General features: G+C 33.0%; 407 protein-coding genes and 1 pseudogene (2 of these 408 cut by a window edge). 225 read left to right on the forward strand and 183 right to left on the reverse strand.

The genetic code is table 11. The features are described 5' to 3' along the window. Together ACNFIH_RS04560 and ACNFIH_RS04565 are read left to right on the forward strand one after the other, a co-directional pair. Window positions 1–110: the final stretch of a hypothetical protein gene (locus ACNFIH_RS04560; protein ID WP_035648399.1), read on the forward strand. The gene continues 283 nt to the left of window position 1, outside the view; 110 of the gene's 393 nt are visible here — the last part of the coding sequence; its start codon lies beyond the left edge, outside the window; the stop codon is at window positions 108–110. 220 nt (window positions 111–330) lie between these two features. Beyond that, entirely contained in the window at window positions 331–990 is a 660-nt protein-coding gene (locus ACNFIH_RS04565) for a hypothetical protein (RefSeq protein WP_426485681.1), read from the forward strand. A 54-nt stretch (window positions 991–1,044) separates the two neighbouring features. Here the strand turns inward: ACNFIH_RS04565 and ACNFIH_RS04570 are convergent, their stop codons facing one another. Then, complete coding sequence (locus ACNFIH_RS04570) at window positions 1,045–1,785, reverse strand: biotin--[acetyl-CoA-carboxylase] ligase (RefSeq protein WP_426485682.1); 741 nt, start codon at window positions 1,783–1,785, stop codon at window positions 1,045–1,047. A 93-nt stretch (window positions 1,786–1,878) separates the two neighbouring features. On the opposite strand from ACNFIH_RS04570, the gene rsfS reads away from it, so the two are divergent. The 8 genes from rsfS (at window position 1,879) to ACNFIH_RS04610 (ending at window position 8,629) form a co-directional block, all read left to right on the forward strand. Beyond that, the gene (gene rsfS / locus ACNFIH_RS04575; protein ID WP_007809313.1) at window positions 1,879–2,250 is read left to right on the forward strand and encodes a ribosome silencing factor; all 372 of its coding nucleotides are present in this window, start codon (window positions 1,879–1,881) and stop codon (window positions 2,248–2,250) included. A 15-nt stretch (window positions 2,251–2,265) separates the two neighbouring features. Continuing rightward, window positions 2,266–4,191 carry an ATP-dependent zinc metalloprotease FtsH gene (gene ftsH, locus ACNFIH_RS04580; protein ID WP_035648406.1) on the forward strand — a complete coding sequence of 642 codons (1,926 nt, stop codon included), beginning with the start codon at window positions 2,266–2,268 and terminating at the stop codon, window positions 4,189–4,191. Window positions 4,192–4,305: 114 nt separating this feature from the next. Continuing rightward, complete coding sequence (locus ACNFIH_RS04585; protein ID WP_035648408.1) at window positions 4,306–4,911, forward strand: lactate utilization protein B/C; 606 nt, start codon at window positions 4,306–4,308, stop codon at window positions 4,909–4,911. A gap of 1 nt (window position 4,912) precedes the next feature. Beyond that, complete coding sequence (locus ACNFIH_RS04590; RefSeq protein ID WP_426485683.1) at window positions 4,913–5,803, forward strand: phosphatidate cytidylyltransferase; 891 nt, start codon at window positions 4,913–4,915, stop codon at window positions 5,801–5,803. Beyond that, a complete protein-coding gene (locus ACNFIH_RS04595; RefSeq protein WP_142449413.1) occupies window positions 5,793–6,446 on the forward strand; it encodes a phosphatidylserine decarboxylase family protein in 654 nt (217 codons plus the stop codon). Before ACNFIH_RS04590 ends, ACNFIH_RS04595 begins: the two co-directional genes overlap by 11 nt. Further along, window positions 6,446–6,715, forward strand: a complete 270-nt coding sequence (locus ACNFIH_RS04600) for an acyl-CoA-binding protein (protein WP_035648415.1) — start codon at window positions 6,446–6,448, stop codon at window positions 6,713–6,715. The genes ACNFIH_RS04595 and ACNFIH_RS04600 overlap by 1 nt, the downstream gene beginning before the upstream one ends. Before the next feature lie 7 nt (window positions 6,716–6,722). After that, window positions 6,723–7,505: a superoxide dismutase gene (locus tag ACNFIH_RS04605; protein ID WP_035648416.1), complete on the forward strand. Its 783-nt coding sequence runs from the start codon at window positions 6,723–6,725 to the stop codon at window positions 7,503–7,505. A 65-nt stretch (window positions 7,506–7,570) separates the two neighbouring features. Beyond that, entirely contained in the window at window positions 7,571–8,629 is a 1,059-nt protein-coding gene (locus tag ACNFIH_RS04610; protein WP_426485684.1) for a glycoside hydrolase family 130 protein, read from the forward strand. Between the two features lie 56 nt (window positions 8,630–8,685). Here the strand turns inward: ACNFIH_RS04610 and ACNFIH_RS04615 are convergent, their stop codons facing one another. Continuing rightward, window positions 8,686–10,551 (reverse strand): alpha-amylase family glycosyl hydrolase, encoded by a 1,866-nt coding sequence (locus ACNFIH_RS04615; protein ID WP_426486711.1) that lies wholly within the window; start codon window positions 10,549–10,551, stop codon window positions 8,686–8,688. A 399-nt stretch (window positions 10,552–10,950) separates the two neighbouring features. Here ACNFIH_RS04615 and ACNFIH_RS04620 point away from each other — a divergent pair, with 399 nt between their 5' ends. The 7 genes from ACNFIH_RS04620 (at window position 10,951) to ACNFIH_RS04650 (ending at window position 19,991) form a co-directional block, all read left to right on the forward strand. Further along, complete coding sequence (locus ACNFIH_RS04620) at window positions 10,951–12,594, forward strand: OstA-like protein (RefSeq protein WP_426486712.1); 1,644 nt, start codon at window positions 10,951–10,953, stop codon at window positions 12,592–12,594. A 95-nt stretch (window positions 12,595–12,689) separates the two neighbouring features. Then, window positions 12,690–13,883: an aspartate aminotransferase family protein gene (locus tag ACNFIH_RS04625; protein WP_142449417.1), complete on the forward strand. Its 1,194-nt coding sequence runs from the start codon at window positions 12,690–12,692 to the stop codon at window positions 13,881–13,883. A gap of 260 nt (window positions 13,884–14,143) precedes the next feature. Further along, complete coding sequence (locus ACNFIH_RS04630) at window positions 14,144–15,538, forward strand: tetratricopeptide repeat protein (protein WP_426485685.1); 1,395 nt, start codon at window positions 14,144–14,146, stop codon at window positions 15,536–15,538. A 2-nt stretch (window positions 15,539–15,540) separates the two neighbouring features. Beyond that, window positions 15,541–16,290, forward strand: a complete 750-nt coding sequence (locus ACNFIH_RS04635) for a shikimate dehydrogenase family protein (RefSeq protein WP_426485686.1) — start codon at window positions 15,541–15,543, stop codon at window positions 16,288–16,290. A 66-nt stretch (window positions 16,291–16,356) separates the two neighbouring features. Then, a complete protein-coding gene (locus ACNFIH_RS04640) occupies window positions 16,357–17,106 on the forward strand; it encodes a lipid A phosphoethanolamine transferase (RefSeq protein ID WP_426485687.1) in 750 nt (249 codons plus the stop codon). 282 nt (window positions 17,107–17,388) lie between these two features. Next, the gene (locus ACNFIH_RS04645) at window positions 17,389–19,377 is read left to right on the forward strand and encodes a DUF349 domain-containing protein (RefSeq protein ID WP_426485688.1); all 1,989 of its coding nucleotides are present in this window, start codon (window positions 17,389–17,391) and stop codon (window positions 19,375–19,377) included. Between the two features lie 194 nt (window positions 19,378–19,571). Further along, a complete protein-coding gene (locus tag ACNFIH_RS04650; RefSeq protein ID WP_426485689.1) occupies window positions 19,572–19,991 on the forward strand; it encodes an OsmC family protein in 420 nt (139 codons plus the stop codon). A 73-nt stretch (window positions 19,992–20,064) separates the two neighbouring features. On the opposite strand, the gene ACNFIH_RS04655 is transcribed toward ACNFIH_RS04650, so the two are convergent. Next, window positions 20,065–21,333, reverse strand: a complete 1,269-nt coding sequence (locus ACNFIH_RS04655; RefSeq protein WP_426485690.1) for a tetratricopeptide repeat protein — start codon at window positions 21,331–21,333, stop codon at window positions 20,065–20,067. A 41-nt stretch (window positions 21,334–21,374) separates the two neighbouring features. Further along, window positions 21,375–24,017, reverse strand: a complete 2,643-nt coding sequence (gene gyrA / locus ACNFIH_RS04660) for a DNA gyrase subunit A (RefSeq protein ID WP_426485691.1) — start codon at window positions 24,015–24,017, stop codon at window positions 21,375–21,377. A 258-nt stretch (window positions 24,018–24,275) separates the two neighbouring features. On the opposite strand from gyrA, the gene ACNFIH_RS04665 reads away from it, so the two are divergent. From ACNFIH_RS04665 to ACNFIH_RS04675, 3 genes are all read left to right on the forward strand, one after another. Next, on the forward strand, window positions 24,276–26,822 hold the full coding sequence (locus ACNFIH_RS04665; protein WP_426485692.1) for an ATP-dependent Clp protease ATP-binding subunit: 2,547 nt from the start codon (window positions 24,276–24,278) through the stop codon (window positions 26,820–26,822). A 140-nt stretch (window positions 26,823–26,962) separates the two neighbouring features. Further along, window positions 26,963–28,330, forward strand: a complete 1,368-nt coding sequence (gene rimK / locus ACNFIH_RS04670; RefSeq protein WP_035648442.1) for a 30S ribosomal protein S6--L-glutamate ligase — start codon at window positions 26,963–26,965, stop codon at window positions 28,328–28,330. A gap of 99 nt (window positions 28,331–28,429) precedes the next feature. Beyond that, the gene (locus tag ACNFIH_RS04675) at window positions 28,430–28,948 is read left to right on the forward strand and encodes a DUF421 domain-containing protein (RefSeq protein WP_426485693.1); all 519 of its coding nucleotides are present in this window, start codon (window positions 28,430–28,432) and stop codon (window positions 28,946–28,948) included. 90 nt (window positions 28,949–29,038) lie between these two features. Here ACNFIH_RS04675 and ACNFIH_RS04680 read toward each other — a convergent pair whose 3' ends face one another. The 4 genes from ACNFIH_RS04680 to ACNFIH_RS04695 form a co-directional block, all read right to left on the reverse strand. After that, a complete protein-coding gene (locus ACNFIH_RS04680; protein WP_426485694.1) occupies window positions 29,039–30,385 on the reverse strand; it encodes an anion permease in 1,347 nt (448 codons plus the stop codon). A gap of 30 nt (window positions 30,386–30,415) precedes the next feature. Next, window positions 30,416–31,060 carry a DUF47 domain-containing protein gene (locus ACNFIH_RS04685; RefSeq protein ID WP_035648449.1) on the reverse strand — a complete coding sequence of 215 codons (645 nt, stop codon included), beginning with the start codon at window positions 31,058–31,060 and terminating at the stop codon, window positions 30,416–30,418. A gap of 48 nt (window positions 31,061–31,108) precedes the next feature. Beyond that, window positions 31,109–32,623 (reverse strand): histidine ammonia-lyase, encoded by a 1,515-nt coding sequence (gene hutH / locus ACNFIH_RS04690; RefSeq protein WP_426485695.1) that lies wholly within the window; start codon window positions 32,621–32,623, stop codon window positions 31,109–31,111. Between the two features lie 182 nt (window positions 32,624–32,805). Beyond that, the gene (locus tag ACNFIH_RS04695; RefSeq protein ID WP_426485696.1) at window positions 32,806–33,867 is read right to left on the reverse strand and encodes a hypothetical protein; all 1,062 of its coding nucleotides are present in this window, start codon (window positions 33,865–33,867) and stop codon (window positions 32,806–32,808) included. A gap of 654 nt (window positions 33,868–34,521) precedes the next feature. Between ACNFIH_RS04695 and thrA the strand changes: the two genes are divergently transcribed. From thrA to ACNFIH_RS04745, 10 genes are all read left to right on the forward strand, one after another. Then, a complete protein-coding gene (gene thrA, locus ACNFIH_RS04700; RefSeq protein ID WP_426485697.1) occupies window positions 34,522–36,969 on the forward strand; it encodes a bifunctional aspartate kinase/homoserine dehydrogenase I in 2,448 nt (815 codons plus the stop codon). A 149-nt stretch (window positions 36,970–37,118) separates the two neighbouring features. Beyond that, window positions 37,119–38,039 carry a homoserine kinase gene (locus ACNFIH_RS04705; RefSeq protein ID WP_426485698.1) on the forward strand — a complete coding sequence of 307 codons (921 nt, stop codon included), beginning with the start codon at window positions 37,119–37,121 and terminating at the stop codon, window positions 38,037–38,039. Window positions 38,040–38,331: 292 nt separating this feature from the next. Continuing rightward, the gene (gene thrC / locus ACNFIH_RS04710) at window positions 38,332–39,621 is read left to right on the forward strand and encodes a threonine synthase (RefSeq protein WP_426485699.1); all 1,290 of its coding nucleotides are present in this window, start codon (window positions 38,332–38,334) and stop codon (window positions 39,619–39,621) included. A gap of 112 nt (window positions 39,622–39,733) precedes the next feature. After that, a complete protein-coding gene (locus tag ACNFIH_RS04715) occupies window positions 39,734–40,699 on the forward strand; it encodes a hypothetical protein (RefSeq protein WP_426485700.1) in 966 nt (321 codons plus the stop codon). A gap of 76 nt (window positions 40,700–40,775) precedes the next feature. Next, on the forward strand, window positions 40,776–41,621 hold the full coding sequence (locus ACNFIH_RS04720; protein WP_426485701.1) for a hypothetical protein: 846 nt from the start codon (window positions 40,776–40,778) through the stop codon (window positions 41,619–41,621). Between the two features lie 116 nt (window positions 41,622–41,737). Next, window positions 41,738–42,310 carry a hypothetical protein gene (locus ACNFIH_RS04725; protein ID WP_426485702.1) on the forward strand — a complete coding sequence of 191 codons (573 nt, stop codon included), beginning with the start codon at window positions 41,738–41,740 and terminating at the stop codon, window positions 42,308–42,310. A 273-nt stretch (window positions 42,311–42,583) separates the two neighbouring features. Next, window positions 42,584–43,342 carry a hypothetical protein gene (locus tag ACNFIH_RS04730; protein WP_426485703.1) on the forward strand — a complete coding sequence of 253 codons (759 nt, stop codon included), beginning with the start codon at window positions 42,584–42,586 and terminating at the stop codon, window positions 43,340–43,342. Between the two features lie 267 nt (window positions 43,343–43,609). Then, a complete protein-coding gene (locus tag ACNFIH_RS04735; protein ID WP_426485704.1) occupies window positions 43,610–44,431 on the forward strand; it encodes a hypothetical protein in 822 nt (273 codons plus the stop codon). A gap of 256 nt (window positions 44,432–44,687) precedes the next feature. Next, window positions 44,688–45,629, forward strand: coding sequence for a class I SAM-dependent methyltransferase (locus ACNFIH_RS04740; RefSeq protein WP_426485705.1), 942 nt, complete (start codon window positions 44,688–44,690; stop codon window positions 45,627–45,629). A 17-nt stretch (window positions 45,630–45,646) separates the two neighbouring features. Beyond that, window positions 45,647–48,163, forward strand: coding sequence for an FAD-binding protein (locus ACNFIH_RS04745; protein ID WP_426485706.1), 2,517 nt, complete (start codon window positions 45,647–45,649; stop codon window positions 48,161–48,163). Window positions 48,164–48,333: 170 nt separating this feature from the next. On the opposite strand, the gene ACNFIH_RS04750 is transcribed toward ACNFIH_RS04745, so the two are convergent. Continuing rightward, window positions 48,334–49,104 carry a hypothetical protein gene (locus ACNFIH_RS04750; protein ID WP_426485707.1) on the reverse strand — a complete coding sequence of 257 codons (771 nt, stop codon included), beginning with the start codon at window positions 49,102–49,104 and terminating at the stop codon, window positions 48,334–48,336. A 164-nt stretch (window positions 49,105–49,268) separates the two neighbouring features. Here ACNFIH_RS04750 and ACNFIH_RS04755 point away from each other — a divergent pair, with 164 nt between their 5' ends. From ACNFIH_RS04755 to ACNFIH_RS04770, 4 genes are all read left to right on the forward strand, one after another. Beyond that, entirely contained in the window at window positions 49,269–50,798 is a 1,530-nt protein-coding gene (locus ACNFIH_RS04755; protein ID WP_426485708.1) for a S10 family peptidase, read from the forward strand. 194 nt (window positions 50,799–50,992) lie between these two features. Further along, window positions 50,993–51,502, forward strand: coding sequence for a GNAT family N-acetyltransferase (locus ACNFIH_RS04760; RefSeq protein WP_426485709.1), 510 nt, complete (start codon window positions 50,993–50,995; stop codon window positions 51,500–51,502). 15 nt (window positions 51,503–51,517) lie between these two features. Further along, window positions 51,518–52,066 carry a HutD family protein gene (locus ACNFIH_RS04765; RefSeq protein ID WP_426485710.1) on the forward strand — a complete coding sequence of 183 codons (549 nt, stop codon included), beginning with the start codon at window positions 51,518–51,520 and terminating at the stop codon, window positions 52,064–52,066. Between the two features lie 49 nt (window positions 52,067–52,115). Continuing rightward, window positions 52,116–52,826 (forward strand): hypothetical protein, encoded by a 711-nt coding sequence (locus ACNFIH_RS04770; RefSeq protein ID WP_426485711.1) that lies wholly within the window; start codon window positions 52,116–52,118, stop codon window positions 52,824–52,826. A gap of 110 nt (window positions 52,827–52,936) precedes the next feature. Here the strand turns inward: ACNFIH_RS04770 and ACNFIH_RS04775 are convergent, their stop codons facing one another. The 4 genes from ACNFIH_RS04775 to ACNFIH_RS04790 all read right to left on the reverse strand — a co-directional run bounded on the left by ACNFIH_RS04775 (window position 52,937) and on the right by ACNFIH_RS04790 (window position 56,181). After that, complete coding sequence (locus tag ACNFIH_RS04775; protein ID WP_426485712.1) at window positions 52,937–53,833, reverse strand: hypothetical protein; 897 nt, start codon at window positions 53,831–53,833, stop codon at window positions 52,937–52,939. Window positions 53,834–53,989: 156 nt separating this feature from the next. Continuing rightward, window positions 53,990–54,373: a DUF3037 domain-containing protein gene (locus ACNFIH_RS04780; RefSeq protein WP_426485713.1), complete on the reverse strand. Its 384-nt coding sequence runs from the start codon at window positions 54,371–54,373 to the stop codon at window positions 53,990–53,992. Continuing rightward, window positions 54,363–55,145, reverse strand: coding sequence for a HipA family kinase (locus ACNFIH_RS04785; RefSeq protein WP_426485714.1), 783 nt, complete (start codon window positions 55,143–55,145; stop codon window positions 54,363–54,365). The genes ACNFIH_RS04780 and ACNFIH_RS04785 overlap by 11 nt, the downstream gene beginning before the upstream one ends. A gap of 190 nt (window positions 55,146–55,335) precedes the next feature. Continuing rightward, on the reverse strand, window positions 55,336–56,181 hold the full coding sequence (locus ACNFIH_RS04790; RefSeq protein ID WP_426485715.1) for an NAD(P)H-hydrate dehydratase: 846 nt from the start codon (window positions 56,179–56,181) through the stop codon (window positions 55,336–55,338). Between the two features lie 236 nt (window positions 56,182–56,417). Between ACNFIH_RS04790 and gcvT the strand changes: the two genes are divergently transcribed. The 4 genes from gcvT to ACNFIH_RS04810 all read left to right on the forward strand — a co-directional run bounded on the left by gcvT (window position 56,418) and on the right by ACNFIH_RS04810 (window position 60,918). Further along, entirely contained in the window at window positions 56,418–57,500 is a 1,083-nt protein-coding gene (gene gcvT, locus ACNFIH_RS04795) for a glycine cleavage system aminomethyltransferase GcvT (RefSeq protein ID WP_142449445.1), read from the forward strand. Window positions 57,501–57,684: 184 nt separating this feature from the next. Next, window positions 57,685–59,715, forward strand: a complete 2,031-nt coding sequence (locus ACNFIH_RS04800; protein ID WP_426485716.1) for a carboxy terminal-processing peptidase — start codon at window positions 57,685–57,687, stop codon at window positions 59,713–59,715. Between the two features lie 141 nt (window positions 59,716–59,856). Then, a complete protein-coding gene (locus tag ACNFIH_RS04805) occupies window positions 59,857–60,570 on the forward strand; it encodes a YebC/PmpR family DNA-binding transcriptional regulator (RefSeq protein ID WP_026729302.1) in 714 nt (237 codons plus the stop codon). A 141-nt stretch (window positions 60,571–60,711) separates the two neighbouring features. Beyond that, on the forward strand, window positions 60,712–60,918 hold the full coding sequence (locus ACNFIH_RS04810; protein ID WP_426485717.1) for a hypothetical protein: 207 nt from the start codon (window positions 60,712–60,714) through the stop codon (window positions 60,916–60,918). Between the two features lie 65 nt (window positions 60,919–60,983). Here the strand turns inward: ACNFIH_RS04810 and ACNFIH_RS04815 are convergent, their stop codons facing one another. From ACNFIH_RS04815 to ACNFIH_RS04830, 4 genes are all read right to left on the reverse strand, one after another. Next, window positions 60,984–61,904, reverse strand: a complete 921-nt coding sequence (locus tag ACNFIH_RS04815) for a LamG domain-containing protein (RefSeq protein ID WP_426485718.1) — start codon at window positions 61,902–61,904, stop codon at window positions 60,984–60,986. Window positions 61,905–62,231: 327 nt separating this feature from the next. After that, window positions 62,232–63,152 carry a LamG domain-containing protein gene (locus ACNFIH_RS04820; RefSeq protein ID WP_426485719.1) on the reverse strand — a complete coding sequence of 307 codons (921 nt, stop codon included), beginning with the start codon at window positions 63,150–63,152 and terminating at the stop codon, window positions 62,232–62,234. A 391-nt stretch (window positions 63,153–63,543) separates the two neighbouring features. Continuing rightward, on the reverse strand, window positions 63,544–64,584 hold the full coding sequence (locus ACNFIH_RS04825) for a PLP-dependent cysteine synthase family protein (RefSeq protein WP_142449450.1): 1,041 nt from the start codon (window positions 64,582–64,584) through the stop codon (window positions 63,544–63,546). 69 nt (window positions 64,585–64,653) lie between these two features. Then, a complete protein-coding gene (locus ACNFIH_RS04830) occupies window positions 64,654–66,714 on the reverse strand; it encodes a S9 family peptidase (protein WP_426485720.1) in 2,061 nt (686 codons plus the stop codon). A gap of 144 nt (window positions 66,715–66,858) precedes the next feature. On the opposite strand from ACNFIH_RS04830, the gene ACNFIH_RS04835 reads away from it, so the two are divergent. Next, on the forward strand, window positions 66,859–67,179 hold the full coding sequence (locus ACNFIH_RS04835) for a YbaB/EbfC family nucleoid-associated protein (RefSeq protein WP_035648504.1): 321 nt from the start codon (window positions 66,859–66,861) through the stop codon (window positions 67,177–67,179). Between the two features lie 137 nt (window positions 67,180–67,316). Here ACNFIH_RS04835 and ACNFIH_RS04840 read toward each other — a convergent pair whose 3' ends face one another. Then, entirely contained in the window at window positions 67,317–68,336 is a 1,020-nt protein-coding gene (locus ACNFIH_RS04840; protein ID WP_426485721.1) for a threonine aldolase family protein, read from the reverse strand. A 376-nt stretch (window positions 68,337–68,712) separates the two neighbouring features. Here ACNFIH_RS04840 and prfB point away from each other — a divergent pair. The 3 genes from prfB (at window position 68,713) to lpxD (ending at window position 71,669) form a co-directional block, all read left to right on the forward strand. After that, window positions 68,713–69,811 (forward strand): peptide chain release factor 2 gene (gene prfB, locus ACNFIH_RS04845; protein WP_426485722.1). Its coding sequence is split into 2 segments (ribosomal slippage): window positions 68,713–68,775 and window positions 68,777–69,811, totalling 1,098 coding nucleotides; the frame shifts between segments, so codons are not numbered across the junction. Window positions 69,812–69,884: 73 nt separating this feature from the next. Then, window positions 69,885–70,328: a peptide-methionine (R)-S-oxide reductase MsrB gene (gene msrB, locus ACNFIH_RS04850; RefSeq protein ID WP_426485723.1), complete on the forward strand. Its 444-nt coding sequence runs from the start codon at window positions 69,885–69,887 to the stop codon at window positions 70,326–70,328. A 342-nt stretch (window positions 70,329–70,670) separates the two neighbouring features. Beyond that, the gene (lpxD, locus tag ACNFIH_RS04855; protein ID WP_426485724.1) at window positions 70,671–71,669 is read left to right on the forward strand and encodes a UDP-3-O-(3-hydroxymyristoyl)glucosamine N-acyltransferase; all 999 of its coding nucleotides are present in this window, start codon (window positions 70,671–70,673) and stop codon (window positions 71,667–71,669) included. Window positions 71,670–71,722: 53 nt separating this feature from the next. Here lpxD and ACNFIH_RS04860 read toward each other — a convergent pair whose 3' ends face one another. From ACNFIH_RS04860 to ACNFIH_RS04875, 4 genes are all read right to left on the reverse strand, one after another. Then, window positions 71,723–71,929: a hypothetical protein gene (locus tag ACNFIH_RS04860; RefSeq protein WP_426485725.1), complete on the reverse strand. Its 207-nt coding sequence runs from the start codon at window positions 71,927–71,929 to the stop codon at window positions 71,723–71,725. 5 nt (window positions 71,930–71,934) lie between these two features. After that, window positions 71,935–72,246 carry a DUF3817 domain-containing protein gene (locus ACNFIH_RS04865; RefSeq protein WP_426485726.1) on the reverse strand — a complete coding sequence of 104 codons (312 nt, stop codon included), beginning with the start codon at window positions 72,244–72,246 and terminating at the stop codon, window positions 71,935–71,937. Window positions 72,247–72,248: 2 nt separating this feature from the next. Continuing rightward, window positions 72,249–72,707, reverse strand: a complete 459-nt coding sequence (locus tag ACNFIH_RS04870; RefSeq protein WP_426485727.1) for a hypothetical protein — start codon at window positions 72,705–72,707, stop codon at window positions 72,249–72,251. Window positions 72,708–72,776: 69 nt separating this feature from the next. Next, entirely contained in the window at window positions 72,777–73,367 is a 591-nt protein-coding gene (locus tag ACNFIH_RS04875; RefSeq protein WP_426485728.1) for a TetR/AcrR family transcriptional regulator, read from the reverse strand. A gap of 184 nt (window positions 73,368–73,551) precedes the next feature. On the opposite strand from ACNFIH_RS04875, the gene ACNFIH_RS04880 reads away from it, so the two are divergent. The 5 genes from ACNFIH_RS04880 (at window position 73,552) to hemN (ending at window position 78,272) form a co-directional block, all read left to right on the forward strand. After that, window positions 73,552–75,180, forward strand: coding sequence for an acyl-CoA carboxylase subunit beta (locus ACNFIH_RS04880; RefSeq protein WP_426485729.1), 1,629 nt, complete (start codon window positions 73,552–73,554; stop codon window positions 75,178–75,180). A gap of 123 nt (window positions 75,181–75,303) precedes the next feature. Beyond that, window positions 75,304–75,726 (forward strand): DoxX family protein, encoded by a 423-nt coding sequence (locus ACNFIH_RS04885; protein ID WP_035648523.1) that lies wholly within the window; start codon window positions 75,304–75,306, stop codon window positions 75,724–75,726. 118 nt (window positions 75,727–75,844) lie between these two features. Continuing rightward, entirely contained in the window at window positions 75,845–76,192 is a 348-nt protein-coding gene (locus ACNFIH_RS04890) for a hypothetical protein (RefSeq protein ID WP_426485730.1), read from the forward strand. A gap of 116 nt (window positions 76,193–76,308) precedes the next feature. Then, the gene (locus ACNFIH_RS04895) at window positions 76,309–76,785 is read left to right on the forward strand and encodes a hypothetical protein (RefSeq protein WP_035648527.1); all 477 of its coding nucleotides are present in this window, start codon (window positions 76,309–76,311) and stop codon (window positions 76,783–76,785) included. A gap of 122 nt (window positions 76,786–76,907) precedes the next feature. Beyond that, a complete protein-coding gene (hemN, locus tag ACNFIH_RS04900) occupies window positions 76,908–78,272 on the forward strand; it encodes an oxygen-independent coproporphyrinogen III oxidase (RefSeq protein WP_426485731.1) in 1,365 nt (454 codons plus the stop codon). Between the two features lie 18 nt (window positions 78,273–78,290). On the opposite strand, the gene ACNFIH_RS04905 is transcribed toward hemN, so the two are convergent. From ACNFIH_RS04905 to ACNFIH_RS04940, 8 genes are all read right to left on the reverse strand, one after another. Continuing rightward, complete coding sequence (locus ACNFIH_RS04905; RefSeq protein ID WP_426485732.1) at window positions 78,291–78,992, reverse strand: sulfite exporter TauE/SafE family protein; 702 nt, start codon at window positions 78,990–78,992, stop codon at window positions 78,291–78,293. A gap of 5 nt (window positions 78,993–78,997) precedes the next feature. After that, on the reverse strand, window positions 78,998–79,447 hold the full coding sequence (locus ACNFIH_RS04910) for a FixH family protein (RefSeq protein ID WP_426485733.1): 450 nt from the start codon (window positions 79,445–79,447) through the stop codon (window positions 78,998–79,000). A 12-nt stretch (window positions 79,448–79,459) separates the two neighbouring features. Next, a complete protein-coding gene (ccoG, locus tag ACNFIH_RS04915) occupies window positions 79,460–80,878 on the reverse strand; it encodes a cytochrome c oxidase accessory protein CcoG (RefSeq protein ID WP_426485734.1) in 1,419 nt (472 codons plus the stop codon). A gap of 5 nt (window positions 80,879–80,883) precedes the next feature. Then, window positions 80,884–81,825: a cbb3-type cytochrome c oxidase N-terminal domain-containing protein gene (locus ACNFIH_RS04920; protein WP_426485735.1), complete on the reverse strand. Its 942-nt coding sequence runs from the start codon at window positions 81,823–81,825 to the stop codon at window positions 80,884–80,886. A gap of 18 nt (window positions 81,826–81,843) precedes the next feature. Next, window positions 81,844–82,020 (reverse strand): CcoQ/FixQ family Cbb3-type cytochrome c oxidase assembly chaperone, encoded by a 177-nt coding sequence (locus ACNFIH_RS04925; protein ID WP_035648546.1) that lies wholly within the window; start codon window positions 82,018–82,020, stop codon window positions 81,844–81,846. A gap of 4 nt (window positions 82,021–82,024) precedes the next feature. Then, window positions 82,025–84,214, reverse strand: coding sequence for a cytochrome-c oxidase, cbb3-type subunit I (ccoN, locus tag ACNFIH_RS04930; RefSeq protein ID WP_426485736.1), 2,190 nt, complete (start codon window positions 84,212–84,214; stop codon window positions 82,025–82,027). Window positions 84,215–84,216: 2 nt separating this feature from the next. Beyond that, complete coding sequence (gene ccoS / locus ACNFIH_RS04935) at window positions 84,217–84,408, reverse strand: cbb3-type cytochrome oxidase assembly protein CcoS (RefSeq protein ID WP_035648550.1); 192 nt, start codon at window positions 84,406–84,408, stop codon at window positions 84,217–84,219. A gap of 117 nt (window positions 84,409–84,525) precedes the next feature. Next, window positions 84,526–86,913: a heavy metal translocating P-type ATPase gene (locus ACNFIH_RS04940; protein WP_426485737.1), complete on the reverse strand. Its 2,388-nt coding sequence runs from the start codon at window positions 86,911–86,913 to the stop codon at window positions 84,526–84,528. Between the two features lie 205 nt (window positions 86,914–87,118). Here ACNFIH_RS04940 and ACNFIH_RS04945 point away from each other — a divergent pair, with 205 nt between their 5' ends. Next, window positions 87,119–87,799 carry a Crp/Fnr family transcriptional regulator gene (locus ACNFIH_RS04945; RefSeq protein ID WP_142449469.1) on the forward strand — a complete coding sequence of 227 codons (681 nt, stop codon included), beginning with the start codon at window positions 87,119–87,121 and terminating at the stop codon, window positions 87,797–87,799. On the opposite strand, the gene mazG is transcribed toward ACNFIH_RS04945, so the two are convergent. From mazG to def, 3 genes are all read right to left on the reverse strand, one after another. Then, the gene (mazG, locus tag ACNFIH_RS04950) at window positions 87,800–88,570 is read right to left on the reverse strand and encodes a nucleoside triphosphate pyrophosphohydrolase (protein WP_142449470.1); all 771 of its coding nucleotides are present in this window, start codon (window positions 88,568–88,570) and stop codon (window positions 87,800–87,802) included. Window positions 88,571–88,669: 99 nt separating this feature from the next. Beyond that, window positions 88,670–89,152, reverse strand: coding sequence for a DUF5606 domain-containing protein (locus ACNFIH_RS04955; RefSeq protein WP_426485738.1), 483 nt, complete (start codon window positions 89,150–89,152; stop codon window positions 88,670–88,672). Window positions 89,153–89,213: 61 nt separating this feature from the next. Then, the gene (gene def / locus ACNFIH_RS04960; RefSeq protein WP_035648563.1) at window positions 89,214–89,804 is read right to left on the reverse strand and encodes a peptide deformylase; all 591 of its coding nucleotides are present in this window, start codon (window positions 89,802–89,804) and stop codon (window positions 89,214–89,216) included. A 203-nt stretch (window positions 89,805–90,007) separates the two neighbouring features. Here def and ACNFIH_RS04965 point away from each other — a divergent pair, with 203 nt between their 5' ends. Beyond that, window positions 90,008–92,230, forward strand: coding sequence for an FUSC family membrane protein (locus tag ACNFIH_RS04965; protein ID WP_426485739.1), 2,223 nt, complete (start codon window positions 90,008–90,010; stop codon window positions 92,228–92,230). A gap of 39 nt (window positions 92,231–92,269) precedes the next feature. On the opposite strand, the gene ACNFIH_RS04970 is transcribed toward ACNFIH_RS04965, so the two are convergent. The 3 genes from ACNFIH_RS04970 to ACNFIH_RS04980 form a co-directional block, all read right to left on the reverse strand. Beyond that, complete coding sequence (locus tag ACNFIH_RS04970; protein ID WP_426485740.1) at window positions 92,270–93,766, reverse strand: malate:quinone oxidoreductase; 1,497 nt, start codon at window positions 93,764–93,766, stop codon at window positions 92,270–92,272. Window positions 93,767–93,892: 126 nt separating this feature from the next. Further along, the gene (gene ruvX, locus ACNFIH_RS04975) at window positions 93,893–94,309 is read right to left on the reverse strand and encodes a Holliday junction resolvase RuvX (protein ID WP_142449473.1); all 417 of its coding nucleotides are present in this window, start codon (window positions 94,307–94,309) and stop codon (window positions 93,893–93,895) included. A gap of 155 nt (window positions 94,310–94,464) precedes the next feature. Next, entirely contained in the window at window positions 94,465–95,097 is a 633-nt protein-coding gene (locus ACNFIH_RS04980) for a PAS domain-containing protein (protein ID WP_426485741.1), read from the reverse strand. Window positions 95,098–95,378: 281 nt separating this feature from the next. Here ACNFIH_RS04980 and ACNFIH_RS04985 point away from each other — a divergent pair, with 281 nt between their 5' ends. Next, window positions 95,379–96,194, forward strand: coding sequence for a 2,3,4,5-tetrahydropyridine-2,6-dicarboxylate N-succinyltransferase (locus ACNFIH_RS04985; RefSeq protein WP_035648576.1), 816 nt, complete (start codon window positions 95,379–95,381; stop codon window positions 96,192–96,194). Between the two features lie 55 nt (window positions 96,195–96,249). Here ACNFIH_RS04985 and ACNFIH_RS04990 read toward each other — a convergent pair whose 3' ends face one another. The 3 genes from ACNFIH_RS04990 to ACNFIH_RS05000 form a co-directional block, all read right to left on the reverse strand. Further along, window positions 96,250–96,999: a glycosyltransferase family 2 protein gene (locus tag ACNFIH_RS04990; protein WP_426485742.1), complete on the reverse strand. Its 750-nt coding sequence runs from the start codon at window positions 96,997–96,999 to the stop codon at window positions 96,250–96,252. A gap of 8 nt (window positions 97,000–97,007) precedes the next feature. Further along, window positions 97,008–97,721 carry a polysaccharide deacetylase family protein gene (locus ACNFIH_RS04995; protein WP_426485743.1) on the reverse strand — a complete coding sequence of 238 codons (714 nt, stop codon included), beginning with the start codon at window positions 97,719–97,721 and terminating at the stop codon, window positions 97,008–97,010. Window positions 97,722–98,015: 294 nt separating this feature from the next. Beyond that, on the reverse strand, window positions 98,016–98,765 hold the full coding sequence (locus tag ACNFIH_RS05000; RefSeq protein ID WP_426485744.1) for a glycosyltransferase family 2 protein: 750 nt from the start codon (window positions 98,763–98,765) through the stop codon (window positions 98,016–98,018). A 127-nt stretch (window positions 98,766–98,892) separates the two neighbouring features. Here ACNFIH_RS05000 and ACNFIH_RS05005 point away from each other — a divergent pair, with 127 nt between their 5' ends. Together ACNFIH_RS05005 and ACNFIH_RS05010 are read left to right on the forward strand one after the other, a co-directional pair. Next, window positions 98,893–99,957, forward strand: coding sequence for a glycosyltransferase family 9 protein (locus ACNFIH_RS05005; RefSeq protein ID WP_426485745.1), 1,065 nt, complete (start codon window positions 98,893–98,895; stop codon window positions 99,955–99,957). A gap of 11 nt (window positions 99,958–99,968) precedes the next feature. Further along, a complete protein-coding gene (locus ACNFIH_RS05010; protein WP_426485746.1) occupies window positions 99,969–100,736 on the forward strand; it encodes a glycosyltransferase family 2 protein in 768 nt (255 codons plus the stop codon). Here the strand turns inward: ACNFIH_RS05010 and ACNFIH_RS05015 are convergent. Both ACNFIH_RS05015 and ACNFIH_RS05020 read right to left on the reverse strand, forming a co-directional pair. Then, entirely contained in the window at window positions 100,717–101,484 is a 768-nt protein-coding gene (locus ACNFIH_RS05015; protein ID WP_426485747.1) for a Kdo domain containing protein, read from the reverse strand. The genes ACNFIH_RS05010 and ACNFIH_RS05015 overlap by 20 nt on opposite strands. Before the next feature lie 15 nt (window positions 101,485–101,499). Further along, a complete protein-coding gene (locus ACNFIH_RS05020; RefSeq protein WP_426485748.1) occupies window positions 101,500–102,273 on the reverse strand; it encodes a DUF5672 family protein in 774 nt (257 codons plus the stop codon). Window positions 102,274–102,462: 189 nt separating this feature from the next. On the opposite strand from ACNFIH_RS05020, the gene ACNFIH_RS05025 reads away from it, so the two are divergent. Next, complete coding sequence (locus ACNFIH_RS05025) at window positions 102,463–103,023, forward strand: L-threonylcarbamoyladenylate synthase (protein ID WP_426485749.1); 561 nt, start codon at window positions 102,463–102,465, stop codon at window positions 103,021–103,023. Between the two features lie 70 nt (window positions 103,024–103,093). Here the strand turns inward: ACNFIH_RS05025 and ACNFIH_RS05030 are convergent, their stop codons facing one another. Further along, window positions 103,094–104,218 (reverse strand): cysteine desulfurase family protein, encoded by a 1,125-nt coding sequence (locus ACNFIH_RS05030; protein ID WP_426485750.1) that lies wholly within the window; start codon window positions 104,216–104,218, stop codon window positions 103,094–103,096. An 86-nt stretch (window positions 104,219–104,304) separates the two neighbouring features. Between ACNFIH_RS05030 and ACNFIH_RS05035 the strand changes: the two genes are divergently transcribed. Next, window positions 104,305–105,300 carry a hypothetical protein gene (locus ACNFIH_RS05035; RefSeq protein WP_426485751.1) on the forward strand — a complete coding sequence of 332 codons (996 nt, stop codon included), beginning with the start codon at window positions 104,305–104,307 and terminating at the stop codon, window positions 105,298–105,300. Between the two features lie 150 nt (window positions 105,301–105,450). On the opposite strand, the gene ACNFIH_RS05040 is transcribed toward ACNFIH_RS05035, so the two are convergent. Both ACNFIH_RS05040 and ACNFIH_RS05045 read right to left on the reverse strand, forming a co-directional pair. Continuing rightward, a complete protein-coding gene (locus ACNFIH_RS05040; protein WP_035648597.1) occupies window positions 105,451–106,002 on the reverse strand; it encodes a Smr/MutS family protein in 552 nt (183 codons plus the stop codon). After that, the gene (locus ACNFIH_RS05045) at window positions 105,992–106,177 is read right to left on the reverse strand and encodes a hypothetical protein (protein WP_426485752.1); all 186 of its coding nucleotides are present in this window, start codon (window positions 106,175–106,177) and stop codon (window positions 105,992–105,994) included. Before ACNFIH_RS05045 ends, ACNFIH_RS05040 begins: the two co-directional genes overlap by 11 nt. Window positions 106,178–106,301: 124 nt before the next feature. Here ACNFIH_RS05045 and ACNFIH_RS05050 point away from each other — a divergent pair, with 124 nt between their 5' ends. Next, entirely contained in the window at window positions 106,302–106,568 is a 267-nt protein-coding gene (locus tag ACNFIH_RS05050; RefSeq protein WP_426486713.1) for a DUF2752 domain-containing protein, read from the forward strand. A 12-nt stretch (window positions 106,569–106,580) separates the two neighbouring features. On the opposite strand, the gene ACNFIH_RS05055 is transcribed toward ACNFIH_RS05050, so the two are convergent. Then, on the reverse strand, window positions 106,581–107,282 hold the full coding sequence (locus tag ACNFIH_RS05055; protein ID WP_426485753.1) for a DUF1003 domain-containing protein: 702 nt from the start codon (window positions 107,280–107,282) through the stop codon (window positions 106,581–106,583). A gap of 182 nt (window positions 107,283–107,464) precedes the next feature. Between ACNFIH_RS05055 and ACNFIH_RS05060 the strand changes: the two genes are divergently transcribed. The 4 genes from ACNFIH_RS05060 (at window position 107,465) to ACNFIH_RS05075 (ending at window position 110,807) form a co-directional block, all read left to right on the forward strand. Then, a complete protein-coding gene (locus ACNFIH_RS05060) occupies window positions 107,465–108,256 on the forward strand; it encodes a serine O-acetyltransferase (protein ID WP_426485754.1) in 792 nt (263 codons plus the stop codon). Between the two features lies 1 nt (window position 108,257). Then, window positions 108,258–109,145, forward strand: coding sequence for a cysteine synthase CysM (cysM, locus tag ACNFIH_RS05065; RefSeq protein ID WP_426485755.1), 888 nt, complete (start codon window positions 108,258–108,260; stop codon window positions 109,143–109,145). A 117-nt stretch (window positions 109,146–109,262) separates the two neighbouring features. Further along, a complete protein-coding gene (locus ACNFIH_RS05070; protein WP_426485756.1) occupies window positions 109,263–110,249 on the forward strand; it encodes an aldo/keto reductase in 987 nt (328 codons plus the stop codon). A 153-nt stretch (window positions 110,250–110,402) separates the two neighbouring features. Continuing rightward, entirely contained in the window at window positions 110,403–110,807 is a 405-nt protein-coding gene (locus tag ACNFIH_RS05075; RefSeq protein WP_426485757.1) for a hypothetical protein, read from the forward strand. 9 nt (window positions 110,808–110,816) lie between these two features. On the opposite strand, the gene ACNFIH_RS05080 is transcribed toward ACNFIH_RS05075, so the two are convergent. Then, the gene (locus tag ACNFIH_RS05080; protein ID WP_426485758.1) at window positions 110,817–111,692 is read right to left on the reverse strand and encodes a sensor histidine kinase; all 876 of its coding nucleotides are present in this window, start codon (window positions 111,690–111,692) and stop codon (window positions 110,817–110,819) included. Between the two features lie 334 nt (window positions 111,693–112,026). Between ACNFIH_RS05080 and rlmD the strand changes: the two genes are divergently transcribed. Genes rlmD through ACNFIH_RS05095 form a run of 3 tightly spaced genes read left to right on the forward strand, consistent with a single transcriptional unit; the run spans window position 112,027 to window position 114,794 of the window. Beyond that, window positions 112,027–113,439, forward strand: coding sequence for a 23S rRNA (uracil(1939)-C(5))-methyltransferase RlmD (rlmD, locus tag ACNFIH_RS05085; protein WP_035648611.1), 1,413 nt, complete (start codon window positions 112,027–112,029; stop codon window positions 113,437–113,439). Between the two features lie 10 nt (window positions 113,440–113,449). Then, complete coding sequence (locus tag ACNFIH_RS05090) at window positions 113,450–114,007, forward strand: DUF6452 family protein (RefSeq protein ID WP_426485759.1); 558 nt, start codon at window positions 113,450–113,452, stop codon at window positions 114,005–114,007. Beyond that, complete coding sequence (locus ACNFIH_RS05095; protein WP_426485760.1) at window positions 113,979–114,794, forward strand: DUF6048 family protein; 816 nt, start codon at window positions 113,979–113,981, stop codon at window positions 114,792–114,794. The genes ACNFIH_RS05090 and ACNFIH_RS05095 overlap by 29 nt, the downstream gene beginning before the upstream one ends. Before the next feature lie 72 nt (window positions 114,795–114,866). Here the strand turns inward: ACNFIH_RS05095 and ACNFIH_RS05100 are convergent, their stop codons facing one another. The 3 genes from ACNFIH_RS05100 to ACNFIH_RS05110 all read right to left on the reverse strand — a co-directional run bounded on the left by ACNFIH_RS05100 (window position 114,867) and on the right by ACNFIH_RS05110 (window position 117,111). After that, the gene (locus ACNFIH_RS05100; protein ID WP_426485761.1) at window positions 114,867–115,559 is read right to left on the reverse strand and encodes an aspartate/glutamate racemase family protein; all 693 of its coding nucleotides are present in this window, start codon (window positions 115,557–115,559) and stop codon (window positions 114,867–114,869) included. Between the two features lie 17 nt (window positions 115,560–115,576). Continuing rightward, window positions 115,577–115,813 carry a hypothetical protein gene (locus tag ACNFIH_RS05105; RefSeq protein WP_035648618.1) on the reverse strand — a complete coding sequence of 79 codons (237 nt, stop codon included), beginning with the start codon at window positions 115,811–115,813 and terminating at the stop codon, window positions 115,577–115,579. Between the two features lie 140 nt (window positions 115,814–115,953). Beyond that, on the reverse strand, window positions 115,954–117,111 hold the full coding sequence (locus ACNFIH_RS05110) for a THUMP domain-containing class I SAM-dependent RNA methyltransferase (protein ID WP_035648619.1): 1,158 nt from the start codon (window positions 117,109–117,111) through the stop codon (window positions 115,954–115,956). 135 nt (window positions 117,112–117,246) lie between these two features. On the opposite strand from ACNFIH_RS05110, the gene ACNFIH_RS05115 reads away from it, so the two are divergent. Together ACNFIH_RS05115 and ACNFIH_RS05120 are read left to right on the forward strand one after the other, a co-directional pair. After that, complete coding sequence (locus ACNFIH_RS05115; RefSeq protein ID WP_035648621.1) at window positions 117,247–118,011, forward strand: class I SAM-dependent methyltransferase; 765 nt, start codon at window positions 117,247–117,249, stop codon at window positions 118,009–118,011. 95 nt (window positions 118,012–118,106) lie between these two features. Beyond that, window positions 118,107–118,775 (forward strand): ZIP family metal transporter, encoded by a 669-nt coding sequence (locus ACNFIH_RS05120; RefSeq protein WP_426485762.1) that lies wholly within the window; start codon window positions 118,107–118,109, stop codon window positions 118,773–118,775. Between the two features lie 164 nt (window positions 118,776–118,939). Here ACNFIH_RS05120 and ACNFIH_RS05125 read toward each other — a convergent pair whose 3' ends face one another. From ACNFIH_RS05125 to ACNFIH_RS05135, 3 genes are all read right to left on the reverse strand, one after another. Then, entirely contained in the window at window positions 118,940–121,321 is a 2,382-nt protein-coding gene (locus ACNFIH_RS05125) for a TonB-dependent receptor domain-containing protein (RefSeq protein ID WP_426485763.1), read from the reverse strand. A gap of 154 nt (window positions 121,322–121,475) precedes the next feature. Further along, on the reverse strand, window positions 121,476–122,621 hold the full coding sequence (locus ACNFIH_RS05130) for a helix-turn-helix domain-containing protein (RefSeq protein ID WP_426485764.1): 1,146 nt from the start codon (window positions 122,619–122,621) through the stop codon (window positions 121,476–121,478). 59 nt (window positions 122,622–122,680) lie between these two features. Next, entirely contained in the window at window positions 122,681–123,823 is a 1,143-nt protein-coding gene (locus ACNFIH_RS05135; RefSeq protein WP_426485765.1) for a helix-turn-helix domain-containing protein, read from the reverse strand. 169 nt (window positions 123,824–123,992) lie between these two features. Between ACNFIH_RS05135 and murQ the strand changes: the two genes are divergently transcribed. The 7 genes from murQ to ACNFIH_RS05170 all read left to right on the forward strand — a co-directional run bounded on the left by murQ (window position 123,993) and on the right by ACNFIH_RS05170 (window position 129,647). Then, window positions 123,993–124,805 carry an N-acetylmuramic acid 6-phosphate etherase gene (gene murQ / locus ACNFIH_RS05140; RefSeq protein ID WP_426485766.1) on the forward strand — a complete coding sequence of 271 codons (813 nt, stop codon included), beginning with the start codon at window positions 123,993–123,995 and terminating at the stop codon, window positions 124,803–124,805. 58 nt (window positions 124,806–124,863) lie between these two features. Then, window positions 124,864–125,085: a DUF6095 family protein gene (locus tag ACNFIH_RS05145; protein WP_035648635.1), complete on the forward strand. Its 222-nt coding sequence runs from the start codon at window positions 124,864–124,866 to the stop codon at window positions 125,083–125,085. A 26-nt stretch (window positions 125,086–125,111) separates the two neighbouring features. Beyond that, entirely contained in the window at window positions 125,112–125,684 is a 573-nt protein-coding gene (locus ACNFIH_RS05150) for a pentapeptide repeat-containing protein (protein ID WP_035648638.1), read from the forward strand. A gap of 2 nt (window positions 125,685–125,686) precedes the next feature. Continuing rightward, entirely contained in the window at window positions 125,687–126,262 is a 576-nt protein-coding gene (locus tag ACNFIH_RS05155) for a DUF1572 family protein (RefSeq protein ID WP_426485767.1), read from the forward strand. A gap of 285 nt (window positions 126,263–126,547) precedes the next feature. Next, a complete protein-coding gene (locus ACNFIH_RS05160) occupies window positions 126,548–126,919 on the forward strand; it encodes a DNA topoisomerase IV (protein WP_426485768.1) in 372 nt (123 codons plus the stop codon). Window positions 126,920–127,095: 176 nt separating this feature from the next. Next, window positions 127,096–129,018, forward strand: a complete 1,923-nt coding sequence (locus tag ACNFIH_RS05165; protein WP_426485769.1) for a DUF294 nucleotidyltransferase-like domain-containing protein — start codon at window positions 127,096–127,098, stop codon at window positions 129,016–129,018. Between the two features lie 2 nt (window positions 129,019–129,020). Further along, a complete protein-coding gene (locus tag ACNFIH_RS05170; RefSeq protein ID WP_426485770.1) occupies window positions 129,021–129,647 on the forward strand; it encodes a 3'-5' exonuclease in 627 nt (208 codons plus the stop codon). A 36-nt stretch (window positions 129,648–129,683) separates the two neighbouring features. On the opposite strand, the gene ACNFIH_RS05175 is transcribed toward ACNFIH_RS05170, so the two are convergent. From ACNFIH_RS05175 to tssD (ACNFIH_RS05190), 4 genes are all read right to left on the reverse strand, one after another. Then, entirely contained in the window at window positions 129,684–131,522 is a 1,839-nt protein-coding gene (locus tag ACNFIH_RS05175) for a type VI secretion system baseplate subunit TssF (protein ID WP_426485771.1), read from the reverse strand. Between the two features lie 60 nt (window positions 131,523–131,582). After that, window positions 131,583–131,939, reverse strand: a complete 357-nt coding sequence (locus ACNFIH_RS05180) for a carboxypeptidase-like regulatory domain-containing protein (protein WP_426485772.1) — start codon at window positions 131,937–131,939, stop codon at window positions 131,583–131,585. Between the two features lie 579 nt (window positions 131,940–132,518). Continuing rightward, window positions 132,519–132,914 (reverse strand): type VI secretion system tube protein TssD, encoded by a 396-nt coding sequence (tssD, locus tag ACNFIH_RS05185; RefSeq protein ID WP_426485773.1) that lies wholly within the window; start codon window positions 132,912–132,914, stop codon window positions 132,519–132,521. 138 nt (window positions 132,915–133,052) lie between these two features. Further along, window positions 133,053–133,433 (reverse strand): type VI secretion system tube protein TssD, encoded by a 381-nt coding sequence (gene tssD / locus ACNFIH_RS05190; RefSeq protein ID WP_426485774.1) that lies wholly within the window; start codon window positions 133,431–133,433, stop codon window positions 133,053–133,055. On the opposite strand from tssD (ACNFIH_RS05190), the pseudogene ACNFIH_RS05195 reads away from it, so the two are divergent. Next, window positions 133,378–134,187 (forward strand): annotated as a pseudogene (locus tag ACNFIH_RS05195) (AAA family ATPase); the annotation flags it as partial. The gene tssD (ACNFIH_RS05190) and the pseudogene ACNFIH_RS05195 sit on opposite strands and share 56 nt — an antisense overlap. Window positions 134,188–134,243: 56 nt before the next feature. On the opposite strand, the gene ACNFIH_RS05200 reads toward ACNFIH_RS05195, so the two are convergent. The 10 genes from ACNFIH_RS05200 to ychF form a co-directional block, all read right to left on the reverse strand. Further along, window positions 134,244–136,967 carry a DNA gyrase/topoisomerase IV subunit A gene (locus tag ACNFIH_RS05200; protein WP_426485775.1) on the reverse strand — a complete coding sequence of 908 codons (2,724 nt, stop codon included), beginning with the start codon at window positions 136,965–136,967 and terminating at the stop codon, window positions 134,244–134,246. Between the two features lie 26 nt (window positions 136,968–136,993). After that, complete coding sequence (locus tag ACNFIH_RS05205; RefSeq protein ID WP_426485776.1) at window positions 136,994–137,611, reverse strand: hypothetical protein; 618 nt, start codon at window positions 137,609–137,611, stop codon at window positions 136,994–136,996. After that, window positions 137,592–139,460 carry a DNA topoisomerase IV subunit B gene (locus tag ACNFIH_RS05210; protein ID WP_426485777.1) on the reverse strand — a complete coding sequence of 623 codons (1,869 nt, stop codon included), beginning with the start codon at window positions 139,458–139,460 and terminating at the stop codon, window positions 137,592–137,594. Before ACNFIH_RS05210 ends, ACNFIH_RS05205 begins: the two co-directional genes overlap by 20 nt. Before the next feature lie 163 nt (window positions 139,461–139,623). Next, window positions 139,624–140,799 carry a nicotinate phosphoribosyltransferase gene (gene pncB, locus ACNFIH_RS05215; protein WP_426485778.1) on the reverse strand — a complete coding sequence of 392 codons (1,176 nt, stop codon included), beginning with the start codon at window positions 140,797–140,799 and terminating at the stop codon, window positions 139,624–139,626. Between the two features lie 68 nt (window positions 140,800–140,867). Then, the gene (locus ACNFIH_RS05220) at window positions 140,868–141,848 is read right to left on the reverse strand and encodes a transglutaminase domain-containing protein (protein WP_426485779.1); all 981 of its coding nucleotides are present in this window, start codon (window positions 141,846–141,848) and stop codon (window positions 140,868–140,870) included. Next, a complete protein-coding gene (locus ACNFIH_RS05225; RefSeq protein ID WP_426485780.1) occupies window positions 141,849–142,373 on the reverse strand; it encodes an NADPH-dependent FMN reductase in 525 nt (174 codons plus the stop codon). It abuts the gene before it with no gap. 89 nt (window positions 142,374–142,462) lie between these two features. Beyond that, window positions 142,463–143,380 carry a YihY/virulence factor BrkB family protein gene (locus tag ACNFIH_RS05230; protein ID WP_426485781.1) on the reverse strand — a complete coding sequence of 306 codons (918 nt, stop codon included), beginning with the start codon at window positions 143,378–143,380 and terminating at the stop codon, window positions 142,463–142,465. A 91-nt stretch (window positions 143,381–143,471) separates the two neighbouring features. Beyond that, complete coding sequence (locus ACNFIH_RS05235; protein ID WP_426485782.1) at window positions 143,472–144,152, reverse strand: hypothetical protein; 681 nt, start codon at window positions 144,150–144,152, stop codon at window positions 143,472–143,474. A gap of 8 nt (window positions 144,153–144,160) precedes the next feature. Then, a complete protein-coding gene (locus ACNFIH_RS05240) occupies window positions 144,161–144,838 on the reverse strand; it encodes a TIGR02117 family protein (protein ID WP_426485783.1) in 678 nt (225 codons plus the stop codon). A 242-nt stretch (window positions 144,839–145,080) separates the two neighbouring features. Beyond that, the gene (gene ychF, locus ACNFIH_RS05245; RefSeq protein WP_115886584.1) at window positions 145,081–146,175 is read right to left on the reverse strand and encodes a redox-regulated ATPase YchF; all 1,095 of its coding nucleotides are present in this window, start codon (window positions 146,173–146,175) and stop codon (window positions 145,081–145,083) included. A gap of 298 nt (window positions 146,176–146,473) precedes the next feature. Here ychF and ACNFIH_RS05250 point away from each other — a divergent pair, with 298 nt between their 5' ends. Beyond that, window positions 146,474–149,107: a TonB-dependent receptor gene (locus ACNFIH_RS05250; RefSeq protein ID WP_426486714.1), complete on the forward strand. Its 2,634-nt coding sequence runs from the start codon at window positions 146,474–146,476 to the stop codon at window positions 149,105–149,107. Window positions 149,108–149,211: 104 nt separating this feature from the next. Here ACNFIH_RS05250 and ACNFIH_RS05255 read toward each other — a convergent pair whose 3' ends face one another. Continuing rightward, window positions 149,212–150,375: a hypothetical protein gene (locus ACNFIH_RS05255; protein ID WP_426485784.1), complete on the reverse strand. Its 1,164-nt coding sequence runs from the start codon at window positions 150,373–150,375 to the stop codon at window positions 149,212–149,214. Window positions 150,376–150,535: 160 nt separating this feature from the next. Next, entirely contained in the window at window positions 150,536–150,886 is a 351-nt protein-coding gene (locus ACNFIH_RS05260; protein WP_035648673.1) for a 4Fe-4S dicluster domain-containing protein, read from the reverse strand. A 136-nt stretch (window positions 150,887–151,022) separates the two neighbouring features. On the opposite strand from ACNFIH_RS05260, the gene ACNFIH_RS05265 reads away from it, so the two are divergent. The 6 genes from ACNFIH_RS05265 (at window position 151,023) to ACNFIH_RS05290 (ending at window position 155,969) form a co-directional block, all read left to right on the forward strand. Beyond that, complete coding sequence (locus ACNFIH_RS05265; RefSeq protein ID WP_426485785.1) at window positions 151,023–152,096, forward strand: acyl-CoA reductase; 1,074 nt, start codon at window positions 151,023–151,025, stop codon at window positions 152,094–152,096. Window positions 152,097–152,189: 93 nt separating this feature from the next. Next, window positions 152,190–153,260: a 3-phosphoserine/phosphohydroxythreonine transaminase gene (gene serC / locus ACNFIH_RS05270; protein ID WP_035648680.1), complete on the forward strand. Its 1,071-nt coding sequence runs from the start codon at window positions 152,190–152,192 to the stop codon at window positions 153,258–153,260. Between the two features lie 139 nt (window positions 153,261–153,399). Then, the gene (locus tag ACNFIH_RS05275; RefSeq protein WP_035648683.1) at window positions 153,400–154,350 is read left to right on the forward strand and encodes a D-2-hydroxyacid dehydrogenase; all 951 of its coding nucleotides are present in this window, start codon (window positions 153,400–153,402) and stop codon (window positions 154,348–154,350) included. Window positions 154,351–154,453: 103 nt separating this feature from the next. Next, window positions 154,454–155,017: a DUF937 domain-containing protein gene (locus ACNFIH_RS05280; protein WP_035648686.1), complete on the forward strand. Its 564-nt coding sequence runs from the start codon at window positions 154,454–154,456 to the stop codon at window positions 155,015–155,017. 176 nt (window positions 155,018–155,193) lie between these two features. After that, complete coding sequence (locus ACNFIH_RS05285) at window positions 155,194–155,634, forward strand: DUF6146 family protein (protein WP_426485786.1); 441 nt, start codon at window positions 155,194–155,196, stop codon at window positions 155,632–155,634. A 32-nt stretch (window positions 155,635–155,666) separates the two neighbouring features. Next, window positions 155,667–155,969: a DUF6787 family protein gene (locus tag ACNFIH_RS05290; RefSeq protein WP_426485787.1), complete on the forward strand. Its 303-nt coding sequence runs from the start codon at window positions 155,667–155,669 to the stop codon at window positions 155,967–155,969. Here ACNFIH_RS05290 and ACNFIH_RS05295 read toward each other — a convergent pair. Beyond that, window positions 155,966–156,265, reverse strand: a complete 300-nt coding sequence (locus ACNFIH_RS05295) for a hypothetical protein (protein ID WP_426485788.1) — start codon at window positions 156,263–156,265, stop codon at window positions 155,966–155,968. The genes ACNFIH_RS05290 and ACNFIH_RS05295 overlap by 4 nt on opposite strands. Window positions 156,266–156,358: 93 nt before the next feature. Then, on the reverse strand, window positions 156,359–157,078 hold the full coding sequence (locus ACNFIH_RS05300; protein ID WP_426485789.1) for a phosphodiester glycosidase family protein: 720 nt from the start codon (window positions 157,076–157,078) through the stop codon (window positions 156,359–156,361). A gap of 112 nt (window positions 157,079–157,190) precedes the next feature. Here ACNFIH_RS05300 and ACNFIH_RS05305 point away from each other — a divergent pair, with 112 nt between their 5' ends. The 8 genes from ACNFIH_RS05305 to ACNFIH_RS05340 all read left to right on the forward strand — a co-directional run bounded on the left by ACNFIH_RS05305 (window position 157,191) and on the right by ACNFIH_RS05340 (window position 166,532). Further along, on the forward strand, window positions 157,191–157,877 hold the full coding sequence (locus ACNFIH_RS05305) for an ABC transporter ATP-binding protein (RefSeq protein ID WP_142449526.1): 687 nt from the start codon (window positions 157,191–157,193) through the stop codon (window positions 157,875–157,877). Next, window positions 157,870–158,634: a TIGR02757 family protein gene (locus ACNFIH_RS05310; protein WP_426485790.1), complete on the forward strand. Its 765-nt coding sequence runs from the start codon at window positions 157,870–157,872 to the stop codon at window positions 158,632–158,634. Before ACNFIH_RS05305 ends, ACNFIH_RS05310 begins: the two co-directional genes overlap by 8 nt. Window positions 158,635–158,706: 72 nt before the next feature. Beyond that, on the forward strand, window positions 158,707–159,768 hold the full coding sequence (locus tag ACNFIH_RS05315) for a HEAT repeat domain-containing protein (protein WP_426485791.1): 1,062 nt from the start codon (window positions 158,707–158,709) through the stop codon (window positions 159,766–159,768). After that, window positions 159,765–161,201 (forward strand): glycosyltransferase family 2 protein, encoded by a 1,437-nt coding sequence (locus ACNFIH_RS05320; RefSeq protein ID WP_426485792.1) that lies wholly within the window; start codon window positions 159,765–159,767, stop codon window positions 161,199–161,201. Before ACNFIH_RS05315 ends, ACNFIH_RS05320 begins: the two co-directional genes overlap by 4 nt. A 7-nt stretch (window positions 161,202–161,208) precedes the next feature. Then, the gene (locus ACNFIH_RS05325) at window positions 161,209–162,468 is read left to right on the forward strand and encodes a YaiO family outer membrane beta-barrel protein (RefSeq protein WP_426485793.1); all 1,260 of its coding nucleotides are present in this window, start codon (window positions 161,209–161,211) and stop codon (window positions 162,466–162,468) included. A gap of 5 nt (window positions 162,469–162,473) precedes the next feature. Then, a complete protein-coding gene (locus ACNFIH_RS05330; protein WP_426485794.1) occupies window positions 162,474–164,684 on the forward strand; it encodes a DUF4838 domain-containing protein in 2,211 nt (736 codons plus the stop codon). A 16-nt stretch (window positions 164,685–164,700) separates the two neighbouring features. After that, window positions 164,701–165,069: a response regulator transcription factor gene (locus ACNFIH_RS05335; RefSeq protein WP_426485795.1), complete on the forward strand. Its 369-nt coding sequence runs from the start codon at window positions 164,701–164,703 to the stop codon at window positions 165,067–165,069. A gap of 110 nt (window positions 165,070–165,179) precedes the next feature. After that, on the forward strand, window positions 165,180–166,532 hold the full coding sequence (locus tag ACNFIH_RS05340; RefSeq protein ID WP_426485796.1) for a DEAD/DEAH box helicase: 1,353 nt from the start codon (window positions 165,180–165,182) through the stop codon (window positions 166,530–166,532). Between the two features lie 129 nt (window positions 166,533–166,661). On the opposite strand, the gene ACNFIH_RS05345 is transcribed toward ACNFIH_RS05340, so the two are convergent. Further along, the gene (locus ACNFIH_RS05345) at window positions 166,662–167,774 is read right to left on the reverse strand and encodes a lactonase family protein (RefSeq protein ID WP_426485797.1); all 1,113 of its coding nucleotides are present in this window, start codon (window positions 167,772–167,774) and stop codon (window positions 166,662–166,664) included. Between the two features lie 260 nt (window positions 167,775–168,034). On the opposite strand from ACNFIH_RS05345, the gene ACNFIH_RS05350 reads away from it, so the two are divergent. From ACNFIH_RS05350 to ACNFIH_RS05380, 7 genes are all read left to right on the forward strand, one after another. Continuing rightward, window positions 168,035–169,963: a BatA domain-containing protein gene (locus ACNFIH_RS05350; protein ID WP_426485798.1), complete on the forward strand. Its 1,929-nt coding sequence runs from the start codon at window positions 168,035–168,037 to the stop codon at window positions 169,961–169,963. A 155-nt stretch (window positions 169,964–170,118) separates the two neighbouring features. Continuing rightward, entirely contained in the window at window positions 170,119–171,369 is a 1,251-nt protein-coding gene (locus ACNFIH_RS05355) for a dihydroorotase (RefSeq protein WP_426485799.1), read from the forward strand. A 4-nt stretch (window positions 171,370–171,373) separates the two neighbouring features. Further along, on the forward strand, window positions 171,374–171,700 hold the full coding sequence (locus ACNFIH_RS05360) for a membrane protein (RefSeq protein WP_026729205.1): 327 nt from the start codon (window positions 171,374–171,376) through the stop codon (window positions 171,698–171,700). A 93-nt stretch (window positions 171,701–171,793) separates the two neighbouring features. Then, complete coding sequence (locus tag ACNFIH_RS05365) at window positions 171,794–172,438, forward strand: alpha/beta hydrolase (protein ID WP_426485800.1); 645 nt, start codon at window positions 171,794–171,796, stop codon at window positions 172,436–172,438. 159 nt (window positions 172,439–172,597) lie between these two features. Next, window positions 172,598–172,936: a type II toxin-antitoxin system RelE/ParE family toxin gene (locus ACNFIH_RS05370; RefSeq protein ID WP_426485801.1), complete on the forward strand. Its 339-nt coding sequence runs from the start codon at window positions 172,598–172,600 to the stop codon at window positions 172,934–172,936. Between the two features lie 14 nt (window positions 172,937–172,950). Further along, on the forward strand, window positions 172,951–173,265 hold the full coding sequence (locus tag ACNFIH_RS05375) for a helix-turn-helix domain-containing protein (RefSeq protein ID WP_035648718.1): 315 nt from the start codon (window positions 172,951–172,953) through the stop codon (window positions 173,263–173,265). 55 nt (window positions 173,266–173,320) lie between these two features. Beyond that, window positions 173,321–173,890 (forward strand): cysteine hydrolase family protein, encoded by a 570-nt coding sequence (locus ACNFIH_RS05380; RefSeq protein ID WP_426485802.1) that lies wholly within the window; start codon window positions 173,321–173,323, stop codon window positions 173,888–173,890. A gap of 72 nt (window positions 173,891–173,962) precedes the next feature. On the opposite strand, the gene ACNFIH_RS05385 is transcribed toward ACNFIH_RS05380, so the two are convergent. Genes ACNFIH_RS05385 through ACNFIH_RS05395 form a run of 3 tightly spaced genes read right to left on the reverse strand, consistent with a single transcriptional unit; the run spans window position 173,963 to window position 175,725 of the window. Next, entirely contained in the window at window positions 173,963–174,397 is a 435-nt protein-coding gene (locus ACNFIH_RS05385) for a hypothetical protein (protein WP_426485803.1), read from the reverse strand. 47 nt (window positions 174,398–174,444) lie between these two features. Continuing rightward, the gene (locus ACNFIH_RS05390; RefSeq protein ID WP_035648726.1) at window positions 174,445–174,948 is read right to left on the reverse strand and encodes a hypothetical protein; all 504 of its coding nucleotides are present in this window, start codon (window positions 174,946–174,948) and stop codon (window positions 174,445–174,447) included. Between the two features lie 12 nt (window positions 174,949–174,960). Then, window positions 174,961–175,725 (reverse strand): MBL fold metallo-hydrolase, encoded by a 765-nt coding sequence (locus ACNFIH_RS05395; RefSeq protein ID WP_426485804.1) that lies wholly within the window; start codon window positions 175,723–175,725, stop codon window positions 174,961–174,963. 90 nt (window positions 175,726–175,815) lie between these two features. Between ACNFIH_RS05395 and ACNFIH_RS05400 the strand changes: the two genes are divergently transcribed. Further along, window positions 175,816–177,276 carry a TonB-dependent receptor gene (locus ACNFIH_RS05400; RefSeq protein ID WP_426485805.1) on the forward strand — a complete coding sequence of 487 codons (1,461 nt, stop codon included), beginning with the start codon at window positions 175,816–175,818 and terminating at the stop codon, window positions 177,274–177,276. A gap of 133 nt (window positions 177,277–177,409) precedes the next feature. Here ACNFIH_RS05400 and bcp read toward each other — a convergent pair whose 3' ends face one another. Then, complete coding sequence (bcp, locus tag ACNFIH_RS05405; protein WP_142449540.1) at window positions 177,410–177,862, reverse strand: thioredoxin-dependent thiol peroxidase; 453 nt, start codon at window positions 177,860–177,862, stop codon at window positions 177,410–177,412. 290 nt (window positions 177,863–178,152) lie between these two features. Between bcp and ACNFIH_RS05410 the strand changes: the two genes are divergently transcribed. After that, complete coding sequence (locus ACNFIH_RS05410; protein WP_426485806.1) at window positions 178,153–178,809, forward strand: endonuclease III domain-containing protein; 657 nt, start codon at window positions 178,153–178,155, stop codon at window positions 178,807–178,809. Between the two features lie 137 nt (window positions 178,810–178,946). On the opposite strand, the gene ACNFIH_RS05415 is transcribed toward ACNFIH_RS05410, so the two are convergent. The 9 genes from ACNFIH_RS05415 to ACNFIH_RS05455 form a co-directional block, all read right to left on the reverse strand. Continuing rightward, the gene (locus ACNFIH_RS05415) at window positions 178,947–180,008 is read right to left on the reverse strand and encodes a tetratricopeptide repeat protein (RefSeq protein ID WP_426485807.1); all 1,062 of its coding nucleotides are present in this window, start codon (window positions 180,006–180,008) and stop codon (window positions 178,947–178,949) included. A gap of 503 nt (window positions 180,009–180,511) precedes the next feature. After that, window positions 180,512–180,655 (reverse strand): hypothetical protein, encoded by a 144-nt coding sequence (locus ACNFIH_RS05420; RefSeq protein ID WP_167498050.1) that lies wholly within the window; start codon window positions 180,653–180,655, stop codon window positions 180,512–180,514. Between the two features lie 49 nt (window positions 180,656–180,704). Next, window positions 180,705–181,289, reverse strand: a complete 585-nt coding sequence (locus ACNFIH_RS05425) for an RNA polymerase sigma factor (RefSeq protein WP_035648741.1) — start codon at window positions 181,287–181,289, stop codon at window positions 180,705–180,707. Window positions 181,290–181,593: 304 nt separating this feature from the next. Further along, window positions 181,594–182,352, reverse strand: a complete 759-nt coding sequence (locus ACNFIH_RS05430) for a glycoside hydrolase family 16 protein (protein ID WP_426485808.1) — start codon at window positions 182,350–182,352, stop codon at window positions 181,594–181,596. 79 nt (window positions 182,353–182,431) lie between these two features. Continuing rightward, window positions 182,432–184,102, reverse strand: coding sequence for a glycoside hydrolase family 16 protein (locus ACNFIH_RS05435; protein ID WP_426485809.1), 1,671 nt, complete (start codon window positions 184,100–184,102; stop codon window positions 182,432–182,434). 11 nt (window positions 184,103–184,113) lie between these two features. After that, a complete protein-coding gene (locus ACNFIH_RS05440; RefSeq protein ID WP_426485810.1) occupies window positions 184,114–185,727 on the reverse strand; it encodes a PKD domain-containing protein in 1,614 nt (537 codons plus the stop codon). A gap of 12 nt (window positions 185,728–185,739) precedes the next feature. Beyond that, on the reverse strand, window positions 185,740–187,239 hold the full coding sequence (locus tag ACNFIH_RS05445) for a RagB/SusD family nutrient uptake outer membrane protein (RefSeq protein ID WP_426485811.1): 1,500 nt from the start codon (window positions 187,237–187,239) through the stop codon (window positions 185,740–185,742). A gap of 11 nt (window positions 187,240–187,250) precedes the next feature. Beyond that, window positions 187,251–190,316, reverse strand: a complete 3,066-nt coding sequence (locus ACNFIH_RS05450) for a SusC/RagA family TonB-linked outer membrane protein (protein WP_426485812.1) — start codon at window positions 190,314–190,316, stop codon at window positions 187,251–187,253. 241 nt (window positions 190,317–190,557) lie between these two features. Next, on the reverse strand, window positions 190,558–193,353 hold the full coding sequence (locus ACNFIH_RS05455) for a triple tyrosine motif-containing protein (protein ID WP_426485813.1): 2,796 nt from the start codon (window positions 193,351–193,353) through the stop codon (window positions 190,558–190,560). 195 nt (window positions 193,354–193,548) lie between these two features. Here ACNFIH_RS05455 and uvrA point away from each other — a divergent pair, with 195 nt between their 5' ends. Continuing rightward, a complete protein-coding gene (uvrA, locus tag ACNFIH_RS05460; protein ID WP_426485814.1) occupies window positions 193,549–196,344 on the forward strand; it encodes an excinuclease ABC subunit UvrA in 2,796 nt (931 codons plus the stop codon). 112 nt (window positions 196,345–196,456) lie between these two features. Here the strand turns inward: uvrA and ACNFIH_RS05465 are convergent, their stop codons facing one another. From ACNFIH_RS05465 to ACNFIH_RS05485, 5 genes are all read right to left on the reverse strand, one after another. Then, complete coding sequence (locus tag ACNFIH_RS05465) at window positions 196,457–196,756, reverse strand: hypothetical protein (RefSeq protein ID WP_026729185.1); 300 nt, start codon at window positions 196,754–196,756, stop codon at window positions 196,457–196,459. A gap of 378 nt (window positions 196,757–197,134) precedes the next feature. Continuing rightward, window positions 197,135–198,604: a polysaccharide biosynthesis C-terminal domain-containing protein gene (locus ACNFIH_RS05470; protein ID WP_426485815.1), complete on the reverse strand. Its 1,470-nt coding sequence runs from the start codon at window positions 198,602–198,604 to the stop codon at window positions 197,135–197,137. Window positions 198,605–198,634: 30 nt separating this feature from the next. Continuing rightward, window positions 198,635–199,921, reverse strand: a complete 1,287-nt coding sequence (locus ACNFIH_RS05475) for a glycosyltransferase family 4 protein (RefSeq protein ID WP_426485816.1) — start codon at window positions 199,919–199,921, stop codon at window positions 198,635–198,637. A 36-nt stretch (window positions 199,922–199,957) separates the two neighbouring features. Then, complete coding sequence (locus ACNFIH_RS05480; protein WP_426485817.1) at window positions 199,958–202,399, reverse strand: YfhO family protein; 2,442 nt, start codon at window positions 202,397–202,399, stop codon at window positions 199,958–199,960. Window positions 202,400–202,449: 50 nt separating this feature from the next. Then, window positions 202,450–202,737 carry a DUF4834 family protein gene (locus ACNFIH_RS05485; RefSeq protein ID WP_026729181.1) on the reverse strand — a complete coding sequence of 96 codons (288 nt, stop codon included), beginning with the start codon at window positions 202,735–202,737 and terminating at the stop codon, window positions 202,450–202,452. A gap of 124 nt (window positions 202,738–202,861) precedes the next feature. Between ACNFIH_RS05485 and ACNFIH_RS05490 the strand changes: the two genes are divergently transcribed. After that, window positions 202,862–203,830, forward strand: a complete 969-nt coding sequence (locus ACNFIH_RS05490) for a transporter (RefSeq protein WP_426485818.1) — start codon at window positions 202,862–202,864, stop codon at window positions 203,828–203,830. A 48-nt stretch (window positions 203,831–203,878) separates the two neighbouring features. Further along, window positions 203,879–204,997 carry a GTP cyclohydrolase gene (locus ACNFIH_RS05495; RefSeq protein WP_426485819.1) on the forward strand — a complete coding sequence of 373 codons (1,119 nt, stop codon included), beginning with the start codon at window positions 203,879–203,881 and terminating at the stop codon, window positions 204,995–204,997. A 92-nt stretch (window positions 204,998–205,089) separates the two neighbouring features. Here the strand turns inward: ACNFIH_RS05495 and ACNFIH_RS05500 are convergent, their stop codons facing one another. Further along, window positions 205,090–205,572: a hypothetical protein gene (locus ACNFIH_RS05500; RefSeq protein ID WP_035648772.1), complete on the reverse strand. Its 483-nt coding sequence runs from the start codon at window positions 205,570–205,572 to the stop codon at window positions 205,090–205,092. Between the two features lie 123 nt (window positions 205,573–205,695). After that, on the reverse strand, window positions 205,696–206,955 hold the full coding sequence (locus ACNFIH_RS05505) for an aminotransferase class I/II-fold pyridoxal phosphate-dependent enzyme (protein ID WP_035648775.1): 1,260 nt from the start codon (window positions 206,953–206,955) through the stop codon (window positions 205,696–205,698). A gap of 280 nt (window positions 206,956–207,235) precedes the next feature. Here ACNFIH_RS05505 and nirK point away from each other — a divergent pair, with 280 nt between their 5' ends. Genes nirK through ACNFIH_RS05520 form a run of 3 tightly spaced genes read left to right on the forward strand, consistent with a single transcriptional unit; the run spans window position 207,236 to window position 210,062 of the window. Next, window positions 207,236–208,657 (forward strand): copper-containing nitrite reductase, encoded by a 1,422-nt coding sequence (nirK, locus tag ACNFIH_RS05510; protein WP_426486715.1) that lies wholly within the window; start codon window positions 207,236–207,238, stop codon window positions 208,655–208,657. Between the two features lie 16 nt (window positions 208,658–208,673). Beyond that, window positions 208,674–209,450, forward strand: coding sequence for a formylglycine-generating enzyme family protein (locus tag ACNFIH_RS05515; protein WP_426485820.1), 777 nt, complete (start codon window positions 208,674–208,676; stop codon window positions 209,448–209,450). A 15-nt stretch (window positions 209,451–209,465) separates the two neighbouring features. After that, window positions 209,466–210,062: an SCO family protein gene (locus tag ACNFIH_RS05520; RefSeq protein WP_426485821.1), complete on the forward strand. Its 597-nt coding sequence runs from the start codon at window positions 209,466–209,468 to the stop codon at window positions 210,060–210,062. A gap of 41 nt (window positions 210,063–210,103) precedes the next feature. Here the strand turns inward: ACNFIH_RS05520 and ACNFIH_RS05525 are convergent, their stop codons facing one another. The 5 genes from ACNFIH_RS05525 to ACNFIH_RS05545 form a co-directional block, all read right to left on the reverse strand. After that, window positions 210,104–211,327 (reverse strand): hypothetical protein, encoded by a 1,224-nt coding sequence (locus tag ACNFIH_RS05525; protein WP_426485822.1) that lies wholly within the window; start codon window positions 211,325–211,327, stop codon window positions 210,104–210,106. Between the two features lie 118 nt (window positions 211,328–211,445). Next, window positions 211,446–212,177 (reverse strand): iron-sulfur cluster repair di-iron protein, encoded by a 732-nt coding sequence (ric, locus tag ACNFIH_RS05530; protein WP_426485823.1) that lies wholly within the window; start codon window positions 212,175–212,177, stop codon window positions 211,446–211,448. A gap of 23 nt (window positions 212,178–212,200) precedes the next feature. After that, window positions 212,201–214,435: a nitric-oxide reductase large subunit gene (locus tag ACNFIH_RS05535; protein ID WP_426485824.1), complete on the reverse strand. Its 2,235-nt coding sequence runs from the start codon at window positions 214,433–214,435 to the stop codon at window positions 212,201–212,203. A 90-nt stretch (window positions 214,436–214,525) separates the two neighbouring features. Continuing rightward, window positions 214,526–215,053, reverse strand: coding sequence for a plastocyanin/azurin family copper-binding protein (locus ACNFIH_RS05540; RefSeq protein ID WP_426485825.1), 528 nt, complete (start codon window positions 215,051–215,053; stop codon window positions 214,526–214,528). Window positions 215,054–215,098: 45 nt separating this feature from the next. Next, a complete protein-coding gene (locus ACNFIH_RS05545; protein ID WP_426485826.1) occupies window positions 215,099–215,545 on the reverse strand; it encodes an RrF2 family transcriptional regulator in 447 nt (148 codons plus the stop codon). Between the two features lie 200 nt (window positions 215,546–215,745). Between ACNFIH_RS05545 and ACNFIH_RS05550 the strand changes: the two genes are divergently transcribed. Together ACNFIH_RS05550 and ACNFIH_RS05555 are read left to right on the forward strand one after the other, a co-directional pair. Further along, the gene (locus ACNFIH_RS05550) at window positions 215,746–216,525 is read left to right on the forward strand and encodes an NYN domain-containing protein (protein ID WP_426485827.1); all 780 of its coding nucleotides are present in this window, start codon (window positions 215,746–215,748) and stop codon (window positions 216,523–216,525) included. 37 nt (window positions 216,526–216,562) lie between these two features. Beyond that, the gene (locus ACNFIH_RS05555; RefSeq protein WP_426485828.1) at window positions 216,563–218,077 is read left to right on the forward strand and encodes an FMN-binding glutamate synthase family protein; all 1,515 of its coding nucleotides are present in this window, start codon (window positions 216,563–216,565) and stop codon (window positions 218,075–218,077) included. 76 nt (window positions 218,078–218,153) lie between these two features. Here ACNFIH_RS05555 and ACNFIH_RS05560 read toward each other — a convergent pair whose 3' ends face one another. From ACNFIH_RS05560 to ACNFIH_RS05580, 5 genes are all read right to left on the reverse strand, one after another. Then, window positions 218,154–218,591 (reverse strand): hypothetical protein, encoded by a 438-nt coding sequence (locus tag ACNFIH_RS05560; protein ID WP_426485829.1) that lies wholly within the window; start codon window positions 218,589–218,591, stop codon window positions 218,154–218,156. Between the two features lie 210 nt (window positions 218,592–218,801). Then, on the reverse strand, window positions 218,802–219,206 hold the full coding sequence (locus ACNFIH_RS05565) for a hypothetical protein (RefSeq protein ID WP_426485830.1): 405 nt from the start codon (window positions 219,204–219,206) through the stop codon (window positions 218,802–218,804). Window positions 219,207–219,273: 67 nt separating this feature from the next. Continuing rightward, window positions 219,274–219,909 (reverse strand): hypothetical protein, encoded by a 636-nt coding sequence (locus ACNFIH_RS05570; RefSeq protein WP_426485831.1) that lies wholly within the window; start codon window positions 219,907–219,909, stop codon window positions 219,274–219,276. Between the two features lie 89 nt (window positions 219,910–219,998). Further along, a complete protein-coding gene (locus ACNFIH_RS05575) occupies window positions 219,999–220,778 on the reverse strand; it encodes a hypothetical protein (RefSeq protein ID WP_426485832.1) in 780 nt (259 codons plus the stop codon). A 134-nt stretch (window positions 220,779–220,912) separates the two neighbouring features. Beyond that, entirely contained in the window at window positions 220,913–222,091 is a 1,179-nt protein-coding gene (locus ACNFIH_RS05580) for a glycoside hydrolase family 88 protein (RefSeq protein WP_426485833.1), read from the reverse strand. Between the two features lie 123 nt (window positions 222,092–222,214). On the opposite strand from ACNFIH_RS05580, the gene ACNFIH_RS05585 reads away from it, so the two are divergent. The 9 genes from ACNFIH_RS05585 to ACNFIH_RS05625 all read left to right on the forward strand — a co-directional run bounded on the left by ACNFIH_RS05585 (window position 222,215) and on the right by ACNFIH_RS05625 (window position 229,505). Beyond that, window positions 222,215–222,613, forward strand: a complete 399-nt coding sequence (locus ACNFIH_RS05585) for a DUF2809 domain-containing protein (protein ID WP_426485834.1) — start codon at window positions 222,215–222,217, stop codon at window positions 222,611–222,613. Next, window positions 222,585–223,163: a non-canonical purine NTP diphosphatase gene (locus ACNFIH_RS05590; RefSeq protein ID WP_426485835.1), complete on the forward strand. Its 579-nt coding sequence runs from the start codon at window positions 222,585–222,587 to the stop codon at window positions 223,161–223,163. Before ACNFIH_RS05585 ends, ACNFIH_RS05590 begins: the two co-directional genes overlap by 29 nt. A 194-nt stretch (window positions 223,164–223,357) precedes the next feature. Further along, window positions 223,358–225,262: a DEAD/DEAH box helicase gene (locus tag ACNFIH_RS05595; protein WP_142449565.1), complete on the forward strand. Its 1,905-nt coding sequence runs from the start codon at window positions 223,358–223,360 to the stop codon at window positions 225,260–225,262. Between the two features lie 209 nt (window positions 225,263–225,471). Continuing rightward, complete coding sequence (locus tag ACNFIH_RS05600) at window positions 225,472–226,245, forward strand: carboxypeptidase-like regulatory domain-containing protein (RefSeq protein WP_035648807.1); 774 nt, start codon at window positions 225,472–225,474, stop codon at window positions 226,243–226,245. 312 nt (window positions 226,246–226,557) lie between these two features. After that, entirely contained in the window at window positions 226,558–227,046 is a 489-nt protein-coding gene (locus ACNFIH_RS05605) for a HEPN domain-containing protein (protein ID WP_426485836.1), read from the forward strand. A gap of 199 nt (window positions 227,047–227,245) precedes the next feature. Further along, window positions 227,246–227,947, forward strand: coding sequence for a hypothetical protein (locus ACNFIH_RS05610; protein WP_426485837.1), 702 nt, complete (start codon window positions 227,246–227,248; stop codon window positions 227,945–227,947). A 184-nt stretch (window positions 227,948–228,131) separates the two neighbouring features. Further along, window positions 228,132–228,491: a hypothetical protein gene (locus ACNFIH_RS05615; protein ID WP_035648816.1), complete on the forward strand. Its 360-nt coding sequence runs from the start codon at window positions 228,132–228,134 to the stop codon at window positions 228,489–228,491. Between the two features lie 66 nt (window positions 228,492–228,557). Continuing rightward, window positions 228,558–229,091 (forward strand): hypothetical protein, encoded by a 534-nt coding sequence (locus ACNFIH_RS05620; RefSeq protein WP_426485838.1) that lies wholly within the window; start codon window positions 228,558–228,560, stop codon window positions 229,089–229,091. Further along, on the forward strand, window positions 229,092–229,505 hold the full coding sequence (locus ACNFIH_RS05625; RefSeq protein WP_426485839.1) for a hypothetical protein: 414 nt from the start codon (window positions 229,092–229,094) through the stop codon (window positions 229,503–229,505). It abuts the gene before it with no gap. A gap of 99 nt (window positions 229,506–229,604) precedes the next feature. Here ACNFIH_RS05625 and ACNFIH_RS05630 read toward each other — a convergent pair whose 3' ends face one another. Beyond that, complete coding sequence (locus tag ACNFIH_RS05630) at window positions 229,605–230,498, reverse strand: winged helix-turn-helix domain-containing protein (protein ID WP_426485840.1); 894 nt, start codon at window positions 230,496–230,498, stop codon at window positions 229,605–229,607. A 136-nt stretch (window positions 230,499–230,634) separates the two neighbouring features. Here ACNFIH_RS05630 and ACNFIH_RS05635 point away from each other — a divergent pair, with 136 nt between their 5' ends. Further along, on the forward strand, window positions 230,635–231,201 hold the full coding sequence (locus tag ACNFIH_RS05635) for a hypothetical protein (RefSeq protein ID WP_426485841.1): 567 nt from the start codon (window positions 230,635–230,637) through the stop codon (window positions 231,199–231,201). A gap of 253 nt (window positions 231,202–231,454) precedes the next feature. Here the strand turns inward: ACNFIH_RS05635 and ACNFIH_RS05640 are convergent, their stop codons facing one another. Next, window positions 231,455–232,915, reverse strand: a complete 1,461-nt coding sequence (locus tag ACNFIH_RS05640; RefSeq protein ID WP_426485842.1) for an aminoacyl-histidine dipeptidase — start codon at window positions 232,913–232,915, stop codon at window positions 231,455–231,457. A 196-nt stretch (window positions 232,916–233,111) separates the two neighbouring features. Between ACNFIH_RS05640 and ACNFIH_RS05645 the strand changes: the two genes are divergently transcribed. The 3 genes from ACNFIH_RS05645 to ACNFIH_RS05655 are packed head-to-tail and all read left to right on the forward strand — an operon-like array spanning window position 233,112 to window position 235,351. Next, window positions 233,112–234,173: a DUF3810 domain-containing protein gene (locus tag ACNFIH_RS05645; RefSeq protein ID WP_426485843.1), complete on the forward strand. Its 1,062-nt coding sequence runs from the start codon at window positions 233,112–233,114 to the stop codon at window positions 234,171–234,173. 42 nt (window positions 234,174–234,215) lie between these two features. Further along, the gene (locus ACNFIH_RS05650) at window positions 234,216–234,710 is read left to right on the forward strand and encodes an RNA polymerase sigma factor (RefSeq protein WP_059118031.1); all 495 of its coding nucleotides are present in this window, start codon (window positions 234,216–234,218) and stop codon (window positions 234,708–234,710) included. 8 nt (window positions 234,711–234,718) lie between these two features. Next, window positions 234,719–235,351 carry a hypothetical protein gene (locus ACNFIH_RS05655; protein ID WP_142449575.1) on the forward strand — a complete coding sequence of 211 codons (633 nt, stop codon included), beginning with the start codon at window positions 234,719–234,721 and terminating at the stop codon, window positions 235,349–235,351. An 83-nt stretch (window positions 235,352–235,434) separates the two neighbouring features. Here the strand turns inward: ACNFIH_RS05655 and ACNFIH_RS05660 are convergent, their stop codons facing one another. Continuing rightward, entirely contained in the window at window positions 235,435–236,244 is an 810-nt protein-coding gene (locus tag ACNFIH_RS05660; RefSeq protein ID WP_426485844.1) for a lysophospholipid acyltransferase family protein, read from the reverse strand. 126 nt (window positions 236,245–236,370) lie between these two features. Next, complete coding sequence (locus tag ACNFIH_RS05665; protein WP_426485845.1) at window positions 236,371–237,021, reverse strand: NUDIX hydrolase; 651 nt, start codon at window positions 237,019–237,021, stop codon at window positions 236,371–236,373. A 91-nt stretch (window positions 237,022–237,112) separates the two neighbouring features. Between ACNFIH_RS05665 and ACNFIH_RS05670 the strand changes: the two genes are divergently transcribed. Beyond that, window positions 237,113–237,550 (forward strand): DUF4268 domain-containing protein, encoded by a 438-nt coding sequence (locus tag ACNFIH_RS05670; protein WP_426485846.1) that lies wholly within the window; start codon window positions 237,113–237,115, stop codon window positions 237,548–237,550. Window positions 237,551–237,711: 161 nt separating this feature from the next. Here the strand turns inward: ACNFIH_RS05670 and ACNFIH_RS05675 are convergent, their stop codons facing one another. The 4 genes from ACNFIH_RS05675 to mnmA are packed head-to-tail and all read right to left on the reverse strand — an operon-like array spanning window position 237,712 to window position 241,932. After that, complete coding sequence (locus ACNFIH_RS05675) at window positions 237,712–238,122, reverse strand: hypothetical protein (protein ID WP_035648834.1); 411 nt, start codon at window positions 238,120–238,122, stop codon at window positions 237,712–237,714. 20 nt (window positions 238,123–238,142) lie between these two features. Then, a complete protein-coding gene (locus ACNFIH_RS05680) occupies window positions 238,143–239,087 on the reverse strand; it encodes an NAD(P)H-dependent flavin oxidoreductase (protein WP_426485847.1) in 945 nt (314 codons plus the stop codon). Between the two features lie 11 nt (window positions 239,088–239,098). Next, entirely contained in the window at window positions 239,099–240,700 is a 1,602-nt protein-coding gene (locus ACNFIH_RS05685) for a S8 family serine peptidase (protein ID WP_426485848.1), read from the reverse strand. 44 nt (window positions 240,701–240,744) lie between these two features. Further along, on the reverse strand, window positions 240,745–241,932 hold the full coding sequence (gene mnmA, locus ACNFIH_RS05690; protein WP_426485849.1) for a tRNA 2-thiouridine(34) synthase MnmA: 1,188 nt from the start codon (window positions 241,930–241,932) through the stop codon (window positions 240,745–240,747). 144 nt (window positions 241,933–242,076) lie between these two features. Between mnmA and ACNFIH_RS05695 the strand changes: the two genes are divergently transcribed. After that, window positions 242,077–243,954: a PEP/pyruvate-binding domain-containing protein gene (locus tag ACNFIH_RS05695; RefSeq protein WP_426485850.1), complete on the forward strand. Its 1,878-nt coding sequence runs from the start codon at window positions 242,077–242,079 to the stop codon at window positions 243,952–243,954. Here ACNFIH_RS05695 and ACNFIH_RS05700 read toward each other — a convergent pair whose 3' ends face one another. Both ACNFIH_RS05700 and ACNFIH_RS05705 read right to left on the reverse strand, forming a co-directional pair. Continuing rightward, a complete protein-coding gene (locus tag ACNFIH_RS05700) occupies window positions 243,955–244,512 on the reverse strand; it encodes a DUF4956 domain-containing protein (RefSeq protein WP_426485851.1) in 558 nt (185 codons plus the stop codon). Window positions 244,513–244,632: 120 nt separating this feature from the next. Next, on the reverse strand, window positions 244,633–245,337 hold the full coding sequence (locus ACNFIH_RS05705) for a toxin-antitoxin system YwqK family antitoxin (protein WP_426485852.1): 705 nt from the start codon (window positions 245,335–245,337) through the stop codon (window positions 244,633–244,635). A gap of 307 nt (window positions 245,338–245,644) precedes the next feature. Here ACNFIH_RS05705 and ACNFIH_RS05710 point away from each other — a divergent pair, with 307 nt between their 5' ends. After that, on the forward strand, window positions 245,645–246,619 hold the full coding sequence (locus ACNFIH_RS05710) for a fasciclin domain-containing protein (protein ID WP_426485853.1): 975 nt from the start codon (window positions 245,645–245,647) through the stop codon (window positions 246,617–246,619). A gap of 58 nt (window positions 246,620–246,677) precedes the next feature. Here ACNFIH_RS05710 and yidC read toward each other — a convergent pair whose 3' ends face one another. The 7 genes from yidC to ACNFIH_RS05745 form a co-directional block, all read right to left on the reverse strand. Beyond that, entirely contained in the window at window positions 246,678–248,591 is a 1,914-nt protein-coding gene (yidC, locus tag ACNFIH_RS05715; RefSeq protein WP_426485854.1) for a membrane protein insertase YidC, read from the reverse strand. 79 nt (window positions 248,592–248,670) lie between these two features. Continuing rightward, a complete protein-coding gene (locus tag ACNFIH_RS05720) occupies window positions 248,671–250,284 on the reverse strand; it encodes a CTP synthase (protein ID WP_035648853.1) in 1,614 nt (537 codons plus the stop codon). Window positions 250,285–250,694: 410 nt separating this feature from the next. Further along, window positions 250,695–250,931, reverse strand: coding sequence for a DUF3820 family protein (locus ACNFIH_RS05725; RefSeq protein WP_426485855.1), 237 nt, complete (start codon window positions 250,929–250,931; stop codon window positions 250,695–250,697). Between the two features lie 224 nt (window positions 250,932–251,155). Beyond that, complete coding sequence (nagB, locus tag ACNFIH_RS05730; protein WP_035648869.1) at window positions 251,156–253,084, reverse strand: glucosamine-6-phosphate deaminase; 1,929 nt, start codon at window positions 253,082–253,084, stop codon at window positions 251,156–251,158. Window positions 253,085–253,116: 32 nt separating this feature from the next. Further along, window positions 253,117–254,490: a sugar MFS transporter gene (locus ACNFIH_RS05735; RefSeq protein WP_426485856.1), complete on the reverse strand. Its 1,374-nt coding sequence runs from the start codon at window positions 254,488–254,490 to the stop codon at window positions 253,117–253,119. Window positions 254,491–254,664: 174 nt separating this feature from the next. Further along, a complete protein-coding gene (locus tag ACNFIH_RS05740; RefSeq protein WP_426485857.1) occupies window positions 254,665–255,540 on the reverse strand; it encodes a sugar phosphate nucleotidyltransferase in 876 nt (291 codons plus the stop codon). 10 nt (window positions 255,541–255,550) lie between these two features. Beyond that, entirely contained in the window at window positions 255,551–256,642 is a 1,092-nt protein-coding gene (locus tag ACNFIH_RS05745) for a mevalonate kinase family protein (protein WP_426485858.1), read from the reverse strand. A gap of 232 nt (window positions 256,643–256,874) precedes the next feature. On the opposite strand from ACNFIH_RS05745, the gene ACNFIH_RS05750 reads away from it, so the two are divergent. After that, window positions 256,875–257,912 (forward strand): LacI family DNA-binding transcriptional regulator, encoded by a 1,038-nt coding sequence (locus tag ACNFIH_RS05750; protein WP_035648871.1) that lies wholly within the window; start codon window positions 256,875–256,877, stop codon window positions 257,910–257,912. A gap of 122 nt (window positions 257,913–258,034) precedes the next feature. Here the strand turns inward: ACNFIH_RS05750 and ACNFIH_RS05755 are convergent, their stop codons facing one another. Continuing rightward, on the reverse strand, window positions 258,035–258,673 hold the full coding sequence (locus ACNFIH_RS05755; protein ID WP_426485859.1) for a carbohydrate-binding family 9-like protein: 639 nt from the start codon (window positions 258,671–258,673) through the stop codon (window positions 258,035–258,037). 676 nt (window positions 258,674–259,349) lie between these two features. On the opposite strand from ACNFIH_RS05755, the gene ACNFIH_RS05760 reads away from it, so the two are divergent. The 10 genes from ACNFIH_RS05760 to ACNFIH_RS05805 all read left to right on the forward strand — a co-directional run bounded on the left by ACNFIH_RS05760 (window position 259,350) and on the right by ACNFIH_RS05805 (window position 279,794). Further along, complete coding sequence (locus tag ACNFIH_RS05760) at window positions 259,350–262,436, forward strand: SusC/RagA family TonB-linked outer membrane protein (protein WP_426485860.1); 3,087 nt, start codon at window positions 259,350–259,352, stop codon at window positions 262,434–262,436. Between the two features lie 38 nt (window positions 262,437–262,474). Continuing rightward, window positions 262,475–263,986: a RagB/SusD family nutrient uptake outer membrane protein gene (locus ACNFIH_RS05765; protein WP_426485861.1), complete on the forward strand. Its 1,512-nt coding sequence runs from the start codon at window positions 262,475–262,477 to the stop codon at window positions 263,984–263,986. A 101-nt stretch (window positions 263,987–264,087) separates the two neighbouring features. Continuing rightward, the gene (locus tag ACNFIH_RS05770; RefSeq protein ID WP_426485862.1) at window positions 264,088–265,500 is read left to right on the forward strand and encodes an aryl-sulfate sulfotransferase; all 1,413 of its coding nucleotides are present in this window, start codon (window positions 264,088–264,090) and stop codon (window positions 265,498–265,500) included. Window positions 265,501–265,512: 12 nt separating this feature from the next. Continuing rightward, window positions 265,513–266,514 (forward strand): c-type cytochrome, encoded by a 1,002-nt coding sequence (locus ACNFIH_RS05775; protein WP_426485863.1) that lies wholly within the window; start codon window positions 265,513–265,515, stop codon window positions 266,512–266,514. A gap of 44 nt (window positions 266,515–266,558) precedes the next feature. After that, window positions 266,559–269,558 carry a glycoside hydrolase domain-containing protein gene (locus tag ACNFIH_RS05780; RefSeq protein ID WP_426485864.1) on the forward strand — a complete coding sequence of 1,000 codons (3,000 nt, stop codon included), beginning with the start codon at window positions 266,559–266,561 and terminating at the stop codon, window positions 269,556–269,558. A 130-nt stretch (window positions 269,559–269,688) separates the two neighbouring features. Next, window positions 269,689–272,784, forward strand: a complete 3,096-nt coding sequence (locus tag ACNFIH_RS05785; RefSeq protein ID WP_426485865.1) for a DUF5107 domain-containing protein — start codon at window positions 269,689–269,691, stop codon at window positions 272,782–272,784. 71 nt (window positions 272,785–272,855) lie between these two features. Then, a complete protein-coding gene (locus tag ACNFIH_RS05790; protein ID WP_426485866.1) occupies window positions 272,856–275,039 on the forward strand; it encodes a M1 family aminopeptidase in 2,184 nt (727 codons plus the stop codon). Window positions 275,040–275,137: 98 nt separating this feature from the next. Further along, entirely contained in the window at window positions 275,138–276,427 is a 1,290-nt protein-coding gene (locus tag ACNFIH_RS05795) for a DUF3472 domain-containing protein (protein WP_426485867.1), read from the forward strand. Window positions 276,428–276,468: 41 nt separating this feature from the next. After that, window positions 276,469–277,845, forward strand: coding sequence for a Gfo/Idh/MocA family protein (locus tag ACNFIH_RS05800; RefSeq protein ID WP_426485868.1), 1,377 nt, complete (start codon window positions 276,469–276,471; stop codon window positions 277,843–277,845). Window positions 277,846–277,937: 92 nt separating this feature from the next. Further along, complete coding sequence (locus ACNFIH_RS05805) at window positions 277,938–279,794, forward strand: glycoside hydrolase family 35 protein (protein WP_426485869.1); 1,857 nt, start codon at window positions 277,938–277,940, stop codon at window positions 279,792–279,794. A gap of 53 nt (window positions 279,795–279,847) precedes the next feature. On the opposite strand, the gene ACNFIH_RS05810 is transcribed toward ACNFIH_RS05805, so the two are convergent. The 4 genes from ACNFIH_RS05810 to guaA form a co-directional block, all read right to left on the reverse strand. After that, window positions 279,848–280,249 (reverse strand): OsmC family protein, encoded by a 402-nt coding sequence (locus tag ACNFIH_RS05810; protein ID WP_008462463.1) that lies wholly within the window; start codon window positions 280,247–280,249, stop codon window positions 279,848–279,850. Next, entirely contained in the window at window positions 280,249–282,345 is a 2,097-nt protein-coding gene (locus ACNFIH_RS05815) for a LysM peptidoglycan-binding domain-containing protein (protein WP_426485870.1), read from the reverse strand. Before ACNFIH_RS05815 ends, ACNFIH_RS05810 begins: the two co-directional genes overlap by 1 nt. A gap of 95 nt (window positions 282,346–282,440) precedes the next feature. Further along, entirely contained in the window at window positions 282,441–284,357 is a 1,917-nt protein-coding gene (locus tag ACNFIH_RS05820; RefSeq protein ID WP_426485871.1) for a LysM peptidoglycan-binding domain-containing protein, read from the reverse strand. 61 nt (window positions 284,358–284,418) lie between these two features. Next, complete coding sequence (gene guaA / locus ACNFIH_RS05825) at window positions 284,419–285,948, reverse strand: glutamine-hydrolyzing GMP synthase (RefSeq protein ID WP_426485872.1); 1,530 nt, start codon at window positions 285,946–285,948, stop codon at window positions 284,419–284,421. Window positions 285,949–286,179: 231 nt separating this feature from the next. Between guaA and ACNFIH_RS05830 the strand changes: the two genes are divergently transcribed. Beyond that, a complete protein-coding gene (locus ACNFIH_RS05830) occupies window positions 286,180–286,707 on the forward strand; it encodes a hypothetical protein (protein WP_426485873.1) in 528 nt (175 codons plus the stop codon). 91 nt (window positions 286,708–286,798) lie between these two features. On the opposite strand, the gene ACNFIH_RS05835 is transcribed toward ACNFIH_RS05830, so the two are convergent. Then, the gene (locus ACNFIH_RS05835) at window positions 286,799–287,548 is read right to left on the reverse strand and encodes a hypothetical protein (protein ID WP_426485874.1); all 750 of its coding nucleotides are present in this window, start codon (window positions 287,546–287,548) and stop codon (window positions 286,799–286,801) included. A gap of 302 nt (window positions 287,549–287,850) precedes the next feature. Between ACNFIH_RS05835 and ACNFIH_RS05840 the strand changes: the two genes are divergently transcribed. The 15 genes from ACNFIH_RS05840 to ACNFIH_RS05910 all read left to right on the forward strand — a co-directional run bounded on the left by ACNFIH_RS05840 (window position 287,851) and on the right by ACNFIH_RS05910 (window position 301,063). Next, a complete protein-coding gene (locus ACNFIH_RS05840) occupies window positions 287,851–288,771 on the forward strand; it encodes a DnaJ C-terminal domain-containing protein (RefSeq protein ID WP_426485875.1) in 921 nt (306 codons plus the stop codon). Next, on the forward strand, window positions 288,761–289,069 hold the full coding sequence (locus ACNFIH_RS05845; protein WP_426485876.1) for a chaperone modulator CbpM: 309 nt from the start codon (window positions 288,761–288,763) through the stop codon (window positions 289,067–289,069). Before ACNFIH_RS05840 ends, ACNFIH_RS05845 begins: the two co-directional genes overlap by 11 nt. 160 nt (window positions 289,070–289,229) lie before the next feature. Next, window positions 289,230–289,613, forward strand: a complete 384-nt coding sequence (locus ACNFIH_RS05850) for a RidA family protein (RefSeq protein WP_035648901.1) — start codon at window positions 289,230–289,232, stop codon at window positions 289,611–289,613. Window positions 289,614–289,709: 96 nt separating this feature from the next. Then, on the forward strand, window positions 289,710–290,966 hold the full coding sequence (locus tag ACNFIH_RS05855) for a voltage-gated chloride channel family protein (RefSeq protein WP_426485877.1): 1,257 nt from the start codon (window positions 289,710–289,712) through the stop codon (window positions 290,964–290,966). Between the two features lie 116 nt (window positions 290,967–291,082). Further along, the gene (locus tag ACNFIH_RS05860; RefSeq protein WP_426485878.1) at window positions 291,083–292,087 is read left to right on the forward strand and encodes a DHH family phosphoesterase; all 1,005 of its coding nucleotides are present in this window, start codon (window positions 291,083–291,085) and stop codon (window positions 292,085–292,087) included. Between the two features lie 6 nt (window positions 292,088–292,093). After that, a complete protein-coding gene (gene gldI / locus ACNFIH_RS05865) occupies window positions 292,094–292,783 on the forward strand; it encodes a gliding motility-associated peptidyl-prolyl isomerase GldI (RefSeq protein WP_426485879.1) in 690 nt (229 codons plus the stop codon). Between the two features lie 17 nt (window positions 292,784–292,800). Then, entirely contained in the window at window positions 292,801–293,877 is a 1,077-nt protein-coding gene (locus ACNFIH_RS05870; protein ID WP_426485880.1) for a peptidylprolyl isomerase, read from the forward strand. Between the two features lie 33 nt (window positions 293,878–293,910). Then, complete coding sequence (locus ACNFIH_RS05875) at window positions 293,911–295,101, forward strand: peptidylprolyl isomerase (protein WP_426485881.1); 1,191 nt, start codon at window positions 293,911–293,913, stop codon at window positions 295,099–295,101. Window positions 295,102–295,318: 217 nt separating this feature from the next. Beyond that, window positions 295,319–296,215: an EamA family transporter gene (locus ACNFIH_RS05880; protein WP_426485882.1), complete on the forward strand. Its 897-nt coding sequence runs from the start codon at window positions 295,319–295,321 to the stop codon at window positions 296,213–296,215. An 87-nt stretch (window positions 296,216–296,302) separates the two neighbouring features. Beyond that, window positions 296,303–296,659 (forward strand): DoxX family protein, encoded by a 357-nt coding sequence (locus ACNFIH_RS05885; protein ID WP_426485883.1) that lies wholly within the window; start codon window positions 296,303–296,305, stop codon window positions 296,657–296,659. A gap of 34 nt (window positions 296,660–296,693) precedes the next feature. Further along, complete coding sequence (gene aqpZ, locus ACNFIH_RS05890; protein ID WP_426485884.1) at window positions 296,694–297,401, forward strand: aquaporin Z; 708 nt, start codon at window positions 296,694–296,696, stop codon at window positions 297,399–297,401. Window positions 297,402–297,444: 43 nt separating this feature from the next. Then, a complete protein-coding gene (locus ACNFIH_RS05895; RefSeq protein ID WP_142449613.1) occupies window positions 297,445–297,687 on the forward strand; it encodes a GlsB/YeaQ/YmgE family stress response membrane protein in 243 nt (80 codons plus the stop codon). A gap of 190 nt (window positions 297,688–297,877) precedes the next feature. Continuing rightward, window positions 297,878–298,705 (forward strand): sterol desaturase family protein, encoded by an 828-nt coding sequence (locus ACNFIH_RS05900; RefSeq protein WP_426485885.1) that lies wholly within the window; start codon window positions 297,878–297,880, stop codon window positions 298,703–298,705. 119 nt (window positions 298,706–298,824) lie between these two features. Continuing rightward, the gene (locus ACNFIH_RS05905; RefSeq protein ID WP_035648923.1) at window positions 298,825–299,103 is read left to right on the forward strand and encodes a DUF2805 domain-containing protein; all 279 of its coding nucleotides are present in this window, start codon (window positions 298,825–298,827) and stop codon (window positions 299,101–299,103) included. A gap of 100 nt (window positions 299,104–299,203) precedes the next feature. Next, window positions 299,204–301,063, forward strand: a complete 1,860-nt coding sequence (locus ACNFIH_RS05910) for a peptidase M61 (protein ID WP_426485886.1) — start codon at window positions 299,204–299,206, stop codon at window positions 301,061–301,063. 54 nt (window positions 301,064–301,117) lie between these two features. Here ACNFIH_RS05910 and ACNFIH_RS05915 read toward each other — a convergent pair whose 3' ends face one another. From ACNFIH_RS05915 to ACNFIH_RS05970, 12 genes are all read right to left on the reverse strand, one after another. Then, entirely contained in the window at window positions 301,118–301,561 is a 444-nt protein-coding gene (locus tag ACNFIH_RS05915; RefSeq protein WP_426485887.1) for a hypothetical protein, read from the reverse strand. Between the two features lie 103 nt (window positions 301,562–301,664). Continuing rightward, window positions 301,665–303,998: a GH92 family glycosyl hydrolase gene (locus ACNFIH_RS05920; RefSeq protein WP_426485888.1), complete on the reverse strand. Its 2,334-nt coding sequence runs from the start codon at window positions 303,996–303,998 to the stop codon at window positions 301,665–301,667. Window positions 303,999–304,259: 261 nt separating this feature from the next. After that, window positions 304,260–304,868 (reverse strand): GNAT family N-acetyltransferase, encoded by a 609-nt coding sequence (locus ACNFIH_RS05925; RefSeq protein ID WP_426485889.1) that lies wholly within the window; start codon window positions 304,866–304,868, stop codon window positions 304,260–304,262. Window positions 304,869–304,990: 122 nt separating this feature from the next. Beyond that, on the reverse strand, window positions 304,991–305,347 hold the full coding sequence (locus ACNFIH_RS05930; RefSeq protein ID WP_426485890.1) for a hypothetical protein: 357 nt from the start codon (window positions 305,345–305,347) through the stop codon (window positions 304,991–304,993). A gap of 88 nt (window positions 305,348–305,435) precedes the next feature. Continuing rightward, window positions 305,436–306,614, reverse strand: a complete 1,179-nt coding sequence (locus tag ACNFIH_RS05935) for an AIR synthase related protein (RefSeq protein ID WP_426485891.1) — start codon at window positions 306,612–306,614, stop codon at window positions 305,436–305,438. A 191-nt stretch (window positions 306,615–306,805) separates the two neighbouring features. Then, window positions 306,806–308,284: a carboxypeptidase regulatory-like domain-containing protein gene (locus tag ACNFIH_RS05940; RefSeq protein ID WP_426485892.1), complete on the reverse strand. Its 1,479-nt coding sequence runs from the start codon at window positions 308,282–308,284 to the stop codon at window positions 306,806–306,808. Window positions 308,285–308,358: 74 nt separating this feature from the next. Continuing rightward, window positions 308,359–309,735, reverse strand: coding sequence for a CsgG/HfaB family protein (locus ACNFIH_RS05945; protein ID WP_035648937.1), 1,377 nt, complete (start codon window positions 309,733–309,735; stop codon window positions 308,359–308,361). A gap of 56 nt (window positions 309,736–309,791) precedes the next feature. Further along, on the reverse strand, window positions 309,792–310,259 hold the full coding sequence (locus ACNFIH_RS05950) for a curli assembly protein CsgF (protein WP_035649412.1): 468 nt from the start codon (window positions 310,257–310,259) through the stop codon (window positions 309,792–309,794). Between the two features lie 68 nt (window positions 310,260–310,327). Then, window positions 310,328–311,065 (reverse strand): CsgE family curli-type amyloid fiber assembly protein, encoded by a 738-nt coding sequence (locus ACNFIH_RS05955; RefSeq protein ID WP_081909348.1) that lies wholly within the window; start codon window positions 311,063–311,065, stop codon window positions 310,328–310,330. A 4-nt stretch (window positions 311,066–311,069) separates the two neighbouring features. Then, on the reverse strand, window positions 311,070–311,558 hold the full coding sequence (locus tag ACNFIH_RS05960; RefSeq protein WP_426485893.1) for a hypothetical protein: 489 nt from the start codon (window positions 311,556–311,558) through the stop codon (window positions 311,070–311,072). A 64-nt stretch (window positions 311,559–311,622) separates the two neighbouring features. Next, window positions 311,623–312,240: a hypothetical protein gene (locus tag ACNFIH_RS05965; protein WP_051951513.1), complete on the reverse strand. Its 618-nt coding sequence runs from the start codon at window positions 312,238–312,240 to the stop codon at window positions 311,623–311,625. A gap of 393 nt (window positions 312,241–312,633) precedes the next feature. Beyond that, a complete protein-coding gene (locus tag ACNFIH_RS05970; protein WP_426485894.1) occupies window positions 312,634–314,823 on the reverse strand; it encodes a glutamine synthetase III in 2,190 nt (729 codons plus the stop codon). A gap of 426 nt (window positions 314,824–315,249) precedes the next feature. On the opposite strand from ACNFIH_RS05970, the gene ACNFIH_RS05975 reads away from it, so the two are divergent. Both ACNFIH_RS05975 and ACNFIH_RS05980 read left to right on the forward strand, forming a co-directional pair. Beyond that, entirely contained in the window at window positions 315,250–316,266 is a 1,017-nt protein-coding gene (locus ACNFIH_RS05975; protein ID WP_035648945.1) for a glutamine synthetase beta-grasp domain-containing protein, read from the forward strand. A 227-nt stretch (window positions 316,267–316,493) separates the two neighbouring features. Next, entirely contained in the window at window positions 316,494–317,468 is a 975-nt protein-coding gene (locus ACNFIH_RS05980; RefSeq protein WP_035648947.1) for a TerC family protein, read from the forward strand. Window positions 317,469–317,533: 65 nt separating this feature from the next. Here the strand turns inward: ACNFIH_RS05980 and ACNFIH_RS05985 are convergent, their stop codons facing one another. From ACNFIH_RS05985 to ACNFIH_RS05995, 3 genes are all read right to left on the reverse strand, one after another. Beyond that, complete coding sequence (locus ACNFIH_RS05985; protein ID WP_426485895.1) at window positions 317,534–318,043, reverse strand: hypothetical protein; 510 nt, start codon at window positions 318,041–318,043, stop codon at window positions 317,534–317,536. An 85-nt stretch (window positions 318,044–318,128) separates the two neighbouring features. Next, window positions 318,129–318,998, reverse strand: coding sequence for an alpha/beta hydrolase (locus tag ACNFIH_RS05990; protein ID WP_142449629.1), 870 nt, complete (start codon window positions 318,996–318,998; stop codon window positions 318,129–318,131). 184 nt (window positions 318,999–319,182) lie between these two features. Then, the gene (locus ACNFIH_RS05995; protein WP_142449630.1) at window positions 319,183–320,055 is read right to left on the reverse strand and encodes an AraC family transcriptional regulator; all 873 of its coding nucleotides are present in this window, start codon (window positions 320,053–320,055) and stop codon (window positions 319,183–319,185) included. A gap of 450 nt (window positions 320,056–320,505) precedes the next feature. On the opposite strand from ACNFIH_RS05995, the gene ACNFIH_RS06000 reads away from it, so the two are divergent. The 4 genes from ACNFIH_RS06000 (at window position 320,506) to ACNFIH_RS06015 (ending at window position 323,285) form a co-directional block, all read left to right on the forward strand. Continuing rightward, window positions 320,506–320,907 (forward strand): T9SS type A sorting domain-containing protein, encoded by a 402-nt coding sequence (locus tag ACNFIH_RS06000; RefSeq protein ID WP_426485896.1) that lies wholly within the window; start codon window positions 320,506–320,508, stop codon window positions 320,905–320,907. A gap of 442 nt (window positions 320,908–321,349) precedes the next feature. Continuing rightward, complete coding sequence (locus ACNFIH_RS06005; RefSeq protein ID WP_035648955.1) at window positions 321,350–321,751, forward strand: T9SS type A sorting domain-containing protein; 402 nt, start codon at window positions 321,350–321,352, stop codon at window positions 321,749–321,751. 366 nt (window positions 321,752–322,117) lie between these two features. Further along, the gene (locus ACNFIH_RS06010; RefSeq protein ID WP_426485897.1) at window positions 322,118–322,525 is read left to right on the forward strand and encodes a DUF3244 domain-containing protein; all 408 of its coding nucleotides are present in this window, start codon (window positions 322,118–322,120) and stop codon (window positions 322,523–322,525) included. 373 nt (window positions 322,526–322,898) lie between these two features. Then, window positions 322,899–323,285, forward strand: a complete 387-nt coding sequence (locus ACNFIH_RS06015) for a secretion protein (RefSeq protein ID WP_426485898.1) — start codon at window positions 322,899–322,901, stop codon at window positions 323,283–323,285. A 54-nt stretch (window positions 323,286–323,339) separates the two neighbouring features. On the opposite strand, the gene ACNFIH_RS06020 is transcribed toward ACNFIH_RS06015, so the two are convergent. Next, window positions 323,340–323,792, reverse strand: a complete 453-nt coding sequence (locus tag ACNFIH_RS06020) for a hypothetical protein (protein ID WP_426485899.1) — start codon at window positions 323,790–323,792, stop codon at window positions 323,340–323,342. Window positions 323,793–324,066: 274 nt separating this feature from the next. Here ACNFIH_RS06020 and ACNFIH_RS06025 point away from each other — a divergent pair, with 274 nt between their 5' ends. Continuing rightward, window positions 324,067–324,450, forward strand: coding sequence for a flagellar motor protein MotB (locus ACNFIH_RS06025; protein WP_426485900.1), 384 nt, complete (start codon window positions 324,067–324,069; stop codon window positions 324,448–324,450). A gap of 59 nt (window positions 324,451–324,509) precedes the next feature. Here ACNFIH_RS06025 and ACNFIH_RS06030 read toward each other — a convergent pair whose 3' ends face one another. Then, complete coding sequence (locus ACNFIH_RS06030) at window positions 324,510–325,712, reverse strand: hypothetical protein (protein ID WP_426485901.1); 1,203 nt, start codon at window positions 325,710–325,712, stop codon at window positions 324,510–324,512. 241 nt (window positions 325,713–325,953) lie between these two features. Between ACNFIH_RS06030 and ACNFIH_RS06035 the strand changes: the two genes are divergently transcribed. Together ACNFIH_RS06035 and ACNFIH_RS06040 are read left to right on the forward strand one after the other, a co-directional pair. Continuing rightward, window positions 325,954–326,736 carry a hypothetical protein gene (locus tag ACNFIH_RS06035; protein ID WP_426485902.1) on the forward strand — a complete coding sequence of 261 codons (783 nt, stop codon included), beginning with the start codon at window positions 325,954–325,956 and terminating at the stop codon, window positions 326,734–326,736. Further along, complete coding sequence (locus ACNFIH_RS06040) at window positions 326,736–329,903, forward strand: DEAD/DEAH box helicase (RefSeq protein ID WP_426485903.1); 3,168 nt, start codon at window positions 326,736–326,738, stop codon at window positions 329,901–329,903. The genes ACNFIH_RS06035 and ACNFIH_RS06040 overlap by 1 nt, the downstream gene beginning before the upstream one ends. 50 nt (window positions 329,904–329,953) lie before the next feature. Here ACNFIH_RS06040 and ACNFIH_RS06045 read toward each other — a convergent pair whose 3' ends face one another. After that, window positions 329,954–333,394 carry a methylmalonyl-CoA mutase family protein gene (locus tag ACNFIH_RS06045; protein ID WP_426485904.1) on the reverse strand — a complete coding sequence of 1,147 codons (3,441 nt, stop codon included), beginning with the start codon at window positions 333,392–333,394 and terminating at the stop codon, window positions 329,954–329,956. A 298-nt stretch (window positions 333,395–333,692) separates the two neighbouring features. Between ACNFIH_RS06045 and ACNFIH_RS06050 the strand changes: the two genes are divergently transcribed. The 5 genes from ACNFIH_RS06050 (at window position 333,693) to purU (ending at window position 338,153) form a co-directional block, all read left to right on the forward strand. Further along, window positions 333,693–335,246 (forward strand): L,D-transpeptidase family protein, encoded by a 1,554-nt coding sequence (locus tag ACNFIH_RS06050; protein ID WP_426485905.1) that lies wholly within the window; start codon window positions 333,693–333,695, stop codon window positions 335,244–335,246. Between the two features lie 140 nt (window positions 335,247–335,386). Then, window positions 335,387–335,815, forward strand: a complete 429-nt coding sequence (locus ACNFIH_RS06055; protein WP_426485906.1) for a cytochrome c oxidase assembly factor Coa1 family protein — start codon at window positions 335,387–335,389, stop codon at window positions 335,813–335,815. A gap of 5 nt (window positions 335,816–335,820) precedes the next feature. Further along, on the forward strand, window positions 335,821–336,249 hold the full coding sequence (locus ACNFIH_RS06060) for a hypothetical protein (protein WP_426485907.1): 429 nt from the start codon (window positions 335,821–335,823) through the stop codon (window positions 336,247–336,249). Window positions 336,250–336,477: 228 nt separating this feature from the next. Continuing rightward, complete coding sequence (locus ACNFIH_RS06065; RefSeq protein ID WP_426485908.1) at window positions 336,478–337,194, forward strand: DUF4197 domain-containing protein; 717 nt, start codon at window positions 336,478–336,480, stop codon at window positions 337,192–337,194. Window positions 337,195–337,298: 104 nt separating this feature from the next. Continuing rightward, window positions 337,299–338,153, forward strand: a complete 855-nt coding sequence (gene purU / locus ACNFIH_RS06070; protein ID WP_426485909.1) for a formyltetrahydrofolate deformylase — start codon at window positions 337,299–337,301, stop codon at window positions 338,151–338,153. Window positions 338,154–338,476: 323 nt separating this feature from the next. On the opposite strand, the gene katG is transcribed toward purU, so the two are convergent. The 3 genes from katG to pyrF all read right to left on the reverse strand — a co-directional run bounded on the left by katG (window position 338,477) and on the right by pyrF (window position 343,313). Further along, window positions 338,477–340,681: a catalase/peroxidase HPI gene (katG, locus tag ACNFIH_RS06075; protein WP_426485910.1), complete on the reverse strand. Its 2,205-nt coding sequence runs from the start codon at window positions 340,679–340,681 to the stop codon at window positions 338,477–338,479. Between the two features lie 818 nt (window positions 340,682–341,499). After that, a complete protein-coding gene (locus ACNFIH_RS06080) occupies window positions 341,500–342,300 on the reverse strand; it encodes an ABC transporter substrate-binding protein (RefSeq protein WP_426485911.1) in 801 nt (266 codons plus the stop codon). A 155-nt stretch (window positions 342,301–342,455) separates the two neighbouring features. Further along, the gene (gene pyrF / locus ACNFIH_RS06085) at window positions 342,456–343,313 is read right to left on the reverse strand and encodes an orotidine-5'-phosphate decarboxylase (protein WP_426485912.1); all 858 of its coding nucleotides are present in this window, start codon (window positions 343,311–343,313) and stop codon (window positions 342,456–342,458) included. A gap of 198 nt (window positions 343,314–343,511) precedes the next feature. Here pyrF and ACNFIH_RS06090 point away from each other — a divergent pair, with 198 nt between their 5' ends. From ACNFIH_RS06090 to ACNFIH_RS06140, 11 genes are all read left to right on the forward strand, one after another. Continuing rightward, entirely contained in the window at window positions 343,512–343,985 is a 474-nt protein-coding gene (locus ACNFIH_RS06090; RefSeq protein WP_426485913.1) for a Dps family protein, read from the forward strand. Window positions 343,986–344,092: 107 nt separating this feature from the next. Further along, entirely contained in the window at window positions 344,093–344,278 is a 186-nt protein-coding gene (locus ACNFIH_RS06095; protein ID WP_035648981.1) for a CsbD family protein, read from the forward strand. A gap of 155 nt (window positions 344,279–344,433) precedes the next feature. After that, window positions 344,434–344,985, forward strand: coding sequence for a helix-turn-helix domain-containing protein (locus ACNFIH_RS06100; RefSeq protein ID WP_035648983.1), 552 nt, complete (start codon window positions 344,434–344,436; stop codon window positions 344,983–344,985). Between the two features lie 21 nt (window positions 344,986–345,006). After that, complete coding sequence (locus ACNFIH_RS06105; protein ID WP_035648984.1) at window positions 345,007–345,456, forward strand: response regulator; 450 nt, start codon at window positions 345,007–345,009, stop codon at window positions 345,454–345,456. A gap of 14 nt (window positions 345,457–345,470) precedes the next feature. Then, a complete protein-coding gene (locus tag ACNFIH_RS06110) occupies window positions 345,471–347,255 on the forward strand; it encodes a sensor histidine kinase (protein ID WP_142449651.1) in 1,785 nt (594 codons plus the stop codon). Between the two features lie 200 nt (window positions 347,256–347,455). Then, entirely contained in the window at window positions 347,456–348,037 is a 582-nt protein-coding gene (locus ACNFIH_RS06115; RefSeq protein WP_035648986.1) for a DUF4142 domain-containing protein, read from the forward strand. Window positions 348,038–348,074: 37 nt separating this feature from the next. After that, window positions 348,075–348,719, forward strand: coding sequence for a porin family protein (locus ACNFIH_RS06120; RefSeq protein WP_035648988.1), 645 nt, complete (start codon window positions 348,075–348,077; stop codon window positions 348,717–348,719). 37 nt (window positions 348,720–348,756) lie between these two features. Beyond that, window positions 348,757–348,909: a lmo0937 family membrane protein gene (locus ACNFIH_RS06125; protein WP_109192514.1), complete on the forward strand. Its 153-nt coding sequence runs from the start codon at window positions 348,757–348,759 to the stop codon at window positions 348,907–348,909. Window positions 348,910–348,957: 48 nt separating this feature from the next. Then, window positions 348,958–349,242 (forward strand): YtxH domain-containing protein, encoded by a 285-nt coding sequence (locus tag ACNFIH_RS06130; RefSeq protein WP_426485914.1) that lies wholly within the window; start codon window positions 348,958–348,960, stop codon window positions 349,240–349,242. Window positions 349,243–349,289: 47 nt separating this feature from the next. Next, window positions 349,290–349,649, forward strand: coding sequence for a hypothetical protein (locus tag ACNFIH_RS06135; protein ID WP_035648991.1), 360 nt, complete (start codon window positions 349,290–349,292; stop codon window positions 349,647–349,649). Window positions 349,650–349,681: 32 nt separating this feature from the next. Beyond that, complete coding sequence (locus tag ACNFIH_RS06140; protein WP_426485915.1) at window positions 349,682–350,062, forward strand: hypothetical protein; 381 nt, start codon at window positions 349,682–349,684, stop codon at window positions 350,060–350,062. A gap of 379 nt (window positions 350,063–350,441) precedes the next feature. On the opposite strand, the gene ACNFIH_RS06145 is transcribed toward ACNFIH_RS06140, so the two are convergent. Further along, window positions 350,442–351,773 carry a DUF5723 family protein gene (locus tag ACNFIH_RS06145; RefSeq protein WP_426485916.1) on the reverse strand — a complete coding sequence of 444 codons (1,332 nt, stop codon included), beginning with the start codon at window positions 351,771–351,773 and terminating at the stop codon, window positions 350,442–350,444. A gap of 494 nt (window positions 351,774–352,267) precedes the next feature. Next, window positions 352,268–353,344: a peptide chain release factor 1 gene (gene prfA / locus ACNFIH_RS06150; RefSeq protein WP_426485917.1), complete on the reverse strand. Its 1,077-nt coding sequence runs from the start codon at window positions 353,342–353,344 to the stop codon at window positions 352,268–352,270. Between the two features lie 407 nt (window positions 353,345–353,751). Between prfA and ACNFIH_RS06155 the strand changes: the two genes are divergently transcribed. From ACNFIH_RS06155 to ACNFIH_RS06165, 3 genes are all read left to right on the forward strand, one after another. Then, a complete protein-coding gene (locus ACNFIH_RS06155; protein WP_426485918.1) occupies window positions 353,752–354,390 on the forward strand; it encodes a DUF5343 domain-containing protein in 639 nt (212 codons plus the stop codon). A gap of 2 nt (window positions 354,391–354,392) precedes the next feature. Next, complete coding sequence (locus ACNFIH_RS06160) at window positions 354,393–354,977, forward strand: Swt1 family HEPN domain-containing protein (RefSeq protein WP_426485919.1); 585 nt, start codon at window positions 354,393–354,395, stop codon at window positions 354,975–354,977. A gap of 916 nt (window positions 354,978–355,893) precedes the next feature. Beyond that, the gene (locus ACNFIH_RS06165; protein WP_426485920.1) at window positions 355,894–356,493 is read left to right on the forward strand and encodes an REP-associated tyrosine transposase; all 600 of its coding nucleotides are present in this window, start codon (window positions 355,894–355,896) and stop codon (window positions 356,491–356,493) included. A gap of 63 nt (window positions 356,494–356,556) precedes the next feature. On the opposite strand, the gene ACNFIH_RS06170 is transcribed toward ACNFIH_RS06165, so the two are convergent. Beyond that, entirely contained in the window at window positions 356,557–356,886 is a 330-nt protein-coding gene (locus ACNFIH_RS06170; RefSeq protein WP_426485921.1) for a hypothetical protein, read from the reverse strand. Window positions 356,887–357,116: 230 nt separating this feature from the next. Here ACNFIH_RS06170 and ACNFIH_RS06175 point away from each other — a divergent pair, with 230 nt between their 5' ends. The 8 genes from ACNFIH_RS06175 (at window position 357,117) to ACNFIH_RS06210 (ending at window position 362,463) form a co-directional block, all read left to right on the forward strand. Next, window positions 357,117–357,725 (forward strand): hypothetical protein, encoded by a 609-nt coding sequence (locus ACNFIH_RS06175; protein ID WP_426485922.1) that lies wholly within the window; start codon window positions 357,117–357,119, stop codon window positions 357,723–357,725. Between the two features lie 63 nt (window positions 357,726–357,788). Continuing rightward, complete coding sequence (locus ACNFIH_RS06180; RefSeq protein WP_426485923.1) at window positions 357,789–358,334, forward strand: hypothetical protein; 546 nt, start codon at window positions 357,789–357,791, stop codon at window positions 358,332–358,334. Between the two features lie 45 nt (window positions 358,335–358,379). After that, the gene (locus ACNFIH_RS06185) at window positions 358,380–359,063 is read left to right on the forward strand and encodes a hypothetical protein (RefSeq protein WP_426485924.1); all 684 of its coding nucleotides are present in this window, start codon (window positions 358,380–358,382) and stop codon (window positions 359,061–359,063) included. A 220-nt stretch (window positions 359,064–359,283) separates the two neighbouring features. Beyond that, on the forward strand, window positions 359,284–359,733 hold the full coding sequence (locus tag ACNFIH_RS06190; RefSeq protein WP_426485925.1) for a hypothetical protein: 450 nt from the start codon (window positions 359,284–359,286) through the stop codon (window positions 359,731–359,733). A 127-nt stretch (window positions 359,734–359,860) separates the two neighbouring features. Beyond that, window positions 359,861–360,676, forward strand: coding sequence for a DoxX family membrane protein (locus ACNFIH_RS06195; protein WP_426485926.1), 816 nt, complete (start codon window positions 359,861–359,863; stop codon window positions 360,674–360,676). A 235-nt stretch (window positions 360,677–360,911) separates the two neighbouring features. After that, window positions 360,912–361,409 carry a hypothetical protein gene (locus ACNFIH_RS06200; RefSeq protein WP_426485927.1) on the forward strand — a complete coding sequence of 166 codons (498 nt, stop codon included), beginning with the start codon at window positions 360,912–360,914 and terminating at the stop codon, window positions 361,407–361,409. Between the two features lie 140 nt (window positions 361,410–361,549). Further along, on the forward strand, window positions 361,550–361,750 hold the full coding sequence (locus tag ACNFIH_RS06205) for a YqaE/Pmp3 family membrane protein (protein ID WP_035649009.1): 201 nt from the start codon (window positions 361,550–361,552) through the stop codon (window positions 361,748–361,750). 56 nt (window positions 361,751–361,806) lie between these two features. Then, window positions 361,807–362,463: a hypothetical protein gene (locus tag ACNFIH_RS06210; protein WP_426485928.1), complete on the forward strand. Its 657-nt coding sequence runs from the start codon at window positions 361,807–361,809 to the stop codon at window positions 362,461–362,463. A 91-nt stretch (window positions 362,464–362,554) separates the two neighbouring features. On the opposite strand, the gene ACNFIH_RS06215 is transcribed toward ACNFIH_RS06210, so the two are convergent. Further along, window positions 362,555–363,613 carry a tetratricopeptide repeat protein gene (locus ACNFIH_RS06215; protein ID WP_426485929.1) on the reverse strand — a complete coding sequence of 353 codons (1,059 nt, stop codon included), beginning with the start codon at window positions 363,611–363,613 and terminating at the stop codon, window positions 362,555–362,557. A gap of 206 nt (window positions 363,614–363,819) precedes the next feature. Here ACNFIH_RS06215 and ACNFIH_RS06220 point away from each other — a divergent pair, with 206 nt between their 5' ends. The 3 genes from ACNFIH_RS06220 to ACNFIH_RS06230 all read left to right on the forward strand — a co-directional run bounded on the left by ACNFIH_RS06220 (window position 363,820) and on the right by ACNFIH_RS06230 (window position 366,237). Continuing rightward, a complete protein-coding gene (locus ACNFIH_RS06220; RefSeq protein WP_426485930.1) occupies window positions 363,820–364,176 on the forward strand; it encodes a lysozyme inhibitor LprI family protein in 357 nt (118 codons plus the stop codon). A gap of 68 nt (window positions 364,177–364,244) precedes the next feature. Continuing rightward, complete coding sequence (locus ACNFIH_RS06225) at window positions 364,245–365,714, forward strand: hypothetical protein (protein ID WP_426485931.1); 1,470 nt, start codon at window positions 364,245–364,247, stop codon at window positions 365,712–365,714. A 28-nt stretch (window positions 365,715–365,742) separates the two neighbouring features. Then, the gene (locus ACNFIH_RS06230; protein ID WP_426485932.1) at window positions 365,743–366,237 is read left to right on the forward strand and encodes an SRPBCC family protein; all 495 of its coding nucleotides are present in this window, start codon (window positions 365,743–365,745) and stop codon (window positions 366,235–366,237) included. Between the two features lie 64 nt (window positions 366,238–366,301). On the opposite strand, the gene ACNFIH_RS06235 is transcribed toward ACNFIH_RS06230, so the two are convergent. Further along, window positions 366,302–367,087: a DUF5995 family protein gene (locus ACNFIH_RS06235; protein ID WP_426485933.1), complete on the reverse strand. Its 786-nt coding sequence runs from the start codon at window positions 367,085–367,087 to the stop codon at window positions 366,302–366,304. A 176-nt stretch (window positions 367,088–367,263) separates the two neighbouring features. After that, on the reverse strand, window positions 367,264–367,635 hold the full coding sequence (locus tag ACNFIH_RS06240) for a GreA/GreB family elongation factor (RefSeq protein ID WP_426485934.1): 372 nt from the start codon (window positions 367,633–367,635) through the stop codon (window positions 367,264–367,266). 516 nt (window positions 367,636–368,151) lie between these two features. Here ACNFIH_RS06240 and ACNFIH_RS06245 point away from each other — a divergent pair. From ACNFIH_RS06245 to ACNFIH_RS06270, 6 genes are all read left to right on the forward strand, one after another. Beyond that, a complete protein-coding gene (locus ACNFIH_RS06245; RefSeq protein WP_426485935.1) occupies window positions 368,152–370,059 on the forward strand; it encodes a S9 family peptidase in 1,908 nt (635 codons plus the stop codon). A gap of 137 nt (window positions 370,060–370,196) precedes the next feature. After that, window positions 370,197–371,165: a toxin-antitoxin system YwqK family antitoxin gene (locus ACNFIH_RS06250; protein WP_426485936.1), complete on the forward strand. Its 969-nt coding sequence runs from the start codon at window positions 370,197–370,199 to the stop codon at window positions 371,163–371,165. Between the two features lie 148 nt (window positions 371,166–371,313). Further along, window positions 371,314–373,623 (forward strand): DNA topoisomerase 3, encoded by a 2,310-nt coding sequence (locus ACNFIH_RS06255; RefSeq protein WP_426485937.1) that lies wholly within the window; start codon window positions 371,314–371,316, stop codon window positions 373,621–373,623. A gap of 219 nt (window positions 373,624–373,842) precedes the next feature. Then, a complete protein-coding gene (locus tag ACNFIH_RS06260; RefSeq protein WP_426485938.1) occupies window positions 373,843–374,319 on the forward strand; it encodes a DUF6265 family protein in 477 nt (158 codons plus the stop codon). Between the two features lie 21 nt (window positions 374,320–374,340). After that, entirely contained in the window at window positions 374,341–375,411 is a 1,071-nt protein-coding gene (locus ACNFIH_RS06265) for a PQQ-binding-like beta-propeller repeat protein (RefSeq protein WP_426485939.1), read from the forward strand. A 521-nt stretch (window positions 375,412–375,932) separates the two neighbouring features. Beyond that, window positions 375,933–376,448, forward strand: a complete 516-nt coding sequence (locus ACNFIH_RS06270; protein ID WP_426485940.1) for a hypothetical protein — start codon at window positions 375,933–375,935, stop codon at window positions 376,446–376,448. Window positions 376,449–376,607: 159 nt separating this feature from the next. Here ACNFIH_RS06270 and ACNFIH_RS06275 read toward each other — a convergent pair whose 3' ends face one another. Further along, window positions 376,608–377,768: an MFS transporter gene (locus ACNFIH_RS06275; protein WP_426485941.1), complete on the reverse strand. Its 1,161-nt coding sequence runs from the start codon at window positions 377,766–377,768 to the stop codon at window positions 376,608–376,610. Between the two features lie 239 nt (window positions 377,769–378,007). On the opposite strand from ACNFIH_RS06275, the gene ACNFIH_RS06280 reads away from it, so the two are divergent. From ACNFIH_RS06280 to ACNFIH_RS06300, 5 genes are all read left to right on the forward strand, one after another. After that, window positions 378,008–380,332 (forward strand): TonB-dependent siderophore receptor, encoded by a 2,325-nt coding sequence (locus ACNFIH_RS06280; RefSeq protein WP_426485942.1) that lies wholly within the window; start codon window positions 378,008–378,010, stop codon window positions 380,330–380,332. A gap of 101 nt (window positions 380,333–380,433) precedes the next feature. Continuing rightward, the gene (locus ACNFIH_RS06285; RefSeq protein WP_426485943.1) at window positions 380,434–381,588 is read left to right on the forward strand and encodes a PepSY-associated TM helix domain-containing protein; all 1,155 of its coding nucleotides are present in this window, start codon (window positions 380,434–380,436) and stop codon (window positions 381,586–381,588) included. Between the two features lie 239 nt (window positions 381,589–381,827). Next, window positions 381,828–382,553: a DUF4198 domain-containing protein gene (locus tag ACNFIH_RS06290; RefSeq protein WP_426485944.1), complete on the forward strand. Its 726-nt coding sequence runs from the start codon at window positions 381,828–381,830 to the stop codon at window positions 382,551–382,553. Between the two features lie 255 nt (window positions 382,554–382,808). After that, window positions 382,809–385,088 carry a TonB-dependent siderophore receptor gene (locus ACNFIH_RS06295; protein WP_426485945.1) on the forward strand — a complete coding sequence of 760 codons (2,280 nt, stop codon included), beginning with the start codon at window positions 382,809–382,811 and terminating at the stop codon, window positions 385,086–385,088. Window positions 385,089–385,281: 193 nt separating this feature from the next. Further along, window positions 385,282–386,595, forward strand: coding sequence for an APC family permease (locus ACNFIH_RS06300; protein ID WP_426485946.1), 1,314 nt, complete (start codon window positions 385,282–385,284; stop codon window positions 386,593–386,595). Window positions 386,596–386,799: 204 nt separating this feature from the next. On the opposite strand, the gene ACNFIH_RS06305 is transcribed toward ACNFIH_RS06300, so the two are convergent. Continuing rightward, window positions 386,800–389,433, reverse strand: a complete 2,634-nt coding sequence (locus ACNFIH_RS06305) for a valine--tRNA ligase (RefSeq protein ID WP_426485947.1) — start codon at window positions 389,431–389,433, stop codon at window positions 386,800–386,802. 286 nt (window positions 389,434–389,719) lie between these two features. On the opposite strand from ACNFIH_RS06305, the gene ACNFIH_RS06310 reads away from it, so the two are divergent. Beyond that, window positions 389,720–390,100: a DUF1573 domain-containing protein gene (locus tag ACNFIH_RS06310; RefSeq protein WP_035649027.1), complete on the forward strand. Its 381-nt coding sequence runs from the start codon at window positions 389,720–389,722 to the stop codon at window positions 390,098–390,100. Between the two features lie 72 nt (window positions 390,101–390,172). Here the strand turns inward: ACNFIH_RS06310 and ACNFIH_RS06315 are convergent, their stop codons facing one another. The 5 genes from ACNFIH_RS06315 to ACNFIH_RS06335 form a co-directional block, all read right to left on the reverse strand. After that, on the reverse strand, window positions 390,173–390,649 hold the full coding sequence (locus ACNFIH_RS06315; protein WP_035649433.1) for a hypothetical protein: 477 nt from the start codon (window positions 390,647–390,649) through the stop codon (window positions 390,173–390,175). A gap of 158 nt (window positions 390,650–390,807) precedes the next feature. Next, a complete protein-coding gene (locus ACNFIH_RS06320; RefSeq protein WP_426485948.1) occupies window positions 390,808–392,940 on the reverse strand; it encodes an OmpA family protein in 2,133 nt (710 codons plus the stop codon). Between the two features lie 10 nt (window positions 392,941–392,950). After that, a complete protein-coding gene (locus ACNFIH_RS06325) occupies window positions 392,951–393,880 on the reverse strand; it encodes a PorP/SprF family type IX secretion system membrane protein (protein WP_426485949.1) in 930 nt (309 codons plus the stop codon). Between the two features lie 29 nt (window positions 393,881–393,909). Continuing rightward, entirely contained in the window at window positions 393,910–396,537 is a 2,628-nt protein-coding gene (locus tag ACNFIH_RS06330) for a gliding motility-associated C-terminal domain-containing protein (RefSeq protein WP_426485950.1), read from the reverse strand. A gap of 142 nt (window positions 396,538–396,679) precedes the next feature. Then, window positions 396,680–398,005 carry a PDZ domain-containing protein gene (locus ACNFIH_RS06335; protein ID WP_035649031.1) on the reverse strand — a complete coding sequence of 442 codons (1,326 nt, stop codon included), beginning with the start codon at window positions 398,003–398,005 and terminating at the stop codon, window positions 396,680–396,682. A 124-nt stretch (window positions 398,006–398,129) separates the two neighbouring features. Between ACNFIH_RS06335 and ACNFIH_RS06340 the strand changes: the two genes are divergently transcribed. The 6 genes from ACNFIH_RS06340 to lgt all read left to right on the forward strand — a co-directional run bounded on the left by ACNFIH_RS06340 (window position 398,130) and on the right by lgt (window position 403,844). Next, window positions 398,130–399,326: a pyridoxal phosphate-dependent aminotransferase gene (locus tag ACNFIH_RS06340; protein WP_035649032.1), complete on the forward strand. Its 1,197-nt coding sequence runs from the start codon at window positions 398,130–398,132 to the stop codon at window positions 399,324–399,326. 147 nt (window positions 399,327–399,473) lie between these two features. Continuing rightward, entirely contained in the window at window positions 399,474–400,202 is a 729-nt protein-coding gene (locus ACNFIH_RS06345; protein WP_426485951.1) for a hypothetical protein, read from the forward strand. 155 nt (window positions 400,203–400,357) lie between these two features. After that, window positions 400,358–401,029, forward strand: coding sequence for a GTP cyclohydrolase I FolE (gene folE, locus ACNFIH_RS06350; RefSeq protein ID WP_035649036.1), 672 nt, complete (start codon window positions 400,358–400,360; stop codon window positions 401,027–401,029). A 77-nt stretch (window positions 401,030–401,106) separates the two neighbouring features. Then, window positions 401,107–402,585, forward strand: a complete 1,479-nt coding sequence (cysS, locus tag ACNFIH_RS06355; protein WP_426485952.1) for a cysteine--tRNA ligase — start codon at window positions 401,107–401,109, stop codon at window positions 402,583–402,585. Between the two features lie 20 nt (window positions 402,586–402,605). Continuing rightward, window positions 402,606–402,845 (forward strand): membrane protein insertion efficiency factor YidD, encoded by a 240-nt coding sequence (gene yidD / locus ACNFIH_RS06360; RefSeq protein ID WP_426485953.1) that lies wholly within the window; start codon window positions 402,606–402,608, stop codon window positions 402,843–402,845. A gap of 66 nt (window positions 402,846–402,911) precedes the next feature. Beyond that, window positions 402,912–403,844: a prolipoprotein diacylglyceryl transferase gene (lgt, locus tag ACNFIH_RS06365; RefSeq protein ID WP_426485954.1), complete on the forward strand. Its 933-nt coding sequence runs from the start codon at window positions 402,912–402,914 to the stop codon at window positions 403,842–403,844. Window positions 403,845–404,310: 466 nt separating this feature from the next. Here lgt and secDF read toward each other — a convergent pair whose 3' ends face one another. The 10 genes from secDF to ACNFIH_RS06415 form a co-directional block, all read right to left on the reverse strand. Next, a complete protein-coding gene (gene secDF / locus ACNFIH_RS06370; protein ID WP_426485955.1) occupies window positions 404,311–407,283 on the reverse strand; it encodes a protein translocase subunit SecDF in 2,973 nt (990 codons plus the stop codon). A gap of 228 nt (window positions 407,284–407,511) precedes the next feature. After that, window positions 407,512–408,447, reverse strand: a complete 936-nt coding sequence (gene mdh, locus ACNFIH_RS06375) for a malate dehydrogenase (RefSeq protein WP_035649045.1) — start codon at window positions 408,445–408,447, stop codon at window positions 407,512–407,514. Between the two features lie 112 nt (window positions 408,448–408,559). Further along, window positions 408,560–410,500, reverse strand: a complete 1,941-nt coding sequence (gene gyrB / locus ACNFIH_RS06380) for a DNA topoisomerase (ATP-hydrolyzing) subunit B (protein ID WP_426485956.1) — start codon at window positions 410,498–410,500, stop codon at window positions 408,560–408,562. A 357-nt stretch (window positions 410,501–410,857) separates the two neighbouring features. Then, entirely contained in the window at window positions 410,858–413,602 is a 2,745-nt protein-coding gene (locus ACNFIH_RS06385; protein WP_426485957.1) for a M16 family metallopeptidase, read from the reverse strand. A gap of 209 nt (window positions 413,603–413,811) precedes the next feature. Continuing rightward, window positions 413,812–415,419, reverse strand: coding sequence for an asparagine synthase B (asnB, locus tag ACNFIH_RS06390; RefSeq protein WP_426485958.1), 1,608 nt, complete (start codon window positions 415,417–415,419; stop codon window positions 413,812–413,814). Window positions 415,420–415,735: 316 nt separating this feature from the next. Beyond that, entirely contained in the window at window positions 415,736–417,412 is a 1,677-nt protein-coding gene (gene asnB, locus ACNFIH_RS06395) for an asparagine synthase B (RefSeq protein WP_426485959.1), read from the reverse strand. 396 nt (window positions 417,413–417,808) lie between these two features. After that, complete coding sequence (locus tag ACNFIH_RS06400; RefSeq protein ID WP_426485960.1) at window positions 417,809–418,258, reverse strand: hypothetical protein; 450 nt, start codon at window positions 418,256–418,258, stop codon at window positions 417,809–417,811. A gap of 170 nt (window positions 418,259–418,428) precedes the next feature. Beyond that, on the reverse strand, window positions 418,429–420,180 hold the full coding sequence (locus ACNFIH_RS06405; RefSeq protein ID WP_426485961.1) for a TonB-dependent receptor: 1,752 nt from the start codon (window positions 420,178–420,180) through the stop codon (window positions 418,429–418,431). A 134-nt stretch (window positions 420,181–420,314) separates the two neighbouring features. Continuing rightward, a complete protein-coding gene (locus tag ACNFIH_RS06410; RefSeq protein WP_426485962.1) occupies window positions 420,315–421,178 on the reverse strand; it encodes a PhzF family phenazine biosynthesis protein in 864 nt (287 codons plus the stop codon). 105 nt (window positions 421,179–421,283) lie between these two features. Next, window positions 421,284–424,301, reverse strand: a complete 3,018-nt coding sequence (locus tag ACNFIH_RS06415; RefSeq protein WP_426485963.1) for a tetratricopeptide repeat protein — start codon at window positions 424,299–424,301, stop codon at window positions 421,284–421,286. A 308-nt stretch (window positions 424,302–424,609) separates the two neighbouring features. Here ACNFIH_RS06415 and ACNFIH_RS06420 point away from each other — a divergent pair, with 308 nt between their 5' ends. Then, window positions 424,610–425,293 carry a cell division ATP-binding protein FtsE gene (locus ACNFIH_RS06420; protein WP_035649442.1) on the forward strand — a complete coding sequence of 228 codons (684 nt, stop codon included), beginning with the start codon at window positions 424,610–424,612 and terminating at the stop codon, window positions 425,291–425,293. Further along, window positions 425,293–426,174 carry a glycosyltransferase family 2 protein gene (locus ACNFIH_RS06425; RefSeq protein WP_426485964.1) on the forward strand — a complete coding sequence of 294 codons (882 nt, stop codon included), beginning with the start codon at window positions 425,293–425,295 and terminating at the stop codon, window positions 426,172–426,174. The genes ACNFIH_RS06420 and ACNFIH_RS06425 overlap by 1 nt, the downstream gene beginning before the upstream one ends. 120 nt (window positions 426,175–426,294) lie before the next feature. Here the strand turns inward: ACNFIH_RS06425 and ACNFIH_RS06430 are convergent, their stop codons facing one another. Genes ACNFIH_RS06430 through ACNFIH_RS06440 form a run of 3 tightly spaced genes read right to left on the reverse strand, consistent with a single transcriptional unit; the run spans window position 426,295 to window position 428,883 of the window. Continuing rightward, window positions 426,295–427,380: a glycosyltransferase family 4 protein gene (locus ACNFIH_RS06430; RefSeq protein WP_426485965.1), complete on the reverse strand. Its 1,086-nt coding sequence runs from the start codon at window positions 427,378–427,380 to the stop codon at window positions 426,295–426,297. Then, window positions 427,377–427,781 (reverse strand): sugar 3,4-ketoisomerase, encoded by a 405-nt coding sequence (locus ACNFIH_RS06435; RefSeq protein ID WP_426485966.1) that lies wholly within the window; start codon window positions 427,779–427,781, stop codon window positions 427,377–427,379. The genes ACNFIH_RS06430 and ACNFIH_RS06435 overlap by 4 nt, the downstream gene beginning before the upstream one ends. Window positions 427,782–427,785: 4 nt before the next feature. Then, entirely contained in the window at window positions 427,786–428,883 is a 1,098-nt protein-coding gene (locus tag ACNFIH_RS06440; protein ID WP_426485967.1) for a glycosyltransferase, read from the reverse strand. Window positions 428,884–429,056: 173 nt separating this feature from the next. On the opposite strand from ACNFIH_RS06440, the gene ACNFIH_RS06445 reads away from it, so the two are divergent. Continuing rightward, window positions 429,057–429,965, forward strand: a complete 909-nt coding sequence (locus ACNFIH_RS06445) for a glycosyltransferase (protein WP_426485968.1) — start codon at window positions 429,057–429,059, stop codon at window positions 429,963–429,965. 129 nt (window positions 429,966–430,094) lie between these two features. Here ACNFIH_RS06445 and ACNFIH_RS06450 read toward each other — a convergent pair whose 3' ends face one another. From ACNFIH_RS06450 to ACNFIH_RS06480, 7 genes are all read right to left on the reverse strand, one after another. Then, window positions 430,095–430,841: an acyltransferase gene (locus tag ACNFIH_RS06450; protein WP_426485969.1), complete on the reverse strand. Its 747-nt coding sequence runs from the start codon at window positions 430,839–430,841 to the stop codon at window positions 430,095–430,097. Continuing rightward, window positions 430,834–432,327, reverse strand: a complete 1,494-nt coding sequence (locus ACNFIH_RS06455; RefSeq protein WP_426485970.1) for an oligosaccharide flippase family protein — start codon at window positions 432,325–432,327, stop codon at window positions 430,834–430,836. Before ACNFIH_RS06455 ends, ACNFIH_RS06450 begins: the two co-directional genes overlap by 8 nt. A 3-nt stretch (window positions 432,328–432,330) precedes the next feature. Continuing rightward, window positions 432,331–433,422 carry a DegT/DnrJ/EryC1/StrS family aminotransferase gene (locus ACNFIH_RS06460; RefSeq protein ID WP_426485971.1) on the reverse strand — a complete coding sequence of 364 codons (1,092 nt, stop codon included), beginning with the start codon at window positions 433,420–433,422 and terminating at the stop codon, window positions 432,331–432,333. Then, window positions 433,419–434,366: a FemAB family protein gene (locus tag ACNFIH_RS06465; RefSeq protein WP_426485972.1), complete on the reverse strand. Its 948-nt coding sequence runs from the start codon at window positions 434,364–434,366 to the stop codon at window positions 433,419–433,421. The genes ACNFIH_RS06460 and ACNFIH_RS06465 overlap by 4 nt, the downstream gene beginning before the upstream one ends. Window positions 434,367–434,373: 7 nt before the next feature. Continuing rightward, window positions 434,374–434,976 (reverse strand): trimeric intracellular cation channel family protein, encoded by a 603-nt coding sequence (locus ACNFIH_RS06470; RefSeq protein WP_426485973.1) that lies wholly within the window; start codon window positions 434,974–434,976, stop codon window positions 434,374–434,376. A gap of 78 nt (window positions 434,977–435,054) precedes the next feature. Beyond that, a complete protein-coding gene (locus tag ACNFIH_RS06475; protein WP_426485974.1) occupies window positions 435,055–435,906 on the reverse strand; it encodes a hypothetical protein in 852 nt (283 codons plus the stop codon). A 154-nt stretch (window positions 435,907–436,060) separates the two neighbouring features. Beyond that, window positions 436,061–436,810: an RDD family protein gene (locus tag ACNFIH_RS06480; protein WP_426485975.1), complete on the reverse strand. Its 750-nt coding sequence runs from the start codon at window positions 436,808–436,810 to the stop codon at window positions 436,061–436,063. Window positions 436,811–436,830: 20 nt separating this feature from the next. Here ACNFIH_RS06480 and ACNFIH_RS06485 point away from each other — a divergent pair, with 20 nt between their 5' ends. The 16 genes from ACNFIH_RS06485 (at window position 436,831) to ACNFIH_RS06560 (ending at window position 454,874) form a co-directional block, all read left to right on the forward strand. Further along, a complete protein-coding gene (locus tag ACNFIH_RS06485) occupies window positions 436,831–437,802 on the forward strand; it encodes a stage II sporulation protein M (protein WP_426485976.1) in 972 nt (323 codons plus the stop codon). Between the two features lie 22 nt (window positions 437,803–437,824). Beyond that, window positions 437,825–438,598: a DUF4129 domain-containing protein gene (locus ACNFIH_RS06490; RefSeq protein WP_426485977.1), complete on the forward strand. Its 774-nt coding sequence runs from the start codon at window positions 437,825–437,827 to the stop codon at window positions 438,596–438,598. Continuing rightward, entirely contained in the window at window positions 438,591–439,796 is a 1,206-nt protein-coding gene (locus tag ACNFIH_RS06495; protein ID WP_426485978.1) for a DUF4350 domain-containing protein, read from the forward strand. Before ACNFIH_RS06490 ends, ACNFIH_RS06495 begins: the two co-directional genes overlap by 8 nt. Before the next feature lie 41 nt (window positions 439,797–439,837). Beyond that, complete coding sequence (locus tag ACNFIH_RS06500; RefSeq protein WP_426485979.1) at window positions 439,838–440,851, forward strand: AAA family ATPase; 1,014 nt, start codon at window positions 439,838–439,840, stop codon at window positions 440,849–440,851. An 82-nt stretch (window positions 440,852–440,933) separates the two neighbouring features. Next, window positions 440,934–442,265: a DUF58 domain-containing protein gene (locus ACNFIH_RS06505; protein WP_035649088.1), complete on the forward strand. Its 1,332-nt coding sequence runs from the start codon at window positions 440,934–440,936 to the stop codon at window positions 442,263–442,265. A gap of 114 nt (window positions 442,266–442,379) precedes the next feature. Continuing rightward, complete coding sequence (locus tag ACNFIH_RS06510) at window positions 442,380–443,465, forward strand: phosphoglyceromutase (protein ID WP_426485980.1); 1,086 nt, start codon at window positions 442,380–442,382, stop codon at window positions 443,463–443,465. A gap of 187 nt (window positions 443,466–443,652) precedes the next feature. Beyond that, on the forward strand, window positions 443,653–444,444 hold the full coding sequence (locus ACNFIH_RS06515; RefSeq protein WP_426485981.1) for a TrmH family RNA methyltransferase: 792 nt from the start codon (window positions 443,653–443,655) through the stop codon (window positions 444,442–444,444). Between the two features lie 17 nt (window positions 444,445–444,461). Next, entirely contained in the window at window positions 444,462–446,000 is a 1,539-nt protein-coding gene (locus ACNFIH_RS06520) for a serine hydrolase (RefSeq protein ID WP_426485982.1), read from the forward strand. Window positions 446,001–446,169: 169 nt separating this feature from the next. Then, entirely contained in the window at window positions 446,170–448,389 is a 2,220-nt protein-coding gene (locus ACNFIH_RS06525; RefSeq protein WP_142449723.1) for a RelA/SpoT family protein, read from the forward strand. A 63-nt stretch (window positions 448,390–448,452) separates the two neighbouring features. Beyond that, on the forward strand, window positions 448,453–448,995 hold the full coding sequence (locus tag ACNFIH_RS06530; RefSeq protein ID WP_426485983.1) for a hypothetical protein: 543 nt from the start codon (window positions 448,453–448,455) through the stop codon (window positions 448,993–448,995). Window positions 448,996–449,179: 184 nt separating this feature from the next. Next, a complete protein-coding gene (locus ACNFIH_RS06535; RefSeq protein ID WP_026981862.1) occupies window positions 449,180–449,638 on the forward strand; it encodes a Fur family transcriptional regulator in 459 nt (152 codons plus the stop codon). 93 nt (window positions 449,639–449,731) lie between these two features. Beyond that, complete coding sequence (locus ACNFIH_RS06540; RefSeq protein ID WP_035649096.1) at window positions 449,732–451,003, forward strand: adenylosuccinate synthase; 1,272 nt, start codon at window positions 449,732–449,734, stop codon at window positions 451,001–451,003. Between the two features lie 56 nt (window positions 451,004–451,059). Next, window positions 451,060–451,641, forward strand: coding sequence for an NUDIX domain-containing protein (locus ACNFIH_RS06545; RefSeq protein ID WP_426485984.1), 582 nt, complete (start codon window positions 451,060–451,062; stop codon window positions 451,639–451,641). Window positions 451,642–451,804: 163 nt separating this feature from the next. After that, complete coding sequence (locus ACNFIH_RS06550) at window positions 451,805–452,692, forward strand: L,D-transpeptidase (protein WP_426485985.1); 888 nt, start codon at window positions 451,805–451,807, stop codon at window positions 452,690–452,692. Window positions 452,693–452,840: 148 nt separating this feature from the next. After that, window positions 452,841–453,983: an FAD-dependent oxidoreductase gene (locus ACNFIH_RS06555; protein WP_426485986.1), complete on the forward strand. Its 1,143-nt coding sequence runs from the start codon at window positions 452,841–452,843 to the stop codon at window positions 453,981–453,983. A gap of 60 nt (window positions 453,984–454,043) precedes the next feature. Continuing rightward, window positions 454,044–454,874: a hypothetical protein gene (locus ACNFIH_RS06560; RefSeq protein WP_035649107.1), complete on the forward strand. Its 831-nt coding sequence runs from the start codon at window positions 454,044–454,046 to the stop codon at window positions 454,872–454,874. Window positions 454,875–454,930: 56 nt separating this feature from the next. On the opposite strand, the gene guaB is transcribed toward ACNFIH_RS06560, so the two are convergent. The 4 genes from guaB to ACNFIH_RS06580 form a co-directional block, all read right to left on the reverse strand. Then, window positions 454,931–456,403, reverse strand: coding sequence for an IMP dehydrogenase (gene guaB / locus ACNFIH_RS06565; protein WP_035649109.1), 1,473 nt, complete (start codon window positions 456,401–456,403; stop codon window positions 454,931–454,933). A 184-nt stretch (window positions 456,404–456,587) separates the two neighbouring features. Continuing rightward, the gene (locus tag ACNFIH_RS06570) at window positions 456,588–457,988 is read right to left on the reverse strand and encodes a DUF5723 family protein (RefSeq protein ID WP_426485987.1); all 1,401 of its coding nucleotides are present in this window, start codon (window positions 457,986–457,988) and stop codon (window positions 456,588–456,590) included. Next, window positions 457,985–458,542: a hypothetical protein gene (locus ACNFIH_RS06575; RefSeq protein ID WP_426485988.1), complete on the reverse strand. Its 558-nt coding sequence runs from the start codon at window positions 458,540–458,542 to the stop codon at window positions 457,985–457,987. The genes ACNFIH_RS06570 and ACNFIH_RS06575 overlap by 4 nt, the downstream gene beginning before the upstream one ends. Before the next feature lie 79 nt (window positions 458,543–458,621). Next, entirely contained in the window at window positions 458,622–459,488 is an 867-nt protein-coding gene (locus ACNFIH_RS06580; protein WP_426485989.1) for a hydroxymethylglutaryl-CoA lyase, read from the reverse strand. 279 nt (window positions 459,489–459,767) lie between these two features. On the opposite strand from ACNFIH_RS06580, the gene ACNFIH_RS06585 reads away from it, so the two are divergent. Beyond that, entirely contained in the window at window positions 459,768–460,379 is a 612-nt protein-coding gene (locus tag ACNFIH_RS06585) for a hypothetical protein (RefSeq protein WP_426485990.1), read from the forward strand. Beyond that, entirely contained in the window at window positions 460,376–461,092 is a 717-nt protein-coding gene (locus ACNFIH_RS06590) for a DUF3307 domain-containing protein (protein ID WP_426485991.1), read from the forward strand. Before ACNFIH_RS06585 ends, ACNFIH_RS06590 begins: the two co-directional genes overlap by 4 nt. Here the strand turns inward: ACNFIH_RS06590 and ACNFIH_RS06595 are convergent. Further along, a protein-coding gene (locus ACNFIH_RS06595; protein WP_426485992.1) for a quinone-dependent dihydroorotate dehydrogenase crosses the window boundary here: on the reverse strand, window positions 461,078–461,373 show its 3' end. It continues 739 nt past the right edge of the window; 296 of the gene's 1,035 nt are visible here — the last part of the coding sequence; the start codon falls outside the window, past its right edge — the gene reads right to left on this strand; the stop codon is at window positions 461,078–461,080. The two genes, ACNFIH_RS06590 and ACNFIH_RS06595, sit on opposite strands and share 15 nt — an antisense overlap.

The following is a 461,373-nucleotide window of genomic DNA, read 5'->3' on the forward strand; positions in this document are numbered from 1 at the left end:
CTGTTCAGTTATTTTTTGAAGGTGAATTCAACGCTATGATGGCCATGATGATCAAAGGACCAATCAGCAAGTTTATCGAAACTCTTGCTAACAATATGAATAAACTTTAATAATTGTGAATTATTAATTGTGAATTATAAATTAGATGCCCGATTTTAGTCGGGCATTTTTTTTACACAAATTTTGCCAATCTACTCTAGTGCAAAAGAAAAAAACTTAGCATCTTAAAAAAAAACATTTCATCCGTAAAAAAGAACAGTTCAGAAACAAAAATTATTCTCCGTTGAAATATTGATCGAAGTTTGAATCATCAAACTAAAACATATCAAAATGGAACCAGCTATTAAGATTTTAATTTACATTCACGCTTTTTTTGGCGGACTTGGACTAATTACAGGAATTGGAAGTATCGTTGTTAAAAAAGGCGGAAAACTACATAAAAGAATGGGGAAATTATTTTCCATCGGAATGATTACAAGTTCTTTAATTTCACTGCCAATTTGCTGGATGCCAAAACATCAAAATATCTTTTTATTCCTTATCGGATTATTTACAATCTATTTAGTTATTTCAGGAAACAGAGCTTTGAGCTTTAAAACAAAGACGAAAGCTGATTTATTAGACAGAATAATCTCAGGAACTATGCTTTTCTTTTCTATAATAATGATTTCAATTGGTTTATACTGTCAGCTAAACAATATTTCAAACGGAATATTATTCACATTTTTCGGCGGATTTGGACTTTTTATGACCGTAAAGGATTTTATCTTTTTCAGAAACTTTTCAGAAACCAATAGAAATTGGCTTTCAAAACACATTGGAAAAATGGTTGGCGCATTAATCGCTTCAATTACAGCTTACATAGTTGCCGGATTAGGAATTGGCAGTTTAATTGCATGGATAATGCCATCCATTTTAGGCACATTCTACATCATTTACTGGAACAAAAAAATAGAGCCCAAAGCAAAAACAATAATAAACCCAAGCTAAACAGCTTCATTAAAAAAAACCTTTGAGCCTTTGTAACTCTGCCCCTTTGTACCTCTAATAAAGCATTTGAATCTCTTTAATCTCAAATTCTGAAACCGAATCATCTTCAAGCAAAACTTGCAATTTTCCTGTTGATGAAACACCTTGGATAATTCCCATGAAATTTTGTCCAAAATTATCAGGATTAAGATTTTTAAAAGGCATTGGAATACCTTTTCGGAATAATGTGTTATAGTATTCATTCCAAAAAACAGAGGCTGAGGTTTCCCAGGAATTGATTTTTTCTTTGATTTTTTCGATAATCAATTCAGGTAATATCATTTTATCAAAAGGTTTTCCTAAAATTACGGACAAAGAAGAGGCATTTGGTAGTTCATCAAAATTAGTCTGATTAACATTCAGTCCCAAGCCAACAACTGACACGATCCTGCCATCACTTTTGATGGTGTTTTCGATTAGTATGCCACCAATTTTTTTATTGTATGACATAATGTCGTTTGGCCATTTTATACTTAAATCAGGAATATTTAATGATTTTAGCACTTCAATGACACTTAATGAGACTATTAAACTTAAATTAAAAACCTGTTCGTTATCAAACACAAAATCCTTTACCAAGGCACTCATAATTAAGTTTTTACCTGATTCCGACTGCCACTTTGAGCCCATTTGCCCCTTGCCTTTTGTCTGATTTTCAGCCGTTACCACAGTAAAATTATCCAATTCATCCTTGCTTGATATTGCTTTTAGAAAGTCATTTGTAGAATCTATGGCATCGAGTTTGATTAGTTTCATTCAGGTAATTTAAATTAACTTAATTTAATATTTTGTTAAGGTTCAAAAATAATCACAAATTTTGGTAACTTTACAAATTCATAAAAATAATTCATGGCGAAAAAGACTATTAATAATGATGTTCTATTGGCGAACATAATCAAAGGGATTGAGGAAGTAAAAGGAAATGATATCGATATTCTTGACTTAAGAGAAATTGACACGGCTGTATGCGACTATTTTGTTATTTGCAACGGTAGCTCAAACACCCAAGTTAACGCCATTGTAAACTCAATTCAAAAAACAGTATCTAAAGACTTAAAAGATAAACCCTGGCACGTAGAAGGAACCGATAACGCGGAATGGGTTCTGATGGATTATGTGCATATCGTGGTACATGTTTTCCAAAAACACATTCGTGAATACTATAATATCGAAAGCCTTTGGGGTGACGCCAAAATAACTACAATCGAAAACAAATACTAAAGAAAAAATTTTCTAATGGCTAAAGATAATAATCCAAATCCGAATAAATTTAAAATAAGTCCTTGGTTAATATACACCGCAATACTTTTAGTTTTTTTATTTATAAGTTTTGCAACCGGAGGATCTAACTTAAGCGAACCTGCTCAATTGACTTCTTCTAAATTCAATACGCTTTTAGAAAAAGGACAAATTGAAAAAGTTATCGTTTATAATAAAGCTGAAGCTGAAGTATACCTTACTGCTGCTGCATTAAAAGACAAAGCAAACGAAAAGGTTTCAAAAGATATTTTTAAAAATCCTAACAAAGGACCACATTATACTTTAGAAATCGGTAACGATCAAATTTTCCAAACCAAACTTGAAAAAGCGGTTGGTGAAGGAAAACTGAAAGATTTTAATTTTCTTCAAAAAAACAATTGGAGCGATATTTTAATCAGCCTACTTCCTATCATCATCATTATTGGTGTATGGATTTTCATTATGCGTAAAATGTCTGGCGGAGGCGCTGGCGGAGGCGGACAGATTTTCAATATCGGAAAATCTAAAGCAAAGCTTTTTGATGAAAAAACAGATATCAAAACAACATTTAAAGATGTTGCAGGTTTAGAAGGTGCAAAAGAAGAAATTCAGGAAATCGTTGAATTCCTTAAAAACCCTGAAAAATATACAAATCTTGGGGGTAAAATTCCAAAAGGAGCTTTACTTGTAGGACCTCCGGGAACTGGTAAAACTTTGCTTGCAAAAGCAGTTGCAGGAGAAGCTCAAGTACCTTTCTTCTCTTTATCAGGTTCTGATTTCGTAGAAATGTTCGTAGGAGTTGGTGCATCTCGTGTACGTGACTTATTCAAACAAGCAAAAGAAAAATCTCCAGCAATCATTTTTATTGATGAAATTGATGCTGTAGGTAGAGCAAGAGGAAAAAGTAATATGTCTGGCGGAAACGACGAGAGAGAAAATACTTTGAACCAATTATTGACAGAAATGGATGGTTTTGGTACAAACTCAAACGTAATTGTTTTAGCTGCGACAAACAGAGCTGATGTTCTTGATAAAGCGTTAATGCGTGCTGGACGTTTTGACAGACAAATTTTTGTTGATTTACCAGACATCCGCGAAAGAGCTGAAATTTTCCAAGTTCACTTGAAACCAATCAAGAAAGTTGAAGGTTTAGATCTTGATTTCTTAGCAAAACAAACTCCAGGATTCTCTGGTGCTGATATCGCAAATGTATGTAACGAAGCTGCATTAATTGCTGCTCGTAACAATAAAGATGCTGTGGACAAACAAGATTTCCTTGATGCAGTTGATAGAATCATTGGTGGTCTTGAAAAGAAAAACAAAATCATTACTCCAGACGAAAAAAGAGCAATTGCGATTCACGAAGCAGGTCACGCAACTGTAAGCTGGATGTTAGAGCACGCTGCTCCACTTATTAAAGTAACAATTGTTCCTCGTGGACAAAGTTTAGGAGCTGCATGGTACCTTCCAGAAGAAAGACAAATCGTAAGAACAGATCAAATGTTAGACGAAATGTGTGCTACAATGGGCGGTAGAGCTGCTGAAAAAGTAACTTTTGACCGAATTTCAACTGGAGCATTAAGCGATTTGGAAAAAGTAACACGTCAGGCTCGTGCGATGGTAACGATTTATGGTTTGAATGATAAAATCGGAAATGTTACTTATTACGATTCAACTGGACAAAGTGAATACAATTTCTCAAAACCATATTCTGATGAAACTGCAAAAATTATTGATGCTGAAATCTCAGAATTAATTGAAGGCCAATATCAAAGAGCTATTCAAATTCTTGAGGAAAACAAAGACAAATTGAATCAGCTTGCTGATATCTTAATAGAAAAAGAAGTTATTTTTAAAGATGACTTAGAAACAATTTTCGGAAAACGCACTTTTGACAAAAATCTGGAAGAAGTGGTTTCGTAAATTATTCAGAAATATGTAATATTTTTTAAAATCTTAATTCAAAATAGCCTTTTGAATTAAGATTTTTTTATCTTTGAACGTTTTCAATTAACATGTAAAGTATTTCATATAAAAATGAATTTTTTCAAAAAAATATTTGGTTCAAGTGATGCCGCCTCGGATGAAGAAAATGAAAGCGAATATGGAGGGAATCCTATTCAGAATAGTCATTTATCTATAGACGAACAATTCATTTTTAATTTCAAGAAAAATGGCGGTAAATTTTTGTATTGCGAAAACACACAAGAAGTTGCTGAACAATTTGAAAATATTTTAGAAGAAAATGATTGGTTTGAAAATGAAGTTTTGTGTTATGAACCTGCCCTTTTTCATTTATTAGAAGAAAATAAATTACTTTATATTTCACCTAGAAACCCTAAATTTTTATTAGCTTCCTGCGAAAACTTAATTGCCGATGAAGGCTCTATTTTGTTTTCATCAAAACAAATTAGACAGGATAAACCTAACGAACTTCCTGCAAACATTGTAATAATTGCTACTACAAGCCAGATTCTGCCAATGAAAAGTGACGGATTAAGCGCAATTAAACGCAAATACGAAAGAGACTACCCAACCAACATTACCACTATAAAATATTTCGAAAAGGCAAAAGAGGAAGATTTTACTCAATACGGAAGTGTCGCAAAAAATCTTTATTTACTGCTTTTAGAAGATCTTTAAGATGAACGAAACATTGAAGAGAACCATTTCTGGTGCTGTTTATATCGCTTTACTGCTTACCTCTATTCTGTTTTCTACTGAAAGCTTTATTATTCTTTTTGGAATCTTCTTAATTATTACAATTTATGAATTTTGCAATCTTGTAAGTCTTAATAAAGTATTTTCAATTGTCTTTGGAATTCTGCTGTATTCAACAGTTTTATTAATTAGTCATTACAACAAAGAAACTACTTTATTTCTGAACAAAACCTTTAATTCAGATTTCGATTTAACTACCAATATTCAGCAGTTAGATTTAGTTTTACTTGCTGTAACAATTGTAGTTTCTATAAAATGTATTTTGTTTTTATTTTATGATTCGGTTCAAAAAATAAGTACTTCTTCAAAATATTTATATTTATTAGGATACGTTACGCTTCCATTTATTTTTATTGTTAAAATCTCATTTGGAACCAATGATTACAATCCAAAAATTATTCTTGGCCTATTTATCTTGATTTGGACAAATGATACGTTTGCTTATTTGGTTGGAAAATCAATGGGAAAACATAAATTGTTTGAAAGAGTTTCTCCTAAAAAAACGATCGAAGGATTTTTGGGCGGTGCTGTTTTTGCAGCTTTTGCTGGTTATTTAATATCAAAATTATACATTCAGCCTAATCCTGAATTTAGCAGCAGATCCATTTTAATCTGGACCATAATTGCTGTAATTGTGAGTATTTTTGGCACAATTGGCGATTTAATTGAATCCAAATTTAAAAGAATTGCTGGCGTAAAGGACAGTGGCTCAATAATGCCAGGACACGGAGGCATTCTAGATCGCTTAGATAGTGTTATATTTGTAGCACCAATTATATTTTTATTTTATCAAATTTTATATTATGTTTCATAAAGAAGGAGGACCATCCATTTTATTAGGTACCGTTTTTGCAGTAGCCTTGCTTTTAATAGCTGAAAAGTTCATTGATATTACATGGCTTAGAATGCTAGTTCAAATTTTTGGCGTAGTAGTTTTGATTATTATTTTACAATTCTTTAGAAACCCTAAAAGAATTGCAATTCGCAACAGCGACCATATTCTTGCTCCTGTTGACGGAAAAGTTGTGGTTATTGAAGAAGTTTACGAAGGTGAATTTTTCAAAGATAAACGTTTACAGGTTTCAATCTTTATGTCACCAATAAATGTACACGTTACGCGTTACGCAATGGACGGAATTATCAAATTCAGTAAATATCATCCTGGAAAATTTTTGGTTGCATGGCATCCAAAAGCAAGTGAAGAAAATGAAAGAACTACAGTTGTAATCGAAAATGACACTTTCGGAGCTGTTCTTTACAGACAAATCGCAGGAGCTTTGGCAAGAAGAATTGTAAATTACGCTAAAGAAGGAATGCAGGTTGTTCAGGGAACTGATGCAGGTTTCATTAAATTTGGTTCAAGAGTAGATTTATTTTTACCTTTAGGTACTCCAATTGATGTGGTTTTAGGCCAAAAAGCAATTGGTGGAAAAACAATCATAGCTACAAAAGCTTAATGACTGAAAAAGATTTAGATACACGTTTTTCTGAAGCTGTTGAAGCTGCAATGCATATGACTCAGGCATCATTGCCACAAGATGTGCAGTTAAGACTTTATGCGTATTATAAACAAGCTACTTTTGGAACAGCGGTTTATAATCAATCACAAAATTTTGATTTAAGAGATGCATTCAAAACAAATGCATGGATGCAAATAAGTCATATTTCAATTGATGAAGCAAAAGAAAATTATATCGAAATCATTAATTCATTAACATCAAAATAAATTAATTATGAAGACAAACATTACTCGTTTTGGCATTTTAGCTTCATTTTTTGTATTATTTTCTTGTAACGATAGCAATAAACTGACCGAAGTTGTTGAGGTTCCTTTGCCAACTAAAGAAGAAAAAATTACTATTGGATCTCCTGATGAAGTAACAGTAGCGCCTGGCTCGTTTGGGCTTACAAAACTGCCTTTTTCTTACGATGGATTAGCTCCCGATATTCGTTCTCTTACTTTAGAAACACATTATTCAAAACATTATGTTACCTATACGAATAATCTAAATAAAGAAATTCTTTCAACCGAGTATGAAAATATGCCGATTGAGGATATCTTAAAAAAGATGGACTTAAGTAATGCTAAACTTCGTCAAAATGCTGGTGGTTATTACAATCACACTATGTATTTTAACTTACTGACGCAAAAAGAACAAACTCCAAAAGATACACTCGCGGGATCTATAAATAAAGAATTTGGCTCTTTTAACAATTTAACAAATCAGTTTAAAGGACAGGCCGAAAAGCAATTTGGTTCTGGTTGGGTTTGGCTGGTAGTTGACCTATATGGAAAGCTACAAGTAACAACAACAGAAAACCAAGATAACCCTTTAATGAAAAATGCTGTAATTCGCGGAACTCCAATTTTGGGAATCGATTTATGGGAACATGCTTATTATCTTGATTACCAAAACAGAAAAGGAAGTTATATTGATGCTTTTTACAAACATATAAATTGGGAAAAAGCTAACGAAAACTACAAAGAAGCTTTAAAAAAAGTTAAAAAAGTATAATTAAAGAGCTGATACTAAAATAAGTATCAGCTTTTTTTATAACTTAATGTTCTGATTTAAAGAACATGAAAGATATCGCCAATCGATTTATCGAAAATCCGCTGCTGTCTCCTACAGATATTCCTCCAAGCAGAGAAGGATTAGAAATTACCTGCCTATTGAATCCTGGAGTATTTCAATTTCAAAATAAAATATGGCTGGCAGTAAGAGTTGCCGAAAGGCCAAAACAAATTGAAACCCTTATATCGTTTCCAATTTTAACTGAAACTGGTGCAATTCAAATTATAGAAATTTTAAAAGATCATCCTCAATTAATCGCTACAGATGCCCGCGTTATCAATTATGAAGGAATTGATTACCTGACAACATTGTCACATATTAGATTATTATGTAGTGATGACGGAAAACATTTCTATGAACCGGAAGATTATCCGCATTTAGTGGGAGAAGGAATTCTGGAAACTTTCGGAATTGAAGATTGCCGTGTTTCCTTAATAGAAGGAAAATATTATCTAACTTTTACCTCAGTGTCGGGAAACGGCGTTGGAGTTGGTTTAAGAACTACTACAGATTGGAAAGTTTTTCAAAAACATGGAATGATTTTGCCTCCCCATAATAAAGATTGCGCCATCTTTGAAGAAAAAATAAACGGATTATTTTATGCATTACATCGCCCAAGTAGTGTTGATATTGGCGGAAATTATATCTGGATTGCCTCCTCACCTGATGGCATTCATTGGGGAAATCATAAATGCATTATCAAGACAAGAAAAGAACTCTGGGACAGTAAACGTGTCGGTGCCGGCGCTGCACCTATAAAAACAGAAAAAGGCTGGCTGGAAATTTATCATGGAGCCAATGAACATCATCAATATTGTTTGGGTGCTTTTTTAATGGATCTTGAAAATCCCTCAAAAGTAATTTCAAGAACTGAAAGTCCCATTATGTATCCGAAAACAGATTATGAATTGAGTGGATTTTTTGGAAATGTCGTTTTTACAAATGGTCATATTATCGCACCAGACGGAGATATCCTAACAATTTATTATGGTGCTTCTGATGAATTTGTTTGTGGTGCTCTTTTTTCAATTAAAGAAATAGTATCACTTTTAGTAGATATATAAAAAAACTGGTTTAGAAATTAACTCATTCTAAACCAGCTTTTATTTAAATTTTCAAATTAATTTACTTCATAAATAAATGATTCCGAAGGCCCTATTTTTACTAGCGCTGTTCCTTCTCCGTTTTTTACGGTAAAATACGTTTTGCTTTTTGAATATAATTTATCTACAAGTACATAAGAACCGTCTTTCAATTTCCATTTTGAAATAACATCAGCTGGAACTTTTAACTCAAATTCACTTGTTTTTTCTGAAGAAAAATTAGTAATAATAATCAGTTTTTGTTTTTCAGACCAACGAACATACGAATAAATCAATTCGTCATAACTATTGTTTTGACGGTTTACAGATTGTATTTCCTGAAAACTTCCCATCAAAGCTGAACTCTTGATCGAAAAATTTAAAAGTCTTTTATAAAAATCGCGCAAGTTTTTCTCTGAATCAGATAATTTTCCTCCATCAAATTTTCCGTCATTCATCCATTTTTGATGATTTGGAACTCCGATATAATCAAAAATTGATGTTCTGGAACGCTTTCCAAAACCAGCATCCTCATTTCCGGCCTCTCCTACTTCTTGTCCAAAATAAATCATTGTTGGTGAAGTGCTAATTGTTGCCGAAACAACCATTAAAGGTTTTCCGCGTTCCGGAGTTCCTGCAAATTCAGAACTTGCTAAACGCTGTTCATCATGATTATCCAAAAAATGAAGCATATGATGTTCAATATCTGACATTCTATTCTGAATATCTGACAAACCATCTGGCGATGATTTTCCTCGAATCACATCTTTTAATTTATCATACGTTTCTACTTTATCATATAAATAATCCATTTTTCCTAAACGAATATAATTTCGATATTCATTCGGATTATAAACTTCAGCCAATAAAAAAGCATCTGGATTTTTCATTTTGATCGCAGAATTCATATAACTCCAAAATTCATACGGAACCATTTCGGCCATATCATAACGAAAACCATCTACACCTTTTGCTGTCCAATACAAAGCAATATCTTTAAATTTTTTCCATGAACTTGGAACATCTTTATCTTGCCAAAAAACAAAATGTTCTTTATATGATTTTTGATCATATCCTGCTGGAAGCTCAGGAAAATCTTTGGAACCGTCTGGGCGAACACCATAATTCACTTTTACTGTTTCATACCAGTCGTTTTGATCCGGTTTTGCTTTTCGGGAGCCGTTTCCTGTCCATTTTGCTGGATTTTCTGCAAATTTCCCATCAATAAGCGGATTTTTTTCTCCGTTTAAAGGAACATCGTTATCTGGAATTTCAAAAGGAGAATTTGGGATATAATAGAAGTTATTATCTCTTTTATATTCAACCGAAACATCATCATCTGCACCAAAATCACGCACGCCTTCCGGATTGTTTTTACCTTCATATTTTCTGGCAATATGATTTGGAACAATATCAATAATCAATTTTAAACCTGCTTTATGTGTGCGGGCAATTAATGCTTCAAATTCCTGCAATCTGTTAGCTGGATCTTCTGCCAAATCTGGATTTACATTATAATAATCTTTTACTGCATAAGGAGAACCGGCACGTCCTTTAACCACTTCGGGATCATCATTTGAAATTCCGAAAGCAGTATAATCACGAACCAAAGCATGGTGCGGAACGCCTGTGTACCAAATATAAGTTACTCCTAAATCCTTGATTTCATGAAGCGCTTTATCTGTAAAATCATTAAATTTTCCAAGGCCATTTTCTTCAATTGTTCCCCACGGTTTGTTTGTCGTATTTTTATTTCCAAACAAACGTGTAAAAACTTGATAAACTACAACTTTATTCGTTGAAGCATTTTCTTCTTTTGCCGTGCTCATTTTTAAATCTTTTGTTTTGCATGCCGAAAAAAGCACACTTGCTGCCATTCCTGCAACAAAAATTCGTTTATTCATCATATTCTTTATATAATCGGTCTTTTTTGAGATTTCAGAATAAATTTGGTTTCCAAAACCATTTACTAAATTTAATCTAATTTTTAAAACCGATATAAAACTGATTTCAAATTGTTTCAAAATCACAAAAAAACAGTGTACTACAACGTGAGAGTTAGATATTTTGTTGATAAAAAAAGATTCAGAGATAACAAAGTGATAAAGGCGTAAAAACTTTTAAATGTATTTAAAAATGTCAAAAAAATCAATTTTAAACTTTGCTCCTTTGCTCCTTTGAACCTTTGTATCTAAAAACTATAATTTAATCCTAATAACAATCTAAGGTTGTATCCTTTTTCATAAATTTGACAAAAATTTAATCAATTGAAGAAATCACTCTTTTTCATATCTTTTTGTCTGATGTTCTTAACTGCGCAATTTGGTTTTGCACAAGCATCAAAAAATAAGCCGGGAGCTAAAAAAATCATTATAGAGAATGCTGACTTTTCTGATGTCAACCAAGAAATAGCGCCAGATGCAGTTTTATTAACTGGAAACGTAAAAATAAATCATGACGGAGTAGTTTTAACTTGTAACAAGGCTTACTTTTTTCAGAAAGAAAATTATTTAAAAGCTTTTGGAAATGTGCAATTGGTGCAAGGTGACACTTTGTATTTAAACAGTAAATACGCTGAATACAACGGAAATTTTAAGAAAGCTTTTGCAACTGGAGACGCAGTAATGACTTCGCCAGATGCAACTTTACAAACGGATACGATTAATTTTGACCGAAATGTTCAGCAGGTTTTTTACAACACCAAAGGAACAATCGTTAATAAAGACAATACTTTAGTAAGTAAATCAGGGCGTTATTTTGTTGCAGAGAAAAAGTTTCAGTTTTTGACTGAGGTAACAATTACAAACCCAAAATATGTTATCAAATCCAATCATCTGGATTATTACAGCAACTCTGGACATACTTATTTACTTGGCCCTTCAACAATTACGAGCAAGGCCAATTATATTTATACTGAAAAAGGGTTTTATGATACCAAAAAGAACCTCGCTCACTTCCTCCGAAAATCATACATAAAATACGATGACCGTCGCATTGAAGGTGATAGTTTGTATTATAACCGAAATACGGAATTTGCATCCGCGACTCGAAATGTAAAAATAACCGATTCCATAAATCGCGGTATTGTAAAAGGTCATTATGCTGAAATTTTCAAATTGAAAGATTCAATGTTTGTGACCAAAAGAGCTGTAGCTGTCAATTTTGTTGAAAATGATTCAGTTTACATTCACGGGCAAAAGTTAATGGTGACCGGAAAAGAAGGCGAAAGAATTTTGAGAGCGTTCAAAAATGTTCGTTTTTATAAAACCGATATGAGCGGTAAATGCGATTCTATTCATTCAAACTCAAAAACGGCATTGACAAAATTGATTGGAAATCCGATATTATGGAGCGGAGAGAGCCAGATAACTGGCGATGTCATGCATTTAATTGGCGATAACAACACTAAAAAAATAGATTCTTTAAAAGTACTCAACAATACTTTCCTGATTTCTAAAGACACTTTGGGCACCGGATACAATCAAGTAAAAGGGCTTAATTTATTTGGAAAATTCAAAGACGGAAAGCTCCATGATGTCGATATTGTCAAAAATACCGAAGTTATTTATTACAGTCGAAATGAGCAAAATGAGCTTGTTGGAATTGATAAAAGTGTCAGCAGTAAAATCAATCTGATTTTAGAAGACAATCAAATTGAAACACTAACACTATTTAACAATGTTGACGGTGATTTATATCCTGAAGCAGACTTACCCGAAAATGCTCGTAAACTACGAGGAATGCGTTGGCGTGGTGATGAACGTATTAAATCTAAAGACGATATTTTTACCGCCGAAGATAATGAACTGAATGAAAAATTAATTCAGGAAGGAAAAGATCAGGAAGAGAAAGATAAAAATGTCCCGATGAAAGTGAGAAAAGAGACTTTGAATTATGACAAGAAAAAACCGACTGTGAAGACAGAGGCAAAACCTAAGAAAAAGTAGTTTTCAGTCGTAGTTTTCTATTTACAAAACTTAACCTAAGCCTAAAACTAAAACCTTAGAACCTTAGTACCTTTGCTACTTAGCACCTTAAAAAAATGAATCCAGATTTTATAAAATATCAGGCACAAACTTCCCCTTATCCTTTAGGAATGGAAGTTTCTCACGCCATTGGCTCTTATATTTACGACACAAACGATAAAAAATATTTAGATTTTGTTGCAGGCGTTTCTGCCTGTACGCTGGGGCATCAGCATCCGCGCGTAAATCAAGCGATAAAAGATCAGTTGGACAAATATTCGCACGTAATGGTTTATGGCGAATATTCGCAAAGCCCTGCTGTACAATATTGTAAATTAATGGCTTCGCTCCTTCCTGAATCGTTAAACAAAACATATTTGGTAAATTCAGGTACAGAAGCTATCGAAGGCGCCTTAAAATTAGCAAAAAGAACCACAGGGCGCAGTCAATTGATTTCTTGTCATAATGCTTACCACGGAAACACAATGGGCTCAATGAGCGTTATGGGATTTGAAGAACGCAAACAAGCCTTTAGACCTTTATTGCCAGATGTTGATTTTGTAACTTTCAACAATGAAGAAGATTTACAAAAAATAACCACCAGAACAGCAGCAATTCTTTTAGAAACCATTCAGGGAGGCGCTGGATTTATTCAGCCTCATGATAATTATCTGCAAAAAGTCCGCAAACGTTGTGATGAAGTTGGAGCGTTGATGATTGTTGATGAAATTCAACCCGGTTTTGGAAGAACAGGAAAACTTTTTGGTTTTCAAAACTATGATGTTGTTCCGGACATTGTCGTGATGGGAAAAGGAATGGGTGGCGGAATGCCAGTTGGTGCATTTACAGCATCAGCAGAAAAAATGGATCTTTTAACTGAAAATCCTAAACTCGGTCATATTACTACTTTTGGAGGTCATCCTGTCATTGCGTCAGCCTGTTTAGCCACTTTGCAGGAATTAACTGAAACAAATTTAATGGCAGAAACGCTGGAGAAGGAAAAACTGTTCAGATCACTTTTGGTACATCCTTTGATTACAGAAGTAAGAGGAAAAGGATTAATGTTGGCAGCTATGACGGAATCAGCTGAAATTACCAACGAAGTCATTTTAAATTGTCAGGACAAAGGACTGATTTTATTTTGGCTTTTATTCGAAGGATGTGCGATTAGAATTACACCTCCTTTAACTATTTCAGAAGATGAAATCAGAGAAGGCTGTTCAATAATACTGGCAGTTATGGACGAAATTTTAAAAAAGAATAACAAATAAAATTTATTCATTTTTTTGCTTTCGTTAATCGGCACAGAATATTAAACAACAGATTTACAATCTATTAAAATCCAGATTGCAATCTAAAAAATAATTAAAACGAAGCTAATCCCTTAAGAACAAAGGAGATTTCTTCCCAAAACAGAATAAAAAACACCATATTTTGTTAATTAAATTGTTCAAAACAATTAATTCCCTTTCCTTACAACAATTATATGGTTGCCTAAATTTATAACAGGCTAATTTCAAATAGAGAAAGTATGCAATTAAGCAACGAAGAAGAAGATTATAACCTATCCCTATCTAAATTTGAGTCGATGTTAAAAACTAACAAAGTACTCTTTTTTGATTCTGAAGAATTTGAAGAAATTATTCTTCATTATTTAGACATAGGTAAGGCTAATTTAGCAAAAAAGGCCTTAAAACTTGCATTAGATCAGCATCCAAAATCTACAGGCTTAAAATTAGTACAAGTAGAAATGCTGGTTTACGACGATAAACTCGACATCGCTGAAAAGCTTTTAAATGAGTTGTATGCAATTGAACCCAACAACGAGGAAATTTATATCCAGAAAGCTAATATTTGTTCCAAAAGAGATCAACACGAAAAAGCTGTAGAATTACTTAAAATTGCCCTGCAATATACAGATGACTACGCTGATGTGTACAACTTGATTGGAATGGAATATCTTTTTATGGATAATCTTGAGATGGCTAAAGACAGCTTCATCAAATGTCTTGAAGAAGACTTAGAAGATCAGTCGGCTTTATACAACGTAGTTTACTGTTTTGAATTTTTAGATCAAAATCAGGAAGCGATCGTTTATCTTAACGAATACATCAACAGAAATCCGTATAGCGAAATTGCCTGGCATCAGCTGGGACGCCTGCATTATGGTATAAAAGAATACGAAGCTGCTATTCGAGCTTTTGATTATGCCACACTGATTGATGACGAATTTTTGGGTGCGTTTATGGAAAAAGCAAAAGCTTACGAACGCCTAAAAAAATACAACGAAGCAATTGAAAGCTACAATCGTACAATCGAGTTGGATGACGCGACTTCATACGCATTATTGCGTATTGGTAAATGTTATGAAAAACTTGGAAATGCGATAAAAGCACTTCAATATTATAATCAGACCGTTCATGAAGATCCGCTTTTAGATAAAGGCTGGATTGCCATTACTGATTTTTATGTGCGTCAGAAAAACTTTCAAAAAGCTTTATTTTTTGTAAACAAAGCATTGGCAATCGACAATCAAAATCGTTTGTATTGGAAACGTTACGCAACGATTAACAAACAAATGAACTTTTTTGAAGAAGCTGAATTTGGATATAGAAAAGCCGTAGAATTTGGAGATTATGCTTTAGATACTTGGTTGTTTTGGGTTGATATTCTTCAGTTTTTAGGTGAATTTGAAAGCGCTATTCAGACCTTATTGCAGGCATGTGAATATTTTCCTGAAGAAAACGAAATCGAATATCGTTTGGCAGGATTGTATTTTATGATTCAGGACAATACAAAAGCAAAATTTCATTTAAGCAATGGTTTGCGATTAAACTTCGATAATTATATCTTGATTGAAGATTTGTTTCCGGTTGTATGGTCGAAAAAAATGGTTAAAAATTATATTGAAAAACATAAGAAATAAGAATGATTGATACTCTAAAAAGACGTTTCGGCTTATTAGGCCGCAATATTAGCTACTCTTTCTCAAAAGGATATTTTACAGAAAAATTTAATAATGAAGTTTTTGCCGGAAATACCTATGAAAATTTCGACATTTCTGAAATCAGCCATTTCAAAGGTTTACTTAAAAACAATCCTGATTTGAAAGGTTTAAATGTCACGATTCCGTACAAAGAGCAAGTTATTCCTTTTTTAGACAAACTTTCAACAAAAGCAAAACTGATTGGTGCAGTAAATACAATTAAATTCACCAAAAGCGGAAAATTAAAAGGCTACAATACCGATTATTATGGTTTTAAAAAATCATTAAAGCCTCTCTTAGAGCCTCATCATAAAAAAGCATTAATTCTTGGAACTGGAGGAGCTTCAAAAGGCGTAGCTTTTGCACTTGATGAGCTTGATATTCCGTACACTTTTGTTTCTCGCGAAGCCAAAGAAAACATTATCGATTATAATTTGATCAATGCTACTACATTTGACAATTTTCAAATCATAATCAATTGTACGCCAGTAGGAACAAGTCCAAACATTGAAGCTTGTCCTGATTTGCCTTACGAATTTTTTACTGACAAGCATATTGCTTATGATTTGATTTATAATCCAGCTGAAACTCAGTTTATGAAAAACGCTAAAGAAAAAGGCGCAATCATAAAAAATGGTTATGATATGTTAATTTTTCAAGCCGAAAAAGCCTGGAAAATTTGGAACAAATAAAAAAAACATTCAAAATTAAATATTAAAGTATTTTTCATAACTTAGACTACTCATTAATAGCTAGTTATGAAAAATATTCTACCACTTTTCTTATTAGGTTTTTTTGTAAATATCGGAGCATATGCTCAGGGAACAGAAGTTGAGGAAAAAATTCCATTTACTGAACCACGTTTTAGATACTATCTCCAAACACTGCTTTTTTATAATGAATACTTGGACACCGATAATGGTTCCTTTAATACCACCCAAGTCCGTGCCTTAGTACCTATTGGCAGTAAAGCATGGAATTTACGATTTGATCTTCCAGTTGTATCAGCAAATACAAACGAACAAAACAAAACAGGACTAGGTGATATTGGTGCAGGTATCAGTTACATACCTTATATGCAGAATCACCAAGGTATAGCAGTAAGAGCGAGAGTTTATTCCAATTCTGCCACAGATCCGGCCTTTGGATCTGGAAAATGGGTATTTATGCCTGCCTTTTTTTATGGTCGTTATTTTAATGACAAAAAATTTTTATGGATTTCATCTATTGAATACCAGCAGAGTTTTGCCGGATCAAGTGAACGAAAGGACGTCAGCACTGGTGTTCTTGAAAGTGTATTGTTTCATTTTTTTGGAAAAAACTGGGTGGCTGGTGATGTAGCATTAAGATATAATAGCACTATAAAAGGCTATCAAAATAATGCTTATGTAGAATATGGAAGAAAAATAACTCCAACCAATTTAGTGTACATTCATCCAAGTGTTGCATTTGGAGGTGATAAAACCTACAATTGGGGGCTCGAAGGCGGAGTTCTTATTTTATTTTAAACTGTTTTTATTTATAGCAAATACTAAAGTCTGATTCGATTTAAGATATAATCAATTCGGCATTTATTAAGCTTAATCTGTTTTTTAACTTAATTTATTCTTTATTTTAAATTTACATATATTTCAAGAAAAGGATAAAAAGACTGTCTCATTTATACAATGTAATTCTATAAATTAAGGATTTCATCGTAAAATAGGTTATAAACAAGTGATTTATTTTGTATTTAGAAACACCTTTACTATCTTTCGCACTGTTAAAAGTAAAAACCTTATACATTTAAAATGTTAGAAGAAAAGAATGATAACCTGCAGGAAGCAGACGGAAAATTAGTAATCGACACTACTGATTCTATTCAAGAGAACGCAATTGAAGAAACATTGGGTAAAGAAGAAACTACTGAAAATTCAGTTTCAGAAAAAGAAACTGCAACAGAAGAAATAACAACCGAAGATGATCATCAAGATGCGTTAGATGCGATAACAAATTCTAATGCCGAAGAAGGTGAAGATGAAACGCTAAAAGAGCGTCATGATATTCCTATGCAGGATTATGATACTTTTTCATTAGATGCACTTGTTGATGAGCTAAAAAAACTGATTCAGACAGATAAAGTAATGTCTGTTAAAGATCATATCGAAGAAATTAAAAAATCATTTTTACTACAATACAATCATTTAATTGAAGAGAAAAAAGAGGAATTCAATGCTTCAAAGCAAGATCCGAATGAAGAATTTGAATATCATTCTCCTTTGAAATCTAAATTTGATGAATATTATAATGTTTTTAGAGAAAAAAGGAATGTTCATTTTAAACATTTACAAACTAATTTAAAAACAAATTTAGAAAACAGACTTGCGATTGTTGAAGAACTGAAAGAACTTATAAATCCACAGGAAAACATCAAAGATACTCTTAAGCACTTTAATGAACTTAGAGAAAGATGGAAAAATGCCGGAGCAATTCCAAAAGATAAATACAATCATGTTTGGAATAATTACCATTTCCACGTAGAAAATTTCTATGATTATCTGCATTTAGACCGTGAAGCGAGAGATTTGGATTTCAAATACAATTTGGAACAAAAGCAAAAAATCATCACACGTGTTGAAGAATTAGCTAACGAAACTGATATCAGCAAAGCATTTCGCGAATTGCAGGATTTACACAGAATCTGGAAAGAAGATATCGGTCCTGTTTCAAAAGAACACCGTGATGTTATTTGGAACAAATTCAGTGAACTGACTAAAAAAATTCATGATAAGAGAGAAGTATTGTTTGAAAGCCAAAGAGCAAACGAACAACAAAATCTTGAAGTAAAGAAAGAAATAATAGGTAAAATTGAAGTTTTAGGAACTGAAAAAGTCAATTCTCATTCGCAATGGCTTGTACAGATTCAAAAAGTTGAAGCATTGAGAAATGAGTTTTTTGCAGCCGGAAAAGTGCCTTCGGATGTAAATGAAGAAACCTGGGCAGCATTTAAAACTGCTGTTAGAAATTTCAATGCATTTAAAAATTCATTTTACAAAGACATTAAAAAAGATCAAAACGATAATTTAAATAAAAAAATGGCTTTGGTTGCAAAAGCCAAAGAATTACAAGAAAGTACTGATTTTGGCAGCACTACTCCAATCATGAAGCAAATTCAGGAAGAGTGGAAACAAATTGGTCACGTTCCTAAAAAATATTCAGATAAAATCTGGAAAGAATTTAAAGATGCCTGCAACCATTATTTTGACAAATTAAAAGAACATAAGTCTGAAGAGAATCAAGATGAAGTTGCTGCTTTTGACAACAAAAAAGCTTATTTAGACATTTTAAAAGCATACCAACTTACTGGCGACCATAAAACAGATTTAGATGCCATTAAACAACATATTGAAATCTGGAAAGGTTACGGAAAAGTGCCTTTTTCAAGACGTCATATCGAAGGAAAATTCAACAAAATTCTTGATGCGCTTTTTGAAAAATTAAGCCTAAGCAAAAAAGAAAGCGAGATGATGCGTTTTTCTAATCGTATTGATTCTCTTTCTGACAGCAATGATACACGCAAATTAGATAATGAAAAAATCTTTATAATGCGTAAAATTGAAGAAGTTCAAAATGAAATTTTTCAATTAGAAAACAATATTCAGTTCTTTACGAATACTAAAAACGCTAAAAAAGAAAACTCAATTGTTCTTGAAGTGCGTAAAAACATTGCAATCCACAAAGAAAGCCTTGATGTATGGAAAGACAAATTAAAACAGCTTCGTAATTTAAATCAAGAATAAAACTCGATTTAAACAATTATAAAGATAAAGGGTGTAGTGAAAAATTCATTACACCTTTTTTTTGTAGTTGACTTTCTGATAACAAATTGATAAAACAACACTTCGAAATAATGCTTATATTTGATAGATTGATTATAACTGATAATTGATAATCAATACTTTAAATATTTTTTATTAATCAAAATACTCAAATAATGAAATTTACAAGAAAAGCACACGCCAACTGGCAGGGAACTGGCATGGAAGGAAAAGGAACAATAAGTACACAAAGCACAACTTTAGATAATGCACAATTATCATTTAAAACAAGATTTGCTGACGGTGTTGGAACAAACCCAGAAGAACTTGTTGCTGCTGCTCATTCGGGTTGTTTTACGATGCAATTAAGCTTTTTGCTGAATGAAGCAGGTTTTACCGCTGATGATTTAACCACAGAAGCGACAGTAACTTTTGAAGATGGAACTATAACACTAATCCACTTGGAATTAAAAGGAAAAGTTCCTTCGATTTCTGCTGAAGAATTTAACGCTACAGCAGCAAAAGCAAAGGAAATTTGTCCAATTTCAAAGCTTTTAAACACAACAATAACTTTGAATGCAACTTTAGAAAGTTAATCAAAATTAAAGCATAAAAAAACCATCCGCCTTAGCGGATGGTTTTTTTTATATTACTAATTGAGATGTTTTATTATCCTTTAGCTTTCAAAGCTTTCGCTTCAGCTGTCATTTCAAGCGCGCTGTAAACACCTAATAATGTTTTAGTAACATCTTCGTTTTTAGGATCTAACTCGTTTGCTTTTTTAAGATAAGGGATTACACTTTTGAATACACCTTCTCTTTGTGCTTTTAATACATCATAACGCTTCATATCTTTAGCTGAAGTACCTAATTTATTCATTTCGTCAATGATTGGTTTTTCAGCCTCTAATTTCAAAGCAGCAATATTAATATAAGCATTTACATAATCAGGTTTGATTTCAATTGCTTTAGCATAATATTTCTCAGCATCAGCTGTATTTTTAGCATTAGCACTGATTACTCCTAAATTGAAAATCAAATCAGCGTTGTTAGGATCTTTCTCTAAAGCTTCGCTAACTAATTTCTTGTATGTATCGAAATCTTTAGTTTCAAGATACAAGTTAGCTTCTGTAAGAATCAAAGAAGTATCTTCTGGATTTGTTTTTCTTGCATCAGCAATTGCTTTTTTAGCCTCTTCAATTTTTCCTTTTTGAACTAAAATTAAAGCTAAGTTTTTGTAGATTTCTCCTCTTTTAGAAGGAACTGCTTCCGTTTTAGGTTTTTCGTGAGTTCCTATTTTCACAGCTAAATCTCTATCTTTTGCATTAGCAAAACCATCTTCGCTTCCTGAAATCTTATTTACTGCAGTATAAAGAGTTCCTTTTCCTGAGTAATTTAGTTTTTTCAATTCTTCATACATTGGCAAAGCAGTATCATAATCCTGAGCATTTACAGCTGTAGAAGCTGCGTAGTACAAGTTAATTGTATCATTTTTATCTAATTGATAAGCATCATACAATTTAGCAGCGCTTTCTTTGTGCTTATTTGCTTGAGAATCAGCAATAGCTGAATTGATTAATTTTCCTTTAATCTCAGTAATTGAAGAAGCAGCCTGAGTTGAATACTTTTGTTTTCCAGAAGCTTTTTCAACATCAATCAATGTTTTGTAGCTTTCAGCAGCAGCAGATAAATTTTTACCTTCTTCTACTTTTTTATTCGCTAAATCCAAATAAGCATTCCCTTTAACAAAATAGTATTGAGCCTGCTCAACATCTTTAGCATTTGTTACTAAATTTTCAGCATCTTTTAATATTGCAATTGCTCCTTGAGCATCTCCGCTTTTTAAAGCTTTCTCAGCATTTTTGATTTGATCTTTCTGAGCAAAAGTTGCTGCTGAAATCAATAATGCTGAAGCAAGTAATAGATATTTACTTTTCATAATATTCAATTTGTATATTTAATTTTAATTTTTCTTTTTTATTATTCTTCAGATTCCTCCTCATCAGATTCTTCTTCTTCGTCCTCAACTACATCATCAGCGTCATCATCGTCATCTGCTGTTCCGTCATCCTCAAGAACTTCATCAAGATCTGGCTTAACTCTTTCTATTCCAGACTCAACAATATTTCCATCTTCGTCAACAACCTCCTCCTCAGCGTCATCTTTCATTACTTTTGTAACTGCTGCGATAGAATCTTTTCCTTTTAAATTGATCAATCTAACACCTTGAGTTGCACGTCCCATAACACGTAAATCCTCAATCGCCATTCTGATTGTCAATCCTGATTTATTGATAATCATTAAATCATCAGCATCTGTTACAGCACTAATAGAAATTAACTTACCTGTTTTTTCTGTAATATTAAGCGTTTTAACACCTTTACCACCACGGTTTGTAATTCTGTAAACATCTTCACCATCGTCGTCAACTAATTTTGTACGTTTTCCGTAGCCGTTTTCAGTTACAACTAAAATTTGTGATTCAGAAATATCATTTTTATCAACTGTAACCATTCCGATTACTTCATCCGTTTCATCTTTCAATGTAATTCCACGAACTCCAGAAGCTGTTCTTCCCATCGGACGTGTTTTAGTTTCTTCAAAACGAACTAATTTACCAGATTTAACAGCTAAGATAATTTGGCTTTCTCCGTTTGTTAACTGAGCACCAAGTAACTCATCGCCTTCTTTAATAGTAATAGCCGCCACACCATTCACACGAGGTTTAGAATATTTCTCTAAAGAAGTTTTCTTAACCTGACCTTGTTTTGTTACCATTACAAGGTTATGTGTATTGATATAATCTTTGTCTTTTAAATCTTGTGTACAAATGAAAGCTTTTACTTTATCATCGCTTTCAATGTTTACTAAATTCTGAATTGCTCTTCCTTTAGCTGTTTTACTTCCTTCCGGAATTTCGTAAACACGCATCCAGAAACATTTCCCTTTTTGCGTAAAGAACATCATATATTGGTGGTTGGTTGCAACGAACATATGCTCAAGGAAATCCTGATCTCTTGTTCCTGCACTTTTTTGCCCAACTCCTCCTCTATTTTGAGTTTTATATTCAGTAAGATTTGTACGTTTGATGTAACCTGCGTGAGAAATCGTAATTACCACATTTTCATCGGCAATTAAATCTTCGATACTTACATCTCCACCAGAATATTCAATCTGAGAACGACGAGCATCACCGTATTTATCACGAATTTCAATTAATTCTTCTTTGATTAAATCTGTTCTTAAATTAACGTCTGCTAATAAAGCTTTCAAATGCTCAATTAATTTCATTAATTCGTCAAACTCAGCTCTTAGTTTATCCTGCTCCAGTCCAGTTAACTGACGAAGACGCATTTCAACAATTGCACGAGCCTGAATATCAGACAACTTAAATCTTTCGATTAATTTCTCTCTTGCTTCATCTGTATTTTTAGACCCTCTGATTAACGCAATTACTTCATCAATATTATCAGAAGCAATAATTAATCCTTCTAAAATATGCGCTCTTTCCTCAGCTTTACGCAATTCAAACTGCGTTCTTCTCACAACTACCTCATGACGGTGCTCAATAAAATAGTGAATCATATCTTTTAGATTCAACAATTGAGGACGCCCTTTAACCAATGCAATGTTATTTACACTGAAAGAAGATTGTAATGAAGTATATTTATATAAGGTATTTAAAACTACGTTTGGCGTAGCATCACGTTTTAAGATATAAACGATACGCATACCATTTCTATCCGATTCATCTCGGATATTCGCAATACCTTCAATTTTTTTCTCGTTAACCAAATCAGCCGTACGTTTAATCATTTCGGCTTTGTTAACTTGATAAGGAATTTCAGTAACAATGATACATTCTCTTCCGTCAACTTCTTCAAAACCAACTTTAGCACGCATTACAATACGGCCTCTTCCTGTTTTGAAAGCCTCACGAACACCTTCGTATCCATAAATTACACCTCCTGTTGGAAAATCTGGAGCTTTAACGTGTGTAATTAACTCATCTATTTCAATATCATTATTATCAAGATAAGCTAATGTACCATTGATAACTTCTGTTAAATTGTGTGGAGGCATATTTGTTGCCATACCAACAGCAATACCAGTTGCTCCGTTCACTAATAAAGTAGGAACTCTTGTTGGCATTACTTTTGGCTCATATAAAGTATCGTCAAAGTTCAATTGAAAATCAACAGTTTCTTTTTCGATATCTGCCATAATATCCTCAGATATCTTACGCATTCTAGCCTCAGTATAACGCATTGCTGCCGGACTGTCACCATCAACAGACCCAAAGTTACCCTGACCATCAACTAATAAATAACGCATACTCCATTCCTGAGCCATACGAACCATCGCATCATAAACTGAAGTATCTCCGTGTGGGTGATACTTACCCAGAACCTCTCCTACGATTCTTGCAGATTTTTTGTGGGCAGATCTTGAAGTTACACCTAAATCATACATTCCGTAAAGAACTCTTCGGTGCACTGGTTTTAAGCCATCTCTAACATCCGGAAGTGCTCTCGATACAATTACTGACATCGAATAATCGATGTAAGCTGATTTCATTTCATCCTCAATGTTAATAGGAATTAACTTTTCTCCTTCAGACATAAGTTGTTATGTTTAAATAATTATATTAGTTTCAAAGCGTGCCAAGATACGTTTTTTTGAAATTTTTTCAGCTATTTCCTTACACTTATTTCAATGATTTATTAACAACTTTATTTTGCCTTTTAGTTAATAAATTAAGCGTTTTTTAACTCTTTTATTGTTATTTTTTTTGTCAATTAGCTGACAGCAGATCTCAATAGGTATGATTTTTGTTTTTCAACCAGTAAATAATTAAATTTACATATCGAATTATATATTATGGATGATAATTTTTCACCAAGAGTAAAAGATGTTATTACATACAGTAAGGAAGAAGCTCTACGTCTGGGGCACGACTTTATTGGTACTGAACATCTGATGCTAGGCATTTTAAGAGATGGTAACGGAAAAGCTATTCATATACTTAATAACCTAGCAGTTGATTTAGATCATTTACGCAGGAAAGTAGAAATACTGAGTCCAGCCAATCACAGCATTGAGATAAACACTGAAAAGAAAAACCTTCATCTTACACGCCAGGCTGAAAGAGCCCTTAAGACAACATTTCTTGAAGCAAAAGTATTTCAAAGCTCGTCGATTAGCACGGCACACCTGCTTCTATGCATCTTACGAAACGAAAACGATCCAACAACCAAGCTATTGAATAAACTAAAAATAGATTATGACATAGCTAAAGAACAATATCTAAACATGACGCCAAACGAAGAAGAATTTTTAGAAAACTTGCCACGAAACGAGTCATACAATGACGATTCAGGACAAGATGACAGTCTTAAAGAAAGCAGTTTTAATAATCCCGCCAATAAGTCAAACAAAAAATCTAAGACTCCGGTGTTAGATAATTTTGGGAGAGATTTAACAGAAATGGCCGAGGAAGGAAAACTGGATCCTGTCGTAGGACGCGAAAAAGAAATTGAACGTGTTTCTCAAATTTTAAGCAGAAGAAAAAAGAACAACCCGCTTCTTATTGGAGAACCTGGAGTTGGTAAGTCTGCTATTGCAGAAGGACTGGCTTTGCGTATTATCCAGAAGAAAGTTTCTCGTATTCTTTTCAACAAACGTGTTGTCACTCTTGATTTGGCCAGCTTAGTTGCCGGAACAAAATACAGAGGCCAATTTGAGGAAAGAATGAAAGCCGTAATGAACGAGCTTGAGAAAAATGATGACATTATTCTTTTCATTGACGAAATTCACACTATTGTGGGTGCTGGAGGAGCAACAGGTTCACTTGATGCTTCAAACATGTTCAAACCTGCTTTAGCAAGAGGCGAAATTCAATGTATTGGCGCTACTACTCTTGATGAGTACAGACAATATATCGAAAAAGACGGCGCCTTGGAAAGACGTTTTCAAAAAGTAATTGTGGAGCCAACTTCTGTTGAAGAAACAATCGCTATTTTGAACAATGTAAAAGACAAATACGAAGATCACCACAATGTAACATATACTCCAGAAGCTATTGAAGCTTGTGTTAAGCTAACAAACAGATATATGTCTGAGCGTTTCTTACCAGACAAAGCTATTGATGCAATGGATGAGGCTGGATCACGTGTTCACATCACTAATATTGATGTTCCAAAACAAATTTTGGATTTAGAACGTCAGTTAGAAGAAGTTCGCGAAATGAAGAACATGGTAGTTAAAAAACAAAAATATGAAGAAGCTGCCAAACTTCGTGATGACGAAAAACGCATTGAAAAAGATCTAGCTGTTGCTCAGGAACAATGGGAAGAAGATTCTAAAAACAACCGAATTGAAGTTACAGAAGATAATGTAGCTGATGTTGTTTCGATGATGACTGGAATTCCTGTTAACCGAATTGCACAAACAGAAAGCAACAAATTAGCCAAATTGCCTGAATTAATTCAGAATAAAGTAATTGGACAAAATGAAGCTGTTTTGAAAATTGCACGTTCTATTCAACGTAACAGAGCCGGACTTAAAGATCCTAACAAACCAATTGGTTCGTTTATTTTCTTAGGTCAAACTGGTGTTGGTAAAACACAATTGGCAAAAGTATTAGCAAAAGAATTATTTGACTCTGAAGATGCGTTAGTTCGTATCGACATGAGTGAATACATGGAGAAATTCGCGATTTCTCGTTTAGTTGGAGCGCCTCCAGGATACGTAGGTTATGAAGAAGGTGGTCAATTAACCGAAAAAGTTCGCAGAAAACCATATTGTGTTGTTCTTTTAGATGAGATCGAAAAAGCGCATCCAGATGTATTCAACATGATGCTTCAGGTTTTAGATGACGGATATTTGACAGATAGTTTAGGTCGCAAAATCGACTTTAAAAACACTATCATTATCATGACATCGAATGTTGGAGCGCGTCAATTGAAAGATTTCGGACAAGGTGTAGGATTCGGAACTGCGGCAAGAACAGCTCAGGCTGATGAAAACTCAAAAAGCATTATCGAAAATGCTCTAAAGAAAACTTTTGCTCCTGAATTCTTAAACAGAATTGATGACGTAATCGTATTTAATGCATTAGAAAAAGCTGACATTGATTTGATTATCGAAATCGAATTGAAAAAACTTTATTCTCGTATTGCTGAGTTAGGTTACAAATTAAGCTTAACAGACAAAGCAAAAGCATTTATTGCTGAAAAAGGTTTCGATAAGCAATTTGGAGCCAGACCATTGAAAAGAGCAATTCAGAAATACGTTGAAGATTTGTTAGCCGAAGAAATCATCACTTCAAAAATACATTCTGGTGATGAAATCATGATGGATTTAAAAGATGATTCACAAGAATTATCAGTAGAAATTCATAAAGCTGAAGAGCCAACAAATCAATAAATTAGTTAAAATTTATAACACAAATAACTTACCCGTTACGTTTTCATAACATAACGGGTATTTTTTTTTGCAAAAATCACTATCTTTAGTAAAAGCAAATAGCTACTTTTGAATTTAAATTCTATAATAAAAATTAACGTATGCTTCAACACAAAGTCATTTTAGGCAGCGAAGAATGGTGCTCATTTCCTGAACTTGGAATCCCAACGATTAAAGCTCGTGTCGATTCTGGTGCCAAAACTTCAGCAATGCACGCTATCAACATAGCTCCTTTTATAAAAAATGATGCCAATTGGGTAAAATTCGATATTAATCCAATTCAGAATAATATTAAAACTATCATTCATTGCGAAGCGCCGCTGGTGGATAAGAGAATTGTAAAAAGCTCAAGCGGTTTTAGAGAACATCGTTATGTAATTCAGACAAGCATTAAAATTGGCGATTCAAAATGGCCAATCGAAATGACTTTAACAAATCGAGATTCGATGGGTTTTCGCATGCTTTTGGGGCGTGAAGCCATGAGCGGACGCGTATTAGTAGATCCTGAAGAAAAATATCTACTGGGACAGCCTACACCAGAATCTCTTAAAGAATTATATCAAAACTCCGAAAAAGCCAGTTCTGGTTTACGAATTGGACTTTTAGCCAGCAATCCCGAATTGTACAGCAATAAAAGAATCATGGAAGCCGGTGAAATGCGCGGTCATGAAATGCATTTTTTAAACATCAAGGAATGTTACATGAAACTGGACGCCAAAACTCCGGAAATTCATTACAGAGGCGGAAAAATATTAAATCAGTTCGACGCAATCATTCCTAGAATAAGACCAAGCATCACTTTTTATGGCTGCGCATTAACACGCCAATTCGAAGCGTTGAAGGTATTTGTTTTAAATTCGGCTACAGCCATCACACAATCACGAGATAAATTATACTCATTACAATTACTTTTAAATAGCGGAATTGATATTCCAACAACTGGATTTGCTAATTCTCCGCTTGATACAGACAACTTAATCAAGATGGTTGGCGGTTCACCTTTAATTGTAAAACTATTAGAAGGAACACAAGGTAAAGGCGTTGTTTTGGCCGAAACCAAAAAAGCAGCAGAAAGTGTTATCAATGCTTTTAAAAGTTTAAATGCAAACATTCTGGTTCAGGAATTCATTAAAGAAGCCAATGGAAAAGATATTCGCTGTTTTGTAATTGACGGAAAAGTAGTTGCAGCGATTCAGCGTGAAGCCATGCCTGGCGAATTTAGAGCCAATATTCACTTGGGTGGAACGGCATCTGTTATAAAAGTAACCGCAGAGGAGAAAAAAATCGCGATTAAAGCAGCAAAAGCAATGGACTTAAAAGTAGCAGGAGTTGATATTATTCGTTCTTCTAAAGGGCCATTATTGCTTGAGGTAAATTCTTCTCCAGGTCTTGAAGGAATTGAAGGTGCCACAAACAAAGACGTTGCCGGAGAAATGATTAAAGCAATTGAAAAGAATTTTAAACTATAATTAAGTTCATTTAAACTTAATTCCGTATAAATAATTTAGCAGCTTTGTCGAAGTTTTAACTTTGGCAAAGCTTTTTTATTTAACTTTAAAATAAAAAATATGGCTTTTCCTTATTTAGATATTGTTTTACGTAGTATCGCCGTTTATTTTTTCATGACGATTGCTTTGCGGATATTCGGTAAAAAAGAACTTTCACAATTAAACACTGCCGATGTAATTCTGATTTTATTAATAAGCAACTCTGTTCAGAATGCCATGGTTGGCCCTGATACAAGTTTGACTGGCGGTTTAATTGCTGCATTAGTATTATTCATAATCAACTTCATCATCAAAAAACTGACTCACAAATACAAGTTTTTTGGAGATTTATTATTAGACAAACCTGAAATCTTAATTCACGACGGAAAATTAGATTTCAAAGCGCTTAGCAAACTAGATATTTCGCATGACGAATTAAAAGAAGCCATGAGAGAACACGGAATAGAATTCTTTAAAAATGTAAAGCTGGCAATGCTCGAAATTGACGGAACAATTAGTATAATTTCTGAAGATGAAAAAAATCTAAAGCAAACACATTTTAAACGAAAACATAATCGTAAAAACATACAGAACTTTTAATCTTAGAAACAAAAAAAAGCCGATTTCAGATTGAAATCGGCTTTTTTTTATATTTAAAAGAAATGAAATTTACATTTCACAATAATCATTTTACGAAATAAACACGCTCAGTACAAAATAAACCAAACCTGCCAGAATAGCTGAAATTGGAATAGTCAAAATCCAAGCCCAAACTAAACTTACGGTAACTCCCCAGCGAACTGCAGAAACACGTTTTGTTAATCCAACACCAATAATAGATCCTGTAATAGTATGCGTTGTACTTACCGGAATTTTTAAATGCTCTGTAAAATAAAGCGTCAATGCTCCAGCAGTTTCAGCAGCAACTCCTTCAAATGAACTTACTTTTGTGATTTTAGATCCCATTGTTTTTACAATTTTCCATCCACCACTTAAAGTTCCCGCTGCAATTGCAGAATAACAAGCTAACGGAATCCAACCAGGCATTACACCTTTAATTCCTAAATCATCATTTGGCAATACAACATCTAACCAAGAATCCATGTGAACTCCAGGATTTGTATTGATGTAAACCGCTACAGCAGCAGCGATAATACCCATTACTTTTTGAGAATCATTTCCTCCGTGACCTAAACTAAAAGCCGCAGAAGATAATAATTGCATTTTTTTCAAAGCAGCATCAGCCTGATGAAGATTCAAACTGCTAAATATCAAACAAAATGCACTTACAGTTAATATAATAAAGGCTACTAAAAACCATTTAATATTATGAGGATCAAAAGCTACGCTCCAAAAATGAGAATCAAATCTTCCTTTATGACCATCTTTTATAATTTCTTCATAAGGAACCATTTGTGCATATACAAACCAAACAGTTGCAATCATTAAAGCCACAGTAAATATTTTAGGCCAAATACTTTTACGAGAAGCATTCAACAACCAAATAGAAATTAAATACGATGCCAAAGCTCCTAAAAGCGGTGCTAAAACAATAAAAGCAATAATAATAAGAACTCCTGAAGGCATTCCACCATCTTTTCCAGCTTTGTACCAGCTTACAATTTGATACCAGTAATGAGTAGCTCCGTCTTCACCAACATATCCAGAAAAACCATGAACCGCAATAGCGTGCGCAACGGCTGCTCCGGCAAAACCTCCAATAAGTGTATGTGAAGAACTTGAAGGAATTCCAAGCCACCAAGTCAATAAATTCCAGCAGATTGCCGCAATAACTCCGGCAAGAATAACTACCAGGTTAATTTCCATTGTGTGCGCTGTTTTAGCAACAGTATCTGCAACACCAAATCCGAAAACCCAATAAGCTAAAAAGTTAAAAAATGCTGCCCAAAGAACCGCCTGAAAAGGCGTTAAAACCTTTGTTGCAACAACTGTCGCTATAGCATTTGCCGCATCATGAAAACCGTTGATGTAATCAAAAATTAAAGCTAATACTATAATTAATATAAGTAGCGTCATAAAATTATAACTTCAGAATGAAAAATTGAATTAAGAATGTTTTACAGAAATAGATTCTAGTATATTCGCAACACTCTTACATTTATCTGTTGCTGATTCTAAAACAGATAACACTTCTTTATATTTAATGATATTTTTAGCGTCTGTTTCGTTTTCAAAAATTTCAAAAACTGCTTTGTTATATACGTTATCAGATTTGTTTTCTAGCTTGTTAATTCTAGCACATGAATCTTTAATAACTTTCATGTTTTTCAAGTTGCTCAACTCTTTTACAGCACTATCAATATTTTGACAAGCTTCAAGGTTGATTTCTGTCATTTTTCTGATCGATTTAGTAATTTTGTCAACTTGATATAATCTCATACGGCTTGCAGCTCCGTGAAGGTAATCTGCAACGTTATCAATTGAAGTAATTAAGGTGTGAATATCTTCTCTATCAAATGGAGTAATAAAGTTTCTACTCAATTCCAAGTTAGTTTGACGTGTAATATCTTCTCCTTTTTGCTCTAATTCATCAATTTTCTGAAAAAGAACTTCTCTTTCTTTTAATGGTAAGTTTACAGCTTCGTGTAAGTTAGATGCTAATTCAATTAAATTGCTTGAAGCCTCTTCAAAAAGTGGAAAGAATTTCTTGTCTTTCGGCACTAAAAATTGGAAAATACTGTTTATTGACATTTTTATATTTTTGATAGTGCAAAATTACTTCAATAATATTCTATAATGTTAAGCCATTGTTAACAAATCGTTTTCAATTTGAAAACTGTCTAAGAATGAAATTGTATTCTCAATATCATAATGTAAGATTCTATCCTCTTTAACCAAAGGCACAACTTCACGATAACTACTTAAAAACATTTCGATAAAATCGCTCGATTTCAAAGGCTCTCTATAAGCAATTGCCTGCGAAGCATTCATTAATTCGATTGCCAAAATACGCTCTAAATTATCTAAAACACGTAACGCTTTTGTAGCTCCATTTGCTCCCATACTTACGTGATCTTCCTGACCATTGCTCGAAACAATACTATCAATACTTGACGGAGTTGCAAGTTGTTTATTCTGGCTCGCAATACTTGCCGCAGTATATTGCGGGATCATAAATCCTGAATTTAATCCTGGATTATCAACTAAAAATGCAGGAAGATTTCGCAATCCTGAAATTAACTGATAGGTTCTTCTTTCAGAAATACTTCCTAATTCCGCTAAAGCAATTGCCATAAAATCTAAAGCCAAAGCCAATGGCTGTCCGTGGAAATTTCCTCCTGAAATAATCTGATCTGCTTCAACAAATATATTTGGATTATCTGTAACCGAATTAATCTCGGTTTTGAATACTTTTCGAACATAATCAATCGCATCTTTTGAAGCGCCATGAACTTGTGGCATACAACGGAAAGAATAGGGATCCTGAACATGTTTCTTCTCTTGAGCAATAATTTCGCTTCCTTCTAAAAATTCAGCAATTCGCTGTGCCGTTACAATTTGCCCTTTATGCGGACGTATATAATGTATCAATTCATTAAAAGGTTCGATTCTTCCATCAAAACCTTCCAAAGAAATTGTTCCGATCAAATCCGCTAAATAAGATAACTTATAACCTTTGATTAAAATATGAGCTCCGTAAGCACTCATAAACTGCGTTCCGTTTAATAACGCCAAACCTTCTTTTGACTGCAAAACAATTGGTTCCCAGTTAAAATGTTTTAAAACTTCGGCAGAAGCCATTTTCTTTCCTTCAAAAAGCACTTCGCCTTCTCCTAATAAAGGCAACGACAAATGTGCCAAAGGTGCTAAATCTCCTGAAGCACCAAGCGAACCTTGTGTATAAATTATTGGAAGAATATCATTATTATAAAAATCAACTAAACGCTGCAATGTAATTAACTGTACTCCAGAATGACCATAACTTAAAGACTGAATCTTTAGCAAAAGCATCATCTTTACGATTTCTGCAGGAACTTCCTCTCCTGTTCCACAGGCATGCGATTTTACTAAGTTTTCCTGAAGTTTAGAAAGATTTTCATTTGAGATTTTTACACTATAAAGCGATCCAAAACCAGTATTGATACCATAAATAGGTGCAGAATGCGTCGACATTTTTTTGTCAAGATAATCACGGCATTTCTGAACATTAACTTTTGCTTCTTCAGATAATTCAAGCATTTTGTCATTAACTAAAATCTCTTGTAATGTTTCTAAAGTTATGGTTTCAGTACTTATATAATGAATCTCTCTCATGATTATTTTAAATTTAAGACGTCAAAATTCAACAAATCAATATTAAAAAGCAACATTTACTAAAGATTATTTAATTTTTTTAATCAAAAAAACGTTCAAAATACCAATTAAGTCGTTAAACAAAAAAAGCAACTCATTGAGCTGCTTTTGTTTTACTTTTATTATTTAAAAAACTACTTAAATTAATAATAAGTCACAACTGTTTTTTCTGTTTGCATTACCCCGTTTGGAGGCATTGTAACACTTTTCATTTTTGTCAAAACATAACCATTTTCATCATATGTACAATCAGTTTTAGATGATTCTGTACTATTGTTCCCTAGAGTTGAAGTTATAATAGTTGAAGAACTAATTGCATTATTTACAGTGTTAATTAAAAAACGATTAAACCCTAAAATATCTGCTAAAGGATCCTTCTTAGTATCATAAATGTAATTTGAAACGGCAAGAAATTCTTCTCCTGGAGTTGGAGTGGTAATACTATATTTTACTAAATTACCTTTATCAAATGTATAAATTCCCACTCCATAGTCTGGCAAATCATATTTCTCAGTTATTGTTCCGTCAACATTATAGGTATAAGTAACTTTATAGCTAATACTTCCGTCAGGATTTTTTCTTGTTCCACTTATAATTTTTTTCTGTTCATTATATGCATATTCCGTAGAACCTTTGAAAACATTATCATCACTATAATTCATAGATTTTGTAATTAAATCTCCAGAATATGTATATTTAGTAATTGTATTTAAAACAGTTGTAGTTTGAGTTTTTACATTCGTATTACTATATTTAACTATCACTGTTGCCAATTTGGTAATATTTGACGTATCATAAGTATAAGAGTATTCATATTTGACAATATTGTACTTATCACTTCTTTCTATATTTTGTGTTTTTGGAAGCTCCAGCATTATTTTTTCAGAAACTACAGATTTTGCACCTTCTAAACCGTTTAAACTAGCTGTAACTGTATATGTAAAAGCCCCAGTGGCTTTAAGAACATCGGTAAATTTTGCTTCCGTAAGCGGAACAGTATTAATCTTTACAGCACTGCCATTTTTATAAACATTGTATGTAATTCCTGTACCTTCAACTGGCGACCAAGTTAAATTAACAGTGTCTGCATTTAATACTGCATTAACGGCAGAAGGGGCTGATGGTGCTGTAGGACTGGTTTCATCGCTACTACAAGAAATAAGCGTAAATAAAGAAATAAATAAAAGGGCAATTTTAGTTTTCATTTTTTGTTTTGGTTTTTTGTTTTGGTTTTTTAAAATTTTGAGCGAAATATAATTAAAACAAAAATGATTGTACGAAATCTTCCCTGTTAAAATTTGATTTTTTTTTCAAATTCATTTTACATCTACAAATTTCATTGATTATAAACAACATAGAAGACTAACTGAATTTAACTTACTGAAAAAAAATCGCAGAAATAATCTTATTCAGCCAAATTATCAGTTATTAAACTCGATTTTGGTTCTAATTTATATTTAAAAATTAAACTTTCTTATAAGTAAAAGCAAATCTAAACTGCGTAAAATATGTTAAAACATCAACTTAACACATTTAATTTTAACAAATACTCAATATTGATTTTTTGAAATTTGAATTATTAAAATATTCGCAAAAAGCCTTTCAGAGTTTTTAATCCTACTTAAAAGCTGTACTTTTGAAAAATCAAAAATGAAAAGTAACAGCACAAAATATCAATCTACAATGACAGTTCAAACTAGAACTGCAATTGCTGCTACCATTATTTCTACTACAACTACTACTACCCCTTAGGGGTATACATTTTCACATATAATCCTAGGTTACCTATACTTTTTTCTTGAAAGAAGAGAGTTATTGGATACATAAAAATATTTGCATAAAAAGAAAAAAATATCAAAATGAAAGTATTAAAATTTGGCGGAACTTCGGTTGCCAATGCTCAAAATATAAAACTCGTTCTCGAAATTGTTAAACAAAAAGCTGAAAAAGATAAACTAGTTGTTGTAGTTTCTGCACTTAGTAAAGTAACGGATTTACTTCAATCAGCGGCAGCAAAAGCGGCGGCAAACGATGAAAATTTTAGAGAAGTTGTTGCCGAAATCGAGAAAAAACACCTTGACACATTAAAAGAATTGATTCCGGTAAGCGAACAAAGCAGTTTACTGAGCCACGTAAAAAGAATCATTAATCACTTAGAAACTTTGCTAGACGGCTGTTTCTTGCTTGGCGAATTATCTCCAAGAACTGCTGATACTATTTTAAGTTTTGGAGAATTATTATCGTCATTCATTATTGCTAAAGCCTACGAGCAAATTAACAATGACGCAGTTTACAAAGACAGCCGTGAGTTGATTAAAACAAATGCTGATTTTGGAAAAGCGGTTGTGAATTTCGAAATTTCAAACAAATTAATTCAGGAGTATTTTGCTTCGAATGAATCAAAAATCAATATTTTGCCTGGTTTTATTGCGCAAACTTTAGACGGAATCACTTCGACTTTAGGACGCGGCGGATCTGATTATACTGCAGCTATTATTGCCGGAGCAATCGATGCGGAACAATTGGAGATCTGGACTGACGTAAACGGAATGTTTACTGCAAACCCTAAAATTGTAAAACAAGCACAGCCAATTGCAAATATTTCGTATCAGGAAGCGATGGAATTATCGCATTTTGGTGCCAAAGTTTTGTATCCGCCAACAATTCAGCCGGTTTTAAGAAAAAACATTCCTATTCTGATCAAAAATACTTTTGAGCCTGAAGCAGTAGGAACTTTAATTTCTGATGTTGTTTTATCAAAAGATACAGTTGTAAAAGGAATTAGTCATATCGATAATATTTCGCTTTTAACTCTTGAAGGTCCAGGAATGATTGGAGTTGCGGGTTCTTCTAGACGTTTATTTGAAGTTTTGTCTCAGGAAAAAATCAACGTGATTTTTATTACTCAGGCTTCTTCTGAGCATTCAATTTGTATCGGAATTTTAAATTCGGATGCTGATAATGCCGAAGCTGCAATTAACAGAGCTTTTGAAATCGAAATTGCACAGAACAAAATCGATCCTTGTTATGTAGAAAAGGACCTTTGCATTATCGCTTTGGTTGGTGAAAACATGAAAAATCACCAAGGTTTAAGTGGAAGAATGTTCAGCACTTTAGGAAAAAACAACGTAAACATTCGTGCGATTGCGCAAGGTGCTTCTGAACGTAATATTTCGACTGTAATTAACGAAAGAGACGTTAAAAAAGCGTTGAATACTTTACACGAGAATTTCTTTGAAGAAAACACAAAACAGCTGAATTTATTCGTAATGGGAGTTGGAAATGTTGGAGAAAAATTCATCGAACAAATTCACAATCAAAGAAAATTTTTAAAAGATAATTTAAAGATTAATGTACGCGTGATTGCATTGTCAAACTCAAGAAAAATGCTTTTTGACGAAGACGGAATTTCTCTAAAAGACTGGCAGTCGACTTTAGAAAAAGGTGAAGAAGCAATTCCAACTGAATTCATCGCACGCGCCAAAGAACTGAATTTACGTAACAGTATTTTCGTAGATATTACAGCAAATGCAAGCGTTTCTGAAATGTATGAGAAGTTCTTAAAAGAAAGTATTGCCGTTGTAACTTGTAATAAAATTGCCTGTTCATCTGCTTATGACAATTATAAAAAATTAAAAAGTTTATCTCGCCAATACAACGCTCCGTTTTTATTTGAAACGAATGTTGGTGCAGGATTGCCAATTATTGATACGGTAAAAAATCTGATTGCATCTGGCGATAAAGTGCATAAAATTCAGGCGGTTTTATCGGGGAGTTTGAATTTCATTTTCAACAATTTCGATCAAAACAATTCTTTCCACGATGTGGTTAAAGAAGCCGGAGTTCAGGGATTCACAGAACCAGATCCGAAAATCGACTTAAGTGGTGTTGATGTTGCTCGTAAAATCCTGATTCTTATTCGCGAAAGCGGTTACGAAATGGATATTGATGCGATTGCAAACGAATCGTTTTTGCCAGCTGAATGTCTAGCAACAACAAACAACGAAGATTTCTTCGCATCGTTAATCAAACACGCTGCTCATTTTGAAGGCATTTACAACGAGGCTTTAGCGAAAGATTCAAGATTGAAATACGTTGCACAATTCGAAAACGGAAAAGCAAGCGTTGGTCTTCAATTCATCCCAAAAGATCATCCTTTCTATAATTTAGAAGGAAAAGACAATATCGTTTTGTTCTACACAGATCGTTACGTAGATCAACCTTTATTAATCAAAGGCGCCGGTGCCGGAGCAGCGGTAACTGCATCAGGAATTTTTGCGGATGTAATTCGAATAGGTAATATTTAAAGGTGCTAAGGTTCTAAGATGCTAAGGTTCTGAGTTTTTTTCAAAACTAATCTTAGCCTCTTAGAATCTCAAAACCTTAGAAACTAAAAAATAAAAAGCTGCAAAGAAACCTTAGAATCTTAGCATCTTAGAACCTCAGAACCTTAAAAATGGAAATTAAACTTTTTTGTCCCGCTACAATTGCAAACCTCTCGTGCGGATTTGACGTACTTGGACTTTGCTTAGACAATGCGGGCGATGAAATGATTGTTCGAAAAGTCGATCAAAAAGGAGTTCGAATCACTAAAATTGTGGGTGCCGATTTGCCTTTGGAAACCGAGAAAAACGTTTCTGGAGTTGCAGCTTTGGCAATGCTTGAAACTTTAGACGAATTGGATTTTGGCTTCGAAATTGAAATTTATAAAAATATCAAAGCCGGAAGCGGTATCGGAAGCAGTGCTGCAAGTTCTGCCGGAGCGGTTTTCGGAATTAATGAATTATTAGGAAGACCTTATTCTCGTAAAGATTTAGTTCAGTTTGCGATGCAGGGCGAGAAATTAGCCAGCGGAAACGCGCATGCCGACAACGTTGCTCCTGCCCTTTTAGGTGGATTTACTTTGATAAGAAGTTATGCGCCGCTTGATATTATCCGAATTGACAGCCCGGAAGAATTATTCGCAACGGTGGTTCATCCGCAAATTGAGTTGAAAACATCTGATGCACGTTCGGTTTTAAAACAAAACGTTTCCCTGAAAAGCGCCATTATGCAATGGGGAAATGTAGGCGGATTAATCGCCGGTTTATACACCAAAGATTATGAATTAATCGGGCGTTCGCTTCATGACGAAATCGTAGAACCTTTAAGAAGTGTTTTGATTCCGGGATTTGATCAAATCAAACAAACGGCTCTTGAAAACGGCGCTTTAGGTTCCGGAATTTCAGGTTCTGGTCCATCGATTTTCGCTTTAAGCAGAGGAAAAGAAACCGCTGAACAAATCGCCAAAGCCATGAGCGACGTTTACGAAAAAATGAATTTGCCATATGAAATTCACGTTTCGAAGATAAACCCTGACGGAGTAAGAATTATATAACACAAATTCCACGAATTTACACAAATTGATTTGTGTAATAATTTGAATATAAAGAAAATACATCGTTTGTCATTCCGAGGAACGAGGAATCTCCGCAAGTAACTCCGTAACGTGAGTCAAATCTTTGTCGAGCTACTCGCGGAGATTCCTCGTTCCTCGGAATGACAAAAAAACGAATAATTATTATTGAAATTTAAACACAATATTTAAATAACCATAAAGCTTTGCGTTCTCTGCGTTTTCAAAAGAAACCAATTCCTTGCGCTCTTTGCGGTTAAATAAAAAACAACCAATGAAATACTACAGTTTAAACCATAATGCCCCAAAGGTTTCTTTCAAAGAAGCCGTAATACAAGGATTAGCAACTGACAAAGGATTATATTTCCCAGAAAGCATAACACCGCTTGATCCGTCCTTTTTTGATAAAATCGAAAGTTTAAGCCACGAAGAAATTGCTTTTGAAGCAATCAAACAATTCGTTGGTGATGAAATACCAGCAGAAAAACTAAAAGAAATCATTGCCGAGACTTTAGTTTTTGATTTTCCTGTTGTAAAAGTCGAAGACGGAATCTATTCGTTAGAATTGTTTCACGGACCGACAATGGCTTTTAAAGACGTTGGAGCGCGTTTTATGTCGCGTTGCTTGGGTTATTTCAACAAAGACAAAAAAGATGCTAAAAATACCGTTTTAGTAGCCACTTCCGGAGATACGGGCGGAGCCGTTGCCAGCGGATTTTTAGGCGTTGACGGTGTTGATGTTGTCATTTTATATCCGTCAGGAAAAGTGAGCGATATTCAGGAAAAACAATTGACTACTTTAGGACAAAACATTAAAGCACTTGAAGTGGATGGTGTTTTTGATGATTGTCAGGACATGGTGAAAAAAGCGTTTTTAGATGAAACTTTAGCGCACAAAAACCTGACTTCGGCAAATTCTATAAATATTGCGCGCTGGTTACCGCAAATGTTTTATTTCTTCTTTGCTTACAAAGCGTTGAAAAGCCAAAACAAACCTTTAGTTTTCTCTTGCCCAAGTGGGAACTTCGGGAATATCTGCGCCGGAATTATGGCAAAGAAATTAGGTTTGCCAATTGAACATTTTGTAGCGTCTACCAACGTAAACGACACGGTGCCAAGATTCTTAGAAAACGGAAAATACGATCCAAAACCTTCTAAAGCAACAATTTCTAACGCTATGGATGTTGGAAACCCAAGCAACTTTATTAGAATTCAGGAATTGTACAATAACGACTTAAAAGCTTTCGAAAAAGACTTCTCTTCTTATAGTTATACTGATGAGGAAACACTAGTTGCTCTAAAGAAAATTTATAATACAGACGGTTATATCGCAGAACCACACGGTGCTGTTGGTTATTTAGGTTTGAAAAAAGAATTGGAAAAACACCCAAACGCAATTGGTATTTTCTTAGAAACGGCACATCCTATTAAGTTTTTGGATGTTGTTGAACCTGCTTTGGGAATTACACTTCCAATTCCTGCTCAAATTGAGAGTGTTATTAATGAGGAGAAAGTTAGTGTGAAGATTGGGACTTATGAGGAGTTAAAGAGTTTCTTGGGGTAAGTATTTATTTTATAAAAAATAAAACCACAAATTATACTGACTTTATATTAGTGTAATTTGTGGTTTTTTATTTGTAATTCGTATTAGCTTTTTATAAGGAAAATTATTATGTTTGAAAACACAAGAATTCAACAACCTAGCATCGCAAATGGAAAATAATAATTGGTGGGGAAATTCTTTCCTTGGAAAAGATTTTGAAAAAAAATTTGAGGAATACACAAAGAAAAAAGTTGAAAAACGAACAGAAGATGCTGATTTTTTTCTCGACATTCTCATCGAACAAGGAATAATTAAACTAAGCAAAGAAAAAGTAAAAGACTATTTTACAAAATGGTTTCTAGAAAACAAAGAGTTTGATTTACAGATTAAAGATGGAGATTTAGCAATTGAAGATGGAGACTTAAAATTTGTTCCAGATTTTAATAAAGATGACATAGTTGGGTTCATAAATTGGTTTGAAAATGAAAAAACTGAATTTATAGATTATTTAAAAACCAAAGGAGTAAAAATTGACAATGAAAAAGATTTGGAAATTAAAAACTCTGGGAATTTAATAATTAACAATAATAGCAATATTCATAATCAGTCAATTGCAAATCCTGATAAAAAGAAAAAATGGGAGAAAGGAACAATTATCAGTTTGATAGGTCTAGTTATTGCAATTACTGTTTTATTATTCGGCAACAATCTGGTATCGAGGTTTTCAGATGATTCCAAAAGCCAGAAACAACTTTCAAAAGAAAATAATAAAGATATTACTGTTAAAACTTTTAATTTACCATACTTAGAAAATTACCCAATACTAGACAAAGGTTTATTTGTAAAATATTATTTTAATTCTCTTATAGTTGGCGGAGCTAATATTGACGGAATTAAGATTAATACTCGCGGAAAAAATGGAAATAAACTAGAAATAAATAGAGAAACGTCAGATAACAATTATGCAATTGACATAAATGAAGAACCATATATTGAGATAGAATACAAGAAGAAATTCTACTCAATTGAAATTACAGGAAAACACTACTCTTTTCTTTGTAAAATAAATGAAATTAAGAATCCAACTCTGGATTTATAAAACATGTAAATGATATTTCAAATATATTTTTAGTTGGTGGTAATTATACTGAAATCAGAAATTAAACGAAAAAAAATTGATAAAAAAACTTTTAAATTACAAAGAATATCTCCCGATAATTGCCTTGATTATGTATGGTTTTGGTTATATATATCAAAAAATTTTCTATACTCACTTTGGAATTGAAATAGAATATTATACATCATTTAGTGATTTACTCTTTTTTACTGTAAATTTTATTGTTTTTATAGGATTTCTACTTTTCTTAACAGAAATCATTCTTATGATTTTAACTCATTATCCTTTATTATTCTTCTTTAATCATTTTTCTAAATCCAAAAGGAAAAAATATGATTCAAACGAAGAATTTTATAAGAAAGAAGTAGAAAAAAGAGCAGAAGATAATTATACTGGACTGTCATTGATAGTTCTAACTTTTATTTTTATTTGGTCGATATTATTTACAAAGGAATTTGTCTACCCATTTTCTATTTATTTTTGTCTTTTTATTATAAAGTTTCACAAATTAATAAAGAAATGGAATCCTGAAGATGATAAAATCGATATTGGAATTAGTTTGGCTCAAGTATCGACATCAATGTTTTTCTTTTTTTTTCTTATAATTCTTATCTTTTTTGCATTCAAAGATGCTAAAGATTTAAAAGAAACTGAAAGCAACAAAAAAGTAGAGTTTTGCGATAATGAAAAGCAATATTCAACATTATTACAAAGTAATTTAGTTTATCTCGGCGAGACAAGTAACTTTTTATTTCTTTATGACAGAAAATTAAAGACATCTTCTATTTTTAACAAAAATGATATTAAAAATTTTATAATAGTTGACCCTACGATTATTACAAACAAAGAAATGGAAGAAATAAAATCTACTAAAACCCTAATTAAAAATTTTATCAATCCATAATCGCTACTTCCATTTCTGAACACAAAGAAAATTCAAAAACCAATTAGAGCGGACTTGAATAAGGCGCTCGTGTTAGATAAGCAATTTCCTAATATGAAATAAATTTTTTATTTTTTATGATTAATCAACTAGAAACAATGACTCATTTTCCATTTGATGCTGAAATATGGGGAACAATATCAGATTGGATAATGATCTTTGTTACCGCTTTCACTGCACTATATCTTGTAAAAACTTTTAAACAACAAAATACTGCATTAAAAATGGAAAGATATAGGTTTTCAATGTCTATTCGCCCTTCATTTTCTGCAAAAATTAGCTTAATAGAGCCTTTTATTCAATTAGGTAAAGAAGATATGATTAAGGTGATTCTGGAAATTAAAGTTGAGAATCACAGAGCTTTAATGGAAAAAATTGAAGTTGAATTAAGTCATATTATAACTCCTGAGAATTTGCATCGACCATTCAGAGGTAATCGTTGGATGGAAGCAGGTGCTTTATGGAATGTACCTTTTACTTTTTTTGAACAAGAAAAAATAGAAGATGGATTTCTTCTGCCAGTATCTCCTTCAATTTATGTATATTTTCAAGATATCGAACACAGGAAATTTAAGCAATTAATTCATCTTAGAACAAAACCTAAGTTAGAATTATATGTTCATCCTCCAGAAGAACTAATAGAAAAATAATAGATAAGTTATCCCCCGCTCCAAAGTGTTCTTTCTCAGGAATCGTAGTCGCTGTGCGAAGTCTCCCGACTTCGTACCCACTCCAATGAGCAAACCAAACAGAATATAGCAACGGGTATGAAGTCAGGAGACTTCGCACAGCGGTAAAAATACATATATTTGAAAAGCAAGAAAACAAAACAGACCTTCGCTTATCTATCTGAATTTATTCGTACAAAGATTTGTTTTGCTTATAAAAAAAGGTTAGTAGTAGCAATATCTCACAAATAGGCAATGAACGACAGAATTCATAAAATTGAAAACGATGTCCAGGACAGAAACTCTGATGCTTGGAAAAAACTTTGCGAATATGTGGACAAAGTTGCCAATGAAAATAGAGAAGAATTTTCGCCATTAGATGAACTTGGACAGGAACTATTTTCTCAAATTCATACTTTACCAGAGAGTATATCAAAACTTAAAAGAGTAAAAAAAATGTGGCTTTATGGGAGCAAACTAAAACGAATTCCACCTGAAATTGGGCAAATGGAATCACTCGAATACTTTGACCCATATACTTCTTACAACTTACATTGGTTTCCTTATGAAATCAGTAACTGTAAAAAACTTAAAGACAGCCGAGTAAGTACCAGAATATTATTTGGAAACTATAAAAACCGAATGAGGTTTCCTTTACTTACACATAATCCTGTTAGATACTTTGGAGAAGCTTTAAAATGTAGTATTTGTAATAAAGAAATCACTTATCAGCAAACAAATCAACTTTGGATAACTCTTCGGATTGGGACAGACACTTTACCTTTACTTGCAAATTTATGCTCAAAAGAATGTGAAGGTAAACTTCCAAAACCTGAAATTGGTTATGTAGACTTTGCTCATAAAGGTGGAGCTGATTTAAAACAGCCAACAAATAAAGATTGGGATGAACTTATGCAACAAAAGTATGAGCAACAAAAACTAAAAATTCAAAATGAGAGTACACAAAAAGAAGAACCAAAGCTACTAAGACTAATAAGAAAAACATGGGAGTGACGAGAATGTTATCCCCCGCTACCGCAAGCGTCACGCTCGTAAAGACAAAGAAACTCAAAACCAATCGAAAACGTTCAAAAGAATGACGCTCGTGTTAGCAATTGAATAATATTTCATCCTTTTAAAATAGTTTTAAGCCACAAATAAAGAGATTTTTACGCTCTTTGTTTGTGGCTTTTTATTTTTAAACAGATTAGTTTTTTGTAAGTAAAATTGCTATGTTTGATACTACCAATAAACTAAAATTTAATAAATCCCTTTAAAGAGATGCAACAAAAATTACTCAAAAAAACCATTCTTAATTCCTTAATTATTATCTTTTTTATTTCTTTGGTTTCCTGCAGAAGAGATAACCCCAAAATCACAATTGTAGGGAATGGCAAATCGGACACGTTAATTTTTAATTCCGAAGACACTTTGATTACGCATGGCATTTTAGACACAATCAGGCTTTCTTCTTATAGTAATCACGAAGTTACAATCAACGGCTCAAAACCTTTAAAATTTAGAGTTTCTGATAAAGACGGAATTTTAAATACTTCTAAAAATGAATTCATCTTATTCAACGTGGAATTTCAATCGGATGGAACAGAAGCGAATCCTATGGAGGCACTGGAAATACATGCTGATTCCTATGTTAAAATTGATTCTTTCTTGATTTGCAAAAAAATATTTGAAAAGGAATTACAAGATACCAATAAACTGAATTTAGTTCTAGATTCTATCGCCGTGAGCAAAAACGGGAATTACAAAACGTCTTATCATGATCGCGACTATTCGTCTTATTATGATGAAGATTTAACGGCTTCTTTTTATGGATTCAAAAAAATTGGCGCAAGTAATATCTTTATTGAAAAGACCTGGGACTATGATCTTAATGAGGAAATACCTGAAGAAATTTTTGTGCAAACTAATAATAACAATTACAATCCCAAAAACTATATTCAAAAAACGGATAAAACAGCAATTGTAATGGCTAAAAGCTTTTTAAGATATGCTACAATAAATATTAGCGAATATGCTGTGATTAACATTAATGAGCAATTAAAAAAGAGAGCAAAAAAAAGTCCTCCGTTGGCTAAGCGATAGGACTAAATAACGCTTTCAGCAGTTCTCCTGCTAGCGCGAGCGTCCCGCTCGTCAACACATAGAAATTCAAAAGCAATTGAAACGTTCACGAGCGGGACGCTCGCGCTAGCAAACTAATATATTCTCAGCCACAAATCACTTAAGTTTTCACTAATTAATTTGTGAAAATTCGTGTAATTTGTGGCTTTTATTTTTTAAAAATCAAATTAGTTTCTTGTAAGTAAAATTACTATGTTTGAAATAACAAAACCAACTTATGAAGAGACGCAATTTTCTCAAAACCACACTGCTTTTTGTTGCCTCAGCGCAAATGTTTCCTAATACGGTATTGAATTTCGCGACAGAAGTTCGAAACAATTTCAAATACATTTATACCAATGCGAAGCTCAAAAATCAGTTCTTTTTGTTTTTAAAAAATGTTTTCAATTTATATCCTGAAAAGGAATTCCACGATTTAATTTACCAAAATACCATTTCGAAAAATACAGATAAAGAGATTTATTTGGCAACGCAATCCAAATTGGATGATATTACGCCAATGCTTTCCAGTTTTCGTTATCAGCTTCCGGCTTTGATGCATCAGAAAAATGAAATGTCGGAGGAGACGGTTTCTTTGCTTGGCGAAGACACTAAATATAACGGTTATTTAGAAATTGGTTCTTCGGGAAGGTATTTAGATTTTCTGGAGGAAAGTGTTTCCATCAAAGGAAAAAGATATTATGCTGATGGCCGAAAACCCAAATATTCTTTCTCGGAAATGGTCGATCGCGGTCAAATTGCCGTTGGTGCAGAATATATTCCGTTTACGAATTACAAAACCAAATTTGGAGATCACGTTCCGCACAACAGTGTTGATTTGGTGACGATTTATATTGGTTTTCATCATTGCCCTTTGGAGTTGCGAACGCAATATATTTCTTCGATTCGCGATACTTTGCGAGTTGGCGGAAAAATGATTTTAAGAGATCATAATTGCGATACCGAAGATCAAAAGGTATTGGTTGCTTTGGCGCACGACGTTTTTAATTTGGGCGTAAACGAAACCTGGGAATACAATGAAAAAGAGGTTCGAAACTTTTATTCTTTGGATTTTATTATTGCTTTTGTGGAAAATATCGGGTTTAAATTTCATAAAAAAACCTTGTATCAAAAAGGCGATCCTACCAAAAATGCCTTAATGCTTTTCACCAAAATCTAATCATTGTACTTTCTTCTATGAAAAAAATCTACCGTTTGGTTAAGCTTCTCTTCGCCTATTTTCTAAAAATCATAAAATTTATATACGCCGGAATCAAAAAGTCAATCCGATATATTAATAGCAAAAAACGCTTATTCATTCCGTTTTACAGTTTTATTGCTTTTGCGATTTATATCTTTTTATTGATTCAGTTTTCGGGAGATTCGGCATTTGATAGCACTTTAGAAAGCAAAACTCTAAACGATGTCACACAATTAAATCCGATTCAGGTTAATCAGATTATCAAACCCAAAACGGTAAACGAAATTGTTTCTGCCATAAAAAATACAACCGGACCAATTTCTATTGGAGGAGGAAAATACAGCATGGGCGGACAAACGGCTTTTGAAAACAGTTTGCATATCGATATGCGATCTTTCAATAAAATCATCAATATTGATAAAGAAAAAAAGCAAATTACAGTACGAGCCGGAATTCGTTGGAGAGATATTCAAAAGGTAATCGATCCTTTGAATTTGTCGATAAAAATCATGCAAACGTATTCTAATTTTACGGTTGGAGGTGCAATATCGGTAAATTGCCACGGAAGATATATTGGTCACGGCCCGATTATTTCATCGGTTTTAGAAGTCAAAATCATTACGGCAAATGGTGATATTGTTGTCGCGAACCGAGAAGTAAATCAGGATATTTTTAATGCTGTAATTGGCGGTTATGGCGGAATTGGCGTTATCGCCGAAGTTACTTTGCAATTGGTCGACAATGAAAAAGTAGAGCGTTTTCATGAGGTGATGCCAATAGAAGAGTACAAAGCGTATTTCGACAAAAACATTAGAAACAACAAAGACGTTGTTTTTCAGAATGGCAATTTGTATCCGCCTAAATATGACAAAATAATGAGCGTTTCGTGGCAAAAAACGACAAATCCATTAACGGATACCGATCGACTAATTCCTGAAGATGAGAATTATTGGGTCGAATCACATTTAACCGGAGTGGTTTCTTGGGGAAATTCAGGAAAATGGATTCGCGAATATGCTATTGATCCTTTGTATTTTATTCCGAAAACAGTGCGTTGGCGAAACAAAGAAGCGAGTTATGATGTAAAAGAATTAGAACCTTCGTCGCGCGAAAAAGATACTTATGTTTTGCAGGAATATTTTATTCCGGTGGAAAATATAAAATCTTTTATTCCGAAAATGACTGAAGTTTTTCAGAAGAATAAAGTAAATGTTATCAATGTTTCCTTGCGTCATGCGCTTCCAGATCATGAAAGTTATTTGTCGTGGGCAAGGAAAGAGGTTTTTGCTTTTGTGGTTTATTACAAACAAGGAACGAATCAGGATGCAAAAGATCAGGTAAAAAAATGGACGCTTGAAATGACCGATGCGATTTTGAGCGAAAACGGAACCTGGTATCTTCCATATCAGCCTCACGCAACGGTTGAACAGTTTAAAAAAGGATATCCGGACAACGATAAATATTTCGCATTAAAAAACAAATTAGATCCTGATCAGCGCTTTACAAACAAACTTTTAGACAAATACAATCCGTATGCGAAAAATAAAATTGCTGAGGAAAAGAAAAAGATAAAAGACTATTTCAGAGCCGAAGAACAAACCGTTTTGACAGTTCCGGAATGGTATTTAGTTTACAATCCGAAAGAATATGCGGATTATCTGGAAAGCGGTAAAAATCCGTCTGATTTTCCTTTTTATAAATCGATTGATGAATATTGGAAATTGTACGATCGTTCGATAAAACTGACTTCTAAAGCGTATCCTGAAAACGGCGAATACAAAACCATGTTGCAGGTTATTGGCGTAAGCATGACAATGGAATATGGTGCGAAAATTCTATACGAAAATACAATTGGGAGATTCTTCGCCTTATTTGCAGAAGAAAAAAACTCTGAAGCTGAAAAAACAATTATTGAAGCACAGCGCGGGTACAGTGATTTTATTTACCAAACGGCCTGGTATGAATTCAAATTCTTACCGTGGGTTAAAAAAGTCTGGACGGCTTCTGAAAATTCAGATCACAGCATTCTTCGTAAATGGGAACGAACTTTTATTTTTACTTTAGAATTTTCGTTTAAAGCTTTCTATTCGAAACTGATTGAGTGGGGCGCAAAATCAAGCTACGAAACACCTTCTAATTTGATTTATTTAATTGTTTCGAATGTTGATACCATTAAAGAAAATCCGAACTTAAAAATCATCCAAAGAGATCGTGACAAAATGATTATTGCCGTTACGCGCTGGGAAATTTTCACAAAAGAAATGATAAAACTTTCGAATCAGGATGTGAAAATCTATGAGATTTCAGGAAATGATGAAATTGCGGTTTCTACAATTGAGAATGCGGTTAATAAACCCAATTTAAAAGATGTGAAATTGTTGTATCAATCTGAAATTGTAACGGATAACAATTTGAAACGAAATGTTTATCTGTTATCAGTTGAAAAGTTGTTGCCTTTTATTAAAGATTCGAAAAAGAACAAAATTACAATTGAACATGTTTATGATTATTAAACTTTTTAATGACAATAACAATATCAATTTAAATACCGATTTCAATTACCTCCAGCTTTAGCTGGAGGTTTTGTTTTGCATAATAAAGGCTTTAGCCAAAATACACAAAAGATTAGGCTAAAGCCATTTTCTACTATGACTTTACTCCTACAGCTGAAGCTGTAGGCAATTCATTTTTTAGTTCCCAACAAATACAAAATCTTTGCCGGGCCAGATTTTACTTTTCCAACTTCCCAATTAAAACTGTCTTTATTTTCTAATTTAGAAATCAATTCATTCATTTCTTCAACAGAATATGTTCTTAAAGAAGAAACCACACCGTCCCATAAAACTAAAATAGGCACAATTGGAATTAAATAAGTAAAAATGATTCTGCCAATCTTAAATGGTCTGATAAAAGGCGTTGTTAGCAAAACACTAATCGGTGAAAAAATCATGGCAATAATACTTGGAACACTTCTCTCTTGCCCTTCAAAAATGGCAATTGAGCTATTGGTGTCGACTGCATTTTGCAAAATCTGCTGTGCATCTTTGGGTCTGAAATGATGGAGAGATAAAAATTGAGTTCGAAGCCCTTTTAAGTTTTCGGGAACATTTTTTGCATCAACAGACGTCTTTATAAATTCGAAATTACTGGCTTGTTTTTGAGTGTGTTCAAATGCAGGAATATTTGGAAAATAATCCGTCAATAGAATCTTCAGATCGGTGTTGGTTTTTCTTAATTCAGTGTTGAGCCAAATTAATCCGCCTCCTCCACCCGATGCTAAATCGATAATTTGATTGGTTTGACTTTCTTTTAAACCTTTTTCTATTATTGGTACAATTCCTTTATACATAGCAGTTTTATTCGAAAGAAACTGCAAAAAATCAGTCATATAATTTCTAATAAACTCTGGAAGCCATTGTTGATCTTCAAATTCAAATAAATGTATTCTGCTCATACTTTCCTGATTTTGCGTTCTATACAAATTTCAATAATTTTCTTTAGATATTTTCTTTTTCTCAGAAAAACAAACCTTTATTTTAATACATAATAAAAGTTCTAAAAATCATCACTTACTATTTTTTTATATCTTTAAAAACTCTAATAACACACCCAAATTCTATGAAAAAAATATTTACTTTATTCCTTTTAGCAGGATTTTTTACTTCATACGCCCAGGATTCAAAACCAAAAGCCGCTACACCTCCGGCTGCAAAAGAAGAAAATTCACCTGCTAACCTTACTTTCAATCCCGACTCTCAAGTTGTCACCAATCATACAACTACAATAAAAGGACAAAAAGTTTCTTATAAAGCAACAACCGGAACTATGCCTGTTTGGGACGAAGATGGCAAAGCAATTGCCGGATTATTTTATACGTATTATGAGCGTTCTGATGTTAAAGATAGAGATTCACGTCCTTTAGTTATTTCATTTAATGGCGGTCCTGGATCTGCTTCAGTTTGGATGCAGATTGCGTATACGGGGCCAAGTTTGTTAAATATTGATGATGAAGGATATCCTTTGCAGCCTTACGGAATAAAAGAAAACCCTTATTCTATTCTAGATGTCGCTGATATCGTTTTTGTAAACCCTGTTAATACAGCATATTCAAGACCTACAAGCAAAGAAATCCCTGCTGCAAAATTCTTCGGCACAAATGCCGATATCAAATACTTAGCCGATTGGATCAATGGTTTTGTAACCCGTACGAATCGTTGGGCTTCGCCTAAATATCTGATTGGTGAAAGTTATGGTACAACCCGTGTTTCAGGATTGGCACTTCAATTGCAAAACAATCAATGGATGTATCTTAACGGAGTAATTTTAGTGTCTCCAACTGACTTAGGAATAACACGTGGAGTTGTTTCTGATGCCGCTCTTAAATTACCTTATTTTGCTGCTACTGCATGGTATCACAAAAAGCTTAGCTCTGACCTTCAAAACAAAGATTTAACGGATATGTTACCCGAGGTTGAAGATTTTACCATAAACGAACTTCTTCCTGCACTGAGCAAAGGAGGATTTTTGGAAGAACAAAAAAGAAAAGAAATTGCCGCTAAAATGGCACGTTATTCTGGTATATCAGAACAAGTTATTCTCCAAAACAATTTAGACGTTCCTTATGATTATTTTTGGAAAGAACTTTTAAGAGATAAAGGCTACACAGTAGGAAGACTTGATTCAAGATACAAAGGAATTGACCGTAAAGACGCTGGAGAAAGCGTTGATTTTAATGCGGAACTTACATCTTGGCTACATTCGTTTACACCTGCTATCAATATGTATGTACGTAATAACCTTAACTACAAAACGGATTTTAAATATAATATGTTTGGTCCGGTGCATCCTTGGGACAGATCTAACGATAAAACAGGCGAAAACCTAAGACAAGCCATGGCGCAAAATCCATATTTGCATGTAATGGTTCAATCAGGATATTATGATGGTGCCTGTGATTACTTTAACGCTAAATACGATTTATGGCAAATGGATCCAAGTGGAAAACTAACGGATAGAATGTCATGGAAAGGCTACAGAAGCGGTCATATGATGTATTTGAGAAAAGCTGACTTAGAAACTGCAAATGAAGATATCAGAACATTCATAAAACAATCATTACCTAAAGCTAGCGAACCTGCAAAATATTAAATCTGATTTCTTTGTTATAACAAATACAAAATCAATTGCCTCCAGCTTTAGCTGGAGGTTTATTTTTAAAATTAAATTCGGCTTTAGCCAAAAAAAGTTAAAGATTAGGCTAAAGCCATTTTCTAATGTAATTTTGTTACTCCAGCTAAAGCTGGAGACAATTCATTTTTAAATTATACAATTACATCAGCATTATGATGATTACAAAATCAACATTACAAGACATTCCTGCATTAACAACCCTAATAAATTCAGCCTACAGAGGAGAAACTTCTAAAAAAGGGTGGACAACCGAAGCACATTTATTAGAAGGAAAAAGAACCGACGAACAGGAAATGACAGAAATTTTCCAGAATCCAAAAAATACAATTCTGAAATTCACTGAAAATGACAAGATTATTGGTTCGGTTTTATTAGTTGAGAAAGGACGTCAATTGTATTTAGGAATGCTAACCGTTTCACCAGAACTTCAAAATAGTGGTATCGGGAAAAAGCTTTTGGCTGAAGCCGAAAATCATGCTAAATCTTTAGGATTGTCGAGTATTATTATGACGGTTATTTCGGTTCGCGAAGAGCTTATTGCGTGGTACAAACGTCATGGTTATTTGGATACAGGAGAAAGAGAAGCTTTTCCTGAAAGCGGAATTCATGTTACAGTTTCTGAAGAACCTTTAGAGTTTATTTTCTTGGAGAAACAGCTTTGAGAATTTAGAAAACAAATGAACCTACACCATTTACCTAAAGAAAATTGTACAGCCTCTGTTTGGAGTGGCGGATTGACATATGAATATATGATATATCCGAAAACAGCAAGATATGCTGATAGAGATTTTGTATTCAGAATAAGCAGTGCTACAATAGAGGAAACACCTTCAGAGTTCACTAAATTTAAGGGCTATCAACGATATTTGGTTATGCTTGATAACAGCTTGCATATTGAAATAAACAAAGAAAAAAGAACGTATGAGAAATATGAAATCATGGAATTTAATTCAGATGATGACGTGACTTCTTATACAAAAGGGATTGATTTTAATTGTATGGTTTCTGAAAAAATCAGCCATCACAAATTGATAATAACTAAAAGTGAGCAGCATTTTAATGCTCAAATAATAATTCTATTTTCTTTAGATACGACAGTTATTAAAATTAATGAGAAGTCATACAATCTAAAACCTTATGATTTATTAGTTATTGAAAATCAGAAAAAGGAAAATGTAATGCTTCATTTTTCTAATGAATGCCTCTCTGGAATATTGGATTTTTAATCTTATTGTGATTGAAAAAATCAAAGGTTATTAAAAAACATACTGATACATGATAAAAAACACAATTTTAATGGTTTTCTTATTGCTTCTTTTTTCCTGTACAAATCAGAAAAAAGAAGTTAAAAATGTTGTGCCAACCGAAATTGCTAAAGCAAAACCAAATAATAATATTGAGCCTCAAAACAATATAAATTCAGTTAAAACTGAAATAGAACCTTATGATTTCGATACTATATTAAAAAATGGCTTTCATTTATCATATCGTGTTTACAAAGACACTACAGAAGGAGATTCATTGCAAAGTTTAACTTTAGTTAAAGGGAATCGAGATATAAAAATGCTTAGTGAAGTCAGTTATCCTATGCTTCATAAAAATCTTGGCTATATTGAAGCTGATTTTGGAGATACTTTTCTTTTTGTACAATCATATGGTTCTGGAAATCCTGATGAAATGCAATTAATTAAAAAAGAAAATGGTGAAGAATTAAAAGCAGGTGTCATTGTTGACGTAAACAAGGATCAAAACGTAGTGCTCTATATTGAAAACTTACATCAGGAAAATGAAAAATTAAAACTACTGGATTTAAAAAATAGTACTGAAAAACTTATTACTGATTTCGACAATTTGTCATGCACAAATGACGGAGGTTTAAGAAATTGTGTAATAATAGATACTGTAACATCAAAAGAAATTATTTTAAAAACAGATTCCGAAGAAGATAATTTTTCAAAAAGATACAGTCGAAAGTCCGTAAAATAAATTGCTTTAAGTTTTTTAAATCTCGCAAAGATGCGAAGTCGCAAAGTTTTATTTTTCTTTGCTACGCTGCGACTTTGCGAGATTATTTTTTAAAATTTACTTAAACCGATTTATTTGTATTCAAATAGTACCTTTTCATCTGTAAAATCTGTTGCTACGTTATCAGGGTTACTTGTAACGCAGCTGCCAGAAAGCAAAATTTCACTTATTCTTCCATATTTATCAAAATTTCTTTTGAAGCTAATTGTTTTATAAGATTTTTGAAATGGCGTTTTAGTAAAAACATTTTCAATTTTTATAATATTATTTGCACTACTTTTCCCTAATTTACTGTAAGCTAAAGGCTTGATCAATCCAATCTTATGCAATGGTGTTTCATAACCAAAATCACCCATTGGAATATAAGGTGAAGAATCATACGTATAATTAGTTACAACCACATCTCCATATTCAGTAGTTTTAGTCTGAGTAATATTTCCGTTAGTAATCGTAAAATCTATTTGCTTTTGTAAATAATATTTTCCAGTAGAGCCTGTCGTAATACTCTTAAAATAAGTTACTAATTTAAATAAATATCCATTTTCATAACTAATAACAGTTGAATCTCTATCGATACTTGTTATTTCTCCAGTAAGCTTTTTAAAAACTCGATTACCAATAATTGAAACAATGTTTTTGTCTTTCAATTTAATAGAAGTTTTTGCTTCTAAGTCGACATTTGACATATTATCTTCTAATAGATTTGTTTCAATCAGATCATCACTTACATACTTTATTTCTACTGCTCCATTTAATTTTATCCTACTTAAATCGTCGTATTGGTATTCTTGCTTGTCATTCATATAAGCTAAATTACTACTCGTAGGATAAGTAATTGAAACTAGTTTTTGATTTGCAGGATTAATTTCTTGTTCTTGCTCATCTTTAGGAGAATCTTCTGAAGAACAGGCCGTAGCTAACAAAATAATTAAAGCAAAAGGAAAAATAGTACTTTTTTGAAATTTCATTTTTGTAATAGTTTAAAAGTGTACAATAGATTATGGGGTTTTGTGACACAAACGTAAAAAAAATAAATAGCTTTAAAATACGGAAAGCCGTAAAGAGACAAACTTTACGGCTTTTTATTTTCAGAAAAACGATCTTTAACTATTAACTCAGAAAAACTAAAGTACCAACTCTTCAAACAAACGTTGAATCGTTTTCTCCAAATCCTGACACAAACCAGGATGAGGTCTAGATGTTTGTATAGCAGAACTTCTAATTGCCGTTAACCATCTAAAACGCTCCGGAATCTCAAATTCAGCAATTGGACCGCCATCTTTGGCTCCGTTTGCGATTTTTTCTAATGAAGTTAGATTGCACTCTAATTGTTCGATATCAAAATCGGCAGAAAGAGCTTGGATTCGCTCTTTATTTAAATGAAAAAGTACTTTTATAAACTTCGCTCTTTTGCAAAACAAAATGATTCCAATATTCAGGAATTCTTCGCGCTCTACCCTTGGCACAACACGAATCACAGCATATTCGTATAAGTGATTATCTTGCATTTTGAGCCTGATTTACAAATATTTCTGAATTCTCTAATCTTGTTTTTAAAAACTGCAAGTAAACGTTTCTCAATCCTTCCGGAGTTTCGTCTGCATCTTCCCATTGCAGCCAATCCAACGGAATCGTATTTACAATTTCTTCTAAAATTTCCGTCGTTAAAATCGCTTTAAATTCGGTATCAACTTCTTTTAAAAGTGAGGCCTGAGGCAATAAAACGTGATCTTTTATCAATGCAAAAGGACTTTTGGCATGTTGTTCCCAATTGTTCCAAGAATGATGAAAATACAAACATGCTCCATGATCAATCAGCCATAATTCTTTATGCCAGATCAACATATTGGTGTTTTTAAAAGTTCGGTCTACATTTGTGATATAAGCATCCAGCCAAACAATTTGCGAAGCTAATTTAGCATCAACAGTCGTTACAGCAGGATCGAAAGTTATTGCGCCAGATAAGAAATGAAGCGCCAGATTTAATCCCTGACTTCCTTGCAGTAAATCCTGAATTTCCTCGTCGGCTTCGGTTCTTCCGAAAGCTTCATCTAAGTTTGCGAATACTAATTCTGGTAATTGTAGTTTTAAAGCTTTTGCTATTTGTCCGCCAACTAATTCGGCTATAAGGGCTTTTACGCCGTGTCCGGCACCTCTAAATTTTAATACGTATTTAAAATCGTCATCGGCTTCTGCCAAAGCGGGTAAAGAACCACCTTCGCGCAGTGGCGTTATATATCGCATGACGTTTACCGTTCTGAGATCGAAGTTGTTTTTCATAGATACAAACTTAGTGATTTAACCGCAAAGAGCACAAAGGTTCACGCAAGGTTCGCAGAGTTTTTTAATCTCGCAAAGACGCAAAGTCGCAAAGTTTTTATATTCTTTGCGACTTTGCGTCTTTGCGAGCAATTCAGCAACATCATAAAAATCATAGCGTCCTTTGCGTGAACCTTTGCGCTCTTTGCGGTTAAGCTAAACTCAAAAAAGCTTTTCCTAAATATTTAATAATTGTTGAAGCTGTAAAAGATTCGTAACCTATTTTTGGTAAAGCTAAATCAGCCGTTAATCCATGAAGATAAACCCCTAATTTAGACGCATATTTAGGTTCGTAACCTTGTGCGAGCAAACTTGTCAGGATTCCAGTTAAAGTGTCGCCACTTCCCGCGGTTGCTAGCGCTGCGTTTCCGGTAGTATTTTCGTAAATTGAATTTCTGTTTATGATAAATGTCGGTGCACCTTTCATGACGACAATGACTTTGTATTTTTCTGAAAATGTTATTGTTTTCTGAAATTTCTCCGACTCCGAATTCCATTTACCAATTAAACGTTCTAATTCTTTAGGGTGAGGTGTCAGAATGGTGTCTTCGGGAACTAATTCTAACCAGGATAAATTTTCGGAAATAATGTTTAGCGCATCCGCATCTAAAACCAAAGGCATTTTATTAATTCTTAAAAATTCAAATAAGGCTTTTTGTGTTCCGAGCTCCTTTCCTATTCCGGGACCAATTCCGATGGCTTGCGGAATTAAAGGTAAATGAATATTGGTAATGAAATTTGTATTTTCATCCGTTACAGTCATCACTTCGGGAATTGAGATTTGAAGAATTTGATAACCGCATTTTGGGATAAAAGTCGTTACGAGTCCGCAACCCGATTTTAAACAGGATTTTGATGCTAAAACGGCTGCTCCCATTTTCCCATAACTTCCGGCAATAATCACGGCATGACCTTGTGTTCCTTTATGTGCTTTGGAATCTACAGGTTTGTATATTTTTAGAATTTCTTCTTTTGTGATTAAATACGGTGATTTCATCTGGCTTTATTTAATGAATTAAAGTTACGTAAAAAATCGAAATCACGAATTCTTCTTTTGAAACAGTCAGCCCTAGCCCTGATAGTAGCGACATCCTTTTTGTTTTTTCTTTAAAAACAAAAAGATATAGCGGATAGCAGGAAATAGCTCCTAATTATTGCGAAATTTATAATTTAAGACATTTAAATTCGATATTTTTTGAATAGATTTGCAAAACAATTTTATAAAACAACACAATGAAAAATACTGCGCTTACGCACATACATGAAGGTTTAGGAGCAAAAATGCTTCCTTTTGCTGGTTATAACATGCCTATTACTTATGAAGGAGTTAATGCTGAACATGAAACAGTTCGTAACGGTGTGGGCGTTTTTGACGTTTCGCATATGGGTGAATTTTTGTTAACAGGTCCAAATGCATTGGCTTTGATTCAGAAAGTAACTTCTAACGATGCATCAACTTTGACAATTGGAAGAGCACAATATTCTTGTCTTCCAAATAATGAAGGCGGAATTGTTGACGATTTGATTATTTATAAAATGAAAGAAGAAGAGTATTTACTTGTGGTAAATGCTTCGAACATTGATAAAGACTGGAACTGGATTTCTTCTCATAATGATTTAGGAGTTGACATGAAGAATCTTTCTGATGATTATTCTTTATTGGCGATTCAAGGACCAAAAGCGGTTGAAGCAATGCAATCATTAACTTCTGTTGATTTGTCTTCTATTGTTTATTATCATTTTGAAGTGGCTGATTTTGCAGGATTCAGCGATGTAATTATTTCTGCTACAGGATATACAGGTTCTGGAGGTTTTGAAATCTATTGCAAAAATGCAGATGCTGAAGCAATTTGGAACAAAGTTTTTGAAGCTGGAGCAGCTTTTGGAATTAAACCTATTGGTCTTGCTGCTCGTGATACTTTACGTCTGGAAATGGGATTCTGTCTTTACGGAAACGATATTAATGATACTACTTCTCCACTTGAAGCTGGTTTAGGATGGATTACGAAATTCACTAAAGATTTCACAAATTCTGAAGCGCTTAAAAAACAAAAAGAAGCTGGTGTTACAAGAAAACTAGTAGCTTTTGAAATGCAGGAACGCGCAGTGCCAAGACACGATTACGAAATTGTTGACGCTTCTGGCGAAGTTATTGGAATTGTAACTTCTGGAACTATGTCACCTTCTATGAATAAAGGAATTGGTTTAGGATATGTGACTGTTGCAAATAGTGCTATTGATAGCGATATTTTTATCAGAATCAGAAAAAATGATGTTGCCGCTAAAGTGGTAAAATTGCCTTTTTACAAAAAATAATTTTTGACTAAATAATACAGAAATGCATTGCGATATAAATTGCAATGCATTTTTTTTATGCCGAATTTTATTCATCAGATGTCATTCACAGATAAAATCTTTTAGTCATCGATATTCTTGAGAAATTACTGTCTTTTATCAAAAAATTACCGTAATTTTAATGTAACCGATGATTTACAGATTTATGAAAAGCCTATTATTAGTATTTCTGCTGACTTCAACTGTTCTATTTAGTCAAAATAGCACTCAGACATGCGAGATTTTAAATAAAATTAATGCGCTTGTCCAGAGTGAGCATATTCGCCCAAAACCTGTAAACGACAGCTTGTCGGTTTTTGTTTTTGATAACCTAATCAATGAATTAGATCCGTCACGAAACATCTTTTTTAAAACCGAATATGACGAAATGTCTAAAAAATATCGATTTAATTTAGACGATTTAATTCTGAACAACGACTGTAGTTTCTTAGACGATATTACTTCAAAATATAAAACCGGGCTTTTGAGAACGAAAGCGGTTTTAGAAAAAATTCAATCGGCCAATATTGATTATACCACAAAAGACACTATCCGATTTTACAAAAAAGCTTTTCCTTTTTATTTAAAAAAAGAAGATCTGGAAAAAGTATGGCTTAAAAAACTGCGTTATCAGATTTTGGATGAAATGGCCGAAAGCAGTGAAAATCTTGATTCTGTAAAAGCCAACTTCAAATCAATTGAAACGGCAACAAAACAGATGATTTTGTCGAATGAAATTTGCCGAATAAACACATTGTTAGAAAACAAAATCAAACAAGAAGAAAACCTTTATAATTATTTCTGCACTTATTTTGATCCGCATACGGCTTATTTCAGTGATGATTCAAAAACCAGTTTTGTGGCTTCATTGTCTAAAGAACATCTTTCATTGGGAATGAGCGTAAATCTGAATGAAAAAAATGAAATTATTATTGCAGAAATCGATCCAAACGGACCTGCATATCAAACGGGACTTATCAAAAAAGGCGATCAGATTATTTCTATATCGAACCAGAAAGAAACTTTAAAGGTTTCCTGTTCATCATTAGAATCGATTTCGACCATGATTTTATCAGAATCCAATAAAAGTATTACGCTTACGCTGAAACGAAACTCAGGAAAAAGCTTTGATGTTTATATTGAAAAACAAGTCATGAAAGATGAAGATAATTCGGTTTACAGTTTTATTATTGGCAAAGACAGTAAAATTGGCTACATCAAAATTCCTAGTTTTTATGCTGATTTAGACGAAAACAACCGAAAAGGCTGCGCTGATGATGTTGCCCGCGAGGTAATGAAACTTGAAAGAGACAATATACAAGGTCTAGTAATCGACTTGATTGACAACGGTGGCGGTTCGATGGAAGAAGCCATAAAATTAGCCGGAATGTTTATCGATTACGGTCCGATTTCAATTGTAATTGATAATAAAAAAGAGAAATCTGTAATAAACGATCCTTATAGAGGACTAATTTACAAAGGCCCAATCGTAATTCTTGTAAACAGCAATACGGCATCGGCAAGTGAATTTTTTGCTTCTATTCTGCAAGATTATAATCGCGCTCTTTTAATAGGAAGCACTACTCTTGGAAAAGCAACTATGCAGACTATTCTTTCTCTTGATGAGCAAAAAAATACAGACTTTTTAAAAATTACGATTAACAAATTTTATCGTGTTACAGGAAAAAGTCACCAATATGTTGGTGTAAAACCTGATGTGGTTCTTCCTGAATTTTATGAAGACGTTTATCAAAAAGAAAGTGATTTCCCAACCGCGATTAAAAACGACAGCATTGAACCTTTCTTAAAATACAAACCTTATGCAAAACGTCCGTTGATTGATAAATTAGCTAAAAATTCAGCGGCGCGACTGGCTGATAATTATTATTTTAACGACATCAAAAAAATAAACCAAAAAATTGATCAAATTGTAAATACGCCAAAAGCTGAACTTCCTATGACTTTAGATGCAGTTTTCAAGCAAAAAAAACTAGTCAATTCCCTTTGGAAAGAAATCAATACTTTCAATGACGAAAACAATCCGCTGGATGTTTACAATTCAACTGTAAATCAATTTTTGCTTGGGGTTTATCCTAACGACAAAACCGTAAATCAATATCAGATCGACAATTTAAAAACGAATCCGTATTTGAATGAAGCTGTAAATGTCATCAATGAATTTAATGCTTCGAAATAACTATTTTGTTTCAGGTTTCACGTTCTCATCTGAACTTGAAACCTGAAACGTGAAACTTAAAACATTAAAAAAAAGAATAGTATTGTTTTTGGAAAAATAAGGAATAACCGTATTTTTGCATCACAAAACTAATAATTAGAAATGGGAAGAGCGTTCGAATTTAGAAAAGGAAGAAAAATGAAACGTTGGTCAGCGATGGCCAAAACATTTACCAGAATTGGTAAAGATATCGTTATGGCTGTTAAAGAAGGCGGACCAAACCCAGATGCCAATTCTAGATTAAGAGCTGTAATACAAAACGCGAAAGCGGCTAACATGCCTAAGGACAATGTGGAGCGCGCGATTAAAAATGCAAGTAATAAAGATACTGCCAACTATAAAGAAATTCTTTTTGAAGGATATGCGCCTCACGGAATCGCAATCTTGATTGAAACAGCTTCTGACAATAATAATAGAACAGTAGCAAACATCCGTAGTTATTTCAACAAATGCAACGGAACAATGGGAACTCAGGGTTCAGTTGAATTTATGTTTGATCACACTTGCAATTTCAGAATTGCCAATAATGGTCTTGATGCTGAGGAATTAGAATTAGAATTAATTGATTTTGGTGCTGAAGAAGTTTTTGAAGACGAAGACGGAATCTTAATCTACGCTCCTTTTGGAAGTTTTGGTGCTTTACAAAAAGAATTAGAAAACAGAGGTTTAGAAATTTTATCTTCTGGTTTTGAGCGTATTCCTCAAATAACTAAAGAATTGACTGAAGCTCAAATCGCTGACGTTGAAAAACTAATCGAAAAAATCGAAGAAGATGATGACGTTATGAACGTTTATCATACAATGAAAGAAGAATAGTTTTTTACTCAAAAAAATATCAAAGCTCTGGATTTTTTCAGAGCTTTTTTGTTTGTAATGATTTTAAACTAGAACCAATATTTCCAAAAAACATTTTAACCATTATATTTGCAACACCTCAAACAAAAAAATAATATAAAAATGCAAACATCAAAATACACAAAAATAGCGGTAATTACACTTGTGCTTTTGTTTTTAGTTCTAAGCGTTATAAGCTGCAGTACTCATGTACATACAGGCCCGGGTCCGGCACCAACAGGTAAAAAAGTACCGCCAGGACAAGCAAAAAAAATGAATGGAGACAAAAGCGCAAAAGCTTATGCTCCAGGACAACAGAAAAAACACTAATAAAAAAAGCCTTCTGAAATTTCAGAAGGCTTTTTTTATTTGACTTTGCTATAAAGTGAAACGTATTATTTTTTATTTGTTATTTTCAATAAGTAGGTTCCTTCTGGTAAATCACCAATGTTAGAAGCATTACTTCCAGTTAATTTTCTTCCTTGAGAAAAAACCTCAACAGTTTTAGTTGTAGTTGTAGCGGTATTAGCATCTGTTGAAGTCGTTACTACAGGCGTTGTTGGTTTTGAAGGTGCAACAGTTTTTGCAGGTGGAGCAGCAACTGCAACTTTTTTCACTCCACTCGAAACCGGAGCAGTTTCAGCGACACGACCAGCGACTGGTTTTGAGCTATTATAAGATTCCAATACCTGCTCATCAGTCATGGCAACATTATATATTTTAAGATCGTCTATATCAGCGTTAATAGTAGTTGTTCCATTTATTTGGCCTAATCTAAGAATATAACCTTTCGTTGCTCGTGCAATTCCTGTTGCTGATTTTATCAATTCTCCGTTACGATATAATTTAGAATTATTACCATCATAGGTCATACTATATTGATACCAAACTTCTTTTTGAAGAGGCACAGAAACAATAACATTATTAGCATCACCCCACCCAACAAGGCTTACATCTGAATTTCCTGAAACTGCAGGTTGCTGCAATAATCCGAAAAATTGAGAATTTGTTGGAGTTCCGTACCCCAAGATATAATTTGCTGAAGCAACCGTATTAAATTTCACCCAGAAAGATATAGTTCTCGGCTTATTTTCCTGAGGAAGTTCCCCTACTACACCTTGCAAAAATTTATTAGTAAGTCGTTGAGCTGCTTTTGGAGTTCCTGCTCTATCGGCAACAAAATTTGGAGTACCTAATAATGAAATAGTATTGTCCGTACTATTTAAATTTCCATTAAATGTGAATTCCTGAACAGGATTTTGGGCATTAGTAGTCAAAAAAGTTACAAACATTAACGTAAGTAATAATCTTTTCATATTTAATATTTTAAGGGGGATTTAGGGTATCTCTTAACTATTTTAAAGTATTCTGTTATTTCAAAAATTTTGTTAAAAATATAATTTTAATTCAACGTTACCAAAAACATCGTGTGGAAAAATAAGATATTCTTATTAAAATTATAAACATAAAAATTAGCCAGCATTTCTTTTCAGAATTTGTAAAAACATTTTTACAAAACAACTTTAAAAAAAGCCCTCTGAGATACAGAAGGCTTTTTTCCACTATCCAAAATAAATTGCTCACTAAACAACATGATAAAAAAAACTAAAAACTAACTAACTATTTCTATTAACCAAATTTCTTTACTTTGATGTGATTTTTTTTGATGGTGCATTTGTAATTTTCAACAAATAAGTACCTTCTGGTAAATCACTAATACTCATGGAATTATTTCCAATGATTTTTTGTCCTTGTGAATAAACTTCAACATTTTTATCTCCATTTACATCACTATTTGCAATAATTGCATTTGACGGCGCCGCTTTAACAGCAACTTTAGTTTTTCCAGTAGCCGTTTTGGCTGGGACAACTTTGGGCGTTGCAGCTTCTGCAACAATAGCAACTATAGGTTTAGATTCATCATAAAGCGCAGCAACTTGTTCATCTGTCATTGCAACATTGTAGATTTTCAAATCATCTATATCAGCATTAATGCCTACGGTAGTATTTATTTCTCCAAGTCTAAAAATATTGCCTTTCGTAGAACGCTCAATTCCAGTTACGGATTTCAACATTACTCCGTCACGGTAGATTTTAGATATTTTTCCATCAAATGTAATGACATAATGGTACCAAGTCGCTTTTGCTAACGGAGTAGAAACAATTACATCATTGCTTGCTCCCCATCCTGCCATACTTAAATCCGAATTTGAAGAAGACGTACCTTGCTGCAATAATCCATAATATTGTGCATTATAAGCTGTACCATATCCCAAAATATAATTTGCTTTAGAGATGTCATTCAGTTTTACCCAAACGCTAATTGTTCTTGCTGAATTATTTTGAGGCAAATCATCAATAACAGCTTCCATAGCTTTGTTATTTAGTCGCTGAGCGCCATTAAGATTTCCCATACGATCAGAAACGAAATTATTCGCTCCCATGAAAGTAATTGTATTTTGAGTATTGTTTAAGGTTCCGTTGAAGTTAAACTCCTGAATAGGATTCTGCGCAGTAGCATTCAAATAACTTACAAACATTAAAGAGAGTAGTAATTTTTTCATAGCGATAGATTTAGGGTTATTAAAAAACATTGTGTCATTTTAACACTGCTAAACTATATTTTTATGTTTTTCAGCAGAAATTTTTTCGATAACTAACCTAAATAATCGTTTAAATAACAAAAATTGATGATTTTAAACGGTTAATTGTATTTATTTATACTCTTAACAATAATATTAATTTTTTAAATTTACTTCAATCAAACACAAAGTTTCTTACGTATAAATACGGTATTTACAATAATTAAGCAATTATAATCATTAGCCTCAAAAGACATAATTTGACTTATAAACTTATAATTTATGGTTTATGAAAATTATACACTTGAATTGCTCCCAAAAAAAAAGCTCCATCAATACGATGGAGCTTTATATTTAGAAAAGTATTCTTTAATTACTTTACAAATTCAATTTTTTGAACTTCTTCTTCATTGATACTATCAAAGAATCCTTGTTCGTTCATCCAGTCATCACTAAATACTTTACTCATGTAGCGAGAACCGTGATCTGGGAAAATAGCAATGATATTACTATCTTTAGTAAACTCACCTTCTTCAGCATATTGCTTAATCGCCTGCATTACTGCTCCAGAAGTATACCCAACAAACAATCCTTCTTTACGAGTGATCTCTCTTGCTGAATGCGCACTTTCTTCGTCAGTTACTTTCATGAATTTATCAATGATATCAAAATCTGTAGCTGATGGAATCAAGTTCTTACCTAAACCTTCTATACGATAAGGATAAATCTCTTTGTTGTCGAATTCTCTTGTTTCGTGGTATTTCTTTAATACCGAACCAAAAGCATCAACACCCAGAATTCTAATATTAGGATTTTGCTCTTTTAAGAATTTTGCAGTTCCAGAAATTGTTCCTCCTGTTCCGCTGCAAGCAATTAAGTGTGTGATTTTTCCTTTTGTCTGTTCCCAGATTTCAGGACCTGTAGTATTGTAGTGCGCATCAATATTCAGTTGATTGAAATATTGATTAATATAAACAGAACCTTTTGTTTCTTCGTGTAAGCGCTTGGCTACGTTGTAATAAGATCTTTCATCATCTGCTGAAACGTGCGCTGGGCAAACATAAACTTTTGCTCCAAGGCTTCTCAACATGTCAATCTTATCTTTAGATGATTTTGAACTTACTGCTAAAATACAGTTATATCCTTTAATAATGCTGACCATTGCTAAACTAAATCCTGTATTTCCTGACGTAGTTTCAATAATCGTATCACCTGGCGACAAAATTCCTTTTCTCTCAGCTTCTTCAATAATATATAACGCGATTCTATCTTTTGAGGAATGACCTGGATTAAAAGCTTCTACCTTTGCGTAGAAATTTCCTTCTAACTCTTCGGTGATTTTATTTAGCTTAATAAGTGGGGTGTTACCTATTAATTCTAAAACATTATTATAAGCATTTATTTCTTCTTTCATAAAAAAATAGTTAATCAAAGGTTTTTTTAAAACCCCTGATAGGTTGCAAATTTAACAAAATTTTTCTAATTAGCTTTTAATTTTCTCTAAATCTAATAAAAAACTAAATTCTTTTGCTAAGTCCTTCAAAGCCTCAAAACGTCCTGAAGCACCACCATGTCCGGCATCCATATTGGTGTCTAGAAACAAAAGGTTTTCGTTTGTTTTCATATTTCTCAATTTGGCTACCCATTTAGCAGGCTCCCAATATTGTACCTGCGAATCATGCAATCCTGTTGATACATACATATTTGGATAATTTTGCGCTTTTACATTATCATACGGTGAGTACGATAACATATAATCATAATACTTTTTATTGTTTGGGTTTCCCCATTCGTCGTATTCTCCTGTTGTTAACGGAATGGTATCATCTAACATTGTTGTTATGACATCTACAAAAGGAACCTGAGCAATTACTCCGTTGTATAATTCAGGAGCTTCATTTGTTATAACTCCCATTAAAAGCCCTCCTGCCGATCCGCCTTCTGCGTACAAATGTTTAGAAGATGTGTATTTCTCGTTTATTACAAATTTAGAGCAATCGATGAAATCTGTAAAGGTATTTTTCTTTTTTAACAGTTTTCCGTCTTCATACCATTGTCTTCCCAAGTCTTCTCCACCGCGTATATGAGCGATGGCATAAACAAATCCGCGGTCTAAGAGCGAAAGTCTTGTTGACGAGAAATAAGTATCCATCGTAATTCCGTAAGAGCCATATGCATACAATAAAAGCGGATTTTTGCCATTTTTCTCTAATCCTTTTCTATAAATCATCGAAATTGGCACTTTCACACCGTCTCTTGCAGTTGCCCAAACACGCTCTTCAATGTAATTTTCTTTATCAAATTTACCTCCTAAAACCTGTTGTTCTTTTAAGATCTCTTTAGTTTTAGTTTTCATATTAAAGTCAATTACAGACGATGGCGTTGCAAGTGACTGATAGCTGTAACGTAAAATATCGGTATCAAAATCAATATTTGTTGTCGTGTAAGCGTTGTAAGTTTCGCTTCCAAAAGGCAAATAATAATCTGGCTCGCCATTCCAAGGCATGATTCTAATATGATTTAAACCGTTTGAGCGTTCTTCAACAACTAAGTAGTTTTTAAAGATTTCGATATCTTCTAACAAAACATCTTCTCTGTGCGGAATAACATCTACCCAATTTCTCTTGCCTGTTTTATTTTCTGGCGTTTTCATCAGTTTAAAATTAGTCGCTTTGTCTTTATTGGTTAAAACATAAAACGAATCTTCAAAATGTGAAATACTATATTCTAATCCGCGAACTCGTGTCTGAAAGACTTCAAATTCTCCGTCAGGATTATCTGAATTCAAAATTCGGTATTCTGTCGTTAAAGTACTTCCCGAGCTGATTACAATGTATTTTTTAGACTTTTCTTTGTGTACAGAAACATTAAATGTATCATCTGTTTCATTATAAACTAAAACATCAGCTGCAGAATCTGTGTTTAATTTATGTCTGAAAATTTTATCTGCTCTTAAAGTAACTTCATCTTGTCTGGTATAAAACAATGTATTATTGTCGTTTGCCCAAACTGAACTTCCTGTGGCGTTTTCAATTTTGTCTGAAAGAATTTCTCCTGTTTCCAGATTCTTGACTTGAACTGTGTAAATTCTTCTTCCAACGATATCTACTCCAAAACTGGCAAACTTATTATCCGGACTAATGCTTAAGCCTCCTAATTTGAAATAAGCATGTCCTTTTGCCAATTCGTTGCAGTTGAACAAAATTTCTTCATCTGCCGAAAGGCTTGCTTTTTTTCTGGCAAAAATTGGATAATCCTGACCAGTTTCAAAACGTGTAATGTAGAAATAACCATTATAAAAATAAGGCACTGAAGAATCATCCTCCTTAATTCGGCTTTTCATTTCTTCATATAAAGATTCCTGCAAACCTTTAGTATGAGCGGTCATATTTTGATAGTAATCGTTTTCTTTATTCAGATAATCAATAACTTCTGGATTTTCACGGTCATTCAGCCAAAAATAATTATCAATTCTAGTCTCTTTATGTTTTTTAAGTTTCTTTGGAATTTCTGTGGCTTTTGGGGCCATTATATTGTTTTGCATTGATTGAGCATTTATTTTTAAATACGAAGTGGCAAAAGTACTACAATCAAAAGAGAACGAAAATTAATTTTTTCATAAAATATTCTATTGATTTACCATAGCAATATACTAATTTTGTCTGAAATAATTTAAAAAATCAAGAAAATGGATTTAATGGGAATGATGGGAAAACTTAAAGAAACCCAACAAAAAATTGAAGATACAAAAAAGCGCCTGGACACTGTTTTAATTGATGAACAAAGCGCTGACGGATTATTGAAAATTACAATTACAGCAAGCAGAAAAATAAAAACAATCTCTGTTGATGATTCGCTTTTAGAAGATAAAGAACAATTAGAAGATTATCTAATCGTAACATTAAACAAAGCAATTGAAAAAGCTACAAACATAAACGAAAGAGAACTTGACGCTGTAGCAAAAATGGATATGCCAATGATTCCTGGAATGGATAATCTTTTTAAATAAAGATTCTAAGATACTAAGGTTCTAAGTTGCTAAGTTTCATTACCAAATTAAAAAAAGACGCACAAATTGTGCGTCTTTTTTTTTAGCAATTCAAAAACCTTAGAATCTTAGTAACTTAGAACCTTAGTATCTTTTTTCTAAATTTTCGAGAAGATTTCCATTACATACGTATGCATCACTTCTTTATAATCTAAGTGCGTAACGATTCTTAATTTATTGTGACCTAACGAACTTATTAAAATATTTTTCTGTTTTAATTTTTCAATTAAAAGTGTATCGCTGTAACCTTCTGCCAATGAGAAAATAAGAATATTAGTTTCTACTGGTTCAACAGAAGCAATCCAGGATTTCGTGCTTAAAATTGCGCCGATTTCTTTCGCTCTTCTGTGATCTTCGGCTAATCTTTCGATATTGTTTGCCAAAGCATATAATCCGGCAGCAGCCAAATAACCAACTTGACGCATTCCGCCACCTAATATCTTTCTGATTCTTAATGCTCTATGAATATCAGCTTTACTTCCAAGAAGTACTGAACCAATTGGCGCACCTAATCCTTTTGACAAACACACCGAAATTGTATCGAAAATGGCTCCAAATTCCTTCGGATTCTGTCTTTTAGCAACTAATGCATTCCAAATTCTCGCTCCATCTAAATGGAATTTCAAATTATTAGCATCACATACTTTTTTGATTTCTCTTAAATCTTCCAGCTCATAACAAGCCCCGCCTCCTTTGTTTGTTGTATTTTCAACACAAACCAAGCTTGTTAACGGACTGTGATAAAATTCTGGGTCATTTATTGCTGCAGCGACTTGAGATGCATTGATCATTCCTCGATCACCATCTAACAAACAACATGAAACACCGCTGTTAAAAGAGACACCTCCTCCTTCATAATTGTAAACGTGTGCAAATTTATCGGCAATTAATTGTTCGCCAGGTTGCGTATGCAGTTTAATGGCGGTTTGGTTTGCCATAGTTCCAGACGGAAAAAAAAGTCCAGCTTCCATACCAAAAAATTCAGCTACTCTTGTTTCTAATTCGATAACCGTAGGATCCTGCTTGTATACATCGTCGCCAACTTGTGCGTTAAACATATATTGCAGCATTTCGTATGTAGGTTTAGTAATGGTATCGCTAACTAAATTTATTTCCATATAAAACTAATATCTTTTTTGGACAGCAAAATTACGTATTACTGTTTGTTATTAATCCCAAGTTTTAATAAATTTTAACTTGCTGATTACTTAGAACCAAATTAACGTAATATTTATAAAAAACATATAAAACTAGTATTAATAATTCAAAAATTGAATCCTAAGTTTAGAAACTATCTTATTTAACAAGAAATAGCATCTTTCAAAAAACAAAAAACAACGCGAAACAACTAAGCTTTAATCATTTACACACAAATGGTTGTATGTTAAATTTATTGCTGTATTCTAAAAACTAAATCTTATTTTTGTAAAACGAAATTACGCTAACAAATGAATGTAATTTCTGCAAAAAACAAATAAAACTACTTATTAATTTATGACAACAGCCGAACAAGTAAAAGGTATTGTGGAGCGCCTTGGTGCGTTGAGGAGGTATCTTTGACGTTGATGCCAAGCTAATCGAAATTGCAAACGAAGAAGAAAAGACTTTTGCGCCAGATTTTTGGAACAACCCGAAAGAAGCCGAAAACATCGTAAAAAATCTTCGAAACAAGAAAAAATGGATTGAAGATTATGATAAAGCCGTCGAACTTACAGATGAGCTTCAGCTTGCTTATGATTTTTATAAAGAAGGTGAACTTTCTGTAGAGGAATTAGACGAACAATACAGCGGTGCACAATCGCATATTGAAAACATCGAATTCAAAAACATGCTTTCTGACGAAGGTGATAGTTTGAGCGCAGTTGTTCAAATTACTGCCGGAGCCGGTGGAACGGAAAGTTGCGACTGGGCTGGAATGCTGATGCGTATGTACATGATGTGGGGCGAAAGCTATGGTTACAAAATCAAGGAACTTAACTGTCAGGAAGGCGACGTTGCCGGAATCAAAACCGTGACTTTAGAATTTGAAGGTGATTATTCTTTTGGTTATTTAAAAGGAGAAAATGGAGTTCATCGTTTGGTTCGAATTTCACCTTTTGATAGTAATGCCAAACGTCATACTTCATTCGTCTCAGTTTACGTTTATCCGCTTGTTGATGATAGTATTGAAATCGACATTAATCCTGCCGATATCGAAATTACGACTTCTCGTTCGAGTGGTGCCGGAGGTCAGAACGTAAATAAAGTTGAGACAAAAGTTCAGTTGGTTCATAAACCAACCGGAATTCAAATTCAGTGTTCTGAAACACGTTCGCAACAAGACAACAGACAGCGTGCCATGCAAATGCTTCGTTCTCAATTGTATGAAATTGAATTGAAAAAACAACAAGCACAGCGTGCCGATATTGAAGCCGGAAAAATGAAAATTGAATGGGGTTCGCAAATTCGTAACTACGTTATGCAACCTTATAAATTAGTAAAAGACGTTCGTACAGGCTACGAAACCAGCGATGTTGACGGTGTAATGAACGGAAATATAGACCCATTCCTTAAAGCATATTTAATGATGATGGGACAAAAGGAGGAAGAGTAAACAGTTACAGTTTTCAGTCACAGTAAAGTTGAAACCTGAAACTTGAAACAGCTTTAAACTAAAAAAACAAGTTATGATAAAATGGGCTGATGTAATTCATTTTACAAACAAAGGAAATCCTGCTCCAGATAAAAGAGTGGAAAAAACGGAAGAAGAATGGAAACAAATTCTGACGACAGAAGAATTTCAGGTTACTCGCTTAAAAGGAACCGAAAGATCTTTTAGTTCAGAATTATGCAGTTTATTTGATCCTGGAATATACGAATGTAAATGCTGCGGAACGGTTCTTTTTGATGCAAGCGAAAAATTTGAATCAGGAACGGGCTGGCCTTCTTTTACACAACCAATTAAAGAAAATTCAATTGGATATCATGCTGATAAATCATACGGGATGATTCGGGTTGAAGTTGTGTGCAATGTCTGTGATGCACATTTAGGGCATGTTTTCCCAGATGGACCGCCACCAAGCGGTTTGCGCTATTGCATAAATGCAGTTTCTCTTTCTAAAACTAAATAATAAAAACAGTAAGAAACGATTCCTTTTTAAAAGTGAATCGTTTTTTTTTGATATACGTGCCATTAACAAAAAAAATGTAAGTTAGTGCTTATCAATAAAAAATAACTTTTCTTATTCCTTCAAAAAAACTAACCACTTCGTTTTAAGCAATATAAACCAACATTTGTACTTGTCTTAAAATTAAAAAACCATCAAAATTTTAATATCTAAAGTGTTAATTTTGTAATATTTAAACTATTATTTTAAATATCTTTCAATAAACGCACTAATAATATTAGGTAATTAAAATGTAATTTATTTTATTTGGCAAAAATTAATCCCAAATACTATTAAATACATTAAATGAAATCCTATTCAATTCAAGAAATTAACGAAGTGATTAATGGCGTGATATACGGCTCAACTTCTCAAAGCATTAATGCAACCGAGCAACTGGAAAAGGCAACTACTTCGCAAATTTCATTTATTGGAAATAAAAAATATGAAAAACATTGGTCTGCATCAAATGCATCAATAGCAGTTGTAAATGAAGATATTTCGATCGAGCCTGGTGAAAATCGTGCTTTTATCAAAGTAAAAAATGCTGATTTGGCAATGTCTCAAATACTTGCCCTTTTTGCTCCTCCTGCACCAATATTTCGCAGCAATATTCACAAAACAGCCAACATCGATGAAACCGCAGTAATTGCTGAAGGCGCAAAAATTGGTGCTGGCTGTTATATTGGTCCAAAAGTAGAAATTGGCGCAAATGTTACTTTATATCCAAATGTTACGATTTTAGATGAATGCACTATTGGAAAAAATACCGTTATCTGGTCTGGAACAGTGGTTCGCGAGCGTTGTCATATTGGTAGTGACTGCATTATTCATCCAAATGCAACTATTGGTGCTGATGGTTTTGGATTTCGTCCCTGCAAAGAAAACGGGCTTGTAAAAATTCCACAAATTGGAAATGTTATTATTGGAAATGGTGTCGAAATTGGAGCAAATACCTGTGTTGACCGCGGAAAATTCAGTTCAACAGTTTTGGGAGACGGCTGTAAAATCGATAATTTAGTTCAAATTGGACATAATAGTAAATTAGGTAAATTCTGTATTATGGCTGGAAACAGTGGTTTGGCAGGTTCTGTAACTTTAGGAAACGGCGTTATCATTGGCGGAAGCGCATCAATAAAAGATCATACAAGTATTGGAGATGGTGCAGTAATTGGTGCCGGATCGGGTGTCACCGGAGACGTTCCTGCAGGAAAAACAATGTTGGGTTACCCTGCTGTTGAAGCCAGAGATGCTCTTAAACAATGGGCAATGCTAAAACGAATGGTTTGCGCTCCTAAAAAATAATTATACTTTGTTTTATATATAAAAACATCCGCTGCAACGGATGTTTTTTGTTTTTATAAAGCTTCACATTCAAAGCCAATCACTTTCATTAAAAAAATTACTTTTTCGATAATATCATCTTTACATTCAAATCTTAGAATATTATCGCAGTCTTCGAGATCAAAATTCCATTTAGAATTAGGAAATAATCTATTTAGTTTTGGTGTAACTTTCTTCACTTTCGAAATGCTGTCAACATTTGTCTTGAACACAAAAATCATAATTTTTACTGGTTTTGAATTTTACTTAAAATTTTAGAATCAATGTAAAAAGTACCAAACGGAATTATGCATGCCAAAAGTACTTTCCAGGTTGTCGTGGCAAATTTCCAGTTCTGCTCTACTCCAACACTCAATGTATTAAAAACAAAAAGTAAAAATAAAGCACCATGAATTGTTCCTACTGGCCGTGTTAAAAAAGGCATTTCAAAAATATATTTCATAGGCATTGCTATAAAAAGCAAAATCAGAAGTGAGGTTCCTTCAAGGAATCCAATAATTCGTAATCTTCCAGTATTTGTTTTCAGTAAATTTTTCATAATTATCTAAAATAAGGTCGGTTTGCAAGAGGAGAAAATGGCCACGGAATGGCAATAAAAATGATTAATAAGGCAAGAGAAAACCAAATAAGCATAGTTTTGAACTTTTGTTCATCAGAAAGTTTTCTTTTTGCCAGAGCCGAACCAATCGTTATCAAAACTATTGCAAGTAACATCAAAACAATATGAATGATTCCAAAAAATGAAGCATTTAAATTTTGAATCGCTTCATTAAAATTTTTCCAGAAATACTTCACAATCGGACTTTGCACATAAACCAAAATTCCAAAAATAAGCTGAATATGAGCAATTGTAGCCGTCCAGTGACGGATGAGGTTATCCTTTTTAGTAAAAGGAAGTTTTTGAGAATAACCTTTGTAAGCGATATAAATAGAATATAACAAGCTTACCAATACGAGCCATCTTATAAAAGAATGGCCTTCTAAAATAGTTTGATACATTGTTTTTTGATTAAGACAATGCAAATATATCCAAAAACATACTGATTAGTATGTTTTTGGAAAATAATTTTATTTCAAACCATTTAAATAACTTTTAAGTTCCTTTAAATAAACCAGATAAGAAGAATTATCGTTTTGAAGTTTTCCGAAATTTCGAATTCCCCAATAACCCGAAAGGATGAAAAAAGCAACTTGTTCACCCACAACATCTTTTCTAATCAAACCGGATTCTTTCCCTTTTTCAATTGAATTTATAATCGTTGCTTTCCATAAATCGACCAATTCTGCCAAAGCTTCACTAAACTTATTATTCCACGGCGTCATTTCCTGCGTAAGATTTCCAACTGGACACCCGTATTTTACTTGCAAAAAAGGATCTTCGAGCAATAAATATGAAATCATATTATAAAAATCTTCTGTAGGATTTTGAGAAGCTTCTGTAGGCTTTATAAAATGTTCCTGCATTGTAGGTTTTAGAATTTCTTCAATAATGGCAACTCCCATTTCATCTTTGGTTTTAAAATGGTAATAAAAAGCACCTTTTGTAACTTGAGTTGTCGCAATAATTTCATCTATACTTGTGGTTTGATAGCCTTTTGTATAGATCAATTCAAATGCTTTATGAAGAATGTTTAATCGGGTGTTTGCAGCTTTAGACATAAAAAATACTAATTAGTATGAAAAAACAAATTAAAGAAAAATAATCGGTTTATAATTCTTGAAGTCGTTTTGAAAAAATCTGAAAAAACATTTACAAACTTTTTCTTAATTCGTAAAGCAACTCATTTATTTCAATTGATTTTGTAAATTAGCCAACACTATTTTGTAAAATCAATATTATATCATGGATTTAAACTTCAATAAAAACGAAGATCACAATAAATTACTACTTTCAGAATTAAAACAAAAATTTGCCAAAGTAAAACTAGGCGGAGGCGAAAAACGAATTGCAAAACTTCATTCCGAAGGAAAAATGACAGCTCGTGAACGCATTGCTTATTTATTGGATGAAAATTCAGAAAATATTGAAATTGGAGGTTTCGCCGGCGAAGGAATGTACAAAGAACATGGCGGTTGTCCTTCTGGTGGCGTCGTGGTAAAAATTGGCTATATCAAAGGCAAACAATGCATTGTTGTTGCCAATGACGCTACTGTAAAAGCAGGTGCATGGTTTCCAATTACAGGAAAGAAAAACCTACGTGCGCAAGAAATCGCTATAGAAAACAGACTTCTAATAATTTATCTTGTTGACAGCGCAGGCGTTTATCTGCCAATGCAGGATGAGATTTTTCCAGATAAAGAGCATTTTGGACGCATCTTTAGAAATAATGCCCAAATGAGCAGTATGGGAATTACGCAAATCGCTGCCGTTATGGGAAGCTGTGTTGCCGGTGGCGCTTATTTGCCAATTATGAGTGATGAGGCCTTGATTGTAGACAAAACCGGAAGTATTTTTCTTGCCGGAAGTTATTTGGTAAAAGCCGCAATTGGTGAAACTATCGACAATGAAACTTTAGGAGGTGCAACAACACATTGTGAAATCTCTGGAGTTACTGATTATAAAGCTAAAGATGACAAGGATGCTTTAGACAAAATCAAAAATATTGTAGATAAAATTGGTGATTTTGATAAAGCTGGCTATAGCCGTATCAAAGCTGAAAAACCTGCTTTGGACCCAAAAGATATTTACGGAATTTTACCAAAAGCCCGTACAGAACAATATGATATGATGGAAATCATCAATCGTTTGGTTGATAACTCAGAATTTGAAGCTTATAAAGAAGGTTACGGACAATCTCTTATTACAGGTTATGCCAGAATTGACGGCTGGGCGGTTGGAATTATTGCGAATCAGCGAAAAGTGGTTAAAACTAAAAAAGGTGAAATGCAGTTTGGAGGCGTAATTTACTCTGATAGTGCTGACAAAGCAACTCGTTTTATCGCAAATTGCAATCAAAAGAAAATTCCGTTAGTTTTTTTACAGGACGTTACCGGTTTCATGGTTGGCTCAAAATCTGAACATGGAGGAATAATCAAAGACGGTGCAAAAATGGTAAACGCCGTGAGTAATTCCGTTGTACCAAAATTTACTGTAATTGTTGGAAATTCTTATGGTGCAGGAAATTACGCAATGTGTGGAAAAGCTTATGATCCTCGATTAATATTTGCTTGGCCAAGCGCGGAACTTGCCGTGATGGGTGGAACGCAAGCTGCTAAAGTTTTGGCACAAATTGAAGCTTCTTCGCTTAAAGCAAAAGGAGAAGTTGTAGATGAAGCCAAAGAAACAGAGCTCTTCAATAAAATAAAAGCACGATACGATGAACAAACTTCGCCTTATTATGCTGCTTCACGATTATGGACAGATGCGATCATTGATCCGCTTGATACACGCAAATGGATTTCGATGGGAATCGAGGCTGCAAACCACGCTCCTATTCAAAAACCATTCAATTTAGGCGTTATTCAGGTTTAAAGCATTCCGAAATTCTTAAAATTAAACGATTAAACCCCAAAAAACTCATTTTCAACGACTTATTATTATATATGTGATTAAAATTTTGTAATTTTAATAAACAATTTTTAATCACGCAATGTCATGGAAAATGTAAAAAGCTTGAATAAATGGGCAAATGCGCACACTTATTTACCAGTAGATTTAGTACGTATCGTATTGGGTGTTTTTTTATTTATGAAAGGAGTTTCATTTGTAACTAATGTTCAATATCTGCATGATTTAATTTCCCCAATCGACCAGTTTGGAGGCGGAATGTTTCTTCTGCATTATATTGCGCCCGCACATATGATTGGAGGAATAATGATCGTTTTCGGTCTGCTCACCCGTTGGGCTATTGCCGCACAGCTGCCAATCCTTTTTGGAGCAGTTTTAGTAAACTTCATGGGACGAATGCATTCTGAAAGTCTAATTCTTGCAATAGCAGTTTTGCTGCTTTGCATTTTCTTTTTATTTTATGGCGGGGGAAAGCATTCCGCCGATTATTATTTTAAAATGCAACAATAATATACTTTTATCCTCAACTTATCTATTTAGGTTGAGGATAAAACAAAAAAGCATTTTTAAGACTTAATTAGCACTTCAAAATTTTATTTATTGTGTTTTATGAACTAAATTCGCCACCATGAATTGGATTCGTAAGACCGTCTTGTTTATATCACTTTTGATTATAGCATTCTTTGCCACACAGGCAAGCGATGCTCCTATACAACAAATCGAAAGTCAAAAAACAGATACTAACTTCTCCAAAGAAACCCCTGATTCTTCTGCATTTATTCAGCCTCAAGCAAGTTACCAATTTGCTGCAAGCATTAAAACGGAGTACCCTGCGGTAGTAAAATGGTTTGATTCTTTACTATCAGTTGTTCCGCAACATAAAGCTGTTAAATCAGTATTTAATTTTACACGTCAATTTTCGACTCAGAGCAAAAAAATCTCTTTAATGCTCTACGCTTTCCATTTTTTCTGGTAAATAAATCCGTGAAATTTTTATTCGAAAGAAATCCTTTCTTTCACAAATTTTAAGACCGTTTTCTATCTGAAAACTGTTTATAATTTCATATTATTTATCAAATTAAAAAATCAAAAATGGAAACAAGTGTAACCATAATTGGTGCTGTGATTGCAATTATAGTCGCAATTCCAATCTATTTTTCAGCACGAACGAGCGCTGCAAACAAATCTAAAATCCTAAATATCAAAAAGAAATTCAACTCAACTCATCCTGAAGATTTTGATTTGACTGAATCTCAAAGCAATAAAACGCTAACTCTGGATCAGAAAAACAAAAGATTCATTTTAATGAATTTCAATCCAAATCAGCAAGAATCAACTTTTGTCGACTTAAAAAGTGTTTCTTCCTGCAAATTGGTTTTGACAACAGACGGAAATTCTGATACTATTCTAAAAATTGATTTTGAATTTCAACAAAACGAAACTTCTCAAAAAATCACCATACCATTCTATGATTTTGATGATGACCGCATCAAGCAAATTAGCGCTTATCAAGATCATGTTTTTGCAAAAAAATGGCTTAAAATCATCCAAGATTCTATTTCACGTTAGTTATTTAATTCAGTAAAGAGGCTCAAATTTTGAGTCTCTTTTTTTTGTCGGTAATATGATATTTATCATTTTAATTTTTTAAACAGTAAAGTAATTTTGATACCTCTCTAAATGTTTTATTTATGAAAATTTCACTGACTCAGAAATATAACGTCCCCGGTCCAAGATATACAAGTTATCCAACCGTTCCATACTGGAATGAAACCGATTTTACTTTAGAAAAATGGACAGCATCTTTTCAAAAATCATTTTTAGAAAGTAATACGCAAAACGGAATCAGTTTATATATCCATTTACCATTTTGCGAAAGCATGTGCACTTTTTGCGGATGCAACAAACGAATTACAAAAAATCATTCTGTTGAAGAAATTTATATTGACGCGGTTTTAAAAGAATGGAAACTGTATTGTGAATTTCTTCCTGAAAAACCACTTATAAAAGAAATACATTTAGGCGGAGGAACTCCAACTTTTTTTTCAATTTCAAATTTAGAGAATCTTATAAATAGTATTCTTAAACTAGCTTATAAAGCTGAAAACTATGAATTTAGTTTTGAAGGACATCCTAATAATACTACTTACGAACAACTTAAAAAATTATATGATTTAGGCTTTCGCCGAGTAAGTTTTGGCGTGCAGGATTATGCCGAAAAAGTTCAAAAAGCCATTCATCGTATTCAACCTTTCCACAATGTTGCCAAAGTTACTTTTTGGGCAAAAGAAATTGGTTATACATCAATTGGTCATGATATTATTTTCGGACTTCCGTTTCAAACTTTAGAAAATATTGTCGATACAATTGAAAAAACAAATTCACTAAAACCAGACCGATTAGCATTTTACAGTTACGCACACGTGCCCTGGATCAAAGGAAACGGACAACGCGGTTTTAATGAAGAAAACTTGCCAAAAGATGCCGAAAAAAGAATGCTTTATGAGATCGGAAAAACATTGCTTTCTGCAAATGGTTATCATGAAGTTGGAATGGATCATTTTGCATTGCCTTCAGATAGCTTGTTTCAATCTGCGCACAACAGAAAGATGCATCGAAATTTCATGGGGTACAGCGCTTCAAAAACACAACTTATGATTGGTTTAGGCGTTTCTTCAATAAGTGATAGCTGGTATAGTTTTGCCCAAAACACTAAAAACCTGGAAGAATATTATCAAATTTTAGAAAGTAATCAATTACCTGTTGTGAAAGGTCATATTTTAAATGATGAAGATCTGATTATTCGAAAACACATCTTAAATCTAACCTGCGAACTTGAAACTTCCTGGAGCAAAGATTCTTTATACTTCAAAGAATTACCAGAAGTGTTATTGGCTTTAAAAGAAATTGAAAATGATGGATTGATTATAATCGAAGAAAACAAAATTAAAATTACAGAAACCGGAAGACCTTTCGTCCGCAATATTTGTATGGCTTTTGATTTACATTTAAAAAGGAAATCACCTGAAACGAACTTGTTTTCGATGACAGTTTAATCATCATTTGATGAAAGTTTAATGACAATTTGGTGTCTGTTGAACAAACAAACTCATATTTGAAGGTGACAAATACGGAATTCCTAATCCCAAACCTCTCAAAATAAACAATACACCAATAAAAACGGCAACATAGGGAATTGCCTTCTGAATTTTATTTCGGAACGGTAATTTTAATAATGAATGAATATAGACCACAATGGTCATTAAAGGAATAGTCCCTAATCCGTAAAGCAACATGTAGAGAACGCCTAAACTGGCACTTTGCATCGCAATTGCACCAAATAAAGCGACATATACCATTCCGCAAGGAAGAAAACCATTTAACAAGCCAATTACAAAAAGTGATTTGTAGCTTTTCTTTTTAAATTGACTTCCTAAACTTGATTTAATTTTTGAGATTACTTTATAAACCGGTTTTGAGAAGTTGTATTTGGCAAATGTTTTTTCAGGAATCAAAACCACAGCGATCATTGCTAAACCAATGAAAATTGATATTTTCTGCTGAATTCCTGCCATAAAAAAGCCACGACCTAATAAACCAAAGATCAAACCTATTGAGGCATAAGCGGTCAAACGCCCTAAATGATAAGTGATAATTTGCGTTACTTTTTTTGCCTCATTCTGATGATCAACGGGAAGCATTACAGCAATGGGCCCACACATTCCAACACAATGCAGACTACTGATAAGACCTAATATGAATGCAGAATACAACATTTAAATTAATTTACGTAAATCACTTCTTTGGTCAAGTATTTTGTTCCATTATACTGCCATTCCATGTTAACATCCCAACGTCCTTTTATCAATTTATCTTTCGGAATAAATAAAGCTGAATTTGTTAAAGCAATTTTAGTATTAAAATCAAATTTCTTATTTGAAGGACGATATAATAAAACATTTCCCGTGATTTTATCGCTCTCAAAAGTTGCAGGGAACGCCACTTTTACACCAGCATCACCAAAAGTAATGGAAGGTTTTTGCTGTAAATCATGCGCGTTTTGAACACGAGCCATTTCTTCCTGAAAATGTGAATCGTGTTTATAATATTCCTCTACAACCAAATCATTGTCGTATTTAGCATTAGATTGCACTTCAAAAACGAAATACAATATAAAACTCATAAAAAGAGTAAAAGCTATAACAATTCCGGTTCCCCAATTTATTTTCATGATACTACTATTTTAATTAAAACTTCTAGGACCTAAAAAGTTTGTTTTTGTGGTTTCGAGCAATTCTCTTCCGTTGTAAACACCAATTTTCACTGTGGTTTTATCACTTTCCAAAATTGCCTCGTTGATTTCTATGAACAGAGTTCCCTGCGCAGTTTCTTCCCTTTTAATTTTGAAGTTTTTATTTCCCACATTTTTTATCTCACCTTTCTGGTCAATTAACTCAAAATGAATATCGTTGTAATCATTCATTGTTTTATTAACGATTTTATAAGTATAAACATTACTTATTTTGTCGCCTTTATGCTGAAATAATTGTCCTGGTAAACGCAAAATAATGGCTTCAACATTTGTTCTTAAAAACAGCATTCCAACAAAAACGCTCAATAAAATGAATAAAACAGCTGTATAGCCTTTCATTCTATTGGTGAATTTAAAAGGTTCTTTTTTAGCTATTTCATCTTCTGAAGCGTAACGAATAAGACCTTTTGGCAAACCTACGCTTTCCATTATATTATCACATTCGTCAATACAAGCCGTACAGTTTGTACATTCTAATTGTGTTCCGTTTCTGATATCAATTCCCATTGGACAAACGTGCACACATTGGAAACAATCAATACAATCTCCTTTTCCTGTTAATGCTCGATCTTCTTTTTTATTGAATTTTGCGCGTCCTTCTTCCTTTTCACCACGAACAAAATCGTAAGCAACATTTATAGATTTATTATCGAGAAGAACCCCTTGAAGTCGTCCGTACGGACAGGCAATTATACAAACCTGTTCGCGAAACCAGACAAAAACAAAGTAAAAAACACTTGTAAAAATCAGCAATGCTATAAAATTGCTTGCCTGCTTTAAAGGACCTTGCTCAATCATTAAAAACAATTGATCGCTGCCAACCAAATAGGCTAAAAATACATTTGCAATACCGAAAGAAATCAAAAAGAAAACAGTCCATTTTAAGAGCCTTTTTTTAATTTTTTCTGCATTCCATTCTTGTCGGGCTAAGCGTGATTGAGAACCTCGATCGCCATCAATCCAATATTCAATTCGGCGAAAAACCATTTCTAAAAAAATTGTCTGCGGACAAATCCATCCGCAAAAAATCCTTCCAAAAACGACTGTAAACAGAATTACGAAAACAACCCCAACAAGCATTGATATTACAAAAAGATAGAAATCCTGAGGCCAAAATGGGAAACCAAAAATATTAAAACGACGTTCAATAACATTGAACATCATAAATTGGTTACCGTTGATTTTTATAAATGGATTTGCAACTAAAATAGCCAATAAAACATAGCTGACAATCTTTCTATAATCATAGAATCTACCAGACGGTTTTTTAGGGAAAATAAATTTCCTATTACCACTGTCATCGATTGTTCCAATGGTGTCTCTAAAAGCTTCGTCTGGTAAATTTGACATGATTTTTATTTTTTAACTTCTGTACTATCTTTTGGGCTATTTGCCGCTGCGTCTTTTTTTGGAGCACTTTCATCTACCCAAATTTCGCCTTCGGCTTCTTTTGGCTCTTTAGGATTACTTCCTTGCAAAGACAAAATATAACTTGCTACTTTTTGAATATCTTTTGGTTTCATACCATTTGTTTTCCAAGAGACCATTCCTTTTCCGTCACGGCCACCATTTGTAATAGTATGGAAAACATTTTTAATACCACCACCTAAGATCCAGTGATCATCAGTCAAGTTTGGACCAATTTGTCCTCCTGCATCTGCTCTATGGCAAGCTGCGCAATTTGTCATAAAAATTTCTTTTCCAGCTGCTAAACTCGGTTCATCAGTAAGTAAAACAACTGTTTTTTCATCCATTAAATCTGGTGCAGTTTTTAGGTATTCATCTACATCAATTTTAGCCTGAGCCATTTCTTTCTTAAGCTCTGTTTCCTGATCATCTCCTCCTAAAATTTCATAGTGTACTAAATAAATAGCTCCAAAAATGATACAGATATAGAATAAATATACCCACCAAGGCGGTAAATTATTATCAAGCTCTTTGATTCCGTCATAATCATGATCCATTAACAAATCACCTTCTTTTTCCATAGGCGGTGTTTTTGTTAGTTTATGCATCAACTCTTTAAACCAAGTGCTCTCACTTAAACTTAGACTATTTTCATAATCTAATTTTGCTTTTTCTTCAGGCGACATCAAGTGGTACATCACTCGATTAACTGCACTTAATGTAATTTCAATCGCAACCAAGACAAATAGAAATACAATCAAAAAGACAGAAACCATTGGAAATTTTATAAAAGCTGGCTTATCACCTGAATCAATAAAATACTCCATCAAAGCAAAACCGATGAAGAAAATAAGTGGTACTCTTACATATACTGGGAAAAATTTTTTCATTTTATTTATCTTTAGAAATTATACCAAGTCCTCATTTAAAGGAATTTCACTCATTTCTTTAATCTTGTCTTTTTTATATGAAAACACCCAAAAGGCTAATCCAACAAAAAATAAAAAGAAGATCAAGAGAGAAAGAATCGGGTAAATTTCTATACCCGATATTGTCTCCATATTGTGTTTTATCTGTTCAAACATAGCCTTATTTTTTAGCAGTATCTTTTACTTTTATATCAGTACCAAGTCTTTGAATATAAGCAATCAAAGCAACAATTTCTCTTTCATTCATTGGAACAAATTGCTCACCTTTTGCAGCCGCTTTCTTTTTACTGTCCTCATAACTTTTTACGAAATCCGGATCGTTTTCTAAGCTCTTCTCAATCTTAACAGCTTGATCTCTCAATGTTTTCTGAGCGTTTGCAATTTCAGCTTCTGAATATGGAACACCAAGTGAAACCATTGCCTGCATTTTCTTTTGAGTCAATGAAATATCTAAAGCTTTATTATCAAACAACCATTTGTAACCTGGCATAATTGAACCGGCAGAAGTACTTTGCGGATTCCACATATGATTAAAATGCCAGTTGTCATTGTACTTGCCTCCTACTCTTAATAAATCCGGACCTGTACGTTTTGATCCCCAAAGAAATGGATGATCATATACAAATTCTCCTGCTTTTGACTGAGGCCCGTATCTTTCAACTTCACTTCTAAATGGTCGAACTGATTGTGAGTGACAACCTACACATCCTTCTCTAATATATAAATCACGACCTTCTAGTTCTAAAGGTGTATAAGGTTTTACACTGGAAATCGTTGGTATATTTGATTTAACCATAATCGTTGGTACAATTTGAATAATACCTCCAATCAAGATTGCAATCGTAGCCAATATGGTTAATTGAATAGGTTTTCTTTCTAACCAAGTATGAAATTTTTCTCCACTTAATCTGTTGCTACTGATTCTTTCTAATGCTGGAGCCTGTGCTAATTCATCTTCAATTGTATTTCCTGCTTTTACTGTCATTATGATATTATAAACCAAAGTCAGCATTCCAATTAAGTATAAACTTCCTCCAATTGCTCTCATCCAGTATAAAGGCATAATTGTAGTAACTGTTTCAAGGAAATTTCCGTAGGTTAAAGTTCCATCTGGATTAAATTGTTTCCACATAGAAGCTTGCTGAAATCCTGCCACATACATTGGCAATGCGTACAATATAATTCCTAAAGTTCCAATCCAGAAATGGAAATTAGCTAGTTTTTTAGAAAATAAAGTACTTTTTGTCATACGAGGTATCAGCCAATAGATAATACCAAATGACATAAATCCGTTCCATGCTAAAGCTCCAACGTGTACGTGTGCAATAATCCAGTCTGTATAGTGTGCAATAGCATTAACATTTTTGAAAGAAAGCATTGGGCCTTCAAAAGTTGCCATTCCGTATCCTGTAATGGCCACAACGAAGAATTTCAAAACTGGTTCTTCACGAACTTTATCCCACGCACCTCTTAAAGTTAAAAGTCCGTTGATCATACCTCCCCAAGATGGAGCGATAAGCATCACTGAAAATACTACACCTAAATTCTGAGCCCAGTTTGGCAAAGCAGAATATAATAAGTGGTGAGGCCCAGCCCAGATATAGATAAAGATTAATGACCAAAAGTGAATAATAGATAATCTATAAGAATAAATAGGACGATTTGCTACTTTAGGAATAAAATAATACATCAATCCTAAAAATGGAGTTGTCAAGAAAAATGCAACCGCATTATGCCCGTACCACCATTGCACCAGCGCATCCTGAACACCTGCGTAAACAGAATAACTTTTTAAGGCAGAAACTGGCAACTCAATATTATTAAAGATATGTAAAACAGCAACTGTTACGAAAGTGGCTAAATAAAACCAAATAGCAACATATAAATGCCTTTCTCTTCTGCGAAGCATTGTACCTATCATATTGATTCCCATCACTACCCAAATCAAGGCAATTGCGATATCAATAGGCCATTCTAACTCGGCATACTCTTTTGATGAGGTATAGCCTAATGGCAAGGTAATAGCCGCAGCAACAATAATTAACTGCCAACCCCAGAAATGCAGATTACTTAAAAAATCACTGAACATTCTGGCTTTCAGCAAACGCTGGAGCGAGTAATACAAACCCGCAAAAAAGGCATTTCCGACAAAGGCAAAAATAACTGCATTAGTATGCAAAGGTCTTAATCGGCCGTAGCTTAGCCACGAAATCCCATCTGTCATGTTGGGAAAAAGGTACATAACCGCTAAGGTCAGCCCTACTAACATACCTACTACTCCAAAAAGAATAGTGGCATAAATGAATTTTTTTACAATTTTGTTGTCGTAATAAAACTGTTCCATTTCCATAATTAAACTTGTTTTTCTTCGGTTGGTGGATTATTTTTCTGAGGGATGTTTTTTGTCTCGTCATCAAATAGCATTCGGACTGATGGCGTATAATCATCATCGTACTGTCCAGATTTGACAGCGATAATGAAAGCAATGAAGAAGCCTATTGCTACGCAAATACTAACCGAAATTAATAGATAAATTACACTCATACCTTTAAAATTATGTTAACAAAATTAACAGGTTACTATGGCATAAAATATGATAATTATCATAGTCAAAAGACTTAAGATAAATTTAGTAAAAAAATACTTCGGAATTATTTATAATCATTTTAAATTACTAGTACTGAAGTAGTTAGACATTAAAGTCACAAAACTTACGATAGTAATTGTGCTTAATGGCATAATAATGGCCGCGACTAATGGAAGTAGGTTTCCTGTTATTGCAAAAGCAAGTCCGACAACGTTATAAAGCAGGGATAAAACAAAACTCATTTTGATAATTAAAATCGATTTATGAGAAAGTTTTAAAAAGTAATTTAAACGTGAAAATTCATTTGCATCTAAAATCGCATCGCAGGCCGGTGAAAAGACATTTACATTCTCTGATATTGATACGCCAACATTACTTTGCGCCAATGCTCCGGCATCATTTAATCCATCACCAACCATCATTACATTCTGACCTTTATCTTGCAGATTTTTAATGAATTCTAGTTTTTGTTCCGGTTTTTGATTAAAGATAAGCTCTGTACCTTCTGGCAGAATTTTTTCGAGATTAGCTCTTTCTCCATCATTGTCTCCTGACAGAACTTTTAATTTATATTTTTTACTTAAAGTTAAAAATAACGTTGCAAGACCATCTCTATATTGGTTTTGGAAATTAAACCGACCATAATAATCATCTCCAATTCTAATATGCAGCGCCGTTTTTTCAATTTCAGAAGAATCCAAATCTGGACTTTCAACAAATGTAGCTGAACCGATTTTTATCGTTTTATTTTCTGTTTTAGCTAATAATCCCTTTCCCGTAATTTCCTCAAATTCATCAATTTTGATTCGTTTTGTTTCTGGCAGGAAATCATAAAGCATTCTGCTCAAAGGATGATTTGAAGCTCGCAAAACATTTTTCAACAAAATCATATTTTCATCAGAAATCGCCATTCCTTCGTAAACAATATTCGATTTTTTGTTTGTCGTAATTGTTCCCGTTTTATCAAAAACAATGGTATCAACTTTAGCCAATTGCTCAATTACCAAAGCATTTTTAAGATACATTTTTTGCTTGCCCATAATTCTTAGGATATTTCCAAAAGTAAATGGTGCAGTAAGTGCCAACGCGCATGGACAGGCGACAATTAAAACGGCTGTAAAAACATTAAAAGCAGTATTGGCATCAATAAATATCCAATAGCCAAATCCTGCAAAAGCAATTAATAATAGTATAGGAGTAAAATAACGGCTTATTTTATCGGTAATTGTTTTGTGTTTTTGATCTACTTTTTTCTGGAAAATTTCATTGCTCCACAGTTGGGTAAGATAACTTTGTGAAACCGAATGCAATACTTCCATTTCAATGACTTTTCCAATCTGTTTTCCGCCGGCAAATACTTTGTCTCCTGATTTTTTTGTAATCGGAACCGATTCACCAGTCACAAAACTGTAATCAATATCTGCTTTTTCACTGATTAAAATTCCATCAACCGGAATCAATTCCTGGTTTCTAATCAATAATCTGTTTCCTTTTAAAACATCATAAATTGGCACACTTTCTTCGGAAGTATCTGAATTAATTCTGGTAACTGCAATTGGGAAATACGATTTAAAATCTCTCTCAAAACTTAAAAAACTATAGGTTTTAGTCTGAAACATTTTTCCAAGAAGCATGAAGAAAACCAAACCTGTTAAGCTGTCAAAAAAACCTCCGCCATAATTCATTACAATATCAAAAGTGCTCCTGATAAACATAACAATAATTCCCAATGCGATTGGAATATCAATATTCAGCATTTTTGATTTGATGCTTTTATAAGCCGAAACATAATAACCGCTTGCTGAATACAAAAAACTCGGCAAAGCCAAAAGAAAAATCAAAATCCTGAAAAAAGGCTTGTAGTTATCCAACCAAAATTCTTTGATTTCAAAATATTCCGGAAATGAAAGCAACATGATATTTCCAAAGCAAAAGAAAGCTACACCAAGTTTATAAGTAAGACTTCGATCAACATTGTTTTTTCCGGTTTCATAGTTTTCAAGACTTATATAGGGTTCATAACCAATTGAACTCAATAAATAAGCAATTGATTTAAGAGATACAAGCTCAGAGTTAAAAGTAATGCGGACTCTTTTTTGTGGAAAATTAACTTGTGAAATTGAAATTCCCGGCTGAATTCTGTTTAAGTTTTCCAGAATCCAAATACAAGAACTGCAATGTATATGAGGAATATTTAAAGAAACAATAGAAATATTTCCTTCCTGAAAATCGATTATTTTTGACGAAATAGCTTCATTATCTAAGAAATCATATTTCCCCTGAATGTCCTGAGGTGTAGCGCCTGGCGACTTTTCGAAATCATAATAGCAGGTTAAATCATGCAGGCTAAAAATCTCGTAAACCGTTTTACAGCCGGCACAACAAAACTTTTTTTCATCAAAATTGATTTCTTCATTTTTAGGAATGTCAATCCCGCAATGAAAACAGCTCTGCTCAGTCATAATTTGTTTCTTTTTTAATGTAACAAATATTCCAAATAAGATTTAACTATAAATATGACATTTATCATATGAAAATGAAATCAAATTCTAATTTAATAAAATAAAATGGGCGAATTACATCCGTAAAATTTTTCTGCATATTTTAAGAAAAAACAATGCCTTTCAATACGAATATTGGTTAATTTTGCACCTAAATTATATTGCGATGAATAAATGTGATCAATGTATTGTACGCCAGTTGTCGTCTTTAAAAGCCCTTAATAAAGAAGAAGTTGTAAAGTTAGCCAATAGCAAAACGAGTTATTCAATTAAAAAAGGAGATGCTATTTTTGAAGAAGGAGAAGTTACTAATGGCGTATTTTGCATAAAAGATGGTGTTGGGAAATTATCAAAATTGAGTGCAAACGGGAAAGACCAAATTGTAAAGTTGGTAAAATCTGGTGAACTTTTAGGGCAGCGTTCTATGATCAGTAATGAACCTGCAAATTTATCTGCAAAAGCAATCGCTGATATGGAAGTTTGCTTTATTCCGAAATCAGAAATCATACATTTTTTTAATAACAACAATCAATTTTCATTGAATTTGATGCAATCAATTTGTGAAGATTTGAAAGAATCAGAAAACGATAAAATTGCTTTAGTTCAAAAAACAGTAAAACAGCGTTTGGCGGAGACTTTACTGCATTTGCATGATGAATTTGGCGAAAATGCCGACAAAACCCTTAAAGTTCAACTTACACGAGAAGAACTTGCAGGAATAATTGGAACTGCAACAGAAAGCTGTATTCGACTTTTATCTGATTTTAATAAATTGGAACTGATTGAACTTGTTGGAAAAAAAATTATGCTGAAAAACGTAAAAGCATTAAAAAAAATAGCAGAATAATTAAAGCTTTTTTGCTTCATTCCAAAAAACATCCATTTCTGCCAAAGTCATTTCTGATAAAGGTTTTCCTAATTCACCCGCTTTACTTTCTAAGTATTGAAAACGCTTAATGAATTTTTTATTCGTGCGTTCCAATGCATCTTCGGGATTTACATTTAAAAATCGGGCGTAATTGATCATCGAGAATAAAACATCTCCAAATTCGGCTTCAATTTTATCCTGATCTCCTGTTTTTACTTCAACTTGAAGTTCTTCCAGTTCTTCCTGCACTTTATCCCAAACCTGATGTGGTTCTTCCCAATCAAAACCAACGCCTTTTACTTTGTCCTGAATTCGGCTTGCTTTTACTAAAGCCGGCAAACTTCTTGGAACGCCTTCCAAAACTGATTTTTTACCTTCTTTAAGTTTAAGTTTTTCCCAGTTTTGCTTTACTTCCTCTTCATCTTTCACAACAGTATCACTATAAATATGAGGATGACGATGAATTAATTTGTCGCAGATTTCATTACAGACATCAGCTATGTCAAAATCATTGGTTTCTGAGCCAATTTTGGCATAAAAAACAATGTGAAGCAATAAATCTCCCAATTCTTTTTTAACTTCATTTAAATCATTATCCAAAATAGCATCTCCAAGCTCATACGTCTCTTCAATTGTCAAATGACGCAAAGTCTGCAAAGTCTGTTTTTTATCCCAAGGACATTGCTCACGAAGTTCATCCATAATTATTAATAATCTTTCGAAAGCTTTAAGCTGAAGTTCTTTGCTCATTTTGATTTTATTTTGAATTGTAACCGATATAGTGTAAAAGTAAAAAATCCTGTCAAGAAAACATCTCAACAGGATTAATATATTTGAAAGTACGAACTACTATTCTTCTTTTTTAGCTTTTGCTTTTTTAGCTGGCGCTTTCTTTGGTTTTTCTTCAGCTACTGGAGCTTCTTCAGATGCTTCTACTGCTGCAGGAGCTAAATCAGTCACTAATCCTTTTGCCTGAAGTGTGTTGTACCAGTTTAATACTTTTTTGATATCAGAAGGATAAACTCTTTCTTCATCATAATCAGGCAAAATTTCTTTAAAATAAGCTGATAAAGTTGCATTATCTTCTTTGTGTGAAATAGCTTGACCTTTATTTTCTTTAGTCGCAATTTTTTGCATTACTTCAGTTAATGGCTTTTCTCCTTCGTATGTATAAATTGAGATTTCCGACAATAAACTTACATTGCTTTTTAAGTTTACTGTAATTTTTTTTCCGTCTGTTAATGATTCTGCCACAAAACCTGTACGAGTTTGCACTTTTAGTACATATAAACCTGGTTTCCCTGAAATGGCTAAAATTTTGTCTAAATTCATGTTGTATTAATATTAGTATTAAGAATTTTTTATTGTCTTTTTTTGTTCTTTTTCTGAACAATTATCTCCCTTTTTTAGCGGCAGCAAATTTCATTCTGTATTCCTGAAAAGTTTTGCCTTCTGTAATATTTTTTAATTTCTTTTGAATCAAACGCTTTTTCAATGAAGATATTTTATCAGTAAACAAAACGCCTTCTATGTGATCATATTCATGTTGAATAACTCTTGCAATTAATCCGTCAAAAACTTCTGTTTTCATTACAAAATCTTCTTCGCAATATTCAATTGTAACCGTTGGTTTTCTGTAAACATCTTCACGAACATCAGGAATACTTAAACAACCTTCGTTAAAACTCCACTCTTCTCCTTCTTCCTTAACAATTTTAGCATTGATAAAAGTTTTTTTGAATCCTTTTAATTCTTTCGCCTCATCAGATTCTAAATCATCATCTTCACTAAAAGGAGTTGTATCAATAACAAACAAACGAATTGCTAAACCTACCTGTGGCGCAGCAAGCCCAACACCGTATGCATTATACATGGTTTCATACATGTTTGCTATTGTTTCTTTTAGGTTTGGATATTCTGGTGTAACATCCACTCCCACTTTTCTTAAAACAGGATCACCATATCCTACAATTGGTAAAATCATTTGTATTTTTTTATTGCATTATCTATTGTAAAAACTGAATTTTAGTTTCCTATAATTCAGCTGGCAAAAATAATAAAAAATAGTCTACGAATAATTCTAAACCGCATATTATATCTTATTTTTTGACAGTATGTTAAAATCTCATCTATAATTATGCCAAATTGATTCGTACAATTCTTACCTTTGTTAGTAAACCTCTATATATGTTTGACCGCATCACGAAATTCACGAACAGTACTTCTTTCTTAAACGCGTCTAAAGTAACTATTGCTTCTGTAGTTCCTGTGCTGATTTTAAACTTCTTAGGGCATTTTGAAATAGGGTTTACCATTGCGCTCGGGGCTTTTTATACCTATCCCAGCGATATTCCGAGTTCATTAAGTCATAAAATAAAAGGACTTGTTGTTGCATCGTTTATTGTTTCGGGAGTTAATTTGCTGGTAAACTTTACATATCCCTATCCGGTTTTGTTTTATCCTTTCTTAGGATTTTTATTGTTTTTATGCTCAATGATTTCGGTTTACGGACAGCGTGCAACATTAGTATCTTTTTCTGCTTTACTTTCGATTTCATTATCATTCGGGCATTTACATCAAGGTTTGGAAGCATTTGAATATGCTGGTTTTATATTCATTGGAGGAATTCTATACTTAATTGTATCGCTTGTTTTTCACTTTATACAACCTTATAAATATGTGGAACTGGAAATTGCCGAAGGAATAAAACTTACCGCTAAATACCTAAAATTGAGAGGTGACTTATGGAATCCGGAAGCCAATAGAGATGCCATTATAGAAAAACAATTGGCTGTTCAGGTTGAACTGAATTTGATTCACGAAGATTTGCGAAAAATGCTTATTGGCAATCAAAATACTTCTGCAGCAACGGCTCAAAACCGCAAAATGCTTTTGGTTTTTATCACTTTAGTCGAAATTCAGGAACTTGCTTTATACACTTCTTTTGACCACAGCAAACTTCATGAAAAATTTGCCAAACATCCAGAAGTACTCCGAACGTATCAAAATGTAGCTTACAAACTGGCCTCAACTCTGAAAAAGCTTTCTAAAAATGTACATCATATTGCAGTTTATGTCGATAAAAATGATTTGAAAAATGAATTAGACGCTCTCGAATTTGCCATATTTGATTATGAAAAAACTTTAGGGAAAGACGAAGCTTCGGAAGGCGTTTTGATGCTGACCAATATGCTGAATTACGCTAAAAATCAAGTTGGAAAAATCAAAATTATTCAGCGTGCCTTTTCATTAGCAATGCAGTCTTACAAACTGAAAGACAAGGACAAAGAACTTGAAAAATTCCTTACACCACAATATTATCCATTGCGAACTCTGACTGAAAATTTAACTTTTTCATCGTCAATTTTCAGGCATTCTATCAGATTAACAATTACCATTTTGATTGGTTTTCTGATCGGAAAAATTCTTCCGTTTCAAAATGTATATTGGATTTTATTGACGATTGTTGTGATTATGCGTCCTGGTTATGGCTTGACAAAAGAGCGTTCTTACAATAGAATTTTCGGAACCATTTTAGGAGGATTAATCGCTTTCGGAATTGTGTCTGTTGTTCAAAATCATGTTGCGCTGAGCATATTTTCAATTGTCTGTATGCTTTTGGGAATTTCGTTTACGCAAATTAATTACAAAATCAGTGCGACTTTTGTAACCATGTATGTCGTTTTTATTTATGGAATTTTGACGCCAGATGTTGTTGAAGTAATCCAATTCAGGATTCTCGATTCGCTGGCAGGTGCAATTTTGGCATTTTTAGCCAATCAATTTTTATGGCCGGCCTGGGAGTTTATTAATACGCCTATACATATTGAAAATTCCATTCGTGCTAATCGAAATTATTTGAGAGAAATTGCAGATTTTTATAATAAAAAAGGAGAAATACCAACCTCATACCGTTTAGCAAGAAAACATGCTTTTGTTGAAATTGGCAATATAATGACTTCTTTTCAGCGAATGATGCAGGAGCCAAAATCCAAGCAAAAAACATTGCCGTTAGTCAATAAATTAGTTGTGCTGAATCATTCGATTTTATCAGCTTTGGCTTCTTTATCAACATATATTCAGTCACATCAGACAACACGCGCTTCAGACTCTTTTAATTATATCATTAAAACAATCTTATCTAATTTAGATCAGTCGATTTCTATTCTGAAAAATGAAATAATTTTAAAAGATACTTTTTTCGATAAAGAAGATGTAACACTTCAATTTGAAGAGCTTAAACGTAAAAACTTTACTCGTCTAGCCGAAGATGACGAACTTGATAAAGAAACGCGTCAGGCGAAAATGCAAGAGGCTCAATTGGTTATTGAACAATTAATCTGGATGAGCAATCTGGCCGAGAAGATTTTGAAAATCACGAAAGAACTAAAAGCAGCAAATCCAGATTAATTCATCTGGATTTGTTGTTTTTTATATAAATCTTAAAGCTTAATTATTTAGTTTCAAAACTTCAGAAGTTTCTTTTCTAAGTTTAACCAAAAGCTCTGGTTTGTCATTTAATGTCTGACCATAAGAAGGAATCATTTTTTTCAGTTTCGCTTCCCATTCTGGTGTTTTAATTTGATTTGTAAAACATCTGCTTACTAAATCTACCATAATTGCCACAGCAGTTGATGCTCCTGGAGAAGCTCCTAATAAAACAGCAAGAGAGCCGTCATGCGTGTTGATTACTTCAGTTCCAAATTCTAAAACACCACCTTCTTTTTCATCTTTTTTGATCACCTGAACACGTTGACCCGCTTTCTCAAGTTTCCAATCTTTAGAACGTGCAGAAGGCAAATATTCGCGAAGTGCTTTCATTCTGTCTTTTGGCGACTGACGAACTTGCTCGATTAAGTATTTTGTCAACGGAATATTGTGATATCCGGCAGCAAGCATCGGAATTAAATTATTAGATTTTATCGATAATGGCAAATCCAAATAAGAACCATTTTTCAAGAAACGAGTTGAAAAACCTGCAAATGGTCCAAAAAGTAATGCTTTTTCGCCGTCAATTACACGAGTATCAATATGAGGAACAGACATTGGAGGAGCTCCAACGCTAGCTTTTCCGTAAACTTTTGCCTGATGTTTTGCAATAACTTCCGGATTTGTACATTTTAGCCATTGACCACTTACTGGGAATCCACCATAACCTTTTCCTTCAGGAACATTGGCTTTTTCCAATAATGGCAATGAACCACCACCAGCTCCAATAAATACAAAATTAGTATAGGCTTTTCGTTTTTGTCCTGTAGAAAGATCTGTGATTTTAATTCTCCATGATTTATCCTCACGTTGTTTTAATTTCTTAACCTCATGATTAAAATACAAACTTACACCATCAAGTTTCTCCAAATAATTAAACATACTTCTGGTTAAAGCTCCGAAATTAACATCGGTACCAATTTCCATATGAGTTGCAGCTAATGCTTCGTTATTTTCTCTGCCTTCCATCACTAATGGCATCCATTTTTTCAACTGCTCAAAATCAGTGCTGAATTCCATTTCAGAAAAAATTGGATTGCTTTGCAATGCCTCAAATCTTGTTTTTAGATATTCGACATTTTTATCACCCCATACAAAACTCATATGAGGAACACTTTTGATAAAATTTTCAGGAGATGGCACTTTCTTTTCTTGCACCAAATAAGACCAAAACTGGCGTGAAACTTCAAATGATTCTGCTATGCTGATTGCCTTTTTAGGATCGATACTTCCATCCGCCTTTTCTGGTGTATAGTTTAATTCACAAAAAGCCGAGTGTCCGGTTCCCGCATTGTTCCATGCATCAGAACTTTCTGCCGCAGCAACATCAAGTCTTTCGTAAATTTCAATTTTAATATCGGGTTGCAGCTCTTTCAAAATTAATCCAAGAGTTGCACTCATAATTCCAGCTCCAATAAGCACTACTTCACTATTAGAACGTATTGTATTGTCAGGCATAACAGTAATTGTTTTTAAAAATGCAAAGGTACTTTTTTCAATCGCAAAAAAAAACTAAATTTTGCATGATAAAAGTTAGGAAATCATATTTTTTTCTAAATAAAGTGAAATTTTTAAGCCCGAAACTTAAAAACGGTTAGAAGAAAGATAGTCTTGAAGCATAATCGTTGCAGAAATTTCATCGATCAGTCCTTTGTTCTGACGCTGTTTTTTGCTCAGTCCGCTGTCGATCATGGTTTGAAAAGCCATTTTTGAAGTAAAACGTTCATCGACACGAACCACTTTCATATCAGGAAAAATATTTGAAAAATGAGTTACAAAACCTTTTATTATGGAAGCACTTTCAGATGGCTGACCATTCATTTGTTTTGGCTCACCAATTAAGACGGCCTCAACTTTTTCTTTGGCAAAATAATCTTTTAAAAAATCAATTACGGTATTGGTCGGGATTGTGGTTAAGCCCGATGCAATAATCTGCATTTCATCAGTAACAGCAATTCCGGTACGCTTTTGTCCGTAATCTATAGAAAGGATTCTTGGCATTTTATATTTTTTTCAAAGGTAATCATTTTAGTATTTTCTTTTCAAGAATATCAAAAGCAAGCTTTCAATTTATTTCAAAAAGAAAATAAAAAAATCCGCTTTAAAAACTTCAAAGCGGATCTTTTCCAAAATATTCAAAACCCTAAAAAATTCAATTATCTATTAAATAGTCTTCTAAAAAAACCTCTTTCCTCCTCTTCTTCCTCTTCGGTTTGCTGTTCGTACTGTAAAAATTTAGATTGGGACTTTTCATGTTCAAGAATTAACTCCTTAATATATTCAACATATGTTCTTTTTTTCTCTTCCAGAAAACCTATTAAATACTTTTCACTAAATTCAACACCACTCGCTGCTTCAATCTGCAAAAGCTTTTTATATAAAGGCTCAATATGAAGTGAAACCACTTCGTGCGGAACAGATTGTCTTCTTCCAAAATAATTGACAATTACCCCATTTTCATCTTTTGCAATTTCAAAATCGGTGATCACCCAATAGTATCTGCCTGATTTTGCTAAGTTTTTCACGATTGCATGAAAATTTTTTCCTTGTTTAAGATTTTCCCAAAGCACCTTAAAAATGACCTTTGGCATATCAGGATGCCGAATAATATTATGTGGCTGCCCCATCAATTCATAATCTTCATAACCTGAAACATCAACAAATACTTCATTGGCATATTCAATAATACCAAAGGCATTTGTTTTACTCATTATAACTTGTGTTTTATCCCAAGTAACTTCTTTGTCAATTACTATAACTTTATTCTGGAGCTGATTTTCCTGATTCATGATCTACTGCTTATATAATTTGTTTTGGAATGGTTTTTATTAATTCTGTTTTTTCAGAATTAACGCCGCGAAAGTAGTCCGAAGAAAAAAGGTAAAATCTGATTTTTGTCATATTTTGATATAAAAAAAACTTTTAGTGGTTCATATAAAAACAAAAACACGAATCAAATTATTTAATTTATCAAATTAAAAACAAAATGTTACATATATAACATTTTCAAAAAGGTTTTACTTTTCCGCTTTTCTACAAATACGCTATCTTTGCCAAAAAATAAAACTATATGAATTCTTTACAGACTATAATTGAACAAGCTTGGGAAAACAGAGCTTTATTGCAAGAAACTGCTACAACTGATGCTATCAGAGAAGTTATCGAATTAGTAGATGCGGGAAAATTACGTGTTGCTGAACCAGTTGGTGACGGATGGCAGGTAAACGAATGGGTGAAGAAAGCTGTTGTAATGTATTTCCCAATTCAAAAAATGGAAACATGGGAATCTGGTATTTTTGAATACCATGACAAAATGTTACTAAAAAGAAATTATGCTGAAAAAGGAATTCGTGTAGTACCAAACGCAGTTGCACGTTACGGAGCTTATATTTCTAGCGGTGTTATTTTAATGCCAAGTTATGTAAATATTGGTGCTTATGTTGACGAAGGAACTATGGTTGACACTTGGGCAACTGTTGGAAGCTGTGCACAAATTGGTAAAAACGTTCACTTGAGTGGTGGTGTTGGAATTGGTGGTGTTTTAGAGCCATTACAAGCTGCTCCGGTAATTATTGAAGATGGTGCTTTTATTGGTTCACGTTGTATTGTTGTAGAAGGTGTTCACGTTGGAAAAGAAGCTGTTCTTGGCGCTAACGTTTGTTTGACTGCTTCAACAAAAATTATTGATGTTACTGGTGATGAGCCGGTTGAAATGAAAGGTTTTGTTCCTGCTCGTTCAGTTGTGATTCCGGGAAGTTATACTAAGAAATTTGCTGCTGGAGAATTCCAAGTTCCATGTGCATTGATTATTGGTACTCGTAAACCGTCTACAGATTTGAAAACTTCATTAAATAATGCACTTCGTGAATACGACGTTGCTGTTTAATTTACAATCTTAAATAAATAAAAAACGGAATGATTAATCATTCCGTTTTTTATTATCATTTATTTTTTCGCTGAAGTTTTAAAAGCTTAGCATATTTCATATAGGAGAAAAAAGCCTGAATCATTGAAAATGTTAGTCCATCTAATCCGTTTACAAAACCTTTTTTAAAGAAATAACATCTTACAAAAGCTACTGTTCCGTTTAATATCGGTTTAAAACTATTTATTCTTTTCCCTTGCTCGTAAAGCTGTTGTGCATGCCAGGTTGAATATAAATTTTTCTTATTTATAAATTGATCGAAACTTTCCCAAGCATAGTGATTGATATGCACTTTTAAATGCGCTTTATTGTTTCCTAAAACCTTTTGATGCACTCTGTCTTTTGACGGAGAAGCTGTTTTTTTATTAAAAAAACGTGCTGTTTTATCAGGATACCAACCTGCAAAGTCTATTTTCTTTCCTCCTAAATAATTATACAATCTAAAAGTAAAAACATCAAAACTTTGATTTTCATATTTTCGTGACATTATGAAGTTTTCGGCGTCTTGGGCCAAAATCTCATCAGCATCCAGATTTAAAATCCAGTCATTTTTACAATATTGAAGTCCATGAATTCTTTGCGGTCCATCTCCTAAAAACATTTGAGAGACAACTTTAGCTCCTTTTTCTTCTGCGATTTTTACTGTATTATCAGCACTTAATGAATCTATAACAATTACTTCGTCACAAATTCTAAACAGAGCGTCTATACATTTCCCAATATTTTTTTCCTCATTATAGGTTATTACCAATCCGCTGATTTCCATGCTTTTCTTTAAAATAATTTAAGTTTCCCAATCCTCAATTTTAACCTAAATCTAAACAAACTGTCTTCTCCTTTTATATCTATCCGTTTAACCAAATAATTATTTTTAAAAGGAAATTTATTTACTCTGTTTCCAATTCTTAAACCATATTTTATGCCATTTTCATGCATAATTTTTTCAAAAACAGCAAATTGAGCCTCTTTCTTAGCATAGTTACCAAATGGATATGCCAAAACAGATTTTATATCTAATTGATGTTCTTTAATAAAATTATTTGACTTTATAAAATCAGCTTCTAATTCCTCTTTTGATAATAAACTATATCTTTTATGCTCAAAAGAATGATATCCTAATTCGATTAAATTACCGTCCAAACCTTTCAACTGCTCAACACTCATTATTTTCTCTTTCCCTTCAATCCAGTAATCAAAATTTCCAACGAAAGAAAATGGTATAAAAAAAGAAGCTTTTATTTGATACTTTTCCAACAAAGGCACTGCATATAAAAGCTGACACTCTGTAACATCATCAAAAGTGATAATAATGCTTTTTGAAGGCAGTGTTTTTAAATTCTCTAAATCCTTAAAATGAAATGTTGTATAATTATTATCGCGAAGAAATTTTAATTGCGATTCTAACTTCGAGACAGAAATACTTAAGTTCAAAGATTTAGCTTCATCTTCAACTACGTTGTGGTACATTAAGATTGGTAACTTTGACATGTATTTTTTTTTGCAAATCTATATATTAATAGCATTATTTATAACAAAAATTAAAAAATTATGTTAAAAATAATATTGATGTAAAATACGCGTTTGTTCGCTCCTATCAATTTTACAAAAACACTAATAATCAGCAAATTAAAAAAATATATACTCAATAAAAAAACACCCAATTATAAAACTAAACAGCTTTATTTAGGAGAAATTAAATAATGTTTTAGATACACTTAAATTTTTTTTGCTTTAATAAAGAAACATTTTAAGCAAAAAATAAAATATTTGTTGTCTGTATTTTTATTTTAGCTTTTTTTGAAGTTTTAAAAGCTTAGCATATTTCATATAAGAAAAAAAACTCTGAATCATTGCGATGGATAACCCGTCAATACCATTAAAAATTCCTCTTTTAAAAAAATAGCATCGTATAAAAGATACTACTCCATTAATTATAGGTTTAAAAGCATTAATTCTTTTTCCCTGATCAAATAATTGCTGTGCGTGCCAGCCTGAATATTGATTTTTTTTAGCAATAATCTGATCGAAAGAATCCCAGCCATAATGCAAAATATGTACGGCTACTTTCTTTTCATTTTGAGTAATGATTTTCTGATGCACTTTAGATTCAGAAGGATGAGCAGTTTGCTTGTTGAAAAAACGAACTTTATGATCTGGATACCAACCCGAAAAATCAATTAATTTGTCTGCTAAAAAGTTTTTTACTCTAAAACTGAAAGCATCATAATTTCCTTCTAAATATTTTTCATTGAGAATAAATTCTTCGGCATCTTTATCCAGAAACTCATCGGCATCGAGATTTAAAACCCAGTCATTTTTGCAATAAGGCAAACCATGGGTACGCTGTGGTCCGTCGCCCAAAAAAGCCTGCTCAATTACTGTTGCGCCTTTTTCTTTGGCAATTTCAACGGTACGATCCTTACTGAAAGAATCTACAATAATAACTTCATCGCATACTTTAAACAAAGCATCAATACATTTTCCTATATTCTTTTCTTCATTAAATGTAATGACAAGGCCGCTAATTTTCATTCTAAATCTGATTTGGTGAAAGCAAAAATACGTCTTTTTTTAAACTTGTCTATCCTTATTCAGTATTCGATTTGTACACTTGATAAAATTGTTTGTACTTTAGCCTACAAATTGAACATAGAAATAAATGAGGATATTAGTTATTCAGCAGAAAAGAATTGGAGACGTATTAACAAGTACAATAATTTGTAACAACTTAAAAGCCAAGTTTCCAGAATCAAAGATCGACTATATGTGTTATCCAAATTCTGTGGATGTACTAAAGGAAAATCCGAATATTGATACCATTATTCCGTTGACAAATACGGTACGAAAATCAATTCCGTCTTTATTTAAATTTATTTTTCAAATTAGAAGAAAAAAATACGATGCCGTAATTGATGTGTACAGTAAATTAGAAACGAATTTGATTACCTTATTTTCTGGTGCGAAGTATAAAGTTTCGTATTCGAAATGGTATTCTAATGTGTTTTATAATTACAGCTATGAGCGATTAGATGCCGTAAAATCAGAATTTGGATTGGCAATTGAAAACAGATTAATGCTTCTAAAACCGTTCATTTCAGAAAAAATTACAGATGTAAAACCAAAAATATTTCTGAAAGAATCTGAAATTATTGAAGCTAAAAATCTACTAAAAAGCTATAATGTCGATACTGAAAAACCATTAATTATGTTTGGTATTTTAGGAAGCGAATTCTACAAAACCTATCCTTTAGACGGAATGGCTAAAATTATCGACTTTACTGTTGCTAAAACGAATGCGACGATTATTTTCAATTATATTCCGGATCAAAAAGAACAAGCTTTAGAAGTTTATAATTATTGTTCTGAAGAAACTAAAAAGCACATTATTTTTGATTTGTATTGCACTGAACTTCGTCCGTTTCTAGCGTTGCTTTCTCAATGTGAAATGTTAATAGGAAACGAAGGCGGAGCCGTAAATATGGCAAAAGCATTAGAAATCCCGACTTTCTCCATTTTTACACCATCGGTGCGAAAAGAAACCTGGCAAACATTTGAAAATGAAGCAAAAAATGTATCAATCCATTTAAAAGACTTAAAACCAGAAATCTACGCACAGCACACAGAAGAATACATTAAAGAGCATACTTTTGAATATTATGCAGAGTATCCTTTAGAACTTATGCTTAAAAAATTGGAAGCTTATTTTCAGGAATATAAAAATTGAAAAGCATTCAAATGAATGAAAAGCAAAAATTATCAGTTCTGATTATTACGCTAAATGAAGAACATCGTATAAAATCACTTTTAGAAGATATTGATTTTGCCGATGAAATAATTGTTGTAGATTCCTTCAGCACTGATCAAACTGTCGCTATTGTGGAATCTTTTTTAAATGTCAGACTAATTCAGAATCAATTTATCAACTATACTTCTCAGCGTAATTTTGCCTTAGATCAGGCAAAAAACGAATGGGTTTTATTTCTTGATGCAGATGAAAAACTCACATCTGAATTAAAATTGGAAATTCTTTCTACAATTAATAATCAAAATACTGCAAGTGCGTATTTGATTTACCGAACTTTTATGTTCAAGAATAGAAAACTGAATTTCAGCGGCTGGCAAACTGATAAAATTTTTAGGCTTTTCAATAAATCAAAGTGCAGATACAATGAAGAAAGAATGGTGCACGAAAAGCTTATTGTAAATGGTAAAATTGCTGTCTTAAAAAATAAAATTATTCATTTCTCCTATATTTCTTTTCAGGATTACAAAGAAAAAATGTATAAATATGGGGTTTTCAAGGCTAATGAAAAATTAAAAAAAGGACAGAAACCATCTCTTTTTTTAATGGTTTTCCATCCTATTTATACTTTTTTATATCAATATCTAATTCGGCTTGGCATTTTAGATGGCGCAAAAGGAATTACGATTTGTTACTTAAATGCTTATAGTATTTTTGTCCGTTATAAAGAACTTAAAAGAATTACTTTTTCCAGAATTTAAGTTTCTTTTTTAGACGTTTTTTTCTATAAAACTGTTCCTGAAAATCGGCTGTCATTTTCCATAAAGTATCAAAAATCTTTTGTTCAGATTCAGGATAATATTTGGCATATTCGTTACTCATTACAGCAACCATTTCTTTTAGAGGCGTTAAGCGGCAAAGGTTTTTCATGCGCATTTCAAAAGACATGGATTCATGAAAATTCATTCGGTTTAAATCAACTAAAAAGAAATCATATTTACCTTCATCTCTTTTTTTAATTAATGTATTTCCAGGTGAATGATCGAGAAATTCAATTCCCTTTTCATGCAAATCAAAACTAAATTTTGTAAACTGTCTTAAAATATTATCACGATCCGGATAATCAGGAATTTCGACCAATTCTCTATACGTTAATTCTGTAACCAAATGCTCGCTTACATAATAACTGTCTTTTAAACCAATAAAATTGAAGTTTTCAAGAAAAGCAATCGGCATAGGCGTGCCAATTCCTTTTTCCAGCAAAATTGTAGCGTATTCGAACGAACGTCTTGCTTTTGATTTTCGGAAATACTTGTAAGCAATTTTATTGATGATATTCGGAATTTTGAACGATTTGATATTAATTGTTTTCCCATTTACAGGAATCAATTTAATTTTATTTCGAACGCCATAGCCAAAAAGTTCACCCGCAGAATCAAAATTTTTGATAGCCGAAAGAACATCTTTTGAACTTACTATTGAATCAGAAAATTTAAATTTTGTAATCATACTTAATTAAAAAAATTAATATTGATTTAGTATTGGTTTCCAAAAATCAATCACTTTTGGCTTATTTATAGCATGACAACCAAACGGAAGTTCATTGTTTGTTAATTTCATTGCTAAATCAGGCTTTCTGTCTATTGCAAAATAAACGGCTTCTTTATAATCTGGAATTTTGAAATCAGAATCAAATTCTATTGCTTTCAAAGACCAAAAAACATCTTCGGTTGCATGTAATTTCTTCTCTTTTTCTGTTAAAAAATCAGAAATAAATTGTTCTTGTTCTTTTGCAATAGCAAAATGTGAAGCAACTTTACGTAAAGAAAGACCTCCATTACCAACTTTAAAGAAAATCTGCTGACGCTCTTTTTTCTTTTTTGACCAAAACAAACTTGCTATTTTATTTGATAAAGAATTTTTTGAAGTTGCAATCCAGGGCGCGCCAATATAATCATAACCTTTATTGCACCATTCCGCCAATTCATTTTTAAAAACAAAAGCATCCAGCTGATAAATCAAAATATATTCTGAATCCAAAAAGCTTTCATAAAATACTGGTCGTAATAATAATTCATTATAACCATCTATAGTCGCAAAATAATCTTTAGAAAAGCTTTTAAAAGTCAAATTTTGATGTTTCTCCGAAAGATAAGAATGATTTAATCCTTCAGGATGCACAATTACAATTTCATAATCTTTTAAGACTTTACAACATTGTAAAAATGATTTCTCTTCAAGTTCACCAAAATATTCCTTATACACAGGAATAACAACTTTTACTAGATTTTTAGACATATTTTGTTTAAAATTGATATTAAATTGAACCTCAAATGTCGCTTCATCAAGCGTCTTATTTGCGAATTCTAACTCGAGCAACAAAAATAACCTTATAAATTACAAAAACTTCATTATTCTGAATTAAATTTCAACTTTTTACCAACTAGAAAGATTATTTTTGCATTATAATAATACTCTTTTTTTACAATGAACGAAGAAATAATCAAAGCTTACGAAATTATCAAAGAAGGCGGTATCATTCTTTATCCGACTGATACAGTGTGGGGAATTGGATGTGACGCAACTAATGCTGAAGCTGTTGCAAAAATCTATAAATTAAAACAACGTGCCGAAACTCAAAGTATGATTGTTTTGATGAACGGAGAAAAAATGATATACAATGTTTTCAAAAATATTCCCGAAGTTGCTTGGCAGATCTGGGATTTATCTGAAAAACCAACCACTTTAATTCTTGACGATGCCAGAAATGTTGCTCCAAATATTATTGCTGCCGACAAATCTTTAGGAGTACGTTTGGTAAAAGAACCTTTCTGCTTCAAATTGATGGAAAGAATGAAAAAACCTTTAGTTTCAACTTCAGCAAATATTTCAGGACAACCAACACCTCTAAGCTTTAAAGATATTAGTCCCGAAATTATTAATGGTGTTGATTATGTTGTAAAACTGAATCAGGATAAAATCAACGGAAAATCTTCTACAATAATAAAATTGACAAACGATTCACAGGTTAAAGTGATTCGTAAATAATTTTTTGTTTCAAGTTTCAGGTTTCAGGTTTCAAGCTTTAAGTGAACGTGAAACTTGAAACCTGAAACTTTTAAACAGTTTTAAGACTCTCAATAAGCCAATCGATATCTTCTTTAGTGTTATAATGACTAAATGAAATTCGGAGATTTGGTAATTTTAAATCCGTCTCCGATAACATTTCTTTTAAAACATGCGATGGCTTGATACTTCCCGACTGGCAGGCACTTCCTCTTGAAACTGCAATTCCTTTCATATCGAGACTAAACAATAGCATTGAAGTTTTATCTGAAGAAAAAGGTAAAATAATATTGATGATATTGTAGAAATCTTCTTTTTTTCCATTAATTCTAAAACCTGGGAAATGAATTTCAAGCTGCTCGATCAGGTATGTTTTTAAATCTGAAATATAAGCTCTTTCCTGATCTAAATTTTCATAAGAAATAGCTAATGCTTTTGCCATTCCGGCAATTTGATGAACAGCTTCGGTTCCGGCACGAAGTCCTTTTTCCTGTTCCCCTCCAAAAATAAGAGGCTGCAAACCTGAATTTTTGCGAACAAAGGCAAATCCAATTCCTTTTGGGCCATGAAATTTATGCGCACTTGCCACTATAAAATCAACCGGTATTTTTTGAAGATCAATCTCCGTTTTTCCAACAGATTGTACCGTATCTGAATGAAATAACGCATTATATTGTTTGCAGATTACTCCAACTCTTTCCAAATCTAAAATTGTTCCGGTTTCATTATTAACATGCATCAAACTAACAATCGTCTTTTTATCTTCAGACAATAAATTAGACAAATGCGTCAAATCAATACTTCCATCCGGATTTACATTTACATAATCAACTTGAGTTCCGTAATCTGATTCCAGCGCTAAAACCGCATATAAAACAGCGTGATGTTCAATTTTTGAAGTAATAATTCGTTCCACTTTTAAATCTTCAACTGCTGAACGTAAAATCCAGTTATCAGCTTCTGTTCCGCCAGAAGTAAAAATAATTTCCTGAGCCGAACAATTTAAATGTTTTGCAATGCTTTTTCTGGAAAGTTCCAAAATGGTCTTTCCATTTCGCCCAAAACTATGTGTAGAAGATGGATTTCCAAAATCTTCCGTCATAACTTTTGTCATTTCCTGAATTACTTCAGGGCGTATAGCGCTTGTAGAGGCGTTGTCGAGATATACTTTTTTCATTACTGCAAAGTTATGAAATATCAATTGTCCAATCTTCAATATCATTTGCCAAAATTTTCACTATTTTTGACCCAAATAAAATTACGATGAAAAAATATGTAAGCCTTCTATTCTTTGCGTTTTTATTAAACGGTTGTGATGATGGTGATTTAACTGTAGAAACGATTGATTTTAAAGATGTGACCGCAACAAGTTGTGATCCTACAACCAATACTTTGATCTATAAACTTAAGCCTCAGGAAGCTATCATTTTGCAAATGCCAGCAGGTAAACTTGCAACGCAGCCTGATACCTTAACTTACACTCTTGACAATAGTAACTATCGCTTTTTTTATAGAACTTATGATGGCGTGATAACAAAATCAAATATTTGTGATGCAATACCACCAGCAACTCCAAATATTAATCAGGAATGGTACGCAATTGGCGGAGAAATGGAAATTATTACTTCACCAATTTACAAAACTCCCCCTCCTTCAGATGGACATACAGAAATTGAAGGCTATAATCATAATATTACTTTCAACGGAATTACCTTTTCTAAACCAGGACCAACTCAGGTTGAAGATAACTTTGTTTTTGGAGATTTTAAAACAACCGTTACTCCAGTTGTAGTTGCTTTTACAGATGAAGTAGCAAAGTATTGTGATGTTCAGAAAAAAGTTTACAATAACAATTTATCAAATTCATTAGTAATTGAAAATTTAGATAAAGACTTAATTAAAGATGAAGATACACCTATTGGACAACCAAGAAAAAGCTTGATCAATATTAGTAGTGGCAGCCCGGCAGTTATTTCAAATAATGTTTATTACAGAACATACAACAACAATTTACCTGAACCTGTAAGAGATTATTATTGTACCAATACTACGCCAACAAGCCCAACGGTAAAAGAAACTTGGATAGGTGTAACTGGTAAAGAAAATGTAAGTGGTATTATCGAAGTTACTACAACACATACGCTTCAAGTTTACAAGCATAAAATCATATTACGAAATGCAAGTATGAAACAAGGAAACAGTACTTTTAAACTGGCAACTGAATTTGTTCTAGGAACAGTGACAACCATTAAACCTTAAAAAGGAATTTAAAAAGAAGGATAAAAAATTACTTTTAAATTCCTACAAAAAAAATCCGTTTTTCAAGCTGATTTCGCTAATCGAACCAGAATGAAAAACGGATTTTTTTTATGCCTTAAAAACAACAATTTTTAAAGCATAAAAAATAAATTATTTATTGTTTTGTCTAAAATAAACTTCGGTTGCACCAAGTCCATATTTTTGATAATTGGCATCCTGAAAATCTATTCCGTCGTAACGGCCTAATAAAAAATCAAGTTCGGCTTTTAAAATTCCTTCGCCAACACCGTGAATAAAAACGATTTTTGGAATCCTGTTTTTTATTGCAAATTCTATATGCCTTCTTGCTGTTTCAGTTTGCAAAGTTAGAATATCATAATTTGACATTCCGCGTTTATTTGGAACCAATTTTTCGATGTGCAAATCAAATTCCGGAGCCGAAATTTCGCGTTTATCTTTCTTTTCTTTCACAAAACTTCTTGGTTTTGGCTCTGCTTTCTCTTTTGAAATCGAATCTAAATCAATTCTTTTAATAGAATTCATTAAATTACTGGAATCTTGTATTTTAAGCAATTCGTTGACAAAAAATGTCATCATAAAACCATCCTCAGTTTCAATCAAAACTTCCTTATTTTTCACAGAAACAACCGTTCCGTTTATAGCTTCGTCTAAAACCGAAACCTTATCTCCTTTACTCAACATCGTCTTCTTCTTTATCTTGATTTTTACTTGGTGTTTTCGCACTCAATTGCATCATTCCATACATGAAAACTACAATTGCAATAATCATGATATAGATATTTTTTTCTTCAGAAACTTGCTCATACAACGCTACTCCAATCGCAAGAATCATTATTAAAATTTTAAAAACTTTCATTTTTTTTAGTTTATAAGAATTCAAAAGTATAAAACTTTAAAATAGCAGTTTGGTTCTTCCAAAATGTTATCCAATATTTTTTTGTAAAATTGCAAAAAACATACTCTTGAATTTAGAAAATTACATGATCCCTTGCCTGTTCAAAACCTACTTCGGATTTGATTGTTTGGGCTGTGGTTTTCAACGTGCTTTATTCTTACTTTTTCAGGGTGAATTTTTAGCCGCTTTCAAAATGTATCCTGCGCTTTATTCTACTCTTTTATTTTTTGGTTTTGTAGTTTTTTATTTTTTCAACAAATCAAAAAAGAATAAAAAACTGGTTTGGAATTTCGCTTTGCTGAATCTTGTTTTTGCAATTGCTGGCTATTTCCTCAAACACTTTTATTTGTAATTTTTGTAAGAATCATTTTTTGATCTGACTTAAAATATCGTTCATCATTTCGATTTGCACTTTTTGAATTTCGATCAATTCCTGTTGTTGATGCATTATCAAATGATCGATTTTATCATGAATCATTCTGATCTCCAATTCTGATTTTAAGTTAATCATAAAATCTTTTTTTGCCCTGCTACGGTCTTTTTCTTCCTGACGATTTTGACTCATCATTATGACCGGCGCCTGCAATGCTGCAATACAGGATAAAATCAAATTCAGCAAAATAAATGGATACGGATCAAAACCTTTGTTCAATAGAACAAATACATTGGCGCCAATCCAGATTACGATAAAAACAACAAACGAAATAATAAAGGTCCAGCTTCCGCCAAAATCAGCCACTTGATCGGCAACTTTTTGTCCAAAATTTCGAGATTCGTCTTCATCTTCAACAATGCTCACAATCGATTTATCTTCTTTTAAAGAGGAAACAACGCTTTGTTCAAGATCCGAAAGCATTCCAATTTCTCTGGACAAATAGTTCGAAATATACATTTGGCGATATTCACTTAATTCCTGAACCGAAATACAATCATCATCACAAAAAGTGGGATGATCTTTTATAATTAGGCCTAAAATCGGATCATGAATTGATTTTCCGTAGATTTTCTCGTTTTCCGAAAATTCAATACCCGAAATAGCGCTTTTAAAACTTGAATTGTTTTTCATTTTTATAAATTTTACATGCTAATTTAAGCATTTAAGTTTTTAAGTTTTACAATAAATTATCTTTCGCTGATTTATCACAAATACGACAATCAATACAAAATTTCTTTAGTTAAAACCTGTCTGTATTTACAAAAAACGCCTTACTTTTAACGTTTCAAAATATCCAATCAATTTAATCAATTGTGACAAAAGACACTATCATACAAAATATCAAAGCTTTAAAAAGCCATTCAAACATAAATTACGGAATCAAAACTAAAACAGAAGACTTTACTGAGAAGCTTTTTTACACTCTTTTTGATTCGAATGCCGCTTTAGACGAAAGCATTAATGATCTTGAAATTCGCTTTAAAGAGATCGCAGTTTTGGCCTGTCAAAAACCTGAAAATTTATGCGAATCTATTTGGGACAAGTTTCTGGAAAAACTTCCTGCGGTTTTAGAAAAACTAAATCAGGATGCAGCCTATATTTTAGAAAATGACCCGGCATCAAACAGTATTGACGAAGTATATTTGGGTTATCCCGGCTTTTATGCCATTGCCATTTACAGATTAAGCCACGAATTATACTTGCTTGATTTGTTATTATTCTCCAGATTAATGAGCGAATACGCACACCGAATTACCGGAACTGACATTCATGCAGGAGCTCAAATTGCATCGCCATTTTTTATCGATCACGCTACGGGAATTGTTATTGGCGAGACAACTGTTATCGAAAAACATGTAAAAATATATCAAGGTGTAACTCTTGGTGCTTTGAGTGTTAGCAAAGACATGAAAAATGCAAAACGTCATCCAACTGTAGAAAAAAATGTTTGCATTTATGCCAATGCCACAATTTTAGGCGGAGAAACGATTATTGGAAAAAATAGTATTGTAGGCGGAAATGCCTGGATTACAAAATCAATTCCGGCAGATTCTATTGTTTTAAATACCACTACAACTGAAGTAAAAATAAAAGAAAAAAAATAAAATGAGTCCACAGAAATTGCTTAACCTAATTGGAAATACTCCATTGATGGAAACTGTCAATTTGGTTAAAAATAAAAACGTAAAGCTTTTGCTTAAACTCGAAGGAAACAATCCTGGCGGAAGTGTAAAAGACAGAGCTGCATACAATATGATTGCATCTGCCTTAGAAAGAGGCGAAATTAAAAAAGGCGATAAACTAATCGAAGCAACCAGCGGTAATACCGGAATCGCTTTAGCAATGATTGCACAATTATTTGGTATAGAAATCGAATTAGTCTTGCCTGAAGATTCTACAAAAGAAAGAACTCAAACCATGCGTGCTTATGGCGCTACAGTAATTTTAACACCTGCCGATGAAGGAATTATTGGATCAAGAGATTATGCCGACAAAAAAGTTGCCGAAGGCGGTTATTTGATGCTGAATCAGTTTGCAAATGATGACAACTGGAAAGCACATTACAAAACAACCGGACCTGAAATTTGGAATGATACTGACGGAACTGTAACGCATTTTGTTTCGGCAATGGGAACTACAGGAACGATTATTGGAACTTCGACTTATCTAAAAGAAAAAAATCCAGCAATTCAGATTATTGGTGCACAACCAAGCGATGGATCTCAAATTCCAGGAATCCGTAAATGGCCTCAGGAATATTTGCCGAAAATTTTTGACGCTTCAAAAGTAGACAGTGTTATAGATGTAAGCGAAGAAGAAGCCAGAATAATGACAAAAAGACTAGCACTTGAAGAAGGTGTTTTTGCCGGAATGAGCAGTGGTGGTTCTGTTGCTGTTGCCCTTAAACTCGCCGAACAATTAGAATCTGGTGTTGTGGTTGCCGTTATCTGTGATCGTGGTGACCGTTATTTATCTTCAGATTTATTTGATTAAAAAAAAAGATGCTAAGGTTCTAAGTTGCTAAGACTCTAAGGTTTCCACACTTTATCTACAATTTAAGCATCTCAGCAACTTAAAATAAAAACCTTAGCAACTTAGCACCTTAAAAAAATGAACTACAGAAAACTAGGAAAAACAAACTTTAATATCTCAGAAATCTCACTTGGAACCTGGCAAGTTGGTGGCAAATGGGGATCAGGATTTGATGATAAAACAGCCGATGCACTTATAAACACAGCAATTGATAATGGTGTCAATTTTATTGATACTGCCGATGTTTACGAAAATGGCCTAAGTGAAACTGCCGTTGGACGCGTTGTGCGTTCCCGATCTGAACGTATTTATGTGGCTACAAAATGCGGACGCCAAATTAATCCGCATGTAAACGACGGTTATCAGCCAAAAGTGCTTCAGAAATTTGTTGAAGACAGCTTGAAAAGAATGGGATTAGAAACTCTCGATTTGATTCAGTTGCACTGTCCTCCTACCGAAGTTTATTATCGTCCGGAAATTTTTGAAATTTTTGATCGATTAAAAGATCAGGGGAAAATTTTAAATCTTGGTGTAAGTGTTGAAAAAGTTGAGGAAGCTTTGAAAGCAATTGAATATTCAAATGTAACTACAGTTCAGATTATTTTTAATTTGTTCCGTCAGCGTCCATCTCAATTATTTTTCTCTGAAGCAAAGAAAAAAGATATCGGAATCATTGCACGTGTTCCATTAGCAAGCGGTCTATTAACGGGCAAATTTGACTCAAAAACTACTTTTGAACCTCAGGATCATCGCAATTTTAATCGTAACGGAGATGCTTTTGATAAAGGCGAAACATTTTCAGGAATTGATTATGAATTAGGATTGAAAGCCGTTGAAGAATTAAAAGCTTTATTTCCAGAAAATCAAAACCTTGCACCTATTGCATTGCAATGGATTTTGAATTTTGAAGAAATCAGCTGCATTATTCCTGGCGCTTCAAAAGCAGATCATGTATTATCGAATTTATCGGTTTATGACCTTCATAAAATAAGCCCTGAAAAAATCATCGCAATGAATGCGATTTATGAAAAATACATAAAGCCATCGGTTCATCATTTATGGTAGTTTTTTGAGATGCTAAGTTGTTAAGATTCTGAGATTCTAAGTTTTTTTAATCTTAGTGACTTAGAATCTTAGCAACTTAGCATCTTTCTTTCTCCACGCAACCTTTTTTGAATTCGCACATCTATGTATATAACTAACCTTCAATCACTAACCATGAAAAAATTAAGTTTTATACTAACTGCTCTTTGTGTGATTTTTATGTCTTGCAATAATGATGACAGTAATAATAAACAGGAAGAGGACATTCAAAAATTAGAAACAATGTATCAGGAAATTGTGACACTTTCTCAAGTGAATTCACAAACTTGCACAGATTCTAAAGATTGGGATTTTACTGCTATTGGCGCAAAAGCTTGTGGCGGACCTGAAAAATTCATTATTTATTCTAAAAAAATAAATACAGCCGAATTTCTGGCTAAAGTAAAAACCTATAGTGACGCAAAAGCAGGATTTAATGTAAAATGGAATATTTCTTCAACCTGTGATGTTCCCGTTCCACCAGATGGAATTGGTTGTGTTGATGGAAAACCAGTATTCTTAAGAAATACCGCTTTTTAAAACAAATAGCTAAAGCTCAAATTCAATTTTGAATTCAGCTCCTTTATTTTTTCCTTCGCTGGCAGCGTTCAATGTTCCTTTATGGCGTTCGATTATTTTTTTACATAAATAAAGACCAATTCCGGTTGACAATTCATTGGCAGTTCCTAATCGGCTCATTTTAGTGAATTTTTTGAATAATTCCTCAATTTGATGTTTATCGAAACCAATACCTTTATCTGCTACAACGATCGCTAATTTAGAATCATCTTTATAAATACGAACTTTAACCTCGCTGTCGAAATAAGAGAATTTTATTGCATTACTGATTAAATTCACCAAAACCTGAACCAGCAAACCTTCATCAATTCTAAGGTCGGCTTCAGAAATCTCCAAATTTAAATCTAATGTAATATTTTTATCCAACAAGCGCTGTTCAACCTGTTCATTGATAAACGGCACAATACTCGGGAAATTAATAGTTTTAGCTTCTGGATTTATTTTCACTACCTGATCTTGTTCCTTCAGAAGTTTTATAAAATTTTCAATATAGCGAAACTGCAAATTAGTCGATTCACAAATTAATTCCGCTAAATGTCTAACCGATTCTGATGGATTTTCGCTTAAAATCAATTTTGCTAATCCTTGTGGATTTCCGGCAAAATTTTTCAAATCATGCGAAAGCATATAAATCAAATCTTGTTTTTCGTTAATAAAACTCTCAGATTCATAAATTGATTCCTGAATGTTACACATCAACAAACCGGCTTCGTCAGTATATTCGGTAGGCAAAACAGAAAGTTTTCGATTATTTCTATAATCATCCAAAGATTTGGAAGCAAGAGAAATTGGTTTTATCAATTGTCTCAAAACCAATAACGTTACCAGAGTTGCCAGTAATGTCATTATTAAAGCGAAAATCAAAATAGAGACAGAAGAAATATCGTAAGATGAAAAGAGCACAAAAAACAAAATACCTATTAAAGGGATATGAATTCCAATAAACGCAACAAATAAAAATTTAAAAGAATAGCTTTTTTTAAGAAAGCTTATTTGTGACAGATTATGATATAACTTCATAAAAAAATAACAATGCTATAGGTTAAAAATCTGGTAACTGGGGTATTTACCAAAAAACAAAGGTAACTTTTAAACTTGATTTATGTGTTAAATTACACAATTTGATAAAATATTTTGAAAATTAAATTTATAAAAGTTTACAAACCCTTATTTTTGCGCTATGGGAAGAAAAAATACAGACAAAGTTGTCTTTCATCAAATTGAAGTTTTAGACGCAGGAGCAAAAGGTGTATCAGTAGCAAAAGCACCAGATGGAAAAGTAATCTTTATTCCAAATGTTGTGCCTGGAGATGTAGTGGATGTACAAACATTCAAAAAAAGAAAAGCATATTACGAAGGAAAAGCCGTAAAGTTTCATGAATTATCAAAACACCGTATCGAACCAATCTGTGATCATTTTGGCGTTTGCGGTGGATGTAAATGGCAAAATATGAAATACAGCCAACAGCTGTATTACAAACAAAATGAAGTAAAAAATCATTTGCAACGAATAGGAAAAGTTGAACTTCCTGAATTTGAAGATATTTTAGGTTCAGAAAAACAATTTTTCTATAGAAATAAAATGGAATTTTCGTTTTCAAACAGCCGTTGGTTAACTGAAAAAGAAATCGGAAGCACGGAAGACTTAGGAAATAGAAATGCTTTAGGATTCCATATTCCAAAAATGTGGGATAAAATTCTGGACATTCAAAAATGTCATTTACAAGAAGATCCTTCAAATGCCATCAGAAACGAAATTAGAGCTTTTGCCAATGAGCATAATCTGGCTTTCTTTAATCCAAGAGAACATTCTGGATTATTGAGAACTTTGATGATTCGTACTGCTTCAACAGGCGAAATCATGGTTTTGATTCAGTTTTTTGAAGATGACAAAGCAAATCGCGAGTTGGTTTTAGATAATTTATACGAGAAGTTTCCTCAAATTACTTCATTGCAGTATGTTGTTAATGCCAAGCAAAACGATACGATCTATGATCAGGATATTAAACTTTACAAAGGAAGAGATTATATCTTAGAAGAAATGGAAGGTTTGAAATTCAGCATTAATGCTAAATCATTTTACCAGACAAACTCAGATCAGGCCTACGAATTATACAAAATTACACGTGATTTTGCAGGATTAACCGGAAACGAAACCGTTTACGACTTATATACCGGAACGGGAACTATTGCTCAGTTTGTTTCTAAAAAAGCAAAAAAAGTAATTGGCGTAGAAAGTGTTCCTGAAGCTATTTTAGATGCTAAAGCAAATGCAGAACGCAATAATATTACGAATTGCGAGTTTTTTGTTGGAGACATGAAAGTGGTATTCAACGAAAGTTTTATTGCGCAACACGGAAAACCAGACGTTATTATTACAGATCCGCCAAGAGATGGAATGCATGCATTAGTAATTGATCAAATTCTGAAAATCGCTCCGAAAAAAGTAGTTTATGTAAGCTGTAATTCAGCGACACAAGCTCGTGATTTAGCTTTAATGGACGAAAAATACAAAGTTACCCGAGTACGTCCGGTCGATATGTTTCCGCAGACGCATCATGTTGAAAATGTTGTACTTTTAGAACTTCGATAATAAAATATAAATGAGAAAAATAATTTCAATTTTATTGCTTTTTACTTTTGGCTTATCAAGTTGTGAAAAAGATGACATTTGTGATCCAGCTACTCCAACAACACCTCGATTAGTCATTAAATTTTTTAATGCTGATAGTCCGTCAACACCTAAAAATGTTACTAATTTAAAAATAACCGGAAAGGATATGCCTGAAGCGATTATTTTTAATGAAACTGCAACTGGTGAAGCAAAATATCTGACAAATGGTAGCTCTGTTTCTATTCCATTAAGAACAAATGAAAATTTTTCGACATTTACTTTTACCTTAGATTCTGGTAATGAAAATGCGGCAGCTGTAAATTCAGATGAAGTAAGGTTCAACTATACGCATCAAGATCTTTATGTTTCAAGAGCGTGCGGTTTTAAAACTATTTTCGCACTTGATCCGCTTTCAGATGGACCTCCAGTTTCTTCACCATTTATTAAAGTGGACAGTGATTCTAAAGGCTTTTGGATGAAACAAATTTATGTAAATGAATATAACATTGAAACAGAAAATGAAACACACATTGAAGTATATTTCTAGTTTTTGCTTATTGTTTTCAATGTTCTTGGCGCAAGCTCAGGAAACACCAACAACTACAGTAACCAAAGAAATTGTTCCCGAAAAACCTAAAACAACTGTTGTAGCAAAACCAGCAATTCAGGAAGCAAAAGCAGATAGTATCAAAACTGATCGCTATGGACTTCGTGTTGGAGTTGATTTGTATAAATTGACTCGTGGTTTTTACGACAAGGATTACAAAGGAATTGAATTTGTTGCTGACTGGCGTTTAACAAAAAAATATTATCTAGCGGCAGAACTTGGTTTTGAAGACAAAACTACTGATGACGACCGACTAAATTCAACAGCAACCGGAACTTATATTAAAGGTGGTTTTGATTACAACTTGTATCAAAACTGGCTTGATATGGAAAACTTAATTACAATAGGTCTACGTGGAGGTTTTAGTACTTTTAGTCAGGAATTAAACAGTTATAAAATTTACAATCCGAATCCATATTGGGGTGAACAACCTGCAATTGTTGATCATCAAAAATACAACGGACTTACAGCTGGCTGGATTGAAGTTGCAACAGGTATAAAAGCAAAAGTATTCAATAATGTATTTGTAGGTTTTGGCGTTCAGCTGAAAATGTTGGTAGCCAATTCAAAACCTGCTGGTTTTGATAATCTATATATTCCTGGTTTTAACCGAACTTATGATGGTAGTTTCGGAATTGGTTTTAACTATACTGTTTCTTATTTCATACCAATTTACAAGAAAAAAACAGTAATTCCTGTACCTGCTAAAACGGCACCTAAAAAATAAAATCATTCATAAAAATAAAAAAGCGACGAATTCTCAATTTGAATTCGTCGCTTTTTTATTTTACTTTTAAAACTAGGAAAGCTGAAAATCGACAGCCGCTTTTGAATGAATTAGAGCAGTATCAAAAACCGGAACCGAAAGATCTTCAGGTTTTATCACTAATGGAATTTCGGTACAACCTAAAATGATTCCTTCAGCGCCTTTTTTTATTAATTCTTCTGCAATTTCTAAATAACGTTTTTTTGTTTCGGTAGTTACAAGTCCGCGGCCTAATTCTTCAAAAATAGTGTGGTGAATAAAATCTTTATCCTCTTGTTTTTCTGGAATTATAGCTTCTATTCCTTTTTGTGTCAATTTATCTTTAAAGAAATCCAATTCCATTGTAAACTTGGTTCCTAATAAGCCAACTTTCTTAATTTTTTGCTTTTGAATTTCAATTGCAGTTTCACTTGCAATATGAATAATTGGAAGATCAATTGCTTTCTCTAATCGGTCAGCAATAAAATGCATGGTGTTAGCACATAAAACAATCGCTTCTGCCCCACCCGATTTTAAGGATTCGCATCCTTTAAAGAGCATATTAAAAGTAGAATCCCAATCGTTGTTTTCGTTATTTTTTTTAATATCAGCATAATTGAATGAATAAATCAAGCATTCAGAGAAGTTCAATCCTCCCAATTTTTCATTTATTCCTTCATTAATAAGTTTATAATAATCTGCTGTTGAAACCCAACTGATTCCTCCAATAAGACCTATTTTCCTCATATTGCCAATTTAAAAATTTATCCGATTTCTCTAATTCCTTTTATAAAAATCCATTTCATAAAAAGCTTTTCTCCATCTTTTGTTTTTACAGCCTGAAATTTAGGTCCAATTAGCGTTGCAATAACAAACGAAGTCATTGGAATCCAAAATCCTGTTAAACCAGTATATTGCGCAATAATAAATCTCCCTGCAATAAACAGAATTGCAAATGTTCCTAATTGATATAAAAAAGCTCTTACTTGTAGTTTTGTCATTTTTTTTTAAGTTGCTGAGGTTCTGAGATGCTAAGATTCTAAGGTTTCTCTTCTTTGAACTTACTTTCTTAAAACCTGAATTATCATTTATACTTAAAACTAAATTTCTTAGTATCTTAGAAACTTAGTCCCTTAGAATCTTATTGCTGAAATTTCGTTCTCTTGCTTCCTTCATACATTTCGTATTTAACCAAACGTGCTTCTAAACTTCCGTTGAAAAGTTTGATTTTTCTTGAAGGTTTTAATCCTACGAACTTCAAAGCTTCAAGGTTTGCGGTTATAAACCACGCATTTGTTCCAGGATAATTTTTCTTTAAAGTGTCGCCAATATTAGCGTAAAATTTCTCCATATGAATATCTAAACGCTCATCATACGGCGGATTGAAAACAATATGAAGTTTTCCTTCTACTTCTTTTTCAGTATCAAAAAAGTTATCTTCAGAAACCGTTACATAATCTTCTAAATTGGCATTTCTGATATTATCTTTGGCTTTACTGACTGCACTTGGCGCCTTGTCAAAACCTTTGATGGTATAATGAAATTCTCTTGTTTTTTTCATTAAACTCTCGATAATAGTATCGAACAAATCATTGTCCCAATCTTTCCATTTCTCGAAAGCAAATTCTTTTCTGTTGATATTTGCCGGAATATTGCAGGCAATCATTGCTGCTTCGGCCAGGAAAGTTCCAGATCCACACATTGGGTCAAGAAAATGACTTTGTCCGTCCCAACCTGATAATAACAGAATTCCTGCCGCCAAAACCTCGTTTATAGGCGCGATATTCGTTGCCGTTCTGTATCCGCGTTGATGAAGTGAATTTCCAGAAGTATCTAAAGCAACTGAAACCTGATCTTTATCAATGTGAACATTGATTCTTAAATCTGGATATTGTTTATCGATGCTTGGACGTTGACCCGTTCTTTCTCTAAATTGGTCAACAATAGCATCTTTACATTTTTGAGAAACAAACTCAGAATGATTAAAATATGTCGAATGCACAGTTGCATCAATCACGAAAGTTTGATTCGCATTTAGCAATTTAGACCAGTTTACACCCGAAATTCCTTTATATAATGCCTGCTCATTATTGGCTCTGAACGAATAAATAGGTTTTAAAACTTTAAGCGCCGTTCTAAGCGATAAATTGGCTTTATACATAAAACCTTTATCGCCTTTAAAGCTTACCATTCTTACTCCCTTTTCAACATCCTGAGCACCTAGAGCACGCAATTCCTTCTCCAATATTTCTTCGAAGCCAAAAAAACATTTGGCTATCATTCTAAAATTTTCTTCCATCTTTATTTTTGTATTAAAAAACAACCCCAATCACAGCTGTATCCAAACGTTTATTTAGGTATCATCGCGAAATAGTTATTTTTCGGCAAAAATACACTAAATTTGCGGTACTTTGAATTAATTGAAATAGAATAAATGTCTGAAGCACCAAACTCATCAACACCAAATCAGGAGCGTAACACCGAAAACTGGTTCTCTTCATGGTTTGACACTCCGTATTATCACATTCTTTATAAAGACAGAAATTACAGAGAAGCTCAGATTTTTATGGATAATCTTACTCATTATCTAAATCTTCCTGAAAAAGCAAAAGTATTAGATTTAGCTTGCGGAAAAGGACGTCATTCGATTTATCTAAACCAACTTGGTTTTGATGTTTTAGGCGCTGATTTATCTGAAAACAGCATTGCCGAAGCCAGTAAAAACAGCAACGAAACCCTACATTTTAAAGTACACGACATGCGCGAACCTTTTGAAGAAAAGTTCGATGCGATCTTTAATTTGTTTACCAGTTTTGGTTATTTTGAAAGCGATGACGACAATTTAACGACTTTAAAAGCAATAAAAGAAAGTTTATCTGAATACGGTTTTGCCGTAATTGATTTTATGAACGTGGCTCAGGTTATTGAAACTTTGGTTCCGCAAGAAGTAAAAACAGTTGAAGGAATCGATTTTCACATCAAAAGATATGTAGAAGATGGGCATATTTTTAAGGAAATTGATTTTGAAGATCAAGGCAGAAAATTTCATTTTACCGAAAAAGTTAAAGCCTTAACTTTAAAAGATTTTCAGGATTTAATGGATGAAGCAGGAATTTATCTTTTAGATATTTTTGGTGATTACAAACTCAAAAAATTCCATAAAACCGAAAGCGAACGATTAATCATGATTTTTAAATAGCATTTAATCGTTTAACCGTTAATTTGTTTAATCGCTTAAGCAAATTGACAAAAGACCGATTAAACAAATAAACAAATTAACGATTAAACAAAAAAATGAACTATTTACTACCCTTATTTTCTGTACTTTTAGGATATAGTGTGGCTTTGTTTTTAAAACCAAACAACAAAACCAATTTAAAGTTATTGCTTGCTTTTAGCGGTTCATTTTTACTATCGTTAACCGTAATGCATTTGCTTCCTGAAGTTTACGAATCACACAATCACAATATTGGAATTTTCATAATGATCGGGATTTTATTCCAAATTGTATTGGAATTTTTCTCAAAAGGTGCCGAACATGGCCACGTACACGGCCACGCAAAAATGTCACAAATTCCATGGTTATTATTTATTAGTTTGTGCATTCATGCCTTTTTAGAAGGTTTCCCAGTTAGTCATCATCATGGTTTAGCAATCGGAATTGCGATTCATCATTTGCCAATTGCAGTGATTCTAACCACCTTTTTCATCAATGCTGATTTGAACAAAAAAGCCATTTTTGCCTTCATGTTGACTTTCGCAATCATGACACCACTTGGAACAATCGCATCAGAATATTTAGCCGTATTAAATAATTATTACACCGAAATAACAGCAATAGTAATTGGGATTTTATTCCATATTTCATCCACAATTATTTTTGAAAGCAGTGAAGGACATAAATTCAATGTTGCCAAAGTTTCAATGATCGTTCTAGGAATTTTATTGGCATTCTTTTTATAATCTGGGCGTGCCACCATTTAAGAAAAGGCCCAATAAACTTTGCGTTCATTGGGCCTTTTCTTAAATGCTGTCGGGCTATCCGCTCCGCTGCGGCGGATTGCTCCTATCCCTCACGCAAAAAAACGTTTCAGGTTTCAAGTTTTGCGTTTCGGATAGAAAATTATCTAGTTCGCTCTCTTTTTCTCCTCCTGATTTCCGAAAGCGCGTTCCTTCACATTAATTTTTTTATTTCCGAAATTATAAACAACTGTTAAACGAGCAAATCTGTTGCTTTCGTTTTGACTATAGACTTGTTTTACGCCATTTACAACCGAAACATCATTTTTTAAATAAGATGTATTGAAAATGTCATTTATTAAAAAGGAAACCTGCATTGCTTTGTTTAACAAATCTTGCTTAAAACCGATATTCAAACTAGACGTATAACCCGTTTCATACAAACCGCTTTTATAAGGTGCCGTGTAATTAAAATCAACTTGTAATTTACTTGATTTACCCAATGAAAATGTATTGTTTGTCGAAAAATCAAATTGAAGACCATTTACTGGTGTCGCATTTATATCTTTTATGAATTTTATATCAGAACTTGAAAAATACAATGAATTTTCACTCTCCCACCAATCTGCAAAAGTCGCAGAATACGTTTCTCCAATTCCATAATTAAGACCTTTAAAATAATTTTCTCTCGTTACAATTTGCGTCAATGTTTCTGGATTTGAAGTAAATATTACGCCATAACCATCTGTAATATAATTTGCAAAAACACTGGTTCTTAATATCTTTTTATACGAATATGCAAATTCAAAATTGTCACTAAAAGAAGGTTTCAAAAACGGATTTCCTTCTGAATAACTATTACTGCTGATGTAAACTCGAAATGGATTTAACAATGAAAAACTAGGTCTGCGAATTCTCTTTCCGTAATTTAAACTAAAACTATTGTTTTCATTTTTCTGATAAGAAGCAAAAACAGTTGGAAACAATTTAAAATAGTTATTTATAGTTTCTTGATTTAAAGTTTTAGAAAAACCGTTTGTCTGTGTGTTTTCCAATCGCAATCCCATTTGAAGATTCCATTTTTCATTGATTTTTTTATCTCCGCTAACATAAATCGCCTGATTATTTTCTGTGTATTCAAACTGGTTGGACTGATTTGTGTCTAATACTGGAGTTCCGGTAATAGTATTATAAAAAACGGCATCGCTTTTACTGTTTGTAAAACTCACTTTTGCTCCGTATGATAAATTTAACGCTTGAAACGGATGTTCCATATCAGCCTTGAAACTCAGATTATCAATATCCTGATTCGAAATATTTCGTCCTGATTGATTGACATCAACAAAAGTTTCATCAGATGAATAATTGTTTGCAATGAACTCTCTGTCGAATTTTGAATTGTAATTAAAGAAATCCACATCAAAAGATAATTTACGGTTTAATGGATCAAGTTTAGTAATCAAATGCAAATTATAAGTTTCATTGCCCGATTCTCTATCTAAGAAACTTTCGTTAAGTATATAGTTATTTAATTCATTTTGCGCATTGTAGTTGTCAATTCTAATATCGGTATTAAAATTAGGATTGCTTTTATCTTTTAAAATTTGAAACCCGATTGTCGTTTTCTCCGAAAAATCATAATCTAAGGCTATTTTTCCCGATACATTATCTTCATCTAATTTTGTTACTGCCTTCATTTTTGAAGGACCTTCAACGAAATACATATCCAGATTTTCCTCAATATTCCTATAACCCGTTTTTCCATTAATACTAGCCGAAAACCTAAACTTGTTTTTATTATAAAAGAAGTTATTTCGTAAAGCGAAAATCCCATATTTATTTTGATCATAAGAAGCTGTGGTTGTGTTTTTCCAGGAATCACGAGCTCCTTTTTTCATTACAATATTTATTAGTCCGCCAGTTCCGTCAGCTTCATATTTTGCTGGTGGATTGCTTATAATTTCGATGTTTTTAATATCACTTGCCGAAATAGATTTCAAGAAATTATTCAATTCTTCACCCGTTAATTCAATCATTCTTCCGTCAATCATAACACGAGACGTTCCTTTTCCTAATATATTGATCGCATTATTCTGCACTACAACACCAGGAGCTGTATTTATGGCGCTCAAAGCATCGCCACCAACATTTGTAACGTTATTTTCTAGATTGTAAACCAAACGATCTGGTTTCTGTTCGATTGTTTTCTTTTTTGATTGAACAACAACTTCTACCAAATGTGTTTCACTTTCTTTCATAAAAATAATTCCTAAATCGGTATCTTTTTCTACTGAGATTTCTTTTTCGAAATCTGCAAATCCCAAAAGACTTATTCCAATTTTATAATTTCCCTTCTTAAGATTGATTTCAAAACTACCGTCTTGTTTGCTTGTTGTCCCATCAATTATTTTTCCTTCTGAATTTGAAATTGAAATATCTGCCCATTCTAATGGTGATTTTTCGTTTGAAATTTTTCCTTTTAATTGAAATGATTGTGCTAAACAAAATAATGGCAATACTAAAAAGATAAGGAGGTTTGCTTTTTTCATGATTTCTAATTTTAAACTTGTTTCGATTAATTTGAAGCAAAGTTGCCTTAGAAAATCTTCCTGTGCGACCGACAAAAAAAGTCGAACCATTTTCTGTTGAAGAAATTGGTTCGACTTTATTGCGCTTGAAGTACGACTTTTTACAAAGCCTTTATTATGAAGCGTTTCGGTACGCTGTTGGTGTTAAATTGGTGTATTTTTTAAAATACGTATTAAACGATGATTTTGAGTTAAAACCCACTTCGTATAAAATTTCCAGAACGGTCAAATCATTTTTTAAAGGATTTTTTAAAATACTCATAGCTTTTTGAATGCGATATTCATTCACAAAATCAAAAAAATGTTGATCGATATGATGATTAATCAAAATGGATAAATCCCGAACCGGAATATCGATCTGGTTTGAAAGCTCCTGAATGGTAAGCGACGGATCCAGAAAAGGTTCTTTTTCGGTCATGTATTGTTTCAATGAAGCAATTTGAGCCGTAATTTCCTCGTTTTGATTCTCTTTTACTTCGATAATATTCTCATCTTCATGAATAATATCTCTTGCTAATTGCAATTTTGAATCAATTCCTCTAAAAAGTTCAGGATGATTCAGCGCTTTTAAAACAAACCAACAGGTTATTGTTAAAACGAAAACCTGCATTATTACATTGGCCCAAATCCATAATATTTCAAGGTCAATAAATCGTAAAGCATTCTTGGCTATTGACAAATAATACAAAACAAAAAGTACAGTTGCTATTTGAAATAACCACTTAAAAATAGAAGTTTTAGGATTGGCATAATTTTCCTGATAAAGTGCTTTATATTTTTTTAAAATCGAAAACACAGCTATACTATAAACTACAATTTGAACACCCAACATGAGCTGGAAACCGTACAATTCAGGCAGTTGACTGCGGTGCTCATAGAATTGTATTTTTTCTGCATCATTTAAAAAGTACAATCTGAGCAGATAAACTGCATTTGTAATTAAAAATGGAATAGCATGAAGCAAATGTTTAGACCTCAATCGAAAATCGGTAAAACAAACAGATAAAATATACAGGTAGAAAGTAGGAATAATCAAAGCACATGTGCTCCATCTGAAAAATTCAAAATTAAAATGACGTCTGATAAAATCTTCATTAATAAAAATTCCGATATTATCAATTGCAAAAAATATCAAATAGCACGCAAACAGACGATTTGCTAATTTATTTTCGGTTTTTACTGTGAATAGAAAAAATGCCAGCAAAAAGGAAACAAAAACCGACATTCCGCTCAAAACACTTAAAAGGCTACCTATATCCATTATTTTTTTCGGTTATTTAACAAATATACTATTTTAGTTTTTTAGCACGTTTCATTTATTTATGAAGCATTTCGATAAGCTGTTGGCGTTAAATTGGTGTATTTTTTGAAAGAAGAATTAAACGAGGATTTAGAATTAAAACCTACTTCGTATAAAATTTCCAAAACCGTAAGCTGACTTTTTGATTCATCTTTTAAAATATGCATGGCTTTTTGAATGCGGTATTCATTCACAAAATCAAAAAAGTGCTGATCCATTTTATGATTAATCAAAATTGACAAATCCCTAACCGGAATATCAATTTGGTTTGCCAATTCCTGAATGGTAAGCGACGGATCAAGAAATGGCTCTTTCTCTGTCATATATTGTTTCAATGTCTGTATTTGTTCAGAAACCGAATCATCTTCAACTGTTACGGGTGGCTTTTTTTCTTCAATTTCGGGCAAAATATCTTTTGTCAGTTTCAATTTAGAATTTATTCCTCTAAAAAGTTCTGGATGATTTAATGCTTTCATTACAAACCAGCATATTACACTTAAAGCCATAACTACCATAAGAACATTTCCCCAGAGAAAAGTATCTCTAGAAGCAGTATAACGCAATAAATTCTTTGAGGCTGTAATAGAATGCATTACTATAAAAACACAATTCATCTGAAAAAGCCATTTGTAGGTAGAAGTGCTGGGATTAGCATAATTTTCGAGATAAATTTTCTTGTACTTTTTTAAAATCAAAAATATGCTAACAATATAAAACCAATATTGGCATTCAATTAAAATCTGAAAAAAATACCCTTCAAACGTTGTGCTGAAGTTTGCTAAAAATTGTTGATTCTCAATACTTGATTTTAAATAAAATCTAGGCATTAAAACCAAATTCATTACAACAAAAGGGCTTGTATATATTAAATGTTTCCATTTCAATCGAAAATCTGAATAGCAGACTGCTAAAACATATAGATAAATCAAAGGCATTTCTAACAGACAAAATGTACTTTTCAAAAGCACTACATACAAGTATTCCTTTGGAAATGAAAAATCAAGAAGTCCGCTGAAATCAATTGCTGAAAAAATAATAAAACAAGCAAATAGTCTATTAGCTAATTTATTTTCCGTTTTTACGGTAAGTAAAAAAAGTGCAAGTAATAAAGAAACAAAGACAGCAATGCGAGCAACACTATCCAAAAAAACTAGTTTATCCATTTATCTTTTTAATATTTCAACAAATATAATATTTTCGTTCTTTTTATAGGGTTGCAAGACAGGATTCGCAACTTCCTAAACAAAACTTTAAATCTTTGTGACTTTGCAATCTAAATTTCGAGATTGAGAGAAAAAAATATTAATTTTGACCAGTCTAAATAACGATAAAATGACATTTACAAAAACAACCGAACAAGCCTCAAAATACCAGCATTTAGAACAAATGTCAGTTCATGAACTGCTCATCAATATTAATGAAGAAGACAAAACTGTTCCTTATGCAGTAGAAAAAGCCCTACCTCAAATAGAAGCTTTGATTCCGCAAATAGTTGCAAAATTAAAACTGGGAGGCAGATTGTTTTATATTGGAGCAGGAACTTCCGGGAGACTTGGCGTTGTTGATGCTTCAGAATGTCCTCCAACATTTGGGGTTCCTTTTGATTTAGTAAATGGTATCATTGCAGGCGGGGATACGGCCATAAGACGTGCAGTAGAAAACGCTGAAGACAGTACAACAAATGCCTGGATTGATCTTCAAAAATATAAAATTGATTCTAATGACGTTGTAATCGGTATTGCAGCATCTGGAACAACTCCATATGTCATCAGTGGTTTAGAAATGTGTAATCAAAACAATATTGTTACCGGATGTATTACTTGCAATGCGGGAAGCCCATTAGCATTGACTGCTCAATTTCCTATTGAAGTAGTTGTTGGTCCAGAATTTATTACAGGAAGTTCAAGAATGAAAGCCGGAACTGCTCAAAAATTAGTTTTAAACATGATTTCGACAGCAGCAATGATTCAACTTGGAAAAGTTAGAGGAAATAAAATGGTCGACATGCAATTGAGCAATGTAAAACTGGTTGATCGCGGCGTAAAAATGATTATGGAAGAAATTCCGGTTTCATATGAAGAAGCTTCAGAATTATTAAAAAAATATGGCAGCGTGAGAAATGCTGTTGACAATTATAATAAATAAAAAAAGTTTTGTTTCAGATAATTTAAAAACTTGAAACCTTAAACTTGAAACAAAAAAGATGGCAACAAACAAACAATTACTAGGAAAAGGAATTAAATATTTAACAGGCGCATTGCCTTTAATGTTTATTGGCCCAACACTGATTTATAATGCTTTTCAGAATCAGCATACAAATTGGCACTATCTTGTTTTAGGAATTGGAATTGTGGCTTGCTTAAGTTCGATGTTTTTGATTTTTTATGGATTGAAAACTATCATGAAAGGTTTATTTAATGACTAATAAATGAAATATTTAAAAAAACATTCATGGAAGATATAATCCATATTCAAAAAACATTCGAAAAGGTTGTTTACATCAATAAAAAAATCAACAATCGTGAATTTGAAGATTGTGTTTTTAAAAACTGTGATTTTTCGAACAGTAATTTTAATTCTAACACTTTTCTTGACTGCGAATTTATTGACTGCAACTTATCAATGACAGGTTTAGCGGGAACAAGTTTGAAAAATGTCACTTTTAGAAACTGTAAACTTCTTGGAATTGCTTTCAATGAATGTGATGATTTTTTATTTCAGGTTCATTTTGAAGAATGCGTTTTGGATTATGCTCTGTTTTCAAACAAAAAAATGCCTAAAACGAAGTTTATCAATTCTTCAGTGCGCGAAGTAACTTTCATTGGAACTAATTTAACAAGTTCGCTTTTTGACAATTGTGATCTTGACGGTGCGATTTTTAACGAAACGCAATTAGCCGGAGTAAATTTTAAAACGGCTTACAATTACAAAATCGATCCTGAGTTCAACCCAATGAAAAAAGCACAATTTTCGACTCAGGGAATCGAAGGACTTTTAGATAAATATGATATTAAAATTGTATAATTATGAGTACCGATTCCTTTTATTTAGAAAGTGCAAAAAAACAGTTTTTATACTATAAAATGTTGGGTGAAAAAGCGATCGATCAATTAGAACCTCAACAGCTTTTTATTGCTTTAAACGAAGATACAAACAGCATTGCTACAATTATAAAACATATTTCAGGAAATATGCTTTCGCGATGGACCGATTTTTTAACTTCTGATGGTGAAAAAGAATGGCGAAACCGCGATTCTGAATTTGAAAATGATTTGCAATCTAAAGAAGAAGTTTTAGAAATCTGGAAAAAAGGTTGGGATTGCTTAGAAAATGCTTTGGAAAGTTTAAAACCAGAACAACTTTCGGATATTATTTATATTCGAAATGAAGGTCACACGGTTATTGAAGCAATAAACAGACAATTGGCGCATTATCCTTATCATGTTGGACAAATTGTATTTTATGCTAAACAATTGAAAAACACTTCTTGGGAAAGTTTATCGATTCCGAAGAATAAATCGGGAAATTATAATGCTGAAAAGTTTGCCAAAGAAAAAGAAATCAAGAACTTTACAGATGATGAATTAAAAAGATTGAAATGATAGAATATTATGCAAATTTTGGTGGCACATGTTGGTGGATCTTAATTAAATTCTGCAAAACAAATTTAACCGAAGAGCAGAGTTCTAAAAACAAAAAACGGAATTTGCTTTTTCTAACTTTTATAACTCTTGTAATTTTCTTTTTATTCTTTAATTAAAAAAGAGCTCTTGAAAACTAAAGCCCTAGCCCTGATTGAAATGGAAATCCTTTTTGTTTTTTCTTTAAAAACAAAAAGATTGCAATGGAAAGCAGGATTAAGCTCCTAAAAAAACAACTTATCTAAAATGAAAAAAATACTATTCTATCTTCCGTTAATTGCATTGGTATCTTGTTATAATGCCGAACACAACTGCAAAGATTTTAAAACCGGAAAATTCAAGTTTGAGACTGAAGTAAATGGCGTAAAAAAAACAACTTTTTTTGAACGAAAAGACAGCATTGAAATCGAAACTTTTGAAGGAAAAACAGATACAGCAACCGTACGCTGGGTTAGCGACTGCGAATATATTCTACAAAAAAAACACCCAAAAAACATGGCTGAAGAAAAAGCAATCAGCATGAAAATATTAACGACTTCGAAAGATTCTTATACATTCGAATTTGGCTTGGTTGGTTCTGAAGAGAAACAACGAGGTAAAGTTTTTAAAGTTGATTAAAACTATATTTAAAATATACAAAGGCTCCTTCAAGGAGCTTTTTTTTTGTCACTTCGTTATAGTAAGAACAAAAACCTTTGAATCTTTGCTCCTTTGTTTCTTTGTACCTCAAAAAACAAAAATGTTTCTTTTACATTTCTATTTTAAATAGTACATTAGAACCTAAATCTAGTACAATGAAAAATACCATTTCGCAAAGAGTTGCCGACTTTTTAAAGAATTATCCGCCGTTTAATTTTCTTCATCAAATGGATTTGGAGAAACTATCGGAACAGATTTCTATTATTTATAAAGAAAAAGATGCGGTGATTTTTGCAGAAAATGATAAAACTCACGATTCATTTTACGTGGTTCACAAAGGAGCTATTGCTTTGAAAAAAAGCACTAAAAATACGGTTTTGGACATGTGTGATGAAGGCGATATTTTTGGACTTCGTCCGCTTTTGGCGCAGGAAAATTATATCATGGAAGCTGTAGCGCATGAAGAAACGATTTTATATGCCATTCCGATTGCGGTTTTTAAGCCTTATGCACTTGAAAATAGAAATATTGGTAATTTCTTAATCGAAAGTTATGCTTCGAATACAAGAAATCCATATTCCGATATTCATAAAGATAAGTTGTATGGCGATGATGATTTATTGAATGAAAACAGACATTCCAATAACGATTCATTTGATTTAACTCCTATAAAATATTCAAAAAAAATTGTGACCTGCAGTCCGTCAACAACGGTTAAGGAAGTTGCTAAGATTATGAATAAAAAGAAAGTCGGAGCCATTTTAATCGTTGATGAAATGCTTCCAATTGGTATTTTAACTGATAAAGATCTTCGAAATAAGATAGTTACCGGCGAATACTCTATTATGACAACCGCCGAAACCATAATGACAAAACCCGTTATTACGTATCCTAAAAAAATGACGGTTACCGAGGCGCAAATGGCAATGATGAAAAGTAATATCAGTCATTTATGTCTAACCAAAGACGGGACTGTCAATACAAAAGCTGTTGGGATTTTATCAAAACACGATGTTATGGTGGCGCTGGGAAATAATCCTGCCGTTTTAATAAAAGCATTAAAAAGAGCTAAAAAAACAAAGGAAATAAAACCAATTAGAAACCGAATCATGCAATTGCTTCAGGGATATTTAGACCAAAATATTCCGATGACTTTGATTTCAAAAATCATAACTGAATTGAATGAAGCCTGCACCACTCGTGTAATTGAGATTTGTTTAGAAAAAATGAGCAGTCCGCCGCCGGTAAAATTTGCCTGGCTAGCGCTTGGAAGCCAAGGAAGAGGCGAACAAATGCTTCATACCGATCAGGATAATGCAATTGTTTATGAAAATGTCTCGGAAGTTTTTAGAGATGAAACAAGAATTTATTTTTTGAAATTTGCCTCTCTCGTTAACAAAGGGCTTTTTGATATCGGTTATGATTATTGTCCCGCCGATATGATGGCTTCAAGTCCAAAATGGTGCATGAGTCTTGATGAATGGAAAAACCAGGTACATCACTGGATTACAAATCCGGGCAAAAATGAAGTCTTGCTTTCATTCATTTTCTTTGATTATAGTAAAACTTATGGCGATTCAGAAATTGTAAATCAGTTATCAGATTCCATTTTTGAAGATGTAAAAGCCAATCCCATTTTTTATATGCATTTGGTGAGTGGAGCCTTGCAAAGCCCTTCTCCTACTGGATTTTTCAGACAATTTTTGGTTGAACAAGATGGTGCCAATAAAGATAATTTTGATATTAAAAGACGCGCTTTAATGCCTTTGACAGATGCTGCAAGAGTTTTGATTTTATCTCATTCGGTAAAATCGATCAGTAACACTGCTGAACGTTTTGAAAAACTGGCTGAACTTGAACCTAATAACCGAGAATTGTATTTATCATGTTCTTATTCATTTAAAGCATTATTAAAATTTAGAACGAAACAAGGACTTCTACATCATGATTCTGGGCAATTTATCGAATTGGAGTCTTTAACTAAAATGGAAAAAATTAAGCTGAAACGTACTTTCAAAACTATTAAAGAACTTCAAGAGCTTATTTCGGTTCGTTTTAATATCTCAAATCTGGTATAATTATGAGTTTATTTAATTTTTGGAAAAAAGAAGAAAATATATTTGATGAAAATATTACGATTGAAGAAACAAGATTTGTAGTTTTAGATACTGAAACAACTGGTTTTGATTATGAAAATGACCGAATTTTATGCATTGGAGCTCTAGTTTTACAAAACGGAATTATATCTGTACAAAATAGTTTTGAAGTTTATATCGAACAAGACCACTATGATAAATCTACGGCTCAAATTCATGGTATTTTAAAAGCATTTGTTATTCAGCGCCCAACTGAATTAGAAGCTTTACAACAGTTTTTATCTTTTTTAGGCGATTCCGTTATTATTGCACATCATACTATTTTTGATGTTACAATGATTAATAAAGCTCTAGAAAGAAATGGTTTACCTGAACTAACCAACAAGAGATTAGATACCGCAATTTTATACAAAAAAACATTAATCAAGTCTCATTTATTCGAAAGAAAAGACCATTATACTTTAGATGATCTTGCAGATAAATTTGATATTTCTAAAAAAGATCGTCACACGGCCTTGGGCGACGCGTATATTACAGCAATCGCTTTCCTGAAAATTGTAAAAAAACTAAAAGAGAAAAAAGAGATCAATTTGAATTATCTTTTTAAATAGAAAACCTAACTCTTTAAAGTTAGGTTTTCCTCAATTTTAATTGTCTATAAATAATCGATACGGAAATACGTTTGACGATCTATTTTTCAAATTTCTCATGAAGCTATCGCACAAATATTCCCATTCTGAATTAGATAAATACTGTTTTTCTTCTGTATTTGTCCTAATAAAAATGTCAACTGTTCGACTGAAACCGGCTTTCATAGAGATTTCTTTACGCGTTCCTTTTTCAATCTTAATATCTTCTATCGAATTTTTAAAATGATTAAATCCAAATGCTTTAATATCTGCAAAAGTTACAATTCGGCCTCGGGTTAATAATGCATTTCTGTAAGCCAGAATTCTATCTTTATTATTCTGCTTATTTAAACCGCCAACTGTATTTGTCATTAAAGTAATCGTTTTTCCAATGAAAAATAAATCATCTTTTGACTCTAAAACAGTTCCAGCTTTTATATCATTTCCTTCTTCAGCACAAGTTGACCAATAAGTAATCGTAAATGATTTTCCAGCCGAATCTTCTGCTGTAGGCTTAATCATCAAGTAAGGGTCATTATTTTTAGAAAAACTGCTTTCATTCGCTTGCTGTTCTACAGAGGCTAAAAGTTGGTTGATTTGCACCAGTGAACTGTTCATAAAGTCCTTTCCTAAGCCCGCAAATGAGGAACTTTCATCTTTTAAAAGATCTAATAAGTTCTGCAATAATTCCGAAGCACTTCGAGAATCAAATCTTGAAACACCTCCAGTTCTCAACACCGCATTTCCTTCTTCAAGAATACCATCTTTAAATTCTTTTATCTCATAATGTTTATGTAATCCATCGACGACTGAATCAATATCCAGAAAAATATCATTTTTAGTATCTAAAGCAACATACGACAGGAAAGTATCAAGCGTCTTGATAAAAACATGCTTCCTTTTATTAATTGCAGGAAAACAATTTGCAGTAAAAGAAACGTTATCAATAATTTGCGGAACTAATGATTCTGGAAATATCATTTTTAGCCAAATAATCGAATTATTGTCTTTATTAGCTGCATTGTCAAAATGTTTATATTCAGTAGCATATTCCTTTATATTTTTATATTTTAAAATTCCTTTTAAAGTATAAAAATTATCAAAGTAATATTCGTTTACCTCCTGCATAACTTCACTTAGATTAGCATAATTACGATTGATAATACTTTCAATGTCAAGATTATTAAGAGATACATTATAACCTTCCTCTACTTTTATTTCTTTATCATCGTGAAAACATTTCATTTGTTTTAAATAGTAATGAAACATTTCCTTCTGATGAGTATTTTTGATATCAATGTAAAGCATTAAATCTTCCAATTCCGAAACATCTGTATTGCTAAGTTCTATTCCTAAAACAATCTCTCCAGATGGCAAAATGTGGTTGTAATCTCTAACCTCATCTTTATAAAAAAGATTCGATATTTGATATAATTTTCTCTCGTATGCAATATATTTCACCTCACAAGCAGATAACTTTACTTCCAGAGTTGGTGCAAGTGCAATCTCCTTTGTAATAGGCGCCAACGGATTGTAAATATTATGAATCCTCCTGTTTGTTACCATTTGGTTTTGCAAGGAGACTTTTATATTGTTTTCGATTGGCAAAGCATGCAAAATTGCTCTTGCTGGCTTTGCACCTGAAGCAACCTCGGGAAACATAATTTCTAAAACTCTCTCCACAACACGAGTTTTAGAATCTTCGAGTTCGTGAGCTACTTTTTCGAGTTCATACGACAATGCATTCAGGATCATAGCCACAACGGGATCGAAGGAAGTTTCAATCTCTACATCTGAGAATCCCCAAGATCTCGCGGCTCTTTTTAGTACTCTGTCTTTTATTCGTTCTTGCCTCATAATATCATTTTTCAGTGTAATTGAATTGTAAATTTATTAGTCAAAATCATTTAATCTTACTCATTTTCTCAAAAACTCGCTGTCTTTTCTAAACATATAAATGATTGTGTTTTTTCTTTTTTGCATAGTATCGCGTTTAGAAATATCCGGTTTTCGATATACTTTTTTACTTTCGTAACCTTCTCTTTTTAAGCTAATAATACAATTTGATTTTGATTTTACATTTAGACTAAAGTAACCTGTACAATCAGTCTGAGTTTTATTTCCGTTGATATTAATGTTGACATTTTTGATGGGTTTGTTGGAATCAAAATCATTTACATAACCTGAAAAAGTACTTTGGGTACAAGCGGATAGCAATAGAGAGATAAAGATTGATATGATCGTTATATTGAATTTGAATTTATATGTTGACATTGTAATTTTGAATAATATAAATACAGTAAAAGCTTATGCTGGTTTTTGTTTTATTGTCTCTTCGCAAAAAAAATATTTATTTTTTCACTTTTGTCTAAACTTGTTTTAGGGCAAGGCAAGGAATGTCACACAATCCCGCCGAGGTAGCAGGGAAAGTCTCTTAAATTAAAAATATTTTAGATTCCTTAAAACCAACAGAACCTTCATAAATACAAACACTGCCTACCTCTACAGGTTGATTATTAAATACGATTCGAACTTTTGATTGTTTTACTAATTTTGCCTTCAAATTCCTATTTATCCTCTATTTTAAAACTTTTTAATTTTTCGAATATCACTTCTTGTCCAAAAAAAATTGCCTCGAAAACTTTCACTCGCTGCAATTTGTTGATCGATTTCTAAAATTTGTGGCAGAATATGATTATTATAGTTTGTGACAGGACAATGTGAAATGAAAATGATATCCTGTTCTCAATTACAATAGGTAAAACAATATTGAAACAAGCGCAAAGCCGGATTTTCATTCTCCATTTTCACCCTTAAGGTTTAAGTATTGATTTTAGTTAGTCATTAAAAAAATTAATCTAGCGCGATCCAATTATTTGAGAATTTTGCATCTCCAAAAGTCAATTCTTTTGCTATTAATTCCATTGTTATTTTCATTGGTACTTCTGTTGTACTGGTAAACTGTTCATGATAAGTAATACAGAATGCTTTTTCAAATGTGAGTTCTTTCATTTTGCTCAAAGCATCTCTTCTGTAAAAAATAATTTTCCCATCTTTAGTTAAATCACTATTTAGCATCCAGGATAAAAAAAGACTATTTTGAGTTGCCTCAATTATTAGTTTTATATTTCCTCCTTTAGCATTTCCAGTTGGCTTGCTTGTTGTATCAACTTCTTGTTTAAAATCTATATTAAATTCAAGCACATTATATTCTTCTCCGTCTATTTGTAATTTTGATAAAAAGCTCATTTTTAGTTTTTTTGGTATTAAATAATAGTCAAAACCAATATTTAGAGTTCAAATATTGATATAATAAAAAAGGAAGTCCGTTATTGGACTTCCTTTAATAGTTTCAAACTCAATCAAGTTTGATAAAGTCCTTAAGTATTATACCCAAGCGTTATCAAACTCACCTCCACCCATCGAAATTTTACGTGCAGATATCATAAAAGTTTCTGTTAATGGATTGTCACTGTTATGATCAAAGTTTTCCTTGTACTTAACCATGTAAGCTTCTGTAAATTTCAACTCTTTTAAAGTGGCATTAGAATCACGTTTAATGAATTTTACTGACCCGTCTTTTCTTTCGAAATTGTTAGTCATCCATTCAAATAATTCTGTACTTCCAGTTGACTCTACTTCGATCATAATTCTTCCTCCACGAGTTACTGTAGATGGGCGTCCAGAAGCATCTGTTTCCTGAGCTAAATCAATTGCTTCGTTTTTCTTCTTAGGACCAACAGGCACAGGTAAAACAGAATTAGCCAAAAGTTTAGCTGAGTTTCTTTTTCAGGATGAAAATGCTATTATCCGTTTTGATATGTCTGAATTTAAAGAAGAACATTCAGCTGCATTACTTGTCGGGGCTCCGCCAGGCTATGTCGGATATGAACAGGGCAGTGTGTTAGTAAACAAGATCAGACAAAAGCCATATTCTATTGTTTTATTTGATGAAATTGAAAAAGCACATCCTTCTGTTTTTGATATATTTCTTCAAATCATGGATGAAGGTAAATTACATGACCGTTTAGGAAAAGAAGGCGATTTCTCGAACGCAATTATCCTTTTTACCTCAAATATTGGTGCAGATCATATTGTTAATACTTTCAATAACGGCGAAATTCCGACTTCAAATTCTTTAATGGAGATTATGGGAAATTATTTCCGACCTGAATTTTTAGGGCGTTTAACTGAAATAGTACCTTTTGCGCCTATCAGTAAAGAGAATGCATTGAAGATCTTCGAGATCCATCTTAAAAAAGAGTTTACGGATTTACTGAAAAACATAAATATTCAAGTAGAAGTACCGATGGAAGTGAAACTTTATCTTGCTGAAAATGGATATAATGCTAAATATGGTGCGAGGCCAATTAAAAATATAATTAGAACACATTTAAGAAGACCTTTAGCAAAGAAAATAATTTCTGGAGAAGTAAAAGACGGAGATATCATTTCTGTTAATATTGAAAACAACGAAGTTAAATGGATTAAGGAAGAAATCATTTCAATCATTGAAAATTAATTCTCTAAATCACTTATACAAAAAAACGCTAAGAAATTAATCTTAGCGTTTTCATTTTATTCTAAAACCAAACCTATTTGGCCATCATCATCTAATTCAGTTTCTACTGAATCATCATCTTCTAATACTTCTGGCTTTTCAGGAATTTCTTCGACTGGTTCTTCGTAAGGAAGCGGGTCTAATAAATTCACTTGTTTCAATTTATCAGTTGTTAATTGATTTCCTAAAGCTTTAAAACCTTTTACGGCTATAAAGTCTTCTACATCAATATGAAGATCTTCTTTTTGAACACCTTTTACTTTAGCAAAAACCAATTGCGCAACAGGACGATAATCTGTAGATACAATTTCTAATTGCGAATTTGGATGATCCGTAATAAAGCTTTCTTCTTTTCCTTCATTTTCAACTAGGAAACGTTTTAAGAAATAACGCTCTTTCTCTCCATCGTAATAAATGGCTGAGATTGGTTTTTTAGGCTTCCATTTTTCCAATACGATCATATCTTCCTCAAAGTGAGTCGATAATTCCGGAATAATAACTTTTAGTTTACCGCTTTGGCTAATTACTAAGATTTTATCGCTTGGTTTAAATTCACCTAACAACTCACCTCTCGCATCAACATTTAGACGTTTTACGGTATCATCAAACCAAACTTTTCTTGGCAATAAAGTTGAAATTCCCTTTTCTTTTAATTCGATTTTCTTGATTGGATATTTCGTTACCAAATTTCCTTTTGAAGCACGGCCTTTAATAGCCAGTTTAGCAAAATCAATATCAAATTTCAATTTCTTGATTGTTCCAACCTGGCGCAGTAAAATAGTTACAACCTCAGCTTCTCCATTTGGATTATGTGAAAAATAAACCACCTGAGAACCATTTGTACCATTTGTTAAATCGTAAGCCTTATCACGTGTCACACCTGTAACATTAAAACGTTTTATATAAGACGGCCCAGATTTACCATCACGGTACATCATGTTATAAATAGTACGTTTGTCATTTTTATCAAAAACTGCGGCGTGAATAATGTCTTTTCCAATAAAAGTTTTGGCATCGACTTTTGTAATCATCAATGTTCCGTCTCGTAAAAACACGATAACATCATCTATATCAGAACAATCGCCTACATATTCGTCTTTCTTTAAGCTGGTCCCAACGAATCCTTCTTCGCGATTTACGTATAGTTTTGTGTTTCTTAAAACTACTTTTGTAGCTTCTACGTTATCAAAAACACGAAGCTCAGTCTGACGTTCGCGGCCTTTTCCATATTTCTCTTTTAATTTCGTAAAGTAAGCAATTGCAAAATCGGTTAAATGTTCAAGATTATGCTCTACTTCTTTCATTTCTTCTTCTAACCTTGAAATCAATTCATCGGCTTTATCAGAATCGAAACGGGTAATACGAATCATCGGAATTTGAGTCAAACGCTGTAAATCCTCATCAGTAATTTCTCTAACAAATGATTTCTTAAATGGCTCAAAACGATCGTATAAATATTTATAAAGTGATTCTCTGTCTCCGTATAATTTGAAATCAATATACATTTCTTCGCGAATGAATATTTTCTCCAAAGTAGAAAAATGCCACTTATTTTTTAATTCTTCTAATTGAATTTCTAATTCCTGACGAAGCAGATCAACCGTTCTGTGTGTCGAAATTTTCAACATTTCAGAAACTCCAATAAACAAAGGTTTATTATCTTCAATAACACATCCTAAAGGAGCAACTGATGTTTCACAGGCTGTAAATGCAAACAAAGCATCAATTGTTTTATCTGGTGAAACGCCAGGGAAAAGATGAATTAAAATCTCAACATCAGCAGCGGTATTGTCTTCAATTTTTTTGATTTTGATTTTACCTTTATCATTGGCTTTCAAAATACTATCAATTAAACTCGATGTATTGGTCGAAAACGGAATCTGCGTAATCACCAATGTATTCTTGTCTAATTGCGAAATTTTAGCACGCACACGCACACGTCCGCCACGCAATCCGTCATTATAATTTGACACATCAGCAATACCTTGTGTCATAAAATCAGGATATAATGTAAAAGGTTTTCCTTTTAAAATCTTGATAGAAGCGTCAATTAATTCATTGAAATTATGAGGCAATACTTTTGTAGAAAGTCCAACTGCAATACCTTCTGCTCCTTGTGCTAAAAGCAATGGAAATTTTACTGGAAGATTGTTTGGTTCTGCACGACGGCCATCATACGAAACTCCCCAATCTGTAATTTTTGGAGAATATAAAACCTCCAAAGCAAATTTAGATAGACGTGCCTCAATATAACGCGAAGCTGCTGCTCCATCGCCCGTTAAGATATTTCCCCAGTTTCCTTGACAATCAATCAATAAATCTTTCTGACCAATTTGTACCATTGCATCGCCAATACTCGCATCTCCGTGTGGATGATACTGCATGGTGTGACCTACAACATTGGCAACTTTGTTATAACGACCATCATCCAGCTCTTTTAAAGAGTGCATAATACGACGCTGAACCGGTTTAAATCCGTCCTCGATAGCAGGAACTGCACGCTCCAGAATTACGTAAGATGCATAATCCAGAAACCAGTCTTTGTACATGCCCGTTACTTTGGTAATAACGTCCTCTCCTTCTTCTTCCTGATTTTCGTAAAAATGCTGTCCTTCGAAATGCTTAGCATCTACATCGATAATCTCATCGTCATCTCCATCCTGATTGTCATCCATCAGGTTTTCATCTTGATTATTCTCGTCGTCGTTTGGAATTATGTTATCGTCTTCTTCGTCTTTCATTTTATATGCTGAATTATTTCAGTATTTTATTTTAAAACTTTATTGTTAACTATTTTTGTTGTTTTCAAACTATCCAAAAACAATCTTTCTTTTTCTTCCTTTTCTTCTGAATCAACAAAATATTTGATTCCTGCTTTTTTGAAAAAGTCTTTTACATCATCTTTACAATAATCCCAATTTTCCTTAAGATTATTAGACGATTCAGAAGTTGCACATTCAAAACAAAGCTCAATATGTCCTATAATTTTATTTTTATCATTGTAAAAAAGAATTAAATTTCTTGGCATATAACAGCTTGAATAAGGAGCAACATCACCTTTAACCTTACAATGAATTTTAATTAAATCAAATAATTCTTTTATTTGATCTTCTTTCAATAATGTAACTTTTTCATTAATCATTGAAGTATCGAAATCGATCTTATTATTTCTAATAATTTCTTTATGCCTTAGTGTATCCCAAGCTAATCGATCTGGATAAGAAAATATTTCAACCTTTTTAATCGTTTCTTTTTCTAAATCAAAAGCATCAGAATAATCCAGATTTATTTTTCCTTCAAAAGCTTTATTTTTATTACAGGAAAACATAATTATTCCCAAGATAATCGATAAAACTGAAAGCGTACTAAACCTCTTCAAGCTCATCAATCTCCACCTTCAAGTTCTTGATAATAAACTCTTGTCTGTCCGGAGTATTTTTACCCATATAGAAAGACAATAACTGCTCAATCGAAGTATGTTTATCCATCATAACAGGGTCAAGGCGAATGGTATCTCCAATAAAGTTTTTAAACTCATCTGGCGAAATCTCTCCTAAACCTTTAAATCGGGTGATTTCTGGTTTTGGTTTTAATTTTTCAATCGCGTCTTTTCTTTCATCTTCAGAATAACAATAAATTGTTTCTTTTTTATTTCGAACCCTGAAAAGTGGTGTTTGTAAAATATACAAATGTCCTTCTTTGATTAATTCAGGGAAAAACTGCAAAAAGAAAGTAATTAAAAGTAAACGAATGTGCATTCCATCGACATCGGCATCGGTTGCGATTACGATGTTGTTGTAACGCAGTTTTTCTAAACCATCTTCGATATCAAGCGCAGCCTGCAATAAGTTGAATTCTTCGTTTTCATACACAATTTTTTTCGTCATTCCGTATGAATTCAAAGGCTTACCACGTAAACTGAAAACGGCTTGTGTATTCACATCACGCGACTTTGTAATCGATCCGGAAGCCGAATCTCCCTCGGTAATAAAAAGCGTACTTTCTAAGTTTCTTGGGTTTTTGGTATCAGGAAGATGCGCTCTGCAATCTCTTAATTTTTTATTGTGAAGATTGGCTTTTTTAGCTCGATCTGTCGCCAGTTTTCTAATTCCGGATAATTCTTTACGCTCACGTTCTGCCTGCAGAATTTTACGTAATAAAGCTTCCGAAGTTGCTGGATTTTTATGCAGGTAATTATCTAACTTGGTTTTGATAAAATCGTTTACGAAAGTACGAACAGAAACTGCTGGCGTTCCATCATCTGAACCCATATCGGTAGAACCCAATTTTGTTTTGGTTTGAGACTCAAAAACCGGTTCCATTACTTTAATACTAATCGCACTCACAATCGATTTTCGAACGTCTGATGCTTCGAAATTCTTATTGTAAAACTCACGAATTGTTTTTACAACTGCTTCACGATAAGCCGCTAAATGTGTTCCTCCTTGTGTTGTATTCTGACCGTTTACGAAAGAGTGATATTCTTCGCTGTATTGCGTTTTACTATGCGTTAACGCAACTTCAATATCATGGTCTTTTAAGTGAATAATTGGATATTCTAAATCTTCTTCACTGATTGTTTCTTCTAATAAATCACGAAGTCCGTTTTCTGAATAATATTTTTCTCCGTTGAAAATAATAGTCAAACCATTGTTCAAATAACAATAGTTTTTAACCATTTTAATTACATATTCTAAACGGAATTTATAGTTTTTGAAAATCGTTTCATCTGGCGTAAAAGTTACTTTTGTTCCTTTACGTTTTGTCGTATCAACAATATCTTCTTCTAAAACAAGATTTCCAGCAGAAAACTCTGCTCCTTTCTGTTTGTCATCACGAACTGATTCTACACGGAAATAATTCGAAAGTGCATTTACCGCTTTTGTTCCGACACCGTTCAAACCTACGGATTTCTGGAAAGCTTTAGAATCGTACTTTCCACCTGTATTCATTTTTGAAACTACGTCAACGACTTTTCCTAACGGAATTCCACGTCCGTAATCACGAACCGAAACCGTTTTATCCTTGATAGTCACTTCAATAGTTTTTCCAGAGCCCATTACGAACTCATCGATACAGTTATCTAAAACCTCTTTTAATAGAATATAAATACCATCATCTGGAGAAGAACCGTCTCCAAGTTTTCCGATGTACATTCCCGGACGCATACGGATATGTTCTTTCCAGTCGAGTGATCGGATATTATCTTCGGTATATTGATTTTGCTCTAGCATAAGGTGAATTGGATTTTTGGCTAATGTACCATTTATCGGCAAAAAATGAAAGCGTATTTTTTCTTTTGTTACGAATAATAACAGTTTTTCAATCTATTTAAATTGATTTTAAAAAAATACGACCGTTAAAAATATAAAAAAACAGCTATGAAACAAAAAAATACTATTTGATTCCGAGTACTTCTTTTGCGAGCGCAATCATTTCGGGCGTTCCCGTATTTTTATTTTTTTCGTCAGAAAGTTTTACAACACCTTGCCAATGTGTATTATCAGGTTTTGTATCGGTTAATTTGATCACCATATTCATTGCAGGAAGCCCAACATCATTGGTGAAATTTGTTCCAATTCCGAAAGACATTTTGATTTTATCTTTACAGAAATCAACTATCATTTTTACTTTATCGTAATTTAAGGAATCTGAAAAAACAATCGCTTTCGATTTTGGATCAATTCCCATTTTAGTATAATGCGAAATCACTTTTTGAGCAAATTCTATCGGGTCGCCACTGTCATGTCGAACCCCGTCAAAAAGTTTGGAATATTTTTTATCAAATTGATTGAAGAAAACTTCTGTTGTGTAAGTATCCGTAAGCGCAATTCCGAGGTCGCCACCGTAAACTTGTGTCCAATGTTCAAGACTTATCAAATTGGCCATTTTAAAACCATATTGCGCCGCATGAAACATAAACCATTCGTGCGCATGCGTGCCCAAAGGTCTTCTATTATTAACCATTGCAAAATGCACATTGCTGGTTCCTATAAAACTCTGACCGCCATTTTCCTGCAAAGTTTCATTAACTAAAACATGTACATCATAAGAATGACGGCGTCTTGTTCCAAATTCTAAAATTGAAACGCCCAATTTATTATAATTGTCAATTTTCTCTTTAGTAAGACTCTTTATCGCTTCATCATTTAAGCGAATCAAATGATTTGATTTATAAAAAAGTTCCGAAATCAAAGCCATTAACGGCACTTCCCATAAAATAGTTCTGTACCAAAATCCTTCAACGGTAACTTTTATTTCTGAACCTTCCTGACTAATCTGTACTTCAGATGGATCGTAACTATAGCCTTGCAGAAAATCTAAATAAGTTGGATCCAGATAAGGACAATAATGCGACAGATAATTTTTTTCTTCTTTTGTTAAACGAAGATCAGCCATTGCATCTACAGACTTTCTAAGTAAATCTGCGAAGCCATCAGGAAAAACATGTTTGCCTCGATTTATAAATCCATAACGAACTTTTGCTTTTGGAAAAAGCCTTATTACGGCATGTTGCATTGTGAATTTGTAGAAATCATTGTCTAAAATTGATTTCAGAAAAGTTGTTTCCATAGCATTTAAATTCATTTCATTCTTGCTAAGATACGGCTATTTCAGAAAAGAGAAAAATTCTTATTTTCCTACTTTGATATAATCTCAAAAGAAACAATGCTGTTGGTATCAACAAAAACAGTAATATAATTCCCTACATTATTATCAATCAGAATCTGAAATTCCAAACCTCCTCTTTTCTCTTTTGGATTTTGAACTTTAACGGGTTGATTCTTTTTATTTAAATAAAAAACCTGATTTGATTTTGAGACATTTTTAATCTCAAAAGTAATTTTATCACCTCTTTTAGCTTCTATTATTCCAGTATTCGGAGTTTTGATTCGATAATCGTTTTCTATGGTTTTATTATAAATCAATGGCCCATTCAAAAAATCATCTTTACTTAATCTGTCTCCTAAAAAAGTTTCGGAATCAGGGAAATGTTTTGCAAAGAAATAATCAGGATCTGTGTCGAAATAAATTGGAGAAAAATCATTTACCATTCGGCCTTTGCTGCTGTCGTAATAACCTTGTCCCCAAGTAACATCAACCAAACGCCATTTTTTATCAATTAAAACCATATTCCAGGCATGATTTGATGAAGTTGTTTTTCGACCAATATCTCTTACGGAAATTTTAGAATCTCCGCGAATGATTTCACATTTTATCCCCATTAATGAAGCCAAATGCTGATACAAAGCTGTAAAACCTTCGCAAACCGCTTTTTTTGAAGTAAAAGTTTTCTGAATCAGATTGTCATTAATCTGTTTGATTTTTCTTTGCTTTTCTGCTTCAGAAAAATAACTGAAACCTTGTGTTCTCGGTGGATTCAAAAAAGCATTGAAGTCATATTTTATATTGAAAGCTATCCAGCTGTAAATTGCTCGTGCGCGATCGTAATCAGACGAAAAATCTCCTTCGATTTTGTCTGCTAACTTCTCGGTACTGGCAAAGCTTTTTGGATACTTTGCAACTATTTTATCAACCTCGCTTATTTTTTGGGCAGAAGCAAAATTGAAAAAAACTATATTTAATAAAAGGAATAAAAATGAAATCTTTTTTTGTGGCATTTAGAAATTTGATTTAATAATGTTTTTCAGTTCATTATCTAACTCAGGATTAGAAATTTTATTTTCCTGTAAATCAAAATTCGAGCCAAATGCTGGTAATGAAAAACTTCCTTTAATTTCGGCTCCGTAACGAGGGAAAAGATTTTGGGCAATTCCTAAAACAGAACTTCCACCTCTTCCTCCTGGTGAAGTTGCCAACAATAACATCGGTTTATGCTGAAAAACATCTTTTTCGATTCGGGAACTCCAATCAAAAACATTTTTGAAAGCAACTGAATAATTCCCGTTATTTTCTGCCATTGAAACGACCAAAATATCAGCTTCTTTAAGTTTGTTTAGAAAAGCTTGTGCTACTTCATGCTGACCAACTTCTTTTTCAAGATCAACACTGAATACCGGCATTGCAAAATCATTCAAATCTAAAACTTCAACATCGGCATTTTCAAATAAACTCGATGCGTAAGTTGCTAAACGTTTATTGATCGACTGTGTACTGTTGCTTCCTCCAAAGGCTATTATTTTCATATCGTGGTATTTTTTTGTTTTTTTTGCCACAGATTAAAGGATTATAAATGATTTTAATCTGTGAAAATCTTTTAATCTGTGGCCTATCTCTAGGCACTTTCAATTTCAAAAATCTCTTTTTGTATTTCTACGGAATAGTCATTTGGTGAAATACTTCCGCCGAAAGCTTTTGCATAAACTTTTGTAAATTCTGCTCCAAAATACAAAATAATAGCCGAATAATAAACCCAGACCAATATTATAATTACAGAACCTGCCGCACCATAAACACTTGCAATTGTTGAATTCCCTAAATAAAGTCCGATTGCAAATTTACCAATCATAAACAAAATTGCCGTGCACGAAGCGCCAATAAAAGCGTCTTTCCATTTGATAATTCCGTCAGGTAAAGTTCGGAATATAATCGCGAAAAGCAATGTAATGCTTGCAAAAACGATTACTAAATTAATAACATAAAACAGATAAACAGTACTGTCTGGCAAATACATTTTCAAACGTTCATTCATTACATCAAGCGTCGCATTTACCATTAAACTAACGAGCATTAAAAACCCAACTGTAACAATCATTGAAAACGACATGATACGATTTTGAATGAATTTTTTCAACCCTTTATTGGGCTTAGCTCTTAATCCCCAAATGTAATTTATTGAACTCTGAATTTCAGCAAAAACTCCCGAAGCACCCACTAATAGCATTATAACACCAAAAACAGTTACAAAAACATTACTGTCTGATAATTGAACATTCTTGATTGCCTCCTGAATCTGTACCGCAGCATTATTTCCTACCAATCTATTTATCTGGCCGTACAATTGACCTGTGACTGCCTCTTCCCCAAAAAAGACGCCACAAATAGTAATGATAATTATTAATAAAGGAGGCAACGCAAAAATGGTATAATAAGACAACGCCGCACTTAATTTTATGGCATTATCATCATTGAATTCGAAAAATGTGGTTTTTAATAAATACCAAGATTTTGAAAATATATTTTGATTTTTCATTTGCTGATTTTTTGATATTCTCTCAAATTTACGCAATCTTGAAAAATTTTAAATTCTTGATTTTTAAGCTAATTTTATATTTTTTCCATGTTTATTTAGATACCTTTTTATATTCCTGATCGTATCCTAAATGTTTAATTTTGAATATCTTTTTAAATTCGCTTCTTGCTGGTTTCATTAAATAAGAAATAGAATCAAGCTTTTTTGCTTTTATTTTAGTTACAGAATCAAGCTTTTTCAAGTCTTTTAGATCATAAAGATTTTTAAATTTGAGTATATTTTTATCAAGCGAAATAAATCGAATTTTCCAAAATATTGAATCTTTTCTGCTCAAAATTAATTGTCCGTCAATACGTTTTGCTTTTTGATAAAAAGAAAACCTAAATAGCGTATCGATATTTTTTTGAACTAACTCTATCGAATCTCCTTTTGGAAACATGTCATAGCAATATTTTGTATCCTTTACCATTAATTTGCCATCAACAATATCACAATCAGCTTTTAGTGAATCTAATTTAAGCTTATGAATTTTGAATTTATAAAAGTATTCTTCAAGAATTCTATCTTCTTCAATTCTGATAAAAGTCGAATCGTTATTGACATATAATCCTCTGAATTTATTCGGAAAACGATCCAACTCAGCATCATTATCAGGTTGCGGATTTTCAAAATAAAAAACTGCACAACCATCTACGCATTCTGCTGCTGCATCAGCCTTTTTACAAGAAATGATTAATGATATTACCGCAAAAATTAAAATCAGTTTTTTCATAACTCCAATTATTGATAATGACAAAAAATCCCTTTATCATAAACTGTCCACAAACTCGCCTTTTGATTCGCAGCTTTTAAAGCATTATTTGCCCAAGTATTGCAGGTATTAAAAAGACTGTAACTTCCTTTTGCTTCATAAAAAGCATCTTTTTTTCCGTAGCTGTGACCTTCAATCCATTGTGGATGAATTGAATCTGTGAAACTATTTGAAATATAATTGACTAAATTTTGATAATTTTCTTTTGAAACCAGAATGCGTTTGCAGTCGTCGCCTTCTCTCAATTGTTTAAAAAATGTGGTATGCATAGCTGATGAACTCACTCCAAAAGCCGCTTTGAATGCCGTACTTGCTTTTAAATCTGACCATTCTGGAGTTTCCAGATAAAAGCCTTTGTCACCCCAACCGAAAGCAATATAATTCATTAAAGAATCTTTAGATTGAGTTTGGCTGAATTGAATTTCATTTCGCCAATCTTTAATTTCGTTTTTTACAGGAACTACAATATCTGTATGAACACCGTTTGAGAGAATGTAAATTGGAATCGCATTTTGTTCTTCAACTTTTGCAATATCTGAATTCACTGTGATTTTGGAAATAATCAAAACAGATGAAATGTACAAAGCAAGAAAAGTGAAAAATCCGAAGAGTGTCCAGCCTAGAAATTTGAAAGATTTTTTTAGCATTTTGATTGGTTGATTTTAGATTAGTAATTGGTTAATTTTTCTGTAACCAATTTTTAAGCCAAAAATTTTTAATGTCCAATTCTAACGATAAAAATGGTACGCGGATTTTACTGATTCGCTTTCGCGAAAGCGCGAATTTAAACGGATTTTATTCTCATTTTTAGACATAAAAAAACTGCTGAATCTCTCCAGCAGTTTTAATCTTTATTCTTTGTTCTTTACTCTTTCTTCTAAAAAAAAGATTAAACGTTGAAACGGAAATGCATTACATCACCATCTTTTACAATATATTCTTTTCCTTCTACTTTGAATTTACCAGCTTCTTTTGCTTTTGCTTCAGAACCGTATTGAACGTAATCTTCGTATGAAATAACTTCTGCACGGATGAAACCTTTCTCGAAATCAGTATGGATAACTCCTGCTGCCTGAGGCGCTGTAGCTCCAATGTTGATTGTCCAGGCACGAACTTCTTTTACACCAGCTGTAAAGTACGTTTGTTGTTTCAATAATTTGTAAGCTGCACGAATCAAAACTGATGCTCCTGGCTCAGTTAATCCCATATCTTCTAGGAAAACCTGACGCTCTTCGTAGCTTTCTAATTCTGTGATATCAGCCTCTGCTCCTACTGAAAGAATAATTACTTCAGCATCTTCATCTTTTACTAATTCGCGAACTTGGTCAACATATTTGTTTCCGTTTACAGCTGAACCTTCGTCAACATTACAAACATATAAAACTGGTTTTGCTGTAATTAATTGGAAGCCTTCCATCAAAACTTCTTCATCATTACTTTGAGGAATAATTGTTCTTGCTGATTTTGCTTGTAAAAGAGCTTCTCTAATTCTGTTCAATAAAGCTTCTTCTGTCTGAGCTTCTTTATTTCCTGTTTTTGCAGCACGTTTTACTTTTTCTAAACGTTTTTCGATTGTTTCTAAATCTTTTAACTGCAATTCGATATCGATCGTTTCCTTGTCACGAATTGGATTTACGTTCCCGTCAACGTGAACAATATTATCATTGTCAAAACAACGTAAAACGTGAATAATAGCATTACACTCTCTAATGTTTCCTAAAAACTGATTTCCAAGACCTTCACCTTTACTTGCACCTTTTACTAAACCAGCGATATCAACGATATCAACAGTTGCCATTTGTACACGCTCTGGTTTTACCAACTCTTCTAATTTGTTGATTCTTGGATCTGGAACGTTTACAACACCAATATTAGGTTCGATTGTACAAAACGGAAAGTTCGCACTCTGCGCTTTTGCATTAGATAAACAATTAAATAATGTTGATTTTCCAACATTTGGTAATCCTACAATTCCTGCTTTCATCTGTTTGTTTCTATATTATTTATTCGACCTTTTATGCTTCGGCCTAAAACATTAAATATTGTGTTTTAATGTTTTGTAATTTAAATGTTCTTTTATTGATTTCTGCCAAAATGATATTTTTCGGCTTTAAAATTTTGCAAATATAAGATTTAATAGCTCTTGCACGAAGTAAAAATGTTCAATAATATAATTTTAAGGCTAATCTTAAAAATTTTTAAACATTTAATTAAATTTTTGTTAAAAAATACTACTTTTATAAACTAAACCAATGAAAAACAAACCAAAAAACCAAACTACGATGAAAAAAATTGTTTTATTATTATTTCTACTAAATACAGCGTTTCTTTTTGCACAAAAAGAAGTCTCAGGTGCTGTGAAAGATAAATCGGGTGCACCACTACCAGGTGTAAACGTTGTAGAAAAAGGAACCACTAATGGCGTTTCAACTGATTTTGAAGGTGGCTATGTCATTAAAGTAAAAGAAGGCGCAACCTTGGTTTTTACTTATGTAGGTTATGCAACTGTTGAAAGACCGGCTTTAAGTGGAAAAATTGACGTTACACTAGACGAAAGCGGCGGGCAAGTTTTAAGCGATGTAGTAGTTGTAGGTTCCAGAAGCACTAAAAGAACCGTTGTGAATTCGGCTGTACCTATTGATGTAATCAATGTAAAAGATGTTACAACTCAAAGTGGTAAAATCGAAATTAATCAACTATTACAATATGTTGCTCCATCTTTCAATGCCAACAAACAATCAGGTTCTGACGGAGCTGACCACGTTGACCCGGCTTCTTTAAGAGGTATGGGACCTGACCAGACTTTAGTTTTGATTAATGGAAAAAGAAGACACCAATCTTCTCTTATCAATTTATTTGGAACTCGTGGTCGTGGAAATACAGGAACCGATTTAAATGCAATTCCAGCTTCTTCAATCAAACGAATTGAAATTTTGAGAGATGGTGCAGCCGCACAATACGGTTCTGACGCTATCGCTGGAGTTATTAATATTATTACGAATGATAATGTAAAAGAATTAACTGGTTCTGTTACTTATGGCTTTTTTAATACGAATGCAAAAGGAGATTTTCTACCAGGAACACCAAATACTGATGGTTTCAGACTGGATAGAAAAGGTTTTGGAAATTCGTATGGAAAAGACAAATCTTTTGACGGAGAATCGTTGAAAATTGCGGCAAATTATGGAATTTCGGTAGGAAGCAAAGGCGGTTATGCCAATTTTACTGGAGAATTTATTAACAAAGACAAAACATTAAGACCTGCTTACGATTTCAGAAAAGGTTTTGGTGATGCACAAATTAGAGGCTTAAATTTCTTTGGAAATTTTTCTCTTCCATTGTCTGACAAAACAGAACTTTATGCTTTTGGCGGTACTAATTTTAGAGATACTGATGCATACGCTTTTACAAGAAATGATGGAGAAAGAGTTGTAGAAGAAATTTATCCGGGTGGTTACACTCCAAGAATTACTTCACATATCACCGATAATTCATTGGCTGCAGGAATTAGAACAACAACCGGAGGCGGATGGAAATTTGACTTAAGTAACACTTTTGGAAAAAATAAATTCGAATACGATATTAAAGGAACTTTAAACGCTTCACTTGAAGCAAAATCTCCAACAGAATTTGACGCGGGCGGACATAGTTTGCTTCAAAATACAACCAATTTTGATATTTCTAAAAACTATGATGATATCATGGATGGTTTTAATATTGCTTTTGGAACAGAATTCAGAGTAGAAAAATTTGAAATTTTTGCCGGTGAAGAAGGTTCTTATACTACTTATGATACAAACGGAGTTCCAATTACTGATCCAACAACTCAAAGTGCACCGATTGACCCAATTTCTGGAAATCCGAGACCTGGAAGTTCACAAGGTTTTCCTGGATACAGCCCTGCAAATGAGGTAAATGAAAGTCGTACCAATTTCTCTTTATATACTGATGCCGAATTAGATGTGACCAAAGCTTTTATGGTAAGTGGTGCTGTTCGTTTTGAAAATTACAGTGATTTTGGAAGTACTGTAAACGGAAAATTAGCATCAAGACTTAAAATTAATGACCATATCAACTTAAGAGGTTCTGTAAGTACAGGTTTCCGCGCACCTTCATTGGCTCAAATTTATTATAATTTACGTTTTACTAACTTTAATGCGAGCGGTGCTACAGAAGTTCTTTTAGCTCCAAATGACAGCCCGGTTACAAAAGCTTTCGGAATTGAAAAATTAAACGAAGAAAAAGCAGTTAATGCCTCTTTAGGTTTTACAGCAACTTATGGAGATTTTACAGCAACTGTTGACGGATATTATATTAAAGTAAAAGATCGTATTGTTCTTACTGGATATTTTGATGCAAGTTCACTGAATCTTGGTGTTTCTGAAGCTCAGTTTTTTGCTAATGGTGTAGACACAAGTACACATGGTTTAGATTTGGTTTTTTCTTGGAAAAAAACATATGATTTCGGAAATATTGGAGCAACTTTAGTTGGAAACATTAACGATATGAAAATTGATAATGTAAAAAATGGTTCTCTTGATGCTGATACTTTCTTTGGAAATCGTGAAAAAGCCTTTTTATTGGCTTCTGCTCCAGATAGCAAATTTGGTTTAAATCTTACTTACGCTAAAAATAAATTTGACGGAGGTTTAGCATTTACGCGTTTCAGCAAAGTAGTTTTAGTTGATTATGCTGATGAAGAAGACGTTTACAATCCAAGATTAGTAACCGATTTGACTTTAGGCTATAGAATTTCTAAAAACTTAAAAGTAAGTATCGGAAGCAATAACTTATTTAATGTTTATCCAACTAAACAAGACGAACAAGGCAATACAGAAGCCGGAGGTTACTGGGATGCGGTTCAAATGGGTTTCAGCGGAGCATATTACTACGCAAGACTTGGATTTAATTTCTAATAGAAAAGGGATTCGACTTCGTTCAGCCTGACAATATTTTGAATTGTATATAACAAAAAATCCTGAACAGATGTTCAGGATTTTTTTATGCTTAAATACTAAAATTAAAGTTTAAATTCTAATGAATCTACTATAGCTTTTTCTTCATCAGTAGGAGTAAATCCAGATATTTCCCAATAATTGGTCATAACTTTATTCTTTTTATTGAAAAGCGACTTTTCTTTAAAAACATCGCTTTCCTTATAAGTGAAATTTTGTCGGTTAAAAAAAGTTGTAACAAAGTTATTTCGCACCTGAATATTTTTAATGTGATCTTTTAAAATAAGATCATAAGCAATTTCTTCATTTGAACTCAGTAAATAATAATTTTCCCCGTCGATTCTATAATTAACTTTAACAATCGATCTGGTCACATTTTTTGAACCTACTTTTGTTTGTTCTTCAACCTGAAGCAAGTTTTGCGGTGTAATTATAATACTAAATTCAACAATTAGTTTTTTTACAGGATCATAAATAACTTCAAAAGTATCTAATGCTTTTTTTGATTTATCCCGAGGCGTGATTGCCATTATGTAATAATTTTTATTATTTGGATGACCCCGCGTAATAAAATCATATTCTTTTCTGGTTTTAGAATCTAAAAGAGGATCAAAATATTTCAAATTACAATAATTCTCCATGATATCATTCAGATTATAACCTTTTAAATCTTCGCTGACATCGGTATCAAGAAGTCCATAAGAACGGTTTTGCTCTACTAATAATGTTGTAGTTGATTTTTTCTGATTTGCCGTAAATTGAAAATTTACTAATCCGTCATTATAATACGAATATTTATTGTTAAGCATAAAAAACTCTCTTACAAATACTTTTAATCTGTAAGACGAAGCTAACTTTTGTCTTGAATTGACAACAATTTTTTGGAGGATTTTTTGTGGATTTTCTTTAGAGACTACAATTTCATCTAATTTAGTATTGTTACTTTTAAGATAAACCACAAACATATCTGGCTTCAAAGGTCCCCAACGAAGTGTTATTTTTTCATAATCGGTTTGAGTAACTTCAAGACTTGAAGATCCGCTTAGCATAAAAGTTACCTTGCCGTCGGCATTGCTTAATAATGTCTGCTTTGTTTTCATGATAAAAACGGTAGCATTTTCGATAGGCAATTGCGTCTCAATATCTTTAACAACAATCGAATACTCTGCATTTTGTGCAAAGGCGGCAAAATTAAATAATACAATAAATAAAAGTACCAGTCTCCTCATAGGCTGTTTTTAGAATATTATCATCAAATTAACAAAATAAATCATTAAGTTACAGTATTTTATAGAATAAAAATTAAAAATATACGAAAAATAAGATAAAAAAAATCCTGAGTACATTACTCAGGATTTTCAAAATATCTAAATTTAAATATTCTGAATATTATTCGCCATGTAAAAACGCTTGTCTATTCAACAAAGTTTCTTCATCTTCTACGTGGTTATCATCTGGTACACAGCAATCAACAGGACATACAGCAGCACATTGAGGTTCATCATGAAAACCTTTACACTCTGTACATTTTCCAGGAACGATATAATAGATTTCATCAGAAATTGGAGTTTGTGCATCTTCAGCGTCAACCTCAGTTCCGTCAGGTAAAACTACTTTTCCTTTAAGGCTTGTTCCGTCTTTATATCTCCAATCATCTGCTCCTTCATATATTGCTGTATTTGGGCATTCTGGTTCGCAAGCCCCACAATTAATGCATTCGTCAGTTATAATAATTGCCATCTTTTTCTTGATTACGTGTTAAAAGTTATAGGTTTTACGTTAAAAATGCCAAACATTTTAATCGGCTTTGCCTTATAACTTAATATAGCTTATTTTTGTGCAAAATTACAATCAAAACAATTCATAAGCAAACATTATGACATTAGAAACAAAAAAAAGTGTTTTTGTTGAATTAGGAAAATTTTTAGGTCAGTTCTCGGAAAAGGAATCCGCAAAAAAATCTGACGTTTTATATAACGACATTTTTTTTGATGATTTTGAAAATCTGATTCATTTATCACAATCTCATAATGGCTGGTACACGCCAGAACAGGTTTATTTTGCTCTAAAGTCCTGGGCGGAAGCTTTGACTGTAGAAAACATTGACAAATGGCTTTCGCAATACAAAGCTGAATTTGCTCAGAATGAAGGAAAAGAAAAAACAGTCGCTTTGATTTTGGCCGGAAATATTCCATTAGTTGGGTTTCATGATTTTTTATCTGTTTTAATTACAGGAAATAAAGCTTTGGTAAAAACTTCTTCAAACGATCAGCATTTGCTTCCTTTTTTGGCAAAATATTTAATTGCTGTTGATGAAAATTTAAAAGATAAAATCACTTTCGTAGAAGGAAAACTGGAAAACTTTGATGCTGTAATCGCAACCGGAAGCAATAATACGGCTCGTTATTTTGAATATTACTTTAAAGATAAACCTTCTATCATCAGAAAAAACAGAAATTCTGTTGCTGTTTTAAACGGAAAAGAAGCTAAGGAAGATTTAGAAAATTTGGGTGAAGATATTTTCAGATATTTCGGATTAGGATGCCGAAATGTCTCCAAACTTTTTGTTCCAAAAGGATATTCGTTTGATGGCTTTTTTGAAGCAATTTTCAAATATCAGGATGTCATTCATTATGAAAAATACGCTAATAATTATGATTACAACAAAGCCGTGTTTTTAATGAGTAATTTCAAATTATTAGATAACGGATTTTTGACTATTAAAGAAGATTCGAGTTATGCCTCTCCTATTTCGAGTGTTTTTTATGAATTTTATGAAAATATTGAAGATTTACAGTCGCGTCTTGAAACTGATTCTGAACAAATTCAGTGTATCGTTAGCAACGATTTAATCGAAAATAGCATAACATTCGGGGAAACTCAAAAACCTCAATTGTGGGATTACGCAGATAACGTTGATACTATAACGTTTTTGTTAACAACAAAGTAAAAATATGTTTAATTATTTCGAATAATTTATCGCTTTTTCGTCTCCTATTGCCGAAATTTGCGTCTTTAAAATTTTCGACTATTAACAACAACCATGAAAAAACACAACTACAGCGCAGGACCAAGTATTTTACCTCAGGAAGTTTTTGAGAAGGCATCAAAAGCAATTTTAAATTTTAATGATTCAGGATTATCTATCCTTGAAATTTCGCACCGAAGTAAAGATTTCGTTGCTGTTATGGATGAAGCTCGTTCCCTTGCTTTAGAATTATTAGGACTGCAAGGAAAAGGATACCAAGCTTTATTTTTACAAGGCGGTGCAAGTACTGCATTCTTAATGGCTCCTTATAACTTGATGAAAGAAGGCGGAAAAGCTGCTTATTTAGATTCAGGTACGTGGGCAACTGCTGCTATTAAAGAAGCTAAGCTTTTTGGAGAAACTGTTATTGTAGGATCTTCAAAAGAAGACAATTATACTCATATTCCAAAAGGTTACGAAATTCCTGGTGATGCTGATTATTTCCACTGTACTAGTAACAATACTATTTTTGGAACTCAAATGCACGAATTCCCTTCAACTTCTATTCCGGTAGTTTGCGATATGAGTTCGGATATTTTTTCACGTCAGTTGGATTTCTCTAAATTCGATTTGATTTATGCTGGAGCTCAAAAAAATATGGGACCTGCAGGAACGACTTTAGTTGTAATCAAAGAAGAAATTTTAGAGAAAAACGGAAGAACAATTCCGAGTATGTTAGATTACGCTAAACATATCAAAGCAGAAAGTATGTACAATACTCCTCCTGTATTTTCAGTTTACGTTTCTTTATTAACATTACAATGGATTAAAGAAAAAGGCGGAATCGCTGCTGTTGAAAAATTAAACAACGCAAAAGCAGATTTGCTTTACGCTGAAATCGACAGAAACCCATTATTCAAAGGAGCTGCAAATGTTGAGGACCGTTCTAAAATGAACGTAACTTTCTTATTGAACAATCCAGAGCACACTGAAACTTTTGACGCTTTGTGGAAAGCTGCAGGAATTTCAGGATTGCCAGGACACCGTTCTGTTGGCGGTTACAGAGCTTCTATCTACAACGCTATGCCAATTGAAAGCGTTCAGGTTTTAGTTGATGTAATGAAAGCATTAGAATCTAAAGTTTAATCGTTTATCCGTTTAATCGTTAATTTAATTAATTGTTTAAACCTTAAATGCTTCCTTTAAAATATCAAAAAAGAAAAATCAAATAGCTGGTTATCGATTAAAACATTAAACGATTTACCAAATAAACAATAAACACACAATGAAAGTATTAGCAAATGACGGAATTTCTAAAAGCGGAATTCTAGCCTTAGAAAAAGGTGGATTTGAAGTTATAACTACAAAAGTAGCTCAAGAACAAGTAGCTAACTATATTAATGAAAATAATGTTGACGTAATTTTAGTTCGTAGTGCAACTAAAGTTCGTAAAGATATTATCGATGCTTGTCCTGGAATCAAAATCATCGGACGTGGTGGTGTTGGAATGGATAACATCGATGTGGATTATGCTAAAAGCAAAGGAATTCATGTAATCAATACTCCAGCTTCATCTTCAGAATCTGTTGCTGAGTTGGTATTCGGTCACTTATTCTCTGGTGTTCGTTTTTTACATGATTCAAACAGAAATATGCCTCTTGAAGGAGATTCAAACTTTGACGGTTTGAAAAAAGCGTATGCTAACGGAACTGAATTAAGAGGAAAAACTTTAGGTATTGTTGGTATTGGTCGTATCGGACAAGCTACTGCAAAAATGGCTCTTGGTTTAGGAATGAAAGTTATTGCTGCAGATAGTTTTATTCCTGAAGTAGATGTTAAAGTTGAGTTTTTTGACGGACAATCTATCACAACTAAAATCGTTTCTCAATCATTAGAGTCTTTATTCAAAGAAGCTGATTTCATTACATTGCACGTTCCTGCTCAAGATGGTTACATCATTGGAGAAAAAGAACTTGCTATCATGAAAGACGGCGTTGGAATCGTAAACTGTGCTCGTGGTGGTGTTATTGATGAAGTAGCTTTAGTAAAAGCTTTAGATTCAGGAAAAGTTGCTTTTGCTGGTTTAGACGTTTTTGAAAGCGAACCAAAACCAGAAATGGCAATCTTAATGCACTCTAAAATCTCATTGACTCCACACATTGGAGCTGCAACTGGAGAAGCACAAGACAGAATTGGTACTGAATTAGCATCACAAATTATTACTTTGTTAAGCTAGTAATTAAAAAATAGATTATCTTTAAAGGGATTTACTACTTATTTGTAGTAAATCCCTTTCTTTTTTTATTAATTTTGGTGTATAATTTAAACCCTTAAATATTATGTTTGAACAATTAACCCAATTAGTACAACAATACGGAGGCGATGCTGTTGTAAATAATGCCGCTGTCCCAAATGAGCATAATGAAGCTGTAATTGGCGAAACCAGCAATTCTATTTTTGAAGGATTAAAAAAGATTGTTTCTGAAGGTGGAACCGATCAAATTGCGGGATTATTTAATGGAAACTCACCTATTGACAGCTCAAATCCAGTCGTACAACAAATTCAGCAACAATTAAGCGGAAACCTTGGCGAAAAATTTGGTTTAAGCAGTGCCGATTCAAATGGAGTTGCATCCAATTTGATTCCCCAGATTTTAGGTTCATTAGTGAATAAAGCAAAAGATCCTAATGACAGTAGTTTTCAAATTTCTGATATTATAAACTCGATTTCCGGCAACAGCGGACAAGCTTCAGGAATAATGGATACAATTTCTAAATATGGAATGCAATTTGGCCTTGACCAAAACAGTGACGGAAAAGTTGATGTAGCAGATGTTCTTGTTGTTACTAAAAGCAAAGGAGGCATTGCCGGTTTTATTGGTAAATTGTTTGGAAGCAAGTAGAGTTCCTAAGATTCTGAGACACTAAGATTCTAAGATTTTTGTTTTTATCTAAAATATACAAAAGCTGTTTTAAAAAAAACAGCTTTTTTTTGTTACTAACAACTTAGAATCTTAGCATCTTAGAAACTTAGAGTCTTAGAAAAATTTCGTAACTTTAATTGTTTAAAACAAAAATCATGAAGAAATTCATTTACATATTGATTGTTTTATTTACAGTAATAGCGTGTTCTACAGGTTCAAAAAATAACGCGGTTGCTGCAAATTCTCCTAAGACAAATTCTGGCGTAAATGATACTGTCCGAATTGCAAATGATTCTCTTGAATATGAAGTTATTATAATTGACAATGGCTTTTCAACCTGGTTGGCATCAATTGCACAACCACGAAATTATTATTCTCTTAGTTATCTTGAAAACAAAAATTTCCTGTATGTAACGGAATGGAATAATCGCGTACGCCAGCCACAGCTTTACAATCCGAATTTATATGAAATGCTGATTGACTATCGTCCTGAGATTCATTATGGCTATGAAGTGAATTACCTTATTTACAACTACATGATTTATTTTCAAAATACTTATAAACAAAAGCTTTGGGGGTACGTTCCATCTAGATAATGTTATTATATTTGTAATCATTACAAATAGCAATGAATAAATTAAAGCAACGCTGGGGAATAACCTCAAATTTTCAAGCCATTATCATTCTTATCGTTTTTGCCATCACCGGATCGGCATCTGCGTGGCTGTCTAAACCTTTCTGCGTTTGGCTCGGAATTACAAAACAAGATTTTGGAGGTTGGTTTACTTTAATTCGTCTACTTATTATTTTCCCTATTTATCAAGTTTTGTTGGTTGCCATTGGAACTATTTTTGGGCAATTCAAATTCTTTTGGAATTTCGAAAAGAAAATGCTTAAAAACATGGGATTAGGTTTTCTGTTTAAAGACTAATCTTCTTTGTTTCTTTTCTGAAAATAATAGGTATAAATCCAAGTAAGTGTAAACGACGGAACAATATCTGTAAAAGGGAGAATTTCTTCAATAAAAGTCAAAACGCTGGCCACTTTCCCTACTCTACCTTTATACATTCTCGCCATTATAAAAGCTGCAATCGGTGCCCAGATTACATCAGCAAAATCTCCAAAAATTGTAATTGCCGAAGTCGCCATACCAATTCCATCCAAAATCAAGCCGATTATAAGTTTTCTGCTTTTATCATCTTCATCTACTACTTTCAAGTCCTGCATGTTACATTTGTTTTTTAGTTCATCTAAATTAAAAATAATTGATCAAATCGAATTATTTCTTTTTCTGAATTAACTTTTAAAATTACCACTTTCTTATTTATTTCTCACCACAGCAAATAATGCTCCAAAATCTCCATCCGTTTGATTCCAATCTTGTGATGGAAGATAGGCACGTGATACAAATCCGTCAAGATAAAGCGCATTTTTACATCCTAAACTTTTAAAATAAATAGCAAAATCATAGAAATTCACTTCGCTTTTCGATAATACAAAAACCACTTTTCCATCAGGGAGAATTCCAACTCCATTTCTAATATTTACATTTTTTGACCCTTCTTTAAAATCAGGATGAATTTTTCCATCAATAAGTAACATTGGCCCAGATTGCGTCGCAAAACTGATTTCACCTTTATTAAAGAAAGTTTCTGTCGTACAAATTTTTGCCGTTTTCTTAGTTGTAATATAAAACACTCCGTTTGGCTTTAAATAAAAATTTCCTGCTGCTTTTGTTGTATCCAAAGGAATAATTTCTCTTTTGTTTTCAATATAAAGTCCCTGAGGAGAATTATCAGTTTTATACATTCCTGCATTCATAACAAAATCTAATTCAAGATTCTTTTTTGCTGTCCAACGCTTCAAATTCTCAATGCTTCCAAAACGTTTCCCATTTTCATCTTTCCAAAATAATTTCAAGTTTTGCTTTTTAACATCCACTTTATACGTTAAAAATTTATCATTAGAATATTTATCAGCATTCGCAAAAAGCAATGAAAATCCTGCTATCAATACAAATAGGAATATTTTTAATTTCATTTTTAAAATATTATTTAGTTAAAGATAAACCTAAATTACATCATAAAATTCTGTTACAACCCATTTTTATATCGATAGATTCTTCGTTTCTTTGTAGAAACAGTTTCAAAAAATGATACACGCAAAAAATATACATAAATTCTACGATCAGCTTGAAGTTTTAAAAGGAGTTGATTTGCATATTAAAAAAGGAGAAATTGTTTCGATTGTAGGCGCTTCTGGTGCCGGAAAAACTACTTTATTGCACATTCTGGGAACATTAGACAAACCTTCAAACGGCAATACAGATACTTCATTAACTATAAATGGAGAAAATATTCTGAAACTAAATGATAAAGCTTTATCTAGTTTTAGAAATTTGAATTTAGGTTTTATTTTTCAGTTTCATCAACTTTTGCCTGAGTTTACAGCTTTAGAAAATGTTTGTATTCCTGCTTACATCGCTGGAAAAAAACCATCAGAAACCGAAGCGGAAGCTAAAAAATTGCTAACATTTTTAGGATTATCTCATAGAATTAACCATAAACCAAATGAACTTTCAGGTGGAGAACAACAGCGTGTAGCCGTTGCGAGAGCTTTAATCAATAAACCTGATGTTATTTTTGCCGATGAACCTTCGGGGAATTTAGATACGCATTCAGCCGAAAATCTGCATCAATTATTTTTTCAGCTTCGTGATGAATTTGGACAAACTTTTGTAATTGTGACCCATAACGAAGAATTGGCAAATATGGCCGACAGAAAATTAGTAATGGTTGATGGCCAGATCAGCAACACAGGAACGGCTGAAAATGAATAAAACAGAACTCAAAGATTTTCTTGACGAAAAAGTCATTCAATATAACAATCAGGATTTTATTGAAAGTGATCCTGTGCAAATTCCACATTTGTTTTCCCAAAAAGAAGATATTGAAATTGCTGGTTTTCTTAGCGCCACAATTGCATGGGGAAATCGCAAAATGATCATTAAAAACTCGCATCAAATGATAGAATTAATGGGCAACACGCCTTATGATTTTGTCATGTCACATTCTGATGAGGATTTGGCTCGCTTGGAAAATTTTGTACATCGTACTTTTAACGGAAAAGATTTGGGCGGTTTCATAAAGGGACTTCAGCACATTTACAAAAATCATAATGGTCTGGAAGCTGTTTTTGCCAAAAATCAAGAAGAAAACAGTTTGCAGAAAAGCATTCACGAATTCAAAAAATTGTTTTTCGAAATCGATCATTTACCCCGAACTCAAAAACATATTTCAGATCCACTGAACAATTCGGCAGCAAAAAGAATCAACATGTACTTGAGATGGATGGTGCGTCAAGATGCTAAAGGAGTTGATCTTGGTATTTGGAAAACTATTTCTCCTTCTATTTTATCTTGTCCTTTAGATGTCCATTCTGGAAATGTTGCCCGAAAATTAGGATTGCTTTCACGAAAGCAAAATGACGGAAAAGCTTTGGCCGAACTAGATTCAAAACTTAGAGAAATGGACAAACAAGATCCTGTAAAATACGATTTTGCGCTTTTCGGTTTAGGCGTTTTTGAAGGATTTTAATCCGAAACTGAGTTCTTTTTCCCTAGCTTTTTTCTGTTTTTTTTCGTAATATTACAGTATAAAGCTATTGGTATGGAGCAACTTATAGGTTATATCAAACATTTTGTCATTCCATTTTTCTTAATCATAACTTTATCTCTGATCGTAATTCTGCTTTTTAAAAGAATACGTTATCAATACACACTGCCTTATCGATCTCAAATTATTCGAAAATCAGAAATTTTTTTAACTGAAATTACGCTTTCCAACCCGGATAAAAATACTTTAAAATACAAAATTTCAAAATTTAAATCTGAAATTCCGATACATAAAAACTGGTGCAAAGACATGCTCATCAGCAATATGATCCTCATGAAAAGCAATTTAAAAGGAAAAACAGCAAAAAATATTCTTTCTATCTACAAACAGCTTGAACTAAATCATTATTCTGCCAGCTTAATTCGGGACTTTAGAAAATATAAAAAATGCCTTGGATTTTATCATTTTCAGGCTATAGGATATAGACCCGGAATTCATATGATTAAAAAATATTTGCTACATCCCAACCAAATTATTCTTTCTAATGCCAATATCGCCTTTTTAGCACTTTCAAAAGGCAACTGGCTGGCTTTGGATAAAATTCCGATAAAAGTATCGCGCATCACAACCATAAAAGTAATGGATGTGCTGCATTCTGAAAATATCCCAATTCCGAAAGACATTGATCTTTGGATACATTCAGAAAAAAAAGCCATTTTAAAACTCGCTGTAATGACGATGGTATTTTATAATTACAGAAATAAATCGGCTGAGATTATAAAACTCCTTCACCACAAACACAAAGCATTAAGAATCGACGTTATAATCGCCATTCGTGATCTTTATTTAAATGAAGCTGAAGAAGAACTTCTTTCTTTATTTGACAAAGAAGCTATTGATGTTCAATTAGAAATACTAGAAACATTGGCCGTGATAGGATCAGAAAAAACAATTTCTTTTTTAAAGAATGAAATTCCAAAACAAGAAATAAAAGATTTAAAATTGAAAATGGTTTTTTGTTACAATACGTTAGACGCTGCTGGTGTAGATCAATTAGGAAGTCAGGATGCTGACACCCAAAAAATGATTAATCATATTAGAAAAATAGAATTATGATAATAGATTTTTTATATCTGCTGATTCATTGCTATGCTATTTTTGCAGGTATATTTTCTATTGCTTACATTTTATTTTATGTTTTTTTGGCCATACTATCTTATTTTGCCATCATTAAACACGTCAAATATCAGCGTTATCTTGAGGAGGAAGTTTTGCTTCGTTCCAATCATATTTTAGGGGTTTCTGTTGTAGCTCCTGCCTTCAATGAAGGAGTTAATATTGTTTATAATGTAAAATCACTGCTTTCGCTGACTTATCCAAAATATGAAGTTATTATTGTAAATGACGGAAGTACAGATGATACACTTGAAAAATTAATCTCCGAATTTGATTTAGCCAAAATCGATTTTTATTATCAGGAGAAAATCCCAACAAAGCCTGTTCGAGGACATTATAGATCCAAAAATCCTGTTTATTCTAAATTGCTCGTTGTAGATAAAATCAACGGAAAGAGCAAAGCCGATGCCTCAAATGCTGGCATAAATTCCTCGCAATATCCTCTTTTTTTATGTACCGATGTAGATTGCATTTTAAAACGGGATACTATTTTGAAGCTTGCAAAACCTTTTATGGAAAGCACAACGCGTGTTATTGCAAGTGGCGCGGGAATCAGAATTTCAAATTCATGTGATGTCAAAGAAGGTTTTTTGCTTAAAGTTCATTATCCAAAAGAATGGTATCCGCGTTTTCAGGAATTAGAATATGTTCGTTCTTTTTTGTTTGGAAGAATGGCCTGGAGCCAAATCAACGGCTTACTTTTAGTTTCTGGCGGACTCGGAATGTTTGACAAAGAGATTGTGGTGAATGCCGGAGGATATTGGCATCAGTCTTTAGGCGAAGATATGGAATTGATTACCCGCATGCGAAGATACATGCACGACAGCAATAAAAAGTTTTTAATAAAATACATTCCGGAATCACTTTGCTGGACTGAAGTTCCAAGTACAAAAACCGTTTTTTTAAGACAAAGAATACGCTGGGCGCGCGGACTCATTCAAACGCTTTATCTGCATCGAAAAATGTTTTTGAATCCAAAATATGGAAAAACGGCATTTTTAATTTTGCCATTCTTCTTTTTATTTGAATTTATGGTTCCGATTATTGAATTTATCGGCATTATAACTTTGATTTCCAGTTTTGTATTAGGATTGATTAATTTTCAATTTTTGCTGATTGTCAGTCTTTTGATTTATCTTTTTTATCTCTCAATAACCATCATTTCGATATTGATTGATGAAACCCTGTATCGGACGTATTCAAATTACAAAGAGCTTCTTACACTAATCGGAATGGCGGCAATTGAACCGTTTGTCTATCATCCTGTTACTGTTTATGCGGCTTTAAAAGGATATTGGTATTTCTTTGGAAAAAAAGAACAAAAGTGGGGCGTTATGGTTCGAAAAGGTTTTGATCAGCCAAATAAAAAATAATGTGATTATGAAATACGACAGAATTTTACATACAAGCCTGATGATTTGGATTATTCTATTTTCTGTTCAAAATATAAAAGCACAGAAGATTGATACTGACAGCCTTTTGACTGTAATAACCAACAACATGAAAAATACACATCCTGACTATAAACTCAATATTCAGAGAGCATTATTAGGAAAAAAAACAGCTCCGGATTATCTCGATTTTTATCTGGCTTTAGGACGCAATTATGATTTGACGAATGCAAAAGACAGCGCAAGATATTATTACAATTATGTAATTGATAAAAACCCAAAATATCAGGAAGCTTTTATTTATCTGATTAACCTGAATATTGATGAAAAAAAATATGATGAAGGAATTGCAGTCGCAAATAAAGCCATTGAATTATATCCTGATGAAAAAGTATATCGGCTTAAACGAATTGCTTTTTATTCTTTACAGAACGACACTGAAAATGAAGCCAAATATCTAAAATCAATTAAGGCTAAATTTCCAAATGATCCGGAAATTCAGCAATTGCTTTATGAATTGTATTCGCAAATCAATATGGATCGTGTTGGCGTGTATTATAATTATACCACAATCAGTCGCGATGGCATTGGTCCTTGGCATTTGGGAAGTGTTGATTATTTGCGCCAGCGCTCTTGGGGAAGCCTAATTGGAAAAGTCAGTTATGCCAAAAGACTTTCGGCGAATTCTGTAATGACAAGCGGACTGCAATTTGAAGCCGAATCCTACCTTTTTGCAAAAAGGAATAATTATTCCTATATTGATGTCGCTTACAGTCAAGACAATGCGTTTCCTAAATTGAGATTAGGGTATTCCTATTTTCATAATTTTAACAAAGGCTGGGAAGCTGATTTGGGCGTTCGTTACATTTTGATGAATGATGATAGCGACGTAAAAACATTAAATATCGGCCTCGGAAAATATTTTGGTTCTTATTGGGTTAATTTAAGGTCTTATATTCAAAGCGAAGGAACTTCATTAACATTCACTTCAAGATATTATTATAAAACAAAGTTTGATTATATTACACTAATTGCTGGTTACGGAACTTCCCCAGATGACAAAACTAGGTCAGCAGATTATGAAAGTAGATTGTCTTTAAAATCGTACCGCTTGAGCGCCGGATTTTTTAAGCTTATAAAAAGTCATTACATCGCAGGATTTATGATTACTGACAATGAACAGGAATACGCGGCAAATAAATTTCAAACAGAACTTGATTTTGCTTTTTTACTGCAATACAAATTTTAAAAATCATGAAAAAGAAGCTTTACATCAAATTACTGCTCCTCTTCTTTTCCCTTTTTAACCTAAATATAATGGCTCAGTCTGAAATTATTATAACGCACAAAAACAGCATTATTTCTAAATCTGATGAAAGTCGTGATGCCGCTTTGATTCTAAAAAAATACATCGATAAGGCTTTTGCAAAAGAATTTGAAAATATTTCCCAAAACAAAAATGACGATGCGTCCGAAATAATTCTGCAAATTTCTGATGAAGAAAAATTAAAACCGACTGAGTTTCTAATCAAAAGCGATTCAAAATCCATTTATCTGATTGCTCAAAATCCAAAATACCTGCGTTATGCTGTTTACACTTTACTGGAAATTTGGGAATTCCGAAAATTCACTGCGACTGAAACCTATATTCCAAAAGTAACCGAATTTTCATTTCCTAAAAACTCTATAAAACGATATCAGCCTTCTTTTGATTATCGCGCATTATTTTTTCCAGATTGCTACGATGAAGCTTTTCGGGATTGGCATAAACTCGATTGGCATATTGATGATTTTGGTATTTGGGGACATTCTTTCAATGTTCTTATACCGCCAAAAGAGTATTTCAAAAACAATCCAAAGCTTTTTGCTTTGTATGAAGGAAAAAGAAACGGCGAATCTTTATGCATGACAAATGATACGGTTGTTGATTTGATCGAGAAAAAAATGGCCAAAATTATTGCCGAAAAACCAGATGCACAATTTTATTCTATAAGCCAAAATGACGATGTAGTATATTGTGAATGTACCGAATGCCGAAAATTAAACGAGAAATATGGCGGCCCTCAAGGCTCATTTTATTATTTTCTGAATAAAGTTGCAGCGCAATTTCCAAAAACAAAAATTACAACACTAGCCTATCTACATACGTTCAAACCTCCCGTTAATTTAAAAATAGCTTCAAATATTTATACCATTTTATGTCCAATTGAATTAAACCGTAGTAAAGCTATTTCAGCACAAAGCGCACCTTCATTTATGAAAGTTCTAGACAATTGGAGCAAAACTTCTCCGCATTTATTCCTTTGGGATTACACTGTTCAGTTTTCTAATTATATGTCGCCTTTTCCAAATTTTGAACCTTTTCAAAGCAATTATAAGCTTTTTGAAAAAAACAAAGTGAAAGGTTTATTTGTTCAGGGGTACGCTGATCTTCCTGGAGATTTTTCAGAATTAAGACAATATCTTTTAGCAAAACTGCTTTGGGATACAAACATTGATATCAAAGCCGTCACAGCTGATTTTTTAAGAGGTTTTTACGGAAAAGCCGCACCACATATAAGTGATTATTTGAAACTTTTGACTGAAAACCAAAATAAAAGCAATTCTTATTTAGACATTTATTCGGGTCCGGTTCAAGCCCGAAATACGTTTTTGAGACCCGATGCAATGGATCAATATGATAAATTGCTTGAACTAGCATCTGACGCTGTAGCGGATGATAATACTTTAAAAGAGAGAGTTTTAAAACTTCGTCTGGCTCTCGAATTTGTTTATTTTGAACAATCTAAATTTTATGGAAAAAACCAACATGGAATGTTTACCGTAAATAATAAAGGAGAAAAAGAAGTCAAAGATAAATTGACTGAAAGAGTTTTGAATTTCAGCAAATCTTGTAATGATCTTGGAATTTACGAATTAAGTGAAGACGGGCTTTCACCTGATAAATATTATCAGGAATGGCTGAAAATTTGCGAAAATAGGACAACGCATTTAGGTGAAGATTTGAAAGTAAATTTTTTAACTGAACCTTCTGAGGATTTTAAAGGTAAAGGAAGTTACGGACTTGTTGATGGAAATCTGGGGTATAAAGATTTCAACATCAACTGGATTGGCTGGTATGGCACCAATCCTTCTTTTGAAATTGAAACCAAAAAATTGAATTTTAATGTTCTAAAACTAAATTTCCTCGAAGATCAGCGACATTGGATTTTTCCACCGAAAAAAATAAAAATTTATGGTTTTAAAGATCAGAAATGGAAGCTCTTACAGGAGAAAATTTATGATATTTTAACAGAAGACTATGAAATTACAACAAAATCATGGGAATTTAAAGATCTGAGCTTTAGTAGTTTTGCTAAAATAAAAGTACTAGTAGAAAATCAATCCAAATTACCAGAATGGAGAATCAGAAAAAACAAAAAACCAATGGTAATGATTGACGAAATTGAACTTTACAAAAAATAAAAGCCAAAAAAACAAAATGAATACCAACGAAAAAAAAATTATGATCATCGAAAATGATGATATGGCAATTGAAATTCTAAAATTCATTTTAAAAAAAGAAGGTTACAAAATAAGTGTTGCCAAAGATGGCATGAACGCACTAGAACGCATTCCAGTTATTTTGCCTGATTTGGTCATTACGACGATTATTATACCGCTCAAATCTGGATTGGAGATTATCAATCATATTAAAAAAAACTTCCCAAATATTCGTGTTATTGCGCTCTCATCACTTGGCGAAGAGGAAAATACAGTAGAAGAAGCCTTTGAGTTGGGCGTTGATGATTTTATTGCAAAACCTTTTAATCCAAATGAACTTTTATTGCGAATAAAGCGATTATTATAACTTTTTAAAGTCTCTTTTTGAGAAATACGAAAGCAATAATCGATCGTAATTCTTAACAGATGCCAATTTTTCAGCTATTTATAGCTATCTTTGCACAAAATTTAATGCAAATGAGCACTTTCGAAAAATTCAATCTTCCAAAATCATTACAAAAAGCTGTAGACGAATTAGGTTTTGTTACACCAACTCCTATTCAGGAAAAATCTTTCTCTGTAATCATGTCTGGACGCGATATGATGGGAATTGCGCAAACCGGAACTGGTAAAACATTTGCCTATTTATTGCCTCTTTTAAAGTTATATAAATTTACAAATACCAATACTCCAAAAATTGTTGTACTTGTTCCAACTCGTGAATTAGTAGTTCAGGTTGTCGATGAAGTTGAAAAATTGACTAAATACATGTCAGTTAAAACTTTAGGAATTTATGGAGGTGTAAACATCAATACACAAAAGAAAGCTGTTTATGAAGGTGTTGACATTTTAGTTGGAACTCCTGGACGTACGATGGATTTGGCTTTAGACGCAGTTGTTCGTTTTGACGAAACACAGAAATTAGTTATTGATGAGTTTGATGAAATGTTGAATTTAGGTTTCAGACCACAGCTGACATCACTTTTGGCAATGATGAAAACGAAACGTCAAAACATTCTGTTTTCTGCAACGATGACAGATGAAGTTGATGATATTTTAAATGATTATTTTGATTTCCCTGAAGAAGTTACGCTTGCGGCTTCTGGAACGCCTCTTGAAAAAATTACTCAGATTACATACAATGTTCCTAATTTTAATACAAAAGTAAATCTGCTGAAACATTTATTAGAAACAGACGAAAGCATGAGCCGTGTTTTGGTTTTCGTAAATAATAAAAAGATTTCAGATATGCTTTTCAATCGTATTGATGAGCTTTTTGAAGGACAATTTGGTGTAATTCACTCGAATAAATCTCAAAATTACCGTTTGAGTACAATGGCTGAATTTCAGGAAGGAAATCTTCGCGGTTTAATCACAACCGACGTTATGGCGAGAGGTTTGGATATTTCTAATATCACGCACGTTATCAACTTCGAGCTTCCGGAATTACCAGAATTGTACATGCACAGAATTGGTCGTACAGGTCGTGCAGACGCAACCGGAACTGCAATTAGTTTTGTTGCTCCAAGAGAAGAAGAATACAAAATCGAAACCGAACTTTTGATGGATCAGGAACTTGAAGTCACTGATTTTCCTGAAGAAGTTGAAGTTTCAACCAAACTTATTGAACCTGAAAAAGACAGACAACCTATTAAGTTTTTAATGAAAAAAGTAAAACTTGATGGTGAAGGTGCTTTTCATGAAAAATCTAAAAAGAATAAAAAAGTCAACTTGGGCGGTCCTTCTAAAACAAAAAAGAAAACACACGGTTCTGTCAATCGAAATATGTTGAAAACGAGAGATAAAAAGAGAAAAGATAAGGATAAATAAAATTTTAGGTGCTAAGGTACTAAGTTGCTAAGATTCTAAGTTTTAAAAATATTAAAAGGCTCAATAATACTTGTATTATTGAGCCTTTTTTCTTAGCATCTTAGTCCCTTAGAACCTTAGCAACTTTGATTAAATTTTCGTAAAAACCAAACCAACCGGCGAACATAATTCAATTCGTTTTCCAGTATCAGTAAGTTTTCCGGTCGCTTTATCTCTTTTAAAAATAACAATATCATTTGTGTATTGATGTCCAACTAAAAGGTAATTTCCTGTTGGATCAATCGCAAAATCTCTTGGGCCTTTTCCTAGTGTACTTTGTTGCTCCACTAATTCCAGGCTTCCGTTTTTTTGAATTTTATATACCGAAATAGCGTTTGCGTCTACACGATCTGTTAAATATAAAAAGTTTCCGTCTGGAGAAATCTTGATTGCAGCTGCTCCTGTTCCGCCTTTAAAACCTTGTGGTAAAATACTAGTTTCAGCGATTACTTTTAAAACTCCCGTTTTATCATAGCTAAATGATGTAAGTGTTCCGTCCAATTCCTGAACCAAATAAACAAATTTACCATCTTTGCTAAAAGTCAAATGTCTTGGTCCGCTTCCTGGTTTTACATCAACACTTCCTTTTAAAGTCAGTATTTCATTTTTAGAATTTGGATTGTATTTATAAATAAAAACTTTATCAAGTCCTAAATCATTCGACAAAACAAACTTTTTGTCTGGAGAAAAAACAACTTGATGCACATGTGCTTTTTCCTGACGCGCCACATTTGGGCCTTTTCCTTCATGCTGAATCAATTGCTGCACAGTCGATATGCTTCCATCAGCATTTTTCTTAAAAACCACAATGTTTCCGCCAGAATAATTCGCAACAATCACATTTTTATCGTCATTAATTAAATGGCAAGGATCAGCTCCTAAAGCGTCGTTTGTATTTAAAAATTTAAGTTTTCCCGAAGCCGAGTCAAAGCCAAATGCGCTAACTGCACTTTGAGTTCCGTTTTCATTTACAGCATAAACAAATTTATTATTCGCAGAAACCGATAAATAACTCGGACTTATTACATTTTCTGAAGAATTTTTAAGCTTAAAATCACCTGATGCAGCATCGAATTCGTAAACATAAATTCCGTTGCTTTGGCATTTATTGGTATAAGTTCCAACTAATAAGTTGAATTTATTTTGAGCTTTTCCAGTTACCACTGCCAAAGCTGAAAATAAGATTACATATATTTTTTTCATATTCCATTATTTTTTGAATAGGCTAAAATACGCATTAATATCTTTTTTAAATAGTTTCTTTGTTACAAAAGAAATTACAAAAGTTACATTTTTTTGATGTTTTTCCGCAGAATATATTAGTCAAATAAGTTATATAAGCTGAATCCATTTAATCAATTATTCACTTTCCACTTTATGACTTTCGACTTTGGACATTAATTTGTATTTTTGACCTGCATCTTCGCGAAAAACAAAACGTAGCGAAGTAAATCGAAGCCAGAATGCATTTTAAACATCCCGAAATTCTATACTTTCTGTTTTTATTGATTGTTCCAATTTTGGTTCATTTATTTCAATTACGACGTTTTAAGACTTCTTATTTTACCAATGTTCGTTTCCTGAAAGAACTTGCCATTCAGACTCGTAAAAGTTCAAAAATCAAAAAACGATTATTACTTGCCACGAGATTATTACTTCTGACATGTGCAATTATTGCTTTTGCACAACCCTTTTTTGAAGCCAAAGACAGCAAAAATGCTACGAATGAAATGTATATTGTTTTAGACAATTCGTTCAGTATGCAGGCAAAAGGAAAAAAAGGAGAATTGCTAAAGCGTGCCGTTCAGGAATTACTGGAAAACACGCCAGAAACCACTCAATTTTCTCTTTTAACAAACACCGAAAATTATTGGAATACTGATATTAAAGCTTCAAAGAGTGCATTGCAAAATCTAAATTACAGTGCTACTCCTTTTGAGCTCTCTTCTATTTTGGCAAAGATAAAAGCCCATAAATCAGCCTATAAAAAAGATATTGTTATTATTACTGATGCAGTTGGTTTGGCTGAAAAAGACATAAAAAATATTGACTTTGAGGAAAAACCATATTTCATAATTTCTGAAGCCGAACAAAAAAATAACGTTTCAATTGATAGCGTTTATATCAATCAGACTTTGGAAAATTTCTATGAAATTGGCGTAAGTTTATCTGCTTACGGCGATGATTTTAGTCCGATTTCGACAGCTTTATACAATCAAAATAAGTTAATTGCCAAAACGATCATCAATTTTGATACAAAGAAAAAGAAAATCAATTTTACGATTCCAAAAGAAGCTTTTCATGGTTATGTTTCTATAGAAGATAATGGCTTGACGTATGATAACAAATTGTATTTCAGTATTTCTAAAAATAAAAAAACGAACGTAATCAGTATAGGCGAACCGGAAAAAAGTAATTTCTTATCGAGAATTTATACTCCAGCCGAATTCAATTACAACAATTATTCAATCAGTTCTTTGGACTATAATAGCTTAGAAAAACAAAATACAATCATTTTAAATGAATTAATTGAAGTTCCTCAGGCATTGCAAACCACTTTAAAAGCTTTTGTTTCAAAAGGCGGAAATTTGGTCATCATTCCTTCTGAAAAAACTTCAGTTTCGAACTTTAATTCTTTCTTAGGGAATTTTGGAAAAATTCAGTTTAATTATTTAAAAACTGAAAGTAAACTGATTACGAAAATAAACTTCGATCATCCATTATTTTCAGGAGTTTTTGAGAATAAAATAACGAATTTCCAATATCCAAAAACAAATTCTTCATTTGCGGTTTCAAGTCCGTATCCGGCTGTTTTGTCTTATGAAGACCAAAGTCCTTTTGTAACGGCAATTCAAAATTCGGTTTCCGGAATTACTATTTTTTCGGCACCAATAAATAGTGTGAATTCGAATTTTCAGCAGTCGCCTTTAATTGTTCCGTTATTTTATAAAATAGCGCAACACAATCAAAAAACTGGCGTAAATGCATTGACAATTGGAAACAATCAACCTTATTTTGTCGATGTTCTATTGACAAAAGATGCCATTTTAGAAGTAAAAGGAACAGAAGATTCCTTCATTCCAATTCAGCAAATCTTAAACAGTAAAGTCAAATTAACATTTAATGATTTCCCGGAAACAGCTGGAAATTATAGCATTTTTGACAAAAAAGAATGGGTTGAAAACTTGAGTTTCAATTACAAAAGAACGGAAAGCGACCTGAGTCAGGTAAACACAAACGTAGTTTCCGATTTCAAAACCGCCGATACAATTTCGACCATTTTTAATACGTTACAAACTGAACGAACAGACAGCCAAATTTGGAAATGGTTTGTTATCTTTGCACTGTTATTTTTAGCATTAGAAATGGCAATTATAAAATTTGTAAAATGATTTTTTTACCATTAAGACATTAAGATTATTAAGTTTTTACTTTATGAACTTACTTTTTTAATGTTTAGAAAATTAAGTTCCTCCCTTTATTAACTTAATTCCTTAATGGTAAAAACAAAAACATTTAATGTTTGAATAAAATAAATATCCAAAATATGAAACTAATCATCAAAAGCGCCAAAATTATCGACTCAAAAAGTCCGTTTCATAATCAGACAGTTGATCTTTTAATTGCAGATGGTTTAATAGAAAAAATTGGCGTTTCACTTCCTAACGATGATGCCGAAGTAGTACGATTTGACAATCTTCACATTTCTCAAGGTTGGTTTGATAGCAGCGTTTCTCTCGGAGAGCCAGGTTATGAAGACAGAGAAACTATTGCAAACGGATTAAATGTTGCAGCAAAAAGCGGTTTTACAGCGATTGCATTACAGCCAAACTCCTTACCTATTATTGACAATCAATCTCAAGTAAATTTTGTAAAAAATAAAGCAAATGGTTTTGCGACTGAAATTTTCCCAATTGGAGCTTTAACAAAAGCCAGCGAAGGAAAAGATATGGCAGAACTTTTTGATATGAAAAATTCCGGAGCGATTGCTTTTGGGGATTATAACAAAAGTATCGACAACGCTAATATTTTAAAAATTGCTTTGCAGTATGTACAGGATTTTGACGGATTAGTAATCGCATATTCGCAAGATCCAAACATTAAAGGAAACGGAGTTGCAAACGAAGGAATTGTTTCTACAAGATTAGGCTTAAAAGGAATTCCGAATTTAGCGGAAGAACTGCAAATTTCAAGAAACTTATTTTTATTAGAATATACAGGCGGAAGACTTCATATTCCAACAATTTCTACAGCAAAGTCGGTTCAACTGATTAGAGAAGCTAAAGCAAAAGGTTTAAATATAACTACAAGTGTTTCCGTACATCATTTGGTTTTAACCGATGAAAAACTAGACGGTTTTGACACACGTTTTAAAGTGACTCCGCCATTAAGAACTGAAGTTGACAGACAAGCTTTACTTAACGGAATTGCTGATGGAACCATCGACATGATTACATCAGACCATAATCCGATTGATATTGAATTCAAAAAGATGGAATTTGATATGGCCAAAAATGGAACCATTGGTTTAGAAAGTGCTTTTGGATCTTTATTGACTGTTTTACCGGTCGAAACTATTGTTGCAAAACTAACTTCTGCAAGAACTATTTTCGGTTTAGAAAATAATTCAATTGAAGAAGGTGCAAAAGCTAATTTCACTCTATTTACAACCGAAGGAAAATCAACTTTTACGAAAGAAAACATTCTTTCAAAATCTAAAAATTCTGCTTTTTTAGGAACTGAAATCAAAGGTTCTGTGTACGGAATTTTCAATCAAAATCAACTTGTTACAAAATAATACAATGAACAATACAGTCGAAGAAGGAAAATCAATTGCTATTACCAGTTACATCTTAATCATTGGTGTTTTGATTGCGATGAGCATGAATTCTGAAAACAAAAACAGCTTTGCTTCTTTTCATATCCGTCAGGCTTTAGGTTTATCGCTGACTTTTATTTCTTTCGGAGCTATCATCAGCAATTTCGACAGCTTTTTTATCACTTTCCCAATGTGGATTTGTATTTCAATTCTGTGGACTTTTGGTATTTTTAATGCTATTCAGGGACAAATGAGACCAATTCCATTAGTTGGAAATCTATTTCAGAAATGGTTTAAATCTATCGGCTAGAAAAATTTCAATATTTAAATTCCAACAACTTTTCAAAGTTTGAGCTATGAAAGAAACTCATAACTTATAACTCAAAACTCATAATTCCCAAAAATGAATCTATCTTTAGAATATAAAATACAAGAGCCAAAAGTAATTTTAGATAAAAATCCGTTATTGCTTTTATTGCACGGATACGGAAGCAATGAAGCCGATTTATTCTCTTTTGCCTCTGAACTTCCAGATAATTACTATATCATTTCTACAAGAGCACCTTACGATTTACAATACGGAGCTTACGCTTGGTACGCAATTAATTTTGATGCCGATCAAAATAAATTTTCAGATAATGAACAAGCAAAGACCTCTCGTGATGTAATTGCTTCTTTTATTGATGAATTAGTGGCAAATTATCCAATTGATGCTAATAATGTTACTTTAATCGGATTCAGTCAGGGATCTATTTTAAGTTATGCGACTGCACTTTCTTATCCGGAAAAAATTCAGCGAGTAGTTGCAATGAGTGGCTATTTCAATGAAGAAATCATAAAAGAAGGTTTTGAAAATAACGATTTTAAAAACTTAAAAATATTCGCTTCACACGGAACTGTAGATCAAGTCATTCCGATTGAATGGGCTAGAAAAACTCCGGCAATTTTAGAGAAATTAAATATTCCGGCTATTTATAAAGAATATCCTGTTGGACATGGCGTTGCACCACAGAATTTCTTTGATTTTAAGAATTGGTTAATTTCATAAAAGAAAGAAAAAGATTACACTTTATTATGATTCCAAAAACAAAATATTGTATTTTAGTCTCATAACCCAAATTAGGTTAATTTAAAAAAGATTAAAATAATTAAATACCCAAAAGTTTCTTTAAAAGGAAACTTTTGGGTATTTTTGTAAGGAAGAAAAATGGAGAAATTTTATGATGTAATCTTTTTAGAAGAAGTCTTTACTTTTCTAAAAGAATTAAAACCGAAACATTCGGAAAAAATACTTTACAATATTAGAAAATCACAAACAAAAAATGATCCTGAGCTTTTTAAGAAGTTAAATGATGAAATTTGGGAATTCCGAACTTTATATCATGGAAATCAGTATAGATTATTAGCATTTTGGGATAAAACAGATACACAAAATACTCTCGTGATTTCCACTCATGGGTTTATAAAAAAACAAAGTAAAGTTCCTAATAAAGAAATATCAAAAGCACAAAAACTAAGATTAGAATATTTTAAAAATAAAGATTAATCCAATTTAAAAATATGAAAACATATACCTTAAATCAAGTAACTGATGAAATCATTGGAAAAATTGGAACTCCTGCAAGAGATAAATTTGAATATGATTTACAAATGGATTTAATTGGAAATGCGATTAAACAAACTCGTAAAGAACGCAATTTAACTCAGGAAGAATTAGGGAAGCTAATTGGTGTTCAAAAAGCACAGATATCTAAACTTGAAAAAAATGCTGGAAATGTAACTCTAGAAACTGTTGTCAAAGTTTTTACAGCTCTAAAAGCTAAAGTTAAATTTCAAATAGAATTAACCGACTTATCGATCAGCTTAAATAAGTAATTTTAATCTAATTTCATTTAAAATTTATAACAACATTTATAAACCATCTAATAGTATGAGCGATACAAAACTTGATAATCCAGCATTAATTTTAATTGATATTCAAAAAGGTTTTCATGATATTGCGTATTGGGGCGGAGACAGAAATAATATTGATGCAGAACAAAAAGCCAGTGAACTTCTGGAAATTTGGAGATCTAAAAAATTGCCCATTTTTCACGTACAGCATTGTTCTTCAAATCCAAATTCAATTTTAAATGAAACAAATTCTGGAAATGAATTTCAGGATGTTGTGAAGCCTTTAGAAAGTGAAACTATCATTAAAAAGAATGTCAATAGCGCTTTTATCGGAACAAATTTAAAAGAGCTTCTTGATGATGCCAAAATCACAAATCTTGTTATTGTTGGATTAACAACAGATCATTGTGTCTCTACTACAACCAGAATGGCTGGAAATTTTGGTTACTCTGTACATTTGATTTCTGATGCAACAGCAACTTTCAACAAAAAAGGCATAAATGGAGAAGCGTTTTCTTCAGAAATAATTCATCAAACCGCTTTAGCAAGTTTAAACGAAGAATTTGCCCAAGTTGTTACTTCTGATTTTATTAAAGAAATAATTTAAATATTTGAAATAAAAAAAGTGAAATGTAAAATGGACAAACCAGACTACATTTCACTTTTTACTTTTTACTTTTTATTGTCCTGTATAAAGAATCTTCTCTCCTTTTTTCAAAACATATCCTTTCCAAGGAATTAATTGCCAATCACCATTTACCCACGAATCACCTTCCGATTTTCTTTCTAAAATGATGGATTCTTTTTGAGTGTCTAAAAAAAGTTCTGCCTTGTTCCCTTCAAAAATTACGTATGATGCAGTAGTATATTCTTTTCCGTCATCGTAATGTGACAGTTTTGTCCCTTCAAAAACTCTGATGCATTCTTTTTTAAGTGCTGACCAGGTATATCCGGCTGAAGCTTTACATCCATGAACATCAGACAATGCGCCAACTACTGTTTCTTTTTTGGGTTCACTTTTTGGCTGTTGAGCATCTGTCTTTTCTGGCGATACTTTTTTTGCACAAGAAAATGCAGCGGTGACCATAATTGCAAACAAAATAATCTTTTTCATAATCCTATAATTTTAAAATTGAGCAAAAAAAATAGGATTAAAAAATCCTATTTTTGATATAACCAAGTTTGATTTACTTCAAAGGTAATATTATCATCATTATCCACAAAGTATTTTAACAAGACTTCTCCCCATAATTCTCCATTGCTGTAATCTGCAATAATCCATCTATGGTTTAAAATTTTTATTTTATTGATGATGAATTTCTTTCCTCCAATCATATCCTGACCAGTATATGGATTTCCTTTTGGATTTGCATTTAAATCTAATAACTTTTCAGTTACAACCGGAATCAGTTTTTCATATAAAATCACTTTCCCGCCAGAAGCACTGTTATCAAAATAATTTTGTGCATTTTCGTTGTGCTCCAGCGAAAAATAATCTGCTTCGGCTAATTTTCCAGAAACCAGATTGATGCTGTCTCTAAGCTTCTTAGTAGTTTTATCATATCTGTCCTGCTCAAATTTTACTTGGCCGCTGTAAAACGTATAAGTAAAAACATTCATTAATATTGCAAGGAGAAAAAGATAAAGCATTAAGGATTTTTTCATTTTGTAATGTAATTAAATTGTAATTTCTAAATTATCGTAAGCCAGAAAAACATTTTCCGGAAGGTTTTTTTGAACTTCTTCATGAAAACCTAAAACATGACTAATATGGGTTAAATAGGCTTTTTCAGGTTTTACCAGATTTATAAAATCAAGCGCTTCCTGTAAATTAAAGTGGGTATCGTGAGGCTCTACACGAAGTGCATTTACAACTAAAACTTTTAGATTCTTCAGTTTTTCAACTTCAGCATCTTCAATTGTTTTAACATCAGTTAAATAAGCAAAATCATCAATGCGATAACCAAAAACCTGTAGATCACCATGCATGACATTTATTGGAATTGCTAATTTATCTCCAACGGCAAAAGGTTTATCATTTACAACTTCAATTGTTTTTACACTTGGCGCGCCTGGATATTTGTTCACGGTTTCAAAAACATAATCAAAACGGTGACGTAAATTATCAATCACACGCTGATGTGCATAAACCGGAATCTCACCTTGTCTGAAATTAAACGGACGAATATCATCCAGACCAGCTGTATGGTCCGCATGTTCATGAGTAAACAAAATAGCATCGAGTTTTCGACATCCGCAGGAAAGCATTTGCTGTCTGAAATCGGGGCCGCAATCTACAACATAAGAATGCTCGTCCCACGAAATCCAGATGGATACGCGAAGCCTTTTATCCTTAGCATCAGTGCTTTTGCAAACGGGATGATCAACCCCAATAATCGGGATACCTTGAGAAGTACCTGTACCTAAAAAATAGACCTTCAATTGAACTTAATTTTTTTACAAAAATAGGATTATTTCTCTTTCATTAGAAGCCTAATTTACTAACTTTGTAACAAATCTATTTAAAATAAAATGGGTACAGAAATAAAACTCAAAGGTGACAAGGTCATCGAACAGATTCCTTCTATAAAAGACAAAGCGTTACGCATTAACTTAAACGAGAATATTTACGGAACATTTGCCGAAATTGGCGCTGGACAAGAGACTGTTAGGCACTTTTTCAGATCCGGAGGTTCATCGGGAACAATTGCAAAAGCGATGTCTGCCTATGACAAAGATTTTAGTGACGCCGTTTACGGTATTGAAGGTGACGGCCGTTATGTGACAGAAAACCGACTCAAAAAAATGCTTACGTTTGAAGGAGAATTGATCGAAGAACGTTTGAGTCGCGAAAAACACCCAAATAAACTTTTCTTTAGCTACGCCAATACAGTAGCAACAATTGACTTCGCTAAACAATTTAAAGGTCACGGCTGGGTAGGAATTAGATACCAGATTGAACCAGATGAAGCGTACAACGAAATTATACTTCACATTCGTTTTAAAGAAACTGACGCTAGATTACAACAAGAAACCCTTGGAATTTTAGGTGTAAACTTAATTTACGGCGCATTCTACAAATACAATGATCCAAAACGTTTGCTACGTTATTTATATGATCACTTAGATAAAGATCAGCTTGAAATTGACACAATCAACTTCTCTGGTCCTCGTTTTGCTGATGTTGACAACCGATTGATGAGTTTGCAATTAGTTAAAAACGGAATGACAGACGCCGTAATGTTTAACCCAGAGGGGAAAAACGTATTGCCAGCCGCTGTTTTGTACAAAAAGAATCTTCTTGCTTTTAGAGGAAGTTTCCGTCCTGTTACGAATGTAAATCTTGATATGTATGAGAAATCATTAAAAATGTTTCTCAGCGAGAATAAAGTTGACAAAGACAATACTTTAACCGTTTTTGAAATTACACTTTCGAACCTGCGTTCTGACGGTGAAATTGACGAACGTGATTTTATGGACAGAGCCGAATTGCTTTGTTCGCTAGGTCAGACTGTAATGATTTCGAATTTCCAGGAATATTATAAAGTAGTTGAATATTTTTCTAATTATACTAAAGCCCGAATGGGACTAGCAATGGGTGTAAATAACCTTGTTGATATTTTTGATGAGAAATATTACCGTCATTTAAGCGGTGGAATCTTAGAAGCCTTCGGAAAATTATTCTACCGAGACATGAAAGTATTCTTATATCCAATGTTAGGTGATAATGGCGAAATTATTACTTCAGACAACTTAAAAGTGCATCCTAGAATGAAAGAATTGTACAAATTCTTTAAATTCAACGGAAAAGTGGTTGACATTAAAGATTACAATCCAGACATATTAAATGTATTCTCTCGTCAGGTATTGAAAATGATTGGACAAGGACAATCGGGATGGGAACCAATGCTTCCTTCTGGAGTCGCTGAGATTATAAAAGAACATCATCTTTTTGGATATCATCCACAGAAAGAACTAGAACAAAACTCTTAATATAAAAAAGCCCCAGTAAAAGGGGCTTTTTTTTTGTTTCAAGTTTTTCTTGTTTCAAGTTTCAAGTTACCTTCTTTGCAGTTAAATTTATTCGTCAAGATAACTTGAAACCTGAAACCTGAAACAAAAAAAACTATTTCAAAATCTGCTCTGCGTGTTCTTTTGTTTTTACTTTTTCGATTACCTCATCGATAATCCCGTTTTCGTTGATTACAAATGTTGTTCTATGGATTCCATCGTATTCTCTTCCCATGAATTTCTTTGGTCCCCAAACTCCAAAAGCATTAATAACCGATTTATCTTCATCTGCTAATAAAGGAAATGGCAATTCGTATTTTTCTTTGAATTTTGTTTGCGCTTTCTGGCTGTCTGCACTTACGCCAAGAAGCTCATAATTATTCGCCTGAAAACGATGAAAATTATCTCTTAAATCGCAAGCTTCAGCTGTACAGCCTGGCGTACTTGCTTTGGGATAAAAGAAAACCACTAATTTTTTTCCAGCGTAATCTGCCAGTTTATGCGTTTTTCCTTCCTGATCTACTCCAGAAAAATTTGGCGCTTTATCGCCTGCTTTTAATGTTGTCATATGTTTTTATTTTAGATTTTAGATTGTTGATTTTAGAATAAAGAAAAAAGAGCAAAGAATAAAGATAACTCAAAACTCATAATTCATAATTCATAACTTTTTACATGCCCCAGATTGTAGTGAAAACCCCGGAATTATGACAGTTTACATTTTTTGTATTTAAAAAGCGACCAACGGAAGCTCTTTTAAATACTTAAAAATGTTACTGACATAATGAGGAGTTGTAACGGAAAGCTGGATTAGGCACATCATAAAAATTATACTATTTTTACGGGATTAAAAATACGGAAATGAATAAAGAAGCTCGCGTACAATTTGTTATAAATACGTTAAAAGAACTCTATCCTACTATACCTGTCCCGCTTGATCATAAAGATCCTTATACTTTATTAATTGCTGTTTTACTTTCGGCACAATGTACCGATGTACGTGTGAACCAAATTACACCTTTATTGTTTGCTAAAGCAGATAATCCGTATGATATGGTAAAAATGTCTGTGGAGGAAATTAAGGAAATTATTCGTCCGTGCGGATTGTCGCCGATGAAATCGAAAGGAATTCATGGTTTATCTGAAATTTTGATTGAGAAACACAACGGCGAAGTGCCTCAGAGTTTTGAAGCACTTGAAGCTTTACCTGCAGTTGGACACAAAACGGCCAGCGTTGTAATGTCTCAGGCTTTCGGAGTTCCTGCTTTTCCGGTGGATACACATATTCACAGATTAATGTACAGATGGAATCTTTCCAATGGAAAAAATGTTGTGCAAACCGAAAAAGACGCAAAACGATTATTTCCGAGAGAAATTTGGAACGATCTTCATTTGCAAATTATTTGGTACGGACGCGAGTATTCTCCTGCAAGAGGCTGGAATCTTGAAAAAGATATTATAACTAGAACTGTAGGAAAGAAATCTATAATTGAGGAAATGACAAAAGCAACAAAATAGAAAAAGGCACAAAGTTTTAAACCTTTGTGCCTTTTTCTATTTTTCAATGTGCCTATTCGATAATTAGATAATGAGTTTAAGATGAAATACTATTATCAATTTTCTAATTATCACATTTTCTAATTATCTAATTTTAATTACATTCCCGCTTTCAAAGCATTGTATTCATTTGTCATATCAAGAGACCTGTAAACTCCTAAAAGCGTTTTTGTTACATCTGCATTTTTAGGTTCTATAGTAAGTGCTTTTTTAAGAAATGGAATTGCACTTCTTGCAATATCATCTTTTTTGGCATTTAGTTTATCATATTGCTGCATTTCTTTTGGACTAGTTCCTAAGTTAGCAATTTCATCAGCCAAAGCCTTTTTTTGCTCCAATTTTAAATACGCAAGATTAATATAAGCATCGATATAATTTGGGTTTACCTCTAAAAGAGAATTATATGAAGCTTCTGCTTTCGCATAATCTTTATTTTCCATGTAACAATAAGCCAAATTATTGATAACATCTATTCTTTTTGAAGGAACCGATTCTGTTCTTGGTTTCTCATAAAGACCTTGGTCAATCCCAGATTGTCTTGCTTTTGGTGAAATAAATGCGTCTTCTTCTTTCGTTTTTTTATTTGTAGCATAATAAATAACCCCGCTTCCAGAGTAATTCTTTTTCTTCAACTCTTCATAATATTTAATTGCTGAACCATAGTCTTTTGCATTTAAAGATGAAGAAGCCGCGTTGAATAAATTAAGCGTGTCTTTTTTGTCAAACAAATATACTTTATAACTTTTTTCAGCACTTTCTTTAAATTTACCTGCTTTGAAATCGGCCATTGCACCGTTCACTAAATTAGATTTCATATCCTTTAAAGCAAGGCCGGCTTTTACCGTATATTTAAACTTTCCAGATTCATTTTCGAATAAAAATACGTCCTGATAAGCTTGTGAAGCAAGGCTGAAGTTATTTGCTGCATCAACATTTTTACTAGCTAAATCCTTTAATACATTTCCTTTCAAAAAATAAAAATCAGATTTATCTTCATCTGGTGCATTTATGATAAGATATTCTGTCTTATTTAAAATAGCTATCGCTTCTTGCGAATTACCTTTATCAAAAATAGCCTGTGCATCCTTTATTTGTGCTTTTTGGGCATAAGCCGCAACGTTTATCAATACTATTGATAAAATCATAAGTTTCATTTTCATTGTAGATCAAGTTTGATAGTTAAATAGATTGGGTTCTTCTCTGAGCAATTTTGCTGGTTATCCATGAAATTGGACAAAATTGCACTTTTGACATCCTTGCCATGGATTCAAAAGTTATCAAACTGAATAGTTAGTTAGAGTAGTTTTTTATCATAATTAAACATATTAGGGGAATTAAACATTTCTTTTGTCGCTTTTTAAAAAATCAAACTTTAACAGTATTTACATTATAAATATCATTATTTTCTCTTTTTTCTGCAAAGAATCTATTTTTTTATCTAAAATAGAATTAAAAAGTGAATACGCAATAGAATACCATTCTTTTTTTTGTTAAAATATAACATTTTTTTAACGTTGCTAATATATCATAATTATTGAAGATTAAAAAAAAAGCATAAAAAAAACTCACTATCAATATTTTATATACAGATAGTGAGCTTTTAACCAAAACGACCATTTGGTTTTTTCGTTAGCGTCAAGCTTCGGCCTAGACAGCCAATTATTTAATTTGCTATAATATCAAAACTTTTATTTTCAATTTTCACAACAGTTAACGCTTGTGAATAGCTAAGTAAAAAAGAAACAACTTCTTTTTTAGGTTTTAAATTTTTAGAAGCTAACGCTTTTTTAGAGTAAATTTTTGCCATACTATAAAATGTTTATATACAGTATAACGAGTTAATACTCAAAATAGTATTAGTTGGTTAAAATAATTTGATGTTTATCAATTATTTTTCTCAAATTCATTAGTGCATAACGCATTCTTCCCAACGCTGTATTGATGCTAACGTCTGTCAGTTCAGAGATTTCTTTAAAACTCATATCTTGATACATACGCATTACTAGTACTTCTTTTTGATCATCCGGAAGTTCTTCAATTAGTTTTTTCAAGTCAATTTCGACTTGATCAAGAATCATTTTTCCTTCAATAGTCAATGAATCATCAGACATTACAGAGAAGATTGAAAACTCTTCTGTTTCTCTGTACATTGGCATTTTTTTGGTTTTACGAAAGTGATCTACAATTAAATTGTGAGATATACGCATTACCCAAGGCAAAAATTTACCTTCTTCATTATAGGAATTGCTTTTTAAGGTTTTGATTACCTTAATAAAAGTGTCTTGAAAAATATCATTTGAAATATCTCTATCGGCGATCTTAGAATATATGAAACCATATATCTTAGATTCGTGCCTTTTAATTAATGTCGACAGCGCAACTTCATTGCCATCGATATAATTTTTGACTAACAGAGCGTCTGGAATGTGCAGATGAGCCATAATACTTACTTTTTTAGGTTTTTAATTTGGAGTAATTTTCTAAAAAGTAATTTTATTGTATAGGCTTCTCTTTTTTTAGTTATGTTAATTAAGTCATCAAATTTAACAAATTATTATTTTAAAAAGCAAATAAAACACAGAATAATTAACAATAAAAACTTAAAAAATAGATACATAAGTTAATTTTTATTGGAAAAGTCCGTTAAATCATTAAATAATGTGCAGATAAAAAACAATAAAAAAAAAGACATAAATAACTTACAATTAAATACTTATAGTTATTTATATCTCTTTTATTAATTTTTTATTGATAAACGCGTACGTAGTCAACATAGTATTTTTGCGGAAAAATTTTATCATCAACTTCTGGTCCGCCAAAATTTCCTCCAACTGCTAAATTCACAATAATATAAAAAGGTTTGTCAAAAGGCCATGTATCTTCATTTTTAACCGGAGGATTAAAGGTATAAACCAAAGTTTTGTCTACAAAAAAGTCCATTTTATCTTTTGTCCATTCAATTGCGAACACGTGGTAGCCCTCTTCAATATTAGGATATGGCGTTCTTTTAGTATTTATCGTGTTTCCGTGACTATCCTGTGTGTGCAAAGTGGTATAAACCATTCCTGGATCACGTCCTATATATTCTAAAATATCAATTTCTCCTGCTTTTGGCCAGTGAATTTCATCAATATTGGCTCCTAACATCCAGAATGCAGGCCAGATTCCCTGACCAACTGGCAATTTTGCTCTGGCTTCGATTCGGCCGTATTTAAATTCTTTTTTTCCTTTAGTTGTAATTTTAGTCGAAGTGTATTTAGCGCCTTCTTTTCTGGCTTCTATAACTAAATTTCCGTCTTTAAATTCATGATTTGTTTTGGTATAAATTTGTCTTTCGTTGTTTCCAAAGCCGCAAAGATTGGGACAGCCATCACCTATTTCAAAATTCCAATCTTTCTCATTCAATTCTTTTTTATTGAAGTTTTCTTCCCAAACAAGTTTTCTTTTTACTTCCTGTGCAAAACAAGCACTGCTGATCAACAGCAACATAATTACCTTTTTCATACTTTTTTAAAATTATAAAAATTGAAAAGGCCAGCCTAAACTGACCTTCTCATTTCATTCTTACTAATTAATTTATATTCTATTGATACACTCTTACATAATCAATCTCCATAGAAGATTGTGTGAAAGCCGCATCAATATTACCGCCAAAATTACCTCCCATAGCAACATTCAAAATTAAGAAAAAGTCTTTGTTGAAAGGTAAACTCGCATCATTAGGAACCGAATGAATTAACTCATCATCTACATATATTTTTATAGTCTCAGGACTCCAAATTGTTTTATAAATATGGAATTCTGTCGAAACATTTGCGATTGTTTTAGAACCTGTATTAGCTGTTCCGCCGAAATGTCCAGGGTAATGAAGCGTTCCGTGAATTACATTCTGGCTGTTTCCAACATGCTCCATAATATCTAATTCGCCACATGCCGGCCATGCATTTGTTGCATAATTTGAGCCAAGCATCCAGATAGCCGGCCAAGTTCCTCCTCCGATTGGAAGTTTTGCACGAACCTCAACTTTTCCATACGTAAATTTATATTTTCCTTCAGATTTCAATCTGGCTGAAGAATAATCAGCTCCGCCGGAAGCTTCTTTTTTAGCTGTAATTTTTAGATTACCTCCCTGAACAATTACGTTTGTTGAAGAATTAGTATAATTCTGTTTTTCATTATTTCCCCATCCGTTATCGCCACGTCCTAAATCATAAACCCATTTTGAAGCATCTGGTGCTCCATCTGTATTAAACTCATCTGACCAAACTAAATTAGTATAATCTTTATCTGGTGTTGTTGGATTTTGCGTTGGTTTTGTAGTCGTAAAAATATGATACCAAGCCAATGATGCATTTCCGCCCATAACGGCTCTTACAACCATTCTATTTGCTGTAATCGATAAAATCTCATATGAACTCTGACCGATATAGTAACCCATAAATCCGTTATCAGAGAAATTCATCATTGTTCCTCTTGTTTGTGTTGCATGATTTGGATTTTGCATTACAACAGATTCTGAAGGACTCAATGAAACTGTTTTCTTTCCGGAAGTATCATAAGCCAAACAAGCATCAGATCCTGAACTTCCTCCTCCTACGCTTTCAAATGCTGCGTTGAAGAATGTTGCCCCACCATTGTTTAATTGATATTTAAGCTGACCACCTTCAAGAGAGAATGTCAGTTCGTTTCCGTATAAACAACTGCTGGTTGGTGAACCTGCTTTTTCCCAAGCTCCGGCTTGATAATAGTTTCCATAGTAATTTTTCGTAGCATCACCATCATTTTGACCAACTCCTAAATGTCCTGCTTCTGAAGCCGACCAATACCATTTTTTAGAAGTACCACCAGTCAAGAATTGCACAGCTTCAGCATCACTAAAATCACTTTTAACCGTAACATCAGTTGTAGTTGTGCTGCTTACACCTCCTTTTCCAGAAGCGATAATTGTTACTGTATAGGTATTAACTCCGGTTTTTGTAAAACGTTTTGTTACCACTCCATTTGGCGCATTGTCAGATGTTCCGTCGCTATACACATATTTATATGAAATTGCATCATCTGCTGTAGCCGTAAATTTTACAGTTCCTGAGCCATCTCCGTTTGGAGCTGTGGCAGTTTTACCAATAATCTCGGCTGTAACCTTAAGATTCGTTGGAGAATCTATTGATCCAAAAGTAAAATCATCTTTTTGACAACCCGTCATCAAGAGAATCGTAAATATGGATACTATTTTTATAATTATATTTTTGCTCATGATTTCTTGTATTAATTGGATTGTTTTATGTCGTCAAAATAATAAGTCGCTCCCGTTCCTGATTGTCCAAAATCTGGGAATAAAATTACTCTGTCATATTTTACACTAGCGTCAAAACTCGCGGCACTTGTAAGATCAAAAGTTAAAATTTGCCAAGCATTTGCGACTGTAGTTGATGCATGCACTTCAAAATTAACGCTTGGGTTTCCGTTTCCGTCTTTTGGTGATGTTGAAAGCTCCATTTTGTATAAAATATCAGCGCCAACTTTTGGAGACCAAACTGCTACTTTTACTTTAGTTCCTTTTGAAAAATCTGGTGAAGCGTCAAGATTTAAACTCGCTCCAGCCCAAGTTTCAGCACCTGATTTTTTCTCCAATTTAACCACTTTATCAGATACGTTCGATCCGGTTTTATCAGGATTTGTTGTCATTGAAGCAATAACATTTCCGAAACCTCCCCAATTATAAGTTAAGTTCGCAGACTCAAAATCAATAGGCAATGCGATTGATTCTGCAGGTGCTTTGTAGAAATAGATATTATCAATAAATACCGTTCCTCCAGCCCAAGGCGTTCCAACAAATTTCAATTGGAAAATTTTATCCACTGTTAATCCCTGACTTGTAAATGCCGAAATTGGAATATCAATACTTGTCCATTGATTAGCGGTAAGATCTTTTACTACAGGTTTTTCTGAAGGCCCAGTCTGAATCAATGAAGTTTCAATTTTTTGTAAATCAGCTGTCCAAACATCCATGTGTAAATATTCCATTTTTGAAACATCAATTGTTACGTTGTCTGCTAATGCGATTCCTTGATAACTAAGCTTGATGTAATTCAGCATCTTATCACCGTTTAAATCAAACTCTGCCCAGCTGCTTCCTTGCCCTGCCTGACCCCAATCTGGGAAATAGTTTGTTCCTGCAACATTAGTGTATTTTGTACCGTAAATCGAAATAACATCTGCAGGTTGTCTGTTAGGAGGTGTTGGCGCAGATGCCGAAGGCGCTACAACCAATTTTGCAGTAACCTGAGCTGTATATTCAGTTGTTTTAATTGCAGCACTTTTTGAAACCACACGAACTGTATAAACTCCAGCTTCTTTATAAGTATAAGAAACAGACTCGCCGTTGTTTGCCGAAATTGGATCTGGTTTTCCAGCTTCTCCAAAATAAATATCATAAAACAAAGCAAAATCTGCAGTTGCTTTAACCGTTACTTTTTTAGATACTGATAAATCGTTTGTTATTTCAACTACTAAATTTTCTGGAGCTCTAAAGGATACCACAACGTCATGTGTTACTTCGGTTGTTTTTCCGTTCACATTCATCGCCGTAATTTTCGATTTATACGTTCCTTCTTTATAAGTATGAGTTACTATACCGCCCGAAGCAATATAAGCTGATTCCGCAGTTCCATCTCCAAAATTGATTTTGTACTGCGTTGCTCCTTCTCCCGTAGGGATAAAAGTTACTTTTCCGGTATTATCCTGCGTAACGGTCGTCAATGCCGAAACATTAGTCGGCGCTGCCACACTGTCTAAATCAACATCAAGGGCATCATCGTTTGTGCAAGCAATCAGCGTTGCCAAAACGAAAAGATTTAATATTAAATATATTTTTTTCATAATTGTATTTTTTTAGTATCCAGGATTTTGTTGCCAGTTTCCGTTTGCAAATTGAATTTCTTCTATTGGAAGCGGAAATAATTCGTTTTTATTCGCTGTAAAACCAGGAATTTTTCCAACAGCTTTTCCAGTTCTTACCAAATCAAAGAAACGATGTCCTTCACCAAAAAGTTCCACTCTTCTTTCAGCATAAATAAAATCAGTCAATGCTGCTCCAGAAGCTGTGATATCGTGATTATTATCTCCAAAAGCGCGTCTTCTAACCTGATTTAAATAGTCTCTTGCTTTCGCGTCATTATTTCCTGCACGACTGTAAGCTTCGGCTGCCATTAATAAAACATCAGCATAGCGAATAGCTCTGTAGTTATTCGGATTTGTTAAATTCAAATCTCCAGCTGCAGCTGAACTTCTTTTTCTTGGAATGTATTTTCTGTTGAAGTATCCTGTGTCTTCATTTCCTTTTCCGTAGCTAACACCTTTTCCTCCATCATAATTAGTATTTGCAGCGGCAAAAGCGGCAATGTCTAAAATAGCAACATCTTTACGTTTGTCACCTGCTTCAAAAGCATCTGCACCTTCTTTTGTTGGAACATTAAAACTAAATCCAGAAGAAAAAAGTGGTCCTGAAAAATTTCTTACACCACTGAATCCAACGGCAACGTTACCTTCACTACATTGCAAACAACCAAATCCAGCTCCTTCAACATCTGTGTATTGCACTTCAAAAACAGATTCAGCATTGTTTTCTCCATCCATTTCAAAAATGGAATTGTAATCAGTAACTAAAGAATATTTACCTGAAGTAATTACACCATCAAGAGCAGTAGCTGCCTGAGCAAATTTGTTTTCATATAAATACGCTTTTCCAAGAAGTGCCAAAGCTGCTCCTTTTGTTACGCGTCCTTTTTGAGAAGCAATTGGAGATAAATTAGCAGCCGCAAAAGTCAAATCGGCTTCAATTGAAGCGAAAACTTCTTCTTTACTTGAACGCGGGATTGTCTTTTCATCTCCAATTTTAAACCTCGCATCACCTTTCATTGGTATACCACCAAACCATTTCACTAACTCAAACTGGTAGTATGCTCTTAAAAAACGTGCTTCGGCTATAATTTGTGCTTTTCCTTGAAAATCTGTTTTATCTTTAAATTCAAGGATGTAATTTGCTCTTTGAACTCCTGCAAACATCCAATTCCAGATATCTCTTAAATTACTATTTACTGGCGTATGAATCATGTCATCAATCTGCTGCCAGCCAATTACGTCTGTTGGGCTTTCTCCTCCACATAATGTATTGTCAGAAGCAATTTCTCCTAATATGACATTTGCATATGAAGCTTGCAATAGATCATATGCTGCAATAAGCGCCTGATCATAATCTGCTTTTGAGTTGAAATAGTTCTCAGAATCGATAGAATATTCAGGTGTAGGATCTACGAACTCATCCGAACAAGAAATACATAAAGTCGAAAACAGAGTAAGCGTTATAACGGTTGTATATAAATATTTTTTCATTTTAATTGAAATTAAAAATTAAAGTTTAGTCCCATTAAGTAGGTTCTAGGAATTGGATAGAAACCGTAATCGATTCCTGCACCAATAGGAGACTGAGAAACATTATCACGATTTCCCGGACCAAATGAAGCACCAGGATCAAAACCTCTATACTTTGTAAATGTGTATAAATTATTTACCCCAACGTAAAGTCTTAATTTTGTAAGTCCCGCTTTTTGAGCCACATTTGGATTAAGAGAATATCCTAATTGAATATTTTGGATTCTGAAATAAGAAGCATCTTCTACATAATAATCAGAAAAAACATTATTTGCTGTTGCTCCTGTTGTTACTCTAGGAGTTGAATTTGTTGATCCCTCGCCTGTCCATCTGTCTAAAACATAATTTAAACGATTGGCATCAGAAAGCGTTCTTTCATAATTACGAACCATATCATTTCCTACAGAAGCAAAAGTGTACATAGCAAAATCAACATTTTTATAATTCATTTGAATATTGAAACCCATTGTAGCAGATGGAATTGGATCTCCAATATTGGTTTTATCATTTGTATCGATTTTTCCATCTCCATTTACGTCAACATAACGAAGATCACCAGGAGCTGCATTTGCACCTAAAGCAAGCTGAGATGGATGTGCATCAATTTCTGCCTGATTTTGGAAAATTCCATCTGTTTTATATCCGTAGAAATATCCTATTGGTTTTCCAACTTCCATACGTGAAGGCGCTGGCTGCCCAACACCAAATGCTCCTCCTTCAATAAATCCTGTACCATTGTTAACTTCTTGTACAACATTTTTAAGGAACGTAACATTATAGCTTACAGCAAAATTGAAAGAATCTGAGAATTTATCTTTGTAATCAATTGCAAATTCAAAACCTGAATTTTTAACCGATCCAGCATTTAAAGTTGGAGCACTTGCGCCCGGAGCGCCTGTTCCGTTAATTCCTGAAACTGGAATATTTGGCACCAATAAATCTTTTCTGACATCATTGAAATAATCAGCAACGATGTACACTTTGTCGTTTAGTATTTTCATATCCAAACCAACATCGAATTTTTTCGCTTCTTCCCATTTTAAGTCCGGATTTGGAACCTGTCCTGTTGAACTTCCATTTACAATTGCTCCGTCAAAAACATAAGTTGCTTCACCGTTCAAAAGTCCTAAATAACCATAATTCGGGATTTGGTCGTTTCCTAACGTTCCGTAACTAGCTCTTAGCTTTAAGAAATTGATAAACTTAGGCTCTCCAAAAAATTCTTCTTTAGAAACAATCCATCCACCAGTAACAGATGAAAAATATCCGATTTTGTTTCCTGGTCCAAATTTTGTCGAAGCATCACGACGGGTCATTCCAGAAAGTAAATACTTCTCTTTATAATCGTACTGAAGTCTTGCATAATATGACAATCTTCTTTGGTCATAATTATAAGAACTGTTTGTAAGCGTTTCTGAAATTCCTTTGGTTAAAGAAATATCCGCAAATTGCCATGAGTTATTAGGAACATCATAACCAGTTGCTGTAAGTCCGTTACCCCATTCTTTAAAGATTGTTGTACCAACAGTTCCCTTTACATTATGACTTTCTGCAATTTTTGTTTCATAAGTACCGTAAAGGTCAAATGAATAGTTGTTATCATTTACTGCTCCTTGAGTAACCGAACTTCTTTGTACATCAAAAACTTTTCCGCCATAGCTTATTTGCGGTGCAAAAGTTTTCGATTCGCTGTTTGAAGTATTAAAACCAATGGCACTAGACAAGGTAAATCCTTTGAAGATTTTATAATCCAGTCCAAAGTTTCCGTTTATTTTTTTATAATTATAGTCATTGTATGAATTTTCAATTTGCGCCAGTGGATTAATAATTTCATTTCCTAATCCTGTAGTATTTGGAACAAGCGTAAAACTACCATCTGCATTATACGGACTTAAAGTCGCCGGAACGTTTAATGCATTAAACAATACAGATCCAAGACCATTTTCATTTAATGTTCTTCTGGTGAAATACGTATAAATTACGTTTGTCTTTAATCTAATTTTACTGCTTAAATCAGCGCCTAAACCAATTCTTGCTGTGTTTCTTAAATATCCTGATTTATCTCCACCAACAATTCCTTCTTGATCTAAATGCGATCCACTGATAGAATAAGTAATGTTTTCTGAACCTCCCGAGATCGTCAAATCATTATTAATAATAGGAGCGCCTTTTTGGAAAACTTCATCTTGCCAATTTGTGCCTTTTCCTAATCCGCTTACATTTGGGTAAGGAAGTGGTTTTCCTCCATTGGCATAACTTTCATTTAATAAAAGTGCATATTCTGTAGCATTTAAAGTTGGAAGTTTCCTAGATGTTTCCTGAAATCCAGCATAACTGTTGAATGAAACTTTTGTTTTTGAATTCTTTTTACCCATTTTGGTTGTTACCAAAATAATTCCGTTGGCTCCAATTGTTCCGTAGATTGCTGCTTGTGCATCTTTTAAAACAGTAATGGTTTCAATGTCATTTGGATTTAGCAAACTAAAATCTCCAACGTAACCATCAATAATTGCAGTTGGTGAATTTTGTCCGTTTGTAGCAATACCACGAATACGAATATCTAATCCCGCACCTGGCGCACCAGACTGTGTAGTTACATTCACACCCGAAACTGTTCCTTGTAAAGCCTGTTCAATTCTTGCTGGTTTCAAGATATCCAGTGTTTTACTGTCGACAACAGATACTGCTCCGGTAATTTCTCTTTTTTTCTGAGTACCGTAACCAATAACAACAACCTCTTCGAGTGATTTTGCGTCATCGGCCATTTTTACAGTCATTTTTGTTCCAGAAACCGCAATTTCCTGCGTTCTATAACCTATATAACTGAAAACAATTGAAGCTCCTTTTGGAACTCCGGTTAACTTAAAAGATCCGTCAAAGTCTGTGGTTGTACTTTGCGACGAACTTTTAACTTTTACATTTACGCCAGGCAATGATAATCCTGACCCATCTACTACCGTTCCGCTTACATCATAAGATTGCGCAAAGGCAAATGATGTACACAACGATAGTACAATTAGTAACAATTTCGATTTCATAATTAGTTAGTTTTTATTGAAAGATAAATTTATTCGTTCCTATTAGGAATCCGATAAATTTAACCTCAACAAAAAACATACATCATAAAAAAAATGTTACTAAATTCAATATATCGTAAAAAATATCTCGAATTAACTAATATTTACGAATGTTAATTTTCTTAACATTTACATTACAAAACCCTTACAAATGCAGAATGTTGTGGTAATGTATAGTTTTTTAGCGCCATTTTTTGCGCTACTATACAGCCAAAATATATTCAACTAAACCGATTTCGTGCTGTAAATCCATTTTTTTGCGCAAACGGTATCTTTTAATTTCAACACTTCGGACAGAAATATTAAATAATGGCGCTATTTCTTTTGAAGAAAGATTCAAGCGAAGATACGCACACAAGCGAAGGTCATTTGGAGTTAATAAAGGATGTTGTTGTTTGATGCGTTTTAAGAAATCCTTATCTGCATTATCAAAAGCTTCCTTAAAAACATTCCAGGAATCTTCTTCCGTAATATTTTTATTAATCGTACTAATTACCGATTTGATGTTTTTGCCCTCACCTGTTTTCTGCAAATCTTCTTTAATAAAAGCCAACAATTCATTTTTACTATTTAAACTCATCGTCGAAACTGCTAATTCTCGGCTTTTTGTATCCACATCCTGAGAAAGCTGTTCATTTCTGAGTTTCATCAATTGCTGTTCGTTTTCTAATTCTTTGATTTCAAGTAAAAGATTATTCTCTTCGATTAATTTTTCTTTTTGTTTCTGATAATAATTTCGGTACGCCTTATTAATGAAGTAAGCGATTGCCAGCATCAACAAGAAATAAATAAAAACAGCCAGATTAGTCAAATACCATGGTTTTAAAACTACAAAAGTATAAACTGCGGTATTTTCAAGAATACTATTGGCATATTTCGCGCGAACTTTAAACGTATATTTTCCTGGAGAAAGATTTTTGAAATTTACTGTTGCTTTTGTGCTCCATTCACTCCATTCATTCTGAAAACCTTCCAGCAAATATTGATACTCTGTATTGATATATTTATTGTATTCCGGAACGGTATAATTCAGCGTAATATTATTATCATTCGAATGAAAGCTTCCTTCCTCCTGAATAGCAACATCTTTTAAAACTTCATTTTGTTTGTTAATCGAAATATTAGTAATATGAACGCTATAATTTTTAAAAACTAAATCATCTATATTTAAAGTATAATAGCCATCTGTTGTACCAATTAAATAATTAGATTTCGAAATCTGTGTAATATTCTCATAACCAAGCATCGAATTTGTCAACGAAGCCGGAATAGGAATTACATTCTGCTTCAACTGATTGCTTAGCTTACTTGCCGAGAAATAATGAATATAGTTTTTTGAAAAAAGCCAAATTTTATTCGAATTGTCCACAATCAATTTACCCGATGTATATTCATCTTTTTCAAAAATCGAACTCAAAACAGCGTCTTTTTCGAATTGCTTTGTTTTTGGATTAAGCTTAAAAATTCCGCCTTTAAAAGCATAATAAATTGAATTATTAAATTTCGTCAAACTCGCGCGTGTTCCATTTTTAGGCGATTTATAAGTATAAAAACCATTTGTTTTCTGTAATGAATTATCAAGTTTTAATCTAAAAATACCTTTGTATTCGTGACTTACATAAATTTCTAAATGGTCTGAAATTTCAAAATAGCGCGAAGAATAATCAAATCCCTGAATTTTATTCCGAAATACCCATTGATTGTTTATTTTTTCTAAAACGGAAATCCCGTAATAATTCCCCTGAAATAAAAGATTTTTATTGTTTGGAACCGGTTCAAATTTCCATGTTCCGGAAGCAGCGAAAATATTTCTGGCCGTATCATTTACCACAACAAATGTTCCCGAATCATGACCGCAGAAAAGCGTATCCTCGTAAACAAAAAGCGACCAAACCTGCCCTTTTGTTCCGTTTATAAATTTAAAATCACTGTTGCTTTGAAGCGGTCTGCAAAAAAGTCCCTGATTTGTTCCAACATACAAAAGCCCTTTATAAACTGCCGAAGCGTAAACCGTTCCTAAAATGCCCGAATCATCAGTAAAACTGTGCACTGGCGACTGCATATTAATACAATTAATTCCGTTGTCAAGTCCTGCCCACAAATTCTGATCTTTATCTTCAAAAAGCGACAAAGCTGTATTGTTGCTCAATCCTTTGCTCTGCGAAAGATGGTATTTTAATTTTCCTTTATCAGATAAAACAAAAATTCCGTTCGAAACCGTTCCCAAAGCAAAACTTCCATTCTGAAGTCGCTGACTACTATAAACAAAACTCAATTTTAATTCCGAATCAACATCAGTCAAAAAAGGTGTCAATGTATTTCCAGTAAGTTTATACATTCCGTCAAGCTGTGTTTGAATCAACAAACCGTCATCAATGATAAAAATATTGGCAATCGTAAATTTTTTAAGAATTGGATTATCTGAAACTAACTTTGCCTTTCCACTTTCAATTTCAAAAAGACCTTCTTTCAAAGTTTGAAAATAAATCGCGTTTTTTGGCGCAAATGATTTTACAACACCATTTTTTGGCGCAATAATTTTAAATTGTCCAGTTTTAGTATCGTAAATATAAATGCGGTTAAGCGACTGAAATAAAATCCATTGATCGTATTTTAAAATGTTCCAAAATTGCTCATCATCCAGAATTTTATTTTTGATTGCGTCACTTAAAGACTTGTATTTCAGCTTTCCGTCTGCATTTCTTGTCCAATAGCCAAAATTCATATACGTTCCCGTATAAATCTTATTGCCAATTACTTTTACAGAACGCAAAATCGTTTCGTTTGGCGCTGGATATAACTGCCAATTTGTTCCGTTATATTCTAAAAGTCCGTCATTATTAGCAAAATACAAGTAATTTTGATCATCCTGCGAAATCATCCAACTTTGATTTCCAGCGCCATAAACTGCTGAAGAATATTTAATAATTGGCGGAAATTCCTGCGCTGACAGGAAAAAACTCATCAAAATAAACAAGGCAGAAAGTTTTGTTTTCAAATCTATCGGGGTATTAATTTATTACAAAAACAGTCCTAAAATAGCTTATTTTATGTTGAAACAACAAGTTTTTAGTAAAAAAAGCATCAATGCCAGAAACGAAGCTTAACTTGTTGAATTAGTTAAAATTTGGAACAATCTCCTTAACTAAACTCAATTCAAAATTGATTACTTTTGTAAAAATTGACTTTTTTTATGCAAATTGATCTTTCTACACTCGACCCGAAACAAAATATAATCATTAAAGGAGCACAGGTACATAATCTAAAAAATGTAGATGTTGCTATTCCGAGAAATAAACTTGTTGTGATTACAGGGCTTTCAGGATCAGGAAAATCCAGTTTGGCATTTGACACTTTGTACGCCGAAGGACAACGCCGTTATGTAGAAAGTTTATCGTCATATGCGCGTCAGTTTTTAGGACGTTTAGACAAACCAAAAGTTGAATACATAAAAGGTATTGCGCCTGCAATTGCAATTGAGCAAAAAGTAAATACTACAAATGCTCGTTCGACTGTTGGAACGTCAACTGAGATTTACGATTACATCAAACTTTTATATGCCAGAATTGGCCGTACTTTTTCTCCGATTTCAGGTGAAGAAGTCAAAAAAAATACGGTTAGCGATGTTATTTCAGATGTAAAATCATTAGAAATTGACAGCAAATGGCTTTTATTGGCTCCTATTCATTTAGAAGAAGGACGACAACTTGAAGACAAACTAAAAGTACTTTTACAACAAGGTTTTGCACGTATTTTAGTTGATAATGAAATGGTTCGTCTGGATGATTTCACAGCTTCAGAAATGCATTCGCTTGACAATAAAGATATCTTGTTGATTATTGACAGAATTGTTGTCAAAGAGGAAGAAGAATTCTACAATCGTCTGGCTGATGCGGTACAAACTGCTTTTTTTGAAGGAAAAGGAATTTGTTTTCTTCAGGAATTAGGTTCAGAAAAACGTTTTTCATATTCCAATAATTTTGAACTTGATGGCATTACATTTTTAGAACCAAATGTTCATTTGTTCAGTTTCAATAATCCGTATGGCGCTTGCCCAGTTTGTGAAGGCTACGGAAATATCATTGGTATTGACGCCGATTTAGTAGTTCCAAATACTTCCTTATCTGTTTTTGAAAGTGCAATTTATCCTTGGCGCGGCGAAAGTATGAGCTGGTATAAGGATGAATTTGTAAAACATGCCTATAAATTTGATTTTCCAATTCACAAACCTTATTTCCAATTGACAGATGATCAAAAAGATTTGATTTGGAAAGGAAATCAGTATTTTCAAGGATTAAATGATTTCTTTAGAGAATTAGAAGAAAAAAATTATAAAATACAAAACCGCGTAATGTTATCACGTTACCGCGGAAAAACAAAATGTCACGCTTGTCGCGGAAGACGTCTTCGCGAAGAAGCTTCTTACGTAAAAATCAATGGAAAAACAGTTTCTGAATTAGTTGATTTACCAATCAAACATTTGGTTACTTTTTTCAAAAATATTGATTTGAACGTTTATGAAGCACAAATCGCAAAACGTTTGATGGTTGAAATCAATAATCGATTATCTTTCTTGACAGAAGTTGGTTTGGATTATCTAACGTTAAACCGAAATTCGTCAACGCTATCGGGAGGTGAATCACAGCGTATTAATCTTGCGACTTCTTTAGGAAGCAGTTTGGTTGGTTCGATGTATATTTTAGATGAGCCGAGTATTGGTCTGCATCCAAAAGATTCTGAGCGACTAATTAAAGTTTTGCTTTCGCTTCGTGATTTAGGAAACACAGTAATTGTCGTTGAACATGATGAAGATATCATGAAAGCAGCCGATATGATTATCGACATTGGTCCCGAAGCAGGAACTTTTGGAGGAAAACTGGTGGCGCAAGGCACTTATCCGGAAATATTAAAATCGGATTCATTGACTTCAAAATATCTGAACGGTGATCTGGAAATTTCTGTTCCGAAAAAAAGGCGAAAATTTAAAAATCATATCGATATTGTTGGCGCGAGAGAAAACAATTTAAAAAACATTGATGTTACTTTTCCACTTGATGTTTTAACAGTTGTCACAGGAGTTTCCGGAAGCGGAAAAAGTACTTTGATCAAAAAGATTTTGTTTCCTGCCATGCAGAAAAAACTGGAAAGCGCTGCTGAAAAAGCAGGTCAGTTTAGTGAAATAAAAGGTTCTTTTTCTCAAATAAAACATATTGAATATGTTGATCAAAATCCGATAGGAAGAAGCTCACGATCAAATCCCGTAACATATATTAAAGCTTATGATGATATTCGAGATTTGTATGCAAAAGAAAAATTATCCAAAATAAGAGGTTATCAGGCCAAACATTTTTCTTTTAATGTTGACGGAGGACGTTGCGAAACTTGTAAAGGAGAAGGCTCTATAAACGTTGAAATGGTTTTCATGGCCGATGTTTCTCTGCCGTGTGAAACGTGTGGCGGAAAACGATTCAAAAAAGAGATTTTAGAAGTTACTTTTGACAACCAAAACATCAACGATATTCTGACCATGACTATTGATGACGCCATTTCTTTTTTTGAAAAAAATAAACAATCTAAAATAACTCAAAAATTACAGCCTTTACAGGATGTTGGTTTGGGTTATGTTCAATTGGGGCAATCTTCTTCTACTCTTTCGGGCGGTGAAGCGCAACGTATCAAACTCGCTTCATTTTTAGTTAAAGGAGCAACAAAAGACAAAGCCTTATTCGTATTTGATGAACCAACAACAGGTTTGCATTTTCATGATATTAAAAAATTATTAGCTTCATTTGATGCTTTAATTGAAAAAGGGCATTCTATTATTGTAATTGAACACAATCTCGATTTAATAAAATGTGCCGACTGGATTATTGATCTTGGTCCTGAAGGTGGTGAAAACGGAGGCCATTTATTAGCCACAGGAACTCCTGAAGATATTGTAAAAGTAAAAAAATCTGTTACTGGAGTTTATTTGAAAGACAAACTTTAATGCTTATGCAGTGAGCATTTCATAATAACACAAAACAGCCATATGATAATCATATGGCTGTTTTTTTTTTAAGTTACTTCTGCTTATAACTTATGGCGTAAAGCCTATAGCATTAAGCGACTAAACATCTTTCTTCAAAAGGAACACCATCTTCATCGATGGCAACTAATATTTTTTTCTGCTTTGAAGCTTCTAAAGTAAGATAAAGCCATGCAAACGACCACAATCCTAAAGTCAAGCAAAAAATAATAAAATTCAAACCATGATTTACTGCTTTTCCGCCTTTTGAAAGCACTGCAAAAAGCAATTCATCATTTCTTTCTTCGAGTGTAAATCCATTATGAACTTTGTTTGAGATCATATTAGAAAATACTTGTAAGCTTTGTTCTTGACTAAGTGGATTGCCTTTCATAATCATTAATTAATTTTAAAATATTAATTTATACTACTACAACTACTTAATACATTTCAGGTTCTGAAAAGTATTTCAACCTCAATAAAACACAAATCAGCTAACTTTATTGCTTTATGAACGTATTTTTTTATCATTCTCAACAAAGTATTGCTGAATTCTTAGCTAAAGTTAGTTTTAATAAAATTAACTGCAAAGTAAAACACTGTTAAAGTTTCAAACTTAACAACTTAGTATCAATACCTTAACCCATTTTTTCAACTGTAAAAACTTAAAATTTCACATCTAAACTTGCAGGTGTTATGAAACAAAAAAAATCGGCCAATAAAATTATTGGCCGACAATGATTTATAGTTCTGATTTTAATAAAAAAATAAGTTAGATTTTAACTCCTACTTTTTTCAATAAATTATCTATCACCTTATTAATATCAGGAGAGATTTTAAATTTATAATTCAGATATACATATAAAATCGTAACTAAAATAGATTTCAAAGCAATACTGATTAATTGAAAAAATGGAAATTCCCAGAAATAAAATACTAAAAACAAAGCGAAAGTCAGCAGTGCTGAATAGATGGTTTCTTTTGTAAAAGGGTATAAATGCAATTTTTTAACCACAAAAAGCAATTTTGCTAAACTGTACAGAGTAATAGACAATAAAGTTGCAAATGCAGATCCGAAAATTCCAAAAATTGGAATAAAAATCATATTTAGAATCACTGTCAAAACGACAAGCATCAAACCTAAATACAACACCATTCGGTAATATTTGGTATTGAAAATAATCGCATTGTTGTTTCCTAAAATCAAATCAAAATATTTCGACAATCCGATCATGAACACAACTGCAATACCACCACTATATTCTTTTGGAACCAATTCATAAAGCTGGCTGATATTCACAAAAATACACAGCATTACAAACCCGCCAACCATTTGTAAGTTGATTGATGTTTTTTTGTACAGCGAATTCAATTCGTCATGTTTATTCTCATGCATCAGTTTTGCTGTAATTGGATAAACAATTTGGTGCATGGCACGACTTGGAACCGAAATTACCAAAGCGATATAAGTAGCTACTGAATAATAAGCGATATTCTCAATTTTCATGTATTGATTCAGCATCAACTTATCACCATCCAAAAGCAAATTAGCAACACTTCCTGACAAGATAATGTAAAATGTATATTCCATTACGGCTTTTACATTTTCTGGAATTGAAATCTGGAAATTTGGTCTTTTAATGTAAAACGCATAAAACATTGTGATCATAAAAGCCAGAAAATAGATTGCAGCAGTAACATACACAAACTGAACCAATGAAATCCATTTAAAATACAAGCCGATTAAAGCAATAGTCGAAAGCAGTCTTAAACCGACTTCTTTTATAAAATTTCCAAAAACAGAATGCATATGGACTCTTGCCCAAGCATAAAAAATCTCAAAATAAGCCATACAAATTCCAATAAACGGAATCAGGTACATAAACTCTTTTACAACAGGATTTTCTTTTGAAACAAAAGCCGTAATATCATCAAAAAAGAAGATTCCGATAATTCCTAATGGAATACACATCAAAACTGGAAAAAGAGCCGTAAACGATAAAAATTGTTCCCTTTCTTCTTCGGTTTTATACTGTGAGTAGAATTTGACCAAAGTATTTTGCATCCCGATAGCAAACAAAGGCATAATAACATTCGCTGCCGATGTAATATAATTCGTTAAAGCATAATAAGTTGCGCCCAAAAAAACAGGATACAAATAAAGTGTATTAATGGCTCCAATTGCGAAACCTATATAAGTTATGATTGTGTTTTTAAAAGACTGATTTAAGACAATACCCATTTCTTGAGTTTAGATGTAGATTTTTATGAATTATTTTTTAATCAGCTGTGCTAACTGTTTTGTTAGGCTTTTTCGGGAATATTGCTGTAAACCAATGCCATTGGCTTGTAGTTTTCCTTCCAAAAATTGATTATAAAAGTCCAAAATTACACTTTTTAATTTCGCTTTTTCAGAATAATCAAAAAATACTCCAGTATTTGTCTGTGTAACAATATCTGCGAAGTCAGAACCTTCTGGTCCAATCGCAATTATTGGTCGGTTTGAGACCATATATTCAAACAATTTTCCAGGAATAATACTTTTTGTATCGTCTGAATTAATTTCGATTAAAAGCAAAACCTGAGATTTTCTTTGGTGTTCAACCGCTTCTTTATGAGAAACGTAACCAACTAAGTTCAAATAATCATTTAATTGATTTTCATTTAAAGCATCTAAAACTTCCTGACTTACAGCTCCAATAAGTTTAATTTCTAAATGAGTTTTAAACTCTGGAACCTCTTTTAGCAATTCAACTAAAACTTCCCACAAAAAAGGCGGATTTCTATCAGATAAAAAAGAACCAATATGTGCTAAAGTAAATTTACTGTCTAAAGTTTGTTTATCAACTGTTTCAACATCATAACCGTTAGTAATTACCGTGATTGGTTTATTGGTAATTGCCTCAAATTCGGTCTTTGTAGTTTTGCTTGTTACAATAATTTCATCTGCTGAATTAAGAACTTTATGTTCTAAATTTTTATGCTTTTTTTCAGCATAAGATGATAAACGAAGTGCTTTATGATAACCAATTGTTGTCCAAGGATCACGAAAATCGGCGAACCATTTTATGCTTAATTTTTGCTGTAATTCTAAACCAATCAGGTGCAAACTATGCGGCGGCCCAGAAGTTACAATGGTATCTATATTATTCTCTTTAATGTATTTTTCAAGATAAGAAACGGAAGGTTTCACCCAAAAAACTCGTGCATCTGGAATAAAAAGATTACCACGAATCCAAAGAAAAGTTTTATCTAAAAATGTTTGCTTTTTTTTATGCGGAAAAATTCCAGAACTGATTTTCTTGGTTTTATTTTTTGAAAATATGGAAGCCAATTGATAAGGCTCCCATATTTTATTTTTAAGAATAATTACTTTATCTGAAATTTCTTTCACCAATCCTTCGTCGACAATTGGATAAGTCGGATTTTCAGGAATATAAACTATTGGCTGAATATCAAATTCAGGCAAATATTTTACAAATTTCAACCAACGTTGCACACCTGGCCCTCCTGCTGGCGGGAAGTAATACGTAATTATTAAGAGCTTTTTTTGTTCCAAGAAAAATGGATTTAATATTTAAAAGTTGTACCGAGATTAAACGGATTGATTATTATCAAACAATTTCTTTCTCTCAAAATAAACACCTCCAATTAAAAGCAAAAACATTCCAATTGAACTAACCAAAGTAATTGTTCCTCCTGTTTTGATTACCTGGGGTTCAAATTTAAACTCTATTGTATGTTTTCCGCCAGGAATTTCCATTGCTCTTAAGACATAATCAACAGGGAAATGATCTGTCAACTTACCGTCAACATAAGCATTCCATCCGTTTTTATAATACATTTCAGAGAAAACAGCTAAACCGTCATTCTTGTTATCAGACTGATATTTAATGTAATTTGGTTTATACTCCACAACTTTAATCGTTCCGGTTGTATCCCATTGTTTTTTCATACGAGCGTTTTTAAACTTCGCTTCATGTTCATGAACGTTAAAAACAGCTACTTGCTTAGTATCAATATGATCTAAAGCTTTCATAACATCATCTGGTTTGTTTACCAATTTTACAGTACTTACAAACCAAGCATTTCCGTTTGCTTCTGGATTTATTGTAGGGATTTGATTTCCTTCTTTATCAACCTGAATTACATACTTAACATTTAACATATTAAGTATTTCTAAATTATTTTTTGCAATTTGATAATCGTACAATTGCTGCATTCTTCTTGGTCTAACAGCACTGTAACCACCAATAGTTTTATGAAAATAAGAAGATCTTCCCTGCAATTGTCCTTGTAAATCAAATACACGGTAAATTGATTTGTCCTCTAGAATTTTAGTATCGGCTGGAGTTTCCTGAAAAGGAGCTGCGATTTGAACAGGACTCACAAAATCTTTTGCTGAAACATATTTTTTATCTACAAAAAACAAATCAAAAATCATTAAAATTCCAATAATAACTAATGCTGTTGTTTGCGAAAATTTGTTTTTGATAAATAACCATAAAATACCAAAAGTGACTACAATAAAGAATCCAGAACGTAATAAATCTGCAGAATAAAGACTCTTTCTATCTTCAACTAACGCATCAATAAAAGCTTGCCCGTATGCTTCCAAATAACTCTTATCACTCATTCCTGTAAAATGGAAGAAACCTTTTGCAAATAATAAAATCAATAAAATTCCCAATCCAAAAACAGCTGTTTGAATTAGTGCTTTTTGCTGTAATTTAGGTTCATCTTTTGCTTTAAAAAATGACTGTAATCCCATAACCGCTAAAACTGGGAAACATAATTCAAGAATTACCTGAATTGATGATACAGCTCTAAACTTATCATACATTGGAACATATTCAATGAAGAAATCAGTCAATAATGAAAAATTCTTACCCCAAGAAAGAACCAAAGTAAATAATGCTCCTGAAAGAAAAACGTATTTTATTTTTCGGTCATCAATAAACAATGCTAAAACGGCTAAAAAGAAAACTACTACTCCAATATAAGCCGGAGCTGAAACAATTGGCTGGTCTCCCCAATAAGTCGGCATTCCAGAAACAAAATCCTGTGCCTGATCTGAAGGAACGCCTTGTTCCATCATAAACGAATACATACGACTGTCTGTACCTACATTTTCATGACTTGAACCTCCAAAAATTCTTGGAGCAATTAAATTTAAACTCTCTGCAATTCCATAACTATATTCAGTAATATAATCTGTTGTCATTGCTGCGGTTGTCTCGTTTTTAGTTCCGTCAGGATTAAAAGTCAGCTCGCTTTTATCACGAATACTATATTTAGCATATTCACTTGTTGCTAATAGATTTCCTGCATTGGCACCAATAGCAAAAAAACCTGCTACCGCTAAAGTTCCAATCGAAATTAAAAGCGGTTTGTATTCTTTGTCTTTTATAAAAGTAAAAGCATAATAACCTGAAAGTATCAATAAGAAAATCAATAAATAATAGGTCATTTGAAAGTGGTTGGCATTTACTTCCAACGCAACCGCAAACATGGTGAGCAAACCTCCCCAAATATATTTTTTCTGAAAAACAAGTATAAATCCGGCGATAACAAGAGGCATATAAGCAATAGCATGCGCTTTTGCATTATGTCCAACACCAAGAATGATAATCAAATAAGTAGAAAATCCAAACGCAATCGCGCCAATAAAAGCTTTTAACGGATCTGTTTTTAGTACTAATAACAATCCATAAAAGCCTAAGAAATATAAAAATAGATAATCTGCAGGACGAGGCAGAAAACGAAGTACATCATCTATTTTACCAACAAAATCGTATGGATAATTAGCTCCCAACTGGTAAGTCGGCATTCCTCCAAAAGCAGAATTTGTCCAATAAGGCTCCGCATGTTCAGCAGCTCTGAAGTCGTTTTGCTCTTTTGCCATTCCGGTGTATTGAGCAATATCTGACTGGAAAATTTGTTTTCCTTGCAGAACTGGATAAAAATAAATTAATGAAATGAGAATAAAACCCAATACAACAAGGGCGTGCGGAATGAACTTATTTACTATTTTCAATTTTGGCAGGTTTGGTTAAATGATGAATCCTATTTTATCAGGATACAAACTTAATCTATTTCTTCGTAATCAACATAATCGCCCACTTTTTTGGTTTCGCGAGGATTTTTTGCATTAGCAGTGTTGATGATTATCTCATCATTGTTATTGTTTTGAGTTCTTTGCCAAGAATTGTCCTGGCTATATTGTTGTTGTCTCTGAAAATTTTCGCCTGCTTTTTCAACTGCTTTTTTCACCAATACTGGCAAAAAGATTCTAGCTAAAAATTTAAAAATATAATAAAACGCAATGATCCACATTATCGTTTTAAACAAATTTGTAAAAGATGCTTCTTGCATAACTATATAATTTTTGCCAAAATTAGTAAATCCGCTGTTTAAAATTAAAATATCAATCTTAAATAAATAATAAAATATAGTACATTTGAAATGCGTTATAACTTTTTAATCCAAAAATACATTTATGTTAAAAGTTAAAAAATTATTTATCACAGCTCTTTTTCTTGTGCCCCATTTCTTTTTCGGACAATACACTGATGTCATAAATTCTAACCGCCCCGGCGAAACCATGTCGGCTTATGCAGTCGGAAAATCAGTAATTCAAGGTGAACTTGGCATTTACGGAATCAAAGAAAAACACGATTTATTAGATTATGATGCCAGCGGTTTCGGAACCGATTTCACGCTTCGATATGGTGCTTTTCTGGAACAATTAGAATTTATTCTTGATGTGCAATATCAAATGGAAAACTTTGATACTCCGTACACTAGTTACAAAAAAAACGATTTCAGACAAACGGTTTTAGGAGCGAAATATTTAATTTACGATCCTTATAAAAATTATAAAAAAGAAGCCAATATTTACAGCTATAAAGCAAATCATGCTTTTAACTGGCGTGAATTAATCCCGGCAGTATCTATATTTGCAGGAGCAAATTTTGTTGGGGCCGACAATCCTTATTATTTTTCTCCACAAAGTACCATTTCTCCAAAAGTAGCTTTGGTTACCCAAAATTTATTCGGCGGAGGAAGATGGGTTTTTGTAACGAATATTATTGCAGATTATATTGGAACAGATTACCCAAGTTACGGATATGTGCTAACTTTGACGCATGGATTTAACGATAAATGGTCAGGTTTTATTGAAAATCAAGGCTACAAAAGCGATTTTTACAGCGACGCAATTGTTCGTGGCGGTGCAGCTTATCTTCTTTCATCAAATATGCAGGTGGATGCCTCTATAAGCACAAACTTTAAAAATACGCCTTCGTTATTATATGGCGGAATTGGAGTTTCCTGGCGTTATGATGGTTGGTATAAAGAAAAATTGACGGCAATCAAAAGCAAGGAAAAAGCAGATAAGAATTCCGACAACAAGAAAGAAATTGATTATCAGGAAAAAGAAAGAAAACGAAAATCTAAATACGAATAAATTTTATAACTAAGTCTCTTCAAAAAGAGAAACTTATACTCCAACTTAATGATCACAATAAAAGAAGCCAAAACTAAAAAAGAATTAACCGAATATATAAAATTCCCTTTTTCGCTTTATAAGGACAGTCCTTATTGGGTACCTCCTATCATTGCTGATGAATTGGAATCTTTTGATAAAACTAAAAACCCGGCTTTTGATAATGCAGAGGCTTATTTTTATATCGCATATAAAAACAATGAACCTGTTGGCCGTATTACAGCAATTATCAATTGGGCTGAAGTTAATAATCAGCATAAAAGAAAAGTACGTTTTGGTTGGTTTGACGTTATTGATGATATTGAAGTAACTAAAGCTTTGCTTGAAAAAGTTTTTGAATTAGGCCGAAAACACAATTTAGAACACGCTGAAGGCCCAATGGGATTTTCTAACTTGGATAAAGTTGGTGTTTTGACAGAAGGATATGATCAGGTTGGGACTATGATTACATGGTACAATCATCCTTATTATGTCACGCATCTTGAACAATTAGGTTTTCAAGTTGAGAAACAATATATCGAAAGTATTTTCCCTTTTTCGAATGTAAAACCAGAGTTTTTTCAGAAAGCTGTGGAGCTAATCAAAAAACGTTACGGAGTAAGATCTCTTACTTTTACTAAAACAAAAGACATTATGCCTCACGTAGACAAAATGTTTGATTTGTTTAATGAATCTTATGAAAAACTAGCTTCTTTCGTTGCTATTTCAGATGTTCAGAAAGAATATTTTAAAAAGAAATACATCAGTTTCATCAATCCTGAATACATTAAGTTTATCGTTGATAAAGATGATAATTTGGTAGCTTTTAGTATTGTAATGCCAAGTTTTACGGAAGCTTTGCAAAAAATAAAAGGAAAATTGTTTCCGTTTGGTTTTCTCCAATTGTTGAAAGCTAAAAAACACAGTAAAGATGTTGTTTTTTACTTAATTGGAGTTCATCCTGATTATCAGAATAAAGGCGTTACGGCGTTAATTTTTGATGAATATTACAAGACTTTTTCAGAAAAAGGAATTAGAAATTGCATTCGAACACCTGAATTATTAGAAAATAATGCGATCCATTTATTATGGAAAAACTTTGATCCAAAAATTCACTGCCAAAGAAAAACGTATTTGAAGAACTTATAAAAATAATCCGAGAACAGTTTTTAGTGTTCAGTTTCATATAAAAAAATCCATTCGCCCCCAAACGAATGGATTTTTCAATTTATAAACTATATTTATTCTACTTTACAGTCAACTTTACTTAAGGTATTTTTTGCATCAAATTTTAATTTTGATTTGTCTTTAAAAGTAACTCTATCATTTGTCGAAACTACATCACCATATCCTTCAATTAAAGCTCCATCTTTTTGCAGAAAAACAACTTCTCTTACAGATGAAACTCCTTCAGATAAAAACGTATAATCGCCAACTAAAGTATCGCCTTTCATATTGCCTACTAAGGTTCCTTCGTTTTTATCTTTTCCAGTTAAATTATAACTTAGTTTTCCATTAACTTCTTGATGCGAATTGACATTAAAACTTATTAAAATTATATTTCCATTTTGTCGGGAAGCATAACATTGATCACCTGCTGGCTCTACTAATTCGGCATCTTTTGGCGCTTTTGGCTCAATTTGGACTGGTTCAGTATCAGTTGCTTTTTTACAAGAAACCAGAACCGTCAAAACTAAAGCCGATATTGCTATTACTTTTTTCATAATTTGTCATTTTTATTTTGTTGATTATAATATAAAGTTAGCTCAAATAAAAAAAATCCATTCGTAGAACAAATGGATTTTTTTACATAATTCCCACTTCTGAGAATTTATTTTTATAATTAATTACGAAACGTCAACAGTTGTACGTTCTGCAATTTCTTTATAAGTTCCGTTAACTAATTTCTCGCGAATTGCTTCAAAAGCAGTTAAAGTTTCCTCAATATCAGCAAGAGTATGAGAAGCTGTTGGGATCATTCTCAACAAAATAATTCCTTTTGGAATAACCGGATAAACAACAATCGAAAGGAAAATACCGTAGTTTTCTCTTAAATCATTTACCATTACCATTGCCTCAGGAATACTTCCTTCTAAATAAACTGGTGTAATACAAGTATTTGTATCTCCAATATTGAATCCTTTTTCTTTAAGACCGTTTTGTAATGCATTTACATTTTCCCAAAGTTTGTCTTTAATTGAAGAAGAATTACGCAACAATTCTAAACGTTTCAAAGAACCAATTGTCTGAATCATTGGCAACGCTTTTGCAAACATTTGAGAACGCAAGTTGTATTTTAAATAATCAATTACCGTTTTATCAGCTGCCACAAAAGCACCAATATTAGCCATTGATTTTGCAAAAGTAGAGAAGTAAACATCGATATCATCTTGAACTCCCTGCTCTTCTCCAGCTCCGGCACCTGTTTTTCCAAGTGTACCAAAACCATGTGCATCATCTACTAATAAACGGAAATTGTATTTTTGCTTCATAGCAACAATTTCTTTTAATTTTCCCTGCTGTCCGCGCATTCCAAAAACACCTTCGGTAATAAATAAGATACCTCCGCCTGTTTCTTCGGCCATTTTAGTAGCACGCTGCAGGTTTTTTTCCATACTTTCAAGATCATTGTGTTTGTATGTAAAACGTTTACCCATGTGTAAACGAACACCATCAATGATACAAGCATGTGAATCAACATCATACACAATGATGTCATTTTTTGTTACCAAAGCATCAATGATCGAAACCATTCCCTGGTAACCAAAATTCAATAAATAAGCAGATTCTTTCATTACGAAATCAGCCAATTCATTTTCTAATTGTTCGTGATACGTTGTGTGTCCAGACATCATACGAGCTCCCATTGGATAAGCGGCACCAAACTGAATTGCGGCATCTGTATCTGCTTTACGAACCTCTGGATGATTAGCTAAACCTAAATAATCATTTAAACTCCAGTTTAAAATATTCTTTCCGTGAAATGTCATTCTAGGACCCAACTCACCCTCTAACTTTGGGAAAACATAGTAGCCCTCTGCTTGAGAAGCCCATTTTCCTAAAGGTCCTTTATTGTCCTGAATTCTCTCGAATAAATCTTTTACCATAATATAGTGTAGTAATAATTTTAACTTAATCAGCGAGCAAAAATAATCATTATTAATTTAAAATGAAGAACCTCAATTATTTTTATTGAAAATAATTCATCTGATTATATTTAACAAGACAAATAATACACGATAAGCACAAGCCTTTATAATTTAAGCATATAGTTGTTTTCAAATCATGATTTTTATCATAATAAAAGACAAAACAGTCTTTTATTTTTGATCTTAATTAAAACCCGAATAAAACCAAAAAATCATGAAAAATAAAAAAGACATTTCGATGAAAATGAGGCTGTTTGCTTGTCTACTTTTTAGCGCATTATTTTTAATAAGCTGCAAAAAGGAAGAAAGTGTTAATTATGAAAACATTGTGACCGAAGGAGAAATGAATGCAGAATTAACTTCTCCTCCTCACGTTCCAAAACCAGTTGGAAACAGACCTGCCATGAAACTTAAATTAAACATGGAAATTAAAGAAAAGGAAGGCACAATGACCGATGGTGTAAAATATACTTATTGGACGTTTGGAGGATCTGTTCCGGGAAGTTTTATCAGAACAAGAGTTGGAGACGAAGTTGAATTTCACCTAAAAAACCATCCTGATAATAAATTGCCTCATAATATTGATTTACACGCTGTAACAGGTCCTGGCGGAGGAGCTACTTCTTCTCTTGTGGCACCTGGACATGAAAAAGTCTTTAGCTTTAAAGTAATAAATCCTGGGCTATATGTTTATCATTGTGCAACTGCTCCCGTGGGAATGCACATTGCAAATGGTATGTATGGACTAATTTTGGTTGAACCAGAAGGCGGACTTCCGCCAGTTGATAAGGAATACTATGTAATGCAGGGTGATTTTTACACTCAAGGTGAATATGGAGCAAAAGGACTCCAGCCTTTTGACATGAATAAAGCGGTAAAAGAAACTCCTGATTATGTTGTCTTTAATGGAAAAGTAGGCTCTTTAACCAACGGAAATGAACTAACAGCAAAAGTTGGTGAAACGGTTCGTTTATTTGTTGGAAACGGCGGACCAAACTTAGTTTCTTCTTTCCACGTTATTGGCGAAATATTTGACAATGTTCATATTGAAGGCGGAAGTACTATCAATCATAATGTACAGACTACTTTGATTCCATCTGGAGGTTCTGCAATTGTTGACTTTAAAGTTGAAACTCCGGGAACTTTCATTCTGGTTGATCACTCAATTTTCAGAGCATTTAATAAAGGTGCATTGGGAATGCTGAAAGTGGAAGGAAACGAAAATAAAAGCATTTACTCTGGAACAATTCAAGAAGGTATTTATTTGCCTGAAGGCGGAACAATTCAAAAAATGCCTGGAAATTCCGTAGCAAAAGTGGCAGTTCCGAAACGTACAGCAGAAGAAAAAATAAAAATTGGAAAAGAAATTTTTGGAACAACTTGTTTTGCCTGTCACCAATCTGAAGGACAAGGAATTCCGAATACCTTCCCTCCTTTGGCAAAATCAGATTATCTAAATGCCGATTCTAAGCGTGCAATTAAAACAATCCTGCACGGCTTAACTGGCGAAGTTACCGTTAATGGCAAAAAATACAATAATGTAATGCCTGCTCAGAATTTATCTGATGATGAAATCGCAAATGTTCTAACCTACATTTATAACAGTTGGGGAAATAATAAAACTGAAGTTACACCAGAAATGGTAAAAGCATTACGATAAACAGCAAACAATCAGCATGAAAAAATACATTTTCATACTAATTCTCTTTTTCTCTGTGTTTAGTGTCATGAAGGCGCAGGAAAAAGGGATGGCGTTCATAAAAGAGGGATCTTTTGTCCCTCTTTATGGAGCTGTTTCTAAAAAACCTGTTGTGGTAGAATCATTTTACATAGATGTTTTTCCTGTAACGAATAGTCAGTTTTTAGAATTTCTCAAGAAGAATCCTTCTTATCGAAAATCAAAAATTAAAGGAATTTTTGCTGATAAAAGTTATTTGTCTTATTGGAAAAATGATCTTGATTTCGAAAATGCAAGACCAAATTCACCTGTTACCAATGTTTCATGGTTTGCTGCTAAAAAATACTGTGAATGTCAAGGAAAACGCTTAGCCACGATGGACGAATGGGAATATGTAGCAATGGCTGACACGAAAAAAATTGACGCCAGAACCAAAAAAGAATTCAATGAATATATTTTATCCTGGTACGAGAAATCAAGAACGTACGAAAATGAAATTGGCAAAACGTTCAAAAATTATTGGGGTGTTTACGACATGCATGGATTAGTCTGGGAATGGACAGCCGACTTTAACAGCATTTTTTTATCTGGTGAATCGAGAAAAGACAAGAGCAATGACAAAAATCTTTTCTGCGGAGGTGCCTCTGTTAATGCTTCCGATTTAATGGATTATGCTGCATTTATGCGATACGCTTTTCGAGGAAGTTTGAAAGCACAATATTCTACAAGAAATCTTGGCTTTAGATGCGCAAGCACAACAAAACCAAAAATCTAATTTAAATAATCCCAAATGAAAAAAATAGCTATAGCTTTTCTTACTCTCATATTTTCATTTTACAGCTGCAAAAATAAAAATGAAGAAAGCAAAGCAGAAACAAAAAAAGAAATCAGTGATTTATCGATTTACAATCTGCCTTCAAAATGGACGACGCAGGATGGAAAAGATATTGAAATAAAAAGTCTGAGAGGCAATGTTTTGGTTATGGTAATGATTTACACAAGCTGTAAAGCAGCATGTCCGAGATTGGTTGCTGATATGCGTGATATTGAATCAAAATTAGAAAAAACGACGAAACAAAATGTAAAATTGATTCTGGTCAGTATAGATCCGAAAACGGATACACCACAAAGATTAAAGTCTTTTGCAATTGCCAATAAAATGAATCAGAATCCTTGGATCTTCCTTCGTTCATCTGAAGAAAATACGCGCGAATTTGCAGCAGTTCTGGCTGTAAACTACAAACAAATATCACCAATGGATTTTTCGCATTCTAATATTATAAGTGTTTTTAATCCAGAAGGCGAATTGATTTTTCAGCAGGAAGGTTTAGGTGTAAATAATGAAAAAACAATCGAAACAATAAATCAGGAAGCAGCAAAAATATAGATATTTAAATAGGTTGATTAGTAAGAAGCAAGAGTTTGATTTTAGATAAAAATTGGCTCTTGTTTTTTATTTATAATGGATATCATCATTAAAGCTAAACCTAAAACAAGAAGGATACTGAAAACTAAAATACTTTGATAATAAAATGCAATCGTTCCTTTTCCAAAAAGCAAAAGCCCGCCTTGTAAAAACAATAAAATTTCTGTGGAAATATATCCTAAAATAAAACACTTGACTCCTATTTTTAATATTGGAAAATCTCCTGAAAGTATTTTATTCTGAAGCATAATTCCAAACAAAAATCCGGTGATAATTCCCAAAGTCGTTAAATGAATAAATCCGATTACAAAATTTCTGATTTGATGCGAAACTTCAGCCAAATTTGGAAAAATTGTCAGCAACTGAATTCCAACTTTCAAAAACAGAGAAAACAAAGCTAACCCATAAACGATTTTTGTGGTTTTGTCTAAAGTCCTTTTGAAATGATTAATTTGAGGTTTTAGCATTTTATAAAAATAAATAAAAGCTCCTAATTGAAGTAAAACTCCAAAAATATTGATATAACTCAAAATGTCATTTTCTATGAACCATCGCACTGGAAAAGCAAACGTTAACAATACAGAAATAACGATCAAAAAGTAAAACTTCTTAAACTTTAGCTCATCCATTTTATCTTGAAACTGCTTTAAAAACAAAGCCAAAATTGCCAAAATAAACCAACCATTAAATTGAAAATGAAGAAAAAACTGAATCGCAATCTGATAAAAAGCACTTTGTTTTCCTAATGTACTGACCGCCGGACCTAAACACCAAACTCCGCAAGTTGACAAAATCATAAACAGAATTGAAGTCAGTAAAAGTCTTTGTGAGGGTGATTTATCTTTGGAACAATCTTTCCAAACCAAACGACAAAAAACATAACTCAGTAAAATATGAAGAGTCGAGAAAATAATCGAAAACAAAGCATATCCCTGAATTGGAAAAGCAATCATCATTCCGATAACCGAAAATTCTGTCAGCCAAAACAGACGGTTATAAATTGGTTTTTGGCTTTTTTCTTTTGGAATGAAAAAAAGAACAATCAAAACATATACTATCATATAAACCCAGCCCAGCATCGCCACATGTGAATGCGCGTGAAGCAAAAAACTGTAGTTCAAAAAATCTAAAGGAAACAGATACATAAACCGCATTAATAATCCGAAAAAACAGGCAATCAGGAAATTAAAAAAACAGCAAATAATCCAGGTTTTTTGAGAATTCATAGTGTGATTTTTTAAACAAATCGAATAATTATAAAACCATTTCTTGAAATAGAAAACACCGATAATTATCATTTTAAAAAGACTGTTATCGGTGCTTTTCGAACTATTAAATTAACCTTTATTCTACTTCAACAAAATCTTTTTCTAAAACAACTGCTTTTGGAAATAAGATATTATTTTCCAAATGAATATGTTTATGCAAATCTGCTTCAAACTCTTTTAGCATCGCAAAAGTCACTCTGTAAGTTGTGCACGCATCTGCTGGCGGAGTATAATTATTAGTCAATTCGGCAATTGCTCTGAAACGTTCGCCTTCATTGTCATGTTCATTCATCATCATCGCAATCGGATTTGAAACGGTTCCAAAAGTTGGTTGAGATAAAATTCCATCAGATTCTTTCGTTTTTACCATTCGTTTTACAAAAGGAAATAAAACCAATTCCTCTTTTTTCATGTGCTGTGCTAATTCGCCTGCACAACCAATAAACAACTCATTAATTCTGAACAATTCAGGATGATTCGCTCCGTGCACATTGCATAATTTATCTAAAAACGGCAGCAAAACATTTGTTTTTTCTTCCACATAACGATGATGTGTTTTTTCGATATAATCTGCCAATAAATCCAAAGGCCATGAATTAAAATCGATGCTTCCATTGTTTTCTGATTGTGCAACCTGCAATACATTTTCTAATAAAATATCAGCATCAATATTTTGTTTTTCACAAACTTCAGTTACTGTTCGGTTTCCTTTACAGCAAAAATCTATTTTGTATTTTGAAAAAACTGCAGCGGTTCTAAAATCTTCCGCTACGAAAGATCCTATTGTTTTGTTTTTTAAATTTTCCATGATAATCAATTTTAAATATGTTTTTATTTTTTGTTTTTTAATGTGAGTTCAAATACAAACCAAGCCATTGTAATAAATCCGATTCCGAAGATTGAATCTCCAATAGCACGAAGCCATTTTAGTGTAATCATTGTTGGTTGTTGCATTAATTCTGATGAACGAGCATACCACATTCCGTGATTAATGCTTTCAATGGCTTGCCAAACTCCAATTGGGAGCAAACTCAAGACTGCCATCAGAAATAATCCAATGTTTAATGACCAAAAAGTGATTTTAAGCAGTTTATTATTCCAGCTTACATTTCTGTATAAACTTCTTAATACGAATAAAACCAAACCAATTCCCAACATTCCGTACACTCCAAATAAAGCAGTATGTCCGTGTAAAGGCGTTGTATTTAAACCTTGAACATAATAAAGTGCAATTGGCGGATTAATAATGAATCCGAAGATTCCGGCTCCAAGGAAATTCCAAAAAGCTACAGAAATCATAAAGTAAATCGGCCATTTGTAATCGGCAATCCATTGTGTTGATTTTGAGATTTTATAGTTTTGATAAGCCTCAAATCCGATTAAAGTTAAAGGCACAACTTCTAAGGCACTGAAAGTTGCTCCAAGAGCCATAATTGCAGTTGGTGTTCCTGCGAAATAGATGTGATGGAATGTTCCCAAAATACCTCCAGACATGAAAACAATTGTTGCAAAAAGAACATTCAAAGTCGCTGTTTTCGTTTTCAATAATCCCAAACGAACAAACAAGAAAGCGATAACAACGGTTGCAAATACTTCAAAAAAACCTTCCACCCAAAGGTGAACCACCCACCATCTCCAATATTCGGCAATGGCTAAATTGGTTTGTCTTCCCCACATCAATCCTGCTCCGTAGAACATTGCAATTGCAGTACAAGAAACTAAAAACAAAATGATTAAGTTTTTCTCTTCTGTTTTTTTCTTTAAAACCGGAAGTAAAGGACGAATCATTAAAGCCAGCCATAAAAACAAACCTACTAAAAGAAAAATCTGCCAAAAACGACCTAAGTCAACATATTCGTAACCTTGATGTCCGAACCAGAAATTTTGAACTAAATTCAGTTTTTGCATTACACCAAACCATTGACCTACCATTGAACCTAAAACAATAATCAATAATGCGACAAATAAGAAGTTGATTCCAAAACATTGAAATTTAGGATCTTTACCCGAAACTGCCGGCGCAATATATAATCCTGTTGCCAGCCAAGCCGTTGCAATCCAGAAAATAGCTAATTGTGTATGCCAAGTACGTGTTACAGCGTAAGGAAGGATTTTATCAATCGGAATTCCGTACAAACCATTTCCTTCAACGCCATAATGCGCTGTTATAATTCCGAAAACCATTTGTAAAACCATCAGCAGACTCACAACCCAGAAATATTTGGTCACCAATCCCATTGATTTTGTTTTGCCCTGTTTTATAATTGGATCTTCTTTTGGAAGCGGAAATTCTTCTTCTTCACCCGATTTGGCATGATAGAAAACTAAAATCCCGACACTTAAAATCAATAAAATAATACTTACTCCAGACCAAGCCAAAAGTTCGGTAGTTGCAGTGTTTCCAACCAATTCATCTGACGGCCAATTGTGTGTATAAGAAATAGTGTTATCCGGACGATTCGTAACTGTTGCCCAAGTTGCCCAGAAGAAAAAGGCATTCATTTTATGCATTCTCTCAGTATCTTTGATCGAGTTTTTCGGAATTGCATATTCTTCTCTCAGTTTATCGAATTTCGGATCATTCGTAAAAAGACCTTTATAATATTCGCTTAGATTTTCAATCGCCGCTAAACGGTTTTCAGAAATGGTAAGAATCCCAGTATCCGGATTATATCGATTAGTTCTCAAATCCTTCTGAAGGCGAACCTTCAAAGCCGATTGTTTTTCGGCATCTAATGCTTCATACGTTTTATTAAAATCTTTTTGGGCATAAATATTCAATATAAATAAAGCTTCTCTATGCAGCCAATCTGCGGTCCAGTCTGGAGCCACATAGGCGCCGTGTCCCCAGATAGAACCTACTTCCTGGCCACCTATACTCTGCCAGATATTTTGCCCATCTTTAATTTCGCTTTCACTAAAAACAATCTTTCCAGAATCGGTTACAATCTCTTTTGGAACCGGTGGTGCCTGCTGATAAATCTCATAACCATAATAACCCAGCACTGCAAATGATATACTCATTACCAATGCAAATACAATCCATAATTTTTTTTCTCTTTTCATTTTTATATTATTTAATAAAAGATAATTTTGTCTTTTATTGGTTTTTAAAAAAACTCCAAACCTATTTTCAGTATTTGGAGTCTTTGTTATTTACTCAACAATTAATACACCTTTCATCATGGCTACGTGACCAGGGAAAGAACAAATAAATGGATAAGATCCTTTTTTATCAATTGTAAACTCGATTGTATCTTCTTCTCCGCCACCTAATAGTTTAGTGTGAGCGATAATTGAAGCTTTTTCAGATTCCGGAATATAATCTGTCGCTTTCGCATCATTTGCTTTTAAAGCAAAAGCAGTCTGATCAGTTCCTTCTTGTAAAATCACTAAATTGTGTCCCATTGCTTCTTTTGGGATTTTCCCAACATGTTTCAAAGTCAATTTGATTGGTTTTCCGGCAACGGCTTTTAGTTCGTTTACATTATATTGCATTTGGTCATTTCCTTCAATCAGTAGTACATTTTCTTCAGCTGCTGATGTTGCTGGTGCTTTTTCTCCTTCTGTAGATGGTTCAGTCGTTTCTGTTTGATCAGCTGGAGGAGTTTCTTTTTTACCGCAAGAAGTAACTGCTAAAAATCCCATTAGGATTAGTATAGAAATTTTGGTTTTTGTATTCATTGTATGATAATAATTAAATGTTAATCGTTTTATAGTAAATGCTATTTATTCTAAATTTAATGTTTTGAGAAAAAAATCTCCTTTTTTTACACCGGAAGCAAGTTGTTCTAAAGTTGTTTTTGAAAGCATTTCGTGAAGAAGTCCTCTAATCTTTTTAAATTCGAAATGAACCGGACACGGATGTACTTCAGAACATTCTTTTAATCCAATTCCACAGCCTCTGTAAATTTTATCGCCGTCAATTGCATCGACGATCTGAATTAATTTAATTGTTTTTACAGCTTCATTAGAAACTTCAAAACCGCCTCCAACTCCTTTGGCCGAATGAATGATTCCGTTTTTCGTCAAAATCTGCATAATCTTGGCCGTAAACGGTTCTGGTGAATCAATTTCTTTGGCAACATCTTTTATTCCAACCCTAATTCCTTTTGAAGAATTTGTAGCAATAAAAATCGAAGCTCTAATTCCGTACTCACACGCTTTTGAAAACATATCTCTTTTATTAATTCCATACAAAGATATACAGGTTTACAATAAAAGACAAATTTATCTTTAATTAATTTTACAAACAGACAAACTTATTTATAACCAAAATAATTAAGTAGGCCAAAAACACTAATTCACTACTAAAATCATCTAAAAACAAATTTTAATTTTAACTTTGAGATACTTAATTTTCTAATATCGAAATAATGGCATTCAGCACTTCAAAAGATTTAAAATTAGCTGTTCTTATAGACGCCGATAATGTTCCCTACAGCAATGTAAAAGGTATGATGGAAGAAATTGCAAAACTAGGGACGCCAACTACAAAACGAATTTATGCCGATTGGACAAAACCAAATGCAAATGGCTGGAAAGGCGTTTTACTCGAACATGCCATTACTCCTATTCAACAATACAGTTACACGGTTGGAAAAAATTCATCAGATTCAGCTTTGATAATTGACGCAATGGATTTGCTGTATTCCGGAAAATTAGATGGTTTTTGTATTGTTTCCAGCGACAGTGATTTTACACGTTTGGCGATTCGTTTAAGAGAATCGGGCATGAAAGTCATTGGTATAGGTGAAAAGAAAACCCCCAATTCCTTTATTGTAGCCTGTGACCGTTTTATTTATATTGAAGTTTTGGATGGTGCAACTCAGAAGAAAAAACCAAAAACAGCCGTAGCAGATACTAAAAAACCAGTTGAAAAACCTGCAGAAAAAGCTTTACATAAAGTGGACAAACAAACTATTGAATTGATCGAAACTACAATTGAAGACTTAGAAGATGATGATGGCTGGGCTTTTTTAGGCGACGTTGGAAATTTGATTGTAAAGAAAAAACCAGAATTTGACCCAAGAAATTATGGTTATTCCAAACTTACGCCAATGCTGAAATCATTGACAGATTTTCTTGAAATCGATGAAAGAGAATCGGACAAAAAAGGAATCAAACACGTTTATGTACGTTTACGATTCAACTAAATTATCGCATTTATTATCTATTTAAATTTTTAAAAACATGAGAAAAAAATTCTTCATTTACGGATTCTTATTGTTTCTAATTGTTACAGCAATTTATTTTTACACCGGACGCGGATTTTTACTTGTTATCATTCTTCCAATACTTCTAATTGTTGGAGTTTATAATGCATCACAAGAAAAACATGCTATTTTAAGAAACTTTCCGGTTTTGGGCTATTTCCGATATTTATTTGAAATGATTGCTCCGGAAATCCAGCAATATTTTATCGAAAGATCTACAGATGGAAAACCCTTCTCAAGAAACCAACGTTCTTTAGTTTATCAAAGAGCCAAAAATATAGATTCGAGCACGCCATTTGGTACGCAACAAAATTTAAATACAGAAAGCTACGAAGGAATCAAACATTCTATTTTTCCAGCAAAAGTAAATGAAGAACTTCCTCGTGTTTTAGTTGGTGGAAAAGATTGTAAACAGCCTTATTCAGCTTCTTTATTTAATGTATCGGCAATGAGTTTCGGTTCGTTGAGTGAGCATGCAGTTCGTGCCATAAATATTGGTGCGCAAAAAGGGAATTTTTACCAAAACACTGGTGAAGGTGGTTTAACCGAATTCCACTTGGCTGGCGGCGGTGATATTACCTGGCAGATTGGTACAGGATATTTTGGATGCAGAGACGCAGAAGGGAATTTCAGTCCGGAAAATTTTGCAGAAAAGGCGAATCTTCCAAATGTAAAAATGATTGAAATCAAACTTTCTCAAGGTGCAAAACCAGGTCATGGAGGTGTTCTTCCAGCCAGAAAAAATACCGAACAAATTGCTAAAATAAGAGGTGTTCAGCCACATACCATGATTCTTTCGCCTCCTGGTCATCATGCATTTTCTGATTCGAAAGGCTTAATTCACTTCATAAAAAAATTACGTGATTTATCGAATGGAAAACCAATCGGGTTTAAATTATGTATTGGAAATACAGCAGAATTTGAAGCGATTTGCCACGAAATGATTGCCGAAGATATTTATCCTGACTTCATTACCGTTGACGGAGCTGAGGGAGGAACAGGCGCCGCACCATTAGAATTTGCCGATGGTGTTGGAATGCCGTTTGAACCTGCTTTAATTTTTGTCAATAAAACGCTAATTGGATTAAACATCAGAGATAAAATCAGAATTATTGGAAGCGGAAAAATCATTTCGGGATACTCAATTTTACATGCAGTTGCTCTAGGCGCCGATATGTGCAATAGCGCGCGAGGTTTTATGTTTTCTTTAGGTTGTATTCAGGCGTTGCGTTGTCATAATAATGAATGCCCAACCGGAGTTGCCACTCAAAACAAAATGTTGATGAAAGGTTTGGTTGTCACCGATAAATCAGAGCGTGTATATCATTTTCATAAAAACACACTTCATTCGGCAAACGAACTTTTGGCCGCAGCCGGAAAAACCTCTTTTGCTGATGTTGATATTAATATTTTCATGCGAGGCGATGAGTTTACCAATCTGTCTGAATTATATTTCCCAGATAATTTAACCAACGTTACCAAACGAAATTAAATTAAAAAGCCTCTTTGAATAATCAGAGAGGCTTTTTAAATTTATCTATTGTTAAAGTAATTTTATTTTCCAGGCATTACAATTTTGCAGTTTCTTTTCCGTTTCCAGCACCTTCAGAACCTTCTATAGTTGCTAATTCTTCTTTATCAACTAATTGTTTTGCCAGAATGACATTATTATAAGAGATAAAATATACATCAAACTTTACACCTTCTTCAATTAACTCTTTAGAGATTTGATCATTTTTAATCATTTCTGCAAGCAAACTTGGAAAAGTCTGCTGATAGGCTAATCTGTTTTCTTCAGTACCTTCTAAATCTGTTTCAATTCTAATTTCAATTTTATTATCATTTAAAAATGCTTTTGCACTTGTCGATACAACATTTCCTCCTTTTATAGAAGCTGTCGTATTGTAATTGCTAACGTGCTCCTGAATTTTTTGCTTCGTGTTTTTACAGCTGGCCAGTACTAAAATTAAAATAAATACAAATGCGATTTGGGTAATTTTTTTCATAATTTTTTAGGTTTTTGGTTATTTTTTAACTCAAACATAACAAACTTCCAACACAAAAACAACATTGGAGTGAAAAAATAAAATTAGTAATTATTTGATTACAAATACACTGCGACCAAATAAGGCTAAATGCATTAAATAAAAAACCTCTTTAGAAAATCTAAAGAGGTTCTCAATTATTTTGAAATACCCAAGATATCGGGACTTCTTTTATTTTAATATTTCTGAAATAGATTCTTTGTCGATAATCTTTTTTGAAAGTACTGTATTGTCATTAGCTAAAAAATAAACATCAAACCGAATTCCTTCTTCAACTAAATCTTTTGGAATCTGATTTTTATTTATCATTTCCTTTAATAGTTTTGAAAACGCCATATTTCCGGCCATCATATTTGCTTTATTTTGCTCCAAACCAGTCTCAAATCGTAATTCAATTTTATCATCATTAATATAACCTCTTGCAGTTGTCAACGTAACATTATCTGCCTTAAAACTTGGTGCAGCTGCATTATATGCAGCAACATATTCCTGCAATTTTTGTTTGGCATTTTTGCAATTTACAGCTAGCATAGCAACAGCAAAAATAACCAGCATTAGTCTCATTTTTTTCATCATAACTTCAATTTTAACGTCAATAAATTTAGCAATTATATTTAATAACGATGTCAAATTCAAAAGAACGCTATTTTTTTTGTTTTGTATTTTGAAGCAAAAATTCTAACGCTTTTTCCTTTAATATTTCTTTTGAAAGTGTATTACTTTCAAATTCATAAAAAAATTGGTAATCTCTTGTTTTGCTTTGAAAAGCTATAGCATAACCATTGAACGCTTTACCTTCTTTAGAAATTTTATATGAAAAAACTTTACCTGTTTTCAAGTTATTCTCTACTTTAAACTTCTGCAGATTACTGTATCTTTTAAGACTTTTAAAACCATTCTCTACACTTTCTTTAGTTTCAAAATCATGGATAAAAATAGTTAGATTTCGGGGCGATTTAAAAGCCATACGAAGTGAATCATCATGATTATTTTGCAAATAATATCCTTTCGGAATATTTAACTCTTCTTTTATGCTCATAAAAATCAGCGAATCTTTTTTTAGCTTGCAAACTCCATAATCTTCTTGTTGCGAAATGGTCAAACTATCTAAATCGGAATAATTACTATAAAACAAATTATTAGAAAGTCTATTCTTTTTAACCTGCGTCATTAGAGTATTAATTCGGTTATGTTCGGCTCTAATTTCAGCATCATCTTGAGTCATAATATACGGACTAACATCTACACTGTTCAATGAAGTATTATTTCTTCTATCCATATTTGAGCAAGTGTACAAGAGCCTGCCCGCACTAATAATCACAAAAATAACACTTAGAACTGTTCTCCAGCTTGTTGATTCACCACTCATTACAATTTAAGATCTTTTTCAGTTATAATCATATAATTAATGATTTTACCTTTAGCATTTAAATATTCGTATTTTAAATCCTTAATACCATAAGGCAGTAAAGAACGAACAACTTTTTGCACTTGACCTTCTCTCAATATACTTTCTTTTACTAATGAATTGGCTGCTTTATTTTCAAGCAATTTAAGCACATCTTCAGGCATTTCAACCTGATAAACAAGTTGATTTTCATTGTTAAGATAAATTTTCACAATTTTGCTTCCATCAGCATTTTTTACTGGCATACTCTTATTCATCATAACCAGTATTTCCTGAAGCTCAGGACTACCATTTGATGTTGATGGCCCCACAGCAACTTCCGGTTTGCTTGCATTATTTTTTATTAGTGCGGCCAATTCCTTCTGATCAATTTTGAATTCTGCAATTGATGTATTATCATTTGCAAGAAAATCAACTTGAAAAACCACACCTTCTTCAACTAATTCTTTAACATCTTTATCTGTTGACAACATCTGCTTTAAAAAAACAGGAAACAACTGCCCGTAAACAGCTTTATTGTTTTCGTTTTGTTCTAGAGTAGTCTCAACATTGATTTCTACTTTTTTTTGATCAAGAAATGCTTTTGCTTTTGTCGAAGTAATTATTTCGTTACTAAAATTAGAAGCCGAATTATTATATGCATTTACAAAAGCTTGCGTCTTTTGCTTTGTATCTCGGCAACCTGACAACGACAATAAAATCGTTAAAACAAATAAGATTTGGGTAATTTTTCTAATCATAGTTCAATTTTTTTTCGGTTAAAATAATACATATTTTACTACGAAAATAAGCAATAGAAATTCTTATCCAAATCTTAACACATAAAAATATTTTGATTCGGATTGAAAAAAAGGTCTTCTTCAAGATTTTAAAATTATTTTAGTTTTTGAAGTCTTAAAAGCGCTTCAAGATAGTAATAATCTGCGTAATTAATAGAACAGTCAATTTCGCTTCCCGCTGGTTTATGACCTGTTGAATGAAGCAAAAACGCCGAATTAACATCGTGGCTCTGATAATTATCTGAAAGCGAAACAATCATTTTTTTAGCTTTTGTCAGATATTCTTTTTTCAGATTTTTATCTTTTGTATAAGAACTCAATTCTAAAAGTGCCGAAGACACAATTGCTGCCGCTGAGGCATCTCTAGGCGCATTTGGAATATCTGGCGCGTTAAAATCCCAATACGGAATCAAATCTTCTGTTGTTAATTTATCCAGATAAACTCGGGTTATTTTATGTGCAAAATCTAAAAATTTAGGATCTTTTGTTTCTCTGTAAACCATTGTAAATCCGTAAATTCCCCATGCCTGACCTCTCGCCCACATACTGTCGTCACTGTATCCCTGAGCCGTTCTTCCTTTTATCTTTTTTCCTGTTTCATAATCGTAAATTACAACATGATATGAAGTATAATCAGGTCTAAAATGATTATTCATTGTTGTTTCGGCATGTTTCACAGCAATATCATACAATTTTTTACTTCCTCCGTTTTTAGAGGCCCAGAAAAGCATTTCCAAGTTCATCATGTTGTCAATAATGGTATTATGACCGCCCATTTTATTATGAGGCCAAGACTGAATTGTTCCTACTTTCGGATTAAAAAGCGTTGCTAATGTATCGGCTGTTTTTAGAATAATTTCTTTGTATTCTTTGTTTTTTGTCAAACGATATCCGTTTCCGAAACTATTGAAAACCTGAAAACCTAAATCATGATCTCCGGCTTTACTCACAGATAAAGGCGTTAAAAATCGGCTGAATTTATCGGCTTCTATCTCCCATTTTTTATCACGAGTTGCTTCGTATAAATACCACAATTCTCCTGGCCAAAATCCGCTCGTCCAATCTTTATAACCAACAAATTTCCATTCATTACTTCCATTCGGGACTGTTCTTGGCGAACTTCCATCATTCGGAATCACTTTTAATGTTTTTGAAGCCTGTTCAGCACAATAATTTAGCTGATTTTTAATATTAAACGAATTGTCTTTTTGAGCATAACTCTGATTTCCAAGCAAAAACAAAGCTGAAATCAAAGTGAAAAATTTTACATTCATGCGGTTATTTTTAGATAAATAGTTTTTTGAATCGATAAATTTATAAAATAAAGTAAACCTATACGAATCTTTGTATTTTTGTTTACCCAAAAAAGGACTAATCCTACCAACAAAAATCTAAGTTTGAAAAAATCCCGATTTCAATATTTCATTCTATTCTTATTAATTATTTTTCTTGGAATCATCTCAAGAAAAATTTCATTCGTACCTTTATGTATTGGTGATTTTCTGTATGCTGTAATGATTTATGTTTTGGTACGAATTATATTAATCAATAAAAAACCCATTCAAATTGCACTTCTTTCTTTATTGATTTGTTATGCAATTGAATTTTTACAGCTTTATCAAGGTGACTGGATGGTCGAACTCAGAAAAACACTTTTTGGACGATATGTTTTAGGCCAAGGCTTTTTATGGTCCGATATTTTAGCTTATACATTCGGAATACTATTCATTTTTTTAATCGAAAAAACTATTTTAAAAAATACTATATATGAAACTCGTTTTCGCATCAAACAATAAAAATAAAATCAAGGAAATTCAAAGCATACTAAACGGCTCAATACAATTATTAAGTTTAGAAGATATTGGCTGCCATGAAGAAATTCCAGAAACAGCAGATACAATTGAAGGCAATGCTATTTTAAAAGCAAATTACGTAACTGAAAAATACGGTTATGATTGTTTTGCTGATGATACAGGATTAGAAGTTAAAGCCTTAAATGGAGAGCCGGGAGTTTATTCGGCGCGATATGCAGGCGAACAAAAAAATGCTGACGATAATATGAATAAGCTTTTGGAAGCTTTAAAAAATGAAGAAAATCGAAGCGCACAGTTTAAAACCGTTATTGCTTTAAATTTAGAAGGAAAACAACACCTTTTTACTGGTTTAGCTAAAGGAAATATTACTTTAAATAAAACTGGAAATCAAGGTTTTGGGTATGATCCGATATTTCAGCCGGAAAATTATTCGGAGACTTTTGCTGAATTATCTTCAGAAATCAAAAATAAAATAAGTCATCGCGGAAAAGCAACGGAACAACTAATTGATTTTCTGAACTCAACAAAATAATTGTTTAAAATACAACATTTTATTGAGTAAAATTGATATTTCACGACGTATTTTTTTTGATTTCTTTTGGAAAATGATTTTACTTCAAACATAACTTTTTGATAATCAAATCATAACAAATCCATAAATCTTAAAATTGCATTAGTTTATCTGAATAATTAACAGTAATTTTGCACCCTATTTTAAAAATACATATGAACAAATTTGAACAATTAGGATTGAATGAATCGTTACTGAAGGCGATTTTAGATCTAGGATTTGAAAATCCGTCAGAGGTACAGGAAAAGGCGATTCCCCTATTATTGGAAAAAGACACAGATATGGTTGCGTTGGCTCAGACAGGGACAGGGAAAACGGCAGCTTTCGGTTTTCCGCTAATTCAAAAAATTGATGCTGACAACAGAAATACACAGGCATTAGTTTTATCGCCAACACGAGAACTTTGTTTACAGATTACCAACGAACTTAAAAACTACTCAAAATACGAAAAAGGTATTAATGTGGTAGCAGTTTACGGCGGGGCTAGTATTACAGAGCAAGCTAGAGAGATTAAAAGAGGAGCACAAATTATTGTGGCAACTCCAGGAAGAATGCAAGACATGATCAACAGAGGTTTGGTTAACATTAAAAATATAGATTACTGTATTCTTGATGAGGCTGATGAGATGTTGAACATGGGATTCTATGAAGACATCGTATCGATTTTATCAGATACTCCAGATCAAAAAAGCACATGGTTGTTCTCTGCAACTATGCCACAAGAGGTTGCAAGAATTGCAAAACAATTCATGAGCGAACCAGTTGAAATTACTGTTGGAACTAAAAATTCAGGTTCATCTACAGTTTCTCACGAATTTTACTTAGTAAATGCACGTGATCGTTACGAAGCTTTAAAACGTTTAGCTGATGCTAATCCAGATATTTTCTCTGTAGTTTTCTGTCGTACAAAAAGAGACACTCAGGCTATTGCTGAAAAATTAATTGAAGATGGATATAGTGCTGCTGCGTTACACGGAGATTTATCTCAGGCACAACGTGATGGTGTAATGAAATCGTTCCGTGGAAGACAAATTCAGATGCTTGTTGCTACTGACGTTGCTGCACGTGGTATTGACGTTGATAACGTAACACACGTTGTAAACTACCAATTGCCTGATGAAATCGAAACGTACAACCACCGTTCTGGACGTACTGGTAGAGCTGGAAAATTAGGAACTTCTATTGTAATCGTTACAAAAAGTGAGTTGCGTAAAATTTCTTCTATCGAAAGAATCATCAAACAAAAATTCGAAGAAAAAACTATTCCATCTGGAATCGAAATCTGCGAAATTCAATTATTGCACTTAGCAAATAAAATTAAAGATACTGAAGTTGATCACGAAATTGACAACTATTTACCAGCAATCAACAACGTTCTTGAAGATTTATCTAAAGAAGAATTGATTAAGAAAATGGTTTCAGTAGAATTTAACCGTTTTATTGCTTACTATAAAAAGAATAGAGATATTTCTGCTCAATCTTCAGGAGAAAGACGCGAAAGAAATGATTCTGAACCAAGAGAATTCAATAATAACGGAGCAGTTCGTTATTTTGTAAATATCGGTTCAAGAGATAATTTCGACTGGATGTCTCTTAAAGATTATTTGAAAGAAACATTAGACTTAGGTCGTGATGACGTTTTCAAAGTGGATGTAAAAGAAGGATTCTCTTTCTTTAACACTGATCCTGAGCACACTGATAAAGTAATGGAAATCTTAAACAACGTTCAATTAGAAGGACGTCGTATTAATGTTGAAATTTCTAAAAACGACGGTGGCGGAAGACGCGATCACAACAACCGTGGTGGTGGAAGAAATTCTGGCGGACCGAGAAGAGAAGGAAACTTTGCTCCAAGACGTGAAGGTTCTGGAGGTGGCTTCAGAGGCGACAGAAATTCTGCTCCAAGACGTGAAGGTTCTGGCGGAGGATTCAGAGGTGAAAGAAATTCTGCTCCAAGAGAAGGTGGTTTCAGAAGAAATGAAGGTGGTTCAGACAGAGCTCCAAGACGTTCTGAAAGCTTTGGCGATTCGTCAAGACCAAGAAGACCAAGAAGAGATTAATTATTTAATATCTTATAAATATAAAATCCCAAATTCCAGACATAATTGGAATTTGGGATTTTTTTATACAAAAAACCTTTCTCCTTGCCTCTTTTTAGTTAAATACTAAAAGTAAGACTTTTTTGCTTTGTTAATTTTCTTATAATTATATTCCAAGACTACAAAATATTTAATCCCGATTTACTACTTTTAGTGCTTTAAATCAGGATATGAAATATTTCGCAGTTTTCTTTTTTGTATTACTTACGAGTATTGGTTTTGCTCAAGAAACAGAATCAACAACTCCACAAAGAGTTTCAGGTTATATCTTTAATGATAATAGCAAACAACCTCTTCCAAACGTAAATATCATCAACAAAAACAAAGTATTAGGCGCAAAGTCTGATGCTAAAGGTTATTTTGAAATTGATGTTCAACAAAATGATACACTGCAATTCTCTCTTCTAGGATTCCAATCTTTGCGTATCAGAGTTACCAATGACTGGATAAAAAACAAAATCACAAGAATTCAGCTTACTGAAAAAGCAATTGCACTTGAAGAAGTTGTTATTGCTCCTTTCAGCTTGACTGGATATCTTGAAATCGACTCAAAATTAATTCCGACTAAGGAAAATTATCGTTACAGTATTTCTGGACTTACTCAAGGTTATGAAGCTGGTGAATACGCTCCAAATGCTTTTGGAAAAGTATTAGGTTCGATTTTCAACCCCGCCGATATGCTTTATAATTTCTTTGGAAAAAATGGAAAAGAGCTCAAGAAACTTAAAGACATGAAGAAAGATGATACGATCAGAAATCTTCTTGAAACTAAATATGACCGTGAAACTCTTGCCTTGCTTTTAGGAATTACAAAAGAAGAAATTCCGGAAATTTTACAGCGTTGCAACTACTCAGAATCTTTTGTTCAGCAAGCAAATGATTTGCAGATTTTAGATGCGATTAGTGGCTGTTATGAGCAGTATAAAGTATTAAAGAGAAATTAAAAAATTACTTTTATAATAAAATAAATAAATAATCCCTGATTGCCAAAAGCGGTCAGGGATTTTTGATTTTTAACCATGTAGCAAAACCACGGAAATTTATAAACATTAGTACGAAATGTATTCAATAAATTAAAAATTCATTTGATGATTTATAAGACAAATATTCTATATTTGAGTTATTACAAAATAATTAAAAACTACTACTTAACAAACAAAGCTACCTAATTTAAGAGTTATAAGTCTGTTCATCAAACTTATTTACTCGTTGGTGGCAAGTTTACTAGAAAAAAGGAATTTAAAGAAAACTAAATAATGAAAAACGACAAACTGAGTAACACAATCTTTTTACAAGCAAAGCGTTTTGAAGACTCAGCGGAGCTACTTTTTAAATTTGGAATTTCAGATCCAAATAAATATTTTATACCTGCTTGGGTAATGGCATCATTTAGTCTAGAACTTTACTTAAAATCAATACTTCAATACGAAAAGGGTACAATAAAAAAAACTCACAGTATTGAAACGATATTTAATGAATTGACTGAAGATACCAAAGATAAAATTAGAAGAAATTTTAAAGCTGACATAATTAAAAATCCACCAAGAAATATTAAAGAATTAGAAGAACAGAGTGGAATAAAAATTTCGAACGACTTTGATAACATATTGAGTGATATTTCAAGTTTATTTGTTGATTTTAGGTACATATTTGAACAGAAAAACGAAACTAAATCATTTATTTACATCGAGAATTTAAGGAGTGCTATAACTGAAAGAGTTCTCGAATTAGGAATAGGCAGATAAAAAAAAATCAGCCACCAACAAACAGTTACTCCAACTGATTTGAACAATTGGCTTAATGGAAAAAGGTTTTGTATTTGTGAGATTTGGTAAATCCAAAAATAGAGCTTAATTTACTTCCACACCAGCTTTAGTAACAGAACGTTGGGCATAACACTACAGAACTACAGAGAAAATAAGACATTTTACAACAAAATATAATATGGGATTTTTAGACAATCTTTTTGGAAAGAAACAAACAGAAGACAATTCGCAAAATTTAGCAGAAACTGAAACTGTTCAATTAGAAAAAGGCGACAAATTTATTTCGACAGGAGATAATTATGGATATAAAGTCATTAGACAATTAACAGAAAAACAAAGAGAAAGTGTTGACAAATCAACAATTTTACTTCGAGCAAGCCAACTATATATGCACTATTGGACTGAAAATTTAGTTTGCACGGACCTAAACGATCAAGAATGGCTAAATAAAGTTATGTTCTTTTGGAAAGCTGAAGAACCATTTCCTAAAAAATCATTGCCTCCCGTATTTGAAACTTTTAAAATTAAAAACTTTCTTTTTGTTGGCAATACTTCAAACATTTCATTACAAACTGCACAAGCAATACCTTGGTTTGGAATGCCAGGACTTGGAGAGAAATGCGTTTGCGAAATAAATGGTCAAAAAATAACGATTCCTGAATTAAATAAACTTGGGATGGTTGAATATGTTGAACCCGTAGAACTAACAAATGACAATCTAGACATATTGACAAACAAAGAAAACTACTTTTTTCTAATCGACGAAAGAATTACTCCATTCAAAAACGGAAATTTTCAACTAAAAGACAAACCAATTCCTATTGATGTTGCATATAGTATTGGCGGAATTCATATAATAAAGAAAATTGAGTTAGAATAAACATAATGCCGAAAATACTATACCAAATAGCTATACAACGGATTTAGGCAATTGGCTTTATGAAAAAATGGTTTTCTATTTGTGAGATTTAGCAAATCCGAGAATAAAGCTTAATTAAATTCCTAACTTATTATAGCATCAGAACGTTGACAGTACTGCATAAAATCAAGAAAAGATACTTAAGATGAAATTAAAAACATTAAAATTGTTACTATTTACAACTACATTTCTTTTCTGCATAAGTTGCTCAGATTCCAATCCAAAAGAAATAACTAAAAAAGATGCCTATAATTTAGAAGTTAAAAAAGTTGAAACGCCACGAGGTGTACTTGTAATAAATGGCAAATATTTTTTAAATAATAATGTAGAGATTATAAAAGGAATTGAGAAATTAGGCGTAGAAGATAATTCAATTTGGCGTTTGAATAAACCTAAACCTAACTTGTTAATCATTCCTGCTCCTTACAAATTAATTAAAAAAGAAAACAACGATTCAATAGTTATAATCTCTTACTCCGATACTATTATCGCCAAAATCAAATAAACACCACAATAACAGCTACTACAATAAACAATCGAACCAAATCTTTATAAACATAACCAATAAATAATGAAAAAAACATTAGCCTCAATTTTTTTAATTTTAGGATTTATAGCAGCATATTTTTTAGTAAAGAACTCTCCTCCACTTCATGGTCTGCTGTCAATTATTGCTAATTATCTTTTAATTTTTATTCCTTCATACTTTTTCTTAAAAACTTTTTTTGCTTCTGCTGATGGAGTCGGTATGTTTAATGATGGAAAAATGACTTTTGTTGCTTGTGCAATAATCACGGTTATAACAATGAATTTATTAAACTCAAATATTCATGGCGGAACAACATCTGAAGAAAAAATCAAGACAATTAGCGAGAAATACAGCTTAACTACACAAGCAAATATTACTGATATTGTTCATCAGGATGGATTTTTCATTAAAGGTAAAGAAGCTAAAGAATCATGGTTAGTTATTTATTCTTTTTACGTTGATGGGAAAAAATATTATGGTAAAGAAATATTTCAATCAAGACCTGATTTAAAAAAAGGTAATGCTATTGATGTGAAATATGTAAAAGATACTCCAACGATTAATATACCTTTATAAATGAAGAAAATATTTTACTTAACATTGAGCCTATTTTTTGGAATAAACTTTAATTCAAAAGCTCAAAATGTATCACAAACGAAAACCGAATTGAACAAAGTTCTTTGCAAAACCTGGCAAGCAGATTACGCAATGATGAATGGAATGAGAATTAATCAATTACCAAATAACATTGCTTTCGAACTTGAGTTTAATTCTGACAACTCCTATTTAGTAATTAAGGAAAAAACTAAGCAAAAAGGAAAATGGACTTTTAATGAAAAGAAAAAATACATTGACCTTTCAATCAACAACAAAACAAATTCACGCATAACTAAAATTAGTAAAAATGAACTTATCTTGGTGTTAGTTTCTGATGGAAAAAACAATCCTCCAGGCTTACCAAATATGGAAATATATTGTAAAACGAAATAGAAAATACGTCTCAAAATAGTTATAACAACAAATTTAAGCAATTGACTTACTAGAATGATTTGCTTCACCTATTCGTTATCGCTTAGGTGGCAAATCCATTTATAACCCGCTAATTTCAAGCCTATACCCTTTCCCACGTACAACAACAATTTTCAAATTCGGATCAAATTCCAGTTTTTTTCTAAGTTTTGATATGAACATATCCAAACTACGTCCCACGATAACGCCTTCATCTTCCCATATTTCTTTCTGAATTCGGCTTTTTTCTATAATTTCGTTGGGAGACAATGCAAAAATGAGCAGTAAACGGGTTTCCGTTCCGGTTAAGTCAATTGGCTTTCCGTTTACAAAAAGTTTCTTGTTCATGGCATCAAATAACGCCGAGCCCAAAGTGATACTATCTTTATGTTCATTATAAGATAAAGCCTTTTGTGGCTTAAAAGATCTCAAAAGAATAAATCCTAAAAATCCTAAAAAGGACAGGCCGCCCAGAAGATATCCATTCTTAACTATATTTATGCTTGTTGGTTCAAACTTAATATTAATCCTATAACAGGCTTTGGGCTGCTTTCTTCCTGTACCGGCTATAATATTATCTCTCTTGTTTTTAGATATAGCATATCCATAAGCTACACTTGAATTATTACAGTTCAAAACGTTAACAATATAATCATTTGTAAATGAGGATTTGTCTAAAATTCGACTAGTCGTAGCCATTAAGCTGTCTGGCTGAAAAGTAAAGTCATTCTCAAAACTAATCAGATATTCATTTTCTGCGATTTTTTTTACAGGTAGTACTCTCGATATACTATCGCCCGACTCTAGCAATATTTCATGTCCAATTCTTCGGAGCAATATTTCTCTTTTGGCATAGTCAAAGTCATCACTATCCTTACCGCTAAAAGCAGCACAGATTACACAGATAAAGGAGAGAAATAATAATCCCAACACGTATTTGCGTTTTCCTGAAAGTAGATTTCTGCTATTAAACATAGTATCAAGTTTTTATTTACAAAGTTTACATTTTTATTTACAATTTTAAGCTCACAATCCGTAAAATAATAAAGTAATTTGCTTCATAAACTTTAAAAAGAGATAAAATTAGAGTATTAATTAAAACATCAAAAACATGAAAAAAATCATTTATTTGCTGATCTTATTATTGGTTGTAGTAAGCGGAGTGTTATTTGCTAATCGTAAAATTAAAAATGAAACCATTAAAAATACAATCTCAAAACCTCTCTCTGTTGCAGAAAGGAAAGCTGCATTAAAAAAATGGGAAGCTACACCTGATGGTATAATGTACAAAAAATGGGAAGCCTCTGATGCGGGTCAGAAAGTACATAACAGAGCTTTTAAAATAAGCAAATCCATTAAGAATTATACCAATATGGAAGCAGTTGTAACCTCTCTTTCTCTTCCGGATGGCTCAAGATTAGGTTTTGGTATGATGGTGAGGATTAATAGTGACGATTATATTCTTTCTTTTGGACCAGAAAAGTCTAATGAGAATATGTTTAATTTCAACAATGGTTTTGAGCAATTGCATACACTAAAAGTTAACGACAAAATAATTATAAGAAGTCATCACATATCGCAAGCTCCAAAATATTCATACCCAATAATAATGGGTGATTATGTAGAACGAGATAATAAAACGATTTATATGCGTGAACCTAACAAAGATGGCTGTTAAGTAAATAAATCATGAAATACATTTACATACCATAAAACACTATATTTACTTGTAATTAACTCTAATACAAGCAAATCATGTCAAAAGGTCAAGATGCTAAAAAAACAGCAAAAAAAGAACCGTTAAAAACGGCTAAAGAAAAAAAAGAAGAAAAAAGAGAAAAGAAAAATTCTCCTAAAAGGGATTAATTAGTTTTCAGTCGCAGTTTTCAATCTCAAAGGAAACTGAAAACTGTGACTAAAAACTGAGAACTTTATTTAACTGGAATATTCGAAAGAATTTCCAATACAAATTTCCAATATTTTTGAGCAGATGAAATACTTGCTCTTTCGTCTGGAGAATGCGCTCCGTGAATAGTTGGACCAAAAGAAATCATATCCATATCCGGATAATTTGTTCCTAAAATTCCGCACTCTAAACCAGCGTGACAAGCTACAACTTTCGGCTGTTCTCCATTTTGTTTTTCGTAAATATCTTTTAAAACTTCTAAGATTTCAGAATTTACGTTTGGCGTCCATCCTGGGTAAGAACCTGTAAGTTCAACTTCGCAACCTACTAATTCAAAAGCCGAACGCAAAGAATTAGCCAAATCAAATTTTGAAGATTCAACAGACGAACGTGTCAAACATCCAATTAATACTTCTCCGTCTTTAATAACAACACGAGCAATATTGTTTGATGTTTCAACCAAATCAGCCATATCAGCGCTCATTCTGTAAACGCCGTTGTGTGCTGCGTAAATGGCTCTGATAATTCCTTCGTGAACTCCTAAATCCATCACTTTTTCAGGCAAATCACCTTTTACGATTTCAATCGATAAGTTTGGTTCAGTTGTTTTGTATTCTGCTTTGATATCAGCAATAATTTCCTGCATATCGTACACATAAGCTTCATCAAACATTTGAGAAATAATTACTTTAGCAACACTTTCTCTCGGAATTGCATTTCTTAAACTTCCTCCGTTAACTTCGACGATCTGCAAACCGAAGTTTTCAAATGCATCAAACAATAAACGATTCATGATTTTATTGGCATTTCCTAAACCTTTGTGAATATCCATTCCTGAATGTCCTCCATTTAAGCCTTTTACTGTAATCGTATATCCAACAGATCCTTCCGGAACTTCTTCTTCGTGGTATGTTCTTGTTGCTGTAACATCGATTCCACCAGCGCATCCAATATCAATTTCGTCATCCTCTTCTGTATCCAGATTCAATAAAATCTGACCTTGAAGAATTCCTCCTTTTAGGTTTAAAGCACCAGTCATTCCTGTCTCTTCATCAATTGTAAATAAAGCTTCAATTGCCGGATGCGGAATATCTTTGCTTTCCAAGATTGCCATAATTGTTGCTACTCCTAGCCCATTGTCAGCTCCAAGTGTTGTACCGCGAGCGCGAACCCAGTCACCATCAACATACATATCGATTCCTTGAGTATCAAAATCAAAAACAGTATCTGCATTTTTTTGGTGCACCATATCAAGGTGTCCCTGCATTACGATTGGTTTGCGATTTTCCATTCCTGGAGTTGCAGGTTTTCTGATGATTACATTTCTGATTTCGTCTTCAAAAGCTTCTAAACCTAAACTGTTTCCAAAGTTTTTCATAAACTCGATAACACGTTCTTCTTTTTTTGACGGACGCGGAACAGCATTTAAATCTGCGAATTTGTTCCAAAGTGCTTTTGGCTCCAGATTTCTAATTTCCTGACTCATTATATTTTGTTTGAAGTTTAACAATTAAGAGTCCCAAAGTTACAAAGTTTAAATGCTTTTTCGCCACAAATTGCACGAATTAGCACAAATTATAATGGCTCTAAAATTAAACAAATCAGCAATTAGCGAAAATTTGTGGAATTCGTGGCAAACTTTTTTTAATTGTATTTATATTTACGTATCCAAAAAATATACTGTGAAATCAAAATATATTCTACCTCTATTTCTTTTAGTTCAGATTATCTTTTTAAAAATTCTGCAATACTTCCCAGATTATGTTGAAGGTTTTTATAGCAACAATTTATTTGTTCGGATTTCACATTTTTTAAGAAGCGCTTTAGGCAAAATTCCATTTTCTGTTGGAGATTGCATTTATGCTTTATTAATTCTTTCTATTATTAGTTGGTTTTGGAGAATTAGAAAAACATGGAAAACTAATTGGAAAGATCATCTATTGAAAATCTTAGGCAAAATTTCTGTTTTTTATTTCCTCTTCCATCTGCTTTGGGCTTTCAATTATTATCGCGAACCGCTTTTCGAGAAAATGGAAATCAAAAGAGAATATTCTGATGCTGAACTTTTAGCTTTTACAAAAAGATTGATTGCAAAAACGAATGAAATTCAGTTTCAAATTACAAAAAATGACAGTTCAAAAGTAGTTTTTCCATATTCTCAAAAAGAATCATTTCAGATGATTTTAAATGGTTATGATAACTTGGCCAAGGAACATCCTTTTTTTAAATATGAAACTTTAAGTGTCAAAAAATCTTTATTCAGCGTTCCTCTTACGTATATGGGATTTGGAGGTTATTTGAATCCGTTTACAAATGAGGCTCAAGTAAATGATTTGCTACCAATGTATAATTTCCCAATAACAACTTCACACGAAATGGCGCATCAAATTGGTTTTGCCAGTGAAAATGAATGTAATTTCATCGGCGTTTTGGCTTCGGTTAAAAACGATAATCTGTATTATCAATATTCAGGATATAGCTTTGCTTTGCGTTATTGTCTTGGAATCTGGCAATTTAAAAACGAAAAAGTTTTTAACGAATTGAAGAAAACAGTTCATATCGGAATCTTAAAAAACTATCAGGAAAGTCAGGATTTCTGGAAAAAATATGACACCTTTATCGATAAAGGTTTTCATTTTTTATGGGATAATTTCTTAAAAACAAATAATCAAAAAGACGGAATGGAAAGTTACAGTAAGTTTATTGATTTGATGATAAACTATTATAAAACGAGAAAATTTTGATTCAACTGTAACAAAAATGATTTCATAACTACTAATACTTATATGAGCGAAAATCTAGAACAGTCATTTGTTGCGCAATTGCAGGCAAATCAGAATATAATCCACAAAATTTGTAGATTATATACTGCTGGCGAAGATGCTCATAAAGACTTGTTTCAGGAAATTACTATTCAGCTCTGGAAAGCTTATCCAAAATTTAGAGGCGACAGTAAATTTTCGACATGGACTTATCGTGTTGCTTTAAATACTGCAATTACCTTATACCGAAAAACCAAAAGAACTATATCGACAGTAGAATATGAAAGTCATCAGCATTTTGTAAAAGATGTTGATTACAATTATGAAGAGGAAGAACAAATTAAATTGATGTATAAAGCTGTTTATCAGCTCAACGACATCGAAAAAGCATTAGTTTTTATGTATTTAGAAGACAAAGATTATCAAGAAATAGCTGAAACCTTAGGAATCAGTGAAGTGAATGCGCGCGTGAAAATGAACAGAATTAAAGGGAAACTTAAAAAAATACTAAATCCTTAAAAATTATTATGAAAGAACTGGATTTATTAAAAAAAGACTGGAAAAAGAACTCGGATTCTTTTGAGCAAATTTCTGAAAAAGAAATCTACAAAATGATTCACAAAAAATCATCTTCCATTGTGAAGTGGATTTTGATTATCAGTATTTTGGAAGTATGCTTTTGGACTTTCTCAAATTTATTCATCAATACCGATGATTTATTGCAAAAAATGAATCATCCAGAGATTGTCCTAGCCATGGAAATACTTACCTATTTTAACTATGTAGTTGTTCTGGTTTTTATCGTTATTTTTTATAAAAACTATAAAACAATCTCAACTACCGTAGCGACAAAATCTCTCATGGGTGCGATTTTAAGAACTCGAAAAACAGTTCAGTATTATGTATGGTATAATCTTGGAATGCTAGTTTTAATAACTATTTTAAGCTACTTTATTGCTTTTGTTTACAATCCAGATATGGCCTTTTTTAGAGAACAACTTGCCGAAAGCGGGAAAACAATGTTTTTTACTGTCGGAATTTTATTTCTGATAATATTAGGAATATTGGGTTTATTCTGGTGTATTTACAGATTATTGTACGGAACTTTATTACGAAGATTGTATTCGAATTATAAAGAGTTGAAGAAAATTGATTTCTAATTTAAGATACTAAGGCTCTAAGGTGCTAAGATTCTAGGTTTTTTTTCAAACTTGAAACTTGAATCTCTAAAAAACTAAACTTCTTAGTATTCCCATTGTCTTAATCTGTTAAGTTCTTCTTGCGCTTTGATTTCTTCAGCTGGAATAACTTTTAAGAATGATGGATGTTGTTCGATTGCGTATTCTACTTTTTCAACAATTTCTTCGATTGTATCATTTTCATAATCAATATCAAGAGGTTCTTTGATGATAAAAGACTGTAGAATTCCTTTTTTCTTCATTCGTAAACCTTTTTTATCAAATGATCGGCGGAAACCGTCAATAACAATAGGAATTACAATTGGTTTATGCTGTTTGATAATATGTGCAGTTCCTTTACGAACAGGCTTAAAAGACTTTGTGGTTCCTTGCGGAAAAGTAATTACCCAACCGTCTTCAAGTGCAATTCTGATATTTTCAGTATCGTTTGGATTCACATCTCTTTTTTCAGTTACGTCAACACCTTTTGCTCGCCATGTTCTTTCAACTGTAATTGCTCCAACGTAAGCAAGAATTCTTGGCAACAAACCTGCTTGCATTGTTTCTTTTGCAGCGACATAATAAATATTCATTTTTGGTTGCCATAAATAACCAATGTTCTTAATAGTGTCTTGACGTCCGCTTAAACTTGCGTTAAAGACATGAAACATTGCCACAACATCAGCAAAATAAGTTTGATGGTTGGAAATAAACAGCACATTTGTATCAGGCAATGTTTTAATAATTTCAGATCCTTCAATCTGTAATTCATTAAATCCTCTGTATCTGCGGTGCGTCATGGCTCCCAAGACACGGATTAACCATTTCTTGATGAATAAAATATGTCCAAAAGGATTTCGTTTAAACAATCCCATAGCTGTTTAATGTATTTTTTTTGTTAGTTCGCAAACATACAAAAATTATTCTTTTAGCAATACTATAAAGCAATTTCGGAAATAAATCGTTATAATAATGAATATCAAATCGTTAATTTTTCATTTTTACGAATTTTCGCCTAAAACACTTTTCAGAACATCTCTCAGCTCACTTAATATCATCGCTGTCGCACCCCAAACAACGTGATTTTGAATACTAAAAGCCGGAACCAAGGCATTTATTGCATAAGAAGTTGACAATGTGGATTCAATAATAATTTCATCATTTAGAAAAACAGATAAAGGCAACTCAATAATATCCGCAACTTCCCGAATATCTGGATAAAATGAAAGCTCTTCTTTAGCAATTCCCATATAAGGATGCACTAAAAAATTACTTGGCGGAATGTACATTGGGGTAAAATGTTTTACAACTTCTATTTTTTCAGGAAGAACGCCAATTTCTTCATTGGTTTCCCTGAGAGCGGTATCTTTAAAATCAAAATCTGAAATTTCATATTTGCCACCCGGAAATGCAATTTGTGAAGAATGGACTCCATTGTAGGCATTTCGAACGATCAAAACTAAATGTGTTTCTCCATTTTTAGGATAAAACAACATCATAACAGCAGCAATCCTTGGGTTTTTAGCGCTTAAATCAAGATTTTTAAGCTCTTGCATACGTTCTTTGGGCGCCATTTTTATATGCGATGTCGTCGCTGGCAGTTCAACAGGAATTAAATTAGGAACATATTGCAAAAAATCTTGAAAATCCATATTCAAAGTTTATTTTTGTACTTTCAAATAAAATATAAATATACTCTAGAAAATGCGGTTCTACAAATTTTCTAAGACAAAGCCATAAATAATGTACAGTAGAGAAGAATCACAACGAATAAAAAGAGAATTTTGGGTAGCTTTTGCAGAAAAGTATCCGAGAAAATGGGTTCTTTATGATACAAAAATCAAAGACTTCTCTTTTAAGTTTTTTGTAGATAATAAAAAAGCACAAGTTTTAATTGACATCGAACATCGAAGTGACGAAAAACGAACTGCCTATTTTGAAAAGATTGAAGCGCTAAAAAATATTCTGGAAGAAGAATTTATTAAAGATTTGGTTTTCGAAAAAAACTATACGCTGGAAAGCGGCAAAATCATCAGCCGAATCTGGGTCGAGAAATTAGGAGTTGGTTTCAGCAATCGAAATAACTGGGATGCAATTTTTGATTTCTTCAACGAAAACATGCACGCTTTGGAAATGTTTTATTTGGAATATGATGAGTTTATTAAGGATATTGAAAACTAAGGTTCTAAAGATGATAAGGTTCTGAGGTTCTAAGCTACTAAGTTTTGAATTTATATAACAAACCCGACAGATTTTAAAAACCTGCCGGGTTTATTATTTAATTTAAGTTCAAAAAAACTTAGTCCCTCAGTATCTTAGAACCTTAGCACCTTAAAATTTAATTACACACTAAAAATATTATAAACAATAATATGGTCGTCGTAATTGATATAAAGCTGTTTACGAAAATCTTGTTTTTTTCGGGTAATAATTGAAAGTTTACATTCTTTCCCATCATTGTCTTTACACATGAAAGAATATACAATATCAGTGTCATTTTCCTCTCTTTCGATGTAATCCAAAATATTGAAAAGCTGAATTTCCTGAGAATAAACTACAATTCGGTGTTTATTAGTATCTAAAACAACACTCAAGTTCACCAAATCCAGGTTAGACCATTCGCCCCATTTTCCTTTTTGATTTTTCTCTAAAACACTAAAACCAGATGTCTTAAAATTATACGACTGACTTTGAGCTTCTTGCAGTCCAAAACCAAAAAACAATAGCAATATAGAGATGCGAATAAAATTCATGAAATATTTCTTACAGGTAATTAAAATTCAAATTTAGACTTTTCTTTGGATGCAGCATCAAATTCAGTCATCATTTGCTGCATAATTTGCTCAACAGGCAAGATTTCATGAATAAGTCCTGCAATTTGTCCAATTTCAAGCTCGCCTTCTTCAAGATCTCCTTCAAACATTCCTTTTTTTGCTCTGGCTCTTCCCAAAAGCTGAACTAATTCTTCTTTAGATGGACATTTCTCATATAAGGCCTGAATGTCATGATAAAATTTATTTTTTACCAATCGTACAGGAGCTAATTCTTTCAAAGTCAAATGAGTATCACCTTCTTTGATATTAACTATCGTTTCTTTAAAATTATTGTGGGCTGAAGATTCAAATGATGCTGCAAAACGGCTTCCTACCTGAACGCCATCAGCACCAAGAATCATCGCTGCTAACATTCCTCTTCCAGTTGCAATTCCACCCGCTGCGATAAGCGGAATTTGGATTTTTTCCCTCACCATCGGAATCAGCGTTAATGTTGTTGTTTCATCACGTCCGTTATGTCCGCCTGCTTCAAAACCTTCAGCTACAATAGCATCAACTCCAGCATCTTGAGCTTTTAAAGCAAAAGCACTGCTGCTCACCACATGAACAACCGTAATTCCTTTTTCTTTTAAAAATGAAGTCCATGTTTTAGGATTTCCAGCCGAAGTAAAAACAATTTTCACGCCTTCTTCCACCACTATATTCATGATTTCTTCAATATTAGGATATAACATCGGGATATTGACTCCAAAAGGTTTATCAGTTGCCTTTTTGCATTTTTGAATATGTTCTCTTAAAACTTCCGGATACATTGATCCAGCGCCAATAAGCCCTAAACCTCCAGAATTACTTACTGCAGAAGCTAATTTGTAACCGCTGTTCCAAATCATTCCACCTTGTATTATTGGGTATTTTATATTAAAAAGCTGCGTAATTTTATTCATGCAATATGCTGTTATTGTTTGATTATCTTTCCTGTTTTATGTAAACCATCAGCATCAAAAGTATAAAAATAAAGACCGCTGTTTAACGTTTCTACAGAAAGAAATGGGTTCTGATTTGTAATTTGTTTTTCAATTACTTTTTGGCCTAAAACCGAAAAAATCGCCACTGAAGCAGTGTAATTTTCCTCCGGAAAAGAAAACGAAATTATTGTTTTTGCAGGATTCGGAAATACCGAAAAAGTCGAATTTATGACAAAATCATTAATACCTAAATTAGCGCCAAAATTTGGAATTCCGTAACCGTAATTAAAATTTGGAGCCGTATAACGATCTGATGATTCTAAAATCATTTGCCTGATTTCTTTGTTTGTTTTGGTCGGAAATGCCTGCCAGAGACATGCAACCATTCCTGCCATAACCGGACACGAGAAAGATGTTCCGTTTGAAGTTCCAATATTTCCAGAAGCATCAGAAACTGCTGTTGCACTTCCCTGCGCCATAATATCAGGTTTTACCCGATTGTCAAAACTTGGCCCAATTGAGCTGAAATCAGATTTTACTTTTGCCGAATTGACTGAACCTACAGCAAGTACAGAAACTGCATCAGCGGGAGCACCAATATGTGGTTCTGGATTTTTCCCTTCATTTCCTGCCGAAGCCAATACAATAATTCCTTTATTGAAGGCAATTTCTGCTCCTCTTGAAATAAAAGCTGTACTACCATTCATGTCACTATATGTATGACTTTCGCCGGCTTTATCAAATTCAAAATAACCCAAAGAAGTTGTAATAATATCAACTCCAAGACTGTCCGCTCTTTCAGCTGCTTCAACCCAAAGCGATTCTTCAATCGGATTTTCTGAAGCATCATTTTCAGTTATAAACAAATAATAGGAAGCATCTGGTGCTGTACCAACTAAAGAATTTTCTTTATAGCCGCCCATCGTCGAAAGCACTAAAGTTCCGTGATCATCGCCGGTATAAAAATTGGTATTTCTATTAACGAAATCATATCCTCCTAGAATTCTGTTTTTTGTTTGAAGATTTTGAAAAGGCTGAGCAGTATTCACACCAGGAAAACCAGCATCTAAAACTGCAATAATTTTTCCTGATCCAGTATAATTTTGCTTATGTAAAGCCTGTCCATTAAGCATCTGGATTTGATTTGCAGAATTTCCATACGCATAATCAATAGTCGTTTTAAGCTTATTTTTTGTTTGAACGACATTATTTTCGTTAACCTTTTTTCCCGTATTCAGCGTTTTATTAGTAAAAACTACTTTGTCAACAAATGATAATGATTTTAGTGCCGAAACATTAGTTTGAGTTCCTCTTACATGAAGCGCATTCAGCCATTTTGATTTAACCAAAACGGTAATTCCTGTGCTCGTTTTTATTTGGGATATATAACTTTTTTCAACAGGAACATCGGTAATATCTAATGCAATATTCTGAGCTGTTCTTCGGGTTAAAGAACGCTGTGTTAGCATATCAGAAGGTTTGTCTAAAAAAGATTGCGAACTCGGTTTATCTTTAAAATAAACCCATGCATCTTCTTGCGAAAACATCGCGGAAGTAAAAAGCAATAAAAAAAATGCAAAACAGTATTTCATAGCCTACTTTTTAAAAGGGAAAATCCCTGTAAAAAAGTATAAAGCTAAGAAATTACTCCCGAACCAACTAATTCATTATCTAAATACCACGCAACAAACTGGCCTTCAGTAATAGCAGATTGAGGTTCATCAAAACGAACATACATTCCGTCTTCAAATTGATACAAAATAGCTTTTTGCAAAGGCTGACGATAACGAATTCTTGCCATTACTTCTTTTGTTTCACCTGATTTTAAAGCCATATCTTCTCGAACCCAGTGAATTTCAGAATTTCCAACAAATAAAGCTTTTTTAAATAAACCTGGATGATTACTAGATAAACCTGTATAAATAGTGTTTGTATCAACATCAGTCGCAATTACAAACAATGGATCTGTAGTTCCTCCTACATTCAAGCCTTTTCTTTGTCCGTTTGTAAAGTAATGAGCACCTTGATGTTTTCCAACCACTTTTCCCATTGTTGGAAGATATTCTAATTTTTTGGCTTCGATTTTCAGTTCTTCTTCCAATGATAAACCAGCTGGAATTTCATTCGTATAAATCGGATCATTTTTATCAATCTGAACGATTTTGCCTTCTTTTGGCTGTAATTTCTGTTGCAAAAATTCCGGCAAACGAACTTTTCCTATAAAGCATAATCCTTGTGAATCTTTCTTTTCAGCGGTTACCAATTCCATTTCAGCAGCAATTTCTCTTACTTCTGGTTTAGTCAAAGCACCAATTGGAAACAACGCTTTTGACAATTGCTCTTGCGATAACTGACATAAAAAATACGATTGATCTTTATTAATGTCATTTCCGGCAATTAATTGATAAACAGGTTTTCCATCAACTTCAATTTCATTTTTTTGACAATAATGTCCAGTTGCTACATAATCAGCACCAAGACTTAAGGCAATTTTCATGAAAACATCAAATTTGATTTCGCGGTTACAAAGCACGTCAGGATTTGGAGTTCTTCCTTTTTCGTATTCATTGAACATATAATCAACGATTTTTTCTTTGTATTCCTCGCTCAAATCGACAGTCTGAAACGGTATTCCAAGTTTTTCTGCTACTAATAAAGCATCATTACTATCTTCTAACCAAGGACATTCGTTAGAAATAGTAACCGAATCATCATGCCAGTTTTTCATAAAAAGGCCAATAACTTCGTATCCTTGTTGCTGCAATAAGTAAGCGGCAACACTAGAATCTACTCCACCAGAAAGTCCAACAACTACACGTTTCATTCTAAATCGTTTATATTTTTACAAGGGTGCAAAGATAAGCCAAATAATAGAAAATTATAGTCGTTTTGATTAGTTTATATAATCCCGCAGTAGACAAAACCTATCGTTTTTTTTAATTACTTTTAATAATCAATAAAAAATGTTATGCAAAAAATTGTTTACAGCTTAATTTTTCTCCTTTTGACAGCATCATTGAGTGCTCAGCGATTCCGTGCTTCGTTACCAGATTATGAATCTTATAAAGCTTTTAAAGGTAAACCACTATCTGATAAATTCTCCAATATTGAGTCTGTTAAAATTGTTTACGATTTGAGGCAGAAAAAAATGTACTATTTCAACAGCCAACTTATTTCGCATCATTATCAATTTGCAACTGAGTATCTGGGTTATGACAAAGATATCGACGTTTTTAATAGTGAAAATTACAGCGATAGTGAAAAAGACAGAGACTATTTACTTGGGAATTTAAATCATATTAAAGGAACAGAAAAATGGATTTTTGAGCTTGCTGCTTCAGATCATATGAAAGTCTCTCAAATCGAATGGTTTTATAATCAGGTAAAAAATAGTTCTTTTATTGGCAACAATCTTAAATTTTATCTGAATGATCCTGAGAAAATAGCCTTATTTCAAGAAGGAAAATTTAAAATTCCTTGTGTAAAATCAGATTATATTTTTAACGAAATTACCTATCAGCAAGTTGCCGGCGGATCAGCAATTGGAATTCTCAAGCAATACAAAATAAAGGATTTAGAGAAAATAAAACCCAATCCGGATGAAATTATTATCCTTGACGGAACTCCAAACATATTGCCAGAAGCGAAAGGCATAATTGTAAACGAACTTCAAACTCCATTGAGTCATTTAGTGCTTTTGGGCAAAAACCGAAAAATCCCCATAATGGCTTATAAAAATATTGATAAAGACAATAATATCAAAAGATTACTTTCTAAAAAAGTCGAATTCAAAACTGAAATTGATACTTTTTATTTGAAAGAAACAACAAAGAAAATCACTCAAAAAAATGCTTCAAAAAAGAAAATACTAACTCTAGACAATTCTGTAACTGAAATAATTGACCTCTCTTCTATCCCCAAAAAAGGAGTAAATTATATTGGTTCTAAAGCACAAAACATGGCATATTTAATTGCTATTTCAAAAGATACGCCTTTTAAAACTCCTGAAAATGCTCATGCCATTCCTTTTTATTATTATACAAAACATATTCAGAAACCTTCTATTTCTGTTTTAATAACTGAGTTGCTGAACTATCCAAAAAAGGATTCAACTGCCTGGATAAATAAAAAACTAAAAGAAATTCGGGAAGCTATCAAAACAGAAAAAATTGATCCGGAACTGATTGCAAAACTAAATCAGACTTTTAAAAATGCTTCTTTTAAAAACTTCAGATTCAGATCATCAACAAATGCCGAAGATTTAGATGATTTTAATGGCGCCGGATTGTATGATTCTAAAACGGGAATTTTGGGCGACAGTATAAAAAGTTTCGAAAAAGCAATCAAACAAGTTTGGGCAAGTGTATGGAATGAAGCTTCTTATAATGAAAGGGAACTTTTTGGAATCGATCAACAACAAATTGCAATGGGAGTTTTAGTGCATCGTTCTTTTCCTGAGGAAATTGCCAATGGAGTTGTAATCACAAAAAATATATTCCGAAGAAACTTTCCCGGATTTACGGTCAATGTTCAAAAGGGAGAAAATTCAGTTGTAAAACCTGAAAAAGGAGAAGTTTGCGAACAATTTACTGCTTATCATATCAACGAAGGAAACGATGATGAAGATTTTGAAATTGATTATACCTCAAATTCAAATTTAAATAATAACGAGCCATTACTAACACGAAAAGAGATGAACCGGCTTTATACTGTCAGCAAAACAATTGAATCTAAAATGTATCGATATTGGCGCAAAAACCAATTTCATCCTGTAGATATTGAGTTTAAAATTGTGGGCGAAAACAGGGATTTATACATCAAACAAGTTCGGCCTTTTAATGAATAATCAATAAAAAACTTGTAGATCGATTTCGTTTGTAATCGTATTTACGAGTATTATTTTGAATTCAAAATCAGAGATTTGGATCTTTTCTTCAATCGCTTTTCTTATGTTTCCATTATTCAATGAAAAATTGCTTTCAACCGAAATTTTCAAATCGACTGTGTTCAAATATTTTGAAACTTTTCTGTTGACAATAAGTGAAGCCGCAATATAAAATCCAATAATGATCAACTGAAAAAACAAAAGAACTTCGATTTTTTCATACGGATACATTATGTCTAAAATTGAAAGTGTGATTGTTGCAAAAAGAAAAATGATTGCATTTACAGTAAAAGACTGTGTTCGAAATCGTAGAATGGAAAAAATAGCAAAAAGACCAAATCCAATTCCAACGCCAATTTCAATTTTGGTAAACAGATAACAAAGCGAAAAAGTACACAACCCAACAATGACCATCAATGGATTTATGGTTTCGTTATCTTTTCTATTTGAGAAAAAATACAAAACCAAAATTGAAAAAAACAATAATAAAAATCGGCCAATGAGTTCGTTTAAATTCATTTTCAAAAAAGTGTTAGTCAATCAAATTTAAAAAAAGTTTGCCACGAATTCACGAATTTTTTTATTCTAAATTAATTCGTGAATTCGTGGCAAAAAAAAATTTCTTTCCAGCAGTTTAATTTATTCCATTTTAGGCTTAGAATCGGCCTGGTAATTGCTTTTTGGGTCGCTCATATTAACTTCTTTGATTAATTTTCCTTTTAAGTAAAACTGCCATCTTCCGACTTTTTTTCCATTCAGAAATTTCCCTTTAGAAGCCATTACGCCATCCGAATCATAAAAAATTGCATCGCCGTTATATAAATTATCTTTAAAAATTGATTGCTCTAAAAGAATCGCATTTTGCCCATATTTTTTATAGATCCCTTCTTTTAAACCATTCTTATATGTCATTTCTTCAGCAATTTTCGCATCTGGATAATATACAGAACGTGTTCCTTCAAGCTTTCCATTTTTGTAATTTTCAAGTGTCATCACAACCTTTGATGCTTTGTGGTAATATTTCCATTCGCCTTCACGCGATTTTCCAATTTCTTTTCCCTCGCTTACTTTGTTCTTGTTTTGATCGTAAAAAATCGTGTACGAACTTCCGTCATTTGCAGTAAAATCACGACTTGCAATTACGTCACCTTTTTTAGTGTCATCAAAAAACTTAAAAATTCCGGTTTCTTTTCCGTGATCAAAAGTTCCTTCATAACGAGGACGTTTAGAGATTTCGTAAGTTCCTTTCCAAACCCCATCCTTTTTTCCGTTAGAATCAACCTTATTATAATCCTGAGAAAAAGCTACACTACTTATTAAAAATAATATCCAAAATTTTTTCATAATTCGTTTTTCTTTATAACAACAAATATTCAGTTTTAGTATTGCAAAAGTATAACCAATTTTACTTTTATCCTGATTTTTAAAGTCTCAAAATTTATTTTAAATATTGTTTACTTTTTCTTTGGTTAATTAAAAACACAAAAACTACACAATAGCAAAAAACACAACCAAAATACTAATAATCAACATTTTAAACATTTAAACAAAAGAGTTAAATCTTTATTAAATTTAATATTTGTTTAATATTTTATAAAAATTGTTAAACAAAATTTATAACTTAGCCAGACAAACGAAAAAAAACAATATTATGAAAACAATTAAAATTAAATTAATTGCTTTTTTAGCGTTAATTACTTTCGTCACTATTTCCTGCAACAATGATGACGATTCTAGTCAGACTCCCCAAACAATTGTATCAATTGCGCAAGCAAATCCAAATTTAAGCTCTTTAACTGCTGCCTTACAAAAAGCAGATTTAGTCACAACATTAAAATCTTCTGGTTCCTTCACTGTTTTTGCCCCAACAAATGCGGCCTTTAGTGCTTTTTTAACTGCAAACGGTTATGCAGATCTCAATGCCGTACCTGTTCCTATACTTAAGGAAATATTATTAAATCACGTTTTAAGTACTAAAGTAAAATCAACCGAAATTGCAACAGGTTATGTAAAAACTTTAGCCAAAGGAGGTTCTTCAACCACAAACAACATAAGCATGTATCTCGAAAAAAATTCTGGTGTTGATATTAATGGTGGAAAAACAAATGGCGGAGCAACGGTGACTATTACTGATATCCCTGCTTCTAATGGTATTATTCATGTTGTAGATGGCGTAATAGGCCTGCCAACTATTGTAAATCATGCAATTGCCAATAAAAATTTCACCACTCTTGTAGCGGCTTTAACTTACAATCCATCGTCAGGATTTGCCGGAATTTTATCAGGAACTGCTAGTTCGCCTTTCACTGTTTTTGCTCCAACTAATACTGCTTTTTCGAGTTTTTTAACTGAAACTGGATATTCAGGACTTGCTGCCATTCCTGCTAATGTTTTAGAAACAACCCTAAAATATCATGTGGTTACCGGTGCAAATGTATTATCAAGTTCTTTGACAAACGGACAAGTCGTAAGCACTTTTGCTGGTCAGAATTTTACGATTGGATTAACTGGCGGAGCAAAAATTACTGATGCAAACAACAGAGTCAGTAATATTATAGCTACTGATGTACAATGTTCAAATGGAGTTATCCATGTAATTGATAAAGTCCTATTGCCTAAATTTTAACCACAAAAAAACCGTCTCGTTAAAAAAACGAGACGGTTTTTCTATATAATAAATAAAATTATTTCTTTTTATTCTGAGCTTTTGCTGCTTCTTGCTGTTCCATAACTTCTTGAAGACGTTGCTGGAATTTGCTAGGCTTTTTAGGCTCTTTTTGTTTATTTTCCTGAATTTGAGCGTGAATTTTATTACTGTCCACGATATAATTCTTAATCACAAACATAATTCCAATTGTAATTAAGTTTGAAATAAAATTATACAAACTCAAACCAGCACCGTAATTATTGAAGAAAAGCAACATCATTAATGGCGAAACATAAATCATGATTTTCATCATCTTCGCCATATCCGGCATTCCTTCCTGTTGAGGAGCTGCCATTTGCTGATCTCCAGAAGTCATTTTCATATAGAAGAAAATTGCAACCGCAGCTAAGATTGGGAATAAACTAATATGATCTCCATAAACTGGAATTGTAAATGGTAATTTTACAACAGCATCAAATGATGATAAATCGTCTGCCCAAAGGAAACCTTTTTGTCTCAACTCAAAAGCTGCCGGGAAAAACTGGAACGATGCATACATAAAAGGAAGCTGAATCAATGCCGGAATACATCCTGCCATTGGGTTTACTCCTGCTTTGTTGTACAGTTTCATTGTTTCCTGTTGTTTTTTCATTGGGTCTTTTTTGTATTTTTCTCCCAACTCTGTAATATCAGGTCTTAAAACTTTCATTTTAGCCTGAGACAAGAATGACTTATAAGTAATTGGCGACATTGCCAATTTGATGATAATGGTAAAAATGATAATCGCAATACCTAATGACAATCCGATTGTTGAACTTAAGAATCCAAACAAAGGAATAAAGATCCATTTGTTGATCCATCCAAAAATTCCCCATCCTAACGGAATAATTTTTTCGAAATTTTTGTCGTAAGCTTTTAATGTTTTATAATCTGCCGGACCAAAATACAAACTCATTTTATAGTCAACTTCTCCATTTGAGAATGCTAAAGGCAAATTAGCTCTGAATTGTTTTGTAAAAACAGTATCAATTTTTTCGTCTTTAACCAAGTTATCTGATTGTAGTTTTGAAGTTTCAAAAGGCTTTTCAGTTGCTAAAATTGTCGTGAAGAAATGCTGTTTAAAAGCAACAAAGCTAACTTTTTCAGGAGTTTCCTCTTTTCCTTGTCCTGTAGAATTTACATTACTGTATTTTGATTCTTCGTATTTGTAATCAATCTGAGAAAAACGGTTCTCATACGAAATACTTTTTTCGTTTCTGTATGTTCTTAAATCCCATTGTAAATCCAATGGTTTAGAAGAATTTAAAACTTTATTCAATCCTTGAGAACGAACGTCAAAACCAACTAAATAATCATTTGGTTTTAAAACATATTTGTACTCTAAAAATTCATTAGCACCTGCTTTCAAACGCATTGACAAAACCTGATCTTGACCAACTTTTTCTAATGTTGGCTCAAAATACAAATCTTTAGAATTTAAAGTTCTGTTGTCAGCAGTCTGTAACTGAATATTTAAGTTTGAATTGTTGTCCTTAATTAACTCAACTAATTGTTTTGAACCTTTTTTAAATTTTTCGAATTCTTTTAAAGTTGCTTCAACAATATAACCACCCTTATTAGCAATTTTTAATTTAATCTTTTCGTTTTCGATTGTTGTAAAAGATTCTTTTGCAGAAGGAAGCGTTGCAGAATAAGCAAAACCACCTAAAGTTTTTTGCAATTGCGCTAATTGAACAGTATCACCAGGTGTTGCAGCCGTTACTGGTGCAACAACAGTTTTAGCTTTATCAGCTTTTGCCTGAGCTTCTTGTTTAGCAACTAATTCTTTCTTGGCTTTTTCAGCAGCAATTTCCTTCTCAGAAGGTTGATTTTGGTACATAATCCAAATCAAAATTCCAAATATCAATACAAAACCAATGATTGAATTAAGGTCTAATTTTTTTTCTTCCATTATTAATTAAAAAAGTTATTCGTTTGAGGCTATTAGTATTCGTTTAATTTAAAAGTTACAGTCTCTTAGAATATAATTATTATTTTTTATGCGCATTTACAGCAGCTGCCACAAAGTTTACAAAAATAGGGTGCGGATTTGCAACTGTACTTTTATATTCCGGATGGTATTGTACACCAATGAAGAACGGGTGATTTTCAAGCTCTACGATTTCTACTAAACCTGTATCAGGATTAACTCCAGAAGCTTTTAAACCAGCCTTTTGTAATTCATCAGCATATTTATTGTTGTACTCATAACGGTGACGGTGACGTTCAGAAATTGTTTTCTGTCCGTAAATTTTATGTGCCAAAGTGTTTGGTTTGATATCACATTTCCAAGCACCAAGACGCATTGTTCCTCCTTTATCAGTAATTGTTTTTTGTTCTTCCATTAAATTCACAACCGGATGAGGTGTTTTATCGTTCATCTCTGTAGAATTCGCTTCTGCGTAACCTAAAATATTTCTAGAATATTCGATAACAGACATCTGCATTCCTAAACAAATTCCAAAGAAAGGAATATTGTTTTCACGAACATAACGAACTGCTTCAATTTTTCCTTCAATACCTCTTTCTCCAAAACCTGGAGCAACTAAAACTCCATCAAGAGTTCCTAATTTTTCTTCAACATTATCAGCATTGATATGCTCTGAATGGATAGAAATTACATTTACTTTAGTTTCATTTGCTGCACCTGCGTGAATAAATGCTTCTAAAATTGATTTGTAACAATCCTGCATTTCTACATATTTTCCAACTAAACCAATGTTAACGGTATGTTTTGGACTTTTTAATCTACGTAAGAAAGTATTCCAGTTTTTAAGATCCGGAGATGCTTTTTTAGGCAAATCTAATTTCTTTAAAGCTACAACATCTAATCCTTCTTCAAGCATTAAATTTGGAACTTCATATATTGTTGAAGCATCAATCGATTGGATAACTGCTTCTTTTTTAACATTACAAAACAAAGCTAGTTTTTGACGTAATTCCTGAGATAATTCATGTTCAGTTCTACAAACCAAAATATCAGCTTTGATACCACTTTCCATCAAAGTTTTAACAGAGTGTTGTGTTGGTTTTGTTTTCAACTCACCCGCCGCAGCTAAATAAGGAACCAATGTCAAATGGATAACAATTCCATTATTTTCACCTAATTCCCAAACTAATTGACGAACAGATTCTATATAAGGTAATGATTCAATATCACCAACAGTTCCTCCAATTTCAGTAATTACAATATCATAATCGCCAGATTTACCCAGCAATTGCATTCTGTCTTTGATTTCGTTAGTGATATGAGGAACAACCTGAACTGTTTTTCCTAAAAATTCCCCTCTTCTTTCTTTTTCAATAACCGAAAGATAAACTCTTCCTGTAGTAACATTATTAGCCTGAGAAGTAGGAACGTTCAAAAAACGCTCATAGTGCCCTAAGTCTAAGTCAGTCTCAGCTCCATCATCTGTCACGTAACATTCTCCGTGCTCATATGGGTTTAGTGTCCCCGGGTCAACGTTAATGTACGGATCAAATTTCTGAATAGTTGTGCGGTATCCTCTTCCTTGTAACAATTTTGCCAAAGATGCCGCAATAATACCTTTTCCTAATGAAGAGGTCACACCTCCTGTAACAAAAATATATTTTGTTTGATTCATTCTGTTGTTGTTTGTAAGTAGTTGTGTAAAAAACTTGGCAAAAGTACAAATTTAATTAGACAATTTATCAAATAGAGAATGAGATAATTTTGTAAATTTTTAAACAAATCGATTAGTTGTTTCTGTAATCGATAATTTTAAGTTTTAATTGGGAATATTTTTGAAGAATGTCCTTATTTCTGAATTTAAAATATTTAGAAAAGGCTTTAAAATAAAGAAGTATATTGATGAATGTTACTATAAGGCAGTTTTTAAAGCAAAAAAAAATATTATAATTTAAAAAACACTGACTTGTACACATTTATAAATTCAGGCTTGAATTCTGTGGTATCACTTTGTTTTTGGAAATTATAATATTTTTGTATTTCAAACTTAAATAAAAAAAATTAAACCACAAAGGATTTTTCCTACTATTTAATCGGTTTTGGATATTGTTTCTTAATATTTCGTATTAATTCTTCTAATCCGTTTAGTTTTAATTCATAAATAAGCTGCAATTGCTGCCCTAATTCTCCTTTTGGAAAACCTTTATTATAATACCAAACGATATAATATTCGGGTAAATCAATTAAAAAACGTCCTTCGTATTTCCCGAAAGGCATTTTGGTATGAGCTAATTTTATAAGAAGTTTTTTGTCTTGTTCCATTTTTTTTAGAGAAGAAAGAAGCTAGAACAAAGAAAATAGATTATTCCGCTTAATTTAATTGTACACAAAACTATCACTTATTTTTCTTTTGCCACAGATTAAAAGGATTTAAAAGATTTCGCCACGAATTCACAAATTATATTTAAATAAATTCGTGAATTAGTGGCGAATATAAAATCTTAGTCCCGATAGCCATCGGGATAGTCCCTTAGAGCCTTAGCATCTTAATAATGCCATCTCACAAAAGCTTCCATTGCTGCATAAGTTGCTAAACCTAATTGCTGATATAAAGCTGCTGTTTCGCTATTTCTGTCTTCGGCTCTTTGCCAAAACTCTCTGGCATCAGTTCCTTGGAAAACAACGCCATCTTTTTGAGATTGATGTTTGAAAATTCCGTGACGTTTTGCTAAAACCTGATCTGGACTCATTGGAACCGCCATTTCAACTTCGTCAATTCCCCATTCCTGCCAAGCTCCACGGTATAACCATAACCAGCAATCATCCATAAATGATTTTGGTTTTAGAACTTTTACAGCTTCAAAAATAGCGTCCAGACAAACTTTGTGCGTTCCGTGTGGATCTGCTAAATCTCCTGCAGCATAAATTTGATGCGGTTTGATTTTTTCAATTAAATCAACTGTCAACTGAATATCTTCTGGCCCAATTGGTTTTTTCTCAATTGTTCCCGTTTCATAGAAAGGCAATTCCATGAAATGAATTTGACTATCTGGCAAACCAACAAAATGACTTGTCGCTCTCGCCTCTCCTTTTCTGATCAATCCTTTAATATAACGGACTTCTGGAATATCAATTTCGCTGTTCTTTTTATTTTCTAAAAAGGTGTGTGCTTTTTGGTAAATGTTGTCAGCCTCAGCGCTTTTAATTCCGAATTTCTCGTTGTAATCGATCACGAATCTTGCAAAACGCAACGCTTCATCATCCGCGACAGCGATATTTCCTGAAGTTTGGTACGCCACATGCACTTCATGTCCCTGCTCCTGCAAACGCATGAAAGTTCCTCCCATACTGATAATATCATCATCTGGATGCGGGCTGAAAATCAATACACGTTTTTTAGCTGGCTCTGCTCTTTCAGGACGATTTGTATCGTCTGCATTTGGTTTTCCGCCTGGCCAACCTGTGATTGTATTTTGAAGCTTATTGAAAATTTTAATATTAGTATCGTACGCCGGACCAGAATCTGCTAATAAATCGCTCATTCCGTTTTCGATGTAATCAGCGTCCGTAAGCTTTAAAATTGGTTTTTTAAGATCTAAAGCTAATCCTAAAACCGCTTTACGAGTTAATTTGTCTGTCCAAACAATTTTTTCAACCAACCAAGGCTTATTAATTCTGGTTAATTTTGAAGAAGCTTCTTTATCCAAAATAAAAACAGCATTATCATGTTCCTGCAAAAACGAAGCTGGAACTCGGTTTGTAACTTCATCTTCAACAGATCTTTTTACAATATTTGCTTTTCCTTCTCCCCAAGCCAATAAAATTACTCTTTTGGCTTCCATGATTTTTTTCACTCCAAGTGTGATTGCTGTTCTTGGCGTATTATTTAATCCGAAGAAATCCTTGCTTGCTGCAACTCTTGTTATATGATCTAAGGCTACTAAACGTGTTTTTGAGTTTTGAAGTGAACCTGATTCGTTAAAACCAATATGTCCGTTTCCTCCAATTCCAAGAATCTGCAAATCGATTCCGCCTAAAGCTTCGATTTTAGCTTCATATTCATGACAATAATCGGCAATTTGTTCTTTTGTTAAAAGTCCGTCTGGAACATGAGCATTTTCAGGTAAAATATCGACATGATCAAACAGCAATTCTTTCATAAAACGAACATAACTGTTGATTGAGTTTGGTTCCATTGGATAATATTCATCCAAATTAAAACTGATTACGTTTTTAAAACTCAAACCTTCTTCTTTATGCAAGCGAACTAATTCAGCATAAAGTCCTTTTGGAGAAGAACCTGTTGCAAGTCCTAAAATGCAAGGTTGATTTTCTTTTTGTTTTGACTGAATTAAAGCTGCAATTTCCTGAGCAACTGCTTTTGAGGCTTCTGAAGAATTTTCAAAAACAACCGTGTTGATGTTTTCGAATCGTTTTTCGAATCCCGTTGCCTTGTCGATTTTACTTTTTAACATGATATAGTTTTTTTTAATTTCTCTAATTTATTTTACCATTTTCGGTATTTATGTCCTTTTACAGCATAAAAAAGAATCATTACATAAGATGGCAAAAGCATTAAATATGCAAGCTGATTGCCACTTCTTGAAGTTGCTTCTGTCCCGGCTGCAATATTTGATGTATTTATAGTTTCGGTAATCAAGCCATAAAACAAAGGAAAGATTGCACCGCCAATAATTCCCATAATTAAAATGGCGCTTCCTATTTTAGTGTATCCGCCCAAATCTTCTAATGCCATTGGCCAGATCGCCGGCCAGCAAAGTGCATTTGCTAAACCTAATAAAGCTACCAAAAGAATTACAATTGGCAAATTTGGAATTCCCGGCAACTGAATCATTAGTTTTGGTGAAATCAGAACAATTGACAGAACCAAAATAATTCCTAAAACTCCAGATCCTTTTAAAGCTGTTACTTGCGAAAGGTATTTTGGAATCAAAGTTATTCCTAAAATATAGCCCACAACCATCGCCGACATTGTGAAAGAAGTTAGTTTTAAGTAAAAATTCCCTTCGTCTCCATAAACGCCTAATTGTTTTCCAAAACCTCCAATTGAATCTCCCGCCAAAACTTCAGCTGCCAAATAAAGCATCAAAGTTACAACTCCTAAAACCAATTGAGGGCGTTTGAATGCGTTTTTAATTTGGTTAAAAACACTCAAATTTGTTACATTTCCATCTTCATCCAAATCAATCTCTGGGAGAGGTGAAAGCTTCACAAACAAAGCCAACACAATAATAATCAACCCCATATAAAGATAAGGTCTTTGTAATTGTAATGCAAGGGAATTTAAAGCATTTGATTTTGAAACCGAATCCAGCATTGCAATTTTGTCTGCCGTGAACTCCTGCATATTTGACAAAACCAAAGCGGTTAATATAATTGGCGCTACAAATCCGGCTAATTTATTAGCAATTCCCAAAACACTAATTCTTGCTGCAGCACTTTCCCTTGGACCAATTACAACTACGTACGGGTTTGAAGCCGTTTGTAAAATTGCTAAACCAGTTCCCATAACAAAGAGCGCTATTAAAAACAGTAAAAAAGTACGGCTTTCGGCTGCTGGATAAAATAAAAATGCTCCTAACGCAATTATCAATAATCCGAGCGAAATACCATTTTTGTAGCCTACTTTTTCGATAACCCACGATGATGGCACAGCCATAACAAAATATGCAATATAAAAAGCAAAAGTTACAAAGTAAGCCTGAGATGGAGATAATTCACATGCTAATTCAAAAAATGGAATTAATGGTCCGTTCAGCCACGTTACAAATCCGAGAATAAAAAATAATGCGGTCAAAATAACCATCGGAATTATTGAATTCCTTTTTTCTACCTGGATAACATTTTCAATGTTCGACATAATACTTTTGGGTTGATTGTTAATAGATTTTTTGCTTTCAATCTATAGTAGAATCAACACTACCAAACTATTTTGCGTTTTTTACGCAAAAATTTGCGTTTTTTTTGCAATACAAAAGTAATGTAATAAGTTGTACTAATCCCTAAAATAGATATGAAATTTTTGTTAATATTTTTAAGACTCCCAGTTAAGTACTGGATAGTGCTTTTTAAGATATTCTTTGACGTCGGCAATGTCTTCTTTTGCTGTCAAATCAGGAACGTGCTCAGAAAATGGAATTCCGATTGTGGTGTTCGGATTTGCTTTTACAGTATTCAAAAGAACTGTAGGTAATTCTTTTTCATCTCTTTCAGGATTTACCGGACAATTTTTAAGATGAGTATATAAAGTCTTTCCAGTAAATTTAAAAGCATTCATACTTACTCTTATTTTTCCTTCCACATCTTTATAATGCTCCAAATCAGAAGCTTCTGGTTTTTCTAAAATATCCAATAACTGATTATTTTCATCCAATTTTGCAATGGCGAAACGCGAAATTCTTTCCAAAGGAAATTCCAAAGCATCACGATCATAACTGATAAAAGCATTTGGACTTTCTGTTTTTCTTAAAGCCAACAAAGCTTCGGCAGAATATAAATTATCACTGTTACAAACAGAATATTCCAATTCGTTCAATTCAGGAAATTGCTCAACAGCCTGAAAAAGCGCATCTGCTGTTCCAAAAGGTTTAATTCTTCCTTCTGGAATATATTGAACTGCAAATGAAATATTTAGTCCATGAAAATCATTATCAGTATCATGACTTCCATAAAATTCTTTAAACAATTCGCCTTGTTCTCCTATAATAATATAGATATTTTGATAACCCGCTTTTTTAGCGTTCAATAAAAGATAATCCAGTAAAGGCCTTCCACTTGATCCAACGCCAATCAAACCTTTACTTCTTTCATTTGCCTGAGCGATTTCTTCTGCAGATAAATTATCTGTAACGGCTTCTTTTTTCATACGTGACGAAGCGCCGCCCGCAAGAATAACTAAATTGTTGTGCATATTTCTTTCTCTAAATTTCAATATTTTCAATAATCCTCACGCCGGGATCGACAGTTACACTATAAGCTTCTTGTGCGCCAGCATTCAAAATTGCCTCAATAACTGAAGCTTCATTTTTAGGATCTGCAATTACAACAATGCTTCCTCCGCCTCCAGAACCTACAATTTTTGCTCCAAATGCGCCCGCTCGAAGAGCAGCATTTATCATAGCATCAATTCGTGGTACAGTAATTTTCAATAAATCGCGCAAAACTTCATGATGCTGATTCATCCAAAAACCAATTTTTTTAAGATCTAAAACGGGCTTTTCAAATTCTTTTAATGCTTCTTTAGTATAATGGTAATTTTTCAATGCCGCTTCAAAAAACGGAATCAAACGATCTGGCAGACAATTTTTATAACGACCAATATCTTCAATTTCAGAAGCATTCAAATCAAAATCAGGATAATTTTGTTTTACGAGATCAATCGCCATTAAAGCATTTCCTTTTAACTCTCCAATTAATCCAATAGTTTCTTTTGGAACTCCGGAAACTCCTGTGATTAAACCTTTTAATTCTGTGCCGATAGAACGATAGGAAAAAGGATCTTTAGTATTAATAAAAACAATATTCCCTACTCCAATACTAAAATGATCCATCATTCCGCCAGGTTCTCCATGCTCTAAAACTTCGGATGCATATCCTATTTTGGCAATAAATTCCGGAGTGACTTCTTCATTAACTCCGAAGGCTTCGATTAAAAACCGAATCCAGGCCATTAATAATGCCGATGAACTTGATGTACCAGAATTTATTGGAATATCTCCCATAATTGTAATCGTATAGCCACTTGTGGGAATACAGCCATGCCTGCGTAAAACACGCAATGATGAAGCAAAATAATCTCGTGGCTCGAGTTTTTCAAAAGATGCATTAATATCGATGACTCTAATTTCATTGATATCAATCATATTAATAATAAATGTATTTGTGCTATTTTGCTCTGCGGTCAGCTTTATATTTCGATCTATCGCGCAGGCTATAACAGGCAATCCTAAATAGTCCTGATGATCTCCAAAGAGACAAGTACGGCCCGGGGCGAGTGAAGTAATTTTTTTCATGTAAACAACTTACATTAGAATATTATAAATCAGTAATTTACAATATTTGTTGGTTATAAATTTATTTGATATTTTCGGTTTTGATTCTACGAAACTATATATTAAATTTTGATAAAACAAGAAAAAAACAAAAAATGTGCTCGAACACACAAAATTTATGTTCTCGAGCACATAATTGAAATCAATCAATTTTTTTTCCGATAATTAAATCAAAGTTTTTATATTTGCTTATATGGATAAAAAGTACACAATCAAGGATATTGCGCAAATGGCTGGAGTTTCTAAAGGAACTGTAGATCGCGTTTTACATAATAGAGGAAAAGTTTCTCCTGCTGCGCTTGAGAAAATCAATGAAGTTTTGAATGTTATTGACTACGAACCAAACTTAATTGCGCGTAATCTAAAGAGCACTAAAATTTATCGCGTTTGTGTTTTGCTTCCTGATCCAGCATTTGACCCTTATTGGCTTCCTTGCGTTAACGGAATTCAAGATGCCATTACAGAATTTAAAGCATACAGCGTTATTATTGAAACTCATTATTTTAATCCAGAAAGCACTAAATCTTTTTTAAAGGTTAACGAAACCATTATTTCGCAATCTCCTGATGCTGTTTTACTGACGCCGCTGTTTCACAAAGAAACTGTCGAAATTATCAAACAGTACGACGAATTGGGAATTATGGTAAATACTTTTAACAACCAGGTTGAATCTTCATCTGTTAAAAGTTTTGTTGGACAGGATTTGCACAAAAGCGGACGCGTTGCGGCGAGTTTAATGAATTTAATTTTAAGTCAAGGCCAAATTGCGATTATCCATATTGACGAAAGTCTTAAAAACGCAGTTCACATGCAGGAAAAGGAAAAAGGATTCAGAAATTATTTTGACGAAAAAGAACTTTCTGATTTTTCTTTAACGACTCTGAAGCTCAAATACTCTAACATAGAAACCAAGTTTACGGCATTTCTGGAAGAAAATCCAGATTTAAGCGGGATTTTTATTACCACTTCAAAAGCGTATCAAATCGCCTCTGTTTTATCATTGGCAACAACCAAAAAAATTGCACTTATTGGCTACGATTTAATTGAAAAGAATGTGAATTTCTTAAATCAGGGAAAAGTTCATTTTTTAATTCATCAAAATCAAAAAAGACAAGCTTATTTAGGAGTCAGTACTTTAGTAGAACATTTTCTATTCCGAAAAGAGTTTCCGGACACTATTTTGCTTCCAATTGACATTATCAATTCTGAAAATGCGTCTTTCTATTTTTAATATGCTATCCCGATAATTATCGGGACTAAGATGCTAAAGATTCTAAGGTTTTTTATTTCTAGTAAATCAACCTCTAAACCTTTGTTTCTTTGTCTCTTTGTCACTTTGTCCCTTTATCCAAACTATTTCATCAATTTAAATTTTCCGAAAGATGAAGCAATATGAAAATTTGGAGTTTCCGTATTCGGATTTACCCATGAAATCCATGTTGGTTCATAGTTTTGATTTTCATCTTTAGAAAATTTTGCCCTAAAAATACCCGCTTCAATTATATTGTTCTGAATCAAATTCAACTTATTGAATGATTCAATACTAATTTGTCCTTCAACAGTAAAAGAGACTTCATCTTTTGAAGCTGTTATGCTTAAATCTTCTTTTGGCCATTTCCAGCTGAAATCAAAATCTTTATCCGGCTTTGCCTCAAAATCCATTAATCTAGCCGAAGTATCTATTTCAAGACAATAATACGGATTCAAAGAATCGTTTACTCTAAAGAAAAGCTCAACACGATCTGAGTTTCCAATACTGTCAATACTATTGTCTTTTTCATCAATATAAATATCAGCATCAAAAACCCTAAAATTAAAATAGAGGTTTTCAGTATTCCAAAGTGCACGAAACTCAATTTTAGAAACCAAATCAGTATTCCATGGCGATGAAAAATCAGTCAGGCAATTTGCATTTTTCCAAATTGACTGATCTAAAATTTCCATTTCATTTTTCACATTTTCTGTAATTAAAACTACTTGATATTCTTTCATGATTTTGATTTAAAATTTTTGTTAATTTTTGATTTTTAAAAAACCCGAAAACATCTTTAAACTCCGCTTCTACAGCTATTCATTTTTAAAGAAACTAAATCTGCTTTAAAGATGAATAAAAAACTTTTGCTTTTCTTAAATAAACCGAAAAATTCCTTTTAAAAAGACATCAGAAAACCCTGCTTAATTTATACGTTTTTGGATTGGTCATTGCGAAATTCACAACTATTTTCAAAAACACCATTTATTATTTAAAAAAGCTCACATTTTAAATGTCTGCTAATTTCTAAAATTTTTTAAAAATATCACATCATTTTAGCGTAAAAAAAACGTATCGCACAATTTTATGTGCTCGAGAACATAAATTTTGTGTGTTCGAGCACATTTTTTGTGTTTTTTCTTGTTTTATAAAAATATAATCTATAGTTTCGTCAGAGATTAATCTTAAAACTGAGTTAAATCAGTAAAAGTTTTGATGATTTTGAAGCCTAAAAAATGATCAAAAATGAAGTGAATTAGCTGTATTTCGACTGAAAAATTAAATGGATTTTTTTAGAAGAAAACAATACAGAAGAAGTCAAATAAAAAACAAAAATGAATTTGAGAATCAAAAAAGAAGTCTAAAACCTACAAACAACAAAAAACAAATTAATCATTAACCAAAACCAATTTTCGTATGAAATTATTAACCCAAAAAAAGCCAAGAGATTTTCGGATTAACAATTTATCCCGTAAAGAAATTAAACTAACAGTTCTTTCACTATTAGCTTTGACATTTCAAGCTTCGGCAGCTACATCAATAAGCACTTCAAACAAAAATTATACTTCATTATTTTTTGAAAAAACGGTAAAAGGTACAGTAACAGATCAAAACGGACTGCCTCTTCCTGGTGCAAATGTTGTCGTAAAAGGTTCCACAAAAGGAGTTCAGACAGATGTTGACGGAAGTTTCTCGATTACTGTAGCAGACAACGTTACTAAACTTGTTGTAACCTACATTGGTATGGAAGACCAGGAAGTATCAGTAGGAAGTTCTCCTCTAAAAATTGTCATGAAAGAAGCAGGACAAAAATTAGACGAGGTTGTTATTGGATACGGAAAATCAAAGAAAAAAGATCTTACAGGTTCTGTTGCTTCTATCAGTAAAGACAACTTAAACTTAGGCGGAACCGTTTCAAACGTTGGGCAGGCTTTACAAGGTCGTGCTTCGGGAGTTCAGGTACAGCAAAACAGTTACGCACCTGGAACGAATCCTTCGGTTGTAATTAGAGGAGGAAACTCTATTAATACTTCGAATTCGCCTTTGTACGTAGTTGACGGGTTTATTACAAGTACTGGTGGATCTATCAGTCCAAATGATATTGAAAATATTCAGATCCTGAAAGATGCCGCTTCTACAGCAATTTATGGTGCACGAGGTGGAAATGGGGTTATTTTGATTACTACCAAAAAAGGAAAATCAGGAAAAATGCAGGTTGAGGCTGAAGTTTCTGATGGTTTTCAAAATATCATCAAAGAACCATCTTTAATTACAGGACAACAATATGCTGATATTCAAAATGCAATTGCTTCTGAAAACGGAAGACCACCGGTTTTCCCTGCAAGTTTTCCTATTGCAAACACAAACTGGTTTGAAGCTGCAACTCGCCCGGGCGAAGTTTTAAACAGAACGCTTACTTTTAGCGGAAGCGATAAAACGTCTAAATTTTTCCTTTCTGGAAACTATTTAAAACAAACCGGAGCTATTGAAAATACAGATTTTGAAAGATATACTGTAAGAATGGGCGGCGAGAAAAGATTTAATGACAAATTAAACATGGGAACGAATGTTTATGGCGCTGTAAGTGAAGGAAATAACAGTGATTTTGGAGACAATATTTTATCTCCGATGTTCTCTATCCAGACTGCGCCTCCAACAATTCCTATTTATAATGCTGATGGTTCTTATTACAAATATCAAGGTAAAGACAATGCTTTAGCGCTTTTACTAGAACCTACTGACCACACGATCAACAGAATGGTGAACGGAAATATGTTTTTGGATTATGAAATCATTAAAGGTTTAACGTATCATTTTGGCGCTGGTGCTGAATGGCAGGAAGTTATTCAGGGAAAATATACGCCAAGTACTTTAGTAGCTGGAGCAGCATTAAAAGGATCTGGATCTGAGGAAAACAGAACGTATTTCAGATGGAGTACAGAGCAATATTTGACTTACAAATTTAATATTGCTGAACAACATGCATTTACAGCAATGATTGGAACTTCAAATCAAAAAGATACTTACGAGAGAGTAAAAGCGTCTGGAACTGGTTTTTCAAGCGACTTGCTTACTTATTACAATCTTCAGGGAGCTGCAGTTTATTTAAAACCAGAAACTGAAAAAACAGAAACAAAACTTACTTCTTATTTTGGAAGGTTAAATTATGCATTCAATGATAAATATCTTTTCACTTTTACAATAAGAAAAGATGGTTCTTCTCGTTTTGGGCCAAACAACAAATTTGGTATTTTCCCATCAGGAGCTGTGGCTTGGAAATTGTCTAATGAATCATTCATTCAAAATCTGAACACTTTTTCTGATCTTAAATTAAGAGCAAGTTATGGTATTACAGGAAGTGACGGGATTGGTGACTACTCATACATGAGCAGACTGCAATCATGGGGCGTAACAATTGCACCTGATCAATTTGTTGCAGGTACTGAACCAGCCAACTTAGCAAACCCGAATTTGAAATGGGAACAAACAGCTCAAACGAACTTAGGTTTGGACATGGGATTCTTTAATGACAATGTTACAGTTACAATTGATGCCTACAAAAAAAGAACTTCTGATGCTCTTTTGAATGTTCCTGTTGGAGGATGGTGGGGATTCGGTACTCAAAGAGTTAACTCTGGAGTTATTGACAACAGCGGAATTGAATTAGGAATCAGCACAGTAAACTTTAAAACAGATAAATTCACTTGGAGTTCATCTTTAAACTTAGCTTACAACAAACAAGAAATTGTATCTCTTGCTGATAACGTAAAAATCATCAGTACAAATACTTCAAATCCAAGTGGAACTGTTTCTGGACAGGAATTCACAAGATTAGAACCAGGAAAAGAAATGGGGGTTTTATACGGTTATAAATATGCAGGAGTTATCAAAACTGGAGAAACTTATGCGCCACAACCGCTTTCTAAACCAGGAGATCCAAAATATGTGGATGTTGACGGAGACGGTACAATTACTGCCGCAGACAGAACTTATTTAGGAAATTCTATTCCGCATTATATTGCTGGTTTCAATAATGATTTCAGATATGGAAATTTTGATATGAATATCTTTTTCCAAGGAGCTTTTGATTATTCAGTATATAATATGACTGCAATGGTGGGCGAATCATCTACAAGCACAGATGCATTGAACCGTTGGGTTGCCGGAACAAATGAAAACACTGATATTCCGAGAGATGGTTACTACAAAAGCAAATATGGAAGTTATGTGAATTCTAAATTTGTTGAAGAAGCGTCTTACCTGCGTCTAAAAAATGTTTCTATTGGCTATTCGATTCCTGAAAGTGCATTAAAAACAGTAAAATTTATTGACAGCATCAGATTATATGCTATCGGACAAAATTTATTGACGATCACAAATTATTCTGGAAATGACCCAGAGGTTAATGGGCACTCAGGAAACAATTTAGGCGGTGGAATCGATTTTAACTCGTTCCCAGCTTCAAGAACTTTTATACTTGGTATTAAAGTAGCAATTCACTAGTCTAAAAAGCTTTTTTAAGTAACATTAAATTTATGAAAATGAAAAAATATACAATATTATTCCTTTTACTCGCTGCAGGAGTGCAATTTTCGTGCAACGAAGATTTGGATCCAACAGTATATAGCAATTTGACTAATACGAATGGGTATCAAACCAAGTCAGATGCTATTGCGTCAATCAATTCCATTTACGGAAGACTGAAAGGTCCTGCTGTAGGCGATAACTTTTCTTACTGGGCAACAAGACACTTCGCCTTGACTGATATTGCTACAGATTTGGGGCATTGTCAATATGGCGGAGATCCAGGACAATTATCATTAGGAACCTGGAATTCAACAAACGGATTGCTGGCTGAAGACTGGAACGCGATGTACAAATTGATTGCCAATGCAAACAACGCAATTTTCAACATTACACCAATGTCTGGAATTACAGCAGCAGAAAAAGCACAGTTTATAGCTGAAGCTAAATTTTTGAGAGCTTCTGCCTATATGGATTTGACAGATTCTTGGGGTCCGGTAATTTTAATCACCGAAGCCAATTTAGGAAGTCCTGGTTATTTAGATCAGACACCGCCATCATCTGTTGAAGAAATTGATGCTTTCCTTGTAAAAGAATTAACTGAAGCTGCTGATGTATTGCCAGTAAACTATAAAAGCAATGCTATTTATAGTACAAATGACGTTGGTCGAGCTACAAAAGGAGCTGCACTTACTTTATTAGCAAAACTTTACATGCGTAGTCATGACTGGCAAAAAGTAGTAACAGTGACACAGCAAGTAATGGCTTTAAACGAATATAGTTTATATCCTTCTTACTTAGGTTTATTCAAAGAAAGTAATAAATGGTGCAGTGAAAACATCTTTTCTTCTTTAAGTGATGCTAACACAAACGGAACAGAATTATTGAATCATTTTGGACCAATTGATCACCCAGTTGTCGAAAACAGATGGCAGTATTATACGGTAAACTGGGATTTCTACAACACTTTTGGTGACGAAGATGATAGAAAAAAATGTTTCTTCCCGGAATTTATGGGAACTGACGGTCTTCTTCACAAACAAGCGCCATCATTGGGAGCTCAACCGCCAGCTGGTGAATTTTATATGCCAGACGTGTCAACAAGAAAATATGCTGATGATGAAACAACAACCTATTATGACGGACATAGTGTGAATATTTTACGTTATGCTGATGTTTTGTTAAGCAGAGCTGAAGCTTTAAATGAAATCAACGGGCCTACTCCTGAAGCTATTAACCTGATCAATCAAGTAAAAGGAAGATCTCATGCTAAATTATTGGTTTTAGCAGGTTTGACGAAAGAAACGCTAAGAGATGCGATATTACAAGAAAGAGGCTGGGAACTTTTCTACGAAGGAAAACGTCGCGCCGATTTGATCAGAATGAACAAATATGATGTTCTTGTAAACGCTTACCACCTTAGAGTTGGAGAAGCGGCACAAATCAAAATGCCACAAAATAAGTATTACACTTATCCACAAAGTCAGGTAAATCTTAACCCTAAATTAAGCAACGCTGACAGACAATAAATAAAAATCTAAATCAAGAATAGACAGTTAAAATTGTCTGTCTATTCTTGATTTTTTAAACAAAAAAAGTACTTTTCTGTTTCACAAAGAAAACCTTTAAGATGATCAAAAAAATAGTATTAAAATGGAGTTTTATTTTGGTTTTGCTTGTTTTTGCAGGCTGTTCCAAAAATCAGGGCAATGGTATTACAAATATCAATATTGGGACTCATAGCAACAACGAACTGAAAATTCAGATCGATGTTACTACGAAGGACAATGTTCAGGTATATGCAGAATATTGGTCGGATAAAGACGGAATCAAGAATAAAATAACTTCTCCAATTTCAAAAACTGGCCTTGAACATTCTTTGGTTTTATGCAATATTATTCCAGAAACGAATTACAGTTATCAATTGATTACGATTCAGGATGGTGAAAAAAAGCCGAGTAAAATTTATACTTTCAAATCAAGAAAACTTCCGGAATGGCTTCAAAAACAATTCAAAGCCAATTGTCCAAAACCAGAATTATTGCCACAAAATTTCAAAAAAGGCTTTTTACTTTTAGCAAAAAGAGAAACTCCAGGAACGGCTTATATTGTTGATTACAAAGGAAATTTAAGATGGTATCATACGCTTGAAGGAACTGGATTTAAAGTTACTCACTTTACAAAAGACCAAACGATTCTTTCAATTTTAGGAACAAATGACGAACCTACAAGTTACGGAAGTGAAATCTTGGAAATCAATCTTCAAGGCGATACATTAACACATATCAAAAAAGGTCAGGGCGATTTTAAACAAACTATTCATCATGAAATTTTAAAAAAATCGGCTAACGAACTTGTGACTATAACGGTAGATCAAAAAATAATCGATTTGACTTCAATTGGAGGAAAAAAACAAGATACTATTAATAGTGACGGAATCCTGATTATGGATAAAAAAGGAAAACAACTTTGGAAATGGAGTGTTTTTGATGATTTAGATCCACTGAAAGATAAAGATTTATTGAAAAACAAAAAAGACTGGACACACGCCAACAGTCTTAATTATGATACAGATGGAAATTTTCTAATTTCTTTCTATAACAACGGCCAAATTTGGAAAATCGACTCTAAAACTGGAAAAGTTATTTGGAAATTAGGAAAAGGCGGCAATATGAAAATGGCACCAGACACAAATTTCTCTCAGGCGCATGCCGCGCATATTGATCAGGAAGGAAGTTTGTTATTTTTTGATAATGGAGTTGACAAAAAACAATCTTCGGTTTTTGCATTAAAAGTCAATGAAAAAGACAATTCAGTTAAACTTGATTTCCAAATAAAATTGCCAAAAGATATTTATAATGACAGAATGGGAAGCGCATATATGATTAATAAAGATCTCTTTTTAGTTTGTTGTTCAAAAAGACATATTACGGTTTTAACCAATAAAAAAGGTGTTTTATTATGGGCTTTAGAATCTGAAATTCCGCCATACAGAACAATCTTTATTCCTGAAGAAAAACTAAAACCTTTTCTTCTAAATTAAAAAATAGTTACCATGAAAAAAACAATTCTTATCGGACTTTTTTCAGCATTCACAATCGCTGTTTTCAATTCCTGCACCAAATCAAATTCTCAAACTTTAGCTTCACAAACAACTGAAGAAGGTGAAGAAGATGAAGGTTATATCACAATTGACACATCGAAAATTCCAGACGACCAATTTGGAGAATCGGTTCGTTATGGAAGAGAATTGATGATGAAAACCGCTTATTATATTGGTCCAAACGGAAAAAATGGAAAATATTTAGGCAATAAAATGAACTGCACAAACTGCCATCAGGATGCAGGAACAAAACCTCATGCGTTCAATTTAATGTCTTCACATGATAATTATCCACAATATCGCGGACGTGAAAATAAAGTGCTTACGCTTGCTGAACGTGTAAATAACTGTATTATGCGTCCTCATTCTGGAAGACCGCTTCCGTTGGATAGTAAAGAAATGGTTGCATTTTTATCTTATTTTAAATGGATCAGCAAATTTGTTCCAAAAGATGGTAATTTTAAAGGAGCTAAAAATCTAGAAATCGAGTTTCCTGATGTTGCCGCGAGTCCGGAAAGAGGAAAAGCTTTATTTGCAGAAAATTGTGCACGTTGCCACGGAAATAACGGTGAAGGAGTTTACAATGCCGATAAATCGGGTTACACTTATCCTCCACTTTGGGGTGAATACGGTTATCAGCCAGGTTCAAGCATGCACCGTGTAATCAAACAAGCACAGTGGCTGAAAAGCAATATGCCTTATGATAAAGTACAACTTGGAAAACCATATTTAACAGATAAAGAAGCACTAGACATTGCAGCTTATGTAAATGACGATTCTCAACACACAAGACCAAACCCAAAAACATTTGATTATCCAAATAAAATGGGAAAACCAATCGATTATTCACATAGTCCTTTTCAGGATAATTTTACTGAAGAACAACACAAATACGGGCCTTACAAACCAATAATTGCGTATTGGAAAAAAAATGGTTGGAAAGCCGTTTATTAATATCAAAATCTTACTACACTATTATAATCTGAACAAAAAACAAAATGAAACTAAACCTAAACAAACAACTCATAAATAAAATATTGATTGCGTGCTTTTTCGTATTCAGTATTTCATTGACTGCACAAATAAAATATTCAGATGGAAATGACAGCTGGAATCCTAACCAATTAGGAAATCACCGCGCTGTAGTTACCTTTTCTGGTTCAGGAAATATTGCTAAAACGACTATCGAATGGCGAAGAAGAGATCAAAATCCAGAACTTAAAAAAATCATTGTTCAGGATGCTTCAGGAAAAGAAATTCAGAACATAAAAACAGAAAATATCAATAGAGAAAACGGAACTATTTTCTTTGAACCCATTTCTGGAAAAGGAACATATTACGTTTATTATATGCCTTATGTTGACGAAGGAACTGCTAATTATCCAAAAGGAATTTATCAGAAACCTGAAAACAAAGCTGATGCACAATGGCTTTCTAATATAAAAGCAAACTTAAAAGACAATACTTCAGTAACTGAAATTCAGAGTGTAAATGCTTTCAATAGCTTTTACCCAATGGAAGTAATTGCTACAGCATCTGAGACTTCAGCTCTTGTGGCAAAAAACAGCGGAAATTCTTTTTTGGTTTTCCCAGAAGACAGAGAACATTCTATCAAATTAAAATCGGATTTACCACAAAGATGGATTCAGAAGGGCGTTCAAAACAGCTTTTCTGATACGGCAATGAAAGGCGAATATTTAGCTTTTCAATTAGGCGTGTACGCTCTTGAAGATTTAAAAAATGTAAAAGTATCTTTCACCAATTTAGTAAGCACAACTGGAGCAACAATTGAAGCGAAAGACATCAGCTGTATCAACACTGACGGAACTAAATATGACGGAAATCCTTTTACGAATACTGTTTCAGTTTCAAAAGGAAAAATTCAGGCAATGTGGTGCGGTATCGATGTTCCGCAAACCGTAGCGGCTGGAACTTACAATGGAAAAGCAACTGTTATTGCTGACGGAAAATCAAAAGAAATCAATCTACAAATTACGGTTTCTAACCAAGTAACAAAAAATGGAGGCATCGACAGTCCAGAAAAAATGACTCGTCTAAAATGGTTAAACTCAACTTTAGCTCAAGAAAATACGGTTATTGCTCCTTATATTCCATTAACCGTAAACAATTCTGAAATTGCTTTATTAGGAAGAAAACTGATTCTAGCTCCAAACGGGTTTCCAGCGCAAATTCAGACGTTCTTTACTCCAGAAATGACTTCTTTAACAGCAAAAGCAAATGACGTTTTAAGCTCTCCAATCGATTTTCATTTTGTTGACGCATCAGGAAAAGAAGTGCAATGGAAAAACAGCGGTGTAAAATTAACTAAAAAAGAAGCTGGAACGGTTTCTTGGGAAAGCACTTCGACTTCAAAATCGGTTCAAATGGATGTAAATGCTTCTGTTGAATTTGACGGTTTTGTACATTATATTGTGAAAGTTACAGCTCTTGAAGACGTTACCTTTAATGATATTAATTTCCAAATGCCAATGCAGCCAGCATCTGCAAAATACATGATGGGTTTAGGTCAAAAAGGTGGCGATCGTCCTGCAACTTTCGACTGGAAATGGGATGTAGCTCATAAAAATCAAGACGGTGCTTGGATTGGTGCTGTAAATTCTGGATTGCAGTTTTCTTTGAGAGATGAAAAATATAGCCGCCCTTTAAATACTAATTTCTATTTGCAAAAACCTTTATTACTTCCTACTTCATGGGGTAACGAAAATAAGGGCGGTATTACCATTACGCCAAACCAAAAATCGGTTGTAGTAAATGCTTACAGTGGTGCCAGAACAATGAAAAAAGGCGATGTTTTGTATTATAATTTCAACTTATTGATTACGCCTTTCCATACGATTAATACCGATTTTCAATGGGATACAAAGTTTTACCACAAATACAGCCCAATCGATTCTATTGCTAAAACTGGCGCAACGGTAATCAATATTCACCATGCAAACGCAATCAATCCATATATCAATTATCCTTTTATCGAATTTAAAAAGATGAAAACATATATCGATGAAGCGCATGAAAAAGGATTAAAAGTAAAAATCTACAATACGGTTAGAGAGGTTTCTAACAAAGCTTATGAGACTTTCGCTCTTAGAAGTTTAGGTCACGAAATCTATTCACCAGGAAAAGGTGGCGGATTCTCTTGGTTACAAGAACACGTTGGCGATGATTATATCGCAGCTTGGTTTGTTCCTGAAATTAAAGATGCAGCAATTGTAAACAGCGGTATGAACCGTTGGCACAATTACTATGTGGAAGGAATGAATTGGCTGACTCAAAATATAGGTATTGACGGAATTTATCTTGACGACGTTGCTTTTGACAGAATCACCATGAAACGTATCAAAAGAGTTTTGACGAAAGACGGACATCCTGGAATTATCGATTTGCATAGTGCGAACCAATACAACAAAAGTGACGGATTTAATAACAGTGCCAACTTATACATGGAGCACTTTCCGTACATCAATAAATTATGGTTTGGAGAATATTTTGATTATGAGAAAAATCAACCTGACTTTTTCTTGACAGAAGTAAGCGGAATTCCTTTTGGATTAATGGGAGAAATGCTTCAAGATGGTGGAAATCCGTGGAGAGGAATGGTTTACGGAATGACAAACAGATTGCCTTGGAGCGACGGTGCTGACCCAAGAAATATCTGGAGACTTTGGGATTCTTTCGGAATTAAAGGTTCTGAAATGATTGGATATTGGAGCGAAAACTGTCCTGTAAAAACAAACAATGACAAAGTTCTTGCAACAGTTTATAAAAAGAATGGAACAGCTTTAATTTCAATCGCAAGCTGGGCAGATGCTGATGTAAATGTGAAATTGAATATCGACTGGAAAAAACTGGGAATCAATCCTGCAAAAGCAACAATTACTGCTCCAGAAGTTACCAATTTCCAACCTGCAAAAACGTTCACAACAAAAGACGAAATAACTATTCCTAAAGGAAAAGGATGGTTATTGATTGTGAAGTAAATACAACTAAAATTTAATGCCACAGATTTCACAGATTAACACAGATTAATTTGTACACACAGATTAAAAAATCATTTAAATCTGTGTAATCTGTGGCAAAAAAACCACCACAAAAAACTAGCTCTCCATCATGAAATTTAGACCATTACTATCCTTTTTACTCCTTGGAAGCCTTTTTGTCTCAGCACAAAACAAACCCACTATAAAAGAATACAAAAAAGTATTTACCACATATCCGTTCTCAGATCCTGATCCGATTCCGAAACCAGATACCAAGTTTTATCCGTATTTCCGTTTTGATGGTTTTACCGATAAACCGATTCAAAAAGAATGGAAAGTGATCGAAATTGAAAACGATTATATTAAACTGATGATTTTGCCAGAAATTGGCGGAAAAGTCTGGTCGGCTATAGAAAAATCTACAGGAAAAGACATTGTTTACAATAATCATGTGGTGAAATTTAGAGACATTGCCATGCGCGGACCGTGGACAAGCGGTGGTATTGAAGGCAATTACGGAATTATCGGCCACACACCAAACTGCGCAACTCCTGTCGATTATAAAATCATAAACCGAGAAGATGGAAGCATTAGCTGCGTGATTGGAGTTTTAGATTTATTGACAAGAACTTCTTGGAAATTAGATATTAATCTGCCAAAAGACAAAGCGTATTTTACCACAAATTCGTTTTGGTCAAACACAACCGAATTCGAACAGCCTTATTATACTTGGATGAATACGGGTATAAAAGCAGCCGAAAATCTGCAGTTCATTTATCCAGGACAGACTTACATAGGTCATAACGGAGAATACAATTCTTGGCCAATCGATAAAGAAAACGGCAAAGATTTGTCATTCTACAAAAACAACAATTTTGGCGGTTACAAATCCTACCATGTATTCGGGAAATACGATGATTTTTTTGGCGGATACTACCATGACGAAGATTTCGGGATGGGAAGATACGGCAATCACGATGATAAACCGGGTAAAAAAATCTGGATTTGGGGATTGTCTCAGCAAGGCATGATTTGGGAAAAATTATTGACGGATACCGACGGACAATATGTAGAAGTTCAAAGCGGAAGATTATTTAATCAAGCAAGCGAAGGCAGTAATCTTACGCCTTTCAAACAACGTTCATTTGCACCATATCAAACGGATACTTGGACCGAATATTGGTTTCCTGTAAAACACACAAAAGGTTTTGTAAAAGCGAATAATTACGGTTCAGTTAATATTAAAAATGAAAACGGTTGGTTGAAAATCTATTTTTCTCCGCTTCAAAAACTAAATGAAAAAATTGAAGTTTTTGAAAATGACAAAAAAGTGTATTCTAAAGACATTGCATTGAATACGATGCAAACTTTTAAAGATTCTATTCAGATAAAAGTTGATTCTAATAAATTGAAATTTGTTTTAGGCGGCAATAAACTCGTTTGGAATTCTACTCCAGAAGACGGAAATATCAATCGCCCTCTAGAAATACCAAAAGATTTTGATCATAATTCGGTTTACGGATTATATCAGCAAGGAAAAAATTATATCAGTTTTAAAGATTATGTAAAAGCAGAAGAAAACCTTACGGCTTGTTTACAGAAAGATCCAAACTTCGCTCCTGCCCTTTCTGCATTGGCTTCTCTGCAAATCAGAAAACTAGATTCCAAAGCGGCTGTAAATTCAGCAAGCAAAGCGTTATCAATAGACACTTACGATCCTTCCGCCAATTATTTTTATGCTTTGGCAAATTTCCATTTAGGAAATACTACCGATGCAAAAGACGGTTTTGATATTGCAGCTGCAAATGTTGAATTCCGCAGTCCTGCTTATACTGCTTTAAGCAAAATTTATTTAGCCGAAAACGATCTGCCAAAAGCGGTCGAATATGCTGAGAAAAGCTTAGTGTACAATCAATACAATATAGAAGGTTTACAGGTTTTAGCTGTTTTATATCGTCTTCAAAATAATTCAGATAAAGCAAATTCAGTTTTAAAAACCATTACAAAATTGGATCCGCTGAATCATTTTGCTGATTTTGAAAAATACCTTTGGAACAATTCAAACGATTCAAAAAATGCTTTTAGTGCCGCCATTCAAAACGAAATGCCGGAACAGACTTTTCTGGAATTGGGAATTTGGTATAACAACATAAGCAGAAAAGAAGAAGCTTTAAAAGTATTTTCTATCGCTGAACCAAGTGCCGAAATTATTTATTGGAAAGCTTTCTTAGAAAACAAACCGATTGATGTAAGCAAAATCAAACCAGGAACTAGTTTCCCTTTTAGAAATGAAACCGCTGAAGTTCTAAAATCTTTAATTAAAACTAACGACCAATATCAATTAAAATATCATTTAGGATTAATTGAATGGAATCGCAATAGTATTTCAGAAGCTAAAGAATTGTTTTCGCAATGCGGTACAAAACCAATCGATCCAGCTTTTTATGGAGCAAAAGCTTCTTTATTCAAAGATGATTCGGCAATAGTATTGGTAAGTCTTCAACAGGCCATCAAATTAGATCCGCAAGGTTGGAGATATCATAAAATGCTTGCAGAATATTATATCGCTCAAAAACAATTTGATAAAGGGCTTTCAACGGCTGAATCATTTTATAAAAAACATCAGGACAATTATTTGATTGGAATGCTGTATGCTAAAACTTTATTATTGAACAAAAAATATCGTGAAGCTGATATGTTTTTAACCAAATTGCAAATCCTTCCGTTTGAAGGTGCAACGGCTGGAAGACAATTGTATCACGAAGCCAAATTGATGCAGGCTTTGGCAGAAATCAAAAACAAACAGTACAAAAAAGCATTACAATTTATTGCCGATGCCAAGCTGTTTCCAGAAAATTTAGGCGTTGGAAAACCTTATGACGAAAACATAGATGAAAGACTAGAAAACTGGCTAGATTATCAATGTTATAGCAGTCTTGGAAATAAAGAAATGGCTTCTAGATCTTTAGATAAAATCGTCGCTTTCCATCCAGTAGTTGATAATACGGTTATGAATTTTCTTCCAGCAAATCAGTTGGTTTCAGCTTGGGCAATTGAAAAAACGTCTTCTTCACAAGAGGCTGAAAAATGGATTAAAACTCAGGCAGCTTTATATCCGACAAATAAAATAGTGCAGTGGACTTTATTGTCTTATACCAAAAAACCATCGAATATTTTGAGTGAAGATGAAAAAGACGGTGAAGTCAGAATTATCGAAAAACTTTAAAAAATGTATTAAAAGTACAATACAATTAGCTGTACTTTTAAATCATAAAACAATCATTTAAAATCAAAAAAATGAATAACCTTTTCTTAAAATGTACTCTTTTTGGTCTTGCCTTATTGGCAGGTCAAAATACAGAAGCACAAAACGCAGACAAGAGCAAAGATGAATTGTCTGTTTACCGAGTTACCCCTCAAAAAGTTCATGATTTAATTCACACTAAACTTGACGTATCCTTTGATTATGGCAAAAGATACCTGTATGGGAAAGAATGGCTGACTTTAAAACCACATTTCTATGAAACCGATTCACTTACACTTGACGCAAAAGGAATGGATTTTAAAGAAATTGCAATTATTGAAGGGAACAAAAAAATACCTTTAAAATATACGTATGACAATGAACAGCTTTTTATCACTTTAAACAGAAAATACAAAAGCACTGAAAAGTTCATTATTTACATTAGTTACACCGCAAAACCAGATGAATTAAAAGTAAAAGGAAGTGCCGCAATTACAGACGCAAAAGGATTATATTTTATAAATCCTGATGGAAAAGATGATAAACCAATTCAGATCTGGACACAAGGAGAAACAGAAGCTTCATCGGCCTGGTTTCCTACAATCGACAAACCAAATCAGAAAACAACTTCTGAAATTGCGATGACGGTTGACGCTAAATATGTAACCTTATCTAACGGTAAACTGGCGTCACAAAAAACCAATTCAAACGGAACCCGCACCGATACCTGGAAAATGGAATTACCACATTCTCCTTATTTGTTTATGATGGCTGTTGGTGATTTTAAAATATCCAAAGACACTTACAATGGTAAAGAAGTAAGCTATTATTTGGAACCAAAATATGCTCCATACGCAAAACAAATATTTGGTAAAACTCCGGATATGATGAACTTTTACAGCAAAATGCTAGGTGTTGAATATCCATGGGCAAAATATGCGCAAATCGTTGCCAGAGATTATGTTTCTGGTGCAATGGAAAATACATCTGCCACTTTGCATGGCGAGTATGTACAGAAAACAGCCAGAGAATTACTGGATGACAATCAAGAAAGTACGATAGCTCATGAGCTTTTTCACCAATGGTTTGGAGATTATGTAACGGCTGAATCGTGGTCAAACTTAACTATGAATGAATCGTTTGCCACTTTTGGAGAAGTACTTTGGCACGGTCACGATGCCGGACAGGATGCAGAAGACAGATCGCGTTATGAAAAACTTCAGAATTATTTACGTTCTCAAAAAAATGGTGACAGTCCGATTTTGGCACGTTTTCATTACAAAAATGCAGAAGATATGTTTGATAATATCAGCTATTCTAAAGGTTCGATTATTTTGTATGCAATGAAAAACCAAATGGGTGACGAAGCATTCTTTAAAGGATTAAATCATTATTTAACTACAAATGCTTTTAAATCTGGTGAACCGCATCAATTGCGTTTGTCTATGGAAGAAGTGACAGGAAAAGATTGGCTACCTTATTTTGATCAATGGTATTATAATGCTGGAAGTCCAATTCTGGATGTGACTTACAGGTATGCTAACGGAAAAATCATCATTACAATAAGTCAATCTCAGGATAGTGCGGTGCAAACCTTTACGTTACCTCTGAAAGTTGATTTTTACGTAAACGGAACTAAGATCAGAAAGGATATTTTAATTGATAAAAAAGAACAAAGTTTTAGTTTTGACCTTCCTTCAAAACCAGAATTTATAGATTTAGATCCAGATAAAATCTTAGTGGGCGAAGTTAAGGTAGATAGAAAAACTGCTGCTGATTATCTTTTTCAATATAAAAATGCACCATCATATTACAACCGAATTGAAGCTATAAAATTTGCTTCAAAAGATAGAAGTCAGGAATCTCAACTTATTTTACTGGAAGGTTTAAAAGATCAACAAGAAGATTTAAGAGTTCTAAGTATCAAAGCGATTGATTTAAATGAAAAACAAACCAAAGATCAGGTTTTAAAAACGCTTCTTGATATTGCTAAAAATGACAAAAAGACAATTGCCAGAGCAAATGCAATTGTAAAATTAGCTTCTACAGGTGATGCTTCTTATAAAAGTTTAATGGAAGAAAGTATCAAAGAACAATCATACAACGTAATTGCTGCAGGAATTAGCGGATTAACAAAATATTCTCCAGCCGAAGCAGATAAAGCATTAACAGGATTAGATGACGATACTAAAAAACATGTAACGCCTTTAATCAAAAGATTTAATAGTCAAAAATAATTAGCAAGGTCCATTTGAATTGTTTTGTTTTTGAAAACCTCTCTAATCTGGTTCATTAGAGAGGTTACTTTTAAATAAAAAAACCAAAATCACAGCAAATGAAAAATTTATTTTACCTGTTTTTTGCTTTTCTTTTAGTCTCTTTTTCGAATGAAAAAAAAGAGGCCGAAATAACTGTTTCTATTCCGCTTGCTGGAAACGCATTCAGTTCTGAGCATGTCGATGGAAGCAATACAATTACGGACAATGGTATTGAAAACTGGACAAATGCAAAGGAATTTTTTACTGTTTATTTTAAAATTTCAAAACCAGGAACTTTTCAGATTTCTGTTGAAGAATCAGTAGAAGTTTTTGGAAAATCGGAAATTGAATTTTCAATAAATAATGAAGTTAAAAAAGTAACTTTCAATACTTCAAAAAAAGCGGTTTCCATTGGAATCTGGACAATAAAAAAAGAGGGTTATGTTGCCCTAAAAATAAAAGGAATTAATAAAAGCGGTACTCAATTTCCTTCCATCAACCGTATAACAATTTCAAGCAAAGATTTTGATGGAAAAATTTCTTATGTGCCAAATAACGAAGGAAACTTTTATCATTGGGGACGTCGCGGGCCTTCGGTTCATTTAAATTATCAAGTTCCCGAAAATATTAATGCCGAATGGTATTACAACGAAATTACAATTCCTAAAAACGAAGACAAAATAGGTTCATATTTTATGGCAAATGGTTTTGGTGAAGGTTATTTTGGGATTCAGGTAAATTCGGCAACAGAAAGAAGAATTTTATTCTCGGTTTGGAGTCCATTTACAACAGATGATCCGAAAAGTATTCCTGAAAATCAGAGAATAAAAATGCTGAAAAAAGGAGAAAATGTGCACACAGGAGAATTTGGAAGCGAAGGTTCTGGTGGTCAAAGTTATCTGAAATATATGTGGAAAGCTGGTACAACCTATAAATTCTTATTGCGAGGAAATCCTCAAAACGACAATTCTACAAATTATACCGCTTATTTTTATGCACCAGAATTAAAAAAATGGCTATTGATTGCGAGTTTCAATCGTCCTCAAACACATACTTATTTAAAAAGATTTCATTCCTTTTTAGAAAATTTCGTTCCGGAACAGGGTGATTTATCCCGTAGCGTTTTATTCAATAATCAATGGGTTTGTGATGAAAAAGGAAATTGGACTGAAGTTAATTCGGCTCGTTTTACAACAGACAATACCGGTGCAAAAGGCTATCGAATGGATTTTGCAGGTGGACTCGAAAATGATTCTTTTTATTTAAAAGATGGCGGTTTCTTCAACGATTTCACAACACCAAAAACCGTTTTCAAAAGACCATTAAAAAATAAAAAACCAGAAATCAATTTTGATGCTTTGCCTTAAAATTGATTGCTTTAAATAATCAAAAAAATAAATAACCACATATGAAAACTCGTATTTTAAAACTCTTTTTAATCGTCTGTATTTTATTTGGCTGGACAGTCTCGGCACAAATGATTAAAACCAAAACACCATCAAGACCAAAAGGTCAACAAGATGTACTCAGAATGGCGGCAGAGCCAATCCCAACTGTTCGTATTGCTTTCATCGGACTTGGAATGCGCGGTCCAGGAGCTGTTGAACGCATGACGCATATTCCGGGTGTTGAAATTGTGGCACTTTGCGATATGACTCAGGAAAATACTTCTAAAGCGAATGAAATTTTGACCAAAGCGGGATTTCCAAAAGCACAGGAATTTTATGGCGATGAAAATGCATGGAGAAAAGTAACAGCATTGCCAAATGTAGATTTAGTTTATGTAGCAACTGATTGGCTTCATCATGCTGTAATCGGTGTTCAAGCTATGAAAGACGGAAAACACGTTGCTATTGAAGTTCCGGGAGCATTGACAATGAAAGAAATATGGGAACTTATTGATACTTCAGAAAAAACAAGAAAACACTGCATGCAGTTAGAAAACTGTGTTTACGATTTCTTCGAATTGACTACTTTAAATATGGCACAACAAGGTTTATTTGGAGAAATTCTTCATGCTGAAGGTTCTTACATTCATGGTTTACAGCCGTTTTGGGGAGAATACTGGAACAACTGGAGAATGGATTACAATATCAAACACCGCGGCGATATTTATGCGACACACGGAATGGGACCTGCGTGTCAGGCACTAAATATTCACCGTGGTGACAAAATGAATTTCCTGGTTTCTATGGATACAAAAGCAGTTGGAAATCCTGCTTACATCAAAGAAAAATCAGGACAGGAAATTAAAGATTTTAGAAACGGAGATCATACCATGACGATGATTCGTACTGAAAATGGAAAAACAATCCAGATTCAGCATGATGTTACTTCGCCTCGTCCGTACAGCAGAATGTACCAATTGAGTGGTACAAAAGGTTTTGCAAACAAATATCCATTAGAAGGTTACGCCTTGGACGGAAAAGAACTTGGGGATGATGTTAAACCAAATCATGAAAAACTAAGCGCACACTCTTTTGTCCCTGAAGAAGTTAAAAAAGCATTAATGGAAAAATACAAACACCCGATTGCCAAAGGAATTGAGGAACAAGCTAAAAAAGTAGGCGGTCACGGCGGAATGGATTTTATTATGGATTATCGTTTAATTCACTGTCTGCAAAAAGGACTTCCATTAGATATGGACGTTTACGATTTAGCCGAATGGTCTTGCCTTGGTCCATTAACCGAAATTTCATTGGATAATAATTCAGCTCCTGTTGAAATCCCAGATTTTACTCGTGGAGGCTGGAATAAACTTAAAAAATTAGAGTTTTCTGAGTAAATATTTTTTATTGGTTAGTTAAAAGGGACAAGAGGGCATTATTTTAAAAAAATGCTCTCTTGTTTATTACAGTTATTTATAGTATTTCACTAATGAAAAAAATCTTATACACCTTTTTATTTTTGCTTTTCACAGCGTTATCGTCAACTGCACAGCAAAAGCAAACCTTTGCGATTCGCGATGGAAATTTTCTTTTAAATGGAAACCCGATCCAAATTCACTCTGGCGAAATGCATTACTCCCGAATTCCTCAGCCGTATTGGAGACATCGTTTAAAGATGATGAAAGCAATGGGCTTAAACGCTGTTGCTACTTATGTATTTTGGAATTATCATGAAATTGCTCCCGGAGTTTGGGATTTTAAAACAGGCAATAAAAATTTAGCCGAATATATTAGAACCGCTCAGGAAGAAGGTTTGTTTGTGATTTTACGTCCGGGACCTTACGTTTGTGCAGAATGGGAGTTTGGAGGTTATCCTTGGTTTTTACAGAATATTCCAAATATGGTTATTCGTGGCAATAACAAGGAATATTTAGCTGCTACAAAAGCTTATTTTACGGAATTATACAAACAGGTTGCCAATTTACAAGTTACGAAAGGCGGGCCAATTATCATGGTTCAGGGCGAAAATGAATTTGGTTCGTATGTTTCACAGCGAAAAGATATTCCGTTAGAAGAACATAAAAAATATAGTGCAGCTGTTTTTCAGCAATTAAAAGATGTTGGTTTTGAAGTTCCCTTTTTTACTTCAGATGGAAGCTGGCTTTTTGAAGGCGGTGCACTCCCTGGAGCTTTACCGACAGCAAATGGCGAAGACGATGTTGCAAAACTAAAAAAAGTGGTTGATCAATTCAATAATAATCTAGGTCCATACATGGTTGCTGAATTCTATCCGGGTTGGTTAGATCATTGGGCAGAACCATTTCCGACTCAAAAACCAGAACAAACCGTTCGTCAGACTAAAAAATATTTGGATAATAATGTGTCTTTCAATTATTATATGGTGCATGGCGGAACCAATTTCGGATTTACTTCTGGTGCCAATTATGATAAAGAACACGATATTCAGCCCGATATGACATCATACGATTATGATGCGCCAATGAGCGAAGCCGGCTGGGCAACTCCAAAATACAATGCTTTAAGAGAACTTTTAAAAACTAAAGAAACACCAAATATTCCAGAGCAATTTCCTGTAATCACGATTCCGAATATTTCTCTTTCGAAAGTGGTTGATTTGGAAGATTTAAAATCGAAAATAGAACCCGTTATTGAAGATATGCCACAAACATTTGAGCAATTAAATCAAGGCGACGGCTATGTTTGGTACAGCAAAAAATTCACACAGCCTATCAGTGGAAAATTAGAATTAAATGGATTAAGAGATTATGCAATAGTTTACGTTAACGGAAAAAAAGTTGCCGAATTAAACCGATATTACAAAAAATACAGCTGCGAAATTGAAGTTCCTTTCAATGCGACTTTAGATATTTTAGTCGAAAATATGGGGCGTATTAATTATGGTTCTCAAATTAATTCTAACAATAAAGGAATTATCAGTCCGGTAATTATTAATGGAGAAACGATTACCGGAAATTGGGAAATGTATAAATTCCCAATGAATAAAGAACCTGACTTAACGGCTTACAAAAACTCAGGAAAAACAAATCGTCCTGTTTTGTACCAAGGAACTTTTGATTTGAAAAAAACAGGAGATACATTTCTAGATATGAGAGACTTCGGAAAAGGAATTGTCTTTATCAACGGAATCAATATTGGCCGTTATTGGAGCGTTGGTCCACAACAAACACTTTATGTTCCAGGATGCTGGCTTAAAAAAGGAAAAAACCAAATTACCATTTTTGAACAAAAAAATGAAACTGTTCAAAAAGAAGTCAAAACAATTACAACGCCAATTCTACAAGATTTAAAATCTGAAAAAGGTTAAAACAAAAAAGCCATTCACCGCGGTGAATGGCTTTTTTTATATTCGTTTAAAAATTAGTTCCAGTTGAAAGTAATTTTCTTTTCGATTTCGCTGCTTAAACTTAAAAACACTGGGCAAGTCATTGCAGCACGTTCTAAAATCGTTTTGCTTTTTTCATCAGCATTACTTTTCATTTGAAATACAATTTCAATTGCTCCAATTCTTCTTGGTTCAGCATTCATAATTTTAGTTACTTCGGCTGTAGAGCCAACAAAATCAACTTCTAAATCACGGGCTTTAATTCCCATAATTGTCATCATACAACTTGCTAAAGCATTGGCAACTGTATCTGTTGGAGAAAAAGCCTCGCCTTTTCCGTTATTATCTAATGGCGCATCTGAGATAATTTCGCTTCCAGATTGCACGTGAATTGAACTTGTTCTTAAATCGCCTAAATAGGTTACTTTTGATGTCATTAATTTGCTGCTTTTAAAGTTAAATCGGTGTCGTAATATAAAATGTAAACACCTTTGTTTGCGTGTCCGCCATCTTCTTTTTTGTAATATTGAAATTTATTATCCACTTGTTCTGTGGTCATTAAATCTGCTGTTTCCTGATATGTTTTTCCTTGAACCAAACGCATCATAGTGTCAAAAGTAACATCAAATCCTTTCGTAGCATAAGTATTTGGATTCACTTTATTTTTCAATCTATATTCTTTTTTGAAAATCAATGCTCCAGCTTCATCACTTTCGCGTGTTACAGAAGGATACATCAATTTCAATTTTATCAAATTATCAAAACTGATTTCATCTGTATCTAATGTACTGTTTGGTTCTAAAATAACCAATTGTACCTGACATGTTTTTTGTGAATCAAGCAATGCTTTTATGGTAGTTTTTACCATAGCTGTATTTCCTGTTTCCATAACAACATAGTTCATTCTTCCGGGAAGAAGCAAACCTTTTAGATTGGCAACATCTAATCCGCCGGTTTCTGTCAAAGAAGCAAACACTACTCCTTTTTGATTCTGTTTGATATAATTTATAACCGATTCTTTTTTCTTGTCAACAACGGCTACTATATTTCCGTTTTTTGCACGCATATAATCAAAAACCGAATTACGAATTACATCATTAGATGGAATCGCTTGATATAAATTATCAATTGGGTTTGCAGTATCTTTTGATAACGGAGAAATTACCGGAACGTTATTTGAGCGAAGTGCATTTGCAGTTGCTTCAGCGTTACTTTGATAAAATGGTCCAATAATCGCGTTGGCATTCTGCAGTTTATTCTGAGCAATCAAACTAGAAATATTCGATGAAGTTTTAGTTTCTCCTGAATCGTAAATGGCAACATCAATTGGCAATTTCAACGTTTTAGCTGAATCAATTGCCATCATTGCTCCCGAATAAAAATCCAATGTCATATTTAAAAATTTATCGCTTTTAATTCGGTTTGCAGCACTTGTAGTATCACTTTGCATTTTAGCCAAATTAAACGGTAATAATAAAACTACTTTCTGGCGATCAGTCTGACCTCTTTTCTTTGTCAGTTCTACTATTTCAGGATCTGCAGAAACCGTTTCAGATTTCACTTTATCAACAATTTTAATACCGCTTGGAGCTGAAGTTTCCACAGCTTTTTCAATTGGCTTTTCAACAGCTTTTTCTACTGGTTGTGCCTGAGCGATAATCGGCTGAGGCGCTAAATATCCTGTCGGAACTTTCAAAACCATTCCTTCTTTTACACCTTCAGAAAGTGTCGGATTTAATGCTGTCAACTCCTCTTGGCTCAAATGAAAAGTTCTTCCTAAACTATAAAAAGTCTCTTTTGGCTTCACTTGATAATCCATATAAGTTGTTGCCTTTTTAGAAGTTTCCGTTTTTTTGGTTTCAGCAGGTTTTGTGGTGTTTGCAATTGGCGCTGCTTCCGTTTTTGGAGCAGTTCCTTTTATAGTCAATCGGTATCCAACTGGAAGGTTTGAAACAATTTCAGGATTTCTTTTTTCTAATTCTTCAACTGTCATATTATATTGCTTTGCGATACCAAATTTTGTTTCCTTTGGCGCAACATCATGATACACATATTTTTCCTGTGAACTATTTTTAGACGGTTTAGCACTAGCTGCTGTTTTTGGAGCTGAACCTTTTGCCGGAATTACTAATTTCTGTCCAACTACAACACCATCTTTTTCTAAAAATGGATTTGCGGCTTTCAACGCTTCATCTGAAATTCCATATTTATGTTCAATACTCCAAAAAGTTTCTTTTGGCTGTACTTCGTGAATAATATCTTTAGAATTAGCAGCCGTTTTCGCCACAGTTGGTTCAGATTTCACCACTGTTTTTGAACCGCTTGCAGGAATCAGCAAAACCGTATTTGGCTTTACACCATTTCTTGCATCAGGATTCAATGCATAAATATCATAAGGCGTAACTTTAAATTTTAATGCAATCTCATTTACAGTTTCATTTCCTGAAACGGTATATTTTACTGTCTTTCCCTGCGAAAAAGCAGAACAGGTTACAAAAAAAACAAGAAACAATAATGTTGAATAATATTTCATAATAGACTTAAAACAATTTAATTTTTAATTCAAAAACAAGTTACTAAATTCTTGTCAGAGCAAGATTCGGGCCAGTGTTAATTCCGTCCCAAATATTATCTCAGATCAATCTCGACCTTAGCAATAATTATCTCTTTATATAACTCATCTTCTTCCTTTTTCTTGCATTTATATAAAACTTCTTCCATATTTTCGAACTTATCCGAGTAAACATAATACGAAAGACTGTTTATATTGAAAAAGAAACTCGCGTTAAAATCACCAGAATCAATTAGTTTCATGATAAGCTTATCGCGTAGTGTTGCGTCTGTAAATATACCTAAAACTAAATAATAGCCATTGGAAACTTCTTTAAGATTATCAAAAACTTCAACCCTTACCGTTTTATCTTTTTTAAGCGGATTTTCTTCCAATTCGCGTTTCATTTCTTCTAATGAAACCACTTTTGAAGTTTCAGAAATCTCCGATTTATTTTGTTTTTTAATCGCCTCATCCTGATACTTTTTCAATTTTACCAAAGCCAGTTTATCATCAAATTTTCGAGCTTCCATACTATAATAGGAAGCTTTGCTGATATGTCTTTTTACTTCAATTTGTTTCTGAGTATCCAATGAATCAATTTTCGCTATCAAAAGCTGGTTTTGTGCATCGCCTTGCTCCTGCTCGATTTTATAACGCTTGATTTCTTCTAAAGAAAGTCTTTGCTGAATTGAAGTTACATTATTATTTTTCTCGCTTTCGCGGATTTTCTTCTTGTATTCCTGATTTTCTTCAACAGCTATTTTTTCTACTTTGTTCATCAAACCGGCATATGCTTTTCGATTTTCTGCCAATTCTTTTTTCAGTTGAGAAGATAATTCACTAGTTTTTCCAATGCTTTCATACGATTGTCTTTCCAGACGTTTTGATTCATCAACATTCATAATATCCATTCGTTTCAATTCAACTAAATCATTATTCATTGTATTTACTAACGAATCTAATTTGGCCATTAAAATATCCTGAACATTTTTATTGGCTTCTAAAACCAAACGCAATTTTTCAACCGAATTTTCTTTAGAACCATTCATATCATTTAGATTTACTTTCAAATCATTGATTTTGATAATCTTCTGATTCATTTCTTTCTGAATAACCAACCTGTCTTTCAAATCTTCTAATTCTACAGTTTTGGCTTTTGTTTTTTCAACCACAACTTGTTTTTCTGCAAGAGCAAGCATTAATTCTTCGCTTTCATTTGCAGGCTTAATTTCTTTTGTATTAATGGCTAATTTATTTCCAATAATCAATCCGTTTACAATTTCCGGATTTTGTGATTCTAATTGATCGATAGAAATTCCATATTTTTTTGCAATCGAAAATTTCGTTTCTTTTGGTTCAACAACATGAAAAATAGTTTCTTTATTAATCACACGAACTCTTCCGTCTAAAGTTTTTCTTTTATTCGGAATTAAAATAGTTTGCCCAATCTGCAATCCGTTTTGCAGCAACTCTTTATTTTCATTTTCTAAATCCTGAACTGAGACATTATATTGTCTGGCAATGCTGAATAAAGATTCTTTAGCAACAACAAGATGCGAAGATTTTGAAGTATTTGTGTTTTCAGTTTTTGAAAGATTTGAAGCGTTTTGCGGAATAATTAATTCCTGACCAACCTGAAGTCCGCCGGCAAGAATTTCTTTATTGGCTTCCTGAAGTGCTTCTTGAGAAACTTTGTATTTTTTTGATAAACCGTAAAGTGTTTCCTTTTCCCCAACAATATGAGTAATTTGTTGGTCTGATTTTGTTTTTTCTGAAGAATGAAACGGAATCTTAATAATCTGATTGTCTTTGATTCCATTTTGAGATTCAGGGTTGAACTTGTAGATTTCATCAACCGAAACCTTATATTTTTGGGCTATAAAATAAGCGGTTTCTCCCTTTTGAATTTTGTGCTCAATAAATGAATCTTGTGCAGTTATTCTGTTAAAAGACAAAATAAAGACAAGAAAAAACGTTAAAAATTCTCTCATAAATAGTAGGTTTAAAAAATTAAGGCATTACAAATGTAACGCCTTAATTTGAAAAATCTTACTATTCCCACTCAATTGTTGCAGGTGGTTTTGAACTAATATCGTAAACAACGCGATTCACGCCTTTTACTTTATTTATAATATCATTTGATACTTTCATCAAGAAATCATAAGGTAAATGAACCCAGTCAGCCGTCATACCGTCAGTTGATTCAACAGCTCTAAGCGCCACTACTTTTTCATAAGTACGCTCATCACCCATTACACCAACACTGTTTACCGGAAGTAAAATTGCTCCAGCCTGCCAAACTTTATCATATAATCCCCAAGATTTTAATCCTTCAATAAATACAGAATCAACATCTTGTAAAATTTGTACTTTCTCTGGAGTAATATCTCCTAAAATTCTGATTGATAATCCTGGTCCTGGGAAAGGGTGTCTTCCTAATAATTCAGGATCTATTCCTAATGTAGCACCAACTCTTCTCACTTCATCTTTAAAAAGCATTCTAAGTGGTTCTACAATTTTTAATTTCATATAATCTGGCAATCCACCAACATTGTGGTGCGATTTAATAGTTGCTGATGGTCCTTTTACCGAAACAGATTCAATAACGTCTGGGTAAATTGTTCCTTGCGCTAACCATTTTACGTCTTCTAATAAGTGTGATTCATCATCAAAAACTTCGATAAATACACGACCAATTGTTTTACGTTTCGTTTCAGGATCACTGATTCCAGCTAATTCGCCAAGGAAACGATCTCCGGCATCTACACCTTTTACGTTTAACCCCATTCCTTTGTATTGATCTAATACACTTTGGAATTCGTTTTTACGCAAAAGTCCGTTATTAACAAAGATGCAATATAAATTTTGTCCGATTGCTTTGTTTAATAAAACTGCAGCCACAGTAGAATCAACACCTCCAGATAAACCAAGAACCACTTTATCGTTTCCTAGTTTTTCTTTTAATTCTGCTACCATTTCGTCAACGAAAGCATTTGGAGTAAAGTTTTGAGGAACTTCAGCAATTTTTACTAAGAAGTTTTCTAACATTTTTTTTCCATCTGTTGAATGGTAAACTTCTGGATGGTATTGAATTGCATAAGTAGTTTCGCCTTCAATTTTGTAAGCAGCGTATTCTACGTCATGCGTACTAGCTAATTTTACAGCATTTGTTGGAAGCGCTTTGATACTATCGCTATGGCTCATCCAAACTTGACTATTTTCTGAAACTCCTTCGAAGAAAGTTTCACCTTCTTTAATATAAGACAAGTTTGCTCTTCCGTATTCTCTTGTATTAGAAGCTGCTACCTCACCACCGCTGAAATGCGCTAAATATTGCGCTCCATAACAAACGGCCAATAAAGGCATTTTACCTCTAATTTGCGATAAATCAGGATGCGGTGCATCTTCTCCTCTAACAGAGAAAGGACTTCCTCCTAAAATTACGGCTTTATAACTTGATAAATCACTCGGAATGTGATTGTAAGGGAAAATTTCGCAGAATATATTTAATTCGCGAACTCTACGCGCAATAAGCTGAGTATATTGCGATCCGAAATCTAAAATAAGTACGTTGTGTTGCATGCGCAAAAATACTTTTTATATTCCAAAATGAAAAATCGGAGCAATGAAAAAAAATATTTTTTTTTCATTTTAGGTTCTAAGATGCTAAGTTGCTAAGGTTCTGAGTTTTTTTCAACGTAATAAAAAGGTAAAAAACTTAGTTACTTAGAATCTTAGCAACTTAGCATCTTAGAAAAAATCCAAACCTCAAAATATTTCGTATCTAACGAAAAACCCAATTTAAATTTAACTATGAAATCAAAATTTATTGCCTTGACGGTTTTACTGTCAATCTTTTTAACTTCTTGTGATGCTGTTGATGATTTATTGACATTCAGTATTTCGAATGAAACTTCAATAAAAATTAAAAGTACTTCGCCTATTAATCTGCCTTCGGAAATAATCACGCCGGAAGTAACGACAAATTCTTCTGCCGAATTTGAAAACAACAAAACAAAAGCTAGTCTTGTAAAAGATGTAAAACTGAGATCATTAAAATTATCGATTTCTGATCCGTCTGATAAAACATTTACGTTTTTAAAATCGGTTCACTTGTATATTTCCACTACAAACTCTGACGAAATTGAATTGGCTTATCAGGACAATATCATGTCAACCAGCAACACAATCGATTTGATTTGTACCGATAAAAAACTGGATCAATACATAAAAGCAGATAGTTACAAAATTAGAACTCAGGTAACACTGAAAGAAACTTTAACCAAAGACGTAACGGTTAAAGCTGATATGAAGTTTAAAGTTACTGCAGATCCGTTTTAATCTAAGGTTCTGAGTTGCTAAGACTCTAAGTTGCTAAGATTCTAAATCAAAACTTAGAATCTTAGCAATATATAATTATATAAATCAATTCTTATTTTGATTTTTTCCCAACTTTTTCATCTTCTTTTATAATGACAAATTTTGCCTGTACTCCTGTATTTAAATTTTGCCATAAATCAGATAAAATGAATTTACCTTCTGCATCATATATCTGGAATTCTCCAGTATTTCCACCAAGTTCCCCTTTATTAAGAGCAATCAATTCAAAGGTGTTAATTCCATCTTTAAGATAAATTTTAAACTCCTGATAATCAGACCTTAAAAGCATTCTTTCTCTTATAACATCTTGATTTAAAACGGCTTTAATTAAATCTCCATCAATAGCACCATAATCACGGCATTTGATAAGAAACCAAGACGAACTTGTTCTTATATCACCATAACTGATATCTGTCATAACTAAAGGCTGCTGATCTTCTTTTAATCCTGCATCTTTTAAAGCCTTATCCAAATCTTTTTCCATTTTGTCCACATATCGATCCCCTGGATTGGCAAACTGTTTTTCAGTTGACATTGAAAATTTGCTTTTTTCTTCTCCAACCTGAAATTTAGATTTTGTTGTTAATTTGGTATTATCGTAAACATTTGGTGTTTTTATACTCGGAATTTCACCATTTGGTGCAGCCGGATCATCTAAACTTGGCATATCTGGAGCAGGTATTTTTTTTGGTTTTGCGCCAAACTTTGGAGCTGGAATACTCTTGAATTTAGTACTAAATTCCGTTTGGGCTGATACCGAGGCAACAGTAAAAAATAATATGACAAATAAAATGTGCTTCATTGAAAAAGTTTTATCGAATCGGCTTTTATAATTTTATAAAATATTTATAGCAAAGCAAAAATAACATAATTTGTTTCTGAACTTTCACTTTAAGGTTTTTATAACAATTATTTGGGCTAATTTTTAGAATCAAAAAACCTGCCAAGTTTAATTCAAATTGTAAAAATTAAATATCATCTATAAGATATCCTAATTAATTTCTTTTGTAAAAATTTTGTTATAAAATCTTCTTTTGCTTTGACAGTAAGCAACTTATTCCTAAATTCAAGGTTTAAATTTTTCTTCATTAAAAAAATAGGAAAATGGATTATATCGACTACTATAAAACATTGGAAATTACGAAAACTGCGACGGAAGCTGAAATCAAGAAAGCTTACAGAAAACTAGCTCGTAAGTATCATCCTGATCTAAATCCGAATGATAAGGAGGCAGAAAAAAAATTCAAGGAAATAAACGAAGCAAATGAGGTTTTGAGCAATCCTGAAAACCGCAAAAAATACGATAAATACGGAAAAGACTGGAAACATGCCGATGAATTTGAAAAAGCAGGTTATGATCCAAATCAGCAACAACAGCAATATTCAAGACAACAAAGCGGACAGGATTTTTCTGGTTTTGGAGGTGATTTTTCAGGAAGTGATTTCTCCGATTTCTTCAATTCAATGTACGGATCTGGACGAAGCAGCCGAGCTCAGTCCAAATATCGTGGCCAAGATTTTAATGCCGAATTACAGCTCGATTTAGCATCGGCATATACCACACACAAACAAAGCCTGACCGTTAATGGCAAAAACATCAGAATCACTATTCCGGCCGGAGTTGAAAACGGTCAGGTTATAAAAATCTCAGGACATGGCGGCGCCGGTGTAAATGGCGGACCAAATGGCGATTTGTACATTACTTTTTTAATTGAAAACAATTCTGATTTTAAAAGAGACGGCAATAATTTATATTCAAATGTCGATTTGGATTTATATACTGCCATTCTTGGTGGAGAAATCAGCATTAAAACTTTTGATGGAAAAGTAAAAATAAAAGTTCCTGCCGAAACACAAACCGGAACAAAAGTCAAATTAAAAGGAAAAGGATTTCCTGTTTATAAAAAAGACAATCAATTTGGCGATTTGTATGTGACATACAACCTAAAAATTCCAACCAAATTATCAGAAAAAGAAAAAGAATTATTTGCAGAATTAGCTAAACTTAGAAATCATGGCCAGTAAAAATTTAATTCAAATAAAACAGTTTTGTTTGTATCACGAAATTGAAAATACATTTATAAAAGACCTTAATAGTTATGGTTTGGTCAAAATTATTTTTGAAGAAAATGATGAATATTTAGAGCCTGAACAATTACCCTCAATCGAAAAAATGATGCGCATGCATTATGATCTGAATATCAATTTAGAAGGAATTGACGCTATTTATCATCTGCTAAATAAAATTGAAACTTTACAGCAACATTTAACAAATACCCAAAACAAACTTAGAATTTACGAAGAACAGGAAGTAAGAGAATAAGCAAATGGGATTTTAAAATATCACAAAAAAGAAAGATTTATGATAGGATTTCAAACCAAAATGATTCTTTTTCATCACCTTATTTTATAAATTGCAACGCATTAATTAACCTGGATTTGTTTTTAAAAAACACCAAAAACAATTCAAAAAAAATCATAAAATGAAAAGAGAAAACATCTTAACAGGATCACCGTGGGAAGACAAAATGGGATACTGCCGTGCTGTAAGAATTGGTAATATCATCGAGGTTTCAGGAACTGTAGCGATTGTTGATGGCGACAAAGTTAAAGCCGATGACGCATACGCACAGACATATAACATTATTGAACGTGTTGAAAAAGTTCTTGAAGATTTGAACGTTGGAATTAAAGATGTTATCAGAACAAGAATTTTCACTACAGATGTTTCTACTTTTGAAGAAGTTGCCAGAGCACATTCGGCTTTCTTTAAAGATGTAAAACCTACAACCGGATTTTATGAAATCAGCAAATTAGTTGCTCCTGAATATTTGGTTGAAATCGAATTTACAGCTGTAGTACAATAATATTGTTCCGCCATGAATTCACGAATTATTTATTATTAAAGTATTCAATTCTTTACATTTGTGATTCGTGGCGAAAAAAACGCTTCTCTTTAAAAAATGACTTCCCAAAACCTAAAACAATTATTGCTTTCTATTTCAAAATGGATAATTATTTGTGCATTAATTGGCATATTTTCAGGATCCGCTTCAGCATTTTTTCTAGTTTCTTTAGAATGGGTTACCCAATTTAGAATTGCACACGATTGGATTATTTGGCTTTTGCCAATTGGCGGATTATTAGTTGGTTTAAGCTATTATTACTTCGGAGAATCTGTTGTAAAAGGGAATAATTTATTATTGGAAGAATACGAAAATCCACAGAAAACTATTCCGTTTAAAATGGCGCCTTTAGTTCTTTTGGGAACTTTAATCACGCATTTATTTGGAGGTTCTGCCGGACGCGAAGGTACAGCAGTTCAAATGGGAGGAGCGATTGCTGATCAATTCACCAAATTTTTCAAACTCGATAATTCCGAACGCAAAATTTTAATTATTCTTGGAATCAGCGCAGGTTTTGCATCCGTTTTCGGAACACCTTTGGCCGGTGCTATTTTTGCTTTAGAGGTTTTATATTTTAGTAAAATCAATTTCAAAAGTATTTTGCTTTCTTTTTTAGTAGCTTATGCTGCCTATTTCACTGTTGAATTTTGGGAAATCAAACATACGCATTACAGTATTCCGGTTGTACCTGAATTAAGCTCTAGTAGCTTATTTTACACTATAGTTTTAGGATTATTATCGGGCTTGGCTGCTTTATTGTTTGCAAGAAGCACTCATTTTTGGAGTTCTCTTTTTTCAAAAAATATAAAATATCCACCACTTCGTCCCGTTATTGGCGGCGTGGTTTTAGCAATTGCATTTGGATATTTTGGATTCACACAATTTTCCGGCCTTGGTGTTCCTTATATTGTTGATTCATTTAATCATCCAAATGAATGGTATGATTTTCTTCTTAAAATTCTTTTCACCGGATTTACTTTGGGTGCTGGTTTTAAAGGAGGTGAAGTAACTCCGTTATTTTTTATTGGCGCAGCTTTAGGCAGTGCATTATTTTATATTTTTCCAATGCCAATTGCACTTTTGGCCGGAATGGGTTTTGTCGCTGTCTTTTCGGGTGCCACCCATACTCCTTTTGCTTGCACGATAATGGGAATGGAATTATTCGGAATAGAGCCTGGAATTTTCATAGCCATTGCATGCACTGTAGCCTATTTTTCTTCAGGTTCTGTGGGAATTTATAAATCACAAATTGTAAAAGGTCCGAAGTATAAATTATATCAAAAATTTCAGAAGAAGGAATTAGAACATCTGTAATTAAAATTCTAAAACTTAAATTACAAAAATTCACAACTCATAACTCCTAACTTAAAAGTGTGTTAATCTATAAAATGATTGCAACATTACATTAAAAAAATGTAAATTCGCACACTATGAAAATACAAGATATTCAGGCAATACAATTGTTGCTTTCTGCCCCAAAGAAAATTGTAATAATCCCGCACAGAGGACCAGATGGCGATGCTATGGGTTCAACTTTAGCATTATACCATTTTTTAATAAAAAATAATCATCAGGCAACAGTAATTGCGCCTAATGATTTTCCTGATTTTTTAGCTTGGCTTCCGGGTTCTGAAAAAGTAAAAATATTTGAAAAAGATACCGAAAACTGTACCCAAATATTAGAAGCAGCCGAGTTAATTTTCACACTTGATTTTAATGCATTTCATCGTACAGGCGAAATGGAACACACTTTAGCAAAATTGACAGTTCCGTTTATCATGATCGATCATCATCAAAAACCTGATGATTATGCAACCTACATGTATTCTGATACTGAATTTGGTTCAACCTGTGAGATGGTTTACAACTTTATTTCTTTTCTAAATAAAAAAGAAGATATTGACAAAACTATTGCAACTTGCATTTACACCGGAATTTTGACTGATTCTGGTTCGTTTCGTTTTCCTGGAACAACAGGAAACACACACCGAATTATTGCAGAATTAATTGATTTAGGTGTTGAAAACACGCAAATTCCCGTTTTATTATTCGATAACAGCTCATACAGCCGCTTACAATTATTAGGTCGTGCTTTGCAGAATATGAAAGTTTTTGAAGAACATAAAACGTCCTATACTTCGCTTACTCAGGATGAATTAGATTCATTCGATTATGTAAAAGGCGATACTGAAGGAATCGTAAATTACGGACTTAGTATAAAAGGTATTGTTTTTACCGCTATTTTTATCGAAAATAAGGACGAGAAAATCATTAAAATATCTTTCCGTTCGCAAGGCGGATTTGATGTAAATCAATTTGCCAGAGATCATTTTAACGGCGGAGGACACAGCAATGCAGCCGGCGGAAAATCTGAATTATCAATGGAAGAAACCTTAGCGAAATTTGAAGATTTAGTTACTAAACTTGCAATATAACCGAATATGAAATATTTAAAAATCAGTATTTACACACTTCTTTTTACTGTTTTATTTGCCAGCTGCAAGCAACATGAAGAAGCCAGAAGACCGCTTTCAAGAGCATCAGGCACTTTCATGAAAAAATCAGCTGACCGAAATAAAAAGCTAGTGGCTAATGAAGAGGATGTCATCAAAAAAATCATAAAGAGCAATCCGAAAGTAAAATATTACGCTACCAAAAAAGGCTATTGGTTTTCTTATGATGAAAAAAATCCAAACGAAACTCAGGCACCTCGTCGAGGAGATATTGCTTATTTCAATTTAGAAGTAAAAGACATTCAGGGTAAAATTATTTATTCTGAAGCTGATCTTGGTCCGCAAACCTATTATGTAGACAAACAAGACATTATGATGGGATTACGCGATGGTATCAAATATATGCACAAAGGCGAAACCGTTACCTTTTTATTTCCTTCACACATTGCTTACGGATATCATGGAGACAATAACAAAATTGGGCCAAATGAATCTTTAATGTGCACCGTAACGCTTCGTAATTTTGTTCCAGATCCTGCAGCTCCAAAAACAGCTGTTCCGGCTGGACAATCTGCAGATGCACAAGCTTCGGCAGGACAAACACCGAAACCTGCTACTCCAAAACCGGTTGCTTCAAAACCTGCCGCACCAACTAAAAAAGACACAGTAAACCCTTAAATAAAAACATTTTAGAAATGAAAAAGAATATCTTATTATTACTATTAGCCGTAACCTCACTTTATTCTTGTAAAGATGAACACAGCAATTTGCCTGATGGTTTATACGCCGATATTGAAACAAATAAAGGACATATCATTGTTGAATTAGACTATACAAAAGCGCCTGTTACAGTAGCAAACTTTGTGACTTTGGCAGAAGGAAAAAACGAATTTGTAACCAAAGAATACAAAAAAAATCAACCTTTTTTTGATGGTTTAAAATTTCACAGAGTTATTGAAAATTTCATGATCCAGTCTGGAGATCCTGAAGGAACTGGCTCTGGTGATACTGGATATAAATTTAAAGACGAAATTACCGATTTGAAATTTGACAAACCTGGAGTTTTAGCAATGGCAAATAACGGTCCTGGAACAAACAGCAGCCAATTTTTTATTACGCATGTTGAAACGCCTTGGTTAGAAGGAAAACACACTATTTTTGGTCATGTAGTTGAAAAAGGTCAAGAAGTTGTAAATCAAGTAAAACAAGATGACACGATTGTAAAAGTTACAATTATCAGAAATGGAGAAGCAGCAAAGAAATTTGATGCTGTAAAAGTATTCCATGATTATTTTTCAGAAATTGCAAAAGAGAAAAGCAAATATGCCGGAGTTCAAAAAGAAAAAGCGGCTTATTATGCTTCAATCAGACCAAAAGCAACAAAAACCAATTCAGGTTTAGAGTTTGTTATTACCGAAAAAGGATCTGGAAAAAAACCAGCAATTGGAACCCAGATTTATATTCATTACGCAGGTTTCCTTGAAGATGGAACTTTATTCGATTCAAGCATTCCTGATGTTAATAAAGCTTTTGGAAAATATGATACTACAAGAGCAGAACAAAATGGTTATCAACCAATTCCTTTTCAGGCAGGTAAAAAAGATGGTTTGATTCCTGGATTTATTGAAGGAATTGAGCAATTGTCATTTGGAGATAAAGCAGTTCTTTTTATTCCTTCTCATTTAGCTTACGGAGCAACTGGTGCAGGAGGCGTTATTCCACCAAATGCTAACATTATTTTCGAGATTCAATTGTTAGAAAAACCACAATAATAAATTATTTCATAGACTTAAATTCGAAACAAAATGAAATTTAAATTTCTATTATTATTCTGTTTGGCAGTAGTAAATTTACAAGCCCAAACAACTAAAAAACCAGCAGCAAAACCAAAAGCTGCAACAGCAAAAGTAACTCCGGCAAAAGCAGCTGCGACAAAAGCGGCTCCGGCCAAAACAGCAGCTACAAAAACGGTTACACCTGCAAATCCTAATGAGGGTATTTTTGCAACGATCTCAACTTCAAAAGGTGATATTGTTGTTGTATTAGAATATGTAAAAGCTCCTGTTACAGTTGCTAATTTTATTTCTTTGGCAGAAGGAAATAATCCAAATGTTAAAGTAGAAAAACTAAAAGGTAAACCATTTTATGATGGTTTGAAATTCCACAGAGTTATTAATGATTTCATGATTCAGGGTGGAGATCCAGACGGAAATGGTTCTGGAGGTCCGGGCTATTCCTTTAAAGATGAATTTACTGAAGAATTGAAATTTGACAAAGGTGGTATTTTGGCAATGGCAAATTCTGGTCCGGCAACTAACGGAAGCCAATTTTTCATTACACATAAAGATACTCCTTGGTTAAACGGAAAACACACTATTTTTGGTCATGTCGTTTCAGGAATGGACAATGTAAATAAAATTGTTCAGAATGATATCATGACAAAAATTACAATTACACGCAAAGGCGACGCTGCTAAAAAGTTTGATGCTGTGAAAGTTTTGGCTGATGATGTTAAAAAAGAAGAGGCAAAAAAACTTGAAGCACAAAAAGTAGTTGCACAAAAAGCAGCTTATTTTACAGCAACTAAAGCAAAAGCAACTACAACTGCATCTGGCTTAAAATATGTGATTACACAAAAAGGAACTGGCGTAAAAGGCGCTGAAGGATCAACAATTTATTTTCACTATGCCGGTTATTTTGAAGACGGAAATCTTTTTGATAGCAGTATGGCTACAGTTGCAAAAGCATATGGAAAATATGATCCAAACAGAGATGCTGCAGGCGGATACAAAGCTTTTCCTTTTGCAGTTGGCAAAAAAGACGGTATGATTCCGGGATTCATTGAAGCTTTAGATATGATGACTGACGGAGAAAAAGCAATTTTCTTCCTTCCTTCAAATTTAGCTTATGGAGAAAAAGGTGCTGGCGGTGTGATTCCTCCAAATGCAACTTTAATTTTCGAAATTGAAACTTATAAAAATCAGCCAGTCAAATAATTGAACTGAAAGATTTATTAAAAATAGAAACCATCAAAGCTTACGTTTTGATGGTTTTTTCATTTTTACAGGTTTTCAATTTTTAAAAAATACACAATTTACAGCCATAAAATAATCTCTGAATAATATTAATCCCAATGTTTACTTCATTTTTCTATTAAATCACAAACAAAATAGCTTACCTTTGCCGGCCTTAATTTTAAAACAGGAATATCAAATGTCACAAAACAATGTATTAAAAGGAGTTTTTTTAGTTGCTTTAGGAGCTACAACTTACGGAATGCTAGCCACTTTTGTAAAAATGGCTTATTCTGAAGGATATACAACAGCCGAAGTAACAACTTCTCAATTTGTTTTGGGAATAATTGGAATTTTAATAATCAATGCATTTCAGAAAATAAAAAATAAAGGAACTGCAGTAAAAGCTTCTTCAAAAAACATTTTTAGCCTGATGCTTGCCGGAACTTCCTTAGGAATGACGAGTTTGTTTTATTATCTGGCTGTAAAATATATTCCGGTTTCAATCGGGATTGTTTTATTAATGCAAACCGTTTGGATGGGCGTTTTATTGGAAATGATTTTAGAAAAAAAACTACCTTCAAAACAAAAAGTAATCGCCGTTTTTATTGTTCTTATTGGAACAGCTTTGGCTACAAATCTTATTCATGCTGATTTCCAATTGGACTGGAGAGGAATCGTTTGGGGGATTTTAGCAGCTGCTTCTTTCACTACAACTATGTTTACCGCAAATCGTGTTGCGACCGAAATTTCTTCTGCACAACGCAGTTTATATATGCTTTTGGGAGGAGCTGTAATTGTCTTTTCTTTCGCTTTCGCAACTCAGACAGGAGCTTTTAATCCGGCTATTTTTATGAAATGGGGAATTGTTCTGTCTTTATTTGGAACCATCATCCCTCCTATGTTAATGAATGCCGGTTTCCCTTTGACCGGAATTGGATTAGGAAGTATTGTTTCTGCTCTTGAACTTCCTGTTTCTGTTACAATGGCTTTTGTTCTTTTGAATGAAAAAGTTATCCTTTTACAATGGATCGGAATTGTTTTAATCATTTTGGCCATTATTATTATGAATGTAAATTTCAAGGCTAAAAAATAAACAATTTTGCTGCTCTTTAAAAAAAAGAGACTTGTAATGCAATAATTGTTAATTTTTTTATAAATTCGTGATATACAACACTATATCATGAAACAACCTTGGCATTTATATTTAATGGCTTTTTTATATATACTTGCCGGAATAAATCATTTCAGAAAGCCGGGAATGTACATTAAGATCATTCCGCCCGCATTTAAAAACCCCAAATTACTAAATAATTTAAGTGGAGCTGCCGAAATCATACTAGGCTTCCTCCTATTGCTTCCTTTTACAAAGAATTTTGCTGCATGGGGAATTATTGCATTGTTAATTGCAGTATTTCCTGCGAATTTGTACATGTACCAAAATAAAAAAGCAAGTTTTAATTTACCCAAATGGATTTTATTTGTACGTTTGCCCTTACAAATTGTTTTGATTTTTTGGGCATTCCAATATACCCTTTAATAATCGAATCTATTAATTTTAAAATTACTTAATTATGAAAAAATTATTTGCAGAGTTTTTTGGAACTTTTTGGTTAGTTTTTGGAGGTTGCGGAAGCGCCATTTTTGCAGCAGGAATTCCTGATTTAGGAATTGGATTTGCTGGCGTAGCTTTAGCTTTTGGTTTAACGGTTTTAACAATGGCATATGCTGTTGGTCACATTTCTGGTGGACATTTTAATCCAGCAGTTTCATTTGGATTATGGGCCGGTGGAAGATTTTCAACAAAAGATCTTATTCCTTACATTATCGCACAATGTATTGGCGCAATTGCAGCGGCAGGAACTTTATACACAATTGCTTCTGGAAAAGCCGGTTTTGTAATTGACAATACAAAAGCTGGTGCATTTGCATCAAATGGTTTTGGTGCTTTTTCTCCTGACGGATATTCACTTCAGGCAGCTTTTATTGCCGAATTTGTATTGACTTTATTTTTCCTTCTAGTGATTTTGGGAGCAACAGACAAGTTCGCAAATGGAAGATTTGCAGGAATTGCAATCGGTTTGGCTTTGACTTTAATTCACTTGATCAGTATTCCAATCACTAATACTTCAGTTAACCCTGCAAGATCTTTATCTCAGGCCATTTTTGTTGGAGGTGAACCTTTATCTCAAGTTTGGTTGTTTTGGGTCGCGCCAATCTTAGGTGCAATTGTAGCTGGATTTATCTACAAGAACTTATTGCAGACGCATGATGAAGCATAAATTCATACGCTAAAAATCACATATAAACATTAAAACTTAAAACATGGAATTTTTATATTTCTTACTTATTGGTGCAATTTCTGGATGGCTGGCAGGCCAAATCTGGAAAGGTGCCGGCTTTGGTTTAATTGGTAATATTATCGTCGGAATCATTGGCGGTTTTATTGGCGGATGGATTGCCGGAAAATTCGGAATTGGCGGCGGCGATCTTCTTTGGCAGATTCTTATTTCTGTTGGAGGTGCGTGGGTTTTACTTTTTATTATCAGCCTGATTAAAAAGGCCTAAACCAAAAACATCAAAATAAATTAGTTACCTAATAAATATAGTAAAGAGAAAAAAGAAGTTTCAGTAATCTTTTTTCTCTTTTTTTTATTTTAAATAATTCAACAGATAAGGAGTTAAAATACATATTTACTATAATTCATATTGTTATTTCATCAATTTTATTACATTTGAGCAAATACATTATTGAATTATGAATAACATCATTACTTATTTCAGTACAATTCCTTCTTCACACAGAAGTTTAATTTTGATTGGAGGAATAACTCTTTTCTGGCTAATCGAAAATACTTTTCCTCTTTTTCAGATGCAATACAAAAAATGGCATCATGCAGGAATCAATATCTTTTTTACGCTTACGACAATTATTGTCAATTTCGTTTTAGCTTTTATCTTAATCAAAACTGCAGCTTGGACCACTGAAAATCATTTTGGAATTCTGGAATGGCTTCCTGAAATCCCAATTTGGCTTTATACTATAATAGGTTTGCTTTTACTGGATCTGATCGGCGCTTATCTGGCACATTTCGTACAGCATAAAATAAAATTTCTATGGCGTTTTCATCTTATTCATCACACAGATACCTGGATTGACACCACTACAGCCAACAGGCATCATCCTGGTGAAAGTGTAATTCGTTTTATATTTACAACTTTAGGAGTATTAATTGTTGGAAGTCCAATGTGGATGGTTTTTCTATACCAATCATTATCCGTTATTGGTTCGCAATTCAATCATGCTAATATTTCACTGCCAAAAAAGCTGGATGTTTTTTTAAGTTACCTAATTGTTTCTCCAAATATGCATAAGGTTCATCATCATTATATGCTTCCTTACACAGACAGTAATTATGGGAATATATTTTCGGTTTGGGATCGTCTTTTCGGCACATTTACAACTTTGCCAAAAGAAGAATTAATTTACGGAGTTGATACTCATATGAAGCCCGAAGAACACAACAAATTAGCAAATTTGTTGCAAATTCCGTTTCAAAAATCAAGATCAGCAAAAAACAGTTAAAATCAATAAAAAAAAATAGTTCAGCGTACCAACTAATTATTTTTTTTATTAATATTGATATATAAAATGAAAATCAATCTATTAATCATTAACCTCTATTTTGAATTAATTTTCACGAGATGAAAAAGAGTAGCCGCAAAGAATTGAATTGGGAACAAACAGAAAGACTTGTTTCGTTAGCTTTAGAAGAAAAAAATCCATTTGAAATCATAAAAAAAGAATTTGGATTAGCAGAAAAGGAAGTTCTTGAAATCATGAAAAAGAAGATGCCTGTAGAAAAATTTGAAATGTGGAAAAAAAAGGCAATTGCAAATAAGCCAAAACCAAAGCCAGTCAAAATTGACGACTTCGATGAGGATTTGGATGGAAAATATTACATAAAGAACAAACTAGATTAAGATAAAACTCCTGAATTTCAGGAGTTTTTTTTTATATTTATATAAAAGTGTAACAATTTGATAATTTAGAAGTCAAATACACATAACTAAACGCGAACAAATGAGAAAAATAATTTACACTTTAGCTCTTGCTGTAACATTTTGGAGCTGTAAAACAGGAAGCACATCGGGAGATGCAAAAAGCAAAACTGTAGATGTTAACATCAATCTTGTAGATGTTAAAGATGATAAAGTCCTTGTGACTGTTACACCTCCGGCAATTAAGACGGATGAAGTAATTTACAGTATTCCAAAAACAGTTCCTGGAACTTATTCTACAGATAATTACGGTAAATATTCAGATGGTTTTAAAGCTTTTGATACTAAAGGAAATGAGTTAACTGTAAAAAGAATTGATGATAATTCATGGTCAATTTCTAATGCAAAAACACTTAAAAAAATCACTTATTTAGTTGGAGATACTTTCGATACTGAAAAAGGAACTGGTTTTGGAAATGATGATGTATTTTCTCCAGCTGGAACTAACATCAACGCCGGTGTAAATTTTATGGTGAATACACACGGTTTTGTTGGTTATTTTCAGGATAAATTGGACGTGCCTTATAAAGTTACGATTACGCATCCTGAAACGCTTTGGGGCGCAACCTCAATGACTGATGAAGATGCAAGTAAGACAAGCGACGTTTTTACAACGCCTCGTTATGCTGTTTTGGTTGAAAATCCGATTATGTATTCTAAACCAGATTACACAACATTCAACGTTAACGGAATGGATATTTTGATTGCTGTTTATTCTCCAACAGGGAAATTTACTGCAGAAAGCATTACGCCGGAAATGAAAACGATGATGACGGCGCAGAAAAACTTTTTAGGAAAAATCAATTCTACTAAAAAATATACTGTTTTATTGTATTTATCAAGCTTGGCAAAAGATGATGCACACGGCTTTGGAGCATTAGAGCATCCAACAGCGACAACAGTTGTTTTGCCGGAATCAATGCCGAAAGAGAAATTGGTTGAATCAATGAAAGATGTAGTTTCTCATGAGTTTTTCCATATTGTAACGCCATTGACAATTCACTCAAAAGAAATTCAGTATTTTGATTACAATGCACCAAAAATGTCAGAGCATTTATGGATGTATGAAGGTGTTACAGAATATTTTGCAAATCTTTTTCAAATCAATCAAGGTTTAATTGATGAAGCTGAATTTTACACTAGAATCGCTGATAAAATCGAACAGGCAAAAGGCTTAAATGATACTATGTCGTTTACTGTAATGAGCAAAAATGTTTTGGAACAGCCATACAAAGACCAATATTTGAATGTTTACCAAAAAGGTGCTTTGATTGGTATGTGTATCGATATTATTATTAGAGAAAAAAGCAATGGCGAGAGAGGAATTCTTGATTTAATGCATAAATTATCAAACGAATATGGTATTGAAAAACCATTTAATGATGATGAGTTTTTTGCTAAAATCACACAATTGACTTATCCTGAAGTTGGTGAATTCTTAAATAAATATGTAGCTGGAACAACTCCAATTCCTTATGATGTTTATTTAGCAAAAGTTGGAGTAACAAAAGCAACTGAGAAAAAAGCGAGTCCAGTATTTTTAAAAGGACAAACGCCTTATATTTCTGTAGACAAACAAACTAAAGAAATTGCTGTTCGTTCTGATATTGAACCAAATGCCTTTTTCAAAAACCTAAATTTAAAAGGTGGCGATATTTTAGTTTCTATTAATGACAAACCTTATTCTCTTGCGAATATTTATGATTTAATTGGAGAAAGTGAAAACTGGAAAGAAAACGATCCAATTACTGTAAAAATCAAACGTGCAGGAAAAGAAGAAACTATCAAAGGAACTGTAAAATTACCTTATGAAGAATCTGAAACTTTTAAAGCTACTGATGCTTCAAAAGACAAACTTAAAAATGCTTGGTTAAAAGGATAATTTCTTTTTAAGACATAAAAAAACCGACAAGTGATTGTCGGTTTTTTTTATGTCTTATTTCTTCACCGGAAACTTCCAGTCAAATTCATCTTTATTATTAATGATTGCGCCAATTTCAAATTTTACAACTTCATCAAATTCGGTTTGAAGAATAAACCAATTGTCTTCGTTAAAGTAATTTTCGAAAGTATCAAACGTTTCCTGATTGTATTTTGTAATTCCTTTTGCAGCAAAATCTTTTTTTACATCAGCAATTTTTCTTCCGATTATTTTGAATCCGAAAACTTCTAAATCATTGCTTGACGCGACTGCATAACCAAATTTCAAATCTTCTTCTTCATAAAATGTTAATCTGATTTTATGTGCATTGTATACAAAAATCACATTGTCATCTTCGTCTTTATAGTTTTTATCAGGTTTTCCTAAAACAGCCGTTACATCGTTCTGTTTCATTCCGAAAAGCAATTTGTCTATTCCTGATTTTAGATTTATTTTCATATTGATTGTCTTTATTTGAAGTGCAAATTTCGTGAAGTTTTTTTGTTATTCGCCACGAATTCACGAATTTCTCAAATTTTGATATTACGGTGTCTGAACTAAATTAATTTTTAAATTGATTCTTATTCGGTTTTGCACTCATATAAAAAGTAATTTTTCCTCCATTCATCACATCAGAATGTTTCAGGAAAGGTCTTGAAAGTTCTTTTCCATTCAAAAGTACTTTACTAACAAATACATTTTTATCGGATTGATTTACGGTTTCAACTTCAAATTTCTTTCCGTTTTCCAGATTAAAAACTGCATTTTTCACGAGCGGACTTCCTAATGCATATTCATCAGAACCTGGAGCGACAGGATAAAAACCTAAACTGCTAAAAATATACCAAGCACTCATTTGTCCGAAATCATCATTTCCGCCAAGGCCATCTGCTCCATTACGATACATTTTTTTCAAAATCATTCGGATTTTATCTTGTGATTTCCATGGAGAATCTGTCCAATTATACAAATAAACTACATGATGTGAAGGCTCATTTCCGTGCACATAATTTCCAATAATTCCGTCTCTGGTAATATCTTCTGTATTTTCAAAATATTTATCTGGAAGATGCATGTTGAACAAAGAATCTAAACGAACTTTAAATTTCTCATTTCCGCCCATCAATTTAATCATATCAGCAGGATCTTGCGGAACGTATAAACTGTAATTCCATGAATTTCCTTCAATAAAACCTTGCCCGTGTGTGTCTAGCGGATCAAATTCTTTTTTGAAAGTTCCGTCGATTAATTTTGGACGCATAAAACCTGTTTTCTCATCGTAAACATTTTTATAATTTTTCGATCTGTTGATGAATTCATTATAAATCTCTGTTTTTCCAAGTTTTTTAGCTGCCTGTGCAATCGCCCAGTCATCATAAGCATACTCTAAAGTTTTAGAAACCGATGCACCATTTTTATCTTCAGGTACATAACCCATTTTCATGTAATACTCTAATCCATCGTAATAAGGAACTTTTGCTGTATTGACACATGCCTGAAGCGCTTTTTCTGCATCAAAATTAATGTTTCCTTTTACAATTGCATCGGCCACTACAGAAACCGAATGATAACCAATCATACACCAATTTTCATTTGCATAATGTGACCAGATTGGGAGCATTTTATGTACACTTTGATCTGAATGCGCCAACATTGAACTTACCATATCAGCGTTGCGAGTTGGCTGAACAATATTAAAGAAAGGATGCAAAGCGCGATAAGTATCCCATAATGAATAACTAGTATAATTTTTAAATTTTTCGGCTTTATGAACATTCATATCAAGTCCTTTATAATTTCCGTCAAGATCCATATATTCTGTCGGACCTAAAAAGGCGTGATACATTGCAGTATAAAAGTTTACATAATCTTCCTTTTGAATGGCTTCGATTTGAATTTTATTCAGTTCATTGTTCCAAACTTCCTGGCTTTGTTTTTTTACTTTTTCGAAATCCCAACCTGGAACTTCTTTTTTCATGTTTTCTAATGCTCCGGCCGAACTTACTGGAGATAATGCCATTTTAATTTTGATTTTTTCGCCTTCTTCGGTATTAAAATCAAAGAACAATTTTAGATTTTGTCCTGCCATTTCAGGGAAATTTTTCGTTTGGTCGAATCTTCCCCAGAAACCTCTGTAAACGCTTTTTTCTTGTGCTGCTTGTCCGTAGCTTTTAATTGGTTTGCTGAAAGACATTGCAAAGTAAACCGTTCTTGTACGTGCCCAGCCGTTTGTCTGACGATAACCCGTAATCAAAGTATCATTTTCTATACGAACAAATGTCCAAACGTTTTTCTTGTCGTAATTATAAATCCCAGAAGTTAAATCCAAAATAATATGCGCTTCATCTGACTTTGGAAATGTATATTGATGCATTCCTACTCTCGTAGTTGCCATCAATTCTGCTTTAATTTTATGATCTTCTAAAAAAACGCTGTAATAAGCTGGTTCCGCTTTTTCTGTTGAATGTGAAAATGCAGATCGATAACCCGAAAAAGGTTTTGACGCAACTCCAGGATTCAATTGCAGTTTTCCGGTTGTTGGCATAATCAAAAAATCACCTAAATCGGAATGACCAGTTCCACTAAAATGTGTGTGACTGAAACCTACAATTGTCTTGTCTTCATATTGATATCCTGCACAATATTTATAAACTTCACCATTATATTTTCCGTTCAAACCATATGCAATTGTATCAGTTTCAGGACTAAGTTGCACGCTACCAAAAGGCACCGTAGCACCTGGATAAGTATGTCCCATTCTTGCTGTTCCAATCATTGGATCAACGTACTGAATTAAATTTCGCTTTTCAGATTCTTTTTTTTGTGCATTTGAAATGGTTCCAAGCATCAAAAATGAAAGTCCAAAAAGAAGGCTTTTACAGTTTAATCTATTCATTAGTTATTTTTTAAAACATTATATTTTTTTATCTAAAACAAATCAGGCACTTACTAAAACGATTTACCTATATTTTTAGTTTAGAAAAATACAACAAAATATGCTTTTAAAAAACATAAATTTTGTGGGGATATTAATATACTAATCTTTACTGAAATGAAATCAAAGCTTTATAATATTGTTTTTGTTTTTGTCTGAACTGGACTGAAGTCCAGCCCTACAATATGGTTCGAGCCGTTGGCTCTTTTTGCTTTGCTTTTTTTATAGTTTATTTTTTAGGTTTTCTTTTACCTCATCAAACCATTCGTTTTTAAGAATGCTTAAAACAATAGAATCACGTCGGAGATTGCTATCTCTTGTTGGCATATTGCTTCTTAAAACGCCTTCAACTTTACAGCCAATACTTTTCATCGCGGCAATACTTCTTTCATTATTATTATCTGCGCGGAATTCAACTCTTTCTAAACCTAAAGCTTCGAAAGCAAACTGAAGCAGCAAAAATTTGCAGTGTTTGTTTAAACCTGTTCCTCTAAACTCCGATCCGTACCAAGTATATCCTAACTGCAAGGTTTTAAATTCAAGATTAATATCGTAGAAACGTGTTGAACCTGCGTATTTTTTAGATTTTTTATCAAAAACTATAAAGGGAAATTCCTTTTCGTTTTCTCTGGCTTTAATTGCCAATTGAATATAATTAGTCAAATTTTCTTTTCCTTCTGCTCCAACCAATGAATATTTCCAAGTTTCCGGTTCATTGATTGAAATATCTAATAAGTTTTCTACATCTGATTCTTGAAGCGGGCGCAACAAAACAAAATCGTCTTCTAAAATAATAGTATCTGTGAAATTGAAATTTGATATTTTAGTCATAATCCATTTTTGGTTATTAAATTATTTTTTGATTTTAAAAAGCGTTTTAAATAAAAAAAGCCCCTAAGGGACTTTTCTTTTCTGCTATTATTTTTTGAAGTCCATAATTTCTTTAAAAAAAATTATTCACTCATTTCGTCGTAACGCTCGGGAACTTGCGGATCGTATAGCGGACATTTGAATTCTTCCATCACAGAAACCAATTGGTTCATGGTTTTTCCTTCAGTTCCGTAACAATCAATTTTTATGCTTTGAGAAGTTGTAATGACTTGAAAAGCACCTTTCCTTTTTGGGTTTTTCCAACTATTTTCATCCACTCTTTCCCATTCTGAAAAAACGGAATTGATTCTATTTATGATAACTTCTACTTGAAGTGCAGCCAGACCTTCTACTTCTTGTTTCTCCACAAGAGCTTCATAAACCTCCTGATTGTTCAAGTAAATTTCATCCAGATATCTCCAAAAAAGTAGTTCGTACATAATATTGCCGTTTTATAATTTGTAGAGACGCACAACTGTGCGTCTAAAATGACGAAAGACGCACTGCTGTGCGTCTCTACGTAAAAAATTAATAATTGAATGTTCCGTATTCGCTGGTAATGGTAAGCTTTTTATCATCTGAAGATTCTACTCTTCCTACGATTTGTGCATCAACATTGAATGATTTTGAAATCTCAATAATATCTTGTGCAATGTTTTCCGGAACATAGATTTCCATACGGTGACCGCAATTGAAAACCTGATACATTTCTTTCCAGTCAGTTTTTGATTGTTCCTGAATTAACTTGAACAATGGCGGAACCGGAAATAAATTATCTTTTATAATGTGTAAATTTTGAACGAAATGAAGAATTTTAGTCTGCGCTCCTCCACTGCAATGCACCATTCCGTGGATATCTGCCGGAGTATATTTGTCTAAAATTTTCTTGATGATTGGCGCGTAAGTTCTCGTTGGCGAAAGCACTAACTGACCTGCATTGATTGGGCTGTTTTCAACTTCATCAGTTAAATTAACTTGTCCAGAATAAATCAATTCTTCTGGAACTGCTGCATCGTAACTTTCTGGGTATTTTTTAGCCAAATATTTTCCGAAAACATCATGACGTGCAGAAGTAAGTCCGTTGCTTCCCATTCCGCCATTATAGCCTTTTTCGTAAGTTGCCTGACCAAAAGAAGCCAAACCAACAATTACATCACCTGCTTTTATATTTGCGTTATCTACAACATCGCTGCGTTTCATACGAGCTGTAACAGTCGAGTCAACAATAATTGTACGAACAACGTCACCAACATCGGCAGTTTCTCCTCCTGTTGAATGAATCGTTACTCCAAAAGATTTTAATTCGTTGATTAATTCTTCTGTTCCGTTAATGATTGCCGAGATAACCTCAGCCGGAATTAAATTTTTATTTCTTCCAATAGTTGAAGAAAGTAGAATATTATCTGTTGCACCAACACATAATAAATCATCAATATTCATGATCAGAGCATCTTGTGCAATGCCTTTCCAAACAGAAAGATCTCCGGTTTCTTTCCAGTACATATACGCCAAAGACGATTTTGTACCAGCTCCGTCAGCATGCATAATTAAGCAATGTTCTGCATCTTGGGTAAGATAATCAGGAACAATTTTACAAAATGCCTGCGGAAATAAACCTTTATCAATATTTTTTATGGCGTTGTGTACGTCTTCTTTTGATGCCGAAACACCTCTTTGTGCGTACCTTTTGCTAGAATCTGAACTCATGAAACTTAGTTTGTGTTGATGTGGTGCAAAGATAACTAGTTTTTTTAATTCTTGGGTTTATACCAATTTAAAATTAGTTTTTATTGTCACTTAATCTCCTAAAATGAAATTATGTTTTTCATAAAAAAAAATCGACAGCGAGAACACTGCCGATTTTTAGACATCAAAATTATTCGAAGATTATGATATTTTTATTTCCAATCAGGCATCGACGCATTTTGGAACAAAGTTGTCCTTGTACTATCGTCGGTTGTGCTGACGGTTTGTATATTTTTGGCTGAAAGCCCGTCATTTGAGGTATTTACAAAAATGACTTTTGCTTCATTTGGCGAAAATTTCACATCGAGGTCGTTGAAACCATTTTCTTTACCTGATGACAATTCTGCCGATGCATTTGTTGCAACGGTGTAAATAAATATTCTGGAATCTAAGCGTCTGTAATCTGCATTTTCAAATCCGGAAACATCTCTCGTGTAAACCACTCTTTTATTATCAATCGAAATATCAATTCCGCTTGCACCTCCAGTGACTCCAGAAAGCACTGTATATAAAACAGTTCCGCTCATATCAATTGCATAAATTTCGACACTATATCCTGAAACATCATTTACTTTTAAAACAATTTGGCTTCCGTCGCGGCTCCATTCGCATTCAGAAATAAACTTGCCGTTTGGTGTTTTAAACAACTGCGTCAATCCAGATCCGTCAGCATTTATGCGGTAGAGTTTGTCAAAATTCGGATAAATCAACTGACTTCCGTTTGTGCTCCAGGAATAACTCACATTATCCATATTGAACCCTGCTATAGGTACAAAATTTGTAATTTTTCGCACATCGGTACCATCAGGATTCATGCTGAAAATCTGATTCAAAGATCCGTCAGTACTTATATAAGCAATTCTGTTAATACTTAAATTTTTTCTCGGTCTAAAACTATTCACTTCTGCTGAAGACAATTGAAGTTCGTTTCCGGCATCATCAGCAGTAAAAATTACATTGTTGTTTTTTATCTTTTTCACATACATGTATCTCGGATTCGGGAATGCCAATGTTCTAAACGAATTTGTCACACTATTTATAGGCTTGTTTATTCCGTCATCAACACTTACTTGCCAGTAATATTTGGTACTAAAACTTAAATCTTTAATAGCTAAAGTTGTTGTTTTAAGATCAGAATAGGTTTTTACTTCGTCTGTAGTTCCGTTTTTCACGGTCACAGTGTACGTAAGCGGATCTCCTTCCGGATCTTTGGCAGTCCAGGTCAAGTTAAGACTTAAAGCTTGTCCAGTAGCATTATCTGTTGGCGCAGTAAGTACCGGAATTTCTGGCGGTTTATTAGTCGCCGTTGAGACTTCTAATTCAAAAATAACTTCAATTTCAATATCCTTATCAATTGTAGCTGGCTGAAATCTTGCGATAAAACCATCTTTTTGAGCCTGAAAAGCATATTTACCAACTGGGACTTTATCAATTTTAAAATATCCATCCTTATCTGTATAAACAGTACTTGTTGTCGGGCTCGACGAAACACGGGCATTTTCGACGCCTGTATAAGTACGAACGTCAACAACACGCCCTTTAATTGAACCAGTTCCTGTATTATCAAATTGCTCTTCACTGCAAGAAATTAAAAGAAAAAAGCACGCCAAAATTTTTAATCCTATTTTCATTTGAGACTGAATTTTATTAAACTTATATTGAACTTAATCCTTTAATCATTAATTATTAAAGATCAAAAGGCTGCCTATTTTTTCTTGTAATTTGTATTTTTGGGGAAATAATATGTCATCCCAAAACCAAACCTGTAGAAATAATCATCCCGCACTCCGGCGACCAGATGATCTACATTATCACTAAATGCCGCATTAAATTCTCCATACAATTTGAGTCCAATGTGCGGCGAAACCAAATATTCGACACCTGCCCCAGCCTGTACTTTGCTATGAAAATTTTCCCGATGATGATCGAATTCGAATCCGGTTCCGGCAAAAACAAAAGGAGAAAAAACGTCGCGTGGCAATATGATACATTCCAGATTTAGATCTAAAGACAAATAACCGTAATCCATATAATTTTTATTTGCTACCTGAAAAGCATTTGATGAAGCACTCAGATTAAATGTGGGCGAGAAAAAGAATTTCACGGCTCCTCTTATCATTGGCATAGGTTTCGGATTTGGATAATCACCTTGCATTAGGGTTGTTCCACCTACGGCTTCAATTCCAAATCGCGCTCTTCTGTTTTCGCTTAAATTTCTGTTATATAATTGGGCTAAATCAGCATCGCTTTTCTCTTTATCATAAGCCGCTACAAAATCGTCAATTTGTTTTTGTGGTGCATTTACTTCCCAAAGTTTGTCTTTGATTCCATCAACAATAAGTCCTTCTACTGCTTTTTCAATAGCTTCTGTTACCGCCATCTGAATTGGTTCATTTCGGGTAAAACCGGTTTCAACTTCCAGAAGTCTATTTAAATTAACATATCTGAATAAACTTGCATCAATACTTTGCGATAAAATAGTTTTTGAAACATAAACTGTATTTAATATTTTTCCGTTTGAAGTCGATACCAATCTCAAATAGACAGTTACTCGGTCTTGTCTGTATTGAGTCGAACCTCCAGCTCCAAAATATCTCGCTCCAAAACCACCTGTAATAATATTGGTATCATAAGAAATAATCCCTCCTTCAAGTAATACTCCTGCAAATAAAAGCGGCGTCAAAACTGCTTCATTTGGTTCTGTTTTTGATGCGTATTCCTGACGTGTAGAACGAATAATATTTCTTTCGTTTAAAAGATTTCCCAGATTTTCGCGCTCGATAGGTACAAACCATTTTGAGTCCTGTAAGGCTTTTATTAAAATTGATGTTGCTCCTTGTGTAACAGCGGTACTAAAGGTGCTTCCCAGTTCAGTAGGTTTATACTGTCCTGTTTGGTCTTTAAATTTATATACACCTACAACTATCTGCTCTTTTGGTTTTGGCATTTCTACCAATTTGGCAGTGGCTGGAGTATTTTCTCCATATACCGCTTTTTGCACCCCAACAGGCTGATTAAAATATGCTCCACATCCTGAGAATAGGCAAATTAATAAAAATAGAAAAAGGGGACTTTTATTCATAATCTCACTTATTTACAATAATACATGAACCTTATTTTTTACTCGGACAATTAAATTTATTGCCCCGGAAGAATTACTTGTGTCTGCTCACCCGTATCTGTATCCAAAACATTAACCACCAATCCTAAATTAGAATGGTAAATATCAATCGAAAGTGTTCCAAAAACATATGTTCCTGGAGAAAGTGTACCAGTTCCTGTGCCTGTGCCAGTACCTGTTCCCGTTCCAGTCCCACTTCCTGTATTTGTGCTACTTCCAAATTGATTATCAAATAATGAATTTGAAAGTCTGTTTAGCAATTGATTATTCAAATTGCTTTTGAAACGTTCCAAATCTGTTTGCTGCTTAAACTGCGAATTGGTATCCTCTTTATAATCATTCTGAGCCTGGGCAGAACTAAGCAACCACGGATAATTGAAAGTATCGCCTCCAAAATTTGGGTTTGCCGCTTTATATTGAAGGTTTTGTGCAATTGATATTGTACTAAAACCGAACAAGCAAACGAGTAATGCTATAGTTTTCATATAGATACTTTTTAGTTTAAACATTAAATAGTAAACGCTTTATCGAAAAATGTACTCAATTCTGAATTTTAATATTGAGTAATCATTTTGTTTTGCTTTTCCAGATCTTTAAAATACTTGAATAGCTTTTGAGCCGCTGAATCAGCCATGTATTTTAAAAAATCCTCATCAGGACGTGAAATAAACTCCTCTATAATATCACTATCTACTAATATTGTAATCTTGGTTGTGCGCCCAAATGTCAGTTCTTCCTGAACCGTTACGATTTTAGTAGTATGAACTTTCAGTTTCGAATATTGTGCATAAAACATATCATAGTAATCATTTCCCAATTTTGTTTTAGTATCATTGGCTACAATTCCTACCATTTCGATACCGTCAACAGGGACAGATTTTCCTGCGTCTGATTCTGTTTCTTCATTAAAAACAATTCGGTCTTTACCAATTATGGCATTTTTTTCATCATAAATGAGCAACATTACAATCACTTCGTCCTGTTTAGTATAATTGATTTGCGTTTTAGACAATTCTACCCTTTGATTCGGCTCCAGTGTTACTCTTCCATCTTGCGCATTAGTTGATTTATTTGAATTCGATTTGTTTTTTTTGAATACACTTAGTTTATATGAAATATTCTTGAACTCTGATTTTAAATTTTCTGCAGTTCCGGTTATAAATAATAAATTCTCAATTTCTTTAACTTCAATTTTCGCCTTTACCTCTTTGTTGTACTCGGTTTGCGAAAATCCGTTTTCAGAAAAAAAAATAAAAAAAGATGCCACAATTATGTGAAGATACTTTTTCATGATTCTAGCGATTGAATACGTAAATTGTACCTGAATTTCCAGACTGATTAATGATCATATCCTTGGATATCGAATTTGATCCTGTACTGAAAATCGTTAAATTATTGCCTTCCTGATTGACTTTCATCGATTCGACTCCTCGAGAGTATGATGATGATGAAACATCACTTATATAATTATTATTACCTGACTGTATATAGGATTGATTTATTTCGTCTGCTTTTTTGTAGACATTCATGTAGTTGTTATTACCAGTTTGCTGTGCAGTTACATAAGCATTATTACTGATAATAGTTAAATTGGCCTGATTATAGTTGCCAATTTGTGCAATTTTGACTATGTTATGATTGATAACATATTGATTTGTATTCTGATTTTGATTGCGATTGTTTGATTCATTCATGGCTATAACATAATCACTTATATTCCCATCAATTGATTGTGAGAATATAATTCCTGTAAAAAGAAAAAATAAGATTACAATAGCTTTCATAATTTTTGAAATAATAAAAAAAGGAAGAACTGATTATATCAAGTCCTTCCTTTTCTTGGTTTTTTTAGTTTGCCTGTAGCACTACGCTGCCATTTAAGAACCCAGCTTGAGTAACAGTACTAACATTTCCCCATCCTAATTGTGCTGTCAAAGCATAGTTAGCAACTCCATATTGATCGATACTAGAAGAGTTTCCAATTCCAAGTTGAATTGTTGAAGCTGAATTGAATAATCCTTCTTGATAAGTGTCAGATTCATTGCCGAAGCCAAATTGATAAGCAGAAGCATCGTTACCCCAACCTACTTGAACTGCACTCGAACTATTAAAGAATCCGATTTGTGTTAGATCAGCATTATTGTCAATTCCAAATTGGAAAACTGTAGCGCTGTTTCCTAATAGTGGACCTTGGTCAATATCAGAAGTATTTCCCCATCCAATTTGTGTAACTGAAGCAGAGTTTGCAATACCTAATTGATCAATAGTTGATGAGTTATCAACACCTATTTGAAGAACAGTTGCAGAATTAAAAATACCATCTTGTTGAACATCTGAATCATTTGATCCAACTTGAACAACTAATGCTCCATTTAATAAACCAGTTTGGTCAACATTACTAGTGTTTTGTGCCACGGCAACACCTACAAACAGCATCGCGGAGATGCTTAAAATTACTTTTTTCATAATAAATATATTTAATTGGTTATTAATACAAATTATTATGCAGGTTGTAATTTGGGGGAAAAAAATTTGGGCAATTTTAATGAAATCTCAAACGAAAATTGGGGGTTATTTCTTGATTTCTTTTTCAAAATTAGAAAACTTCTCGATAATCAAATCAGGTATAAATACGTATTTTACAAGAACTTAACTTGTTTTCGATGAACTGTGAAACTATCTCGACGAACTGCCATTTTTGTTTTTTTACTTAGTAAGAAAAAACCTATTTCTTGTAATTTCTTTACATTTATACCTAAACAGTCGTTAAAAAAAAGTTATAAAACCGGTTATTTTAACATATTCACAAAAAAAGCCCATCTTTTTTAAGACGGGCTTTAACTAAATGTTTAGAAAACGTTACTTGGTAAACAGCAATTCTCTGTACTTGGTCAAAGTCCAGCTCTCATCATCTACTAATAATTCTAATTTATCACAGTGGTTACGAATATCTTCAAAATAAGGTTTTACTTTATTGCAATAAGCTTCTGCCATTTTTTGAGCATCAGTTAATTGATTGGCTTTCTTTCTTTCATTTGTCATGGCTAATACTTTTGTATTAATTCCTTCAATATGACCTGAAATTTCTTTAATTAAAGTAATTTGTTCTTTTGCAATCGTCTCAAATTCTTTTCCAAAGATTTCTTTTAAGCCTTTTACATTTTCAATTAATGTATTCTGGTAACGAATAGCAGTTGGAATTACATGATTTCTTGAAATATCTCCTAAAACTCTTCCTTCAATCTGGATTTTCTTAGTGTATTCTTCCAATTCAATTTCATAACGCGCTTCAGCCTCAACATGATTAAAGATTCCTAATTCTTCAAATAAGTCCAAAGCTTGTTTTGAAACCTTAGCTTTAATCGCTTCTGGTGTAGTTTTGAAATTACTCAAACCTCTTTTTGCCGCTTCTTTTTCCCAGGCGTCGCTATAACCGTCTCCTTCAAAAAGAATTTTTTTAGATTGTTTGATGTATTCTCTTAAGACATTAAAGATGGCATCGTCTTTTTTCATGTCTTTATTTTCAATCAGGTTTTCAACTTCATTTTTAAAGTCAATTAACTGTTTGGCAACAATTGCATTTAAAGTTGTCATTGCATTTGAGCAGTTTGAGTTTGAACCAACAGCTCTAAATTCAAATTTATTTCCTGTAAAGGCAAATGGTGAAGTTCTGTTTCTGTCTGTATTATCTAATAATACGTCTGGAATTTTACCAACAACATTTAATTTTAAATCTGTTTTTTCTTCAGGCGAAAGTTTTCCGGTTGTTACACTTTCTAATTCTAATAAAACTTTTGACAATTGTGCTCCGATAAAAACCGAAATAATAGCTGGCGGTGCCTCATTAGCTCCTAGCCTGTGATCATTACTTGCCGTTGCAATCGAAGCTCTTAATAAAGTTTCATAATCATTTACAGCTTTAATCGTATTGATAAAGAATGTCAGGAATTGCAAATTACTCATTGGCGTTTTACTCGGACTTAATAAATTAACTCCGGTATCTGTAGCCAAAGACCAGTTATTGTGTTTTCCAGAACCGTTTACACCTTTAAATGGTTTTTCGTGAAATAACACTTTAAAATCATGACGTTCAGCAACTCTTTGCATTACATCCATTAATAAAGAGTTATGATCTACGGCAAGATTTGTTTCTTCAAAAATTGGAGCCAACTCAAACTGATTTGGCGCAACCTCATTATGACGTGTTTTTACCGGAATTCCCAATAACATACATTCCTGCTCCAAATCTCTCATATAAGTAAGAGCACGCGTCGGAATTGACCCGAAATAATGATCATCTAATTGCTGACCTTTTGCAGAAGTATGTCCTAATAATGTTCTTCCGGTCATCACCAAATCAGGACGAGAATTTGCCAAAGATTTGTCAATCAAGAAATACTCTTGTTCCCAACCTAAAGTTGCTGTTACCTTTTTTACGTTTTTGTCAAAATATTTACAAACTTCAGTCGCCGCTTCGTCAATTGCTGATAATGCTCTTAATAAAGGTATTTTGTTATCTAAAGCCTCACCAGTGTATGCAATAAATACAGTCGGGATACATAATGTTGTACCATATATAAATGCCGGAGAAGTTGGATCCCAGGCTGTGTAACCTCTTGCTTCAAAAGTATTTCTGATTCCGCCATTTGGGAAACTTGATGCATCTGGCTCTTGTTGCACCAATTGCGCTCCGCCAAATTTCTCTACAGGATCGCTTCCATCGTATGAAGTTTCAAAAAAGGCATCGTGTTTCTCGGCAGTTGTTCCTGTTAATGGCTGAAACCAATGTGTATAATGTGTAACACCTTTTGCCAACGCCCATTCCTTCATTCCCATGGCGATATAATCGGCCAATTTTCTTTCTATTTTAGTTCCATGCTGAATGGCATCTCTTACTCCTTTTAAAGCATCTGAAGTCAAATATTGCTTCATTGCTTTTTCATTAAACACATTCGATCCGAAAAGATTTGATTTTCGATCAATTTCTTCAAAGTGCACCGGCTTTCTGTTGGAAGCTTCTTGTAAAGCTTGGAAACGTAATGTTGACATGGTATGTAAGTTTTAATTCGTACTAATTTTCATTAAAAAAAGGAGTAACAAATATAAACAATAAAAGTCCCTGTTTAGAATATAAGTTTTAGATTTTCGAACTACAATTTCTCAACAGATCATGCTTTTTTCAGAGAATAAACAAAGACAATCAAGAAATGTAACAAAAAACAGCAAGAATCCCCATTAAATAAACATTTTTTCATAATTTCTTAACCCAAAAAATCAAAAATAGTCCTTAATTATTACGAATTTATTTTTTATAGTGGTTAAAAATTGCTTTTTTAAAAATATACCCCTACGAAAATTACGCTTCTCTAAAAAATTATACTCCGCAAAACAAAATAGCCCCCTAATTTTTAGGAGTAAAAAAATAAATCTATATTTGACCCAGCGAAAAAACAAAAAAAATAAATTTATATTATTATGGCTAAAATTAAGTTAGAGTACATTTGGTTAGATGGATACGAGCCAACTCAAAATCTTAGAAGTAAAACTAAAGTTGAAGAGCATGAAAATTTCAAAGGAACATTAGAAGAACTTGGAAATTGGTCATTTGATGGTTCATCAACTAAACAAGCTGAAGGTGGTTCTTCTGACTGTCTTTTAGTTCCAGTTGCAATTTATCCAGATCCAACTCGTATCAATGGATGGTTAGTAATGTCTGAAGTTATGTATGCAGACGGAACTCCACACCCATCTAACGGAAGAGCTACAATTGATGATGAAGATGATGATTTTTGGTTTGGTTTCGAACAAGAGTATTTCATCATGGATACTAAAACTCAACTTCCACTTGGTTTCCCAGTTGGAGGATACCCTGCTCCACAAGGGATGTACTACTGTTCAGTAGGTGGAAAAAACACACACGGTAGAAAATTAGTTGAAGAGCACGCTGATTTATGTATCGCTGCTGGAATCAACTTTGAAGGAATCAACCAAGAGGTTGCTTGCGGACAATGGGAATTCCAATTATTCGCTAAAGGAGCTAAAAAAGCTGGAGATGAAATCTGGGTTGCTCGTTACTTATTAGATCGTTTGACTGAGAAATATGGTTACTATATTGAATATCACCCAAAACCTCTAGGAGATACTGACTGGAATGGTTCTGGAATGCACGCTAACTTCTCTAACAATGTATTGAGAACTTGCGGAGATCAAGCTACTTACGAAAGAATTTGTGAGGCTTTCCGCCCTGTTACTGCTGAGCACATCGCAGTTTACGGAGCTTACAATGACCAACGTTTAACTGGTAAGCACGAAACTGCTTCTATCCACGATTTCTCTTATGGAGTTTCAGACAGAGGATGTTCTATCAGAATTCCTTTGATGACTGTTCAAAAAGGATGGAAAGGATGGTTGGAAGACAGAAGACCAGCTTCAAACGGAGATCCATACAAAATTGCTGCTAGAATTATCAAAACTGTTAAATCAGCGCTATAATTCAAAGCTTAAAATAAATTCTAAAAAGTGCCATCGTAATTGTTGGCACTTTTTTTTATGCTCTTTCCTTTTTATAAGCATCAACTTTGTCAAAGTTTAAAAATCCACAATTAGAAAACTCATAACTCATAACTTAAAATTCACAACTTTTAAGAATACCTTTCTTATAATTAATTTTTAATTTAAACTTCAAAACTTATCTTTGTAAATCATTTAAAAAAATTGTTATGATAGTCTGGTCTCTCTTTTTACTTGCTGTAGTTTTTATTCTTGCTTTAGACCTTGGTGTCTTCAACAAAACTCCTCACATTATCAGTACCAAAGAAGCCAGCAAATGGACCTTGATTTGGGTTACACTTTCTTTTTTGTTTTCAGGAGTAATCTATTGGCTTTACACAACCGATTATATTGCAAACCCTGACAAATTACAGCCTGCAGTAGCTTCAATGAAATTTATTACAGGTTATTTGATTGAACTTTCTTTAAGCGTAGATAATATTTTTGTGATTGCAATAATTTTTGCTTCATTCAAAATTCCGCAAAAATACCAGCATCGTGTATTGTTTTGGGGAATATTAGGAGCGATTGTTTTCCGTGGATTGATGATTTTCTTTGGCGTTATGCTGATTAACCAATTTACCTGGACAACTTATTTATTTGGTGCATTCCTGATTTTTACAGCTATAAAAATGCTGTTTTCAGGGGAAGATGAAGATTTTCATCCAAAAGATTCTTTCATCTATAAAGCATTAGGAAAAGTTATTCCGATAACTTCTCACATGGATCATGAGAAATTTTTCATTTTAACCGAAAAAGGAAAAAAAGCTGCTACTCCATTATTTGTCGCTTTGATTGTAATTGAAGTGATGGACGTTTTGTTTGCCGTGGATAGCGTTCCGGCGATTTTAGCGATTACATCAGATCCGTTTTTAGTATTCAGTTCTAATATTTTTGCTATTCTTGGATTGCGTTCTATGTATTTCTTCTTAGCAAATATGCTGGCGAAATTCAGTTATTTAGAATACAGTTTGGTTGCCATTTTAGCTTTCGTAGGATTAAAAATGCTTCTTCACGATTGGATTCACGTTCCAGAATGGGCTTCTTTAGGATTCATCGCTTTGTCACTTTTAGTGGGAATTTTAGTTTCTCTTAAATTTGGAAAAGAAAAATTATTGACTGATTCAGATTTAACTGAGAAATAATTTTATAAAACATATAATCATAAAAAAAGGAAATCTTTCGATTTCCTTTTTTTTATTTCTCTTTATTAATTCAATTTTTTCACATTGCTATCGTCAATATTATATCTTGCAATTACAGCTTTGTAATCTGAATAATCAACTTTCGCTTTTTTAGCATTAACTCCATCATCACCAGGAATAATAACGATTCTAAATGTTTTACCTAATCTAAAGCTTGCAGGTAATTGAGAGAAATCACTTAAACTTCCATCAATAAAGATTGTAACTTTGCTTTTCGAAAAAGTATAATTATACTGAGCTGTCTCTAAACCATTATTAAAATAATAAATTTGAGGTAACAGCGCCCAAGTATCCCCTCCACTTGTACCAACTAATTCATACACCAAAATATTATCGCCTGATAACATTCCCTGCAATGGAACATCAAAACCATAATTATTGGCATTAGTAAAATCCTTAGTAGTTTCAAAAACATAAGGAATTAAAGCATCCTGTCCAGGAGGTCCTTCTGGTCCTTCACAGCTTATAAATGCAATTAATCCAACAACGGCAAATAAGGTAAGTATCTTTTTCATAATATATATTTTTTAAAGTTTATAAAGGTATTCCAAAAACCAAACCAAAAATTTTGTTAAACGGGTTTCGGAATAAAATTTCTAATTATTTTTTTGCAACAGTTTGATTTTTAAGGAATATTTTATTGAAAAACAATGCATGATATGGCAGTGAATTCTCCCAATAATCCCAAGTATGTGCGCCAGGACGCTCGGTGTAATCGTGATCTACTTTGTTGTAAACTAATCTTCGGTGCAATTCTCTGTTTGGTTCAATTAAAAAATCATCAACGCCACAATCTATAATCAACGGCAGTTTGTTTGCTTTTATTTTATCAAGCATATTCATTACTGCATATTGCTCATACATCTCAGTACTACCACTTTTATCGCCAAAAACGGGTTGCATTAATTTGACAACCTGAGCTGCCGAATCTCTATTAAGCATCGTACTCATATCTACAGCTCCACTCATACTTCCGGCTGCGCAAAATAAATCGGGATGTTTTGCCGAAAGATACAAAGCACCGTGACCTCCCATTGAAAGTCCTGTAATTACTCTTCCGCTTTTATTACTGATGGTTCGGTAGGTTTTATCTACTTTCTGAATGACTTCCTGAGTTATAAAAGTTTCAAACTGGCTTTCTTTGTTTACCGGACTATCCAGATAAAAACTAAAAACCTCGCCTTCAGGCATCACAATAATCATATTGTATTGATCTGATAAAGTTTGAACTAATTTTTTGTTTGGTGTATTTTTCAGCCAGTCACTAAAATGTCCGTAAGCGCCATGCAAAAGGTACATAACCGGAAAAGTCGATTTGCTTTTGGCATAAGAGTTTGGTAAAACTACGGCAGCTTTATAGGTCTTTCCCATAGCGGCACTGGCAACTTGCAAAGTGTCTACTTTTGCCGCATATGTCATTGTAGTCAAGCAAAGCAAAAACAAAGACAGCAGCATTTTAAATTTCTTCATTCTGATATATTTTTTTCTGATTAGGGAATGTAAATATACCTTTTTCAAAATAAATTATATGAAAAATCCGACCAGCTTTTGCCAATCGGATTTGAGAAATATTGTAATTGCATTTTTTCAACCAAAGATTAAATGATTTTTAGGATTAATCATTTCAATCTGCAAAATCAGTGGTAAAAAAGCATTAACTAATTATTATTTTATGTTCCAAACGATACTGCGATGCACTTTTTCCTGTGTATTGTTTGAACGATTTGCTAAAATGGCTGAAATTATTAAAACCACTTTCGTAACAAACTTCATTGATACTGATTTGCTTTTCAGCCAAAAGTTTAGAAGCATGTACTAAACGATATTCATTTACGAATTCAGTAAATGTTTTATTCGAAATCTTTTTGAAATAACGACAAAACGATGGCGTCGTCATACTAACTAAATTCGAAACCTCGTCAATAGCAATTGATTCCTGAAAATGATCTTTTACGAAATTAAAAATCAAATTCATTCGGTCATTGTCTTGATTTTGCAATTCTAACGAAAATCCGTCAGCATTTAAAACCGTATATTCATCTGATGATTCTAACTCATCTAAAATACTCAAAAGTGTCAGCAAGCGCTCAAAAGGAAGCTGGTGCTCCATCATTTCGATTTTTTTGCCTATTTGTTTTTTGGTTTCGCCATTAAAGGCAATTCCTGTTTTTGACTGATTGATAATATTTTGTACTCTTCTCATTTCGGGAGCGACAAAAAAATCATTCGCTAAAAATTCCGGTTTAATATGAATAACGGTTTCTTTTTTGTTTCCCGTTTGTTCATTTGTAAAACCACAATGTGGCAAATTGGCACCTATTAATATCAAATCTCCATTTGTGTAATAGGAAACATGGCTTCCTATTTGTCTTTTTCCCGCACCTCCATTAATATAAACCAACTCAATTTCTGGATGATAATGCCACAAATGGGCTTTACTGTTGGTCTTTTCGGCATGTTTGGTGTAGGTAAAAGAACTTCCGTATGAGTTTGATATCACTTCAAGAGCTGGGGCGACTGTTTTCATGATATATATCTTTAAAAAATAATAGCAAATTTAACAAAAACACCTAAAATAATTTAAATTTTAACCTATAACGGTTTCGTAACTGAGGATTTTTCATAAAAAACCACTAAACAATGCTGTTGATTTTACATCAAAATGGCCGTTTTTTTAGAGTCTCGTTTTTTTATTGCAGATTTTTTTTAGATATCATATTTAAAACCTTCTTTTTATACAAATATGTTATTTCTGTAAGAAAACCAGAACTTTTTAACAAACTCCGTTTTTTACAAAACATTAAAAAATAATAGCCGAATTAACAAAAACACTTAAAATAATTCAAATTTTAACCTATATCGGTTTCGTAAATGAGAATATAGCATATAAATCGGAAAATAGAGTTGTACTAAAAAAGCAACTACTGAACTAATTTTACATCAGAAAAATGAACTAAAAATTTAAACATACAGAAATATGAAAACGATTTTAAAATTAAGTTTAGTAGTTGCAGTATTATTATCAGGATTCAATACTTATGCAATTGATGGTGATGGAGAATTTGGTCTTCACGTATTAAAAGGAAATGGAAAGCTTATCACGTTTGCTTTAAACCAAACTAAAAAAGCAAACTTATCAATATATGATAAAGAAGGTTCTTTATTATATTCTGAAAACGCATCTGGAAAAGATGGTATTTTAAGAACTTTCAGTTTAGAAGAATTTCCAGCTGGAACTTATTATTTAGAAGTTGAAGACAGTACTAAAAAAGTAAGACACGAAATTACAATTACTGATGATGCTACAGTTTTATCATCAAAAGCAATTTCATCTGTTTATAAAGATTCTGCAAAAAATACTAGCGTAGCAGTACGCTAAAAAAGTTATACTCGAATACAGTATAAAAATGAGGTTAGATAGTTAGTAAAGTTTAAAAACCGTCAGGTTTTAGAAACAGCTCTTTGTGGTTATTGAGCTGTTTTTTTTTGCTTTTTTTTTACCGCAAAGACGCTAAGGTTTTACGCAAAGTTCGCAAAGTTCTATTTTAAAACTTTGCGAACTTTGCGTTTTTCTTTGCGCTCTTTGCGGTTAAATTGAACATCTTTTTTGTAAATAAATCGTAAAGCCAAAATCACGAAAACTTTAAAAAATAATTACCCAATTAACAAAATCATTAAATTAAATTCAAAATTTAACCTATAACGGTTTCGTAAATGAGAATATAACACATAAATCAGCAAATAGAGTTGTGCACAAATCATTATAACGTAAGTAATTTAGCATCAGAGAATTAGATCTATTAATTTAAAAAACTAATGCTATGAAAAATTTAAAATTAAGTTTAGTAGGTGCAGTGCTTTTCACAGGATTTAGCGCTTTTGCAATTGGCGGGAATGAAGATTTTAATCTTCATGTATTAAAAACAAATGGTAAATTGATCACGTTTGCACTTAATCAAGTGAAAAAAGCAAATGTTTCAATTTATGACAAGGATGGATCACTTATTTATTCTGAATATGCTTCAGGTAAAGAAGGAATTTTAAGAACTTTTAATTTAGAAGAATTCCCAGAAGGAACTTACTATTTAGAAGTTGAAGACAATGTAAAAAAAGTGAGACACGAAATCATTATTACTGACGACGCATCAGTTTTATCAAGAAAAGCGGTTTCATCTGTTTACAAAGCAGGATTTGCTAAAGATTCTAGCGTAGCGGTACGCTAAACCTATACATATATATAGGTATAAAAAAATTGGGAATAATATCAGGCTAAAATTTAGCTAAATGAAAGCGGCTCTATATAAAATTGGGCTGCTTTTTTTATGCTATTATATTCTGAATCAAACAATTCTGTTTTCATTAAAATTATCTCTTTTAATTAAGAAATCGTTATTTTAAGATTAAGAAAAACATTGAAAAATAGTAGGCGATTTGGCAAAAACAGTAAATATAAATCAAATTTTAACCTATAACGGTTTCGTAAATGAGAATATAGCATAGAAATTAGCAAATAGAGTTGTGCTGAATTAACCATTGAGAAAGTAATTTTACATCAGAGAATTAGAACTATTAATTTAATAACTAAGATTATGAAAAAGATTTTAAAATTAAGTTTAGTATGTGCAGTGCTTTTCGCAACAAGTAACGCTTTTGCAATTGACGGGAATGACAATTTGAATGTTCACGTTTTAAAAGGAAATGGAAAACTGATCACGTTTGCTCTAAATCAGGTAAAAAAAGCTAATCTGGCTATTTACGACAAAAATGGAGAATTGATTTATTCTGAAAGTGCTTCAGGCAAAGACGGAATCTTGAGAACTTTTAGCTTAGAAGAGTTTCCAGAAGGAACTTACTATTTAGAAGTTGAAGACAATACAAAAAAAGTAAGACACGAAATTACAATTACTGATGAAGCTTCGGTTTTATCTACAAAAGCAGTTTCGTCAGTTTATAAAGCAGGTTATGCTGCTCAAAATACTAGCGTAGCAGTACGCTAAAAAATTTATACTTCTCATAAGAGTATAAGGTTAGATAGTTAGTAAAAACGTGATTGTTTTACAAACAGCTCTTTGTGGTTATTGAGCTGTTTTTTTTTGCTTTAAACTGAACTGAATTTTATAATCTTTCCGATTTAGGAAAATAATTCCTAATAATTTTAAAAGTCTGATTTCTACACTTTTAAAAAAAATCATCAAAAAAAATCCAAAAAAGGCATTTTTTCGTATATACTGTAGGAAAATTATAGAAACATCTTTAATTCAGCAACTTAACCGTTTGAAAACGGCTATTTTTTGCATAAAATTAAATTTCTTTTGTAGTTTTGCTACGCCACTATTTAGTATTAATCTTTAAAAAAGTAATTTAAAAAACATGACAAAATTTACCAGAATGGGCTTAATCGCCGCCTTTTTATTTACCTCGATTTTTACCTACGCATTTAATGGAAAAGGAGACTATATTTTGAATATAGTTACCGGAAACGGAAAAGTAGTAAGCTTTACTTTAGACACCGTTGAAAATTCTTCTTTTTCTATTTATGATGAAAACCATAATTTAGTTTACACAGGTGAATCTGCTGCAAACAAATTAGAAGTTTCAAAAACAATAAGTTTAGAAGGTCATCCAGCCGGAACTTATGTGCTAGAAGTAACTGAAAATGGCAAAATTGCAAAACACGAAATTAAAGTTGTAGCCAAAAAAGTGAAGGCAGTAAAGTTAGACGAAACTGTAAACCAAAGTCCTTCTTTCCGTCGCTAACCCCTTTTTGTCCCCAACAAAATCAAAAGCAGCTCGTTCCAGGAGCTGCTTTTTTTATTTTTCTGTTTTTCTAATCCTCTTCCCTATTTTTACTAAATTCCAAAAGGAATCTGCATCGGGCGGCAGGATGATTTTTTGAGTTTCTTTATAAATAGAGGAATGTGCAAACGCATATACATAATCTAATAAATCAACCAATTTAAAACTCAGCCTATATTCTGATCGTAATTCGTTACTTTCTGCAAAACAAACATTTCCTGTTTCAGTTTCATTTGAAAAAAGCAAGCCAGAATGATTTGAAAACTGCATTACAATTTCCCTGTTTATTGTAATTGATTTAGAAACTGATTTTTGAAAAAGAGAATCAATTGTAAAATAATTTTCAGTACTATTTAAAGACATTATTAAAACAATACTTTCCAGATTATCTTTCTCAAAAAGCGCTACTTTGCTTTCCTCTTTCTGCAAAAGATCTATTTTATCCAAATATTGCTGAATTGTCATCATAATTATCAATTGATAATCATAAAGTTAGTCGATATATTTTGGATAAACTTAAAATTAATTATCTAAATGTTTATGATGAATAAAAATTCCTGAGTCAAAAACATCAATTATTTCTTACTTACGTCTTAAAAAATCGACAAAAGGAAAAAAAAATCGGCTCAATTACAAGCTATATTACTGATTTAGATATATTTGCAAAACGAATTGAGAATACACAAATGAAAATATTGCTGATGAAAATGACCACCAAAACCAATCTTTTAAACTAATACTTATGCAACAGAAACTTATTGCTTTAGTAGTATTGATTGTTTTTTCATTTCGTGCCGCTGCTCAAAATGAAGCCATATATATAACCGACAAAGTAAGCGACAAATATGCTTATGTTGATGTTATAAAAACCTACGAAAAAATTGCCGCAAAAGGCTATAAATCTGTAGACTTATTCCAGAAATTGGGCGATTCCTCTTATCAACACGATAAACTAGAAAAAGCCGCCGATTGGTATGATAAATTATTCGCCATGACATCTGACTTAGAACCTGTTTATTATTACCGCTACGCAGAATCGCTAAGATTTATTTGCCAAAACGAAAAAGCAGATGCTATTATTGAAAAACTGAAGCGAAAATCTAAAGTTATAAAGAAGAAAGTTTAGACATTATACTAATTTTCAGAAAACATAAAAAAGCCTCTCAGCAATGAGAGGTTTTTTATTTAATTTGTTTCCTTAATAATTTTATACAATTCCTGACAATAGGCAAACTTGTCATTTTCTTGGTTTCTTTTATATTCCTGCCCCGTTTCATAAACCATAATCTGAAACCAATTTAATATTCTAAACGCCATATTCTTCGCTAAAAAATTTTTGTCATCTGATTTCATAATTCTCAAATCCTCTATTTCAGATTTCCAAAACTTTAAATTAGAAGTACTTTTAGCCCATTTTAATTCCTGGTCAAAACGAAGTGAAAGTTTATCCATTATTTTGTTTTCCAAAACTTTTATCTCTTTCATTTTGGCTATTTCATCTTTATACTCTTTGGATTTTTTGATTTCGGCAATCTTAGTTCTTAGAATATTATCTTCATTGATATTAAAAGAAGTAATCCCTTTTTCATAGGCATTTACAGAAAGTAGCATTTCTTTATTCGCCTTTAAACTATCGGCTATTCGCAAATTGGTATCGTAAATTCTTTTAATAATCGAATCGTTCTTCGGTCTTATATTTTTTCTGTACGCCTGAATTTCCAACCAGTCAAATGCGCGAAGCATTTCAGATGGTTTAGGCCAAGCATGCCCCACATGAGCAACAAAAAGTGTATTTACAATCTTTGTTTTATCGAGCCATTCTCTATTTTCAATCATTTCCTGATAATTCATATCCCGATCTCCAACCATACCAACATAGGAGAAATTATTTGACGGAGTTATAAACTTATCCATACCATTAAAAGAAGCGCCACAAGCAATAACGCCCTGAAAAGCTCCTGTAGATATCCCAAAAAGACTGGCTAATCGTGCACCGCCCGAAAAACCTGATATGTAAAGTTGTGAAGTATCAATAGCATATGTTTGCAATACATCGTCAAATAATCTATTGGCAATTGCAATATTATTTTGGACTAATCCATTTTTTAAGGTATTTGAACAAACCAAAATATAATGATACGTTTCTGCAGCCAGAATAAAGGGTTCAATTCCTTTTTTTCCTCTCGCAGCCGGATCAAAGATAAAAACCAATGCCATTGGCGTTTTAGCATCGTATTTTTTAGGAAAATATATGGCATACGATTCTGTTGGAGCAGTTGCAATTTTCACTGAATCGATAATAACTCCTGTTTTTAATAATTGCTTGTTTTGGGAATAGCCAAAAACCGTAACAAAAAGAAAGAGAATGTAATAGATAGTGTTTTTCATGACACTAAAATTAAAAAAACCTTTCGTTTTTGAAAGGTTTTTATTTTCGTTAAAAATCTGAAGATTTTACCAATTACTGTGCGAAGTCTCTCGACTTCGCATAGCAAATGATGCTTCCTTTAAGTGAAATTGAGTTTTTGAGTTGAGTTGAGGATTCGCAACTTAGTAACGAGTCGCATTAAAATTTTTATTTTTATAATATAAATATTACTTTCACAAATATTTATCAAATCAAAAGCAAATGCCATTCAATTTAATTGATACTGATTGTTCTCCTTTATTTGTTGACTATGAATATGAAATTGCTGACAAATCCTTATTAGCGGAACGTGTAGGGGAAATGCTACTAGGGCATCACTATCATATATTAAAAATAATAAATACTCTAACGGTATCCCATCCCATTCACAATAATGATGCAATAAATGCAACTATTAATCAATTAAAATCAGCCACCGTTACGAAAAGAGATGGATGGATGTTTCAAATGATTTCGTGGATGGCTTTAGCAACAAGAAATCGAGGAGAAAAGTTTTATGCAAACTATCCTCATTTTGCTCCTGCGCAACATGGTATAGATGGGCTTGCACTCATTCTGAGTTCTTCCGATGAATTGGCAAGTATTATTATTACCGAGGATAAATGCACTACTCAACCTAGAGGAAAAATAACTTCACAAGTATTTCCTGAGTTTTTGGTTTTTGAAGAAGGAAAGAAGAACAATGCATTAATTGGCATAATCGCTAGCTTAATATCTAATTTAAATTCTGGTCAAATTTTAGAAAAAGTACAAAATGATATTTTTAATAAAGATTATAGAGTATATAGAATTGGTATAACAAGAGAAGAAATTCATAATGATAAAGATGGTAGAAATTTATTGTTTTTAAATTATGACAAACATGTCAAAGGAGATGCGAAAAGAAGAAATGCATCTTCAATTTATATTGAAGATTTAAGAAATTGGATGGAAGATTTAGCTGAAAAAGTAATTATTTATTTAGAATCAAAAAAAACGACATAATGTATAATAGTTCAACAGCGGAAAAGATTAAAAATATTCCTTCAATTGGAGACATTAATATTGAAAGACTGCCTCAAGACTTAACAAAAATTTATGCTCAAATAATAAGCTTAAGAAGACAAGTTGCTGAAGGAACTCTAAATTTACAAGATGATGAATTAGTTTCTAGTATTCTTTATTTACAAAAATTATCACATAATCTTGAAACAATTTTATTAGTACAACCCGATCATGAACAAAAGGATTCTATAGCATTTGTAGCAGGTACGGCAAACAACCTAATATATAAAATTGGCTTATTTGATGACCAATCTAACTCAATCTTAGGAATTGATTCAATTTCGCCATTTATTTCTTCTATTATTCTTTTTCTAATTGGAAATAGTCAAGCAGATGCTGCAGAAATGTCTATTTCCTTGCCCAATTTTACTGATCTAAATATAATACAGATAAAATTAATCAACAATATAGCTGCGTTAGCAAAGGGTAATCTCAATATTATAATTAATGAGTATTTTACTGAAGAGGAAGTTATTGAAAGTGCAGATTTGGAAGAAATAGCATTAAACTATTTATGGCGAGAATTAGGGTTGGGAATTAAGAATCTTGCGACAAATCTAACAAGTATAACCGAGAACAGAGAAAAAAAGAATCATTTTCAGAATGTAATTGATTTATCCATTTCTCAAATTGAAGCTTTTAAACAAAACGATGTTTATGCCGGTCCATATAGATTAGCTAAATTACTTAAAATATTAGAACAGGATATTTTAAATAGAGCAGTAATAAATATTCCTCCTCCGAACAATGTAGATTTAGAATCATGGAGTGCATTTTTAAAGAAGTTAGCTCAAGATAGACCTTATTTATGGGAAAATCATAAAGATGCAGTTGATACAGGCTTTTTAAATCCTGGTACATCAGCAATACTTACCCTACCAACAGGCGCAGGTAAATCAACACTATCTGAGTTAAAACTTGCATCTTGTCTATATTCAGGTAGGCGAGCAATTTATTTAGTACCAACTCATGCGCTTGAAGATCAAGTAAACAAAAATTTAAAAAATCTTTTTACAGAATATGATTTTGAAAACATAGAATTTGATGGTGAGTTTACTGATTTTGGAGCTTTTTCAAATTTACCAATATTAGTCATGACTCCTGAACGCTGTCTAACTCTATTAAACACAAGTTCCGATTTCTTTTTGAATTTAGGATTAGTAATTTTTGATGAATTTCACTTAATACATGGAACTGATATAAAAAAAGATCGTCGTTCGATTGATGCAATGTATTGTTTATTGTCTCTTTTCACTTTTATACCACAAGCAGATTATTTGTTAATTTCTGCAATGGTTGAAAATGGAAATGAAATTTGTGAATGGCTTAAATCAATAACTAGAAGAGAATGTATATTATTTAATTCATCTTGGAAACCGACTAGACAATTACATGGATGCATTGTATATGAAGAAAACGATATTTCAATTCTAAACAATTCAATTAGAAAAGTTAGAAGACAGGCACAAACTGCTTCACCTCCATCTAAACTTAAAAGAGAACTTACAATTTCTCCAAACGTCTTTTTTAGCTTAAAAAACATTTGGGAAACAACAGAAAATGAGGATTATTTTAAAGCACCAATTATAGATCAATCTGTTACACTAGGCATAAACAATTATTGGCAACTTACTAGCAATAGGAACGAAATTGCGGCAAAATTGGCAATACATTTTTGTCAACTAGGATTAAAAACTTTAGTTTTTGTAGATGATCCAAGAATAGCTAATTCAACAGCTAAAAAGATATCCGATGAGTTAGGAAATAGAAAAAATAACTATTCTACATTCATTGATCAAAACAATTCAATTGTTTGCTTAGATCAAGAATTAGGAGGAATTGAAGGTTCATATTTTCATAACCATGAGAATGTGGGGATTCATCACGGTCTACTTTTTCCTCTAGAAAGAAATCTAATAGAAGAATATTTTAAGGGAACAAATGGTTCGATAGCTTTAGTTGCGACCGCAACTTTAGCACAAGGCATAAACCTACCTGCTGAGATTGTAATTATTGCGGGAGATGATAGATTTGATGAAGAAAAAGGAAGTAGAGAAGATATAAAGCCGCATGAACTTTTAAATGCTGCTGGACGCGCTGGGCGTGCTGGTCAATCTTCTCAAGGAGCAGTTCTTTTGATTCCTGGCAACATGGTTACAATTAATGATTCTTTAATTTCAGAACGCTGGTGGAGTTTGAAAGAAAAAGTCTTTTCAAAAGGAGATCAATGTTTAAATATTCTTGACCCTCTAGAATTTTTTTTAGATTCGTTAGCAAATCATTCGAAACACTTAGATAATGATCAAATTAATATTCTTTACAGGTTTAAATCTGAAAATTTATCAGAAAACGAAACTAAAAAGCTAATGAAAAATTCTTTCTATGCTTATAAGTCTATCAAAGAAAAAAATAGCGAAAAATTTGATCAGCAAGTCATTAATCTTTTAAAAAGGAGAAAGGAATTAGATGATTTATCTGAAGACATTATTTGGACAAAAGAAATAAGTTTTAAAACAGGAATTGATCCTTCTTTAATTCTTGATTTAGCAAATGCAATTGATAAAGAAGACTTTAAATCGTTCATGAATTATAAAGTATTAGATTATGTTGACTGGTACTTCAATTGGCTTCAATCTAACAATGCGTTTCTTGAGAAAATTTATTTAAAACCTAGCTCTATTAATCAAATAAAAAAAGTAGTTGGTTTAAAAATGGAAGAAAACAGAGTAGAAGAAATAATCCAACGCCTTCCAATTTTAAGAGATTTACTGAAGCAATATTTAAGCGGTGAAACATTAAAAACATTAAATGATTCAATTCCAAATTCACTCAGACCTGATACGAGTCCTTATTTAATTAAAGCTCGAAACTTTGTAATACGTTTGATACCAGAAATTAGTTTTAGTTTTGGTCTAATTTCAATGATTCTTATTGAAAAAGCACAGCAGAAAAATATTGATCAAGAAGAATTATCCTGGACTATTAGAGCATTAGGAAGTTGTATTAGAGAAGGTTTTGATGAAGTAGAAAAGCTATTCTATAAAAGAGACCATCGTTTATTAATGCGTGTAGAAACACACCTAAAATTTAAAACCGAAATGAATTAATTTAAAATTAAAAGAGCAGTTCATGTGAACTGCCCTTTTAATTTTAATCTCTACATATTCCTTCTATACTGCCCACCCACCTCAAACAACGCCGAAGTAATCTGACCCAAAGAACAAACCTTTGTAGCTTCCATTAAATGATCGAATAAGTTTTCGTTTTTAATAGCGGCTTGCTGCAACGTATTTAAATGTTCGTTTACTTTTGCTTCGTGGAAATTGTGCAAGTTATCCAACATCGTAATTTGATATTGTTTTTCTTCTTCTGTTGCACGAATAACCTCAGCTGGAATTACAGTTGGCGAACCTTTTGAACTCAGGAAAGTATTTACACCCACAATCGGGAAATCACCATTGTGTTTTAAAGTTTCGTAATACAAACTTTCTTCCTGAATTTTAGATCTTTGGTACATGGTTTCCATTGCACCAAGAACTCCTCCTCTTTCAGTGATTCTGTCGAATTCTTGAAGAACGGCTGCTTCCACTAAATCGGTTAATTCTTCGATGATGAAGGAACCTTGAATTGGGTTTTCGTTTTTCGCCAAACCTAATTCTTTATTGATAATCAACTGAATTGCCATTGCACGACGTACAGATTCTTCTGTTGGCGTTGTAATTGCTTCGTCGTAAGCGTTTGTGTGCAATGAATTACAGTTGTCGTAAATCGCGTATAAAGCCTGTAAAGTCGTTCTAATATCGTTGAAATCAATTTCTTGTGCGTGTAACGAACGTCCAGAAGTCTGAATATGATATTTCAGCATTTGTGCTCTTTCGTTGGCTCCGTATTTGTTTTTCATGGCTTTTGCCCAAATTTTACGTGCCACACGACCAATAACTGAATATTCTGGATCAACTCCGTTAGAGAAGAAGAATGATAAATTCGGACCAAAATCGTTGATGTTCATTCCGCGACTCAAATAATATTCCACGTAAGTGAAACCATTTGAAAGCGTAAATGCCAATTGCGTAATTGGGTTTGCTCCCGCCTCTGCAATATGATATCCCGAAATCGAAACCGAATAAAAATTACGTACGTTTTTAGTAATAAAATATTCCTGAACGTCGCCCATTAATCGCAAAGCAAATTCAGTTGAAAAAATACACGTATTCTGCGCCTGATCTTCTTTTAAAATATCAGCCTGAACTGTTCCTCTAACTTGTGATAATGTTTTGACTTTTATCTCATTATAAACATCTAAAGGCAAAACCTCATCTCCGGTAACACCTAAAAGCATTAATCCTAAACCGTTGTTTCCGTCTGGTAAATCGCCTTGGTATTTTGGTCTTTCAATTCCTTTTTCTTTATATAATTTGTTGATTTTGGCCTCAACTTCTTTTTCTAAATCATTTGCTTTGATGTAAATCTCACATTGCTGATCGATTGCCGCGTTCATAAAGAAACCTAACAACATTGGCGCAGGCCCATTAATCGTCATACTTACCGAAGTCAATGCATGAACCAAATCGAAACCTGAATATAGTTTTTTAGCATCATCTAAACAGCAAATTGAAACTCCCGCATTTCCAATTTTTCCGTAAATATCTGGACGCAAATCTGGATCGTTTCCGTATAAAGTTACACTGTCAAAAGCGGTTGAAAGACGTTTTGCAGGCATTCCAGCACTTACATAATGAAAACGTTTGTTGGTTCTTTCTGGTCCGCCCTCGCCGGCAAACATTCTTGAAGGATCTTCGCCTTCACGTTTAAACGGATATAATCCCGAAGCAAATGGAAATTCGCCAGGAACATTTTCCTGTAAATTCCAACGCAGAATATCGCCCCAGCCTTCATATTTAGGTAAAGCAATTTTCGGAATCTGCAAATGTGATAAACTTTCAGAATGCGTTGCAATCTTGATTTCTTTATCACGAACTTTAAACGAGTAAACTGGATTTTTGTATTTCGCTACTTTTTCATCCCAATTCAGGATAATTTCCCAATTGTACGGATCTAAATCCATTTTTACTTTATCGAACTGATTTAGTAAAAGATTTAAAAAGATTCTGTTTTCGTCGTGTTCAGCAATTCCGCTTGGCAAAACTGTAGAATCGTCAATTCCAGCTTTATTGATTTGAGGAACTTTTCCAGAAACCGATTCGATAGTTTTGAAAATTCCGTATAATTTCTGCGCTACTTTTTGCTGCGAAATGGCTGTTTCATCATAACTTCTGTTATTCTCTGCAATTTCAGATAAATAACGCGTTCTATGTGGCGGAATCACGAAGATTTTCTCGCTCATTTCTTTTGTGATTGTAAAAGTCGATTTCAAATCTGAAGCCGTTTTTTCAACCACTTTATCCATAATCGCTTTATAAAGCGTGTTCATTCCCGGATCGTTAAACTGCGAAGCGATAGTTCCGAAAACCGGCATTTCATCAGGATTTTTATCCCAAAGATTATGGTTTCTTTGATATTGTTTTTTTACATCGCGCAAAGCGTCTAAAGCGCCGCGTTTATCAAATTTATTTAAAGCTACTAAATCGGCAAAATCAAGCATGTCGATTTTTTCCAATTGTGTTGCTGCTCCAAATTCTGGCGTCATTACATATAAAGAAACATCAGAATGATCCATAATCTCTGTATCAGACTGACCAATTCCTGAAGTTTCTAAAATAATCAAATCGTATTTAGCTGCTTTTAAAACCTGAATCGCTTCGGCTACATATTTAGACAAAGCCAAATTCGATTGACGTGTAGCCAGCGAACGCATATATACACGAGGATTATTAATCGCATTCATTCGGATTCTGTCTCCTAAAAGCGCTCCTCCGGTTTTTCTTTTCGAAGGATCCACAGAAATTAATCCGATTGTTTTTTCTGGGAAATCAATTAAAAATCGGCGAACCAATTCATCTACTAAAGAAGATTTTCCTGCACCACCCGTTCCTGTAATTCCTAAAACTGGAATTTTTGAAGTTTCATTATTTTGGTGAATTTTATCAAAAACCGGTTTTGCAATTTCAGGGAAATTCTCGGCTGCCGAAATTAAACGCGCAATCGCCGTTGGAACTTTATTTTCGATATGATCGATTTCTCCGTTTAATTTATCTCCAATAGGAAAATCAGCACGTTGCACCAAATCATTAATCATTCCCTGAAGACCTAAAGAACGTCCGTCGTCTGGAGAATAAATTCTTGTAATTCCATATTCATGCAATTCTGAAATTTCGCTTGGCAGAATTACACCGCCTCCGCCTCCGAAAATCTTGATATGCCCTGCTCCTTTTTCGCGAAGCAAATCATACATATATTTAAAGTATTCGTTGTGACCACCTTGGTACGATGTCATTGCAATCGCATTTGCATCTTCTTGAATTGCGGTATTTACAACTTCCTCAACACTTCGATCGTGGCCTAAATGTATTACTTCAACTCCGGTTGACTGTATGATTCTGCGCATAATATTAATCGCGGCATCATGTCCGTCAAAAAGCGAAGCTGCTGTGACAATTCTTACTTTATTTTTAGGAATATATGGTATTTGTGGTTCCATTTTATGAATATGATAATTTTAAGCGACCAATGTACAAATTATTTTAATATTTGATTACTAGAATAGCTTTATGTTAACAAAAAAAAGAAAAATGTTTTTTTGATTTCTGGGGTAACAATTTCGAAGATGAATTGATATAAGTTAAAGAAAGCTTAAAGACATGGCAATTTCGCAACATTTAAACAAAATCTAAAAACGTGTTTCAAGCTCTCTCATAGTAATTTAGCAGTGTAGAAAAGCCCCAAATTTTTACCAAAAACTTAGCAAATAAAAAGTAATAACGTAAAAATTTAAAAAAATGAAAACACTATATTCATTCACCGTAATTTTAGGTTTGAGTTTTTTTGTATCGTCTTATAGTAAAATTGAAAACACAAATTTTTTATATACAAAAACTCCAAACGCTGCCATCATTAATACAACCCCAAATGATGACGAAAATGAAATTTCAAACGACTTCTTTAAAAGATACTCTGATTTGAAAAAATATAAATCTGATGTGATGTCATTGTACAAAAACAGATCTTTAGGAACTATTTGGTATGACGAAGATCAAATCAATGAATTTGCTTCTGCTTTATACCAAAAAGCAAAAAAAACAAATGATTTGGTAATTCCTTATCAAAAAGAAATTGATCAGCTTTTTGATTCATCTGCTACAACAAATCTTTCAAAAACTGATGCAGATATGCTTTTGAGTACCTTATATATTGTGTATGCTAAAAAAAGTAGTGTTGATAAAAATATATCGTATGATACTATGTTGAAAGATTTTATGAATTACAGCACAATTGAAGAAACAACTGCTGCGCCAGTAGACAATAAAGTGACTTTTGATCAATATTATAAACTTCAAAGTGTTTTAAAACAATACAAAAAAATTGAACGATCAAATAAATGGAAACCAATCGTTCCCGCAGAAACTCCATATAAAGACTTACGTCCTGACGCTGTTTCAAACACAATTGCCCAAGTTAGAACTCGTTTGTACTTATTAGGAGACTTAAAACAGGATTCAAAAAGCAATGTTTATGACCGTGAATTAATGGATGCGGTTATGAAATACAAAGTTCGTAATGGATTCAAACCTAACTATATTCTTGCAGAAGAACATATTAAAGAAATGAACGTACCGCTTTCTGATAAAGTAAAAACTTTAGAATTGAATATGGAAAGATGCCGCGAAATTTCGGCTCAAATGGCTGGTAATGATGAGTATGTTTTGGTTAATGTTCCTTCTTATGAATTGGTTTACGTTAAAAACGGAAAAGTGGTGTTGAAATCTAATGTATTTGTTGGTGCGCCTTTAACAAAAACAACCATTTTTAATGGTGAAATTGACCGAATCGTTTTCAGCCCTTATTGGACAGTTCCTCAAAGCATTGTGCAAAACGAATTGAAATCTAAAATCGCTGCCGACCCAAATTATCTTGCTGATCACAATATGGAAATGGTAAACGGTCAAGTGAGACAAAAACCAGGACCAGATAACTCTTTAGGTTTAGTAAAATTCATGTTTCCGAATCCAGATGATATTTACATGCATGATACGCCAGCAAAAACATTATTCGATTTTGAAAAAAGAACTTTCAGCCACGGTTGTGTAAATGTAAAACTGGCAAAAGAATTAGCGGTTGCCATGTTGAAAGATTATCCGGAATGGACTCAGGAAAAAATTGACAAAGCTATGGCTGGAAAAACTGAAAGTAGTTTTAAATTGTCTAAAAAAGTGCCAATTTATATTACTTACTTTACATCATTAGTAAATGAAAATGGTGAAATTGGTTTCTTTCAGGATGTATATGAAAGAGACAATGAATTAAGTAACCAATTATCTCTTACTTCAAATTAATATTTAACGATAAAAAATATAAAATCGGGAATTCATTCAGTTAAGTTTCCGATTTTTTTATGTCCAAAAATTTAATTGAATCTTATCACGAAATTCCATATTTTAGCTTTGATATTCAATTAATTAAAGCAAATTAAAATATGGAAGATTCAAACAAACTAATTGTAGATAAAAGAAACTGGTGGAATCGAAACTGGAAATGGTTTGTTCCTACAGGCTGTTTGACTCTTATTGTATTATTTGTTTTATTTTTAGTTGTCGTTTTCTTTGAAGTAACTTCGATTATCAAAGATTCTGATGCTTATATAGAATCGATGGAACTTGTTCAGCACAATAAAATACTAATCGAAAAACTTGGATCGCCTATAGAAACCGATGGAATGGTTTCCGGAACTGTAAGTGCCGTAAACGATGTTAGAAAATGCGATGTACAAGTTCCTCTAAAAGGTCCAAAAGGCAAAGCAACCTTGTTTGTTGTTGGCGAAAAAAGAGGAAAATGGAAATACAGTGAAATGTCTGTTTACATTGAAAAGACAGATGAGAAAATTGATTTGCTGAAAAAAGAATAATACGTATGCAAAAATATATTTTCACTATGTTTTTGGTCTTCTTTTTTTCTTGTAATAAGATTGAAAACAATAAAAGTTTAAATCAGGAAGATATTAAGTATATCCAAAATCTAAAAATCTTAGACAAAAACGAAGTCATCCTCAAGTTTTACAGCGAATTTAAAAAAGAATTTGCAGGCAACTTTTTCACTGATAAAAGAGTCGCAACCTACTGGATTGACAAACGAAATTCAGAAAAAAACACGATTGATTTTGCGTTTTATTCCTCTATATCGAAAATTGACACTGTGTATAATGCTGGATTAACCTACTGTCCTTATGCATTAATTACCAAAAATGATGGGAGTAGTTTTAAAGTCAGCGTTGATGGTGATAAGCAAGAAATTAAATCTTTCTTTGAAGGTTTATTGCACGAATGGCATAAAAGGAGATAAACAAATTTTCAAATAATGATAAATTTCTTGTTCTTAAAAAACGAAAAACTTCTATCCTAGCCCCGATAGCAGTGGAAATCCTTTTGTTTTTTTCTTAAAAAAACAAAAGATTGCAACGAATAGCGGGACGAGTGTTAATTATGAAACAAAATCTTTCTGCTCCTCAAATAAAATTATGGCTTTGTTTTTGAATAAGTAGTATTTTTGAAACTTAAACAAAACCCCCAAATGAAAAAGATTTTATTATTCGCCCTTACATTTTCACTTGTTTCATGCGCAGAAATGCAGCAGACTTTAAATCAGTTTCCGCAAATATCATCACAAATTCCGGTTGGAGGTGTTGATATTTCAGCTGGATTGAAAGAAGCTCTAAATAAAGGAATTACACAGCAAGTGAGCAAATTAACCGCTGTTGATGGTTTTTATAAAAATGAAGCTGTAAAAATTTTATTGCCTGAAGAATTACAAAAAGTGGATGCCACTTTAAGAAAAGTTGGTTTAGGCTCGCTGGCCGATGACGGAATCAAAATGCTGAATCGCGCTGCAGAAGATGCTGTGAAAGAAGCAACGCCAATATTTGTATCGGCGGTTAAAAATATGTCATTTACAGATGCTAAAAATATTTTGTTAGGAAATGACAGTGCGGCAACAACTTATTTGCAAGGAAGTACAACAACAGCTTTATACGGAAAATTTAATCCTGTGATTAAAAATTCATTCGCAAAAGTAGGTGCTGATGCAGTTTGGACTAAAATCATTACGAAATACAATACGATTCCATTAGTAAAAAAAGTAAACCCAGATTTAACTGATTATACAACAAATCAAGCCTTGTCAGGTGTTTTTAAAATGATTGCAGTAGAAGAAAAAGAAATCCGAAATAATATTAGTGCAAGAACAACGCCTTTATTGAAAAGCGTTTTTGCAATGCAGGATGGAAAATAATTTTTTTCGAAGATGCAAAGAGACAAAGTAACAAAGGTACAAAGAAGCCTTTGTTACTTTGAACCTTTGCAACTTTGTCACTAACCAAAAACCAAAAAACCGAAATGCAAAAGATTACCATTCTCATTCACTGTAAAGACCAAAAAGGAATTATTGCCGCAGTGACTACTTTTATTGCTAAAGTAGAAGGAAATATCACTTACATCGATCAGCATGTTGATGTAGAACAAAATGTTTTTTTTATGCGATTGGAATGTGAATTTACCAATCCTAAAATTACAATTGAAAGTCTGAAAGAAGAATTCGATAAAACACTCGCAACCGATTTTAACATGTCATGGGATTTGTACAATCAGGAACAAAAACCTAAAATGGCTTTGTTTGTTTCGAAATACGATCATTGTCTTTTTGATATTTTAGGACGTTACAGTGCTGACGAATTGAATGTCGAGATTCCGGTTATTATAAGCAATCACAATGATTTAAGAAGCGTTGCGGAACGATTTAATATTCCGTTTCATTGCGTTCCTTTTACAAAAGACAATAAAGAAGAAGGCGAAGCGAAACAAATTGAGCTTTTACAGCGATATGAAATCAACTTTATTGTTTTGGCGCGCTATATGCAGATTGTTACACCAAAATTGATTTCGCTTTACGAAAATAAAATCATCAATATTCATCATTCCTTTTTGCCGGCTTTTCCAGGTGCAAAGCCTTATCATTCGGCTTTTAAGCGCGGTGTGAAAATTATTGGTGCAACAAGCCATTATGTTACCGAAGAATTAGATGAAGGTCCGATTATCGAACAAGATATTGCAAGAGTTTCTCATATTCATTCGGTTGAAGATTTTATCATGAAAGGACGCGATTTAGAAAGAATTGTTTTGGCAAGAGCAATCAAACTGCATGCTGAAAGAAAAACAATGGTTTATAGTAATAAAACGGTGGTTTTTTCTTAAGGGACAAAGGCTCAAAGTAACAAAGTTTTTACTTTGAACATAAAAAAAACAAACCCGACAGGTTTAAATAACCTGTCGGGTTTGTTTTTTTCGCATTTTCGCATAAAACCGGACTGAAGTCCGGCCCTACAAAATGAATCGAGCCAAAGGCTCTCCTAGAGTTCCGAAGGAACGACCAATATTGTAGAGCTGGACTTCAGTCCAGTTTAAATAAAGATAAAAAATAAAAAAAACCGACAAATTTTTAAAAATCTGTCGGGTTTTCATTTGGAAGTAAGTTTTGTTTTAACCTTTGTTACTTTGAGCCTTTGTCCCTTTGAACCTTACTTAACCAAATCATATCGGTCAAGGTTCATTACTTTAGTCCATACGGTAACAAAATCTTTTACGAATCGTTCTTTTGCATCGTTGGATGCGTAAACTTCTGCAATCGCACGCAATTCTGAATTTGAGCCAAAAATAAGATCGGCACGAGTTGCTGTCCATTTCAATTCACCTGTTTTGCGATTATGACCTTCAAAAGTTTCGCCAGTTTCATTGGTTGCTTTCCATACTGTACCTAAATCTAGTAAATTAATGAAGAAATCATTGTTCAATGTTTCTGTGTTTTTTGTCAATACACCATGTTTAGAACCATCATAATTGGTATTCAAGACTCTTAAACCACCAAGTAAAACAGTCATTTCAGGAGCTGTTAAGCCTAGTAATTGTGCTCTATCTACTAAAAGCTCTTCTGTTACTGAATTACATTTCGCGCTTTTATAGTTTCTGAATCCGTCAGCTTTTGGCTCTAGAGCGTTGAAAGAATGAACATCCGTTTGCTCTAAAGTTGCATCACCTCTTCCCGGTGTAAAAGGGGCATCAATATTTATTCCTGCATTTGCTGCTGCTTTTTCAATTCCTACAGATCCTCCTAAAACAATCAAATCTGCAATCGAAACTACTTTTCCAGAACTTGTAAATTCATTTTGTATTGTTTCATAAGTTGCTAATACATTTTTCAATTGAGTTGGCGAATTCACTTCCCAATTAATTTGCGGTTCAAAACGAATACGTGCACCATTTGCACCTCCACGTTTATCAGAACCACGGAAAGTCGAAGCCGAAGCCCAAGCAGTTGATACCAATTGAGATATTGAAAGACCACTAGCCTTAATTTTTTCTTTTAAAAGAGCAATGTCGCTATGATTTAATTCGCTTTTGGCAGCAGGAATTGGATCTTGCCAAATCAACACTTCAGAAGGAACTTCCGGACCTAAATAACGGCTAATTGGTCCCATATCTCTATGCGTTAATTTGAACCAGGCTCTTGCAAAAGCATCAGCAAATTTGTCAAAATTTTGCATGTAGTCTCTTGAAATTTTTTCGTAAGCAGGATCCATTTTCATAGCCATATCTGCCGTTGTCATCATTGGCGCATGTCTTTTTGTTGGATCATGTGCATCTTCTACAGTTGTAGCAGCACTCTCATCCGTTGGGGTCCATTGATATGCTCCTGCAGGGCTTTTAGTTAATTTCCAGTCATATTTGAATAATGTCTCAAAATAACCATTATCCCAAGTTGTCGGATTTGGTTTCCATGCACCTTCAATACCACTTGTAATAGCATCTCCACCTACTCCTGTACCGTATGAGCTTTTCCAGCCCAGCCCCATTTGTTCAATACTGGCACCTTCTGGTTCTGCTCCTACTAATGAGGCGTCTCCAGCTCCGTGTGCTTTACCAAAAGTATGTCCACCAGCCGTCAAAGCCACTGTTTCTTCATCGTTCATTGCCATACGGGCAAACGTTTCTCTAATATCTCTCCCAGAACCTAGCGGATCAGGATTTCCATCTGGACCTTCTGGGTTTACATATATTAATCCCATTTGCACGGCAGCAAGAGGGTTCTCTAAGTCTCTATCGCCAGAGTATCTACTATTAGGTTTGTCACTTGTCGCTAACCATTCTTTTTCATTACCCCAATTTACATCTTGTTCTGGCTCCCAAACATCTTCTCTTCCTCCCGCAAATCCAAAAGTTTTAAATCCCATAGATTCCAAAGCGCAGTTTCCTGTCAAAATCATCAAATCTGCCCATGAAATTTTATTCCCGTATTTTTGTTTAATAGGCCAAAGCAAAAAACGAGCTTTATCTAAATTACCATTATCCGGCCAACTGTTAAGTGGTGCAAAACGTTGATTACCTGAACTGGCGCCTCCACGTCCATCAGAGATACGATAAGTTCCAGCACTATGCCAAGCCATACGAATAAACAAAGGACCATAATGACCATAATCGGCAGGCCACCAATCCTGAGAATCAGTCATTAATGCATAAAGATCTTTTTTGACTTCATTTAAATCCAAAGTTTTAAAGGCTGCTGCATAATCAAACCCTTTTTCCATAGGATCTGATAAACTAGAATGTTGACGCAGGATGTTTAGATTCAACCGATTTGGCCACCAATCTTTATTAGAGGTTCCTGCTGATGTTTGTTTCATTTGTCCATTATGATATGGACATTTACTTTCAATTGATTCGCTCATCTCTTTTGTTTTTTTAGTTATTTCTATTAAAATGCTAATTTTTTCAAAAAGCACATATTGCTGATATTTAACACATTATCAAATATACGAAAGTATGTTTAGCATATTCATAAACAAAATTGATTGTTATTATATTTTAATAACCAAAAATTATTTAACGTTGCAGAAAGCTCAGAAACACGTTTTTATAAATCTTAACTTATGGTCAACAAAGTAATAACAAAACCTTAACAGCAAAAGATTGAGATATGTCGGACATTTGTAATGTAATAAACTGGTTATTTATTATTTTGGTTTTGGTTAGTTAAATGATGCCGGCGTCTTCGAGATGCCGGCATTCTTTTTTTATATAAGTTGGTTTATTTTGTTTCAAGTTTCAGGTTTCAGATTACTTTAAACTGAACATAATTGAACCGCAAAAAACACAAAACTTTGACATTAACTTATTTCCAACAAAGTAATAACAAGACCTTAACAGCATAAGATTGATATATGTCGGATATTTGTACTGTAATAAACTGGTTATTTATTATTTTGGTTTTGGTTAGTTAAATAATGCCGGCGTCTTTGAGATGTCGGCATTCTTTTTTTGTACCAATTTGGTTTATTTTGTTTCAGGTTTCAGGTTGTTTTACTTTGAACATATTTTAACCGCAAAGAGCGCAAAGTTTTTTTGTATAGATCCTTGCATAAACGCAAAGTTCGCAAAGCTTTATGTAAAAAACTTTGCGAACTTTGCGTTCCCGATAGCTATCGGGATAGCGCTCTTTGCGGTTAAGTTTCCGACAACTTGAAACTTAAAACCTGAAACAAAAAAACTAATTCTTCAATCTTTCGTGAAGCATTTTAAAATAAGAAAAAGCCTTTAATAATCGGCTTCCATGCCAGGAGAACATTTCGCCGTCTACGAAGATTGTTTTGGCGTGATGCGTGAATCTTCCAATTTCAAAAGCATCTTCTTCCTTAAAAGGATATGGCTCTGAGGAAAGAAAAACGATATCAGGATCGCCTTCAAGACGCATTTTTTTGAGTTCTATTTCCGGATATCTTCCTTTATCTTCGTAAATATTTTTAAAATGATTCAGTTTTAAAAGTTCATTTATATACGTATCATTTCCGGCCACCATATAAGGATTCTTCCAAATAAAATAAGCCACTTTCTTTTCTTCAATATCCTGAATGTATTTTTTGAAATCGCTCAAGGCGAAAGCCAATTTGTCGTTCCACTTTTGAGCTTCGGTTCTGCAGTTGAATAATTGTCCAAAATCGGAAATCATCTGAAAATTATCTTCGATAGAAACAATATTCGTTACCCAAACCGAACAGATTTCCTTTAATTGGTTTACGATTTCTTCTGTGTTTTCTTCTTTATTACAAATTATAATATCAGGTTGTAAAAGCTTTATTTTTTCGAAATGAATTTTCTTGGTACCGCCAACAATCTTTTTAGTGGATTTAAAATGAAACGGATGAACGCAAAACTTCGTAATCCCGATTATTTTTTCTTCTAAACCTAAATCATGTAATAATTCGGTTTGCGAAGGAACAAGTGAGATAATACGTTTTGGAGCATTTTCAAAAGAATGTAAAGTTCCTAGTTGATCGGTCATTTGTTTCATGTTTCAAGTCTTTTTTGTTTCAGGTTATTTGGAATGTATTTTTTAACCGCAAAGTTCGCAAGGTTTCTTTACGCAAAGTTCGCAAAGCTTTGCGTTCATAGCGTAACTCTTTGCGAACTTTACGGTTAAATTATGTTCAAAGCAAACTTGAAACTTTAAACCTGAAACTTTAAACGAATAATTTCTTCCATTTCTCGCTGTACTTTCAAAGCTTCTTCTCTGGCTTTTTCAGCGAAATCAGTTCCTTTTGAAGCGTATATAATGGCTCTTGCCGAATTTACCAAAAGTCCAACTTTATCATTCATTCCGTATTTACATACTTCAGACAAGCTTCCGCCCTGAGCGCCAATTCCTGGAACTAATAAAAAACTATCAGGAACAATTTTTCTGATTTCAGTAAAATATTCTGCTTTAGTTGCACCAACAACGTACATTAAGTTTTCGCTGTTTTTCCATGTTTTAGACGTTTCTAAAACTTGTTTGTAAAGCTCTTTAGCTCCGCTCTGTTCGGCTTCGCCTCGAGTTCCATTTGTAGTTAAAGTCTGAAAATCAAAAGCGCCTTCGTTTGAAGTCAACGCCAGCATAATAGTATGTTTATTTTCAAAAGCCAAAAAAGGCTCAACCGAATCTTTTCCCATATAAGGAGCAACGGTAACGCTGTCAAAATTCAAATCTTCAAAAAAAGCTTTTGCATACATACTTGAAGTGTTCCCGATATCGCCACGTTTTGCATCTGCAATCGTAAAAATTTCAGGATACTTTTCGTTGATATAATTAATCGTTTTTTGCAGCGACATCCAGCCTTTTATTCCGTATGCTTCAAAAAAAGCGGTATTTGGTTTGTAACCAACAGTCAAATCATGCGTTGCATCAATTATTGCTTTATTAAACTCAAAAATTGGATCTTCAGTTTCTAATAAATGAGATGGCATTTTACTTAAATCAGGATCCAGGCCAACGCATAGAAATGATTTTTTTTGAAGGATTTGTTCGTGAAGCTGTTGTGTTGTCATAGTGTGTTTTAATAGTGTGGCAAAATTACAAATAATTATTTTGGTTTCAAGTTTGAGGTTTCAAGTTTCAAGCTTCCATCATCTAATTGCCTAATTATCTAATTAACATTGAATTCCTGTAACAACTCCTGAAAATTATGTAAGAAAAAACAAGGTCGTGTTCTCTAATTTTGATACTGAACCTTAAATCAGCCCATTATGAGCCCAAATATTGGAATTTCAGCAGCACATTTAAAAAAGAGCACAAGTATATTAGCCACCATTTTATCAAATGAAATGACACTTTATGTAAAAACAAGAAAATTTCATTGGAACATCTCCGGAAACAGTTTTATGGAACTTCATAAATTGTTTGAAGAACAATACCGCATTTTAGAAGCGCAAATTGACGAAGTTGCAGAACGCATTAGTCAGCTTGGGGAAAAAACAATTGGAACGATGAAGGAATTTATTGAAAATTCGACTTTAAAAGAATCACCAAAAGAATATGCTTCACAAAAACATATGCTGGAAGAACTTCTTGAAAATCACGAACAATTAGTGAGTGAACTAAGAGATTATATTCCGGTTTTTGAAAACGAAACAAAAGATGCCGGCTCGGCCGATTTTGTAACTGGATTGCTTCAGGAACACGAAAAAATGGCTTGGGTACTTCGACGTTACAAGGCTTAAAATAAAAGCAAAAATGCAAATTATACAACGATTCACGAAATTCATGTAACAGTTGCCTGCTTTTAAAATCGGAACTTTACAATGTAATTAACACTAAACAGAAAGTTATGAATACTACCGAAATAAAAGGAAACTGGAATGAGTTAAAAGGAAAATTAAAACAAAAATACGCAGAACTGACAGATGATGATTTGATGTTTGCTGAAGGAAAAGAAGACGAGATGTACGGAAAACTACAGCAAAAACTGGGTAAAACCAAAGAAGAATTTCATCAGATGCTTTCAGATTTGTAACCTTTAACTCAAATCAGGAAATACCGTCTACTACTTGTACTAGACGGTATTTTTTTGAAAATTTTATTTATTTTTAATCTGTTTCAACATTTCTATCAAAGACTAAACATTAACGCCAAAAATAAATTAAGTATCTTTAACCAAATTTTTATAAAATGAAACTATTTATAAAGTTCGACATTAATACCATTTGTTCTCTTTATCTTAAACACAACCTTGACCAACAGAATATTAATTTTACAAGTTTGGGTTTTGGTGAGATTGAGATTGCTGACAACCTTGATGCTGATGCACTCGAAACTTTAAAAAATAATTTAAGTCCGTGCGGTTTTGAGATTGTCGAAAATCAAAAAAGCGTTTTGGTCCAAAAAATAAAAGACGCCATAATTGAACTTGTTTTTATGGAAGACAGCAACAATTATAAAAGTTCTGTTTTTTTGGCCGAAAAATTGAATCACAGTTACGGTTATTTATCTAATGTTTTTTCGGAAGTAACTTATTCTTCTATCGAAAATTTCATCATTTTACAAAAAATTGAAAGAGCAAAACAATTGATTATCATTAATGAAATGAGCCTGACTGAAATTGCTTTTTTACTCAACTATTCAAGTGTTGCGCATTTAAGTACACAGTTTAAAAACACAACCGGAATTACGCCATCGGCATTTCAGAGAATAATCAAGAAACGTAGAGAAAATTTAAAATAAAAACTCAAATACCATACTAAAATGCAAAAAAACGCATTATATATTTTATTGGCTGATGATGATGAAGATGATCGTTTATTTTTTAAAGACGCATTTGAAGAAATTAAAATTCAGACCAATGTAGATTTTGTTCATGACGGAATGCAGTTAATGGATCATTTGAACGATCCTGAAAACAAACTTCCAGACATTTTGTTTCTGGATTTGAACATGCCAAAGAAAACAGGAAAAGAATGTTTGATTGAAATCAAAAAAACAGAACGCCTTAAAAATATTATCATTGCGATCTACTCTACTTCGTCATCTGAAGAGGATATTGAAGATACGTTTATTCAGGGCGCCAATATTTACATCAAAAAACCAAGCGATTTTAATACGCTCAAAAAAATAATTAATGAAGTCGTGACCGTAAATTGGCATTACCATACCTCTGGGTTAAACCGTGATAATTTCCTGCTCCGACTAAAATAGAATAAGATTGCCAAATGAAGTGGATACCAAATTTTAATTCTTCAAACTCTTTGAGAGTTATTTTTGTAATCGCAGTTTTCATCCTGTTATTTCTTTCTTCAATCGCTTACAAACATAACCAGGACTTGAATGAATCAAGTAAACTGGTTATGCACACTTATGAAATAAACATTCAGTTGGAGCGTTTAATGTCGGCAATCAAAGATGCAGAGACGGGCCAGCGTGGCTATATTATAACACGAAATGGCCGTTTTTTAGCTCCGTATCTTTACTCGCGTGATAAAGTAAATGCTTCTTTTATTACACTGAAAAAACTGACTGCTGACAATCCTATTCAGCAGCGAAATCTCGAAAACTTATTCAAACTCATTATTCAGCGATTTGTCTCTTTTGAAAATTGCCTCAAATACAGCGATCCTAAAACATACGATAAAAGAAAGCTTGACAATTATATGTTTGGAGGCCGAATTTTGATGGAAAACATTCGTTTTCAGGTCGATAAAATGAATGATATTGAAAAAAAATATCTGGAAAACCGACTTAAAATTTACGATCAGGAAATTTCATTAAGTCCGATTTTCTCGATTTCCCTTTTTTTAACGGCACTTACTTTTATTTTATTGGCTTACAGACAAATCAGCCGTGATTTTGAACGTTTGAAAGTCTTTAATAAAAAACTTTTAATTTCAAGCGGTTTGATGGCCGAATCTGAAATTATTGGAAAATTCAGTACCTGGCAATGGGATTTGGATTCAAATAAAATCGACTATTCCGATAATCAATTCCGAATTTTAGGCGTTGAACCCAATTCTTTTGTTCCTGAAAAGGAAACATTTCTTGATTTTGTACATCCAGACGACAAAGATGCCGTTGCTGCATCAATGCAAGGAATTATCGAAAAAAAGAATCTACCCTTTATTTACTATAAAATTGCTCGTCCAGATCATGAAATCAGGCATTTTAAATCGACTGGAAAATTATTGACAGATCAGCAAGGAAGCAAAATTTTATTGGGAATCAATTTTGATATTACAGATGAGCATCTTTTAAATATTGAGCTTCAGGAACGAAACCGTGAATTGGAAAAAAGCAATAAAGAACTGGCTTCTTTCAATCACGTTGCGAGTCACGATTTGCAGGAACCACTTCGAAAAATACAAACTTTTATTTCCCGAGTTTCTGATGCTGACAAAGCCGTTATGTCGGACAGTGCACGCGAATATCTTTCTAAAATTGAAAGTTCGGCAAAAAGAATGCGCGTTCTAATTGATGATTTATTGCTTTTTTCGAGAACCAATACAACTAAAAAGGAGTTTATAAAATCAAATTTAAATGAACTTTTGGAAAATGCCGAATCGGAATTAACTGAAATTATTCATGAGAAAAAAGCAGTTATTACGGCTACGAAACTTCCGAAATTAGATGTGATTCCGTATCAAATCGAACAGCTTTTCATCAACTTGATTGGAAATTCATTAAAATACAGTCAGCCAGGCCGAATTCCTGAAATTATTGTTGAAAGCGAAAAAGTACTTTCAGCCGCTTATCCTGATTTATTGGAACAAACAACCAAAAAGTTTCACAAAATCACTTTTTCAGACAACGGAATGGGGTTTGATCCTCAGTTTAAAGAAACCATTTTTGTTCTTTTTCAGCGTCTGCATTCAAAAACGGATTATCCGGGAACCGGAATTGGATTGGCAATCTGCAAAAAGATTGTAGAAAATCATAAAGGACATATTCTGGCAGATAGTATTCCTGGAAAAGGTTCTGTTTTCACTGTGTTTCTTCCGGATTAAAAATATACAAATTCTTACAAAGAGCGTTTTCAGCAAATCAATTATTTGAAGCTGAAAACGCTCTTTTTTTTAGTATCAAATCTTCTTAAAACCTTTATATAAGCCGATTATGGGAATTATATAACGTTTCTTTTTTATGCTGTAAAGTAAAATAAGGTATTCGTTAGCAACTTTGTAATGTAATACTTTATGAAGTAAAAATGAAAGCAATGCCCCTAATAAAAGCAGCTATTTTAAAAGTCTTTTTCTTATTGATTATTTTATCTTTTTCAGCATGCGGAAAGAAAGAACGTCAAAAAGCAAACTTCTTTAAAAATGAAACTTTTAGCCAAAACAACAAACTGCAAATCGATAAGGATCAAATTGAAACTTCGTTTTTTATTGCAGCGGCAAATGTGAGCAATGTTCTTATTTCAAAAAGTCAATTTGCACAAAAACGTTCAGAAAATCCGATACAGGATTTAAGCAAAAAAATTGAAGAACATCAAAATCAATTGTTGCAGCAAATAGCAGAAATGGCCAATAAAAAACTTGTTGTCATTACGGATATAAATGTGACTCATAAAAGAGATTTATATGAATTAATTGATACTGATGAAAATACTTTTAACCAAACGTATCTAAACTCAATTTCAGAGTCGTTAACCGAACAGATTAAACTGTTTGAAAAAATTTCGACCGAAACAGATGATGAAACGATTTTAAAATTAGTGCTTCAATATTTGCCAGACCAGTATCAGCTTTTAAGAGAAACCGAAAGATTAAAAACAGAATTTATTTAAACGCCTTAAAATCTATTATTAACTAAATTAATTTATTATGAAAATGCACACTAATTTTTTATGCGCCTTAGCCTTATTTTTCTCAGCTTCGTTTGGAATGCTTCAAGCTCAAAACGATGAAAATGTAACCACCGAGTTTGGTGTAAAAGGAGGATTCAACATGTCAAATTTATATAACAATAATGCTGACGACGAAAATATTTTATACGGTTTCAATGCCGGGGTTTATGCAACATTGCCAATTTCAGATTTTATCGCGATTCAGCCTGAAATCTTGTTCACTACAAAAGGTGCCGAATTAGAATACAACAATGCTTTTGTAAGCGGAACCGGAAAATTTAAACTGAATTACATCGAAGTTCCTTTGTTAGTGCGAGTGAATGTTACCAAAAATTTTAATATTCATGCCGGTGGATACGCATCGTATCTGGTAAGTTCTAAAGTTTCTGGCGATGGTGATTTCAACTTTGATGAAGAAATTAACGCAGATGATTTAAACCGATTTGATGCTGGTTTATCGGCTGGTATCGGAGTAGATTTTAGTCCAATCAGTATTGGTTTACGATACAATTACGGATTAACAACGATTGGAAAAGAAAGAACGGTTGCCGGAACAACTTATACAGTTCCAGATGCAAAAAACAGCAATTTGTCTTTATACCTGTCGTATAAACTAAATTAGAAAAAACAATTTTAATTAACCTCTAAATATAAAAACCATGTCAAATTTATTATATACAATCGCAGTAATATTAGTTATTCTTTGGGCTCTTGGTTTCTTTGTTTACAGCTTCGGAAGCATTATTCACATCTTATTAGTGATTGCCATTATTGCTGTATTGCTTAGACTAATCAAAGGCAGGGAAATTTAAAAACAAATCATATTAACAATTATATATTAATCATTAAAATCAAATATTATGAAAGCAAGTAACACCATTTTAGGAATTGTTGGCGCTGCAGCTGCAGGAGCATTATTAGGAGTTTTATTCGCACCAGATAAAGGATCAGAAACTCGCAAAAAAATCAAAGATAAATCGAAAGATTACGGAGATAATTTAAAATCAAAATTTGACGGAATTGTAGATACAATCAAATTAAACGGAAAAGAATTAGTAGACGAAGGAAAATCTAAATTCAACCAGGTTAAAGACGACTACAATTCAATTAAAGACGAGGCAAAAACTGTAAAATCAAACTACTAGTATTTTAATAACTAAGTGAGATTTTTAAACCATAAATACCTGATATCATGGAAACAAATGCAACAACAAACGAGAATTTAAATCTTTATGAAAAAGCGGAAAATTATACTAAAACGAGTTTGGAATTACTGAAACTCAAAACAGTATGTTCAGTCGCCGATGTGGTTTCAACCTTAACATCAAAGATCGCAGTTGGCGTTGTTGTTGCATTTTTTACCTTGTTTCTTAATATCGGGATTAGTTTATGGGTGGGAAAAGAACTTGGAGAGTATTATTACGGCTTTTTTATCATGGCGCTTTTCTATTTGATTGTTGCCATTGTGATTCACAAAACGCATCACTCATTGATAAAAACCCCGATTGGGAATACCATCATTTCAAGTATTTTAAAAGAGAAACAAAACTGATTTAAAACTATTAATAACTAAAAAAGACTGTTATGGAGCCTATTTTCACTATTGATGAATTAAATCAGAGAATAAAGTTTTTAGAAAATCGTCAGGACGCCGAGTGGTGTTCCATTAAAGATGAAATCGACGATATCAAAGATAATCTAAAGCCTATAAACCTGATCCGAAATACGGTTGAAGAAATCAACGAAACTGTTGGTTTTAAAAGTCATATCGGCCAATCGGCCATCAGTATCGGAATTGGCTATCTGGCAAAACGATTTATTGTCGGAAAAGGCGATTCTATGTTTAAAGGAATTTTAGGATCAATCGTGCAGCTGGTTGTAACCAATTTGGTTTCGAAACCACATCACGAATCAGATGAAACTTCACAAGAAGCCTCATCACAACACGAACCATCTAAAGAGTAATTTGTCTAACTTAAATTTTATATCATGGAAAAGTTAAGCCATATCGTAATAAAAAATGGAGTTTACATGTACTCGAATCTATATAAATGTTTTGAATACACAAGAGTATTTCTAGGTATCTAACTTGTTTATACGTTTCTTCACAACAAACGGTTAAACGGTTAATACACAATATATTTTTAAAAGATGCTAAGCTACTAAGTTGCTGAGATGCTAAGTCCTCAGAATCGAATTGTTTAGCATAGAAAAAGGCCGAACTTATAGTTCGGCCTTTTTTTTAAGGTGCTGAAATATTAAGATTTGCACAATACGAAAGATCCAATTTTTATAGACAATCCAAAAAAAGCTTAGAAACTTAGCAGCTTAGAATCTTAGTAGCTTAATTATAATTTTGATAAATCGGTAATTTCAAACCAACATACAAATTACATGCTTTAGACGTATTCGAAAACAAATTCGAAATCAACGAGCCTGAACCAACAAACAACGGACCAGCTCTAAAACCAGTTCCAACTTGTGTACCGCTGTATTCCATGTACGTTACCGGAACGTAAAAACTGAATTGTCTGGTTTCATATCGTGGCGTAAATGTAACCGAATTTGCGATTGCAGTTCCGTTTACTGTTTTGGCATCAACTAAACTAAAATCTGTACTTAAATTCAGGTAGAATTTATTGTCGATATTCCAGTCAAAATTGGTGTGAACTGCTGTTGGTAAATTTGCTTTTACGCCTGTTTTTGATGAAACTTTTGTGTAATGCGTATCAAAGAATTCAAAAATATTTTCTGCATTATCAATATCAGCTTGTGATACTCTTCCCGCAAGATTATAGGTATTTTCGACAATGTTTTTATAATTAATTTTTCCGATATCCGTTACCGAAGCCGCGACCTTAAATTTATATCGGTTTCCAATACAAGTATGGCAATTCGTACGGTATTCATACGTTAAACCCAAATCAAGTCCTACGCCAGCCGAAGCACCGCTAAACTTAGGATCATTTCCGTTTTGATAATCATAGCTTGCAGCCGTTTTTAAAGTCCCTGTTGACAAATATTGGCTTTGCTCTGGGTTGGCATTGTTTTTATTGAAAGCTACGCTTAAATCATTTCCGTTGATGTAACCGTTAACGCCAGCCATTAAATATTTAACCGTCAAACCCCCTTTAATGAAATGATCATCATGATCCATTAAAACTGTTCCGTAACTTGCTCCAATTTCTGCCCAGGAATTACTCACGCCATTTGGATTTCCGCCCTGAATCAGAAAACTATTTGAAACGTCAAGATCTTTACTTACCTCATCAATCAGTTTACCATTTACATCAACAAGACTTGTAATACTTCGTACGCGAGTATAAAGCGCAATACTGTGAACCGGCGTAATATTCAGCGTAAACGATGGTCCCATAATATCGACGTTCAAATTTCCGCGGTTGTTTGTTTTGATGTTTTTACTGGCATCCTTCTGAATGTCATAATTTCCGTCTAAAACTTCAGCAAAATTAAATCCGTACAAATCATTTTGTCCCGTTGCACTTGCCGAGAAAATCGTAACATCTGATCGGTATTTTGAATCCACAATAGCTGACGGATTAAACAAAACGCCCTGAATTCCGGCATAATTATCATCCCTGAATCCAAAATACGATTGCGATCGCGCATAAAAAAAGCTTCCAAAGAAGCAAAATAAAAGTAAAGTTCTCTTCATAGATTATTTTTAAACTGGTTGATTTGGTTTTGTTTTTCTTTGAAAAAAGCAGACAAATATTAACAAAAAAAAGGCAAAAAAAAACTTGCCAATCTTGACGATTGGCAAGCTTTTTTTTTGAGATTCTAAGACACTAAGTATCTAAGTGACTAAGTTTTAACGAAAAATAATATTAATCCTACTGCACTAAAACACATTGTAGTAATTGCCTTGATTTAAAACAAAGAGTTACGAAAATTCTCTAAAGACTTATTAACAATTTAATCTCATAAATTTAACAACTTATCGAAGAAAAAATTCAAAAAAATCAAAAATCTAAGAAGGTTCTTGCATTTTTCTCTAAGAGACTAAGGTTCTAAGATGCTAAGATTCTAAGTCTTCTTCTTTTTGTCTTTTTTAAGCATAAAAAAAGCCGAACAAAAGTTCGGCTTAAATATTTATGTTTAAAGAGAAAAACTCAGTCCCTTAGCATCTTAGAATCTTAGCAACTCAGATTAGTATACTTCTGAAGCTTCCTTCAATTTCTCCATATTGTTTACCAATTGAAGCTCGGCAACGATTTTCTGAATATCACCGTTCATGATGTTTCCTAAATCGTAAAGTGTCAAACCAACTCTATGATCCGTTACACGACCTTGCGCATAGTTGTATGTACGAATCTTAGCCGAACGGTCACCAGAGCTTACTTGAGAACTACGTTTTGTAGCATCTTCCTCTTGTTTTTTCGCCAATTCCATTTCGTACAAACGAGAACGTAATACGATTAAGGCTTTATCTTTATTTTTATGCTGTGATTTCTGGTCCTGACATTGCGCCACCAAACCTGTTGGAATGTGCGTTAAACGTACCGCCGATTTCGTAGTATTTACCGATTGTCCTCCAGGTCCTGACGAACAGAAGAAATCTACACGAACATCATTCATATCAATTTGAACATCAAACTCTTCTGCTTCTGGTAAAACCATAACAGTAGCCGCCGATGTATGCACACGACCTTGTGTCTCTGTTTGTGGAACACGTTGTACACGGTGAACACCCGCTTCAAACTTCAAAGTTCCGTAAACATCCTCTCCAGAAACTTCAAAAATAACCTCTTTGAAACCTCCCGAAGTACCTTCGTTCATATCCACCACAGATGTTCTCCATCCTTGTGACTCACAGTATTTAGTATACATTCTGAATAAATCCCCTGCAAAAATACTCGCTTCGTCCCCACCCGTTCCGGCACGGATTTCCACCATAACATTTTTAGCATCTTCAGGATCTTTAGGAATCAACATAAATTTGATTTCCTCCTCTAGTTGAGGCAAGCGTTCTTTTGCTTCGTCAAATTGCATTTTGGCCATTTCAACCATATCTGCATCGCTACCGTCTGCAATAATTTCGTTTGCTTCGTCAATATTTGCTAAAACAAGAATGTATTCTTCTCTCTTTTCAACCAGTGCTTTTATGCTTTTATATTCCTGGTTAAGCTGCACATAACGCTTTTGATCAGCAATAACATCCGGCTGAATAATCAAATCCGAAATCTCATCAAAACGCTGCTTTACATATTGAAGTCTATCTAACATTTTCTAATTCCTTTTATTTGGACGGCAAAATTACGAAATTTTTGTGGATTATTCTAGTGGTTATTTGTTGTGTTTTTTAAGCCTGAAATTTAGTGGAATTATGTGGTTGTTAGGAGCTGATTCCTGCTATCCACTATATCTTTTTAGGCAGAATATTTACGGTTTTAATTTAGATGTTTTTGTTTGCCTAAAGAGGATGCCGCTGCTATCAGGGCTAGGGAATCATTTTTATTAGAAAATTTACTGTTTTCCGGAATTACTGATTTTAAAGCTTTTATATTTCGTAATTTTTAATTTATTCAGTTTTTTCACTGTTAATTCTTATATTTGAATAAAATAAGACACACAATTTCAATATAACATTCTCGTATAATTAAATTAATTTTTGAAAAATTAAAAAAGAATATATGGCATTACCTGAACAATACCTTTTAACAACAAAAAATGTTGATGCATTTTTCAATTCTTTGTTGAATGCGCAAGCACCTCCAAAATTTACTAATAAATTTTTGGAACAATTAGAATTTAAAAGTACAAATGATAGACTTTTTATTGGGGTGCTAAAATTTTTAGGTTTTATAGATAATAATGGTATACCCCAAGAAAGATATTTTAAATTTTTAGATCAAACACAATCAAAACAAATACTAGCTGAAGCAATTAAAGAAGCGTACGCTGATTTATTTACTGTTAATGTAAAAGCCCACGAATTGTCGGTTAGTGAAGTTAAAAACAAACTTAAAACATTAACTCAAGGTTCTAAATCTGACAATGTATTAAGTTGTATGGCAAATACATTTTCTTCGCTTTGCAAATATGCTGACTTTTCAAAACATTCAAATAAAGAAATTGTAACAGTAAAAAAAGATGAAGACATATTTGAAGAAGCAACTCCTGTGAATGAACAACGAAAAATGACTCATGAACTTATAAATAAAAAAATAACAACTGAGATGCATTATAATATTCAAATTCATTTACCAGAAACAAGAGATATAACTGTTTATGATGCGATTTTTAAAAGTCTTAAAGAACACCTTTTGTAATTATGAATAGAGATGCACTCTACTCTTTCGTTTTTAAAGGCATCTTAACAGATGAAGCTCTTGATAAGACAGAAAGAATAAAAAAATCAAGGTTTGGAAATGAAGAGTTTAAAAAACTTCATCAAACATTGGGAATTGACGAACTTGATGAAGAATTAGTAATCAAAGCTCAAAAAATGGCTATAGTCTATACTGCAATATGTGCCTTCGAAAACATGGTTCGTCAGTTTGTATCTAAGAAACTTCTTGAAAACAAAGGAGAAAATTGGTGGCAAGATTGTGTTTCTGAAAAAATTAGAAATAGGGCAGAAAGCAGAAGGGAAGAAGAAAACAAAATAAGATGGCACACACCTCGAGGTGACAGTATTATTAACTATACTGAATTTGGAGACTTATTATCCATTATAAGAAATACAGAAAACTGGCCATATTTCGAACCCCATATTTATTCAATCGAATGGGCTGACCAAATAATTAAAACACTAGAACGCTCAAGAAATGTAATTATGCATAGTGGAGAATTAGTAAACCAAGATATCGAGAGAATTGGCATGTATATAAGAGATTGGATAAATCAAGTTGGATAAACTATCCGATCGCGCAAATATGTTTATACGGTTCGTTAGCTCAAATTTGTGCCCAGATTACGCAGATATATCCCCCCGCTCTACAAAGTGTTCTTTTCTAAAATTCGATGATCGCTGTGCGAAGTCTCCCGACTTCGTACCCACTCCAATTATCCACAAAGAAAAATAAAACTATTCCAGACGGAATATAGCAACGGGTGCGAAGTCGGGAGACTTCGCACAGCGTCTTCACAGAGTCTTTAGGATTTGGAGGACTTACAAATAAGTTTTGTATAAAACATTCAATACCCTTACTCTACAAAGTTTCCTTTCTTAGAAGTCACGACGGCTTTGCGAAGTCTCACGACTTTATACACGTTACTATAAGCAATACAGATTATCAAATACCCACTCCAATTATCCACAAAGAAAAATAAAACTGTTCCAGACAGAATATAGCAACGGGTACGAAGTCGGGAGACTTCGCACAGCGCCTTTAGGATTTATAAAACTTAAAAATATATATTTTTATAAAACAGTCAATATCCTTATCTACAAAGTTTCCTTTCTTATAAGTCGAAATTGCTGTGCGAAGTCCCCAGCTCTACGAAGTGTTCTTTTATAAAATTCAATGATCGCTGTGCGAAGTCTCCCGACTTCGTACCCACTCCAATTATCCACAAAGAAAAATAAAACTATTCCAGACGGAATATAGCAACGGGTACGAAGTCGGGAGACTTCGCACAGCGCCTTTAGGATTTATAAAACTTAAAAATATATTTTTTATAAAACAGTCAATATCCTTATCTACAAAGTATCCTTTCTTATAAGTCGAAACTGCTGTGCGAAGTCTCCCGACTTCGCACGCATTCTGATAAGCAGTAAAGATTATCAAATATTTATTTGTAAGAAAAATAATTATATTTGAATAAAAAAAATGCAAGAAGGATACAAAATAAGAAATCAAAATTTACCTCATTTTATAACAGCAACAGTTGTTGATTGGGTTGATATTTTTACGAGGCAAAACTATAGAGATATAGTTGTTGATTGTTTAGATTTTTGTATTAGAAACAAATCTATGATTTTATATGGTTATGTAATTATGAGCAATCATATACACATGATTGTACAATCAGAAAAGGGAGAATTATCTAATTTATTGAGAGATTTTAAAAAATTCACTGCTGCAAAAATCATAGAAAAAATAAAATCTGATACAGAAAGCCGGAGAGAATGGATGTTGGAACGTTTTAAACAATCAACCGAAAGTCATTCCAGAAACAAAAACTATCAGTTTTGGCAGTATGGTAATCATCCAGAAGAAATTTATAGTAACAAATTTATGTGGTCAAAACTCGATTATATTCATTTAAATCCTGTTCGCGCTGGTATTGTCGAAAAAGCGTCACATTACATCTATTCCAGCGCTAGTAACTATGTTTCTGATACAGGAATATTAAAAATCGAAAAAGCCGACATTCTTATTGTTGATACATTAAACTTGAAAAATTTCACGCGATATAATGAATATTGAATTTTAAAATTGTGTCGGAATATAGGAACGTGTACGAAGTCGGGAGACTTAGCACAGCTTCGATTATTCCTTGTAATAAAGTTTACGCAAATCATCTAACAATTCCATTTCTTCTTCTGGCAATAACTGCAAGGCAATTTCAAGCAAAGTCATAACATTGACATTATTGTCTTTTGTAAAACTCGACAAACTTTGAGCATCAGGATTAAGCAAAATAATGCTTGCTTTTAGCAAATCTGAAACCATTAGATTTAATTCGTTATACGAAGATACTTTTAGCGTTATTGTATACGAGTTGTTTTCCTTTGGCACTGGTTTTAGCGTAGTGAAGTATCTTCCTTTATTCATAATTTCTAGCAATTCTACGGCTCTTTCTTTATTTTGTTCTTCCATGATTTTTAGTTGTTTTCCTTTGAAACGAAATTAGACAGAATGGATTATTTTTACGTGATTGTAAACAATCGAATGTATACAACCGAAAATTCCTCACGCCAGCCAATATAAATTTAAAATCACATAGAATCTGTTTTTACGGTTTCCCGTAAGGAAATTGATTTTAAAGAGGTTATGTTTGAAAAAATTACCACCAACCTCAAAAAAACCAAATAACTAAAACCTCAGAAATGCATAAGATTTGGAAATTAAAAAACTTAAAATCCAACGATAAGGTAATCGTAATAAAAGACAACATTATTTACAAAGGAAATCTACAAGAAAATGAACTGAATCGCATCAATTCAGAAACTCATGATTTTACATTCTTAAAAGATTTATTTAGTATTCCATATGCTTACATCAAGCAAATTGAAAATCAGGACGAAAAAAACTATATCAAAATATTCTTCGGAAGGGATTCTGAAGAAATAATTTATATCGATAATGAAAACATTAAAAATGAAGTTTTTGAATTTATAAAACTCAACAATCCACATTTTAAATATAGTGCTGAAACGCCCGATTCTATAAGTTATGCAAAAGCACAGTTTTTTGCATTATTGTCCATTTCGGTTATTTTTATCTGGTCATTATATTTAGCCTTACAAATTGAACGTGGTGTACGATATGAACTCGTTGGCGGCGGAAATCCAGGAATTACAGGAATTGTGCTTGCAATTGCAAATTTTGGCTCAATCAAAATTATAACAGGATATATAATTCTATTGTCCATTGGTATATTTGCCCTGCTAAGAAGGTTAAAATCAAGAAGTGAAATTAGACTTCTCAAAAGATAAATAGGCTTTTTAGAGTACGTTGCATAGAGTATTTCATATTGATATTATAAAATTAGCAATTAAATGAACCTAAAAAATCATCCCTTTTTCAAAAAATATAAATATGTTAAAATTATATTATTAGTTCATTTCATATTTTCGCTTATTATTTGTGTTTCAATGCTTGTGCATGGAATTAAAGACAATGATATTTTAGGAACTTTTGAAAAAGCTTTTGATAATCATAAAGCTTTTAACAATCCTGAAAAATACCTCAAAAAAGAGTTGTTTGTTGTCGATACCGTTTTTATTGACATAGAAACATCTTCTAGTCAGGGAAAATCTACTTCTAGAGATATTACAGTAATTAGAGGCAATCTATTGCATTCTGCAAAGAAAAAAGAATTACGATTTACAGGAATGAATCTTAACTTCTTTCATGACACTTACATTGTAAACAAAAATATAAAACCCATTAAAGTGTGGCGAAACACAATTAATGATGAAGTTTTTTTAGGAAACGAAAGAGAATTTGAAAGAGCAAAAACTAATGCTGTTTCGCATATATACTTTTATTTTTCTATCATTCCGCTTTTTATTATTCTGCTAATTTTAAAAAAGAAAACATAAAAATAATCTACTAAACCAAGAGTAACTTATAAAAACACGCCCCAAATGAAATATTTAAGCTTAACCATTTTGATTTTTTTAATTTCTTGTGCAAAGAAAAATGAATCCGAAAATTTAAATACAGGAGTTGAAACTTTAAAAGCTGAAACTCCATTAAAATTAACAGACAAATCTGTAAAATTTTTATGGAGAGAAGATGAATATGACAAGGAACTACAGGACACAGTCAATACAATTTTTATAAATCAGGAATATTCCAAAAACATTTCTGAACCCGAAAAAGCGGCTCTTGGATTTGTTGCCAGCTTTATTGGAAGTGAGTGTGATTGGGATGGAGCACCAAATGTAAAATATGATAATTTAAGTTGTAAAATTAATACAGCGCTTAATCTCGGTCATCAATGTTCAGATGAGCATTTAGGTTTTTTAAGAAAGTGGTTTAAAAATGACAAAAAAACGTTAGAACGTTTAAAAGATTGCTCTGCAGTTCCCTATACAGCAAGTGTTCAGTCAACATTTGATTACATAGATGTTACAACTAAAGGCGACACTATTAAAATATCCTTTGCAGCAAATGGCGTAAATATGCGCACTGAACAATCTTGGAGTTATAAAGAAGAAGATACATTTGTTTTCAAGAAAGATAATTTAGTTTTTGTAAAATCTAAAGAATCAGAAAATGAAAAAAACTCATTTGAAATGGATGATGAACCACAAGAAGAAAAATAAAAGATGCAAAACCCGATCACGCAGATATATCTCTACAGTTCGTTAGCGCGGATTTGCAATCCGTGCCCGCTACAGTAAGACGCAACACAAATCACCAAAACAAAAGCTAAAAAAACCATGTAGCTTTTGTTTTATATTTACAAAGAGAACAAACCAATCTTTGCGGGCACGGATTGCAAATCCGCGCTAACGTACGTGTAAAAAAGAACTTTAACTTTCAATGAAAATACATTCAAAATTTCGAACTTTATTTTTAATTCGAATTAACTTCGTTTACGTTATAGTTGATTTCATTTGTCTCTCCTATTTTTTCGGTAGTTTTCGTACTGAAAATTACAAAGAAACTTTCGGATCTCTTTTATTTTTAGCGTTAAGCTTATTTTTTCACATTAATCTTATACGTTCGGTTTATGAAATTACTGTCACACAAAAAGGTATAAAAAGAAAAACTTTAGCTTCAAATAAAGAAGATTTTATTCCTTATACTTCCATTTTAAAAGTCGAAACAGTGCGTATTCAAGGATCTTATACTAAAGCAGGACAAATAACAACAGGTTATTTTGAAAGCACCGTATTTCTTAAAGATGGTACAGAATTACTTATAAGTCCTGATCATTTTGAAAATTATCGGGAAATTATTGTAGCCATCAGAAGTAAAGTAATGAATTAACTTCTCACCCATGCACGTATTTTTTTACCACAAAAACAAAACATACAGTAAATCAACATCTTAAAAATTAATTTATATATTTGATCATCACCAAAATCATTAATAATTTTTTCTAACAAAACCACTAATGAAAGAACTTATTAAAATTGGCCGTATCTTTTTTGGCATCGGCGTTATTGCTTTAGGGATTCATCAACTTATAATTAAAGATTTTCGTTCAGAAATTTTAGCTCCATTTCCTGCCTGGGCGCATCAGAATAGCATCTTCCCTATTCTTGTTGGAATCGTTTTGATAGTTGCCGGAATTATCATTTCAGGAGTATTTAAAATCAAATTTATTGACACCAAAAAAGTATGTCTTTATTTGGGTTTTGGTTTTCTTGTTTCGGTTATCGCTTCTCATTTACCGTATATGATAATGCTTAGCGCAACTAAAACTCCAGATTTTCAAGTTTGGATCAATCTTCTCGAAGCCTTAACTTATAGCGGTGGAGCGTTTGTAATGGCTGGCTCATTTACAGAAAACATTTCTGCCGGAAATAAAAAGAATTTTACCTCATTATTAGAAAAACTTATTCCGTGTGGGCGTGTTTTTTATTCCATTTTGATGATCGTATTTGGATTGAGTCATTTCTTTTTTGCCGGGTTTATCGCTACACTCGTACCAAAATGGTTGCCAGCGCCAATGTTTTGGACTTATTTTTTTGGTGCTGCACTAGTCATTGCTGGAATAGCCATTATTTTCAAAATACTAATAAAACCAATTGGGCTTCTTTTAGCCTTTATGCTTTTACTGTTTTTTCTGTTCTTTCATATTCCTGACGCCATTGCAAACCCATCAGCCGGCGGCGGAAACGAAATTGTTCGTGCACTTATATGCTTGCTTTTCTGTGGTATTGCATTAGTAATCGCATTGACAAACGATCGCAAAAGACAGCTTTAGTTGAAAATAATACAAGTTCCTTATGAAGAAAGAGAAAAACTGGCTCAAAATAATTGTTGAGAATTTACTTGATTTTATTTTAAACTGGAAATAATATTGCATATAGTCCAATAGTGCGGATTTGTAATCCTTGCCCGAAAAAGTAATCCACAATAAAAATCATCAAATACAAAAGCTACAAAATATCATGTAGCTTTTTTTATATTTACAGAAAAACAAAAAAGCTTTTCTATTTATGGAAAATAAATATATTCGTTTTGAAAAACTAAGTAAATGGAACATTATAACTGTTTTTTCTTACCTGTTAATTTCTTTTTTCTTATTTCCATATTGCCTAAACAGCAAATTTGAACGTAAAGACATATTGTTTATGTACGGATTGGGAACTCAACTTTTTATTTATTTTTTTCAATATCGAGCGCTCCGCAACTTCAATTATTTTTTAATTTGGATTGTGATTGGAATAATACATTTTTTTATTTTCATCGGCATTAAAGATGATCCACAATTTGCATTGGCACATGGAAATGCTACTCTTGGATTAAGAAATACCATAATTTCTTTAGCATTGTTTCAATTTTTAAGATTTATGAGTCTAATAATTCAAGACAAAGAATTTGTTGTGCCATCAAAAGGCAGTAGTTATGATCTGTTTTTTGAACGAAAGCTTACGATAATTGACGTAATTTGCTTTATTATTTTTATGGGTGTAACAATCTTTTTAATACTATAATACTATAATGTTATAATCATAAAACGCAATTATATAGCGTCCATCGGAACTTAAAATAATTTTGCTAAATCCAAAATAGAATTCAATTTAGTCCAAACCATTGGCGATATTTAGAGATAACATATAAACAAATCAAGATTATGACACTAATTGCAATTTTCTTTCCATTTGCTTCTTTCTTTTTGAGAGGAAGAATATTAACTTCTATTATTTGTCTGATCTTGCAAATCACTTTAATTGGCTGGATTCCTGCGGCGATTTGGGCTGTTATTTCTTTGCAAAATTCAAGAGCTGATAAACGCAATGAAAAATTAATTAAAGCGATGAAATCCAGATCTTAAAACAAATAGATAATAAACGATACTTTTTTTGAAACTTATTATAAAAAGCAAATAATATGGATTGGACCGATAATAAGACATTATTAGAATATTCAAAACGCACACCATGCAAGGAGATATTTCAGGCTGTATGTGATGAACTTGGCAAATATTACCAGCCAAAAGGCTTTAAATATTCTCGGTCTCAAAAAAAATTAACGCTCGAAAAAGACGATATAAAACTGGAGATTGCATTTTGGTCAACTAAAAGCAATACTCCTGGCAAATCGGTTTCATTTGAAATTTTACCCAGTTTTTACTCTAAAGAATTGGCTAAAACGAGTAACATAAACGGAATTCTATTTGGACATACGGGTCTTTTTTACCATAAATATACTGACAACCCAAAACAAATACTGGTAAAGCAAATATTTGGAGATGAATTGGAACGCATTGATGAATACAGTAATGAATCAAATATAATAGAAAACCACTACTGCAACGTTTACGGAATTGACAAGGAAAAGTTTGACGCTATCGTAAAATTTATTGATGACAAAATTGTTCCTTGGGTTTCTAAACTTGCAACCAACGAAGGAATTTTGGAATTAATAACAAATGCCTGTCCCACAAGAATTGGGTCGTTAAACGGTAAAGGCACGAATTCTGACTTTGTAAAGTACGTTCAACTCAATTTTCCAGATATTGATATCGAAAAAAAACTTGGTTTATAATAAACTCCTCAACAAAGGAAGAAGTTCCTTCTAAAAACAAAAAGTCAGTCCCGAAAACTTTCGGGACTGCGTAACATCAAATAGGTCTTTTTTAATTTGGTAAATAAAGATTCTCTTTAGTAATTTTCAAAGCATTTTCAGGAGTCGTATACCAAGCTACAAATTGATCCATTTTGTCTTTGTTAGCCGTGTGCCATTCGCTAAATTCATCCTGTGCGCCCATCTGAAAAAGATACTCGTTGTACGTATCAAGCAAACCAGCATCGAATAAAGTTTTTTGATATTCTAAAACCACATTTGGATATTGTTTGAAATCATCTTTAAAGTAGTTTTTAATAAATGCCGTTCTGATTTCTGAAAGTGATTTTAATGTAATTTCTTTCTGTCCGAGTACACTCAACGAAAGATTTTTTCCGTAAATAGCACAAAACGGAAGTTTCAAATTTTTAACATCGCCGCTTCCATCAATTAAAATGTCGCATAAATCAATTTTAATTTCGTTGTCTTTAAATTGAATACTGTTTTTATAAGTGTTGTAGAGTAATTCGCTTATTTTTTGAGTTCGTTTGGTCGTTCTTTCCAGATTCACAAAAATTTCGCCATACATTAAACCTGCAAGTTTGTTACGTGAGTTTAAATATAATAAAGTCGCTCTGTAATAGTTTGAAGGATACATTGGATCCACTTCCATTCCTTTTTGGTAACTCAAAATAGCTTCCACATAGTTATCTTGCGATTCATAAACAACGCCTTTTTCAAGATACAATCTTCCGGCATTTGGAAATTTTACTAATCCTTCCTCATAAGTTGCAATGGCTTTTTTGGGATTTTTTACATAATCGTAATTGTTTCCTAGCAACTGATAAAAATCGGCTTCTATTCCAGCATAATTTTTGATTTTTTCCAGCTGATCGATTGCTTTTTGATATTCTTCTTTATGTGTATATGCTAATGCCATTTCATACGGATACGCATAATCGGTAGGGTCTGTTTTTTCGCATTCTTTTAAGATTGCAATACTTTCATCGTATCTTCCTTCGTCTATTAATTTGGCTGCTTTATAAATGTCCTGACATTTAAATTCTCTTTTTTGAGCTTGGATTGTTACAATAAAACATAGTGCAGTAAATAGAATGAGCTTGTTTTTCATAAGATTAGGTTGTTTTTGGTTAAATCAAATATAAGCATCCTGTGTTTCCTATTTTTACGGAAAAGCATAATTGTATCAATATTTGATTTCAAGTTTGACACAATACAAATTATCAAAACAAAAGCTATAAATAATCCTACAGCTTTTTTATATTTACATAGAGAACACCTTTCGATAATTCCAAAAAGCAGTAAAATTCAAATTAAATGAAAAACTTCCTTCTATATTCCGCAACATTATTTCTATTCAGCTTTAGCAACAATCTAATGGCGCAGACACAACTTGAAATGAATGAGACAGCTATTAATAATTTTAAAAAAGCAGATGATAAACTCAATCAGGTTTATAAAAATCTAGTGAAAAAATTAGATGAAAAAGAAAAAAGTTTATTGATTACAGCCCAGAAAAACTGGATCAAATTTAGAGACTCAAAATGTGATTTTGAAAAACAGCAATATGATGGTGGAAGTATTCAGCCTTTAATTTATTACACATGTCTTGCCGAATCTACGGAAGATCGAATTAAAGATTTAAAAAGAAACTTAGACGATCGCAACAGATAATAAAATCATTTTTATCATGAAAAACAGCTAAAATCTAATCTCAGAAACTACACAACCCAACCTAACCAATGAACCCAAACAAACTCGTACCATTTCTTGCTTTTTTACTCTTTTTCACCTCTTGCAAGGGACATGAAAAACAAGATGACATTGTAAAAAACAATCCTGAAGATACAATAAAGCGTTTCATTATTGGTGATCATATGCTTGTTCCAAAATTGAAGGAAGTAAGAACTTATGAAATGGTTGGCGGCGAAACTTGGGATGGTCATAGGTATAGTAAAGACCCAAAAATCGATTACGAAAAAACTACTTTATTGATACTTGGAAACAGTATTTTATTTAAAGAATATTTTTCTTTTCCGTTTAATTTAGATAAACTAAAACTGATTTCCAGCAACGAATTCATAACTATCTGCAGAGACGACAATTATATTTATTACATTTCTGATCGTATAAAACCAACACAAATTCATATTGCAGACTACAAACCAATAAATGATTTTGTCTATAAATCAAAAGATGGGGCTCTTTTTTTTCTGGATGCAGAAAAATACAAACTTAATCCTGTAAAAATAAATGTCGATGAAAATTCGATTAAACATCTGGCCGGAAATTATTATTCGGACAAGAATGGTTTGTATTTTTTTGGTGTACATTATAAAAAAAACGTACAAAGTAATCAAAGAGATTATATCGACAAATCAGAAAAGATAATTGATGCAAAAAACGTTGTGCCTTTCATTTCAAAATACTATTTAACTTTTGGCAATCAGGTTTTTGCAATAGATGACGATGAAATAAAAAAGCTGGATATTAATCCTAAAAAACTAATTGAAATTTATTTCTGGGATAGGCAATCCTTAATTACGGACGGAAAAAATGTATATAGCAATTCAAATTACGGTTATGACGACCGCCGAAACGAAAAAGGTACTTATGGTTTTTTATTCCCTTCTCTATTTTCTGGAAGTAATCTGCAAAAAATATATCCACAATCGTTGCCTTTTGCGAACGAAAACAATTCGATTGTTTTTAATAAGGGACGCTCTTTTAATTCGATAGAATTAGCTGTGGTAATTAATAACGAGAATTATATTTTGTCAAAACAAAAGAAGATAAAAACAGGCAAAATGTTATTTTATCATCCTGAAACCAAGACTAATGGAGATTTTGATGAAAAATATCTAAAAATCTTTAAGAATCAATTTCTTCAATACAAAAATGTACTGTATTTTGATGATCGTCCTGTAGAAGCTTCAAAATTGGATTTGAAAAATTTAAGACAAATTGAAAACTCCAACTACCTTACAGATGGAAAATCAATATTTTATACTTATGGTATTACAGGAATGGGGTTAATTGAAAAAAATGGTACAGAATATGCCGTTCTTGATGAACGAATTATAGAAAACGTCTATACAAATGAAATGAAAGCTATAAATCCTGATTTGCTTTCTGATGGAATTACTCTTATAAGCAGAAATCAAAAAGCAACAATAAAAGAGCTAAAACTAAATGTAAAAATTGCCGAATAAGCTTTAAAAAAAATCTAAAAGTGTAATCATGGAAAACTTCGACTGGACATCCTTTACAAAGAAAATAGCAATTAAAGCTAAAATCAGCGACATTTATAACGCTTGGACAATAGCTAATGAATTAGAAAAATGGTTTCTCGAAAAAGTTTCTTTTTTTGATGCGAATCAGGAAGCTATCAGCAAAGACAAAAATGTTTCAGAAGGCAGTGCTTATGAATGGCTTTGGCATTTATATAAAGATGGAATGAATGGAAAAATTACGTCTGCTAATGGAGAAGATTATTTGCAATTTACATTTGAAGGAAATTGTCTTGTTGATATAAAATTGAGCGAAACTAATGGTTATACAATCGTCGAGCTTCGTCAGCACAATATTCCGACAGATGATAATTCGAAAAAATTCATTAGACTGGGCTGTTCCAACGGTTGGCATTTTTATCTGACCAATCTTAAATCGGTTTATGAAGGTGGATTGGATTTGCGAAATAAAGATGAAAATTTGGATCCGATGATTAATAATTAAAATGGAATATACTTTTTACAATACTGAAAAAGAGATTTTATATAAAATAATTTATGTTTCAAAATCACGCCACAACACATTCCATATTTTTTTCTTCCATGATCTTCATGTCGATTATTTTTTGAGCAACAGTTCCTCTTTCAAATAAACGAATGAACTTAAAAACGGCGCTAGCAAAATACCCAGGATTTGAAACCAATCGGGCAATTTCTGTTATTCTTTTGTCTCTTAATTGTGTGCAAGCTTCTTTTTCATTTTCTGGAACTGCTACAAATTCGGTGGCAAATTTCCATGCCCCATTTCTAGCGGTTTCCATGCTAAAATCAATAAAGAAATTATCTACTTTGCCCGTAAATTTTAATATCCACGTAAGTGTTGGCCAAATTTTGATCAGGCATTTTTCGACACTGCCAACCAAATTGCTGAGAATGAAGTTTATCTTATCAAAATCAGTTTTTAAATCTTCGATGTCTTCAACTGTACTGACTTCTGCCGAAGCAATTCCTAAATCGAGGTTAATATGAGCGTTGATTCCGAGCAATAAATGCTGCAAAACTATAGGCCAAAATTTTTCGGCTTGTTCAAAAGCAAATGCCCAGCATTCAGATGGTTTTTCTTTGGCTTGATACTGATAATACGCTTTCAAATACCGATTAGCGAAAATAACATCCAATTTTTCCATTCGCTCGCCATTTTGAAATGAACCAGCCAAAATACCTTCTTTTATTCTTACTGTAACTTCGCGATATAGAATAGCAAATAAACCTAAATTGCTTTGATCTATTTTTGATTTTTCTATTATTTCATCTAATAAAAAAATTACTTCATCTATAGTATTGGCTTGTTTCATACTCATTCAGAATTGGTTGCGGTTAAATTGAGAAGAACGAATTTAATTATTTTTATCGTCTGATGAAGTTTTTTTGAAGTAATTATCTTATTATTATTCGTTATTTTAGAAAAACAAATCCCAAAAGAAATCTCTTTTGGGATTGTTACTAAACTTAAAACGAAACGATACTAAATCTACTCTTCTACTTTCAAAATCTCCAATTTAAGATTTCCTTTTTTGGCTGGCCATTCAATAATATCACCTTCTTTGTAGCCAACCATCGCAATACCTTCATCAGAAAGTACAGAAATTTTATTTTTGCTAACTTTTGCTTTTTCTGGACCAACTAAAAGGATTGTTTTTTCTACGTTATTGATATGATCTTTGTAGGTAACTTTTCGATCTATTGAAACAATATCTTCTGGCAGGTTTTTTCTTAATATCTGAGTGGCATGTTTTAATTCGCCCAATAACAATTCTTCTTCTCTTGGTGTTACCTTTTTTCTTCGTACGTGATCTTTAATTAAATCGTATGTTCCTGTAGTTAAAATAATATTTTGTGACATAATTTTCTTGTTTGCTTCATTTTTTCAAATAATGATACACAACTCTTCACTGAATATTTTGCAGCCCAATCTAATTCAGTGATATCTCATCCCGAATGAAAATTGAAGGTTAATAAATGAGCAATATAAATGGAAGGATCCCTGTCTAGAGTTTTGACAGGGCGAAAGGAATAAACTCTTTTGAGCTTTTTAAAAAAGTATCATCATGCAAATACAATAATGTGCACATCAAGCACATTAGACAGCTATTTACTAAATAAAAATTTGCAGTGACCATTATTTTAAATTCTAATCTTTCTGCAATATACGCTTTTTTTCTTACAAAAAAGAGACTGCTAAGTAACAATCTCTAAAAGACTAACTCCACTCAGCTTTTTGCAAAATATTTTATTCTTCATCTTCAGAGTTAGAAACTTTTTCTTACTTTTGAAAATATACAAACCACATTTTCAACATTATACAATGTTGTATTTTCAAGAATAGCTTATAATTCCAAAACCTCAAAAAAAGCAAAATATGATTAAAAAATCCATTTTATCTGTTTTAGTTGTTTTACTATTGGTTTTAAATTCCTGCAAACAGGAGCCAAAAGAAACACCTGCCCCATTAATTGACGTAAAAACTTTCTTCAAAAATGGAGAAAAAAGCTCTTTCCGAATTTCGCCAGACGGAAATTATTTCAGCTATCGTGCCGATTACAAAGGAAAAACCAACATTTTTGTTCAAAAAGTAAACGACACTAAAGCTGTTCGTGTAACAAACGATACTTTACGAAGCATTTTCAATTATTTCTGGAAAGGTGACCGAATTGTTTATGCGCAGGACGTAGGCGGAGATGAAAATTTTCAGCTTTTTTCAGTAAAAGCAGATGGAACTGACTTAAAAGCTTTAACGCCTTTTCCAGGCATCAGAAGCGATATTACAGATGCTTTGATTGACATTCCGGGAAAAGAAAAAGAATTGATTGTACAAATTAATAAAAGGGTAAAAGAATACTTTGATCCTTATATTTTAAATGTCGAAACCGGAACTTTGACATTGCTTTACAATAATAAAGAAAACTTTGACGGCTGGGTTACAGATAATAATGGTGTGATTCGTCTGGCTTCAAAAACAGATGGTGTAAACATTACGTGGAATTACAGAAACTCTGAAAAAGAACCTTTTACACCTTTGATTACAACAACTTTCAAAGATATTTTTACGCCAGCATCTTTTGATAAAGACAATAAAAATATTTATGCGCTGAGCAATATCGGAAAAGATAAAGTAGCTTTGGTTGAGTACGATCCTGTTGCCAAAAAAAATGTAAAAGAACTTTTTGCCGACAGCAAATATGATTTAGACGCTATTAACTACGATAGAAAAAAACAAGCTTTGACTTCTGTTGACTGGGAAGCCGAAAAACAGGAAAAACATTTCTTTGATAAAGATTGGGAAGCAATCCAAAACAATCTGAAAAAACAAATTGAAGGATACGAAACTGAAATTGTAAGCTACGATGATGCGAGAACAAAAGCTATAGTTTGGGCAGGTAATGACCGAACTCCAGGGAAATTTTATTTGTATGATTTCAAAACTTCAAATGTAAAAGAAGTTGCTGATCCTTATCCTTGGATTAAGGAAAATCAAATGAGTCACATCAAACCTGTTACGTATAAATCAAGAGATGGTTTAGAAATTCACGGTTACTTGACGCTTCCATTGGGAATTGAGCCAAAAAATCTGCCGGTGATCATTAATCCGCATGGCGGACCTTGGGCTAGAGACGGCTGGTATTTCAATCCGGAGGTTCAGTTTTTGGCGAACCGTGGTTATGCAGTTTTGCAGATGAATTACAGAGGAAGCACAGGTTACGGAAAGAAATTTTGGGAAGCCAGTTTCAAACAATGGGGAAAAACAATGCAAGACGACATTACTGATGGTGTTGAATGGCTAAAAAAAGAAGGCATTGCCGATGAAAACCGAATTGCAATTTACGGCGGAAGCTACGGCGGTTATGCAACGCTTGCTGGAATCACTTACACTCCAGATTTATACGCCGCAGCCGTTGATTATGTAGGTGTGAGTAACTTATTTACATTTATGAATACAATTCCGCCATATTGGAAACCATACTTACAACAAATTCATGAAATGGTAGGTGATCCTAAAAAAGACAGTTTATTGCTTGCATCTGCATCGCCAGCTTTGCATGCTGACAAAATAAAAACACCATTATTCATTGCACAAGGCGCAAACGATCCAAGAGTAAACAAAGCCGAAAGCGATCAGATGGTAGAAGCACTAAAAAAACGAGGTGTTGTTGTAGAATATATGGTCAAAAATGATGAAGGACACGGCTTCAGAAACCAAAATAACCGTTTTGATTTTTATGGCGCTATGGAAAAATTCCTAGACAAACATTTAAAGCAAAAGAAATAAAGTATACTTAGTTTTGAAAAGTATAAAAAGCTGCAGAGAAATATTTTTCTGTGGCTTTTTACTTTTTAAAGGAAAAAAAACAATCTTTGTGTATCAAGCATATTAGAAATCTTCTTTTTAATTTCTCCTACTTTTTTATGAAGCAAAAACTATTACTATTCCTCTCAATTCTAATTTATGGTTGCAATAACGCTGACATAAATGATACAAACAAAAGAAATGAAAACTGGGTTTATTGGGTAGATTCAAAAACTGGTGAAGCATCTTGGATTCCGGTTAAAGACCAAACTACAGTGAAAGATGGAAAATACATTTCATTTTATTCTAAAGGCACAATTTATGAAAAAGGAAAATTAAAAAACGGTAAAAATATCGATACAATTTATTGGTATGATCAAAATGAAAAACTCATACATTTTGCGTCAGTAGAGTCTGACAAATTTATTCAACATTATGTAAATGACGGACCTTACATCTCTTATTTTCAAGACGGAAAAGTTTTTGAAAAAGGCATCGTAAAAAATCACAAACTTAAAGATCAATGGACTAGATATTACAACAATGGTAATACTGAATGGATAAGCGATCTTAAAGAAGGTACAGGTTTAAAAACATGGTATTTTGAAGATGGACAATTATCTCAATCTACTGATTACGTTAAGGGAAAGATCGACGGTAAAAATGAAAGCTGGCATAAAAACGGACAGAGAAAGGAAATATCAAACTGGTCTAATGGTAATCAAAACGGGCTTTTTGAATATTTCTATGAAAATGGCAAACCCGAAGAAAGAACAAATTGGGTTAATGGTAAAACTGAAGGCAAAAGTGAATCTTGGTATGAAGATGGAAAACAAAAAAATATCAAGTTTTTCAAATCTGATCTTATGGATGGAAATCTTAAACAATGGTATACTAATGGTCAAATGCAATTAGAAGCTAATTTTTCTTTAGGCAAGAAAAATGGAAAAGCAATTAAATACTACAAAAATGGGAACCTTCAAGCCGAAGGATTTTATAAAAATGATCTCGAAGATGGTACTTTCAAATGGTATGATGAAAATGGCAGACTTGTAAAAAAAGTAGATTATACTAAAAAAATTGATTGAGAAATGATTAGTAACTAATTATAGATAATTCTAAAAAACATAAACCTTTCAATAGCCAAATAAAAAACCTTTGTCCCTTTGTTCCTTAGAACCTTTGCCTCTTTCCAAAAAAATTCCCTAATTTCGCTCTCCAACAAGAAATGAAAAAATGAAGGTCTGTATTGCTGAGAAACCGAGTGTAGCACGTGAAATTGCATCCGTTTTGGGTGCCAATACCAAGCACGACGGATATTACGAAGGCAATGGTTATGCCGTGACTTACACTTTTGGGCATTTATGTACCTTGAAGGAACCCAACGATTACAAACCGCACTGGAAAAGCTGGGATTTGAACAATCTGCCAATGCTTCCTGAAAAATTCGAAACCAAAGTCGTTCAGAATTCAGGAATCCAAAAACAGTTTAAAATCATTAAAAGTCTTTTTGACAAAGCCGAAGTGGTTATAAACTGCGGGGATGCCGGACAGGAAGGAGAATTAATTCAGCGCTGGGTGATGAATGAAGCGCATTATAAAGGCGAAGTACAGCGCCTATGGATTTCGTCCTTAACAACCGAAGCAATAAAAGAAGGTTTTGAAAACTTAAAACCTTCAACAAATTACGATAATTTATTTTATGCCGGATTTTCCCGCGCCATTGGTGACTGGCTTTTAGGCATGAATGCAACGCGTTTGTATACCGTAAAACATGGCGGTTACAAACAAGTTTTATCTATCGGACGTGTGCAGACGCCAACATTGGCGATGGTTGTAGATCGTTTTAGAGAAATCGAAAACTTCAAACCACAACCGTATTGGGAATTACAAACTTTGTACCGAGAAACGCTTTTTAGTTATGAAGAAGGACGTTTTTTAAACAAAGAAGACGGAGAAATTCTGGCCGAAAAGGTAAAAGAAAGTGATTTCGAAATTGTTTCAGTTGATAAAAAAAACGGAAACGAATATGCGCCAAAGCTTTTTGATTTAACGGGATTACAGGTGTATTGCAATCAAAAATTTGGGTTTTCGGCAGAAGAAACGCTGAAAATTGCACAGACTTTATACGAGCAAAAAGTAATCACGTATCCCAGAGTTGATACGACTTTTTTACCTGGAGATATTTATCCGAAAGTACCGGGAATTCTGCAAAAATTAACTAATTATGCCGAATTGACCCAGCCCATTTTAGAGAAAAAAATCAAAAAATCGCCAAAGGTTTTCAACGATAAAAAAGTAACCGATCACCATGCAATTATTCCAACCGGAATTCAAAATAATCTGCCGTACAATCAACAGCAGGTTTATGATATAATTACAAAACGTTTTATTGCCGTTTTTTATGATGATTGTTTAGTTGCCAATACCACAGTAATAGGAAAAGCAGCCGAAGTAATGTTTAAGGCGACAGGAAAAGAAATTCTGAAAAAAGGTTTCCGCGTGGTTTTTGAAGATCCAAACGCAAAAGAAAAAGAACCGGATTTATTGCCGAGTTTTGTTGTGGGCGAAAAAGGTCCACATGAACCTTCGTTTTTGCAAAAAGAAACCAAACCACCAAATCAATTTACGGAAGCAACTTTACTGCGTGCCATGGAAACCGCTGGAAAACAGGTTGACGACGAAGATTTACGTGAATTGATGAAAGAAAACGGAATCGGGCGTCCGTCAACGCGTGCGAATATTATTGAAACACTTTTCAAACGTCAATATATTGTTCGAAATAAAAAACAGGTTTTACCCACTTTAACCGGAATTCAATTGATTGATACGATTCAGAATGAATTGGTCAAATCGGCTGAACTTACTGGGACTTGGGAAAAACAATTGAAAGATATTGAAAAAGGTACTTTTACCGCCGCCGCGTTTATCCGAAACATGAAACGTATGGTTGAAGCTTTGGTTTATGAAGTCCGAAGCGAAACCAAACACGCCAATATTTCTCATGCAGCAACAATCCAAAAACCTGTTGTAAAAACAGAAAAAGAAAAAAAGAAATCTTCCGGAATAGCAGCAGAAACTTGTCCGAAATGCCAGAAAGGAAACCTGATTAAAGGAAAATCAGCTTTTGGATGCAGTGAATATAAATCAGGCTGTGATTTTGTATTGCCATTTGTTTTTCATGACAAAAAAATTACGGAAAGCCAGTATTTACGATTGGTTCAAAAAGGCTCAACCGCAAACATAAAAGGTTTTAAAACCGATTCTGGAACTGTTGAAGGTTTAATCCGATTTGAGGAAAATTACAAATTGAAATTAGAACCGAAGAAAACCGAGAAAAAAGCCGAATCAAAAGAAAGTTCTGATGCTTTGACTTGTCCTAAATGTAAAAAAGGAACCATTCTTAAAGGCAAAACGGCTTATGGTTGTGGCGAATATAAATCGGGCTGTGATTTTAAAGTTACTTTTGATGAAGTCCGAACTAAATTAAAAGATCAAAAACCAACTAAAGAATTGGTTTATTCGATTTTACAAGAAAGCGTTTAAATTTTTACCGCTAACTACACTAATATTTTTATATTTTTTCACTCAGATTTAAAAAGATTTAAGAAGAAACTCACAGATTTTTGTGTGTGACAAAATCATTTTTATGCTTAAATCTGTGGCAAAACACGTCTCAACTTCAAAAAAAATTAATTTGTTAAAATTTGTATAATTAGTGACAAACTTTTTTTCATACATTAGTATTATCAAAATCAAATAAATATGTTTCAAAAAATTACTCTTATTGCCTTAATCATCGCTTTTGTTTCTTGTCAAAAAAAGGAAACGGTCGAAAAAGACAAAATCAAAAAAGCAGATTGGCTAATTGGAAACTGGGAAAATTCTTCTCCAGATGGTGTTCTATCTGAAAACTGGCAAAAACTTAACGACAGTACTTTCAGTGCTTCTTCTTATTTTATAAAAGGAAAAGACACGCTGCATTTTGAAACTATTATTTTGGCTCAATTGGGCGAAACATTAACGTACAAAGCAACTGTAAAAGGACAAAATGAAGATAAACCTGTTTTTTTTCCTTCGACTTCCGAAACAGATCAAAAATTAGTTTTCGAAAATCCGAAACACGATTATCCCCAAAAAATTACATATACAAAAGGCCCCAACAATACTTTGACAGCTGAGATTTCCGGGAATTTAAATGGAAAACCGAGTTCTGAGAAGTTTGTGATGACGAAGAAATAACATTTTATCTTAAGCTAAAATATGAGAATTAAAATCCTACTATTTATCAGTTTTTTTGCCGCATTGACAAGTTCACAAGCACAAAGCATTATTGCTAAAATAAATTTTCAGAATAAAAATCTAATATTTGGGAGCTTAGATAACAATTTATATTCCTTGAATAGTGATACAAAAACTACGAATTGGATTTTTAATTCGGAAAACCCAATATATAGTTCCGCAGAAATAAAAGAAAATAAGATTTTTATTGGCGATAGCAATGCAATGGTATATTGTATTGGATCAGACGGTAAACAAATCTGGAAAATAAATCTTGGAACTTACAATGCAATCGCAAATAAGCCAACTATTATAGATAACAATCTGTATGTTGCATCTGCATCAAGTTTGTTTGTCCTTGATCCTCGAGATGGTTCAACACTAGGAAAATTCTATGCTGATGCGGCAATTAGTTCTCCAATTTCATATAAAGATAATTCGATTTTCATTGCTGATTCGAAAGGAAAAATATATAAATTGAGTTTAGAAGGTGCGTTGATTGAATCTTATCAAGGTGCTTCTGCTGCTATTTTTAGTAAATTAATAATAGACCAAAACAATCTTTTTTTTGGAAGTAATGATATGAATTTTTATAAATTCAATCTGGATGAAAAGAAAATAGTTGCAAAAATCCCAACAAATGAATGGATTTCGTCAACTTCTGTAATAGATGGAAATTTGGTTTTCTTTGGTAACGACGGAGGTTTCTTCTATTGTCTTGACAAAACCAACATGACTACAAAATGGAAGTTTAAAGCCGCAGCAAGCATTCGTACTGAATCGCTTATAGTTGGCAATAAAATTTTCTTCGGAAGCGATGACAAAAATCTTTACGTTTTAGATAAAACTACAGGAAAATTAATCAAGAAATTTTTAGCAAAAGAAAAAATAAAATCAAGTCCGGTACTCATCGAAAATTCAATCTATTTTGCTGATGAATCTGGTGAAGTCTATAAAATAAGTACTGATTTGGCAACAATCAAAACGGTTTTTAAAATAGCTGGCGAAATTTCAAATCCAGCGCCAAAAGTGATTGAAACTGCTAAGAAATAATTTTTTCAATTATTATAATCAAATGAAAAAAAGCCTTCTTGCTTTTCTAATTTTATTTATACTATTGGGTTGCAACTATAAATCTGAAAAAATTATTGATGATGTTTTTGATAATTTTTCGTTTAACGAAACACTCTCAAACAGTACCCAAATAATTATAAAAGTCTATGATTCAACCGTTACATACAAAAAATCGAGTGGGATAGAATCTTTTAATCCTAATAAAAGAATTTAAAACTAAAAATGTACAAGAAATAAAGAGCTCTCAAAACATTTTCAAGAATGGCGAAAAAACAGGTTATTGCTGTTGTCCAACAAGCTCTTATTCCGTTCATTTTTTAGATAAAAAAGAAGAACTTGGTTTATTCTATGTTGACACTTTGGAATTTAAAGATAAGATAAGATAAGATAAGAGTCTTCGAAGCTAGTTTTCAATTTTCTTATATCGTTGATAAGCACAAGTGGAACAATTATCTTATTGAATTAGAAAAATAATTTCTACTCTAGTAAATACCAACAAAATGAGCGAAATAGAAATAAAAGAAAAAATCCTAGAAATCTTTAAAGAGGAACGTCAAAAGCCAGATGCAGATTTTAATGAATCTCATTTTCTAGACTTCCTTACCTTTCCGCCACATCGAAAAGATAATATAAAAAACTCTTTTAGAGGAGTAAAAAAATATTACCGCTTTATGTACCGACTTGAACTTGAGTTTGAAATTTGCTTTTCACTATCTGATCTTGACAGAGGTTATAGTGTGGACAAAATAACCGAAAAAGTAATTGAAAGAATTGGAAAAAGACGTGGAAATATAATGATTATAAAGCAACGTATAGAGCAAAAAGAAACGTATTATATAGAACTCTTTTTAATATTTTTACTGGCGATAATTTATCTTAAATGGGGAATAAATCTAATTTCAATTCTTCTAACTCTTACTTTTGGATTTGGTATTTATTGGATTTTAAACAGTAAACTCCACCGTCGAAAACATGATAAAAGGCTAAAATTAAAAATTCTGAAAGAAGAGACATAAACTTAAAACCAAAATTAAAAGAACCAAAGGTTCGAAACATTTTGTAGAGCTGTCCCGAAGCTTTGGAGTCAATCCGGTTAACACAAAGATGATCCACAAAGTTTGTCAAAAAAACTCAGTACCTCAGCACCTCAGTACCTTAGAATCTTAGCAACTTTTTTACTCATTCTCCCCAATTTTATTCACCATAAAAATCATTAGAATACCTAAAAGCGCCATTACTAGAAACGCCCATTTCATACTCAGATATTCTGAAATAAAACCAACCATTGGCGGAACTAATAAAAATCCGAGATAACCAATTGTAGAAATCGAAGTCAAAGCAGAACCACTGCTCAAGTTTGATGATCTTCCGGCAATACTAAATACCAAAGGAACTACACAAGAAACCCCAAATCCAATCAACATATAACCAAAAATTGTTGGATAAACGTATGGCAGAATAAAACAAAGTCCAAAACCTACTGTAATTAAAATTCCGCTGTAAAGCAGGATTTTTTTAGTTCCAAATTTCATTACGCCATAATCACCAAAAATACGTCCTAAAGTTACAGCTGTGGCAAAAAACACAAACGCGGCGCTGGTTAATTTTGGAGATGCTTTTAGTATATTTTCGAAATAAATTCCGCTCCAATCGTACATAGTGTTTTCGCAGGCCATAGAAACAAAACAAATCAAAGCAAATTTGACTAAGTTTTTTTCAGGCATTGAAAAGAATTTCTTTTTAACCGGAACTGGTTCATTATGAATACTCATTGGATAAAAACAAGCCGTAAGCGCCATCATAAAAACACTTACACCCAACAAATGATGTGCAGGCGAAATATGTTGCGTTACCATTACATAACCCAATCCGGCGCCAGTAAAAATAGCAATACTCCAAACGGCATGAAAACGTGTTATAATCGATTTTGGATATAATTTTTGCACTTCAAGCGATTGTGCATTAATCGACAAATTGAAAATATTTCGGGATGCCCCAAAAATCAAAAGCACAAGAACCAACTGCCATACAAAAGCCACTAAACCAGGCAATGCTAGCACAATATTAAACATAATTGCACCTAAAAGCATGATGTAACGGCTGCTGTATTTGTTCAATAATTTTCCTGTAAACGGCATTGTAAGCATCAACCCAATCGGGAAGGCAAATAAAACGGCACCAAACTGAGCCTCAGATAAATGCAATTGTGCTTGTATATGCGGAATTCGGGAAACCCACGAAGAATATCCAATTCCGGAGAGAAAGAAAAAAACCGTGTTAGCTATTCGATATCCTTTAGGTGTATTTTGATACTTTTTTAAGAAAGGTAAAATCATGAAGTCAATTTTCTGATTGCAAAATTAAGGCTTTTAAAAACGAACTTCTACCCTTTTCTGAGGTTTTTAAATAAAAATTGAAATACAATCTTTTCAAAAAAAAAAACAAATCAGCAATTATATAACAAAAAGTATCTGAAATCAAGCAAAATAATATTTGTTAAGGAAATATTAATTTTTACATTTACACTGTTTTTATTTATTCTAAATAAAATTAATTACAAACCAATTAAAAAATCATGAATAACCTTAAGCTGAAAACATCACGTTTTCTATTCTCAATCAGTTTTATATTTTCGTTTGCAACCGTATTTGCCCAACAAAATCACGGAAAAATTAAAGGAACTATTACAACTTCAGACGGCGACGCGGCTGCCGGCGTAAATATCATTTTAAAAAATTCTAAATACGGTACCACAACTAATGACGACGGTACTTTTGAGTTTAACCGAGTAAAAGCAGGTAATTATACGCTTCAAATCTCTTTGACAGGTTATGAAACTTCAGAAAGTCAAGTTGTAGTTACCGAAAACGAAACCAACAATTTAAACCTACAACTGAAAGTTTCTAATAAAGAACTTCAGGAAGTCGTGGTAAGCAGCAAAAAAAGCATCGTTTCTAAAAAAACAGATTACGTTGCCAGAATGCCGCTAAAAAATCTCGAGAATCCGCAAGTTTACAGCGTTATCCATAAAGAGCTTTTGCAAGAACAAGTTGCTGTAGATATTAGAAGTGCTGTACAGAATTCGCCAGGTGTTGTTTCTATCAGCTATCCTTCGGGAGGAGTTGGTGTGATTTTTAGAGGATTTTCTACTGGAGTAAATGCCAGAAACGGAATGGAAACTGCTTCGGGCCGTTCTTCTGTAGATCTTGGAAATGTGGAGCGAATTGAAATCATGAAAGGTCCGTCTGGAACTTTATTTGGTTCATCGGTTTCTTCATTTGGAGGTGTTGTCAATTTGGTTACCAAAAAACCTTTTGAAACAACTGCTGCCGAAATATCGTATACAGCGGGAAGCTACAATTTGAACCGACTTACGGCTGATGTAAATACGCCATTAAATAAGGACAAAACAGTTTTGTTCAGAATTAATATGGCTGTTAACAGAGAAAAAAGCTTCTTAAATTATGGCTTTAATAATACATTGCTTTTTGCTCCAAGCCTTATTTATAAAGCGTCTGAAAAATTGACTTTTAATTTTGATGCCGAACTTTATAATGTAAACAACACAAGACGTACTTATAATACGTATGCTACAACATCTGGAATTACAAATCCAACTGATTTGAAAATAGATTATAGAACATCTATGTTTCACGATGATAATGATGCAAAATCGAGCGCAACAAAAGTTTTTGCTCAGGCAGAATATGAAATTTCAGAGAACTGGAAATCGACTACCGTTTTCTCATTTGTTGGTGAAGATGTAGAGCGTAGTTATCAAAGTTATGCGGTTTGGAGTTCTCCAACTCAGGTTGCAAGACGTGTTGGTCTTTGGGGACCAATTTATAATAACTACACTAACATTCAGGAAAACATCAATGGAAAATTTAATACAGGAAGTATTAAACACAAATTCTTGACAGGTGTAAATTACAGACTTTACAGTTCTAATTTTTCTGGAGGAACTACTTTCACGCTTGATAATATTGATGTTACAACCAACTTCGCTCCTATCAGAAGAAAAGCTGTTGATGCAGGACTTGTGCTGACTGCTTCTCCGGTTGCCGATCAAAAAACGTTTAGTGTTTATACTTGTGATGTCGTTAATTTCACAGACAGGCTTTCTGCAATGTTAAGTTTACGTTTGGATAATTTTGAACGCGCAAAAGTAGGAACTACTGAAGGATTTAGCCAAACAGCTTTGTCTCCAAAATTAGGATTAGTATATGAATTGGTAAAAGATCAGGTTTCTGTTTTTGGAAATTACATGAACGGCTTCCAAAATGTACAGCCAGTTACGCAGCCAAATGCGACACAGTTAGTTTTAGATCCAATTTATGCCGTACAATATGAAGGAGGGATTAAAGCAGAAGCTTTCCATAAAAAACTGACTGGATCGGTAAGTTATTACAATATTACAATCGACAATGCTACAAGAGTTGATGCAACGGGATATACTATTCAGGATGGTAAACAAGTGAGTAAAGGATTTGATTTTGAATTAATTGCAAACCCAATTAACGGATTTAACATTGTAGCTGGATATGGCTATAATGACAATAGAATCGTTAAAGCATCTGTTGCCGCTATTGAAGGAAACAAAGCAACCGGATCTCCTGAAAATGTAGTAAACTTTTGGACTTCTTATACTTTCCAAAACAAATTAAAAGGTTTAGGAATTGGCGCCGGCGCAAACTATGTTGACAAAAACTATTTTACAGCCGAAAATACTTTCTATATGCCGTCATATACTACCTACAATGCATCAGTTTACTATGATCATTCTACATGGAGAGTTGGTTTGAAATTTAACAATATCAGCAATGAAAAATATTGGGATTTCTGGGGTACATCACAGGCGCCAACCAATATACTGGCTAATTTAATTCTTAAATTCTAAAACAAGATTTTCAAAAAAAAAAACACCTCTATACGACCGTTATGAGGTGTTTTTTTAATAACAGTAGCAGCATTATTTAAACTGCTATAGCATTACTAAACATGACATTTAAAAATTTTATAAAAAAAGTGCATTTATGGCTGGGATTATCCTCTGGTCTAATTGTGATTATACTGGGAATTACTGGCTGTTTGTATGTTTTTGAAGAAGAATTGCGTCCAATAGTTCATGACTATTATTACGTCGATCAGGTAAAAAATAAAAAACTTCCTGTTAGCCAATTGATTCAGATTGCAACAGAAGCAAACAAAATTAATCCCAAACAAACGCTTTCTGGATGCAGAATACTAAATGATGACAAACGAACGGCTATTATCTGGTTTTTTGAAGAATTAGATAAAGATGCCATTTGGTATTGGAACCGTTATCAAAATACATACGTTTATATAGACCCTTATACGGGAAGCGTAAAAAAACTTGAAAATTACAATTCTGAGTTTTTTGTTTTTGTGCGAATGTTGCATCAGACACTTTGTTTAAGAAGCGAAATAGGCGATCCAATAGTAGGAACTGCGACGATTATATTTATCATTCCATTGATTACAGGTTTGATTCTTTGGTGGCCAAAAAATAAACAGGCGGCCAAACAGCGCTTTTGGTTTCGCTGGAAAAATACCACGCAATGGAAACGAAAAAATTACGATTTGCACAATATTCTTGGCTATTATATGATGTTTTTTGCCTTAATAATTGCACTTACCGGATTAGTCTGGGCTTTTGAATGTTACGACAAAGGTCTTCAATGGCTATTTAATGGCGGAAAAACATTTGAAAAGGAAAAAATAGTATCAGATACTACTCAATATACTCAAAATACAGCAACAGATAAAATATATGCGGCAACCCTTAAGGCTAATCCTAATGCAAAAAGCTATTATTTATTCATTCCAAAAGCAGAAGATTCATTGGCCACTTTTCAAACATTTACACGATATAAAAACCGTTTTGACGATGTTTCCATGCAATTTGATCGATACACTGGAAGAAATCTTAAGACTGTTACTTACAATGACAAAAATAACGGCGAAAAATTACGATTCATCAATTATGATTTGCATGTAGGCAGTATTTTGGGTTTTCCTGGAAAAGTACTTGCTTTTTTTGCCAGTCTTGTATCGGCAAGTTTGCCTATAACGGGATTTTTAATTTGGTGGGGACGAAATAATAAAAAGAAAAAATCGGTTGCGAAATTCTAATTTATTTTTAGATGCCTTGTTTATAAAATGAGCCCTTTTTTTCTTCTTTAATTCTTAAAAAGAAAACTTTAATAATTATTATTAATATTTATTCTAAATAAGAATTGTCAAACTAATTTTAAACTTTATATTTGCATTTAATTCCGGCTGCCAAGCAAAATCAGCCATTAAATAATTTCTTTGGCATTAAAAATTGCAAAGAAATTTCTAAAAACTATTAATCTTAATCCTTAATTATTATGAAATCGAAAATTTTAAAAACAATTGCATTTTTATTTTTAATGTTAGTTGCTAGTCCGCAATTATTTGCTCACGCTCTTTGGATCGAAACAAAAGCTACTGGAGTAAAAGGAAAAGCACAGGAAATTTCAATTTATTTTGGAGAATTTTCAGATAACGATATTACAAAAGCAGACAAATGGTTTTCGGATTTAAAAGATTTCTCTTTAGTAGTTATCAGTCCATCAAAAAAAGAAACAAAACTTACTTCAAAAGCTTTGGACAATAAATATCAGGCATTTTTCACGCCAGATGAAGACGGAGTTTATACTATCGTAATGCATCACACAGTTAAAGATGTTTACGGAACAATGAAATTAGATTACAATTCAAGCGCAACGGTTGTTGTTGGAAACAAAGCTGCAGGAAACAACATTACATCTAACACTAACAAGATTGCTGTTTTCTCAGAAAATGCAGATGTTGCAAAAAAAGATAACAAAATAACAGGCTTAGCTTCTTATGATGGCGCAATAGCAAAAGAAACAAAAATCAAAGTAATTGCTCCAAACGGCTGGGAAAAGGAATTATGGACAAACGATAAAGGTGAATTTTCATTTACTCCTATCTGGTCAGGAAATTATATGGTCGAATATGCCCACACGGATAAATCTGCTGGAGAACACAATGGCAAAAAATACGATGAAATTTGGAAAATGGCTACTTACCAAATTACTGTAAAATAATAATACCCCTTCATTTTTAAATTAGTCTTAGTAAAAAGCCTTGTTCTTTGTGAGCAAGGCTTTTTCTGTTAAACAATCGCTTCTTTTAATTCAATCTAAATAAGAAATTAAACTTCAGAAAGCAAAATCTTAAGACAATCTTAAGACAAAAATAATACAACTTTAATAAAGAAAATACCTCTATAAATTTTGTTAAACACTATTTGCGACCTTATATTTGCAAAAAATTATTTTTATTAAATCTAAATAAGTCACATGAAACATAGTTTACTACTTGCTTTATCTTTAATAAGTTTTGGAGCTTACAGCCAAGAATTCACAAGTGCAGAAAATACCACAACTGTAAGTGATACTGTAAAAAATAAAAAAGGAGAAATTCTTAATGAAGTTGTAGTTACTAAATCTAAAGAACCAAAACCGGTTACTGCAGTTCGTTCAGGATTAAAACCAATGGATAACCCACAAACAGTTCAAGTAATTGGTTCAGAAGTTATCGAGCAGCAACAAGCTATTAGATTAAGCGAAGTCCTAAAAAATGCAAATGGTGTTTATGTAAGTTCAGCACGTGGTGGAGCTCAGGAGTCTTTTTTCTCAAGAGGTTATGATATGTCTGCCAACAATATGTTTAAAAATGGATTCCGTTACAATGCGGGTTCTATTCCAGATGTTTCAGGTTTAGATAAAGTAGAGTTCTTAAAAGGAGGTGCTGCTTTATTATTTGGAAATGTAGCTCCTGGAGGTATTTTAAATTTGGTTACTAAAACTCCGCAGTTTAAAAGTGGCGGAGAAGTTTCTATGCAAATAGGAAGTTATGCTTATTATAAACCAGCTTTTGATTTTTATGGACCCCTTTCTAAATCTATTGCGTTTAGAATTAATGGTTCTTATGAAAATTCAGAAAGCTTCAGAGATGTTGTAAAAAATGAGCGTTTGTATATTAATCCATCTTTGCTTTTTGTCATCAATCCAAAAACTCAAATTACTGTACAAGGAGATTATCTAACAGCAGACTGGACTCCGGATTTTGGAACAGGAATTATTAATAAAGATATTTTAGACTTACCTCGAAATGCTTTTTACGGAGCGCTTTGGTCAAACGGAAATACTAAATCTTCAAGTGCTTCTGTATTATTAAATCACGATTTTAATAAAAACTGGAAGTTAAACTTCAACTCTTCTCTTCAAACTTATGACAGAGAAAGTTACTCAACAGCACAATTATCAGGTTTAGAAACTTATGCAAATCCAGGTGACTGGAACAGAGGTTTAACTAAAAATAAAAACTTAGAGCAAATCTTAGGAGATCAATTGAGTTTACAAGGAAACTTTAATACGGGATCTGTAAAACATCAAATTTTTACTGGTGCTGATTGGGAAAACTCATTTGCAACAGCATATACTTTTACTTTCAATGAGAAATATGTAATAACAGGTACAAAAAATGGTCAACCTGTTTATGGGCCAACACTTTATGACACCATAAACTTATTTACCTTTAATCCGGCAAATCAAAGAATGGATGTTCCTACAACAGACAGAGCAACTCAAATTGCAAAAACAGAAACAAATCGATTTGGAGTTTATTTTCAGGATTTAATTTCAATTACAGAAAAATTCAAAATACTTGCAGGAGTTCGTTGGTCTTGGCAGGAAGCTGAAGTTTCAACTTATAAAGAAACTTACGCAAATAATAAACAAACGGTAGCACCAGAAGATGCTGTACCAACTGTTACACCAAAACGTTTAGATAATGCATTTTCTCCAAAAGCTGGATTAGTTTATCAACCAACAAAAGAGATTTCATTATTTGGTAGTTACTCAAATTCTTTTACACCAAACACAGGAACAACTGTTGATTTACAACCAATAAAACCTTCTATTATTGATCAATATGAAGCTGGTGTAAAAACAGACTGGTTTAAAGGTTTATTGACAACAAACGTTACTGTTTACCAAATCACAAACAGTAATTTGGCTCAAATGGCGCAATACAAAGCCGATGGATCTGAAAATTTAGATACTAGTATCAAAGTTTTGAGTGGCGAAACTAAAAGTAAAGGAGTTGAAATTGATGTAACAGCACATCCAGTTGAAGGATTAAATATTATTGCAGGTTACAGCTACAACGATATGCGTTATACTAAAACATCTGGATTGACAGGGAGTTTTGTTGAAGGTGACCGTGTAGCAAGAACTCCTGTTAACACAGCGAATTTAAGTTTCTTCTATACATTACAAAGTGGTTTCTTTAAAAATGTTTCACTTGGAGCAATTGCAAATTACATTGGTGACAGAATTGGTGGATGGAACAACCAATATGATCCTACTAAACCAGGAGGAATCTGGGATAGAGAAGTTCCTCTAAAAGGTTATACAACAATCGATGTTTCAGCAGGATATACTTGGAAAAAATTCTCGATTCTTTGCAAATTATCAAATATTACAAACGAACTTAATTACACAGTTCACGAAAATTATAGTGTAAACCCTATTGCACCTCGTCAAGTTATGACAAGTTTACGATACAAATTCTAAATTTTTGAATTAGATTTTAATTTGTTAAGACTTTTTCTGCTCTTCATATTTTGAAAAACAGCAAAAGTTTTGGTTTAAATTTCACTAAAAACCTCATTTAGCAATAAATGAGGTTTTTATTTTTACAAAAGAAAGTGCTTTAATTATCTTTACTTTTGTTTTAAATTATCCACTAAAAACAAAACCAAATTCTATGTCAGATTCCAAACAAAACCAATTAAAAAAAACACTCGGATTAAGTTTTAACATCGCAGTATTAATTGGCGGAACAATTGGAGTCGGGATTTTGCGCACACCGGGATCTATTGCCGGATTATTAAATAATTACTGGCTTATTCTTGCTTCTTGGATTTTTGGAGGTATATACGTTTTGTTAGGGGCTAACTCTTATTCAGAATTGGCTACAATGCTTCCAAAAGCCGGCGGATCTTATAATTATATCAAAAGAGCTTTAGGAGAATATGCGGGTTTTTTATCTGGATGGTATGATTATATAGTTAATGCCATTCCGCCAGCATTTTACTGCATTGTAATTAGCGAATACATCATTATTTTATTTCCTGAATTGAGCAATTATTCGACTGTAATTTCGATTTCTTTACTGGTCGCTTTTGTGTTGCTGCATTTGAGTGGCGTGAAAAACGGAAGCGTAATTCAGCAAATTACTAGTTTTTTAAAAGTGATTTGTTTTGTAGCCTTGGTTGTGGCTTGTTTTATGTATTCTGGAGTTAAAGTTCCTAAAATTGAAACTGATAATTCTATCTTTCAAATTGGTTTATTATTCGGATTTTTTAAATCATTACAACTTATTATCGGAACTTATAATGGCTGGAATGCTGTTTGTTTTTTTGCTGAAGAAAATGACGATCCTGGCAAAAATATTCCGAAATCATTATACAGCGGAGTTTTGCTTGTTGTAGCCATTTATGTTTTGGTAAACGCCGCATTTTTTCATGTTTTGCCAATTGAGACTTTAGCAAAATCTAATCTGGCTGCTGCCGATGTTGCCAAGGTTCTTTTCGGGGAAAGTGGCGCTAAAATTGTAACGGTGATTTCTATTTTCTCTTTAATCAGCATTTTAAACGCTTTTATGATGATTCCGCCAAGAATTCTATACGGATTAAGTCGTGACGGATTTTTTATTGAAAAAGGAACTCAAGTCAATAAAGGTGGAACACCAATTGTAGCGCTTTTGGTTTCATCGCTTTTTAGCTTGTTTTTAATCTGCATTGGTTCTTTTGAAGTATTGTTTTCTTTTGCCGCTTTTATCTCCATAATCGTTTGGGGACTGGCGTATTATTCTCTTTTGAAATTAAGAACCACAGAACCTGATTTACCAAGACCTTATCGTTCTTTTTGGTATCCTTGGACAACCATAATAGCGATTATATTTTCGATTGCATTACTTGCGGGATTTATCTACAGTGATCCTAAAAGCTTTATTATTATTGTTGGTATTGCAATAGCTTCTTATCCTCTATTTTTGATTTTGAAGAAGAGAAGATAAGTCATTTAATATTTACACGCCATTCTTGTCATTCCGAGGAACGAGGAATCTCCACGAGTAACTCTACAAAGATTGGCGACATTCTGCATGGAGCCACTTGAAGATTCCTCGTTCCTCGGAATGACAAAATTGCGGTTAGAAAATAACAAACCCGACAAATTTCAAAAATCTGTCGGGTTTTATTTTATAAACTAAGTTTGATTCTTATTTCAAACCAGCCAAACTCTGCTCGATTGTAGCAATTTTTGCTAAAGCATCGGCTTGTTTTTGTTTTTCTATATTTAAAACTTTTTCCGGAGCTCCGTTTACAAATTTCTCATTCGAAAGTTTTGCTTCAACAGATTTCAAGAATCCTTTTGTATAATTTAACTCTTCAGTTAATTTCGCAATTTCTGCTTCAACATCGATATTTCCTGTAATCGGAATAAAATATTCATTTGATTTTACACGGAAAGATAATGCCCCGTCAACTTTCTCAGAAACATATTCGAAAGCTGAAACATTTCCTAATTTCGTAATAATTGAATCAAAATAAGTCGAAAGATTTTCGCTGTTGATTCCTTTTAATTCGATTGCGTCTTTAAATGGAATATTTTTGTCTTTTCTGATCGTTCTGATTCCAGAAATCACTTCAATTGAGTTTTCAAAATCAGCAATTAATTTAGCGTCAAACGGTTTTAATTCTGGCCAAGTCGAAACGATTAATGCTTCTTCTGGAGTTCTTTCAGCAATTAACTGCCAAATTTCTTCTGTCAAGAAAGGCATAAATGGGTGCAATAACTTCAAGTTGCTTTCTAACATTTTAATCGCTTTCGCGAAAGTTACGCTGTCAATTGGCTGTTGGTAAGCTGGTTTGATCATTTCTAAAAACCAAGAACAGAAATCATCCCAAACCAATTTATAGATTGCCATTAATGAATCTGAAATTCTGTATTTCTCAAAATTATCTTCAATGTCAACTAAAGTCTGCTGTAATTTTGCTTCGTACCATTCGATTGCCACTTTTGATGATTCTGGCTGTGGAATAGTTTCTGAAACTTCCCAACCTTTAATCAATTTGAAGGCATTCCAAATCTTGTTTGAGAACGCTTTTCCTTGATTACACAATTCTTCATCAAACATAATATCGTTTCCTGCAGAAGCGCTTAAAAGCAATCCTACACGAACACCATCTGCTCCAAAAGCATCGATCAAATCTAAAGGATCAGGAGAATTCCCTAATGATTTAGACATTTTACGACGTTGTTTATCACGAACTAAACCAGTCAAATATACATTTGTAAATGGTTTTTCACCTGCATATTCGTAACCTGCAATGATCATTCTCGCCACCCAGAAAAACAAAATATCCGGACCAGTTACTAAGTCGTTTGTTGGATAGTAATATTTATAATCTGCGCTTTCCGGATCCATAATTCCACCGAAAACTGACATTGGCCAAAGCCAAGATGAAAACCATGTATCTAAAGCATCAACATCTTGTTTTAAGTTGTCGGTTGTTAGTTGTTGGTTGTTGGTTTTTTCTTTTGCTAATGCTAAAGCGTCTTCGATATTTTCTGCAACTACGAAATCTTCTTTTCCGTCTCCATAATAGTAAGCCGGAATTTGTTGTCCCCACCATAACTGACGAGAAATATTCCAATCGCGAATATTATTTAACCAATGCGCATAAGTATTCTCAAAACGTTTTGGATGCAATTTAATGTCTCCCGTTTCTAAAACTGACTTAATTGCTGGTTTTACCAAATCTTCCATTTTCAAGAACCATTGATCTGACAATCTTGGTTCGATTACAGCTTTTGTTCTTTCAGAAGTTCCAACTTTATTTAAATGGATTTCTGTTTTTGCTAAAGCTCCAATTTCTTCCAGTTCTTTTTCAATTTCCTTACGAACAACAAAACGATCTTTTCCTTGATAATGCAATCCGAAGCTGTTTAATGTAGCATCTTCATTAAAAATATCAACGATTTCAAGATTGTGTTTTTCTCCTAACGTTTTATCGTTCATATCGTGCGCAGGCGTTACTTTCAAACATCCTGTTCCGAATTCTACATCTACATATTCATCTTCGATAATTGGAATTACTCTTCCGCAAATAGGAACGATCGCTTTTTTACCTTTTAAATGTGTAAAACGCTCATCATTTGGATTAATACAAATTGCAGTATCTCCAAAAATAGTTTCTGGACGTGTTGTAGCAATTGTCAAGAAATCTTCTGAACCTTCGATTTTATATTTTAAGAAAAATAATTTCCCTTGTTGCTCTTCGTAAATAACTTCTTCGTCAGAAAGAGTCGTTTTAGCTTCCGGATCCCAGTTTACCATTCGGTATCCTCTGTAGATTAAGCCTTTGTTGTATAAATCTACAAACGATTTAATTACAGATGCTGACATATCCGGATCCATCGTAAATTTGGTACGCTCCCAATCGCATGAAGCTCCTAGTTTTTTAAGTTGCTCCAAGATTGTTCCACCATATTTATCTGTCCATTCCCAAGCGTGTTTTAGGAATTCTTCACGAGTCAAATCATTTTTATTGATTCCTTCTGCTTTTAATTTCGCCACAACTTTTGCTTCTGTAGCAATCGATGCGTGATCAGTTCCCGGAACCCAACAAGCATTGAAACCTTTAAGACGCGCTCTACGAATTAAAACATCCTGAATCGTATTGTTCAACATATGTCCCATGTGAAGGACTCCAGTGACGTTTGGCGGCGGGATTACAATGGTGTACGGTGTTCTATGATCTGGTTCTGAATGAAAATAATTGTTTTTCATCCAGTAATCATACCATTTACTCTCAATCGTCTTAGCGTCAAATTGTGCTGGAATTGTCATTTATATATGTTTAATCGTTTATTTGTTTAACCGTTTAATCGGCTTTGATCATTGGAATGCAAAATGAACTTATTTATTTGTTTCTTGTTTTAAAAACATCGTTTACAAATTAATCATTACGATTAAACAAATAAACGATTAAACAGTTAAACAAAACTTTGGTTCAATTTTTGTAATTATAATTGACAGCAAAAGTAAATAATTAAAGACACTATAAAAAGCGAATTATTAATTTGTGTGTTAATTAAAAGAATGTATATTTACTTACAATTTAAAATAATTTCAAATGAAAAATGTTGCCTCTTTTATTGCAATCGTATTGTTTAGTGCAATCGGTTATTCGCAAAACGGCCCAAAAATTGAATTTGCAGCCCAAGACAATACTATTGATTATGGAAAAATTTCGAAAAGTGATAATGGAGTACGCTCCTTTGAGTTCACAAATACTGGTGATGCACCACTTATGATTATTGGCGCAGAATCAACCGTTAGTTCTATTGTAGTTACCAAACCAGCTGCTGCAATTCAGCCTGGAAAAAAAGGAAAAATTGATGTAAAATATAATATGGCTTCTGGTCCGATTCGTAAAACAATTACCGTTGAAACCAATGCTGTCAATTACCCTGACGGAAGAGTAGCCTTAAAAATTAAAGGTGAAGTTTTATAAATAAATTAAAATCTTAAAATACAAAAAGCCGTTTCTAATTCAAGAAACGGCTTTTATTATTTTTATCTGTTTTTATTTGCAGGGAGCTGAATCAAATTTATATTTTACGCGCTCAAAATCAATTGGTTTATCTTTTACCAAATAAGTTACGCCCATTGTCGTCTGCATTGTTCCGTTTCCTAAAATAAGCTGTTTGTCACGCTTCAAAAGTGCCATTGGATTTTTGAACTTTGCATTATTATTTGTTCCATCAACAAAAGTATAATCTACAAAAAGCGTATCGCCATGAAATTCTCCTGCAATTTCACCTTTCTTTAAAGGCGAAGATGCAACATTCATTGTCATATCTCCACTTATTTTTCCGTTTTTCAGTGTATTCAATTTTAGGTCTAAAGTATCTTTTTCATAAATTGCTTTATAACATTCTGTACCAACAATTTTTTCACCTTCAGCTTTAGCGGCAGCTTCAGCTTTTTGTTTTTCCTCATTTTTACAGCTTTGAAGTCCAACAAAAGACAAAAGCAGACATGACAGCACTATTTTTTTCATAATTGAATATTTAAATTTCATATAAAAATAAATAAAAAAGAAGCCAAAAAAAAGGCTTCTTGATTAAAAATATTTTTTCTTTTACAAATATTCACCGTGAGTAAGACGCACTGCGGTGCGTCTCTACGTTGCATTAAAAAGATAATAAACCTATATTTTTATAACTTCTTGATTACAAATTCAGATCTTCGGTTTAATTCATGCTCTTCTTCTGAACAGGCATCGTCGGTTTTGCATTTTATGATTGGAACAGATTCTCCGTAACCTTTTGCAGAAACTCGGCTAGCATTTATTCCGGACTGAATTATAAATTCTCTGGTAGAATTTGCTCTTTTTTGAGAAAGCGCTTCATTAAATTTATCATTTCCGCGCGAATCTGTATGCGAACCAATTTCGATAACCATTCCTGGATATTTGTTCATCAAAGCAACTACTCTTCCTAAAACTACTTTGGACTCTTTACGGATATACCACATATTGTAATCAAAATAAATAGGATCTGTTTTGATAACCAATCTGTCTTTATCATCTTTTACAACATCTTTTTCCTGCTTCAAAATCTCTGCTACTTTCTCCTTTTTCTTGATTTCGTCCGCTTTTATTTCATCAGCTTTCGCTTTTTTAGCTGCTTCATTTAATGCAATAATTGCCAAGGCTTCTTTTTTCTTATTTTCTTCTTCTAAAATAAGCTCCTGTTTTCTTTTATTTTCAGCATTTTGTTTTTCTTCTAATTTTATTGCATCTAAAGATTTCAATGCCAATGAACCATCGTTTGTAGCATTTCTGGTTTTTCCAATTTCCAGTGATTTCGATTCATTGGTATACTTTTCTTTAAAAGCAACAATCGTATACGAACTTTCGCAAGCAACGGTAAAACTGAATTTTCCATCGGCTGGAACTGTAATCGTATTCAAAGTCTTTTTAGCAGCATCCTGAAGCATTACAGTAGCATTTTCAAGAGGTAAATTAGTATCAACATCTGTGATTGTTCCAGCAATAAACTGTTTGCAATCTTCAACAATCAAATCTTTCGTTTCGGTAAATTGGTAAATATCGTCACTTCCTTTTCCACCATCTCTATTTGATGCAAAAAAACCTTCTTTTGTATCTGAATTGATTGTAAAAGAAAAATCATCCAAATTAGAATTTAACGGCAGTCCGATATTTACTGGTTCAGAATATTCATTTCCTTTGATTTCCGAAACAAAAACATCTAAAGATCCGTATCCCAAATGTCCATCTGAAGAAAAATAAAGTTTGTTATCTGCAGAAACAAATGGAAACTGTTCTCTTTTATCAGTATTAATAATTGGTCCTAAATTCTTTGGCGTATCAAATGCGCCTTTATTAATATTTACCGAATAAACATCAAAAGAGCCGATAGATCCAGGCATATCAGAAGCAAAATATAAAACTTTTTCATCCACGCTAAGCGCAGGATGTTCAACTGAATAATTTGGGCTATTGAATGGAAGCGACACAATATTTGTCCATTTTCCGTCAACTAATTCGGCTTTGAAAATTTGAAGATTCGAAATTTTCTGATCGTTTGTTTTTCGGGTTTTATTTTTTGAATTATTTCGGGTAAAATAAACCGTTTTACCATCTTTTGTAAAAACAGCATTTGATTCGTGCATTCCGGTTTTTAATTCCGAAGCAAAATAATTGATATTTGGTTCAGCCGAATTAATTTCATTAAGTGGAACTGAAACTAAATTTAAATAGGTTTCATTATCCCATTTGAATCTTTTGTCAAATATTCCGGGTTTGAGTTTTACTGCAGCAAAAACTAAATTTCCATTATATGGAACTGCTCCAAACTCAGAATTTGGAGTATTTATCGCTAGATTTTTGATTTCAAATCGATTTCCGATAGCCGAAACATTTTCAAGTTCTTTCAGTTCATTTTTAAAATAGGTTGAATCTTTTCCATTAGTTGATGATGCATAATATTGTTTCAAAGCTGCATTTGCATCGGTAGAACTATTTGTTGCTTTTAAGGTTTGTGCATATCTGAAATAATATTCGCGATTCAAATCCTTATTATAATTTTGAAATAAAAGTCGGTAATAACGCTGGGCTTTTACTAAATTATTGATGTAATAGTAAGAATCCGCCAGGTTTTTTATTACTTCCTGTGAAGGTTTTTCTTCAGCTAATTTTTCATATAAAATAATAGCTTCAGTATAATATGTCTTATCAAAGAATCGCTTGGCTCTGGCCAATTCCTTGTCTTGGGCGTTTATAAATTGTATTGAAAATACGAATATAATAACTAGTAGCTTTTTCATATTTTTCATTTTAAAAGAATCTAGGTGATTTATCATATCCTTTTCCTAATAAATCCAAATCAAACAATAACATTATTTCATGTGTTCCTGAATTAAACTGGCCTAAATTAGAAAGTGTATAGTCGTAAGCATAACCAACTCTCAAAGTTGGTGTGACATTAAAATTAAACAAAGCGCTCACCGAATCATCAATCCTGTATGCTGCGCCAAATTCAAACTTTTCGTTATACAAAACATTTGCTGTCAAATCAATAGAAACTGGAGCACCTTTTACAAATCGTGACATAAATGCCGGCTTCAGTTTTAAATCATCATTAATTTGAAAAACGTACCCTCCGGTAAAAAACATATGGATTTCTTCAGCTCCAAAAGCATTAACTCCTGACTTTTCTTCGATATATTTAGATTTTATCAAATTTGGAGCAGAAAATCCGAGATATAAATTATCTCTAAAATAATAAGCTCCAACGCCAATATTGGGCTTTGTGGCATTTATATTTTCTGAAAAAGCAATATCAGTTGCGGGATCACTAAATTTAAATCCGTTAAAATTCGTCTGCATTGATGATACTCCGGCTTTCAGACCTAGCGAAAGTTTATTTTTTCCTCCTAAATTCAATACATAAGCAAAATCAGCATAAATATTATTTTCCTTTTTTGCGCCATCGCCAATATCATCAGAAATAAATGAAAGACCTACTTCAACTTTTTCTGACAAAGCTGTATGTCCAAAAAATGTAAAAGTTTTTGGCGCTCCTACTGCCCCAACCCACTGTGTTCTGTATAGTCCTCCAAAATTCATCATTAAAGGAGTTCCAGTTGCATAAGCCGGATTTACAACACTCATATTGTACATATAGTGTGTGTATTCTGGATCCTGTTGTGCTGAAACAGTCGTTAAGCAAAAGAGAAAAGTTATGTAGAGTACTATTTTTTTCATTTGAATCATATTAAATATTGCAAAAGGAATTATCGGTTTAAATAAAGGCGTCCTTGTATTGGAGGTTTATTGCCTTTATTAAACTGGAGTGTATAAAAATAAACTCCGTTTGGCGCTATTCCATGAGCAAATCCGCCTGTCTCCCAATTGGTTCCGTCCCAACTTGCTTTGTCTTTAAATCCTTCATACATTCTATTCCCGTATCTGTTGAAAATTTGCAGATAATAGTCCGGAAATAAGAAATCAATATTAGGTATTACGAAGGTGTCATTTACTCCGTCTCCATTTGGTGAAAATCCGTCAGGAATAAAGAAATCAGGAGGAACAGTATCGCAATCCGTTAATGAAACAATAACCTCTAGACTGTCATATGAAAGACAATTTTCGCTTGACGAAAAGTCAAATCCATAATATTTCCCTTTGTCTACTAATGCTGTTGATGCAGGCAAAAGTGTACCACCTTTTGGAGCATCATACCAAACTACTGACGACGGCACATTTGTATTATTTGATAAACTCGCAAGTGTTGGGGCATCTAAACCGCAGAAATTCTGTCCGTCTGTATTTAATTCTGGTGCCGGAGTATCTTTTACCGTAACTTTAATCATTGTTGCAGGCGAAGTACAAGATAACGTAGTTTCGGTCACATATAAGGTTTCATCTTTAAGAAGATAGGTATTTGCGAGCGGCGTAGTCAGTGTTGGTGAATTATACCATTTAAATTGTGGTCCGCTAGGTGCTAAATTGCCAATAATTGCTCCTTCAGACTTGCAAAAAGATTGATCTGTTGAAACTGGGGCTACCGGAATAGGATTTATTGAAAAAGCTGCAGATACGGTACTTACCGGACTATCACAACCTGTAATATTGTTTTTTACATTTTCAATTTTGATTATGGTCGAGCCTGTATTAGCAAGCAAAGTTGCAGGAATTACAAAACTAGCATTGCCACTTACAGGAGATAAAGCTATTGTCTGGACTGTGGCTGTATTTGCTCCAGAAAGTGTATAAGATAATATAACATCTGTCAAAGTTCCTAGTCCAGTAACTGAAGCTGTTACAGCTGAACCAAAACAAACTGTAGTTGCTTGTATTTTTAAATTTGTAACATTCGGTAAAGGATTTACGATAATGTTTCCCCTTAAATTCGCTGTATTAGAACATGAGGTCCCAATATGTTTAATATTCGTAATTGTAATTACTGAATTTCCACTTTGAGAATTTAAAATTGCGGGCAATGTGAATGAAGCAATCCCGCCGGCAAAAGTCACTCTTGCTGTCTGACCTGATATGGTATTTACACCTGCAATATTATATGATATATCATACGTACCATCTGCAACTCTTGTCGCTTCAGAAATAGTAATTAAAGAAGCTGTGTTTTGACATGCTTGAATAGGTTCAATTCTAGCTCCAATTAAATCTGGGATTGGGTAAACATTTAAAAAATCACTCATGTTCCCAATAATATTCTCGCAGGCAAGCACGCTTGTCGCTTCATAAATATTACGTACATTGACTAAATAAGCTCCAACTTGCTGAAAATAATCAGATTTTAATGGAAAAGACATAATGCCATTAACAAAACTTGCCTGCACAACCTCCGATCCTCCATTGCTTCCACTAACAGAGAATCTAACATTATAATTTCCATCTGGTATTGCGGCGGTTTCTTTTCTTATAGTGACAGAGTAAGTTGCAGTTGCAATATCAGTTTCGCAAATATCAGAGTTTACCGTCAATGTTGCACCAGTAAAATCTAATCTCCTTTCAATAACTATATTAACTGTAGTTTCTGCATTTTTACAAATAGGATTTTTTGTTGATAAGACCGTATATTTAAAAGAAAAAGTACCTAATCCATATTTATTATAAATTTTTTGGACATCAACAAAGTGATCTCCTGGAAAGGACAACTCGCCAGTATTTCTTAAATCTGTCCAGGTACCATTAGGATCTTCTTTAGACAACAAATCATTCAAATCAACATTAGTATAATTTGAAAATCCATCATCGGCACAAATATTTAATGGTAGTGGGGATCCTGACTCAGGGTTTCTAAAAACCGAAATAATCACTGTTGATGAAACTGCTGCACAACTTCCTATTGCTGGCATTGTATACGTAAAAGAATAATTTCCTTCCAGCTCAGTAACATCGATAACAGATGGAATATCTTGTTTTGTAGCATTATCATGCCATTGTCCATTAGACTGAGGTCCCAAAAAAAGACCATTAAAAGACTGAAAAAGGTTATATGTCTTAGATGAACTACAAATTACTGTATTAGAAGGAACACCAGCATACCCTCCAATCGTTACCGTAACAACAGCAGTATTATCGGGACAAAGCCCAATTCCGTCAACAGTATAAGTATAACGAAAAGTATTACTAGTTCGAATTTGCTGTGCATCTAAAATTCCGGTATCAGGGTCTAATCCACCGGAACCATCGGTATCTGTCCAGACTCCTCCGCTCAGTGGTGAACCTGTCAAATAAGTATTTAAATCAATCACTTTGCTGCTGGCATTCTGAATATCACAAACTGTCAATGTTCCATCTTCACCCGCACATTGCGCATAAATTTTATTAGGGATTACAGATAAAAAAATAAAAAAAAGAATGATTCGGAGAAAACTAATGTATTTTTTGACCATAAAATTATATTTGGCTAAACATTATAATTTAGAAGCACTATGTAAACAATTTAACAATTATTTTATCACAAAAGTGTACTTACTTTTCAAAAATAGTCATTCTATTGATTATGACCCAAAAAACTTTCTAAAATGTCTTTTCCTAAAGTTCATCTTCAAGTCGAAATCTGAATTTTAAAATTAAACTGTCGCGTTCAACTTCTAAGTTAATCCACACATCGTCTTCCGACTTTAAAAGGCTGTTTATCTGCTGTAAAGAATATTTATAAGGTACTGCGTTATTTATGCTAACAATTATATCTCCTTTTTTTAAACCACATTTTTCGGCTGCAGATTTTTTTCTAATATTCACAATTTCATAAACGGGTTTTAATGAAAATTTATATTTGAAATTATCATCTTTTTTAGCGTCGTAACCTACGTCTGACATAGAATTCGCAACCTGTACTGTTTCTAAATGAAGCGTTTCTTGTACCCATTGCAAACCATTATGCTGAACTGTTATTCCGCTCTTGTTATAAGTAAATGGCTCCGAAAATTTACTGTTTTTTTTCAGATAAAGCTTTTCATCAGCATAATCCAAAACAAGAGTAAAACGTTTTAAAACCTCACCTCCTATCGAACCAATTCGGCCTGGTACCATTTTTACATTTCGAATCGAAGTTGAATCCGGAAACGCAACTATCGGATTTTTAAAATCAAATTCATCGACTGAAAATTTAGCAATTTTTGCACGATGTCCTTCAATATCACCGCTAAATCCTTTTCCTAAAAAGTCTGGGAAGTTTTTCTTAGGCAATTTGATTTTATTGTTCTCAAAAATCCAAAAAGCATCACTATTACCAATATCAATCAATAATTTAGCCGAAATCTTAACACTGTCAACTACTGCAGTTGTAGTAATATAAGGCTTAGATCTTTCAATTGAAATCGGAACTGATTTGAATTTCTTGTCCAGTTTCTCTTTAATGGATTCTTTATTTGGATAAACGTAAAGTTTTTTCTTTGAGTAATTAATTTCAACTAAATTATTTTTAAAAAACTTATATCCAATAATGCCATTAACTGGAATTCCAATGTGCGATGATAGGTTAAAATTTTGATCTAAAATAATATAGACTAAGTGTGTGCTAGATTTCAGGCTATGCGTTTCCAGCACATTATTAGTCGATTTCAATCCTTCTATTTCTTCTTCGCTGCCTAATCCTCTAAGCTTTATTTTTACAACATTATTAAAACTGATTTCTTTTTGTTCTTCCATACTAAACATAATGGTTTCTTCAACACCAGAATCCAATAGGAAATTCAGCTCTACTCCATTTACTTTTATTGGAATAAAGATGAGATTATTTATCAATTTAAATGGAATTGTGACCTTACTGCTATGACCCTGGATCAAAAAATCATCTTGAGCTTGCATAGTTAAAGATGTTAAAAGCCCAAAAAACAACATGAAATATTTTTTCATTGATAATATTTTAATATAAAATTAATAAAAATATTGATAATTGTTACATTTCCATAACACCTCATAATGTTTACGTTAAATTCGAAAAAAAAAATGCAAATTTGCACTTCAATAATTTATACTCATGCCAACAATTTCTCACAAAGGCAGAAACATGCCTGAATCACCGATACGCAAGCTGGCTCCTTTTGCAGATTTAGCAAAGAAAAAAGGACACAAAGTGTATCACTTAAACATTGGTCAACCGGATATCAAGACACCGGAAGTGGCCATCGAGGCGGTAAAAAATATTGATTTGAGTATTATAGAATATAGTCCGTCTGCCGGATATGAAAGCTATAGAAAAAAATTAGCTCATTTTTACCAGCGCCAAAATGTAAACGTTAACACAGAAGACATCATTGTAACAACTGGTGGTTCTGAAGCCTTACTATTTGCGCTGGCCACAATTACTGATCCAGGAGATGAAATTATAATTCCTGAGCCTTTTTATGCTAATTACCATGCGTTTGCATCTTCAACAAGTGCTACTGTCGTACCACTTGTTTCAACTATAGAAACTGCATTTGCTTTGCCAAGCATTGAAGAAGTTGAAAAATTAATTACGAACAGGACAAAAGCCATTTTAATTTGTAACCCTGGAAATCCAACGGGTTATTTATATTCTGAAGCCGAAATTAAACAATTAGCGAGCTTGATAAAAAAGCACGACTTATATTTAATTGCAGATGAAGTCTATCGTGAGTTTTTGTATGACGGAAATGATGTTCATTTTTCTGTAATGAATTTAGAAGATGTCGAGCAAAATGTCATCATGGTTGATTCTGTTTCTAAACGCTACAGTATGTGTGGCGCAAGAATTGGCTGTTTGGTAACAAAAAATAAAGATGTTTTAGCAACTGTAATGAAATTTGCTCAGGCGCGTTTAAGTCCGCCTACAATTGAGCAGATTGCCTGTGAAGCTGCTATAGATACGCCTCAAAGTTATTTTGATGAAGTTATTGCAGAATACAAAGAGCGCCGCGATACTTTAATTTCCGAATTAAACAAAATTGAAGGCGTAATTGTTACAAAACCAAAAGGAGCTTTTTATTGTATTGCACAATTACCAATAGAAGATTCTGATGATTTTGCACAATGGCTTTTAGAAAGTTATGATTTAAATGGTGAAACTGTAATGATTGCTCCTGCAAAAGGTTTTTATTCAACTCCGGGAATGGGACTAAATCAAGTTCGAATTGCTTACGTTTTAAATAAAAAAGATCTAATTACAGCGGTTAACATATTAAAAGAAGCTCTTTTAGTTTATAACAAAAGATAAAAATTAAATACATTATTCTAAAATCTGTTTTAACTTCAATGTTGAAACAGATTTTTTTTGTTTCCTCTTTTCTGAAAATAACCTCAAAAACAAACTTCATATCGTTTAGTTCTTAGTAATTTAGCTATAGATTTAAAGACTTTTAACATGAAAAAGTTAATTGTAATATCATTTCTGTTTCTGATATCGGCATCTGCTATAAATAAAAATAGTAAAGAAGTAAAGAATGATTTTAAAGACCAAGACATCGAATATTATCGGCAAGAAATTAACCGCGCTTTTTCATTATTAAAAAAGAAAAAGAAATTCATAGACTTAGAACTTCTTAACACCGAAAAAGCACAAGTTCTCTCGATTGCCTTTCCGGAAATCCTACGATACGATTCTTATTCAGATTATTTAGAAACTTCTTCAAACAGAATTTTGTATGTCAATAAAGGAAAAGAAGCATCTGATTTTTCAACAGGTTATTTTCAGATGAAACCTTCATTTTTAGAAAATTTAGAAAATTATGTTGCTAATACCGAAAGTCTAAAATCGTATCAATGGGTTCTTATTCAAAACAAAGATGAAAAAGAAGCCCGAAAAGAAAGAATAAATCGTTTAGCAAATTTGCAATGGCAATTGCGATATCTAAAAGTTTTCTGGTTTGTTGCCGAATATAAATATCAAAATATTAATTTCAAAAGTACTGAGGAAAAAATTAGATTTTATGCAACAGCATATAATTACGGATTTACGAAACCTGAAAGTGAAATAACAAAATATCAGTCTGCAAAAAAATTCCCTTCCGGAGAAAGTACTAACACCCACAAATTAGCATTTGCCGATTTTTCAATTGATTTTATACAGACTTATTCCTTTTTTTTCAAGTAATAAATAGTAACAAACAAAACTCAAATTGAGCAGTGTTAATTTAAACTATATCCAAAAAGGATCGATTAAATAGTAAAAACGATAGAAAAGGTTTGCTTTTTATTAATTATCTTTACCGCCTTAAAAAGATATACCCATTATAATAGTAGTTTTTAATGATAAATAACGAAGATTTTTTAGACGAAATTGGTGACAGTCACTTCAGCAGCAATGCAAAAAACCCTTTAAGAGCGGATGCTTTTGACATAACTGATGAAGAAAAAATAGAAAAAATAAAAAAAGATGTTGAAAGCATTCTACAGACACTTGGAATGGATTTGACAGACGACAGCATCAAAGGAACTCCAAACCGAGTTGCTAAAATGTTTGTAAAAGAAATTTTTGGTGGTTTAAATCCTTCAAAACAACCAAAAGCTTCTACTTTTGACAATAATTACAAATACGGTGAAATGTTAGTAGAGAAAAACATTACCGTTTATTCTACTTGTGAGCACCATTTACTACCAATTATTGGACGCGCTCACGTTGCTTATATTTCAAGCGGAAGAGTTATTGGACTTTCTAAAATGAATCGTATTGTTGAATATTATGCAAAAAGACCTCAGGTTCAGGAACGTTTAACAATGCAGATTGTTCAGGAATTACAAAAAGCACTTGGAACAGAAGATGTTGCCTGCGTTATCGATGCAAAACACCTTTGCGTAAATTCTAGAGGAATTAAAGACATTGAAAGCAGCACAGTAACATCTGAATTCGGTGGAAAATTCAAAGACGCTCAAACGAAAAGAGAATTTCTTGATTACATCAAACTAGACACCCAATTCTAAATGTTTGATTGATTAATTGTTAATCTCTGTTAATCATTTAAAAATCAAAAATTAAACAAATTACAACAAGCAAAACTATGCCTTTATATACAAGTCAGCCCCTAAAAATATACAATTCACTTTCGGGTGAAAAAGAAGATTTCAAACCAATCCATGAAGGAAATGTTGGAATGTATGTTTGTGGACCTACCGTATATAGTAATGTTCACTTAGGAAACGTAAGGACTTTTATGTCATTTGACGTGATTTTCAGGTATTTTTTACATCTGGATTACAAAGTACGTTATGTGCGTAATATTACAGATGTTGGACATATTGTGGATGACGTTGATGAAGGTGAAGATAAAATTGCTAAAAAAGCACGTTTGGAACAATTAGAACCAATGGAGGTTGTACAACGATACACTGTAGATTTTCATGATATTCTAAAAGCTTTCAACTTTTTACCGCCAAGTATCGAGCCAACTGCAACTGGCCATATTATTGAACAAATCGAAATCATCAAAAAAATTATCGACAAAGGAATTGGCTATGTTGCCAATGGATCAGTTTATTTTGATGTTGTAAAATACAACGAAACCAATAATTACGGAATTTTAAGTGGCCGTAATATTGAAGATATGCTTGCCAATACCCGTGACCTTGACGGGCAATCTGACAAAAGAAACCCACAGGATTTTGCACTTTGGAAAAAAGCAGAACCAGAACATATCATGAGATGGCCTTCACCTTGGAGCGACGGTTTTCCGGGCTGGCATCTTGAATGTACTGCAATGAGCACAAAATACTTAGGAAATCATTTTGATATTCACGGAGGCGGAATGGATTTAAAATTCCCGCATCATGAATGCGAAATCGCACAAAATGAAGCCTGCACAGGACAATCTCCGGTAAATTACTGGATGCATGCCAACATGCTTACCTTAAACGGAAAGAAAATGGCAAAATCTACTGGAAATAATATTTTGCCAGGAGAAATTTTAAGCGGAGACAATACTATTCTGAGCAAAGCATTTTCTGCTTCGGTAACTCGTTTTTTTATGCTTCAGGCACATTATAGAAGCATTTTGGATTTTTCGGATGATGCTATTACTGCAGCTGAAAAAGGATACAAAAGATTAATGGAAGCGCTTGATGCATTGCCTGCGATTTCAACAAGCAATACAAGTTCTATTGATTTTGGAGCATGGAAACAGCTATGCTACGACGCAATGAATGACGACTTCAATACACCAATCTTAATTGCACAATTGTTTGAAGGTGTTCGTTATATTAATTTATTAAAAGACGGAAAGGAAACCATTTCTGCTGAAGATTTGAAAACATTTTCAACTGCAATCAATGCTTTTGTTTTTGATGTTTTAGGCTTAAGCGACGAAAAAGGTTCTGACGGCAATAACGATAAATTAGAAGGTGTTGTAAATATGCTTATCGGAATGAGAAATCAAGCCAGAGCAGATAAAAATTTCGCTCTTTCTGACCAAATTCGTGATCAGCTTATCGCTTTAGGAATCCAGTTGAAAGACGGAAAAGAAGGAACCAGCTTTTCGATCTAAAAAAGTCATTTCATAAACCCATGAAAGCAATCACTCCATTTATTTTATTAGTGCGCTTTTATCAAACCGCCATTTCGCCCTTTACACCGGCGTCATGCCGATTTGAACCAACATGTTCAAGTTACATGATTGAAGCACTTCAAAAACATGGATTATTTTATGGCGGTTATCTCGGAATGAAACGTATTTTAAGCTGTCATCCCTGGGGAAGAACCGGGTATGACCCAGTCCCGGAAAAGAAATGTTCACATAAACATTAACTTTTTATAAAGAGGAACTCTGCTTTAAATATTTATTTTTACAATTAATAAAAAACACAATACTACATGACACACGCCTTAAATTTGGTTTGGAATCCTTCAGAAGGAATTGATTTAGGATTTTTTATGATTCGTTATTACAGTTTGATGTTCGTAATTGCTTTTGGTTTAGGATGGTACCTAATGAAAAAGATTTTCGAACGCGAAAATGAATCACTTGACAAACTGGATTCTTTATTTGTTTGGACTGTTCTTGCCACTTTAGCCGGCGCGCGTCTAGGACATGTTTTCTTTTATGACTGGGAATATTTTAGAAACCATTTGCTTGAAATCTTTCTACCATTCCGTTTTGAACCAAAATTTGAGTTCACAGGATTTCAAGGACTAGCAAGTCATGGAGCAGCGATTTCAATCATCGTTGCCATGTATTTTTACAGTAAAATGATTCTAAAACGTCCATTATTATGGATTTTAGACCGTGTTGTTATTCCAGTTGCCAGCGGTGCGATTTTTGTTCGTTTAGGAAACTTTTTCAATTCTGAAATTATCGGACACGAAACAACATCTGCTTTCGGTATTCGCTTTTTACATGATAAATTCAGCAAGGCAGAAGCTGTTAACGCAACTCAAATTGCCAATCCTAAAGAAGCTTATAATGCAATTGCACATGATCCAAAATTTGCTGATTTACTAGCTCAGGTCCCTGCAAAACACCCAACGCAATTATATGAAGCTTTCTGTTACATTTTTGTATTTGCAGCTTTATATTTCTTATACTGGAAAACAAATGCAAGACTTAAATCAGGATACTTATTCGGATTGTTTTTAGTCCTTTTATTTGTTGTCCGTTTTATCGTTGAGTTTGTAAAAGAAAGTCAAGGCGGTTTTGAGAGCGAATTAGGCTATTTCTCAACAGGACAATGGCTAAGTATACCTTTTATCATAATCGGTCTTTTCTTTGTCATTAGAGCGCAAAGAAATCCATTAGCGACATCTTAATAAAGATCTTAAAAAAATACAAAATCCCAATAATGATATTATTGGGATTTTTTTTGCTCCAGAAACAAAAATTTCAAATTACAATCAGAATACCAATCGTTTAAATCCATTCTCGATTTTCTTCACTCTTATAATATTTAGAAGCAAAAACATATCATTTCAAAAGATCTATTGTCCCGCTGTACACTATATCTTTTCCCTGTTAAAGAAACAGGAAAAAGGATACCGCTTCCATCGGGGCTAGACTAGAAGTTTTTGTTTTCAAAAGATTTTAATCAAAATTACATTTGAAGATTAACCGAATACAATAATTCAAATTCCAGATTCTCCATTAAAAATTTGGCTTAAATAAAAAGTTCATGCTACAACTTTACTTCCATTGAAAATTAAAAAACTATTACTATTAGGAACAAAAAAAAGATCCAGCTTTCACTGGATCTTTTTCTATTTTAAAACAAGGGTTAAATTATGCCTTGTTATGTTTGTCTTCAATTGTGTGCTTATCATCACTAGAAATTGTATCAACCAATACTGGCGTAGCAATAAATAATGAAGAGTAAGTTCCTACAACAATACCAATCAACATAGCGAAGATAAATCCTCTAATTGACTCTCCACCGAAGATAAACATTGTTAATAATACAATGATCATCATTAATGAAGTATTCAACGTTCTAGACAATGTAGTGTTGATAGATGCATTTACGATATCTTCAAAACTTCCTTTACGGTTTCCGATGATAAACTCTCTAATTCTATCAAATACAATTACAGTATCATTCATAGAGTAACCAATTACAGTAAGAATCGCAGCAATAAAGTGCTGATCCATTTCCATGTGGAAAGGCATGAATTTATAACATAAAGAGTAGATTCCTAATACAAAGATTACGTCATGCGCAACAGCTGCAATCGCACCTAATGAATATTGCCATTTACGGAAAGAAACCATTAAGTATAAGAAAATAACTGCCATTGCACCAAGAACTGCCCAATAAGAGTTCGTTTTGATATCCTCAGAAATAGAAGCTCCAACTTTAGAAGCTTGTAAAACCCCAACTTTTTTACCATCAAAAGAGTTGATGAATTTATCATAAGTTGTATTTGGGTAATATTTCTGTAAAGCCTGATATAATTTTTGGTTTACTTCCTCATCGATAGCAACACCATCTTCTTTAATTTTATATTTAGTAGTGATTTTCAATTGATCATCATCACCTAAAACCTTAGCTTCAACTGGCGTTCCGAAAGCTGCAGATAACTCATCTGAAACTACAGTTGCATCGATTGGTTTCTCAAATTTCACTTGGAAAGTTCTTCCTCCAACAAAATCAACACCTTCATCTAATCCGTTAACGAAGAAGATAGAAATCAAACTCACAACAACTACAATTGAAGAGAAGATATAAGTGAATTTTTTGATTTTAATAAAGTCAAAATGGAAATTAGTAAACCAGTTTTTAGTAATGTTAGTAGAGAAAGTTAAATCACCTTTTCCAGCAATATTTCTGTCAATGAAAATTCTAGCAATAAAGATAGATGTAAACAATGAAGTTACGATACCAATTAATAATGTCAATGCAAAACCTTTGATTGGTCCAGTTCCAAAAATGAACAAGATTGCTCCAGTTAAAACGTGTGTTACGTTTGCATCAATAATAGAACGCATTGCTCCGTGCCATCCGTAAGAAGTTACAACAGCTTCAGATAACGATTTACCTTCACGTAATTCCTCTTTTGCCCTTTCAAATATAATAATGTTCGCATCTACAGCCGTACCCAATGTTAACACGATACCTGCAATACCTGGCAATGTTAATACAAAACCAAAACTTGCCATAATTCCGAACAAGAACAATAAGTTTAATAATAAAGCAAGATTAGCGTACCATCCAGCTTTACCATAATAGAATACCATCCATAAACAAACTAATAAAAATCCAACAACAGATGAAATAGTTCCAGCATCAATTGCAGCCTGACCTAAAGATGGTCCTACAACAGTTGATTGAATAATATCTGCAGAAGCTGGTAATTTACCTGCATTTAATACGTTAGCTAAATCTTTAGTTTCAGCAACATCAAAAGAACCTGTAATTTCAGATCTTCCTCCAGCGATTGGTCCGCTTGTAACTCCAGGAGCAGAATAAACGATATCATCTAAAACAATAGCGATATAACCTTTTTGAGAGAAAGCTCTTCCTGTCAATTCTTCCCAAACTTTAGCACCCTGGCTGTTCATTTGCATAGAAACAGCTGGTTTTCCTAATTGATCGAAAGTATCTTTAGCATCAGTTACAACACCACCGCTCATTGCAGGAACATTATCTCTATTACCTTTTAAAGCATATAATTCTACTGCTTCAACTTCTTTTCCTTTAGCATCTTTTAAAGTAGTTGGTTTACTCCAAACAAATTTTGCATTGTGTTGGTCAGCACCCAATAAAACTCTGATATCTGCTCTTTTGAAGTAAGCATTAACTGTAGCTGTATCTTTTGGAGCAAAATATCCTAAAACTGGACCACCACCTTGACCAATCATTTTGTCAAATAATGGATTGTTTCCTTTTTTAGTATCAACAGAATCTTTAGCATCAGTTAATAAAGCATTCAATGAATCTTTAACAACAGCTTTAGTTTCTGTTTTTTTGATTTCAGTCTTTTTCAAAGCCTCATTAGAAGCTACTAAGAAGTTACCGATTTCTTCAATCTTGAAAGTTTCCCAAAACTCTAACTGAGCTTTTCCTCCTAATAATTTTTTGATTCTATCAACATCCTTAGCACCTGGAAGCTCAACTAAGATTCTTCCTGTTTCTCCTAATTTTTGGATATTTGGTTGTGTAACACCAAATTTGTCGATACGCTCTCTTAATACTTTATAAGCACTTTCTACAGACTCATCAACTTTTCTTTTAATAACTTTTTGAGCTTGCGCATCAGTCATTTGAAAATCAATTCCACCTTCTCCTTGTAAACTTCTGTTTGCAAAAATATCTGGCGAAGCCAATTTCACCGTTCCGTTTGAATTTGCTTCAAAAGCTTCAAAAAATTTACTTAAATAAGTTTTATTTCCTTCTAAATTTGCAGTTGCATCAGCTAATGATTTATTAAAAACTGGGTTTTTAGAGTTGTTTGACAAACCTTTTAAAACGTCTTTAATAGAAATTTGAAGAATCACGTTGATTCCTCCTTCTAAGTCAAGACCTTTATTTAGCTGCTTGTTTTTTACTTCATTGTAAGTAAAATCTGTAAAACCAAGATCAAACACCTTCTCTTTACCAATAGAATCTAAATATTTTAGCTCTTTATCAGGATTATCTCCTGCAAAAGCTTTAGCCTCACCTTTGACATTATTTGCCACAAAAGTGAATGAAAGTTGGTAAATACTTACCAATGCAAATAGAATTGCGAAAAATTTAATAAGTCCTTTATTCTGCATTATTACTAAAAATTAATTATGTTTTATTGTTTGTTTTTGGTTCTAAATTCCCTAAAAATAAGCCCTGACATGAGATTTTAAAACTAAAAAATCGAGATCACGAATTACAACATTTTTTTTAAACCGAGCAAATATATAATTCTCGAAATGATTAAGCAATTTATTTATTAATTAATCTCAAAAAAAAGACTGCAAAAGTGCAGCCTTTTCTTTTTTTTAATGTTTTTATTATACTAAAATCGACTTTAAAGCGTCATTCATGTTACGAACTGCATCTGCACTTTTCGCAAATAACGCCTTTTCCTGATCATTTAAATTAATATCTACAATTTCTTCAATCCCGTTTTTACCAATTATACACGGTACTCCAATACAGATATCATTCTGTCCATACTCGCCTTCTACAAAAACAGAACAAGCAATCATTTTTTTCTGATCGTTTAAAATACTATCTACTAAATAGGCTACAGAAGCCCCTGGAGCATACCAAGCAGAAGTTCCTAACAAACCTGTCAGCGTTGCACCACCCACCATTGTATCAGCTGCAACTTTTTGAAGTACTTCTTCTGAAAGAAATTGAGAAACCGGTATTCCATTATAAGATGCCAAACGCGTTAACGGAATCATAGTAGTATCACCATGCCCTCCAATTACCATTGCTGAAATATCATTTGCAGGTTTATCCAAAGCTAAAGAAAGATAAGTTCTAAAACGAGAACTATCTAAAGCTCCACCCATACCAATTATTCTGTTTTTTGGCAATCCTGTAGCTTTTAAAGCCAAATACGTCATTGTATCCATTGGATTAGAGACAACAACAATTATAGTGTTAGGGGAATATTTTAATACATTTTCAGCAACTGTTTTTACAATTCCGGCATTAATCCCTATTAATTCTTCTCTTGTCATTCCTGGTTTTCTTGGAATTCCTGATGTAATTACAACTACATCACTGCCAGCAGTTTTAGAATAATCGTTGGTAACACCAGAAACTTTGGTATTAAAACCTGTGTTTGTAGCACATTGCATAATATCCAACGCTTTACCTTCGGCAAAACCTTCTTTAATATCCAACAATACTACTTCGCTCGCAATTCCTCTATAAGAAATAACATCTGCACATGTAGCTCCAACATTTCCTGCTCCTACAATGGTAACTTTCATATTTTTTACTTTATCGGTTATTAATTATTTGTCTATTCCTTAAAAAGACAATTCGTTTAATTGTCTAGTAAATTTAAACAATTAAACGAATTGGAATTATTAAATTTTTATTTTATGCATCAATATTTGCATAAACTGCATTTTTCTCGATAAATTCTCTACGAGGTGGTACTTCATCACCCATTAACATAGAGAAAACCTGATCAGCTTCTGCAAGACTATCAATATTTACCTGACGTAAAGTTCTGAAATTCGGATCCATTGTAGTTTCCCATAATTGCTCCGCGTTCATCTCTCCAAGACCTTTGTAACGTTGAATATTGGCACTTCCACCCATTCTTTCGTTTGCCTGATCACGCTGAACATCATTCCAAGCATATTCTTTTTTATTTCCTTTCTTAACTAAGTATAAAGGTGGAGCTGCAATGTAAACGTGTCCTTCTTCGATAAGCTCTTTCATAAAACGGAAGAAGAACGTTAATATTAAGGTAGAAATGTGGCTACCATCGACATCGGCATCACACATGATGATTACCTTGTGATATCTAAGTTTTTCAAGATTTAATGCTTTACTATCTTCTGCAGTACCAACTGTTACTCCCAAAGCCGTAAAGATATTTCTAATCTCTTCGTTTTCAAATACTTTGTGGTGCATCGCTTTTTCAACGTTCAAGATTTTACCACGTAATGGCAAAATTGCCTGAAAGTTACGATCACGTCCTTGTTTTGCTGTTCCACCAGCCGAATCTCCCTCGACAAGGTAAACCTCACATCTTGCAGGATCTTGTTCTGAACAATCAGATAATTTTCCTGGTAATCCACCACCGCCCATAACGGTTTTACGCTGTACCATTTCACGCGCTTTTTTCGCCGCGTGACGTGCCTGAGCTGCTAAAATTACTTTCTGGATAATTATTTTTGCATCATTTGGATTTTCTTCCAAATAATTTTCAAGCATTTCTCCAACCGCTTGAGAAACCGGAGAAACTACCTCTCTGTTTCCAAGTTTTGTTTTTGTTTGCCCTTCAAATTGAGGCTCAGCAACTTTTACAGAAATAATTGCAGTCAAACCTTCACGGAAATCGTCTCCGGAAATTTCAAACTTCAATTTATCCAACATTCCAGAAGCATCAGCATATTTTTTAAGTGTTCTTGTCAAACCACTTCTAAAACCTTGTAAATGCGTACCTCCTTCGTGTGTGTTGATATTATTTACATAAGAAAAAATATTCTCTGTATAACTCGTGTTATAAATCAAGGCAACTTCAACAGGAATTTCACCTTTTTCGTGATCCATACTGATTACGTGAGAAATAATTGGCTCACGGTTTCCATCTAAATAACGGATGTATTCTTTAAGACCTTCATCTGAATGAAAAACTTCACTTTTGAATTCTCCTTTATCATCAACTTCTCTTTTATCTGTAAATGTAATTGTGATTCCTTTATTCAAGAAAGAAAGCTCACGCATACGAGCAGACAAAGTATCATAAGAGAACTCTGTAGTTTGTGTAAAAATTGTATTGTCAGGATAGAAAGTCTGACGTGTACCTCTTTTATCTGTTTCTCCGATTTGTTTTACCGGATATAATGACTTTCCTCTTTCGTATTCTTGTTCGTAAATTTTTCCGTCTCTGAAAACTGTCGATTTCATATGAACAGAAAGTGCGTTTACTACAGAAACCCCAACACCGTGAAGTCCTCCGGAAACTTTATACGAATCTTTATCAAATTTACCTCCGGCACCAATTTTAGTCATTACAACCTCAAGTGCTGAAACTCCTTCTTTTTTATGTAAATCAACCGGAATACCACGTCCGTTATCTTCAACTGTAATCGAACCGTCTTCATTAATTGCAACACCAATAGTATCACAATGTCCGCCCATCGCCTCATCAATAGAGTTATCAACAACTTCATAAACCAAATGATGCAGCCCTCGAACCCCTACATCTCCAATATACATCGACGGACGCATTCTTACGTGCTCCATTCCCTCTAATGCCTGAATACTATCTGCTGAATAATTGTTCTTCTTGATTTCTTCGCTCATATAATTTATTCTAAAAAATGTAATTATTGTCTAACACGCAAATATATAAAAACGCAAATTATATATCCGTTAAAATCCCATTTAAAGCGCTTAAGTTATTAACACTATTGTCTAAAAAATCAAAAAAACAGCCCAAAAAGTCAATTTTAAATTCCAAATTCATAAATTCCAAATTCCAAAAATAATAATCGCATAAAAATTCAGATTGCGATTATAAATTTGAAATGTCAAAAATGTAAAAATTCCAAGTTCCAAATTTTATCAACACATAAAAAAACCGAAATACATTTGTAAGATGCATTTCGGTTTTTATAATTTTAAAACTCCTTAAATTGGAATTTGAAATTTTCCTTTTTATTATTTCTTATTGAAATCTCCAGCGTAAATTGATGTCATTTTATCTAAGCTCAAATACTTTCTCAAAACAGTATTAACTTCTTCAACTTTAAGCCCTTTAACTTTATTTTCTAAATCATCATAATCTTCAAGTGGAATTCCATACTGCAAATAAGTATTTACAAGTCTCATCAAAGTATTATCATTACCTAAACTAGTTTTTCTTTCATTCTGCCAGCTTACCAAATTTGATTTTAACTCTTCGGCTGTAAATCCATCTTTTAATGCTTTTGCAATTTCTTCTTTCGCTGCTGATTCAACTGCATTTTTTTTCGTTGGATTTAAAAAGGCATAGTAACTCCATGATGCTACGTCATTTGAAACTGGAATATCAATAAAAGATCCGGCTCCATAACTTATACCATCTTTTTCTCTTAATCTCATAGGGATTCTGGCACTTAAAAAACCGCCGCTTCCTAATATTTCATTTGCCATGACAAATGCAGGATAATCTGCATTTTTTCTATCCATTTTAAAGCTAACTCTTCCTACGGCAACTGCATTTTCTTTGTCTGGAGTAATAATATCTTTATCTAGTTTTTGTGTTTCAAAATAAGTTGGAATAGCACGTTCATATTTCGATTTAGAGTTCCATTTCCCGAATGTTTTTTCTAGAATTTCTCCTGTTGATTTCGCATCTAAATCCCCAACTACACTTCCAAAACCGTTGTTTCCACCTAGGATGTTTTTATAAAAATCTACAATTTCAGATTGTTTTATATTTTTAAAAGCATCTATTTCTTCCTGTGTAGTCGAAGTGTAAAAAATACTACCTTTTGGATATTTTGTCGTTTGTCTTGCAATCTCTGTAAAAGCAATAGATTGCGGATCATTTAAGTTTCCTTCTAAATAAGTATTATATTCTGCTATTGTTTTAGTTAATTCATTTTGCGGAAAAGTTGAATTAAGAAGCAAATCTTCTAAAATCCCCATAACCTCTTTGAAACTTTCCTTATAAGTATTCACATAAACAGACAAAGTTTGATGATCAAAATTGAAATAAATACTTGATTTCAATTGATCTAAACGATCCTGAATTTGCTCCTTGCTTCTTGTAGTTGTTCCTGTTTTCATTAGCTGTGCCATAATACCACCAATATCTGATTTCCCAGTCAAATCTTTCTCATTACTTACAGGAAAACTAAAATTAGCCTGAACTTTTCCGCCTTTAATTTCTTTCTTAATCAAGCCGTATTTTGCACCATTTGTCAGTTTGCCTTCTGTCAAATTTTGTTTTAAATTTTTGATTGACGCTTCAAAAGCTGCAACTTCTTTTTCTAAAGCCTTTCCTTTATAATCTTTAGTCAATGCAACGATTTGTTCATCTGTATATTCTACAGGTTTTAATCTTTGTTCATCTTTTGAAGGAATAAAAATACCTACTGTTCTATTATTGCTTCTAAAATACTTTTCAGCAACACGCTGAATATCCTCTTTCGTTAGTTTTTCAACGGCATCGCGATACAAATATCCTAATCTATAATCTCCAGAACCAATAATTTCAGTCAAATTGATTGCAAATGAAATCGTATTATTTTTTATTGCATCAATTTGTTTAATAATTTTCGCCTGAGCTCTGCTTACGTCCTGATCAGTGTATTTTGTTGTGATGATTTTATCCAATTCTGTTCTAACAATATCTTGTGTTGCTTTAATGTCTTTGTCATTAGGTATAGCAAATCCAAAATACATATAACTCGCATCTCTCACTGTTGGCTGCCAAAAATACAAGCTAGAAACCTTTTGAGTTTCAACCAATGATTTATATAAATATCCTGATGGATCTGCGGTTAAGATTTCGCCCAAAGCATCTAGCGCAGCATAATCTTTATCAGCATAAGAAACGGTATGATACAGCGCTCCCATATTTTTGCTTTCTCCCGCTCTTTTTAACTCTACAAATTTTTCACCGTCTTGTGCAGGCTCAATTGTATAGGTTTTATCTAAAACTCTTTTAGGTCTTGGAACAGCTCCAAAATATTGACCTACATATTGTAATGTTTTTTGCTCATCGAATTTACCTGCAACAATCAATGTGGCATTATCCGGCTGATAGTATTTCTCATAAAAAACTCTAAGCGTATTTGCTTTAACACGTTCTATATCTTCTTTGCTTCCAATAGTACTATTTCCGTAGTTATGCCATAAATAAGCAGTCGAAACGATTCTTTCCTGTAAAACACGATCCGGATTATTTTCACCTATTTCAAACTCATTTCTCACAACTGAAAATTCCTTATCAAGATCAGTTTGCAGAATCGTCGCATTAATCATCCTGTCTGCTTCCATTTGAATACTCCATTTCAGATTTTCATCATTTGATGGAAAAACTTCATAATAATTTGTTCGGTCAAGCCAAGTTGTTCCGTTGGCATTTCCTCCTTTGTCTGAAAGCATTTTTTTTATATCTCCCAGATTTTTTGTGCTTTTAAAAAGCATATGTTCTAGCAAGTGCGCCATTCCTTTCTCGCCATAACCCTCATTTCTAGAACCTACATTGTAAACAATATTAACCACCATATTGCTTTGAGAAGCATCAGGAATCAAAAGAACCTTTAATCCGTTTTTTAAAGAATATTCTTTGACACCTTCGACATTTGTAATAAATTTTGGCGTCTCTTTAGTCGCCACCGATTTTTGTGCATAAACTGAGCTCATAGAAATTAATGAGCAGCATAGAATTCCGCTTAATAATAGGTTTCTCATAGGTTGTTAAATGGTTTGAATTTATATTATTCTTGGTAATCAAATATAATATTTTTCTTAAACAGAAAATCCTTATTAACTTACTTTTAATATTTTACGGCATTCCGTAAAATAATATAATTGAAAATAAAAAAACCGAAACCACATTTGAAATGTAGTTTCGGTTTTTATAATTTATAGTTCTTAAAAACTTTCTTTTAAATTGAAGTTTAAGACTTTAGAAGCTCCACACCTGGCACTTTTACGTGCGCAGCATTTGCTCTTCCACTCGGATCAAGATTATCCTGCCATTTCGGAATCCATTTACGAACCGTATGTGCAGCGCTTACCTGAGGATAGTATTTATGAAAAATACTTCTGTATAAATAAGCTTCTTTTGTTGTTGGAGAATTGTATGGGAATTCTGCACTTGCTCCGGCTAATTGCTCGTCTGTTACTTGTGAAGCACAATATTCAATCAATTCATCAACCCATTTATACCCAACTCCGTCTGAAAACTGTTCTTTCTGACGCCATAAAACTTCTGCCGGCAAATAAGGATCTTCTGGAGTATCAAATGCTTTTCTTAAAATATATTTTTCAATGCCATCATATGTTTTCGGCTGTTTCTCTTCTGGTTTAATTCGGATAGCAACATCTAAAAATGCAGTATCCAGGAACGGAACTCTTGCCTCCAAACCATGCGCCATTGTAGTTTTATCAACACGTAATAAATCGGCAGTAAAAAGCTTTTGAACTCTTTCTATAGTTTCATCCTGAAACGCTTCTGTTGATGGCGCATTTCTAAAATATAAATGTCCACCAAAAATCTCATCGGCACCTTCACCAGAAAGAAGAACTTTTATTCCGGCATCAGCAATTGCTTTTGATAAAATGTACATTGGAACTCCAGATCTTACTGAAATAATATCATACGTTTCAATATGATAAATTACTTGTTCCAATACTTTAACGCCTTCTTCAACAGAAAAATGAATTTCATGATGCTCTGTTCCTAAAAACTCAGCTGCTTTTCTTGCTGCGATATTATCAGGAGCATCAGCATTTAAGCCAATAGAAAACGAATGCAGTTTTTGCCCATTTTCTTTTAAAAGCCTAGAAGCTATAGCCGAAATCAAAGAAGTATCCAAACCTCCTGACATGACAGCTCCTAAAGGAACATTGCTCAGTAAACGTTTACGCGTAGCCTCAATCAAACTCTCACGGATTAAGCCTAAATCTAAACTTTCAATTGCTTTTTTATGATCCTCGCAATCTGGCTGATAATATTTTACAAAACCAGTTTTTGCTGTATAATAATGCCCTGGAGGGAAAGTTGAAAACGATTTACATTGATCCGCAATTGATTTCATTTCAGAAGAAAAATAAATTCTTCCTCTTTCGTCCAAACCATAATACAACGGTTTCACTCCAATTGGATCTCTACCTGCGATATAATCATCTCCATCGATTATAACGAAAGCAAAATCTCCATCTAATTTATTACAGAAATTATATCCAAACTCTTCATACAAATGCACAATAACTTCTGAATCTGAATTGGTTCTGAAAGTATGATCTTTTAAAATAGTATTTTTTAATTCCTGATAATTGTAAATCTCACCATCGTGAATCATCCAGGCTCTATTTGTTCCCTGAATAGGCTGTTTGCCAGTATTTAAGTCAACAATTGATAAACTTTCGTGACAAAGCACGCTTCCGTTATCCATAATGTGCAAATCACTCTCATCTGGTCCGCGATGAGACATTCTTGCTGAAAGCTCTTGTACAAGTTTTGGGTCTTTTCCTTTGCCTATTACGGCTAATAATCCAGACATATTCTAATTTTTTTTACTTATTATTTTCTTCAAACTCACTATATGAAGCCAATTAGCTGCAAAAACGATTATACTTTATAATCTGCAGCAAAACTAAATATTATTTTCTGCTTTTCCTTTATAATCCTATTATAATATCAGACATTTAACTTTATTTCGACGAATGTCAAATATAAAAAAGAAAGTCAAATTATTGTCGAAGTTATTTTTAACTATCTGAAAACATACAATCTAAATAACTTAAGACAAGAAAAACGTCCTCAATTAAGAGAACGTTTTTCTGCAATATATATACTAATTCTAAAATTATACTTGTTTATGCTTTAACATAAGCGTCGTCATGAACACTTGCTACAGCTCTTCCAGAAGGATCGTTCATGTTTTTGAAAGCTTCATCCCACTCTAAAGCGATTTTTGTACTACACGCAACGCTTGCTTCCTGAGGCACACATAACGCAGCAGCATCGCTTGGGAAATGTTCTGTAAAAATTGAACGATAGTAATATTCTTCTTTTGAAGTTGGTGTCTGCAATGGGAATTTGTATTTCGCATTTGCTAATTGCTCATCCGAAACTTCTCTTGCAACAACTTCTTTTAATGTATCAATCCAGCTGTATCCTACTCCATCTGAGAACTGTTCTTTTTGTCTCCAAGCTACACTTTCCGGAAGCATTTCTTCAAAAGCTTTACGAACAACCCATTTTTCCATTGGGTGTTCTTTGTTAATCATTTTATCTTGTGGGTTGATGCGCATTGCAACATCCATAAATTCTTTGTCTAAGAAAGGTACACGGCCTTCGATTCCCCATGCAGCCAAACTTTTGTTTGCACGTAAACAGTCGTACATGTGAAGTTTACTCAATTTACGAACGTTTTCTTCGTGGAATTCTCTAGCATTTGGTGCTTTATGGAAATATAAATATCCTCCGAATAACTCATCTGCTCCTTCTCCTGAAAGTACCATTTTGATTCCCATCGACTTGATAACTCTCGCCATTAACCACATTGGAGTTGAAGCTCTAACTGTAGTTACATCGTATGTTTCAAGGTTGTAAATAACATCACGAACAGCATCTAAACCTTCTTGAATCGTGAATTTAATTTCGTGGTGAATAGTTCCAATATGATCTGCTACTTTTCTTGCAGCTGCTAAATCTGGAGAACCTTCCAATCCAACTGAAAACGAGTGCAATTGCGGATACCAAGCTTCTGTTGTATCATCAGACTCGATTCTGTTTTTTGCATATTTTTTGGCAACAGCCGAAGTAATAGACGAATCTAAACCTCCAGAAAGTAAAACTCCATAAGGAACGTCACTCATTAATTGTCTGTGAACTGCCGCTTCCAATGCTTTTTTGATTTCTGGAATACTTGTTTCGTTGTCTTTTACAGCATCATATTCTGTCCAGTCTCTTTTGTACCATTGTACAAATTCACCGTCTTTGCTTGATAAATAATGTCCTGGAGGAAACAATTCAATTTTTGTACAATATCCTTCTAAAGCTTTCAATTCTGAAGCCACATAAAAAGTTCCATGCTGATCCCAACCAATATATAATGGAATAATTCCCATGTGGTCACGAGCAACAAAATACTCATCTTTATCAACATCATAAATTGCAAATCCGAAGATTCCGTTCATTTCATCAACAAAATGAGGTCCTTTTTCTTTGTAAAGTGCCAAGATAACTTCGCAATCGCTTTCTGTTTGAAAGTTGTATTTTCCTTCAAATTGCTTACGAAGATCTCTGTGATTGTAAATTTCACCATTTGCAGCCAAAACCAATTTTTTATCTTCTGTAAATAAAGGTTGTTTTCCTGAAGCTGGATCTACAATCGCCAAACGCTCATGCGAAAGAATTGCTTTATCATTACTGTAAATTCCGCTCCAGTCTGGTCCACGGTGACGAATGATTTTAGACATTTCTAATACTTGAGGTCTTAAAGTTTCGGCTTTTTGTTTTAGATCAAAGGCACATACAATTCCGCACATAATTCTATATTTTTATTTTGTAAATTTTAATTTGATAAGGCAAAGATGCGGTAATGGTTACAATTGAAAAACACAAATAGTCGTTTCAGTTACAATTTTAAATCATAAATTAAATTTTACATGTAAAATGTAAAATTTTAACACTAAAAATTGGCTTGAACTTGAAAATTTTAATTTTGAAGAGAAAATACGAGTAAAATCGAAGGTTTTTAAAAAATCCTTGCATTAAATTTTAAGATATTTAAATATCGATGAATAATTCACAAACAGAATAGAGAAAGCTGTTCAGAAATTATTTTATGTTCAATCTTGTCATTAGATATCAACTTACAATTTGTCATTTCGAAGAACAAGAAATGACAAGATTGCGAAAAACTTTGAGAAAACTATTAATGTTTACTCAACACTCTCAATAGTATAATGCGTCTTATTAATCTCAAACTGAAATCCAACTTTATTTCCCATTAAATGATTGCCTAAGGGAGATTGTGGAGAAAGTGCAATAACATTAATTCCGTCAATTGCAATTTTTGGAAGTGCCACACTTACGTATAAATAGATTCCGTTTGCTTTTACCAAACTGCCCGAAATAATATTTTCTGTAGTTTTTACAGCATCAATTTTATCTAAAATCGCTTTTTGAGCAATAGCTTCTTTTAGTTTATTAGTCAATTTTTCCTGTTCGATGTGCATCATCGACAAAGCTGTTTCGTGCTTATCGCCGGCAGAACCTTTGGCATCATTTTTTGAATCTTCGGTCAAGCCAGAAATCATGTCTTTAAAAACATCAATTCGGTCCTGAACCATTTGCATATAATGGGAATATATTTTTTCTTTAAAAGTCATTTTTTTAAGCTACTAAGATTCTAAGTTGCAAAGATGCTAAGGTTTTTCTTTATATAAAAAAATTAGCCATGAAATCACGAATTTACTCCAAAAAACTCATGAAATCATGGCTAAAAAAGACGCAATTTTAAAGTAGATTTGCGCCTAAGTGCCTTTACGGCAAAATCTTCCTAAAAATCAAATTTGTAATTTCCTCCAACTAAAACCTGAAATCCCTGAACAGGATAATTCAGCCATTTTTCATAAGCCTGATTTCCAATATTATTTAGTTTTAAGAAGAAAGTCAAACGTTCATTGTATTTATATCCTAAATGAGCATTAGCATCAAAATAGCTTTTTAAAGTTATTACAGATGGCTCAACTCCAAAATCTAGATTCGTTTGCATATCTTTTCGGTCTCCAACAAAAAACACATTCAAACCTGCGTACCATTGTTTAGTAATAGTAACATCAAGATTCGAACTAATTTTCATTGATGGCAAATTCCAAGCTTCTAAACCGTCTGTTTTATAACTGTTGAAAGTACCGTTGATTCCAAAAGAAACGTTTTTAGAAAAATCAGCTTTTAATTCTCCGTAGAAACGGAAAGTTCTCACATCATCATAAACTACATTAAAAGAGTTTCCGAAAGCATAATTTTGGTTTGAAAAATCTTCTGTATAATCCTGGCTTTTAAACAACGCTTTGTCTTTTTCATTCAAATACGAGCCTGTCAAATTATAACTAACATTGTTGGCCAATTTCCCTTTTAATCCAGCAAAAACTGTATATTGATTGCTTGTTGGTCTCATATTTAAAGTTGGCGACAAAAATGGATTTTCGGTCACAAAATCAGCATATGAGTTTTGATTTAAGCTTCCGTTTACTCCGGTATAGAAAATCATTAAATCACCTACCAATTTATAAGAAGCGTTTACTTTTGGATAGATAAAAAATTTGTTTCCACTGTTTTCCGAATCTAAACCATAAAACAATCCAGCTCCTAATTCTAAAGTCCATTCGTTTTCATGAATTACAAAACTTGGCTCAATTCCAAAATTGGTCAAACTGTATTTTAGAGGTTCCGTATTATCTCTCGCATAATTATGTTCGAAAGAACCGCTAACATGGTCAACAATAACATTTGTAGTTATGGCCTGATCCATTATATCAACTTTGAAAGTTGGTTTTAGATAAAAACGATTTTCTGAAGATGAAAAACTATCTGAAAAATGCGTAAATCGAGTTGCAATTTTACTGAAAATTCCTTCTGTAAATTCAGCATTTCCGCCAAGCGAAATTGTATTATAGGAATGATTTGGGTTAATTCCTCTAATCAAATCTTCCTGTGTTTGTGGCGGCAAAGTCATTCCGAAATCCGTTGGAAGTCCGTACCAATTGTATAACTGATTTTGATACCCTAAATCAACACCCCAAGACATATCACGATTGATAACTCCATAACCAACATTTAAGGCTGTATCATAAAATTCATCATTCAGATTCACATCTTTAATACCTCCTTGTGATGAATGATGACGAAGCATTCCAGCCACGTAATCATTATTTCCCAAATCTTGGGTAACAAACAATTCAGCATTTAAAGTTCCGTAATTACCAACTCCAGCAGTTACATAATTATTAAACAATCTTTCTTTTTTAGATTTGTCCACAGCTTGCGCATTTCCTTTTGAAGGCGTAAAAGTTGAAGCAACCGGAACCGAAAGAATACTATATTTTATAGTTTCTTTTGGCTGATTTCCTGTATCGTCAAGCGAAGGTGTTTCTTTCACTTTAAACGCATCTGATATAGTTGGTGAATAAGGTTTTACCACATTAACCGTTTCAGATCCGATATTTTCATTTTTCTTCTGCGAAAACGAAAGCTGGCAAACAAGCAACACTAGTAAAACGACAATTTTATTTCGGCAGTTAATTTTCATATTTCTTTCTTTTTTAGAGAAAAGAATCTAGAATAAAGAAGAAAGACTTTTTTCCCTATTTCTATTTTTCTCTATCTTTTTTATTCTTATTTCTAATATCTTGGCTCTTTACTCTTTTTTCTATTTTCTATTTTCTAAACTTCCCACTCGCCTTTAGCAACAAATTGCGCTTTTCCTCCAATTTTTATATCAAACTGATCATCAGTTAATTTTCCTTTGAAATATATTTGCGATGGACGACCTATATAATCTCCCTGATAATTGATTAGTTCAAATTCAGGTTTGTGGTATTTCAACAGAAAAGCCTGAAGGCAAGTACTTGCACTTCCTGTAGCGGCATCTTCAACCAATTGATTATGCTCAACACATAACATTCTGCTGAATAATTTTGAGCCTTCTAAATAATAAAAATACAAGCCTCTGTGATCGGTTTTGCAATTATTCTTAAGCCATTTATCGGTTTTATCTTTATCTAAAACCAAATTTTCAAGCGCTCTTTTACTGCTTAATCCGACCATTACAAAAGCACTTCCGGTTGTCACTTCCTGAATTGGAAATTGATTTTCAAAATCGCTTATTTGCAGATTGCTGAATGACGTTAAATCTTCTTTTGAAAAAATATCCCAGAATTTCGGCTGGGCTGCTTTCAACCAAATCAACTCATCTGATTTATGAATCGCAATTGGCCCAATTGGAACTTCTAATTTAATTTCGTCAGGCGAATTATCAAAAATCTTATTCATCAAAACCCATGAAGTTCCAATTATTGGATGACCCGCAAACTGCATTTCATGAGCCGGAGTAAATATTCTAATCTCAGCTTTATTATTTTCTCTATCCAATTTGGTTACAAATGTACTTTCGGCAAAATTGATTTCGCGCGCCATTTGTTGCATTTCTGTCGAACTTAAATTTCCTGCATCTAAAAAAACCGCCAATTGATTTCCGGCATATTTTTTATCAGCAAAAACATCAACTATATAAAAAGGTAAACTCATTTCTTTCTTTTTTTGAGAAAATAGAAAATAGAATAAAGAGAATAGACTTTCAATCTTTGCTTCCCAATCTATATTCTATGTTCTTTTTTCTATGTTCTTCTATTCTTATTTAGTAATTGAAGAATTCGTTTTTGATTCTTCTAATTTAATCGCGCTCAATTCTCTTTTAGCTTCTTCAACAACATCCGGATAATCTGTAAAATTATTGATTACGTTATCCAAAATATAAGTTGCCTGATAACTGTCTTTTAATCCGTAGAAATTTTTCGCCATTAAAACCAAGCCTTTCGCACCATAATATTTGTAAGCCGAATAACTTTTTGCCAGTTTTTGAACAGCAATATTTGATGCGTCAAATTTCCCTTCTTTGGTTTTAAAATAAGCATCATAATACAATGCTTCAGCTGCTAATTCTCCTTTTGATGTTGTTAAAAGTTTTGCATAAGCCGTTTTTGCCTTGTCTTCATTTCCTGTTTGCATTGCAGCGCGGGCAACAATAATTTGCGCATCGGCTTTTACGCCAGCATCGGCTTTTGGATTTTCTAAAACTTTCTCTGCTGAAGTAACTGAATTATCATAATCTTTTTTGTCATAATAACATTTCATCAAATTAGCTTGGGCGAAGTTTTTATTCTGAGGATAATCAGCACCATTTTCCAAACGTACCAAAACCGGAATCGCTTTATCACAATCTTTTGCTTTTAGGTAAATCTGAGCCAATCTATTCAAAGCTTGTTCTGTAAATTCATTTCTTGGCTGATCGATTACATATTGATAATTTGCAACTGATTTCATTTCTAAACCATCAGCATAATACAATTGCGCCAGGTAGAAATTAGCTTCTAAAGCATGTAAACCTGAAGGAAATTTGTTTACATAACCTGCAAAACCTGTAACTGCTGCTTTACTGCTATTTTGAGTATATTGTTTGAAAGCAGCGTCGTAAGTATCATTATCCAATTCGGCATCTGTAACCGAAACAAAATCTAATGTTTTAACCCAAGTTGCATATTCATCCACTTTTCCTGAATCAACATAAATCAATCTTGCTGTAGCAACGGCCTCTAAAGCTTCAGGCGTTTTAGGGAATTCTGCAGTCACTTTTTTGAATTTAGCCAAAGCCAATTCGTCGCGATCAGAATTGTAATAAATCAAACCTTGTTTCAAAATTGATTTTGACGTAAATGAACCATCTTTATATTCCGAAATCAACTGATCATAGGTTTTAATTGCCAAATCATTTTTCTTGTCGGCTACATAAGTATTTCCTAATTCAAACAAAACATCATCGCGATATTCTGATTTTTTATACATTTTTAGGAAGTTGTTCAGCTCGTTGATTTTTTGATCATTTTTCGACATAAAACCATACGATAATGCTTTTTGAAATTGTGCATAATCAGCATCAACTCCTTTTGCGTCAATTGCTTTTCCGTACGCTTCCATTGCTTGTGAATATTTAGAATTCACAAAACGGGAATCTCCCAAACGCAAATACGAATCGTTTAAACGTGATTTATCAGAAGGAGAATTATCAATCTGCGCCTGAAATGAAGTTGCAGCCTGATCGTAATCTTTCAGCTTGAAATAAGTGTAACCAATATTATAATTGATGTTTTTGTATTCTTCTGTCGATTTTGCAGCAGCTTGCCCGGCAAACTGTTTGTAAGTCAACAAAGCATTCTGAAAATCATCTGCAAGATATTCTGTTTCAGCTTTCCAGAAAGTGGCACGCGCTGTAAATTCAGGTGTTTTTTGCTCGCTGATGGCGCTTTTAAACATTTTTCCAGCTTCAGCATAATTAGATTCGTTGTACAATTCCAATCCTCTGTAAAACAACACTTTTTGATAAGCTGCCTTATTTTCTGAAGTTCTGTTTTTCTCTAATAAAGTTAAAGCTTCTTTATAATTTTTTGTAGAAATATAAGAGTCAACTAATAATTTTTCAACTTCAGATTTGCTAGAATTGTTTGGATATTTTTTCAAGAAATCAAGCAAAATTCCAGGAACAGTTTGATAAGCATTTCCGATATCATAACTCAATTTCGCATAATTCAGCGCTGCATCTTCCTGAATTTGAGCATTAAATTCCATTTCCGAAGCATTTTTGAAAGCATTCAAAGCTTCTTGTTTTTTACCTGTATTCAAATAACTCAAACCTAAATGATAATACGCATTTTGCGCAACGAAATCTTTTCCTTCAATAATTTTGTTGAATTGAGAAATCGCTTTTTCGTAGTCTTTCTTTTCGTAATATGCGTAACCTAATTGATAAAAATCGGTATTATTCCATTTTCCTTTTTTTCCTGCGTAAAGCTCTAAATATGGAATCGCTTTGTCGTATTGTTTTAAATTGAAATAACTTTCTCCAATGATTTTATTCAATTCTGATTTTTCCATTTCATTTGATTTAGCCATTGCTTTTTGGCCCAAATCGATTGCTTTTTGGAAATTTCCTAATTTGAAATTCATATCAGCCTGATAGTACGAAAGCTTTTCTTTGTACTTCTCCTCACCAGAAACTTCATCAAAATATTTGGTTGCTTCTTTATAATCGTCGCCTTCATAAGCCATAAATCCTAAATAATATTTGGCCTGAGATCCAAATTCAGGAGAGTTTACGACTTTATTAAAATATGTAGTAGCTTCTTTTTTCTTTTTGGCATTGAAATAACTGTAACCTTTCTGAAAATTAAATTTATCAGAATCTGATTTGCTCATATAGCTTTCATCCACTTTGTCAAACCATTGCAACGCTTTTGGATAATTTCCTTGTTCGAAAAAATATTGCGCTACTTCAATATAAGCCTGATTTTGTTTGGTACTCGTTGGATAATCATCTACAAATTTTTCCATCAACGCATCAGCATTTGGCTGATTGGTTCTAATCGCGCAGTTTGCGATATAATATGCACAATCTGATTTTACTTCTTCAGTTGGTGCCGTATTATTTTTTACATATTCAAAAATATGTTGTGCCGATGCATATTGTTTGTCATTGTATAAAGCCACCGCTTTATCAAAATCCTTTAATTCGTAAGTATATATAGCTGATTTTTGTGCCGAAACTGTGGTCGAAATAAGAATAATTTGGAGTAAAAAGAACCAGGAAAGTCTACGCATTTTAGTTTTATTTAGTATTCAAATTTATCATTTTATACCGTTTATAACGAAACGTTTCTGGCTTTTATTATAAAAAAATCTTCAACAGATGATATTTTAGAACACAATAAAAAACCATTTTTAACCCTATAAGTAATATAAGTAATTATAAACTAGGATGTTTTCGCAGATTAACTAAAATGAACTTACAATTCTTATATGGTTCAAATTTTCATTTCATTTTCTAGAATTTTTCTTAAGAAATGATTGAAATTTATTTTGAATCCAATCGTTATCTTATTACTTTTACCAATCAAATCAATTTTATTATGTCACAAACCGTACTATCTCTTAAAGAAGTCACTATATATCAAGAAGGAAGAAAAATTATATCTCATATTAATTTAGATGTTCAGCATGGTGAATTTATTTACATCATTGGAAAAACAGGTTCTGGAAAAAGTAGTTTCTTAAAAACTTTATATGCAGATTTGCCTTTAACTGAAGGTGAAGGTCACATTGTAGAATTTGATTTGGCAACTTTAAAAGAAAATGATATTCCGTATTTGAGACGTAAAATTGGGATTGTGTTTCAGGATTTCAAATTGCTTCCAGACCGTTCTGTAAAAGACAATATGATTTTTGTTTTGAAAGCAACTGGATGGACAGAAAAAGAAGCAATGGAGCACAAAATCGATGAAGTTTTGAATAAAGTTGGAATGAAAGACTTCTTAAACAAAATGCCTCACCAGCTTTCTGGAGGTGAACAACAGCGTGTTGCGATTGCAAGGGCTTTGCTTAACGATCCAGAATTTATCCTTGCCGATGAACCAACAGGAAACCTTGATCCGCAAACAAGTTCTGAGGTTTTAGAAGTATTAAAAAACATCAATGCTAATGGTAAAACGGTTATCATGGCAACGCACGATTATGCTTTATTGATGAAATTCCCATCAAAAACATTGAAATGCGAAGATGAAAGAATCTTCGAAGTGGTGCAAAGAAGCGTGTAATGCTTTCCATTTTAATTCCGATTTTTAATTACAATGTTTTACCACTCGTTAACGAACTCGTAAAACAATGCAATTCGTGCGGAATTACTTTTGAAATTCTTTGTCAGGACGACACATCCAATTCAACAGAAAACTTTCAAAACCAAGAAATTAATTCTTTTCCGAATTGTTCCTTTTTTACAAATGAAATCAATTTAGGAAGAGGGAAAAACATCAATTCGCTAGCCCAAAAAGCAAAAAATAATTGGCTTTTAATTTTAGACTGCGATACGTTTCCGGCCGAAAATAATTTTATTCAAAACTATATTTCAAGAATTACAGATTCTGAAAATATTTATTTTGGCGGAATTATTTATGAAGATAAAAAACCTGAAAAAGAACAGCTTTTGCGTTGGATTTATGGTAGGGAAAGAGAAACTTCAGCTGTTTTAAGCTCAAACTTATTAATCAAAAAGGATGTTTTTCTTCAGTTCCCATTTGATGAATCAATAACAAAATATGGCTATGAAGATTTGCTTTTTTTCGCTGTTTTGAAGAAAAAAAATTTCAAGATAAATCAAATTGAAAATCCAACTTTTCATTTAAATCTTGAAACTTCAGAATTATTTTTAGTCAAAACAAAAACAGCTTTAGAAAATTTGGTTTTTCTTTATAATTCGGAAAAAATTTCTGCAGAAGAAAGTAAAATAATTAAAGCTTTTGAACTTCTTAAAAAAATAAAATTGATTCGTTTTGCTAATTCTATTTTCAAAATAAATCAGGGAAAAATTGAACAGAATTTACTTTCTGAAAAACCATCTTTATTCCTTTTTGACCTTTATAAATTGGGATATTTTTGCTTTCTGCATTCCTGCAAGGTTTCCAGACAGTTATTAGTCTAGTTTGTCATTTCGAGGAACGAGAAATCTCCACGAGAAGCTCCGTCCCTAAAGTTCAACAATCTTTGTAGAGTTACTTGCGGAGATTTCTCGTTCCTCGAAATGACAAACTAGATGCTAATGTTATAATTCTTCGAAAAACTGCTTCCACTTCTCCATTATTTTCTCTACAGAATAATTCTCAGAAGTTTGTTTGGCGTTCTTTCTAAACATTATTCTTAATTCTTCCTTTTCAATTAAATAGGAAATTTTTTCAGCATATTTTTCGAAATTATTATCGGGAATTAAAAAACCATTTTCATTATTTTTAATGATAGACCTTGGTCCCGTTGGACAATCAAAAGCAATACAAGGCAAGCCTGAAGCCATTGCTTCCAACAAAACCATCGGAAAACCTTCAGTTCTGGAAGTCATGGCATAAATGGAAGATTCAAGATATTTTTCTTCGATATTTTTCACGAAACTGAAAATATTTATGTTTGAAGTCATTCCTAAATCAACAACAATAGTATTTAAAGAATCAACTTCATCAGTATAAATTTCCAAAACCCAATCCGGATGTATACCGATTACTTTTTCCCAAATTACTATTAATCGATCTAAGCCTTTTTCATATGAATTCCGGGCAACACAAATAACTTTTTTATTTTTTAATGAAGAAGTATTTTGTGTTTTTATCCACGATGGATTGGGAATTACGATTACATTTTTCGCTTTCCATTCGTTTTGGCTTTCCTCTGAAAGTGCTACAATTTTTGTGAATTTTCGAACACTAAAATCTTTAAATCTGTATTTTATTTTCTGAATTGATTTTGAAATGAAATCTGTTTTTTGAGCTTTTTCTTCAATAAATTTTGAACCATGAACTTCAAAAACAATCGGACTTTTTGTTTTGACAATAAACGGAAAAACAAATGCTTTCAAACCATTGTCAGCAACTAAAATTACGTCTGGTTTGATTTCCTGAATCGTTTGATTTACTTGTTTTTGATAGGATTTTAAAAACTGAAAAGCGTTTCCGTTTAAAATCATATTATGAAAAATAATCTCAGAATTGAAGTTATAAAAAGGCAAATCATTTTCTTCATTTTGAGATAAAATATGAACTTCATAATTAAAATGCTCCACAAAATAATTCGCCTTAATCGACAAAACGCGCGCGACGCCACCGGCATTTTTTATTTTGGGAACAATATAAAGAAGTCTCATTTTTTGGAATTCAAAAATGTTTCATAATCCCGAATATAATCGGATTCTTCAAAAACATCGGAAGCCAAAACCAAACAAATTGCTCCTGATGAAAAGTTTTCTAACTCACGCCAAATTCCTTTTGGCAAATGAAGTCCAACGTTTGGTTTGTTCAGCAAATAGCTTTTTTTCTGACTTCCGTCATTTACTATAACTTCAAAACTTCCGCTTAAAGCAATCAAAACTTCATGCTGATCAATATGCGAATGACCGCCACGAAAAGCACTGCTCGGCACATCAAAAAGATAGTAAACTCTTTTGAATTCAAATGGCAAAACGCCATTTTGAATAAAGGCTAAATTTCCACTTAAGTTTTCAACTACAGGAATTTTTAGTAAATCTATATCTTGAATTGTTGTCATATTTTTAGTCTCGTTGCAACAAATTTAACCATTGATTTCCAATTTTTTCCAATAAAAAAGGTTCGATGCTTTTCAGTGCATTTTGTTTGCATTTTTGATACAAATCTTCATCTGAAATTAAAAGATTTAAAGCTTCTGTCAATTTTTTCCAATTCTGGTTTTCGACCAAAATACCATTTCCAAAAGTCGTAATCATATCTCGCGGCCCAAAATCACAATCAAAAGAAACAACCGGAATTTCGCAGGCCAAAGCTTCTAAAATCACATTCGGGAAACCTTCATTTTTACTACTTAGAACTAAAAATTTAGCCTTGCTCAGATATTTAAACGGATTATTTTGATATCCTAAAAGATGAACAAAATCCTGAATTTTATAATCTGAAATCGCTCTTTGAAGTTTTGAATCGTCGCCATTTCCAAGAATTACCAAATGGATTTGCTTTTCTTTTAAATCAGATTTAGCATAACTGGAAATCAATTTATCAAACTGTTTTATTTCGTTTTCATATTGTCCGACAGCAATTATAAAGTCAAACTCCAAATCAATTTTTTCGTTTTGCTTTTCTTTAATTTCTTCAACATTTACCGGATTATGAATCGTTACAACGTTTTGTAATTTATGTTTGTTCTCAATCAGCGTTTTCATTTCATTTGTAATTGCCACATTTGCAAAACAATGATTATACATTAATCTTGTCAGCCAGGAATTATTGGGCATATAATGATCGATCAAAAAACTATGAACGGTAAAAATAGTTTTGGCATTATAAACAAATCGGGCAAGTATAAGTTCCTGAATAATCTTGGTCCTGAAACGAAAATCAATAATAAAAACAAATTTATTTTGGTTCAAATAAGTTCTCAAAGCCTTTAAGCGTTTGACTTTATTAAAAATCCCATTGCTTTCATTTTTCAGTAATCCGAGATTAACCAATTTCCCGGAATAAGGAAAACTGACTTCGTCCAAAACAATAATAATATCAACTTCAAATCCTTGTTTTTCAAAAAAAAGAGACAAATTTGCCATTACTTTATCACTTCCGCCTCCGCTCAGACGGTAGCCAATTAAAGCAATTTTCTTTTTTTTGTGAGACAATATCATTCGTGTTTTCTTATTTTCGTATCAAATATAACTCTTTAAAATAAAATAAGATTTAGAACCATTAAGGCATTAAGTTGCATAAAGCTTTTGGCTTAATTTTCTTAACGGAGAAAAGAGAATTAAACTTATGTTTAACTTAATTTCCTTAATATCTTAATGGTAAAAGAAAAAACATGAAGGAGAATTCATTAGTGACCATTATTTGCTTGTGCTACAACCACGAAAAATTTGTTGTAGAGAGTTTATTGTCTGCTCTAAATCAAGATTATTCTGCCATTGAAATAATTATTGTTGATGATTTTAGTACGGACAATTCCAGAGATGTCATTAAAAACTTCCTTGTCGATTATCCTAAAATTCAGTTTATTCAAAATGAAATAAATTCCGGAAGCACAAAATCTTTTAATAAAGCATTGAAACTAGCCAAAGGCGATTTTATAATTGATTTGGCCTGCGATGATATTTTACTTCCAAATTGCGTTTCATTACAACTAAAAGCTTTTGCAGAAAGTAAATTTAAAAACTTGGGCGTAGTTTATGGAAACGTCGAATTAATTACCGAAAACGGAGCATTTGATTCTTATTATTTTACAGTTGACTCAGATAAAAAAGTAATCGAAAATCGAAAAACCGGAGATATTTATTTAAGCGTAATTTCAGGCGGAAACAGTATTTGCTCCGTTTCTTCGATGGTTAAAAAATCGGTTTTTGATGATTTGAATGGTTACGACGAAAATCTGGCGTATGAAGATTTAGACATTTGGATTCGCGCTTCCCGCAAATATGAATTTGATTTTATCGATGAAATTTTGATCAAAAAAAGAATTTCAACAACTTCTTTAGGAACTCATTTTTTTCTTAAAAATGACGAAAGATCTAGGAAAATAAATTATTCTACTCATTTGATTATCAAAAAAGCAATTCGATTAAACCGAACAAAAGAAGAACATAAAGCAATTTTGAAAAGAATACATTTTGAAATGATTTTGGCTTATAAAACCTCGGATTTTAAATTGTTATTGAAATATATTTTATTAGAAACTAAACAACGCTTCAGTATATTTTTTATGTTCAAAAATTAAAAAATCCGTTTTAATCCGCGTTTTTACGAAGTAAATCCGTTAAATCTGCGTGCAAAAAAAGGAACACGGATTAAACGGATTCGCTAAAGCGAAAACGCGGATTAAAACGGATTTTTTTATGTGTTTTTACTAAATCGTCAAAAAATCATCTAGCTGTTGTTTTTCTCCTTCCCAATCACGCGAAATATTTGTTTTGACTAATTTGACGGGAATTCCGCCAATTAAAATATTATTTCCCCACGAAGTATAATCTTTATTACAAAAAGAATTAGTCGCAATGGTACAAAAATCAGGCGTTTTGGTATTTTTCATAATCGAAATCCTGCTTCCGCTAAAATTATAGTTCCCTATAAAAATTGGTCCTGTTTTTTCCTGTTTTTCACCAGTATTCGTGTCGATTATATCGTGAAAATTTGTATCGATAATTTGACTTTCAGCGCCTAAACGAACATAATTTCCTAAAACAACTTTTTCAAGGCAAATCAATTTTGCGTTTGAAGCCATTGAGGACATATTTCCTAATTCGCAAACGGCATTTTCTCCCACGAAAAGAAAATAATCTTTCCCGAATTGAAATTTTCCTTTAAAAATTAATTTTCCCTGAATATTGATTTCTGCAATTCCGCGGTGAACGGTGTTCAATTCATAAGGCTGACCAAAACCAATCATGCCTCTTTTGATGTTTCCGTCAATTTGAATTTCTCCGGAAATTGAAGTGAATTTTACTCTTTTATAAAAGAAAACCGGAAGTTTTTTAGCCGTTTCAAAAGGGAGTTTTTTGAAATTAAAATATAACGTTTTTGTCCAGTTTACCGACCAGTAAAACTTGAGTTTGTGATAAAAAGTACGGCATTTTCTGTAACTGCTTTTAATCATTTTTATCTTTTTTTCTTTCAGCAAATGACGTGAATATTTCTTTTAAATTTATCTTTTTATTGATTTGGTACAAACTAAAAGCAAACGAAATCAAAACAAAGAGAGCCGTCAAGCTGTATTTCAAAACAAGAATTTCGACATATTTGATTAAAAATGCCGAAATACAAATTAGAAAACAAACCAGATATATTTTGTAAAAATCATTTTCAAAATAAAAATTATATCGCTTTTTAGTGATGATTTTCAGTCCGATAAAATGGAAAAAAAAGTAAAAGCAGAAACTGAAACCCAAACCTTCTAAACCATAAAAATAATAACCCGCAATATTCATTATCAGAAACAAAATATTAAAACCAATTGCAGTTTTTACAAACATTTTCGAATCACCTTTGGCAATTAAAATAAAGCCAATGGACCAGGAAACCGCGCGAAAAAGCATTCCCAAAATCCCAATCGTAATCATGGGCAAAATGGCATCGAATTTATCGGTATAAATTACTTTGACAATTATCGGACTTAACGCTAAAAACAAAGCAATAATAGGCGTAACTATCAAAATTGAAATAACAGCTTGTTGTTCAACACTTTCCCTAACTTTATCATTATCAGTATTAATTGAAGCTAATTTTGGAAAATAATCGGTGCTCATTACCGTGAAAATAATTCCGACGTAAGAATTAAGCAAAGTAAATCCGGCGTTGTAAAATCCGACTTCTTCTAAACCTCCAAATTTCCCAACAAAAACTTGAACAAAATAAGTAGATAAAAGCGTCAAAACACTGCTGATTGTGAGCATAAAACCCAATTTTACAATCAGCTTGCTTTCGAGTAAAAAAGACGATTTATCTATTTTCTCTTTTTCAATTTTTATTTTATTCGAATAATAAAATGAAAAAATCAAAGCTGAAAATGAAGCAATTATAATTGTTGGAAGGATGGCATCAATTTTCAAAAAATAATAAAGCGGAATTGAGAAAAGAAGCCCGAAGAAATTTCCAAATAAATTAGCTTTCGCCAAAAAACGAAAAGAACGCAAACCCTGCAAAACTGCTAATTGTCCCGAACTTAATTGTTTAAACAAAACCGTAATTGAAAGTATTGCAAAAGCAAATGTCTGACTTGAATCTCCAAAAGTTATGATGCTTAACACTTTCGAAAAAATCAAAGTTAGCAGCATTCCAAAAATTCCTGTAAAAAACACAATCTTTTTTACGATTTGAATGGTTTTGGAAACGGTTTTTAAATCATCATTTTTATAATTTTCAGAAATGTTTTTTACCGAACTTGTTTCAATTCCGAAACCGGAAACACTGCTTAAAACGCCTAAAGTTGAATTCAGCAAAGCGATAATTCCCATTCCGGCTGGCCCGATAAAAACGGCAATTAATTTGGTACGAACAATTGAAATTACAATCGAAAAAAACTGAACGCCTCCAAAAAGTGAAGTTGTTTTTAAAATCTGCTGATATGATTTTTTATCAGACACGAATTAGTATTTATTTAAAATTTCGATAATAAAATTCACCTCAGTTTCGGTTAAAACTGGACTCATTGGCAAGCTTAAAACTTCATTGTGAATTTTTTCTGTAATTGGAAATGACAAATTATTCCAGGCAGAAAACGCTTTTTGTTTGTGTGGCGGAATTGGATAATGAATAACAGTCTGAATATTATGTTTTGTCAAATAATTTTGCAAATCGTCTCTGTTTTCAGTTCTTACAACAAACAAATGAAATACATGATTGTTCGAGAAATCCCAAAACGGCAAGATTATTTTTTCATTTTTGATTTCTGTTAAATAACGTTTTGCAATTGCTCTTCGTTTTTGATTATCTGTGTCTAAATTTGATAATTTCAGATTTAAAAAACCAGCTTGAAGTTCATCTAATCTTGAATTTATGCCAATATGTTCATTGTAATATTTTTTCTCTGAACCATAATTCCGAAGAGAAAAAAGCACTTTTGCCAATTCCGGATCATTTGTTGTAATCGCACCGCCATCGCCAAGACAGCCCAGATTTTTTCCAGGATAAAAACTGTAAGCTCTTGAATTATTAATTGTTAATTGTTGATTGTTAATTGCGCCGTGTGATTGTGCACAATCTTCAACAACAATTAAATTATATTTTTCTGCGATTTCATTTATTTTGTCCACTTCAGCCAATTGACCATATAAGTGAACTGGTAAAATCGCTTTTGTTTTTGAAGTTATTTTTTCCTCAATTAAATCAGGATTTATGCTATAGGTTTCTAATTTTGGCTCGACCAAAACCGGAACTAAATCGGCTTGCAAAATGGCTAAAATACTTGCTATATAAGTATTTGCCGGAACAATTACTTCATCGCCTTTTTTTAGTTTTCCGAGTTCAATATACCCTTTAAAGATTAAGACTAAAGCATCAAATCCATTCCCAACTCCTATACAATATTTTGATTGGCAATATTCGGCGAAAGCCTTTTCAAAAGTTTCCACTTCTTTTCCTAAAATGTACCAGCCGTTTTCTAAAACCTTTTTCAGTTTTTCCTGAAATGCAGTTTCATACGCTTCATTAATTTTTTTCAGGTCTAAAAAGAATATCATTTTAAATCGATTTTATAAAAATCCTGATTATAAATTGCACAGCCCAATTCTTCTTTTTGTTTCAAAAGACCTGAATGATAACCGCTTTCATTATCAGAATTTACAATTCCCATATCAAAAAAATGCTTTCCTTTTCGTTTGTATTTATGAATCAGGTTAATGAATAAAAAATCGAGAGCACGCACTTCTTCACCTTTTTTCGAAGTTGCACCGTATTGTGATTTCACCACATTTTCGGTTTCAAAAAGGGTAATTCCTGCGATAATTTCGTCGTTTTGATAAACCGAATATTGTTTGATGTTTTTGGGGAAAATTTGTTTTAAAAGTTTGATTTCTTCTTTGGTATGAACAGGTTTTGCATTGAATTTCTCCAATAATCTTGGTTCCAGAATTAACTCCCAAAAAGGCTGAAAATCTTGTTCTTCGACAATATCCAAATCGAGATTTTCAATTCGTCTGAAATGCTTCATTTTGCTTTTAGAAATCTTTAAAGGCAATTGCAAATTAACCGCCAAATTCATTTCTTTTCTTTCTGGAATTGCATTTCTTTTAAATAGAAAAAAGTCCATTTCCTGATTTCCTTTTGAAAAATAAAAATCGGGAATTGGTTTATAATGAAAAACTTCTATTTTATTTTCTTTCAAAAAAATCAGAATTTCATCTAAAATCATTTCTGTTTTTTCTGCTTTTAATTTGGAAGAAAAAATCAATCCGCCATACGTAAGTCCTTGATGTGAATGAACCGAATTTCCTTGTTTATTGGCTGGCAAAACGGCAAGTAATTTTTCTTCATCAAAAATTAAAAGTGAAAAATCTTCAAAACGATCTCTGTGGTACTCTATAAAATCACGATGAAACAAAAATGTAGCATTTTTTGCCGAAGCGACAAAATCGTTCCAGAGCTGGTAATCTTTTTGATCGTATTTTTTTACGGTAAATTTCATTTCCAAATTACTTATGATCAAATGCTTTTAAATTCCATTTGTATTTCACTGCCATTAATCGAATTACAATTATTACCAATGAAGTTACCAGATATAAAATATCATCGTTCAAGTTTAATTTTCTCAAACCAAAAAAAACGATTCCGCCTAAAATACAGATTGTCGCATAGATTTCTTCTCTAAAAACGTTCGGAATTTCGTTGCATAAAATATCTCTGATAACGCCTCCAAAACAAGCTGTCATAGTTCCTAAAGCAATACAAATTACCGGATGAAGTCCTGTTGTTAATCCTCTTTCGAGACCAATTAAAGTAAAAACGCCGAGTCCAATGGTATCGAAAAGAAACAATGAAGTTCGAAGTTTATCAAAACTTTTTCTGAAAAGAATAGCAAGGAAATAACCTAAAATTATCACATAAACGTACTGCATATCACGCATCCAGCCAACGGGAGTTCGTCCAATTAAAACATCACGAAGGGTTCCGCCACCAACAGCCGTTACAAATGCAATTATAAAAACCCCAAACGGGTCTAATTTTTTGTGCATTGCCGTTAATGCGCCAGACATGGCAAAAGCCATTGTCCCGATAATATCTAGTAAATGAAACATTTCTTTTTTAGGTGCAAAGGTTCAGAGTTACAAAGGTGCAAAGATTTCTTTTCTTAATATACAACTCTCCTTTTTTATTTATTTTTTTACGTAAATCGGACTTCTTTTCAATAAATACTGAACAGATTCCATCCAACTGTCTTTTATTGCCAAAAAGGGTTTACGCGTTTGAGAATATATTTTTGAAGTATTTTTATACATGTCAAAATAAACTGTGTAGTAATAATAAACCTGATTATTTGCAGTAGTTGTGGAATAATCATTTGTTTTGACCTTTTTGTCATTATTGCTAATCGTAGCGTTACCGCTATTGTATGTAGTCGATGTTGTTCCTGAGTTAATTGTGTATGAAACCTTTGCTGCAACAATATTATCAACGCCTAATATTTTTTCAAGATCTTCAATCGGAGTTGAATCAATATTGTGATAATCAATTCCTGCTTTGCTTAATAAACTGTTGGTTGTTCTCAAATCCTGAACCGTCAACGGAGCAATATTTCCAGATTTATCCAGCAATTTATTATACATATCGTTTTGAGCAAATTTTGCCATTTCCTCAGAACTTTGCTGAGTGTCTGAATTTAAAAACGGAACTGGAAGTACAGCAATTGTATTTTGTTTAATTTCTGTCGCGGCAACATATCCAGAACCTGTCGATGATGCAGAACTACTTCCCTGACTCACATCAAATGTCTGTGAACGTCCGCTTGCAAAATCAATTCGGGCAATTTGTGAAACATCGAGAACTATTAGAAGCGTTTCTCCCGGCAGCGAATATTCGATAGTTTTATCCGATATTTTAGAAACGGTACCTTCAATAATCGTGTAATCTCTTTTTATTATTTTATCTAATTTTTTTCCGCCTTGAGCGAAGGAAAAAACAGAAACAAAAAACAATATTAATAACGCGGCGACTTTCTTAATTTTCATGGTATTTACGCTTAGGTTTTCCTACTCTTTGGCTTTTCGGTTACTCCTTTTTTAAATATTAAACTTGTTAAATTTAAAAAAATAAATCCAAAACGTAGCTAATCAACCATTTAAAACTTAGAATCTTAGGAACTCTGAAACTTAGAATCTTTTTTTACATATTCTGCGTATAAAAATTATAGTCTTTTAAAATAACCCTGATAAAATCACTGTTATTTCCGGATTGATTTTTAATTCCGGTCACACTTTCAATTTTTGCAACTAATTTGCCTATAATTTCAAAATCATTTTTAATAACCGCTTTTTTGAAAGTTTCTTTGATAATTCGCATGTCATTGTCCGATAATTTAATAACCAAAGGATAAGTTGGTACATAAGCCGTTCCGATATCTTCTAAAATCGTGTGACTTATATTGATATTGTTTTTTAAAGTAATTACGGCTGTTCCCGCTGCCATATCTCCAAAACGCTGTGTTTTTTTACTCGATATTGCGGTAATCAATGCTACAAGCCCATAAAATGGCGGAATAAAAAAATCAATGATACCAAAAAACCATCGAATCAAATAATCGCCAAAACCAGCCTGATAGCCATCAATTTTGACCACTTTTATTTTAAGCAATATTTTTCCGATTGACTGTCCTTCAAAAACACTTTCAAAGGCAAGCGAGTAAAACATCAGCGGAACAGCAAAAAATAACATAATCGCTCGTTCTGACCAGCTATCTATACCATCCATTAAAATACCTATTTTTAGCCAGTAAAAAAAGATAAAATACACGATCAACATATAGCCAATTTTGATTCCAGCATCAATAAAATAAGCCCCTAACCGTTCTCCAACCGAAGCCGATATAAAATTTATTTTAACATTTTGTGTTGTAGTAATAGATAATTCTGACATATTTTATATTTTAGCCTTCAATGAGAGAAGTTGCCTTCATAAAACAAAATAAAGAAAAATGGCTGGAATTTGAGCTAGCTATTTTTGGTAAAGCTAAAAAAAATCCTGACGAATTAGCTAATTTATACATTCAGATGATGAATGATTTGTCGTATGCACAAACGTATTATCCTAAAAGTAAAACAGTTATTTACTTAAACCACCTTGCATCACAAATTTATCAGAAGATTTACAAAACCAAAAGAACGGAGAAAAACAGGGTTGTCGAATTTTTTGTAACCGAAGTTCCGTTGCTGGTTTATGAATACAGACGCTATTTAATCTATGCCTTTATTTTATTTTTTGTGACGGTTTCTATAGGCGTTATTTCGGCAAAATACGATCCTAATTTTGTTCGTCTTATTCTTGGCGATAATTATGTAAACGAAACTTTGGAAAACATAAAAAAAGGGAATCCAATGGCCGTTTATGGATCGGGAAGTAATTGGGGAAGTTTTGTTTCTATTACAATGAATAATCTTTTTGTTGGCGCAAAATGCTACTTTTTTGGACTTTTTGCCGGAATTGGGACTTTCTATATTTGCATGTCCAACTGTATTATGTTGGGATCTTTTCAATATTTCTTTTATGAACAAGGCGTTTTTTGGAAAAGCGTCAGAGGAATCTGGATTCATGGCGCAATGGAAATTTTTGGAATTGTCATAGAAACCGCGGCCGGATTTATTTTAGGCGCTTCAATATTATTTCCAAAGACTTTTTCAAGAATCAATTCTTTTAAAATTGGTTTTAAAAATAGTTTCAAAATCTATTTGAGTACATTTCCTTTTACAATTGGCGCTGGTTTTCTGGAAGGTTTTATTACACGATATTCTATTGATATGCCAAATTGGCTCAGCAGTTTTATCATTTTATTTACATTAGGAATAATTTCATTTTACTATTTGGTTTATCCTTTTATTGTCCACAAAAAAACACAACAATTCTCAGCCTAAATTGACTTAATCGGAAACCATAATGAATAAGATTTTCTTCATTTTACTTTTTCTTTTTTGCTGCAGTTTTTCAAACGCACAAGATTCTCTTGTTACCGAAGAACCGCCAAAAGCAGTTTCTATTAAATATACCGAAAAAGATATTCAGATTGATACGGCTACAATTCCTTCTAAGACTTTTGAAAAAGATTTCAAAAAGAGATACAAAAGCGATGATTTTGTTTATGAAGTCAAACCACCAGCAAAAACATTTTGGGATGATTTTTTAGAATGGCTTGCTCGTATTTTTAGCAAAATATTCACGTTCAGCAATCAAAAAGCATCAATAGATTTTGTTGCTATTCTTTTTAAAACTTTGGCGGCAATAATTGTAATCATTGTTATTTTCCTGATAGTAAAAGCATTAATCAATAAAGAAGGACAATGGATTTTTGGCAAAAATTCTAAAAAAAGAACTATTTATTATTCGGATGCCGAAAAAAATATTCATCTTATAGATTTCGAAAAACTGATTGCAGAAAATATTCAGTCAGATCAAAAAAGAATTGCGATTCGTTATTACTATTTATGGCTATTAAAAGTCATGGCGCAAAATCATTATATAGAATGGGATATTGAAAAAACCAATTCTGATTATTTATATGAAATTCAAAGTCCTGTTCATAGAGAAGAATTTACCTATTTATCTTATTTGTACAATTACATTTGGTACGGTGAATTTGATATAAACGAGCCTATTTTCTTAAAAGCTGAAAACCGATTTAAAAAAGCTATAAAAACCTTTAACCATGGATAAATCTATTAAAATTTATATCGGTGTTCTGGTTTTTATTTTCGGCTTGATTTTATTTGCAGGCAAGAAACAGCCAAAACCAATTGACTGGCGCCCTACTTTTTCTGTACATGACAAGATTCCGTACGGATTATATGTTTTTGACAAAGAAATCAAAGGGCTTTTGAAAGGACAAAAAATCGAAAGAATTACGGCTGTAACACCTTACGAATATTTAGATTCTAAATACAATCCAGATACTTTAGTTGAAGATTACAGAATAAAAGGCACATTCCTGAATATTGCTGCAAATGGCGATATTGACGAGCAATCTGTAAAAGAGCTTTTTTATTTTGTTTCGCGAGGGAATAATGCATTTTTGAGCATGCGCAGTTTTCCTCAAATTTTGTTAGATAGTTTAAAACTTGATGTTCAGAACGATTTAAAAAGACCTCATAAGACTTTGATTTGGATGGCAAATCGAAAAGTAAATGACAAAAAGTACATTTTTACACAGTCAGTTGAGGATTATTTTTCTAAAATTGATACGGCAAATACTACTGTTTTAGGTTATCAGAGTTCAGCAAAAAATGAAAAGCATATTAATTTCATAAAAGTGCAATATCATAGCGGTTATTTTTATCTGCATACACAACCGGCCACTTTTACGAATTATCATTTGCTGAAAGGAAATCATTATCAATATGCGGAAAACGCATTGTCACAAATTCCTAAAGGAGCTATTTTTTGGTACACAAAAGGACAAAATAATGAGTCGGTTTCAGGTTCTCCTCTGCGCTATATTTTTAGCCAGCCGGGATTAAAATGGGCTTATTTGATGAGTATATTTGGGATTTTGATTTTCATATTTTTTAATGCCAAACGAAAACAGCGAATTGTGCCAATTGTAAAACCGCTTGCCAATTTAACAGTCGATTTTACCAAAACAATTGGAAATTTATATTATCAGGAAGGCGATCACACGAATATTATTGACAAGAAAATTATCTTTTTCCTTGAAAAAATGCGAACCGAATATTTGCTTGATACCACAAAACTGGATGATGATTTTATTAAAAAACTGCAACTTAAAACAGGAAAAAACATTACTGATATCCAGGAGCTTGTCTTTTTAATTAATGAACATCGAAAGAGTTATCACGGAAGTCTTGAAGAAGATTTAATCCGAATTAATAATGCAATTGAAAAAGTTATACATTAGTATTTTTAACCGAAATTCACCAAAAGAAAACATACCAAAACATGGACGAAAATAGCATCACAGAAAACGAAATCACAAATGAAAATGTAAATTTCGAAACCAGACTAAATTTAACGCCGCTTTTAGAACACGTTAATGCCATCAAAAAAGAAATCGAAACTGTAATTGTTGGTCAGCACAAAATGGTTGATCAGCTTTTAGTTGCTATTTTGTCAAATGGACATGTTTTATTGGAAGGTGTTCCGGGAGTTGCGAAAACAATTACAGCAAAACTTCTGGCAAAAACCGTGAATATTGACTTTAGCCGAATTCAGTTCACACCAGATTTAATGCCTTCAGATATTTTAGGAACCTCAATTTTTAATTTAAAAAGTTCTGAATTTGAATTCAAAAAAGGACCTATTTTCTCTAATTTGATTTTAATTGACGAGATCAATCGTGCGCCGGCAAAAACACAGGCTGCTCTTTTTGAAGTTATGGAAGAACGCCAGATTACAATTGACGGTTCTGGTTATCAACTTGACACTCCTTTTTTAGTAATTGCAACTCAAAACCCAATTGAGCAGGAAGGAACATACCGTTTGCCAGAAGCACAATTAGACCGTTTTTTATTCAAAATTACGGTTGATTATCCTAAATTAAATGAAGAAATTCTGATTATTCAACGTGAACATTTGCTACAGGACCATGGAAAATTGGAAGCCATTAAAGCCGTACTTTCTGCTTCAGAAATAAAAGAATATCAGGCTTTAATAAAACAAATTAGAGTAGAACAAAATCTATTGGAATACATTGCCCGAATTGTTGTGAATACAAGAGAAAATGCATTTTTGTATTTAGGAGCTTCACCACGTGCTTCGATTGCGATTTTGAATGCTGCAAAAGGTTTTGCTGCCATCAGAGGACGTGATTTTGTTACTCCTGAAGACATTAAAGAAGCTGCGATTCCGGTTTTACAACACCGTGTAATTGTCGCGCCAGAAAGAGAAATGGAAGGAATTACAAGCTCAGAAATTATCAAACAAATTATTGAAACTGTAGAAATACCTAGATAATTATTAATTGTTAATGGTTAATTGTAAAATGTGAAATGGCAATTAACTGAAGAACTTGAAACCTGAAACTTTAAACAAAAAAATGAAGTTTATAAAAAGTCTATATCTCAACAACTTCTTTTTCTATGTGCTTGCTGGCATTGTAGGACTATTTGTTTGTGCTTTTATTTTCCCGAATATCTATGATGCGGTTTGGTTTGGAGTTTTGATTTTAATTACTTTTTTGGGTTTAGATATTTTGCTATTATATTTAACCAAAACAGGATTTGAAGCAGACCGAATTACTCCGGAAAAATTGTCAAATGGAGATTTAAATCCGATAAATCTTGTTTTAAAAAATCATTATACCTTTTCGGTTTCGGTAAAAATAATTGATGAAATTCCGTTTCAATTTCAGGTTCGTGATTTCAAAATTATTAAAACTTTAAAAGCTTCGGAACAAAAAGAAATCGGTTATGATTTGCGTCCAACCGAGCGTGGAGAATATTATTTTGGTTATTTAAATATTTATGTTTCTTCACCTTTGCGATTAATTTCGCGAAGATTTATATTTAATAACGATCAAATGGTGCCAACGTATCCTTCTTATATTCAATTAAGAAAATACGATTTATTGGCGTTTTCGAATAATTTATTTCAATACGGAATCAAGAAAATCCGCCGAATTGGTCATACAATGGAGTTTGAGCAAATTAAAGAATATGTTCAGGGCGATGATTTAAGAACTATAAACTGGAAAGCGACTGCAAAGAAAAATGCTTTGATGGTCAACCAGTTTCAAGATGAAAAATCGCAATCGGTTTATATGGCAATTGATAAAGGTCGCGTGATGCAAATGCCTTTTGACGGATTAAGTTTGCTGGATTATGCCATCAATTCAACATTGGTTTTATCGAACGTAATTTTAAAAAAGCAAGATAAAGCAGGACTTTTTTCTTTTTCTAAAAAAGTTGAAAACAGAGTTTTTGCAGAAAAAAGAGGTTCGCAAATGCAAAAAATCCTTGAAACTTTATACAATATCAAAACCGATTTTTTCGAAAGCGATTACAGTCGTTTGTATGTTGATATCAAGAAAAATATCAACCAAAGAAGTTTGATTATTTTATATACAAACTTTGAAACAATGGATGGTTTAAATCGTCAATTACCTTATTTAAAAGGAATTGCAAAAAACCATTTGTTAGTTGTTGTTTTCTTTCAGAATACAGAATTGAATTCGATCATCAACAAAAAAACAGATACCATTCAGGAAGTTTACGATAAAGTAATTGCTGAAAAATTCATGTTCGAAAAACGATTAATCGCAAATGAACTTAAAAAGTACGGAATTCATTCGGTTTTAACGCAGCCTGAAAATCTGACTTTAGATGCAATTAATAAATATTTGGAAATAAAAGCGAGAGGAATTTTGTAAGTTTCAATATTTGTTATCTTATTGTTATTTTACAAAAAGAATCCAATTTGATCAATTTTATAAATTAGTTTTGGAATAAATATGAAATCTGAACAAATTTCAAACTTATCAAAAATGAAAAAAGCAATCTTAACTCTGTTAATTTTATTAAGTTTCAAATCCCAAGCTCAAAAAACAGAAAACATTATCATAATTACTACTGACGGATTTAGATGGCAGGAAGTTTTCAAAGGATTAGATCCAGCAATCGCCAATGATAAAAAATTCAATCAGGGAGACAGCGCTTACATTTATAAAAAATATGGAAGTGCCGAAATCAAAGAAGCACGCAAAAAACTAATGCCTTTTTTCTGGTCTGAAATTGCTTCCAAAGGACAAATTTATGGCAATCGGGATCTAGGAAACAAAGTCGATGTTGCCAATCCGTATTGGTTTAGTTATCCTGGCTACAGTGAAATTATGACTGGAAATGTAGATACTAAAGTCAACTCAAACGGTTATAAAGCAAATCCAAATGTGAATGTTTTAGAGTTTTTAAATAAACAATCTAAACTTAAAGGAAAAGTTGCCGCATTTGGTGCCTGGGATGCTTTTGACCGAATTTTAAACGAAGAAAGAAGCGGGTTTCCGGTAATTTCTGCATTTGATAAAGTGGGCGGAAGTAAGCCAACTTCACCTCAAAAATTATTAAATGAAATGCGCGACAACTCATATAAGCCATTTCACGAAGATGAATGTCTGGATGTTTTCACACATTATCAGGCAATGGATGAACTTAAAACGAAAAAACCAAAAGTACTTTATATTGCCTACGGAGAAACAGATGAATGGGCACATCATGCTGAATATCGTTCGTATCTTGATGCCGCAAACCAAGTTGATAAATGGATTCAGGAAATCTGGAATTTTGTACAAAACGATCCTCAATACAAAAATAAAACCACTTTATTTATCACAGTTGATCACGGTCGCGGTGATAAAATAAAAAAACAATGGACAGATCACGGTGCTGATGTTGAAGGTGCTTCGCAAATTTGGTTCGCAACAATAGGGCCTGAAATTGCTCCAAAAGGCGAAATCAAAACCGAATCACAGCTGTATCAAAAACAATTTGCGCAAACATTAGCAAAATTAATGGGATATGATTTCAAAACGGATCATCCTGTTAATGAAGAGGTAAAAGAAGTTTTTGAGAAATAGTTTTCTTTTTTTCGCCACGACCCGAGCGATAGCGAATAGGCGAAGCAATTCACGAATTATTTTTTCAAAACTTTGCGTGGAAAAAATTTGTGAATTCGTGGCAGAAAAACCTTTGCTGTTCTGACGCTTTGGAACTTTAAAAAAAATCTCAGTACCTTAGCGCCTTAGAATCTTAGTCGCTCAAAAAATGAAACAAATCACTTCAGTTCAAAATCCGTTTATAAAATCGCTTGTTTTGCTTCAGGAAAAGTCTAAAGCCAGAAAACAAACCGGCACATTTTTGATCGAAGGATTACGTGAAATTTCATTAGCTATAAAAGGCGGTTACGAAATTGAAACGGTTTTATTTTTGCCTGAATTAGTTTCTGAAACAGAAATAAATAAACTGATTGCTCCTCCGTTTCAACTAATTGAAATTAATAAAGAAGTTTATCAAAAACTGGCTTATCGCGATACAACCGAAGGCATTTTGGCTGTAGCCAAAACCAAATCCCTAAAATTATCTGATTTAAAATTATCTGATAATCCATTGATTTTAGTAGTTGAATCTTTGGAAAAACCAGGAAACATAGGTGCTGTATTACGAACTGCTGATGCGGCCAATTTAGATGCCGTTTTAATCGCCAATCCAAAAAGTGATTTATACAATCCAAACATTGTGCGTTCCAGCGTTGGATGTCTTTTCACCAATCAGATTGCAACCGGAACATCGGAAGAAATTATTGCATTTTTAAAAGAAAAAAAGATCAGTTTCTATAGTGCAACTTTACAAAATTCGACTTTCTACCACACTCAAAATTTCACCACGCCAACCGCTTTGGTTGTTGGAACAGAAGCAACAGGATTAACCCAGATATGGCGCGACGCCGCAACCCAAAATATCATCATCCCGATGCAGGGAGAAATTGACAGCATGAATGTTTCAGTTGCTGCCGCAATTTTAATTTTTGAAGCCAAACGCCAAAGAGAATTTAAATAATCTTAAACTACCAAGTTATGAAGTACAAATTATCGTTTTTAGCACTTTTATTCAGTTTCACAACTTTCGCACAAATTACCAATCAGGAAGTTGACAATTTAGTAGAACGAACGATGAAAGCATTTGACGTTCCCGGAATTTCAGTTGCTATTGTAAAAGACGGAAAAGTAGTTCTGGCTAAAGGATATGGCGTAATATCAATCTTAACGCAACAAAAAGTAGATGCTAACACACTTTTCGGAATTGCATCAAACAGTAAGGCATTTACCAGTGCAGCATTGGCAATGTTGGTAGATGAAGGCAAAATAAAATGGGATGATAAAGTGATAAAATATCTTCCTGATTTTAAAATGTATGATGATTTTGTAACTCGTGAATTCACCATTCGTGACTTATTAACACATAGAAGCGGACTTGGTCTTGGCGCCGGAGATTTAATGATCTGGCCAGACGGAAGTGATTTTACAGCAAAAGATATCGTGCATAATTTACGTTACTTAAAGCCAGTTTCGAGCTTTAGAACAAAATATGATTATGACAACCTAATGTACATTATTGCTGGCGAAATTGTTCATGTTGTAAGCGGAAAAACCTGGGCAGATTTTGTCGAAGAACGTATCATGAAGCCTTTGGAAATGAATAACAGTGTGGCATCCATAAAACGTTTAAAAGATACTTCAAATGTAATTACACCACACGTTCCGATTGATGGAAAACTAAAAACAATAAAACGTTACGAAAACCAGCTTTTTGATGGTGCGGCCGGAATTTACTCAAGCGTAAATGATTTGAGCAAATGGGCAATTCTACAAATCAATAATGGAAAATACGGTGATAATAAACAATTATTTTCTGAAAAAGAGCATGATGAAATGTGGCAGTTGCAAACGATTATTCCTGCTAAAACCAGACCTCCGTATAACACTCATTTTTCAGGTTACGGATTAGGCTGGTTTTTAAGTGATGTGAAAGGATACAAACAAGCATCTCACACAGGAGGTTTAGAAGGGAATGTGACGCAAACAACTTTGATTCCAGAAATTGGGTTGGGAATTATTGTTTTAACGAATCAGCAATCTGGTGCTGCTTTTAATGCGATTACAAATACTATAAAAGACAGTTATTTGGGCATAAAATCAGATGATTACGTAACCGTTTACAGCAACAGAATGAAGGCCAATGAAGAAAAGGCAGACAAAGTTACAGACGACGTTTGGGCAGTTGTTGCTAAGAATAAAAAAGATAAAATAAAAACTGATTTTTCTAAAATTGTTGGAACTTATAAAGACAATTGGTTTGGAGAAATTACGATTACAGAGAAAAAAGGAAAATTATATTTTGCCTCTAAACGCTCTCCGCAATTGGCAGGCGAAGTTTCTTTTTATAAAGATGGAAATTATGTTGTAAAATGGAACAATGCTTTTTTCCATGCCGATGCTCATTTACTCTTCAAATATGATGAAAGCGGAAAAGCTACTAATCTAAAAATGCTTCCAATCTCTGAACTGACTGATTTTAGCTATGATTTTCAGGACTTGGATTTTTCTAAAGAATAATTATTTTGTTTCAAGTTTCGGGTTTCAAGTTAAAAAATGAGACTTAAAACGATCGTTAAAAACTTGAAACCCGAAACTTGAAACAAAATAATTCCTTTCTAAAATCAACAATCTAAAGCCTTGCGTATATTCAAACTAATGCGTATTTTTAGTACTTGAATATGCCGTTATGATAGAAATAGATATTGAGAAAGAAAACAAAGCGATTGCGCAGGAATACAAGGAATTACTTCGAATAAGTTATCAGACTTTAACCCCAGCCGATAAAAAACTAATTCGGAAAGCTTTTGACGTTGCTGTTGATGCCCATAAGGAACAAAGACGCAAATCAGGAGAAGCGTATATCTTTCATCCTATTGCAGTTGCAAAAATTGTTGCCTCAGAAATTGGTCTGGGAGCGACATCTATTGCCGCGGCTTTATTACACGATGTTGTCGAAGATACACCAATGACAGTACAGGAAATTGAGCGATTATTTAATCCAAAAGTAGCTCAATTAGTGGAAGGTTTAACTAAAATTTCTTTGGTTCAAAAAGATTTGAATGCTTCAATGCAAGCCGAGAATTTTAGAAAAATGATTCTGACATTGAACGATGATGTGCGTGTTATTTTGATAAAACTCGCCGATCGTCTCCACAATATGCAGACCATGGATTCGATGGCAGAATACAAACAAACGAAAATTGCTTCGGAAACACTTTATATTTATGCTCCCCTTGCCCATCGTTTAGGACTCTACAATATCAAAACAAAACTAGAAGATTTAGGATTAAAATATACTGAACCAGCTATTTACAATGACATTGTAAGCAAAATCAGAGAAACAAAAGAGGAACAGGATGCCTACATTAAAGATATTTCAGATGTTTTGAAGAAATCGCTGGATGTTGAAAACATTGATTACATCATAAAAGGTCGTCCAAAATCTATTTATTCGATTCGCAGAAAAATGCGCGCTCAAAATGTGAGTTTTGACGAAGTATATGACAAATTTGCACTTCGAATTGTTTATAAATCAGACCCTCACGACGAGAAATTCATCGCCTGGAAAATTTATTCGATTGTAACAGATCATTACAGACCAAGTCCGAGCCGTTTGCGTGATTGGATTTCATCGCCAAAATCAACTGGTTATGAAGCACTTCACATTACTGTGATGGGACCAAAAGGACGCTGGGTCGAAGTTCAGGTTCGAAGCGAGCGAATGGATGAAATTGCCGAAAAAGGTTATGCTGCTCATTACAAATATAAAAATGGCGCTACTGAAGAAAGCGGATTGGACACTTGGCTGAATTTGCTTCGCGAAGCATTGGAAAATCCTGAAACCAACGCAGTAGATTTCGTTGAGGATTTCAAAATGAATTTATATTCGAAAGAAATCTTTGTCTTTACACCAAAAGGAGAAATCAAATCGCTTCCGAAAGGTGCAACTTCATTAGATTTTGCATTTAGCATTCACTCTGAAATTGGAATTAAAACCAGAGGAACGCGCGTCAATGGGCGTCTGGTTCCGTTAAATCACGAATTAAAAAGTGGTGATCAGGTTGAAGTAATTACATCGGCAAGCCAAAAACCTACTGTAAACTGGCTGGAATATGTAACAACTTCGCGTGCCAAAAACAAAATCAAAAACGTTCTTAACGAGAACACGAAAAAAATTGGCGAAGAAGGAAAAGAACTTCTTACCCGAAAATTAAAACATTTAAAAGTCACACTAAACGAGCAAGTTACAAACGAGTTAGTTAACTTTTTTAAATTAAAAACAAGCTTAGATTTATTTTACAGAGTTGGAATTGGAGCTATCGAAAATCAGCAGTTAAAAGATTATGCGGCTCAGAAAAGCAATTCGTTTATCAATTTCTTCAAAAATAAAATCAAAAGAAATAAAGATACTGCAGACGAGGATATTCATAAACCTGTTATCAGCAGTAATTATGATATGCTGGTTTTTGGAACGGAGCATGACAAGTTGGATTATAAACTTTCGCAATGTTGTAACCCGATTCCTGGAGATGACGTTTTTGGTTTTGTTACCATTAACGAAGGAATAAAGGTGCATAAAAAAGATTGTCCAAACGCTATTGGAATGCAGTCTAATTATGCATACCGAATCATGAGCGCCAAATGGATTGACTCTTCTCAGGAAGAATTCAAAGCGATTATCAATATTACCGGAATGGACGTTTTAGGACTTACAAATCAATTAACAAAAGTAATTTCGAATAATATGAACGTGAATATTCAAAGCATTTCGTTAAGTACAGATGCTGGAATTTTTCATGGTCAAGTTGCAGTAATTGTTAAAAACAATACCATTTTGAAAAAAATGATTAGTGCTATCAAAAAAATAGATGGCGTTGATAAAGTAACAAGAGAATATCGAACTTAAATAAGTCGAAAGTTTAAAGTCTTAAAGTCAAAAGTAATTTACTTAAACTATTAATATTTTTTTATGGAAAATGAAAACTTAGAAATTCCCGAAATACATTTTGATGAAAATGGCGAACTTATTATTATCGCTTCTGAATCTTCTTCAAAAGATGATTTTGATTTTTTTCAGGGAAAATCTTTCATTCGAAATAAAAAATTAAAACAAAGATTTGCAAATTGTACCGAATGGATCGAATTTCCATCGACCCAGGAAATGTATAAAATCCTGAACGGAATTGGGAATATCGATAATTTCCTTGCCACTTTTGACGGCGAACCTTTTGAAGGTATGACGGTGAGATTATTTAATCCCAAAACCAGATTGTGGAGTATTTATTGGTCCGATTCAAATACCGGCGTTTTAGATAAACCTGTTGTGGGTTCGTTTGAAAATAATATTGGACATTTTTTTTCAAAAGATATTTATGAAGGAAAAAATGTGATTCAGGTTTTTCGCTGGGATGCCAGAGATAAACAAAATCCGGTTTGGAGTCAGGCGATGTCTGATGATAACGGAAAAACCTGGGAATGGAATTGGTATATGTACATGACAAAAAGCAAATAGGAATTTGTTAATTTTATTGTAATTAAAAATATTTATGTTAATTAAGCTTTTTTAGATTCTCCAAAACATACGACTGTTAAACCCTGTAATTATTACACTTTGACTGTTCTGATATGATTTTGAACGTTAAACTTTAAAGCCGAAACTTTTATTGATTAAAAATAAAAAATTATCTTTGCAGGATATGACACTTATTTCAACTGACAACACTAAGAATCAAGAAATTGTAAAAAATGTTTTTACAATGTATCTTGAACAAAAAGGGCATCGCAAAACTCCTGAGCGTTATGCTATACTTCAGGAAATTTACGATAGCGAAGAGCATTTTGACATAGAAAACTTATATATCAAAATGAAAAACAAAAACTATCGTGTGAGCAGAGCTACATTGTACAACACGATCGAGTTATTGTTAGACTGCGCTTTGGTTAGAAAACATCAATTTGGACAAAATCAGGCTTACTACGAAAAATCGTATTTCGACAAACAGCATGATCATATCATCATGACTGATTCTGGAGAAGTTATTGAATTTTGCGATCCAAGAATTCAGACCATCAAAAAAACAATCGAAGAAATATTTGATATCGAAATTACGAATCATTCACTTTATTTCTACGGAAACAAAAAGCAAAAACAATAATCCGGAAAGGCATTATTCAAAAAATAAAAAAAGAAAATTAACTACATTAATCAGTAGGACAATTCGGTTTGTCCCAACGCAAATTAAAACAGAATGACGGTAGATTTATTACTAGGATTACAATGGGGAGATGAAGGTAAAGGAAAAATTGTTGACGTACTTACCTCAAATTATGATATTATTGCACGTTTTCAAGGAGGACCAAATGCAGGACATACATTAGAATTTGACGGAATTAAACACGTACTTAGAACTATTCCTTCTGGAATTTTTCATAAAAATTCAGTAAATATCATCGGAAATGGAGTTGTAATTGATCCTGTAGTTTTTCAAAAAGAAATCGAAGGTTTAGAGAAATTCAACCTTGATATTAAAAGTAAATTAATCATCTCTAGAAAAGCACACTTAATTTTACCAACGCACCGTTTGCTTGACGCAGCTTCTGAAGCTTCAAAAGGAAAAGCAAAAATTGGTTCTACTCTAAAAGGAATTGGACCAACATACATGGACAAAACAGGTAGAAATGGTTTACGTGTTGGAGATATCGAATTAGAAGATTTTAAAGAGCGTTACAGAGCATTGGCTGACAAGCACGAAGCTATGATTGCTTTTTACGATGTAAATATTCAATACAACTTAGCTGAACTTGAAAAAGAATTTTTCGAAGCTATCGAAGAATTGAAAAAATTAGATTTCATTGACAGTGAAGAATACATGCACCAAGCTCAAAAAGCGGGCAAATCTATTCTTTGCGAAGGTGCTCAGGGATCATTATTAGATGTTGATTTCGGAACTTATCCTTTCGTAACTTCATCAAATACTACTGCTGCAGGTGCTTGTACTGGTTTAGGAATTGCGCCTAATAAAATCAAAGAAGTTTATGGAATTTTCAAAGCTTACGTTACTCGTGTTGGTAGCGGACCTTTTCCAACTGAACTTTTTGACGAAGTTGGTGCTACAATGGCAAGAGTTGGAAACGAATTTGGTTCTGTAACAGGAAGACAAAGACGTTGTGGATGGTTAGATCTTGTAGCTTTAAAATATGCTGTACAAGTTAACGGAGTTACTCAGTTAATGATGATGAAAGGTGATGTTCTTTCTGGATTCGAAACTTTAAAAGTTTGTACGGAATACAACTATAAAGGACAAAACATTTCTCACTTCCCATACAATATTGAACCAGAAAACGTTACTCCGGTTTACAAAGAATTCAAAGGATGGAAACAAGACTTAACTGGATTGACAACTTACGATCAATTGCCAATTGAGCTAAAAGAATATATTGAGTTTATTGAGAAAGAAATCGAAGTGCCAATCAAAATTGTATCGGTTGGACCAGATAGAAAGCAAACAATAACAAAATAATACATTTTAAACGCTCTGATTTTCAGAGCGTTTTTTTATATAAATTTATTCGCCTTATGAAAAATCCGGAAATCAAAATTACAGAAACTTCTTTGCTATCAGACAATTGGTATATTTTAAACAAAGTAACCTTTAGTTATCAAAAAGAAAATGAAGCTCCTCAAATACACACGCGTGAAGTGTATGATCGCGGAAATGGAGCCGGAATTTTACTTTATAATTCAACGAAAAAAACAGTTATTTTAACACGTCAATTTCGTTTGCCGAGTTTTCTAAACGGAAATAAAACTGGAATGATGATTGAGGTTTGTGCTGGACTTTTAGACAAAGACAATCCTGAAACGGCAATAATTCGTGAAACTGAAGAAGAAACCGGTTATCGTATTTCGAAAGTTCAAAAAGTTTTCGAAACTTACATGTCTCCAGGCGCGGTAACAGAGATTTTATATCTTTTTGTTGGCGAATATGACGAGAGCATGAAAGTAAGCGAAGGCGGCGGACTAGATTCGGAACAGGAAAATATCGAAGTTTTAGAATTTACTTTTGATCAGGCATACGCTATGATTGAATCGCGAGAAATTACAGATGCCAAAACAATTATGTTGTTACAACATGCGAAAATAAAAGGGCTTATTTAAATTTCAAACGTCGAATTTAAAACTTTTGAGATCTATCAAGTTTTAAAAACCTGTTAGATCTAATGATGAATATCAGAATGTAAATCCCGAAACCAATTCATATAATTATGTAAAGCGATATTCCTGTTTCAGTTATAACTTTATTTTCATAAAAATAAGACCTATGAAAAAGTTATATTATTCAGCAAATGCCCTACTTATATTGATGTTGGTTTTGTTAGGTTCTTGCAAAAAAAGCGAAAACTCAAATCTGACTGAGAATACAAAAAAGCAAAAAAAAGCAATAGAATATAAGAAACCAGAATCAGCTGTTTCTTATCAAATTCAAAATACGAAAGAATGGCTAAAATTAAATGAAGCTGACAGTAGTAAAATGGATATCGTTTATGCTTTGAACCGAACTGACAAAGCGAATTTCAAAAAACTGGATTCTGTCGTAATTCCAGCAGATTTTAGTGGTGATTTGGTTTACTATCTTCCGTTTCCATTACATGTTTCAGCTTTAGAAGATGTTTCTAAAATTATTCTTTTTTCTTATCCGACGCAAACTTTTGCTGCTTATGAAAACGGCGAATTGGTTTATACCGGCCCAACCAATATGGGAAGAAAAAAAGATCCTACTCCAACAGGTTTGTTTTTTACGAACTGGAAAGCAGAAAAAACAACAAGCACTTTTAATGACGAATGGGACTTGAAATGGAACTTTAATATTGAAAATAAACTCGGTGTTGGTTTTCACCAATATGAATTGCCGGGTTATCCAGCTTCACATTCATGCTTGAGGTTATTAGAAAAAGATGCCAAATATCTTTACAAATTTGCAGACGAATGGATTCTAAAAGATAAAGAAAACGTAAAAGTCAAAGGAACGCCTGTTATCGTTTTTGGAAGTTATAATTTTGATAGACCGAAACCGTGGTTGCAATTAGCCTCTGATCCAAAAGCCTTGGATATTTCAGAATCAGAAATTGAAAGTCAAGTAAAACCTTTTTTACTTCAAATATTAGAAAATCAAAAACTTAGAGAGAGCGAACAAACTTCTTCTTTATAAAATTATTTCTACAGATAGAATCAGAATATTGAAAAATATTCTGATTTTTTTTTTAGTTATAAATAAATGAACATTCATTTATTATTATATCTTTGTATCGTATTTAAATCATTTTTAAAAATTAAATCCGAATCAAACTTTATACAAAATGAATGCTTCTCTACTAAAAAATAAAAGAATAGCCATTATTGGTGGCGGACCGGTCGGTCTTACAACTGCTCGAATTTTACAAATAAATGGTGCTGATGTTACCGTTTACGAAAGAGATCTTAATGCTCAAGCCAGAACTTCTGGAGGAACTCTTGATATTCATTCAGGTTCAGGTCAGTATGCAATTCAAAAAGCAGAATTGATGAAAGAATTCTACAAATACGCACGACCGACAGGTGAAAAAATGGCCGATATTGATGGAAATATTACTTCGGATGAAATGCCAGATGAGACAAATGCTTATTCAAGACCAGAAATCGATCGTAACGATTTACGAAAAATTATGCTGGAAAATCTTGAAGAAAATACGGTTGTTTGGGATAGCCAATTGATTAATATTGAAAAAGTTGAAAATCAATATATTTTAGAATTCAAGAACGGAACAACAGCAAAAGCAGATTTTGTAATTGTTGCAAACGGAGGAAGATCAAACGCCAGAAAATTTGTAAGCGATCAGGAACCTCAACTTTCGGGAACTTATATAATACAGGGAGAAATTGTAAATCCCGAGAAAGATTATCCAGAATTCAAACCTAAATATGGAAACGGAAATGTTATGGCAATGGGTGAACAAAAAATGTTCTACACACATACTATGGGCGATGGTTCTGTCCATTTTGGTGTTTCATTTAAAGCCGATGAAAACTGGATTTTGAACAACGGAATTAACTTTGAAGATGATAAAGCTGTAATTTCTTTTTTAAGCGATAAATTTAAAAACTGGGGTGGCGATTACAAAAAATTCTTTGAAGCTTCAACCGAGTTTTCAGGTTTGTCTTTACGATTATTTTCTTTAGAAGAATCCTGGAAAGAGCATTCAAATATTACACTTGTTGGAGATGCTGCACATTTAATGCCTCCGTTTGCAGGCGAAGGTGTAAATATGGGACTGTTTGATGCTTTTCATTTAACTGAAAACCTGACCAATGGAAAATTTGAAACAATTGATGATGCTATTGCTGATTATGAGAAAAAGATGTTTGGTTATGCATTGGAAGCGCAACGCATGACTAAAAAAATGGAAGATTTATTGCATTCTGATATTACAGCGGAAGATATTTTGAATAGTCGTGTAGAATAAAACAATTTAAAATTCTTACTTTCGTTTTGAATAAGCAGAAAAAACTGCATAAAAACAACGATGAAAAAAACATTCTTACTTCTTTTTATTTTCGTAACCGCTTTAAATTATGGTCAGGCAAATCAAATTTTAGATTTTAAAGCAGGTTATGCTCCTGAAACCATCTATAATCAAAACACAAATAGTTCTTCAGATTATGAAATTACTTATTCAGGATCAGAAAAATTTATGGAAGCATTAAAGAAAAACGGAACTGAAAATCCAACAAAAATAAAAACGTCCTTTAATGTCGAAACGATCTCTAAAACAGGGAAAAGTGGTAAAGATGGAAATTTTCCAATAACTATTGAATATCTAAAATCTTATGATGCAAATGGAAAAACCATAATTCCGAGTGGCACTCTTCTCTATGGAAAAACTTCTTTAACTACAATGCCTAAAATGGATTCTATTGTTGCCAAAGGCATGGAAGAAAGTCTGAAAAATACAATTTTCCAAATGGTTCAAAGCACCTTTTCGCAATTAATATTGCCACAGAAAAAACTAAAAATTGGAGAATCTTTCAGTCAAGATAATCCGCTAGTTATACCTATTGCAGGAATCAGTTTTGAAATGGTGATTACAACAACATACACCTTAAAAAGCATGGATTCAAAAAATGCCTTTTTTGATATTCTACAAACGTACACAATGAAAATGTCAGACAACAGATTTGAAACAAGTGGAACTGGAACTGGAAAAGGAAATCTAATTTATGACATTCCGAATCATTTTGCTACTGAAAATAATTTAGATATGGAATTTAGCCTCGGACTAAAACATACTGATTTTTCTTTCCAACTGAAATCAAAAAGTGATTTTAAGCAAACGTGCAAAATTTCAAAAAAATAAAAAAAGGCGTAAGATTTATTTCTTACGCCTTTTGCTTTTATCTGAAAAACTAAAAATTATCTAGAATAATTTGGAGCTTCTTTTGTAATAGTTACGTTGTGAGGGTGACTTTCAGTAATTCCGCTTGAAGTGATTCTAACAAAACGTCCAGTTTCTTGTAAAGTTGGAATATCTTTTGATCCACAATAACCCATTCCGGCACGAAGACCTCCAATAAACTGAAGCATACTTTCGTTTAATTCACCTTTGTAAGGTACACGTCCAACAATTCCTTCTGGAACTAATTTTTTAACATCGTCCTCAACATCCTGGAAATAACGATCTTTAGAACCTGTTTGCATCGCTTCTACAGAACCCATTCCACGGTATGATTTGAATTTTCTTCCTTCGAAAATAATTGTTTCTCCCGGAGATTCTTTTGTTCCTGCTAATAACGAACCTAACATTACACAGTCAGCACCTGCAGCGATTGCTTTAGGAATATCTCCTGTATAACGAATTCCACCATCAGCGATAACTGGAACTCCAGTTCCTTTAATTGCAGCAGCAACTTCAAGAACTGCAGAGAATTGAGGGAAACCAACACCTGCAACGATACGAGTTGTACAGATAGAACCAGGTCCGATTCCGACTTTTACTCCATCTGCTCCATTTTCTACCAAATATTTAGCAGCTTCTGGCGTTGCGATGTTTCCAACAATTACATCTATTTGAGGGAATTTTGCTTTTACTTCTTTTAATGTATTTACCACACCTTCAGTGTGTCCGTGAGCAGTGTCGATAATAATTGCATCTACACCGGCAGCAACTAAAGCTTCAGCTCTTTGAACTGCATCTCCAGTAACTCCAATAGCTGCAGCAACTCTTAAACGACCAAAAGAATCTTTATTAGCGATTGGCTTTTGAGTTAATTTTGTAATATCTCTAAAAGTAATTAAACCAACTAATTCATTTTGAGCATTTACAACTGGTAATTTTTCGATTTTATGACCTTGTAAAACAACTTCTGCCTGTTCTAATGAAGTTCCTTCAGCAACAGTTACTAAGTTTTTGCTTGTCATAACCTCAACAATTGGTCTTGCACCATTTTTCTCGAAACGTAAGTCACGATTGGTAACAATTCCTTTTAAGATTCTGTTTTCGTCAACGATTGGGATACCACCGATTCCGAATTCTTTCATGGCATTTTTTGCGTCTGCAATAGTAGAAGTTAATGGCAATGTTACCGGATCGATAATCATTCCTGCTTCAGCACGTTTTACTTTTCGAACTTTTCCTGCTTGTTGTTCGATAGTCATATTTTTATGTAAAACACCAATTCCGCCTTCTTGTGCCATAGCAATTGCCATTGCACTTTCTGTTACTGTATCCATAGCAGCAGATACGATTGGAACGTTTAATGTGATGTTTCTTGAGAATTTTGATTTAATGCTCACTTCGCGAGGAAGCACATTCGAGTAGTTAGGTACTAATAATACATCGTCGTAAGTTAAACCTTCGCCGATAATCTTGGAGTTGTGTGCTATCATGGTGCAATTTCTAGTTGAATTGCGTGCAAATATAGTGAATAAATTGCTAACTTGAATACTAACTAATTCATAAAATTGCATTTACAGGAAAAACCTTTCAAAAAATAAACATGAATTTTTGAAATTTCAATTTCTAATTTTACCAATAAATACGGCCTAAATCTTAATTTATCAGAATTAAAAATCAATCTTCTGAATCCTGAAAAACGAAATTTATACCCAACTGAAATGCTGCGCTACTAGCTTTAGAAATGTCTTTATATTCCAAAACATTATTGACTAAAGCATACATATTCAGTTTCCAGATTGTTCCTGAAAGTCCGAGACCAATATTGGTGCTTGAAAATTCATCAATAGTATAAGTAGCTTTTAAATCTAATTTTTCAAAAATATTCCTTTTATAAAAAGCAGTTACTGCAACGAGAGGTTCTCGCGGAGCTGTCATACCAAAAAACTGAATTCCTGCTGCATTCCGATAGCGTTCTTTAATTTTTTCCTTGCAATTGCAATCATTATCGGAGCGAAAATATCCAAATGAATATTCCAGCGATGCATATATTTTTGTGGGACGCCAAGTTGTATATTTATTATATAAGGTATCTCTCGGAATTGCTTTTTTGAATTCGGCAAAAACATTCTCCGGATCATCAGTACCCGAAAAATCAGGATTTGCACCTTGATATTGATATGTACCTTTGTAAGTAAGCGTTTCAATATCTTTTGACTGATTTATAAATCCGAGGTCAATAATACTGGCGGTGATCTGAAAATTCTCTTTCGGATAATACGTTACGCCGGCATCTAGCCCCAAACCTAAGCTTCCGTTAAAAAAAGTATTATGAGCAATGTCTCTGGCAATATTTCCATCATATTCATCTTTTGTAAAACGTGAAATTCCTGATGTTTTAAGTTCTAAATTAGATGAAATAATTTGGTTATAAAGATTGGGAGTTCCCGGTTCCTGACCTGTAAATATATAACCAGAATTATGAGTAGAAACTGCATTAGCACCACTGGAATAAAGTTTAGCACGACCTCCGAGTACTAATTTATCATTTATTTTTTTGTGAAAGCCAACATGAAGAACAGAAAGCACTTCGGCTTTAACATTCAGATCTTCAAGATGAAAAACTTTTCCCATGTAATCTTTATTTCCATCTAAAGCAAGCAAAGCCAGATCTTTCGGCATGTACATAAAAAAATCAAATTCCTGATAAACGCCAAAAGAAACATAAGAGCGACTTTCTCTGCCTCCTACCCTAAGACCTCCTGAAAATACTTCCAATTGCTGATTGGTAACAACTTTATCATTACGAGAAGATTTGTTGATAATATTTCTGACTTTATCATTAAAATCAACACCATTATCTGCAAATAAATCATAGACAGAAAAACTGCTTGATCCTAAATTTACTGAAACTCCAGACAAGACAGGAACACCAAAATAATATTTGTATGAAACATCGGCACCTGGATTTACCAATGAAGATTGAGGAATGGAAGTAAAATTATAAAGAACTTCCTTGTTTTGAGAAAAACAGGAAAGCTGAAAAAGAAGTCCTAAAATTAAGTATTTTACCCTCATTTCGCTTCTATTTCAAAATATGTTGTTGCACTTGATCTTAACTTCAAATTGCCTAAACTGTTTTCATCGAGTGGAACTCCTGAAGTCATTAAGGCAACAAAACCAATATTTTGAGTTTGTTTTAAAAGTTCCAATCTTTGATTTTCAAAAACTTCAGTAGGATATTTAATAACATTTGGACTTCCTTTATAAGCGGGCACAACAAAAGAAACAGTCGTTAGAATTTCATTTTTAGAATTAAGAAGCAGCATGTTGATCACAAAACCGCGTTCAATAGTGTTTTCAATTTCAACATCAAATTCAGCTTTTTTTAGATAATCTCTAAGAAACTGTTTTTTAAAAATATCAAAATTTCTGGAGTCATATATAATCTGAGTTCCTCCGTCTGCTACTAATTCATTTGCTGGAATATCAAAATAGGCAAGATTTGCAATAAAAACGGGTTCTAATTTCAAATCATTTACCTGATCAAAATCTAAGTCACTTGAGCACGATACAAACAAAATCGTTACTGCAAAAACCCTTAAGATACTATTGATACAATTCAATTTCATGGTTGAAAGAATTTAAGATAATAGTAACAACTGGGGACTGTTGCTTTTATTGCTTTGATAAGTAAATATAAGAATTTTTTTAATGAAACTTGCCAAACAATTTAGAAGCTTCATTATAAGCACTTTCAAAACTTAAAGAATTTAAGCCTGTTATTTTTTTATTGGCTGTAAAATAAGAAACCAGTTTTTCTGTAGGCATGTTTCCTGTCAACTTATCTGTCGCCATTGGGCAGCCTCCAAATCCTTGAATTGCACCATCAAAACGAATACAACCTGCTTTTGCTGCTGCATCAATCTTTTCGAACCAGCTTTCTGGTGTAGTATGGAGATGTGCTCCAAATTCAATTTGAGGATATTTCGGAATTAAATTCGAAAAAAGATAGGTTATAACATCTGGTGTTGAACTCCCTACGGTATCTGAAAGCGAAAGGATTTTAACGCCCATTCCTGCCAATTTTTCTGTCCACTCGCCTACTATTTCCACATTCCAGGGATCTCCGTAAGGATTTCCAAAACCCATTGAAAGATAGGTTACAACTTCTTTATTTTTTTTATCAGCAATGTTTAGAATTTCTTCTAACGTAATTAAAGATTCGGCAATAGTTTTATGTGTGTTACGCATCTGAAAGTTTTCTGAAATCGAAAAAGGAAAGCCTAAATACTGAATAGATTCAAATTCTGAAGCCAGAGCTGCACCTTGCGTATTAGCAATTATAGAAAGTAATTTGCTTGAAGTTTGCGAAAGATCAAGTTGTGCCAAAACTTCGGCGGTATCCTGCATTTGCGGAATTGCTTTTGGAGAAACAAAACTTCCAAAATCAATAGTATCAAAACCTACTCGAAGCAATGCCTGAATATAAGTAACCTTGTTTTTTGTTGGAATAAAGTCCTTGATGCCTTGCATTGCATCTCGCGGACATTCGATAATCTTGATTTCTTTATTCAAAACTTTTTCTTTTGTAATGCTAAGTTAGTTTCTTTTTTAAAGAAATAAAAATTATAGTCTTTTCCAGATTGATTTTTTAATCATATTAGTCATATAAGCTCATTTAAATAAGAACTTAATAAATTGTAACGCTAATATAAAACACATTACTTAAAGTGGTAATAGTTTTAAAAATTACCAAAAAGTGTAATAAATTAAAATATTACCGAAAAACGTAATAATAAAAAATATTACTTATATTTGTAATAGAAAGTTTATAATTTTTAATTATATTTGGATATGACTAGTGTAATTACAGGCGATATTATAAGATCTAGGCAACAGAAATCAAATCATTGGGTTGATGATTTAAAAAAAATTCTGGTTCCCTTTGGTGCGACACCAAGTCAATGGGAAGTTTACAGAGGCGATGAATTTCAAATTGAAATTCAAAACCCTGAAGATGCTTTATTGACCGCTATTTTAGTGAAAGCACATTTACGAGCAATAAAATCGGATGCTCGTATGAGTATTGGTTTTGGAGATAAAACACATACTGCTGAAAAAATATCCGAAAGTAACGGCTCAGCTTTTATTAATTCAGGAGAGCTTTTTGAAACTTTGAAAAAACAGAAAGTCACTTTAGCCATGCGAACTGGTGATTCAGATTTGGATGAAAAAATGAATTTGATGCTGCAACTCGCTTTGACTTTTATGGATAGTTGGCTGGTACAATCCGCTGAGTTTGTTGCTTTGGCAATTGAAAATCCGAGTTTATCTCAGGAAGAACTTGGACAGAAATTAGGCATTAATCAAGCCGCAGTAAGCCGAAGACAAAAACGCGCCCAATTTGATTTAGTCATGAATTTAGATCGATATTTCAGAACTCAAATAAAACAACTTGCCCCATGATTTTATTCGTAAAACTGCTTTTGGCACATTTATTAGGCGATTTTATTTGGCAACCCAATTCTTGGGTGAAAGATAAAGAAGCAAATAAACATAAAAGTATTTATTTATACTTACATATTTTACTTCACGGGGTTTTAGCTGCAGTTTTAATTGGTGACATAGGTTTTATTCCTTATGCTATATTAATAGCTGTTACACATGGAATTATCGATTTAATTAAATTGAATTTTCAGAAAACAAAAACAAAACGCACTTGGTTTGTAGTTGATCAAATTGCACATCTTCTAATTTTAATTGGAGTTGCACTCTTTTATCACAGAAATAGCATTATTCCTTTTTTTGGTTTGAATGATTTTTGGATTTTAATCACGGGATTTTTATTAGTAACTAAACCCACTTCCATTTTTATCAAAACCATCATTTCAATTTGGAGTCCGGAAAGCCAAAACAGCCATCAGGATAATTCGCTTGCCAATGCAGGTAATTACATTGGCATATTGGAACGTCTCCTAATTGTTTGTTTTATCTTAACCAATCACTTTGAGGCAATCGGATTTTTATTGGCTGCAAAATCTATTTTTAGATTTGGAGATCTACAAGAAGCCAAAGACCGAAAACTTACCGAGTATGTTATGATTGGAACTTTAATCAGTTTTGGAATTGCGATAGTGGCCGGACTTGTTATTCAGGCGCTTCTTTTACAATTGTCCTAAAACTTTTTTATTGATGGCTTTTATCAGCGCTGGACCTTCATAAATAAAACCAGTGTACAATTGCACTAAACTTGCTCCTGCGTTTAGTTTTTCGATCGCATCATCGGCAGAATGAATTCCTCCTACTCCAATAATTGGGAATGCTTTGTTGCTTTTTTCTGAAAGAAAACGAATTACTTCTGTAGAACGTTTTGTCAATGGTTTTCCAGACAAACCTCCCATTTCAGATTGGTTTTGAGATTGTAATCCGTCTCTTGAAATTGTAGTATTTGTAGCAATTA

It is taken from the genome of Flavobacterium sp. 2 (assembly GCF_049949195.1).
Lineage (GTDB): Bacteria > Bacteroidota > Bacteroidia > Flavobacteriales > Flavobacteriaceae > Flavobacterium.

Excerpts from the sequence above, each read along its gene's own strand:
- ACNFIH_RS05615 (WP_035648816.1), top strand. The coding sequence starts at position 228,132 with ATGAAATTAAAAACATTAAAATTGTTACTATTTACAACTACATTTCTT.
- ACNFIH_RS06505 (WP_035649088.1), top strand. The coding sequence starts at position 440,934 with ATGAAGTTTATAAAAAGTCTATATCTCAACAACTTCTTTTTCTATGTG.
- ACNFIH_RS06005 (WP_035648955.1), top strand. The coding sequence starts at position 321,350 with ATGAAAAATTTAAAATTAAGTTTAGTAGGTGCAGTGCTTTTCACAGGA.
- ACNFIH_RS05780 (WP_426485864.1), top strand. The coding sequence starts at position 266,559 with ATGAAACTAAACCTAAACAAACAACTCATAAATAAAATATTGATTGCG.
- ACNFIH_RS05330 (WP_426485794.1), top strand. The coding sequence starts at position 162,474 with ATGAAAAAGAAGCTTTACATCAAATTACTGCTCCTCTTCTTTTCCCTT.
- ACNFIH_RS05175 (WP_426485771.1), bottom strand. The coding sequence starts at position 131,522 with ATGAGGCAAGAACGAATAAAAGACAGAGTACTAAAAAGAGCCGCGAGA.
- ACNFIH_RS05350 (WP_426485798.1), top strand. The coding sequence starts at position 168,035 with ATGCATTTTAAACATCCCGAAATTCTATACTTTCTGTTTTTATTGATT.
- nirK (WP_426486715.1), top strand. The coding sequence starts at position 207,236 with ATGAAAATGAGGCTGTTTGCTTGTCTACTTTTTAGCGCATTATTTTTA.
- ACNFIH_RS05640 (WP_426485842.1), bottom strand. The coding sequence starts at position 232,915 with ATGAGTCAGGAAATTAGAAATCTGGAGCCAAAAGCACTTTGGAACAAA.
- ACNFIH_RS05445 (WP_426485811.1), bottom strand. The coding sequence starts at position 187,239 with ATGAAAAAATATTTATATACAACCGTTATAACGCTTACTCTGTTTTCG.
- thrC (WP_426485699.1), top strand. The coding sequence starts at position 38,332 with ATGAAATACTACAGTTTAAACCATAATGCCCCAAAGGTTTCTTTCAAA.
- ACNFIH_RS04695 (WP_426485696.1), bottom strand. The coding sequence starts at position 33,867 with ATGAAAACTAAAATTGCCCTTTTATTTATTTCTTTATTTACGCTTATT.
- ACNFIH_RS06190 (WP_426485925.1), top strand. The coding sequence starts at position 359,284 with ATGAAAATACATTCAAAATTTCGAACTTTATTTTTAATTCGAATTAAC.
- tssD (WP_426485773.1), bottom strand. The coding sequence starts at position 132,914 with ATGAGCTTTTTATCAAAATTACAAATAGACGGAGAAGAATATAATGTG.
- ACNFIH_RS05560 (WP_426485829.1), bottom strand. The coding sequence starts at position 218,591 with ATGAAAAAAATTACCCAAATCGCATTTGTATTTATTTTAATTTTAGTA.
- ACNFIH_RS06255 (WP_426485937.1), top strand. The coding sequence starts at position 371,314 with ATGAAGGTCTGTATTGCTGAGAAACCGAGTGTAGCACGTGAAATTGCA.
- ACNFIH_RS05905 (WP_035648923.1), top strand. The coding sequence starts at position 298,825 with ATGAAAAAGAGTAGCCGCAAAGAATTGAATTGGGAACAAACAGAAAGA.
- ACNFIH_RS05490 (WP_426485818.1), top strand. The coding sequence starts at position 202,862 with ATGTTAAAAGTTAAAAAATTATTTATCACAGCTCTTTTTCTTGTGCCC.
- ACNFIH_RS06460 (WP_426485971.1), bottom strand. The coding sequence starts at position 433,422 with ATGATATTCTTTTTAGACCTGAAAAAAATTAATGAAGCGTATGAAACT.
- ACNFIH_RS05355 (WP_426485799.1), top strand. The coding sequence starts at position 170,119 with ATGAAACTAATCATCAAAAGCGCCAAAATTATCGACTCAAAAAGTCCG.
- ACNFIH_RS06425 (WP_426485964.1), top strand. The coding sequence starts at position 425,293 with ATGCTTTCCATTTTAATTCCGATTTTTAATTACAATGTTTTACCACTC.
- lgt (WP_426485954.1), top strand. The coding sequence starts at position 402,912 with ATGACACACGCCTTAAATTTGGTTTGGAATCCTTCAGAAGGAATTGAT.
- ACNFIH_RS05935 (WP_426485891.1), bottom strand. The coding sequence starts at position 306,614 with ATGAGTTCAGATTCTAGCAAAAGGTACGCACAAAGAGGTGTTTCGGCA.
- ACNFIH_RS06240 (WP_426485934.1), bottom strand. The coding sequence starts at position 367,635 with ATGTCACAAAATATTATTTTAACTACAGGAACATACGATTTAATTAAA.
- ACNFIH_RS06160 (WP_426485919.1), top strand. The coding sequence starts at position 354,393 with ATGAATAGAGATGCACTCTACTCTTTCGTTTTTAAAGGCATCTTAACA.
- ACNFIH_RS05820 (WP_426485871.1), bottom strand. The coding sequence starts at position 284,357 with ATGAGAGAATTTTTAACGTTTTTTCTTGTCTTTATTTTGTCTTTTAAC.
- ACNFIH_RS06530 (WP_426485983.1), top strand. The coding sequence starts at position 448,453 with ATGGAAAATGAAAACTTAGAAATTCCCGAAATACATTTTGATGAAAAT.
- ACNFIH_RS06340 (WP_035649032.1), top strand. The coding sequence starts at position 398,130 with ATGCCAACAATTTCTCACAAAGGCAGAAACATGCCTGAATCACCGATA.
- ACNFIH_RS05700 (WP_426485851.1), bottom strand. The coding sequence starts at position 244,512 with ATGAATTTAAACGAACTCATTGGCCGATTTTTATTATTGTTTTTTTCA.
- ACNFIH_RS05180 (WP_426485772.1), bottom strand. The coding sequence starts at position 131,939 with ATGTCAACATATAAATTCAAATTCAATATAACGATCATATCAATCTTT.
- ACNFIH_RS06315 (WP_035649433.1), bottom strand. The coding sequence starts at position 390,649 with ATGAAAAAAATAGTGCTGTCATGTCTGCTTTTGTCTTTTGTTGGACTT.
- ACNFIH_RS05105 (WP_035648618.1), bottom strand. The coding sequence starts at position 115,813 with ATGACAAAACTACAAGTAAGAGCTTTTTTATATCAATTAGGAACATTT.
- ric (WP_426485823.1), bottom strand. The coding sequence starts at position 212,177 with ATGGAAAATTTAAAAAACAAAACAATAGGATCTTTCGTAGCGGAAGAT.
- yidD (WP_426485953.1), top strand. The coding sequence starts at position 402,606 with ATGAAAGCAATCACTCCATTTATTTTATTAGTGCGCTTTTATCAAACC.
- ACNFIH_RS06385 (WP_426485957.1), bottom strand. The coding sequence starts at position 413,602 with ATGAGAAACCTATTATTAAGCGGAATTCTATGCTGCTCATTAATTTCT.
- ACNFIH_RS05165 (WP_426485769.1), top strand. The coding sequence starts at position 127,096 with ATGAAAAATACCATTTCGCAAAGAGTTGCCGACTTTTTAAAGAATTAT.
- ACNFIH_RS05835 (WP_426485874.1), bottom strand. The coding sequence starts at position 287,548 with ATGAAGCACATTTTATTTGTCATATTATTTTTTACTGTTGCCTCGGTA.
- ACNFIH_RS06410 (WP_426485962.1), bottom strand. The coding sequence starts at position 421,178 with ATGAGTTTACCTTTTTATATAGTTGATGTTTTTGCTGATAAAAAATAT.
- ACNFIH_RS05610 (WP_426485837.1), top strand. The coding sequence starts at position 227,246 with ATGGGATTTTTAGACAATCTTTTTGGAAAGAAACAAACAGAAGACAAT.
- ACNFIH_RS05465 (WP_026729185.1), bottom strand. The coding sequence starts at position 196,756 with ATGAAAGGCAATCCACTTAGTCAAGAACAAAGCTTACAAGTATTTTCT.
- ACNFIH_RS04620 (WP_426486712.1), top strand. The coding sequence starts at position 10,951 with ATGTTCTTAACTGCGCAATTTGGTTTTGCACAAGCATCAAAAAATAAG.
- ACNFIH_RS05755 (WP_426485859.1), bottom strand. The coding sequence starts at position 258,673 with ATGAAAGAATATCAAGTAGTTTTAATTACAGAAAATGTGAAAAATGAA.
- ACNFIH_RS04995 (WP_426485743.1), bottom strand. The coding sequence starts at position 97,721 with ATGTCAAAGTTACCAATCTTAATGTACCACAACGTAGTTGAAGATGAA.
- ACNFIH_RS06155 (WP_426485918.1), top strand. The coding sequence starts at position 353,752 with ATGGCATTACCTGAACAATACCTTTTAACAACAAAAAATGTTGATGCA.
- ACNFIH_RS06475 (WP_426485974.1), bottom strand. The coding sequence starts at position 435,906 with ATGAAAATTAAGAAAGTCGCCGCGTTATTAATATTGTTTTTTGTTTCT.
- ACNFIH_RS05850 (WP_035648901.1), top strand. The coding sequence starts at position 289,230 with ATGAAAAGAGAAAACATCTTAACAGGATCACCGTGGGAAGACAAAATG.
- pncB (WP_426485778.1), bottom strand. The coding sequence starts at position 140,799 with ATGGAAACAACTTTTCTGAAATCAATTTTAGACAATGATTTCTACAAA.
- rsfS (WP_007809313.1), top strand. The coding sequence starts at position 1,879 with ATGGCGAAAAAGACTATTAATAATGATGTTCTATTGGCGAACATAATC.
- ACNFIH_RS05900 (WP_426485885.1), top strand. The coding sequence starts at position 297,878 with ATGAATAACATCATTACTTATTTCAGTACAATTCCTTCTTCACACAGA.
- ACNFIH_RS05895 (WP_142449613.1), top strand. The coding sequence starts at position 297,445 with ATGGAATTTTTATATTTCTTACTTATTGGTGCAATTTCTGGATGGCTG.
- ACNFIH_RS05790 (WP_426485866.1), top strand. The coding sequence starts at position 272,856 with ATGAATAACCTTTTCTTAAAATGTACTCTTTTTGGTCTTGCCTTATTG.
- ACNFIH_RS05230 (WP_426485781.1), bottom strand. The coding sequence starts at position 143,380 with ATGAAAAATCAAAATATATTTTCAAAATCTTGGTATTTATTAAAAACC.
- ACNFIH_RS06480 (WP_426485975.1), bottom strand. The coding sequence starts at position 436,810 with ATGTCAGAATTATCTATTACTACAACACAAAATGTTAAAATAAATTTT.
- ACNFIH_RS04920 (WP_426485735.1), bottom strand. The coding sequence starts at position 81,825 with ATGAAAAAATTTTTCCCAGTATATGTAAGAGTACCACTTATTTTCTTC.
- ACNFIH_RS05130 (WP_426485764.1), bottom strand. The coding sequence starts at position 122,621 with ATGGATATAGGTAGCCTTTTAAGTGTTTTGAGCGGAATGTCGGTTTTT.
- yidC (WP_426485854.1), bottom strand. The coding sequence starts at position 248,591 with ATGGAAGAAAAAAAATTAGACCTTAATTCAATCATTGGTTTTGTATTG.
- ACNFIH_RS06345 (WP_426485951.1), top strand. The coding sequence starts at position 399,474 with ATGAAAAAGTTAATTGTAATATCATTTCTGTTTCTGATATCGGCATCT.
- ACNFIH_RS05685 (WP_426485848.1), bottom strand. The coding sequence starts at position 240,700 with ATGAAATACTGTTTTGCATTTTTTTTATTGCTTTTTACTTCCGCGATG.
- ACNFIH_RS04770 (WP_426485711.1), top strand. The coding sequence starts at position 52,116 with ATGATAAAAAACACAATTTTAATGGTTTTCTTATTGCTTCTTTTTTCC.
- ACNFIH_RS05210 (WP_426485777.1), bottom strand. The coding sequence starts at position 139,460 with ATGCTAGAGCAAAATCAATATACCGAAGATAATATCCGATCACTCGAC.
- ACNFIH_RS05345 (WP_426485797.1), bottom strand. The coding sequence starts at position 167,774 with ATGAAAAAAATATATGTAATCTTATTTTCAGCTTTGGCAGTGGTAACT.
- ACNFIH_RS05095 (WP_426485760.1), top strand. The coding sequence starts at position 113,979 with ATGAAACACACATTGAAGTATATTTCTAGTTTTTGCTTATTGTTTTCA.
- ACNFIH_RS05040 (WP_035648597.1), bottom strand. The coding sequence starts at position 106,002 with ATGTTGAGTAAAGGAGATAAGGTTTCGGTTTTAGACGAAGCTATAAAC.
- cysM (WP_426485755.1), top strand. The coding sequence starts at position 108,258 with ATGAGTCCACAGAAATTGCTTAACCTAATTGGAAATACTCCATTGATG.
- msrB (WP_426485723.1), top strand. The coding sequence starts at position 69,885 with ATGATAAAATGGGCTGATGTAATTCATTTTACAAACAAAGGAAATCCT.
- ACNFIH_RS05540 (WP_426485825.1), bottom strand. The coding sequence starts at position 215,053 with ATGAATACAAAAACCAAAATTTCTATACTAATCCTAATGGGATTTTTA.
- ACNFIH_RS06495 (WP_426485978.1), top strand. The coding sequence starts at position 438,591 with ATGGATAAATCTATTAAAATTTATATCGGTGTTCTGGTTTTTATTTTC.
- ACNFIH_RS05565 (WP_426485830.1), bottom strand. The coding sequence starts at position 219,206 with ATGATGAAAAAAATGAGACTAATGCTGGTTATTTTTGCTGTTGCTATG.
- ACNFIH_RS05115 (WP_035648621.1), top strand. The coding sequence starts at position 117,247 with ATGTCTGAAGCACCAAACTCATCAACACCAAATCAGGAGCGTAACACC.
- ACNFIH_RS06260 (WP_426485938.1), top strand. The coding sequence starts at position 373,843 with ATGTTTCAAAAAATTACTCTTATTGCCTTAATCATCGCTTTTGTTTCT.
- ACNFIH_RS04805 (WP_026729302.1), top strand. The coding sequence starts at position 59,857 with ATGGGAAGAGCGTTCGAATTTAGAAAAGGAAGAAAAATGAAACGTTGG.
- ACNFIH_RS04610 (WP_426485684.1), top strand. The coding sequence starts at position 7,571 with ATGAAAGATATCGCCAATCGATTTATCGAAAATCCGCTGCTGTCTCCT.
- ACNFIH_RS04825 (WP_142449450.1), bottom strand. The coding sequence starts at position 64,584 with ATGAAAGAAGAAATAAATGCTTATAATAATGTTTTAGAATTAATAGGT.
- ACNFIH_RS06335 (WP_035649031.1), bottom strand. The coding sequence starts at position 398,005 with ATGAAAAAATATTTCATGTTGTTTTTTGGGCTTTTAACATCTTTAACT.
- ACNFIH_RS05600 (WP_035648807.1), top strand. The coding sequence starts at position 225,472 with ATGAAATATTTCGCAGTTTTCTTTTTTGTATTACTTACGAGTATTGGT.
- ACNFIH_RS06555 (WP_426485986.1), top strand. The coding sequence starts at position 452,841 with ATGAATGCTTCTCTACTAAAAAATAAAAGAATAGCCATTATTGGTGGC.
- ACNFIH_RS05990 (WP_142449629.1), bottom strand. The coding sequence starts at position 318,998 with ATGAAGAAATTTAAAATGCTGCTGTCTTTGTTTTTGCTTTGCTTGACT.
- ACNFIH_RS04970 (WP_426485740.1), bottom strand. The coding sequence starts at position 93,766 with ATGCCTGACAATACAATACGTTCTAATAGTGAAGTAGTGCTTATTGGA.
- def (WP_035648563.1), bottom strand. The coding sequence starts at position 89,804 with ATGATTTTACCAATTGTAGGATATGGTGATCCTGTTTTAAGAAAAGTG.
- ACNFIH_RS05995 (WP_142449630.1), bottom strand. The coding sequence starts at position 320,055 with ATGAAAACAGTCGCCCCAGCTCTTGAAGTGATATCAAACTCATACGGA.
- ACNFIH_RS06570 (WP_426485987.1), bottom strand. The coding sequence starts at position 457,988 with ATGAGGGTAAAATACTTAATTTTAGGACTTCTTTTTCAGCTTTCCTGT.
- asnB (WP_426485959.1), bottom strand. The coding sequence starts at position 417,412 with ATGTGCGGAATTGTATGTGCCTTTGATCTAAAACAAAAAGCCGAAACT.
- ACNFIH_RS05575 (WP_426485832.1), bottom strand. The coding sequence starts at position 220,778 with ATGATTAGAAAAATTACCCAAATCTTATTTGTTTTAACGATTTTATTG.
- ACNFIH_RS05450 (WP_426485812.1), bottom strand. The coding sequence starts at position 190,316 with ATGAAATCGAAATTGTTACTAATTGTACTATCGTTGTGTACATCATTT.
- ychF (WP_115886584.1), bottom strand. The coding sequence starts at position 146,175 with ATGAAAGCAGGAATTGTAGGATTACCAAATGTTGGAAAATCAACATTA.
- ACNFIH_RS06145 (WP_426485916.1), bottom strand. The coding sequence starts at position 351,773 with ATGAAGAGAACTTTACTTTTATTTTGCTTCTTTGGAAGCTTTTTTTAT.
- ACNFIH_RS05635 (WP_426485841.1), top strand. The coding sequence starts at position 230,635 with ATGAAAAAAATCATTTATTTGCTGATCTTATTATTGGTTGTAGTAAGC.
- gyrB (WP_426485956.1), bottom strand. The coding sequence starts at position 410,500 with ATGAGCGAAGAAATCAAGAAGAACAATTATTCAGCAGATAGTATTCAG.
- ACNFIH_RS05945 (WP_035648937.1), bottom strand. The coding sequence starts at position 309,735 with ATGAATAAAAGTCCCCTTTTTCTATTTTTATTAATTTGCCTATTCTCA.
- ACNFIH_RS05590 (WP_426485835.1), top strand. The coding sequence starts at position 222,585 with ATGAAACTCGTTTTCGCATCAAACAATAAAAATAAAATCAAGGAAATT.
- ACNFIH_RS05965 (WP_051951513.1), bottom strand. The coding sequence starts at position 312,240 with ATGAAAAAAGTAATTTTAAGCATCTCCGCGATGCTGTTTGTAGGTGTT.
- ACNFIH_RS04880 (WP_426485729.1), top strand. The coding sequence starts at position 73,552 with ATGGATTTAAACTTCAATAAAAACGAAGATCACAATAAATTACTACTT.
- ACNFIH_RS04875 (WP_426485728.1), bottom strand. The coding sequence starts at position 73,367 with ATGTCTAAAGCTGCAAACACCCGATTAAACATTCTTCATAAAGCATTT.
- ACNFIH_RS05650 (WP_059118031.1), top strand. The coding sequence starts at position 234,216 with ATGAGCGAAAATCTAGAACAGTCATTTGTTGCGCAATTGCAGGCAAAT.
- ACNFIH_RS06140 (WP_426485915.1), top strand. The coding sequence starts at position 349,682 with ATGGAGCCTATTTTCACTATTGATGAATTAAATCAGAGAATAAAGTTT.
- ACNFIH_RS06545 (WP_426485984.1), top strand. The coding sequence starts at position 451,060 with ATGAAAAATCCGGAAATCAAAATTACAGAAACTTCTTTGCTATCAGAC.
- ACNFIH_RS05375 (WP_035648718.1), top strand. The coding sequence starts at position 172,951 with ATGAAAACATATACCTTAAATCAAGTAACTGATGAAATCATTGGAAAA.
- ACNFIH_RS06030 (WP_426485901.1), bottom strand. The coding sequence starts at position 325,712 with ATGAAAAACACTATCTATTACATTCTCTTTCTTTTTGTTACGGTTTTT.
- ccoN (WP_426485736.1), bottom strand. The coding sequence starts at position 84,214 with ATGGAAATGGAACAGTTTTATTACGACAACAAAATTGTAAAAAAATTC.
- katG (WP_426485910.1), bottom strand. The coding sequence starts at position 340,681 with ATGAGCGAATCAATTGAAAGTAAATGTCCATATCATAATGGACAAATG.
- ACNFIH_RS05125 (WP_426485763.1), bottom strand. The coding sequence starts at position 121,321 with ATGAAAAAAGCAAACCTCCTTATCTTTTTAGTATTGCCATTATTTTGT.
- ACNFIH_RS06515 (WP_426485981.1), top strand. The coding sequence starts at position 443,653 with ATGAAACAAATCACTTCAGTTCAAAATCCGTTTATAAAATCGCTTGTT.
- ACNFIH_RS05260 (WP_035648673.1), bottom strand. The coding sequence starts at position 150,886 with ATGGCAATTATTATAACTGACGAATGCATTAATTGTGGGGCTTGCGAA.
- ACNFIH_RS06510 (WP_426485980.1), top strand. The coding sequence starts at position 442,380 with ATGAAAAAAGCAATCTTAACTCTGTTAATTTTATTAAGTTTCAAATCC.
- ACNFIH_RS06115 (WP_035648986.1), top strand. The coding sequence starts at position 347,456 with ATGAAAGCAATGCCCCTAATAAAAGCAGCTATTTTAAAAGTCTTTTTC.
- ACNFIH_RS05670 (WP_426485846.1), top strand. The coding sequence starts at position 237,113 with ATGTACAGTAGAGAAGAATCACAACGAATAAAAAGAGAATTTTGGGTA.
- ACNFIH_RS05550 (WP_426485827.1), top strand. The coding sequence starts at position 215,746 with ATGGCATTCAGCACTTCAAAAGATTTAAAATTAGCTGTTCTTATAGAC.
- ACNFIH_RS04945 (WP_142449469.1), top strand. The coding sequence starts at position 87,119 with ATGAATAAATGTGATCAATGTATTGTACGCCAGTTGTCGTCTTTAAAA.
- ACNFIH_RS06485 (WP_426485976.1), top strand. The coding sequence starts at position 436,831 with ATGAGAGAAGTTGCCTTCATAAAACAAAATAAAGAAAAATGGCTGGAA.
- ACNFIH_RS05035 (WP_426485751.1), top strand. The coding sequence starts at position 104,305 with ATGAAAAAATATGTAAGCCTTCTATTCTTTGCGTTTTTATTAAACGGT.
- ACNFIH_RS05665 (WP_426485845.1), bottom strand. The coding sequence starts at position 237,021 with ATGGATTTTCAAGATTTTTTGCAATATGTTCCTAATTTAATTCCTGTT.
- ACNFIH_RS05335 (WP_426485795.1), top strand. The coding sequence starts at position 164,701 with ATGAATACCAACGAAAAAAAAATTATGATCATCGAAAATGATGATATG.
- ACNFIH_RS05010 (WP_426485746.1), top strand. The coding sequence starts at position 99,969 with ATGAATGAAAAGCAAAAATTATCAGTTCTGATTATTACGCTAAATGAA.
- nagB (WP_035648869.1), bottom strand. The coding sequence starts at position 253,084 with ATGTTAAAAAGTAAAATCGACAAGGCAACGGGATTCGAAAAACGATTC.
- ACNFIH_RS04790 (WP_426485715.1), bottom strand. The coding sequence starts at position 56,181 with ATGAAATCACCGTATTTAATCACAAAAGAAGAAATTCTAAAAATATAC.
- ACNFIH_RS06065 (WP_426485908.1), top strand. The coding sequence starts at position 336,478 with ATGAAAAAGATTTTATTATTCGCCCTTACATTTTCACTTGTTTCATGC.
- ACNFIH_RS06180 (WP_426485923.1), top strand. The coding sequence starts at position 357,789 with ATGAACCTAAAAAATCATCCCTTTTTCAAAAAATATAAATATGTTAAA.
- ccoS (WP_035648550.1), bottom strand. The coding sequence starts at position 84,408 with ATGAGTGTAATTTATCTATTAATTTCGGTTAGTATTTGCGTAGCAATA.
- ACNFIH_RS05785 (WP_426485865.1), top strand. The coding sequence starts at position 269,689 with ATGAAATTTAGACCATTACTATCCTTTTTACTCCTTGGAAGCCTTTTT.
- ACNFIH_RS06245 (WP_426485935.1), top strand. The coding sequence starts at position 368,152 with ATGATTAAAAAATCCATTTTATCTGTTTTAGTTGTTTTACTATTGGTT.
- ACNFIH_RS06035 (WP_426485902.1), top strand. The coding sequence starts at position 325,954 with ATGCCATTCAATTTAATTGATACTGATTGTTCTCCTTTATTTGTTGAC.
- guaB (WP_035649109.1), bottom strand. The coding sequence starts at position 456,403 with ATGATAGCACACAACTCCAAGATTATCGGCGAAGGTTTAACTTACGAC.
- ACNFIH_RS04725 (WP_426485702.1), top strand. The coding sequence starts at position 41,738 with ATGATTAATCAACTAGAAACAATGACTCATTTTCCATTTGATGCTGAA.
- ACNFIH_RS04840 (WP_426485721.1), bottom strand. The coding sequence starts at position 68,336 with ATGGAAATAAATTTAGTTAGCGATACCATTACTAAACCTACATACGAA.
- ACNFIH_RS05830 (WP_426485873.1), top strand. The coding sequence starts at position 286,180 with ATGAAATCAAAATTTATTGCCTTGACGGTTTTACTGTCAATCTTTTTA.
- ACNFIH_RS06465 (WP_426485972.1), bottom strand. The coding sequence starts at position 434,366 with ATGAAATTTACCGTAAAAAAATACGATCAAAAAGATTACCAGCTCTGG.
- ACNFIH_RS05025 (WP_426485749.1), top strand. The coding sequence starts at position 102,463 with ATGAACGAAGAAATAATCAAAGCTTACGAAATTATCAAAGAAGGCGGT.
- ACNFIH_RS05310 (WP_426485790.1), top strand. The coding sequence starts at position 157,870 with ATGAATAAAACAGAACTCAAAGATTTTCTTGACGAAAAAGTCATTCAA.
- ACNFIH_RS04820 (WP_426485719.1), bottom strand. The coding sequence starts at position 63,152 with ATGAAAAAATTACTACTCTCTTTAATGTTTGTAAGTTATTTGAATGCT.
- ACNFIH_RS05775 (WP_426485863.1), top strand. The coding sequence starts at position 265,513 with ATGAAAAAAACAATTCTTATCGGACTTTTTTCAGCATTCACAATCGCT.
- ACNFIH_RS06165 (WP_426485920.1), top strand. The coding sequence starts at position 355,894 with ATGCAAGAAGGATACAAAATAAGAAATCAAAATTTACCTCATTTTATA.
- ACNFIH_RS05695 (WP_426485850.1), top strand. The coding sequence starts at position 242,077 with ATGCAAAAAATTGTTTACAGCTTAATTTTTCTCCTTTTGACAGCATCA.
- ACNFIH_RS06090 (WP_426485913.1), top strand. The coding sequence starts at position 343,512 with ATGAGCCCAAATATTGGAATTTCAGCAGCACATTTAAAAAAGAGCACA.
- ACNFIH_RS06025 (WP_426485900.1), top strand. The coding sequence starts at position 324,067 with ATGCAACAGAAACTTATTGCTTTAGTAGTATTGATTGTTTTTTCATTT.
- ACNFIH_RS05290 (WP_426485787.1), top strand. The coding sequence starts at position 155,667 with ATGAATAAATTAAAGCAACGCTGGGGAATAACCTCAAATTTTCAAGCC.
- ACNFIH_RS05765 (WP_426485861.1), top strand. The coding sequence starts at position 262,475 with ATGAAAAAATATACAATATTATTCCTTTTACTCGCTGCAGGAGTGCAA.
- ACNFIH_RS05275 (WP_035648683.1), top strand. The coding sequence starts at position 153,400 with ATGAAAGTATTAGCAAATGACGGAATTTCTAAAAGCGGAATTCTAGCC.
- ACNFIH_RS04815 (WP_426485718.1), bottom strand. The coding sequence starts at position 61,904 with ATGAAAAGATTATTACTTACGTTAATGTTTGTAACTTTTTTGACTACT.
- ACNFIH_RS06195 (WP_426485926.1), top strand. The coding sequence starts at position 359,861 with ATGAAAGAACTTATTAAAATTGGCCGTATCTTTTTTGGCATCGGCGTT.
- ACNFIH_RS05315 (WP_426485791.1), top strand. The coding sequence starts at position 158,707 with ATGGAGCAACTTATAGGTTATATCAAACATTTTGTCATTCCATTTTTC.
- ACNFIH_RS05810 (WP_008462463.1), bottom strand. The coding sequence starts at position 280,249 with ATGACATCAAAAGTAACCTATTTAGGCGATTTAAGAACAAGTTCAATT.
- ACNFIH_RS05705 (WP_426485852.1), bottom strand. The coding sequence starts at position 245,337 with ATGAAAAAATTTTGGATATTATTTTTAATAAGTAGTGTAGCTTTTTCT.
- ACNFIH_RS04965 (WP_426485739.1), top strand. The coding sequence starts at position 90,008 with ATGTTTGACCGCATCACGAAATTCACGAACAGTACTTCTTTCTTAAAC.
- ACNFIH_RS06300 (WP_426485946.1), top strand. The coding sequence starts at position 385,282 with ATGTCAGATTCCAAACAAAACCAATTAAAAAAAACACTCGGATTAAGT.
- ACNFIH_RS04895 (WP_035648527.1), top strand. The coding sequence starts at position 76,309 with ATGGAAACAAGTGTAACCATAATTGGTGCTGTGATTGCAATTATAGTC.
- secDF (WP_426485955.1), bottom strand. The coding sequence starts at position 407,283 with ATGCAGAATAAAGGACTTATTAAATTTTTCGCAATTCTATTTGCATTG.
- ACNFIH_RS04830 (WP_426485720.1), bottom strand. The coding sequence starts at position 66,714 with ATGCAAAACAATATAATGGCCCCAAAAGCCACAGAAATTCCAAAGAAA.
- ACNFIH_RS04760 (WP_426485709.1), top strand. The coding sequence starts at position 50,993 with ATGATGATTACAAAATCAACATTACAAGACATTCCTGCATTAACAACC.
- ACNFIH_RS05535 (WP_426485824.1), bottom strand. The coding sequence starts at position 214,435 with ATGAAAAGAGAAAAAAAATTATGGATTGTATTTGCATTGGTAATGAGT.
- ACNFIH_RS05630 (WP_426485840.1), bottom strand. The coding sequence starts at position 230,498 with ATGTTTAATAGCAGAAATCTACTTTCAGGAAAACGCAAATACGTGTTG.
- ACNFIH_RS04705 (WP_426485698.1), top strand. The coding sequence starts at position 37,119 with ATGGAAATTAAACTTTTTTGTCCCGCTACAATTGCAAACCTCTCGTGC.
- ACNFIH_RS04585 (WP_035648408.1), top strand. The coding sequence starts at position 4,306 with ATGAATTTTTTCAAAAAAATATTTGGTTCAAGTGATGCCGCCTCGGAT.
- ACNFIH_RS05045 (WP_426485752.1), bottom strand. The coding sequence starts at position 106,177 with ATGAAAGTTTTTAAAATTTTAATAATGATTCTTGCGATTGGAGTAGCG.
- ACNFIH_RS05520 (WP_426485821.1), top strand. The coding sequence starts at position 209,466 with ATGAAAAAAATAGCTATAGCTTTTCTTACTCTCATATTTTCATTTTAC.
- gldI (WP_426485879.1), top strand. The coding sequence starts at position 292,094 with ATGAAATATTTAAAAATCAGTATTTACACACTTCTTTTTACTGTTTTA.
- pyrF (WP_426485912.1), bottom strand. The coding sequence starts at position 343,313 with ATGACAACACAACAGCTTCACGAACAAATCCTTCAAAAAAAATCATTT.
- ACNFIH_RS04860 (WP_426485725.1), bottom strand. The coding sequence starts at position 71,929 with ATGATTTTTGTGTTCAAGACAAATGTTGACAGCATTTCGAAAGTGAAG.
- ACNFIH_RS05545 (WP_426485826.1), bottom strand. The coding sequence starts at position 215,545 with ATGTTTTCAAAAGCGTGTGAGTACGGAATTAGAGCTTCGATTTTTATT.
- ACNFIH_RS04940 (WP_426485737.1), bottom strand. The coding sequence starts at position 86,913 with ATGACTGAGCAGAGCTGTTTTCATTGCGGGATTGACATTCCTAAAAAT.
- ACNFIH_RS05920 (WP_426485888.1), bottom strand. The coding sequence starts at position 303,998 with ATGAATAGATTAAACTGTAAAAGCCTTCTTTTTGGACTTTCATTTTTG.
- ACNFIH_RS04980 (WP_426485741.1), bottom strand. The coding sequence starts at position 95,097 with ATGAATCAGGAAAATCAGCTCCAGAATAAAGTTATAGTAATTGACAAA.
- ACNFIH_RS05805 (WP_426485869.1), top strand. The coding sequence starts at position 277,938 with ATGAAAAAAATCTTATACACCTTTTTATTTTTGCTTTTCACAGCGTTA.
- guaA (WP_426485872.1), bottom strand. The coding sequence starts at position 285,948 with ATGCAACACAACGTACTTATTTTAGATTTCGGATCGCAATATACTCAG.
- ACNFIH_RS05145 (WP_035648635.1), top strand. The coding sequence starts at position 124,864 with ATGGCAACAAACAAACAATTACTAGGAAAAGGAATTAAATATTTAACA.
- ACNFIH_RS04810 (WP_426485717.1), top strand. The coding sequence starts at position 60,712 with ATGCAAACATCAAAATACACAAAAATAGCGGTAATTACACTTGTGCTT.
- ACNFIH_RS04655 (WP_426485690.1), bottom strand. The coding sequence starts at position 21,333 with ATGAAAAGTAAATATCTATTACTTGCTTCAGCATTATTGATTTCAGCA.
- ACNFIH_RS04890 (WP_426485730.1), top strand. The coding sequence starts at position 75,845 with ATGAATTGGATTCGTAAGACCGTCTTGTTTATATCACTTTTGATTATA.
- ACNFIH_RS05425 (WP_035648741.1), bottom strand. The coding sequence starts at position 181,289 with ATGGCTCATCTGCACATTCCAGACGCTCTGTTAGTCAAAAATTATATC.
- ACNFIH_RS04735 (WP_426485704.1), top strand. The coding sequence starts at position 43,610 with ATGCAACAAAAATTACTCAAAAAAACCATTCTTAATTCCTTAATTATT.
- ACNFIH_RS06175 (WP_426485922.1), top strand. The coding sequence starts at position 357,117 with ATGCATAAGATTTGGAAATTAAAAAACTTAAAATCCAACGATAAGGTA.
- ACNFIH_RS06015 (WP_426485898.1), top strand. The coding sequence starts at position 322,899 with ATGACAAAATTTACCAGAATGGGCTTAATCGCCGCCTTTTTATTTACC.
- ACNFIH_RS04765 (WP_426485710.1), top strand. The coding sequence starts at position 51,518 with ATGAACCTACACCATTTACCTAAAGAAAATTGTACAGCCTCTGTTTGG.
- ACNFIH_RS05500 (WP_035648772.1), bottom strand. The coding sequence starts at position 205,572 with ATGAAAAAAGTAATAGCAATATCGGCTTTAGTTTTGACGGTTCTGGTT.
- ACNFIH_RS04595 (WP_142449413.1), top strand. The coding sequence starts at position 5,793 with ATGTTTCATAAAGAAGGAGGACCATCCATTTTATTAGGTACCGTTTTT.
- murQ (WP_426485766.1), top strand. The coding sequence starts at position 123,993 with ATGACATTTACAAAAACAACCGAACAAGCCTCAAAATACCAGCATTTA.
- ACNFIH_RS05940 (WP_426485892.1), bottom strand. The coding sequence starts at position 308,284 with ATGAAAATAGGATTAAAAATTTTGGCGTGCTTTTTTCTTTTAATTTCT.
- mnmA (WP_426485849.1), bottom strand. The coding sequence starts at position 241,932 with ATGAAACGTGTAGTTGTTGGACTTTCTGGTGGAGTAGATTCTAGTGTT.
- ACNFIH_RS06045 (WP_426485904.1), bottom strand. The coding sequence starts at position 333,394 with ATGGAACCACAAATACCATATATTCCTAAAAATAAAGTAAGAATTGTC.
- ACNFIH_RS05435 (WP_426485809.1), bottom strand. The coding sequence starts at position 184,102 with ATGAGCAAAAATATAATTATAAAAATAGTATCCATATTTACGATTCTC.
- ACNFIH_RS05505 (WP_035648775.1), bottom strand. The coding sequence starts at position 206,955 with ATGGTAAAAGATTTATTCGAGAGAATTCAGGACAATAAAGGACCTTTA.
- mazG (WP_142449470.1), bottom strand. The coding sequence starts at position 88,570 with ATGAGCAAAGAACTTCAGCTTAAAGCTTTCGAAAGATTATTAATAATT.
- ACNFIH_RS04675 (WP_426485693.1), top strand. The coding sequence starts at position 28,430 with ATGGCTTTTCCTTATTTAGATATTGTTTTACGTAGTATCGCCGTTTAT.
- ACNFIH_RS05875 (WP_426485881.1), top strand. The coding sequence starts at position 293,911 with ATGAAATTTAAATTTCTATTATTATTCTGTTTGGCAGTAGTAAATTTA.
- ACNFIH_RS06205 (WP_035649009.1), top strand. The coding sequence starts at position 361,550 with ATGACACTAATTGCAATTTTCTTTCCATTTGCTTCTTTCTTTTTGAGA.
- ACNFIH_RS06215 (WP_426485929.1), bottom strand. The coding sequence starts at position 363,613 with ATGAAAAACAAGCTCATTCTATTTACTGCACTATGTTTTATTGTAACA.
- ACNFIH_RS04775 (WP_426485712.1), bottom strand. The coding sequence starts at position 53,833 with ATGAAATTTCAAAAAAGTACTATTTTTCCTTTTGCTTTAATTATTTTG.
- ACNFIH_RS05415 (WP_426485807.1), bottom strand. The coding sequence starts at position 180,008 with ATGAAAATGAAACTTATGATTTTATCAATAGTATTGATAAACGTTGCG.
- ACNFIH_RS05265 (WP_426485785.1), top strand. The coding sequence starts at position 151,023 with ATGACATTAGAAACAAAAAAAAGTGTTTTTGTTGAATTAGGAAAATTT.
- ACNFIH_RS05030 (WP_426485750.1), bottom strand. The coding sequence starts at position 104,218 with ATGAAAAAAGTATATCTCGACAACGCCTCTACAAGCGCTATACGCCCT.
- ACNFIH_RS04785 (WP_426485714.1), bottom strand. The coding sequence starts at position 55,145 with ATGAAAAACAACTTCGATCTCAGAACGGTAAACGTCATGCGATATATA.
- ruvX (WP_142449473.1), bottom strand. The coding sequence starts at position 94,309 with ATGCCAAGAATCCTTTCTATAGATTACGGACAAAAGCGTACCGGAATT.
- ACNFIH_RS06060 (WP_426485907.1), top strand. The coding sequence starts at position 335,821 with ATGCAAAAATATATTTTCACTATGTTTTTGGTCTTCTTTTTTTCTTGT.
- bcp (WP_142449540.1), bottom strand. The coding sequence starts at position 177,862 with ATGACAACATTAAAAGCAGGCGATAAAGCGCCAAATTTTTCTGGAGTA.
- folE (WP_035649036.1), top strand. The coding sequence starts at position 400,358 with ATGATAAATAACGAAGATTTTTTAGACGAAATTGGTGACAGTCACTTC.
- ACNFIH_RS06285 (WP_426485943.1), top strand. The coding sequence starts at position 380,434 with ATGACATTTAAAAATTTTATAAAAAAAGTGCATTTATGGCTGGGATTA.
- ACNFIH_RS06500 (WP_426485979.1), top strand. The coding sequence starts at position 439,838 with ATGGACGAAAATAGCATCACAGAAAACGAAATCACAAATGAAAATGTA.
- ACNFIH_RS05795 (WP_426485867.1), top strand. The coding sequence starts at position 275,138 with ATGAAAAATTTATTTTACCTGTTTTTTGCTTTTCTTTTAGTCTCTTTT.
- ftsH (WP_035648406.1), top strand. The coding sequence starts at position 2,266 with ATGGCTAAAGATAATAATCCAAATCCGAATAAATTTAAAATAAGTCCT.
- ACNFIH_RS06265 (WP_426485939.1), top strand. The coding sequence starts at position 374,341 with ATGAGAATTAAAATCCTACTATTTATCAGTTTTTTTGCCGCATTGACA.
- ACNFIH_RS04665 (WP_426485692.1), top strand. The coding sequence starts at position 24,276 with ATGGATGATAATTTTTCACCAAGAGTAAAAGATGTTATTACATACAGT.
- gyrA (WP_426485691.1), bottom strand. The coding sequence starts at position 24,017 with ATGTCTGAAGGAGAAAAGTTAATTCCTATTAACATTGAGGATGAAATG.
- ACNFIH_RS05410 (WP_426485806.1), top strand. The coding sequence starts at position 178,153 with ATGAATAAAGAAGCTCGCGTACAATTTGTTATAAATACGTTAAAAGAA.
- ACNFIH_RS04835 (WP_035648504.1), top strand. The coding sequence starts at position 66,859 with ATGGATTTAATGGGAATGATGGGAAAACTTAAAGAAACCCAACAAAAA.
- ACNFIH_RS04625 (WP_142449417.1), top strand. The coding sequence starts at position 12,690 with ATGAATCCAGATTTTATAAAATATCAGGCACAAACTTCCCCTTATCCT.
- ACNFIH_RS05525 (WP_426485822.1), bottom strand. The coding sequence starts at position 211,327 with ATGAATTCTCAAAAAACCTGGATTATTTGCTGTTTTTTTAATTTCCTG.
- ACNFIH_RS05960 (WP_426485893.1), bottom strand. The coding sequence starts at position 311,558 with ATGAAAGCTATTGTAATCTTATTTTTTCTTTTTACAGGAATTATATTC.
- ACNFIH_RS05090 (WP_426485759.1), top strand. The coding sequence starts at position 113,450 with ATGAGAAAAATAATTTCAATTTTATTGCTTTTTACTTTTGGCTTATCA.
- ACNFIH_RS06450 (WP_426485969.1), bottom strand. The coding sequence starts at position 430,841 with ATGATTAAAAGCAGTTACAGAAAATGCCGTACTTTTTATCACAAACTC.
- ACNFIH_RS04615 (WP_426486711.1), bottom strand. The coding sequence starts at position 10,551 with ATGAATAAACGAATTTTTGTTGCAGGAATGGCAGCAAGTGTGCTTTTT.
- ACNFIH_RS05370 (WP_426485801.1), top strand. The coding sequence starts at position 172,598 with ATGGAGAAATTTTATGATGTAATCTTTTTAGAAGAAGTCTTTACTTTT.
- ACNFIH_RS05240 (WP_426485783.1), bottom strand. The coding sequence starts at position 144,838 with ATGCTAAAAAAATCTTTCAAATTTCTAGGCTGGACACTCTTCGGATTT.
- ACNFIH_RS05970 (WP_426485894.1), bottom strand. The coding sequence starts at position 314,823 with ATGTCAACATTACGTTTCCAAGCTTTACAAGAAGCTTCCAACAGAAAG.
- ACNFIH_RS05570 (WP_426485831.1), bottom strand. The coding sequence starts at position 219,909 with ATGGATAGAAGAAATAATACTTCATTGAACAGTGTAGATGTTAGTCCG.
- ACNFIH_RS05365 (WP_426485800.1), top strand. The coding sequence starts at position 171,794 with ATGAATCTATCTTTAGAATATAAAATACAAGAGCCAAAAGTAATTTTA.
- prfA (WP_426485917.1), bottom strand. The coding sequence starts at position 353,344 with ATGTTAGATAGACTTCAATATGTAAAGCAGCGTTTTGATGAGATTTCG.
- ACNFIH_RS05495 (WP_426485819.1), top strand. The coding sequence starts at position 203,879 with ATGATCACAATAAAAGAAGCCAAAACTAAAAAAGAATTAACCGAATAT.
- ACNFIH_RS05420 (WP_167498050.1), bottom strand. The coding sequence starts at position 180,655 with ATGGCAAAAATTTACTCTAAAAAAGCGTTAGCTTCTAAAAATTTAAAA.
- ACNFIH_RS06275 (WP_426485941.1), bottom strand. The coding sequence starts at position 377,768 with ATGATTTTACCTTTCTTAAAAAAGTATCAAAATACACCTAAAGGATAT.
- ACNFIH_RS05205 (WP_426485776.1), bottom strand. The coding sequence starts at position 137,611 with ATGAGCTTGAAGAGGTTTAGTACGCTTTCAGTTTTATCGATTATCTTG.
- ACNFIH_RS05980 (WP_035648947.1), top strand. The coding sequence starts at position 316,494 with ATGATAGTCTGGTCTCTCTTTTTACTTGCTGTAGTTTTTATTCTTGCT.
- ACNFIH_RS04630 (WP_426485685.1), top strand. The coding sequence starts at position 14,144 with ATGCAATTAAGCAACGAAGAAGAAGATTATAACCTATCCCTATCTAAA.
- ACNFIH_RS06470 (WP_426485973.1), bottom strand. The coding sequence starts at position 434,976 with ATGTTTCATTTACTAGATATTATCGGGACAATGGCTTTTGCCATGTCT.
- ACNFIH_RS04905 (WP_426485732.1), bottom strand. The coding sequence starts at position 78,992 with ATGTTGTATTCTGCATTCATATTAGGTCTTATCAGTAGTCTGCATTGT.
- ACNFIH_RS05400 (WP_426485805.1), top strand. The coding sequence starts at position 175,816 with ATGGGTACAGAAATAAAACTCAAAGGTGACAAGGTCATCGAACAGATT.
- ACNFIH_RS05680 (WP_426485847.1), bottom strand. The coding sequence starts at position 239,087 with ATGAATAAAATTACGCAGCTTTTTAATATAAAATACCCAATAATACAA.
- ACNFIH_RS05380 (WP_426485802.1), top strand. The coding sequence starts at position 173,321 with ATGAGCGATACAAAACTTGATAATCCAGCATTAATTTTAATTGATATT.
- ACNFIH_RS04865 (WP_426485726.1), bottom strand. The coding sequence starts at position 72,246 with ATGAAAAATTTACTGAAAACAAATACTGGAAGATTACGAATTATTGGA.
- ACNFIH_RS05170 (WP_426485770.1), top strand. The coding sequence starts at position 129,021 with ATGAGTTTATTTAATTTTTGGAAAAAAGAAGAAAATATATTTGATGAA.
- ACNFIH_RS04590 (WP_426485683.1), top strand. The coding sequence starts at position 4,913 with ATGAACGAAACATTGAAGAGAACCATTTCTGGTGCTGTTTATATCGCT.
- ACNFIH_RS06040 (WP_426485903.1), top strand. The coding sequence starts at position 326,736 with ATGTATAATAGTTCAACAGCGGAAAAGATTAAAAATATTCCTTCAATT.
- lpxD (WP_426485724.1), top strand. The coding sequence starts at position 70,671 with ATGAAATCCTATTCAATTCAAGAAATTAACGAAGTGATTAATGGCGTG.
- ACNFIH_RS04800 (WP_426485716.1), top strand. The coding sequence starts at position 57,685 with ATGAAAAGCCTATTATTAGTATTTCTGCTGACTTCAACTGTTCTATTT.
- ACNFIH_RS05620 (WP_426485838.1), top strand. The coding sequence starts at position 228,558 with ATGAAAAAAACATTAGCCTCAATTTTTTTAATTTTAGGATTTATAGCA.
- ACNFIH_RS05200 (WP_426485775.1), bottom strand. The coding sequence starts at position 136,967 with ATGAAAGACGAAGAAGACGATAACATAATTCCAAACGACGACGAGAAT.
- ACNFIH_RS05800 (WP_426485868.1), top strand. The coding sequence starts at position 276,469 with ATGAAAACTCGTATTTTAAAACTCTTTTTAATCGTCTGTATTTTATTT.
- ACNFIH_RS05515 (WP_426485820.1), top strand. The coding sequence starts at position 208,674 with ATGAAAAAATACATTTTCATACTAATTCTCTTTTTCTCTGTGTTTAGT.
- ACNFIH_RS05250 (WP_426486714.1), top strand. The coding sequence starts at position 146,474 with ATGAAAAAAATTGTTTTATTATTATTTCTACTAAATACAGCGTTTCTT.
- ACNFIH_RS05860 (WP_426485878.1), top strand. The coding sequence starts at position 291,083 with ATGAAAATACAAGATATTCAGGCAATACAATTGTTGCTTTCTGCCCCA.
- ACNFIH_RS06405 (WP_426485961.1), bottom strand. The coding sequence starts at position 420,180 with ATGAAAATTAACTGCCGAAATAAAATTGTCGTTTTACTAGTGTTGCTT.
- mdh (WP_035649045.1), bottom strand. The coding sequence starts at position 408,447 with ATGAAAGTTACCATTGTAGGAGCAGGAAATGTTGGAGCTACATGTGCA.
- ACNFIH_RS05360 (WP_026729205.1), top strand. The coding sequence starts at position 171,374 with ATGAACAATACAGTCGAAGAAGGAAAATCAATTGCTATTACCAGTTAC.
- ACNFIH_RS05580 (WP_426485833.1), bottom strand. The coding sequence starts at position 222,091 with ATGAATGTAAAATTTTTCACTTTGATTTCAGCTTTGTTTTTGCTTGGA.
- ACNFIH_RS06220 (WP_426485930.1), top strand. The coding sequence starts at position 363,820 with ATGAAAAACTTCCTTCTATATTCCGCAACATTATTTCTATTCAGCTTT.
- ACNFIH_RS05255 (WP_426485784.1), bottom strand. The coding sequence starts at position 150,375 with ATGAGGAGACTGGTACTTTTATTTATTGTATTATTTAATTTTGCCGCC.
- ACNFIH_RS05625 (WP_426485839.1), top strand. The coding sequence starts at position 229,092 with ATGAAGAAAATATTTTACTTAACATTGAGCCTATTTTTTGGAATAAAC.
- aqpZ (WP_426485884.1), top strand. The coding sequence starts at position 296,694 with ATGAAAAAATTATTTGCAGAGTTTTTTGGAACTTTTTGGTTAGTTTTT.
- ACNFIH_RS05870 (WP_426485880.1), top strand. The coding sequence starts at position 292,801 with ATGAAAAAGAATATCTTATTATTACTATTAGCCGTAACCTCACTTTAT.
- ACNFIH_RS04565 (WP_426485681.1), top strand. The coding sequence starts at position 331 with ATGGAACCAGCTATTAAGATTTTAATTTACATTCACGCTTTTTTTGGC.
- ACNFIH_RS05745 (WP_426485858.1), bottom strand. The coding sequence starts at position 256,642 with ATGAAAAAAATTACTTCACTCGCCCCGGGCCGTACTTGTCTCTTTGGA.
- ACNFIH_RS06225 (WP_426485931.1), top strand. The coding sequence starts at position 364,245 with ATGAACCCAAACAAACTCGTACCATTTCTTGCTTTTTTACTCTTTTTC.
- ACNFIH_RS06020 (WP_426485899.1), bottom strand. The coding sequence starts at position 323,792 with ATGATGACAATTCAGCAATATTTGGATAAAATAGATCTTTTGCAGAAA.
- ACNFIH_RS06430 (WP_426485965.1), bottom strand. The coding sequence starts at position 427,380 with ATGAGACTTCTTTATATTGTTCCCAAAATAAAAAATGCCGGTGGCGTC.
- ACNFIH_RS06525 (WP_142449723.1), top strand. The coding sequence starts at position 446,170 with ATGATAGAAATAGATATTGAGAAAGAAAACAAAGCGATTGCGCAGGAA.
- ACNFIH_RS06330 (WP_426485950.1), bottom strand. The coding sequence starts at position 396,537 with ATGGTCAAAAAATACATTAGTTTTCTCCGAATCATTCTTTTTTTTATT.
- ACNFIH_RS05160 (WP_426485768.1), top strand. The coding sequence starts at position 126,548 with ATGAAAAAAATACTATTCTATCTTCCGTTAATTGCATTGGTATCTTGT.
- ACNFIH_RS05975 (WP_035648945.1), top strand. The coding sequence starts at position 315,250 with ATGGCTAAAATTAAGTTAGAGTACATTTGGTTAGATGGATACGAGCCA.
- ACNFIH_RS05000 (WP_426485744.1), bottom strand. The coding sequence starts at position 98,765 with ATGAAAATTAGCGGCCTTGTCATTACATTTAATGAAGAAAAGAATATA.
- purU (WP_426485909.1), top strand. The coding sequence starts at position 337,299 with ATGCAAAAGATTACCATTCTCATTCACTGTAAAGACCAAAAAGGAATT.
- ACNFIH_RS06540 (WP_035649096.1), top strand. The coding sequence starts at position 449,732 with ATGACGGTAGATTTATTACTAGGATTACAATGGGGAGATGAAGGTAAA.
- ACNFIH_RS05845 (WP_426485876.1), top strand. The coding sequence starts at position 288,761 with ATGGCCAGTAAAAATTTAATTCAAATAAAACAGTTTTGTTTGTATCAC.
- ACNFIH_RS06055 (WP_426485906.1), top strand. The coding sequence starts at position 335,387 with ATGGAAGATTCAAACAAACTAATTGTAGATAAAAGAAACTGGTGGAAT.
- ACNFIH_RS05925 (WP_426485889.1), bottom strand. The coding sequence starts at position 304,868 with ATGACTAAAATATCAAATTTCAATTTCACAGATACTATTATTTTAGAA.
- ACNFIH_RS05070 (WP_426485756.1), top strand. The coding sequence starts at position 109,263 with ATGAACTACAGAAAACTAGGAAAAACAAACTTTAATATCTCAGAAATC.
- ACNFIH_RS05655 (WP_142449575.1), top strand. The coding sequence starts at position 234,719 with ATGAAAGAACTGGATTTATTAAAAAAAGACTGGAAAAAGAACTCGGAT.
- ACNFIH_RS04570 (WP_426485682.1), bottom strand. The coding sequence starts at position 1,785 with ATGAAACTAATCAAACTCGATGCCATAGATTCTACAAATGACTTTCTA.
- ACNFIH_RS05390 (WP_035648726.1), bottom strand. The coding sequence starts at position 174,948 with ATGAAAAAATCCTTAATGCTTTATCTTTTTCTCCTTGCAATATTAATG.
- ACNFIH_RS06235 (WP_426485933.1), bottom strand. The coding sequence starts at position 367,087 with ATGAAACAAGCCAATACTATAGATGAAGTAATTTTTTTATTAGATGAA.
- ACNFIH_RS05325 (WP_426485793.1), top strand. The coding sequence starts at position 161,209 with ATGAAATACGACAGAATTTTACATACAAGCCTGATGATTTGGATTATT.
- ACNFIH_RS06415 (WP_426485963.1), bottom strand. The coding sequence starts at position 424,301 with ATGCGTAGACTTTCCTGGTTCTTTTTACTCCAAATTATTCTTATTTCG.
- ACNFIH_RS05295 (WP_426485788.1), bottom strand. The coding sequence starts at position 156,265 with ATGCAGGACTTGAAAGTAGTAGATGAAGATGATAAAAGCAGAAAACTT.
- ACNFIH_RS05305 (WP_142449526.1), top strand. The coding sequence starts at position 157,191 with ATGATACACGCAAAAAATATACATAAATTCTACGATCAGCTTGAAGTT.
- ACNFIH_RS05235 (WP_426485782.1), bottom strand. The coding sequence starts at position 144,152 with ATGAAAAAACTGATTTTAATTTTTGCGGTAATATCATTAATCATTTCT.
- ACNFIH_RS05930 (WP_426485890.1), bottom strand. The coding sequence starts at position 305,347 with ATGTACGAACTACTTTTTTGGAGATATCTGGATGAAATTTACTTGAAC.
- ACNFIH_RS06325 (WP_426485949.1), bottom strand. The coding sequence starts at position 393,880 with ATGAAAAAAATAGTACTCTACATAACTTTTCTCTTTTGCTTAACGACT.
- ACNFIH_RS05735 (WP_426485856.1), bottom strand. The coding sequence starts at position 254,490 with ATGTCGAACATTGAAAATGTTATCCAGGTAGAAAAAAGGAATTCAATA.
- ACNFIH_RS06575 (WP_426485988.1), bottom strand. The coding sequence starts at position 458,542 with ATGAAATTGAATTGTATCAATAGTATCTTAAGGGTTTTTGCAGTAACG.
- ACNFIH_RS05720 (WP_035648853.1), bottom strand. The coding sequence starts at position 250,284 with ATGAATCAAACAAAATATATTTTTGTTACAGGAGGTGTGACCTCTTCA.
- ACNFIH_RS05555 (WP_426485828.1), top strand. The coding sequence starts at position 216,563 with ATGAGAAAAAAATTCTTCATTTACGGATTCTTATTGTTTCTAATTGTT.
- ACNFIH_RS06585 (WP_426485990.1), top strand. The coding sequence starts at position 459,768 with ATGACTAGTGTAATTACAGGCGATATTATAAGATCTAGGCAACAGAAA.
- ACNFIH_RS05005 (WP_426485745.1), top strand. The coding sequence starts at position 98,893 with ATGAGGATATTAGTTATTCAGCAGAAAAGAATTGGAGACGTATTAACA.
- ACNFIH_RS05605 (WP_426485836.1), top strand. The coding sequence starts at position 226,558 with ATGAAAAACGACAAACTGAGTAACACAATCTTTTTACAAGCAAAGCGT.
- ACNFIH_RS05750 (WP_035648871.1), top strand. The coding sequence starts at position 256,875 with ATGGATAAAAAGTACACAATCAAGGATATTGCGCAAATGGCTGGAGTT.
- ACNFIH_RS05280 (WP_035648686.1), top strand. The coding sequence starts at position 154,454 with ATGTTTGAACAATTAACCCAATTAGTACAACAATACGGAGGCGATGCT.
- ACNFIH_RS05840 (WP_426485875.1), top strand. The coding sequence starts at position 287,851 with ATGGATTATATCGACTACTATAAAACATTGGAAATTACGAAAACTGCG.
- ACNFIH_RS05595 (WP_142449565.1), top strand. The coding sequence starts at position 223,358 with ATGAACAAATTTGAACAATTAGGATTGAATGAATCGTTACTGAAGGCG.
- ACNFIH_RS06100 (WP_035648983.1), top strand. The coding sequence starts at position 344,434 with ATGAAACTATTTATAAAGTTCGACATTAATACCATTTGTTCTCTTTAT.
- hutH (WP_426485695.1), bottom strand. The coding sequence starts at position 32,623 with ATGAGAGAGATTCATTATATAAGTACTGAAACCATAACTTTAGAAACA.
- ACNFIH_RS04685 (WP_035648449.1), bottom strand. The coding sequence starts at position 31,060 with ATGTCAATAAACAGTATTTTCCAATTTTTAGTGCCGAAAGACAAGAAA.
- ACNFIH_RS06230 (WP_426485932.1), top strand. The coding sequence starts at position 365,743 with ATGGAAAACTTCGACTGGACATCCTTTACAAAGAAAATAGCAATTAAA.
- ACNFIH_RS04910 (WP_426485733.1), bottom strand. The coding sequence starts at position 79,447 with ATGAAAATAAATTGGGGAACCGGAATTGTTATAGCTTTTACTCTTTTT.
- ACNFIH_RS05815 (WP_426485870.1), bottom strand. The coding sequence starts at position 282,345 with ATGAAATATTATTCAACATTATTGTTTCTTGTTTTTTTTGTAACCTGT.
- ACNFIH_RS05950 (WP_035649412.1), bottom strand. The coding sequence starts at position 310,259 with ATGAAAACTATAGCATTACTCGTTTGCTTGTTCGGTTTTAGTACAATA.
- hemN (WP_426485731.1), top strand. The coding sequence starts at position 76,908 with ATGAAAATTTCACTGACTCAGAAATATAACGTCCCCGGTCCAAGATAT.
- ACNFIH_RS05120 (WP_426485762.1), top strand. The coding sequence starts at position 118,107 with ATGAACTATTTACTACCCTTATTTTCTGTACTTTTAGGATATAGTGTG.
- ACNFIH_RS06130 (WP_426485914.1), top strand. The coding sequence starts at position 348,958 with ATGAAAGCAAGTAACACCATTTTAGGAATTGTTGGCGCTGCAGCTGCA.
- uvrA (WP_426485814.1), top strand. The coding sequence starts at position 193,549 with ATGCAAATTGATCTTTCTACACTCGACCCGAAACAAAATATAATCATT.
- ACNFIH_RS04605 (WP_035648416.1), top strand. The coding sequence starts at position 6,723 with ATGAAGACAAACATTACTCGTTTTGGCATTTTAGCTTCATTTTTTGTA.
- ACNFIH_RS06095 (WP_035648981.1), top strand. The coding sequence starts at position 344,093 with ATGAATACTACCGAAATAAAAGGAAACTGGAATGAGTTAAAAGGAAAA.
- ACNFIH_RS05710 (WP_426485853.1), top strand. The coding sequence starts at position 245,645 with ATGAAAACAATTAAAATTAAATTAATTGCTTTTTTAGCGTTAATTACT.
- ACNFIH_RS06110 (WP_142449651.1), top strand. The coding sequence starts at position 345,471 with ATGAAGTGGATACCAAATTTTAATTCTTCAAACTCTTTGAGAGTTATT.
- ACNFIH_RS05080 (WP_426485758.1), bottom strand. The coding sequence starts at position 111,692 with ATGACATTACTGGCAACTCTGGTAACGTTATTGGTTTTGAGACAATTG.
- ACNFIH_RS05910 (WP_426485886.1), top strand. The coding sequence starts at position 299,204 with ATGAGAAAAATAATTTACACTTTAGCTCTTGCTGTAACATTTTGGAGC.
- ACNFIH_RS04870 (WP_426485727.1), bottom strand. The coding sequence starts at position 72,707 with ATGTATCAAACTATTTTAGAAGGCCATTCTTTTATAAGATGGCTCGTA.
- ACNFIH_RS06000 (WP_426485896.1), top strand. The coding sequence starts at position 320,506 with ATGAAAACGATTTTAAAATTAAGTTTAGTAGTTGCAGTATTATTATCA.
- ACNFIH_RS04650 (WP_426485689.1), top strand. The coding sequence starts at position 19,572 with ATGAAATTTACAAGAAAAGCACACGCCAACTGGCAGGGAACTGGCATG.
- ACNFIH_RS05150 (WP_035648638.1), top strand. The coding sequence starts at position 125,112 with ATGGAAGATATAATCCATATTCAAAAAACATTCGAAAAGGTTGTTTAC.
- ACNFIH_RS05985 (WP_426485895.1), bottom strand. The coding sequence starts at position 318,043 with ATGAAAAAGATACTTACCTTATTTGCCGTTGTTGGATTAATTGCATTT.
- rimK (WP_035648442.1), top strand. The coding sequence starts at position 26,963 with ATGCTTCAACACAAAGTCATTTTAGGCAGCGAAGAATGGTGCTCATTT.
- ACNFIH_RS06310 (WP_035649027.1), top strand. The coding sequence starts at position 389,720 with ATGAAAAATGTTGCCTCTTTTATTGCAATCGTATTGTTTAGTGCAATC.
- ACNFIH_RS04645 (WP_426485688.1), top strand. The coding sequence starts at position 17,389 with ATGTTAGAAGAAAAGAATGATAACCTGCAGGAAGCAGACGGAAAATTA.
- ACNFIH_RS04640 (WP_426485687.1), top strand. The coding sequence starts at position 16,357 with ATGAAAAATATTCTACCACTTTTCTTATTAGGTTTTTTTGTAAATATC.
- asnB (WP_426485958.1), bottom strand. The coding sequence starts at position 415,419 with ATGTCTGGATTATTAGCCGTAATAGGCAAAGGAAAAGACCCAAAACTT.
- ACNFIH_RS06435 (WP_426485966.1), bottom strand. The coding sequence starts at position 427,781 with ATGACAACAATTCAAGATATAGATTTACTAAAAATTCCTGTAGTTGAA.
- ACNFIH_RS05955 (WP_081909348.1), bottom strand. The coding sequence starts at position 311,065 with ATGAAAAAGTATCTTCACATAATTGTGGCATCTTTTTTTATTTTTTTT.
- cysS (WP_426485952.1), top strand. The coding sequence starts at position 401,107 with ATGCCTTTATATACAAGTCAGCCCCTAAAAATATACAATTCACTTTCG.
- ACNFIH_RS06135 (WP_035648991.1), top strand. The coding sequence starts at position 349,290 with ATGGAAACAAATGCAACAACAAACGAGAATTTAAATCTTTATGAAAAA.
- gcvT (WP_142449445.1), top strand. The coding sequence starts at position 56,418 with ATGAAAAATACTGCGCTTACGCACATACATGAAGGTTTAGGAGCAAAA.
- ACNFIH_RS06535 (WP_026981862.1), top strand. The coding sequence starts at position 449,180 with ATGACACTTATTTCAACTGACAACACTAAGAATCAAGAAATTGTAAAA.
- ACNFIH_RS06200 (WP_426485927.1), top strand. The coding sequence starts at position 360,912 with ATGGAAAATAAATATATTCGTTTTGAAAAACTAAGTAAATGGAACATT.
- ACNFIH_RS05340 (WP_426485796.1), top strand. The coding sequence starts at position 165,180 with ATGAGCACTTTCGAAAAATTCAATCTTCCAAAATCATTACAAAAAGCT.
- ACNFIH_RS04885 (WP_035648523.1), top strand. The coding sequence starts at position 75,304 with ATGGAAAATGTAAAAAGCTTGAATAAATGGGCAAATGCGCACACTTAT.
- ACNFIH_RS04635 (WP_426485686.1), top strand. The coding sequence starts at position 15,541 with ATGATTGATACTCTAAAAAGACGTTTCGGCTTATTAGGCCGCAATATT.
- ACNFIH_RS05020 (WP_426485748.1), bottom strand. The coding sequence starts at position 102,273 with ATGTCTAAAAATCTAGTAAAAGTTGTTATTCCTGTGTATAAGGAATAT.
- ACNFIH_RS04740 (WP_426485705.1), top strand. The coding sequence starts at position 44,688 with ATGAAGAGACGCAATTTTCTCAAAACCACACTGCTTTTTGTTGCCTCA.
- ACNFIH_RS04780 (WP_426485713.1), bottom strand. The coding sequence starts at position 54,373 with ATGCAAGATAATCACTTATACGAATATGCTGTGATTCGTGTTGTGCCA.
- ACNFIH_RS05300 (WP_426485789.1), bottom strand. The coding sequence starts at position 157,078 with ATGAAATTAAAAATATTCCTATTTGTATTGATAGCAGGATTTTCATTG.
- ACNFIH_RS05675 (WP_035648834.1), bottom strand. The coding sequence starts at position 238,122 with ATGAATTTTATTCGCATCTCTATATTGCTATTGTTTTTTGGTTTTGGA.
- ACNFIH_RS06440 (WP_426485967.1), bottom strand. The coding sequence starts at position 428,883 with ATGATATTGTCTCACAAAAAAAAGAAAATTGCTTTAATTGGCTACCGT.
- ACNFIH_RS05470 (WP_426485815.1), bottom strand. The coding sequence starts at position 198,604 with ATGGGTATTGTCTTAAATCAGTCTTTTAAAAACACAATCATAACTTAT.
- ACNFIH_RS04925 (WP_035648546.1), bottom strand. The coding sequence starts at position 82,020 with ATGTTTGAACAGATAAAACACAATATGGAGACAATATCGGGTATAGAA.
- ACNFIH_RS06170 (WP_426485921.1), bottom strand. The coding sequence starts at position 356,886 with ATGGAAGAACAAAATAAAGAAAGAGCCGTAGAATTGCTAGAAATTATG.
- ACNFIH_RS05430 (WP_426485808.1), bottom strand. The coding sequence starts at position 182,352 with ATGAAAAAGGTAATTATGTTGCTGTTGATCAGCAGTGCTTGTTTTGCA.
- ACNFIH_RS04745 (WP_426485706.1), top strand. The coding sequence starts at position 45,647 with ATGAAAAAAATCTACCGTTTGGTTAAGCTTCTCTTCGCCTATTTTCTA.
- ACNFIH_RS04680 (WP_426485694.1), bottom strand. The coding sequence starts at position 30,385 with ATGACGCTACTTATATTAATTATAGTATTAGCTTTAATTTTTGATTAC.
- ACNFIH_RS05100 (WP_426485761.1), bottom strand. The coding sequence starts at position 115,559 with ATGAGGAAAATAGGTCTTATTGGAGGAATCAGTTGGGTTTCAACAGCA.
- ACNFIH_RS04990 (WP_426485742.1), bottom strand. The coding sequence starts at position 96,999 with ATGGAAATCAGCGGATTGGTAATAACCTATAATGAGGAAAAAAATATT.
- ACNFIH_RS06280 (WP_426485942.1), top strand. The coding sequence starts at position 378,008 with ATGAATAACCTTAAGCTGAAAACATCACGTTTTCTATTCTCAATCAGT.
- ACNFIH_RS06550 (WP_426485985.1), top strand. The coding sequence starts at position 451,805 with ATGAAAAAGTTATATTATTCAGCAAATGCCCTACTTATATTGATGTTG.
- ACNFIH_RS04985 (WP_035648576.1), top strand. The coding sequence starts at position 95,379 with ATGAATTCTTTACAGACTATAATTGAACAAGCTTGGGAAAACAGAGCT.
- ACNFIH_RS05075 (WP_426485757.1), top strand. The coding sequence starts at position 110,403 with ATGAAAAAATTAAGTTTTATACTAACTGCTCTTTGTGTGATTTTTATG.
- ACNFIH_RS06295 (WP_426485945.1), top strand. The coding sequence starts at position 382,809 with ATGAAACATAGTTTACTACTTGCTTTATCTTTAATAAGTTTTGGAGCT.
- ACNFIH_RS05880 (WP_426485882.1), top strand. The coding sequence starts at position 295,319 with ATGTCACAAAACAATGTATTAAAAGGAGTTTTTTTAGTTGCTTTAGGA.
- ACNFIH_RS06420 (WP_035649442.1), top strand. The coding sequence starts at position 424,610 with ATGTCACAAACCGTACTATCTCTTAAAGAAGTCACTATATATCAAGAA.
- ACNFIH_RS06185 (WP_426485924.1), top strand. The coding sequence starts at position 358,380 with ATGAAATATTTAAGCTTAACCATTTTGATTTTTTTAATTTCTTGTGCA.
- ACNFIH_RS05740 (WP_426485857.1), bottom strand. The coding sequence starts at position 255,540 with ATGCACAACAATTTAGTTATTCTTGCGGGCGGCGCTTCGTCACGTATG.
- ACNFIH_RS04750 (WP_426485707.1), bottom strand. The coding sequence starts at position 49,104 with ATGAGCAGAATACATTTATTTGAATTTGAAGATCAACAATGGCTTCCA.
- ACNFIH_RS06560 (WP_035649107.1), top strand. The coding sequence starts at position 454,044 with ATGAAAAAAACATTCTTACTTCTTTTTATTTTCGTAACCGCTTTAAAT.
- ACNFIH_RS06320 (WP_426485948.1), bottom strand. The coding sequence starts at position 392,940 with ATGAAAAAGCTACTAGTTATTATATTCGTATTTTCAATACAATTTATA.
- ACNFIH_RS05440 (WP_426485810.1), bottom strand. The coding sequence starts at position 185,727 with ATGAAAAAAATATATTTAATATTAAATCTTTTCGTTTTGGCAACGCTG.
- ACNFIH_RS06520 (WP_426485982.1), top strand. The coding sequence starts at position 444,462 with ATGAAGTACAAATTATCGTTTTTAGCACTTTTATTCAGTTTCACAACT.
- ACNFIH_RS05155 (WP_426485767.1), top strand. The coding sequence starts at position 125,687 with ATGAGTACCGATTCCTTTTATTTAGAAAGTGCAAAAAAACAGTTTTTA.
- ACNFIH_RS06270 (WP_426485940.1), top strand. The coding sequence starts at position 375,933 with ATGAGCGAAATAGAAATAAAAGAAAAAATCCTAGAAATCTTTAAAGAG.
- ACNFIH_RS05110 (WP_035648619.1), bottom strand. The coding sequence starts at position 117,111 with ATGGAAGAAAATTTTAGAATGATAGCCAAATGTTTTTTTGGCTTCGAA.
- ACNFIH_RS05320 (WP_426485792.1), top strand. The coding sequence starts at position 159,765 with ATGATAATAGATTTTTTATATCTGCTGATTCATTGCTATGCTATTTTT.
- ACNFIH_RS06590 (WP_426485991.1), top strand. The coding sequence starts at position 460,376 with ATGATTTTATTCGTAAAACTGCTTTTGGCACATTTATTAGGCGATTTT.
- ccoG (WP_426485734.1), bottom strand. The coding sequence starts at position 80,878 with ATGTCAAATTTACCAGACGAAGCTTTTAGAGACACCATTGGAACAATC.
- ACNFIH_RS05285 (WP_426485786.1), top strand. The coding sequence starts at position 155,194 with ATGAAGAAATTCATTTACATATTGATTGTTTTATTTACAGTAATAGCG.
- ACNFIH_RS06305 (WP_426485947.1), bottom strand. The coding sequence starts at position 389,433 with ATGACAATTCCAGCACAATTTGACGCTAAGACGATTGAGAGTAAATGG.
- ACNFIH_RS05135 (WP_426485765.1), bottom strand. The coding sequence starts at position 123,823 with ATGGATAAACTAGTTTTTTTGGATAGTGTTGCTCGCATTGCTGTCTTT.
- serC (WP_035648680.1), top strand. The coding sequence starts at position 152,190 with ATGAAAAAACACAACTACAGCGCAGGACCAAGTATTTTACCTCAGGAA.
- ACNFIH_RS06080 (WP_426485911.1), bottom strand. The coding sequence starts at position 342,300 with ATGAAACAAATGACCGATCAACTAGGAACTTTACATTCTTTTGAAAAT.
- ACNFIH_RS06290 (WP_426485944.1), top strand. The coding sequence starts at position 381,828 with ATGAAATCGAAAATTTTAAAAACAATTGCATTTTTATTTTTAATGTTA.
- ACNFIH_RS06120 (WP_035648988.1), top strand. The coding sequence starts at position 348,075 with ATGAAAATGCACACTAATTTTTTATGCGCCTTAGCCTTATTTTTCTCA.
- ACNFIH_RS06010 (WP_426485897.1), top strand. The coding sequence starts at position 322,118 with ATGAAAAAGATTTTAAAATTAAGTTTAGTATGTGCAGTGCTTTTCGCA.
- ACNFIH_RS05770 (WP_426485862.1), top strand. The coding sequence starts at position 264,088 with ATGATCAAAAAAATAGTATTAAAATGGAGTTTTATTTTGGTTTTGCTT.
- rlmD (WP_035648611.1), top strand. The coding sequence starts at position 112,027 with ATGGGAAGAAAAAATACAGACAAAGTTGTCTTTCATCAAATTGAAGTT.
- ACNFIH_RS05220 (WP_426485779.1), bottom strand. The coding sequence starts at position 141,848 with ATGCCACAAAAAAAGATTTCATTTTTATTCCTTTTATTAAATATAGTT.
- ACNFIH_RS04600 (WP_035648415.1), top strand. The coding sequence starts at position 6,446 with ATGACTGAAAAAGATTTAGATACACGTTTTTCTGAAGCTGTTGAAGCT.
- ACNFIH_RS05885 (WP_426485883.1), top strand. The coding sequence starts at position 296,303 with ATGAAACAACCTTGGCATTTATATTTAATGGCTTTTTTATATATACTT.
- ACNFIH_RS06490 (WP_426485977.1), top strand. The coding sequence starts at position 437,825 with ATGAATAAGATTTTCTTCATTTTACTTTTTCTTTTTTGCTGCAGTTTT.
- ACNFIH_RS06445 (WP_426485968.1), top strand. The coding sequence starts at position 429,057 with ATGAAGGAGAATTCATTAGTGACCATTATTTGCTTGTGCTACAACCAC.
- ACNFIH_RS06050 (WP_426485905.1), top strand. The coding sequence starts at position 333,693 with ATGAAAACACTATATTCATTCACCGTAATTTTAGGTTTGAGTTTTTTT.
- ACNFIH_RS04755 (WP_426485708.1), top strand. The coding sequence starts at position 49,269 with ATGAAAAAAATATTTACTTTATTCCTTTTAGCAGGATTTTTTACTTCA.
- ACNFIH_RS05915 (WP_426485887.1), bottom strand. The coding sequence starts at position 301,561 with ATGAAAATAAATCTAAAATCAGGAATAGACAAATTGCTTTTCGGAATG.
- ACNFIH_RS06250 (WP_426485936.1), top strand. The coding sequence starts at position 370,197 with ATGAAGCAAAAACTATTACTATTCCTCTCAATTCTAATTTATGGTTGC.
- ACNFIH_RS06125 (WP_109192514.1), top strand. The coding sequence starts at position 348,757 with ATGTCAAATTTATTATATACAATCGCAGTAATATTAGTTATTCTTTGG.
- ACNFIH_RS04955 (WP_426485738.1), bottom strand. The coding sequence starts at position 89,152 with ATGAATTTAGACAAAATTTTAGCCATTTCAGGGAAACCAGGTTTATAT.
- thrA (WP_426485697.1), top strand. The coding sequence starts at position 34,522 with ATGAAAGTATTAAAATTTGGCGGAACTTCGGTTGCCAATGCTCAAAAT.
- ACNFIH_RS05385 (WP_426485803.1), bottom strand. The coding sequence starts at position 174,397 with ATGAAAAAGATTATTTTGTTTGCAATTATGGTCACCGCTGCATTTTCT.
- ACNFIH_RS04730 (WP_426485703.1), top strand. The coding sequence starts at position 42,584 with ATGAACGACAGAATTCATAAAATTGAAAACGATGTCCAGGACAGAAAC.
- ACNFIH_RS05055 (WP_426485753.1), bottom strand. The coding sequence starts at position 107,282 with ATGAAAAACAATTCAAGTTTTAAAAGCGCTATTTCGGGTATTGAATTT.
- ACNFIH_RS05760 (WP_426485860.1), top strand. The coding sequence starts at position 259,350 with ATGAAATTATTAACCCAAAAAAAGCCAAGAGATTTTCGGATTAACAAT.
- ACNFIH_RS05050 (WP_426486713.1), top strand. The coding sequence starts at position 106,302 with ATGATCCCTTGCCTGTTCAAAACCTACTTCGGATTTGATTGTTTGGGC.
- ACNFIH_RS06400 (WP_426485960.1), bottom strand. The coding sequence starts at position 418,258 with ATGACTTTTAAAGAAAAAATATATTCCCATTATATGCAAATGGTTCAG.
- ACNFIH_RS05015 (WP_426485747.1), bottom strand. The coding sequence starts at position 101,484 with ATGATTACAAAATTTAAATTTTCTGATTCAATAGTAAGTTCAAAAGAT.
- ACNFIH_RS05225 (WP_426485780.1), bottom strand. The coding sequence starts at position 142,373 with ATGAAAATAATAGCCTTTGGAGGAAGCAACAGTACACAGTCGATCAAT.
- ACNFIH_RS06210 (WP_426485928.1), top strand. The coding sequence starts at position 361,807 with ATGGATTGGACCGATAATAAGACATTATTAGAATATTCAAAACGCACA.
- ACNFIH_RS06105 (WP_035648984.1), top strand. The coding sequence starts at position 345,007 with ATGCAAAAAAACGCATTATATATTTTATTGGCTGATGATGATGAAGAT.
- ACNFIH_RS05855 (WP_426485877.1), top strand. The coding sequence starts at position 289,710 with ATGACTTCCCAAAACCTAAAACAATTATTGCTTTCTATTTCAAAATGG.
- ACNFIH_RS05660 (WP_426485844.1), bottom strand. The coding sequence starts at position 236,244 with ATGGGATTGTTTAAACGAAATCCTTTTGGACATATTTTATTCATCAAG.
- ACNFIH_RS05725 (WP_426485855.1), bottom strand. The coding sequence starts at position 250,931 with ATGGAACAAGACAAAAAACTTCTTATAAAATTAGCTCATACCAAAATG.
- ACNFIH_RS05485 (WP_026729181.1), bottom strand. The coding sequence starts at position 202,737 with ATGCAAGAAGCATCTTTTACAAATTTGTTTAAAACGATAATGTGGATC.